At 65.5% G+C, this 446,758-nt stretch carries 416 protein-coding genes, 5 tRNA genes, 3 pseudogenes, 1 CRISPR repeat array and 1 riboswitch (2 of these 426 cut by a window edge); of the genes and pseudogenes, 248 read left to right on the plus strand and 176 right to left on the minus strand.

Translation table 11 applies throughout. The features are described from left to right. The 4 genes from ACT2B0_RS01945 to ACT2B0_RS01960 form a co-directional block, all read left to right on the plus strand. Positions 1 to 93: the end of a xanthine dehydrogenase family protein molybdopterin-binding subunit gene (locus tag ACT2B0_RS01945; protein ID WP_348452567.1), read on the plus strand. 2,256 nt of this gene lie to the left of the window's left edge; the window shows 93 of its 2,349 coding nt (coding positions 2,257-2,349); its start codon lies beyond the left edge, outside the window; the stop codon is at positions 91 to 93. Between the two features lie 139 nt (positions 94 to 232). Beyond that, positions 233 to 1,033: an FAD binding domain-containing protein gene (locus tag ACT2B0_RS01950; protein ID WP_348452569.1), complete on the plus strand. Its 801-nt coding sequence runs from the start codon at positions 233 to 235 to the stop codon at positions 1,031 to 1,033. Between the two features lie 190 nt (positions 1,034 to 1,223). Then, entirely contained in the window at positions 1,224 to 2,375 is a 1,152-nt protein-coding gene (ampH, locus tag ACT2B0_RS01955; protein WP_473460856.1) for a D-alanyl-D-alanine-carboxypeptidase/endopeptidase AmpH, read from the plus strand. Positions 2,376 to 2,584: 209 nt separating this feature from the next. Continuing rightward, complete coding sequence (locus ACT2B0_RS01960; RefSeq protein WP_481658443.1) at positions 2,585 to 3,409, plus strand: DMT family transporter; 825 nt, start codon at positions 2,585 to 2,587, stop codon at positions 3,407 to 3,409. Between the two features lie 24 nt (positions 3,410 to 3,433). Here the strand turns inward: ACT2B0_RS01960 and dgcN are convergent, their stop codons facing one another. The 3 genes from dgcN to ACT2B0_RS01975 form a co-directional block, all read right to left on the minus strand. Further along, a complete protein-coding gene (gene dgcN, locus ACT2B0_RS01965) occupies positions 3,434 to 4,432 on the minus strand; it encodes an N-acetyltransferase DgcN (protein WP_473460857.1) in 999 nt (332 codons plus the stop codon). Between the two features lie 83 nt (positions 4,433 to 4,515). After that, positions 4,516 to 4,794, minus strand: a complete 279-nt coding sequence (locus ACT2B0_RS01970) for a MoaD/ThiS family protein (protein ID WP_473460859.1) — start codon at positions 4,792 to 4,794, stop codon at positions 4,516 to 4,518. 47 nt (positions 4,795 to 4,841) lie between these two features. Next, positions 4,842 to 5,924 carry a WD40/YVTN/BNR-like repeat-containing protein gene (locus ACT2B0_RS01975; protein ID WP_348452577.1) on the minus strand — a complete coding sequence of 361 codons (1,083 nt, stop codon included), beginning with the start codon at positions 5,922 to 5,924 and terminating at the stop codon, positions 4,842 to 4,844. A 62-nt stretch (positions 5,925 to 5,986) separates the two neighbouring features. Between ACT2B0_RS01975 and ACT2B0_RS01980 the strand changes: the two genes are divergently transcribed. Then, positions 5,987 to 6,433, plus strand: a complete 447-nt coding sequence (locus ACT2B0_RS01980; RefSeq protein ID WP_473460861.1) for a MarR family winged helix-turn-helix transcriptional regulator — start codon at positions 5,987 to 5,989, stop codon at positions 6,431 to 6,433. A gap of 23 nt (positions 6,434 to 6,456) precedes the next feature. Here ACT2B0_RS01980 and ACT2B0_RS01985 read toward each other — a convergent pair whose 3' ends face one another. Next, complete coding sequence (locus ACT2B0_RS01985) at positions 6,457 to 7,410, minus strand: NAD(P)H-dependent flavin oxidoreductase (RefSeq protein ID WP_473460863.1); 954 nt, start codon at positions 7,408 to 7,410, stop codon at positions 6,457 to 6,459. A gap of 256 nt (positions 7,411 to 7,666) precedes the next feature. On the opposite strand from ACT2B0_RS01985, the gene ACT2B0_RS01990 reads away from it, so the two are divergent. After that, positions 7,667 to 8,863, plus strand: coding sequence for a hypothetical protein (locus ACT2B0_RS01990; RefSeq protein ID WP_473460865.1), 1,197 nt, complete (start codon positions 7,667 to 7,669; stop codon positions 8,861 to 8,863). Between the two features lie 5 nt (positions 8,864 to 8,868). On the opposite strand, the gene ACT2B0_RS01995 is transcribed toward ACT2B0_RS01990, so the two are convergent. Together ACT2B0_RS01995 and ACT2B0_RS02000 are read right to left on the minus strand one after the other, a co-directional pair. After that, entirely contained in the window at positions 8,869 to 10,470 is a 1,602-nt protein-coding gene (locus tag ACT2B0_RS01995) for a cisplatin damage response ATP-dependent DNA ligase (RefSeq protein ID WP_473460867.1), read from the minus strand. After that, a complete protein-coding gene (locus ACT2B0_RS02000; RefSeq protein WP_473460869.1) occupies positions 10,470 to 11,480 on the minus strand; it encodes a ligase-associated DNA damage response exonuclease in 1,011 nt (336 codons plus the stop codon). Before ACT2B0_RS02000 ends, ACT2B0_RS01995 begins: the two co-directional genes overlap by 1 nt. A 114-nt stretch (positions 11,481 to 11,594) precedes the next feature. On the opposite strand from ACT2B0_RS02000, the gene ACT2B0_RS02005 reads away from it, so the two are divergent. From ACT2B0_RS02005 to pdeM, 3 genes are read left to right on the plus strand one after another with little or no spacing between them, the layout of a single operon-like run. Next, the gene (locus ACT2B0_RS02005) at positions 11,595 to 12,572 is read left to right on the plus strand and encodes a class I SAM-dependent DNA methyltransferase (RefSeq protein WP_473460870.1); all 978 of its coding nucleotides are present in this window, start codon (positions 11,595 to 11,597) and stop codon (positions 12,570 to 12,572) included. 39 nt (positions 12,573 to 12,611) lie between these two features. Continuing rightward, entirely contained in the window at positions 12,612 to 15,134 is a 2,523-nt protein-coding gene (locus tag ACT2B0_RS02010; RefSeq protein WP_473460872.1) for a ligase-associated DNA damage response DEXH box helicase, read from the plus strand. Then, entirely contained in the window at positions 15,131 to 15,838 is a 708-nt protein-coding gene (gene pdeM, locus ACT2B0_RS02015; protein WP_473460874.1) for a ligase-associated DNA damage response endonuclease PdeM, read from the plus strand. The genes ACT2B0_RS02010 and pdeM overlap by 4 nt, the downstream gene beginning before the upstream one ends. Positions 15,839 to 15,851: 13 nt before the next feature. Here pdeM and ACT2B0_RS02020 read toward each other — a convergent pair whose 3' ends face one another. From ACT2B0_RS02020 to ACT2B0_RS02035, 4 genes are all read right to left on the minus strand, one after another. Beyond that, entirely contained in the window at positions 15,852 to 16,319 is a 468-nt protein-coding gene (locus ACT2B0_RS02020; protein ID WP_473460876.1) for a DUF3429 family protein, read from the minus strand. Positions 16,320 to 16,349: 30 nt separating this feature from the next. Next, complete coding sequence (locus ACT2B0_RS02025) at positions 16,350 to 17,174, minus strand: TIGR02186 family protein (protein WP_473460877.1); 825 nt, start codon at positions 17,172 to 17,174, stop codon at positions 16,350 to 16,352. Then, on the minus strand, positions 17,174 to 18,097 hold the full coding sequence (locus ACT2B0_RS02030) for a sulfite exporter TauE/SafE family protein (RefSeq protein WP_473460878.1): 924 nt from the start codon (positions 18,095 to 18,097) through the stop codon (positions 17,174 to 17,176). The genes ACT2B0_RS02025 and ACT2B0_RS02030 overlap by 1 nt, the downstream gene beginning before the upstream one ends. Positions 18,098 to 18,301: 204 nt before the next feature. After that, entirely contained in the window at positions 18,302 to 22,000 is a 3,699-nt protein-coding gene (locus ACT2B0_RS02035; RefSeq protein WP_473460880.1) for a peptidoglycan-binding protein, read from the minus strand. Between the two features lie 471 nt (positions 22,001 to 22,471). On the opposite strand from ACT2B0_RS02035, the gene ACT2B0_RS02040 reads away from it, so the two are divergent. From ACT2B0_RS02040 to ACT2B0_RS02090, 11 genes are all read left to right on the plus strand, one after another. Further along, positions 22,472 to 22,927: a MerR family transcriptional regulator gene (locus tag ACT2B0_RS02040; protein WP_473466201.1), complete on the plus strand. Its 456-nt coding sequence runs from the start codon at positions 22,472 to 22,474 to the stop codon at positions 22,925 to 22,927. Positions 22,928 to 23,068: 141 nt separating this feature from the next. Continuing rightward, positions 23,069 to 24,865, plus strand: a complete 1,797-nt coding sequence (locus ACT2B0_RS02045) for an acyl-CoA dehydrogenase C-terminal domain-containing protein (protein ID WP_473460882.1) — start codon at positions 23,069 to 23,071, stop codon at positions 24,863 to 24,865. A 72-nt stretch (positions 24,866 to 24,937) separates the two neighbouring features. Beyond that, positions 24,938 to 26,110 (plus strand): acyl-CoA dehydrogenase family protein, encoded by a 1,173-nt coding sequence (locus ACT2B0_RS02050; protein WP_473460884.1) that lies wholly within the window; start codon positions 24,938 to 24,940, stop codon positions 26,108 to 26,110. Between the two features lie 2 nt (positions 26,111 to 26,112). Then, positions 26,113 to 26,559 carry a PaaI family thioesterase gene (locus tag ACT2B0_RS02055; RefSeq protein WP_473460885.1) on the plus strand — a complete coding sequence of 149 codons (447 nt, stop codon included), beginning with the start codon at positions 26,113 to 26,115 and terminating at the stop codon, positions 26,557 to 26,559. Next, complete coding sequence (locus ACT2B0_RS02060) at positions 26,556 to 27,188, plus strand: glutathione S-transferase family protein (protein ID WP_473460887.1); 633 nt, start codon at positions 26,556 to 26,558, stop codon at positions 27,186 to 27,188. The genes ACT2B0_RS02055 and ACT2B0_RS02060 overlap by 4 nt, the downstream gene beginning before the upstream one ends. Positions 27,189 to 27,257: 69 nt before the next feature. Beyond that, on the plus strand, positions 27,258 to 28,466 hold the full coding sequence (locus tag ACT2B0_RS02065; protein ID WP_473460889.1) for an acetyl-CoA C-acetyltransferase: 1,209 nt from the start codon (positions 27,258 to 27,260) through the stop codon (positions 28,464 to 28,466). A gap of 157 nt (positions 28,467 to 28,623) precedes the next feature. After that, positions 28,624 to 30,840, plus strand: a complete 2,217-nt coding sequence (locus tag ACT2B0_RS02070) for a 3-hydroxyacyl-CoA dehydrogenase NAD-binding domain-containing protein (protein ID WP_473460890.1) — start codon at positions 28,624 to 28,626, stop codon at positions 30,838 to 30,840. Positions 30,841 to 30,974: 134 nt separating this feature from the next. Next, positions 30,975 to 31,520, plus strand: a complete 546-nt coding sequence (locus ACT2B0_RS02075) for a thioesterase family protein (RefSeq protein ID WP_473460892.1) — start codon at positions 30,975 to 30,977, stop codon at positions 31,518 to 31,520. Between the two features lie 134 nt (positions 31,521 to 31,654). Further along, on the plus strand, positions 31,655 to 32,275 hold the full coding sequence (locus tag ACT2B0_RS02080) for a 2-hydroxychromene-2-carboxylate isomerase (RefSeq protein ID WP_473460894.1): 621 nt from the start codon (positions 31,655 to 31,657) through the stop codon (positions 32,273 to 32,275). A 131-nt stretch (positions 32,276 to 32,406) separates the two neighbouring features. After that, the gene (locus ACT2B0_RS02085; RefSeq protein WP_473460896.1) at positions 32,407 to 33,057 is read left to right on the plus strand and encodes a S24 family peptidase; all 651 of its coding nucleotides are present in this window, start codon (positions 32,407 to 32,409) and stop codon (positions 33,055 to 33,057) included. A 7-nt stretch (positions 33,058 to 33,064) separates the two neighbouring features. Then, positions 33,065 to 33,742 carry a thermonuclease family protein gene (locus ACT2B0_RS02090; RefSeq protein ID WP_473460898.1) on the plus strand — a complete coding sequence of 226 codons (678 nt, stop codon included), beginning with the start codon at positions 33,065 to 33,067 and terminating at the stop codon, positions 33,740 to 33,742. Here the strand turns inward: ACT2B0_RS02090 and ACT2B0_RS02095 are convergent. Continuing rightward, the gene (locus ACT2B0_RS02095) at positions 33,725 to 35,383 is read right to left on the minus strand and encodes a lysine--tRNA ligase (RefSeq protein ID WP_473460900.1); all 1,659 of its coding nucleotides are present in this window, start codon (positions 35,381 to 35,383) and stop codon (positions 33,725 to 33,727) included. The genes ACT2B0_RS02090 and ACT2B0_RS02095 overlap by 18 nt on opposite strands. 165 nt (positions 35,384 to 35,548) lie before the next feature. On the opposite strand from ACT2B0_RS02095, the gene ACT2B0_RS02100 reads away from it, so the two are divergent. Beyond that, positions 35,549 to 35,962 carry a tellurite resistance TerB family protein gene (locus ACT2B0_RS02100; protein WP_473460901.1) on the plus strand — a complete coding sequence of 138 codons (414 nt, stop codon included), beginning with the start codon at positions 35,549 to 35,551 and terminating at the stop codon, positions 35,960 to 35,962. A 95-nt stretch (positions 35,963 to 36,057) separates the two neighbouring features. Beyond that, positions 36,058 to 36,942 (plus strand): sterol desaturase family protein, encoded by an 885-nt coding sequence (locus tag ACT2B0_RS02105; RefSeq protein WP_473460903.1) that lies wholly within the window; start codon positions 36,058 to 36,060, stop codon positions 36,940 to 36,942. Here ACT2B0_RS02105 and ACT2B0_RS02110 read toward each other — a convergent pair. Beyond that, positions 36,929 to 37,762, minus strand: a complete 834-nt coding sequence (locus ACT2B0_RS02110; protein ID WP_473460905.1) for a transporter substrate-binding domain-containing protein — start codon at positions 37,760 to 37,762, stop codon at positions 36,929 to 36,931. The genes ACT2B0_RS02105 and ACT2B0_RS02110 overlap by 14 nt on opposite strands. A gap of 163 nt (positions 37,763 to 37,925) precedes the next feature. Between ACT2B0_RS02110 and ACT2B0_RS02115 the strand changes: the two genes are divergently transcribed. The 4 genes from ACT2B0_RS02115 to ACT2B0_RS02130 all read left to right on the plus strand — a co-directional run bounded on the left by ACT2B0_RS02115 (position 37,926) and on the right by ACT2B0_RS02130 (position 42,304). Beyond that, positions 37,926 to 38,657 (plus strand): helix-turn-helix transcriptional regulator, encoded by a 732-nt coding sequence (locus tag ACT2B0_RS02115; RefSeq protein WP_473460907.1) that lies wholly within the window; start codon positions 37,926 to 37,928, stop codon positions 38,655 to 38,657. A gap of 91 nt (positions 38,658 to 38,748) precedes the next feature. Beyond that, positions 38,749 to 39,387 (plus strand): acyl-homoserine-lactone synthase, encoded by a 639-nt coding sequence (locus ACT2B0_RS02120; protein WP_473460909.1) that lies wholly within the window; start codon positions 38,749 to 38,751, stop codon positions 39,385 to 39,387. 61 nt (positions 39,388 to 39,448) lie between these two features. Continuing rightward, a complete protein-coding gene (locus tag ACT2B0_RS02125) occupies positions 39,449 to 40,198 on the plus strand; it encodes an enoyl-CoA hydratase-related protein (protein WP_473460911.1) in 750 nt (249 codons plus the stop codon). A gap of 72 nt (positions 40,199 to 40,270) precedes the next feature. Beyond that, positions 40,271 to 42,304, plus strand: coding sequence for a glycosyltransferase family 2 protein (locus tag ACT2B0_RS02130; protein WP_473460913.1), 2,034 nt, complete (start codon positions 40,271 to 40,273; stop codon positions 42,302 to 42,304). On the opposite strand, the gene ppk2 is transcribed toward ACT2B0_RS02130, so the two are convergent. Further along, the gene (gene ppk2, locus ACT2B0_RS02135) at positions 42,291 to 43,193 is read right to left on the minus strand and encodes a polyphosphate kinase 2 (RefSeq protein ID WP_473460915.1); all 903 of its coding nucleotides are present in this window, start codon (positions 43,191 to 43,193) and stop codon (positions 42,291 to 42,293) included. The genes ACT2B0_RS02130 and ppk2 overlap by 14 nt on opposite strands. 123 nt (positions 43,194 to 43,316) lie before the next feature. On the opposite strand from ppk2, the gene ACT2B0_RS02140 reads away from it, so the two are divergent. Then, a complete protein-coding gene (locus tag ACT2B0_RS02140; RefSeq protein WP_473460917.1) occupies positions 43,317 to 44,600 on the plus strand; it encodes an ATP-binding protein in 1,284 nt (427 codons plus the stop codon). Between the two features lie 89 nt (positions 44,601 to 44,689). Then, the gene (gene phoU, locus ACT2B0_RS02145) at positions 44,690 to 45,403 is read left to right on the plus strand and encodes a phosphate signaling complex protein PhoU (protein ID WP_473460918.1); all 714 of its coding nucleotides are present in this window, start codon (positions 44,690 to 44,692) and stop codon (positions 45,401 to 45,403) included. A gap of 107 nt (positions 45,404 to 45,510) precedes the next feature. Here the strand turns inward: phoU and ACT2B0_RS02150 are convergent, their stop codons facing one another. Continuing rightward, complete coding sequence (locus ACT2B0_RS02150) at positions 45,511 to 46,026, minus strand: GcrA family cell cycle regulator (protein WP_473460919.1); 516 nt, start codon at positions 46,024 to 46,026, stop codon at positions 45,511 to 45,513. Between the two features lie 396 nt (positions 46,027 to 46,422). On the opposite strand from ACT2B0_RS02150, the gene ACT2B0_RS02155 reads away from it, so the two are divergent. From ACT2B0_RS02155 to ACT2B0_RS02165, 3 genes are read left to right on the plus strand one after another with little or no spacing between them, the layout of a single operon-like run. Then, positions 46,423 to 47,613 (plus strand): aspartate aminotransferase family protein, encoded by a 1,191-nt coding sequence (locus tag ACT2B0_RS02155; protein ID WP_473460921.1) that lies wholly within the window; start codon positions 46,423 to 46,425, stop codon positions 47,611 to 47,613. Further along, a complete protein-coding gene (gene argF, locus ACT2B0_RS02160; protein ID WP_473460923.1) occupies positions 47,606 to 48,565 on the plus strand; it encodes an ornithine carbamoyltransferase in 960 nt (319 codons plus the stop codon). The genes ACT2B0_RS02155 and argF overlap by 8 nt, the downstream gene beginning before the upstream one ends. Beyond that, positions 48,558 to 49,550, plus strand: coding sequence for an Hsp33 family molecular chaperone (locus tag ACT2B0_RS02165; protein ID WP_473460925.1), 993 nt, complete (start codon positions 48,558 to 48,560; stop codon positions 49,548 to 49,550). Before argF ends, ACT2B0_RS02165 begins: the two co-directional genes overlap by 8 nt. A 22-nt stretch (positions 49,551 to 49,572) precedes the next feature. Here the strand turns inward: ACT2B0_RS02165 and apaG are convergent, their stop codons facing one another. Further along, a complete protein-coding gene (apaG, locus tag ACT2B0_RS02170; RefSeq protein WP_473466203.1) occupies positions 49,573 to 49,965 on the minus strand; it encodes a Co2+/Mg2+ efflux protein ApaG in 393 nt (130 codons plus the stop codon). A gap of 142 nt (positions 49,966 to 50,107) precedes the next feature. On the opposite strand from apaG, the gene ACT2B0_RS02175 reads away from it, so the two are divergent. Continuing rightward, complete coding sequence (locus ACT2B0_RS02175) at positions 50,108 to 50,710, plus strand: CDP-alcohol phosphatidyltransferase family protein (protein ID WP_473466205.1); 603 nt, start codon at positions 50,108 to 50,110, stop codon at positions 50,708 to 50,710. Positions 50,711 to 50,748: 38 nt separating this feature from the next. Here the strand turns inward: ACT2B0_RS02175 and ACT2B0_RS02180 are convergent, their stop codons facing one another. Next, complete coding sequence (locus ACT2B0_RS02180; protein WP_473460927.1) at positions 50,749 to 51,942, minus strand: O-succinylhomoserine sulfhydrylase; 1,194 nt, start codon at positions 51,940 to 51,942, stop codon at positions 50,749 to 50,751. A 44-nt stretch (positions 51,943 to 51,986) separates the two neighbouring features. Further along, a riboswitch (SAM riboswitch) is annotated at positions 51,987 to 52,064 on the minus strand. Between the two features lie 76 nt (positions 52,065 to 52,140). Between ACT2B0_RS02180 and ACT2B0_RS02185 the strand changes: the two genes are divergently transcribed. Beyond that, positions 52,141 to 53,253, plus strand: a complete 1,113-nt coding sequence (locus ACT2B0_RS02185; protein WP_473460929.1) for a 2'-deoxycytidine 5'-triphosphate deaminase — start codon at positions 52,141 to 52,143, stop codon at positions 53,251 to 53,253. Positions 53,254 to 53,278: 25 nt separating this feature from the next. Here ACT2B0_RS02185 and ACT2B0_RS02190 read toward each other — a convergent pair whose 3' ends face one another. Further along, positions 53,279 to 54,454 (minus strand): dipeptidase, encoded by a 1,176-nt coding sequence (locus tag ACT2B0_RS02190; RefSeq protein ID WP_473460931.1) that lies wholly within the window; start codon positions 54,452 to 54,454, stop codon positions 53,279 to 53,281. Positions 54,455 to 54,503: 49 nt separating this feature from the next. After that, positions 54,504 to 55,292 carry an ion transporter gene (locus ACT2B0_RS02195; protein WP_473460933.1) on the minus strand — a complete coding sequence of 263 codons (789 nt, stop codon included), beginning with the start codon at positions 55,290 to 55,292 and terminating at the stop codon, positions 54,504 to 54,506. A gap of 196 nt (positions 55,293 to 55,488) precedes the next feature. Here ACT2B0_RS02195 and ACT2B0_RS02200 point away from each other — a divergent pair, with 196 nt between their 5' ends. Next, complete coding sequence (locus ACT2B0_RS02200; protein WP_473460936.1) at positions 55,489 to 55,968, plus strand: class I SAM-dependent methyltransferase; 480 nt, start codon at positions 55,489 to 55,491, stop codon at positions 55,966 to 55,968. 68 nt (positions 55,969 to 56,036) lie between these two features. Beyond that, positions 56,037 to 56,111, plus strand: a tRNA-Gly gene (locus ACT2B0_RS02205). A gap of 72 nt (positions 56,112 to 56,183) precedes the next feature. Here ACT2B0_RS02205 and ACT2B0_RS02210 read toward each other — a convergent pair. The 7 genes from ACT2B0_RS02210 to ACT2B0_RS02240 all read right to left on the minus strand — a co-directional run bounded on the left by ACT2B0_RS02210 (position 56,184) and on the right by ACT2B0_RS02240 (position 62,887). Next, positions 56,184 to 57,281, minus strand: coding sequence for an ABC transporter ATP-binding protein (locus ACT2B0_RS02210; protein ID WP_473460939.1), 1,098 nt, complete (start codon positions 57,279 to 57,281; stop codon positions 56,184 to 56,186). Positions 57,282 to 57,323: 42 nt separating this feature from the next. Next, positions 57,324 to 58,118, minus strand: coding sequence for a sugar isomerase domain-containing protein (locus tag ACT2B0_RS02215; RefSeq protein ID WP_473460942.1), 795 nt, complete (start codon positions 58,116 to 58,118; stop codon positions 57,324 to 57,326). Between the two features lie 26 nt (positions 58,119 to 58,144). Then, positions 58,145 to 58,891, minus strand: a complete 747-nt coding sequence (locus tag ACT2B0_RS02220) for a GntR family transcriptional regulator (RefSeq protein WP_473460944.1) — start codon at positions 58,889 to 58,891, stop codon at positions 58,145 to 58,147. Next, positions 58,888 to 59,760: an ROK family protein gene (locus tag ACT2B0_RS02225; protein WP_473460947.1), complete on the minus strand. Its 873-nt coding sequence runs from the start codon at positions 59,758 to 59,760 to the stop codon at positions 58,888 to 58,890. Before ACT2B0_RS02225 ends, ACT2B0_RS02220 begins: the two co-directional genes overlap by 4 nt. Then, positions 59,757 to 60,626, minus strand: coding sequence for a carbohydrate ABC transporter permease (locus ACT2B0_RS02230; protein ID WP_473460949.1), 870 nt, complete (start codon positions 60,624 to 60,626; stop codon positions 59,757 to 59,759). Before ACT2B0_RS02230 ends, ACT2B0_RS02225 begins: the two co-directional genes overlap by 4 nt. Beyond that, positions 60,623 to 61,513 carry a carbohydrate ABC transporter permease gene (locus tag ACT2B0_RS02235; protein ID WP_473460952.1) on the minus strand — a complete coding sequence of 297 codons (891 nt, stop codon included), beginning with the start codon at positions 61,511 to 61,513 and terminating at the stop codon, positions 60,623 to 60,625. Before ACT2B0_RS02235 ends, ACT2B0_RS02230 begins: the two co-directional genes overlap by 4 nt. 75 nt (positions 61,514 to 61,588) lie before the next feature. After that, on the minus strand, positions 61,589 to 62,887 hold the full coding sequence (locus tag ACT2B0_RS02240) for an extracellular solute-binding protein (protein WP_473460955.1): 1,299 nt from the start codon (positions 62,885 to 62,887) through the stop codon (positions 61,589 to 61,591). A 328-nt stretch (positions 62,888 to 63,215) separates the two neighbouring features. On the opposite strand from ACT2B0_RS02240, the gene asnB (ACT2B0_RS02245) reads away from it, so the two are divergent. Then, positions 63,216 to 64,733, plus strand: coding sequence for an asparagine synthase (glutamine-hydrolyzing) (asnB, locus tag ACT2B0_RS02245; RefSeq protein WP_473460958.1), 1,518 nt, complete (start codon positions 63,216 to 63,218; stop codon positions 64,731 to 64,733). A 12-nt stretch (positions 64,734 to 64,745) separates the two neighbouring features. Here asnB (ACT2B0_RS02245) and ACT2B0_RS02250 read toward each other — a convergent pair whose 3' ends face one another. Genes ACT2B0_RS02250 through ACT2B0_RS02285 form a run of 8 tightly spaced genes read right to left on the minus strand, consistent with a single transcriptional unit; the run spans position 64,746 to position 71,657 of the window. Beyond that, complete coding sequence (locus ACT2B0_RS02250) at positions 64,746 to 65,771, minus strand: SMP-30/gluconolactonase/LRE family protein (protein ID WP_473460961.1); 1,026 nt, start codon at positions 65,769 to 65,771, stop codon at positions 64,746 to 64,748. Between the two features lies 1 nt (position 65,772). Then, positions 65,773 to 66,264, minus strand: coding sequence for an OsmC-related (seleno)protein (locus tag ACT2B0_RS02255; protein WP_473460964.1), 492 nt, complete (start codon positions 66,262 to 66,264; stop codon positions 65,773 to 65,775). Beyond that, the gene (gene kce, locus ACT2B0_RS02260) at positions 66,264 to 67,202 is read right to left on the minus strand and encodes a 3,5-dioxohexanoate:acetyl-CoA acetone transferase (protein ID WP_473460967.1); all 939 of its coding nucleotides are present in this window, start codon (positions 67,200 to 67,202) and stop codon (positions 66,264 to 66,266) included. The genes ACT2B0_RS02255 and kce overlap by 1 nt, the downstream gene beginning before the upstream one ends. Positions 67,203 to 67,213: 11 nt before the next feature. Continuing rightward, positions 67,214 to 67,990 (minus strand): cyclase family protein, encoded by a 777-nt coding sequence (locus ACT2B0_RS02265; protein WP_106572154.1) that lies wholly within the window; start codon positions 67,988 to 67,990, stop codon positions 67,214 to 67,216. A gap of 9 nt (positions 67,991 to 67,999) precedes the next feature. Then, a complete protein-coding gene (locus ACT2B0_RS02270; protein WP_473460970.1) occupies positions 68,000 to 69,313 on the minus strand; it encodes a TRAP transporter large permease in 1,314 nt (437 codons plus the stop codon). Further along, entirely contained in the window at positions 69,310 to 69,894 is a 585-nt protein-coding gene (locus tag ACT2B0_RS02275; protein ID WP_473460973.1) for a TRAP transporter small permease subunit, read from the minus strand. Before ACT2B0_RS02275 ends, ACT2B0_RS02270 begins: the two co-directional genes overlap by 4 nt. A gap of 22 nt (positions 69,895 to 69,916) precedes the next feature. Further along, on the minus strand, positions 69,917 to 70,981 hold the full coding sequence (locus tag ACT2B0_RS02280; protein WP_473460976.1) for a C4-dicarboxylate TRAP transporter substrate-binding protein: 1,065 nt from the start codon (positions 70,979 to 70,981) through the stop codon (positions 69,917 to 69,919). Between the two features lie 28 nt (positions 70,982 to 71,009). Next, complete coding sequence (locus ACT2B0_RS02285) at positions 71,010 to 71,657, minus strand: TetR/AcrR family transcriptional regulator (RefSeq protein ID WP_473460978.1); 648 nt, start codon at positions 71,655 to 71,657, stop codon at positions 71,010 to 71,012. A gap of 285 nt (positions 71,658 to 71,942) precedes the next feature. On the opposite strand from ACT2B0_RS02285, the gene ACT2B0_RS02290 reads away from it, so the two are divergent. From ACT2B0_RS02290 to ACT2B0_RS02300, 3 genes are all read left to right on the plus strand, one after another. Then, on the plus strand, positions 71,943 to 72,911 hold the full coding sequence (locus tag ACT2B0_RS02290; protein ID WP_473460981.1) for a TAXI family TRAP transporter solute-binding subunit: 969 nt from the start codon (positions 71,943 to 71,945) through the stop codon (positions 72,909 to 72,911). Between the two features lie 84 nt (positions 72,912 to 72,995). Next, positions 72,996 to 75,623 (plus strand): TRAP transporter permease, encoded by a 2,628-nt coding sequence (locus ACT2B0_RS02295; RefSeq protein ID WP_473460984.1) that lies wholly within the window; start codon positions 72,996 to 72,998, stop codon positions 75,621 to 75,623. 11 nt (positions 75,624 to 75,634) lie between these two features. Continuing rightward, positions 75,635 to 76,069 carry a universal stress protein gene (locus ACT2B0_RS02300; protein WP_473460986.1) on the plus strand — a complete coding sequence of 145 codons (435 nt, stop codon included), beginning with the start codon at positions 75,635 to 75,637 and terminating at the stop codon, positions 76,067 to 76,069. 58 nt (positions 76,070 to 76,127) lie between these two features. Here the strand turns inward: ACT2B0_RS02300 and ACT2B0_RS02305 are convergent, their stop codons facing one another. Next, positions 76,128 to 77,363, minus strand: coding sequence for an MFS transporter (locus tag ACT2B0_RS02305; RefSeq protein ID WP_473460989.1), 1,236 nt, complete (start codon positions 77,361 to 77,363; stop codon positions 76,128 to 76,130). 69 nt (positions 77,364 to 77,432) lie between these two features. Between ACT2B0_RS02305 and ACT2B0_RS02310 the strand changes: the two genes are divergently transcribed. Next, a complete protein-coding gene (locus tag ACT2B0_RS02310) occupies positions 77,433 to 77,870 on the plus strand; it encodes a helix-turn-helix domain-containing protein (RefSeq protein ID WP_473460992.1) in 438 nt (145 codons plus the stop codon). A 36-nt stretch (positions 77,871 to 77,906) separates the two neighbouring features. Here the strand turns inward: ACT2B0_RS02310 and ACT2B0_RS02315 are convergent, their stop codons facing one another. Next, positions 77,907 to 79,238, minus strand: coding sequence for an aspartate aminotransferase family protein (locus tag ACT2B0_RS02315; RefSeq protein ID WP_473460994.1), 1,332 nt, complete (start codon positions 79,236 to 79,238; stop codon positions 77,907 to 77,909). Continuing rightward, positions 79,235 to 80,125 (minus strand): MurR/RpiR family transcriptional regulator, encoded by an 891-nt coding sequence (locus ACT2B0_RS02320; RefSeq protein WP_473466208.1) that lies wholly within the window; start codon positions 80,123 to 80,125, stop codon positions 79,235 to 79,237. Before ACT2B0_RS02320 ends, ACT2B0_RS02315 begins: the two co-directional genes overlap by 4 nt. A gap of 80 nt (positions 80,126 to 80,205) precedes the next feature. Here ACT2B0_RS02320 and ACT2B0_RS02325 point away from each other — a divergent pair, with 80 nt between their 5' ends. Next, positions 80,206 to 81,063, plus strand: a complete 858-nt coding sequence (locus ACT2B0_RS02325) for a beta-keto acid cleavage family enzyme (RefSeq protein WP_473460997.1) — start codon at positions 80,206 to 80,208, stop codon at positions 81,061 to 81,063. Between the two features lie 29 nt (positions 81,064 to 81,092). Here ACT2B0_RS02325 and ACT2B0_RS02330 read toward each other — a convergent pair whose 3' ends face one another. The 6 genes from ACT2B0_RS02330 to ACT2B0_RS02355 form a co-directional block, all read right to left on the minus strand. After that, positions 81,093 to 82,742: an alkaline phosphatase family protein gene (locus tag ACT2B0_RS02330; protein ID WP_473460999.1), complete on the minus strand. Its 1,650-nt coding sequence runs from the start codon at positions 82,740 to 82,742 to the stop codon at positions 81,093 to 81,095. 141 nt (positions 82,743 to 82,883) lie between these two features. Continuing rightward, positions 82,884 to 83,606, minus strand: coding sequence for an ABC transporter ATP-binding protein (locus tag ACT2B0_RS02335; RefSeq protein WP_473461002.1), 723 nt, complete (start codon positions 83,604 to 83,606; stop codon positions 82,884 to 82,886). Further along, entirely contained in the window at positions 83,603 to 85,327 is a 1,725-nt protein-coding gene (locus ACT2B0_RS02340) for a branched-chain amino acid ABC transporter ATP-binding protein/permease (protein WP_473466211.1), read from the minus strand. Before ACT2B0_RS02340 ends, ACT2B0_RS02335 begins: the two co-directional genes overlap by 4 nt. Positions 85,328 to 85,376: 49 nt before the next feature. Then, the gene (locus ACT2B0_RS02345) at positions 85,377 to 86,414 is read right to left on the minus strand and encodes a branched-chain amino acid ABC transporter permease (RefSeq protein ID WP_473461005.1); all 1,038 of its coding nucleotides are present in this window, start codon (positions 86,412 to 86,414) and stop codon (positions 85,377 to 85,379) included. Positions 86,415 to 86,462: 48 nt separating this feature from the next. After that, positions 86,463 to 88,289: a feruloyl-CoA synthase gene (locus ACT2B0_RS02350; protein ID WP_473461008.1), complete on the minus strand. Its 1,827-nt coding sequence runs from the start codon at positions 88,287 to 88,289 to the stop codon at positions 86,463 to 86,465. Positions 88,290 to 88,327: 38 nt separating this feature from the next. After that, positions 88,328 to 89,461 carry an ABC transporter substrate-binding protein gene (locus ACT2B0_RS02355; RefSeq protein WP_473461011.1) on the minus strand — a complete coding sequence of 378 codons (1,134 nt, stop codon included), beginning with the start codon at positions 89,459 to 89,461 and terminating at the stop codon, positions 88,328 to 88,330. 301 nt (positions 89,462 to 89,762) lie between these two features. On the opposite strand from ACT2B0_RS02355, the gene ACT2B0_RS02360 reads away from it, so the two are divergent. The 3 genes from ACT2B0_RS02360 (at position 89,763) to ACT2B0_RS02370 (ending at position 93,210) form a co-directional block, all read left to right on the plus strand. Next, entirely contained in the window at positions 89,763 to 90,377 is a 615-nt protein-coding gene (locus ACT2B0_RS02360) for a TetR/AcrR family transcriptional regulator (RefSeq protein ID WP_473461014.1), read from the plus strand. 192 nt (positions 90,378 to 90,569) lie between these two features. Beyond that, a complete protein-coding gene (locus tag ACT2B0_RS02365) occupies positions 90,570 to 92,006 on the plus strand; it encodes an aldehyde dehydrogenase family protein (protein ID WP_473461016.1) in 1,437 nt (478 codons plus the stop codon). A gap of 250 nt (positions 92,007 to 92,256) precedes the next feature. Further along, positions 92,257 to 93,210, plus strand: coding sequence for a Gfo/Idh/MocA family protein (locus ACT2B0_RS02370; protein WP_473461019.1), 954 nt, complete (start codon positions 92,257 to 92,259; stop codon positions 93,208 to 93,210). A gap of 50 nt (positions 93,211 to 93,260) precedes the next feature. Here the strand turns inward: ACT2B0_RS02370 and mnmA are convergent, their stop codons facing one another. Next, entirely contained in the window at positions 93,261 to 94,442 is a 1,182-nt protein-coding gene (gene mnmA, locus ACT2B0_RS02375; protein ID WP_473461022.1) for a tRNA 2-thiouridine(34) synthase MnmA, read from the minus strand. A 256-nt stretch (positions 94,443 to 94,698) separates the two neighbouring features. On the opposite strand from mnmA, the gene sciP reads away from it, so the two are divergent. Beyond that, a complete protein-coding gene (gene sciP / locus ACT2B0_RS02380; RefSeq protein WP_156713504.1) occupies positions 94,699 to 94,974 on the plus strand; it encodes a CtrA inhibitor SciP in 276 nt (91 codons plus the stop codon). A gap of 5 nt (positions 94,975 to 94,979) precedes the next feature. Here the strand turns inward: sciP and ACT2B0_RS02385 are convergent, their stop codons facing one another. After that, positions 94,980 to 95,423 (minus strand): paraquat-inducible protein A, encoded by a 444-nt coding sequence (locus ACT2B0_RS02385; protein WP_481658444.1) that lies wholly within the window; start codon positions 95,421 to 95,423, stop codon positions 94,980 to 94,982. 145 nt (positions 95,424 to 95,568) lie between these two features. Further along, positions 95,569 to 95,946: a flagellar export protein FliJ gene (locus tag ACT2B0_RS02390; RefSeq protein ID WP_473461028.1), complete on the minus strand. Its 378-nt coding sequence runs from the start codon at positions 95,944 to 95,946 to the stop codon at positions 95,569 to 95,571. Between the two features lie 432 nt (positions 95,947 to 96,378). Here ACT2B0_RS02390 and ctrA point away from each other — a divergent pair, with 432 nt between their 5' ends. After that, positions 96,379 to 97,074 (plus strand): response regulator transcription factor CtrA, encoded by a 696-nt coding sequence (gene ctrA, locus ACT2B0_RS02395; protein ID WP_106572178.1) that lies wholly within the window; start codon positions 96,379 to 96,381, stop codon positions 97,072 to 97,074. A gap of 187 nt (positions 97,075 to 97,261) precedes the next feature. Here the strand turns inward: ctrA and ACT2B0_RS02400 are convergent, their stop codons facing one another. Further along, positions 97,262 to 97,630: a response regulator gene (locus ACT2B0_RS02400; protein WP_473461031.1), complete on the minus strand. Its 369-nt coding sequence runs from the start codon at positions 97,628 to 97,630 to the stop codon at positions 97,262 to 97,264. A gap of 158 nt (positions 97,631 to 97,788) precedes the next feature. Beyond that, positions 97,789 to 98,418: a histidine phosphotransferase ChpT gene (gene chpT, locus ACT2B0_RS02405; RefSeq protein ID WP_473461034.1), complete on the minus strand. Its 630-nt coding sequence runs from the start codon at positions 98,416 to 98,418 to the stop codon at positions 97,789 to 97,791. Positions 98,419 to 98,828: 410 nt separating this feature from the next. Between chpT and ACT2B0_RS02410 the strand changes: the two genes are divergently transcribed. Both ACT2B0_RS02410 and ACT2B0_RS02415 read left to right on the plus strand, forming a co-directional pair. After that, positions 98,829 to 99,380, plus strand: a complete 552-nt coding sequence (locus ACT2B0_RS02410) for a DUF1134 domain-containing protein (protein ID WP_473466213.1) — start codon at positions 98,829 to 98,831, stop codon at positions 99,378 to 99,380. Between the two features lie 136 nt (positions 99,381 to 99,516). After that, positions 99,517 to 100,773: a coiled-coil domain-containing protein gene (locus tag ACT2B0_RS02415; protein ID WP_473461038.1), complete on the plus strand. Its 1,257-nt coding sequence runs from the start codon at positions 99,517 to 99,519 to the stop codon at positions 100,771 to 100,773. Here the strand turns inward: ACT2B0_RS02415 and ACT2B0_RS02420 are convergent. The 8 genes from ACT2B0_RS02420 to ACT2B0_RS02455 form a co-directional block, all read right to left on the minus strand. Then, positions 100,762 to 101,589, minus strand: coding sequence for a TrmH family RNA methyltransferase (locus ACT2B0_RS02420; RefSeq protein WP_473461041.1), 828 nt, complete (start codon positions 101,587 to 101,589; stop codon positions 100,762 to 100,764). The genes ACT2B0_RS02415 and ACT2B0_RS02420 overlap by 12 nt on opposite strands. Before the next feature lie 110 nt (positions 101,590 to 101,699). Then, a complete protein-coding gene (locus tag ACT2B0_RS02425) occupies positions 101,700 to 102,023 on the minus strand; it encodes an ArsR/SmtB family transcription factor (protein ID WP_473461043.1) in 324 nt (107 codons plus the stop codon). A 170-nt stretch (positions 102,024 to 102,193) separates the two neighbouring features. Continuing rightward, positions 102,194 to 102,973: a HugZ family pyridoxamine 5'-phosphate oxidase gene (locus ACT2B0_RS02430; RefSeq protein ID WP_473461045.1), complete on the minus strand. Its 780-nt coding sequence runs from the start codon at positions 102,971 to 102,973 to the stop codon at positions 102,194 to 102,196. Positions 102,974 to 103,009: 36 nt separating this feature from the next. Beyond that, a complete protein-coding gene (locus ACT2B0_RS02435) occupies positions 103,010 to 104,167 on the minus strand; it encodes a CaiB/BaiF CoA transferase family protein (protein WP_473461047.1) in 1,158 nt (385 codons plus the stop codon). A gap of 17 nt (positions 104,168 to 104,184) precedes the next feature. After that, complete coding sequence (locus ACT2B0_RS02440) at positions 104,185 to 104,946, minus strand: 3-hydroxyacyl-CoA dehydrogenase (RefSeq protein WP_473461050.1); 762 nt, start codon at positions 104,944 to 104,946, stop codon at positions 104,185 to 104,187. 636 nt (positions 104,947 to 105,582) lie between these two features. After that, positions 105,583 to 106,764: a choline ABC transporter ATP-binding protein gene (choV, locus tag ACT2B0_RS02445; protein ID WP_473461052.1), complete on the minus strand. Its 1,182-nt coding sequence runs from the start codon at positions 106,762 to 106,764 to the stop codon at positions 105,583 to 105,585. Then, positions 106,761 to 107,615 carry a choline ABC transporter permease subunit gene (gene choW, locus ACT2B0_RS02450; RefSeq protein ID WP_473461055.1) on the minus strand — a complete coding sequence of 285 codons (855 nt, stop codon included), beginning with the start codon at positions 107,613 to 107,615 and terminating at the stop codon, positions 106,761 to 106,763. Before choW ends, choV begins: the two co-directional genes overlap by 4 nt. 182 nt (positions 107,616 to 107,797) lie before the next feature. Continuing rightward, positions 107,798 to 108,742 (minus strand): choline ABC transporter substrate-binding protein, encoded by a 945-nt coding sequence (locus ACT2B0_RS02455; protein ID WP_473461057.1) that lies wholly within the window; start codon positions 108,740 to 108,742, stop codon positions 107,798 to 107,800. Between the two features lie 241 nt (positions 108,743 to 108,983). Here ACT2B0_RS02455 and ACT2B0_RS02460 point away from each other — a divergent pair, with 241 nt between their 5' ends. The 4 genes from ACT2B0_RS02460 (at position 108,984) to ACT2B0_RS02475 (ending at position 113,995) form a co-directional block, all read left to right on the plus strand. Further along, positions 108,984 to 109,598 (plus strand): thymidine kinase, encoded by a 615-nt coding sequence (locus ACT2B0_RS02460; RefSeq protein ID WP_473461060.1) that lies wholly within the window; start codon positions 108,984 to 108,986, stop codon positions 109,596 to 109,598. 138 nt (positions 109,599 to 109,736) lie between these two features. Next, a complete protein-coding gene (locus tag ACT2B0_RS02465; protein ID WP_473461062.1) occupies positions 109,737 to 110,825 on the plus strand; it encodes a hypothetical protein in 1,089 nt (362 codons plus the stop codon). A 15-nt stretch (positions 110,826 to 110,840) separates the two neighbouring features. Further along, the gene (locus tag ACT2B0_RS02470) at positions 110,841 to 111,986 is read left to right on the plus strand and encodes a hypothetical protein (protein ID WP_473461064.1); all 1,146 of its coding nucleotides are present in this window, start codon (positions 110,841 to 110,843) and stop codon (positions 111,984 to 111,986) included. A 98-nt stretch (positions 111,987 to 112,084) separates the two neighbouring features. Beyond that, positions 112,085 to 113,995: an AAA family ATPase gene (locus ACT2B0_RS02475; RefSeq protein ID WP_473461067.1), complete on the plus strand. Its 1,911-nt coding sequence runs from the start codon at positions 112,085 to 112,087 to the stop codon at positions 113,993 to 113,995. A gap of 128 nt (positions 113,996 to 114,123) precedes the next feature. Here the strand turns inward: ACT2B0_RS02475 and ACT2B0_RS02480 are convergent, their stop codons facing one another. Further along, entirely contained in the window at positions 114,124 to 115,554 is a 1,431-nt protein-coding gene (locus tag ACT2B0_RS02480) for a phospholipase D family protein (protein ID WP_481658445.1), read from the minus strand. Positions 115,555 to 115,898: 344 nt separating this feature from the next. Between ACT2B0_RS02480 and ACT2B0_RS02485 the strand changes: the two genes are divergently transcribed. The 3 genes from ACT2B0_RS02485 to ACT2B0_RS02495 all read left to right on the plus strand — a co-directional run bounded on the left by ACT2B0_RS02485 (position 115,899) and on the right by ACT2B0_RS02495 (position 120,219). Then, positions 115,899 to 117,185 carry a DUF6638 family protein gene (locus ACT2B0_RS02485; RefSeq protein ID WP_473461073.1) on the plus strand — a complete coding sequence of 429 codons (1,287 nt, stop codon included), beginning with the start codon at positions 115,899 to 115,901 and terminating at the stop codon, positions 117,183 to 117,185. 16 nt (positions 117,186 to 117,201) lie between these two features. Then, entirely contained in the window at positions 117,202 to 118,323 is a 1,122-nt protein-coding gene (locus ACT2B0_RS02490; RefSeq protein WP_473461076.1) for a DUF2333 family protein, read from the plus strand. Between the two features lie 216 nt (positions 118,324 to 118,539). Next, positions 118,540 to 120,219 carry a formate--tetrahydrofolate ligase gene (locus ACT2B0_RS02495; protein ID WP_473461079.1) on the plus strand — a complete coding sequence of 560 codons (1,680 nt, stop codon included), beginning with the start codon at positions 118,540 to 118,542 and terminating at the stop codon, positions 120,217 to 120,219. Positions 120,220 to 120,374: 155 nt separating this feature from the next. On the opposite strand, the gene ACT2B0_RS02500 is transcribed toward ACT2B0_RS02495, so the two are convergent. From ACT2B0_RS02500 to ACT2B0_RS02515, 4 genes are all read right to left on the minus strand, one after another. Continuing rightward, positions 120,375 to 121,049, minus strand: a complete 675-nt coding sequence (locus ACT2B0_RS02500; RefSeq protein WP_473461082.1) for a DUF1236 domain-containing protein — start codon at positions 121,047 to 121,049, stop codon at positions 120,375 to 120,377. 185 nt (positions 121,050 to 121,234) lie between these two features. After that, positions 121,235 to 122,143, minus strand: coding sequence for a cation diffusion facilitator family transporter (locus ACT2B0_RS02505; RefSeq protein ID WP_473461085.1), 909 nt, complete (start codon positions 122,141 to 122,143; stop codon positions 121,235 to 121,237). Positions 122,144 to 122,204: 61 nt separating this feature from the next. Next, positions 122,205 to 124,394, minus strand: coding sequence for an anthranilate synthase (locus tag ACT2B0_RS02510; protein ID WP_481658446.1), 2,190 nt, complete (start codon positions 124,392 to 124,394; stop codon positions 122,205 to 122,207). A 225-nt stretch (positions 124,395 to 124,619) separates the two neighbouring features. After that, positions 124,620 to 125,909, minus strand: a complete 1,290-nt coding sequence (locus tag ACT2B0_RS02515) for a DUF2254 domain-containing protein (RefSeq protein WP_473461091.1) — start codon at positions 125,907 to 125,909, stop codon at positions 124,620 to 124,622. A 180-nt stretch (positions 125,910 to 126,089) separates the two neighbouring features. Between ACT2B0_RS02515 and ACT2B0_RS02520 the strand changes: the two genes are divergently transcribed. Together ACT2B0_RS02520 and ACT2B0_RS02525 are read left to right on the plus strand one after the other, a co-directional pair. Further along, positions 126,090 to 127,169 (plus strand): AbrB family transcriptional regulator, encoded by a 1,080-nt coding sequence (locus tag ACT2B0_RS02520; RefSeq protein ID WP_473461094.1) that lies wholly within the window; start codon positions 126,090 to 126,092, stop codon positions 127,167 to 127,169. A 92-nt stretch (positions 127,170 to 127,261) separates the two neighbouring features. Next, a complete protein-coding gene (locus tag ACT2B0_RS02525) occupies positions 127,262 to 127,516 on the plus strand; it encodes a DUF6460 domain-containing protein (protein WP_473461097.1) in 255 nt (84 codons plus the stop codon). Here the strand turns inward: ACT2B0_RS02525 and ACT2B0_RS02530 are convergent. After that, the gene (locus ACT2B0_RS02530) at positions 127,506 to 128,435 is read right to left on the minus strand and encodes a histone deacetylase family protein (protein WP_473461100.1); all 930 of its coding nucleotides are present in this window, start codon (positions 128,433 to 128,435) and stop codon (positions 127,506 to 127,508) included. The two genes, ACT2B0_RS02525 and ACT2B0_RS02530, sit on opposite strands and share 11 nt — an antisense overlap. 148 nt (positions 128,436 to 128,583) lie before the next feature. Here ACT2B0_RS02530 and ACT2B0_RS02535 point away from each other — a divergent pair, with 148 nt between their 5' ends. Then, positions 128,584 to 129,954, plus strand: a complete 1,371-nt coding sequence (locus tag ACT2B0_RS02535) for an MATE family efflux transporter (RefSeq protein ID WP_473461102.1) — start codon at positions 128,584 to 128,586, stop codon at positions 129,952 to 129,954. A gap of 4 nt (positions 129,955 to 129,958) precedes the next feature. On the opposite strand, the gene ACT2B0_RS02540 is transcribed toward ACT2B0_RS02535, so the two are convergent. Continuing rightward, the gene (locus tag ACT2B0_RS02540; RefSeq protein WP_473461105.1) at positions 129,959 to 131,041 is read right to left on the minus strand and encodes a quinone-dependent dihydroorotate dehydrogenase; all 1,083 of its coding nucleotides are present in this window, start codon (positions 131,039 to 131,041) and stop codon (positions 129,959 to 129,961) included. Continuing rightward, the gene (locus ACT2B0_RS02545) at positions 131,038 to 131,385 is read right to left on the minus strand and encodes a DUF952 domain-containing protein (RefSeq protein ID WP_473461108.1); all 348 of its coding nucleotides are present in this window, start codon (positions 131,383 to 131,385) and stop codon (positions 131,038 to 131,040) included. Before ACT2B0_RS02545 ends, ACT2B0_RS02540 begins: the two co-directional genes overlap by 4 nt. A 131-nt stretch (positions 131,386 to 131,516) precedes the next feature. Between ACT2B0_RS02545 and ACT2B0_RS02550 the strand changes: the two genes are divergently transcribed. Beyond that, positions 131,517 to 131,948: a hypothetical protein gene (locus ACT2B0_RS02550; protein ID WP_473461110.1), complete on the plus strand. Its 432-nt coding sequence runs from the start codon at positions 131,517 to 131,519 to the stop codon at positions 131,946 to 131,948. 10 nt (positions 131,949 to 131,958) lie between these two features. On the opposite strand, the gene ACT2B0_RS02555 is transcribed toward ACT2B0_RS02550, so the two are convergent. Together ACT2B0_RS02555 and ACT2B0_RS02560 are read right to left on the minus strand one after the other, a co-directional pair. Continuing rightward, a complete protein-coding gene (locus tag ACT2B0_RS02555; protein WP_473461113.1) occupies positions 131,959 to 132,825 on the minus strand; it encodes a thioesterase family protein in 867 nt (288 codons plus the stop codon). Positions 132,826 to 132,991: 166 nt separating this feature from the next. Beyond that, positions 132,992 to 133,411 carry a hypothetical protein gene (locus ACT2B0_RS02560; protein ID WP_473461116.1) on the minus strand — a complete coding sequence of 140 codons (420 nt, stop codon included), beginning with the start codon at positions 133,409 to 133,411 and terminating at the stop codon, positions 132,992 to 132,994. A gap of 246 nt (positions 133,412 to 133,657) precedes the next feature. On the opposite strand from ACT2B0_RS02560, the gene ACT2B0_RS02565 reads away from it, so the two are divergent. Then, positions 133,658 to 134,320, plus strand: coding sequence for a response regulator (locus ACT2B0_RS02565; protein ID WP_473461119.1), 663 nt, complete (start codon positions 133,658 to 133,660; stop codon positions 134,318 to 134,320). A gap of 4 nt (positions 134,321 to 134,324) precedes the next feature. Here the strand turns inward: ACT2B0_RS02565 and ACT2B0_RS02570 are convergent, their stop codons facing one another. After that, positions 134,325 to 137,822, minus strand: coding sequence for a hybrid sensor histidine kinase/response regulator (locus ACT2B0_RS02570; protein WP_473461122.1), 3,498 nt, complete (start codon positions 137,820 to 137,822; stop codon positions 134,325 to 134,327). Positions 137,823 to 138,045: 223 nt separating this feature from the next. Here ACT2B0_RS02570 and mscL point away from each other — a divergent pair, with 223 nt between their 5' ends. The 3 genes from mscL to galE all read left to right on the plus strand — a co-directional run bounded on the left by mscL (position 138,046) and on the right by galE (position 141,053). Continuing rightward, positions 138,046 to 138,471 (plus strand): large conductance mechanosensitive channel protein MscL, encoded by a 426-nt coding sequence (mscL, locus tag ACT2B0_RS02575; RefSeq protein ID WP_473461125.1) that lies wholly within the window; start codon positions 138,046 to 138,048, stop codon positions 138,469 to 138,471. Positions 138,472 to 138,649: 178 nt separating this feature from the next. Beyond that, positions 138,650 to 139,822: a pyridoxal phosphate-dependent aminotransferase gene (locus ACT2B0_RS02580; protein WP_473461128.1), complete on the plus strand. Its 1,173-nt coding sequence runs from the start codon at positions 138,650 to 138,652 to the stop codon at positions 139,820 to 139,822. A 238-nt stretch (positions 139,823 to 140,060) separates the two neighbouring features. Next, positions 140,061 to 141,053: a UDP-glucose 4-epimerase GalE gene (gene galE, locus ACT2B0_RS02585; RefSeq protein ID WP_473461131.1), complete on the plus strand. Its 993-nt coding sequence runs from the start codon at positions 140,061 to 140,063 to the stop codon at positions 141,051 to 141,053. Positions 141,054 to 141,307: 254 nt separating this feature from the next. Here the strand turns inward: galE and ACT2B0_RS02590 are convergent. Continuing rightward, positions 141,308 to 141,382: transfer RNA gene (locus ACT2B0_RS02590), tRNA-Thr, on the minus strand. A gap of 175 nt (positions 141,383 to 141,557) precedes the next feature. Between ACT2B0_RS02590 and ACT2B0_RS02595 the strand changes: the two genes are divergently transcribed. The 11 genes from ACT2B0_RS02595 to ACT2B0_RS02645 all read left to right on the plus strand — a co-directional run bounded on the left by ACT2B0_RS02595 (position 141,558) and on the right by ACT2B0_RS02645 (position 150,744). Continuing rightward, positions 141,558 to 141,755 carry a hypothetical protein gene (locus ACT2B0_RS02595; protein ID WP_473461133.1) on the plus strand — a complete coding sequence of 66 codons (198 nt, stop codon included), beginning with the start codon at positions 141,558 to 141,560 and terminating at the stop codon, positions 141,753 to 141,755. A gap of 136 nt (positions 141,756 to 141,891) precedes the next feature. Next, positions 141,892 to 143,181: a UDP-N-acetylglucosamine 1-carboxyvinyltransferase gene (murA, locus tag ACT2B0_RS02600; protein ID WP_473461136.1), complete on the plus strand. Its 1,290-nt coding sequence runs from the start codon at positions 141,892 to 141,894 to the stop codon at positions 143,179 to 143,181. A 115-nt stretch (positions 143,182 to 143,296) separates the two neighbouring features. Further along, entirely contained in the window at positions 143,297 to 143,731 is a 435-nt protein-coding gene (locus tag ACT2B0_RS02605; RefSeq protein WP_473461139.1) for a DUF2948 family protein, read from the plus strand. A gap of 13 nt (positions 143,732 to 143,744) precedes the next feature. Then, on the plus strand, positions 143,745 to 145,037 hold the full coding sequence (gene hisD / locus ACT2B0_RS02610; protein WP_473461141.1) for a histidinol dehydrogenase: 1,293 nt from the start codon (positions 143,745 to 143,747) through the stop codon (positions 145,035 to 145,037). Next, complete coding sequence (locus ACT2B0_RS02615; RefSeq protein WP_473461143.1) at positions 145,003 to 145,530, plus strand: UPF0262 family protein; 528 nt, start codon at positions 145,003 to 145,005, stop codon at positions 145,528 to 145,530. The genes hisD and ACT2B0_RS02615 overlap by 35 nt, the downstream gene beginning before the upstream one ends. An 83-nt stretch (positions 145,531 to 145,613) precedes the next feature. After that, complete coding sequence (locus ACT2B0_RS02620; protein ID WP_473466216.1) at positions 145,614 to 146,024, plus strand: arsenate-mycothiol transferase ArsC; 411 nt, start codon at positions 145,614 to 145,616, stop codon at positions 146,022 to 146,024. Positions 146,025 to 146,118: 94 nt separating this feature from the next. After that, positions 146,119 to 146,337 (plus strand): translation initiation factor IF-1, encoded by a 219-nt coding sequence (infA, locus tag ACT2B0_RS02625; protein WP_106572222.1) that lies wholly within the window; start codon positions 146,119 to 146,121, stop codon positions 146,335 to 146,337. A gap of 41 nt (positions 146,338 to 146,378) precedes the next feature. Beyond that, on the plus strand, positions 146,379 to 147,011 hold the full coding sequence (locus ACT2B0_RS02630) for a Maf-like protein (protein WP_348332085.1): 633 nt from the start codon (positions 146,379 to 146,381) through the stop codon (positions 147,009 to 147,011). Positions 147,012 to 147,111: 100 nt separating this feature from the next. Further along, complete coding sequence (gene yacG / locus ACT2B0_RS02635) at positions 147,112 to 147,318, plus strand: DNA gyrase inhibitor YacG (RefSeq protein WP_348332088.1); 207 nt, start codon at positions 147,112 to 147,114, stop codon at positions 147,316 to 147,318. 314 nt (positions 147,319 to 147,632) lie between these two features. After that, positions 147,633 to 147,708 (plus strand) — tRNA-Phe (locus tag ACT2B0_RS02640). 354 nt (positions 147,709 to 148,062) lie between these two features. Next, positions 148,063 to 150,744: a bifunctional acetate--CoA ligase family protein/GNAT family N-acetyltransferase gene (locus ACT2B0_RS02645; RefSeq protein WP_473461146.1), complete on the plus strand. Its 2,682-nt coding sequence runs from the start codon at positions 148,063 to 148,065 to the stop codon at positions 150,742 to 150,744. Positions 150,745 to 150,810: 66 nt separating this feature from the next. Here ACT2B0_RS02645 and ACT2B0_RS02650 read toward each other — a convergent pair whose 3' ends face one another. Both ACT2B0_RS02650 and ACT2B0_RS02655 read right to left on the minus strand, forming a co-directional pair. Then, positions 150,811 to 151,158 (minus strand): c-type cytochrome, encoded by a 348-nt coding sequence (locus tag ACT2B0_RS02650; RefSeq protein WP_473461148.1) that lies wholly within the window; start codon positions 151,156 to 151,158, stop codon positions 150,811 to 150,813. 55 nt (positions 151,159 to 151,213) lie between these two features. Continuing rightward, positions 151,214 to 152,806 (minus strand): bifunctional aminoglycoside phosphotransferase/ATP-binding protein, encoded by a 1,593-nt coding sequence (locus ACT2B0_RS02655; RefSeq protein WP_473461150.1) that lies wholly within the window; start codon positions 152,804 to 152,806, stop codon positions 151,214 to 151,216. Positions 152,807 to 153,028: 222 nt separating this feature from the next. Between ACT2B0_RS02655 and ACT2B0_RS02660 the strand changes: the two genes are divergently transcribed. Then, positions 153,029 to 153,865: a universal stress protein gene (locus tag ACT2B0_RS02660; RefSeq protein WP_473461152.1), complete on the plus strand. Its 837-nt coding sequence runs from the start codon at positions 153,029 to 153,031 to the stop codon at positions 153,863 to 153,865. Positions 153,866 to 153,959: 94 nt separating this feature from the next. On the opposite strand, the gene ACT2B0_RS02665 is transcribed toward ACT2B0_RS02660, so the two are convergent. The 5 genes from ACT2B0_RS02665 to ACT2B0_RS02685 are packed head-to-tail and all read right to left on the minus strand — an operon-like array spanning position 153,960 to position 158,359. After that, positions 153,960 to 154,739 carry an ABC transporter permease gene (locus ACT2B0_RS02665; RefSeq protein WP_473461155.1) on the minus strand — a complete coding sequence of 260 codons (780 nt, stop codon included), beginning with the start codon at positions 154,737 to 154,739 and terminating at the stop codon, positions 153,960 to 153,962. Then, positions 154,736 to 155,593 carry an ABC transporter permease gene (locus ACT2B0_RS02670; protein ID WP_473461158.1) on the minus strand — a complete coding sequence of 286 codons (858 nt, stop codon included), beginning with the start codon at positions 155,591 to 155,593 and terminating at the stop codon, positions 154,736 to 154,738. The genes ACT2B0_RS02665 and ACT2B0_RS02670 overlap by 4 nt, the downstream gene beginning before the upstream one ends. Beyond that, complete coding sequence (locus tag ACT2B0_RS02675; RefSeq protein WP_106572253.1) at positions 155,590 to 156,666, minus strand: ABC transporter ATP-binding protein; 1,077 nt, start codon at positions 156,664 to 156,666, stop codon at positions 155,590 to 155,592. Before ACT2B0_RS02675 ends, ACT2B0_RS02670 begins: the two co-directional genes overlap by 4 nt. Before the next feature lie 3 nt (positions 156,667 to 156,669). Continuing rightward, the gene (locus ACT2B0_RS02680; RefSeq protein ID WP_127595926.1) at positions 156,670 to 157,785 is read right to left on the minus strand and encodes an ABC transporter substrate-binding protein; all 1,116 of its coding nucleotides are present in this window, start codon (positions 157,783 to 157,785) and stop codon (positions 156,670 to 156,672) included. Continuing rightward, positions 157,775 to 158,359, minus strand: a complete 585-nt coding sequence (locus ACT2B0_RS02685; RefSeq protein ID WP_473461161.1) for a TetR/AcrR family transcriptional regulator — start codon at positions 158,357 to 158,359, stop codon at positions 157,775 to 157,777. The genes ACT2B0_RS02680 and ACT2B0_RS02685 overlap by 11 nt, the downstream gene beginning before the upstream one ends. Before the next feature lie 121 nt (positions 158,360 to 158,480). Here ACT2B0_RS02685 and ACT2B0_RS02690 point away from each other — a divergent pair, with 121 nt between their 5' ends. Together ACT2B0_RS02690 and ACT2B0_RS02695 are read left to right on the plus strand one after the other, a co-directional pair. Next, positions 158,481 to 159,341, plus strand: coding sequence for a cupin domain-containing protein (locus tag ACT2B0_RS02690; protein ID WP_106572256.1), 861 nt, complete (start codon positions 158,481 to 158,483; stop codon positions 159,339 to 159,341). A gap of 11 nt (positions 159,342 to 159,352) precedes the next feature. Continuing rightward, complete coding sequence (locus ACT2B0_RS02695; RefSeq protein ID WP_473461164.1) at positions 159,353 to 160,252, plus strand: ROK family protein; 900 nt, start codon at positions 159,353 to 159,355, stop codon at positions 160,250 to 160,252. A gap of 75 nt (positions 160,253 to 160,327) precedes the next feature. Here ACT2B0_RS02695 and ACT2B0_RS02700 read toward each other — a convergent pair whose 3' ends face one another. The 5 genes from ACT2B0_RS02700 to ACT2B0_RS02720 all read right to left on the minus strand — a co-directional run bounded on the left by ACT2B0_RS02700 (position 160,328) and on the right by ACT2B0_RS02720 (position 167,721). Next, complete coding sequence (locus ACT2B0_RS02700; protein ID WP_473461166.1) at positions 160,328 to 161,299, minus strand: ABC transporter permease; 972 nt, start codon at positions 161,297 to 161,299, stop codon at positions 160,328 to 160,330. Further along, positions 161,296 to 162,855, minus strand: coding sequence for a sugar ABC transporter ATP-binding protein (locus ACT2B0_RS02705; RefSeq protein WP_473461169.1), 1,560 nt, complete (start codon positions 162,853 to 162,855; stop codon positions 161,296 to 161,298). Before ACT2B0_RS02705 ends, ACT2B0_RS02700 begins: the two co-directional genes overlap by 4 nt. Positions 162,856 to 162,895: 40 nt before the next feature. Beyond that, complete coding sequence (locus ACT2B0_RS02710) at positions 162,896 to 164,617, minus strand: hydantoinase B/oxoprolinase family protein (RefSeq protein WP_473461171.1); 1,722 nt, start codon at positions 164,615 to 164,617, stop codon at positions 162,896 to 162,898. Positions 164,618 to 164,636: 19 nt separating this feature from the next. After that, complete coding sequence (locus ACT2B0_RS02715) at positions 164,637 to 166,658, minus strand: hydantoinase/oxoprolinase family protein (RefSeq protein ID WP_473461174.1); 2,022 nt, start codon at positions 166,656 to 166,658, stop codon at positions 164,637 to 164,639. Positions 166,659 to 166,725: 67 nt separating this feature from the next. After that, complete coding sequence (locus ACT2B0_RS02720; RefSeq protein ID WP_473461176.1) at positions 166,726 to 167,721, minus strand: sugar ABC transporter substrate-binding protein; 996 nt, start codon at positions 167,719 to 167,721, stop codon at positions 166,726 to 166,728. A gap of 172 nt (positions 167,722 to 167,893) precedes the next feature. On the opposite strand from ACT2B0_RS02720, the gene ACT2B0_RS02725 reads away from it, so the two are divergent. From ACT2B0_RS02725 to cas2e, 11 genes are all read left to right on the plus strand, one after another. Further along, entirely contained in the window at positions 167,894 to 168,661 is a 768-nt protein-coding gene (locus tag ACT2B0_RS02725; RefSeq protein ID WP_481658447.1) for a GntR family transcriptional regulator, read from the plus strand. Beyond that, entirely contained in the window at positions 168,658 to 169,773 is a 1,116-nt protein-coding gene (locus ACT2B0_RS02730) for a M24 family metallopeptidase (RefSeq protein ID WP_473461181.1), read from the plus strand. The genes ACT2B0_RS02725 and ACT2B0_RS02730 overlap by 4 nt, the downstream gene beginning before the upstream one ends. A gap of 4 nt (positions 169,774 to 169,777) precedes the next feature. Continuing rightward, complete coding sequence (locus tag ACT2B0_RS02735) at positions 169,778 to 170,263, plus strand: GAF domain-containing protein (protein ID WP_473461182.1); 486 nt, start codon at positions 169,778 to 169,780, stop codon at positions 170,261 to 170,263. 165 nt (positions 170,264 to 170,428) lie between these two features. Continuing rightward, the gene (gene cas3 / locus ACT2B0_RS02740; RefSeq protein WP_473461184.1) at positions 170,429 to 173,212 is read left to right on the plus strand and encodes a CRISPR-associated helicase Cas3'; all 2,784 of its coding nucleotides are present in this window, start codon (positions 170,429 to 170,431) and stop codon (positions 173,210 to 173,212) included. A gap of 590 nt (positions 173,213 to 173,802) precedes the next feature. Beyond that, entirely contained in the window at positions 173,803 to 175,428 is a 1,626-nt protein-coding gene (casA, locus tag ACT2B0_RS02745) for a type I-E CRISPR-associated protein Cse1/CasA (protein ID WP_473461186.1), read from the plus strand. Continuing rightward, on the plus strand, positions 175,425 to 176,012 hold the full coding sequence (gene casB, locus ACT2B0_RS02750) for a type I-E CRISPR-associated protein Cse2/CasB (RefSeq protein ID WP_473461189.1): 588 nt from the start codon (positions 175,425 to 175,427) through the stop codon (positions 176,010 to 176,012). Before casA ends, casB begins: the two co-directional genes overlap by 4 nt. Before the next feature lie 11 nt (positions 176,013 to 176,023). Next, positions 176,024 to 177,094 (plus strand): type I-E CRISPR-associated protein Cas7/Cse4/CasC, encoded by a 1,071-nt coding sequence (gene cas7e / locus ACT2B0_RS02755; RefSeq protein WP_473461191.1) that lies wholly within the window; start codon positions 176,024 to 176,026, stop codon positions 177,092 to 177,094. Beyond that, positions 177,091 to 177,804 (plus strand): type I-E CRISPR-associated protein Cas5/CasD, encoded by a 714-nt coding sequence (gene cas5e, locus ACT2B0_RS02760; RefSeq protein ID WP_473461194.1) that lies wholly within the window; start codon positions 177,091 to 177,093, stop codon positions 177,802 to 177,804. The genes cas7e and cas5e overlap by 4 nt, the downstream gene beginning before the upstream one ends. Then, the gene (gene cas6e, locus ACT2B0_RS02765) at positions 177,801 to 178,529 is read left to right on the plus strand and encodes a type I-E CRISPR-associated protein Cas6/Cse3/CasE (protein WP_473461196.1); all 729 of its coding nucleotides are present in this window, start codon (positions 177,801 to 177,803) and stop codon (positions 178,527 to 178,529) included. The genes cas5e and cas6e overlap by 4 nt, the downstream gene beginning before the upstream one ends. Further along, entirely contained in the window at positions 178,526 to 179,479 is a 954-nt protein-coding gene (gene cas1e, locus ACT2B0_RS02770; RefSeq protein WP_473461200.1) for a type I-E CRISPR-associated endonuclease Cas1e, read from the plus strand. The genes cas6e and cas1e overlap by 4 nt, the downstream gene beginning before the upstream one ends. After that, on the plus strand, positions 179,476 to 179,757 hold the full coding sequence (gene cas2e / locus ACT2B0_RS02775) for a type I-E CRISPR-associated endoribonuclease Cas2e (protein WP_473461202.1): 282 nt from the start codon (positions 179,476 to 179,478) through the stop codon (positions 179,755 to 179,757). Before cas1e ends, cas2e begins: the two co-directional genes overlap by 4 nt. A 99-nt stretch (positions 179,758 to 179,856) precedes the next feature. Beyond that, positions 179,857 to 181,289: a CRISPR direct-repeat array (repeat unit 29 nt; unit sequence GTGTCCCCCGCCCACGCGGGGATGAACCG). 104 nt (positions 181,290 to 181,393) lie between these two features. Here cas2e and ACT2B0_RS02780 read toward each other — a convergent pair. The 6 genes from ACT2B0_RS02780 to ACT2B0_RS02805 all read right to left on the minus strand — a co-directional run bounded on the left by ACT2B0_RS02780 (position 181,394) and on the right by ACT2B0_RS02805 (position 188,926). Beyond that, entirely contained in the window at positions 181,394 to 182,815 is a 1,422-nt protein-coding gene (locus ACT2B0_RS02780) for an FGGY family carbohydrate kinase (protein WP_473461205.1), read from the minus strand. Positions 182,816 to 182,817: 2 nt separating this feature from the next. Beyond that, on the minus strand, positions 182,818 to 184,053 hold the full coding sequence (locus ACT2B0_RS02785; RefSeq protein WP_473461207.1) for an FAD-dependent oxidoreductase: 1,236 nt from the start codon (positions 184,051 to 184,053) through the stop codon (positions 182,818 to 182,820). Next, positions 184,046 to 185,440: an NAD(P)/FAD-dependent oxidoreductase gene (locus ACT2B0_RS02790; RefSeq protein ID WP_473461210.1), complete on the minus strand. Its 1,395-nt coding sequence runs from the start codon at positions 185,438 to 185,440 to the stop codon at positions 184,046 to 184,048. Before ACT2B0_RS02790 ends, ACT2B0_RS02785 begins: the two co-directional genes overlap by 8 nt. Before the next feature lie 9 nt (positions 185,441 to 185,449). Then, positions 185,450 to 187,708: a N,N-dimethylformamidase beta subunit family domain-containing protein gene (locus ACT2B0_RS02795; protein ID WP_473461212.1), complete on the minus strand. Its 2,259-nt coding sequence runs from the start codon at positions 187,706 to 187,708 to the stop codon at positions 185,450 to 185,452. Between the two features lie 26 nt (positions 187,709 to 187,734). Then, complete coding sequence (locus ACT2B0_RS02800; RefSeq protein ID WP_473461215.1) at positions 187,735 to 188,052, minus strand: N,N-dimethylformamidase alpha subunit family protein; 318 nt, start codon at positions 188,050 to 188,052, stop codon at positions 187,735 to 187,737. Positions 188,053 to 188,152: 100 nt separating this feature from the next. Further along, positions 188,153 to 188,926 carry a DeoR/GlpR family DNA-binding transcription regulator gene (locus ACT2B0_RS02805; protein WP_473461217.1) on the minus strand — a complete coding sequence of 258 codons (774 nt, stop codon included), beginning with the start codon at positions 188,924 to 188,926 and terminating at the stop codon, positions 188,153 to 188,155. Between the two features lie 305 nt (positions 188,927 to 189,231). Here ACT2B0_RS02805 and ACT2B0_RS02810 point away from each other — a divergent pair, with 305 nt between their 5' ends. The 4 genes from ACT2B0_RS02810 to ACT2B0_RS02825 all read left to right on the plus strand — a co-directional run bounded on the left by ACT2B0_RS02810 (position 189,232) and on the right by ACT2B0_RS02825 (position 194,683). After that, on the plus strand, positions 189,232 to 190,794 hold the full coding sequence (locus ACT2B0_RS02810) for an ABC transporter substrate-binding protein (protein WP_473461219.1): 1,563 nt from the start codon (positions 189,232 to 189,234) through the stop codon (positions 190,792 to 190,794). Positions 190,795 to 190,905: 111 nt separating this feature from the next. Next, positions 190,906 to 191,895 (plus strand): ABC transporter permease, encoded by a 990-nt coding sequence (locus tag ACT2B0_RS02815; protein ID WP_473461222.1) that lies wholly within the window; start codon positions 190,906 to 190,908, stop codon positions 191,893 to 191,895. Between the two features lie 11 nt (positions 191,896 to 191,906). Next, the gene (locus tag ACT2B0_RS02820) at positions 191,907 to 192,821 is read left to right on the plus strand and encodes an ABC transporter permease (RefSeq protein ID WP_473461224.1); all 915 of its coding nucleotides are present in this window, start codon (positions 191,907 to 191,909) and stop codon (positions 192,819 to 192,821) included. 35 nt (positions 192,822 to 192,856) lie between these two features. Next, positions 192,857 to 194,683 (plus strand): dipeptide ABC transporter ATP-binding protein, encoded by a 1,827-nt coding sequence (locus tag ACT2B0_RS02825; protein ID WP_473465747.1) that lies wholly within the window; start codon positions 192,857 to 192,859, stop codon positions 194,681 to 194,683. A 234-nt stretch (positions 194,684 to 194,917) separates the two neighbouring features. On the opposite strand, the gene ACT2B0_RS02830 is transcribed toward ACT2B0_RS02825, so the two are convergent. After that, complete coding sequence (locus tag ACT2B0_RS02830) at positions 194,918 to 195,826, minus strand: LysR family transcriptional regulator (RefSeq protein ID WP_473461227.1); 909 nt, start codon at positions 195,824 to 195,826, stop codon at positions 194,918 to 194,920. 61 nt (positions 195,827 to 195,887) lie between these two features. Here ACT2B0_RS02830 and ACT2B0_RS02835 point away from each other — a divergent pair, with 61 nt between their 5' ends. The 4 genes from ACT2B0_RS02835 to ACT2B0_RS02850 all read left to right on the plus strand — a co-directional run bounded on the left by ACT2B0_RS02835 (position 195,888) and on the right by ACT2B0_RS02850 (position 200,289). Then, positions 195,888 to 197,183, plus strand: coding sequence for an NAD(P)/FAD-dependent oxidoreductase (locus tag ACT2B0_RS02835; protein ID WP_473461229.1), 1,296 nt, complete (start codon positions 195,888 to 195,890; stop codon positions 197,181 to 197,183). Further along, a complete protein-coding gene (locus ACT2B0_RS02840; RefSeq protein WP_481658448.1) occupies positions 197,074 to 198,231 on the plus strand; it encodes a Bug family tripartite tricarboxylate transporter substrate binding protein in 1,158 nt (385 codons plus the stop codon). The genes ACT2B0_RS02835 and ACT2B0_RS02840 overlap by 110 nt, the downstream gene beginning before the upstream one ends. 79 nt (positions 198,232 to 198,310) lie before the next feature. Beyond that, complete coding sequence (locus tag ACT2B0_RS02845) at positions 198,311 to 198,793, plus strand: tripartite tricarboxylate transporter TctB family protein (protein ID WP_106573583.1); 483 nt, start codon at positions 198,311 to 198,313, stop codon at positions 198,791 to 198,793. Beyond that, the gene (locus ACT2B0_RS02850; protein ID WP_473461234.1) at positions 198,790 to 200,289 is read left to right on the plus strand and encodes a tripartite tricarboxylate transporter permease; all 1,500 of its coding nucleotides are present in this window, start codon (positions 198,790 to 198,792) and stop codon (positions 200,287 to 200,289) included. Before ACT2B0_RS02845 ends, ACT2B0_RS02850 begins: the two co-directional genes overlap by 4 nt. A 110-nt stretch (positions 200,290 to 200,399) precedes the next feature. Here the strand turns inward: ACT2B0_RS02850 and ACT2B0_RS02855 are convergent, their stop codons facing one another. Then, complete coding sequence (locus ACT2B0_RS02855; RefSeq protein ID WP_473461236.1) at positions 200,400 to 201,320, minus strand: LysR family transcriptional regulator; 921 nt, start codon at positions 201,318 to 201,320, stop codon at positions 200,400 to 200,402. Between the two features lie 171 nt (positions 201,321 to 201,491). On the opposite strand from ACT2B0_RS02855, the gene ACT2B0_RS02860 reads away from it, so the two are divergent. Together ACT2B0_RS02860 and ACT2B0_RS02865 are read left to right on the plus strand one after the other, a co-directional pair. Continuing rightward, positions 201,492 to 201,743: a 2Fe-2S iron-sulfur cluster-binding protein gene (locus tag ACT2B0_RS02860; protein WP_473465749.1), complete on the plus strand. Its 252-nt coding sequence runs from the start codon at positions 201,492 to 201,494 to the stop codon at positions 201,741 to 201,743. 66 nt (positions 201,744 to 201,809) lie between these two features. Further along, a complete protein-coding gene (locus ACT2B0_RS02865) occupies positions 201,810 to 202,226 on the plus strand; it encodes a hypothetical protein (protein ID WP_473461239.1) in 417 nt (138 codons plus the stop codon). A gap of 479 nt (positions 202,227 to 202,705) precedes the next feature. Here ACT2B0_RS02865 and ACT2B0_RS02870 read toward each other — a convergent pair. Next, positions 202,706 to 202,779, minus strand: a tRNA-Gln gene (locus tag ACT2B0_RS02870). Between the two features lie 277 nt (positions 202,780 to 203,056). Here ACT2B0_RS02870 and ACT2B0_RS02875 point away from each other — a divergent pair. Next, positions 203,057 to 204,436 carry a Ppx/GppA phosphatase family protein gene (locus ACT2B0_RS02875; RefSeq protein ID WP_473461241.1) on the plus strand — a complete coding sequence of 460 codons (1,380 nt, stop codon included), beginning with the start codon at positions 203,057 to 203,059 and terminating at the stop codon, positions 204,434 to 204,436. Next, on the plus strand, positions 204,433 to 205,131 hold the full coding sequence (locus ACT2B0_RS02880) for an RlmE family RNA methyltransferase (RefSeq protein ID WP_473461243.1): 699 nt from the start codon (positions 204,433 to 204,435) through the stop codon (positions 205,129 to 205,131). The genes ACT2B0_RS02875 and ACT2B0_RS02880 overlap by 4 nt, the downstream gene beginning before the upstream one ends. Before the next feature lie 7 nt (positions 205,132 to 205,138). Here ACT2B0_RS02880 and ACT2B0_RS02885 read toward each other — a convergent pair whose 3' ends face one another. The 3 genes from ACT2B0_RS02885 to ACT2B0_RS02895 form a co-directional block, all read right to left on the minus strand. Further along, entirely contained in the window at positions 205,139 to 206,554 is a 1,416-nt protein-coding gene (locus ACT2B0_RS02885) for an MFS transporter (RefSeq protein ID WP_473461246.1), read from the minus strand. Between the two features lie 131 nt (positions 206,555 to 206,685). Next, the gene (locus ACT2B0_RS02890) at positions 206,686 to 207,762 is read right to left on the minus strand and encodes a M48 family metallopeptidase (protein WP_473461248.1); all 1,077 of its coding nucleotides are present in this window, start codon (positions 207,760 to 207,762) and stop codon (positions 206,686 to 206,688) included. Beyond that, positions 207,752 to 208,861 (minus strand): YjgN family protein, encoded by a 1,110-nt coding sequence (locus ACT2B0_RS02895; protein ID WP_473461250.1) that lies wholly within the window; start codon positions 208,859 to 208,861, stop codon positions 207,752 to 207,754. The genes ACT2B0_RS02890 and ACT2B0_RS02895 overlap by 11 nt, the downstream gene beginning before the upstream one ends. Positions 208,862 to 209,098: 237 nt before the next feature. Here ACT2B0_RS02895 and guaB point away from each other — a divergent pair, with 237 nt between their 5' ends. Beyond that, positions 209,099 to 210,601 (plus strand): IMP dehydrogenase, encoded by a 1,503-nt coding sequence (guaB, locus tag ACT2B0_RS02900; RefSeq protein WP_473461253.1) that lies wholly within the window; start codon positions 209,099 to 209,101, stop codon positions 210,599 to 210,601. 16 nt (positions 210,602 to 210,617) lie between these two features. On the opposite strand, the gene ACT2B0_RS02905 is transcribed toward guaB, so the two are convergent. Continuing rightward, on the minus strand, positions 210,618 to 211,532 hold the full coding sequence (locus tag ACT2B0_RS02905) for an NAD(P)/FAD-dependent oxidoreductase (protein ID WP_473461256.1): 915 nt from the start codon (positions 211,530 to 211,532) through the stop codon (positions 210,618 to 210,620). After that, the gene (locus tag ACT2B0_RS02910) at positions 211,525 to 211,977 is read right to left on the minus strand and encodes an Rrf2 family transcriptional regulator (protein WP_473461258.1); all 453 of its coding nucleotides are present in this window, start codon (positions 211,975 to 211,977) and stop codon (positions 211,525 to 211,527) included. The genes ACT2B0_RS02905 and ACT2B0_RS02910 overlap by 8 nt, the downstream gene beginning before the upstream one ends. Before the next feature lie 176 nt (positions 211,978 to 212,153). Here ACT2B0_RS02910 and ACT2B0_RS02915 point away from each other — a divergent pair, with 176 nt between their 5' ends. Then, a complete protein-coding gene (locus ACT2B0_RS02915) occupies positions 212,154 to 212,573 on the plus strand; it encodes an MAPEG family protein (RefSeq protein ID WP_473461261.1) in 420 nt (139 codons plus the stop codon). A 33-nt stretch (positions 212,574 to 212,606) separates the two neighbouring features. Here ACT2B0_RS02915 and ACT2B0_RS02920 read toward each other — a convergent pair. Beyond that, positions 212,607 to 213,491 (minus strand): annotated as a pseudogene (locus ACT2B0_RS02920) (hydrogen peroxide-inducible genes activator); the annotation flags it as partial. Positions 213,492 to 213,868: 377 nt separating this feature from the next. Here ACT2B0_RS02920 and katG point away from each other — a divergent pair. The 4 genes from katG (at position 213,869) to guaA (ending at position 219,840) form a co-directional block, all read left to right on the plus strand. After that, a complete protein-coding gene (katG, locus tag ACT2B0_RS02925; RefSeq protein WP_473461264.1) occupies positions 213,869 to 216,064 on the plus strand; it encodes a catalase/peroxidase HPI in 2,196 nt (731 codons plus the stop codon). Between the two features lie 214 nt (positions 216,065 to 216,278). Beyond that, positions 216,279 to 217,565 (plus strand): RsmB/NOP family class I SAM-dependent RNA methyltransferase, encoded by a 1,287-nt coding sequence (locus ACT2B0_RS02930; protein WP_473461267.1) that lies wholly within the window; start codon positions 216,279 to 216,281, stop codon positions 217,563 to 217,565. 143 nt (positions 217,566 to 217,708) lie between these two features. After that, positions 217,709 to 218,167 (plus strand): PaaI family thioesterase, encoded by a 459-nt coding sequence (locus ACT2B0_RS02935; RefSeq protein ID WP_473461269.1) that lies wholly within the window; start codon positions 217,709 to 217,711, stop codon positions 218,165 to 218,167. 110 nt (positions 218,168 to 218,277) lie between these two features. After that, positions 218,278 to 219,840, plus strand: a complete 1,563-nt coding sequence (gene guaA / locus ACT2B0_RS02940; protein WP_473461272.1) for a glutamine-hydrolyzing GMP synthase — start codon at positions 218,278 to 218,280, stop codon at positions 219,838 to 219,840. A gap of 244 nt (positions 219,841 to 220,084) precedes the next feature. On the opposite strand, the gene ACT2B0_RS02945 is transcribed toward guaA, so the two are convergent. From ACT2B0_RS02945 to ACT2B0_RS02960, 4 genes are all read right to left on the minus strand, one after another. Next, positions 220,085 to 220,246, minus strand: a complete 162-nt coding sequence (locus ACT2B0_RS02945; protein ID WP_473461275.1) for a hypothetical protein — start codon at positions 220,244 to 220,246, stop codon at positions 220,085 to 220,087. A gap of 81 nt (positions 220,247 to 220,327) precedes the next feature. Then, entirely contained in the window at positions 220,328 to 220,720 is a 393-nt protein-coding gene (locus ACT2B0_RS02950) for a hypothetical protein (RefSeq protein ID WP_473461277.1), read from the minus strand. Between the two features lie 72 nt (positions 220,721 to 220,792). Further along, positions 220,793 to 222,427 carry a chaperonin GroEL gene (gene groL, locus ACT2B0_RS02955; protein WP_473461280.1) on the minus strand — a complete coding sequence of 545 codons (1,635 nt, stop codon included), beginning with the start codon at positions 222,425 to 222,427 and terminating at the stop codon, positions 220,793 to 220,795. A gap of 47 nt (positions 222,428 to 222,474) precedes the next feature. Beyond that, positions 222,475 to 222,789 carry a co-chaperone GroES gene (locus tag ACT2B0_RS02960; protein ID WP_473461281.1) on the minus strand — a complete coding sequence of 105 codons (315 nt, stop codon included), beginning with the start codon at positions 222,787 to 222,789 and terminating at the stop codon, positions 222,475 to 222,477. A 74-nt stretch (positions 222,790 to 222,863) separates the two neighbouring features. Here ACT2B0_RS02960 and ACT2B0_RS02965 point away from each other — a divergent pair, with 74 nt between their 5' ends. From ACT2B0_RS02965 to ACT2B0_RS02980, 4 genes and pseudogenes are all read left to right on the plus strand, one after another. Further along, positions 222,864 to 223,076, plus strand: coding sequence for a hypothetical protein (locus tag ACT2B0_RS02965; RefSeq protein WP_473461284.1), 213 nt, complete (start codon positions 222,864 to 222,866; stop codon positions 223,074 to 223,076). A 212-nt stretch (positions 223,077 to 223,288) separates the two neighbouring features. Next, positions 223,289 to 223,552, plus strand: coding sequence for a hypothetical protein (locus ACT2B0_RS02970; protein ID WP_473461286.1), 264 nt, complete (start codon positions 223,289 to 223,291; stop codon positions 223,550 to 223,552). Continuing rightward, a pseudogene (locus ACT2B0_RS02975) lies at positions 223,549 to 223,913 on the plus strand (hypothetical protein). The gene ACT2B0_RS02970 and the pseudogene ACT2B0_RS02975 overlap by 4 nt, the downstream one beginning before the upstream one ends. A gap of 106 nt (positions 223,914 to 224,019) precedes the next feature. Beyond that, positions 224,020 to 224,262 (plus strand): hypothetical protein, encoded by a 243-nt coding sequence (locus ACT2B0_RS02980; protein WP_473461289.1) that lies wholly within the window; start codon positions 224,020 to 224,022, stop codon positions 224,260 to 224,262. A gap of 555 nt (positions 224,263 to 224,817) precedes the next feature. Here the strand turns inward: ACT2B0_RS02980 and ACT2B0_RS02985 are convergent. The 3 genes from ACT2B0_RS02985 to ACT2B0_RS02995 all read right to left on the minus strand — a co-directional run bounded on the left by ACT2B0_RS02985 (position 224,818) and on the right by ACT2B0_RS02995 (position 226,605). Continuing rightward, positions 224,818 to 225,399, minus strand: a complete 582-nt coding sequence (locus tag ACT2B0_RS02985) for an RNA polymerase sigma factor (protein WP_473461291.1) — start codon at positions 225,397 to 225,399, stop codon at positions 224,818 to 224,820. Positions 225,400 to 225,467: 68 nt separating this feature from the next. After that, the gene (locus tag ACT2B0_RS02990) at positions 225,468 to 225,797 is read right to left on the minus strand and encodes a hypothetical protein (protein ID WP_473461293.1); all 330 of its coding nucleotides are present in this window, start codon (positions 225,795 to 225,797) and stop codon (positions 225,468 to 225,470) included. Between the two features lie 487 nt (positions 225,798 to 226,284). Next, positions 226,285 to 226,605: a DUF5676 family membrane protein gene (locus tag ACT2B0_RS02995; protein ID WP_473461295.1), complete on the minus strand. Its 321-nt coding sequence runs from the start codon at positions 226,603 to 226,605 to the stop codon at positions 226,285 to 226,287. Positions 226,606 to 227,096: 491 nt separating this feature from the next. On the opposite strand from ACT2B0_RS02995, the gene ACT2B0_RS03000 reads away from it, so the two are divergent. Genes ACT2B0_RS03000 through ACT2B0_RS03010 form a run of 3 tightly spaced genes read left to right on the plus strand, consistent with a single transcriptional unit; the run spans position 227,097 to position 230,503 of the window. Further along, positions 227,097 to 229,196 (plus strand): copper-translocating P-type ATPase, encoded by a 2,100-nt coding sequence (locus ACT2B0_RS03000; RefSeq protein ID WP_473461296.1) that lies wholly within the window; start codon positions 227,097 to 227,099, stop codon positions 229,194 to 229,196. 16 nt (positions 229,197 to 229,212) lie between these two features. Continuing rightward, positions 229,213 to 229,515 carry a DUF2933 domain-containing protein gene (locus ACT2B0_RS03005; protein WP_473461298.1) on the plus strand — a complete coding sequence of 101 codons (303 nt, stop codon included), beginning with the start codon at positions 229,213 to 229,215 and terminating at the stop codon, positions 229,513 to 229,515. A gap of 25 nt (positions 229,516 to 229,540) precedes the next feature. After that, positions 229,541 to 230,503 (plus strand): DMT family transporter, encoded by a 963-nt coding sequence (locus ACT2B0_RS03010; RefSeq protein WP_473465752.1) that lies wholly within the window; start codon positions 229,541 to 229,543, stop codon positions 230,501 to 230,503. Between the two features lie 146 nt (positions 230,504 to 230,649). On the opposite strand, the gene ACT2B0_RS03015 is transcribed toward ACT2B0_RS03010, so the two are convergent. The 4 genes and pseudogenes from ACT2B0_RS03015 to ACT2B0_RS03030 all read right to left on the minus strand — a co-directional run. Continuing rightward, positions 230,650 to 231,990 (minus strand): APC family permease, encoded by a 1,341-nt coding sequence (locus tag ACT2B0_RS03015; protein WP_473461300.1) that lies wholly within the window; start codon positions 231,988 to 231,990, stop codon positions 230,650 to 230,652. Further along, entirely contained in the window at positions 231,987 to 232,373 is a 387-nt protein-coding gene (locus ACT2B0_RS03020) for a DUF302 domain-containing protein (protein WP_473461303.1), read from the minus strand. The genes ACT2B0_RS03015 and ACT2B0_RS03020 overlap by 4 nt, the downstream gene beginning before the upstream one ends. 79 nt (positions 232,374 to 232,452) lie before the next feature. Continuing rightward, on the minus strand, positions 232,453 to 233,133 hold the full coding sequence (locus ACT2B0_RS03025) for an EF-hand domain-containing protein (RefSeq protein WP_473461305.1): 681 nt from the start codon (positions 233,131 to 233,133) through the stop codon (positions 232,453 to 232,455). Positions 233,134 to 233,384: 251 nt separating this feature from the next. Beyond that, a pseudogene (locus tag ACT2B0_RS03030) lies at positions 233,385 to 233,591 on the minus strand (transposase); the annotation flags it as partial. 366 nt (positions 233,592 to 233,957) lie between these two features. Here ACT2B0_RS03030 and ACT2B0_RS03035 point away from each other — a divergent pair. The 12 genes from ACT2B0_RS03035 (at position 233,958) to ACT2B0_RS03090 (ending at position 247,941) form a co-directional block, all read left to right on the plus strand. Next, positions 233,958 to 235,337, plus strand: coding sequence for a dihydroorotase (locus ACT2B0_RS03035; protein WP_473461309.1), 1,380 nt, complete (start codon positions 233,958 to 233,960; stop codon positions 235,335 to 235,337). Next, the gene (locus tag ACT2B0_RS03040; protein ID WP_473461312.1) at positions 235,334 to 236,629 is read left to right on the plus strand and encodes a Zn-dependent hydrolase; all 1,296 of its coding nucleotides are present in this window, start codon (positions 235,334 to 235,336) and stop codon (positions 236,627 to 236,629) included. The genes ACT2B0_RS03035 and ACT2B0_RS03040 overlap by 4 nt, the downstream gene beginning before the upstream one ends. After that, positions 236,626 to 237,714, plus strand: a complete 1,089-nt coding sequence (locus tag ACT2B0_RS03045) for a DUF917 domain-containing protein (RefSeq protein WP_473461314.1) — start codon at positions 236,626 to 236,628, stop codon at positions 237,712 to 237,714. Before ACT2B0_RS03040 ends, ACT2B0_RS03045 begins: the two co-directional genes overlap by 4 nt. Positions 237,715 to 237,724: 10 nt before the next feature. Beyond that, entirely contained in the window at positions 237,725 to 239,395 is a 1,671-nt protein-coding gene (locus tag ACT2B0_RS03050) for a urocanate hydratase (RefSeq protein WP_473461316.1), read from the plus strand. Beyond that, on the plus strand, positions 239,392 to 240,756 hold the full coding sequence (locus ACT2B0_RS03055; protein ID WP_473461318.1) for a UbiD family decarboxylase: 1,365 nt from the start codon (positions 239,392 to 239,394) through the stop codon (positions 240,754 to 240,756). The genes ACT2B0_RS03050 and ACT2B0_RS03055 overlap by 4 nt, the downstream gene beginning before the upstream one ends. Before the next feature lie 31 nt (positions 240,757 to 240,787). Beyond that, entirely contained in the window at positions 240,788 to 241,348 is a 561-nt protein-coding gene (locus ACT2B0_RS03060) for a UbiX family flavin prenyltransferase (protein ID WP_473461321.1), read from the plus strand. Between the two features lie 150 nt (positions 241,349 to 241,498). Continuing rightward, the gene (locus ACT2B0_RS03065) at positions 241,499 to 242,518 is read left to right on the plus strand and encodes a TRAP transporter substrate-binding protein (protein WP_473461324.1); all 1,020 of its coding nucleotides are present in this window, start codon (positions 241,499 to 241,501) and stop codon (positions 242,516 to 242,518) included. An 83-nt stretch (positions 242,519 to 242,601) separates the two neighbouring features. After that, the gene (locus ACT2B0_RS03070) at positions 242,602 to 243,165 is read left to right on the plus strand and encodes a TRAP transporter small permease (protein WP_473461326.1); all 564 of its coding nucleotides are present in this window, start codon (positions 242,602 to 242,604) and stop codon (positions 243,163 to 243,165) included. Then, complete coding sequence (locus ACT2B0_RS03075; protein WP_473461329.1) at positions 243,152 to 244,456, plus strand: TRAP transporter large permease; 1,305 nt, start codon at positions 243,152 to 243,154, stop codon at positions 244,454 to 244,456. The genes ACT2B0_RS03070 and ACT2B0_RS03075 overlap by 14 nt, the downstream gene beginning before the upstream one ends. A 34-nt stretch (positions 244,457 to 244,490) precedes the next feature. After that, positions 244,491 to 245,681, plus strand: a complete 1,191-nt coding sequence (locus ACT2B0_RS03080; RefSeq protein WP_473461331.1) for a CaiB/BaiF CoA transferase family protein — start codon at positions 244,491 to 244,493, stop codon at positions 245,679 to 245,681. Positions 245,682 to 245,703: 22 nt separating this feature from the next. Further along, positions 245,704 to 246,879, plus strand: coding sequence for an acyl-CoA dehydrogenase family protein (locus ACT2B0_RS03085; RefSeq protein WP_473461334.1), 1,176 nt, complete (start codon positions 245,704 to 245,706; stop codon positions 246,877 to 246,879). A 6-nt stretch (positions 246,880 to 246,885) separates the two neighbouring features. Further along, complete coding sequence (locus tag ACT2B0_RS03090; protein ID WP_473461336.1) at positions 246,886 to 247,941, plus strand: acyl-CoA dehydrogenase family protein; 1,056 nt, start codon at positions 246,886 to 246,888, stop codon at positions 247,939 to 247,941. Between the two features lie 13 nt (positions 247,942 to 247,954). On the opposite strand, the gene ACT2B0_RS03095 is transcribed toward ACT2B0_RS03090, so the two are convergent. Then, on the minus strand, positions 247,955 to 249,814 hold the full coding sequence (locus ACT2B0_RS03095; RefSeq protein ID WP_481658481.1) for a LysR family transcriptional regulator: 1,860 nt from the start codon (positions 249,812 to 249,814) through the stop codon (positions 247,955 to 247,957). Between the two features lie 502 nt (positions 249,815 to 250,316). Between ACT2B0_RS03095 and ACT2B0_RS03100 the strand changes: the two genes are divergently transcribed. The 4 genes from ACT2B0_RS03100 (at position 250,317) to ACT2B0_RS03115 (ending at position 254,249) form a co-directional block, all read left to right on the plus strand. Further along, positions 250,317 to 251,195: an aldose 1-epimerase family protein gene (locus ACT2B0_RS03100; protein ID WP_473461341.1), complete on the plus strand. Its 879-nt coding sequence runs from the start codon at positions 250,317 to 250,319 to the stop codon at positions 251,193 to 251,195. A 55-nt stretch (positions 251,196 to 251,250) separates the two neighbouring features. Next, the gene (locus ACT2B0_RS03105) at positions 251,251 to 251,922 is read left to right on the plus strand and encodes an SDR family oxidoreductase (protein ID WP_473461344.1); all 672 of its coding nucleotides are present in this window, start codon (positions 251,251 to 251,253) and stop codon (positions 251,920 to 251,922) included. Next, complete coding sequence (locus ACT2B0_RS03110) at positions 251,916 to 253,121, plus strand: amidohydrolase/deacetylase family metallohydrolase (protein ID WP_473461346.1); 1,206 nt, start codon at positions 251,916 to 251,918, stop codon at positions 253,119 to 253,121. Before ACT2B0_RS03105 ends, ACT2B0_RS03110 begins: the two co-directional genes overlap by 7 nt. A gap of 90 nt (positions 253,122 to 253,211) precedes the next feature. Next, positions 253,212 to 254,249: a Gfo/Idh/MocA family protein gene (locus ACT2B0_RS03115; RefSeq protein ID WP_473461350.1), complete on the plus strand. Its 1,038-nt coding sequence runs from the start codon at positions 253,212 to 253,214 to the stop codon at positions 254,247 to 254,249. Between the two features lie 26 nt (positions 254,250 to 254,275). Here ACT2B0_RS03115 and pdxR read toward each other — a convergent pair whose 3' ends face one another. Then, positions 254,276 to 255,790 carry a MocR-like pyridoxine biosynthesis transcription factor PdxR gene (gene pdxR / locus ACT2B0_RS03120; RefSeq protein WP_473461352.1) on the minus strand — a complete coding sequence of 505 codons (1,515 nt, stop codon included), beginning with the start codon at positions 255,788 to 255,790 and terminating at the stop codon, positions 254,276 to 254,278. 134 nt (positions 255,791 to 255,924) lie between these two features. Here pdxR and ACT2B0_RS03125 point away from each other — a divergent pair, with 134 nt between their 5' ends. The 8 genes from ACT2B0_RS03125 to ACT2B0_RS03160 all read left to right on the plus strand — a co-directional run bounded on the left by ACT2B0_RS03125 (position 255,925) and on the right by ACT2B0_RS03160 (position 266,877). Beyond that, on the plus strand, positions 255,925 to 257,499 hold the full coding sequence (locus ACT2B0_RS03125; protein ID WP_473461355.1) for an ABC transporter substrate-binding protein: 1,575 nt from the start codon (positions 255,925 to 255,927) through the stop codon (positions 257,497 to 257,499). 6 nt (positions 257,500 to 257,505) lie between these two features. Continuing rightward, the gene (locus tag ACT2B0_RS03130; protein ID WP_473461357.1) at positions 257,506 to 258,483 is read left to right on the plus strand and encodes an ABC transporter permease; all 978 of its coding nucleotides are present in this window, start codon (positions 257,506 to 257,508) and stop codon (positions 258,481 to 258,483) included. Continuing rightward, positions 258,480 to 259,322, plus strand: a complete 843-nt coding sequence (locus ACT2B0_RS03135) for an ABC transporter permease (protein ID WP_473461359.1) — start codon at positions 258,480 to 258,482, stop codon at positions 259,320 to 259,322. Before ACT2B0_RS03130 ends, ACT2B0_RS03135 begins: the two co-directional genes overlap by 4 nt. Further along, the gene (locus tag ACT2B0_RS03140; protein ID WP_473461362.1) at positions 259,319 to 260,965 is read left to right on the plus strand and encodes an ABC transporter ATP-binding protein; all 1,647 of its coding nucleotides are present in this window, start codon (positions 259,319 to 259,321) and stop codon (positions 260,963 to 260,965) included. Before ACT2B0_RS03135 ends, ACT2B0_RS03140 begins: the two co-directional genes overlap by 4 nt. 13 nt (positions 260,966 to 260,978) lie before the next feature. After that, positions 260,979 to 262,664 carry a thiamine pyrophosphate-binding protein gene (locus ACT2B0_RS03145; protein WP_473461364.1) on the plus strand — a complete coding sequence of 562 codons (1,686 nt, stop codon included), beginning with the start codon at positions 260,979 to 260,981 and terminating at the stop codon, positions 262,662 to 262,664. Positions 262,665 to 262,686: 22 nt separating this feature from the next. After that, on the plus strand, positions 262,687 to 262,989 hold the full coding sequence (locus ACT2B0_RS03150; protein ID WP_473461367.1) for a N,N-dimethylformamidase alpha subunit family protein: 303 nt from the start codon (positions 262,687 to 262,689) through the stop codon (positions 262,987 to 262,989). Next, positions 262,986 to 265,235: a N,N-dimethylformamidase beta subunit family domain-containing protein gene (locus ACT2B0_RS03155; protein ID WP_473461369.1), complete on the plus strand. Its 2,250-nt coding sequence runs from the start codon at positions 262,986 to 262,988 to the stop codon at positions 265,233 to 265,235. Before ACT2B0_RS03150 ends, ACT2B0_RS03155 begins: the two co-directional genes overlap by 4 nt. 139 nt (positions 265,236 to 265,374) lie before the next feature. Next, positions 265,375 to 266,877, plus strand: coding sequence for an aldehyde dehydrogenase family protein (locus ACT2B0_RS03160; protein ID WP_473461372.1), 1,503 nt, complete (start codon positions 265,375 to 265,377; stop codon positions 266,875 to 266,877). Here the strand turns inward: ACT2B0_RS03160 and ACT2B0_RS03165 are convergent. Continuing rightward, positions 266,874 to 267,995 carry a mandelate racemase/muconate lactonizing enzyme family protein gene (locus ACT2B0_RS03165; RefSeq protein ID WP_473461375.1) on the minus strand — a complete coding sequence of 374 codons (1,122 nt, stop codon included), beginning with the start codon at positions 267,993 to 267,995 and terminating at the stop codon, positions 266,874 to 266,876. The genes ACT2B0_RS03160 and ACT2B0_RS03165 overlap by 4 nt on opposite strands. Before the next feature lie 287 nt (positions 267,996 to 268,282). On the opposite strand from ACT2B0_RS03165, the gene ACT2B0_RS03170 reads away from it, so the two are divergent. Genes ACT2B0_RS03170 through ACT2B0_RS03205 form a run of 8 tightly spaced genes read left to right on the plus strand, consistent with a single transcriptional unit; the run spans position 268,283 to position 276,363 of the window. Beyond that, entirely contained in the window at positions 268,283 to 269,296 is a 1,014-nt protein-coding gene (locus tag ACT2B0_RS03170) for an ABC transporter ATP-binding protein (RefSeq protein WP_473461378.1), read from the plus strand. After that, a complete protein-coding gene (locus tag ACT2B0_RS03175) occupies positions 269,293 to 270,303 on the plus strand; it encodes an ABC transporter ATP-binding protein (RefSeq protein ID WP_473461381.1) in 1,011 nt (336 codons plus the stop codon). Before ACT2B0_RS03170 ends, ACT2B0_RS03175 begins: the two co-directional genes overlap by 4 nt. Next, on the plus strand, positions 270,300 to 271,256 hold the full coding sequence (locus ACT2B0_RS03180) for an NAD-dependent epimerase/dehydratase family protein (protein WP_473461384.1): 957 nt from the start codon (positions 270,300 to 270,302) through the stop codon (positions 271,254 to 271,256). Before ACT2B0_RS03175 ends, ACT2B0_RS03180 begins: the two co-directional genes overlap by 4 nt. After that, positions 271,249 to 272,862 carry an ABC transporter substrate-binding protein gene (locus tag ACT2B0_RS03185; protein ID WP_473461387.1) on the plus strand — a complete coding sequence of 538 codons (1,614 nt, stop codon included), beginning with the start codon at positions 271,249 to 271,251 and terminating at the stop codon, positions 272,860 to 272,862. Before ACT2B0_RS03180 ends, ACT2B0_RS03185 begins: the two co-directional genes overlap by 8 nt. A 6-nt stretch (positions 272,863 to 272,868) precedes the next feature. Beyond that, positions 272,869 to 273,810 carry an ABC transporter permease gene (locus tag ACT2B0_RS03190; RefSeq protein ID WP_473461389.1) on the plus strand — a complete coding sequence of 314 codons (942 nt, stop codon included), beginning with the start codon at positions 272,869 to 272,871 and terminating at the stop codon, positions 273,808 to 273,810. Continuing rightward, positions 273,807 to 274,622, plus strand: a complete 816-nt coding sequence (locus ACT2B0_RS03195; RefSeq protein WP_127596212.1) for an ABC transporter permease — start codon at positions 273,807 to 273,809, stop codon at positions 274,620 to 274,622. Before ACT2B0_RS03190 ends, ACT2B0_RS03195 begins: the two co-directional genes overlap by 4 nt. Before the next feature lie 17 nt (positions 274,623 to 274,639). Further along, on the plus strand, positions 274,640 to 275,509 hold the full coding sequence (locus tag ACT2B0_RS03200) for an SMP-30/gluconolactonase/LRE family protein (protein ID WP_473461391.1): 870 nt from the start codon (positions 274,640 to 274,642) through the stop codon (positions 275,507 to 275,509). A 5-nt stretch (positions 275,510 to 275,514) separates the two neighbouring features. Next, complete coding sequence (locus tag ACT2B0_RS03205; protein ID WP_473461393.1) at positions 275,515 to 276,363, plus strand: alpha/beta hydrolase; 849 nt, start codon at positions 275,515 to 275,517, stop codon at positions 276,361 to 276,363. A 111-nt stretch (positions 276,364 to 276,474) separates the two neighbouring features. Here the strand turns inward: ACT2B0_RS03205 and ACT2B0_RS03210 are convergent, their stop codons facing one another. Together ACT2B0_RS03210 and ACT2B0_RS03215 are read right to left on the minus strand one after the other, a co-directional pair. Further along, the gene (locus ACT2B0_RS03210) at positions 276,475 to 277,275 is read right to left on the minus strand and encodes an HpcH/HpaI aldolase family protein (RefSeq protein WP_473461396.1); all 801 of its coding nucleotides are present in this window, start codon (positions 277,273 to 277,275) and stop codon (positions 276,475 to 276,477) included. Positions 277,276 to 277,456: 181 nt separating this feature from the next. Next, positions 277,457 to 278,275 carry an IclR family transcriptional regulator gene (locus tag ACT2B0_RS03215; RefSeq protein ID WP_473461398.1) on the minus strand — a complete coding sequence of 273 codons (819 nt, stop codon included), beginning with the start codon at positions 278,273 to 278,275 and terminating at the stop codon, positions 277,457 to 277,459. A gap of 335 nt (positions 278,276 to 278,610) precedes the next feature. Here ACT2B0_RS03215 and ACT2B0_RS03220 point away from each other — a divergent pair, with 335 nt between their 5' ends. Both ACT2B0_RS03220 and ACT2B0_RS03225 read left to right on the plus strand, forming a co-directional pair. Then, positions 278,611 to 279,222, plus strand: coding sequence for an ankyrin repeat domain-containing protein (locus ACT2B0_RS03220; protein WP_473461400.1), 612 nt, complete (start codon positions 278,611 to 278,613; stop codon positions 279,220 to 279,222). Beyond that, positions 279,219 to 279,704, plus strand: a complete 486-nt coding sequence (locus tag ACT2B0_RS03225) for a nucleoside deaminase (RefSeq protein WP_473461403.1) — start codon at positions 279,219 to 279,221, stop codon at positions 279,702 to 279,704. The genes ACT2B0_RS03220 and ACT2B0_RS03225 overlap by 4 nt, the downstream gene beginning before the upstream one ends. Here ACT2B0_RS03225 and ACT2B0_RS03230 read toward each other — a convergent pair. The 7 genes from ACT2B0_RS03230 to ACT2B0_RS03260 form a co-directional block, all read right to left on the minus strand. Next, positions 279,631 to 280,623 (minus strand): cation diffusion facilitator family transporter, encoded by a 993-nt coding sequence (locus ACT2B0_RS03230; protein ID WP_473461406.1) that lies wholly within the window; start codon positions 280,621 to 280,623, stop codon positions 279,631 to 279,633. The two genes, ACT2B0_RS03225 and ACT2B0_RS03230, sit on opposite strands and share 74 nt — an antisense overlap. Before the next feature lie 51 nt (positions 280,624 to 280,674). Next, positions 280,675 to 283,203: a heavy metal translocating P-type ATPase gene (locus ACT2B0_RS03235; protein WP_473461407.1), complete on the minus strand. Its 2,529-nt coding sequence runs from the start codon at positions 283,201 to 283,203 to the stop codon at positions 280,675 to 280,677. A 383-nt stretch (positions 283,204 to 283,586) separates the two neighbouring features. After that, positions 283,587 to 283,832 carry a hypothetical protein gene (locus ACT2B0_RS03240; protein WP_473461410.1) on the minus strand — a complete coding sequence of 82 codons (246 nt, stop codon included), beginning with the start codon at positions 283,830 to 283,832 and terminating at the stop codon, positions 283,587 to 283,589. Continuing rightward, on the minus strand, positions 283,829 to 284,467 hold the full coding sequence (locus ACT2B0_RS03245) for a NifU N-terminal domain-containing protein (protein WP_473461412.1): 639 nt from the start codon (positions 284,465 to 284,467) through the stop codon (positions 283,829 to 283,831). The genes ACT2B0_RS03240 and ACT2B0_RS03245 overlap by 4 nt, the downstream gene beginning before the upstream one ends. A gap of 27 nt (positions 284,468 to 284,494) precedes the next feature. Continuing rightward, a complete protein-coding gene (locus ACT2B0_RS03250) occupies positions 284,495 to 285,040 on the minus strand; it encodes a DUF2249 domain-containing protein (protein WP_473461415.1) in 546 nt (181 codons plus the stop codon). 16 nt (positions 285,041 to 285,056) lie between these two features. Further along, on the minus strand, positions 285,057 to 286,415 hold the full coding sequence (locus ACT2B0_RS03255) for a hypothetical protein (protein WP_473461417.1): 1,359 nt from the start codon (positions 286,413 to 286,415) through the stop codon (positions 285,057 to 285,059). Positions 286,416 to 286,468: 53 nt separating this feature from the next. Next, on the minus strand, positions 286,469 to 286,723 hold the full coding sequence (locus ACT2B0_RS03260; protein ID WP_127596249.1) for a DUF2249 domain-containing protein: 255 nt from the start codon (positions 286,721 to 286,723) through the stop codon (positions 286,469 to 286,471). Between the two features lie 174 nt (positions 286,724 to 286,897). Between ACT2B0_RS03260 and ACT2B0_RS03265 the strand changes: the two genes are divergently transcribed. From ACT2B0_RS03265 to fdxA, 11 genes are all read left to right on the plus strand, one after another. Continuing rightward, a complete protein-coding gene (locus ACT2B0_RS03265) occupies positions 286,898 to 287,371 on the plus strand; it encodes a hypothetical protein (protein WP_473461420.1) in 474 nt (157 codons plus the stop codon). Between the two features lie 240 nt (positions 287,372 to 287,611). After that, positions 287,612 to 287,884 carry a hypothetical protein gene (locus ACT2B0_RS03270; RefSeq protein WP_473461421.1) on the plus strand — a complete coding sequence of 91 codons (273 nt, stop codon included), beginning with the start codon at positions 287,612 to 287,614 and terminating at the stop codon, positions 287,882 to 287,884. Between the two features lie 174 nt (positions 287,885 to 288,058). Next, complete coding sequence (locus tag ACT2B0_RS03275) at positions 288,059 to 289,258, plus strand: ABC transporter substrate-binding protein (protein WP_473461424.1); 1,200 nt, start codon at positions 288,059 to 288,061, stop codon at positions 289,256 to 289,258. A gap of 198 nt (positions 289,259 to 289,456) precedes the next feature. Next, positions 289,457 to 290,323: a branched-chain amino acid ABC transporter permease gene (locus ACT2B0_RS03280; RefSeq protein ID WP_473461426.1), complete on the plus strand. Its 867-nt coding sequence runs from the start codon at positions 289,457 to 289,459 to the stop codon at positions 290,321 to 290,323. Next, complete coding sequence (locus ACT2B0_RS03285; RefSeq protein WP_473461429.1) at positions 290,320 to 291,321, plus strand: branched-chain amino acid ABC transporter permease; 1,002 nt, start codon at positions 290,320 to 290,322, stop codon at positions 291,319 to 291,321. The genes ACT2B0_RS03280 and ACT2B0_RS03285 overlap by 4 nt, the downstream gene beginning before the upstream one ends. Beyond that, positions 291,318 to 292,040 (plus strand): ATP-binding cassette domain-containing protein, encoded by a 723-nt coding sequence (locus tag ACT2B0_RS03290; protein WP_473461431.1) that lies wholly within the window; start codon positions 291,318 to 291,320, stop codon positions 292,038 to 292,040. Before ACT2B0_RS03285 ends, ACT2B0_RS03290 begins: the two co-directional genes overlap by 4 nt. Next, the gene (locus ACT2B0_RS03295) at positions 292,033 to 292,752 is read left to right on the plus strand and encodes an ATP-binding cassette domain-containing protein (protein WP_473461434.1); all 720 of its coding nucleotides are present in this window, start codon (positions 292,033 to 292,035) and stop codon (positions 292,750 to 292,752) included. The genes ACT2B0_RS03290 and ACT2B0_RS03295 overlap by 8 nt, the downstream gene beginning before the upstream one ends. An 18-nt stretch (positions 292,753 to 292,770) precedes the next feature. Next, on the plus strand, positions 292,771 to 294,288 hold the full coding sequence (locus tag ACT2B0_RS03300; protein ID WP_473461436.1) for an amidase: 1,518 nt from the start codon (positions 292,771 to 292,773) through the stop codon (positions 294,286 to 294,288). A 141-nt stretch (positions 294,289 to 294,429) separates the two neighbouring features. Next, entirely contained in the window at positions 294,430 to 295,263 is an 834-nt protein-coding gene (locus ACT2B0_RS03305; RefSeq protein WP_473461439.1) for a helix-turn-helix domain-containing protein, read from the plus strand. A 249-nt stretch (positions 295,264 to 295,512) separates the two neighbouring features. Continuing rightward, on the plus strand, positions 295,513 to 295,989 hold the full coding sequence (locus ACT2B0_RS03310; protein ID WP_348506186.1) for an RrF2 family transcriptional regulator: 477 nt from the start codon (positions 295,513 to 295,515) through the stop codon (positions 295,987 to 295,989). Between the two features lie 171 nt (positions 295,990 to 296,160). Then, complete coding sequence (gene fdxA, locus ACT2B0_RS03315) at positions 296,161 to 296,499, plus strand: ferredoxin FdxA (protein WP_348506185.1); 339 nt, start codon at positions 296,161 to 296,163, stop codon at positions 296,497 to 296,499. Between the two features lie 98 nt (positions 296,500 to 296,597). Here fdxA and ACT2B0_RS03320 read toward each other — a convergent pair whose 3' ends face one another. From ACT2B0_RS03320 to ccoN, 6 genes are read right to left on the minus strand one after another with little or no spacing between them, the layout of a single operon-like run. Further along, entirely contained in the window at positions 296,598 to 297,431 is an 834-nt protein-coding gene (locus ACT2B0_RS03320; protein WP_473461441.1) for a DUF2189 domain-containing protein, read from the minus strand. Between the two features lie 34 nt (positions 297,432 to 297,465). After that, positions 297,466 to 297,681 (minus strand): hypothetical protein, encoded by a 216-nt coding sequence (locus ACT2B0_RS03325; RefSeq protein WP_473461444.1) that lies wholly within the window; start codon positions 297,679 to 297,681, stop codon positions 297,466 to 297,468. Beyond that, complete coding sequence (gene ccoP, locus ACT2B0_RS03330; RefSeq protein ID WP_473461446.1) at positions 297,678 to 298,553, minus strand: cytochrome-c oxidase, cbb3-type subunit III; 876 nt, start codon at positions 298,551 to 298,553, stop codon at positions 297,678 to 297,680. Before ccoP ends, ACT2B0_RS03325 begins: the two co-directional genes overlap by 4 nt. Next, positions 298,544 to 298,714, minus strand: coding sequence for a cbb3-type cytochrome c oxidase subunit 3 (locus ACT2B0_RS03335; RefSeq protein ID WP_473465754.1), 171 nt, complete (start codon positions 298,712 to 298,714; stop codon positions 298,544 to 298,546). The genes ccoP and ACT2B0_RS03335 overlap by 10 nt, the downstream gene beginning before the upstream one ends. After that, a complete protein-coding gene (gene ccoO, locus ACT2B0_RS03340) occupies positions 298,714 to 299,451 on the minus strand; it encodes a cytochrome-c oxidase, cbb3-type subunit II (RefSeq protein ID WP_473461449.1) in 738 nt (245 codons plus the stop codon). The genes ACT2B0_RS03335 and ccoO overlap by 1 nt, the downstream gene beginning before the upstream one ends. A 4-nt stretch (positions 299,452 to 299,455) precedes the next feature. Beyond that, positions 299,456 to 301,114 carry a cytochrome-c oxidase, cbb3-type subunit I gene (ccoN, locus tag ACT2B0_RS03345; protein ID WP_473461451.1) on the minus strand — a complete coding sequence of 553 codons (1,659 nt, stop codon included), beginning with the start codon at positions 301,112 to 301,114 and terminating at the stop codon, positions 299,456 to 299,458. Between the two features lie 261 nt (positions 301,115 to 301,375). Between ccoN and ACT2B0_RS03350 the strand changes: the two genes are divergently transcribed. Continuing rightward, a complete protein-coding gene (locus tag ACT2B0_RS03350) occupies positions 301,376 to 302,602 on the plus strand; it encodes an NAD-dependent epimerase/dehydratase family protein (RefSeq protein ID WP_473461453.1) in 1,227 nt (408 codons plus the stop codon). On the opposite strand, the gene ACT2B0_RS03355 is transcribed toward ACT2B0_RS03350, so the two are convergent. From ACT2B0_RS03355 to acnA, 5 genes are read right to left on the minus strand one after another with little or no spacing between them, the layout of a single operon-like run. After that, positions 302,483 to 303,169 carry a dienelactone hydrolase family protein gene (locus tag ACT2B0_RS03355; protein WP_473461456.1) on the minus strand — a complete coding sequence of 229 codons (687 nt, stop codon included), beginning with the start codon at positions 303,167 to 303,169 and terminating at the stop codon, positions 302,483 to 302,485. The two genes, ACT2B0_RS03350 and ACT2B0_RS03355, sit on opposite strands and share 120 nt — an antisense overlap. Positions 303,170 to 303,218: 49 nt before the next feature. Further along, on the minus strand, positions 303,219 to 303,941 hold the full coding sequence (locus ACT2B0_RS03360; protein WP_127596295.1) for an isochorismatase family protein: 723 nt from the start codon (positions 303,939 to 303,941) through the stop codon (positions 303,219 to 303,221). 11 nt (positions 303,942 to 303,952) lie between these two features. Then, the gene (locus ACT2B0_RS03365) at positions 303,953 to 305,311 is read right to left on the minus strand and encodes a dihydroorotase (RefSeq protein ID WP_473461458.1); all 1,359 of its coding nucleotides are present in this window, start codon (positions 305,309 to 305,311) and stop codon (positions 303,953 to 303,955) included. Then, positions 305,308 to 305,709: a nuclear transport factor 2 family protein gene (locus tag ACT2B0_RS03370; RefSeq protein WP_473461461.1), complete on the minus strand. Its 402-nt coding sequence runs from the start codon at positions 305,707 to 305,709 to the stop codon at positions 305,308 to 305,310. Before ACT2B0_RS03370 ends, ACT2B0_RS03365 begins: the two co-directional genes overlap by 4 nt. Further along, positions 305,699 to 308,416 (minus strand): aconitate hydratase AcnA, encoded by a 2,718-nt coding sequence (gene acnA, locus ACT2B0_RS03375; protein ID WP_473461463.1) that lies wholly within the window; start codon positions 308,414 to 308,416, stop codon positions 305,699 to 305,701. The genes ACT2B0_RS03370 and acnA overlap by 11 nt, the downstream gene beginning before the upstream one ends. A gap of 147 nt (positions 308,417 to 308,563) precedes the next feature. Here acnA and ACT2B0_RS03380 point away from each other — a divergent pair, with 147 nt between their 5' ends. Then, entirely contained in the window at positions 308,564 to 309,235 is a 672-nt protein-coding gene (locus tag ACT2B0_RS03380; RefSeq protein WP_473461466.1) for a GntR family transcriptional regulator, read from the plus strand. Next, positions 309,232 to 310,179, plus strand: a complete 948-nt coding sequence (locus ACT2B0_RS03385) for an isocitrate lyase/PEP mutase family protein (protein ID WP_473461468.1) — start codon at positions 309,232 to 309,234, stop codon at positions 310,177 to 310,179. Before ACT2B0_RS03380 ends, ACT2B0_RS03385 begins: the two co-directional genes overlap by 4 nt. Before the next feature lie 172 nt (positions 310,180 to 310,351). On the opposite strand, the gene ACT2B0_RS03390 is transcribed toward ACT2B0_RS03385, so the two are convergent. Genes ACT2B0_RS03390 through ACT2B0_RS03400 form a run of 3 tightly spaced genes read right to left on the minus strand, consistent with a single transcriptional unit; the run spans position 310,352 to position 313,094 of the window. Then, entirely contained in the window at positions 310,352 to 311,887 is a 1,536-nt protein-coding gene (locus tag ACT2B0_RS03390; protein WP_473461470.1) for a tripartite tricarboxylate transporter permease, read from the minus strand. A 3-nt stretch (positions 311,888 to 311,890) separates the two neighbouring features. Next, positions 311,891 to 312,331, minus strand: a complete 441-nt coding sequence (locus ACT2B0_RS03395) for a tripartite tricarboxylate transporter TctB family protein (protein ID WP_473461473.1) — start codon at positions 312,329 to 312,331, stop codon at positions 311,891 to 311,893. Beyond that, the gene (locus ACT2B0_RS03400; protein ID WP_473461475.1) at positions 312,324 to 313,094 is read right to left on the minus strand and encodes an SDR family NAD(P)-dependent oxidoreductase; all 771 of its coding nucleotides are present in this window, start codon (positions 313,092 to 313,094) and stop codon (positions 312,324 to 312,326) included. Before ACT2B0_RS03400 ends, ACT2B0_RS03395 begins: the two co-directional genes overlap by 8 nt. A gap of 388 nt (positions 313,095 to 313,482) precedes the next feature. Here ACT2B0_RS03400 and ACT2B0_RS03405 point away from each other — a divergent pair, with 388 nt between their 5' ends. Together ACT2B0_RS03405 and ACT2B0_RS03410 are read left to right on the plus strand one after the other, a co-directional pair. Beyond that, a complete protein-coding gene (locus tag ACT2B0_RS03405; RefSeq protein ID WP_473461478.1) occupies positions 313,483 to 314,925 on the plus strand; it encodes an FAD-dependent oxidoreductase in 1,443 nt (480 codons plus the stop codon). Between the two features lies 1 nt (position 314,926). Continuing rightward, positions 314,927 to 315,886: a tripartite tricarboxylate transporter substrate binding protein gene (locus ACT2B0_RS03410; RefSeq protein WP_473461480.1), complete on the plus strand. Its 960-nt coding sequence runs from the start codon at positions 314,927 to 314,929 to the stop codon at positions 315,884 to 315,886. A 103-nt stretch (positions 315,887 to 315,989) separates the two neighbouring features. Here ACT2B0_RS03410 and ACT2B0_RS03415 read toward each other — a convergent pair whose 3' ends face one another. Further along, positions 315,990 to 316,658: a TetR/AcrR family transcriptional regulator gene (locus ACT2B0_RS03415; protein ID WP_473461483.1), complete on the minus strand. Its 669-nt coding sequence runs from the start codon at positions 316,656 to 316,658 to the stop codon at positions 315,990 to 315,992. 188 nt (positions 316,659 to 316,846) lie between these two features. Here ACT2B0_RS03415 and ACT2B0_RS03420 point away from each other — a divergent pair, with 188 nt between their 5' ends. Together ACT2B0_RS03420 and ACT2B0_RS03425 are read left to right on the plus strand one after the other, a co-directional pair. Further along, positions 316,847 to 317,590, plus strand: coding sequence for an NAD(P)-dependent oxidoreductase (locus ACT2B0_RS03420; RefSeq protein ID WP_481658449.1), 744 nt, complete (start codon positions 316,847 to 316,849; stop codon positions 317,588 to 317,590). Positions 317,591 to 317,651: 61 nt separating this feature from the next. Next, positions 317,652 to 318,005 carry an ArsC family reductase gene (locus ACT2B0_RS03425; RefSeq protein WP_473461487.1) on the plus strand — a complete coding sequence of 118 codons (354 nt, stop codon included), beginning with the start codon at positions 317,652 to 317,654 and terminating at the stop codon, positions 318,003 to 318,005. Here the strand turns inward: ACT2B0_RS03425 and ACT2B0_RS03430 are convergent. Next, a complete protein-coding gene (locus ACT2B0_RS03430; protein ID WP_473461490.1) occupies positions 317,978 to 318,937 on the minus strand; it encodes a LysR substrate-binding domain-containing protein in 960 nt (319 codons plus the stop codon). The two genes, ACT2B0_RS03425 and ACT2B0_RS03430, sit on opposite strands and share 28 nt — an antisense overlap. Positions 318,938 to 319,029: 92 nt before the next feature. Between ACT2B0_RS03430 and ACT2B0_RS03435 the strand changes: the two genes are divergently transcribed. Beyond that, on the plus strand, positions 319,030 to 319,197 hold the full coding sequence (locus tag ACT2B0_RS03435; protein WP_473461492.1) for a hypothetical protein: 168 nt from the start codon (positions 319,030 to 319,032) through the stop codon (positions 319,195 to 319,197). A 24-nt stretch (positions 319,198 to 319,221) separates the two neighbouring features. On the opposite strand, the gene ACT2B0_RS03440 is transcribed toward ACT2B0_RS03435, so the two are convergent. From ACT2B0_RS03440 to ACT2B0_RS03450, 3 genes are read right to left on the minus strand one after another with little or no spacing between them, the layout of a single operon-like run. After that, the gene (locus ACT2B0_RS03440) at positions 319,222 to 319,917 is read right to left on the minus strand and encodes a DUF899 domain-containing protein (protein WP_473461493.1); all 696 of its coding nucleotides are present in this window, start codon (positions 319,915 to 319,917) and stop codon (positions 319,222 to 319,224) included. A gap of 25 nt (positions 319,918 to 319,942) precedes the next feature. Next, positions 319,943 to 320,386: an SRPBCC family protein gene (locus ACT2B0_RS03445; RefSeq protein ID WP_473461496.1), complete on the minus strand. Its 444-nt coding sequence runs from the start codon at positions 320,384 to 320,386 to the stop codon at positions 319,943 to 319,945. After that, entirely contained in the window at positions 320,370 to 320,705 is a 336-nt protein-coding gene (locus tag ACT2B0_RS03450) for an ArsR/SmtB family transcription factor (protein ID WP_473461498.1), read from the minus strand. Before ACT2B0_RS03450 ends, ACT2B0_RS03445 begins: the two co-directional genes overlap by 17 nt. Before the next feature lie 274 nt (positions 320,706 to 320,979). Here ACT2B0_RS03450 and ACT2B0_RS03455 point away from each other — a divergent pair, with 274 nt between their 5' ends. From ACT2B0_RS03455 to sbmA, 3 genes are all read left to right on the plus strand, one after another. Continuing rightward, positions 320,980 to 322,593, plus strand: a complete 1,614-nt coding sequence (locus ACT2B0_RS03455; protein WP_473461501.1) for a BCCT family transporter — start codon at positions 320,980 to 320,982, stop codon at positions 322,591 to 322,593. A gap of 94 nt (positions 322,594 to 322,687) precedes the next feature. After that, the gene (locus ACT2B0_RS03460) at positions 322,688 to 323,857 is read left to right on the plus strand and encodes a YbfB/YjiJ family MFS transporter (protein WP_473461504.1); all 1,170 of its coding nucleotides are present in this window, start codon (positions 322,688 to 322,690) and stop codon (positions 323,855 to 323,857) included. Between the two features lie 210 nt (positions 323,858 to 324,067). Further along, complete coding sequence (sbmA, locus tag ACT2B0_RS03465; protein WP_473461506.1) at positions 324,068 to 325,357, plus strand: peptide antibiotic transporter SbmA; 1,290 nt, start codon at positions 324,068 to 324,070, stop codon at positions 325,355 to 325,357. A 31-nt stretch (positions 325,358 to 325,388) separates the two neighbouring features. Here sbmA and ACT2B0_RS03470 read toward each other — a convergent pair whose 3' ends face one another. Next, on the minus strand, positions 325,389 to 326,378 hold the full coding sequence (locus tag ACT2B0_RS03470) for a polysaccharide deacetylase family protein (RefSeq protein ID WP_473461508.1): 990 nt from the start codon (positions 326,376 to 326,378) through the stop codon (positions 325,389 to 325,391). Between the two features lie 165 nt (positions 326,379 to 326,543). Here ACT2B0_RS03470 and ACT2B0_RS03475 point away from each other — a divergent pair, with 165 nt between their 5' ends. From ACT2B0_RS03475 to ACT2B0_RS03515, 9 genes are all read left to right on the plus strand, one after another. After that, positions 326,544 to 327,119, plus strand: coding sequence for an NnrU family protein (locus ACT2B0_RS03475; protein WP_473461510.1), 576 nt, complete (start codon positions 326,544 to 326,546; stop codon positions 327,117 to 327,119). 135 nt (positions 327,120 to 327,254) lie between these two features. Further along, complete coding sequence (locus ACT2B0_RS03480; protein ID WP_473461513.1) at positions 327,255 to 327,920, plus strand: tetratricopeptide repeat protein; 666 nt, start codon at positions 327,255 to 327,257, stop codon at positions 327,918 to 327,920. An 8-nt stretch (positions 327,921 to 327,928) separates the two neighbouring features. Next, positions 327,929 to 329,362 (plus strand): ribosome biogenesis GTPase Der, encoded by a 1,434-nt coding sequence (gene der / locus ACT2B0_RS03485; RefSeq protein ID WP_473461516.1) that lies wholly within the window; start codon positions 327,929 to 327,931, stop codon positions 329,360 to 329,362. A gap of 121 nt (positions 329,363 to 329,483) precedes the next feature. Continuing rightward, on the plus strand, positions 329,484 to 330,668 hold the full coding sequence (locus tag ACT2B0_RS03490) for a cell wall hydrolase (protein ID WP_473461518.1): 1,185 nt from the start codon (positions 329,484 to 329,486) through the stop codon (positions 330,666 to 330,668). Between the two features lie 290 nt (positions 330,669 to 330,958). Continuing rightward, positions 330,959 to 331,306 (plus strand): AtpZ/AtpI family protein, encoded by a 348-nt coding sequence (locus ACT2B0_RS03495; protein WP_473461521.1) that lies wholly within the window; start codon positions 330,959 to 330,961, stop codon positions 331,304 to 331,306. A 39-nt stretch (positions 331,307 to 331,345) separates the two neighbouring features. Then, positions 331,346 to 332,095 (plus strand): F0F1 ATP synthase subunit A, encoded by a 750-nt coding sequence (locus ACT2B0_RS03500; RefSeq protein ID WP_473461523.1) that lies wholly within the window; start codon positions 331,346 to 331,348, stop codon positions 332,093 to 332,095. Between the two features lie 75 nt (positions 332,096 to 332,170). Continuing rightward, positions 332,171 to 332,395, plus strand: a complete 225-nt coding sequence (locus tag ACT2B0_RS03505; protein WP_473461525.1) for a F0F1 ATP synthase subunit C — start codon at positions 332,171 to 332,173, stop codon at positions 332,393 to 332,395. Between the two features lie 69 nt (positions 332,396 to 332,464). Beyond that, on the plus strand, positions 332,465 to 333,043 hold the full coding sequence (locus tag ACT2B0_RS03510; protein WP_473461527.1) for a F0F1 ATP synthase subunit B: 579 nt from the start codon (positions 332,465 to 332,467) through the stop codon (positions 333,041 to 333,043). A 9-nt stretch (positions 333,044 to 333,052) separates the two neighbouring features. Further along, positions 333,053 to 333,532, plus strand: coding sequence for a F0F1 ATP synthase subunit B (locus ACT2B0_RS03515; RefSeq protein ID WP_473461530.1), 480 nt, complete (start codon positions 333,053 to 333,055; stop codon positions 333,530 to 333,532). 258 nt (positions 333,533 to 333,790) lie between these two features. Here ACT2B0_RS03515 and ACT2B0_RS03520 read toward each other — a convergent pair whose 3' ends face one another. Next, positions 333,791 to 334,462 carry a ribonuclease HII gene (locus ACT2B0_RS03520; RefSeq protein WP_473461532.1) on the minus strand — a complete coding sequence of 224 codons (672 nt, stop codon included), beginning with the start codon at positions 334,460 to 334,462 and terminating at the stop codon, positions 333,791 to 333,793. A 147-nt stretch (positions 334,463 to 334,609) separates the two neighbouring features. Then, positions 334,610 to 335,764 carry a PA0069 family radical SAM protein gene (locus ACT2B0_RS03525; RefSeq protein WP_473461534.1) on the minus strand — a complete coding sequence of 385 codons (1,155 nt, stop codon included), beginning with the start codon at positions 335,762 to 335,764 and terminating at the stop codon, positions 334,610 to 334,612. 135 nt (positions 335,765 to 335,899) lie between these two features. On the opposite strand from ACT2B0_RS03525, the gene ACT2B0_RS03530 reads away from it, so the two are divergent. Then, the gene (locus tag ACT2B0_RS03530) at positions 335,900 to 336,403 is read left to right on the plus strand and encodes a glycosyltransferase family protein (RefSeq protein WP_473461536.1); all 504 of its coding nucleotides are present in this window, start codon (positions 335,900 to 335,902) and stop codon (positions 336,401 to 336,403) included. Positions 336,404 to 336,439: 36 nt separating this feature from the next. Here the strand turns inward: ACT2B0_RS03530 and moaB are convergent, their stop codons facing one another. From moaB to ACT2B0_RS03560, 6 genes are all read right to left on the minus strand, one after another. Beyond that, positions 336,440 to 337,003, minus strand: a complete 564-nt coding sequence (gene moaB, locus ACT2B0_RS03535; protein ID WP_473461538.1) for a molybdenum cofactor biosynthesis protein B — start codon at positions 337,001 to 337,003, stop codon at positions 336,440 to 336,442. Next, on the minus strand, positions 337,000 to 337,878 hold the full coding sequence (locus ACT2B0_RS03540) for a 4-(cytidine 5'-diphospho)-2-C-methyl-D-erythritol kinase (protein ID WP_473461541.1): 879 nt from the start codon (positions 337,876 to 337,878) through the stop codon (positions 337,000 to 337,002). The genes moaB and ACT2B0_RS03540 overlap by 4 nt, the downstream gene beginning before the upstream one ends. A 16-nt stretch (positions 337,879 to 337,894) precedes the next feature. Further along, positions 337,895 to 338,080: a hypothetical protein gene (locus ACT2B0_RS03545; RefSeq protein ID WP_473461543.1), complete on the minus strand. Its 186-nt coding sequence runs from the start codon at positions 338,078 to 338,080 to the stop codon at positions 337,895 to 337,897. Between the two features lie 70 nt (positions 338,081 to 338,150). Continuing rightward, positions 338,151 to 339,023: a S49 family peptidase gene (locus tag ACT2B0_RS03550; protein ID WP_473461544.1), complete on the minus strand. Its 873-nt coding sequence runs from the start codon at positions 339,021 to 339,023 to the stop codon at positions 338,151 to 338,153. Positions 339,024 to 339,101: 78 nt separating this feature from the next. After that, on the minus strand, positions 339,102 to 339,875 hold the full coding sequence (locus ACT2B0_RS03555) for a tRNA1(Val) (adenine(37)-N6)-methyltransferase (RefSeq protein ID WP_473461547.1): 774 nt from the start codon (positions 339,873 to 339,875) through the stop codon (positions 339,102 to 339,104). Between the two features lie 2 nt (positions 339,876 to 339,877). Continuing rightward, on the minus strand, positions 339,878 to 340,102 hold the full coding sequence (locus tag ACT2B0_RS03560) for a putative signal transducing protein (protein WP_473461549.1): 225 nt from the start codon (positions 340,100 to 340,102) through the stop codon (positions 339,878 to 339,880). A gap of 160 nt (positions 340,103 to 340,262) precedes the next feature. Between ACT2B0_RS03560 and ACT2B0_RS03565 the strand changes: the two genes are divergently transcribed. Together ACT2B0_RS03565 and ACT2B0_RS03570 are read left to right on the plus strand one after the other, a co-directional pair. After that, positions 340,263 to 341,279: a polyprenyl synthetase family protein gene (locus ACT2B0_RS03565; protein ID WP_473461552.1), complete on the plus strand. Its 1,017-nt coding sequence runs from the start codon at positions 340,263 to 340,265 to the stop codon at positions 341,277 to 341,279. Positions 341,280 to 341,420: 141 nt separating this feature from the next. Then, positions 341,421 to 343,409: a tetratricopeptide repeat protein gene (locus ACT2B0_RS03570; RefSeq protein WP_473461554.1), complete on the plus strand. Its 1,989-nt coding sequence runs from the start codon at positions 341,421 to 341,423 to the stop codon at positions 343,407 to 343,409. 6 nt (positions 343,410 to 343,415) lie between these two features. Here ACT2B0_RS03570 and ACT2B0_RS03575 read toward each other — a convergent pair whose 3' ends face one another. Both ACT2B0_RS03575 and ACT2B0_RS03580 read right to left on the minus strand, forming a co-directional pair. Then, the gene (locus ACT2B0_RS03575) at positions 343,416 to 343,721 is read right to left on the minus strand and encodes a hypothetical protein (RefSeq protein ID WP_473461556.1); all 306 of its coding nucleotides are present in this window, start codon (positions 343,719 to 343,721) and stop codon (positions 343,416 to 343,418) included. 149 nt (positions 343,722 to 343,870) lie between these two features. After that, entirely contained in the window at positions 343,871 to 344,185 is a 315-nt protein-coding gene (locus ACT2B0_RS03580) for a hypothetical protein (protein ID WP_473461559.1), read from the minus strand. A gap of 205 nt (positions 344,186 to 344,390) precedes the next feature. On the opposite strand from ACT2B0_RS03580, the gene ACT2B0_RS03585 reads away from it, so the two are divergent. Further along, positions 344,391 to 345,305, plus strand: coding sequence for a glycine--tRNA ligase subunit alpha (locus ACT2B0_RS03585; protein WP_473465757.1), 915 nt, complete (start codon positions 344,391 to 344,393; stop codon positions 345,303 to 345,305). Positions 345,306 to 345,409: 104 nt separating this feature from the next. Then, positions 345,410 to 345,682: a hypothetical protein gene (locus tag ACT2B0_RS03590; protein ID WP_473461560.1), complete on the plus strand. Its 273-nt coding sequence runs from the start codon at positions 345,410 to 345,412 to the stop codon at positions 345,680 to 345,682. Between the two features lie 38 nt (positions 345,683 to 345,720). Here ACT2B0_RS03590 and ACT2B0_RS03595 read toward each other — a convergent pair whose 3' ends face one another. Then, positions 345,721 to 345,903, minus strand: coding sequence for a hypothetical protein (locus ACT2B0_RS03595; protein ID WP_473461563.1), 183 nt, complete (start codon positions 345,901 to 345,903; stop codon positions 345,721 to 345,723). Between the two features lie 221 nt (positions 345,904 to 346,124). Between ACT2B0_RS03595 and glyS the strand changes: the two genes are divergently transcribed. Further along, positions 346,125 to 348,431 carry a glycine--tRNA ligase subunit beta gene (gene glyS, locus ACT2B0_RS03600; RefSeq protein ID WP_473461565.1) on the plus strand — a complete coding sequence of 769 codons (2,307 nt, stop codon included), beginning with the start codon at positions 346,125 to 346,127 and terminating at the stop codon, positions 348,429 to 348,431. A gap of 27 nt (positions 348,432 to 348,458) precedes the next feature. Here the strand turns inward: glyS and ACT2B0_RS03605 are convergent, their stop codons facing one another. Then, positions 348,459 to 349,103, minus strand: a complete 645-nt coding sequence (locus tag ACT2B0_RS03605; RefSeq protein ID WP_473461567.1) for a flagellar biosynthesis protein FlhF — start codon at positions 349,101 to 349,103, stop codon at positions 348,459 to 348,461. A 183-nt stretch (positions 349,104 to 349,286) separates the two neighbouring features. Between ACT2B0_RS03605 and ACT2B0_RS03610 the strand changes: the two genes are divergently transcribed. The 7 genes from ACT2B0_RS03610 to ACT2B0_RS03640 all read left to right on the plus strand — a co-directional run bounded on the left by ACT2B0_RS03610 (position 349,287) and on the right by ACT2B0_RS03640 (position 356,958). Further along, positions 349,287 to 350,240, plus strand: a complete 954-nt coding sequence (locus tag ACT2B0_RS03610) for an L-threonylcarbamoyladenylate synthase (RefSeq protein WP_473461569.1) — start codon at positions 349,287 to 349,289, stop codon at positions 350,238 to 350,240. A 94-nt stretch (positions 350,241 to 350,334) separates the two neighbouring features. Then, positions 350,335 to 351,765 (plus strand): FAD-binding oxidoreductase, encoded by a 1,431-nt coding sequence (locus tag ACT2B0_RS03615; protein ID WP_473461572.1) that lies wholly within the window; start codon positions 350,335 to 350,337, stop codon positions 351,763 to 351,765. A gap of 448 nt (positions 351,766 to 352,213) precedes the next feature. Next, the gene (locus ACT2B0_RS03620; RefSeq protein ID WP_473461573.1) at positions 352,214 to 352,969 is read left to right on the plus strand and encodes a helix-turn-helix domain-containing protein; all 756 of its coding nucleotides are present in this window, start codon (positions 352,214 to 352,216) and stop codon (positions 352,967 to 352,969) included. Positions 352,970 to 353,391: 422 nt separating this feature from the next. Beyond that, entirely contained in the window at positions 353,392 to 354,477 is a 1,086-nt protein-coding gene (locus tag ACT2B0_RS03625; RefSeq protein ID WP_473461576.1) for a SagB/ThcOx family dehydrogenase, read from the plus strand. A gap of 161 nt (positions 354,478 to 354,638) precedes the next feature. Continuing rightward, positions 354,639 to 354,866 carry a hypothetical protein gene (locus ACT2B0_RS03630; protein WP_473461578.1) on the plus strand — a complete coding sequence of 76 codons (228 nt, stop codon included), beginning with the start codon at positions 354,639 to 354,641 and terminating at the stop codon, positions 354,864 to 354,866. A gap of 421 nt (positions 354,867 to 355,287) precedes the next feature. After that, positions 355,288 to 356,019, plus strand: a complete 732-nt coding sequence (locus ACT2B0_RS03635; protein ID WP_473461581.1) for an SOS response-associated peptidase — start codon at positions 355,288 to 355,290, stop codon at positions 356,017 to 356,019. Between the two features lie 375 nt (positions 356,020 to 356,394). Beyond that, the gene (locus ACT2B0_RS03640) at positions 356,395 to 356,958 is read left to right on the plus strand and encodes a DUF6101 family protein (RefSeq protein ID WP_473461583.1); all 564 of its coding nucleotides are present in this window, start codon (positions 356,395 to 356,397) and stop codon (positions 356,956 to 356,958) included. 13 nt (positions 356,959 to 356,971) lie between these two features. Here the strand turns inward: ACT2B0_RS03640 and ubiA are convergent, their stop codons facing one another. Then, the gene (gene ubiA, locus ACT2B0_RS03645; protein ID WP_473461585.1) at positions 356,972 to 357,955 is read right to left on the minus strand and encodes a 4-hydroxybenzoate octaprenyltransferase; all 984 of its coding nucleotides are present in this window, start codon (positions 357,953 to 357,955) and stop codon (positions 356,972 to 356,974) included. 142 nt (positions 357,956 to 358,097) lie between these two features. On the opposite strand from ubiA, the gene purD reads away from it, so the two are divergent. Next, entirely contained in the window at positions 358,098 to 359,378 is a 1,281-nt protein-coding gene (gene purD / locus ACT2B0_RS03650) for a phosphoribosylamine--glycine ligase (protein ID WP_473461587.1), read from the plus strand. 28 nt (positions 359,379 to 359,406) lie between these two features. On the opposite strand, the gene ACT2B0_RS03655 is transcribed toward purD, so the two are convergent. Next, on the minus strand, positions 359,407 to 359,634 hold the full coding sequence (locus ACT2B0_RS03655; protein WP_473461590.1) for an LIM domain-containing protein: 228 nt from the start codon (positions 359,632 to 359,634) through the stop codon (positions 359,407 to 359,409). Between the two features lie 142 nt (positions 359,635 to 359,776). Between ACT2B0_RS03655 and ACT2B0_RS03660 the strand changes: the two genes are divergently transcribed. Further along, positions 359,777 to 361,549, plus strand: a complete 1,773-nt coding sequence (locus ACT2B0_RS03660) for an acyl-CoA dehydrogenase family protein (protein ID WP_473461592.1) — start codon at positions 359,777 to 359,779, stop codon at positions 361,547 to 361,549. A gap of 10 nt (positions 361,550 to 361,559) precedes the next feature. After that, positions 361,560 to 362,315, plus strand: a complete 756-nt coding sequence (locus ACT2B0_RS03665) for a crotonase/enoyl-CoA hydratase family protein (protein ID WP_473461594.1) — start codon at positions 361,560 to 361,562, stop codon at positions 362,313 to 362,315. A gap of 34 nt (positions 362,316 to 362,349) precedes the next feature. On the opposite strand, the gene pdxH is transcribed toward ACT2B0_RS03665, so the two are convergent. Further along, positions 362,350 to 362,967: a pyridoxamine 5'-phosphate oxidase gene (gene pdxH, locus ACT2B0_RS03670; RefSeq protein WP_473461596.1), complete on the minus strand. Its 618-nt coding sequence runs from the start codon at positions 362,965 to 362,967 to the stop codon at positions 362,350 to 362,352. 138 nt (positions 362,968 to 363,105) lie between these two features. Here pdxH and ACT2B0_RS03675 point away from each other — a divergent pair, with 138 nt between their 5' ends. From ACT2B0_RS03675 to ACT2B0_RS03690, 4 genes are all read left to right on the plus strand, one after another. Then, positions 363,106 to 363,486, plus strand: coding sequence for an RT0821/Lpp0805 family surface protein (locus ACT2B0_RS03675; RefSeq protein ID WP_473465760.1), 381 nt, complete (start codon positions 363,106 to 363,108; stop codon positions 363,484 to 363,486). 123 nt (positions 363,487 to 363,609) lie between these two features. Then, positions 363,610 to 364,536, plus strand: a complete 927-nt coding sequence (locus tag ACT2B0_RS03680) for a DnaJ C-terminal domain-containing protein (protein WP_473461599.1) — start codon at positions 363,610 to 363,612, stop codon at positions 364,534 to 364,536. Positions 364,537 to 364,638: 102 nt separating this feature from the next. Next, positions 364,639 to 365,451 (plus strand): enoyl-ACP reductase FabI, encoded by an 813-nt coding sequence (gene fabI / locus ACT2B0_RS03685; RefSeq protein ID WP_473461602.1) that lies wholly within the window; start codon positions 364,639 to 364,641, stop codon positions 365,449 to 365,451. Positions 365,452 to 365,497: 46 nt separating this feature from the next. Beyond that, complete coding sequence (locus ACT2B0_RS03690; RefSeq protein ID WP_473461606.1) at positions 365,498 to 366,085, plus strand: histidine phosphatase family protein; 588 nt, start codon at positions 365,498 to 365,500, stop codon at positions 366,083 to 366,085. Positions 366,086 to 366,091: 6 nt separating this feature from the next. On the opposite strand, the gene ACT2B0_RS03695 is transcribed toward ACT2B0_RS03690, so the two are convergent. After that, the gene (locus ACT2B0_RS03695) at positions 366,092 to 366,343 is read right to left on the minus strand and encodes a DUF1344 domain-containing protein (RefSeq protein WP_473461609.1); all 252 of its coding nucleotides are present in this window, start codon (positions 366,341 to 366,343) and stop codon (positions 366,092 to 366,094) included. 180 nt (positions 366,344 to 366,523) lie between these two features. Between ACT2B0_RS03695 and aroC the strand changes: the two genes are divergently transcribed. The 10 genes from aroC to ACT2B0_RS03745 all read left to right on the plus strand — a co-directional run bounded on the left by aroC (position 366,524) and on the right by ACT2B0_RS03745 (position 376,548). Further along, on the plus strand, positions 366,524 to 367,621 hold the full coding sequence (aroC, locus tag ACT2B0_RS03700) for a chorismate synthase (RefSeq protein ID WP_473461611.1): 1,098 nt from the start codon (positions 366,524 to 366,526) through the stop codon (positions 367,619 to 367,621). Between the two features lie 22 nt (positions 367,622 to 367,643). Further along, the gene (gene ribB / locus ACT2B0_RS03705; protein ID WP_473461614.1) at positions 367,644 to 368,747 is read left to right on the plus strand and encodes a 3,4-dihydroxy-2-butanone-4-phosphate synthase; all 1,104 of its coding nucleotides are present in this window, start codon (positions 367,644 to 367,646) and stop codon (positions 368,745 to 368,747) included. A gap of 99 nt (positions 368,748 to 368,846) precedes the next feature. Then, positions 368,847 to 369,827, plus strand: a complete 981-nt coding sequence (locus ACT2B0_RS03710; RefSeq protein ID WP_473461616.1) for a hypothetical protein — start codon at positions 368,847 to 368,849, stop codon at positions 369,825 to 369,827. 76 nt (positions 369,828 to 369,903) lie between these two features. Next, a complete protein-coding gene (locus tag ACT2B0_RS03715; protein WP_473461619.1) occupies positions 369,904 to 370,830 on the plus strand; it encodes a histone deacetylase family protein in 927 nt (308 codons plus the stop codon). Between the two features lie 2 nt (positions 370,831 to 370,832). Then, on the plus strand, positions 370,833 to 371,084 hold the full coding sequence (locus ACT2B0_RS03720) for an exodeoxyribonuclease VII small subunit (protein WP_473461621.1): 252 nt from the start codon (positions 370,833 to 370,835) through the stop codon (positions 371,082 to 371,084). Positions 371,085 to 371,175: 91 nt separating this feature from the next. Continuing rightward, complete coding sequence (locus ACT2B0_RS03725) at positions 371,176 to 372,096, plus strand: pirin family protein (RefSeq protein ID WP_473461623.1); 921 nt, start codon at positions 371,176 to 371,178, stop codon at positions 372,094 to 372,096. Between the two features lie 78 nt (positions 372,097 to 372,174). Continuing rightward, complete coding sequence (dxs, locus tag ACT2B0_RS03730) at positions 372,175 to 374,094, plus strand: 1-deoxy-D-xylulose-5-phosphate synthase (RefSeq protein WP_473461626.1); 1,920 nt, start codon at positions 372,175 to 372,177, stop codon at positions 374,092 to 374,094. Between the two features lie 113 nt (positions 374,095 to 374,207). After that, positions 374,208 to 374,477 carry a hypothetical protein gene (locus tag ACT2B0_RS03735; protein ID WP_473461628.1) on the plus strand — a complete coding sequence of 90 codons (270 nt, stop codon included), beginning with the start codon at positions 374,208 to 374,210 and terminating at the stop codon, positions 374,475 to 374,477. 59 nt (positions 374,478 to 374,536) lie between these two features. Further along, positions 374,537 to 375,301: a TlyA family RNA methyltransferase gene (locus ACT2B0_RS03740; protein ID WP_473461630.1), complete on the plus strand. Its 765-nt coding sequence runs from the start codon at positions 374,537 to 374,539 to the stop codon at positions 375,299 to 375,301. After that, complete coding sequence (locus tag ACT2B0_RS03745; protein ID WP_473461633.1) at positions 375,298 to 376,548, plus strand: class I SAM-dependent RNA methyltransferase; 1,251 nt, start codon at positions 375,298 to 375,300, stop codon at positions 376,546 to 376,548. Before ACT2B0_RS03740 ends, ACT2B0_RS03745 begins: the two co-directional genes overlap by 4 nt. Before the next feature lie 20 nt (positions 376,549 to 376,568). On the opposite strand, the gene ACT2B0_RS03750 is transcribed toward ACT2B0_RS03745, so the two are convergent. After that, on the minus strand, positions 376,569 to 377,288 hold the full coding sequence (locus ACT2B0_RS03750) for an NAD-dependent deacylase (RefSeq protein WP_473461635.1): 720 nt from the start codon (positions 377,286 to 377,288) through the stop codon (positions 376,569 to 376,571). A 158-nt stretch (positions 377,289 to 377,446) separates the two neighbouring features. After that, a complete protein-coding gene (tldD, locus tag ACT2B0_RS03755; RefSeq protein ID WP_473465762.1) occupies positions 377,447 to 378,850 on the minus strand; it encodes a metalloprotease TldD in 1,404 nt (467 codons plus the stop codon). 106 nt (positions 378,851 to 378,956) lie between these two features. Between tldD and ACT2B0_RS03760 the strand changes: the two genes are divergently transcribed. Next, complete coding sequence (locus ACT2B0_RS03760; RefSeq protein ID WP_473461638.1) at positions 378,957 to 379,118, plus strand: hypothetical protein; 162 nt, start codon at positions 378,957 to 378,959, stop codon at positions 379,116 to 379,118. 66 nt (positions 379,119 to 379,184) lie between these two features. Here ACT2B0_RS03760 and ACT2B0_RS03765 read toward each other — a convergent pair whose 3' ends face one another. After that, the gene (locus tag ACT2B0_RS03765; RefSeq protein WP_106571245.1) at positions 379,185 to 379,700 is read right to left on the minus strand and encodes an invasion associated locus B family protein; all 516 of its coding nucleotides are present in this window, start codon (positions 379,698 to 379,700) and stop codon (positions 379,185 to 379,187) included. 387 nt (positions 379,701 to 380,087) lie between these two features. Here ACT2B0_RS03765 and coxB point away from each other — a divergent pair, with 387 nt between their 5' ends. The 11 genes from coxB (at position 380,088) to rnhA (ending at position 389,292) form a co-directional block, all read left to right on the plus strand. Next, on the plus strand, positions 380,088 to 380,960 hold the full coding sequence (gene coxB, locus ACT2B0_RS03770; protein ID WP_473465765.1) for a cytochrome c oxidase subunit II: 873 nt from the start codon (positions 380,088 to 380,090) through the stop codon (positions 380,958 to 380,960). 38 nt (positions 380,961 to 380,998) lie between these two features. Further along, the gene (gene ctaD / locus ACT2B0_RS03775; protein WP_473461640.1) at positions 380,999 to 382,651 is read left to right on the plus strand and encodes a cytochrome c oxidase subunit I; all 1,653 of its coding nucleotides are present in this window, start codon (positions 380,999 to 381,001) and stop codon (positions 382,649 to 382,651) included. Positions 382,652 to 382,723: 72 nt separating this feature from the next. Beyond that, complete coding sequence (locus tag ACT2B0_RS03780; RefSeq protein ID WP_473461643.1) at positions 382,724 to 383,668, plus strand: heme o synthase; 945 nt, start codon at positions 382,724 to 382,726, stop codon at positions 383,666 to 383,668. A 1-nt stretch (position 383,669) separates the two neighbouring features. Further along, positions 383,670 to 383,828, plus strand: coding sequence for a hypothetical protein (locus ACT2B0_RS03785; RefSeq protein ID WP_473461644.1), 159 nt, complete (start codon positions 383,670 to 383,672; stop codon positions 383,826 to 383,828). Positions 383,829 to 383,833: 5 nt separating this feature from the next. Continuing rightward, positions 383,834 to 384,463 carry a cytochrome c oxidase assembly protein gene (locus ACT2B0_RS03790; protein ID WP_473461646.1) on the plus strand — a complete coding sequence of 210 codons (630 nt, stop codon included), beginning with the start codon at positions 383,834 to 383,836 and terminating at the stop codon, positions 384,461 to 384,463. A 1-nt stretch (position 384,464) separates the two neighbouring features. After that, positions 384,465 to 385,352, plus strand: coding sequence for a cytochrome c oxidase subunit 3 (locus ACT2B0_RS03795; protein ID WP_473461649.1), 888 nt, complete (start codon positions 384,465 to 384,467; stop codon positions 385,350 to 385,352). A 301-nt stretch (positions 385,353 to 385,653) separates the two neighbouring features. Further along, positions 385,654 to 386,043 carry a DUF983 domain-containing protein gene (locus tag ACT2B0_RS03800; RefSeq protein WP_473461651.1) on the plus strand — a complete coding sequence of 130 codons (390 nt, stop codon included), beginning with the start codon at positions 385,654 to 385,656 and terminating at the stop codon, positions 386,041 to 386,043. Continuing rightward, positions 386,030 to 386,800, plus strand: coding sequence for an SURF1 family protein (locus ACT2B0_RS03805; protein WP_473461653.1), 771 nt, complete (start codon positions 386,030 to 386,032; stop codon positions 386,798 to 386,800). Before ACT2B0_RS03800 ends, ACT2B0_RS03805 begins: the two co-directional genes overlap by 14 nt. A 50-nt stretch (positions 386,801 to 386,850) precedes the next feature. Next, a complete protein-coding gene (gene ispH / locus ACT2B0_RS03810; RefSeq protein ID WP_473461656.1) occupies positions 386,851 to 387,852 on the plus strand; it encodes a 4-hydroxy-3-methylbut-2-enyl diphosphate reductase in 1,002 nt (333 codons plus the stop codon). Between the two features lie 10 nt (positions 387,853 to 387,862). Beyond that, positions 387,863 to 388,831 (plus strand): homoserine kinase, encoded by a 969-nt coding sequence (locus ACT2B0_RS03815; protein WP_473461658.1) that lies wholly within the window; start codon positions 387,863 to 387,865, stop codon positions 388,829 to 388,831. Beyond that, positions 388,828 to 389,292 carry a ribonuclease HI gene (gene rnhA, locus ACT2B0_RS03820; RefSeq protein ID WP_473461661.1) on the plus strand — a complete coding sequence of 155 codons (465 nt, stop codon included), beginning with the start codon at positions 388,828 to 388,830 and terminating at the stop codon, positions 389,290 to 389,292. Before ACT2B0_RS03815 ends, rnhA begins: the two co-directional genes overlap by 4 nt. Positions 389,293 to 389,326: 34 nt before the next feature. Here the strand turns inward: rnhA and ACT2B0_RS03825 are convergent, their stop codons facing one another. Continuing rightward, complete coding sequence (locus ACT2B0_RS03825; protein WP_473461663.1) at positions 389,327 to 389,812, minus strand: peroxiredoxin; 486 nt, start codon at positions 389,810 to 389,812, stop codon at positions 389,327 to 389,329. Positions 389,813 to 389,896: 84 nt separating this feature from the next. Further along, positions 389,897 to 390,721: a protein-disulfide reductase DsbD domain-containing protein gene (locus ACT2B0_RS03830; protein ID WP_473461665.1), complete on the minus strand. Its 825-nt coding sequence runs from the start codon at positions 390,719 to 390,721 to the stop codon at positions 389,897 to 389,899. 153 nt (positions 390,722 to 390,874) lie between these two features. Between ACT2B0_RS03830 and ACT2B0_RS03835 the strand changes: the two genes are divergently transcribed. Further along, positions 390,875 to 391,510, plus strand: coding sequence for a YqgE/AlgH family protein (locus ACT2B0_RS03835; protein WP_473461668.1), 636 nt, complete (start codon positions 390,875 to 390,877; stop codon positions 391,508 to 391,510). Here ACT2B0_RS03835 and ACT2B0_RS03840 read toward each other — a convergent pair. The 4 genes from ACT2B0_RS03840 to thrC are packed head-to-tail and all read right to left on the minus strand — an operon-like array spanning position 391,501 to position 397,726. Further along, positions 391,501 to 394,365 (minus strand): EAL domain-containing protein, encoded by a 2,865-nt coding sequence (locus tag ACT2B0_RS03840; protein WP_473465768.1) that lies wholly within the window; start codon positions 394,363 to 394,365, stop codon positions 391,501 to 391,503. The two genes, ACT2B0_RS03835 and ACT2B0_RS03840, sit on opposite strands and share 10 nt — an antisense overlap. Positions 394,366 to 394,393: 28 nt before the next feature. Continuing rightward, positions 394,394 to 395,005: a GNAT family N-acetyltransferase gene (locus ACT2B0_RS03845; RefSeq protein WP_473461670.1), complete on the minus strand. Its 612-nt coding sequence runs from the start codon at positions 395,003 to 395,005 to the stop codon at positions 394,394 to 394,396. A gap of 6 nt (positions 395,006 to 395,011) precedes the next feature. Next, on the minus strand, positions 395,012 to 396,304 hold the full coding sequence (locus ACT2B0_RS03850) for a M16 family metallopeptidase (protein ID WP_473461672.1): 1,293 nt from the start codon (positions 396,302 to 396,304) through the stop codon (positions 395,012 to 395,014). Positions 396,305 to 396,328: 24 nt separating this feature from the next. Then, positions 396,329 to 397,726 carry a threonine synthase gene (thrC, locus tag ACT2B0_RS03855; RefSeq protein WP_473461675.1) on the minus strand — a complete coding sequence of 466 codons (1,398 nt, stop codon included), beginning with the start codon at positions 397,724 to 397,726 and terminating at the stop codon, positions 396,329 to 396,331. A gap of 139 nt (positions 397,727 to 397,865) precedes the next feature. On the opposite strand from thrC, the gene ACT2B0_RS03860 reads away from it, so the two are divergent. Further along, a complete protein-coding gene (locus ACT2B0_RS03860; RefSeq protein WP_473461677.1) occupies positions 397,866 to 398,447 on the plus strand; it encodes a hypothetical protein in 582 nt (193 codons plus the stop codon). Between the two features lie 98 nt (positions 398,448 to 398,545). On the opposite strand, the gene ACT2B0_RS03865 is transcribed toward ACT2B0_RS03860, so the two are convergent. After that, complete coding sequence (locus tag ACT2B0_RS03865) at positions 398,546 to 399,232, minus strand: HAD family hydrolase (RefSeq protein WP_473461679.1); 687 nt, start codon at positions 399,230 to 399,232, stop codon at positions 398,546 to 398,548. A gap of 149 nt (positions 399,233 to 399,381) precedes the next feature. Between ACT2B0_RS03865 and ACT2B0_RS03870 the strand changes: the two genes are divergently transcribed. Further along, complete coding sequence (locus ACT2B0_RS03870; protein WP_473461682.1) at positions 399,382 to 400,509, plus strand: site-specific DNA-methyltransferase; 1,128 nt, start codon at positions 399,382 to 399,384, stop codon at positions 400,507 to 400,509. A gap of 22 nt (positions 400,510 to 400,531) precedes the next feature. Here the strand turns inward: ACT2B0_RS03870 and ACT2B0_RS03875 are convergent, their stop codons facing one another. Together ACT2B0_RS03875 and mutY are read right to left on the minus strand one after the other, a co-directional pair. Further along, positions 400,532 to 401,143 (minus strand): HAD family hydrolase, encoded by a 612-nt coding sequence (locus ACT2B0_RS03875; protein WP_473461684.1) that lies wholly within the window; start codon positions 401,141 to 401,143, stop codon positions 400,532 to 400,534. Continuing rightward, positions 401,140 to 402,255, minus strand: a complete 1,116-nt coding sequence (gene mutY, locus ACT2B0_RS03880) for an A/G-specific adenine glycosylase (protein ID WP_473461685.1) — start codon at positions 402,253 to 402,255, stop codon at positions 401,140 to 401,142. The genes ACT2B0_RS03875 and mutY overlap by 4 nt, the downstream gene beginning before the upstream one ends. A 64-nt stretch (positions 402,256 to 402,319) precedes the next feature. On the opposite strand from mutY, the gene ACT2B0_RS03885 reads away from it, so the two are divergent. The 3 genes from ACT2B0_RS03885 to ACT2B0_RS03895 all read left to right on the plus strand — a co-directional run bounded on the left by ACT2B0_RS03885 (position 402,320) and on the right by ACT2B0_RS03895 (position 407,173). Further along, positions 402,320 to 402,817, plus strand: coding sequence for a DUF721 domain-containing protein (locus ACT2B0_RS03885; protein ID WP_473461687.1), 498 nt, complete (start codon positions 402,320 to 402,322; stop codon positions 402,815 to 402,817). A 144-nt stretch (positions 402,818 to 402,961) separates the two neighbouring features. Beyond that, entirely contained in the window at positions 402,962 to 403,654 is a 693-nt protein-coding gene (locus ACT2B0_RS03890; RefSeq protein WP_156713710.1) for a DsbA family protein, read from the plus strand. Between the two features lie 60 nt (positions 403,655 to 403,714). Beyond that, positions 403,715 to 407,173, plus strand: coding sequence for a chromosome segregation SMC family protein (locus tag ACT2B0_RS03895; protein WP_473465769.1), 3,459 nt, complete (start codon positions 403,715 to 403,717; stop codon positions 407,171 to 407,173). A gap of 53 nt (positions 407,174 to 407,226) precedes the next feature. Here the strand turns inward: ACT2B0_RS03895 and ACT2B0_RS03900 are convergent, their stop codons facing one another. The 3 genes from ACT2B0_RS03900 to ACT2B0_RS03910 form a co-directional block, all read right to left on the minus strand. After that, positions 407,227 to 407,571, minus strand: a complete 345-nt coding sequence (locus tag ACT2B0_RS03900) for a VOC family protein (RefSeq protein WP_473461690.1) — start codon at positions 407,569 to 407,571, stop codon at positions 407,227 to 407,229. 93 nt (positions 407,572 to 407,664) lie between these two features. Further along, positions 407,665 to 408,006, minus strand: a complete 342-nt coding sequence (locus ACT2B0_RS03905; RefSeq protein ID WP_473461693.1) for a hypothetical protein — start codon at positions 408,004 to 408,006, stop codon at positions 407,665 to 407,667. A gap of 98 nt (positions 408,007 to 408,104) precedes the next feature. After that, positions 408,105 to 409,421: a UDP-glucose dehydrogenase family protein gene (locus ACT2B0_RS03910; protein WP_473461696.1), complete on the minus strand. Its 1,317-nt coding sequence runs from the start codon at positions 409,419 to 409,421 to the stop codon at positions 408,105 to 408,107. Positions 409,422 to 409,711: 290 nt separating this feature from the next. Between ACT2B0_RS03910 and ACT2B0_RS03915 the strand changes: the two genes are divergently transcribed. The 3 genes from ACT2B0_RS03915 to ACT2B0_RS03925 all read left to right on the plus strand — a co-directional run bounded on the left by ACT2B0_RS03915 (position 409,712) and on the right by ACT2B0_RS03925 (position 413,113). Beyond that, positions 409,712 to 410,848, plus strand: a complete 1,137-nt coding sequence (locus tag ACT2B0_RS03915; protein WP_473461698.1) for a DegT/DnrJ/EryC1/StrS family aminotransferase — start codon at positions 409,712 to 409,714, stop codon at positions 410,846 to 410,848. A gap of 199 nt (positions 410,849 to 411,047) precedes the next feature. Further along, positions 411,048 to 411,776: a glycosyltransferase family 25 protein gene (locus ACT2B0_RS03920; RefSeq protein WP_473461700.1), complete on the plus strand. Its 729-nt coding sequence runs from the start codon at positions 411,048 to 411,050 to the stop codon at positions 411,774 to 411,776. After that, positions 411,773 to 413,113 carry an O-antigen ligase family protein gene (locus ACT2B0_RS03925; protein WP_473461703.1) on the plus strand — a complete coding sequence of 447 codons (1,341 nt, stop codon included), beginning with the start codon at positions 411,773 to 411,775 and terminating at the stop codon, positions 413,111 to 413,113. Before ACT2B0_RS03920 ends, ACT2B0_RS03925 begins: the two co-directional genes overlap by 4 nt. A 91-nt stretch (positions 413,114 to 413,204) precedes the next feature. Here ACT2B0_RS03925 and ACT2B0_RS03930 read toward each other — a convergent pair. Further along, positions 413,205 to 413,279 (minus strand) — tRNA-Gln (locus ACT2B0_RS03930). Between the two features lie 402 nt (positions 413,280 to 413,681). Here ACT2B0_RS03930 and ppdK point away from each other — a divergent pair. Then, complete coding sequence (gene ppdK, locus ACT2B0_RS03935) at positions 413,682 to 416,345, plus strand: pyruvate, phosphate dikinase (protein ID WP_473465772.1); 2,664 nt, start codon at positions 413,682 to 413,684, stop codon at positions 416,343 to 416,345. Between the two features lie 82 nt (positions 416,346 to 416,427). Here the strand turns inward: ppdK and ACT2B0_RS03940 are convergent, their stop codons facing one another. Then, positions 416,428 to 417,123, minus strand: coding sequence for a cation efflux transmembrane domain-containing protein (locus ACT2B0_RS03940; protein ID WP_473461705.1), 696 nt, complete (start codon positions 417,121 to 417,123; stop codon positions 416,428 to 416,430). Positions 417,124 to 417,197: 74 nt separating this feature from the next. Here ACT2B0_RS03940 and ACT2B0_RS03945 point away from each other — a divergent pair, with 74 nt between their 5' ends. Beyond that, complete coding sequence (locus ACT2B0_RS03945) at positions 417,198 to 417,608, plus strand: MerR family transcriptional regulator (RefSeq protein WP_473461708.1); 411 nt, start codon at positions 417,198 to 417,200, stop codon at positions 417,606 to 417,608. Positions 417,609 to 417,756: 148 nt separating this feature from the next. Here ACT2B0_RS03945 and ACT2B0_RS03950 read toward each other — a convergent pair whose 3' ends face one another. After that, positions 417,757 to 418,140 carry a DUF427 domain-containing protein gene (locus ACT2B0_RS03950; RefSeq protein WP_473461710.1) on the minus strand — a complete coding sequence of 128 codons (384 nt, stop codon included), beginning with the start codon at positions 418,138 to 418,140 and terminating at the stop codon, positions 417,757 to 417,759. A gap of 146 nt (positions 418,141 to 418,286) precedes the next feature. Then, positions 418,287 to 418,658, minus strand: coding sequence for a hypothetical protein (locus ACT2B0_RS03955; RefSeq protein WP_473461712.1), 372 nt, complete (start codon positions 418,656 to 418,658; stop codon positions 418,287 to 418,289). A 174-nt stretch (positions 418,659 to 418,832) separates the two neighbouring features. On the opposite strand from ACT2B0_RS03955, the gene ACT2B0_RS03960 reads away from it, so the two are divergent. Together ACT2B0_RS03960 and ACT2B0_RS03965 are read left to right on the plus strand one after the other, a co-directional pair. Then, positions 418,833 to 420,461, plus strand: a complete 1,629-nt coding sequence (locus tag ACT2B0_RS03960) for a 3-(methylthio)propionyl-CoA ligase (protein WP_473461714.1) — start codon at positions 418,833 to 418,835, stop codon at positions 420,459 to 420,461. 145 nt (positions 420,462 to 420,606) lie between these two features. Next, the gene (locus ACT2B0_RS03965; RefSeq protein ID WP_473461716.1) at positions 420,607 to 421,380 is read left to right on the plus strand and encodes a DUF1499 domain-containing protein; all 774 of its coding nucleotides are present in this window, start codon (positions 420,607 to 420,609) and stop codon (positions 421,378 to 421,380) included. 15 nt (positions 421,381 to 421,395) lie between these two features. Here ACT2B0_RS03965 and ACT2B0_RS03970 read toward each other — a convergent pair whose 3' ends face one another. Continuing rightward, positions 421,396 to 422,301 carry an MBL fold metallo-hydrolase gene (locus tag ACT2B0_RS03970; RefSeq protein WP_473461719.1) on the minus strand — a complete coding sequence of 302 codons (906 nt, stop codon included), beginning with the start codon at positions 422,299 to 422,301 and terminating at the stop codon, positions 421,396 to 421,398. A gap of 118 nt (positions 422,302 to 422,419) precedes the next feature. Between ACT2B0_RS03970 and ACT2B0_RS03975 the strand changes: the two genes are divergently transcribed. The 13 genes from ACT2B0_RS03975 (at position 422,420) to asnB (ACT2B0_RS04035) (ending at position 439,767) form a co-directional block, all read left to right on the plus strand. Beyond that, on the plus strand, positions 422,420 to 423,025 hold the full coding sequence (locus tag ACT2B0_RS03975) for a biotin transporter BioY (protein WP_473461721.1): 606 nt from the start codon (positions 422,420 to 422,422) through the stop codon (positions 423,023 to 423,025). A 429-nt stretch (positions 423,026 to 423,454) separates the two neighbouring features. Then, a complete protein-coding gene (locus ACT2B0_RS03980; protein ID WP_481658450.1) occupies positions 423,455 to 424,744 on the plus strand; it encodes a sugar transferase in 1,290 nt (429 codons plus the stop codon). A gap of 22 nt (positions 424,745 to 424,766) precedes the next feature. After that, positions 424,767 to 425,471 carry a class I SAM-dependent methyltransferase gene (locus tag ACT2B0_RS03985; protein WP_473461726.1) on the plus strand — a complete coding sequence of 235 codons (705 nt, stop codon included), beginning with the start codon at positions 424,767 to 424,769 and terminating at the stop codon, positions 425,469 to 425,471. A gap of 293 nt (positions 425,472 to 425,764) precedes the next feature. Then, positions 425,765 to 426,886 (plus strand): non-hydrolyzing UDP-N-acetylglucosamine 2-epimerase, encoded by a 1,122-nt coding sequence (wecB, locus tag ACT2B0_RS03990; RefSeq protein ID WP_473461729.1) that lies wholly within the window; start codon positions 425,765 to 425,767, stop codon positions 426,884 to 426,886. Beyond that, the gene (gene wecC / locus ACT2B0_RS03995) at positions 426,883 to 428,148 is read left to right on the plus strand and encodes a UDP-N-acetyl-D-mannosamine dehydrogenase (RefSeq protein WP_473461731.1); all 1,266 of its coding nucleotides are present in this window, start codon (positions 426,883 to 426,885) and stop codon (positions 428,146 to 428,148) included. Before wecB ends, wecC begins: the two co-directional genes overlap by 4 nt. Next, the gene (locus tag ACT2B0_RS04000) at positions 428,145 to 430,271 is read left to right on the plus strand and encodes a bi-domain-containing oxidoreductase (protein ID WP_473461733.1); all 2,127 of its coding nucleotides are present in this window, start codon (positions 428,145 to 428,147) and stop codon (positions 430,269 to 430,271) included. Before wecC ends, ACT2B0_RS04000 begins: the two co-directional genes overlap by 4 nt. Before the next feature lie 87 nt (positions 430,272 to 430,358). Next, positions 430,359 to 432,224 (plus strand): heparinase II/III domain-containing protein, encoded by a 1,866-nt coding sequence (locus ACT2B0_RS04005; protein ID WP_473461736.1) that lies wholly within the window; start codon positions 430,359 to 430,361, stop codon positions 432,222 to 432,224. Between the two features lie 24 nt (positions 432,225 to 432,248). Then, a complete protein-coding gene (locus ACT2B0_RS04010) occupies positions 432,249 to 433,445 on the plus strand; it encodes a Gfo/Idh/MocA family protein (protein WP_473461739.1) in 1,197 nt (398 codons plus the stop codon). Between the two features lie 165 nt (positions 433,446 to 433,610). After that, positions 433,611 to 434,855: a hypothetical protein gene (locus ACT2B0_RS04015; protein ID WP_473461740.1), complete on the plus strand. Its 1,245-nt coding sequence runs from the start codon at positions 433,611 to 433,613 to the stop codon at positions 434,853 to 434,855. Between the two features lie 19 nt (positions 434,856 to 434,874). Continuing rightward, complete coding sequence (locus ACT2B0_RS04020) at positions 434,875 to 435,702, plus strand: glycosyltransferase (RefSeq protein WP_481658482.1); 828 nt, start codon at positions 434,875 to 434,877, stop codon at positions 435,700 to 435,702. Between the two features lie 28 nt (positions 435,703 to 435,730). Next, positions 435,731 to 435,961 (plus strand): hypothetical protein, encoded by a 231-nt coding sequence (locus ACT2B0_RS04025; RefSeq protein ID WP_481658451.1) that lies wholly within the window; start codon positions 435,731 to 435,733, stop codon positions 435,959 to 435,961. 27 nt (positions 435,962 to 435,988) lie between these two features. Beyond that, a complete protein-coding gene (locus ACT2B0_RS04030; RefSeq protein ID WP_473461742.1) occupies positions 435,989 to 437,698 on the plus strand; it encodes a hypothetical protein in 1,710 nt (569 codons plus the stop codon). A 47-nt stretch (positions 437,699 to 437,745) separates the two neighbouring features. After that, on the plus strand, positions 437,746 to 439,767 hold the full coding sequence (gene asnB, locus ACT2B0_RS04035; protein ID WP_348393970.1) for an asparagine synthase (glutamine-hydrolyzing): 2,022 nt from the start codon (positions 437,746 to 437,748) through the stop codon (positions 439,765 to 439,767). 205 nt (positions 439,768 to 439,972) lie between these two features. On the opposite strand, the gene ACT2B0_RS04040 is transcribed toward asnB (ACT2B0_RS04035), so the two are convergent. From ACT2B0_RS04040 to ACT2B0_RS04050, 3 genes are all read right to left on the minus strand, one after another. After that, a protein-coding gene (locus tag ACT2B0_RS04040) for an IS3 family transposase (RefSeq protein WP_473458804.1) occupies positions 439,973 to 441,075 on the minus strand; the annotation gives its coding sequence in 2 pieces (ribosomal slippage) (positions 439,973 to 440,814 and positions 440,814 to 441,075; 1,104 coding nt in all). Positions 441,076 to 441,162: 87 nt separating this feature from the next. Further along, positions 441,163 to 442,265 (minus strand): IS3 family transposase gene (locus ACT2B0_RS04045; protein WP_473458804.1). Its coding sequence is split into 2 segments (ribosomal slippage): positions 441,163 to 442,004 and positions 442,004 to 442,265, totalling 1,104 coding nucleotides; the frame shifts between segments, so codons are not numbered across the junction. 64 nt (positions 442,266 to 442,329) lie between these two features. Next, a protein-coding gene (locus ACT2B0_RS04050) for an IS3 family transposase (protein ID WP_473458804.1) occupies positions 442,330 to 443,432 on the minus strand; the annotation gives its coding sequence in 2 pieces (ribosomal slippage) (positions 442,330 to 443,171 and positions 443,171 to 443,432; 1,104 coding nt in all). Positions 443,433 to 443,666: 234 nt separating this feature from the next. Here ACT2B0_RS04050 and ACT2B0_RS04055 point away from each other — a divergent pair. Together ACT2B0_RS04055 and ACT2B0_RS04060 are read left to right on the plus strand one after the other, a co-directional pair. Next, a complete protein-coding gene (locus tag ACT2B0_RS04055; RefSeq protein ID WP_473461745.1) occupies positions 443,667 to 445,022 on the plus strand; it encodes a DUF2793 domain-containing protein in 1,356 nt (451 codons plus the stop codon). A gap of 161 nt (positions 445,023 to 445,183) precedes the next feature. Further along, positions 445,184 to 446,758, plus strand: partial view of a heparinase II/III family protein gene (locus ACT2B0_RS04060; RefSeq protein WP_473461748.1) — the 5' portion only. Its footprint extends 87 nt past the window's final position; the window shows 1,575 of its 1,662 coding nt (coding positions 1-1,575); the start codon lies at positions 445,184 to 445,186; the stop codon falls past the right edge of the window.

Here is a 446,758-nt window from a genome sequence, read left to right on the forward strand (position 1 = left end):
AACGCCATCACCGACGCGATCGGCAACAACGATCTGACCATGCCGGCGACGGCGCAGAAAGTGTGGTCGATACTGAACGCGGCGAAACATTGAGGACGAAACCCGTGCGGGGACGCCTGCAAGCCAGGCCGAGCGTGGTCGCGGATATTGCCCGTCGGGCGCCGCGGCCCGCGCCCCCGCAAACGGCCGGCGCGCAGGCGCGCACACGGTCCGCAAGCGAAAGGAATGTCAGATGTATTCGGTAAACTATCACCGTGCCTCGTCCGTGGCCGATGCGGTCAAGCTCCTGAAAAAGGCCGAGGACGGACAGGTCGTCTCGGGCGGCATGACGCTGATCCCGGCGATGAAGACCAGGCTCGCCGCCCCATCCGATCTCGTCGATTTGCGCCATGTCGACGAGCTCAAGGGCATCAAGGTCTCCGGCAAGACCGTCACCATCGGCGCGGCGACCACCCACGCCGACGTCGCCGCCAGCGACAAGCTCGCCAAGGTCTGCCCGGCGATCTGTCATCTCGCCGCCCATATCGGCGACCCGCATGTGCGCCACATGGGCACGATCGGCGGCTCGCTCGCCAACAACGATCCGGCCGCCGACTACCCGGCCGCGATGCTGGCCCTCGACGCCACCATCGTCACCAACAAGCGCGAGATCGCGGCCGCGAAATTCTTCAAGGGCCTGTTCGAGACCACGCTCAAGGACGGCGAGATCGTTACCGCCGTGACCTTCACCGCGCCGGCCAAATGCGGCTACGCCAAATTCCCCAACCCGGCCTCGCGCTACGCCATGACCGGCGTGTTCGTCGCCAAGGGCAAGGATGGCGTGCGCGCCGCGGTCACCGGCGCCGGCGATGACGGCGTTTTCCGCTCCAAGGAGATCGAGGCGGCGCTGGCCAAGAAGTTCGACGCCGCCGCGCTCGAAGGCGTTGTCGTGCCGTCGCGCGACCTGATGAGCGACATCCACGCCTCGGCGGAATACCGCGCCAATCTGGTCGTGGTGATGGCCAAGCGCGCGGTCGCCGCCGCCAACGCCTGAACGGCGTCGCGACGGTCGCCGAAACGCCCGTATCGATACCCCCGCCGTGCGCGGGGGTATTTTTTCGGCTTGCTTGCCGCGGGGGAACGGATTGGCAGGCATCAACGATCCTTGCCGGTGGACAGGGGGCGGCAAAACCGCGTAATTCGGCCTGCCGCCCGATTGTCGATCCGCAAACCGGAGTAAACCCATGGTCCGCCTGTGCCGGCAGCTCGCCGCTGCCCTTCTTGCTTTGTCGGTTGCCGGCCTTTCCGCCACTTCGGCCACGGCCGATCCGCTCCTCGACGAGACGGTTTCGTTCGCTGCCGAGATCTTCTTTCTCGACGTCGACGTGCCCGGCGTCGTCGTGGCCGCCGTCAAGGATGGCGAGACGACGGTGGTCGGGCTTGGCGAGACCCGCAAGGGCAACGGTGTTGCGCCGACCGGTGACACGGTGTTGCGCATCGGCTCCATCACCAAGGCCTTCACCGGCGCGATGCTTGCCCACGCGGCCGCCGCGGGCGAAGCCGGCTTCACCGATCCGGTTGCGCCGCTTCTGCCCGGCGCGCTCGGCGTGGCGGCGGCCAAACGCCCGGCGATCAGCTTGATCGATCTCGCCACCCATGCCGGCGGCCTGCCGCGCGAGGTGCCGCGCACGCCCGGTCCCGACGCCGATCCGTTTTCCACCATCACCGACGACGCTTTTGCGAGCTGGCTCCAGGACAATGCCTTGCTGTTTCGACCGGGCAGCGCCTTGCTTTACTCCAATTTCGGCTTCGACCTTCTGTCGGCGGCGCTGGCCACGGCAGGCAAGAAACCCTACCCGCAACTGCTTGCCGAGCGCGCTACCGGTCCGCTCGGCATGGCCGACACGCGTTTCGATCTCGCCGGCGATATGGCCGACCGGCTGATGAGCGGCCACGGGTTCGATGGCGCGCCGTTGCCGGATGTGCCTTCGGGGGAAGTGATCACCGGCTCGGGCGGCCTGCGCAGCACGGCCAACGACCTGCTGCGCTGGCTGCAATGGCATCTCGACGCCGCCGCCGACGGGCCGTCCCGCGAGGCGCGGTTCCTCGATCACGGCGTCTATGTTCAACGCGACGGGCTGGAGACCGTGGTCGGGATGGATGAATCCGGCCGCATGGACGGCATGGGGCTTGGGTGGGTGGCGATGTACGCGACCGGGCAGCGCCCGTTCATCTTGCAAAAGGCCGGCGGGCTGCAGGGACAGATGTCTTATCTCGCCTTTGCGCCGGAAAAGCGTGTCGGCATCTTCGTGAGCATGAACAAGTTCGATTTTTCCGCCGCCTACGCGATGGCTGCGTTCGGCAATCAGCTCCTCGTCCAACTGGCCGGCGATTGACGTCGGTCCTCGACTGCGGATGCGCGGCAAGGCGGGCAGGCGCACTGGCCGCGCCGCTTGCCGGCCTTGGCCCATTTTGCCGGTCAGGCCGGGTGACTAACCTCAAACGATGACCAACGACCGTCCCCTTCTCGGCATCGCACTGATGACCGGCTTCTGCGCACTGGCGCCGCTGGGCGATTTCGATCGCCAAGATCCTCGGCGACACAGTGCCGCTGATCCAGCTTCTGCTTGTGCGCTTCGCCCTCCAGGGTCTGCTGCTGCTGCCCTGGGTCGGCTGGCGGACGATCCGGCCGGCGCTGTCGCGCCGCTTCCTGTGGCTGACCGGACTGCGCACGGTTTTCCACATGATCGGCATCGGGGCGATGTTCGCCTCGCTGCGCTACCTGCCGCTGGCCGATGCGATCGCCATCGCTTTCGTCATGCCTTTCATCATGCTGTTGCTCGGCAAGCTGGTGCTCAAGGAGGAGGTCGGCCCGCGCCGGCTCGCCGCCTGCGCCGTCGGTTTCGCGGGCACGCTGCTTGTCATCCAGCCCAGTTTCCAGACTGTCGGCTGGCCGGCTTTGTTGCCGCTTCTCGTCGCGGTGGCGTTTTCCTTTTTCATGCTGGTGACCCGCCAGCTCGCCCGCGAAAGCGATCCGATCGCGCTGCAGGCGGTCAGCGGCCTGATGGCCAGCGTCGTGCTGGCGGTCGCGGTCGGCATCGGCTGGCGCTTCGCCATCCCCCACCTGACGATGATCGCTCCCGACGCGACCGAGATCGCACTTCTGGCCACGATCGGCGTCCTGGGCACGTTGGCCCACCTGCTGATGACCTGGTCGCTGCGCTTCGCGCCGGCCTCGACGCTGGCGCCGATGCAATATCTCGAGATCCCGTTTGCCACCGTCATCGGCTGGGTGATCTTCCGCGATCTTCCCAACGGGCTCGCCGCGCTGGGGATCGCGATCACCGTCGCCGCCGGGCTCTATATCGTCGTGCGGGAACGCAGCCTGGCGCGGGCGCAAAAAACCGTGTCGCCGGCGGCCGCGGAATAGAAGGGCAGGGCCTGAAAGACCGCTTTACGCCGGCAGCGCGTCGACCAGACGCTCGGCGCCGTCGCGGAACGGATCGACGGTCGGCAGCCCCATCCGGCTTTCGATGGCCGACAGGCACCCGGCCGCCTCTTCCGGGCTCAAGGCGGCTGTATTGACCGAGATTCCGGTCACGCGGACCTCGGGATTGACGATCCGGGCGACCGACAGGGAAAGGTCGCGCAACTCTTCCAGCGATGGCAGCCCGTAATGCGGCAGGCCGCGCATATGGGTACGGGTCGGTTCGTGGCACAGCACCAGCGCGTCGGGCTGGCCGCCGTGGATCAGCGCCATCGTCACGCCGGAAAAGGACGGGTGAAACAGGCTGCCCTGGCCTTCGATCAGGTCCCAGTGGTCGTCGTCGTTATCCGGCGTCAGCCATTCGACCGCGCCGGCCATGAAGTCGGCCACCACCGCGTCGAGCGGGATGCCCGAGCCGGTGATCAGGATGCCGGTCTGGCCGGTGGCGCGGAATGTCGCCTTCATCGCCCGGTCGCGCATGGTCTTTTCCATGGCGAGCGCGGTGTACATCTTGCCGACCGAGCAATCCGTGCCGACCGCCAGACAACGCTTGCCCGCGCGCTTCTTGCCGTCGGCGATCGGGTAGGTGTCTTGCGGCACGCGAACGTCGAACAGCCGGGTGCCGGCATCGCGCGCGGCCGCGACGAGTTCGGGAATGTCGGCAAGCTGATTGTGCAGGCCCGAGGCGACGTCCATGCCGGCGCGGCAGGCCTCGACAAGGCTGGTGCGCCAGTTTTCGGCGATGACGCCGCCGCGATTGGCTGCGCCGACGATCATCGTTTGCGCGCCGGCGGCGCGGGCCTCGGCGATGCTCATCTCAGCCAGGCCGAGATCGGCCTTGCAGCCGTCGAGCCGGTGCTGGGCGAGCGCGAATTCCGGCCGCCAGTCCTTGATGCCCTGGGCCACCTTGGCCGCGAGCGGATCCGGCGCATCGCCGAGAAAAAGCAGATAGGGTGTCTTGAGCATGGGCGTCGCGGAATTCCTGAAGACCATTGCCGACCGGCCCGCGAAAGAGACGCAGGCCGGTCGGCAATGTCAAGCGGTGCGTTTCATCCGCCGCTGATCGCGGTGAGGATGTGGACGTGGGCGCCCGGCTCGAGCGCTGCTTCGAGTGTACGGCGCTCGCCGTTTACGAACACGTTCATGTGCCGGCGTATCGCCGGCCGTGTGTCGCAGATCCGGTCGCGCATGCCCGGCCAGCGCCGGTCGAGCGCGTCGATCAGGCCGCGCACGCTGTCGGCCTCCACCTCGAGCTGGCGCGGCGCGCCCGGAAACAGGTCGGCCAGCACGCCGGCCAGCGTCACCCGCACCGGTCTTGATCCCGTCATCGACAAAGTCCCTCCAGGCAGGTGAGGCGGATGAAGCGGATTCGACCCTAACCGTCGAGTACCATCGTTTCCACCGACAGGATCGCCGGCAGGTGCTGGGCGATCGGCTGCCAGTTCTCGCCTTCGTCGGCGCTGGCAAACAGCGCCCCGCCGCTGGTGCCGAAATAGACCCCGGCCGGATCGAGCCGGTCGCTCGCCATTGCCTGGCGCAGGACGCCGAAATAGGCGTTTTCCTGCGGCAGGCCGCGGCGCAGATCCTGCCAGTTTTCGCCGCCGTCGCGGGTGCGCCAGACCGCGGCCCTGGCGTCGGGCACATAGCGGCCGGCCGAATCGCCGTTGAGCGGCAGCAAAAACAGCGTGTCGGGCTGGCGGGGATGCGCGGCGGCGGGAAAACCGAACGAGGAGGGCAGGCCGTCCTCGATGCTGCGCCAGTTTCGCCCGCCATCGTCGCTGCGATACATGCCGCAATGGTTCTGCTGGTAGAGCCGGTCGGGCATGCCGGGCGCCATCACCAGGCAGTGCACGCATTGACCGAATTCGGGATAGTTCTGTCCCTCGGGCAAAAAATCGGCGCGCGTGCCCAGATTGCGCGGCTCCCAGTTGTCGCCACCATCGGCGCTGTAAAACACGCCGGCGGCCGAAATGCCGACCCAGATGCGTTTGGCGTCGGTCGGATCGAAAACCAGCGAGTGCAGGATGAGGCCGGCGCCGCCCGGGTTCCATTCGGGCCGGCTCGGATGTTGCTGCAGCCCGTCCAGATGGCGCCAGCTTGCGCCGTCGTCTTCGCTCTTGAACAGGCCGGCCGGCTGCACCCCGGCATAGAGCCCGTCTGGCGCCAGCGCCAGGCTCCAGCCGGCCGCGACCGGCTCCTTGCCCTCTTCATAGGCGAGCCCGTCGCTGGAATGTGTCCAACTCGCGCCGAGGTCGGGTGACTTCCAGACCGCCGGGCCGAACCATTCATTGCCGCCGGTGCCGTAGATCGTGCCGGTTTGCGGATCGCCGATGACATGGTTCATCGGCCACGTCTCGCAAAAAGGGCCGCGCAAGGTCCAGCCCTGGCGGGCTTCGTCGCTCTCGGCGATGAAGGCGCCCTTTTTGGTTCCGATCAGAACGACGATCTTGGTGGGCATTGCGCTTCTCCTCGTGCCGCCTGTGCTGGACAACGCGTTGATATCAACATAATAGAATGACCATGTCAAAACCCGAATCGCTGACCTTCGCCACCACGCTGGAAGTCCGCGATGCCTGCCTTTGTCTCCACGTCCAGCGGGCAGCGCGCGCCCTGGCGCGCCATTTCGACGAGGCGCTGCGCCCATACGGATTGTCGAACGGTCAGTTTTCCCTGCTGATGGCGCTGAACCGGCCCGAGCCGCCGCGCATGAAGGACGTCGCCGCCACGCTCGCTATGGATCGGACCACGTTGACGGCCGCGCTCAAGCCGCTGGAAAGGCGCGGCCTGGCCGCTTCCGTCGTCGACCCGGCCGACCGGCGCAACCGGGTGCTTCATCTGACCGAGACCGGCCGCGCGACGCTGGCCGCCGCCCTGCCGGCCTGGCGCGCAAGCCACGCCGCAATCGAGGCCAGGCTGCCGCGCGGCGATGGCGACGGCTTGCGCGCCGCCCTGCTGGCCTTGTCGTAGCCGGCCGCGGTGTCGTCGCCCGGTTACGCGGCCAGTCGGGTCCGGGCGGCCTCGTATTCCATGGCGAGACGATCGACAAGTTCGGCCGCGCCGACGATTTCGTCGATGGCGCCGATGCCCTGGCCGCAGCCCCAGATCTGCTTCCAGGCCTTGGTTTCGCGGCTGTCGAAATTCATCTGCGACGGATCGGAGACCGGCAGGTTGGCCGGGTCGAGCCCCTGGGCCTCGATCGAGCCCTTGAGGTAGTTGCCGTGCACGCCGGTGAACAGGTTGGAATAGACGATGTCGGCCGCCTTGGAATCCACGATCATCTGCTTGTAGTCCTCGACCGCCCGCGCCTCGTGCGTGGCGATGAAGGGCGAGCCGATATAGGCCATGTCGGCGCCCATCGCCTCGGCCGCCAGGATCGCGCCGCCATTGGCGATCGCCCCCGACAGAAGCAGCGGTCCGTCGAACCATTGCCGGATTTCCTGGATCAGCGCGAACGGCGACAGCGTGCCGGCGTGGCCGCCGGCGCCGGCGGCGACCGCGATCAGCCCGTCGGCGCCCTTTTCGATCGCCTTGCGCGCGTGCCGGTCGTGAATGATGTCATGCAGCACGATGCCGCCATAGGAGTGAACGGCCTGGTTGACCTCCTCGACCGCGCCGAGCGAGGTGATGACGATCGGCACCTTGTGCTCGACACAGGCCCGCAAATCGTGATCGAGGCGCGAATTCGACTTGTGCACGATCTGGTTGACCGCGAACGGCGCCGCCGGGCGGTCGGGGTTTTTGGCGTCGTGGTCGGCGAGCGTTTCGGTGATCTCGGCCAGCCAGTCGTGCAGCTGGGCCTCGGGCCGGGCGTTGAGGGCGGGAAAGGCGCCGACGATGCCGGCCTTGCATTGCGCCAGCACGAGCGGCGGGTGCGAGATGATGAACAGCGGCGACCCGACTACCGGAATCCTGAGGTTTTTCTTCAAAATGTCGGGCAGCGCCATGCCTGTCTCCCGCTTCGGTTTGATTGACGTTTCCGTAAACGTCGCTTTTCTAGCAGATGCCGTCGGGCAGGCAACCGGGAATCTCGTCCGGTCGGGGGCCCGATCCCGGCCGGTGCGATGGTTTGGCCACTGACTGTTGCCATAGGGGCATCATCGTCCGGAATCGTCGTCCGCGTCGTTCAGAGCCGGCCGGGTTTTGTTGATTGACGGCGTCGCTGCCGCTAACGGTTACAAAAGGCGTAACGGGAATGGTGCATTGAACCCGATTGAAAAGGCGATCAGGAACGCTCTCGACAAGGGCGATGCCGGCGACCGCGCTTTTCGCGAAAAGGTCTACCGATCCGTTCACGCGGCGCTCGAAAGAACGCTGCAGGCAAATCCCGGCGTCACGCCCGATATCCTGCGCCAGCGCCGCCAGGCGCTGAAGACGGCGATCAGCGCCATCGAATCCGAATTCATTCCCGCCGTGGCGCCGCCGACCACGGCTTCGGAGCGGCCGCGCGCGCGCGGCGAAGACCCGGCCAACGATGCGCCGCCCGCGCCCCCGGTGGAGATCGGCTCACGCGAGCCGGCCGTCGGCAAGGCGCCGGTCGTCGACCCGGACGGGTCCGGCAAAGCGGCGGCCGCCGTGCCGCCGGTGGCGGTGACAACACCGCGCCGCCCGGAAGCCGCCGACCTGCGGCCTGAGCGGCGGCATCCGGCGGGGCGGCGCGAACCCGCATTCGAGCCCGAAACAACGCGAGCCGCAAGCGCCGAGCGCAACGAAGGCGGCAATTTGCGCGCCGAAACCCGGCCCGCGCCGCGTCGTCGGCGCGGACGGCTGTTTGCCGGGCTGTTTTTGGCCACGACCGTCGTGGCGGCGGTCAGTATCGGCGTGTGGTGGGTCGCCGAACAGGGGCTGCTGCTTTCGCCCGAGGAGCGCGACACCTCCGTGCCCAACCCGCCCAAGACGCTCGAGGAAGAGGAATTCCAACCCGCCGACCCGCCGCGGCTTGGAAGCGAGCCGAGCGAAGAGCAGAACTGGATCACGATTTTTTCCCCGGACAATCCCGGCGCGGTGGTCACGCCGGCCGGGGCGAGCGCGGAGGTCGTGGACGCCGACGGCGAGCCGGCGCTGCGCATTCGCGGCGAGGGCGCCGAAACACCGATCCTGTTCGATGTCGGCCAGGGCGTCTTGCAGCAGATCGCCGGCCGTCGCGCTTTGTTCGACATCGTCGCGCGCGCCGAGGAAGGCCAGGAGACCCAGGTTTCCGTCACCTGCAATTTTGGCGAACTGGGCGATTGCGGCCGCAACCGTTACAGCGTCGTGCCGACGCGGTCGGACTACCTGTTCGATCTTACCATGCCGGACGCGGCGCCTGGAGCCGCCGGCACGATCGCGATCGTGCCCGACGTCGACGCCGGCGCCAGAGCGATCGAGGTCTTCGAGATCCGCGTGTCGATTTCGCAATAGCCGGTCTACCGGTCGAGCAGCGCCTGAAGGCTCTCCAGCCGGTCGGCCTCGGCGGCCGGCTTGTCCCAGCGCAGGCGCGCAATGCGCGGAAAGCGCATGGCGAGACCCGAGCGATGCCGCTTCGAGCGGTTGAGCCCCTCGAAGGCGATTTCCAGCACCAGCCCGTGTCCGGGCTCGGCCCGCACCGCCCTGACCGGGCCGTAGCGCTCGACCGTGTTGTCGCGCACGAATTTGTCGATCTGTCGCAATTCCGCGTCGGTGAAGCCGAAATAGGCCTTGCCGACCGGGACAAGCTCCGGCGCCTCCGGCGGGCCGGTCCACACACCGAACGTGTAGTCCGAATAATAGCTCGACCGTTTGCCGTGACCGCGCTGGGCGTACATCAGCACCGCGTCGACGGTGAAGGGATCGCGCTTCCACTTGAACCAGGGACCTTTCGGCCGTCCGGCGACATAGGCTGCGTCCCAGCGCTTGAGCATGACGCCTTCGATCACCGGGTGCGGCGGCGTGCGCCGCAACGCCTCGAGCGCGCTCCAGTTCTCGAACCCGACCAGCGGCGACAGGTCGAATTTCGGTGAGGCGAGCGTGCCGACAAAACCTTCCAGCCTTGTGCGTCGTTCGCGAAAGGGTTTGTCGCGCAGCGTCTCGCCCTCGATCTGCAACAAATCGTAGCAGCGGATGAAGGCCGGATGGGTCTCCAGCGTACGGGCCGAAACCGTCTTGCGGTTGAGCCGCTGCTGCAGGTCGGAAAAGCTGCCGGTCTCTCCGTCGGGTCGGCCGACCAGCAATTCGCCATCGAGCGCGGCCTCGAAATCGAGACGGTCGATTATGTCGGGAAAGGCGGCGGAGATGTCGTCCCCGGTGCGTGAATAGAGCCGGGCGCGGCCCTGTTCCGACACTGCCTGCACGCGGATGCCGTCCCATTTCCATTCGGCCGCATAGTCGTCGGGATCGAGGGTCTCCAGGTCGCGCTCGCCGAGCGGACTGGCGAGCATGACCGGCTTGAACAGCGCCGGCGCGGTCGTCGCCGGCCGCTCCGCGCGCCCTTCGAGCCAGGCGAACAGGCTGAGATAAGGCGGTTCCAGCCCGTGCCACAATTCCTCGATCTCGGCGATGTCGACACCCCCCATCGCCGCCAGCGCCCGTTTTGCGCTGCGCGCCGACACGCCGATCCTGAGGCCGCCGGTGGCGAGCTTGATCAGTGCAAAGCGGGCCGAGGCGTCGAGCCGGTCGAGTAGGCCCGCGACGACGGTCGCACCGCGCACCCGTCCGGCCGCCGTCAAAGCGTCGACGACCTCGCCGAGACCTGGCGACGGGCCGTCGGGCGGCTCGTCCGGGGCGGGCCACGCCAGCGAGACCGTTTCGGCGAGATCGCCGACATAATCGTAGGAATAGGCAAACAGCACCGGGTCCATGCGTTCGCCGATAAGGCCGCGCAGCATGGCCGGCTTGACGCCGGGAATGTCGAGGTCTCCTGTCAGTGCCGCCAGCGCCAGGCCGCGATCGGGGTCCGGCGTCGTTGAGAAATAGTCGACCAGCAGCCTGAGCTTGGCGTTGCGCGACGGCGTCAGCACCAGCCGGTCGAGCAGTTCGGCGAAGCGGTCCATCAGTCGCCCTCGTCCTCGTAGCCGACGAGGTGGAGCGGTCGGGCCCTGACGCCGTTGAGTTCGCACCAGCGCACCAGGGCTTCCTCTCGGCCATGCGTGACCCACACCTCGCCGGCGCCGGTCTCGCCGATCGTGGCGACCAGTTCGTCCCAGTCGGCATGGTCCGACACGATCAGCGGCAGCTCGACGCCACGCTGTCTGGCGCGTTGGCGGATAAGCATCCAGCCGGACGCAAAGGCCGACACGGGGTCGGGGAAGCGCCGCGCCCAGCGCTCGGCGAAGGCGGCCGGCGGGCCGATCACGATCTTGCCGGCGAAACGGCCAGGGTCGCCGTCGTCGACGGTCGCCGGCGCGAGCGGACCGAGCGCGATGCCGCGGCTTTCGTAATAGGCGCACAGTTTTTCCAGCGCGCCGTGAATGTGGATGGGGCCGTCATGGCCGGCGGCGCGCAAAAGCGCGATCACGCGCTGCGCCTTGCCGAGCGAATAGGCACCGACCAGATGGGCGCGTTCGGGAAACTGGGTCACCGATTTGATCAGCCGGGCGATCTCGCCGCGGTCGTCGGGATGGCGGAAGACCGGCAGGGCGAAGGTGGCTTCGGTGATGAAGACGTCGCAGGCGACCGGCTCGAATCCCTGGCAGGTCGGGTCGCGCCGGCGCTTGTAGTCGCCGGAGGCGACGATGCGCAGCCCGTCCTTTTCGACCGCGATCTGGGCCGAGCCCAGAACGTGGCCGGCGGGATGAAACGAGATCCGTACCCCGCCGAGCGTCGTCGTCTCGCCCAGCCTTGCGGCCTGGGTGCTGGCGGCGAAATCCGCGCCGTAACGCAGCGCCATGATGTCGAGCGTCTCCCGTGTGGCCATAACGGCCCGGTGGCCGGAGCGCGCATGGTCGGCATGGCCGTGCGTGATCAGCGCGCGCGCGACCGGTCGAACCGGGTCGATGAAGAAATCCCCGGCCGGGCAATAAAGCCCCTCAGGGCGCGGATGAAGCAGGTCCGAGGCGCGCATGCAGGCAAGATAGCGCGTTGCCGACCAGGTGGAAGCCCGTTGAAAAATCCTCTTGCCAAAGTCGCAAGGCCGATGGATAAGCCTCGCCCGCTTTTTGCGGTTTGGAAAAACCGAATGACCGTATCCCGTTATTCTTCCGGAGACCGCATCGCCGACCGTCGGGCGGACTATGCCGCGATGTTGTGGGATATGGGCGACAGGCACGCCGCCATCGATCTGCTGGCCGACGCGCTGGCCCTGGCGCCCGGCTGGGCGCCGGGCTGGTTCCGGCTCGGTGAGATGCGCGAGGAGACGGGCGATCTGGCCGGCGCGGCCGGAGCCTGGACCGAGGCGCTGCGGCTCGATCCTCCCGATCGCATGGGCGCCAGCCTCAAACTCGGTCTGATCGGGGCCGCGCAGGGGATCGAGGCGGCGCCGGCCGCCTTCGTGGAAGCGCTGTTCGACCAATATGCGGATCGTTTCGACGTGTCGCTGGTCGAGAAGCTCGGCTACCGGGTGCCCGATCTGATCGCCGAGGCTCTCGCCGGTTTGGGCGCGAGCGCCTTCGCGCATGTCGTCGATCTGGGCTGCGGCACCGGGCTGATGGGCGAGAGGCTGCGCGGCCGGGCCAGTTTCCTCGAGGGCAACGACATTTCGCGGGCGATGTTGCGCAAGGCCGAAGCGAAACGGTTTTACGATCGTCTCGACCGTGTCGACCTTTGCTTCATGGAGGCCGGGGCGCGCCGGGCGGATCTTGTCGTCGCCGCCGACGTGCTGATCTATCTCGGCGCACTGGACCGGATCGTGTCGGTGGTCGCGGACATGCTGAAGCCGGACGGACTGTTCGCCTTTTCGGTCGAACTCCACGATGGCCCGGAGCCGATGGTCCTGCGGCCGTCGCGGCGTTTCGCACATGCCCCGCATCACTTGCGGGCGCTGCTGACGCGCTACGGTCTCGACCTCGTTTTCGTCGAAGAGACGGCGTTGCGGCGCGATCGCGACGAGGCCGTTTCCGGCCTGATCGTCGTCGCGCGCCGCACCGCCGATGCCGGCGCTGCGGAAATGCTCGACGATCCCCACGCCATCGAGCTCACCCGCAGGGCGGTGCGATAGCCGCTTGGCGACCGCTTCGTTCTGGTTTAGTTCTGCCGTGTGAGCGAACAGATCGGCCTTTTCGACGGCGAGACCGCCGCGCGCCTGCCCGACCCCTTCCTGCGCTGGTTCGCCGAACGGGGCTGGTCGCCGCGCGCGCACCAGATCGAGCTTCTGGCCCGTACCCAGCGCGGCGCCTCGGTTCTACTGATCGCGCCCACCGGCGCGGGCAAGACGCTGGCCGGCTTCCTGCCCAGCCTGACCGAACTCGCCGCCCGTGCGCCGCGCAAGCCCGGGGCGACCTTTCGCGGCGTGCACACGCTTTACATCTCGCCGCTCAAGGCGCTTGCCGTCGACATCGAACGCAATCTGGGCAAGCCGGTCGCCGAGATGGGGCTACCGATCGCCATCGAGACACGCACCGGCGACACGCCCACCCACAAGCGGCAGCGCCAGAAACACGTTCCGCCCGACATCCTGCTGACCACGCCAGAACAACTGGCGCTGTTGATCGCGTCGGCGGATGCTGAACGTTTCTTCGCCGGACTGCGTTTCGTGGTTTTCGACGAACTGCATTCGCTGGTCGTTTCCAAGCGCGGTCATCTGTTGTCGCTTGGGTTGGCGCGGCTGCGCCGGCTCGCGCCGGAGCTGCAGACCATCGGCCTGTCGGCGACGGTCGCCGACCCAGACGCGCTCCGGCGCTGGCTGGTGCCGCAGCAGCCGCCCGGCCGCATGGCCGATCGCATCGTGGTCGAGGGCGGGGCCAAGCCTGAGATCACCATTCTCGCCTCCGACGAGCGCGTACCCTGGGCCGGCCACTCGGCCCGCTACGCCGTGCCCGAGCTTTACCAGGCGATCCGCCGTCACAACACCACGCTCCTATTCGTTAACACGCGCAGCCAGGCCGAAATCCTGTTTCAGGAACTGTGGCGCGTGAACGAGGACAGCCTGCCGATCGCGCTGCATCACGGATCGCTCGACGTCGGCCAGCGCCGCAAGGTGGAAAAGGCGATGGCAGACAACGCCCTGCGCGCCATCGTCGCGACCTCGACCCTCGATCTCGGCATCGACTGGGGCGATGTCGACCTGGTCGTGCATGTCGGCGCACCCAAGGGCGCCAGCCGGCTCGCCCAGCGCATCGGTCGCTCCAACCATCGCATGGACGAGCCGAGCCGCGCCATCCTCGTGCCGGCCAACCGCTTCGAGGTGATGGAATGCCGCGCCGCTCTCGAGGCCAATTATATCGGCGCCCAGGACACGCCCCCTTTGCTCGACGGCACGCTTGACGTTCTTGCCCAGCACGTGCTGGGCGCGGCCTGCGCGGCGCCGTTTTCGGCCGACGCGCTGTTTGAGGAAATCCGAACCGCCGCGCCCTATGCCGCGCTCGACCGCGCCACGTTCGACAAGGTGATCGATTTCGTCGCCACCGGAGGCTACGCGCTCAAAAGCTACGAGCGCTATGCGCGCATTCGCCGTACCAAGGACGGGCTGTGGCGCATCAGCCATCCGCGCGTCGCCCAGCAATACAGGCTGAATGTCGGCACGATCATCGAGGCGCCGATGCTCAATGTGCGTTATGTGCGCGCCGGTCGTGGCACCGCCTCGCGCGGCGGACCGGTGCTCGGCAAGGTCGAGGAATATTTCCTGGAGACGCTGAGCCCCGGCGACACGTTCATGTTTTCCGGCAAGGTGCTGCGTTTCGAGGGCATCCGCGAGAACGAGGCCTATGTGTCCAACGCCGCCGGCAACGACGCGATGGTTCCCTCCTATGCCGGCGGCAAGTTTCCGCTGTCGAGCTATCTCGCCGATCAGGTGCGCGGCATTATTGCCGATCCGGCGCGCTGGCAGGCCTTGCCGGCGCAGGTTGCGGACTGGCTGCGCCTGCAGCGCGACAAATCGGTGCTGCCGAAGCGCCGCGATCTGCTGGTGGAAACCTTTCCGCGCGGCGACCGCCACTACATGATCGTCTATCCCTTCGAGGGACGGCTGGCGCACCAGACGCTCAGCATGCTGCTGACGCGCCGGCTGGAGCGCGCCCGCGCCCAGCCGCTCGGCTTCGTCGCCAGCGAGTACGCGCTGGCGATCTGGGGCCTGCGCGACATGGGCTCCATGATCGGGACGGGACGCCTGTCGCTGACCGAACTGTTCGACGAAGACATGCTGGGCGACGACCTCGAAGCCTGGCTGGCCGAGAGCTGGCTGTTGAAACGCACGTTCCGCGCTTGCGCGGTGATCGCCGGCCTGATCGAGAAACGCTATCCCGGCCAGGAGAAGTCCGGCCGCCAGGTGACCGTCTCGGCGGACTTGATCTACGATGTCCTGCGCGCCCACGAGCCCGACCACATCCTGTTGCGCGCGACCCGCGCCGATGCCGCCGCCGGCCTGCTCGACATCCATAGGCTTGGCGAAATGCTGTCGCGGATTCGCGGGCGAATCGTGCATAAGCATCTGGAGCGCATTTCGCCGCTCGCCGTACCGGTCATGCTGGAGATCGGGCGCGAGCCGGTAGCGGGCGAGGCCAACGACGTGTTGTTGTCGGAGGCCGCCGGCGATTTGATCGAGGAAGCGATGGGACCGACATGAACCTCGCAGTCAGGCCACCGGAGGCGACCCGGCTCGCCGACCTGAACGGCGAGGCGGCGTTGCTCGACCATCGTGGGGCGCTGTTCTTGCCCGACCACCGCCTGCTGGTGGTCTCGGACCTGCATCTGGAAAAGGGCTCGGCGCTGGCCCGGCGCGGAACGATGATGCCGCCTTACGATTCGGCCGCCACGCTGGCGCTGCTGGCCACGGTCGTCGAGGAGCACAGGCCCGAGATCGTCATCAGCCTGGGCGACAGTTTTCACGACGGCTGGGGCGCCGAACGCATGCCAGACCCGTTCCGGGCGCGATTGCTGGCACTGATGGACGGTCGCGACTGGTTCTGGGTCGCGGGCAATCACGATCCGGAACCGCCCGCCGGCCTGCCCGGATCGACGGTGCGCGAAATCGCCGTCGGGCAGCTGGTGTTTCGCCACGAGCCGACCCGCGGCGACGCGGCCGGCGAGGTCGCCGGCCATCTCCACCCCGGTGCGCGGATCGTGCGGCGCGGGCGCTCGGTGCGACGGCGCTGTTTCGCCACCGACGGGCGGCGGCTGGTAATGCCGGCCTTCGGCGCCTTCACCGGCATGCTGAACCTGCGCGAGCGGGTGCTGTGGGATCTGTTCGAGCCGGCGCGCCTGCGCGCCTACATGCTGGGGGCCGACCGTGTCTATCCGATCGCGGGCGCCGTGCTGCGTCCGGGATAGGCCGGCGGCGCTTCTATGCGCTCGCCAGAAAGGCGACCACCATGGCGCCGACGGTCAGCACCGTCGCGACAAGCCGGGCGCGGGCGAACCAGGCGGGCGTGCTGCTTTCATGCGCGGCAAACGCGTCCCAGGCGCCCTGCGCGGCGAACGCGACGGCAAACAGCGCGAAGCCGTGCGGCGCGGCCACGAACCAAAGCGCCAAGCCGACGAGCAGCGCCAGCACACCGGCCGCCAGGTCGCCCGGTGCGGCCGCCTGGTCGTGCGCGGTCTGCGCCGCGGCCCCCCAGCGCATGCCGCCGACGAAACACAGCATCAGCGCCGCATAGGCTTTCAGGAGATCGATGGTCGGGCCGCGCCAGGGATGGTCGTCGGCGATCCCCGCAAGCCAAAGGGCAAGCACGAGGAATGGCGCCAGAACGAGTGCGGACAGGACGCGGAAATTGCGGGGCGGCGGTGCCGGCTGCTCGTCTGGATCGGACATTGCAGGCGTTGGCCTCCTGTCGGGTGAACGTCAGTCGCGCCGGAAGACGATACGCCCCAGCCAGCCGGTGAATACTGCCAGAACCGCAGCGAAAATCCCGTAAAACAGGCTGTATTCATGTGCCAGGCGGAACACGCTCTGCTCGAAGCCGGCTTTCACGATGACGAGCTGGGCGGAGTTTTCCTTGATGAAGATGCCGTTGCGGAACAGGAAGGCGCGTGCCTTGTGGGTGCCCACCGGCACGTTGGGGGCGAGCGTCAGCGTCGCGCGAAACAGGCTCTGGGTGAGGAACTGCACGCCGCCGATGCGTTCCGAATAAAGCCCCGTCGTCTTCTTCAACTGCCTGAGCGCGGCCTCGAACTCCTTGACGGTGGCCGTGTCGACGTCCTTGTCGAGCGGTTCGATGTAGATGTTGTCTGCGCCGAGCGCGAGCTGGCGATAGTTGATCGGGTCGGTGATGTCCTGCGGAACCCGCGTCGTAGCGACCGAATAGGAAACCGGCACATTCACGAATATCTCGGACTGGGTGTTCATCCACACGCCGAGAATGCGCTGCTTGCGCCGGACCATGACCGGGCGGGCCGGCCCTTCCAGCACGACGATGACGTCGTAGCGTCCCTGCCTGTTGATCAGGGGATCGGCATTGTCGAGCGCGCCGAAGATCGTCAGGTCGGCGCCGGAAAAATCCGAGGTGATCGAAATCCTGTCCGTGGACAGGCCGATCTGGATGCTTTCCACATTCGCCGGCGGCTCCGGTTCCGCACGCGTCACCGGGCCCTGCGCCTGCGCGCCGGCCACCGCCAGGAAAAGCGAAAGCACGGCCATGGCGGGGAGGGACGCGCTGCCCACGAGCATTACAAGGCCCCCAGCGCCGACAGCGAATACAGGTTGGGCGGGCGCACGAACAGGTCGTAGGCCAGACGGAGCGCGACGGCGAGCACCAGCGAGGCAAGCAGGGCACGCAACTGCTCGCCGCGCAGTTTTTGCCCGGCCTTGGCGCCGTATTGTGCGCCGGCGACGCCGCCCACCATCAGCGCCATGGCCAGAATGATGTCGACCGTCTGGTTGGTGGTGGCGTGGACGATGGTGGTGTAGGCCGACACGACCACGATCTGGAACAGCGACGTGCCGATGACGACATTGGTCGGCACCTTCAAGAGATAGATCATCGCCGGCACCATGATGAAGCCGCCGCCCACGCCCATGATCGAGGCCAGGAATCCGATCGCCGCGCCGAGCACCAGCACCGGAATGATGCTGACGAACAATTTCGAGGCGCGAAAGCGCATCTTCAGCGGCAACCGGTGGATCCAGTTGTGCTGGCCCGGCCTTTTAAGGTTCGGGTTGACGCCGCGCCGTGCGTTGCGGATGGCGTTGACGCTCTCGACAAACATCATGCCGCCGACCGTGCCCAGCAGGACGACGTAGAGCAGCGACACCAACAGGTCGAGCTGTCCCATCTGCCGCAGCAGCGAAAAGACGTAGATGCCTAGCGTCGAGCCGACGATGCCGCCGGCCAACAGCACCGTTCCAAGCTTCATGTCCAGCGTGCCGCGCTTGAAATGCGCCAGCGCGCCGGAAAACGACGAGGCCACGACCTGGTTGGCGCCGGTGGCGACCGCGATCGCGGGCGGGATGTTGTAAAAGATCAGAAGCGGCGTGATCAGGAAGCCGCCGCCCACGCCGAACAGCCCGGACAAAAATCCGACCGCCGCGCCCATGGTCAGGAGCACGAAGATATTGACTGACATTTCAGCGATGGGAAGATAAATGCCCACGCGACGAACTCGACCGATCTACCTGAGACAAGAGCCTGATTTGGCTCTTACATTATCGTAGGAAGCTTAAGGTGTTCTTGCGCCGACATTGAGGCCATGTCAAACGCCGCACCGCCAGCCAAACGGCAAATCGCGCTGCCGGCGAGGACGGAAGACGGGAAATGCGTTTCGGTGTCGCCGAGAACGGTCGGGGAGCCGGACGGCTCAGTCCTTTTCGAGCAGCGAGCGCACCAGCGCCTCGTCGATCTTCCCGGTCGGCTCCATGCCCTGTTCGGCCTGGTAGGCGGCGATCGCGGTCTGTGTCCTGGCGCCCATGATGCCGTCGGCCGGCCCGGCATTGAAGCCGCGCTTGTTGAGGATGTCCTGGACCGCCCGGATCGCCTGCTTGACGTCGACGGCGGCGGTTACGGTCTCGCTCTCGCGCCAGGATTCGGGAATGTCGATTGTGTTGGCTTCCTCCACGACCGGCTTGGGCTTCCACAGTTCGGTGGCCGCGCGCGCCTTGGCAAGCTGTTCCGGCCGCAGCGCCTTGGCGACTTCGTCACGTTTGGTCGCCGCATCCTTGTCGCCGGCCTCCGCGACCAGCGCGAACCATTTGTAGGATTCTTCCAGATTTTGCGGCACGCCGAGGCCCTTGGCGGCCAGGATGCCGAGATTGAACTGGCTGTCCTTAACGCCGAGCTCGGCCGCTTTCATGAACCAGCGCGCCGCGGAATCATTGTCGCGCGGTCCGTCGCCGCCCATGGCGAACAGCACCGCCAGATTGTGCATGGCGCTGGCATTGCCCTGGTCGGCGGCCAACTGGTACCAGGTCTTGGCCTTGGCGAGGTCGCGCTCCACGCCGACGCCTTTTTCGTAAAGATTGCCGATCCGGTACTGGGCCGGGGCCAGCCCGAGCTCCGCCGAACGCTCGTACCACTGCGCGGCCTTGGCCATGTCGGCGTCGGTGCCGCGGCCCTGCTGGTAACGGTTGCCGATTTCGAACATGGCGCGCGCGTCGCCGTCTTGCGCGGCCTCGCGCAGCGGCAGCGGTCCCGCTTCGTCAGGCACCGGCGCAAAGCGTGTGGCCGCCGCCTCGGTTGGCTGAAGGTCGGGCTCGGCTGCGAGGTCGACAGCGTCCGGCATTGCCTGTTCGGGCTCCGCCGTGGCCGTGACCATGTCCGGCGCCAGCGCGGCGGTGTCGGTATCCTCGCCGGTTCGCGGCTCCATCTCCGCGTCCGCCTCACGCGCCATATCGGCCGGATCGCCGATCATGCGCACCGGCTCGGTTCCGGTCTCCTCCGCCGGGGCCCCGTCGGTCTCCAGCATCGGCGCGCTCGCCACCAAGGGCTGCTCGACGGGAGCATCGATGTCGCCGCCGGCGATGTCCTGCGAGCCGCCGATAAAGGCCTTGCCGAGTTGCAGGCCGGCCAGCGCCATCATGATCGCGGCGGCCGCCATCAGGATCGGCTTGCGCTTGGCGCGCAGAAACTCGGCGCCGCTCAACTTGCGGGATTTCTTGCCCTTGTCGGAATCGCGCTTGAAGGAGTCAGCCTCCGCGGCGGCCGCCTGGGCGGCGCGCCGGGCGGCGGCGATGAAATCGGCCTTGGCCGCGCCCGGGTCGCGGCCGGAAGCCGCCTGGGCGCGTTCGGTCCTGACGCGTTTCATGATCGCGTTCAGATTGGGCGCACCCGAACCGGGTTCGAGCGGACGGTCGACGGCTTCGGGGTCGAGCGGCTCGGCGTTCTCCAGCGGCGCCGACAGGCTGGGTTCGGCCTTGTCCTTGCGCGGAGCGTCGTCCTTGTCTTTGCCCTTCTTTCCCGTCAGCGCGCGCGCCAAACCGCCCAGCATCGACGCCTTGGCCGGTGCGGGGGTTGGCTCGTCGTCGACGACGGCGCTGACGGCCGCCTTCGCGGCGGCGGCGGCCGCCTCCGCCGGCGAGCGGCTGGCGGCGAGTGGCTCGGGCGCGAAATCGCCGGACAGCGCCGGCTCGGGCAGTCTCGGCTCCAGGGCGTCTGCGACGTCCTCGGGCGCGATCGACGGGGCACTGGCGACCGGTAGCTTGGCCTTGACGGCCGGCTGGCCTTGTCTGGTTTCCAGGGTGCCGAGCCGGTCGACCACTTTCAGGAGCGTGTCGTGGATCGCCTCGAAAGTCCGCGAATTGCGTTCGTCGGATTTGCGCATCAACCCTTCGAGCGTTTTCAGGTCGCCGGCGAGCAGGGTCGCGTCCTCGTCGGCGATACCGGCGGTGTCGAGTGACCGGACGGCGTTTTCGGCCGCTTCGCGCGCCGCCGCGACGATCATGTCGCGCTGCTCGCTCAAGGAACGTTCGATGTCATCCAGGCGCGGCGACAGCGCCCCGAGATCGTCGCTCGGCTTGGCCGGCCGGGACAGATGCGCGGTCAGGTCGGCAACCTGGCTTTCCAGGCTGCGAATGAGATCGGAATCGATCTCGGAACTGCGCTGGCTCGACAGGTCAAGGCGCTCGGAGATTTCAGATAACCGGCGTTCCAGATCGGCCGCGAGTTGAGGCTGCACCACCGCCCGGCTTTCGATGCGGTCGTTCAGGTCGGCGAATTTCTCGTCGAGGGCACGCAGCAATTGCGGATCGGTGACCGGTGCCGCGGTGCTTTGGTCGGCGATCTGCGCGTGCAGATCCTCCAGCCGCCGGTCGAGCTCCTTGAACAGCGATTTGCTCTCGGCCTGCGAGTGCCCCTGCCGCTCGTCGATGAAGGCCGCCATTTCCGACAGGCGCCGTTCCAGGCCGTCGACGATCTCCTCGCCGCCAGCATGGCCGGCGCCGTCATCCAGCTTGGCGGCGATGCTGGCGACCTGGGCGGTCAGGTGCTCGATCGCCCGTTCTGGCATCGCGACGCGGCTGGCAACGTCTTCGACGCGCCTGGACAGCGCTTCCATGCGCTGCAAGAGCTTGTCGCCGGGCGCCTCGCTGGCGACATCCTCAAGCAGTTCGGCCAGCGCCGAAATGCGGGCCTCGATACGATCCAGGGGCGCGTGGTCGACGGGCTGACTGCCGGACGATGCCGCGATCGCGCGCGAGATCTCGTCGAGCCGGTCCTCGAGCTTGTCGATCAGGGCGGTGTCGGGGTGCGTCGTCTGGGCGGCGAAATGTTCCAGGGCCGTGGCGAGCGAACGCACCTTGTCTTCCAGCGAGCGCAGCGACAGCGAATCGGGCAAGTTTCCGACCGCCGCGCTGATCTGTTCGAGCCGGTCGGACAGGACGCGGATCTCGGGATCGGATGCGCCTCCGGCCGCGCGGTCGTGCAATTGCTCCCATCTCTGGTCCAGCGAGCGGACCGTGTCCTCGCGTGCCAGTTCCGAGAGCGATTGGCGCACCTGTTCCAGCTCGAGCCGCAGCAGGCCGATGCCGCGATCGCCGCTGCGTTCGGCGGCCGACTGGATCGTTTCGGAGAGGCGTTCCAGCTCCGCGTGCAGCGCCTGGCTGTCGGCCAGCGGGCCGCGCTGCGCGGCGACGCCGTCGATCTTATGACGCAGCGCGGCGAATTCCTGGTGCAGATCGGCAGCGATCTGCTGGTGCAATTCCCGGCGCAGCGCCTTCAGGTCGCCGGCCAGGGCGCGGTCGGCGCTTTCGCCGTGGCCGTCGTCGTCGAGCCGTGTTCGCGACCGTTCCCAGGGATAGGGCCTGAGCCGGACATCCTCGCGCATCGGGCGTTCTTGCTCCGAGAGCGCGCGTTCCAGCGACGTTCCCGCGGCCAGGCGCCGATCCCGGCGCGAGCCGGTGCCGATGCCTTCGGACTGCAGACCGCGTTCGCCCGCCCCGTCGCGGTGTCTGCCGAAGCGGCTTTCGAGATCATCGAGTGTTTGACTGAGATCCTCGATCGACGTGCGAGGCCGCCTTTGGCGCCCGGCATTGAGGGACTCGAGATAGGAACGATGGCTGCTCATCAAGGCGTCCGTTCGGGTTTGGCATCACGGGCGGGTGCCCGGTTTGACAACAGGGTGCACCGTCGGGCTGATCACAAAGGCTGGCCGCTTGCGGGCCGGCTGCGCGGGCAATGTGCCATCAACCCCGGTGCGCATCGCCGTGAAGAACGCGAAACAGAATAACCACGGAAAATCGACAGCCGAACAATTCCCCACACGTGGTAAACAAGGCGTTAACCAAACTTACCAAAGTGCTGAGCCTTGCCCGTATTTGCCGGAGAAGGGGGCTTCTCCGTCAAGGATTGAAACAGTTTGTCGTCAAACTTGAATTGAAATTCCCCGGCTGAACACTAGGTGCACTGCACAATCGGGTCGCCGATGGCATGATTCGCGATTGCGCGGCCAACCCAGCGACAAAGCTGACGGGAATGATTGGCGAACGATGCGTTTTCGCTCTGCCGCCGGTCACACGCTTTTTGGAACCTGCACATGATGAAGACCGTCTCAGCCATCGAAGCGATGGCCAATGCCTCCGAGGCGTTCGCCGAGCCCCCGGACGGCTATGCGCGCATCGGCGATCTGGCCAGGAATTTTGGCGTATCGTTGCGCACATTGCGTTTCTACGAGGACAAGGGGCTGCTGAGCCCGCGCCGCGACGGCAGCGCGCGGCTTTATTCGCGGCGCGAAAGCGCGCGATTGAGGCTGATCCTGCTTGGCCGTCAGGTGGGCTTCTCGCTGCGCGAGATCAAGCAGATGCTCGATCTCTACGATCCGTCGGGCAGCAATGCAAAGCAGCTCAAGGTAACGCTGGAAAAATCGGAAAAGCAGCTCGCACGCCTTCAAAAACAGCGCGCGGCGATCAGCGAGGCGATCACGCAGCTCGAGACCGTCGCCGACATGGTGCGCGACCGGCTCTCGCAGCGGACCGTGTCGGCCGCAGCCTCCTGAGGCGCAGCCACGATCGCACATTTCGACGCAGCGGCAAAAATTGACGTTTACGCAAACGTCAAAGTTTGATACGGCTTGTCTCCGAAATCGGTGCCGCGCGCCGGCCTGTCGGCGCGCGGTCAGCTTTTGCCGGAGGAAATCATGCCGACCTATCGCGCGCCCGTCGAAGATACGCTGTTCGTTTTGAAGGATGTGCTCGGTTACGAGCGCTATTCCAATCTTCCCGGATTTTCCGACGCCACGCCTGACGTTCTCGAGGCGATCCTCGCCGAGGGCGCGAAACTGGCCGAAAACGTCATGCATCCGCTCAACCGTGTCGGCGACGAACAGGGTTGCGTGCGCGCCGAGGACGGCTCGGTCAGGACGCCCGAGGGATTCAAGGACGCGTACGACCAGTATCGCGAGGGCGGCTGGATGGGCCTGGCCACGCCGGCCGACTATGGCGGCCAGGGCCTGCCCTATACGGTCCATTCCGCGGTCGGCGAATATATGTCGTCGGCCAATATGGCGCTGATGATGTATCCGGGCCTCACCCAGGGCGCGATCGCCGCGATCCTGGTCCACGGCACCGACGAGCAGAAACAGACCTATGTGCCGAAGATGGTCGAGGGTCTGTGGACGGGGACCATGAACCTGACCGAACCGCATTGCGGTACCGATCTGGGCCTGCTGCGCACAAAGGCGGTTCCCGACGGTGACGGCTCCTACAAGATTTCCGGCCAGAAGATCTTCATCTCGGCCGGCGAGCACGACATGGCCGACAACATCATCCATCTGGTGCTGGCCCGCATCGAGGGCGCGCCGGAAGGGGTCAAGGGCATTTCGCTGTTCATCGTGCCCAAATTCAAGCTTGATGCCGATGGCAATGCCGGGGAACGCAACGCCGTCACCTGCGGCTCCATCGAGGAAAAGATGGGCATTCACGGCAACTCGACCTGCGTGATGAATTACGACGAGGCGACGGGTTATCTGATCGGCGAGGAGAATGGCGGCCTCAAGGCGATGTTCGTGATGATGAACGAGGCCCGTCTCGGCGTCGGCATGCAGGGCCTGTCGGTGTCCGAGATCGCCTATCAGAATGCGGCCGCCTATGCCCGCGAGCGCATTCAGGGCCGCGCCCTGTCCGGGGCCAAGGCCAAGGACAAGAAGGCCGATCCGATCATCGTTCATCCCGACATCCGCCGCAATCTGATGACGATGAGGGCGATCAACGAGGCCGGCCGCGCGCTGGTGCTTTGGACGGCGCTCAAATCGGACGTGGCGCACCGTTCGGGCGACGAAAAGGAGCGCCAGGCGGCCGACGACCACATGAGCCTGATGACGCCGGTCATCAAGGGCGTGCTGACCGACAAGGGCTTCGAGCACGCCGTCATGGCCCAGCAGGTTTTCGGCGGCCATGGCTATATCGAAGAACACGGCATGAGCCAGTTCGTGCGCGATGCCCGCATCACCATGATCTACGAGGGCGCTAACGGCATTCAGGCCCTCGACCTGGTCGGCCGCAAGCTGCCGCAGAACGGCGGCCGCGCGGTCCAGGCCTTCTTCAAGGAAGTTGGCGATTTCTGCGAGGAAAACCGCTCCGACGAACAGATGGCACCGCTGACCAAGGCGCTGAAAAAGGGCTTGAACGACCTGCAGGCGGCCACCATGTGGCTGATGCAGAACGCCATGCAGAAGCCCGACAATGCGGGCGCGGCCTCGAGCGACTACATGCATCTCTTCGGGCTGGTCGCACTCGGCTACATGTGGGGGCTGATGGCCAAGTCCGCGCAGGACAAGCTGGCTGCGGGCGCGGACGGCGCGACGGCGTTCTGCGAGAACAAGCTGGTGACGGCGCGCTATTTCATGGAGCGCGTCATGCCTGAATCGGCTGCCCATCTCGCGCGCATTTCGGCCGGCGCCGATTCCATGATGGCGCTCGACGCGGAGGCTTTCTGACGACCGGCGGCGACCTGCTCTGTTCAGGTTTGAACGAATTTGCTATAGGCAATAACGAAAGAGGAGTCGTCCATGGCCACCGATCCGGCAACCGTCCTCGCTCTCCCGAAACCCGCCTGGGCGGACGAGGAGGTCACCATGCTCTACGACATGGCGACCAAGTTCCTTGAGGCCGAAATCGCGCCGCATTACGAGGCGTTCGAAAAGGCCGAGATCGTCGATCGCGCAAGCTGGGAAAAGGCCGGCGCCAACGGCCTGTTGTGCGCCTCCATGCCGGAAGACTACGGCGGCGCGGGCGGCACCTACGCCCATGAGAGCGCGATTATCGAGGCGATCAGCCATGTCGGCGTCGACGGGTTCGGCATCGCGCTGCACAATTCGATCGTCGCCCCCTATATCGCCCATTACGGCTCGGAAGAGCAGAAGAAGAAATGGCTGCCGAAAATGGCGAGCGGCGAGCTGATCGGCGCCATCGCCATGACCGAGCCGGGTGCGGGCTCCGACCTTCAGGGCGTCAAGACGCGCGCCGAAAAGGACGGCAACCACTATCGCATCAACGGCTCCAAGACCTTCATCACCAACGGCCAGCTCGCCAATTTGATCATCGTCGTCGCCAAGACGGATCCCGACAAGGGCGCCAAGGGCACGTCGCTGATCGTGGTCGAGACCGACGAGGTCGAGGGGTTCGAGCGCGGCCGCAACCTCGACAAGATCGGCCTGAAGTCGAACGACACGTCCGAACTGTTCTTCAACGACATGCGCGTGCCGACGGCCAACCTGCTCGGCCACGAGGAAGGCCAGGGTTTCGTCCAACTCATGCAGCAATTGCCGCAGGAGCGCCTGCAGATCGGCGGCTCGGCGATCGCCATGGCCGAGCGCGCGCTGGCGCTGACAATCGATTACGTCAAGGAGCGCGGCGCGTTCGGCCGCAAGGTGATTGACTTCCAGAACACGCAGTTCAAGCTGGCCGAGTTGAAGACCGAGGTTACGATCGGCCGCGTCTTCTACAATGATTGCGTCGCCCGCCATGTCGATGGCGGGCTCGATCCGGTGACGGCGTCGATGGCCAAGTACTGGCTCTCCGACCTGCAAGGCAAGGTCGTGGACGAATGTCTGCAGCTTCATGGCGGCTACGGCTACATGAACGAATACCCGATCGCGCGCATGTATCGCGACGCGCGCGTGCAGCGCATCTATGGCGGCACCAACGAGATCATGAAGCTCTTGATCGGCAGGAGCCTTTGAGGATGGGCGCGGCGATCGTACCGGGCTTTTCCGCCGACCAGGCGCCGGCCACCGCACGCTGGCTGGGCATGGATGTGGTGTCGTGGGACCGCGAGGCGGCGACCCTCAGGGTCTCGTTCGATCCGCCGCGCGACGTGATCAATTTCGGCGGCGTGATCCAGGGCGGTTTCCTGGTCGCCATGATGGACGACGCGATGGGTTTCAACGCCTTCATCAGCATGGACATGAAGAATGCCCAGGCATCGATCGACATCCACACCCATTTTTTCCGTCCCGTCGCCTATGGCCGCACCGAGGTCGAGGCGCGTATCGTCCGGGCCGGTCGCAACGTGGCGTTCGTCGAGGCGGAGCTGTTCGACAAGGACGGTATTCTGGCGGCGCGCGCGGTGTCCAGCACCAAGCTGACGCCGTTTGGCGGAGACATCCCAAAGGAGACGGCATCTGGATGAGCGAGTTTACCCTGCATTGTTTCGCCGAGAGCGGTAACGCCTACAAGACCGCGCTGATGCTTGAACTGTGCGGCGCCGACTGGCAGGCCAAGGGCATCGGCTTCTTCAAGGGCGAGACCCGCGGCGCGGATTACCGCGCCCTCAACGTCATGGGCGAGGCGCCGGTTCTGGTCCATCACCGCGCCGACGGCGATTTCACGCTGTCCCAGTCGGGCGCGATCCTGATCTACCTGGCGCGCCATTTCCAAAAATTCGGCCACGAGACCGAGGCCGAGGAGTTCGAGATCCTGCGCTGGGTGCTGTTCGACAACCACAAATTGACCAGCTACACCGCGACCGAGCGCTTCATGCGCCACTATCGCGGCAAGGCCGGCGATCCGACCGCGGAGTTTATCTATGCCCGCGCCAAGGACGCCTGGAACGTCCTGGAAACCCATCTGCGCGGTCGCGACTGGGTTGCCGCCGACCGGCCGACGATCGCCGATCTGTCGCTGTGCGGCTATCTCTTCTGGCCAGAAGAGATCGGGGCGGACTGGAGCGACTATCCCGCCATCGACCGCTGGCTGCAAGGATTGAAGGAACTCCCCGGCTGGCAGGCGCCCGAGGCGCTGATGCCGTCCGGGCAATGAGCAGAACCAAAGACACGACCCCTGCGCGGCCGCCTTTTGGGCGCACCCGCCGGAAAAAGGAGACATCCAATGGCTGATGCATATGTCTACGACGCCGTGAGGACGCCGCGCGGCCGCGGCAAGAAGGACGGAGCCCTGCACGAAGTGCCTGCGGTGCGCCTGGCCGCCCGCACGCTGGAGGCGGTGCGCGACCGTAACGGGCTCGACACGTCCAAGGTGGACGACATCATTTTCGGCTGCGTCGATCCCGTCGGCGAGGCCGGTTCGGTGATCCCGCGCGCGGCGGCCTTCGAGGCCCGCTACGCGACCGAGGCGCCGGGCATGCAGATCTCGCGCTTTTGCGCGTCCGGCCTCGACGCGATCAATTTCGGCGCGGCCAAGATCGCCGGCGGCTCCGACGAAATCGTGATCGCCGGCGGCGTGGAATCGATGAGCCGCGTCGGCATGGGCATGTCGGGCGGCGCCTGGTTCATGGACCCGTCGGTGGGCCTGCCGTCCTATTTCATGCCGCAGGGCGTGTCGGCCGACCTGATCGCCACCAAATACGGTTTTTCGCGCGACGACGTCGACGCCTACGCGGTCGAGAGCCAGAAGCGCGCCGACGCTGCCTGGAAGGACGGTCGCTTCAAGGGCTCGGTGATCCCGATCAAGGACCAGAACGGGCTGACCATTCTCGACCATGATGAGCATATGCGCCCGGGCACGGACATGCAGTCGCTGGCCTCGCTCAATCCCTCCTTCGTCATGCCGGGCGAGATGGGCGGCTTCGACGCCGTTGCCGTGCAGCGTTACCCCGAGATCGAGAGCGTCAACCACGTTCACCACGCCGGCAATTCGTCGGGCATCGTCGATGGCTCGGCCGCCGTCCTGCTCGGCTCCAAAAAGGCCGGCAAGACCATGGGCCTGACGCCGCGCGCCAGGATCAGGGCCTTCACCAATATCGGCTCGGAACCGGCGATCATGCTCACCGGACCGGTCGACGTCACCGAGAAGCTTTTGAAGAAGGCGAAGATGACGATCGACGACATCGATCTGTTCGAGCTCAACGAGGCTTTCGCCTCGGTCGTGCTGCGCTACATGCAGGCCTTCGACATCCCGCACGACAAGATCAACGTCAATGGCGGGGCGATCGCCATGGGCCATCCGCTCGGCGCGACAGGCGCGATGATCTTCGGCACGGTGCTCGACGAGCTCGAGCGACGGGACCTCAACACGGCTCTGGTGACCTTGTGCATCGGTGCCGGCATGGGCACGGCGACCATCATCGAGCGGGTGTGACGGCCTCGGTCCTCTCCGAAAGGAGAGGCAACGGGCGCCGGAACGGTCGAACGGGCGAAACGGCGGACAGATCGCCGACGTCTCAGCCCCGGCCCCTCCGGCGACAAGCCCGCGCCACCTGCGACGCATAGAGATTTCGAAAGGGAGAAATCCTAACATGGCCTACACGAATTTCACGGTCGAAACCGACAGCGACGGCATCGCGCTCGTCACCTGGGATATGCCCGACCGCTCGATGAACGTCTTCACCGAGGAGGTGATGGACGAACTCGACCGCATCACCGACCAGATCGTCGCCGACGAGGCGGTCAAGGGCGTGGTGATCACCTCCGGCAAGGAAGCCTTCTCCGGCGGCGCCGACCTGACCATGCTGCAGAAAATGCTCAAGGTCTTCAAAGAGGCGGAGGTCCGCGACCACGAGGCGGCGATCAAGATGCTGTTTGAGGGCGCCGGCCGCATGAGCTGGCTGTTCCGCAAGATCGAGACCTGCGGCAAGCCATGGGTCTCGGCGATCAACGGCATCTGCATGGGCGGCGCGTTCGAATTGTCGCTCGCCTGCCACGGCCGGGTCGCCGCCGATGGCGACAAGGTCAAGATGGGCCTGCCCGAGGTCAAGGTCGGGCTCTTCCCCGGCGCCGGCGGCACCCAGCGCGTGCCGCGCCTGACCGACGGGCAGCAGGCTTTGCAGATGCTGACCACGGGTGCTGCCCTGTCGCCGAAAAAGGCCAAGGGCATGAACCTGATCCACGAGATCGCCGAGCCGGCCAAGCTGGTCGACGCCGCCAAGGCAATGATCAGCAACGGGCTCAAGCCGGTCCAGCCCTGGGACGAGAAGGGCTTCAAGCTGCCGGGCGGGCCGGTCTATTCGGCCGCGGGCGCCAATCTGTGGCCGCCGGCGATCGCCATCCTGCGCCGCGAGACCTACAACAACTATCCGGCCGCCGCGGCGATCCTGAAATGCGTCTATGAGGGGCTTTTGGTGCCCTTCGAGACCGGGCTGACCATCGAGCAGCGCTATTTCACCGAAATCCTGCAGACCACCGAAGCGGCGATGATGATCCGCTCGCTGTTCGTGTCGCTGCAGGAACTCAACAAGGGCGCACGCCGTCCCGAGGGCGTGGCCCCGACCAAATTCACCAAGATCGGCGTGATCGGCGCCGGCTTCATGGGCGCCGGCATTGCCTATGTCACCGCCAAGGCCGGCATTCCGGTCGTGCTCCTCGACCGCGGCATGCCGTCGGCCGAAAAGGGCAGGGACCATTCCGCCGGCCTGATGGACGGGTTGATCAAGAAGGGCCGCGCCACGGCCGAGGACAAGGAAAAGCTCCTGTCGCTGATCACCCCGGCCGACGATTACGGCCAGCTCGACGGCTGTGAACTGGTGATTGAGGCCGTGTTCGAGGATTCCGACATCAAGAAGGGGGTCACCGAGAAATCGGAAGCCGTGCTCGCCGCCTCGGCGACCTTCGCCTCCAACACCTCGACGATCCCGATCACCGGCCTGGCCAAGAATTCCAAGCGGCCGAAGAATTTCATCGGCATCCATTTCTTCTCGCCGGTCGACCGCATGATGCTGGTCGAGATCATCCTAGGCAAGAAGACCGGCGACGAGGCGCTGGCGGTGGCGATCGACTATGTGCGTGCGATCCGCAAGACGCCGATCGTGGTCAACGACACGCGCGGCTTCTACGTCAATCGCTGCGTGCTGCGCTACATGTCGGAGGCCTATCAGATGTTGATCGAGGGCGTGCCGGCACCGATGATCGAAAACGCCGCCAAGATGGCCGGCATGCCGGTCGGCCCGCTGGCGCTGACCGACGAGACCGCGATCGATCTCGCCCAGAAGATCATGAAACAGACGATCCGCGATCTCGGCGAAAAGGCGGTCGACCAGGAGCAGTTCGCGCTGATCAACACCATGGTCGACACCCATGGCCGCCACGGCCGCAAGAACGGCAAGGGCTTTTACGACTATCCGGCCAAGCCGGCGAAAAAGCATCTGTGGCCGGGCCTGAAGGATCTTTATCCGCAAAAGGCGCCGGAAGAGATCGACGTCGAGGTGCTCAAGCAGCGCTTCCTCGTCACCATTGCGCTCGAAGCCGCCCGGGTGATGGGCGAGGGTATCGTCACCGATCCGCGCGAGGCCGATGTCGGCTCGATCCTGGCCTTCGGCTTCGCGCCCTATACTGGCGGGGCGCTGTCTTATATCGACGGCATGGGCTCGGCCGCGTTCGTCAAGCTCGCCAAGCAGCTTCAGAAGAAATACGGCCCGCAGTTCAAGCTGCCTAAAGTGCTGGTCGACATGGCCGCCAAGGACGAGAGCTTCTACCAGCGCTTCGACCCTTACGCGGATCGCCGGCAAAAGGCGGCCTGACGACGGCGCTCCTTTCCGCGCCGCAGGCACGGAAAGGACAAGCCAGACAGAGGCAGGACCGGCGCGTCGCCGGTCCTGCTGCGCCCCTTCGGGGCCCTTCTTCCCGTTGATGGGGAGGGGGAAAGGAGCATTCCATGTATGTGTGGGGACGATTGCTGCGGGTCGCGCTGACCTCGAAATCGCGCGGCGCGTACCGGCTCGGCGAGGAAAGCAGGCTCTCCTTCCGCTGCCTGCCGTCCGACATCGATTCCAATATCCATTTGAACAATGCCCGCTACATGATGCTGGCCGATCTCGGCCGTATCGATTTGTTCCTGCGCGCCGGGCTTCTGGGTCTGGCGCGGCGCAACAAATGGGCGCCGATGATGGGCGGCGTGCAGTCGGTCTATGTGCGCGAGATCAGGCTGTGGCGGCGGTTCGACGTTCTGTCCTCGATCGAGACCTGGGAGGGCACCCAGGTGATCGGCCGCCACCGCTTCGTGCTCGAAAACGGCGAGACGGCGGCGCTGATCATGACGACGGCCGGCGTTTACGACGTTCCCAACCGGCGTTTCCTGGCGATCGACGAGGTCGTCCAGGCGCTCGGCGCGCGGGTGAGACCGCGTGCGCCCAATGCCGCGGAAGCCGAATTCATGGGCTCGCACGGACGCCTGCGGGCGCTCGCCAAATCACTGCGCTGAGCCGCCGGTGACGCCGCGTGACGCGGGGTGGGCAAGCCCCCGCGCCGCTCCCTCGCGAATGTGATCGCTGCGGGCTTTCGCGGCACGCGCGCGCTCACTACTGTGCCGGTCAGCATCCCGGAGAGCAGCCAGCCATGTCCGCCATTATCGACTATTATTTCACCGCCGTGTCGCCCTATGTCTATCTCGGCCACCAGGCCATGGTCGACTTGGTCAAGAAACATGGCGCCTCCATCCACTATAAGCCGGTTCTGCTTCCCGGACTGTGGGGGGTCTCGGGCTCGGTGCCGCTGGCCCAGCGCTCGCCCACCCGCCAGCGCTACCGCCTGCTCGAACTGCAGCGCGCGGCGTTCCGGCGCGACCTGCCGATCAATCTGAAGCCGAAATTCTTTCCCGCCGATCCCGCCCTCGCCGACCATGTGGTGATCGCGCTGCTTCAGCGTCAGGCCGATCCGACCGGCTTCATGGGGCGCGTCTTTGCCGGTGTCTGGGCAAACGAGGAAAACGTCGCCGACGCCGACACGCTCGCCCGCTATCTGGAGGCCGAGGGCCATGACGCCGCCGACGTGCTGCACGCCGCCCAGGGCGATGCGGTCAAGGCCGAGCGCGCGCAAAACACGGCCGATGCCGTCGCCGCCGACGCGATCGGCGTGCCTGCCTATGTGCTCAACGGCGAGGTGTTCTGGGGCCAGGACCGGATCGAGGACCTGGCGCTGGCGCTGGAGACGGGACGGGCGCCGTTTACCGCGGGCTGACGGACGCTGTGGCTTGAAGCGTCGATCCGGCCGGCGCGGTCTGGAGCGGTCTTGGCACTGGACAGCGGCGGCGCTGGGCTTTAAAACCCGACAAAAGGTATTTTTTCCTGTGTTTCCGCGAGGAGTGCATCATGCTCTCGCATGAACGCGTGTGGGCTGCGATCGACGCGCTGGCCGAGCGCCATTCGCTGTCGGTCTCCGGCCTGGCCAAGCGGGCCGGGCTGGATTCGACCGCCTTCAACAAGTCCAAGCGCAGTTCGGCGGATGGCCGTCCGCGCTGGCCGTCGACCGAATCGCTTGCCAAGATCATGCAGGCCACCGGCGCCTCGCTGGACGAATTCGTGGCTCTGGTTGGCCGTGGCGTGACGGATGCCCGTGACGCGCTGCCGGTGCAACGCTCGACCGTGCCGCTGCTCGGTTTTGCCCAGGCCGGCGCCGGCGGGTTCTTCGACGATGCCGGTTTCCCGGCCGGACAGGGCTGGGAGCTGGTCGACATTCCGGCCGGCGCGCGCGAGGGCGCCTATGCGCTCGGCGTCCAGGGCGATTCCATGCTGCCGCTTTATCGCAACGGCGACGTGCTGATCGTCGAGCCGGGAGCGAGCGTCAGGCGCGGCGACCGCGTCGTGGTCAAGACCGTCGCCGGCGAGGTGATGGCCAAGGTGCTGGCCCGCCAGACGACGCGGCATGTCGAACTGCGCTCCCTCAACCCGGACCATGAAGACCGCACGCTGGCGGTGGGCGAGATCGAGTGGATCGCCCGGATCGTGTGGGCGAGCCAGTAGCGGGTCGATGCGGGCCCTTCGTTTCGTCTCCCTGCTTGGCCTGCTGCTGGGGGCCGTACCGGTGGTCTTCGCCCAGCCGGATGCGGCGCCTGCGCGAGCCGCGCGCACGATCGCGCCCGACATCGTCGCGCCGCCGGCGATCGATCCCGAAGAGATTGAGCGCGTCGCGCCGCGCGCGCCGCTGAGCGAGATCGGTCCGGCCCGTCCGCCCGGGCCGCTGACCGGGGAGACCGACTGGACGCTGGCGCGTCCGCTGGTCACGGCCGCCGGCCGGCTCGAGGCCGGCGGCGTGACGGTGGTGCTTGCCGGCATCGACATCATCGAGCCCGAGCGTCGCTGTCGGGGCCGGGACGGCGGCGATTGGCCGTGTGGCATGCGTGCCCGCACCGCGTTGCGCGCCTTCCTGCGCGGGCGCACGGTCGCCTGCGATCCGGCCGGCGACGGGGGCGGCGCGGTGCGCCTGGCCTCATGCCGGCTCGGCGAGCGCGATCTCGGCGCCTGGCTGGTCGAAAACGGCTGGGCGATGGCGGCCGGAAACGGCCCCTACGCCGACGCGCAACGCCGGGCGATCGACAATAAACGCGGCATCTTCGCCGATGGAGGCGTCGGCCCGGCGCCGGTCGCGGACGCGCCGCCGGTCTCGATCCTGCCGGCGGACGAAGCCGCCTCAGGCCTCGGCGGCTGAGGCCAGGGTGCGCGCGATCATCGCGCGGGTTTCCTCGATGCCGTAAAGGGCCACGAACGAGCCGAAGCGCGGACCGCGCTCCTGGCCGATCAGCACCTGGTAGATCATCTGGAAAAACGCACCCGACACGCCGGGCCCGCCGCTCGGGCTTTTCTTGGCGTGGTCCTGGTAACGCTCAATGCCGCGCGCCACGTCCAGGAGCGCGTTCTGGATCGTTGCGCTGTCGGCGTCCGGCGGCAGCGTGGCGAGCTTGTCGGCCATGCCGGCCAGCGCCGCGCGCTCGACCGCGTCCGGCGCGCGGAACGTCTTCGCCGGTTTCACGAAATCGTCGAAATAGCGGATCGCATAGCCGACCAGCCGGTCGAGTTCGGGATGGGTCTCGGGTGTTACGCCTGGCGCGTAGCGGGAGATGTAGCCCCACAGCACGGCCTTGTCGTGCGCGTTGGAGGCGCTGACCAGGTTGAGCAGCATGGCGAACGGCACCGGCAGGTCGATCGCCGGCGGCGCGCCGCTATGAATATGCCAGACCGGGTTCGACAGCCGCGCCGCCCAGTCCTGGCGCGGATAGGCCGACAGGAACTGGTAATATTCGTCGACGGCGCGCGGAATGACGTCGAAATAAAGTCGCTTGGCCGTCCTCGGCTTCTGGAACATGTAGAGCGCCAGGCTCTCCGTCGGCGCGTAGGTCAGCCATTCGTCGATGGTCAACCCGTTGCCCTTCGACTTGGAAATCTTCTCGCCGTTCTCGTCGAGAAACAGTTCGTAGACGAAATGTTCGGGCGGCCGGCCGCCGAGCGCTGAGCAGATGCGGTCATAGACCGGCATGTTCGGGCCGTGGTCCTTGCCGAACATCTCGAAATCGACGCCGAGCGCGGCCCAGCGCGCGCCGAAATCCGGCTTCCACTGCAGCTTGACCTGCCCGCCTGTAATGCCGTGCGTTACCTCCTCGCCGTCCTCGTCGAGATAGGTGATCGTGCCGGCATCGGCATCGACGGCCTTCATCGGCACGTAGAGCACCCGGCCGGTCTTGCGCGAAATCGGCAGGAAGGGCGAATAGGTGGCGCGGCGCTCCTCGCCCAAAGTCGGCAGCATGATGTCCATGATCGCCTGGTAGCGTTCGGCCACGCGCTGCAGCACCGCGTCGAAGCGGCCGGATTTGTAATAGTCGGTCGCGCTGGCGAAATCGTAGTCGAAGCCGAACGTATCGAGGAACCGGCGCAGCATGGCGTTGTTGTGATGGCCGAAGCTCTCGTGGTCGCCGCCAAACGGGTTGGGCACGACGGTCAGCGGCTTGTGCAGATGCGGTTCCAGCGCCTTGGGGTCGGGCACGTTGTCCGGGATCTTGCGCATGCCGTCCATGTCGTCGGAAAAGCACAGCAGCCGGGTCTTCACCTTGCCCTCGGTCAGGACGTGAAAGGCATGGCGCACCATGGTCGTGCGCGCGACCTCGCCGAACGTGCCGATATGCGGCAGGCCGGAAGGGCCGTAGCCGGTCTCAAACAGCACCGTGTCGGGAAAACCGGTTTTTTCGTAGCGCGCGATGACCTTGCGGGCTTCCTCGAAGGGCCAGGCCTTGCTTTTCACCGCTTCCGCGAGGATTTCGGCGGCAGGATCGTTCGCGGTCGCGGCTTTTTCTGACATGTCTTTCTTCCGTTCGGGCGCCCAACTGAAGCCAGTTCTGCGCGGAGGGACCGCACAGGCTCTAGAGCCGGCGGCCTACAGCGTCAATTGTGGGGCACATTTTTCCTTGCAGTGCAGCATACGGCTTTCTACGTTGCACTCGACCTTGCCGGACGGAGTTTTGCGGTGATCAAGCCAGAAAGCGTGCAGGAAGCCCTGATCCACATCATGGTGGTGGTGTCGGCGGCCGACAGCAACATGACCGACCGCGAACTGGCCAAGATGGGCAGTGTCGTGCGCACGATGCCGGTGTTCGCCAGCTTCGACCCCGACGCGTTGCTGGACGTGGCCAAGAAGAGCCAGGCGGTTCTGCAACAGGAGGGCGCGCTCAATGCCATCCTCGCCTCGATCGTGGAGGTGGTGCCGGTACGCCTGCACGACACCGCCTACGCGATCGCGGTCGAAATCGCCGCGGCCGATCTGCATGTGCGGCCCGAGGAGCTTCGCATCCTGCAATTGCTGCGCGCCCAGCTCGGCGTCGACACGCTGACGGCGGCGGCGATCGAACGGGCGGCGGTCGTGCGCCATCGCACCGTCTGATCGCACGCAAGAGCGCGCTCACCGCGTGTTGATTGGCGTTTGCCATTGCGCGGTGGCACTGACCGCCTGAGCGATGGAAAGCCGGTGGTGGAAATATGCAGGGGTTCGAGATATCCGAGGCGGCCGCGCGCCTGACCGCCTTTCTTGTCATATTCGGCGCCATGGCCGCGTTCGAACTGTGGTCGCCCCGTCTCGAGCGCGCCGAGATGGTGGGCGCTCTCAAGGCGCGGCGCTGGTTCACCAACCTGTCGATGGTGCTGATCTCCTCGATCCTGCTGCGGCTGATCTTCCCCGCGGCCGCCGTCGGGGCGGCGGTGTGGGCGGAAAGCCGCGGCTGGGGTGTGTTGCGTCGTTTCAACCTCGATCCGCGTCTTGCCGGGCTTGTCGGTTTCGTCCTGCTCGACTTCGCCGTCTGGCTGGAGCATGTCGCCAGCCACAAGATACCGCTTTTGTGGCGCATCCACAGGATGCACCACGCCGATACCGGCTTCGACGTGACCACCGGCCTGCGCTTCCACCCGCTGGAAATTCTGCTTTCCATGGTCTGGAAGGCGGCGGTCGTGGTTGCGCTCGGTCCGCCGGTGCTGGCGGTTCTGGTGTTCGAGATCGTGCTCAACGGAACCTCGATGTTCAACCATTCAAACGCGAGGCTGCCGCTCGGCCTGGATCGGGTCTTGCGGCGCGTACTGGTCACGCCCGACATGCACCGGGTCCACCATTCCTCGATCCGTGCCGAGACCGATTCCAATTACGGCTTCAATTTCCCGTTCTGGGACCGCCTGTTTCGCACCTATCGCGACCAGCCGCGGCTTGGCCATGACGGCATGGAAATCGGGCTTTCGGACTATCGCGGCGACGCGCCGTCCGGTCTCGTGTGGGCGCTGTTGCTGCCGTTCCGCGCCTTGCGGCCGGCAGTCGCCAAGCTGCCGCATCCGGCCAAAGAGGAACGGCTCGAGAAGTCCGGGCCTAGAAGAAGCTGACCGGGAAATAGCGCAGGTAAAGTTCGGTGAAGGTGCCGTTGGCGTTGATCTGATGCAGCGCGTAGTCGAAGGCTTCCGCGAGCTCGGGCATGTCGCGTCGCGTCGCCACCGCCATGCCGGGGCCGAGATAGGCCGGGAGCAGGTAGGGGCCGCCGACAAAGCGGCAGCACGCCTGCGACCCGGATCCCGAAAGCCAGAAGGACAGCGCCATGCCGTCGGCGAACGCCGCCTCGGTCTTGCCCTGGCGCACATCGTCCAGCATCCAGTCGGAGCGCGAATAGATCACCGGGCGCAGATCGGGAAACAGCGTTCGCAGTATCTTCTCGTGCACGCTGCCGCCGCGCACGCCGACGCGCTTGCCGGCCAGAGTTTCATGAAGGGGTTCAGCGACGGTCTTGTCCTTTGCCGCCACGAAACGGGCCGGCAGCCGCAGATAGGGGCGCGAGAACGCGTAGAGTTGCCGGGATTCGGCGGTGACCGCCAGGCCGGCCAGAATCGCCTCGCCCTGGCCCGCCTCAAGCGCGGAAGACAGTTCGCCCCACGGTAGCGCTTGAATCTGGCACAGATCCTCGAGCGACAATTCAGCACAGATCGCACGGGCGAGATCGACGTGAAAACCGCTGAGACGGCCGTCGCGATCGAGGAAATTGAAGGGTGGAAAATCGATTGTGGTCAGGAAACGCAGGCGCGGCAGCGCGCCGAGGTCCGGTTTCGCCAGCCTTTCCCGCGTGTCCCAGAGGTTTGGAACGACCGGCTCGGCGGCCGTCAGAGCCGCAGACAGCGCCAGATAGACGAACAAGGTGCAAAAGGCTCTGAGCATGTATAACTCCCCCAGCGCGGCTCTAGCATGTGCACACGCGATTTTCATCCTTCCGGATCTTGGCCCAAAATGTTTGTCGGATTTGCAACCACCGGTTAATAGATGAAAAATCCACACACGTTATAGTGCGCTGCGATTCCAATCCTGCCATTTGGGGTCAACAATGGGGCAGTTCGACGATACGCTGCAATTTATCGAAGAGCTGGATCGGGCAGAAACGCCGGAGACAGTGTGTCGGCAGTTGCTCGGGCTGACACGCAGTTTTGGCCTGACCGCGATCATGGCCGGCACCGTACCGCGGCCGGGAACGCCCAAGGGCAAGCAAAAAAGCCATGTCATGCTGTGCGACTGGCCGCAGGACTGGCTCGAGCGCTATGTGGCGCGCAACTATGTCGACCAGGATCCGGTCGTTACCTATATCAAACGCTCCCCCACAATGGTGAACTGGCGCAGTGCTACCAGCGAGCTGCAGGCCGGCAAGACCGCCCGTCAGGTTATGGGCGATGCCGGCGAGTTCAAACTCAAGGACGGCTTCGCCTTTCCTCTGATCACCATCGAGGGCACCATCGTCATGGTGTCCTTGGGTGGCGAGTTCGTCGACATCTCCCCGGAAGGGGTGGGTGTGGTGTCGCTGGCTTCCACCTACGCGATCGGACGCGCCATGCAATTGCAGAACGCCCAGGCCCTATTCGACCAGAGGCCAGACCTGACCCCACGTGAAACCGAGTGCCTGAAATGGGCCGCGGAAGGCAAGTCGGAGTGGGAGATCTCCCAAATCCTCGGAATTTCCGAGCATACATCCGAAAAGCACCTGCTCAATGCCAAGCGCAAACTGGGCGCGGCCAATCGTGTCCACGCCGTCGCCGAAGCTATCCGCCACGGCTACATTTCCTGATTGCCCGACCGCGCCGGGACATTACGTGATCGCGTAATATTCGCTCGCCGGACTCGTCGTAGATTTTTCTTTCCATCCACAGGAGGGAAGCATGATCTACGCACTGACGACGAACGAGTTGGCCGCCCGGCCCGATCTGTGGGACGAGGTTCGCCGGCTCAGACACAAGATCTTTGTCGAGGAGATGGGCTGGGACGATCTTCGCAGCCCCGATAGCCGCGAGAGCGACCAGTTCGACCACGACGAAGCGGTCCATCATCTGTGCATGCGCAACGGCCGGCTGGCCGGCTATCAGCGCATGCTGCCGACCACGCGCCCGCACCTGTTGACCGACGTTCTATCGGACCTGTGCGAGGGCGAAGGGCCGCATGGGCCCAACGTCTTCGAACTGACCCGCTACGCAGTCGCCCACGCGCATCGCGACGGCCGGCGCGGTGTGTCCACGGTCGGCAGCGAGCTGATCGCCGGCTTCGTCGAATGGGGTCTGGAACGCGGCGTCGACCAGGTCATCATCGAATTCGAGCCGATGTGGGTGCTGCGCGCCCTGCAGCTCAACTTCCTGGCCCGTCCGCTCGGCTACCAGCGGACCTATGGCCGCCAGCAGGTCGTCGCGACCCTGCTGACCTTCAACGAACAGACGCTCGATGTGGTTCGAAACCGGCGCAGCCATCACGCGCCGGTGCTGAGCCGCGGCATGCCGGAGGACGAGGTCTTTCGGCGCGCATCCTGATGCCGGATCGGGCGCCGCGCGCCGGCGACGTCGCGTGGCCATGGACGATGGGAGAAAAATCATGGACGACACACGAACAATCGAATTCGGCAATCACACCCTCGCGCTGACTTTGTCGGACGAGGATGGCCGCCCCGTGCTCGATCATCGGGCCTATCGGCGGCTGGCGCAGGCGCTTCGCGAGGCGGCTGCGCGCGACGACGTTCGCGTGGTGGTCTTGCGCGGCCTGTCGGGGTGCTTCTGCCTCGGCGGCGATCTTTCGGAGTTCCTCGACGCGGACAAGCATCAATCCCTGATCGGGGCCGTCACCGACATGTTCCGTATGCTGGCGACCTTTCCCAAGCCCGTTCTGGGCTGCGTCGACGGCGACGCGGTTGGCGTGGGATGCACGGTGCTTTTCCACTGCGATCTGGTTTTCGCCTCGGTGCAGAGCACGTTTCGGGTGCCGTTCGTCGATTTCGGCCTCGTGCCCGATGCCGCGACCAGCATCCTGGCGCCGGAGAAACTGGGATACGCCAACGCGTTCCGCTTCTTCTGCCTCGGCGAAACGCTGGACGCCAAAAAGGCGCACGCGCTCGGCCTGGTGACCGATCTGCTGGAAGCGGAAAAACCGGAGGCTGCCGCTGCCCGGGTCGCCTGGCAACTGGCCAAGAAGCCGGCTCGGGCGCTTGCGCAGACCCGGGGCCTGCTGAAGGGCGACACCGCCCAGCTTTGCGCGCGCATCGATCGGGAGGTCTCGCTGTTTCACGACGCCCTACAGGATGAAGCGACCCTGCGCAGGCTCAAGCGGATTGCGCGCATGGCCGCCTGACGCCGGCCGCAAACCAGGCGTGCCCGGCCGAGGGGACAACAGGTCCGGGCGCATTTCGCGGGGGGAGGGGAGATGGTGCAACAGCGCCTTGAAGAAGGCTGCCAGGAGCCGCTGCCCGGTGTGTCGGGCAGGTTCGAGAAGCCGCGGGCGCGGCGCCCCTGGCGGCCTCCGTGGCACGAGGGCGCGCGCCTGCTGGCCGGCATGGCGAGGCTGAGCGGTTGGAGCGGGGTGCTGCGACGGCTGCGCCTATCCGAGGACGACGCGCTGCGGCTTGCCGCGCGCGCCAATCTCAACGGGACCGAGCTTCTCGACGAACTACACGTTGCCGGCGTATTGCCCGAGGATGCGCTCTATCGCGGGCTGGCGGTAGAAATCGGGCTTGATTTTGAGCCAGTCGTGTCGCCGCGCGCGCTCGTCCTGCGCGACCACGAGTTGCGCATGCTGCTTGGCCGGCCGCGCGGCCAGCTCCACGTGCGGACCGAGGCCGGCGGCCAGTCTCACGTGCTGTTGTCGTCGACGACGCTTAATCCCGGCGAGGCGCGCCGCCGCTTTGCCGGTCGCGCGGATCTTGTCGGCCGCCTGCGCCTGGTCGCCCCGGGGCGTCTGCGCGCGGCATTGCTGCATCTGGCGCGCCGGCTGTTGCTGGACGACGCGTTGCGCGGCCTCTTCGCCACCCGCCCGGAATTTTCGGCCCGCCAGGGCGCGACCTCCTGGCAGGGTTTGATGCTCGGTCTGCTGCTGGTTGGCGTGCCGGTCGCCTATGCTCTGGCGCCGGGGGTCACGGTCTGGTCGGCCTTCGCGGTCATCACCGCGGTCTTTTTGATGTGCGTCGGGCTACGCGTGGCTGCCTTGATGCGGGCACGCCCGGCCGCGCCGCGTCCACCTGCGGTCGCGGCCGCGCCTGCGCATGCTTTGCCGGTTTACACCATCCTGATCGCCTTGCATTCGGAAGCGGAGGTTATCGACGACCTCTTCAAGGCGCTCGCCCGGATCGTGTGGCCGCGCAGCAAGCTGGAGATCAAGTTCGTCTGCGAAGCCGATGACGCGCCTACGCTCGCCGCCATCGCCCGCCAACGGTTGCGACCGTGGATGGAAGTCATTCGGGTGCCGCCCTGCCAACCGCGCACCAAACCGAAGGCGCTTGCCTTCGCGCTGCCGGCGGTCGGCGGCGAGTTGATAGCGCTCTACGACGCCGAGGACCGGCCGCATCCCATGCAATTGCTCGAGGCCTGGCGGCGTTTCCGTGACGGGGGCGGACGTCTCGCCTGCCTGCAGGCGCCGCTGGTGGTGGCCAATGCCGCAGCCGGTGTGCTGCCGCGCATGTTCCAGATGGAATATGCGCTGCATTTCAACGGCATCCTGCCCTGGCTCTCGCGGCATGGGCTCAGTTTTCCGCTCGGCGGCACGTCCAACCATTTCCGTCGACGCGCGCTGATCGCTGTCGGTGGCTGGGATCCCTACAACGTTACCGAGGATGCGGATTTGGGAACCCGCCTCGCGCGGTTCGGCTATCGTTGCGAGACCATCACCTGCCCGACCCTGGAGGACGCCCCCGACGAGGTCGGGGTCTGGCTGCGCCAGCGTACACGTTGGTTCAAGGGCTGGATCCAGACCTGGTTCGTTCACATGCGCCGGCCGGCGCGGTTATATCGTGACGTCGGGGCGGCGTCGTTCATCACGATCCAGATCATGTTCGCCGGTATGGTTGCCTCGGCGCTCGCGCATCCCCTCCTTTTGACAAGTATCTCGTATCTGGGCGCGAAGCTGGCCTGGACCGGCACGCTCGGCCGCGGCGACGCCGCGTTGCTGACGCTCGCGCTCTTCAACATGGCGCTCGGATACGGCACGTTTCTGGTTCTGGGCTACCGCTGCCTCGACAGGACCGACAGGCGCGGCTTCTGGAAGAATGTCGCGCTGACGCCGGGCTACTGGCTCTTGATGTCGGCGGCCGCGTTGCGTGCCTGCTGGCAGATCTGCTGGTGGCCGCATTATTGGGAAAAGACGCCGCACAAGCGCCATGCCGCGCCCGAGGCGCCGGCCGGCAACCCGCATGCGCGCTTCCGCATGCCGCCGCGGCCGGCCGGCCCGCGCGTCAGCTTCCGATGATCTCGGGCCCGGCGCAGACGATCTTGTCGTCCTCGTCGCCGATCAGCGCGTCGTCGCGGCCGTCATAGGGCAACGACGACAGAATGTGGCGGATCGCCGCCAGCCGTGCGCGCCGCTTGTCGTTGGTCTTCAGCACGGTCCATGGTGCGTGGGCGGAATGCGTGCGTTTCATCATCGTGTCACGACGTTGCGTGTACTCGTCCCAAAGCCCCATGCCGGCAATGTCGATCGGGGAGAATTTCCAGATTTTCAGCGGGTCGTGACGCCGGTCGTGGAAACGCTTGAGCTGCATCTCCTGGCCGATATTCAGCCAGAACTTGAAGAAATGAATGCCTTCATGGACGATCATGCGCTCGAAGGAGGGCGTTTCGCCGAGAAATTTCTCGGTCTGCGCGGGCGTGCAGAAGCCCATCACCGGCTCCACGACCGCACGGTTGTACCAGGAGCGGTCGAAGGTGACGAACTCGCCCGCGGTCGGGAAATGCTCGACATAGCGCTGATAATACCATTGGCCGCGCTCGACCTCGGTCGGTTTCGGCAGCGCGACATTGCGCGCCACGCGCGGGTTCATGTATTGGCGGATGACGAAAATGGTGCCGCCCTTGCCCGCCGCGTCCCGCCCCTCAAACAGCGACATGACGCGATGACCGCTGGCCTGCAGCCAGTATTGCAGCTTGACCAGCTCGATCTGCAGCCGTTCGAGCCGGTCCTCGTAGGCCTTCTTGTCCATCTTGTCGGCATAGGGATAGCCGCCCGACGCCATATCCTTGTCCTTGATCCAGTCCGGCAGCTTGGGATCGTTGATGTCGAACACGCGTTCCTTGCCGTCGATGGTAAGCTTGATCGGTTCTGTCTTCAGTTCAGGATGCGCGAGGTCGGCCTTGGACATTGATTTTTCTCCGAATTGCGGTCGCGGCCATGCTATGGGCCGCTCCGGCAGGCGTCCAGTGCAGCGGGTCGTTTCCCAGCGTCCCGCGCACCGGCCGCACAAGGGCGGGGCGCGTTGGGCTCGATGACGTTTGATGGTGAGACACCTGGCTGGCTGCGGCGCGGCGCGTCCAATCTGGCGCGCGCCAAATGGGTCGTTGCGGCCGGGTGCGCGGCGATCGCCTTCCTGGCCTGGCTCGGCGGTGTCGACTGGCTGGTCGCGGGGCTTGCGATGGCCGCGGTCTTGGGCGTTGCCGCCGGCGGGCCCGGCGAGCGCAAGAAGGAGCCGGTCTCCGGCAGCGCGGCTGCGGCGTCCTCAACGGGGCTGCTGCCCCGTTCGGCCGAATTTCTCGCCGCCGCCATGCCCGATCCCCTGGTGATGATCGACCAGGCGGGCGCGATCGTCTACGCCAACGATGCCGCCCGCGCCGCGTTTGGCGATTTTGGAGCCGGCACGCTCATCCAGTTGCGGTTCCGCACGCCGGAATTCCAGACCTTCCTGAGCGGGCTGCGCGACGGCGTGGCCGAACCGCATGTGACCGACTATGCCGAGCGCGTTCCGATCGAGCGCTGGTTCCGCGTCGTCGGCCGCCCGATCGGCCATGGCACCGGGCTTTTCGTGCTGGTCTTCAAGGACCAGAGCGAGACGCGGCGGATCGACCGCATGCGCTCCGATTTCATCGCCAATGCCAGCCACGAGCTGCGCACCCCGCTCGCCTCGGTTGCCGGGTTTATCGAGACCCTGCGCGGCCCGGCCCGCAACGACGCGAAGGCCCGCGATCACTTTTTGCAGATCATGCAGGACCAGACCGCGCGCATGGCGCGGTTGATCGACGACCTGCTGTCGCTGTCGCGTCTGGAGATGAAGACCTATGCCGCGCCGTCGAGGGCGGTCGACCTGCACCAGGTGATCGACCGCGTCGTCGACGCGATGAGCCATCTGGCCGCCGAGGTGGGCGTGACGATCGTCAAGGAGATGCCGGTCGCGCCGGTGGACGTTCTCGGCCAGCCTGACGAGTTGATCCAGGTGTTCGAGAACCTGGTCGAAAACGCCTGCAAATACGGCCAGTCCGGCGGCAAGGTGGTGGTGTCGCTTGATGCGGGGGCGGGCGAAGACCAGATCGGCCCCAGCGTGACGGTCCGCGACTTCGGCCCCGGCATTCCCGAAGAGCATATCCCGCGATTGACCGAGCGGTTCTACCGGGTCGACGCCGAAACCAGCCGGGCGCAGAAGGGAACGGGGCTGGGCCTGGCCATCGTCAAGCATGTCCTGACCCGCTACAACGCGCGCCTGGCGATCCGTTCGTCACCGGGCGACGGCGCCGCCTTCACCGTTCAGTTTCCCCGCGGCCAGAGCCGTTCGTCCTGAGGGGCGGTCGCCAACCCGTTCGGCTTGTTCTTTTTCAGGTCATGCGCGTGGCGTATAGAAGGCCGACCTTGCGCCTTGGAGGGCCCGCCATGAAGTCCGATCACATCGTGAACGCCTACGACCAGGAACTGAAATTTCTGGCCAACAGGATCGCCTTCATGGGCGGCCATGCCGAGCGCATGGTCGATCAGGCCATCCAGGCACTGGTGGCCTCCAATCCCGACCTGGCGCGCAAGGTCGTCGCCGACGACATGGCGCTGGACGAGGCCCAGCGCGAAATCGACGACAAGGCCGTCATCATCATCGCCCGGCGCCAGCCGATGGCAGACGACCTGCGCGAAATCATCGGCGCGATCAGAATATCCTCGGACCTCGAACGTGTCGGCGACCTCGGCAAGAACATCGCCAAGCGCGTCGTGTCGCTGAGCAACGCGGCGCAGCCCATTCAGCTCTTTCGCGGGCTCGAGGCGCTGGCCCAGCTCGCGCTCACGCAATTGAAGGAAGTACTCGACGCCTACGCCACGCGCTCGGTCGCCCGTATCGGCCAGGTGCGCGACCGCGACGACGATATCGACGCCATGTACACGTCGCTGTTTCGCGAACTGCTCACCTATATGATGGAGGATCCGCGCAACATCGCCTCATGTACCCATTTGCTGTTCTGCGCCAAGAACATCGAGCGCATCGGCGATCACGCCACCAACATCGCCGAAACCGTCTATCACATCGTGACCGGCGATCAGATGCCGGCCGAGCGCCCCAAGGAAGACAAGAGCCACAAGGTCGTCATCCCGACCAAATGAGCCCGCCGGCCGGCGGGCCGCCTGAACGGTTCACAGCCCCGACAGCCCGCACCGGTCGAGGCGCAGCAAGCGCAATTTTGAGAGAACGCGGTCGCCCCGCGCCTCGGTCAACGCTGGCGACGACGCTCGGAGGCCGGTTGAAAGGCAAGGCGGGAGTGGTAGGTGCAATAGGGGCCGCTTTCGCCCGTTTCATTGCCGCAGAAGTGGAAATCCTCATGCAGCGGATCGCCGTTCGGCCATTTGCATGTCCGCTCGGTCAGGTCGGCCAGCGACAGGCGGCGCGAGATCGGCACCACGACATTCTCGGCCGGCCGCGGCATGGGACGCGGGGCGGCGTCGGCGTCGAGGGCCGTGTTGAGCGCGGTGGCGCCCACCGTTTGCGGCAGCACGCGCGCGCCCGACGACCGCGGCGCGGGCTTGCCGGCGGCGCCGGGGCGCGCGGTCTTCTTCGTCCGGTTTGGCGCGGCCGAAGCGCGACCGCGGCTGGAAAGCTTCAGACGATGAACCTTGCCGATCACGGCGTTGCGGCTGACGCCGCCCAGCTGGGCCGCGATCTGGCTGGCGCTGAGGCCTTCCGCCCACAGCTTCTTCAGCAGTTCGACCCTTTCATCCGTCCAGTTCATCCGCTTACGCTCCTGGTGTCTTCGGGTGGCGGAATCGGAATCGTTCCTCGCCCTGGCAAGTTCCAGGAGGACACGAAATGTACCCGGTGAGATTGTCCGCCGCACGAAATGTAGTTTTTTCTTACCCCCAAACTACAATAGCGGCTGACTCCGTGACAAGAGTCGGGCCGGTTTGCTGAATCCTATTTTGCGGTTTTCCCCAACTTGCCGCCGGCAGTCGGGCCCGACGGGATTCCGGCCCGGTCCCGCGCCTGGCCGCAACATTGACTCCGGCGGCAAAAAAACCGATATGCTGACGGTGCGGCCGCCCGGAGGGCGGCTTTTTGATTTGGTGGCCACGGCCGGTATTTGCAAGGCTTTGCGGCCGATCCGAAACGTGGAACGGAGCGTGCGTTCATGACTGGTTCAGCGCTGTACGAGACATTTGCACGGGCCCCGCTCGCCTTCGAGCGCGGCGAGGGCAGCTGGCTGATCACGTCGGACGGCGAGCGCTTTCTCGACTTCGCCGCCGGCATCGCGGTGAATTCGCTCGGACATTCCCATCCACATCTGGTCGCCGCCCTTGGCGAGCAGGCCGGCAAGCTGTGGCACGTTTCCAATCTTTACGAGATTCCCGGCCAGAGCCGGCTCGGCGAGCAGCTGACGCAAAACACCTTCGCCGACAAGGTGTTTTTCACCAATTCCGGTGCGGAGGCGCTGGAATGTGCGATCAAGACGGCGCGGCGTTATCATTATGTCGCCGGCCGGCCGGAGCGCAATCGCATCATCACCATCGAAGGCGCCTTTCACGGTCGCACGCTGGCCACGATCGCAGCCGGCGGCCAGAAGAAATATCTGGAGGGGTTCGCCCCCAATGTCGATGGCTTCGACCAGGTGCCGTTCGGCGACCTAGAGGCGCTGACAAGCGCGATTACGCCGGCAACGGCAGCCATCCTCGTCGAGCCGGTCCAGGGCGAGGGCGGTATTCGCACCGTCCCCAACGACATGCTCAAAGCCATGCGCGACCTGTGCGACAAGCACGGCATTCTGCTCATCCTCGACGAGGTCCAGTGCGGCGTCGGGCGCACGGGGCGGCTTTTCGCCCATGAATGGGCCGGCATCGAACCCGATATCATGGCGATCGCCAAGGGCATTGGCGGTGGCTTTCCGCTCGGCGCCTGTCTGGCGACCGACGACGCCGCAACGGGCATGACGGCGGGCGTCCACGGCACCACGTTCGGCGGCAATCCGCTGGCCATGGCGGTCGGCAACGCCGTTCTCGATATCGTGCTGGAGGACGGTTTTCTGGACGAGGTCAGCCGCAAGTCCCTGCTCTTGCGCCAGGGCCTGGCCGAACTCGTCGACGCCTTTCCGGCCGTGTTCGAGGACTTCCGCGGCACCGGGCTCATGCTGGGGCTGAAATGCCGGCAACCCAATGCCGCCGTCACGCTGGCTTTCCGCGCCGAAAACCTGCTGACGGTTCCCGGCGGCGACAATGTGGTCAGGCTGTTGCCGCCGCTGACGGTGTCGGACGAGGAAATCCGCCTTGCGCTCGGCCATATGCACGATGCCGCCGAAAAGCTGGCCAAGGTGGCCGTCGATGCCTGACGTGACGCAAGACGCCCGGAGCGCGGGGCGCCCGCACCACTTCACCGACCTGTCGGCGCTGCCGCCGGCGACCCTGCGCGCCATTCTCGAGGACGCGAAAGCCCGCAAGGCGGTGCTGAAATCGGGTGCGCGCGAGCGGCCGTTCGAAGGCAGGGTCATGGCGATGATCTTCGACAAGCCCTCGACCAGGACCAGGGTGTCGTTCGATGTCGGCATGCGCCAGCTCGGCGGCGAGACGATCATGCTGACGGGAACCGAGATGCAGCTCGGCCGCAGCGAGACGATCGCCGATACCGCGAAGGTGCTGTCGCGTTATGTCGACCTGATCATGATCCGCACGACCTCGCACGAGCGTCTGGTGGAGATGTCGGCCAATGCGACCGTGCCGGTGATCAACGGCCTGACCGACGACACCCATCCCTGCCAGATCATGGCCGACATCCTGACGTTCGAGGAGCATCGCGGCCCGGTCAAGGGCCGGCTGTTCGCCTGGACCGGCGACGGCAACAACGTGCTTCATTCCCTCATCGAGGCGGCCGCACGCTTTCAGTTCGCGCTTAACATCGCCGTTCCCGCCGGCTCGGAGCCGGAGCCGTCCTATGTCGCCTGGGCGCGCGGCGAGGGCGCCAGGATCGCCTTCCATAACAAGCCCGAGGACGCCGTGCGCGATGCCGATTGCGTCGTCACCGACACCTGGGTGTCGATGGGCCAGGAGCACCGCGCTCGCGGACACAATGTTTTCGTGCCCTATCAGGTCAACGAAGCGCTGATGAAGCACGCCAAGCCCGACGCGCTGTTCATGCATTGCCTGCCGGCGCACCGCGGCGAGGAAGTGACCGACGCGGTCATCGACGGGCCGAATTCGGTGGTGTTCGACGAGGCGGAAAACCGGCTGCATGCGCAAAAAGCGGTGATTGCCTGGTGCCTTGCGGGGACGGGCGCCGGTGAGTGAACGACTGAAGCTCGGCGATTTCGGTCATGCCGGCGACGACGTCATCGTGCCGTTCCAGGTCGAGGCGCTGGACGTGCGCGGTCGGGCGGTGCAGTTGGGCCCGATGCTCGACACCATGCTCGGGCGCCACGACTATCCTGAGCCCGTGGCGCGGCTGCTGGCCGAATGCGTGGTGCTGACGGCGCTTCTGGGCAGCTCGCTCAAATTCGACGGCAAGCTTATCCTGCAGACCCAGTCCGACGGACCGGTCGACATGCTGGTTGCCGATTTCGCCGCGCGCGGCTCGATGCGCGCCTATGCCCGTTTCGACGAGGCCAGGCTCGCCCGCGCGCAGAAGGAGGGACACACCACACCCGAGCAATTGCTGGGTACCGGCGTGCTGGCCATGACGATCGACCAGGGCACGCACATGCAGCGTTATCAGGGCGTCGTCCAGCTTGACGGCACCTCGCTGGAGGAGGTCGCGCGCACCTATTTCAGGCAGTCGGAACAGATTCCCACCGAGGTGCGGCTGTCGGTCGCCCGCCAGGTCCTGCCGGAGGCCGGAGGCAGGTCATCGTGGCGCGCCGGCGGTATGCTGGCGCAGTTCCTGCCCGAGGCGCCCGACCGCATGCGCCTGCCCGACCTGCCGGGCGGCGACGGCGAAAGCGATGCCGCCGAGCCGGTGCATCTCGACGATGCCTGGGCCGAGCTGCTGGCGCTGTTTTCGACCATCGAGCCGGACGAACTGTTCGATCCCACGATCGGCACCGAACGGCTGCTTTATCGGCTGTTCCATGAGCGCGGTGTCGTCGTGTTCCCCGGCCAGGCCGTCGCCGACGACTGTTCGTGTTCGCGCGAAAAGATCAGCGCCATCCTCGACGGGTTCTCCGACGACGAAATCGCCGAGAGCGTCGAAGACGGCGAAATCCGCGTCAACTGCGAGTTCTGCTCCAAGGAATACAGCTTCGACCCGGCAGAATTCACAGGCGCCGACGGCGAGTGAAAACAGCACCGTTCACGCCCGTTCAATTCAGCGTGCGTGTGTCGTCGGGCAGGTCGAGCGAGAAGGCTGGAATGTCGATGTCGAACATGGCGCCGGCCGCGTCGCGCATCGTATAGCGGCCGGTCATGATGCCCGAAGGCGTGGAAAGCGGGCAGCCCGACGTATACTGGAAACTGTCGCCGGGCCCGAGCTGCGGCTGTTCGCCGACGACGCCGGCCCCTCGGACTTCCTCGACACGTCCCTCCCCATCGGTAATGTGCCAGTAGCGCGACAGAAGCTGCACCGGCACCTGCGAGTTGTTGGCGATCGTGACCCGATAGGCCCAGACATAGCGCGATTGTGAGGGGTCGGAGCGCTCATCGAGATAGAAAGGCTCCACGCGCACCTCTATGTTTCGCGTTACCGTCTGGTACATCATCGAGGCTCCCGAACGTTCATGCACAGAATCCTTGCCGAGCCGGCCCGATGGGTCAAGCCGCGATCCGCACACACGCCCCGGAACGCATTGTTTCTACCCCCGCGGCAGTTTGGCCGGTCGGGCGGCCGGGATGTCGGTCGTGCTTGACGGCTGGGTCAAGCCGCGGCTCGATCCGGTACTCGACCGGCTCGCCAGAAAACTGGCCGCGACCGGCGTCGGCGCCGACACCGTCACGGTGGTGGCCTGCGCGGTCGGGCTCGCGGCGACCGGCGCGATCGCCTTCGGTTATCTCTGGTCCGGGCTGGCGCTTTTGCTGATCAGCCGTCTGGGCGACGGTCTGGACGGGGCCGTGGCGCGGCTCGAGGGCAAGACCGATTATGGCGGCTTCCTCGACATCGTGCTCGACTTCGTCTTTTACGGAGCGATCCCGCTCGGCTTCGTGCTGCTCGACCCGGCGGCCAACGCGGTCGCCGGCGCGGTGCTGATCTTCACCTTCTATATCAACGGCGCGAGCTTTCTGGCGTTCGCCGTCATGGCTGAACGACGCGGGCTGTCGAGCGACGCGCGTGGCGAAAAATCGATCTTTTTCACCACCGGGCTTGCGGAAGCGACCGAAACGATCCTGCTTTTCGTCGCTTTCTGCCTTCTGCCGGCCAGTTTTGCCACGCTTTCCTATGTCTTCGCGGCGTTGACGGCCTATACGGCCGTCTCGCGCATCGTTCTGGCCAGGCGCAGCTTCTGAACCGTCCGTGAAGCCGCGACCGCCACGGGCCGCGAGGATCAGGCCGCCTGGGCGAGAGCCCGGTCGAGATCGTCGATCAGGTCGTCGGCGTCTTCGAGGCCGACCGAAAGCCTGACCGTGCCCGCATTGATGCCGAGTTCCAGCCGCGCCGCCTCGGCGAGGTTCTTGTGCGTGGTCGTCGCCGGGTGGGTAATCAGGCTCTTGGCGTCGCCGAGATTGTTTGAGATGCGGATCAGATCCAGCCCGTTCTGGAAGGAAAAGGCCGCCCGCTTGCCGCCCTTGACATCGAAGCAGATCAGGGTCGAGCCGCCCGTCATCTGCCGCGCGATGATGTCGGCCTGCGGGTGGTCGTTGCGGCCGGGATAGATGATGCGCTCGACGGCAGGGTGGCAGGCGAGATGCCCCGCGATCCGGGCAGCGCTTTCCGTCTGCTGGCGTACCCGCAACGGTAGCGTTTCCAGCCCTTTGAGCAGCGTCCAGGCGTTGAACGGCGACAGGCTCGGCCCGGTATGGCGGAAATAGTCGTGCAGCTTCTCGTCGATCCAGGCCTTGTCCGACAGCACGACGCCGCCCAGGCAGCGGCCCTGGCCGTCAATATGCTTGGTTGCCGAATAGACCACCACATGCGCGCCGAGCGCGAGCGGCTTTTGCTGCAGCGGGGTGGCGAACACGTTGTCGACCACCAGCCGCGCACCGCTCTCATTGGCGATCTCGGCAACGGCGGCGATGTCGATCACCTCGAGCGTCGGATTGGTCGGGCTTTCGAGGAAGAACAGCCGTGTGTTGGCGCGCACCGCGTTTTTCCATGCGTCGATGTCGGTGCCGTCCACCAGCGTCGTCTCGATGCCGTATTTCGGCATCAGCGTTTCCACGATCCAGCGGCACGAGCCGAACAAGGCCCGCGCGGCGACGACGTGATCGCCGGCACCGAGCGAGCACAGCAGCGCCGCCGCCACCGCCGCCATGCCGGAGGCCGTTGCCCTGGCCTCTTCGGCACCCTCCAGTTCGCACATGCGCCGTTCGAACATGTCGACCGTCGGGTTGGCATAACGCGAATAGATGAAGCCGGGCGCCTCGCCCTTGAAGCGCGCTTCGGCCGCCTCGGCGCTGTCGTAGACGAAACCTTGCGTCAAATAGAGCGCCTCGGAGGTTTCGCCAAAGGCTGAACGCTGCGTTCCGCCGTGGACCAGCGCGGTCGCGGGTTTCCAGTTGCGCTTCGTTTCGCTTGTCATGGCGGTACCTCGAACACAAAAAAACCGGTCGCGGAAAGTCGCGAACCGGCTTGCGTTCGGCCCTTTAGCGACTTGTTTAACGTGGCTGCAAGCCGACCGGCCAAATCACCACGGGATAAGTGTCCAATAAACGCCCGCCGGCCTTGCGTCAACAATTTGCTCCGCTAATGCTCGCCGCGCCCGAAACATGACTGTCGATTGGCCCGGGAGCCGCCGACCTTGCGCAAGACTGGCATTCTGCCCGATCACGAGATCTCGGCCCTGTTCGAGGCCGGTGCGCTGGCCGCGCCGGTGCCGCTCGATGCCGACCAGGTCCAGCCGGCGAGCCTTGATCTGCGCCTGGGCGAGAAAGCCTATCGCGTGCGGGCGAGCTTTCTGCCCGGTCCGCGTCATCGCGTCATGGACAAGCTCGACCGGCTGAAACTGCACGAGGTCGACCTGACGGGCGGCGCGGTTCTGGAAACGGGCTGCGTCTACATTGTCCCGCTTCTGGAGGGACTGGAACTGGGCGAGGGCGTATCGGCGGCCGCCAACCCGAAAAGCTCCACCGGCCGGCTCGACATCTTCACCCGCGTCATGGCCGATTTCGGACCCGAATTCGACAAGATCCCCGCCGGCTACAAGGGCCCGCTCTATCTCGAGGTCAGTCCGCGCACCTTTCCGATCGTCGTGCGCACCGGCTCGCGGCTGTCGCAGATACGCTTCCGGCGCGGCCGGGCGGCGCTCGACGAGAACGCGCTCCTTGCCCTGCACGACGCCGAAACGCTGGTCGCCTCCGACACGCCCAACATCACCGGCGGCGGCATCGCGCTGTCGATCGACCTCGAAGGGGCGGGCGGGGACGGTGGCCTGATCGGCTACCGGGCCAAGCATCACACCGCGCTGATCGATGTCGACCAGCGCGCCGCCCACGATGTCGCCGATTTCTGGGAACCGCTCGACATTCGCGACCGGCGCGAACTGATCCTCGATCCCGACGAGTTCTACATTCTGGTCTCGCGCGAGGCCGTCCATGTTCCGCCTGGCTACGCCGCCGAGATGACGCCGTTCGATCCGCTGGTCGGCGAGTTCCGCGTCCACTACGCCGGCTTCTTCGACCCCGGTTTCGGCCATTCGGCCGCCGGCGGCACTGGCAGCCGCGCCGTTCTGGAAGTGCGCAGCCACGAAGTGCCGTTCATCCTCGAGCACGGCCAGGTCGTCGGCCGGCTGGTCTACGAGCACATGGCCTCCGCGCCCGGCGCGCTCTACGGCGCCGATCTCGGCTCGAACTATCAGGCCCAGGGGCTGAAACTGTCGAAGCACTTTCGCTGAGCAGGCACACTGACGAAGGCGGCGCTCAGTCGGGGAGGAGCTCCATCAAAAGTCTGATCTGGTTGCCGCCCATCACCCGTGCGATATCCTGTTCGCCCAGGCCTTCGGCGAGCAAAGCTTCGGTCAGGAGCGGCAGGCCGGTCGTGTCGAACGGCACGTCGACGGCGCCGTCATAGTCGGAACCGAGGCCGACATGCTCGGCCCCGATCAGGTCGATCACGTATTTCTGCGCCCGGGCGATCGCGGCCGGATCGGTGCCGCACACCGCCGTGTCCCAATAGCCGATGCCGACCAGCCCGCCATTTGCGGCGATGGCGCGCAATTGCCCGTCGCTCAAATTGCGGTTGTTGTCGCAGGTCCCCTTGACCCCGCCATGCGACACCACGACCGGCCGGGTCGCCATGGCCAGCACCTCGTCGATCTGTTTTTGCGACCCGTGCGCGATGTCGACGATCATGCCGAGCTCCTCCATGCGCGCGATCATCTTCCGGCCGGCCTCCGTCAGGCCGCCCTTGTCGACGCCGTGGGCCGAGCCGGCCATTTCATTGTCGAAGAAATGGGTTGGCGCCATCATCCTGTAGCCGGCGGAAAACATGGCGTCGACATTGGCGGGGTCGCCCTCCAGAACCTGCGCGCCCTCGATGCCGAGAATGCCGGCGACGATCTCCGGTTCGGATTTGCGGCGTTCGAGAAACGCCGTCAGATCGGCCTTGGTCTTGACGATGACGAAGCGGCCGTTCGAGGCGTCCGCCATCGCATGCAGCCTTTCGGCCTGGTAGAGCGCGCGCTGCTTGAGGCTGAACCAGGTGCGTAGCGGCCAGCGCTGGCCGATGGCGAGCCAGGTGACGTTGTCGCTGTCGCCGGCGTTGCGCTCGATATTGAGGCCGCGCGGGGTCTTTGAAACCAGGGTGAACATCTGCACGGCGACATTGCCCTCGATCAGGCGGGGGATGTCGACATGGCCGCGCTCGCCGCGTTCGAGCAGGTCGCGGCCCCACAAAAGCGAGTCCGCGTGCATGTCGGCGACCACCAGCGTCTCATGCAGGCGCCGGGCCGCCTCCGTCGCCTCGTAAGGCGGCGCAACCAGCACCTGGTTCATCGAGCGCTCGACCATCGCAGGCGCGACGAAAAAGAAGATGCCGAGCCCGATCGCCGCGACGAGCAGCGCGGCGGCGGCGGCGATTTTCAGGATTCGGCGCATCGATCGTCCCCTTCGGCGCTGGCGGTTCGCGACCCGAGGGGCCGGCGCGTCAAGTCTTGCTCGTTTCGGCGCGCTGGCGCAACTCCGCGCGCAGCGCCCGGATCTCGGCCAGGATCAGTTCCTGCTCGTTCTGCAGGGCCTGGCGCTCGGCCGTCGCCTCGGCGTCGTGTTCCTCCTGCATGGCCGAGACGATGATGCCGATGAACAGGTTGAGCACGGTGAAGGTGGTCGACACGATGAAGGGGATGAAGAACAGCCACGCCCAGGGGAAGACCTCCATCACCGGCCGCACGATGCCCATCGACCAGCTTTCCAGCGTCATGATCTGGAACAGCGAATAGGCCGACAGCGCGATGGTGCCGAACCAGTCGGGAAAGGCCGCGCCGAACAGCTTGGTCGCCATGACCGAAAACACGTAATAGACCAGCGACAGCAGCAGCATGATCGACCCCATGCCCGGCAGGGCGGCGATCAGCCCGCCGACGACGCGGCGCAGCGACGGCACCATGCCGATGATCCTGAGCACGCGCAGGATGCGCAGCGCGCGCAGCACCGACAGGCCGCCGGTCGCCGGCATCAGCGCGATCCCGACCACCACCAGGTCGAAGATGCGCCACGGGTCGCGGAAAAAATCGGTCCGATAGACGGCGAAGCGGGCCAGCAGTTCGACGACGAAAGCCGTCAAGATCGCCCGGTCGAGCACCACCAGAAGCGGACCGATGGCGTTCATCGCGCGCTGCGACGTCTCCAGCCCCAGCGTCACCGCGTTGACGACGATCAGGACGGTGATGGCGAGATCGAAGCGGCGGGATTCGATCAAGGATTTGAGCTGGTTCACGGCGTCGGGCTCCGGCTGGGTGGTAAGGTCGGCATGGCGGTCGCATCGGACCGTTGCTGCCAGATAGGGGCTCGCCCGCGTCGTGGCCAGAGCCGTTGCGAATTATCATCGTGTCTTCACGTCCGCCGCCGGCCTGTGCGATGCTGGCCGGCGCGGGCCCGGCCCCGGCATTGCCCTTCGACCGCGAGACAATCGAATGAGCCGCCTCGACTCCTTCATCCGCCGCATGAGCGCGCAGCGCGATCTGCTCAATGAGGCGGCGCGTCGGATCGCCGAAATCGACGGGCCGGTGGTGGAGCTGGGGCTCGGCAACGGCCGCACCTTCGACCATCTGCGCACCCTGTTCCCGCAACGCCGTATTCTCGTCTTCGACCGCAAGATGTCGGCCTTCGCCGCATCGCGGCCGGCGCCGGAGGATTTCATCGAGGGCGAGATCCGCGAGCGCGCCGCCGCCTTTGCCGGCATCGGCGCAGCACTCGTCCATTGCGACATCGCCACCGGCTATGCCGAGGCCGACGACGCCACCATCGCCTGGCTTGCCGGCGCCGTCGCGCCGCTGCTGCGCCCCGGCGGTTTGGCCGTCAGCGGCATGCCGCTCGAGCACAACGGTCTGGAGGCGCTCGCCCTTCCGCCCGGCGTGGCCGAGGGGCGTTATTTTTTCTACAGGCGGCGTTGACGGCGGCGGCGTTGGTGTAGCGATTCCGCTTGACGCACGCCCGCCGCTCGCCGATTAATGGCGCGAATGCGGGCGTAGTTCAGAGGTAGAACGCAAGCTTCCCAAGCTTGATGTCGTGGGTTCGATTCCCATCGCCCGCTCCAAATTCACGGATTTCGAACGCGTCTTGCCACCTCGTCCGCACGCTTGTGTCCGCGAGCGGGGCGCGGCGATGGTTACGGTTCGCGCCTGGCGACCGCCTTGCCGTTGCGGTCGAACAGATGCGTCTTGCCGGCAACAAGGTCGAGCGCGACCGGGGCGCCGGGCGCAAAGCGCCGTTCGGGCGGCGCCTTGGCCACAAGCGTTGCGCCCGATTGCGTCTCCACCTCCAAGAGCGTCTGGTCGCCGAGCCGTTCGACCAGGCGCACCGTTGCCAGCAGGTCGCCATTTGCGCCGGCGGCGGGAACGAGATGTTCGGGCCGGATGCCGAGCGTGACCGGCGCGCCCGGCGCAAGACCCTGCATGTCGCGATCGGCCACCAGCAACTCGCCGGTTTCGGGACTGCTGACGCGCAGGCCGCCCGCGTCGGGGCCGACGATCTCGGCGGCAAGGAAATTCATCTTCGGCGAGCCGATGAAACCGGCCACGAACAGGTTTTGCGGCCGTTCGTAGAGTTCGATCGGCGTGCCGATCTGCTGGACGACGCCGGCGTCGAGCACGACGATGCGGTCGGCGAGCGTCATCGCCTCGACCTGGTCGTGGGTGACGTAGATCATCGTTGCGCCGAGATCGGCGTGGAGCTTGGCGATCTCGCGCCGCGTGCTGACGCGCAGCGCGGCGTCGAGATTGGACAGCGGCTCGTCGAACAGGAAGACCTGCGGATCGCGCACGATCGCGCGGCCGATCGCCACCCTTTGGCGCTGGCCGCCCGAAAGCTGGTTCGGGCGCCGGTCGAGCAGGTGTTCCATCTGCAGGATGCGCGCGGCTTCGCGCACCCTGGTCTCGATCTCCGCCTTCGGCCGGCGCGCCAGCTTCAGGCCGAAGGCCATGTTCTGGTAGACGGTCTTGTGCGGATAAAGCGCGTAGCTCTGGAACACCATGGCGATGCCGCGATCCTTCGGCGCCCGTTCATTGCAGCGCTCGCCGCCGATATAAAGATCGCCGCCGGAGATATCCTCCAGACCGGCGATCATGCGCAGCAGCGTCGATTTTCCGCAACCGGACGGACCGACAAAGACGATGAACTCGCCGTCGGCCACGTCCAGGTCGACGCCCTTGATCACCTGGACCTGGCCATAGGCCTTTTCGATACTGTCGAGCCTGACCGTTGCCATGGCGTTCCGCGCCCCTATCCAGAAGTCCCTCGCGGGGCCGGCTTACGCCGCGCCCTTCATGCGGTCCTTGAAATGACCGAGATGCTTTTGCTGCGCCTCGATCATGCGCTCGCGATACTGGCCGTAGATCAGGTCGGTGTCGGCCAGCGTCACCCCGGCGATCGTCGGCGAGGCGAAGGTCGGCAGTTCGATGCCGCGATCGGCGAGCTTTTGCGCTGTGCGCGCGATCAGTTCGTGCATCAGCATCATCGCGAGCACGGTCGAGGAGCCGGAGACCGGACGCGACCAGCCGTCCACGTTGACGATCGAATCCTCGATCGGCGCGCGCGTGTCGACGATCACGTCGGCGATGTCGCCCAGCCGCTTGCCGGACGAATGGGTTGCCGGCTTGTCGAGATTGTGGGTCGAGGTGATGGCGGCAACGAACAGGCCGCGTTTCTTGGCGTAGAGCGCCGTTTCGATACCGGAGGCGTTGCGGCCGCTATGGCCGAAGATGACGATCGAATCGCCGGGATTGAGCGGCTGGTGATCGAGGAATTTCTCGGCGTAGTTTTCGGTGCGCTCCAGCCACAGCAATTCGCGCACGCCGCCGGCGCCGAGCACGTTGTGCCACATCAGGCGCGGATCGGTGAGCGGGTTGAACCCGACATAGGAGCCGTAGCGCGGAAACGCTTCCTGGCACGGCAGCACCGAGTGGCCGGAACCGTAGAGATGGACCAGGCCGCCATCGGCGAGCGAACCGGCGAGCTTGGACGACACCGCGTCGAGGGCCGCCTGGTTGGTTTCTGCGGCCTCTTCGGCGAGTTTGATCAGGCGGCTGATGTAAAGCGTGGACATGGGTGTGATATGCCTTTCCCTTGCAGTTAAAGATGAAGACGCGAGCGGATTTCGTAGCGATCGCCGCGCATGATGGAATGGACGAATTCGAACGGGCCGATCGCGTCGCAGGTGATGCGTTCGACCACGAAGGCCGGACTGCCGGGCGCGATGCCGAGCAGGGTGGCTTCCTCTGCCGTGGCCGTGCCGACCCGGTAGACTTCCCGCGCCTCGCGCGGCGTAATCGAGAAATCGCGCTTCAGCGTTTCGTAGAGCGACGCGGCCGGCTGGTGCAGCGCCAGGAGGCCGGGCACGCGCGCGGCCGGCAGATAGGCCGTCTGCAGGCCGATCGGCGCCTCGTTGCCCAGCCGCAGGCGGCGCAGCTTGACCACCGGCTCGCCTTCGCGGATCTCCAGCGCCGTCGCAGCCTCGGGCGACGCCGCTTCCTCGCACAGATCGAGCAGGCGCGAGCCCACTTTCAGGCCGAGCCCGGCCATCTCCTGGGTGAAGCTGGTCAGGCCGCGCACGCCGGCGATCACCCGTGAGGATCGCACGAAGGTGCCGCGGCCGTGCTCGCGCCGCAGCAGGCCGGATTCTTCCATGTTGCGCAGGGCATGGCGCACGGTGATGCGGCTGACCCCGAGCAGGCTGCTCAGCCGCGCCTCGTTCGGCAATTGCATGCCGTCGGTCCAGGTGCCGTTTGCGATCAGCTCGCGCATCGCGGTTTCGGCCTGGTGCCACAGCGGCTCGGGCCGGCGCCGGTCGGGCAGGGCGGTGTTGCCGAGTTCGCTCATGCCGTCGTCTCCCACAAAGTGCTGCCGGCTGCCGCGGCCGCCGCGCCTGTGAGCGCGGCGGTGTCGCCGAGCAGGCCCGGCCGGATCTCGATCCCGCGCAGATGCGGCGGCAATTGGCGTCGCATCGCCGCCGCGACGCGGCGCTCGATCACGTCGAACCCGGCCGCCACGCCGCCGGCGACGATGACGATTTGCGGGTCGGTCAGCGCGACGGCGCCGGCAAGAGTGGCGCCGAGTGCCGCCGCCGGCCGGTCGAGCAGCGCATTGGCGGCGGCGTCGCCGGTGCGCGCGCGGGCGATCAGCGTGCCGCCGTCGGCCATGTCGTTGTTGCGTGCGATTCCGTCGAGCGCGCGCCCGGCCGCCTGCCGTTCGAGCCAGCCGGCGCGGGCGTCGCCCGGATCGTCGGGATCGGCGCAGGCCCAGCCGAACGAGGTCGCGCCGCCATGCGCGCCCCGAAGAATGCGGCCGCCGGCCAGAACCGCCGAGCCGATGCCGGTGCCGATGGCAAGCAAAAGCGCGTCGCTCGCGCCGCGCGCCGCCCCGGCGCTGGCCTCGCCCAGAAGCGTCATGTGGGCGTCGTTGCCGATCGTGACCGGCGTGCCGGGCACGAGCGTGGAACCATCCGCACCGTCGAGCCAGGGCAGGTTGGGAACCCAGGCGCAGCGCCCGCCCACCACCAGACCCGGCACCGCGAGGCCGACGCGTGCCGCCTGATGCTGCCGAACCAGCGTGCCGATCAGGGCGACGAAATCCTCCAGGCAGGCGGGGGCGGCCCAGCGGCCGACCGGCTCGAGCGCGCCGGTGCCGGCGCGCGCGATCGCGGCGCGCAGATTGGTGCCGCCGAGATCGATGGCGAGGATCGCACTCATCCCTTCACCCCGGAACTGACGATGCTGTCGACGAAGAAACGTTGCAGCAGGACGAACATCACCAGCGGCGGCAACACCGCCAGCGTGGCGCCGGCCATGACCAGATGCGTGTTCATGGCGCCGCGATTATAGGACAGGAGCCGGCTCAGGCTGATGACGATCGGATAGTCGTCGCTGTTGCCCTGCAGCACGGTCAGCGGCCACAGATAGGTGTTCCAGTGATAGACGAAGGCGAACAGGGTCAGCGCGGCAAGCGCCGGCACCACGCTCGGCGCGACGACGGAAAACACGATCCTGAGTTCCGAGGCGCCGTCGACGCGGGCCGCGTCGATCAAATCGTCCGGCACGCCGGCGATGAACTGGCGCATCAGGAAGATGCCGAAGGCGTTGGCCAGATGCGGCACGATCACGCCCAACAGGCTGGCGTTGAGGCCGATCGCCGTGACCAGCCGGTAAAGCGGGATCAAGGTGACGATCGGCGGCAGGAACATCGTAGCAATCAGCACGGCGAACAGCGCGTCGCGGCCGCGAAACCGGTATTTGGCGAAAGCGTAGCCGGCCATCAGGCTGGTGATCAGGATGCCGGCGGTGGTCACGGTTGCAATCACCGCCGAGTTCCAGAACGAGCGCCCGGCATTGATGACGTCGGCGACCTCGGCGTAGGCGTCGACACTGGGCGTTGCCGGCAGCCACACCGGCGGCACCTGCATGCTTTCGGCCGGTGTCTTGAAGCTCGACAGCACCATCCACACCAGAGGAAAGGCGGCGATCACCGCCACGATCACGATTGCCAGCCGCAGGCCGGCGGCGGCCACGTCGATGCGCACGCGCGGCCGGCGTGTCGGCACGGCGGAGCGCAGGCTCATTTCCGCTCTCCCCGGTTGGCGAAGGCAAACAGCACCACGATGACGACGATCAAGGCGAGCATCAGCATCACCGCCATCGCCGAGCCGAGCCCGCCCTGGGCGCGTTCGATGCCGACCCGGCGGATGTGATAGGTGAGCACGTTGGTGGAGCCGGCCGGCCCGCCCTGGGTGATCAGGGCCACCGGCTCGAACACCTGCACGGCGTTGATGACGGCGATGACGGCGCTGAACAGCAGCGTGCGCTTGAGAAGCGGCAGGGTGATGCCGAAAAATTCCTGCAGCCGGTTGGCGCCGTCGATCCGCGCCGCCTCGTAGAGCGCGGTCGGAATCTGCGTCAGCCCGGCAATGACCAGAACGGTGAAATAGCCGACCTGCTGCCAAACGTTCAGAAAGACGATCGACACCAGCGCGGTGTCAGGCGAAGACAGCCACGGCTGCGGGCCGAGGCCGACCCAGCCCAGCATCTGGTTGATCGGCCCCTCGCTCGGCGAATAGAGCTTCGACCAGACCAGCGCGACCGCGATCATCGGCACCATATAGGTGGAAAACAGGATGGCGCGCAGGACGTTGCCGCCGGCGACGCGACGCTGGTAGACCAGAAGGCCGAGCAGCACCGACAGCGGCAGGATGATGGTGACCGACAGCGCGGTGTAGAGCGCCGTGTTGGAAAAGGCGCGCTTGAAGTCGCGACCGACCGAAATCGGTCCGAAAATGTCGTGATAGTTGCGCAGGCCGACGAAGCGCGCGGTGGCGAACCCCGTCTGGGTCGACCAGTCGTGGAAGGACAGCCACACGGTCAGCGCCATCGGGACGATGATGAACACCCCGATCAGGCCAACCGCCGGGGCCAGCATGAGCCCGATGGGTCCTTTCGCTGTGCTGGTCATGTCCTCGTGTCCGTTCCTGCAGCGTGGCCGGGCACGAAGCCGTTGGCGCCGTGCCCGGTGTTGGCGGTTTTCAGGCTACTGGCGCGCACGCTCCAGGATCGAGCTTGCGTCCGCCTGGGCGTTGGCCTGCGCTTCCCCGGCGGTGACCTGGCCGTATTGCAGGGCTTCGATCACCTGCTGCAACGCCTCGGAGAATTCCTGCCCGCCTGGCACGACCGGGAAGGCCTTGGCGTTCGCCAGCACGTCGACATAACCGGCCAGGAAGTCGCGGTCGAGCTCGTCCTGGTAGGCCTCCACGTCGGAACTGCGCGAGGGCAGAATGCCCATCGACATCAGGATGCCCGACATCGCCGAGGCGCCGTTTTCGCCCGACTCCGGCCCGTTGATCCAGGCCAGGAAATCCCAGGCCGCTTCGCGCCTGGCATCCTCGGCACCGGCATTGACCACGGTCAGCCAGGAATAGGAGATCGAACGCGCGGTGTCGCCGCTCGGCCCGACCGGAATCGGCGCCGTGCCGATATCGGCGAAGGCGTCGCCCATGCCGGCACGCAGCGCACTTTCCCACCAGTTGGCCATGATGATCATGCCGGTATTGCCGGAGACAAAATTGTCGAGGAACGGGCCGGTCGTGTTGGCGTCGGCGGTACCCATGGCCGGATCGGTGTAACCCTCGCCGATCATCGTCTCGTAGAGGGCGAAGGTTTCGCCGGCGGCCGTGCTGTCAAGCGCCGGCTCGCCGTCAACCACCAGGTCGCCGCCATTCGAGACCAAGAGCGAGGCGAACGGATGCACCACGCCCGCCGGCCAGGAATTGATCATGCCGAAGCCCTGGCGGGTGATGCGTCCGCCCTCGGTCTTGGTGATCGCCGCGGCCGCGGCCTTCAACTCGTCCCAGGTCGCCGGCGGGCTGGCGATGCCGGCCTCCTCGAACAGAGCCTTGTTGTAGTTGAGCGCGTAGACATTGATCTCGTTCGGGATGCCGTAGACGGTGCCGTCGACGCTCGCCGCCGCGGCAATGCCCGCCGGCCATGCGGTGCCGACTTCGCCGGCGACGGCGTCCGGAGCCTTCTCGACCAGCCCGTCGCGTACCAGCTCCGGAAGCCACAGATCGTAGATGCTGGCGATCGTCGGCCCCCCGGATCCGCCGCCCTGCGAGCGAATGGTCGTCAACAGGTCGCCGAACGGAACGGCCTGGACGGTGACGGTCACGTCGGGATTGGCGCTTTGGTATTTTTCCGCCGCCGCTTCCAGCAGCGCGACCGTGTCGGGCGACCAGTGCGTCAGGTAGGATATCTCGACCGGCTCGGCGAAGGCCGCGCAGGGCAGGGCCACGGCGGCGGCGAGTGTCAGCTTGATGCGTGCCAGATGTCTCATATCGAATTCCTCCGGAAGCCTCTTTGACAGAGTGTTTGATGTGTTGGCGTGAAATTGGTTATAACAACATAATCTATTTTGCAACGATCATTTGCCACCCCGACTCCTCAAAACGCGGCTGGAGGTTCTGGCTGTGCGAAACGGCGTCGCAATCGTGTCATACGGCGTGCGCAATTCGCGCTAGGCATTGCCGTCGGCCGGTACCGGGGCAACCCGCCGTGTCCGTCGACGCCAGCGACCTGCCCGGAAGCGGATTCGGCGCCGAGGCCGCCTGTCCTTGCCCCCAAGCCTCCAGGCGGCCCAAGATTTGAACGAAGGAAAGACGATCATGTGCGGTTTTGTGTGTTTATGGAACGTCGGCGACGAGGCGCTTGCCGCCGCGATGATCGAAAAGATCGCCCATCGCGGCCCGGACGCCGTCGCCGTCACGCGCGCCCCGCACGCGCCGGTGGTGATGGCGCATTGCCGTTTGTCGATCATCGGACCGCAGGACGGCGCGCAGCCGATCCAGCAGGGCGACGATCTTCTGGTGGTCAATGGCGAGATCTACAATCATGTCGATCTGCGCGCGGTCCTCGGTGAAAGCGTCTTCGAGACCAAAAGCGATTCGGAGACGATCCTGCACCTGTCGCGCACCGCCAGCCAGCGCTGGGTGTCACAGCTCGACGGCATGTTCGCCTTCGTGCTCGCCACGCGCGGACGCATCGTCGCCGGGCGCGATCCGCTTGGTATCAAGCCGCTCTATGTCGCGCGGCTCGGCGGCGGTCTGGCGTTCGCCTCCGAGTTGAAGGCGTTCGATGGGCTGGCCGTGTCCGACATCGAGGCGATACCGCCCGGCTCACTGTTCGACAGCGGAGGGGACATGCGCCGCTGGTTCCGCATGCCGCAGGGCGCTGCCGAACCAGAGAACGGCCTCGACGAACAGGCGACATGGCGCGAATTGCGGCTGGTGCTTGAGGACGCGGTCAAGAAATGGATGGTTGCCGATGTCGAGGTCGGCGCCTTCCTGTCGGGCGGGCTCGACAGTTCCATCATCGCCGCGTTGGCGGCCAGGGCCGCGCCCGCGCGGCTGAAGACCTTTTCGGTCGGACTGCAAGGCAGCCCGGACCTCGTCGCCGCGCGGCGGGTCGCGGCCCATATCGGCAGCGCGCATTTCGAGCACGCCTTCACCCCCGACGACGTCGCGCGCGTGCTGCCGCATGTGATCTACCATCTGGAAAGCGCCGATGTGGATCTGGTGCGCAGCGCCGTGCCGACCCATTTCGCCGCCGCGCTGGCGCGCCGCCACGTCAAGGCGGTGCTGACCGGCGAGGGCGCGGACGAGCTGTTTGCCGGCTACACCTATCATCACGCCTATGTCGACCGGCCGCGCGCGCTCGCCGACGAACTGACCCGCTCGCTGGCCACCATGCACAATATCAACCTGCAGCGCGTCGACCGCATCACCATGGCCGAAAGCCTGGAGGCGCGTACGCCGTTTCTGGACCGCGATCTGATCGCCTTCGCCCAGTCGATACCCGCATCGCTGAAAATGCGCCGCACCGACCCGTCCGCGGCCGAAAGCACGGGACCGACCACGGAAAAATGGATTTTGCGCAAGGCCTGCCGGGATCTGCTGCCGCACGATCTGGTCTGGCGCAAGAAGGCGCAGTTCGACGAGGGGTCGGGCACGGTCGAGGCGCTGCGCGAAGCGCTGATGATCATGGAAGGGGCGAAAGCGCCGCTCGACCGGGTGGCCGAGGGCGCGGTCTACGAACGCCTGCTGCGCGCGCGCTACCAGGATCCCGAGCGCGTGCTGGCCAATGCCGGAAGATGGGAGGCTGGCCGGGTCGCGCTCGCGCTTTGACCCAGCACGGGTCTACGGCCGCGCGTCGTTCCAGTGCACCATCGGCAGTCCGGCGACCGGGCTGCGAAAGGATGGAATGGTGGTGCCGCGCAGCGAGCCGATATAGACCGTTTGCAGATCCGGCCCGCCGAACGTGACGCTGGCGAACCAGGGCGCGATCGTGCCGCCGCAGGCCAGCATCAGTTCCGGCGTCGCCTTGCCGGCTTCGAACGCCTCCATCAGCCGCCGGCTTGGCCCGGGATTGTCGTCGTCGAGGATGATGCGCAACTCGCCTTCCGGCGTGATCGCGAAGATGCGGTCGCTCATCACATGCGTGCCCCACAGATTGCCGTGGGCGTCGAAGGCGATGCCGTCGATGAAGGCGCCATGATCCTCGGGGCCGTAGGTCTGGCGCTGCGACAGCGTGCCGTCCTCGCCGACGCGAAAGCGGATGACCCTGCGCCCGGTGGTTTCCACGACGTAGAGCCATTCCTCCTTGGCGTCGAGGCGGATCTCGTTGGTGAAGGCGATGCCGTCGGCCACCGTGCGTACGCGCTCGCCCTCGACCAGCAGGATCGACCCGTCGCGGATCAGGCGGCCTGCCGCCTCCATCCAGTTCCTGATCTGGGTCGAGACCGTCACCCAGAGACGATCCCTGGAATCGCGCAGCACGAAATTGACCTTGCCGATCGGCTTGCCGTCGACCTGGTCGAGCAGCACTTTCGTGTCACCGTTCCGGGTCATCAGTTCGAGGCAGTCGGTGCCGAAATTGGAGATGTAGATCGAGCCGTCGCGGGCAAAAGCGAGCCCGTTCGGCAAGGTGCCTTCGGTAAAACGTCTGGCGTCGTCGGCCGCCGTTGCGAAGGCCTGGGCATGGCTTTGCGCGACCAGCTCCTGGGAGCCGTCGGGACGGATATGCATGACGCCGGAGCGCGCGTCGGCCGCCCACAGGCTGCCGTCGCGCTCGGCCAGAATGCATTCGGGTCGTTGCAGGTCGTGGCCGACGTGACGGATGTCATTCTTGGAGACGGTGAAGCCGTCGATCGGGTTGGCCGTCATCTCAGACCTCCTTCCAGCCGTCCGCGGTCTTCATGCGGTGGCGGATGGTGTTCTGCCGCCCCAGCGTCTGCTCGATGAAGCAGCCTTTCTTCGCCGCTTCGATCAGGGCGATGACCTTGTCGTCATCGTCGGGGCTGTCGATTGAGACGTCGATCTCGAAGCTGCGCGGCGCGGTTTCATAGACCCGGCCCGCAGCCTGCCAGTCCCACTGCACGCGTGTATCGACCGACAGGTCGTTCAGGGTAACGCCGAGCCGTTTGGCGAAGGCGCGGATCTGGGTCATGATGCAGCCGGTCAGACCGCCGACGAACAGCGCCAGCGGCGGCGGCGCGCTGGCATCGCCGCCATGGAAGGAGCCCTCGTCGGTCGCCATCGTGAACGGCCCTTCCTCGAAAGGCAGCACCATTTTCACGTCGAGCTCGTTGCGCATCTTGCCGGTCGCAGTACCCCGGCAGTCGAATTGCACCAAGGCCTTTTGCATCGTCGCGGCCATCAGAACTTCACCCTGTCGCCGCCCTTGAGTTCAAGGATCTCCCTGGCTTCTGCCGGCGTGGCGATGCTGTGGCCGAGCTCCTCGAGAATCTTCCGGATCTTGGCGACCTGCTCGGCATTGGATTTCGCCAGCGTGCCCCGGCCGATATGCAGCGAATCCTCGAGCCCGACGCGGACATGCCCGCCCAGCATGGCGGCCTGGGTGATGAACGGCATCTGGTAGCGGCCGGCCGCCAGCACCGACCACACATAATCGTCGCCGAACAGCCGGTCGGCGGTCTGTTTCATGAAGATGACGTTTTCCATCTCCGCGCCGATGCCGCCCAGAATGCCGAAGATCGACTGAACCAGGAAAGGCGGCTTCACCAGGCCCTGGTCGACGAAATGGGCCAGATTGTAGAGATGGCCGACATCGTAGCATTCGTGTTCGAAGCGCGTGCCGCAGCCCTCGCCGAGATGTTTGAGGATATAGGCAATGTCGCGGAACGTGTTGCGGAAGATGAAGTCGTCGCTGGCTTCCAGGAACGGCTTTTCCCAGTCGAATTTCCAGTCCTTGTATTTGCCGGCGAGCGGGTGCAGCGCGAAGTTCATCGAGCCCATGTTGAGCGAGCACAGTTCCGGCTCGGCCTCAAGCGGCGCGGCCAGCCGCTGTTCGATGGTCATGCCGAGCCCGCCGCCGGTGGTGATGTTGACCACCGCGTCGGTGGCCTGCTTGATGCGCGGCAGGAATTGCATGAACACGGCCGGGTCCGGCGTCGGCCTGCCGGTCTCGGGATCGCGGGCGTGCAGATGGATGATCGACGCGCCGGCCTCGGCCGCCTCGATCGACTGGCGCGCGATCTCGTCGGGCGTGATCGGCAGCGCGTCCGACATGGTTGGCGTGTGCACGCCGCCGGTAACCGCGCAGGTGATGATGACCTTGTCGTTCTTGCGGGCCATGGGTCTGATCCTCAGTCGTTAAAAATGGCGACGGCGCGGGTGAAGCCCGCCGAAGCCGCCTTGATCTTGAAGGGAAAGCAGGCGATCTCGTATCCGGTCGCCGGCAGCTGATCGAGATTGGCAAGCTTTTCCAGGTGGCAGTAACCGATCTCCATCCCGGCGCGGTGGCCTTCCCAGATGATTTTCGGGTCGTGCGTTTCGGCGAATTTTTTTGCCGTGTGCACGAACGGCGCGTCCCAGCTCCAGCCGTCGGTGCCGGTCACGCGCACGCCGCGCTCCAGCAGGTAAAGCGTCGCCTCGCGGCCCATGCCGCAGCCTTTCGCGACATAGTCGGGCTTGCCGTAATGCGCGCCGGCCGTGGTGTTGACCACGACGATGTCGAGCGGCTTGAGCGTGTGGCCGATGCGCGCGAGCTCCGCCTCGACATCGGCGGCGGTCACGACATAGCCGTCCTCGAAATGGCGGAAATCGAGCTTGACCCCGGGATTGAAGCACCATTCCAGCGGCACCTCGTCGATGGTGATGGCGCGCTCGCCATTGTTCATCGTCGAGGCGTAGTGCCAGGGCGCGTCGAGATGGGTGCCGTTATGGGTGGAGACGCTCAACTGCTCCACGGCCCAGCCTTCACCGTTGGGCAGTTGGTCCTTGTCGAGCCCGGGAAAGAAGCCGGTGATCTGATCCGCCGTCATCCGGTGATCGAAATAGTCGATCTTCGGCAGCGCCATTGGCGGGTCCGAGGCGATATCGGTTTCGAGCGGAACGGAAAGGTCGACGATTCTGCGCGGCATGGATGCTCCTCAACGGCCTAGGGGCAGGGTTGCAAGGGAGGGGAAGGCGAGCACGAGGATGAGCACGACGGCCATCATCAGCGCGAACGGGGCGGCGCCGCGGAAAATGTCGCCGAGGCTGATCGTGTCGTCGTCGAGCGTCGACTTAATGACGAAGACGGAGATGCCGAAGGGCGGCGTCAGCAGACCGATCTCTACGGCGATCACGGTCACGATTCCGAACCAGACCAGGTCGACGCCCATCGGCTGCAGCACCGGCAGCATCAACGGCACCAGGATCAGCATGATCGACGACGAATCGAGGATCGTGCCCATGACGATGACCAGCACCACGTAGGCGATGATCACGCCCCAAAACCCGATATCGGCGGTCGCGACGAAGACGCCGAACTCGTTCGGCACGCCCGACAGCGCCAGCATGCGCGAATACATCTGCGCCGCGATGATCAGGAAACAGACCGAGGCCGTGACCAACCCGGTATCGGTCAGCACGTCCCAGAAATTGGAAAAGGTGAGGACGCGCCGCCACAGGCCGATCACGATTGCGCCGAGGCAGCCGACGGCGCCGGCCTCGATCGGGGTGAAGGCGCCGAGATAGATCCCGCCAAGAACGACGAGGATCAGGATCGCGATCGGCAGTCCCTTGGCCATCATCTCGCGGGTCGACAGGCGGTCGATATGGTCGCCGGACAGGTCCTCGCCGATGAAGCGCGGCCAGAAATGGGCCATCGCGATCACCCCACCGGCAAAGATCGCGGCCAGAAGCAGACCGGGGATGACCCCGGCGATGAACAGATCGCCCACCGACTGCTCGGTCAAGAGCCCGTAGAGGATGAGAAGCAGGCTCGGCGGGATCAGCATGCCGAGCACCGAGGAGCCGGCGACGACGCCGACGGAGAACTGCTTGGTGTAACCGTGCCGCACCATTTCCGGCACCGCGATGCGGGTGAAGACCGCGGCCGAGGCGATCGAGATGCCGGTAATGGCGGCGAAGATCGCGTTGGCGGCGACGGTGGAGACGCCGAGCCCGCCCTTCAGACGCTGGAAGAGCTGGGCGGCGACGTCATAGGCGTCCCGGCCCATGCCGGTGACGGAAACGAGGAAACCCATCAGCACGAAGAGCGGCACCACGCCGAAGAAATAGGACGAGATCGTCTCGGAAGCCGCGAGCGCCAGGAGCTTGCCGGCCAGGAGCGGCGACCCCTTGATCAGCCAGACCCCGACATAGGAGCACAGCATCAGCGCGATCGGCACCCACAGCCCGGCATAAACGAGCACGACCATGGCGCCGAGCGTGGCCAGACCGATTTCGAAAGGGCTCATCGGCCGCGCTCCCCGTCCGCGCCGTCGCCTTTTCCGGTCACAAGACCGTAGGCGGCGATCAGGCCGGCAATAGCCATTTGCATGATCAACGCAGCGCAGCCGATCAGGATGACCAGCTTCACCGGCCAGTCCGGGGCGGTGAAATCGCCGAACGTGCCGACATAGGTGTTGCGTTCCCAGGCTTTCTGAAACAGCGGATAGCTCGCCGACAGCACGAACCAGATGAGCGCCAGCGCGGCGGCGACATAGACCAGTTCGATGGCGTGGCGCAGGCGCGGGGCCCGTGCCGCGATCAGGTCCAGAAAGGCGTCCGTGCGGGTGAAGCGGCCCATGCGAAAGGCCTGCGACACTTGCAGGAAGACGATCGCCACGATCGACATCGAGACGATTTCCGGCACGCCGGAGATGGGCGCGAGGAAAAGCTCGCGGCCGATCACGTCGGCATTGACCAGCACGACCAGACCGAGGATCAGCAGCGTGCCGAGCACGTTGAGCCCATTGGAGATGCCGTCGGCGAGCGCGCGCAGGCGCCGTCGCGTCCCGGAGCCGCGTTGCGGCTCCGGTGTTTGCTGCGCTGACATGGCTGGTTACCCGCGAGCGAGACTATTCCTGGTCCCAGTTGCGCACCGGCTCGCCGCCGGCCGCGCGGATCGCATCGAGATAGGCTTTCAGGATCTCGGTTCCCGCCTTGCCTTCGCTGTCGACCTGGGCCGCCCATTTCTTGGCGACATTGTCCATGCCGGCGGCCCATTTCTGGCGGAATTCCTGATCGACGTCGGAAATCGTCGCACCTTGCTCCTGCATCGCCTTGAAGCTTGCTGTCACCGCCTTGTCGAGATCATCGAGATAGGCGGCCTTATAGGTGTCGGCGGCGTCCTTGAGCGCCTTTTGAACCGCGTCCGGCTGGCTGTCGAACCAGTCCTTGTTGGCCGCGATCGCACCGGCATACTGGGCGCCGAAACCGATCCGTGTGATGTGCGGCGCGACCTCGTGCAGCTTGCCCGGCAGGGCGGCGGTGGCGAACACGATCACGCCGTCGTACACGCCGGTCTTGATCTCGTTGTAGTAAGTGGTGAGATTGCCCGATACGCCGACCGCGCCGGTGCCTTCCAGCCAGTTCACCGCCGGCCCGGGCGCGCCGATCTTCTTGCCCTTGAGGTCCTCGATCGAGTTCACAGGGAAGGTCGTCATCAAGATATAGTCGTCGATGGCGATCGGGCCGCCGAGATATTCGAGCCCGTTCTCCTCCCAGGTCGACAGCATCGCCTCGTTGGTCTCGTGCAGCGCGTCGATCGTTTCCACCACCAGGCTCGGATCGCTGGAAACGAACGGCGTGTAATAGGTCACGTTTTGCAGCGACAGCTTGGCGGGATCGAAAACCGACGAAATGCCGCCGATTTCGGCGAGGCCTTCCTCGACCGCCTCCAGCTCGTCACCGACCTTGGCCAGCGAGCCGCCATATTGCTCGTCCCAGTTGATCGTATGCCCGCTGCCTTCCAGCTGCTTGTTCACGGCCGGGATGAACACCTCGTTGGCCAGTCGGACCCACCGGAACACAGGCGGATGTCCGGCCACGTAGGTCACGTTGATGGTTTCGGCTTTGGCGGCCGTCGCCGCCGCCACGGCCAGGGCCGCGATCATCGTCTTGCGTAGGGTTGGTCCGAACATCATTACCTCCCGGTGTTCGTTGGTGGGTCTAGCTTTTCCGCATCAGGGTCCTGACGCCGCCGCTGGCAAAGGCGACGACGGACCGGATCAATTGTTCCGTGTCGACACGGTCGTAACGCTCGTGCGACATCGGTCCCGCGCGCCCCTCGATGCCGATCGAGGCGATGCCGGTGCCGAGTGAAAGCAGATAGGCGCGGATCGCGTCGCTTTCGCTCATTTCGGGGGCGACCTCCTGAAACGCCTCCACGAAACGGCGTGCGATGCCGTCGAAATTCTCCGCAACGATGCGCTTGGCGAGGTTGTCGACGGAATGGGTCAGCACCGCCAGAAGCTTCACATAGGCGTAACCGCCGCGTTCGCCGTCAGTGCCGAGTTCGATCAGCGGGCGCAGGAACGCATCGATCAACTGCTCTACGCTGGGAGTGCCCGCAGCGCGCAGCGCGGCGAGCCGCTCCTGGCGCTGCGTGTTCACGAAGGTCGAGCGCCTGCGCATGATCGCTTCGAGCAGTCCCTCCTTGGAGCCGAAATAATAGGCGATCATGGCCTGGTTGACGCCGGCCTCGCGGGCGATCGCCCGCATTGAGGCGCCGTTATAGCCAAACTCGGCGAACGCCCTCTCGCCCGCGAACAGGATCGCAGTACTGACGTCGTTATCTGCGCGCGACTGGGTGAGCACGACGACCTTCCTTCTTCGTTGATTAAACGTTTGATGAATTCGTGGGTCGAGTCAAGGCCCAATTCGCCGCCGTGCCCAGGGGCGGCCGAACGCGGGAGCCTCGCGACGGGTTGATGTCGGGGCCCCGTGATTGCGCAATTGCGGGCGCCGATAGAGCTGGCGCGCGGGAGCGCGTGGGCGGATATCGACTACAACGTGTGGCGAATATCGGCACGGCGGTTGACGTGCGTGTCCTGATGGTGGCTGAATACGCCACCACTCAACCCCAGTCAGAGGGAGGAAAACATGAAAAAACTGGTTGTCGGCGCGTTGTCCGGCATGGCGCTCGCAGGGTTGGCCGGCCAGGCAATGGCCCAGGATCAGCAGTTCATTTCCATCGGCACGGGCGGCGTCACCGGCGTTTATTATCCGACCGGTGGCGCGATCTGTCGCCTGGTCAACAAGAACCGCAAGGAACACGGCATCCGCTGTTCGGTCGAATCCACCGGCGGTTCCGTCTACAACATCAACACGGTGCGCGCCGGCGAACTTGAATTCGGCGTCGCGCAGTCGGACTGGCAGTACCACGCCTATCATGGCACCTCGAAATTCGAGGATCAGGGTCCATTCGAAAAGGAGCGCGCGGTATTTTCCGTGCATGCCGAGCCGTTTACGCTCGTCGTCCGCAAGGATACCGGCATTGACGGTTTTGAAGCCCTCAAGGGCAAGAAGGTCAATGTCGGCAATCCCGGTTCTGGCCAGCGCGCCACCACCGAGATCGTCATGGAAGCCTTCGGCATGACCATGGACGATTTCGCGCTCGCGGCCGAACTCAAGGGTTCGGAAATGGCGCAGGCGCTGTGCGACGGCAAGATCGACGCCATGATCTACACCATCGGCCATCCCGCCGCGGCCATCACCGAGGCCGCGACCACGTGTGATGTCGAACTGGTGTCGGTCGACGGCGATCCGATCAAGAAGCTGGTCGACGACAACCCGTATTACCGGATCGCGACCATTCCTGCCGGTACCTACAAGGGAACCGACAAGGATGTGACGACCTTCGGCGTTGGCGCGACCTTCATCAGCTCGGCCGACGTGTCCGACAAGGTCGTCTACACGGTTGTGAAGGCCGTCTTTGACAATTTCGACGACTTCAAGAAGCTGCACCCGGCCTTTTCCAGTCTCAAGGAAGAAGAGATGATCAAGGACGGGCTGTCCGCCCCGCTGCATCCCGGCGCGGAGAAATACTACAAGGAACGCGGCTGGATGTAAGACCGCACCGCGGCCCGGGCGGAATACCGCCCGGGCCTTTTTGCATCGGCGGAGGGGCCGGTGCCGGGAGGGGAGAACAACGCGATGGCGGATAAGCCAGCCACGGACAAGACCGGCGTCGATGTCGACATGATGGTTGCCGAGGTCGAGAGCGGCGCGCGCAACGCGACCGGTCTCGCCGGCAGGATCATTATCGCGATCGCCTTCGTGTGGGCCCTCTTCCAGATCTACATCGCCTCCAACGTCCCCTACACGCTGACGAGCCTGACCGGTTTCAACGTCGTCTTCAACAATCAGGAAGCGCGCCAGATCCATCTCGCTTTCGCGCTGGTTCTGGCCATGCTTGCCTATCCGCTGTTCAAGTCGAGCGCGCGCGACCGCGTGCCGGTCTACGACTGGGCGCTGGCCGTCCTGGGAGCGGCGTCCTGTCTCTACCTTTTGTGGTTCAAGGAAGACATTGCCGGGCGCGCCGGGTTGCCGACCACCACCGATCTGGTGTTTTCCTCGATTGGCATGCTCGCGCTCGGCATCGCCGTCTACCGCGCACTCGGCCTGCCGCTGGTCATCGTGGCGAGCGTGTTCGTCTTCTACGTCTTTTTCGGCCACCTGTCGTGGATGCCCGACGCGATCCAGTGGAAGGGGGCCTCGTTCGGCAAGGCGATGTGGCACTACTGGATGCAGACCGAGGGCGTTTTTGGCGTCGCACTCGGCGTCTCGGCCTCGATGATCTTCCTGTTCGTGTTGTTCGGCTCATTGCTGGAAAAGGCCGGCGCCGGCAATTTCTTCATCAAACTCGCCTTCGCCCTGCTCGGCCATCTGCGCGGCGGGCCGGCCAAGGCCGCCGTCGTGGCCTCGGCGCTTTCGGGGCTTTATTCCGGCTCCTCGATCGCCAATGTCGTCACCACCGGTACGTTCACCATCCCGCTGATGAAACGCACCGGCTTCAAGCCGGAAAAGGCCGGCGCGGTCGAAGTCGCCTCCTCCACCAACGGCCAGCTCACGCCGCCCGTCATGGGCGCGGCCGCGTTCCTGATTTCCGAGTTCACCGGCGTCGCCTATCCCGAACTGATCAAACACGCCTTCCTGCCGGCGATCATCTCCTATATCGCGCTGGTCTATATCGTTCATCTCGAGGCGCTGAAGCTCGGCCTGAAGGGCCTGGAGCGCCCGCCGGTGATCGGCACGCTGGCCCAGCGCCTGGCCGGCGTGCTGTTCGGCTTTATCGCCATGACGGTCCTCGCCGGCGTCGTCTATTACGGGCTCGGCTGGATCAAGGTCGCCTTTCCGGGCATGACGTTCTGGACCGCGTCGCTGATCTTCCTTGCGGCCTATGTTCTGCTCGTGGAGCGCGCGGCGCGCCATCCCGACCTCGCCCAGGACGACCCGAACGCACCGATGGACGTGCTGCCGCGCCCGCGCGACGTGGCCATCACCGGTCTCTATTTCATCCTGCCGATCATCATCCTGATCTGGTGCATTCTTATCGAGCGCCTGTCGCCGACCCTGTCGGCCTATTGGGCGACGGTGTCGATGCTCGTCATCGTGCTGACCCAGAAACCGCTGAAGCGCCTGTTCCGCGGCGAGGGCGGTTTCGGCCAGGGTTTTCGCGACGGCTGGGCTGATTTCTTCAACGGCATGATTGCCGGATCGCGCAACATGATCGGCATCGGGGTTGCCACGGGCGCGGCCGGCGTCATCGTCGGCACGGTGTCGCTCACCGGCGCGCACCAGGTCGTCGGCGAGTTCGTCGAGTTCCTGTCGGGCGGCAATCTGATCGCCATGCTGCTTCTGGTGGCGGTGATGAGCCTGATCCTCGGCATGGGCCTGCCGACCACCGCCAACTACATCGTGGTGTCGTCGCTGATGGCGCCCGTCATCGTCTCGGTCGGCGCTTCGACCGGGCTGATCGTGCCGCTGGTCGCGGTCCACCTGTTCGTGTTCTATTTCGGCATTCTGGCCGATGACACGCCGCCGGTGGGGCTCGCCGCCTTCGCGGCCGCTGCGATTTCGGGCGGCGACCCGATCCGCACAGGCATACAGGGTTTTACCTACGACATCCGCACCGCGCTGCTGCCGTTCCTGTTCATCTTCAACACCGAACTGCTTTTGATCGACGTGACGGTCTACAAGGCGGTGTTCATCTTCATCGTCGCGGTGGTGGCCATGATGCTGTTCGCGGCCGCGACCCAGGGCTATTTCTTGACCAGAAGCCGGATCTGGGAGACGGTGGCGCTGATCCTCGTCGCCTTTACCCTGTTCAGACCGGGCTTCTGGCTCGATTACGTCCAGCCGCCCTATGACGACCGCCCGGGAGCGGAGGTGGTCGCCATTGCCGCCGCGCAGCCCGACAACGCCAATTTGAGGCTGGTGATCACCGGCCCCGATTTCGACGACCCCGACAAAATCGGCGAACGCACGATTCTCGCAGCGCTCGGACCGGCGGGCGACGGTCTGCAAAGGCTCGAGCAGGCCGGCCTGCCGGTGCGTGAGGAGGACGGCAAGGCGATACTCGACGAACCCTTCGCCGGCACGCCCTTCTTCACCGATTTCACCGACACGTTCGATTTCTACGGAGACGTGCCCGTCGAGATCGCCAAGGTGCAACTCGCGGCCGAACGGATGCCCAAGGAGGTGTTTTACATTCCCGCCCTGCTGCTGCTGGTGCTGATCGTTCTGTCGCAGCGCCGCCGGCAGACCGTTCCCGCTTTTTGAGGAGCCCGTTGATGTTCGAGCGCATTCTTGTCCCGGTCGATCTGGGCGAACCCGAAATCGGTGCCCGCAGCCTGGCGGTCGCCGAGGAGCTCGCCGTCAAGTACAATGCCCGGCTCGACGTCCTCACCGTGGTGCCGACCTATTCGATGTCGATCGTCGGCGCCGCCTTCCCGAAGAATTTCGAGGAAACCACGCTGGAAGCGGCCCGCTCGGCGCTGAAGACGATGCTCGACGCGCGCCCGGCATCCCAGGTGACGATCAAAGGGCATGTCGCCCACGGCACGATCTATGACGAGATCATGAAGGCGGCCGACACGCTCGGCGCCGACCTGATCGTCATGGCCTCGCACCGCCCGGCGCTGAAGGACTATCTGCTCGGGCCCAACGCTGCGCGCGTGGTGCGCCATGCGCGCCAGTCGGTCTTCGTTCTGCGCGACGCGGCGTAACGAAGCCCTGCCGCCGCGTGTGTGCAGGCGCGACGCGGTCGGATGGCGCCAGCCCTGGTCAGGACGGCTCGGTCCGCGTGCGGCGCCCAAGCGTCATCCACAGCGTGGCGACCATCAGCAGCGTGGCCAGTATGAAGGTCAGTCGCATGCCGCTGGCGATCGCTGAGCGGGACGCGCTGGCCAGATCGGCCGTTCCGACGCCGAAGGCGAAAACCGCGCCCATGGCGGATGCGCCGGCTACCAGGCCGATATTGCGCGACAGGCTCAGCAATCCGGAGGCGGTGCCGCGCTGGTTGTTGGGCGTCCCGGCCAAGACGGCGGTGTTGTTGGCGGCCTGGAAGAGCTGGTAGCCCGGTGTCAGCACGACCATCGCCAGGACATAGCCGGCTATGCCGAACATCTCCGGCAGAACCGACAGCAGGAACGCTCCGCCCGCAAGCATGCTCAGGCCGGCCGCCAGGACCCGCTGCGCTCCCCATGCATCGACCGCGCGTCCGGAGGGAACGCCGCTGAAGACCGAGATCAGCGGGCCGGCCGCCATCACCAGGCCGACCATTGCCTGCTTCAGGCCGAGCCCCAGGCCGAGATAGAACGGACCGACCACGAGTGTCGTCATCATCACCGCGGCCACCAGAGCGTTGACCACAAGACTGGATGCCAGGCCCGGCATCATCACCGTGCGCATGCCGGCCGGTCGCATACGATCCTTGCCCGCATCCCGCGGCAGTGAAACGAACGCCAGGATCAAGGTCAGTAGCGCCAGCGGAACCTGGACCAGAAAGATCCCGCGCCAGTCGGTCGCCGAAAGGATCATGCCGCCGAGTGACGGGCCAATCGCGGTTCCCAACGCCGAGACCGTGCCGAGCAGGCCCATGGCCTGGCCGATGCGGGTTTCCTGCGCCGTTTCGCGCATCAACGCCAGGGTCAGGCTCATCAGGAAGGCGGCTCCCACCCCCTGAAGCGCTCGCGCCGCGATCAGCAGCCACAGGGTCGGTGCGATGCCGCAAAGCAGCGACGCCAGCAAGAACAGACCGAGGCCGAAAAGATGCATGCGCCGCAGCCCGTAGAGGTCGCCCAGGCGTCCGGCGAGGATGACCGAGACCGTCAGCGCCGCCAGATAAGAAATGACGACCCATTGGACGTGATGAAACGGCGCCGAAAACGTCTCGACCAAGACCGGCAGGGCGATGTTGGCGATACTGGTGCCGAGCGATCCGAGCAGCATCGACAATGCCAGCGTCGTCGTAACTCCCCACTGTGCACCGCCCGAAACGGGTGCCTTGATGTGCTGCATCGCCTTGCCCTCTTGCCTCGATCGTGATGAAAAGCCATCCTACGAATTCAAGTCGACTTGAGGTCAAGCATGGAATTTCTCGATATTGGCGACGTCAGCGACAGCATGGGGATGCGTCCGTCGACGTTGCGCTACTACGAGGAAATCGGGCTGATTTCCTCGGTTTTCCGCCATGGGTTGCGGCGCCAGTTTCCCGCCGACGTGCTGTTGCGGCTGAAGCTGATCGCAATGGGAAAATCGGCCGGATTCTCGCTCGACGAGATTGCCGGGATCCTGGGCAAGAACGGCGCTCCGGAGCTGCCGCGCGCGGTCCTGCACCAAAGGGCGAACGACCTCGACCGGCAGATCAGCGACCTGGCGGCGTTGCGCGATACGTTGCGCCATGTCGCCGACTGTCCCGCCCCGACCCACATGCAGTGCCCGACATTCCGGCGGCTGGTGGATGTGGCCGGGCGACGGGCGGGTGGGCGCGTCCGCGCGCATGGGCGCAAGAAATCCGTCGGATAACAGCCGGCGCCCTGGCCGGCATGGCGAGCGCCGACCCTAACCGACTTCCGCGATCGCGGCGTCGAGCGCCGCGCCGAGCCGGTCGACGATCCGGTCCAGGTCCTGGTCCTCGACGATGAAGGGCGGTGCGACAAGCACGTGGTCGCCGCGCGCGCCGTCGATCGTGCCGCCGGCCGGATAAACCATGAGTCCGCGCGCCATCGCCGCCTGCTTGATGCGGGCGTGAAGTTTCAGCGCCGGATCGAACGGTGCCTTCGTTGCCCGGTCCTCGACGATCTCCAGGCCGAGGAAAAGGCCGCGCCCGCGCAGGTCGCCGACATGCGGATGCGCCCCCAGACGCTCGGCCAGCAGGCTCCGCAGCCGTTCGCCCATCGTGCGCACGTTTTCCAGCAGGCCGTCGCGTTCGATCACGCGCTGGACGGCAAGCGCGGCCGCGCAGGCCATCGGATGGCCGATATAGGTGTGGCCGTGCTGGAACAGGCCCGACCCGTTGGCGAAGGCATCGAAAATCGCCCGCGACAAGAGCACCGCCCCGATCGGCTGGTAGCCGCCGCCCAGCCCCTTGGCGATGGTCATCAGGTCGGGCGCCACGCCGTCTTGCGTGCAGGCGTGCAGCGTGCCGGTGCGGCCCATGCCGCACATCACCTCGTCGAGGATCAACAGCACGCCGTGGCGGTCGCAGATCTCGCGGACCCGTTTCAGGTACCCGGGCACGGCCGGCACCGCACCGGCGGTCGCGCCGACCACCGGCTCGGCGATAAAGGCCATAACCGTCTCCGCGCCGAGTTCTTGTATCTTGTCCTCCAGCGCCTGGGCGGCGCGCAGCCCGTACTCTTCCTCGCTTTCGCCGTCGCGCTTGTGGCGATAGGCGTAGCACGGCTCGATATGATGGGTTTCGGCCAGCAGCGGCTGGAATTGGGCCCGGCGCATTGCGTTGCCGCCGGCCGCCAGCGCGCCGAGCGTGTTGCCGTGATAGCTCTGGCGCCGGGCGATGATGGCGCGCCGCTGCGGCTCGCCCTTTTCGACGAAATATTGCCGCGCCATCTTCAGCGCCGCCTCGACCGCCTCGGAGCCGCCGGAAACGAAATAGACATGGCTGATGTCGGCCGGCGCGTTGGCGATCAGCATGTCGGCGAGCTCTTCCGCCGGCTCGCTGGTAAAAAAGCCGGTATGGGCATAGGCGAGCCGGTCGGCCTGCTCGTGCAGTGCACCGATGACGTCGGGATGGCCGTGGCCCAGGCAGGAGACGGCGGCGCCGCCCGAGGCGTCGATATAGACGCGGCCGTCGCGGTCGAACAACTCGACGCCGCGTCCGGCCACGGCGACCGGCAGCGTGCCGTGAATCTGGCGATGCAGAATGTGGGTCATGGACGTGTCCGTGGAGCAGGGGCAAGATGATGCACGCCGAAGGCGGCGAGTTGCTGTTCGGCTCGGGCGATCGCCGCAAGCGTCTCGGTTCCGCCGTGCCCGGCCACCAGGGCGGCCAGCGTTTCGGCGGCCACGAAGGCGGGCGCCATCGAATGGAAGAAGGACGGGCTTTCCGTCGAGACCAGGATCGTATGCCGGGCGATCGCCGCCAGCGGCGAGACCGGGCTGTCGGTGATCGCGACCACCGGTACGTTTTCACCGGCTGCCCAGTGGGCGATGTCGAGCGTGGCGCGCGAATAGGGCGCGACGCTCACGGCAAGCAGCGCGTCGTCGGCGCCGGCCATGCGTACGGCGTCGAGACCGCCGAATCCGTCCGTGCCGAGCAGCACCGCCCTGTCGCCGAGAAAGGACATGATATAGGCGAATTGCGCCGCGATCGCGTGGCTCGACCGCAGGCCGAGACAGTGAATGCGCCGGGCCGCAGCCAGAAGCGCAGCCGCGTCGGCGAGTGCGGCCAGGCTGTCGGGCGCGCCGAGCCGGCCGATCTGTGTCGCGCCGGCGGCGACGATGTCGCGGGCGAGCGCGGTCTCGCCGCTCTCTTTCTGCCTGACCGCCTGCCGTCCGGCCCTGCCGGCGAAGCCGAGCTCGCCCTGCCTGATCGCATTGGCGTGCACAGCGCGGATTGCCTCGTAGCCGTCATAACCGAGCCGTTTGGCAAGCCGGCTCATCGTCCATGGCTGGACGCCGGCGCGGCGCGCCTGTTCGCGCATCGACAGCAGCGCCACGTCGTCGGGATTGTCGACGATATAACGCGCCGCGACGCCGAGCTGCGCGGGCAGGCCGGGGAAGCTGTCGATGATCTTTCGGACAAGCGCGTCGCGATCCATGAGCGGAGCGTAGACCGGGCAGATCAGATGTGCAACAAGTGTTGCATCAACTGACATGATGCAATGATTGGTGTTATCGGATGAGCGGCATCCTGCACGGTTTCCAGCCCGACCGGCGGCCGGTCGCGATCGCCGTCGCGCCCAATGGCGGCCGGCGCACCAAGGCCGACCATCCGGCCCTGCCGCTGACGCCGGCGGAGCTGGCCGAAACGGCTTTCGCCTGCCGCGAGGCCGGTGCGGCGATGATCCATCTGCACGTGCGCGACCGGCAGGGCGCGCATCTGCTCGACGCGGAGGCCTATCGGGACGCGACCGATGCCGTGCGCGGCGCGGTCGGCGATGATCTCGTCGTTCAGATCACCAGCGAAGCGCTCGGGGCCTACACGCCCGCCCAACAGATGCAGGTGGTGCGTGACACGCGGCCGGAGGCCGTTTCGCTGGCCCTGCGCGAACTGGCCGGCGAGCCGGCCGACGAAACCGAATTCCTGCGTTTTCTGGCCTGGCTCGCCCGCGAACGCATCACACCGCAGATCATTCTTTATGCGCCCGAGGAGGCGACGCGCCTCGCCGGGCTGATGCGCCGCGGGCTGGTGCCGTTCGAAACCCTGCCGGTCCTGTTCGTCCTCGGCCGTTACGTGCCTGGCCAGCGCTCGACGCCGCGCGACCTGCTGCCTTTTCTCGACGGACCGGCCGAGCGCTTTCCGCACTGGATGCTGTGCGCCTTCGGGCCGCGTGAGACGGCCTGTGTGACGGCCGCCGCGCTGATGGGCGGCCACGCCCGGGTAGGCTTCGAGAACAATCTGCAACTACCCGATGGCGCGGTCGCCGCCGACAATGCCGCAATCGTCCGCGCCACCGCCCACGCTCTGAATGCCTGCGGCGTGCCGCTCGCCTCCGCCGGCCAGTTGCGCGATCTCTGGGCCGCCCTCCAGGCCTGAAAACCGTGCCGCCGTGTTTCGGAAGGGGCCTAATCGCGTCCCGGCCGTCCGCGATAGGCCCGCGTGAGCTCCGGGTCGACCTCGGCGTCGTCGTAGAGACCAATCAGAATGCCGGTCCGGCCGCCGCCATGGCGCATCGCTTCGATCTCGGCGTTTGAGCGCGTGGTGCGTTGCGACGGCCGCCGCGCCCAGGCCGCCAGCCGCTCGGCCATCATCGCGGCCACACCGGCGTGTTCCGGGTCGCCGCCGAGATCGCAGAATTCGTCCGGGTCGGCTTGCAGGTCGAACAGCATCGGCCGAAACCCTTCGGCATGGACGTATTTCCAGCGCCGGTCCGCCACCATGAACAGCCGCGCCCGGTCCGGGGCGACCCCGAGTTCGGCCGCCATCGGCGTTGGCCCGTAATCATATTCCGACACGATGAAGTCGCGCCATGTCTCTGGCGCTTTACCGTGCACGAAAGGCAGCAGCGAGCGCCCCTCCACGATATGGTCCGGCACCGCCGCGCCGGCGGCCTCGATGAAGGTGGCGGCTAGATCGATCGATTCCACCAGTTGGTCGCAGACCGTGCCGCGCGTGGCGTCGGCCTCCGGCGACGGGTCGTAGACGATCAGCGGAATCTTGACCGATTGTTCGTGAAACAGGTCCTTCTCGCCCAGCCAGTGGTCGCCGAGATAGTCGCCATGGTCCGAGGTGACGACGATCATCGTGTCGGCGAGCTCGCCCCGCTCCTCCAGGAAGGCGAGCAGGCGGCCGAGTTGGTCGTCGCATTGCTTGATCAGGCCCATATAGGCCGGGATCACTTTCTGGCGCACCGCCTCGCGCTGAAAGGCGCGGCCGATCTGGTTGTTCATGAAGGCCCGGTAGACGGGGTGCGGGTCCTGCCGCTCGCGTTGCGAGCGGATGACGGGCTGCACATCCGCCGGCCCGTACATCGCGTGATAGGGTGCAGGAACGATATAGGGCCAGTGCGGCTTGATGTAGGACAGGTGGCACAGCCATGGCCGGTCGTGTTTGGAGGCGATGAACTCCTCGGCGCGCCGCGTCATATAGGGGGTCTCGGAATCCTCCTCGGCGATATTGGCCGGCCGGTCGGCGTTTTTCATGAACCAGCCCGAGGCCATGTCGCCGTTTTCGTCGAGCGCGGCGTTGGCGAAATCGTGCCAGGGATTGTCGCCCGGATAGCCCCTAGCCTTCAGATAGTCGTTATAGGGCTGCGGCCCGCGATCGTAATAGCCGTCGGGTCCCTTGCCCCACAGCCCGTCGTCGCGCTCCCACAGGTCGAAGCCGCATTCGGCCACCCGCGCGCCGATCATCGTGTCGCGCGACAGACCGAGACGCGCCATGCCGTCGGCGTCGACGCGCATATGGGTCTTGCCGACCAGCACGGCGTCCATGCCCGCCTTGCGCAGATGATCGCCCAGCGTGATTTCTCCGACCTTGAGCGGGAAGCCGTTCCAGCTCGCGCCGTGCGAATGGACGTAGCGGCCGGTGTAGAAGCTCATGCGCGAGGCGCCGCAGATCGGCGACTGCACATAAGCGCGCGAGAAGCGCACGCCCATCGCCGCGAGACGGTCGAAATGCGGCGTCTTTAAGTGCGGGTGTCCCGTGCAGCCCAGATAATCGAACCGGAGCTGGTCATACATGATGAAGAGGATGTTCTTGCGCCGATCCGCCATCGATACCCTTCATGGTGGCCGTGGAAACAGGCAGCGGCGCCGACAAGCAACGCCGCTGTCGCGCGACGATAACGCACGCGGCCGGCTCTGTCGTCCCGTCGGAAACCGCGAAGAAACCGGACCGGGCCGGTCCGCTATTGTTCAGGCCATGCCGTGCGCGGCGCCGAGATAGATTTCGGCCACGCGCGGATCGGCGGCGAGGTCGGCGGCCGGGCCGCGCATCGTCGCCGCGCCGAGTTCCATCACGTAGCCGTGGTCGGCGATCCGCAACGCCGCCCGGGCGTTCTGTTCGACCAGCAGGATCGAAACCCCGTCGTCGCGCAGCTCCGACACGGTCTGCAGGATGTCGCGCACGATCAGCGGCGCCAGGCCCAGGCTCGGTTCGTCGAGCATCAACAGGCGCGGCTTGGCCATCAACGCGCGGCCCATGGCGAGCATCTGCCGCTCGCCGCCCGACAGCGTCCCGGCTTCCTGGCGGTGGCGTTCCTCAAGCCGCGGAAAAAGCGCGTAGACCCGTTCCAGACGCGTCGGGATCTCACCGCGTCCGCGCCGGAACGCGCCGAGCGCGAGATTGTCGGCCACGCTCATCGTGCCGAACAGGTCGCGCTGCTCCGGCACCAGGCTGATGCCCATCGCCACCCGCTCCTCGGCCGGCACGCGGGTCAGGTCCTGCCCGTCGAAGACAACGCGCCCGCGCGACGGCAAAAGCCCCATGACGGCTGCAAGCAGGCTGGTCTTGCCCGCGCCGTTGGCGCCGATGACGGTGGCGATCTCGCCGCCTTGCACGGCCAGCGATACCGCGCGCACGGCCTCCACGCGGCCGTAATTGACCGACAGATCGCCGACTTCCAGCAGCGCGCTCATGTCGGGCTTCCCAGATAGGCTTCGATGACGGCCGGATCGCGCTGGATGTCGGCGGGCGCGCCGGTGGCGATCCGCGCGCCGAAATTCAACACCACGATATGGTCGGTCAGCTGCATGACGAAATCCATGTCGTGTTCGACCAGGAGCACGCTCATGCCCTCGTCGCGCAAGCGGCGGATCAGGTCGGCGAGCGCCTGTTTTTCCAGATGGCGCAGCCCGGCGGCGGGCTCGTCGAGCAAAAGCAGTTTCGGGTCGAGGCAGAGCGCGCGCGCGATCTCTGCCAGCCGTTGCTGGCCGAGCGCCAGCGCGCCGGCCGGCTGATGCATGATGTCGGCAAGCCCGACCCGTTCGATCTGGCGCGCCGCCTCGCCGAAAATCTTGCGCTCCTCCTCGCGGTCGAGCCGCAGGATACCCGAAACCATGCCGGCCCGGCCGCGCAGATGCGCGCCGATGGCGACGTTTTCCAGAACACTCATCGTCGGCGCCAGCTTGACATGCTGGAAGGTCCGCGCGATGCGCCGGGCCGCGATCCGTTCCGGCCCGAGCCCGTCGATGCGTTCGCCTTCGAAATGGATTTCCCCGCCCGACAGCGCCAGCACGCCGGTCACCAGGTTGAAGGTCGTGCTCTTGCCGGCGCCGTTGGGGCCGATCAGGCCGACGATCTCGCCGCGCCCGACCTCGAAGGAGACGGTGTCGACCGCGACCAGCCCGCCGAACAGGCGTCGCGCGTCCTTGACCCGCAGCAGCGCGCCATCGCCGGTCTCGAAGCCGCGGCCGGGCAGGGCGCCGGTCGCGTCGACGGCGCGCGGCGCCGTCTTGCCGAGCCGCCCGGCGATCACCGGCCACAATCCCTCGCGCGCGCCCTGCAGCATGGCGATCAGCAGGATGCCGAACACGATGCCCTCGTAATTGCCGCCCGCCCCGAAGAAAAGCGGCAGCAGGTCCTGCAGGAAATTCTTCAACACCACGACGATGCCCGCGCCGAGGATGGCGCCATAAATGTAACCGGCGCCGCCCAGAACGGCCATCAGCAGATATTCGATGCCGACGGTGAGGCTGAAGACGCCCGGTGTGACGGCGCGCTGGAAATGGGCGTAAAGCCAGCCCGACAGGCCGGCGAGCAGCGCGGCATAGACGAACACGGTCAACTTGGCGCGCCAGACATTGACGCCGACCGATTCCGCCGCCGCCGCGCCGCTGCGCAGGGCGCGGATCGAGCGCCCGACGCGCGAATCCAGCAGGTTGGCGGTCGCCAGGATCGCGGCGAGCACGAAACCCCAGACCACGAAATAGAACGAGCGGCTGTCGAGAAGCGGCAGGCCGAGTACCGAAAGCGGCGGCACCGAGGAAATACCGTCATAGGCGCCCAGCGCCTTCAGATTGCCGAACAGATAATAAAAGCAGATCCCCCAGGCGATGGTGCCGAGCGGCAGAAAATGGCCCGACAGCCTGACCGTGACCAGTCCGATAACCAGCGCGGCGGCCACGGTGACGGCCAGCGACACCGGCAGGGTCAGCCAGGGCGACCAGCCATAGGCCGTGGTCAACAGTGCCGTCGCATAGGCGCCGAAACCGACGAAGGCGGCCTGGCCGAACGAGGTCATGCCGCCGACGCCGGTCAACATCACCAGCCCGAGCGCGACCAGGCTGGCCAGCCCGACGAAATCGAGCAAGGTGACCCAGAAATCCGGCACGAACGGCAGAAAGGGGATCGCGGCCATGATGGCGGCGAAGACCAAAAAGCGGGTGAGGTCGCGTCGGTTCACCGGCTCAGTCCTCTTCGTCGCCATGGGTGGAAGTCAAAGAGCGCCACAACAGCACCGGCAGGATCGAGGCGAAGACGATCACCTCCTTGAAGGCGCTGGCCCAGAACGAGGAAAACGCCTCCAGCAGCCCGACGGCGAGCGCGGCGGCGACGGCGGCCGGATAGGCGCCGAGCCCGCCGATGATGGCTGCCACGAATCCTTTGAGGCCGATGATGAAACCGCTGTCGTAATAAAGCGTGGTCAGCGGCGCGACCAGCACCGCCGAGACCACGCCGATCGCCGCGGCCATGGCGAAGGCGATGCGCCCCGACAGCATGGTGGGAATGCCGACCAGGCGTGCGCCGCGCCGGTTGATCGCCGACGCCTTCAGCGCCTTGCCGATCAGCGTGCGCCCGAAAAACAGCGCCAGCCCCGCAAGCAGCGCCAGCGTCGCACCGACCACCAGCAGGCTCTGGCCGGTGACGAATAGCGGCCCGATCTGGAACGAGCCCGACACGACCGGCGAGGTGCGGTAACCCTCCGCGCCGAACAGGACCAGGCCGAGCGCGGTGAGCGCCAGATGCGCGCCGACAGACGCAATCAGCAGCACCAGCACCGAGGCATCGGCGAGCGGCTGGAAGGCGACCCGATAAAGATAGGGCCCCATCGGCACGATCAGGGCCGCGCACAGCACGATGTTGACGGCGAGCCCGAGTTGAAGCGGCACCAACACAAGCACCGCCGCGGCGATGGCGATCGCCGGCGCGAGGTTCCACGCGGCAAGCCGCACGGCCTTGGCGGGGCTGCGTTCGCGCAGCGCGGCGCCGGCGTCCATAACCGCCGACATGGCCGCCAGCACGAGCAGCAGCCAGACGGCGCCGGGAACGCTGCCGGTCTCCATCGCCGCCAGCGACAGGCCGGCGAATGTGACGAATTCGCCCTGCGGGATCAGGATCACCCGGGTGACCGCGAACACCAGCACCAGCGCCACCGCCAACAGCGCATAGATCGCGCCGTTGATGATGCCGTCCTGGATCAGGAAGAGTGCTATCGTGAAGTCCAAGTCATACCCGCCATGTCGATGCCGCCCGTCGGATGGGCGATCACAAGCTTATTCGAGGCCGATGAAATCGGCCGGTTCGTCGCCATGCAGGCGTTCTACCTCATTGGCGCGGCGGGCGAGCACGGCGCGTTGGTTGATATAGCCCTTGTCAGTGATTTCGCCCGCGTCGACGGCTGGCATCGCCTCAAGCAGGCGCGCCCGCGTCGCATGGCGCGAGGAGCCGCCGCCGCGCGCCTTGAGCGCCGCCAGGCCGTCGCGCACATGCGCGCGCACTCGGTCGTGACGGAGCACGTCCCTGAGCGGCGCGTCGTCGTCGAGCCCGGCCAGCTTGCGGCAGGCCGCGACGTTGGGAAACACCAGGAAGCCGACCTCCTCGCGATCGTGCCCGGTGACGACGATGTCCTGGGCGACCGGGTCGAGCGCGGCGATGCCCTGCACGCGCAGATCGCCGACGCTGACCCAGGTGCCCGACATCAGCTTGAAATCCTCCGCCACGCGGCCGTCGAAGAAAAGCCCGCGTTCGGGCCGCTCGGGGTCGGCGAGCCGCACGGCGTCGCCGATCTTGTAAAACCCTTCCTCGTCGAAGGCGGCCCGCGTGAGCTTGTCGTTCTTGAGATAACCCGGCGTCACGTTCGGACCGCGCACCCGGATTTCGAGCTTGTCGCCGGCCGGCACCAGCTTGAGTTCGGTACCGGGAACCGGAATGCCGATATTGCCGCTGCGCTCGGCCTGGAAATGGCAGTCCGTGGCGAGCGGCGCGGTTTCGGTCGACCCCCAGGAACTCACCATCGGCACTGCGACGCCGGTGGTGTCGCGCGCCATGGTTTCCAAGGCCGCCCACAGGTTCTGCGGCAGCGCCGCGCCGGCATAGAAGATGATCTTGGTACGGGTGAAAAAGCGGTGGCGCAGGTCCGCGTCCTCGCGCAGCGCGCCGATCAGCATGTCGAAGCCGCGCGGCACGTTGAAACAGATGTCGGGGCCGACCTCCTTCAGATTGGCGACCGTGTGATGAAACAAATGCGGGGCGGGCTTGCCGGCGTCGATATGAAGCGTGCCGCCATTACGCAGCACCAGGTTGAAATTGTGGTTGGCGCCGAACGTGTGGCTCCACGGCAGCCAGTCGACGATCACCGGCGGCGCGCTGGCCAGAAACGGCCAGGTCAGTGCCTTGGCTTCCTGGCTCGCCGTCAGCATGCGATGGGTGTTGATCACCGCTTTCGGCGCGCCGGTCGATCCGGAGGTGAACAGGTAGCGGGCGGTCGTGTCGAGGCCGACGGCGGCGAAGGCAGCGTCGACGGCCGCCTCGTCGGTTTCGGCCAAAAGCGCGTCAAAACCGGTCGCCGTGCCGTCTTCGGCGCGGCGGCTGGTGACGACGAGACCGTCGTGGCGGTCGGCGATCGCGGCAAGGGCGGGCGAAAACAGCGCCTCGTCGCTGGCATAGACCAGTCCCGGCTCCACCAGCGCGATCATGGCGCGCAGTTTTTCGTGATCCTGCGACATCAGCGAATAGGCCGGCGAGACGGTGGCCACCGGGATGCCCGCATGCATGGCTCCCAGCGCCAGCAGCGCGTGGTCGATGGTGTTGTCCGACAGGATGGCGACCGGGCGCTCCTGCGAGAGCCCGCGCTTGAGCAGAAAGGCGGCGATCGCCCGTACCTTGGTCAGCGTATCGCCATAGCTGATCGTTCGCCACGCGGCGGCGGGATCGCCGCGCTCGGCGAGGAATATCCGTTCCGGTTCGTCCCGGGCCCAGCGGACCAGCCATGCGCCGACGCAGCGCGCCGGCTCGGGCAGCGCGACGGGGCTCGACAGGATCATCGAGCCGTCATCGCGCCGGGTCATGCGCACTTGCGGTTCGGCAAACAGGGCAGACATCGGGCCGGAACTCCTCGCCGTGGCGACCATGCCGACGCCTATTCCATGTATTTCCAGGCCCCGTCCTCGACCGTCACCAGCACGCGGCTGCGTTCGTCATGGCCGTAATGGTCGTTGGCAGAGGTGTTGAAGACGCCGTGGACGCCGACGACCTCCCTCATGTTTTCCAGCGCGTCGCGCAGTGCGCCCCGAAACTCTTCGCTGCCCGGCGCGCCCTTTTCCATGGCGACCGGCACGGTTGCCAGGATGATCTGGCCGGCATCGAACATGTGGCCGCCGAACGACGACAGCGAGCCCTCGCCATGCGCGGCCTCGTAAGCCTTGGTGTATTCGACCCCGAGCGCCTTGGAGGGATGGGAATCGGGCAATTGGGCGGCGACCACGACAGGGCCGACGGGCAGGATGGTACCTTCGGCCGACGCGCCGGCAACCCGGATGAAGTCGAGGCTGGCCGAGCCGTGGGTATGGTAGATCTGGCCTTCATAGCCGCGTTCGGCGAGCGCCAGATTGGGCAATGCCGCCGGTGTGCCCGAGGCCACCACCAGCACGGCGTCGGGCCGGGCCGCCACCAGCTTCAGCACCTGGCCGGTCACGCTGGTGTCGTTGCGCGCGAAACGTTCGATCGGCTCCATCGCGATGCCGGTGCCTTCGAGCGCCTTGTTCATGACGTTGAGCCACAATTCGCCGTAGCCGTCGGCATAGCCGATGAAGCCGAGTGTCTTGACCCCGTTCGCCGTCATATGCTCCACGAGCGCCCCCGCCATCTGGCTCACCGGCTGCGGTGTGCGGAACGCCCAGACCTCGGACTCCTCCGGCAGGCCGACCGGCGCAAGCGTGAGCACCGGTGTCTTGGTCTCGGCTGCAACGCCTGCGACCGCGATCGTTGTCGGCGTCGTCGACGAACCGATCAGGAGATCCGCTTTTTGTTCCTCGATGCATTTGCGCACGTTCTTGACCGCCGCGGTCGGGTCGGTCGCGTCGTCGAAGGAGGTGTAATTGATCGTCTGGCCGGCGACCTCACTGGGCAGCAGCGGGATGGTGTTGTTTTCCGGTACGCCGAGCGAGGCTGCCGGGCCGGTGGCCGAAACGGTGATGCACACCGAGATGTCGGCAAGCGCCGGTGTGGCGGCGAAAAGGCCGCAGAGCCCGGCAAGCGCGAATTTCACTTTCATCGAAGACCTCCCTGTTGCGTTGAGCGCGCCCCGCCTCGATGCGGGGCGCCGCCCTATGGTCTGGGTCGGCGTCGAGACCGGCCCCGGCGCGATATCCGTGGCATGAAGTCCAGCCCGGCGCACGCTGCAATGCACAAATCCAGTCACATGGAATGTTGCATTGCGGAAAAACCCTATACGGTAGCGTATGTTGTTTTTTGTTTATTTTCCGAACGTTGCCGTAAAGGAGAAAACATGTCAATACGGTTGCGTATGGTATTGCCGATCCTGCTCGAAAACACCAATTCCCACCGGTGCCTACATGTCGATTACGTCCGATCGTAACGAGCCCAGTCTTCGCAGTCCCGGCGCGGGCGGCAACCGGCTGACGGAGCGCGAATGGATCGACGCGGCGTTCCGCCATATCGCCAAGGCGAATTTCGACGATATCCGGGTCGAGGAACTGGCGCGCGAGATCGGAGTCACCAAGGGCAGTTTCTATTGGCATTTCCGCAACCGCCAGCATCTGGTCGAGTGCGTGCTGGAGCACTGGATGGACCGTGCCACCATTCAGGTGACGCGCTGGGCCCGCTCGGAAGAGGGCAGCGGCAAGGAGCGGCTTGCGCGGCTGCTGTCGCTGCCGGCCAACACGCCGCCCGACAAGCACGGCGCCGATATCGAGCTCGCGGTGCGCTCCTGGGCGCGGCGCGAGAAGCTCGCCGCCGAAACGGTTCGCAAGGTCGACGAGATGCGGTCCGAATTTTTTCTCGAACTGATGGGCGAACTCGGCTTTTTGGGTGGTGAGGCGCGCCGCCGCGCCGCCATCGCCCAGTCCTTCATGCTGGGAGAAGCCCTGCTGAAGACGCATCCGGATCGGCAGGAGCGCCTCGCCGCCGTCGACATGTGCGTCGAGTTCCTCAGCGGCTCCGCCCGGTAGCCGGGGCGAAACGCCGATTGCGCTAATCATATATCAGTCATATATCTGGTCGGTGTTCTCCACGTCGATCCGGCCCGCGAACGGCCGCTGCCGTACATCTTTCGTTGACGCAGGGGCAGGAAACCGCGCTGGACGGCGCGCACGTGACAGCGGGCCGATCCGGCTCAAAATAATAGGACAAGGACAGACCATATGGCGGAACTGCATCGCAACCTCATCGACGGCGTTTGGGTGGACGGCGAAGGGGTGGCAAACATCAATCCCTCTGATACCAACGACCTGGTTGGCCATTACGCGCGCGCCACGACCGACGACGCCGCCGGCGCCATCCGGGCCGCGCGGGCCGCGTTTCCGGCCTGGTCGCGGTCGGGTTTGATGGAACGTCACGCGATCCTGCGCAGGACTGCCGACGAGATTTTCGCACGCAAGGACGAGCTCGGCCGACTGCTGGCCCGCGAGGAAGGCAAGACGCTTCCCGAGGGTGTCGGCGAGACGGTGCGCGCCGGTCAGGTTTTCGAGTTCTTCGCCGGCGAAGCGCTGAGACTGGCGGGCGAAACCGTGCCGTCGGTCCGGCCGGGCGTCGGGGTGGAAGTCACCCGCGAGGCGGTCGGCGTCGTCGGCATCATCACGCCGTGGAACTTTCCGATCGCCATCCCCGCCTGGAAGATCGCGCCGGCGCTTTGCTACGGCAACACAATCGTCTTCAAGCCGGCCGAGCTCGTGCCCGGCTGCGCCTGGGCGATCGTCGACATTCTCCATCGCGCCGGCCTGCCCAAGGGCGTGCTCAACCTTGTCATGGGCAAGGGCTCCGTCGTCGGCCAGGCCATGCTCGACAGCCCCGACGTCGATGCCATCACCTTTACCGGTTCGGTGGCGACCGGCAAGCGTGTCGCGGCCGCCTGCGCGGAACACATGCGCAAGGTGCAGCTCGAGATGGGCGGCAAGAATCCCCTGGTCGTGCTTGACGATGCCGATCTGGCGACCGCGGTCGACTGCGCCGTCAACGGCGCGTTCTTCTCCACCGGCCAGCGCTGCACCGCCTCCTCGCGGCTGGTGGTGACGCAGGGCATTCACGACCGCTTCGTCGAGGCGGTATCTGAAAAGCTGCGTGCGCTGGTGGTCGACAACGCGCTCAAGGACGGCGCGCAGATCGGCCCGGTGGTCGACGAGAACCAGCTGGCGCAGGACGAAAAATACATCGCGATCGGTCGCGACGAGGGCGCCAGGCTCGCCTTCGGTGGCGAGCGCCTCAACCGCGAGACGCCGGGATTTTACCTGCAGCCGGCGCTGTTCACCGAAGCCAGCAACACAATGCGTATCTCGCGCGAGGAAATTTTCGGGCCGGTGGCCTCGGTCATCCGGGTCAAGGATTACGAGGAAGCGCTGGCGGTCGCCAACGATACGCCCTTCGGGCTTTCCTCGGGCATCTGCACCACCAGCCTGAAGCACGCCACCCATTTCAAGCGCAATGCCGAGGCCGGCATGGTGATGGTCAATCTGCCGACCGCGGGCGTCGATTTCCACGTGCCGTTCGGTGGACGCAAGGGTTCCAGCTACGGGCCGCGCGAGCAGGGCCGCTACGCCGCGGAATTCTACACGACCGTCAAGACCGCCTACACGCTCGCCTGAGCACGGCGCATTCCCGCCACGCGCCGCCTACGGTCGGCGCGTGGCGTTCGTCGCGTGGATCGCTCGGGTGCGTTTGGGTGGCGGTGGTCACGGCGCTGACAGCGTTCCGCGACCGGCCCGGCCGGTATGGGGCGGACCCTGCCGCGCGGGGGATAACGGGCGCCGGCGGCATGGTCGCAAACGGGGCGTGGGGGTTGAGTTCGCGCCGGGCGATGGATATGTCAGGCCAAACCTTTCAGGCTAGCGACTTATGGCGCCACGTATTGCAGTTCTCGGATGTGGTTACTGGGGGAGCAACCACATCCGGACTCTCAAGAAGCTCGGCGTCCTTCACGCCGTCTCGGACGCCAATGGTGCGCGCGCGGAAGGTTTTGCCAGCGAGCAGGAATGCCTGGCCATCGCGCCCGAGGAACTCCACCTTCGCGATGACGTCGATGCGGTGGTTCTGGCGCTGCCGCCGCAATATCACGCCGAGTTCGCCGAACGGCTGGTCAAGGCCGGCAAGGACGTGCTGGTCGAAAAGCCGATCGCGCTTACCGTCGCCGATGCAGAGCGTATCGTCGCCGCGGCGCGGGAAAATCATCGCGTTTTCATGGTCGGCCATGTGCTGCGGTTCCACCCCGCCTTCGAGACCCTGAAGGCGCTGATCGACAATGGCGAGCTGGGCGAGGTCAGATATATTCATTCGCACCGGCTCGGTCTGGGGAAGTTCCACACCGAAAACGACGCTTTGTGGGATCTCGCCCCGCACGATTTGTCGATGATTCTGGCGATTACCGGCACCGCCCCGCTGGAAGTGCGCGGCGAAGGTGCCGCGATCCTCGACAATCTGAGCGATTTTGCGCATCTGCACATGCTTTTTCCCGGTGGCGTGCGCGGCCACCTGTTTACCTCGCGGCTCAACCCCTATCGGGAAAGGCGGCTGACGGTCGTGGGAACCAAGGCGATGGCGGTCTTCGACGACGTCGAGCCCTGGGAGCGTAAACTCGCCGTCTATCGCCATGCGGTCTGGCAGGATTCCGGCCAGTGGGCGTTTACCGCAAACGAGCCGTCCTACGTCGAGGTGCAGCAGGGCATGCCGCTCACCCGCGAACTCGAGCATTTCATCGATTGTCTCGAAACGCGCGCCGAGCCGCGCACCACCGGGGAGGAAGCGGTCACGGTTCTGAAAATCCTGACCGCCGGAACCGTTATTCACGACTGATCCGGACAGGACCGGCGCGCCGGTCAACGCGCACGCCGCGGCTGGCTGCTTCAGTCGTGCGCCGGCTCGGTGCGCAGACGCGCCAGGGCGGCTTCCGCGTCGTCCGCGCGACGCGAACGCTCGATGAAACCGCCGCCGAACACGCGCGCCTCATCGCCGGAATCGGAATAAAGCACGCAGGCTTGACCCGGCGCCACGCCGGTTTCGCCGTCGGGAAGCTCCACCACCGCCGCATCGCCGCGCCAACGCAGGATGGCCGGTCCCGGCGGCCGGGTCGAGCGCACCCTTGCAAAGACCTCCATGCCTTCGTCCGGCAGAGCATCGGGTGTTCCGTCGCCCAGCCAGTTGAAATCGCGCAGCGTCACCTGGCGGGTTTCGAGCGCCTCGCGCGGTCCGACGATGACGCGAGCGGTTTGGGCGTCGAGCTCGACGACGTAAAGCGGCTCTCCGGCCGCAATCCCGATCCCGCGACGCTGCCCGATCGTATAGTTGACGATGCCCTCATGGCGACCGAGCCTGCGCCCGTCGATATGGACGATGTCGCCCTGCGTGGCCGCTTCCGGCTTCAACCGGGCGATGATATCGGCGTAGCGGCCCTGCGGCACGAAGCAGATGTCCTGGCTGTCCTGCTTGCCTGAAACGCTCAGCCCCATCTCCTCGGCCATCGCGCGCACCGCGCTCTTGGCCATCCCGCCAAGCGGAAAGCGCAGATAATCGACCTGCTCCTGCGTGGTGGCGAAAAGGAAATAACTCTGGTCGCGATCGGCGTCGGCCGGGCGGTACAGCGCCCTGTGCGCGCCATGGGCGCGCGAACGGATGTAATGCCCGGTAGCCAGCGCGTCCGCGCCGAGCTCGCGCGCGGTCGCCAGCAGATCGGCGAACTTGACGGTCTGGTTGCAGGCTACGCAGGGGATCGGCGTCTCGCCGGACAGATAGCTGGCCGCGAACGGGTCGATCACGGCCTCGCGAAAACGCTTCTCGTAGTTGAGTACGTAGTGCGGCATATCAAGCGTTGCCGCCACGCGCCGCGCGTCCTCGATGTCGCGGCCGGCGCAACACGACCCGGCCCGGTGCGCGGCTTCGCCGTGATCGTAGAGCTGCAGCGTGATGCCGATCACATCGTAGCCTTCACGCTTCAGAAGCCCGGCGACGACGGAGGAATCGACGCCGCCGGACATCGCCACGACGACGCGTGTGTCCTGCGGGCGGCCCGGGAGGTCGAGGCTGTTCATGATCGATACGGCTCGTCGTTCGAAGTCGCGGCGGTAATGCCAACACACCTAAGATAGGTCAAGCGGACCGCCACCGCCAGTTGGCGCCAGGTTCGCTCGGACAAAGCTGATTGCGCCCGCCGTAGGGGGCCCGATCGTTCAAGTTTTATCCAGTCTCGTTTCGCGACAACGCCGTGTGGAGCGTTTAGCGCTTTTTTAAAGCTGTGGGATTAGTTTGGAGAAGATTGGTGTTTGAGTGAGTAGTTCAGAGAGTGCAATGACCGATCTGGTTAGACCTCGCGTTAAGTACGTTATTGGGCCAGACGGCAGCCCGCTCACCATTGCCGACCTGCCGCCTTCGAACACAAGGCGCTGGGTGATCCGCCGCAAGGCGGAGGTTGTGGCGGCGGTGCGCGGTGGCTTGCTCAGTCTCGATGAAGCCTGTCAGCGCTATACGCTGACCGTCGAGGAATTTCTATCCTGGCAAGCCTCGATCGATGAATACGGCCTGGCCGGCCTGCGCACGACACGCATCCAGCAATATCGCCACTAGGCCGGCTATGGCCGGCGGCGCACAAGCGCCGCCGCCGTTGCCGTCAACACCGCCGAGGCGGCGAAAAACCACAGGCCGGGCTGCGCGGCGGCGGCGGCCAGGCCGCTCGTCTTGGCGGCGAAGATCACCAGGGCGACCAGCACCACATCCAGCATCGACCAATTGGACAGGGCCGCCAGCCAGCGCGGCAACGCCCGGTGCGCTCCGTCGCCGGCATAGGCCGCGACATGCAGCAGACCGAGTTTCAAGGTCGGGAACGCGATCGAAAACAGCCCGACGAGCAGCGCCAGCAAGCGGTCGCCCGTGGTCCACAGGCCGAAGACCAGGCCCGCGAGCGACGGTTCCTCGGTGAACACCAGCAGCCGTTCGACGCGCAGCAATGGCAGGGCAATCCCGAACGCGAAACTCAAGGTTGCGATAAACAGCAGGGCGGGCAGGAGATAACGCATCCCGGCCCTATACTGCAGCGATGTCGGCAAGGGGAGTCGCGTCCTGCGCAGGGACTGGGCGTAATCCGGTTCTTGCGCGTGCGATCGGGAAGGCATGTCCGCTCGCCGGGCGGACCGAGGAGTGTGGCGGTTTTGGTCTTGTGGATCAGCCGACGATGGCGCGGCGGAGTTCGCTTTCGGCCTCGCGCACCCGCGCATCGCGGGTCTCGAGCTGCTCGGCCTTGGCGAGCTCGGCTTCCGCTTCCGCCAACACCGCTTCGGCATTGGCTTTTTGCTCGATCAGGTCGAGCCGCGAATTGTTGAGATTGTCCCGACGCTGGCGTGCGGCCTTCGCGAAAGTCGGATACGCGAAATGCGAGATGTCGGTGATGCCGGACTTTTTTTCCTCATGCAGGATCTGGGCGTCCAGTTCGGCTGCCATGCGGTCGAAATCGGCAATCATCGCATCAAGCTGAGCCAATTGCCGGCGGCTCTCGCTGACCTTGAATTGCTTCAGCCGGACCAGGTTTCCACGTGACTTCATTACCCACACTCCACAATACGCTACTCACGAACGCGCACACCCAACTCGCCGCGCCTTCTCCCGGTCGCTGCCACCGTTACAGATATCCTCAACTTTCTCTGTCGCGGTAACCATTCGTTTACGGGCACCGTTAATCATAGTGAGGAGGGCTTAAGGCCCGGTAAAGAAATCCGGTCCGCCGGGGACGAAACCGGCAAGCTGAGTCCTCCGAGTCGGTTGTACCGATTTCCTAAACCAGGACTTTAACGAGTGTGGCTGAAGATTCATGTGTGGATTCAAGAAGGTGACAAAACGTGCTAAACGTTTGGCCTGCGCTTGCCAGACTGAATCAGATTTTGTTAACCATTTGCTGGCAGCCTCCGATTCACGTAATGGCTGCTCCCGGGACGGTCGAGCCGCGACGGCGGTCGGGCGGCAGAGAAGGGGAATGAAATGCGCGTCCTTTTGATCGAAGACGATGGTGCCACGGCGCAGAGCATCGAGTTGATGCTCAAGTCGGAGAGCTTCAACGTCTACACCACCGATCTCGGTGAAGAAGGTGTCGACCTCGGCAAGCTCTACGATTACGACATCATCCTGCTCGACCTCAATCTTCCGGACATGTCCGGTTACGAGGTCCTGCGCACGCTGCGGCTTTCCAAGGTCAAGACGCCGATCCTCATCCTGTCCGGCCTCGCCGGCATCGAGGACAAGGTGCGCGGCCTCGGTTTCGGCGCCGACGACTACATGACCAAGCCGTTCCACAAGGACGAGCTGGTGGCGCGCATCCACGCCATCGTGCGCCGCTCCAAGGGGCACGCCCAGTCCGTCATCACCACCGGCGACCTGATCGTCAATCTCGACGCCAAGACGGTGGAGGTCGGCGGCCAGCGTGTCCATCTGACCGGCAAGGAATATCAGATGCTGGAGCTTCTTTCCCTGCGCAAGGGAACGACGCTCACCAAGGAGATGTTCCTCAACCACCTTTACGGCGGGATGGACGAACCTGAACTGAAGATCATCGACGTCTTCATCTGCAAATTGCGCAAGAAGCTCGATGCGGCCTCCGGCGGCCAGAACTTTATCGAGACGGTCTGGGGCCGTGGCTACGTGCTGCGCGAGCCAGAGGAAGTGCGCGCCAGCGCCTGACCCTGACCGGCCTTGACGATCGGACACAATGCCCGGCAGTGCCGGGCATTTTTCGTTCCGGGTCTGCCTGGATTTGCCTTTTGTGACGCGGCGCAGCGGCGTTGGAAGCCGGACGGCCGCGTGCCGAGCGGCCCGAAACGCACCGGAAAAGCCATAAAGGGCGGCCAAACCCCGGCGCGCTGGTTTCTTACGCGGCTTCCTGCAGTTCGCGAAACCGCTCGACGAGTTGTGTGCGGTTGAACGGTTTGAACATGTAGCCGTTCGCGCCCGCGCGCTTGGCCCGCATGATTGTCCCGATATCGAACTCCAGGATCGAGATCAGGATGCGCACGTTCTTGCCATCGGGCAACGCCTTGACGTCGCGGATGAAGTCGCTCGAGGCCATGTCGGGCAGCACGCAGTCGACAATGATCGTGTCGGGCATCTGCGTGGCGCACATGGCCAGCGCGTCGGTGCCGTTGGAGGCTTCCACGACCACGGTGTCCTGGCTTCCCAAAATCCGGTTGACGACTTTGCGGATGATGCTGGAGTCGTCGATGATCATGCAGCGTTTCATCGTCCCAATCCCTGATCTCGGCCCAAATTGCCGGCATTCCGGCTACCCCAACCGCATCCTAGAGCGAGATCGTAAAGGAATTGGCTAGGTCGGTACCCAAAATTTGAACGGTCGCCGGAATTGGGCGCGGCGGCCGTTGCGGCGTGGCGCGCGGCCGGTCAGGCGACCGTCAGCGTCACGTCGTCGGCCGTGGCGCGGATCGAAATCGTCCGGCCGGCCTCGCGCGCCAGCAGCAATGTGTAATAGGGCTGCACGGCGTGGGCGTCGATCGGCTCCTCGGGTTTCGTGCCCGAGTGCATTTCGAGAAATTTGGGCGGCACGCGCACCATCGGTCCGGTCGCCTTGATGGTGAAGCGGGGGCTGGTTTCGAGATCGGCCAGATCGACCGCCAGGCGCCCGCCGCGCGGAATGGCGCCGGCGGCGACCATGACCAGGTTCAACAGCAGCTTGACCTCGTTCTTGGGCAGGAGCGCACGTGCGCCGTTCCATTCGAGTTCGGGTTTCTCGTTGGCGAAAAAAGCCGCCGCGACCGAGGCCGCGTCGCCGGTGTCGATCTGCATGCCCGCCGATCCCGCCGCTCCGAACGCGATCCGTGCGAATTGCAGCCGCGCCGAGGCGGTGCGGGCGCTCTGGCGGATGAGCGCCATGGCGTCCTCGTCGGCTCCGCCTTCGTCCAGGAGTTCCAGACCGTTATTGATCGCGCCGACGGGCGAGATGATGTCGTGACACACGCGGCTGCACAGAAGGGCGGCCAGGTCGGGAGCGGAAAGTGTGAACAGTTCGGACATTGACCGTTTCTCCTCGCGCAAACGGAACGCCGTGGCTTGTCGCGTCGGCCCCGCCTGAAATAACGCCCATTTCGGCTACAGGGTATCCGGCGCGAATCACCGGTTCCATGCCGGTCCGTTTCGTTACACATGGTGGGGGCCGCTGCAACAAAAGCGCCGTGCGCGCGCGTATCTTCCGGCCTTCGAAGCGCCATCTTCATTCGCTTAGTTGCCGCCTGGAAAGCGTTTGGTAACCAGGTTTCGGCAATCATGAAGAGCGTCAAACCACGAAAAGTCGACCGCTCGCGGGCCGGCGCGAGCCCGCGCGCGTCGCTGCCAACCGCCCTGTCGGCGCAGACATTCGGCCACGCCGCTCGGCAAGGGAGACCGATTTGAGAGATTTGCAGAAGACCCGGACAAAGGTCCGTCAGATGTTCGCCGCCGCGTTTCTCGCCGTCGCGGCGCTGGTGACGGCGCCGTCGCCGGGCACGGCTGCGGAAGACGGGTATTCCTCCCAGGAAATCGTCGAATCAGGTCACCGGTTTTTCGGCGCCACTTCGGGCGGTTTGGCGACGGTGATCGAGAAGATCTTCTCCGCCTACGGCACGCCCAACGGTTATATTCTCGGCGAGGAAGGTTCCGGTGCCGTCGTCGGCGGGCTGACCTACGGCGAGGGCAACCTCTACACCAAGAATGCGGGCGACCACCCGGTGTTCTGGCAGGGACCGTCGATCGGCTGGGATTTCGGCGGCCAGGGCTCGCGCACGATGATGCTCGTCTACGACCTCCAGACCGTCGACGGTCTTTACCGCCGGTTCATCGGGGTAGCCGGGTCCGCTTATGTTGTCGCCGGAGCGGGCTTCAACGTACTCAAGCATGGCGACATGCTGCTGATCCCGGTTCGCACCGGCGTCGGCGCCCGGCTGGGCGTCAATATCGGCTATCTCAAGCTCACCCAGCGCCCGACCTGGAATCCGTTCTGAGCCCGGCCTGCGCGCGGCAGGCCCGGGCCTTAACGTTAAGGCAAAGTAAATGCCGCTGCGCTATGGATCGTAACGGCGTCGCCGTGGCATCTTGTCGGCGGGCAACCATGACGCGAAGCTTGGCGGGCGGTCGGTCTTGATCGAATCCACACTGTTCTTCTCCCTGGGGTTTTTGTGCGCGGCCTTTCTCGCGCTGATGATCGCGCCCGCGCTGTGGCGACGCGCCGTTGCGCTCACCAGAAGGCGGATCGAGGCGTCGGTGCCGTTGTCGCTGGGCGAAATCGAAGCCGACAAGGATCGCATGCGCGCGGAATTCGCCATGTCGACCCGACGCCTGGAAATGAGCATCCAGACGTTTCGCGAAAAGGCCGCCAATCAGATCATCGAGATCAACCGCAATCAGGAACAGCTCAAGAAGCTGGCCGCCGAGCGCGCGGAAAAGAACGAGGCGATTACCGAGCTGGAAAAGCAGGCCGGCGCGTTGCGCGACGAACTGCGCCAGCGCGAGGATCGCCTGCAGCGCCTGGGCGAGCGGCTGGCCGAGACCGAGCGTGATATCGAGGACAAGGCGGTCGAACTCGACAAGCTCGGGCGCATGTATGACGAGGCCAGCCTTGCTGCCAGCAACCGGCAGATCGAGCTGGTCGCGCGCGAGGCGGAGTTCGAGCGCGTCTCCGGCGATGTCGGCACCTTGCGCGAGCAGAGGAAGGACGCCGAACGGCGCCTGCGCGATGCGGTCAGCGACAGCAAGGTTCTGCAGGAAAGCCTGCGCGCGGAGAAGAAGAAGAGCGGCGGTCTGGAAAAGAAGCTGGAGCGCCTGACCACGACGCTGAGCGACCGCGAAGACAAACTCGACCGGCGCGAAAGTGAACTCGCCCGCCTGCGCGGGCAGCTCAAGGGTTCGTCCAAGACGGAGAGCGAGCTCAGCGCCGAGCTTGCCGAATCGGAAAAGAACCGGGTCCAGCTTGAAGCCGAGGTCGCCGATCTAACCCTGCAGATGTCGACGCTGCTCTCGGGGGCGACCGGCGGCGATGTCGAAAAGGCGGTCGCCAGGGTCGATCAGCAGCGCGAACGGCTCGAAGAGCGCATGAAGCTCATCCTGCGCGAGAACCGCAAGCTCAAGACCGAATTGTCGACCCATGCGCGTGCCCGCTCCGACGACTGGGACGAGCAGCGCCGCGAAAACGCGTTGCTGCGCGAGCAGATCAACGATCTGGCCGCGGAGGTCGTCAAGCTGACCGAGATGCTCGACGGTCCCGATTCGCCGATCAGCGAGGAACTGGCGAAGGCCGGCGAAGGGGCTGCGCATACCGCCTCTGGCGGCACGGGATCGTCGGTGACCAGCCTTGCAGAGCGCGTACGCGCGCTTAAGGACGCGGCTTCAGTCCGCTGAGTTCCCTGAGTCCGCTTCGTGCCAGAGCCGGTGCAGGGCAATGGCGGAGGCAGCCGCCACGTTCAAACTGTCGAACTCTTCCGACATCGGGATGCGCACCGTGCGCATCGATCGCATCACCGGTTCAGGCAGTCCTGGACCTTCGCTGCCGAAAAACAGCGCCCGGCGCCGGCCGGGCCGGTACGCGCCGATGGCCGTGCCGCCCGACGGCGACAAGGCCAGGCAGTCGAAGCCGTTTCCGGAAAGACGGTCGACTATCTCCTCCACGGCACCGGCGCGCACGAACGGCACCTTCAGCGCCGCGCCGACCGAGACGCGGATCGCCTTGCGGTAGAGCGGATCGCCCGCTGTCGCATCGAGAACGATCAGATCGGCTTGGAAGGCGGCGGCGTTGCGGAAGATGGCGCCGATATTGTCGTGATTGGCAAGCCCGGTCAGCACGACCACCAGCGCGTTGTCTCCGAGTGCGCCGAGTGCCGTATCGAGGTCGCGCGTCGGGCCCCGGCGGCCGATCGCCAGAATGCCGCGATGGACGTGGAAGCCCGCCACCGCGTCGAGCACGGCGGCCGGGCACACATAGGCCGGCACGCCGTCGGGCGCGGCCTCGATCAGCCCGCGGGCGCCGGCCAGACGGTTCTCCAGAAGGAGCAGCGATTCCGTCTCGAACCTGCTGTGGCGCAACAAGACATTGAGCACGACCTTGCCTTCGGCGATGAAACGCCCTTGGCGGCCGACGAGGTCGCGTTCGCGAATGTCGCGATAGGCGGCAAGCCGGGGGTCGGCCGGATCGTCGACGGGAATGATTTCGGCTGGCATATGGGGAGAATCCGGTACCGATAGCAAAACCCGATCATCGGTCAAATCGGCGAAGCTGTGAACCGGGTCCGGTCGCGCCGAAGGCATTTGTGCCCGCGCGCATGCGGCGGTCAGCGCTTTTCTGAAACCGCGCGCTCATCATCGTCGGCGAATATGTCGTCGAGGGCTTTGAACAGCCTTCTGACATCCTCCGACCCGCAGGAATAATAGATGGTCTGTTTGTCCCGGCGCGTGTGCACCAGGCCGAGATTGCGCAGCCGGGCCAGGTGCTGCGAGAGCGCGGACTGGCTGAGCCCGACCTTCGAGGCGATCACCCCGACCGGCAATTCGCGCCCGAGGATCTCGCACATGATCTGTATTCGCTTGCTGTTTGCGAACGCGGTTAGAAATTCTGCTGCGGTGTCGGCATGAGCCAAGAGTTGTACTGGTGCCAATGTCCGCCTCCTGCGAGGGGATTGATCTGATCGTTTTTTTTCAGGAAGCCGGGATCGGAAACCGATCCAACCGGATGCCCCATACCCGGCCGTTACCCCCTGTATCAATGAAGTTAGTCCAGATTCGATGCGGACGAAAGCGCAGGCGCGCCAAATAATGGCGCTTCGCCTCACGAAGTCGTGGATGCGTTGTGATTTCGCGCCGTTTTCGCCATATCGACCAGAATGCCGCGCAAGTCGGCGGCGTCCGCCAGGGGGCGGGCGAAGAAGATCCGCCGGGTCGTGTCGCCGCTGGCAATGTCCAGCCCTTCCGCGTCGATGCCGGTCAGGAACCAGCGTCGCTTGTCCCTGGCGCCGGCGAAATGGCGCGCATAGGCAGCAACCGCGTCGCCGTGGTCTGCATTCATGTGATCGATCGCGCCCTGTTCGGTGTCGGCAAGGGCGGTGTTGGCGGGATGGTCGGCGATGAGGTCGGCCCGTTCCAGCAGATAGGCCCGGGCAAAGCCGCCATTCAGGCTCGCACTCTGAGGGGCAAGCCGGAAGAAGGAAAAATCGCCGAAATCGGCATAGAGCTTCGCCTTGGGATGCCGGTTGAGGTAGCGGCGGCGGGCGCGCGCGCCCACCGGGGCGTCGCGGTCGAGCTTTTCGGCGCGACAGCTCAGCGTGATGCGCGGATGGGCGAGCGGGTCGCCCTTGCCGGGCTCGCCGAGCAGCAACGAGCAGCGCGGGTCGGCCAGCAGCCCGGCGGTGTGGCCGGACAATGCCGAGACCAGGATCAGCGGCGTACCGTCGAGATCGGTCGCCGTCGCCACCCGGCTGACCGAGGGCGCTCCGGTCTTTGGGTTGAGCACGGCCAGCGCGCCGAAGCGGGCGGTGCGTATCAGCGTGCCGGCGAGCCTGATGGCGTCGGCATCGGTCTCACGGATCGGGTCGGATTTCTTCTCGGTCATTTTTGTCCCGCGGAGCGGCCGCATCGTTGCAGCCGTTCATGCACCGAGAATGCCCGCGTCGACAAGAGGAGCGGCTCTGGCCGCCTCGATGCCGAAATCGCTCAAAATAGCGGATGCGGGCCGTTTGACCGCCGGTCCGCACGCCCCGGACGGGGTTGCGGCGAAACGCGGGGCAGGGCCGGGCCGGGTCAGGCCGCCGGTCTTGATATGGGTCGCCCGCGCCCGGTTGTGCGGATGCGTCGGCGCTTCGGCAAGCGACAGCACCGGCGCGACGCAGGCATCGCTGTCTGCGAACAGGGCCGCCCAGTGGTCGCGGGGTTCGGATTGCAGCCTGGCGGCGATCGCGGCGCGCATCTCGTCCCAGCGCGCCGTTTCGTACTGCGCCTTGGCCAGGCCCTCCTCGAGCGGCAGCAGGCGCGCGAATTCGGCGAAGAATTGCGGCTCCAGACAGGCGACGGCGACATGTTTGTCATCGGCCGTCTCGTAGGTGTCGTAGAACGGGCAGCCCGAATCGAGCAGGTTGGCGCCACGTCTGTCCTGCCAGATGCCGGCCGCCATGAAGGCGAAGAACGGTGCGGCGAGCATGGAAGCGCCGTCGATCATCGCCGCGTCCACCACCTGGCCTTTGCCGGTGCGCGCCCGCGCCACCAGGGCGGCCAGCACGCCGGCGATCAAAAACATCGTCCCGCCGCCATAGTCGGCGACGAGATTGAGGGGCGGCAGCGGCTTGCCGTCTTTGGGGCCGATTGCGTGCAGGACGCCGGACAGGGCCAGATAGGTCAGGTCGTGCCCGGCCCGTTCGGCGAGCGGCCCGTCCTGGCCGAATCCGGTCATGCGACCGTAAACGAGCCCGGCATTGTCGGCGCATAGCACCTCCGGCCCCAACCCCAGCCGCTCCATGACGCCGGGTCGGTAGCCCTCGATGAGGACGTCGGCCCCGGCGGCGAGGCGGCGTACCAGCGCAGCGCCGTCGGGGTGCTTGAGATCGATCCTGAGCGTGTCGCGACCGTGGCGGTCGAGATCGAAGGCCTCGGGGATGTTCAGGAACGGGCGTCCGCCGCGCAGGCGCTCGACGCGCACGATTTGTGCGCCCATCTCGGCGAGCATGAGTCCGGCGAGCGGCACCGGGCCGATCCCCGCCATCTCGACGACCTTGAGGCCGGCGAGCGGTCCGGTGCTCTGCGTGCTCTCCATCGCCCGCCGTCCTCGGTTCAGCGGGGCGCCATGCGGATCGCGCCGTCGAGGCGGATGGTCTCGCCGTTGAGCATCTGGTTGTCCACGATGTGGCAGGCGAGCGCGGCATATTCCGACGGTTCGCCCAGACGCGGCGGGAAGGGCACCTGCTGGCCGAGCGATTGCTGCGCCTCTTCCGGCAGGCCTGCCATCATCGGCGTGCGGAAAATGCCCGGCGCAATGGTGCACACCCGGATCCCGGCCCGCGACAGGTCGCGCGCCACCGGCAGGGTCAGGCCGACCACGCCGCCCTTGGAAGAGGAATAGGCCACCTGTCCGACCTGCCCGTCGAACGCGGCAACGGAAGCGGTGTTGACGATCACGCCGCGTTCGCCGCCATCCAGCGGCTCCAGCTTCTCGCAGCGCACGGCAAAAAGCCGGATCATGTTGAACGTGCCGATCAAATTGACCTCGATCACCTTGCGATAGGCGTCGAGCGAATGCGCGCCGTCCTTGCCGGTGGTCTTCATCGCGATGGCGATGCCGGCACAATTGACCAGGATGCGCGGTCCGCCCAGCTTTTCGGCCACTTCCGCGATCGCGGCTTCGGCGCCCTCGGCGCTGGAAACGTCGCAGCGCACGGCGATGCCGCCAAGCTCGTCGGCGACTTTCTGCGCGCGCTCCATGCCGACGTCGAGAATGGCGATCTTGGCTCCCTTGGCGGCCAGCGCCCGCGCCGTCGCCTCGCCCAGTCCCGAGCCGCCGCCTGTGACGATCGCAACTTCGCCCGATGGATTCATGGTGAGTTTCCTCCAGCAATGTTATGAAATAGAACCATCTAGTCTCATCGTAGCGCCGGCCGAGGCGGCTGCGCAAGCCGGGCGGCGACAGTGCCGGTCGATTGCGGTGACGATCAAGCGGAAAACCGCGGATAGGGTCGGGCACGGATCCGATCGGTTGCGCGAACGCCCCGCCACAGCGCGGCGCCGGCGGCAAACGACGCGGCGCGCCGGTCGTTTGCTGCCCGTGCGCGCCGCGCTCCCTACGGGTAACCGGCTTCGGTCAGCCCGCAGACATGTCGCGCAGCCGCTCGTTGCGGCGCCGGATCATCTCCAGCATGGCTCAACAGCAGCATCGACAGCGCCACCAGCAGGCTTGCCAGCGCCAGGATGGTGGGGCTGATTTCCTCCCGCAGGCCGGAGAATGCGCACCGTCATCGGCGTCCGTTGAAGATTGGCTGTTTTGAAGTTATCCCCGCCGATTTTCGATTGTAAGGTCTCTTATGAGTATTTCAAAAGTTCGTGAAATATTTGCCGCGCTGTTATTGACGGTACGAAAAACGTGACAATATGCGCGGATTTCTGGAAAACCCGGCACAAAATGCACGACGAATAGTCGGAGCGCTTGCCGGGTCCGCTGCGGCTCGCCCCGCCGCGCTACCGGCGCAGCACGGCGCCGAGCACGTCGCGGATGCCGATCGCGCCGATGAAGCGCGACTGTTCGTCGAACACCGCAACCGGCGCGGTCTGCGATTGGTGCATTGCGTGCATGACCGCCTTCAATGTCGTGCCCGGTTTGGCCCAGTAGACCTGATGGGTGTCCTCCGGCAGGGTTTCCAGCGGGTCGCACGCCGCCCAGATGGCGGGCTTTCCGTTGCGCTCGGCGCCGATGACCAGCATGTTTTCGTCGAGCCGGAAGCGGGTCGTCTGCCGGCGGTCGAGCCAGACCCAGCCGTCGCTGCCGATATCCAGGTCGCGCCGGTCGCGCATCACGTTCCACGCCGTCAGCACCGAAAGCGGATTCACGTTGGAAATGAAGTCGCGCACATAGTCGTTGGCCGGCTCCAGCACGATCTCTTCCGGCGAACCCGACTGCACGATGCGCCCGCCCTCCATGATGGTGATGCGGTTGCCGATCTTCAGCGCCTCCTCCAGATCGTGGCTGACGAAGATGATCGTCTTTTTCAGATCGCTCTGGAGCTGCAGCAATTCGTCCTGGAGCTTCGTACGAATGAGGGGGTCGAGCGCGGAAAACGGCTCGTCCATCAGAAGGATCGGCGCTTCGGTGGCGAAGGCGCGGGCCAGGCCGACGCGCTGCTGCATGCCGCCCGACAATTCATGCGCATATTTGTCCGCCCACTGGTCGAGGCGAACGAGTTCGAGCTGGCGCGCCACTCGTTCGCGCCGCTCCTTTTCCGGCACGCCGGCCAGTTCCAGGCCGAAGCCGACATTCTCGGCCACCGTGCGCCAGGGCAGCAAGGCGAATTGCTGGAAAACCATCGCCACGCATTCACGGCGGATCTTGCGCAATTCGGCCTCCGAACAGGAAACCACATCGGCCTGCCAGTTGTCGGCATGCACGATCACTTCGCCCCTCGTGACCGCGTTCAGGCGGTTGACCGCGCGCAGCAGGGTCGATTTGCCCGAGCCCGACAGGCCCATGAGCACCGAGATCTCGCCTTCCTCGACGGTCAGGCTGCAGCCCGCGCAGCCGAGCACGCTGCCCGTCTCGTCTAGGATTTCGGCCCGGTCGGCGCCCTTGTCGAGCAGGGCGAGCGCGGCCGCCTGCTGCTCGCCGAAGATGATGTCGACATCGCGAAACTCGACCGCCGTGCTCATTTGGCGTCTCCCCGCCCGATACGCGACATGCGGTCGAGGATGATCGCCACGATGACGATCGCCAGGCCGGCTTCCAGGCCGAGCGGAATATTGACCGAGTTCAGCGCCCGCACGACCGGCTTGCCGAGGCCGTTGGCGCCGATCAGCGCAGCGATCACCACCATCGACAGGCACAGCATGATGCATTGGGTCAGCCCGGCCATGATTGTCGGCAGCGCCGCTGGCAGTTCGACCTTCCACAGAAGCTGGCGTTTGGTGGCGCCGAAGGCTTCGCCGGCCTCCAGCATCGGTTTGGGCACCGAGGTGATGCCGAGATAGGTCAGCCGGATCGGCGCCGGCGAAGCGAAGATGACGGTCACGATCAGGCCCGGAGCAATACCGAGGCCGAACAGGATCAGCACCGGTATCAGGTAGACGAAGGTCGGCAGGGTCTGCATCAGGTCGAGCAGCGGCTGCATGAAGCGGTAGACGCTTTCCTTGTGGGCGGCCCAGATGCCGATCGGTACGCCGATCGCCATCGACACGGCGGCGGCGGCAACGACGAGGACGAACGTCTCGACGGTTTCCTTCCACAGATCCTGGTTGACGATGAACAAAAGCCCCAGCGCGACGGCCAGGGCGAGCTTCCACGATTTCTGCAGGTACCAGGCGAGGGCGGCGATCGCGGCGACCAGCACCACCGGCGGGGCCAGCAGCAGTATGTCGACGAGACCGTCGAGGACGAATTTAAGCCCATCGGCGATCGAATCGAAAAACCACTCGAAATTGCTGGTCAGAAAATCGAAGAACTGCTTGCCCCAGCGCCCGATCGGTATTTTGACGCTGGCGATCCAGTCCGAAATCGGATCCATGTCTTAGCCCCCACCGGATGCGCCGCCGGTCGGCGCACCCATGCCCATCCTGTCTCGCCGCGCCCGGCAATCGCCGCCACACGCACGACTGTCTACGCCCATTTGCCCGCCGGCGGCATCCAGCGCCAGCACGCCACGAACCGGTTTCGTCGCGGCCGCGCCCCCGCGGCCGCGATCGGCGATCACATGCCCAGCGCCGATTTGACCGCCGCCATGCCGTCGCCGCCATCGAGCGTGGTCACGCCGTCCAGCCACGGCGCGATCGCGTCGGGATTGGCCTTCAGCCACGCCGTCGCCGCGGCTTTCGGCTCGGCGCCGTCATCGAGGATCGCGCCCATGATCTCGTTTTCCATTTTCAGCGAAAAGACGAGGTTCTCGAGCAGCTTGCCGATATTCGGGCATTCCGTGGTGTAGCCGGCGCGCACATTGGTGTGCACGGTGGCGCCGCCGTAATTGGGGCCGAACACGTCATCGCCGCCGGCAAGGTAAGCCATCTCGATATTGGCGTTCATCGGATGCGGCTCCCAGCCGAGAAAGACCACGTCCTCCTTGTTGCCGACCGCCTTGGAGACCGCCGACAGCATGCCGGCTTCCGAGCTTTCGACCAGTTCGAAGCCCGACAGGCCGAACGTGTCGTTCTCGATCATGTCGAGGATCAGGCGATTGCCGTCATTGCCGGCCTCAATGCCGTAGATCTGGCCGTCGAGCTTGTCCTTGAACGTGGCGATGTCGCTGAAATTCTGCAGACCGGCGTCGAAGGTGTATTTCGGCACCGCCAGCGTATACTTGGCGCCTTCGAGATTGGTGGTGATCGTTTCCACCGTGCCGTCGTCGAGATAGGGACGGATGTCGGCTTCCATGGTCGGCATCCAGTTGCCGAGGAAGACGTCGATATCGTTCGACGCCAGCGATCTGTATGTGACGGGAACCGACAGGATTTCCACGCTGGGCTGGTAGCCGAGCGCCTCGGTGATGACGGAGGCCGCCGCCGTCGTCGCGGTGATGTCGGTCCAGCCGACATCGGAGAAGCGCACTTCCTTGCAGCTTTCAGGGTCGGCGGCCTGGGCGTGAGCCGACAGCGCGGCGCTCAGGCCGAGCGCGATGGCGAAGGTTTTGGTGCGGTGCATGAATTTTCTCCCGTTGAGACGCCTTATCGGAGCGCGACGGCATTGGTGCGCACTCCTTTTGTTGGGTATGCGAACCAAACACCATTTTGCGGTCGATTCAAGCGCTGTGCCCGTGATGACACCGCCGCGCCGTGTGCTTGTTGCGACAAATCTGCACGAATTGCGTGGATGACCAGTGATTTTATGCCGGGTCCGCAATGGAACATCTCCCCGCGAACGGCCGACTGCGCTTAAAGGGGGCATGGCCAAACTCTACTTTCACTACGCGACGATGAATGCCGGCAAGTCGACCATGCTTCTGCAGGCCTCCTACAATTATCGCGAACGCGGCATGACGACGATGGAGTTCATTGCCGCTTTCGACGATCGCGCCGGCCAGGGCCGCATCGGCTCGCGCATCGGCCTGGCGGCCGGGGCGGAGACGTTCAGGCACGGCGACGATCTTTACCGGCGCATCGCCGAGCACCACGCGCACACGATCGTGCATTGCGTCTTCGTCGACGAGGCCCAGTTCCTGTCGCACGAGCAGGTCTGGCAGCTTGCCCGCGTCGTCGACCGTCTCGACGTTCCGGTGATGTGCTACGGGCTGCGCGTCGACTTCCAGGGCAATCTGTTTCCCGGTTCGCACGCGCTGCTGGCGATCGCCGACGAATTGCGCGAGGTGCGCACGATCTGCCGGTGCGGGCGCAAGGCGACGATGGTCGTCAGGCTCGGGCCCGACGGCAAGGTGAGCCGCAAGGGCGAACAGGTGGTGATCGGCGGCGACGACAAATACGTCTCCTTGTGCCGGCGCCACTGGGAAGAGGAGATGGGCCGCTGGCCGGCCGAGGACATGGTCGGCTTCGCGCGCGGCTGACGGGCAGGGCCGCCGGGCGGACTTGAAAGCGCCAGGCGATCGTTGACGGCAAGCGGACTTTCAATCGCAACATTCGGCCCATATATTCAACCACCGCCGCGCGACCGCCGGCATCGATCAGCGAAGTGGAGAGACTGGATGGCGACCCTGCAGAATTTCGATGCCGAAATCGCCAGGACCCGGAAAACCGTCGAGGACATGCGCTCCAAGATCGAGCAGTCCGGGATCGTGCTGGACCAGATCGCGCAGGCCGACAAGAAAATCGGCGAAGTCGATTTCGACATTGAAAACGCCCGCATCGCCGACGTGCTCAAGCAGCAAAAGACCATGGAGGCGAACATCGCCGACCTGATTATCGGGCTCGAGGACGCCACCAACGTGTTCGGCGCCGAGTTCGAGAGCATGAAAAGCTATACCGGCTGGGAGACCTTTGTCGGGTTCTTTTCCAAGCAGCGCCAGCAGCGCATGCGCACCGAGCGCGTCCGCAACATGTCGCTGGCCGGAAACCTGCAGGAATTGCTCGGAAAGTCCGACACGATCGTCGGCATCCTGACCGATCAGAAACAGGTGCTGGACGAGCGCTACAAGACCTCCGAGGCGAGCCTCGCCGACGTGATCGAGCGCCGCAAGACGACCATGGACACGCTGACGACGACGCAAAAGCGCATCGAGGAACTGAACCCGATGCTGCTCGACATCGAAAACCGCATCGCCGCCTCCACCAACCAGGCCGACCGCACCGAACTCGAGGGCGAGCGCTCCAAGCTCGCCACCGAATATAACGAAATGCAGGCCAAGGAGCAGGAACTGCTGGCCGAAAGCCAGACGCTCGAGCGCTATACCTCGATGTTCCAGACCTTCGTCGATTCGCTCAACAACCAGATCGCTGCCCAGAACACGCTGATCAACAAGCTGACCATCGACACCGAACAGCGCATCGTCCTGTACAAGGCGCTCGAGGATTCCTTGAAGACGGCGGCCCAGCAGGACGTTGCCCACCGCATCAACACGCTGGGCAGCCAGGTCGACAACACCGCCGAGGAGACGATGGCCGGCATCGGCGCGGCCGCCCAGCGCCATATCGGCGACCTGCTCGAACTGCACGAGAAGAACATGGTCACCACCGCCGACATCCAGCGCCGCAAGAAGCTCGCCGACGATGCGTTCGCCCGGCGCTTCGATGAGGTGATGAAAAAGCACAATGCGGCCGACTACGTGCAGCAGTAGTCGAAACGCCCGCGCATGACCGACACCAGCACCGCCGCGAACCGCTATTTCGACGCCATTTCGGCCGCCCTGAAGGGGCTCGACATTTTTTTGCGGCACGACAATTCGCCGCTTTACGGCCACGGCCTGGTGGCGCAGGTCGTGTCGGAATATATCGCGCGGCTGGAAAATTCGTTTGCGTGCTGGAAGAACCGGCTCGGCTTCACCCAGTCGTTCCGCATCTCGCGCGCCGAAAGCGGCTTTCCGGTGTTCCAGAACGTCATGGAACTGGAAAAAGACCGCCGCACCGCCGACGAAAAGCTGGCCGCGATCCCCAAACCGGACGAATTGCGCGCGGAGATGGTCGATTTCATCCTGCGCCGCAAGGCGTTTCCGAGCGATTTGCAACGCTCGATGGCCGAAAGGCTTTATCTGCAGGATGTCGGCACCGGTCTGGTCTTCGCCCCGTTCATCCTGCCCAAGACGGTCCGGGTCTCGGTCAATCCGAAAACCGGGCGGCCCTATTGCCTGGTCCATTGGGGTGCTTTCGACGGGACGGCCAACCTGCCGCTCGTCTACATGGCGATGATCGAGGATTCGTCCGACGACATGGTCGGCGCGTTGGTTACGCGGGACGGCAAGCTCAACGAAACCGTGCCGATACCCCTGCCGGTCGAAGGGCTTCTCAACCCGGATCTGGCGCATCGCTTCGACGATTTCGCCGAAAAGAACTCGGCCTATTCGCTGTCGCCGGCGACGATCGCCGGCAATCTCGACAAGGATTTCGACACGCTGCATCCCAAACAGCTGCGGCGCGTTGTGCTGGGGCCGTTCTATTCGGCCGGCATTACCGAGCACAATTCCACCGTCGCCGACGTGCTCGACAAGGTGCGCGATCCCAAGAACGCCTGGCTTTTGACCTGGACGATCCAGGAAGTCTTTTCCAAGGGCGAGAAACCAGGCCGGCGCGGCCTGTGGTCGAGCACGCCGGCGCGCGACGAGTTTTTCATCAATACCGACGACCTGGAGGCGGCCAGGCAGGGTGTGAGCGCCTATGAAAAACACGCTCTGGTGCCGCACGAGGCCTATCAGGCGCTGTATGCGGCCGGCGAAACCGAGACGATCTTTTCGGGCTACAAGGTCCACATCCTTTCCGGCGAGCGGGTGATCAGCGATGTGTAGCCTCCGCGATAGGGTTTATCCGACCGCGAGCCTTGCGCGCGCGGCCGAACTGGGAGGCCGGGCGATTATCATGCGATGCAAAGGATGCGGGGCGTAGGATGGATACCGGCCTGACCACGATCGGCGAAGCCGACATCGAAAAGCACCGCGCCGTCGCGCAGGGCATGATCACCCGCATCATCGTGATGGAGGATGGTGGCGGCCGCTCCTCGACCGCGCTTGCCGGCACGGGCCGGCGTTTCGTCTCGACGGTGTCGACCGGCTCGGTGCGCCGCACGCGCGAGGTCGAATTCGCCAAATCGGTCGCCGCCGTGCGCGCCGACGACGTGATGATGTCGATCCCGCAGCACACGCTGCTGTTTCGCGCCCGCCGCGGGCTGGCGGTCGCGCTGGCGGTCGGCGACGTTTTCGCACGCTCCAGCGAACTGGAAAGCCTGCAGGCCAAAAACAGCCGTGCCCCGCTGGACGGCGAGGAGGCGCAGCGCTTCAAGCGGCTGTTGTCGGCCTCGGCCTATGTCGCCGCCTTCAGCCTGGCCTGCTATCTCCTGCAGACCATTGAAAGCGACGCCGAGGCGCCCAACGACGTCGAGGAACCGGATTTCCTGTTCGACACGCCGCAGGATGCGCTGAAGTCGATGATCGCCGGCCTCGATGCCGCGATCGCCGGCGCAAAGGACGATCAGGACCTGTTGAGCCGCGCCCGCGCCTTCGCCCGCGAGGCGGTCGAGGGTCTGCTGGCGCGCAAGGGCCGCTTCGACGGGCTGGGGCCGTTCGAGGACGCGCATATTCGCATCGACCAGGACGATTTCACGCTTGACGGGTTCGACGTGGCGCCGGGCCAGAAGCGCAAGCCGCTGGTGATGACGTTCAAGAAGCCGAATGAGATTGTCGGCAACCACATCGCCAAATATCAGGCCATGAAGCTCGCCAAGATGCTGATGGCCTATGATTTCGACCGTCAGTTGAACCCGTTCGTCGAACTCGGCGGGTTCTTGTTCACCTTTATCGGCGACGGCGCGCCCGGCACCGGCAAGACGATCCTGATCCAGATGACGGCCGGGCTGATCAACGACTATTGTCAGATCGCCGGCTACCCGTTCCATTACGAGAATTTCGGCGTCGACCAGATCTCGTCCTACCAGGGCAAGTCGGGCCAGAACTGCAAGCAGTTCGTCACCAATGTCATCAATCCGCGCGCCATCGGTTTCGGCACGGTCGACGACATCGATCAGGTCGCCGCCAAGCGCTCCGACGACCGCGCCTCGGCCGGCCAGCAGGAAATCACCGGCGTGTTGATGGAAAGCTTCGCCGGTGCCTCCACGGTGGTGCGCGGCAATTGCTCCTTCGGCATGTTTTCCAACTATCCAGAGAATGTCGACGACGCGCTCAGGCAGCGCGCCGGCGCGCGCTGGCTGGTCGACGGGCCGCAGACGCGCGACGACTATATCGACATTTTCGTACTGCTGGCCGGCAAGAATCACGGCATTCCGCTCGGCGAGCACGATCTGTTCGACGCCCAGGTGATCCAGCGCGCCGTCAACACCGCCTACGAGCAGCATTCCAGGCCGCAGGAAGACGGCTTGCAGAAGGTCTATGAGCGTTATCTCGACCAACATGGCGAGCCGCGTACGATGGCCGATATCGGTTCCTATCTGCATCTCATCAAGGAAGCCGAACCGCGTTTTACCGGCCGGGCGATCAAGAACATCACCGACGCCATCAAGATGCGGGCCATGGATATCGAACTGCCCGACGACTGGTTCGAAAAGCCCGAAACCTTCATGCACAAGGCCTATGACGACAAGAAGGCCATGATCGAGGAGCTGCGCGGTCCTTTCACGATGGCAATCGTCATGCAGGAGATCAACCGCTACGCCGATTCCGAATTCCGCTATTCCGACCGCTCCGACGACGCCGCGGTCTCGACCATGATCCGCGACGCGCGCCTGCGCGAGCGCGCGCTGCGCGAGATCGAGCAGATGAAGGCGAAAGGAACCTGGAACGCCTGAGTGCCCGCGCGGCGGGCGCCGACATCGTCCTTGCTGCGCGGTTCCGCGGGCGAAGTGGCGTTTCGTCCTGAACTGGGTCTCGCGGGGTCCGGAGAAACGATTGCCCTACCGCCTGAAACCCGCCATGTCTAAAGCAGCCACTCGATCGGCAGCCAGCCGAACACGGTAAGCATGATCCGGTCGAGGATCGAGGCATCGGGCTCGTTTTCCAGCACCGTGGTTGCGCCGTCGGGACCGGTCTCGATCCAGCGCAACGCGCCGTCGCGCAGCTCCACCCGGTAGGCGCTTTGGGCCAGGTCACGCGTGAACGCCTCGTGAATGCGCCGGGCCATCGACGCGCTTTCGATCAGAAAACCCATCTCGCAGTTGAGATAGACCGAGCGCGGGTCGAAATTGAACGAGCCGACGAAGACGCGCTGCCCGTCGACGCTCAGGGTCTTGGCATGCAGGCTGGAGCCCGATGAGCCGGTCGCCGACAGTTCCGAGGCGCCGGCGGCCATGCCAGGCCTGGGTTTGAGCTCGTAGAGCGCGATGCCGGCTTCCAGCAGGCGCCTGCGATATTTGCTGTAGCCGGCATGGACCATCGCGACATCGGTCGATTTGAGCGCGTTGGTAAGGATGGTGACCTCGGTGCCGGCCTCGCGGATCGACCTGAAATAGTCCGTGCCGCCCTTGCCGGGAATGAAATAGGCCGAGATCACGTCCAGCCTTTCGCGGACGGGACCGAGCGCCGAACCGAGCTGGCTGATCATCAACTCGCCGGATTTGGCTTTGCCGAGCCCTTTCGAGGGCGGATCGCTGAACAGTCGGACGTCGGTCCATTCCAGATTGATATCGCCGCTGTTCAGCCGCCCCGCGACGGACGCTTCCAGCTCCGGCATCCGCTTCAGCCATTCGGCTTCCGGCGAGGCGCCGCCTTCCGTAAGCCAGTCCGGCAACTGCGTGCCGGCATTGGGGGCGACCGCGTCGATCGGATAGGCGGATTGGCTGTTCCAGTAGCGGTCGAAATTCGCCGCCGTCTCCGGCACGACGGCGCCGGCCGCCAGCACGTCGAGGTCGAGAAAATAGTTCTGTTCGCCGATGCTGAAATATTCGTCGCCGACATTGCGCCCGCCGATGATCGCGGCGGCGCCATCGACGATGAAGGCCTTGTTGTGCATGCGCCGGTTCATGCGGAAAAAGTCGAACGCGAAACCCGCCAGTTTCGGCCGGCGCACCCGCGACGGGTTGAACAGCCGCACCTCGAAATCCTCCTGCGCGTTCAGCGCGGCCAGCGTCGCGTCCATCCCCGAAACGCCGTTGTCGTCGAGCAGCAGGCGCACGCGCACCCCGCGGCGCGCGGCATCCGCCAGAGCGCGCAGCAGCAGCCGGCCGGAAACGTCGTCGTGCCAGATGTAATACTGAACATCGAGCGAGCGTTCCGCCTGTGCCGTCAGGAGAAGCCGGCTCGCCAGCGCCTCGTGTCCGGTGGCGAGCGGCAGAACGCCGGACTTTCCCGGATGGTCGCGAACCGAGGCTGCCAAGCCTCGGCCCCAGGCCGTGTCCTTCGACAGGGGCATGGCCGTGCTCGGCGCGCGCGCTTGCAGGTCGGGAAGGGGCAGGAGCATGCGCGCGGAGACGATCAACAAGACAATGCTGGCAGAGGCGCCAAGCAACCATTTGAGAAGGCTTAACAAAACTCTCTGTTCCCCGCTACATGCCGGGCTAGGGTTTCACGGACCGGGGTGCAGGGCAAGCCTGTCTTTCGGCGCTGGTGAATGCGCGTGGGGTAGGGTGCCGTAGCGGGAATGTTGCCGTGGCCGCGAAGCATGCCTTGAGGGAAACAGCGCGACCCATTAGACCAAGAATGGCGTTCGCCCGGAAATTGCCGGCGAGGTCGCATGCTGCGAGCGGGAAGGACCGGATGAAGCGCCTTTACGACAGCGAGCTGATTTATGGTCGTTTGATGCGGGTCGACGAACCGCACCTCGTCGCGCGCTACAACAAGGCGCTGGCCGCCTTCGGCCTCAAACCGACCTCGCTCGAGGCGATCGACGTCGATCGGACCGGGTTCTCGCCGCAGGTGGCCGACGAACTCGGCGACGACAATTACCTCGATCCGAACCAGGTCAACCGGCGTTTCATCATCCTGTCGCCGCGCCAGGCCGACCTGCCCGTCGTGCATACGGCCTTTTCCAACACCGCCCAGCTGATGTTCGAGTTTTTCAGCCGCAACCGCCGGGCGATCGACGCGCTGACGATCAAGGACGTGATCTATGGCGAGATCGAAGACACTGTCGCCAAGGTCGAGGACATCGAGGATCTGCTGTCGATCAACCAGGTCGAGTTCCGCGTCCTGTCGGCCGAGGACGTGCTTGGCAAGGCGGCCGAACTCGGCAGGCTGTCCGACCGGCTGCGTCAGGAACCGGGCGCCTGGCGCGACGACGCCATGCTGGAGCGCATGGTCGAACTCGCCAAGGTGACGGGCGACATTCGCGAGAACGCGCTGGTGCCCGACCAGGTCATCTTTCGACATAACGCGTTCTGGACCAGCCATTTTGGCGGGCTTTACGTCTTCGTCGATCCCGACGTGACGACGGTGATCAGCGACCCCGATGCGCCCGGTTTTCGTCGCTCGCGTCCCTGGCAGGTCAGTTATCTGTCGATCCGCGACCCGGAGCGCGTGTTCGATTTCCTGCTCAAGACCGGCCGGCTCGACCTGCCGCGCGAGTCCTGGCTCGAGCGCTCCAACTATCTCGAGCATCGCGCCGAGATGGTGGTGCGCGGCCTGATCCGCAAAGCCGATCCGGAAGCCGACCCGAATCGGGTCGACAAGGTCTGGCTGCAGACCTGGATTCACCGCCACGCCGATCAGATCCAGCGCGACGGCGCCTTTCCGTTCCTGAACGCGGCCAAGCGCGAGGCCGCCCAGACCGGCCAGATCGACCTCGACGATATTGCGCCGCATCGCCGGTTCCTGGTCGTGCGCGCCAAACCCGACCATCCGGACGCCTGGCTCACCGGCCGGCTGATCTCCGATTTCGTTCCAGACGACTTCGTTTCGCGCTATGTCTTCAACAAACAGGGCTTTTACCGCGATTACGAAACACTGAGCGAGCGCTGGCGACGCCATGTTGTCGATACGCTCCAGACCACATATCTCCGCGACAAGCGGGCATTCCGCCAGAAGCTCTATGGGCTGACGGATTGAAAGGGGTTCCGGACACATGCTTGATCCGATCGTTGCATTTTTTACTCGCGTTTTTGAATGGATCGGCCGTGGCATCGGCGTTGTCGTGGCGTGGCTTGTGTGGCCGTTCCTGGCCGCCAGCCGCTGGTACGCGCGCCGCGGCTGGCTGATCAAGGGGCCGATCGGCATCGGCCTGCTGGTTCTGGTCGGGCTTTACGGGTATTTTTTCTGGCAGACACAGCGCTGGGCCGGCTTCGATCCGGACTATGTGGCGGCGTATGGTTTCGACACGCGCAATCTGTCGGCGGGCGAAGAGGCGCCTGGCGGCCGCGTTGGCGCGGACAAGACCTGCGGACGCTCCGCACTCACCGACCTCACCGCGGATCTGATCGATTTCAATGTCAACGAGAACGCCTGGATATCCTCCATGCTGCTCTACAAGCTCGGCTTGTTCGGCATCGATTGGGATCACACGCCGTTCATGGACAACAAGGCATCCTTCCAGCGCGGCATCCATCAGGCCGTGCGGCGCGTGTCCATCGAACTGGTCGACACGCTCGGCCGCGTGCGCGGCACGTCGCAGATCGACCAGAACCTGCAGGACGCGCGCGGCGCCGTCACCTTCGACGAGGAAACCTGGTATTTCGGCATCAATCCGTTCGGACCGAAAACGCCGACGCCGAGTTTCTACCGCTCCGCCATCAGGGACCTGACCGTCTTCAACGATCGTCTCGAGGCCTGCGACGCGATTTTCGACACGCGCGCCGACAATCTCATCACCTTTCTCGACCGGATCGCCAGCGATATCGGCTCGACCTCGGATCTGTTGCGGGCGCGCTCGGAAGAATACAATCTCGGCTGGTTCGACCCGCGCGCCGACGACCGGTTCTGGTTCGCCTACGGGCAGCTCTATGCCTATTACGGCGTCCTGCATGCTACGCGGGCCGATTTCGACGACGTGATCGTCTCGCGTAACCTGGTTCCGCTGTGGGACAGGACGGAGCAGCAGTTTCGCGCCGCGCTCAGAATCCGGCCGCTGGTGATCTCCAACGGTGATGAAGCGGGCTGGATCATGCCGACCCATCTCGCGACCATGGGGTTTTACGTACTGCGCGTGCGCTCGAACCTGGTCGAGCTCAGAAGCGTGCTCGATCGCTGAGCCTTTTCATGACCGCAAGACATGGCAGTCCGTTCGCCCCGGAAGGCCGCGGCGCCATCGACGTCGTTCACGCCCCCTCGATCCCGTCCTGTCGCATTTCGCGTATTCGGCGACCGAAACGGGACGGCGGGGTGTCCGGTTCTCGCGCTTCTATGCGCGCCGCGAGGGGGCGGAGCCGCCGCACTTCGAAAACCGACCGACCGTAAAGGAACCGATATGGCCGAAGTGAAGTCCGACATCGAAATCGCGCGCGCGGCGACCAAGAAACCGATCCAGGAGGTCGGCGCCGGGCTCGGCATCCCGTCCGAACATCTGCTGCCATACGGGCACGACAAGGCGAAGATTTCCGCCGATTTCATCCGCTCCGTCAAGGACAGACCGGATGGCAGGCTGATCCTGGTGACCGCGATCAATCCGACGCCGGCCGGCGAGGGCAAGACGACGACGACGGTCGGGCTCGGCGACGGGCTGAACCGGATCGGCAAAAAGGCGATGGTGTGTCTGCGCGAGCCCTCGCTCGGCCCCTGCTTCGGCGTCAAGGGCGGAGCGGCCGGCGGCGGTTATGCGCAGATCGTGCCGATGGAGGACATCAATCTCCACTTCACCGGCGATTTTCATGCCATCACCTCGGCGCATAATCTGCTGTCGGCGATGATCGACAACCACATCTACTGGGGCAACGCGATAGAGATCGACACGCGCCGCGTCGCCTGGCGGCGGGTGATGGACATGAACGACCGCGCGCTGCGCCAGATCGTGTGCTCGCTCGGCGGCGTCACCAACGGCTTCCCGCGCGAGGCGGGTTTCGACATCACCGTCGCCTCCGAGGTGATGGCGATCCTGTGCCTGGCCAGCGATCTGAAGGACCTGGAACGACGGCTGGGCGACATCATCATCGGTTACCGGCGCGACAAGAGTGCCGTTTATGCCCGCGACATCAAGGCCGACGGGGCGATGGCGGTGCTGCTGAAGGAAGCGATGTCGCCGAACCTGGTGCAGACGCTGGAAAACAATCCCGCCTTCGTGCATGGCGGGCCGTTCGCCAACATCGCCCATGGCTGCAATTCGGTGGTCGCCACCACCACCGCGCTCAAGCTTGCCGACTACGTCGTTACCGAGGCCGGTTTCGGCGCCGATCTCGGCGCGGAAAAGTTTTTCGACATCAAGTGCCGCAAAGCCGGGTTGAAGCCGGCGGCGGCGGTGATCGTCGCCACCATCCGGGCGCTGAAGATGAATGGCGGGGTGAAGAAGGAGGATCTCGGGGCCGAAAATGTCGAGGCGGTGACCAAGGGCTGCGCCAATCTCGGCCGCCATCTCGAGAACGTGAAGCAGTTCGGCGTGCCCGCGGTCGTGGCGATCAATCATTTCGTCTCCGACACGGATGCCGAGATCGAGGCCGTCAAGGCCTATGTGGAGCAAACAGGTGCCGAGGCCGTTGTGTGCATGCACTGGGCCAAAGGCTCGGAAGGCACGGTCGAGCTCGCGCAAAAAGTGGTCGAACTCGTCGAAAGCGATCTGGCGCAGTTCTCGCCGCTCTACCCCGACGAAATGCCGCTGTTCGAAAAGATCAACACCGTCGTCAAGCGCATCTATCGCGGCTCGGAGGCGATCGCCGACAAGGCGGTGCGCGACCAGCTTCATCAATGGGAGCAGGCGGGTTACGGAAATCTGCCGGTCTGCATGGCCAAGACGCAATATTCGTTCTCGACCGATCCCAATCTGCGCGGGGCCCCGACCGACCATGTCGTGCCGGTGCGCGAGGTCAGGCTTTCCGCCGGAGCGGGCTTCGTGGTGGCGATCTGCGGCGAGATCATGACCATGCCCGGCCTGCCGAAAGTGCCGTCTTCGGAGCGGATAAAGCTCAACGACCAGGGTTATATCGAGGGGCTTTTCTAGAAGACAAGGCCGAAAGGCGGGCCCCGCCTTCGGCATAGAGAGCCCGTTTCGCAACGGGGACCAACCGTGCGCGGCGCGTGTGCCAGACAGACGAAAAAGCGCCCGGTCACGCGGACCGGGCGCCTTTCGTCGTTTCGGCAGGCTCAAGTCGGCATTCAGCCGCCCTGCACCCAGACCACGGTGCGGCTGGACGTGTTGACCAGCACCGGGCCGGCATCGGTGTAGACATAGGCGTAGGCCGGATCGTTCGGGATTTGCACCAATTCAACCTCGGCCGGCACGCTGGCGCCGAGCGTCAGGCTGGTGCCGGTCATCGGGTCGACCGGATTGGCCTTCACGTAGGCCACGCTCTCGTCGGGAACGAGATAGCCGGGCGAATAAACGACCTCGCGCGTCTCCGCCTTCACGATCAGCGGACGGCCGTCGACATAGACGTAGGCCAGATCCGGATGCTCCGGAATCGGCTGCAGCGTGGCCGAGGCCGGGATGGTCACGCCTTCGCGCAATTCACCCGCAAACACCACCGGCTCGACCGGGTTGGCGACAACATAGTCGACCGCAGGCTGCGGTACGGAGGCCGCCGTGCCCAGCATCGCGCCGGCGAAGCCGCCGATCACCGCGCCGACCGGACCGCCGACCACGGCGCCGGTGATGGCGCCCGCGGCGCCGCCGACGGCAGCGCCGGTCTCGACGTTCTCGTTGGTGCTCTGCGTGGTGATCTGGTCCTCGGCACGCTCGGTCGCGGGTTGCTTGACCGGCGATTCCTGCGCCTGGGCGGCGCCGAGCGTCAGGGCCGAGAGAGCGGCGGAGGCGAGTAGCAGTTTACGCATTGGTGCTTCCTTTCGGTTGGTTGCGTCCCTCGGCCCCATAACGTCGATCCCGGCAGCGTGTTCCGTGATGATTTTGTGGCAAATCGGTCGCCTAATGATGGCGCCCGACCGGCTTGCCGCCAGCGTTCTCATTCCAAATTTCCATGTCAAAAAAGGGTCGGACACGCGCCGGGCGTGATCGGCTCTCAGGCGAAAGGCACTGCGCTGGTGCCTTTGGGAAGCTTGGCTTCCTCGTCGGGCTCGACATGGATGATCACCCGCAAGGACGGAATCTTCGCTGCGAGCGCGGCCTCGATGCGATCGCAGATCGCGTGCGCGTTGCCGACCGTCATCGTGGCGTCGACGACGAGATGGAATTCCACGAAGGTGGCCCTGCCGGCGATCCGGGTCTTCAGGTCGTGCACCTCGAGCGCGCCGCCGGAATTGGCCGAGATGATGTCGCGCAGCTTCATCGTCAGTTCGGGGTCGGCGGCGACGTCCATCAGCCCCTGTACGGACTGTCCGATCACCTTCCAGCCCTGCCACAGAATGTTCATCGCCACGATCAGCGCCAGAAGCGGGTCGAGCGCGCGCCAGCCAGTGGCCATCGCCACAAGCAGACCGCCGATGACGCCGACCGAGGTGATGACGTCGGTCATCAAATGGCGGCCGTCGGCCTCGAGCGCCGGCGAGCGGTCGGTCGCGCCGACCCGCAGCAGCAGCGTCGCCCACACGACGTTGCCGACCGTGGCGAGCGCGTTGACCGCCAGGCCGGCGAAGGGTTCTTCGAGGCTGCGCGGCGTCTGCAGGGCCGCCCAGGCCTCCGAGATGATCAGGAAGCTCGCCAGAACGATCAGCACGCCCTCGAGCACGGCGGAAAAATACTCCGCCTTGTGATGCCCGTGCGGATGATCGGCGTCGGCGGGTTTCTGGCTCAGCCTGATCGCGTAATAGGCCGCGGCCGCCGCGATCACGTTGACGATCGATTCCAGCGCGTCGGAATAAAGCGCGACCGAACCGGTCATCCGCCAGGCGACGAATTTCAGCGCCATCACCGCGAAGGCGATGACGATCGACCAGAAGGCGAGACGCCGGATCTTGTGTTTCGCTGTCATCTGTTCGCGACGGGCCGCCCGTTTTCCCGCGAGACGGAAAAACGGGCGGACGCCCTGCTCCTCAAGCCGCCTTGTCCCGCGCCCGGCGCGGAAGATGCGCAACGACGTTTTCGATCATGCGCATGCCGGCATTGTGCCCCAGAGACATGATCAATTCGGGATGGAATTGCACGGCCGCCACCGGTTCCGTCTTGTGTTCGATCGCCATGACGGTGCCGTCTTCGGTTTCCGCCGTGATGGTGAAGCAATCGGGCAGGCGCACGGCGTCGGCGAAGATCGAGTGATAGCGTCCCACGGTGATGTCGTGCGGCAGGCCGGAAAACACGATTCCCGGGGACGCCACCCTGATGCGCGAGGGCTTGCCGTGCATGGGCACGTGCAACTGGCGCAATTCGCCGCCGAAGGCTTCCGCGATCGCCTGCAGCCCCAGGCAGACGCCGAACAGCGGCAGGCCGCGCCGCCGGACCATGTCGATCGTCGCCTTGCAATCGAAATCGACCGGCGAGCCGGGTCCGGGCGACAGCACCACCAGATCGGGCGCGACCCGGTCAATGACCGCTTCGGTGACGGGCGTCCTCACCGTCGTCACGGTTGCACCGGTCTGACGGAAATAGTTGGCGAGCGTGTGGACGAACGAATCCTCGTGGTCGACGAGCAGAATCTTGACCCCAGCCCCGACCCGCGCCGTCTCGCGCTCCGTGCCCGCGTCGTTGGCCTTGCCTGCGTCGCGGATCGCCGAAACCAGCGCGGACGCCTTGAGTTCGGTCTCGGCCTCCTCCTCCTCCGGCACCGAATCGTAAAGCAGCGTCGCGCCGGCGCGGATCTGGGCGATACCGTCCTTGATGCGCATGGTGCGCAGCGTCAGGCCGGTGTTCATGTCGCCGTTGAAATGCACCATGCCGACCGCGCCGCCATACCAGGCGCGCGGGCTTTTCTCATGCTGTTCGATGAAGCGCATCGCCCAGAGTTTCGGCGCGCCGGTGACGGTTACCGCCCAGGCGTGGCTCAAAAACGCGTCGAAGGCGTCCATGCCCTCGCGCAGCCGCCCCTCGATATGGTCGACCGTGTGGATGAGGCGCGAATACATCTCGATCTGTCGCCGCCCGATGACGCGCACCGAGCCGGGTTCGCAGACCCGGCTCTTGTCGTTGCGGTCGACGTCGGAGCACATCGTCAGCTCGGCCTCGTCCTTCTTCGAGTTGAGCAGCTTCAGGATCTGCTCGGAATCCGAGATGGCATCCTCGCCGCGCTTGATCGTGCCGGAGATCGGGCAGGTCTCGACGCGGCGGCCGGACACGCGCACGAACATCTCGGGCGACGCGCCGACCAGATATTCCTGCTCGCCAAGATTGATGAAGAAGGAATAGGGCGACGGGTTGATGGTCTTGAGCCGCCGCGAGATCGCCGACGGCGCGGTTTCGCAGCGTTCGTAGAACATCTGTCCCGGCACGACCTCGAACAGGTCGCCGCGCCGGAATTTCTCCACAGCCTTGCGCACCAGGCCGGCATATTCGCCCGGCTCGTGATCGCCGCGCGGCGGCGTTGTGTCGGCGAGACGGAATGGATCCTCCACGCGCGCGCGCTGCAGGCCCGCGGTTGAAAACCCGTCGCCGGAATAGTCGTACCGGTCGAGCCAGGCGCGGGCGGCATGGTGATCGACCACCAGCACCTCGTCGGGCAGATAAAGCACCAGGTCGCGCTGGCTTTCGGCCCGTTCGAGCCGCAGATCGACCGGATCGAACTGGAAGGCGAGATCGTAGCCAAAGGCGCCGAACAGCCCGAGGTCGGGATCGTGCTCGCTGCGGAAAAGCGCGACGACCGCCCGCAGGACGGTGAAGACGGAGGGCGCGCGCGAACGCTCTTCTTCCGACAGGACGGCGGCCGGCGGATTGACGGTGAACGTCGCCTTTTTCGCATCGCGCGGGCCGGCCGTGACCTCGTCGAGCGCATCGATTGCCGCCAGGATGGCCGGCATCACGGCTTCGCCGCGCGCGTTGAAGGCCTCGATCGTCATGGCCCGGCCGCGGGCGGTGATGGCGAGCGGCGGGTCGATTGTGGCGGTATCCCAGCGCGTGTAGCGCCCCGGATATTCGTAGTTGGAGGAGAACACGCAGCCGCGGCGGCTGTCGAGCCCGTCGAGATAGGGCTCGATCGCGTCTTGATAGGCGGATTCGATCCGCTTGCGCGTGACCGTCAGCCCGCCTTCGGTGCGGTATCGTTCGGTTCCGTCTTCCAGGACTTCCATCGTCATCTTCAATCCCTCCGAATTGGCGGAAGACCGGACACCGCATGAAAAAGGCCGCCCGGAACTCCCGCAGCGGCCATCATCCTTTTCGAACGCAAGCACGATCGGGCCGCTGTCAGCAGCCCCACCACCATGCCTGTGCGATCATTCTTGCGCTCATGGCGTCTCCATAACGGGCAAGGGGGCCGGACGCAACCGATTTTGGCGCGCGCGACACAAACACGCCCGCCGTCAGGCGCTTACCGGCGCGCGACCGGGGCGCCTGGCGACGGCGTCGACGCCGACCAGTTGCGCCGCCGCCTGGACGCGGTCGAAATCGGGACGGAAGGTCAGGCTGGCTTCGGCACGCTGCAGGGCCAGGCGGGAGCGCTGCATCGCCACTTCGCGAAAGCGCCCGTCGCCGGCGCGCGCCAGCGCGGCCAGCGCCTTGTGCAGGCGGATCTGGACCTCGGCCAATCCTGCGCCATCGCGCTCGATCGGCACGAAAATATCGTCGATGAGATCGACCACATCGATCTCGGGCACCAGCACGCACGGAAAGGCGGGCTCTCCGGCCTGGCCCTCCTGCGCCCATGCCGCAAGCACGCGCACCGCCCGGCCGAGCACGTCGATCGCCGTGCCGGGATCGTTGATTCCCGGCGACAGCGCGCGCGAGGCGATCTCTGCCAGCACCGCCAGGCCGAAGCGCGGATCCTGGTCATAGGAGCGCTCGTCGGCGATCGTGAAGGCGGCGCGGACAGCGTTTGCATGATCCGCGTCGCCTCCGAACCGTGCAAGGGGCCGGCCCGGATCGACGAAGCTGCCGGGTACGGCGTCGACGACGATCTCGGTTCCGGCCTGTTCCGCCACTTTCGACAGCGCGCGCATGTCGACATGCTGGACATAGCCGATCCGGTCGCAAAATACCGACCGGCCGCCGGGCCGGAGACGGGCCTCGGCGGGAGAGATCGGCCGTCCGCCGAGGCAGGGGCGCTCGACATGGCCGCGAATCGCCTGCGCCGTCGCGGTTTCGACCTGCTGGGTCGTTTCGCTGACGCGGCCGAGCCGTAGAAGATAGTCGATCCAGCGCAGAAGCGTGACCACGATCAGCAGGACGACGAAGATCGTCACCGCGAACAGCAGCACGCGTCCGCGCTCGCCATAGGCATCCATGGCGAGCGTGATGATCGCCACCAGGCTGAACAGGAAAGACCCGACGAAGGTGCCGAGCACGTTCTGGGTCGTGGTGTCCTCCATCAGCAGCCGGGTTGCGCGCGGCGTGACGTTGCCGGTCGCGGCCGCATAGGCCGCCACCATCGTGCTCAGCGAGAAGGTGGTGACGGCGAGCATGCTCGAGGCGATGATGTTGAGAATGTTTTCGACCGCGCCGGCGCCGATCCGCGCCGAGAGCCCTTGCGGCAGATAGGGCGATACGACCAGCGAAAGCAGCGCGGCCGCCACCGCCAAGAGCGAGATCAGCGTGGCGCGAAACCACAGGCGTCGCGCCACCTGCAGGAACAGCCATCCCCATCGCGACACCATTCGCCATCTCCCCGGGTTGAACATGTCGCGTCCTTTATGGCTGCGGCCATGGCCGCGCGCAACGACCATGCGTTGCGGTGGACCGTGACGCCGATCTTGAGCGAATGCCGATCGGGGGATTGGCATGGCCGCCGCAAGCCGACATAACGGACCCGATTGTCAGGCGAACGCTTTTCATCCATGTCCGATCCAAGACTGTCGGCCCGCTTCGAAAACCTGCCGGCGCCATGGCAATGGTGCCTGCTCCTGGTCATGTCCGCGGTTCTGGCGGGCGGGCTGGAGCTTGTCGGCATGCCGGCCGCGCTGCTGATCGGCCCGATGGTGATCGCCGTGCTGTGCGGCGTTTACGGCGCGTCGATACGCGTATCCGAACCGGCCTATCTCGCCGCGCAGGGCGTTGTCGGCTGCCTGGTGGCGATGGCGATCGCCCCGCAGGTCGTTGCCGGGTTTCTGGAACGCTGGCCGCTGTTTTTGGGCGTTGTACTGGCCACGCTGATCGCCTCCGGTCTGCTGGGCGCCATGGTCGGTCGCTGGGGCGCGCTGCCGGGCACGACAGCGGTCTGGGGCTCCGCGCCGGGCGCGTCCTCGGCAATGGTGGTCATGGCCGACGCGTTTGGCGCCGATGCGCGGCTGGTCGCCTTCATGCAATATCTGCGCGTCATCTTCGTCTCGCTGTCGGCTGCCCTGTTCGCCCGCATCTTCGTCGATACGTCCGGTGTCGCGCCGCCGCCGATCGACTGGTTTCCGCCGCTGCGCCTGCCGGACTTTCCCGCCACGGTCGCAATTGCGCTGGTCGGGGCATTCGGCGGCAGGGCGCTGCGCTTTCCCGGCGGCGCGCTGCTGGCGCCCATCCTGCTCGGCGCCGGCTACCAGCTTTCGGGTCTCGGCACCCTGCAATTGCCGGAATGGCTGCTGGCGGCGAGCTATGCGGTGATCGGCTGGACGATCGGGCTCAAATTCACCCGCCCGATTCTGGCGCACGCCGGCAGGGCGCTGCCCCAGATCGTGCTCGCCATCCTGCTGCTGATCGCATTTTGCGCTGGGCTGGGTGTCGCCATGGCGCCGGTCTTCGGCGTCGACGGTTTGACCGCCTTCCTGGCCACCAGCCCCGGCGGCATGGATTCGGTCGCCATCATCGCGGCCGCCTCGCGCAGCGTCGACCTGTCCTTCGTCATGACCCTGCAGATGGCGCGCTTCGTCATCGTGCTGGTCTTCGGCCCGCCGGTGGCGCGGCTGATCGCGGGCCGAATGAAAAGCTGAACGGGCATTGCGGCCTTGATGCCGGGACGGCCAGGCTCTATGTCGCGCTGACGGAAACCGTAGCGCACGAGGGCAAGCCAGTGGCAGGACGTATGACCCGGATTCTCGGCGACAGCCCCGTTCGCCTGGTGCTCAAGCTCGTCGTCGTCTCCTTCCTCGTCGGCATGGTCATGGACGCGTTCGGCTGGTCGGCGCTGGCGGTGTGGATGGAAGTGCGCGACGTCGTTCTGGACATCTGGCACATGGGCTTTTCAGCCCTCGGTCGTTTCGCCGACTATATCGTGCTCGGCGCGGCCGTCGTCGTGCCGGCTTTCATCATCCTGCGGCTGCTCAGCGTCAGGCGGTGATTTCGGGCGCCTCGGCGCCTGCGAGTTCGGCCGCGACCTCGAACAGGATCGCATGGCGTTCTGCGAGCGCCGGCACGTCGGTCGAATAACCACCGCCGATGACGCCGCATAACGGTACGCCCTGGCTGTGGAAATGGCCGATCACCGCCCGGTCGCGGCGGCGCAGCCCGTCCTCGCTCAGGGCGAGCTTGCCGAGCCGGTCGTCGGCATGCGGGTCGACACCGGCATTGTAAAACACCAGGTCGGGCCGGCCGTAGTCGCACAACAAAGGCAGGATCGCGGCCAGGCGAGCGAGATAGGCCGCGTCGCCCGTGCCGTCCGGCAGGGCGATGTCGAGGTCCGAGGCGCGTTTGCGCGCCGGATAGTTTTTCGCCGCATGCATGGAAAAGGTGAACACGCGCGGTTCGTCGGCGAAGATATCGGCGGTGCCGTCGCCCTGATGCACGTCGAGATCGATCACCAGCGCGCGCCGGATGGCGCCTTCCCCAAGCAGCGCGAGGGCAGCCACGCCGACATCGTTGAAGGTGCAGAAACCGGCGCCCTGGGCGTGGCGCGCATGATGCGAGCCACCGGCGGTGTTGCAGGCGATGCCCTCGGCAAGCGCCAGCCGCGCTGCCAGCAGCGTGCCCGAGGCGGCCAGATGCGCCCGTCGCGACACTTTGGCGCTGACCGGAAAGCCGATCTCGCGCTCGATCGCCGCCGGTACCGTGCAGCTCAGCACCTGTTCGACATAGGCTGGATCGTGCGCTTGCGCCAGGATTTCGGCGCCGACCGGTTCGGGTACATATACGCTGGCGGCCGGGGCGAGGCCGCGCCGGCGCAGCGCCTCCATCAGGTAACGATATTTGCCCATCGGAAAACGATGGTGCGCGGGAAACGCGGCGTCGTAGTCGGGGTGGTGAACGATCGAAAGCGCCATCGGCAAGAACTAGGGCCGCCGGACCGCCAAGAAAAGCCCGGGCCTGGCACTATTGTGTTGTTGCCGTCACCCGAATAGTAAGCGCCACGTCCGCGCGGGCGGTGTTTCCGGTCGTGGCCGGCGCAGTTGGAAAACGGGACCGGCATTGATGGACGCCAAACCGGAGGTCGCGAACGAGCCTGCCGCGCTCAAAGGTAACCAGAGCGCTTTCGTCGTCACCCATCGGCTGATCCTGTCGATCGCCGTGCCGATGACGCTTGCCTATCTGACGACCCCGCTGCTCGGTCTGACCGACACGGCGGTGGTCGGCCAGTTCGGCGATCCGGCCCTGCTCGGCGGTCTTGCCGCCGGCGCGATCGTCTTCGACCTGGTCTTCGCCAGCTTCAACTTCCTGCGTTCGGGCACCACCGGCCTGGTCGCGCAGGCCTATGGGCGCGGCGACGCGCGCGCCGAACAGGCCTGGTTCTGGCGCGCCTATGCCGTGTCGCTGGTCTCTGGCGGGCTGCTGTTGGCGGCCGCGCCGCTGATCGCCTTTCTCGGCGCCTGGTTCATCGACGGCGAGGCCGCCGTCACCGAGGCCTTGCGCACCTATGTGCTGATCCGGCTGCTGTCGGCGCCGATGGCGCTCGCCAATTACGCCATTCTCGGCTACGTGCTCGGCCGTGGCGAGGGCCTGCGCGGCCTTGTCCTCCAGATCGTGCTCAATGGCTGCAACATCGCACTGTCGGTCTGGTTCGGCCTCGGCCTCGGCTGGGGCATCGAAGGCGTGGCCTGGGGCACGGTGTGCGGCGAGGCGATCGCCTTTTTAGTCGGCACGACGATGGTTGTGCGCCGCTTCGCGCGGCTGCCGCGGCCACGCCGCTCGGAACTGCTCGACGCGACGGCATTGCGCGAAATGTTCGCCGTCAACCGCGACATCATGATCCGCTCCTTCGTGCTTCTGTCGGCGTTTGCGCTGTTTGCCCGCCAGGGCGCGCAACTGGGCACGCTCACATTGGCCGTCAACGCCGTTCTGCTCAATTTCTTCCTCGTCGCCGGCTATTTTCTGGACGGGTTCGCCACTGCCGCAGAGCAACTGGCCGGCCGTGCCGTCGGCGCGCGCCAGCGTCAGTCGTTCGTCGACGCGGTGCGGCTGTCCTCGCTGTGGGGTTTCGTCATGGCCGGGCTGGCGGCGCTGGCGATGCTGGGATTCGGCAACGGGATCGTGGCGATCATGACCACGGCGCAGGAGGTGCGCGCCGGCGCCGCGGCCTATCTGCCCTGGGCCGCCTTCACCGCTGCCTCGGGCGTGCTCGCCTTTCAGATGGACGGGGTCTATATCGGCGCGACCTGGTCGCGCGATATGCGCAACATGATGCTGTTGTCGTTCGCCCTGTTCGTCGTCGCGTTGATCGCGCTGCCGCAGTGGTGGGGCAATCACGGGCTTTGGGCCGCGCTGCATGTCTTCCTGATCGCGCGCGGGCTGAGCCTGACCGCCGTTCTGCCCGGCCGCATTCGGCGAACCTTCGCCACGCCATAAGGGGTCAGTCGATCGGCGCGGCCAGCCATTTTGCGATATGGCTGTCGCGAAGTTCGGCCAGCGAGCGCAGGCCTTCCTTTTCGGCATGGCGTGCGAGCCCGGCCACGATCGTACCGGCCAGCGACGGGCCGGCATAGATCATCCCGGTATAAAGCTGGACCAGATCGGCCCCGGCGCGAATTTTCTCCAGCGCCGCCTCGGTTCCGTCGACCCCGCCTGCGCCGATCAGGGCGAGCTTGGGACCGAGCCGCTCGCGCATGCGGGCAAGCACGGCCGTGGAACGGGAAAAAAGCGGCTTGCCCGAAAGCCCGCCGGCTTCCGTGCGCCTGGCCGAGCGCACCCCCTGGCGGGAGAGCGTGGTGTTGGAGACGATGACGCCGTCTATCCCCTGGGCCGTGACTTCCAGGGCGATGTCGTCGAGATCGCTTTCGCCGAGATCGGGCGCGATCTTGAGAAAGATCGGGATCGCCGGCGCCGGTGAGGAGGCCCGCGCTTCGCCGACCCGCTGCAACAGTGTTTTCAGTTCGCCACGACCCTGCAGATTGCGCAGGCCGGGCGTATTGGGCGAGGAGATGTTGACGGTCAGATAGGAGGCGAGCCCGGCGAACCGGGTCACGCCGGCCGCATAGTCGCCGATCCGGTCTTCGGCATCCTTGTTGGCGCCGATATTGACGCCGACGATGCCGGGCTTTCGCGCGCGCGCGGCCAGCCGGGCCGCGGCGGCGGCATGTCCCTGATTGTTGAAGCCGAGCCGGTTGATCACCGCCGCGTCCTCAAGCAGCCTGAAGATGCGTGGCCTGGCGTTGCCGGCCTGCGGCAGCGGCGTCACCGTGCCGACCTCGGCAAAGCCGAAACCGAGCCGGAGCAGCGCGTCGGGCACTTCGGCGTTCTTGTCGAAGCCTGCCGCCATGCCGAGCGGATTGGAAAGGGCCAGCCCCGCCACGGTGGTCGCAAGCCGCGGATCGGCTTTCGACCGCCGCGCCAGCGGCAGGCCGGACTTGAGCGCCGCGATCGACAGGCCGTGGGCCGTTTCCGGGTCGAGGCCGAACAGCGCCCGCTGTCCCAGCCTGTCGACAAGAGATTTCACGGTTCGAGAACCGGAAAAACATGCTGTCCGTCGGGACCGAGCAGAAGCGGTTTCACCCAAAGCGCGTCGGCAGGATCGAGCGGCGCGTAGAGATGGGGAAACAGCGCCCCGCCGCGCGAGACCTCGTATTTCAGGGCCTCGCCGAGCCCGGCCGCCTCGACGGCGATCAGGAGAAGGTCGTCCATGCCGGCGAAATGCTTGGCCGCGGTCTCGCGCGCCTGTTCGGCGGTCGAAAAATGTATGTAGCCGTCGGCGAGGTCGATCGGCGCGCCCTCAAAGACGCCGCGCGCCTCGGATTCTCGCCAGAGCGTTCGGGGGCAAATCTTGTAAATGACGGTGCTCATGCACGCCGTATAGAATCGCCGGGCGTCCGGCGGAAGCGGCTGGCGGCAATTTATTGCGCCGCTGTGGACAGGCAACGCAATTCCGGCGCATTGCCGTGCTGGGATCGACCCGCAACGACACGGAGAGCGAGATGCGAACCATTTTCTTGGCGGCGGCGAGCCTCGGCGCGATCGTGGCTGCCGGCGGTGCGGCGTCGGCGCAGGACGGCGAGCGCTTCTGGGTCGAGAAATCGCAAGACGGCTACGTGCGCATGGATCGCCAGACCGGAGAGATGTCGATTTGCGCGCAACAGGATGGCCGGCTCGTGTGCCGGCTGGCCGCCGACGATCGGCGCGCATTGCAGGACGAAATCGCGCGGCTGCAGGACGAGGTCGCGGCGATCGAGGAACGGCTTGCCGCGCTCGAGGACCGGCCGCGTGATGACGGGCTGCCGAGCGAGGACGAATTCGAAAAGACCATGGGTTACATGGAGCGGTTTTTCCGCCGCTTCATGGGCATCGTCAAGGAGTTCGAGCGCGATCTCGGCGGCGAGCCGGACGACGGCGCCGCCCAGAAGACTTGACGCCCTGGTTTCAACCTGCGTCCGTGGCGCCCGCGCCGAGCGTCGCGGGAAGGGCCACCGTCTTGCGTGTCGCGAGATCGAGGACAACCGCCACCACCTCGCCGGTCACCAGCGGCGCGCCGTCTGAAAGCCGTTTCATTTCGTGCCGCAACCGGAAGGTTTTGCCCGAAAACGCTGCGGGGTGCGCATAAAGCACCAACCCGTCGCCCGCGCGCGCGTTCTGGTGATGGGTAATCTTCATTTCCAGTGCGACACGGCCGTAATTGTTGTGGCGTAGCCACTGGACGGTGACGCCGCCTTGCTCCCACACATGCGGCGCGGCGTCGGTGAAGCGGGCGACATAAGACTGTTCAGCAAGCCGGCCGGCGGCGTCGCATTCGCCGGGCAGCGCGATCGAGCGGTTGGCGATCAACCCGTTTGCGGCGATCACGGCTTCGCCCGGCATGGCCACAGCCGGCTCGGGGCCCACGCCGCGCGGCAGCGCGCGCGCCACCGTCGCGGCCGGGACGGCGCGGGGTCCCTCGGCCACGCAGGGCGTGTCGAGCGCGGTTGCCGCCAGCGCGCCGGTCTCCAGATTTTCGAGCAGATGCACCGCATATCCGCGAAATGCTCCGTCGGCGACCGTCCCGCTGCGGATACGGGTGACGGCGCCGACATGGAGCTCGGCGTGAAAGCGCACATGGCGCACATGCGGCAAGGCGCCGTCGAGCGCACCGCCGTGCGCGGCGGCAAAGAACCGGGCCGCCTCGTCGAAGCGCTTGAAATAGAACTGCACGTTGAGATGGGCGTTCTCGTCGCATTCCCACGTGTTGACGAAGGCGCGATGTGTTTCGGCAAGCGCGGCCGGCGCCGCGGCGATATTGGCTGTCGTGTCCACGAATCCTCCCTCGGTCGCTGGCGGGGCTGTCCCTTAGTGCGGTTCGGCCCGGACGGTTTCCCGAGTAGCGCATGTTTCAGCTTCTGTCTGCCGGGATTTGCCATCCCGTTGACGAACGCGGGCGCCGGCGGCCGCTCGGCACGAGCAGCCCGGCGATAGATGCGCGCTACGGGGCGACCCGGCCTGCGAAGGGCGTTTCCGGTGCGAACGGGCGCGTGTCGAAACCCAGCGCGACCAATCCCACCGAAACCGCGAAGAACCCGCAGGCGACAAGAAAACTGGCGCGGGCGAAACGGCCGTAGACCTCGCGCAGGATTTTCAGGAAGGCCAGCCTGGCCTGAGGATTACGCGGCCGGAACTGCTCGGCGAGATTGAGCCAGACCTCGGTTCGATTGGGGTTTTGCGAGGGGGCGGCCGCGGCCTTGAAGGTCAGGATGCCGGCCATGACCATGGTGGTAATCGCTCCGGAGCGGAAGGCAAGCGCCGGATTGAAGGAAAACGACAGCATAATGAGCGCGATCGCGATCGCGCCGAACATGACGGCGCGGCCGATGCAAACCATGGCGACCTGACGAATCGGCTCCATCTGCGTGGTCCGCAATTCCGAGACGATCCCGACAATGCAGGATTTCGCGCAGTTGGTACAAATCACAATCGGGCGACGGGCAACGGCAAACCATTGCGCCGCTTGTCTTTCGGCCCGCCCGGCAAGGCCTGTGGCCCACCCTTCGGTCTCCGGATTGGTCGCACGGCTTGAAATGCCGTGTCATCCTCGCATAATCGGCGTGTCATCCGTTCGAACAAGGAAACGGAGACAGGGAGGGCCGGGCGGTTGTCTTCAGCCTATACGTTCATTGTCGCGGACGACCATCCGCTGTTTCGTGGCGCGCTGAAACAGGCGCTCATGTCGATGGACCGGGACATCACCATCCTCGAAGCGGGCACTTTTTCGGAAACCAAGGCGGCCGTATCCGGGCACGACGATATCGACCTGCTGCTGCTCGACCTGACCATGCCGGGGGCGAGCGGCCTGTCCGGCCTGGTTGCGCTCCGGGCCATCAACTCGGTCGTCCCCGTCGTGGTCGTGTCGGCGCGTGACGACACCGACACGATCCGTCGGGCCCTCGAACTCGGCGCATCCGGCTTCATCTCCAAATCCGCCAGCATGGACGAGATACGCAAGGCGGTGACGACGGTGCTCGAGGGCGGCGTTTCGGCTCCGAGCGAGGAGGAGCTGGGGCCTGAATCGGATCCCGAAATCTTCGACCTGATCCGGCGCCTGCAATCGTTGACCCCGCAGCAGGCGCGCGTGCTCAACATGCTGGCCGACGGGCTCCTCAACAAGCAGATCGCCTATGAGCTCGGCGTGTCGGAGGCGACGATCAAGGCCCATGTGTCAGCCGTGCTGCAAAAGCTCGATGTCGACAGCCGCACGCAGGCTGTCATCCAGCTCGCACGGATCGGGGCGGACGCCCTGCTCGCGCCGGAGAACTAGGGACCTATTCGGCCGCGGGGCTGATCCGCTGCCAGCGGGCCAGCAGGCTGCGCAATTGCGCCGGCTTGATCGGCTTGTTGAGCACGGGCACGTCGACCTCGGTTGCCTGGTCGCGGACGTCGGCGGAGCGATCCGCAGTCAGCAATATGGCCGGGATCGTCTCCTTGTGCAGCTTGCGCAGCGCCTTGACGACGGCGATACCGTCATCATTGTCGAGGTGGTAGTCGGCCAGGATAACGTCGGGCGCGCCGCGCTCGGCGCTGCCGGAGCCGCGATAGGCGGCCAGCCCGGTTGCCGTCGTCACGTCGCACCCCCAGCCTTCGAGCAGCAGGCGCATGCCGTCCAGGATGCGGGTTTCGTTGTCGATGCACAACACGCGCAGCCCGGCCAGCGAATAGCCCGTGCGCGGCTCGCCGGTTTGCAGCGTCGACACCGGCGCCGCCACGGCCGATGCCACCGGCAGGATCACGGAGAAGACCGTGCCGCGGCCATGATGCGAGCCGATTCTGATTTCCAGCCGAAGCACGCGCGCGATACGGTCGACGATCGAAAGACCAAGCCCCAGGCCCTGCGCTTCGCGCGCGCCGGCGTCGAGGCGGTGGAATTCCCGGAAAACGGTGTTGAGTTGATCGGCTGGGATGCCGATACCCGAATCGAGCACCTGGATCTCGACCAGCCCGCCGCGCCGCCGCGCGCCGACCAGCACGGTGCCGCTGCGTGTGTATTTGATCGCGTTGGATACCAGGTTCTGCAGCAGGCGACGCATGAGATTGCGATCGGTGGCTACGGTCAGCGAGGATGGCACGATGCGCAGATCCAGGCCTTTTTCCCGGGCAAGCGGCAGAAAATCGGTGCCGATCTGGCGCATCAGCCCGTCGAGCCGGAAGGCGCTGACCGCCGGTTTCATGGCGCCGGCATCGAGACGGGAGATGTCGAGCACCGCGCCGAGGATGAACTCGACCGATTCCAGCGAGGATTCGATCGCTGTCGCCGCGGTCGATACCGGCTCCTCATTGGCCCGCTCGAGCAGCGAGGAGCAATAAAGCCGCGCCGCGTTCAGCGGTTGCAGGATGTCGTGGCCGGCGGCGGCCAGAAACCGCGTCTTGCCGAGATTGGCCTCCTCGGCCAGCATCTGCGCCTGGGCGAGTTCCTCGTTGACCCGCATCAGTTCGCCCGTGCGGTCGGCGACCCTCTGCTCCAGCGTCTCGTTGGCGGCCTTGAGCGCCAGGTCGGCGCGCACACGCTGGGTGATGTCTGCATAGGTGGCGACGATCCCGCCATCCGGCATTGGGTTCGACCGCACTTCGATGATGCGGCCGCTGGTCAGAAGCTCGATCTGCCAGGGTTTGCCGAAACGCGTCAATCGGTCGATCGTGGTCGCCTCCGCGCCATCGGCGATATCACCGCGACTGGCGAGCGCGTCGATCACCTGGCCGAGCGATACACCCACGCGACCAAGCTCGTCGGGCAGGTCGAACAGGGTTCGGAATTGCCGGTTCCAGCAGATCAGCCGGAAATCGCGGTCAAAGACCGTGATCCCCTCCTCCATCTGGTCGAGCGCGATCTGCAGCAGGTCGCGATTGTGCTGCAGCGCTTCGGAGGCGTCGTCCAGCAGGCGGTAGGCGTCCTTGGCCGAGGGGTCGTTGCGCTGGAAAAGCAGCGACAGGACCAGCCGCGCCGACGACGATCCGACGGCGCTGGCCAGCAATTGCTCGGAATAGCGGATCAGCGCCATGTCGGCCTGTTCGTTGCCTGAAATCCGCCGGCCCTCCGAGCGGGCGAAGCTCTCGAAGGAGCGTTCGGTGCGCTCGACGCCGAGATAACGCGAAATCGTGTCCTTCAGGTCGTTGACCGTGACCGCCGTGCGAAAGCGGCGCAGGCTGGGCATCGGACTGACATCGCGCGGCACGAAGATCGAGGCCTGGATACGCTCCAGCGGCACGGCCTGCCGCGACAGCGAGCCGAACACGAAACCGATCGTGTTGAGCAGCAGGCTCCAGAACGTGCCGTGATTGAGCGGCTCCGCCTCCACGCCGAACAGCGCCTGCGGGCGCAACGCCTCCAGACCGAACAGCCCGTTGACGATGATGGCGGTGTCGGGCGGCGCGATCGACGGCAACAAGAGTGTGTAAAACCAGGTCACTATGCCGGCCGTCATGCCGATCAGGGCGCCGCGCGCATTGGCGCCGCGCCAGAACAACCCGCCGAAGAAGGATGGGGCGAACTGGGCGATGGCGGCGAACGACATCAGCCCGATCGAGGCCAGGCGCGTGTTGTAGGTCGATTCCCGGTAATAGAGAAACGCCACGAACAGGATGCAGAAGATCGCCGCGCGCCGGACGTTGAGGATGACGGTCGTCCAGTCCTCGTGCTCGCGCCGTCCATGCGTCAGAAGCCGGCGGAACATCAGGGGAATGACGAGATCGTTGGAGATCATGATCGACAAGGCCACACTCGCCACGATGACCATGGCCGTGGCTGCCGACAACCCGCCGATAAAGGCGACCATCGCCAGCAAATTTTGGCCGCTCATCAGCGGTACGGACAGCACGTAGAGGTCCGCGCTCGTCTGTTCGCCGACGACGGCCAGCCCCGCAAACGCGATCGGCAGCACGAACAGGTTGATCGCGACAAGATAGGCGGGAAACACCCAGCTCGCCCGGCGCAGTTCGGTCTCGCTGCGGTTTTCCACGATCATCACGTAGAACTGGCGCGGCAGCATGATGATGGCAAACGCGCTCAGCCCCGTCAGTACGAACCAGGTGGCAAGCGAGGTCGGATAGGCCAGCGCCGCGTGGACCCCGGCATCGGAGGCGGCCGTTGCGATCAGCCCGCCGGCGCCGCCGAACAAGACGAACGTCACCATGACGCCGAGCGCCAGGAAGGCGGCAAGCTTGACCACCGATTCGACCGCGACCGCCAGCACCAGCCCGTCTTGGTGTTCGGTCGCGTCGGAATGGCGTGTGCCGAACAGGACCGCAAACAGCGCCAGAAGCAGCGCGACCAGCAGCGAGATGTCGCCGAGAAACAGGTCGATGGACGGCGGCGCGCCGTTATAGTGTTCGACCATCAGGCTGACGGAGCCCGAGATGGCCTTCAACTGCAGGGCTATATAGGGAACCGCCCCGACGGTGGCGATGATCGTGGCGAGCGCGGCAACCGCGAAACTTTTGCCGTAGCGCGCCGACAGGAAGTCGGCGATCGAGGTGATCTTTTCGGCCTTCGACAGGCGGATGATCCTCCGTAGCAGCGGAAATGCGAACAGGAACACCAGCGTCGGGCCGATATAGATGGCGATGAACTCGAACCCGCGCTCGCTCGCCAGACCGACCGAGCCGAAAAAGGTCCACGAGGTGCAATAGATCGCCAGGCTGAGCGCATAGATGATCGGGCGCGAGCGCATCGGGTCGCGATTGGCGGCGCGCCGGTCGCCGATGCTGGCAATCGCAAACAGCAAGGTGACATAGGCTATGGCGATGATGACGACGACCCAACCGCTCAACGACGTTCCACCTCCCGTCCCCGTCGTGCGACCATGTTCGGCAGCGTTTCACCGCGGCGGCGAAATTGCAATTGATGCTTTGGAGGCACAGCCACCCTGCCGTGGTGGCAATTGCGCCGATTTTGTACCGCCGCCGGCATTTTCTTTGTGCCGCCTGCCGGTATAGTCACCGTTGGCGGCGCGGTCGCGCGGTCGGGGGATTGTCGGGCTAGGAGAACCGCATATGTTGAAGGAATTTCAGGAGTTTGTCGCCAAGGGCAACGTCATGGACCTTGCCGTCGGTGTCATTATCGGCGGTGCGTTCGCGCTGATCGTGAAATCGCTGACCGACGATATCATCATGCCGATCGTGGGGGCGATCTTCGGCGGCTTCGACTTTTCCGACTATTTCGTGCCGCTGTCGTCGAGCGTCACCGCCGCGACGCTGGACGCCGCGCGCGAGCAGGGCGCGGTGCTCGCCTACGGCAATTTTATCACCGTGCTGCTCAATTTCCTGATCCTGGCCTGGATCATCTTCCTGATGGTCAAGGCGGTCAACAATCTGCGGCGCCGGCTGGAGGCCGAAAAGGAAGCCGCGCCGCCGCCGGCGCCTCCGGCCGACGTGAAGTTGCTCACCGAGATCCGCGACCTGTTGGCCAACGGCAAATAGGCGCGGCGGGAAGGAGGTTGTGCGGGCGGCGAACCGACCTGGGCGGTTTTCGCGACAGCCCGTGCGACAGCAGCAAGACGATCACGGCGGCGAGACAGCCGCCGCCATGATTTGGCGCATTGGGCGCGGCGCAAGGACTTGCCGCGCCGGTTTGGTCGATTGTTTGCCGGAGCCGGTCGTGTTGTCGGAGCTTTTTCATCACCTGCGCGACGAAGCGCGGCGCGCGCCTGAAAGCGGCATCACCGCCGTGATCGGGCACGGACGTGGCCGCCCGGGCCTCATCCCGCTCTGGGTCGGGGAAGGGCATCTGGCCACGCCCGGTTTCATCTGCGACGCGGCCGTCGACAGCCTGCGCGGCGGCGACACGTTTTACACTTGGCAGCGCGGCATCCCGGAGCTGCGCGCCGCGCTCGCCGCCTATTACCGGCGCCGGTTCGACGCGGACTTCGCCGACGAGGAGTTCATCGTCACCGGCGGCGGCATGCACGCCATCCTGCTTGCGCTGCAGGCGGTCGCCGGCCACGGCGACGAGGTCGTCTACATCGCGCCTGCCTGGCCGAATTTCGCCGCAGCCGCCGAGATCGCCGGCGCGCGTGCGATACCGGTTGAGCTCGATTTCTCGGACACTGGCTGGACGCTCGACCTCGCCCGGCTGGAGGCCGCGATCACCCCGCGTACCCGCGCCGTGTTCGTCAATTCGCCGGCGAACCCGACCGGATGGACCGCCGGCAGGCCGACGCTGGAATTTCTACGTGACATCGCTCGCCGCAAGGGGCTGTGGCTGATCGCCGACGAAATCTACTCGCGCTTCCATTATGACGGCGCGCGCGCGCCGTCCTTCCTCGACGTGACGGAGGCCGACGAGCGCATCCTGTTCGTCAACAGCTTTTCCAAGAACTGGGCGATGACCGGCTGGCGGATCGGCTGGGTGCGGATTCCGCCGCAGTTGCAGCAGGTGTTCGAGAATCTGGTGCAATATTCCAATTCCGGCGTGCCGCATTTCCTGCAGCGCGGCGCGGTCGCGGCGCTGGAACAAGGCGACGCCTTCGTGGACGAACAGGTCGAACGCGCGCGCACCGCCCGCGATCGGGTCTGCCGCGCACTGACGGCGACCGGGCGGGTGCAACTGGCGGTGCCCGAAGGCGCGTTTTATCTCTTCTTCGGTATCGACGGGGTGACGGATTCGCACCGCGCCGCGCTCGACATCATCGACGAAGCCAATGTCGGTCTGGCGCCGGGCGCGGCGTTCGGCGCCGGCGGCGAAGGGTTTTTCCGCTTGTGCTTCCACCGGCGCCTCGACCATGTCGAGGAAGCCGCCGCACGGCTTGCGGACTGGATCGTGAAGCGGTAGCGGCCTCCGCGAACGCTGCTTTCCAGTCGACCCGGGTGCCGCCGGGCTCTGACGCGGACCGATCTTAACCTTCCGCTAGGGCAAAGCTGCGCATGATACGCGATGACCGCGCTGCATTCAGGTTTTGGCGTATTGTTGACTCGCGGGTTTTCCCTAGCGTGCGGCGGCCCGTCCGCGCGCCGCTGCGCCACTGCCGATGCTGCCCGGACACACAGTCGAGCCAAACGGGGGTAGGGCGATGGCGGTGCTCATCACCGGCGGAGCCGGCTATATCGGCAGTCACATGGTCTGGGAGTTGCTCGACCACGGCGAGGATGTCGTCGTCGTCGACAATCTGGCCAGCGGTTTCGAATGGGCCGTTGCCCCCGAGGCGGTGTTTTACCGGGGCGACGTCGCGGATTCGGCGCTTGTGCGGCATGTGATCGCGACGCACTGCATCGATGCGGTGATCCATTTCGCCGGGTCGGTAGTAGTTCCCGACTCCGTGGTCAGGCCGCTGGCCTATTACGAAAACAACACCTGCAAGTCACGGGCTTTGATCGAGAGCGCCGTCGACGGTGGCGTGCGCCATTTCATCTTTTCGTCGACCGCCGCGGTCTATGCGGCGGGCGGCGTCGAGCCGCTCGGCGAGGACGCGCTGGTCGCGCCGCAAACGCCTTACGGCATGTCGAAGCTGATGGTCGAGCAGATCCTGTGCGACGTTGCCATCGCCCATCCGCTCGACTACGCCGCCTTGCGCTATTTCAACGTCGCCGGCGCCGACCCCAAGGGCCGCGCGGGGCAGTCGACGGCGGGGGCCACCCATCTGGTCAAGGTCGTCTGCGAGGCCGCGCTCGGCAAGCGCAGCCATGTCGACGTTTTCGGCACCGACTACGATACCAGGGACGGAACCGGCGTGCGCGACTTCATCCATGTCAGCGACCTGGTGCGGCTGCACCGGCTCGCCCTGCAGCGCCTGCGCGCCGGCGGCGGAAGCCTGATCGCCAATTGCGGTTACGGCCATGGCTATTCCGTGCGCGAGGTGATCGAAAGCGCCAGAAAGATCGCCGGCCGCGACTTTCCGGTCCGCGAGGCCGCGCGTCGCCCGGGCGACCTCGCCAGCGTCATCGCCGATGCCGCGCGCGCCCGCAAGGAACTCAAATGGGCGCCAGGCTTCGACGATCTCGACACAATCGTGGAATCCGCACTCGCCTGGGAAGACGACCTCTCGCGCAAGAATTCCGCGGCCTGACACCGCTCAGCTTGTTCGGCCGGGGCTTCACATTTCGCTAACCATACCTATATAGTTTGGAAGCTGATTGCTTCCATCGCCGACCACGGATGTACTGGCGGGGTGTCGAGGCAGTGGAGAAAGGTCGGGTTCGCCCCGGCCTTTTTCGTTTTCTGGCACGTTTTTCTGGAAAGAGGGGTCCGGTGCGCGCTGGCCTTCGGCTGCGGCCGGAGACAACACGACAAGAAGCCCGGGACCAAGGGAAGCCATGTGTCTGGTGCTGCCGGAGAGATTCGAACTCTCGGCCTCTCCCTTACCAAGGGAGTGCTCTACCCCTGAGCTACGGCAGCAGTCCGGTCGACGCGGCGGACTTCTGGCATATCGGACCGGCAAGCGCAAGCAGGCCGGCGCCATTTTTGACAGGGCCGCAAAGCGTTTCAGGCGGTCGGTTTCCGTTGCGGTTGATCGCCAGGCCCCGGGCGGGGTATTTCTGGAGCGAACGATAGACATAGGGCCGGGGAGACGATGGCCGACAAGACGCAAAAGCAGGACGACGGCGCGGAGCGAAAGGCGCGGCTTGCCGGGCAGTTGCGCGCCAATCTCGCCCGCCGCAAGGCGCAGGCGCGCGCGCGACGCGCCGGCGAGGCCGATCAGCGCCCCGACGGCCTCGATACGGCGAGCGCAGAAAGCGGCGGAGAGGCCGCGCCGGACGACGGACAATAGGCGCACCGCCCGATTTCGGCCTTTTTGCCGGTTAGACGTTTTGCGGGGATTTTCTTGAACCGGGCGGCCGGCTGGCATAGACCGGCCCCTCAAGAAAGCAACACCAGCAGGCGCAGGCGCGCCGAAAGCGGGTTTAATGGACAAGATCAGGATCGTCGGCGGCAACACCTTGAACGGGGCGATCCCCATTTCCGGCGCAAAGAACGCGGCCCTGCCGCTGATGATCGCCGCGCTGTTGACCGACGATACGCTGACTTTGGAAAATGTCCCGCATCTGGCCGATGTCGAGCAGCTGATCCGCATTCTCGGCAATCACGGCGTTGATTATTCGGTCAACGGGCGCCGGGAAAGCCAGAGCGACGGCTATTCGCGTACCATCCACTTCACCGCCCGCAACATCGTCAACGCCACCGCGCCTTACGAGCTGGTTTCCAAGATGCGGGCAAGCTTCTGGGTGATCGGCCCCTTGCTGGCGCGCATCGGCGAGGCGCGCGTGTCGCTGCCGGGCGGCTGCGCCATCGGCACGCGGCCGGTCGATCTGTTCATCGACGGGTTGCGCGCGCTCGGCGCCGAAATCGACATCGACAATGGCTATGTCGTGGCCCGCGCCAAGAACGGGCTCGCCGGCGGACGCTATAAATTTCCCAAGGTTTCGGTCGGCGCCACCCATGTGCTGATGATGGCGGCGTCACTGGCCAGGGGCGAGACGGTGATCGAAAACGCCGCGCGCGAACCCGAGGTCGCGGACCTGGCCAATTGCCTCAACGCCATGGGCGCACGCATCTCCGGCGCCGGAACCGACACGATCCTGATCCAGGGCGTGAGCGCGTTGTCGGGGGCCCGCCATCGCGTCATACCCGACCGGATCGAAACCGGCACCTATGCGATGGCGGTGGCGATGACCGGCGGCGACGTGCTTTTGGAAGGCGCGCGCGCCGACCTTCTGGAAACCGCGCTCGACGCCATCGCGCGCACCGGCGCCGAGATCAACACCACCAACGAGGGCATCCGCGTGACCCGCAACGGGGCCGGTATTGCGCCGGTCGACATCGCAACGGCGCCGTTCCCCGGCTTTCCGACCGATCTGCAGGCGCAGTTCATGGGACTGATGACCCGCGCCGAGGGACGCTCGCGCATCACCGAGACGATTTTCGAAAACCGCTTCATGCATGTCCAGGAACTGGCCCGGCTCGGCGCCCAGATCAGCCTGTCGGGGCAGACGGCGATCGTGGAGGGGGTGGCGCAACTGAACGGCGCGCCCGTCATGGCGACCGACCTGCGCGCCTCGGTGTCGCTCGTGATCGCGGGTCTCGCAGCAAAGGGAGAAACCACGGTCAATCGGGTCTATCATCTCGACCGTGGTTTCGAGCGGCTGGAAGAAAAGCTCTCGCGCTGCGGCGCGGAGATTGAACGCATTTCCAGCTGATCGTGTCGTCCAGGCGCCGGCGCAGCCGGGAATCGCGGCACCGGATTGCGCTTGCCGACAAGACCGCCTAACACAGGCGCGAAATGGCACACCGACCGGAACCGGGCCGATATCCATGTCTTTTCTGAAACTTGTGGCGCTCGACACCGACGATCTTCGCATCATCTCGGCCCATGTCCAGGATGCGGTGCTCAAGATCGGCGACATTGACTATCTGCCGCGTGAACGGCGGGTCGTGCTGCCGATGAACCGGTTCGTATGGGAAGCGCCCAAGAAACTGCTGGTGCCGCGCAACGAGCGCCGCAACGCGCTCTTGCATTTCGCCCGCGTCCTGTCGGTCAAGTCCTCTGGCATCGCCCGCGACAAGCCCGACGACGGCCTGTCGCTGCTTGCCTTGCGCTTCATCGAGGGCGACGCGCCGGGCGGGGTGGTCGAGCTGGTCTTCGCTGGCGACGGCGTGCTGCGGCTTGAGGTCGAGTGCATCGAGGCGCAACTGGCCGATCTTGGCGGCGCCTGGGAGGCGCGCGCCCGGCCCAGCCACGGAATTTGAGGAACGGCCGGCAATGGCAATCACACTCGATGCGCAAAAGGCCGATTTCGAGACGCGCTTCGCGGCCTTTCTGGAAACCAAGCGCGAGGTTTCCGACGATGTCGACCAGACCGTTCGCGATATCATCGCCGATGTGCGCTCGCGCGGCGACGAGGCGCTTATCGATTATACGAAACGCTTCGACCGCAACTCCCTGTGTGCCGAAACGCTGCGCATCGGCGAGGCTGAGTTCGACGCCGCTCTTGCCGCCGCCGATCCGGAGACGGTCAAGGCACTGGAGCTTGCCCGCGACCGGATTTCGGCGCATCACCGGCGCCAGTTGCCGGCCGACGACCGCTATGCCGACGCGTTGGGCGTCGAGCTCGGCTCGCGCTGGACTCCGGTGGAATCGGTCGGCCTTTACGTGCCCGGGGGCACGGCGAGCTATCCCAGCTCAGTGCTAATGAACGCGGTGCCCGCGCAGGTGGCCGGCGTGGAGCGCGTGGTGATGACCGTGCCGACGCCCGACGGGGTGCTCAACCCGCTGGTGCTGGTCGCCGCGCGCCTGGCCGGCGTATCGGAGGTCTATCGCCTTGGCGGCGCGCAGGCGGTCGCCGCGCTTGCCTACGGCACCCGAACCGTTCGGCCGGTGGCCAAGATCGTCGGGCCGGGCAACGCCTACGTCGCGGCCGCCAAGCGCCAGGTGTTCGGCAAGGTCGGTATCGACATGATCGCCGGCCCCTCCGAGGTGCTGGTCGTTGCTGACGGTGACAACGATCCCGAATGGATCGCCGCCGACCTGCTTGCCCAGGCCGAACACGATACCGCAGCCCAGTCGATCCTGATCACCGACGATGCGGCGTTCGCGGCGGCCGTCGAGACCGCCGTCGCCGGCCAGCTCAGGCAGTTGACGCGCGGCGAGACCGCGGCGGCGAGCTGGCGCGATTTCGGCGCCATCATCCTCGTGCCGTCGCTGGAGCGGGCTGTCGCGCTGGCCGACCGGATCGCGCCCGAACATCTGGAACTTGCCTTCGACGACGCCGAAGCCTTTGCCGCGCGTGTGCGCAATGCCGGCGCGATCTTCATCGGTCGCTATACGCCGGAGGTGATCGGCGACTATGTCGGCGGCTCAAACCACGTCCTGCCGACCGCGCGCTCGGCACGGTTTTCCTCCGGCCTGTCGGTCCTCGATTTCGTCAAGCGCACCTCGATCCTGAAACTCGGGTCGGAGCAGTTGCGGGCCCTGGCGCCGGCGGCGATCGCGCTGGCCGAGGCCGAGGGGCTGGGCGCCCATGCCCGGTCCGTGGCCATCCGGCTCAATATGTGAGGCGGCGGTGGAACAGGGCATCGGCACCACGTCCCGCCTTGTCGACGTCGTCCTCGATGAATCGATTGGGCGCTCGACGCCCGATGTCGAACATGAACGCGCCGTCGCGATTTTTGACCTGATCGAGGAAAACCGCTTCTGCCCCGTCGGCGACGAGGGCGGCGGCCCCTATCGCTTGCGCCTGTCATTGGCCGAATCCCGGCTGGTGTTCGAGGTGTCGCGCGAGGACGGCGCCGCCGTCGTCACCCATATCCTGTCGTTGACGCCTTTCCGGCGCATCGTGAAGGATTATTTCATGATCTGCGAAAGCTACTACCAGGCCATCCGCAGCGCCACGCCGTCGCAGATCGAAGCGATCGACATGGGGCGGCGCGGCCTCCACAATGAAGGCTCGCAGACATTGATGGACCGGCTGGCGGGCAAGATCGAGGTCGATTTCGATACGGCGCGGCGGCTGTTCACGCTGATCTGCGTGCTGCATTGGCGTGGGTGAGGGCGTCCTTGAGTGCGCCGGCCGCCCCCGCAGCCAGCCCGTCCCCGGGCACCGGACGCGTCGCGCCCAACTCGATCCTATTCGTGTGCGGCATGAATGCGATCCGCTCGCCCATGGCCGAGAGCATCGCCCGCGCCCTGTTGCCGGCCAACGTGTTTTTGGCCTCGGCCGGCGTGCGGGCCGGCGAGCGCGATCCGTTCGTCGACGCCGTGCTTGCCGAAAACGGCCTGGTGCCGCTTGAGCGCCCCCCGCGCACGCTCGACGATCTGGAGGACGATTATTTCGACCTGATCGTCACGCTGGCGCCCGAGGCCCACCATGCCGCGCTCGAACTAACGAGGGCGCTGTCGGTGGCGGTCGAATACTGGCCGACTCAGGACCCTTCCATCGTGTCCGGATCGCGCGAAACCATCCTCGCCGCCTATCGCGAGGTGCGCGATCGTCTCGACGCCCGGATTCGCCAGCGTTTCGTCCCCGGCGCGCCGGCGCAATAAGCGTGTTCACAAGCGCGGGATAATCATATAGGTTCCGCGCGATCTGCGGCCCGCCAGGGTGCCGGCTGCATATGCTCTCAAGAAAAGGTACCGAATGTCGAAGGAAGAAGTCCTCGAATTTCCGGGCACCGTCACGGAATTGCTGCCCAACGCAATGTTCCGGGTCAAGCTCGAAAACGAACACGAAATCATCGCCCACACGGCCGGACGAATGCGCAAGAACCGCATTCGCGTTCTGACCGGGGACAAGGTTCTGGTCGAAATGACGCCGTACGACCTCACCAAGGGCCGCATCACCTACCGCTTCAAATAGCGCCCGGCCCGTAGCGGTCGCCGCGTGCCGACGGTTCATTCATGAGCGTATTCCAGAATCTGGTGCTGGCCTCGGGGTCGCCGCGACGCATCGAACTGCTGCAGCAGGCCGGCATCGAGCCCGACCGCGTCTTTCCCGCCGATATCGACGAAACGCCCGCCAAGGCCGAGCATCCGCGTTCGCTGGCCAAGCGCCTGTCGAAGAGCAAGGCGGAAAAGGCGTATGCGGCCCTGTCGGCGGAGGATGGCTTCGAGGGCGCCTTCATCCTGGCCGCCGATACCGTCGTGGCGGTCGGGCGCCGCATCCTGCCCAAGACCGAATTGCTCGACGAGGCGTCCAACTGTCTCAGGCTTCTGTCGGGACGGTCGCACCGCGTCTATACCGGCATCTGCCTGAAGACGCCGTCCGGCAAGACGCGCCAGAAACTGGTCGAGACCAGGGTGCGCTTCAAGCGGCTGTCGCGCGAGGAACTGGAAAGCTATCTCGCCTCGGGCGAATGGCGCGGCAAGGCCGGCGGCTACGCCGTGCAGGGGCTCGCGGGCACCTTCGTCGTCAAGCTGGTCGGTTCCTACTCCAACGTCGTCGGCCTGCCGCTCTACGAAACCGTCAACCTTCTGACCGGCGAGGGCTACAAGGTGCATTTCGCCTGGCTCTCGGGCGCGCACACCGCCTGACGCTTCGGCCCGGCGACGCAGGGCGGATTTGACGCCGCCGCCCGCGATCCGATATGGCGGGGCAAGACACGGTTTTGAAGGCGCGGCGGCTGAGATCAAGATGAACACTGCAGACGGTTTTAAGGTGACGCCGCTCAGGCCGCGCGCGAAATGCCCCGAATGCGGCAAGCCGTCGGCGCGCCCCACGTTTCCCTTCTGCTCGACGCGCTGCAAGGACGTCGATCTCAATCGCTGGCTTTCCGGCCGCTACGTCATCCCCGGCGACCCCGCCGACATCTCCGGCGACGGCGAAGACGGTCCTTCCTGAGGCGTGCCGGGTCCCTCAACGCTGGTCCTGAGCGTGCCGGGCGTGGCCCTGGACCATCATGCAGTCGCGGCGATGCGCGCTTTCCGGGCCGCGTGCCGTTTCGGTGATCCGGCGCGCCCCGCGCCCGGATGCGCGCCATTGTCCGGCCTGTGTCCGGCGGCACCGCCGGGCGTTCAAAAACGGCTTCGTACCCGCCTGCGAATTTTCCCTGCGGCGGCGCTGGACAGGGATCAAACTCGTGCTATAACCCACGCGCTTTCGGGCTGGTTCGCGCCGGTCTTCAGCACTCCGGCCGGCGGGCGATCGTCGGCCGTGCCCAGGTAGCTCAGTTGGTAGAGCAGCGGATTGAAAATCCGCGTGTCGGTGGTTCGATTCCGCCCCTGGGCACCACTTTTCCAATGAAATCAATAAATTGGACGAATGGCGCGCCGGCCCTCGGGCGAGCGGGTTCGTGTTGGGTGTCATTGCGGGTCTTGGCCGCGCGGGTTGAGGATGGTTCTTGCGCCGCCGCCGCGGTTTCGCCAAATGCCCGTCGCAACGGACATCTGCCCGATGGTCTTTCGGCATTGACCCGCGCCCCAGTCCGCTTCACCCACTCAGGCGTGGTTCTCCGCTTGCGCAGAAGAAGAACGCGCCTCTGGCGAATCATTCACGAGCAGGTAGTCTGGATGCCGTAAGAGCGGACACTCGGCGCGCATGTGCCGTGCAATCCGCCCGCATCGCCCAGCGCCAAGGAGCATCGCAGTGACCATCCGCAATCTCGAGAACGCCGTTCATCCCAAATCGCTTGCGGTCTTCGGCGCCTCGGTCCGCGAAGGGTCGGTTGGCCGCGTGGTGCTGCAAAACATCGTCGATGCCGGTTTTCGGGGCGAGATCTGGCCGATCAATCCGAAATATGACGAGGTCGCCGGGCGGCGTTGCTATGCCGGCGTCGCCGATCTGCCCGGCATTCCCGACCTTGGCGTCATCGCAACGCCGCCGGCGACCGTGCCCGGCATCATCGGCGATCTCGGCGCCAGGGGCACGCGCGCCGCGGTGGTCATCACCGCAGGGCTGACGCATGAGAACGGCTTGCGCCAGGCCATGCTCGAGGCGGCCCGCCCGTATCTCTTCCGCATCATCGGGCCGAACACGCTCGGGCTGATGATCCCGCCGGCCCGGCTCAATGCCGGCTTCGCACATATGGCGGCCAAGCCCGGCAATATCGCGCTTTTGTCGCAATCGGGCGCGATCGCGACCTCGCTGATCGACTGGGCGGCGGAAAACCATCTCGGCTTTTCCCACATCGTCTCGCTGGGCGACATGGCCGATGTCGATGTCGGCGACTGGCTCGACATGCTGGCCGGCGACGCGCACACAAGCGCGATCGTGATGTATCTCGAGACGATCCCCAATCCGCGCAAATTCATGTCGGCGGCGCGCGCGGCCGCGCGCGTCAAGCCGGTGATCGCCATCAAGTCTGGCCGCCACGAAGCCGCGGCCAAGGCGGCCGCCACCCATACCGGCGCGCTGTCGGGCGCCGACCGGGTGGCCGACGCCGCGCTGCAGCGGGCCGGCATCCTGCGCGTGAAAAGCCTTGCCGATCTTTTCGACGCTGCCGAGACCACTGCCCGTTTCGCGCCGCTCGAACGCGCGCGGGTCGCCATCGTCACCAATGGCGGTGGCGCCGGGGTGCTGGCCGTCGATCAACTCGTCGACTGCCGGGGCGAACTGGCCGCACTGGCGGACACAACCATCGAGCGACTGAACGCCGCCCTGCCGGAGACCTGGTCGCATGCCAACCCGGTCGACATCATCGGCGACGCCGCGGCCGTGCGTTACCGCGCGGCGGTCGCCGCGGTCGCCGCCGATCCGGGCGTCGATGCGGTCATGGTGCTCAACTGTCCGACCGGCCTGGCCTCGCCGATCGAGGCCGCCGGCGCGGTTGCCGGCCTGACGACCAGGGGCATGATCGACGGCAAGCCGGTTCTCACCTGCTGGCTCGGCGATCACACCGCCCGCGAGGGCCGCCGCATCCTGCAGCAAGCCGGACTTGCCAGCTTCGAGACACCGGCCGCCGCCGCCACCGCCGTTTCCTATCTCAGCGACTGGTCGCGCGCCCAGCGCGCCCTGATGCGCGTGCCGTCGAGCGGCGGCGAGAATGTCGAAAAAAATGGCGATGAAGTCCGGGCCGTGTTCGCCGCGGTGGCCGGGGAGGGGCGGCGCATGCTGACCGAGCCGGAAGCCAAGACCGTCATCTCCGCCTACGGCATCGCCGTGCCGGAGACGGTCGTGGCGGGATCGCCTGCCGAGGCCGGCAAGGCGGCCGCCAGGCTTTTGCAGGACAACGAAAACGTGGTGGTGAAGCTGTTGTCGAAGGCGATCTCGCACAAATCGGATGTCGGCGGCGTCGTGCTCAATTTGAGCACGCCCGAGGCGGCCGGCGCGGCGGCCGCCGAGATCGAGAGCCGGGTTCGCCAGCACGCGCCGCAGGCCGATATCCAGGGCTATGCCGTCCAGCCGATGGTGGTGCGCAAACATGCGCAGGAACTGATTCTGGGCATGAGCAACGATCCGATCTTCGGGCCGGTCGTCCTGTTCGGTGCCGGCGGCATCGCCGTCGAGGTGATGGACGACACCGCGATCGCGCTGCCGCCGCTCGACAGCGTGCTTGCCGGCGATCTGATCGAGCGCACCCGCATCGGTCGCCTCCTGGCGGGCTATCGCGACCGCAAGCCGGCCGATCGCGAGGCGATTGCGGCGGCGCTCAAGGGCCTGTCGCAGCTGATTGTCGATTTCCCCTGCATCGTGTCGATCGACATCAACCCGCTTTTGGCGGACGCCGCCGGCACGATCGCGCTCGACGCCCGCGTCGAGATCGACCCCGGACGCGTCGACGAGGTTGGCCCCAATCCGGCGCTGGCGATAAGGCCTTATCCCGACGGCTGGGAAAAGCGGATCGATGCCGGCCCCGCGCGCTACGACATTCGCCCGATCCGCCCGGCCGACATCGCGCTTTATTCGGACTTTCTGGCCCGCATCGCGCCAGACGACATCCGTTTCCGCTTTCTCGCCCAGCGCAAGAGCTTTCCCCATCAGATGCTGGTTCGGCTGACCCAGCTCGACTATGCGCGCGAAATGGCGTTCGTGGCGCTCGACGCGACCACCGGTGAGCTGGCCGCCGTCGGGCGGTTGTCGGCGGACCCCGACAGGGAAAAGGCCGAATATGCGCTTCTCGTGCGCACCGACCTGCAGGGGCGCGGGCTCGGCTGGGCGCTGTTGTCGCAGCTGGTCGACTATGCGCGCAGCGAGGGCATCCGCCGCATCGAGGGGTACGTGCTCGCCGACAACGAAAAGATGCTCGCGCTGTGTCGCGAATTCGGGTTTTCGGTCGCGCCCAGCGAAACCGAGCCGGGCCTGTGTGTGGCCGCGCTGGAGCTGCGGTAGAGCGCGCTTTGCGCGGCGACGAACAGTCTCGGTCCTGGCTGCTCTATCGCGGAGTTCGGGCCGCGCCTATTCCTGGATACTTCTCATATAGGTGACGATGTCGTTCACTTGGCGCTCGTCCGGCTCGAATTGCGGCATCACCGCGTGCCGGAGAAAAAGGTCGCCGAGCATGTCGGCCGCAAGCGTTTCGAGCGGTCGTCGGTTGGCCATGAGTCTGAATGGCGGCGCGTCGGGATGGTCGCTTTCGTCGATTTGCGCCACGGCGTGGCACGGCGCGCAATTGGTCTCGGCCAGCCGGCGGCCGCGAAAGGCGCTTTCCGGATCGAGGCTCTGCGCGGCCGCCGGCACCACGGCGACCATCGCCAAAAGTGCCACGGCGAGGGCGGTCGTCCGCCCGGCTTGTCTTGTTTGCATCACATACGTTCCCCGACAGGTCCGAATTGGCAATCTACGGCGGTGCGGTCTGTGGTCATCCCCTCGTTCCGGTGCGCACGCCGTCGCGCTCCGGCCCGATCTCTGCGCCAGGCAAGGCGAGGATGTCGGCGACGATCCGCTCTGGCGGTCTCGCGGCGTCGATCCTGGTCCACTCGATATCGTCGCGGGCGCGCTGCAGCTGTCCGGCCAGCACGGCGACCGTGGCGTCGGACGGGCCGTCGGCGGATCGTTCGCTGACGCGACGTCGCAACAGCGCGGCCCCGGCCTCCAGCCAGATGCCGGCAAACGGCGTCCCGGTCTCGCGCGCGCACTCCATGATCCGCGCGCGATCGTCGGGCCGGTCGAACACCGCATCGGCGACGACCGTGCCGCCATCGGCGAGCAGTGCGCGGGCGCGGCTGGCCATGCCGGCATAGACCCTGGCGGAGTTTTCGGCGCTGTAGGCCTCTGTGGGCAATCGCGTCTCGGCGGCGACGTTGAACATTGCCTTGCGCAGTCGGTCGCTCTCCAGGATGCGCGCTCCCGGAGGGGCGCCGACATGGGCGGCGAGTGCCTCCGCGACCGTGGTTTTTCCCGAGCCGCTAAGCCCGCCGATCGCGACCAGCCGTGCGCGAGGCTCCTCCAGCAGAGCCCCGGCAAGGTCGAAATAAGACCGCGCCTCGTCGGCGAGTGCACGGATTTTCCGGCCGCCTTCCTCGAACTGGGTCGCCGTGACATGGGCGCGCACGGCAGCGCGCACGGCCATGAAAAACGGCAGCAGCACGAACCCGTCCTCTTCGTCCTGCGTGTCGAAATAACGGTTCATGACCAGATTGGCCAGGTCGCGATGCCCGCGATGCCATAGATCCATCAAGAGAAAGGCGAGATCGTAGAGCACGTCGACGGTAGCGATCTGATCGTTGAACTCGATGCAGTCGAACAGGCGGGGCGCGCCGTCGATCATGCAGATATTGCGCAGGTGTAGATCGCCATGGCAGCGGCGGACCTTGCCGGCCGCCTCGCGGGCGTCGAGCAGGGCGGCGTGGCGGGCGAGCCCGGCGCGGAAGCGTTTGCCGATCGCAGCGACCGTATGCGACGAAAACAGGGCACTGGTCGCAAAACCCGCCTCGTTGATGTCCAGCACGCCGGCGATGTTGTCGGCGCCGCCGCCGGCATGCACGACCGGCGCGCTCTCATGGAAACGAAGGACGGTGCGCGCCACGTCCCGCATCAGTTGCGGCGTCAGTTCGCCGGCCTCGGCCTGCCGGTCGAGCAGGCAGGACTGGTCGAAGCGCTTCATTTCCACCACTGCGTCGACGAGCGCGCCGTCGCCATCGAATTCGAGCCCGCCATCCGAGGTTGCGGTGAGACGCCGTGTTCCCAGATAAAGATTGGGCGCGGTGCGTGAATTTAGCGTCACTTCCTTGCGACAGGCCTCGAGCCGCGCCTGCGGCGTGGAAAAATCGACATAGGGCAGCAGCACCGCCCGCTTCATCTTGTAGGCGCGTTCGCCGACGAGAAAGATGCGCGAGATATGCGTCTCGATCACTGAGACCGGGGTTTCGAACCCGTAGCTTTCCGGCGTCGACAGAAACCTGGTCGCGGCATCCTGCGCCCCGTCTTCATCGATCATGCCTTGCTCGTTCATTTCGGCCGCCCTCGTGGTTTGCGGTCTATCGCGCTGGTCCGCTCCGGGCCACCGGCATCACCATGCGGTGCGCGCTAAGGTGACGCCTTGATGAGGATCAAGCTTGCGCCTGGAACCCGGCGTCGGAGCCCGCTTGATCTAGCGCAACGACGGGGTGTGTGTGAACGCCTATCGATCCGAAAAGCATGCCGGGATGCCGAAACGGCGAATGGAGAACCGATTATGACCATCAAGACGATACTCGCTGTCACCGGGCTTGAGGCGAATGACGACGACCTGCATCGTGCCGCCGAATTGTGCGGGGAAATTGACGCCCATCTGTCGGTCCTCGTGCTCGCCGTCGCGGCCCCGCCGCCGGCCGGAGAATATGCCGCGATGGCGTCGGACGTCTGGGCCAGGGAGCGCAAGGAGGATGCCGAGCGGCTTGACGCGCGCACCGAGGCCGTGTCGAAGCTGGTTGCCGCGCTTCCGGTTCCCGGCGATGTCGCCAGCGACTATGTCGAGCAGGCCTGGGCCGACGACGCCATCGGCCGCCGTGCCCGCTATGCCGATCTCGTCCTGGCCGGGCCGGGGCTGCGCGACAATCCCACTTTGTGGGACAAGATGCTGGAAGGCGTGCTGTTTTCATCCGGCACGCCGCTGCTCTTGGTGCCGCAAGGTGTGACGCCGAGCCTGCGGCCCGAGCGCGTCACCGTCGCCTGGGACGCGCGTCCGGAGGCCTCGCGCGCCGTGCGCGCGGCGCTCGATCTCATCGTCGGTGCAAAAGAGGTGTCGCTGGCGCTGGTCGATCCGGTGGCGGGGAACGCGGTCTACGGCGAGGAGCCGGGCGCGGATCTAGCCACCTATCTGTCGCGCCATGGCGCCAAGGTCACCGTCGACCGGTTGCCGAGCCAGGGACGCTCGGTTGCCGACATCCTGCGGCGGCACGCCACCGACAAGGATGCCGAGCTGATGGTGATGGGCGCCTACGGACATTCCCGGCTGCGGGAGCGCCTGTTCGGCGGAGTCACAAAATCCATGCTCGAGCAACCGCCGGTGCCGGTGCTGATGGCGCGCTGACGCGGGTCGGGGAGCGCCACAGCGCGTGGTCCGCGATTCCCCGCAAGGCCGGATAAGGCACGGATGCGCCGGCGCGCCGGCGGCAGGATTTCGTTCAGCCACGATAACGCGTCATGCGCAATGCGATCGCGGTCGAGCCGATCGTGATGACGAGAAGCAGGGTGGCGATCGCGTTGATGGAGGGGTCGAGCGAGGTACGCATCTTGCCCCAGACGAAGGTCGACAGCGTGTTGCCGGACCCGATCGTGAAAATCGTGATGATGAATTCGTCGAGCGAGATGGCGAAGGCGAGAAGCGCCGCGCCGACGAGCGCGGCCCTGATCTGCGGCAGCGTGACGTGCCGGAATGCCTGCCACGGGCTCGCGCCGAGGTCGCGCGCGGCCTCCAGCGCGACCCGGTCGAAGCTCGCCATGCGGGCACTGACGACCAGTGCGACCAGCGGCTGGGTCAAAAGCAGGTGCCCGCCGATGACGGCGCCGAGCCCGAGCGGCACCGACAGCCAGCGCACGTAAAGCACGACAAGTCCGATCGCCACGACCAGCGGCGGGATCATGATCGGTACCGAAAGCGCCGTCAGCAGCGGCACGCTTGCCGCCGCACTCTTGCGGGTCAAGGCCAGTGCCGTCATCGTGCCGGTTACCGTTGCCAGCAACGCGGTCGGCACCGCCACCGCGAGACTGTTCTGGAACGCGGCCCAGAACTCGGCCGACGAAAACAGCGCCCGGTACCAGTCGAGGCTGAAACCGGTCAGCGGCAGGCTGACCAGCGCCCCGGAATTGAACGAAAACACCACGACGATTGCCAGCGGGCCGAGCATGAACAGCACCAGCGTCGCGATCACGGCAAACCAGAGGACAGCGCCAAGCGGTCTCAAGACGGTCTTCTCCTGACGAACAGGGCGCCCACCAGCCCAAGAACCAGCAGGCTCGCCGCCATCAGCACGAACGACATCGCCGCGCCGGCGGGCCAGTTGAAACGGGTCGAGAATTCCTGGGCGATGAACTGGCCGATCATCGAGCCCGATCCGCCGCCCAGAAAGCGTGGCGTGATATAGTCGCCGGCGGCGTAGAGAAACGAGATCGCGAAGGCGGCGAACAGCCCGGTTCTGCATTGCGGGACGATGACGCGCATCAACGTTTGGCGCCCGCTTGCCCCCAGGTCGTGCGCGGCTTCGATCTGGATGTCGCTCACGTTGCGCAACTGCCCGTAGATCGGCAGGATGGCGAAGGGCAGCAGGAAGTGCACCAGCGCCACGATCACGGCGCCGCGATTGTAGAGCAGCGTGTCGAGCGGCTGGGCGCTCAGCCCGGACGCGATCAGGATGGCATTAAGGAAGCCGTCCGTGCTCAGGATCGCCTTCCAGGCGTAGATCTTGACCAGATAGCCGCCGAAAAGCGTGACGATCGCCACGAGGATGAGGGCATCGCCCCAGCGGCCGGCGCGAAAGCGTGCGGCATAGGCGAACAGGAAGCCGAGCCCGACGCAGATCAGCGCGGTCAGGCCCCCGTTTATCATCGTCGAGACGAGCACGTCGCCATACGTGTCGAAGACGCGGGCGTAGGCGGCCAGGGACATGTCGGGTGTCAGCGCGAAATTGCGCACGCGCCAGAAACTCACGACGAAAAGCAGCAGCATCGGCACTGCGAACAGCACCGTCAGGATCGCGAAGGCGGGGGCGGCAAGCAGAACGGCGCGCAGGCGACGCGAGGGTATGCGTGCGCCGGTCATGGCGCCACGTCGACCATGGCGGCCTCGGGCCAGCTTGCCGTGACCCTGCCGCCGACGGCGATCTCGTCGACCATGGTTCTGGAGATGCCGGCAATCTCGATCCTGTGCCCGCCTTCCAGTTCGAGGACGCATTGGGCGAATGGGCCGAGATCCACGATCTCCACAATGTTGCCCGCGACACGGAGCCGGCCGTCTTCGGGCCCGCCCTTGTCGGTGGTGTGCAGGCGCGCCGCCTCGGGGCGCAGCATGAGGTGCAGCGGGCCGTCCGGGCCGGCCAGGTCGAATTCTACGCCGATAGCGAGCGCGACCCGCCCGTTTTTGCGCTCGCCGGCCAGAAAATTGGCATCGCCGACGAATTCGGCCGCAAACCGGCTGCGCGGACGCGCATAGACCTCGCCGGGCGGTCCTGCCTGTTCGATCCGGCCCTTGTTCATGACGATGAGGCGGTCACCGAGCGCGAAGGCCTCGGCCTGATCGTGGGTGACGAAGATGAAGGTGCCGCCGGCGTCCTGATGGATGGCGCGCAACTCCTCCTGCATCGCCTGGCGCAGTTTGAGGTCGAGGGCGGAGAGCGGTTCGTCGAGCAGCAGGATCTTGGGGCGCATCACCAGCGCGCGCGCCAGCGCCACGCGCTGCTGCTGGCCGCCGGACAGCCGATCGACGGGGCGGTCTTCGAAGCCGCTGAGCCTGACCAGCTTCAGCGCGTCGGCCACCCGCTCGGCGATCTCCTCGCGCGGGCGTCGGGCGAGCGACAGGCCGAAGGCGACGTTTTCGCGCACGCTCATATGTGCAAACAGGCCGTGGCTCTGGAACACGGTGTTGGTGGGGCGCTTCTGCGGCGGCAGGTAGGTGACGTCCTCGCCGTCGATCTCGATCCGGCCGGAAGTCGGCAGCGTCAGGCCGCCGATCATCCGCAACAATGTCGACTTTCCACAGCCGGACGGGCCGAGGATCGAGGTGAACGATCCGCGCGGGATCGCAAGCTCGATATCCTTGACCACGTCGCTCTGGCCGTAGCGTCGGCCCAATCCCGCCAGAAGCAGGATCGGGTCTTGGGGTGCCGTTGCGTGCATCGATCAGGCTCGCAGGAAGCGCTGGTACTCTTCTTGGATCTGGTCGTAGCTGGCGTGCTCGCCGTCGTCCTGCAGCGGCCAGAACGGGTTGAAGCGGGCACTTTGGAACAGGCTTTCGAAGTCGCCGTACTGATAGACTTCGCGGTTGACCTGATCGACCAGCGGGACGGCGTCGCTGCTGACGACGGCCTGGGTGAGATCGGACGCCATCACCGTCTGTCCGCTCGCCGAGATCGCCTGCGACAGTGCCTTGTAGGCGGCGTCGCGGTTGGGCGCACCGCTCGGAATGGCCAGCGTATCCATGAAGACCATCACGCCTTCCTGCGGGCGTACGAAAGCCAGTTGCTTGTCCTTTTCGGCGGCGAAGGCCACCTGCGCGTCCCAGCCGATCGCCGAAATGACGACCTCGCCGCGAGCGTAAAGGTCGGTCGCCTCGCCGTAGTTGGGCGACAGGGTGCGGGCGTGCTCGCGCTTGATCTTGATCAGAAAGTCGATCGTCTGCTTCAGCTCATCCGGCGTCAGGCGGGTCGGCGTCTTGGTGCCGGTGACGATCGGCGCCCAGGTCGAGATCAGGCCGGTAATGTCGTCGGTAAGCGAGACCTTGCCCTTGTATTCGTCCTTCAGGCAGTCCTTCCACGAGGCCGGTTTGGCGATCGCGGCGGGATCGTAGACCATCGACAAGGTACCCCAGGTGAAGGGCACGGCGTAGAGCTTGCCGTCCTTGCGGATCGTGTCGACGTCGAGGAATTCGGGGAAGATTTTCTCGATGCCCGGCACGCGTGCTTCGTCGATGGGTTCGACCAGCCCGGCATTGGCCAGGATCGGGATGTGCCCGAAATAGATCGAGATCAGGTCGAGTTGACCGGCCCCGCCGGCCTGCAGCTTGGTGATGATCTCCTCGTTCGAGCTGATATAGGTGGTCGACAGGTCGATGTCGTTGTTCTTCAGAAAGTCATCGGCCTTGAGGGGGGCATCGTAGCCTTGCCATCCGATCCACGACAATTGCGTGGCGGCCATGGCCGAACGCGGAAGCGTCAGCATTGCCGCGGCCGCCGTGCCGGCGGCGATGAAGCTGCGGCGGTCGAGGCCGTGGCGCGGTTTGGCGTGATTACGTTGCATTCTTTTCTCCCTGTTGTTGTTCCTGGGGTGTGTTGCGGGCGGCAGGCGTCTCCTTGCCGTAGGTCCATGACTTCAGGCGGGCGAGAACCGCCGCCTTGAGCATGGGGTCGTAGTTCATCAGGCCGAGGCTTTCCGAGAACCACAGGCCGTCGATCGCCATGCGCACGATCGTGGCGAGCACGGGATCGGGCGAGTCGGCGATGATGGCGTCCTGGTGGCGGCGGCCCTGGGCCTGGACGGCGGCAAGCCGTTCGGGCGTGTTGGCGAGCGCGGCGGTGATGGCGCCGTTCACCCGGTCGAAATATTCCCCGGTGAAGGCGTCGCCTTCGTGGGTGGCTGCGATATAGGCGCGCACGGCCCGTCCGCTCGCGTCGGGATCGGAGCCCATCGCGTGCGACAGCGCGGCGTCGAAGCGCGACACCAGCCGTTCGATCATCGCGGTGATGAGGTCTTCCTTCGAGGCGAAGTGATAAAGCACCGTGCCCTTGGCGACGCCGGCATCCTTCGAAACCCGGTCGTAGGTGAGGCCGACGAGACCGTCCCTGGCGACGATGGTCTCAGCGGTGTCCAGCAATTTTTGGACCGTCGGGTGAGAGGTCTTGCGCTTGCTCATAGTTCTTTGTACTGTCCGGACGGTACAAAAACAAGGGGCGATCCGCTCGCGCCTTGAAACACCCTTCAGCGGAGAGTTTCCAATGGGCTACAAATCGTCGCCGCGGCCTGTTTTCGACAGGCCGACCCACATCCCCTATGCCGAGGTTACGCGTCATGTGTGGGGCGATGCCGGAGCCGGACTGGTCGACGACCTGATCTACGCCTCCACCGACAAGATCCACCAGCTCGTCTTCAGCCTGGCCGGCGGCACGGGTTTCAAACATTCGGAAGATTACCGCACCGTGTTCGGCGCCGACGAGGTGCTTTACGTGCTGTCGGGCACGTTCGGCGCGGCCAATCCGGAAACCGGCGAGGTCCGCATCGTCCAGGAAGGCGAGGCGATCTTCTTCCGCAAGGACACCTGGCATCACGGTTTCAGCCTGTCCGACAAGCCGGTGCGCGTGCTCGAATATTTCTCGCCGCCGCCGTCGACCGGCACGTCGGGCGTCTATGCCCGCACCCGTCCCTATCTCGAACAGTCGACCTATCGCCAGGAGCGTTTCATCGGCCGCTGGCCGATGGCCGCCGACGAGGAAAAGCAGACCGCGACCATCAAGACCTTGCGCGACGCGGACCTGCTTTGGGAACTCGACCCCGAGGATCAGGGTGTCATCACCGGCCTTTACGCGGCCACGGAACATCTGGAAAGCGGCAAGACGACCGTGCTGCCTGGGCGCAAATCCTCGATGATCACCCGCAAGGGCGACGAATGTCTCTATGTGCTTTCGGGCTGCCTGCATGTCCTGTGCCCGGACAGGGAAGGCCAGGTCTGGTTCGAGCTCAATCCGGGCGACGGCTTCTTCTTTCCCGACGGCACGCGCCACCAATACGCCAATCTGCGCGGCGAGCCGGCAAGCTTCGTCTTCGGTGTCGGCCCCGGACTGGGCGACAAGGGCGTGTGAGCTGACGGCGCATGAACGCAATCGGTATCGACGTCGGCGGCAGCAAGACCGTCATCGGCCTGGTCGACACGGTCGGCGGGCGGGTCGAGCGCACTGTGCGGCTCGAAACCCCGGCGCATGAGCGCGCCGGGGGCGATTTTCTCGGCCGGGTTGCCGAAGAAGCGCGCGCACTGGCAGCTGACGAGGCTCTTCCTGTCGGGGTCGGCATCTGCGAGGCCGTCGACAGGGCCGGCGAGATCGTCAGTGCGCACCGCGTGCCGTGGACGTCGGCCGAAGTCCGCGCGGCGTTTTCGTTCGCACCGGCTTTGGTACTCGATTCCGATGTCCGCGCCGCGGCCGTGGCCGAGGCGTGTTTCGGCGTCGGGCGCGGACTGGGCGACTGGCTTTACGCCAATGCCGGGACCGGCATTGCCAGCGTCGTGATGCGCGGCGCCGTGCCTTATTTGGGATGTCGCGGCCGGGCGATGGGGCTTGGCATGAGCCACCTGGTCGAGGAGGATCCGCGCCGCGAGCCGGTCAGCATCGAAGACATCGCCGGCGGCGCGGGCATGTTGATGCGTGCCCGCGCGGCGGGGCTGGCCGTGCCGTCCGTAGCCGTGCTGATCGCCCGGGCGGAAGCCGGCGACGCGAGCACGCGTGTCATCGTCGCGGGCGCCGGCGCGCTGCTGGGCCGCGCGCTCGGTTTCCTGGCCAACGTGCTCGACCCCGAAGCGGTCGTTCTGGGCGGCGGGATGCCGTCGGCGAGCCCGACCTATCTTACCGCGTGCAGGCGCGCGCTCGAAGAGAGCCTGTGGCGCCCGGCGCCGCTGTGCCCGGAACTGAGGGTTGCCGGGCTCGGCCCCGAATCGGGCCTGGTCGGCGCGGCGCTGCTGGCCGCGCCGCAAGAAGCAACAGCGTTCCGAAGCGGCTGAACAGTCAACGCCGGCGCAAGCCCGTGCCGGGGCAAAGATGTCGGCCGTGTCGCCCGGACGGTATGCCTTCCCTTGTTAGTTGCGTCTGCCGCTGGCGCTGATCGCGACCGCGGCGACGATGATCAGCCCGGTCGTCAGGTCCTTGTAGAACGGATCGGCGTTGAGGATGTTGAAGCCGTTATTGACGAGCGCGAGCATGAACACGCCGGCGACCGAGCGCCACACCGCGCCCTGGCCGCCATAGATGCTGGTGCCGCCGATGATGACGGCGGCGATCGCCTCCAGTTCCATGCCGGTGCCGGCCGTGGCCTGGCCAAGCGAAATCCGCGAGACCGCGATCGCGGCGGCAAGGCCGGCTGCGAAGCCGTTGATGGAAAACGCGATGATCTTGATGCGCCGGGTGCGGATGCCCGACAGGATCGAGGCTTCCTCATTGCCGCCGACCGCGAACATTTTTCGGCCGAGCGTGGTCCTGGTGAGCACCACCGTCAAGATGACGGCGAATGCGATCAGCACGAGCACCGCGACATAGACCGGGCCGATCCGCTCGCGCCCGAGCCAGGTGAAGGCGTCGAGGCGCACGGGAATGAGCGTGCCGCCGGTGATCAGGATCGCGATGCCGCGATAGACCAGGCCGGTGGCGAGCGTGGCCAGGAAGGAATGGATCTTCAGCGCGGTGATGGTCAGGCCGTTGACAAAGCCGAGCGCCATGCCGACCAGCGGCGCTGCGATGAGCCCGGCCACCGGATGCACCTGCAGCGCCAGCGCGGCCGCGACCACGCCGCCGACGGCGAAGATCGCTCCCACGGAGAGGTCGAACCCGCCGCAGATGATGACCAGCGTCATCGCCGAGGCCATGATCGCCAGCGGCGCGTTCTGGTTCAAGATGTTGATCAGGTTCTGCAGCGTCAGGAACGAATCGCTGAGGATCGTCAGAAGAACGATCAGGGCCGCGATCATCACCGCCACGGCATAGGTTTGCAGGAACCGCAGCACCGGCAGCAGGGGGGCGGCGGATGCTTCGGGGGTCGTATTGGTGGCACTCATGCGCTTTTCTTTGCCTCCTGCTGCTCCTGTTCGTGGAACAGGCGCCATATGACCTTGTCGACGGTGGTCTCGCGCGGCACGAACTGGCCCGTCACGCGTCCGCCGGACACGGTGTAGGCGCGGTGGGCCAGGCCCATCACTTCCTCGATCTCCGAGGAAATCAGAAGAATGCCGGCGCCGCGGCGCGCCGTCTCGCCGATGAATTCGTGAATGCGCCGGCGCGCGCCGATGTCGACGCCGCGGCTGGGCTCGTCGAGAATGATGATTTGCGGATCGCCAAGGATCCATTTGCCCATCACCACCTTCTGCTGGTTGCCGCCGGAATAGTTGACCACCTGACCGTCGACCTGGTTCGGATGCACGTCGAAATAGTCGACGAGCCGGGCGACCGCTCCGCGTTCATCACGTTTGCCGATCAGGCCAGCCCTGGCGAATGTACCGAGATGCGGCAGCGTCATGTTGGCCCGCACCGGCTGGGTGAGCACGAGACCCTGTTTGCGCCGGTCTTCCGGCACCATGGCAAGACCGCGTGCGATCGCGGCGTGAGGCGAACGCTCATCGAACGGCTCGCCGTCGATTTCGACCGTGCCCGAAAGGGCCGGGTCGGCGCCGAAGATCGCACGCACGATTTCGGTGCGTCCGCTGCCGACCAGCCCGACCAGCCCGACAATTTCGCCCGGATAAAGCGCGAGATCGGCGGACCGCACGCCGGTTTCGGTCGACAGGCCGTGTACCGAAAGCAGCGGCGTGCCGCTGCGCCGCGGTTCGGGCGGCAATTCGGGATAGGCGACGTCCTGGGCCGACCGGCCGATCATCGCCGTAATCAGCGATGCCTTGGTTTCGTCCTTCGCCGGGCCGGTGCGGATAATTGCCCCGTCGCGCATCACGGTGACGGTGTCGCAGACGGCAAGCACGTGATCGAGGAAATGCGAGACGTAGATGATGGTGTGGCCGCGGTCGCGCAGTCGCGTCATGACACCGTGCAGGCGCTCGGCCTCGTCATGCGTCAGCGAGGAGGTCGGCTCGTCCATCACGATCACGCGCGCCTCGCGCGCCAGCGCGCGCATGATCTCGACCTTCTGTTGGTCGGCGATGCTGAGCGTGCCGGCCCGCGCCAACGGGTCGAGATCGAAGCCGGCGAATGCGGCGATCTCGGCCAACCGCGCTGCCTCGTCGCCGGCCAGAAAGCCGGCGCGGCTGGTCTCGATGCCCAGAAAAACGTTCTGGGCGACGGTGAGGTCGGGCACCAGTTGCAGTTCCTGGTGCATCATGGCGACACCGCGCCCCAGCGCCTGCGGCGGGTCCCAATGCCCGACCGTCTCGCCGAAGACGGTGAGCGCCCCGCCCGAGCGCGTGTAGTAGCCGCCCACGATCTTGCCGACCGTGGACTTGCCGGCGCCGTTTTCGCCGATCAGGCCGTGAATTTCGCCGGCTTTAAAGTCGATATCGATGTCGCGCAGCACGCTGACGCCGGAGAACGATTTTGAAACGCCCCGCAGGCTGATGCACGGGGCAGCCTCATCGCCGCTCCCGTGTGCTTCATGGCTGTACGTCACCGTTTCGTCCATCGACCGCAACGTCCTTTCGCCAGATCGATCAGTCCGACGCCGCTTCCTGCCGGCGCGGTGCGGTGTTGGCGGCATCGATGGCGCCATCCTCGGTCACCGCCACACCATAGAGCGAACGCGCCGCCTCGTGCGAGACCGTGCCGGCGAGAACGTCGGCGAGCACTTCGTCTTCGGGCCGCGCCCTGGGATCGCCATAACCGCCGCCGCCGCCGGTGCGGGTGACGACCAGCGTGCCTTTTGGAAAACGCTTGGCGCGCATCTTGAGCGGTTTTTCGACGGAGCCGTCCGGCAGCACGATATCGTTGTCCGGCCCGGCGCCGTCGCTGCCGCCCTTGATGCCCCAGGCCGGCGTCTTGGACCGTTCGAACCACAGCGCGCCGAAACAATCGTCGAGCAGCCGATAGCTGCGCACGACGCCACAGCCGCCGCGCCAGCGTCCCGCCCCGCCGGAATCGCGGCGCAGAGAAAACTCCTCCACCCGCACCGGGAACTTGGTCTCATAGACCTCGGCCGGCAGGTTGCGGAAACCGCCGTTGACGAGGTTGATCAGCGCGCTTTCGCCGTCCTGTCCGACGGTGCCGCCCCAGCCGCCGGCTGTCGGCTCGACGGAAATCCACTGGCCGCGCTCGGGATCCATGTCGAAAAAGGCCGCCACCATGGAATCGCCGTAGTGGGCCGCTGTCGCCTTCTCCGGCATCGCCTCGCCCAGGCAGGAAATCATCAGGTCGGCGAGCAGGCCGAGCCCGGTGAAATACCATTCGCAGGCCGCGGGCTCCTTGGCGTTGAACATACACTTTTCGGGGATGCGCACCTCCATGGTCGAAAACGACCCGCCAGTGATCGCGCGGTCCGGGTTGATCATGGTCTTGTAGGCGAGCCGCAGCAGGGAGCCGGTCTGCACCGCGCCGCAATTGATCGAGCCCTCGACCGGTCCCGACGAACCGTCCAGATCGATGATCATGCGTTCGCCTTCGATCGTCAGGCTGAGCGCGACTTTCACCGGCTCGGTGCCGACGCCGTCATCGTCGAGGTAGCCCTCGCGGGAATAGGTCCCGTCCTTCAGCTTGGCGATCGCCTCGCGGTCGAGCAGCCGCGCCTGCTCGAAGATGTTGGCGCAGGCGGCGCGATAGGTGTCCGCTCCGATCCGGTCGAGGATCTGGCCGAGACGGCGCTCGCCGGTGCGGATCGCCGTGATCTGGGCGTTGAGGTCGCCGATCGTCATGTCCTTGAGCCGCGTGTTGCGGGTCAAAAGATCGTACCACTCCGGAATCCGCTTGAAACGGCTGACGATGCGCGTCGGGCCGAGCCGCAGGCCCTCGTGGAAGATCGAGGTCGAGCCCATGGTCGAGCCGGGATCGATCGCGCCGATGTCCTGCCAGTGGGCGCGCGCGGCGCCGAAGCCGACGAGCTCGTCCTTGTAGAACAGCGGCCCGATGGCGGTGACGTCGTGCAGATGCGTGCCCTGCAGGTAGGAATCGTTCAGGATGAAGATGTCGCCGGGATGGATGTCGTCGCCGTAACGGTCGAGCACCAGTTTCACACAGGCGTCGATCGCGCCGACGAACAGCGGCACACCGGTCGACTGGCCGAGCATGTTGCCCTCTTCGTCGAGCAGCGCCACGGCGCTGTCGCGGCCTTCGTAGATGATCGCCGAGAACGCCGAACGCCACAGGGCGGCATTCATGTCCTGGGCGCAGGAGATGACGAAATTGCGGACCACTTCCGTGGTGATCGGGTCGGCGTGAGCCATGGTCTGGTTCCTCCGCGGCCTAGCGATGTGTCAGGAGAAGCTGGCCGCCGGCGATTACCTCGGCCCGCCAGTCGGGCGGCAGCAATGTCGTGGCGGTCGCCTCCTCGATGATGGCTGGTCCTTCGACGGTTTCGCCGGCTGCGATCTCGGAGCGGTTGACGATGGCCGTTTCGTGCTCGGTGCCGTCGAAATAGACCTTGCGCCCGCGCGCGGCGGTTGGCTGGGTCGCCCTTGGATCGGGAATGGCAGGCCGCTCCAGCGTTCCGAGCGCGGCGACGCGAATATTGGCGACCTCGACCACCGCGTCGGGGCTGGAGTGGCCGTATTGGCGTTCATAGGCCGCGTCGAAGCTGCCGCGCACGGCGTTCAGGTCTACGGGGCCAGCCGGAACCGGGATCGTCAGCACATATTCCTGGCCGTGATAGCGAAAGTCGGCAAAGCGTTCGAAGGAGATCTCGGCGTCCGTGAAGCCCTCCTTGCGCAGGTAGTCGCGTCCGTTTTCTTCCAGGCTGTCGAATTTCTCGGCCAGGTCTTCGGGTGCGATCTCGTGCCAGTAACCGTAATAGGTCATCTTGAAGTCGTGCCGCACGTCGGTCTGCAGCATGCCCCAGGCCGAAAACGCCCCCGGCATTACCGGTATGATGACCTCCTTGATGTCGAGCTGCTGGGCCAGCGCCGCCGCCTGGGCCGGGCCGGCGCCGCCATAGGCGACCAGGGCGAAATTGCGCGGGTCGATGCCGCGTCGGATGGTGATGGTACGGATCGCATCGGCCATCTTGGCGTTGATGATGTCGATCATGCCCTGCGCCATCGCCTCGGTCGACATGTCGAACCGGTCGGCCAGTTTTTTCACCGCCATCCGGGCCTTGTCGCGGTCGAGCGTCATTGAGCCGCCGGCGAAATTCGACGAATCGAGCCGGCCGAGCACGAGGTTGGCGTCGCTGACGGTCGGCTCCGTGCCGCCGCGCCCGTAGCAGGCCGGCCCCGGCACCGAGCCGGCCGATTGCGGCCCGACTCGCAGCGCGCCGGCCTCCTGCCAGGCAATCGAGCCGCCGCCCGCGCCGATGACGTGGATGTCGACCACCGACATCTGGATCGGCAGGCCTTCGAGTTCCGCCTCGTTGGAGGCGGAAGGCTGGCCGTCGATGATCAGGCTGGCGTCGAAGGAGGTGCCGCCCATGTCGACACAGATCAGGTTCGACCGGCCGGTGGTCTCGGCCAGCGTGCGTCCGCCGATCGTGCCGCCGACCGGGCCCGACAGCAGCGTCTGCAACGGCATCTCGGTCGCCGCGCCCGCCGTCATGGCGCCGCCGTTCGACTTCATCACGTGCAATTGCCGCCCTTCGGGCAACCGCGCCGACAGCCGGCTCACCAGCGTGTCGAGATAGCGCCGCACCACGGGCGCGGCATAGGCGTCCATCACCGTCGTCGACGTGCGCGCGAATTCTCGCCATTCCGGCGAGACCCGATGCGACAGCGTGATTGCGATGTCGGGCAGGTGCTTGCGCAGATAGGCTTCGACGGCCAGTTCGTGCGCGGGGTTCTTGAACGAAAACAGCAGGCAGACCGCGATCGCCTCGTAGTTCTTGTCGCGCACCGCGGCGATCAGCCGGTCCAGCTCGCGTTCGTCGAGCGCGGTTTCCACCTCGCCCTTGGCATTGATACGCTCGTTGACGGTGTAGGTGTCGGGGATCTCCACCAGCGGGCGCGGCTTGCGCCAGTGGATGGAGAAGATCTCGCCGCGGTCGTTACCCTGGATCGTGTAGACGTCGCGATAATTCTGCGTCGTCAACAGCGCCACGCGCGCGCCGCGCCGCGTCAGGACCGCGTTGAGGCCGACCGTCGTGCCGTGCACGAAGAAGGCGACATCGGCGCCCTCGGGCAGGTGGCGATCGACGCCTTCGATCACGGCGAGCGCAGGGTTGTCCGGCGTCGAGAGCACCTTGTGCGCCTCGCAATCGCCGGTGTCGGCATCCTGAAACACGATATCGGTGAATGTGCCGCCGATATCGGCCGACACGCGATAGGACCTGCCCGTCACGTCAACTCTCCCAGATGGTGATTGCAGCTATGGCCGGCCGCCATGCAATGCAGCCGGCCGGAAGCGCCTATTGCGCCCACTCGCCCTTGAAGTCGGGATGCTTTTCGAGCACGGCGGCGTCGATCAGGGCCGGCACCGGTCCGACCTCGTCCATGTTGATGACCGTGGGCGCGTCCTTGCCCTCCAGCACCTTGACGACGGTGTCGAGCGCGTATTCGCCCATCGATACCGGGAAATGGGCAAGGGTCACGTCCCAGCGGCCCTCGCGGATCGCCTCGATGGCGACCGAGGCGGCGCCGCCGCCGGACAGATAGAGGTCGGCAACCGACTTGCCCGCGGCTTCCAGAGCGATCTCGACACCGATCAAATGCTGATCCGCATTGGACAGCACGACGTCGATATCGTTGTTGGCCTGCAGGATGTCCTGCATCACCGACAGCGATTTGTCGGGATCGTAATTGCCTTCGCCGGTGGCCACCACCTTGATGTTGGCGTGCTTGTCCAGCACCGTGCGATAGGCCTCGTAGCGCAGATTGTCGAACGGATAGATGCGCTGGCCGATCATGATGACGACCTTGCAGGGATCGCGCTCGGCGCAGAATTCAACCACGTCCTCGGCTTGGGCGCGTGCCCCGTCGGCGGGCGGGCTGGCCACGGTCGCGGTGACGCCCGGCACCTGCGGCTCCAGCTTGGACAGATCCGGTCCGATCGGAAACAGCGCCGTGGCCAGCGGCTTGCCTGCCGCGCCGACCTGCTCGACCGCTCCGGCGATGCCGACCGTGTCGTTGGGTACGACGATAAAGGCATCGAACTGGCCGCCGGCCAGCACGTCCTCGATCTGGCTGTATTGGCGCGCGGCGTCGAACTGGCCGTCATAGATGGCGGTTTCGATATTGCCGAGTTCCTTGGCCTTCTTCTCCACACCCTCATAGACGGCCTGATTGAAGCCGTTCTGGGCCGACGACGCGAAGAAGGCGACCTTCCAGTCCTTTGCGGCCGCGGTACCCGAAAGGGCGAAGGTCAAGACCGCAGCCGACGCGGCCAGTCTTTGCAGTGAATTCATGATTGCGTCTCCTCCCACAAATGCAAACGAACCCTCTAGACGTCGAAGCGTAGTCATAATACAAACTTTATGCAACTGGAATTTTGAAGCCGGATTTTTCGCTTTGCCGGGTCGCGCTCACTCGATATTGAGCGCGAACAACAGCGGACCCAACGGTTGCAGGGAGTAGGACGTGGCACCGAGCACGACGAAGAAGGCCAGGATGAAGTCTGGTGCGAGCGACGGCCATGAGGGCCCGCCGGCCAAACGCGGGCGCGGTTCGACGGCGGTGTACGAGGAACTGCGCGAGGACATCCTGTCGCTGCGCATGGCGCCGGGGACGGCTCTCGACGAGGTCGCGCTAGCCGCTCGCTTTGGTCTGTCGCGCACGCCGGTGCGCGAGGCGCTGTTGATGCTGTCGCGCGAGGATCTGGTCACGTTTCTGCCGGGACGCAGCGCCATCGTCACGCCGCACACGATGAGCAATGCACATGAATACATGGACACGCTGATGTTGTTGTCGCGCGCCATCAACCGGCTTGCGGCCGAAGTGCGCACGCCAAACGCCCTCGCCGTCGTCAGGCAGTGCCAGGCCCGCTATTCCACGGCGGTCGAGGGCGGCGACATCCACGCGATCGCGGCGGCCGACCTTGCCTTTCATCTCGCCATTTCCGAAGCCAGCGCCAACGGCTTTCTCGGCAATTTCTATCGGCTGGCGCTCGACTATGGCCGGCGCATGCATTTGTTGCACTACTACCCGATCTTCAATGCCGAGGAGGCCGAGCGCAGCCTTGCCGAACACGCGGCCATGGCCGCTGCGATCGAGGCCGGAGACGCCATGGGCTCGGAGGAGGCGGCCAGCGCCCACGTGATGTCGGAACTGCGTGTGGTGCAACGCTCGCTGGAACCCAAGGTCGGCGTGAACTTTTCGCTCGGCGACGGATTGAGGAACCCGAAATGATCGACTCAGAACTCAGGCTGACCCGGCGGGAGCGTCTGCTTTCGGCGATGGAGGCTACCGACGCCGAAGCGGTCGCGATCGTGCCGGGCGCGAATTTCTATTATCTGACCGGCGCCAATTTTCATCTGATGGAAAGGCCGACGGTACTGTTCGTGACCCGCTCCGGCGCGATGCACGCCGTGGTTCCGGTACTGGAAAAGGCGCGCTGGGCGGCGTTGGCGCCGGAGGTGGAAACCGCCTACTGGCAGGATTCGGACGGGTATGCCGATGCCTTCGCCGCGGTCGCGGCCAGGCTCAACGCCTCGCGCATCGGGGTCGAGGGCCAGCGCATGCGCGTCTTCGAGGCGAACGCGATCCGCCACGCCTTTCGCGACACCCCGGTCATCGACGCGCATGCGGCGATCTCGCGCATGCGCCTGCACAAGGACGAGGCCGAGATCGCGGCGATCGAGCGCGCGATCGCCATCAGCGAGGCAGCCCTGGCCGACACGCTGGCCGCGACCGTGGCCGGCATGAGCGAGCGCGCCGTGCGTGGGGTGTTGATGGCGGCGATGCTCGAACACGGCGCCGACGGTGCCGCCTTCGATCCGATCGTGCTGACCGGCGCCGCCGCCGCCGATCCGCATGGCGAGCCGAGCGCGGAGCGCGTGCTGGCCAGGAGCGACGCGCTGTTGATCGATTTCGGCGCCGCCTGGGGCGGCTACAATGCCGACATCACCCGCACCGTATTCGTCGAGACCGTCAGCAACGAGCATCGCCAGATCTACGCGGCGGTGGCGGCCGCCAACGCGCATGGCCGCGCCGTTTCCAGGCCCGGCCTGTCGCTGCACGAGCTCGACCAGGGCGTAACCGACGTGATGGTCGAGGCGGGATTTGCCGATCTCGTCGTCCACAAGACCGGTCACGGCCTCGGCCAGGACGTGCACGAGGCGCCGCAGGTGATGATCGGCAACCATCAGGCGATGGAGCCGGGTATGGTGTTCACCATCGAACCCGGTCTCTACCGGCCGGGTGAGATCGGCGTGCGCATCGAGGACGACGTGCTGGTGACGCCACAGGGCTGCCGCTCTCTGACCGGCTTTTCCCGCGACCTGACCCTGATCGGCGGGTGAGGTGATGACGGCCACCGCCGCCGGCCTGCCCGAAGCCGTCGCCCGCGGACCGGACGCGCTGTTTGCGCTTTTGGCCGAGCGCGTGGCGCGGGCGGTCGGATACGACCTTCTGACCGTGCTCGCGCCGACCCCCGGCGGGCGCGTGCTGACCCGGCTTTTTTCCTCCAATCCGGCGCAATACCCGCTCGGCGACGCCGACCGCGTCGAAGATACGGCCTGGTTCCGCCAACTTTTCGGCCGGGGCGAGCCGATTATCGCCAATGACGGTCCGGAAATCGAACGCTGGCTGCCCGGTTTCGACGTCTTTTTCGCCGAACAGGGTTATGGCGCGCTCGCCAATGTGCCGGTGATCGTGGCCGGTAGGCCCGTCGGGTTAATCAACATGATGGGGCAGGCGGGGCATTTTTCGCCGGAACGGCTGGCTGCGCTGCGACGGCAATTGCCGCTGGCCGCGCTGGCCATACTGGCCGCCGCCTGGACGACCCGCTGAGACGCGCCGGCCCGAAGACGATCTGCGGCCAAATGAGCATGGTCAAGCGGGGCCTGGACCAAGCGAAACAACAGGCTGCACGCCGTTTTTCCGTTTGAGGTCGCAGCAGCAATCCGATTGGATTGGCCGTTGCGACGCTGCCTTTTGGAACATGGACGGCCGCTCATGAACGAAAACGGACAGCGTCTTTCCGCCTCCGCCGCGCCGGACATGCTCGCGTTCTGGGGCAAGACCTATGAGGGCGACGCCTCGTCCTCGCCGAAACCCGTGGTGCATCATCTGTTCGATGCCGCCGCCGTTGCGCACGAACTGCTGGAGTGCCGTCCGGCGTTCCTTGCCAGGCTTTCGCATGCGCTTGGTGTGCCGGGGCCCGTGGCCCGGAAGTTCAGTGCGCTGCTTGCCGGGCTGCATGATCTCGGCAAGTTTTCGGCTCCCTTTCAGGCCAAACGGCCGGATCTCTGGCCGGCGGCCGCGCTCGGCCGGCTGGGCGAGGTCGGCATAGATGGCAGCCATTGGTGCTACACCGCGTTGCTGATGCATGAGGGCGGCGTGGCGGCATCGCTCGAACGTGCGTTCGGAGCCGGGTGGAGGGAGATCCGCGACGAGATCGTGGCTGTTACGGCGGGACATCATGGCCGGCCGCCCGAAACCGAATGGCTGGGCGTTTCCGGCCCGCGCGTGACGGCGCGTACGCTGCGCTCGGAGAAGCGGGCCCTGCCCGACGCTTGCCTGCACGCTGCCGCCGAGGCCGCCGAAGCTCTGGTCGGCGTCCTGGCGGGGCAGGGGTTCGAACCCATTGGCAAGGCGCGGCTGACGAGGGTGTCGCTGCTTCTCAATGGTCTGGTGACGACCGCCGACTGGATCGCATCCGGTTTTCCGGCGCCTGAAACCAGCGCGCGTCAGCCTTTTGACGCCTCGGCCTATTGGGACGCGGCGCGCGCGATGGCACGTCGCGCGATCCGGGAACGCGGCCTCGCGCCGCCGGCGACCGCCACGGTCGCGTGGCCGTCGCTCGGGCTGACGCATGACGGCCTGCGCCCCATGCAGGCCGCGATCGGCGAGGTCGCGATCGAACCTGGCCCCAACCTCTTCATCGTCGAGGACATGACCGGCGCCGGCAAAACCGAAGCGGCGTTGATGCTGGCCTCGCGCCTGATGCGTGCCGGCAAGGGCGAGGGCATTTATTTTGCGCTGCCGACTATGGCGACGGCCAACGCCATGCATGAGCGGTTGGCGGCATGTCACAGGGCCTTTTTCAAACCGGAGGACGCGGTCGAGCCCTCGTTGGTGCTTGCGCACGGCAAGGCCGGCCTGGCGCGGCGGATCACCCGCCTCGGCGCCGGCGAAAATCCGGGTGGGGTCGCTGCGCATTGCAACGACTGGATCGCCGACAGCCGCCGCAAGGCCTTGTTTGCCGACATTGGCGCGGGCACGATCGATCAGGCGTTTCTGGCCGTGTTGCGCAAGAAATTCCTGACGCTGCGCCAGTTCGCCCTCGCCAACCGCATTCTGATCGTCGACGAGGCCCACAGTTTCGATGCCTATATGGGCGAGGAGATGCTGGCGCTGCTGCGGCTGCACGCCATTAACGGCGGCTCGGTGATCGTTCTTTCGGCGACGCTGACCAGTGATCTGCGTCAAGCCTTCGCATCGGCTTTCCGGCACGCTTGCTGGCAGCCGCGATCCGGAATCGACGTTTCCGCGCTGTCGCGCAGCGAGCAGGAAGAGGCACGCAAGCCGCCGCCGATGGAATTGTCGAGCCGGGCCTTTCCGCTGTTGACGCAGGTCCATGCCGGCGGTTCGCTGGAACGGCCGACGGTCTATTTCGATCCCGGTCGTCCGCGCGTGGCGGTGAAACGTCTGGAAAACCGCGCCGAGGCAGCGGTCGAGGCGGTAACAGCGGCGCAGCAGGGCGCGGCCGTGGCGATCGTTTGCAATGCGGTCGACGAAGCGATCGCCACCCATGCCGCCGTGCTTGCCTTGTCGGGCGATCCGGATGCGGTGTTGCTTTTTCACGCCCGCTTCGCCATGGCAGACCGCATGGCGATCGAGCGTCGCGTGCTGGACACGTTCGGCAGGAACGCCGACGCCAGCAGGCGCGCCGGGAAAATCCTGGTCGCCACACAGGTGATCGAACAGAGCCTGGATCTCGATTTCGATTTCATGGTCAGCGATCTGGCGCCGGTGGACCTGATCGTTCAGCGCGCCGGCCGGCTCTGGCGGCACATGACGCCGCGCCCCGCGAAGGAGCGTCCAATGTCGACGCCGTGTCTGGCTGTCGTGGCGCCCGATCCGGCGGGCGTGCGATCGCCACGCTGGCTGACGCCGGCGCTTGGCGACGGCGCCTTCGTCTATCGCCATCCCGGCGTCATGTGGCGCTCGGCGAAACATCTGTTCGCGTTCGGGTCCCTGCCGCGGCCGGACGAGCCGGGCTTTCGGGAGATGCTGGACACTGCCTACGCGGCGAACGGGGACGATTTGCCCGCATGTCTGCGCGCCGGAGCGCTCAAGGAACAGGGCGACGAACACGGGAAACAGACCCTCGGCAGGTTGAATGTCATCAAGCCGGAGGACGGCTATGCAATCCTTGCCGGCGAATTGCGCAACAACGAAGACATCGGCACCCGTCTGGGCGAGGAACAGGCGACGCTGCGCCTGGCGCGCCGCGTCGACGGCCGGCTCGTTCCGTGGGCCACCCTGGCCGGCGCCGACGAGCCGCTCTTATGGGCGTTGTCGGAAATGGCTTGCGCCAAATGGCGGTTGGGAAACGAGCAGCCGCCGCAGCAGGCGCCAGAGTTTGAGGCGATCAAGGCGCGTTGGCCAAAATTCGAGCACACGATCCTTATCGCCGAGGTGGACGGCGACGGCGCGGTCCTGTCGGTTGGCGCCGACCTTGCCTATACGGCCGAAGTTGGGCTTGTCCGCCGCGAGCGAGACGATATGGGGTAAGTTTCCCAAGGTGGGAATGTGCTGCATCGATCATGCAAATCACCGCCAAGCAGACAATGAAAGATTTATGCACAGGCTCGACGAGGTCAACGTGACCTTGATGGCTTTTGCCTAGCGGTCACCAAGGCTGATCGGCCGCTTGATGTTGGCTTGTGGGAACGCCGACGGCTTGACTTTGGTCCTTCACATTGGTCTTTCCCTATTTCCCGCGTCAGCGGGAATGAACCGTCGTAGTGCGCAACGCGCTTGCAACAGGTCGAAAGTGCCCCGCATTCGCGGGGAGGATGATCCGCTGATCGAAATGCCCAGATGATGGGAAGAATTAAGTCGTAATGTGTAACGCGATTGCACGCCTTGACATCGCCTCCAGTAGTCGCGTAAGAGAGATTGCGACCATCGGTTGAAACACCGATGGTCGCGACTCAAACCGCTACTGACTGAACGTTTGGCAACCGAAGTCAGTCAAGATCCGAGAGGTGTGTTCTCACCATGCTCAGAAGATGACGAGCGGTCATTGACCGCCTTTTTAGCCTAAAACGTCGCGAAAAACCAGCGGCATTGCGGTGCCGCTGGACAAGGGGCTTCTTCTTATGTCCTTCAATCTGCTGCGCGATGCGTTGTTTCCGGTTGTCACCCGCTCCGGGCGGCGGCGCTGGGCAAGCTTGGCGCAACTTGCCGTGATCGACGGCCCCGAGGCGCCGGTCGCCTTCGACTGGCCGCGCGCCGACTTCAATATCGCTGCATGCGAACTGGCGGTCGGGCTGACGCTGCTGTTGTTTCGACCGCAATCCCACGATGGCTGGCGCGGCCTTTGGGACGACCCTCCGTCGCCCGAGGAGGTCGAGCGCGACACGCAGGCCTTCGTCCACGCTTTCGACCTGCTCGGCGACGGGCCCCGGTTCATGCAGGATCTTGAAGCCTTCGACGGCGAGCCAATCCCGGTCGAGGCGCTTCTGATCGATACGCCCGGCGCCAACGGCCAGAAAAAGAACGCCGACCTTCTGACATGGCGCGGCCGATACCCGGCGCTTGGTCTGCCGGCCGCGGCGATGGCGCTTTACGCCTTGCAGCAATTCGCCCCCGCCGGCGGCGCCGGCAACCGCACCTCGATGCGCGGCGGCGGGCCGCTCACCACGCTGGTCACGCTGGACGATGCGTCGGGCGAACCCGCGCCGCTGTGGCGGGTGATCCTCGCCAATCTGCCGCTGCTGGGCGAGGGCGTGACCGCCGCCTCGCTGCCACGCGCCTTGCCCTGGCTGGCGCCGACGATCTTGTCGGACGCAGCGAATGGCGGGCGCACGGTCTCGGCCGCCGACCCCGGGGTCCACGAGCTACAGGCCTTTTTCGGCCAGCCGCGCCGCATACGCCTTGTCGGCGACGGGGAAGGGGTTTGCGCCATGACCGGCGCGCCCGGCAAGATCGTCACCGGTTTCGTGCAGAAGGCATGGGGCGTCAATTACGGCGTCTGGCGGCATCCTCTGACGCCCTATCGGCGGCAGAAAGAAGATGGCGAACCTTATAGCGCCAAGCCGAAATCGGGGCATTTCGGCTATCGCGACTGGGTGGCGGCCGTCTATGGCGCGGCTGGCGGCGATCTGGCGGAAATATCCGAGATCCTCAAGCTGGCCGACCGCCGCGCGGCCGCCTTCGAGACAAGCAGGGTTCAGCCTGCGCTCATGGTGGGCGGTTGGGCGATGAACAATATGGAAGCCATCGCCTATCTGCATGCGCTCAAGCCGCTTTATCTCGGCGCCGAGCCGCAGCTTGCCAGGGACATGGCGTTGTTTGCCGGGTCGTTCTCCGAGGTCGGGGAACTTGCCCATCGGGTTCTGCGCATGGCGCTGCGCAAGGCGCATTTTTCGGACGGCGCCACCGTTGCAACCGATCGCGGCCTGTTCGAACAGGCGCGGTCCGCCTTTTTCGAGCGCACGGAAGGGGCGTTCCACGCACATGTGCACGATGCGTTCGCACAGGGCCGCCCCGAAAGGCGCGTTTCCGGCCCGGCCTGGCTTCGATGCTTGCGCGACTGCGTTGCGGCGCTGTTCACCGAACTGACGCCGGATATCGCCGCCGATCCCGAGACCGGCCGGCGCGTGGCGAGCGCCTGGAACGACCTGCAGTCGAGCTTCGCCGGTTATGGAAAACTCGGTGCCGCGATGTTCGACAGGCTGGATCTGCCGGCCCCGGAGACGAAGCGCAAGACACGAAAGGCATGACGATGCACACCGATCTGCCGGACACCCCGACGCTGGACGCCATCATGCGCTGGTGGAGCGCGCTGCACGACACGGATCGCGGCAAGGGCGACCGTGCCGGCCGGGCGGAACTGCGCCGCTGCTCGAGCCTGCTCGACGCCTTGATGACACCGGCGGCCCACCGTCTGTTGCGCGCCGCCCGGGGCGTTTCGCGAACGGGCGACGACGACGTGCTGCTGCTGGTGGCCATCGTGCTGGCCTCGATCAAGACCGGCGGCAATCCGCGCATCAGCTTTGCCAGGGCGCTCGGCCAGACCGCAGATGGCCGCGCGCCGGGCGAAGGCGATGGCCGGCGCATGTCGCCGCTGCGCTTTCAGTCGCTGCTGGTCGCGATGCGGTCGGGCGATCCGGGGCTGCGCATCCGCGCGCTGCGCCGCGCCGTCGCCTTGGCCGGCGATGGCGGCTTCGGCGTGCGGCGACTGGTCGGCGACATCCTGCATTTCGATGACGCCGCGCAGCGACGCTGGATTTTCGATTACTGGCAGGCGTTCGAGCCCGCCGAGGCCGTGCCCGAAACCGCCCCGACCGAACCCGCGAACAGCTGAGGGAAAATCCGATGAGCCGCTTTGTCCAGATCCATCTTCTCACCCACTATCCGCCTTCGAACCCCAATCGCGACGATTTGGGCCGGCCGAAGACGGCGATCGTCGGCGGCGCGCAGCGCCAGCGCATTTCCAGCCAGGCCATGAAGCGCGCGCTGCGCACGTCGGATGCGTTTGCCGGCGCGCTGGCCGGCAACAAGGGCGAGCGGACGCAGCGGCTCGGCGAGGTCTTGCGCGACCACCTGATCGCCGGTGGCGCCGACGAGGCCGCCGCCAACGCCGCCGCGCGCACGGTCGCCGCCGCGTTCGGCAAGGTCAAGTCGGACGGCGCCCAGACCGAGCAGCTCGCCTTCGTCTCGCCGCGGGAAAAGGCGCGCGCCCTGGAGCTTGCCGAAAAGGCGCTGGCCGGGGACGAGCTGCCGGCGGGCAAGGACCTTGCCAAACAGGTGCTGCAGCGGGCCGACGGGGCCGTCGACATCGCGATGTTCGGGCGCATGCTGGCCGACAATCCGGACTATAATCGCGAGGCGGCGGTTCAGGTTTCGCATGCGCTCACCACCAACGCGGTGACCATCGAGGACGACTATTACACCGCCGTGGACGACCTCAAAACGGCGGCCGAGGATGCCGGTGCGGGGTTCGTGGGCGAGGCGGGGTTCGGCTCCGGCGTCTATTACATCCATGTCTGCGTCAACACCGAACTGCTGAAAGACAATCTGGATGGCGATGTCGCGCTTGCGCGACGCGGCGTTGCAACGCTGGTCGAGGCGCTCGGCGAAGCGGTGCCGAGCGGCAAGATCAACAGTTTCTCCAACCATGTGCGCCCGGAATTCATGCTGGTCGAACACGGCGACGGCCAGCCGCTCAACCTGTTTTCCGCCTTCGAACGACCGGTTGCCGGGCCTGGATTGATGGATGTTTCCGTTGACAGGCTGAGGGAGCGCCGCGCCGCCTTCGCCCGGAGCTATGGCGCGTGGTGGGACGAGGATCTGTTCCTGCGGGTCGGCGACGACGGCGCCGCGACGCTTGAGGCTCTGGCCGCGTTCGCCGCCGGGGCGGTGGCGGATGGCGGGACGCGGCCATGACCGCGTTTGTGATCGTGCAACTCGGTGCGCCGCTGGCGGCTTTCGGCGACGCCGCCGGCAATGTCGAGCGCAAGACGCTCGACCGGCCGACGCGCTCGGCGCTGCTCGGTCTGGCCGGAGCGGCGCTCGGCGTGAGGCGCGACGACGCGGACGCCAATGCCGCGCTTGGCGCCTCGTTGTCCACGGCGTCGCGCACGCTCGATCCGGGCCGGCTTCTGCGCGACTTTCACACCTACGAATCGGTGCTGCGCGCCAGGGAGCGTTATTTCACGCGCGCCGATGCGCTGGCGCGCGGGACGCGCAACACCTCCATTACCCGCCGCGACTACCGCACCGGCGGTCTGTGGCTGGGCGCCTACGCCTTGCGCAACGACGCGTCGCTGGCGCTGGCTGCGCTGCGGGAGGCCTTCCTGAAGCCGGCCTTTACGCTTTATCTCGGGCGCAAGGCCTGCTCGCTCTCGTTGCCTCTGGCGCCGGGCATCGTCGACGCCGACGATATCGCGCAAGCCTTTGCCGCCTATGCCTCGGCGGGCGGACTGCCGGAAAGCGGGTTGATCGCGACCGACGACAGGTCGCTGCTGCCGGCTGCCGGAAACCGGCTGGTCCAGCGCTCGACCCTTCGCGACGATCCGCGTGATCGCCGCTCCTGGCAGTTCGGCGCCAGGAGCGAATATCTGCTTGGGGCCGACACGCGGGAGACGGGCCCGTGACCGCCGCCGACATGACGCACCTGATCCGGCTTTCCTTGAAACGCGACGATGCCGCCGTCGCGCCCTTGCTGCGCGATCTGATGCCGGCCCCGGCCGAGGACGCGATGACACTCCACCACCGGCTGCTGTGGACGCTTTACGCCGACAGGCTGGAGCGCCGCGCCAACGAGGCGCCTTTCTTGTGGCGGCGCATGGATGAGCCTGGCCGCTTCATGGTCCTGGGCCCGCAACCGGCGTTGCAAAGTCCCTATTTCAAGGTCGAGGCAAAGCCGTTCGACGTGCATTTTTTCGAGGGCCAGCGCCTCGCCTTCGAGCTGCGGCTGAACGCAACCGCCGACATCAAGGCAAAGGGCGAAACAGGCGCGCGCGGCCGGCGCACCGATATCGTTCTGGCGGCCCTGCATCGGTTGCAACAGGCCGGCGACGGGCGCCCGCGCAGTGGCGCGCTGCGCCTGGAAGCGGCGCAGGCGGCCGTCGAGCACTGGATGAACAACCGCGCCGCCGCTGGCGGGTTTTTGGTCGAGCGGCTCCTTGTGAGCGGATATCGCGCCGTATCGCCGCCCATGCCCAGGAAATCGGGCCGGACGCTGGTCGGCATCTCCGACGTGGAGGGCGTGCTGCGTGTCGTCGATCCCGCAGCGTTCAGGACGCGCCTGCTCGGCGGTTTCGGGCGCATGAAGGCCTATGGGTGCGGTCTGATGCTGGTGAGGCCCGCACCGGGATGAGCGCGACCGGCCAGAAATTGCCGGGTGCGCCGCCGCCGCGCCCGATCCCGTTGAAGGAGAGAGCCTCGATCGTGTTTGTCGAGCGCGGCCAGCTTGACGTGATCGACGGCGCCTTCGTGCTGGTCGACGCCGGCGGGGTCAGAACCGTCATTCCGGTCGGCGGGCTGGCCGCCATCATGCTGGAGCCCGGCACGCGCGCCAGCCATGCCGCGATATCGCTCGCCGCCCGCGCCGGCACATTGCTGATCTGGGTCGGCGAGGGCGGCGTCCGGCTCTATGCCACGGGCCAGCCGGGCGGCGCGCGGGCCGACCGGCTGTTGTGGCAGTGCCGGCTGGCGATGGACGAAACGGCGCGGCTGAAGATCGTCAGGCGGATGTTCGCCCTGCGGTTCGGTGAGGCCGCGCCGGAGCGTCGCTCCGTCGACCAGCTGCGCGGCATCGAGGGCGCGCGGGTGCGCACGATCTATCAGGGGCTGGCACGCCAGTTCGGCATCGACTGGACCCGCCGCAAATACGATCCGGGCAATTTCGATCTGTCGGACACGCCGAACCGCTGTCTTTCGGCGGCGACCTCCTGCCTTTACGGCGTCACCGAAGCCGCCGTTCTGGCGGCCGGCTATGCACCGGCCGTCGGCTTCCTCCACAGCGGCAAGCCGCTGTCCTTCGTCTATGACATTGCCGATCTCTTCAAGTTCGAAACCGTCGTGCCGGTGGCTTTTCGGGTTGCGGCGGAGGCGGCCAAGGGACGGTTGCGGGTACCCGCCGAGACGGCGGTGCGGCACGAATGCCGCGACAGCTTTCGCAAGTCCGGCATTCTCGGGCGGCTGATCCCTGCCATCGGGGATGTGCTTTCGGCGGGCGACATCGCGCCGCCCGAAGAACCGGACTATGTGGTGGAGCCCGCTTTTGCCGACGATGCGTCGGGCGGAGACGAAGGCATGCGCGGATGATCGTGGTCGTGGTCAGCAACGCGCCGCCGCGTCTGCGCGGCCGGCTGGCGGTCTGGCTGCTCGAGGTGCGCGCCGGGGTCTATCTGGGCGTCTATTCCCGCAAAGTGCGCGCGATGATCCGCGACCAGCTCGAGCAGATGATCGAGGACGGCGACGCCGTACTGGCCTGGTCGGCTGCCAATGACGCCGGCTTCGATTTTGAAACCTTCGGCCGCAACCGACGCCGGGCGGTCGATTTCGACGGACTGAAACTGGTCGCGTTCGACCCGCGGCGGTGACCGGGCGCCGATCTTTGGGCCGGTCCGCCGGCAGGGAGATTCGCCGGTAGAAAATCAGAGCTTGAAAAAAGCCAGTTCTTTGAAAAGTTTATAAAAGGAGTGTCCCCCGCCCACGCGGGGATGAACCGGGCGCACTCGCCGCGCCGGGGCCGCGCGGGGAAGTGTCCCCCGCCCACGCGGGGATGAACCGCAGAAGGCGGTGGTCGAGCTGATGAGATTGTCGTGTCCCCCGCCCACGCGGGGATGAACCGGTCGGCAAGGACACGCGCGTGACGCGCGCCGAGTGTCCCCCGCCCACGCGGGGATGAACCGCGGCTATCGCTGGCTATCACGCAGCCCGAGCCGTGTCCCCCGCCCACGCGGGGATGAACCGCTAGAACCTGCATCCTGCCGCCCTGTTCGTACGTGTCCCCCGCCCACGCGGGGATGAACCGGTCTACTATCAGACGAATTTGGGTATCGCCACGTGTCCCCCGCCCACGCGGGGATGAACCGGCGCTTTTCATAAAGCCCGAACAGGTCGTTGCGTGTCCCCCGCCCACGCGGGGATGAACCGTCCTAGGCCGCAACGTGCCGATGGTGGAAGCGGTGTCCCCCGCCCACGCGGGGATGAACCGGTGGAGACGGTTGTCCACGAGGCGCCGAACGGGTGTCCCCCGCCCACGCGGGGATGAACCGCTGAATATGTCTGGCGTGGTCGGTCACTTCACGTGTCCCCCGCCCACGCGGGGATGAACCGGTCGCGCGTGTGCTTCGAAAAGCCGAGCACAAGTGTCCCCCGCCCACGCGGGGATGAACCGCCGTAGCCGACGTTCCAGCGGCCGTCCGTGCCGTGCCCCCCGCCCACGCGGGGATGAACCGGCGGCACGATCACCGCCAAAAACGCCGAGGCGGTGTCCCCCGCCCACGCGGGGATGAACCGGCCCATACTCGCATCGATTTTGTCGATGACGAGTGTCCCCCGCCCACGCGGGGATGAACCGCCTGGGCGCAGCTTTCGGCCCAGATCGAGGCTGTGTCCCCCGCCCACGCGGGGATGAACCGCGCAGCGTGTCGATGAATTGCGGATAGTGCCGGTGTCCCCCGCCCACGCGGGGATGAACCGGGATATGCCAAAGGGCCGTATCGGCTTGGTGGGTGTCCCCCGCCCACGCGGGGATGAACCGGAATGGTGCGATCTGCGCGACCAGCACGTAAAGTGTCCCCCGCCCACGCGGGGATGAACCGGCGCCCATCTTTGCGGAATGCGCGACGACGAAGTGTCCCCCGCCCACGCGGGGATGAACCGGTATCCGGCCCGCCGAGTGCTGCCAGCAGATCGTGTCCCCCGCCCAGGCGGGGATGAACCGTCGTAAAACAAAGCAAGCCTCCCATTGGTATGGTGTCCCCCGCCCACGCGGGGATGAACCGACGGTGGCTTTGTCCAGTGTTGCCCCGCCCCTGTGTCCCCCGCCCACGCGGGGATGAACCGCTGATCGAGGCGACCGGCCGTCACCCGCTGCCGTGTCCCCCGCCCACGCGGGGATGAACCGCTTGAGACAGCGCCGGAGCGCATTCGCCGCCTGTGTCCCCCGGCCGGCGCGGGATCAATCGAAACCGCTGTCGCACGGGGTCGACGACAAGGGGATGAAGGGCTTCAGAACCAGTTTCGAGCCCGTTCCACGGCGTCCCCGAATTTTTCGTGACGCGCAGAGCCGCCGTTCTCGCGCGGTTCGAAATCGGTGGGGGTGCCGGCCCGCGCCGGGATGTCCGCGCCGACGGCAAGGGCCGCCATCCTCGCGCAGCCATAGCTCGTCAACTCGTCGAATGTCGACGTTCTGACTGTCCGGTCGAGGCTGTCGGCCAGGAATTGCGAGAAGTACGGGCTCCGCGACAGCCCGCCGTCGATCGATACGCCGGCGGTGATCGGGATGCGCTGCGACATGGCGTCGACGACTTGAGCGGTGCACAGGGCAATGCCTTCGAGCGCCGACTGAGCCAGTTGCGACCGCGTTGTGGCGGCGGTCATGCCAAGCCAAAGGCCGGCCGCGCTGCGGTCCCACCACGGGCATGCCAGCCCCGACAGGGCCGGGACAAACACCAGTCCGGCGTCGATGGCTGGCCGATCGGAAAAATCCCGCAACGCGTCCACCTTGTCCACGATGCCGATCCGCCGCAGCCATTCGACCACGGCGCCGGCGTCATAGACGCCGCCGTCGACCGCGTAGACGACCTCGGCGCCGATCTGCCACGCCACGGTCGGCAGCAGGCCGATTTCCGGGGCGCGAACGATCGTATCGCCGGTGACGGCCAAGGCGAAGGCGCCTGTGCCGAAGGTGATTTTTGCGTCGCCCGACGCCCGGCACCCGTGGCCGAAAAGGGCGGCCTGCTGGTCCACGATCGCGGCGGTGACGGCGGATCGGCCTATCGCGCCGATGACGTGGCCGGCGCTCGGCACGATCGTCGGAAGGCACTCGATCGGCACGCCGAAAAGCTCGCACAGCGTCTCGTCCCAGGCCAGTGTCTGCAGGTTCATCAGCGACGTGCGCGAGGCGGTTGTGGCGTCGGTGACGTAGCGGCCGGCGAGCCGGTCGAGAAAGAAGGCGTCGGTGGTGCCGAGCCTCAGTCGGCCGCGTTCGCGCGCGCGCCGGGCCTCGGGAACGTTGGCGAGGATCCAGCCGAGTTTCGTCGCGGAAAAATAGGGATCCAGAGGCAGGCCTGCCCGTTCCAGCGTCAGGCTCTCGGCGCCGTCCGCGCGCAAAGTGTCGGCCATGGCGCCGGTCCGTTTGTCCTGCCACACGATGACCGGCGACAAGGGATCGCCCGTCTCCGCGTCCCAGGCCAGGCAGCTTTCGCCCTGATTGTCGATGCCAAGCGCGTCCACAGGCCCGGCGGCGTCCACGCAGGCCGACACGTTGCGCAGCAGTTCCAGCGGATCATGCTCCACCCAGCCGGGGCGAGGATGGTGTTGCGTGTGCCGGAGCGCGTGGACGATCTGGCTGCCGCCGTGCTCGTCCACGACCAGCACGCGTGTCGAGGTCGTGCCCTGGTCGATGGCGGCGACGCGCTTTTGCGACATGTTCAGCCTTTCTTGAAACGAACGGTGACGCCGTCGCAGTCCCCGGCGGCACGGCCGATCGCCGCGATCGGGATCAGGAGGCGGCGTTCCGGCAGAGCGGCGACGCGCCGCCGCCACAAGACGCGCCCGCCGGCTTCGACGCTGAGTTGCCCCCTGCCGCCCTCGGTCACGCGAAGCTGGATGTGGCGCAGGCCGTCGCGGCCCGTCAAGTCGATACGCTGCGGCACCGCGAGCTTGATGGTGTCGTCGTGTCCGATCTTTAGATACTCCGTTCCCGCCGGCAGGGCGCCGGCCAGGTCGTCGGCGACCAGATTGCCGATCCGTGCGCCTTCGCGGAACGACCAGCCGGCGGTTTCGACCGGGCGCAGAAGATTGCCGGCCGCAAAATAGGCGGCATCGCTGCAGCGGCCGAACTGATCGATGTCCGGCCCGCCGCTGCCGGGATCGAGAGCGAGATGGCTGCTGCGAACCAGCGCCGATTCAGGGACGAAACGCCCGGTCAGCAAGACGCCGTCGCAAGCCATCTCCGTGTCGGATCCGTCGGTCAGGCGAACGGTAATCGAGGACACGCGCGCCGGTCCCTTGATGTCGACGATCTCCGCGCCATAATGCACGGGGATGCCGAGCAGCCGGGGAAACAGGTGCATCGGCTTTCGCGCGACCGGGCGCATGCCGCTCTCGATCACGGCCACCGGCCGGATGCCGGCTTTCCAGCACGTCAGCACGGCGGAAAGGCTGACCAGCTCCGTGCCGACGATGACGGGTCGGGCGAAGGGTTTTGTTCCTTCCAGATAGATGCTGTGCTGAAGCGTACCCGTGGTCAGCACCCCGATCGGCCGGTCGCCCGAGATCAGGCGCGCCGCGCGCGGCGTCTCGCGCGCTCCGGTGGCGAGAATGACCCGCCTGGCCATGATCGTGCCGGGGCCCTCGGGTGCGGTCAGGTGCAGCCTGCCGCCGCCGCCGAGCGCGACCACGGTCGTTTGCAGGCGCAAGGCGATGCCAAGCGTGCCGGCCGCCGCGCGCAGCCTGGCGGCATAGGCCGGGCCGGTCAGCACGCGACCGAATTCCCGCATTCCAAACGGCGGATGGCCGCAATGGCGCGGTACGCCGCCGATCTCGGCTTCGCGCTCAACGATCGCGATCCGTTCGAGGCCGCGCTTTTTCAAGGCGATCGCCGCGGCGATGCCGGCCGGGCCGCCGCCGACAATGACGACGTCGAAATCGGCAGCCTCACCCATGTGCGGGCCCCACCGACAGCGGTTCGGCGAGGCGTCCCGCCGTCAATGCCGCGACCCGCGCCTGACAGTAAAAGCCCTGGCACCGGCCCATGCACACCCGGGTGCGCCGCTTCAGCCCGCCGAAGTCGCCGGCAGGCAAGGGCCCTTGCAGGGCGGCTTCGATTTCGCCGCGTGTAACCAGTTCGCAATGGCAGACGATCTCGCCGTGATCGGTTGCCTGCCAGGGGCGGTCGCGATGGTCGGCCAGGTTGGCCATCTGGGGAACGGCCGGATGCTTGAGCGGCGTGAAGGAGCCGCCGAACACGGCATGCAGCGTGGCGACGTGCGCTGCCAGCCCGAGCGCCGCGGTCAGGCCGGTGGAGCGGATGCCGCCGACGCTGATCCAGTTCCGCTCGGCGATGGCCCGCACCCTGTAGTCCTTGATTTCCGTCGCCGGCCGCAGCCCGGCGTAGACGGCCGTCACCGGTATGGTCTCGAGGGCGGGAACCATCTTGACAGCGGTCGCAATCAGGCTGTCCAGAACAGGGGCCTCGACGCTCGCCCGATCGCGGTCGTCCTGGTCCTCGGCCGTCGGTCCGACCAGAAGATTGCCGAACACGGTCCGCGTCAGCACCACGCCCTTGGTGCGCTCGCTGGGCACCGGCAGGATGATACTGCCGAGCAGCTTCGCCGCCGCCTTGTCGTAGACCACGAACTGACCTTTGCGCGGCTTGATGGTGAACCACGTCCTGCCGAGCAATCGCTGCTCGACCGTGTCTCCATGCAGGCCGGCGCAGTTGACAACCACTGTGGCGCGCACCGATCCGTGCGGCGTGTCGAGTTGCCATGCGGCGCCGTCGAAGCGGCCAGCCGTCACGCCGCTGTTCAGCCGCACCTGCGCGCCGTTGGCGACGGCCTGTCTGAGATAGGCGAGCGGCGCCGTCCACGGGTCGATAACGTGCTCGCCGGGCACCAGTAGCGCTCCAAGGGTGGCCGAAGACAGCTCCGGTTCGCGGGCGCGCGTCTCCCTGGCCGTCAGGCGTCGAACCGCCGTGACGCCGTTTTGCCGAGCCTGGTTTTCGATTGCGTCCAGCTTGTCCATGTCGGCGCCTGTCCAGGCCACCACCATGGCGTCAGTTTCCAGCAAGGGCAGGTTCATCGCCTTGCGGATTTCCCGATACTCGCGATAGCCGGCCTGGACGCAGGCGAGTTCGAGACTGTCGGGCGGTGCGTCGAAACCGGTGTGCAGGATCGCGCTGTTGGCCTTGCTGGCCCCCGACAGGATGTCGGGCGCCCGCTCCAGCAGAACGAGTTTGGCGCCGTCGAGCGTCAAGCGCCGGGCCATGGCGCAGCCCACGACGCCGCCGCCAATGATGGCGACGTCGAATATTTCATCAGCGTTTTTCATCGGCGTGGTTCAGGCCGCCGGCTCGACGAAGGGGGCGGGATCCAGGAAGCGCTTGAGCACGTTGTGGGTCAGGCGCGAGACATTGTTGTCGAACCCGTTCCACGGCAGCGAACCCGAAAACGCGATCGAGCCGACGGAAAACACCGCTCCGCCACGCGGCGTCTCGAAAAACACCATGTCCGCGCGCACTTTTTCACACACGTCGCCGGTGGTGCCCATGTGGTTGAACAGCATGTCTTCGACGACGAAGACATGCGCCTCGGTGTGCTTTTCGGAACTGGCGACAACGATCGAATGGGGCGGCGAGCCGATCGAGACGTCGTGTCGGTCGAGTTCCATGCCGGCGGCTCCACCGCCCGTCAGGCCGAAATCGCCGATAATCTCGTCGTCGATGCCCTCGAAGACGAAGGCGGCTCGCGGATCGTCGGCGCCCGACGCGCGCCGGTAGTAAGACGATTCGTCGAAGCCCTGAGCCGTGAAGCCGATGCCGACGAGATGATTGGGGCTGCGCCCGCCCTGGCGACGCCACAGGCCGCCATACTCTCCGGTGAAGGAATGATAATATTCGCCGGTCGCCGGCTCCCAGGCCCGACTGCCGCCTTCCGCGCGGCGAACCTCGATGATGCCGGGCTGGGTCTTGTTGAAGGCGATGCGCCAGTAAAACCCGTTGCCGCCGAGATACATCAGCCTGCCGCCGCTATGCGTGTATGTCTGGACCGCGTCGTACATCTCGCGCGAATAATATTCCGGATGCGTCGCGGTTATGACCGTACGGTAGCCGCTGACGAGGTCGAAACCCTCATAATGCAGATCCTCGTCGGTGATGACGTCGTAGTCTTCCCCGCAATGCTCCAGCCAGCTCGTGATGTGGGTATCGGCGTTGAACAGCCAAAGATGCGAGGGCGCCGCGCCGTGATTGGCCTCGACTTTGGGACGCAGGTTGAGCATCGGCCGCAGCCGGGAGGAATAGGCCACGCCGCTGCCGTCCGAGTGCAGGTCGTAAAGCGAATGGCCATATTCGCGATGCTCGTTGAGGAATTGCTGATGGGGGTGCAGGATCAGCGCGCGGTTGAGGTGCAGCTCCACCAGACCGTCATTGGTGCCGAAATGCTCGTTGGCGTAGGCCATGTAGGTGGCAAGCGGAAACAGAAAGGCGAGCTTGGCGGTCGCCTGGCCGCGCGCCGGGCGCACGACGAAGGTGATGAACTGCTCTTCGCCTTCGGCCTCGATCCGCAGCGCATAGATACCGCTTTTCATCGTCTCGGGGACGGCCAGGGCAAGGTCGATTTCCCAGCCCGCGTCGTAGACGTCGTCGTCGTGGAAGTGGATGGCCGACCATTGCTCGGGCTTGTCCATCCAGCAATGGCCGTCTTCGCCAGTGAAATTGTGACCGGTTACCCCGCGCGTCGGCATGTTGACGACCAGACCGTGTCGGGCACAGCCGGATAGGTCTTCGAACGTGACGCCGGGAATGTCGCGTGAAAAGTCCCAGGCGCCGACCAGCGTACCGGTCAGGTGTTTGGGCCAGACATCGTCGGCAAGCGCGCGCAGATCGGCAAGGGGCAGGGCGCAAGACGACACGCGCGGCCGGTCGATCTTGCCGTTGAACAGCGCCCGCGCAACCATGCGGCCAGCGTCGGTTCCGCCATAGGTGGCGGCGAAGAGAAGCGGCGCGTCGCTGGACCAGTCGAGACCGGCGGCGAGCCGCGCCGACACGCTCCCGGCATCGGCAATGGTGGGGAAATCGTGCTGCGGAATCTGGTGCACGCTCGCATCGCCGGTGTCGGCGTCATAGGTGACGGCGGCGAAATACCAGTGGCGATCCAGCATCTGTCTGCCGGTCGATATCCGGTGCAGTTCTCCCCCCGCCGATATCTCGATGCCCAGCGATCCATCCTCGGCTATGACCATGGCGACGCCGCGCCCTGACCCCTCGTCCCATCGGGAGAGGATTGCCTGTCGCCCCTTGCCGGTGGTGGTCGGCATGATCATCGCCTGCAGCGATATGCTGGCCGTCGTGAGCCGCTTGTCCAGATCAACCCGGCCGAACGAGCCGGCGTGGATGATTTGCGGGCGCCCCTCATACGTGCCGTCGATCGCGCTTGGCACATGGACCAGTTTCACGGGCGGCGCCTCCGGCGCGGTGTCGCCCTGGACGACCCGCACGATGCTGGCGCTGTAGCGAGCGTACTCGCAATTGATCATGAAACTGACCGTCTGGCCCGGCGTGACGCTGACACGGTCGGCGTAGCCCGTGATCTTGAGCATTGCTCGTCTCCCGTAGATGCTGTCGGTCAATCGGTCAGGTCGATGTCGAAATGGCGTTTCATGCGGAGCTTGAAGATCGCCCATTCGGCATCGTTGATATCGTGAAACACTTCATCGCGAAGCGTCATGGGCTTGCCGCGCCCGTTCATCTCCACCAGCCGCCATTCTTCGTGCGGCTTGGTGCAAAGAAGCGCCAGCTTGCCGGTCATGGGTTCGCTACGGATATGGTTGACGATCCGTTGCAGCGCGGGGCTGTGCTGTCCCGTGGGCTTGGCCCGGAATTCCGCGACGAGCGTCGGCAGATCCTCGTTGCGGATCAGAGTCTTCAAGTCGATCTTGGCCAACGACGCCTCCACGCCCGGATGAGATGTTGGCAGAAGAGTACTAGACCGAAACTCGAATTGTCAATGACCGAACGGTCATTCACGGCAGCGATAAGTGACGCTATTCCGCGATCACGACGTCCACATTGGCGGCGCGAAGCGCATCGGCCAGGTCGTCGGGTGGGGGCGCATCGGTCACGAGTCGGTCAATGCGCGAGAGCGGGCAGACCTTCGCAAAGGCACTGCGGCCGAGCTTGGTCCTGTCTGCCAGGACGACGAGGTGGTCGGCCTGCTCGATCATAGCGCGCGCCACCTGTGCTTCGCCAAGCGAGAAATCCATCATGCCGTTGACAGGATGGACCGCGCCCGCGGTCAAAATGGCATGGGATGCGCGAAAATTGGCGATCTGCTCGATCGTGATCTCGCCGGTCGTCTCGCCGGCGTCAGGTTGGTAGAGCCCGCCCAGCAGGTAGATGCTGTTGTTGCCGTGCGCCAGTGTCGCGGCGATCGCGGTCGAGTTTGTGACGACGGATAAATCGGTTAGAGGCTGCATCTCCTCGGCCAGCATTAAGGTTGTCGTGCCCGTATCGATGAACAGCGTGTCCCCCGCCGTCAGTGAGCGCACCACCGAGCGGGCGATTGAGCGCTTACCCGTCGGTTGCGACGCCATGCGTTGGGCGAACGGGCTTTCCTCGGTGAGTGATGGCAGGCAGGCGCCGCCGTGAAACTTGCGGAGCGCGCCAATGGCAGCAAGGTGGTTCAGGTCGCGCCGGATTGTTTCGCTCGATGCGCCGAACCGTATGGTCAGATCCTCGACCAGAATACGCCCCTGTTCGCGGGCGACGTCCATAATCAGCGTGCGTCGAGCTTCGGGTGTGAATTTGCGTGTGCTCATCGAGCCCTTTCCGGACGTCGCTGCAACGGCGCCTTTTGCCTCATGACGTGCCGAGGTCTGAATTTCATAACTGGCGTCGTTATGAGAAATCAACACACGAATCCGGGAAGCAGGAAATAGTATTGACTGAACAGTCATTTTTGATACGCTATTCGGGCATAGGCTGTTCGATGCGCCGCCGGGAGGCTCGATTGGGTCGCGCAGTCTAGGAGGACGCCGCTGGTTCCGTCCCGATTTCAGGGGGAAGCGCCCGGCAAGACCGGCGCAGGGCCGGATGCGCTGGGCATACCAAAAGGGAGATTTTCATGCTGACTACACGAAGGAAATTCATGGCCGGTGCGTCGGCGCTGGGCGTTGGCGCCGCGCTCGTCGGCCCGGCGTCACTCAATCGCGCGTTCGCGCAGGACGGCAAGACCCTGGTTTTTGCCGCCGCCGGCACGGTGACGAGCAGCTGGGATCCGTCCTCGCATACCATCGCGCCGCAGATCACCACCGAGGAGCTGGTGTTCGGTCGCCTGACCAAATGCCCGATGAGGCCTGAAAACCCCGGTGAGATTCTCCCGGACCTTGCCCTGGAATGGAAGCTGATCGACAAGCATACGCTGGAATACAAGCTGCGCCAGGGTGTCAGGTTCCACGATGGCAAGGAATTCAAAGCCGAGGATGTCAAGGCGACCTACGAATACGCCTCGCAGCCCAGCCGGCCGGCATCCGCGTGGTATCCAGGGCAGGTCGAAGTCGAGATCGTCGACGACTACACGGTGCGCCTGAAGACCGAAAAATACGGCTATCCGGCGCTGAACTTCTGGTATGTCTCCGCGTTTCTACCGATCATGTCGGCCAGGGATGTCGCCGACCCGGACGTTCTCAAACAGCGCCCGAACGGCACCGGCGCGTTCAAATATCATGAAACCCGCGGTGACCAGATCATCTTCAAGGCGAATGCGGACTATTACGGCGGGAAGCCTGCTCTCGACACCTTGCTGTGGACCTATGTTCCCGACGCCAACACGCGCGTGCTCGGCCTGCTGAACGGCCAGTATCATCTGACCGAACGGTTGGAGCCGGAACAGTTTGAATCGCTGAAGGGCGAGGCCGGTATCACCACCCACAGTTCGCTGTCGAGCGAGAACAAATACCTGCATTTCCGCTGCAACAAACCGCCTTTCGACGATGTGCGGGTTCGCATGGCGGCGGTCCATGCCATCGATCGCGAGCAGGTCCTGGCGCTGGTCGGCGAAGCCGCGCAGGCGTCCAACTGTCACATCTCGCCGGTGAAGTTCGGCTACAAGGATGTCGACAACTACCCCAAATACGATCCCGAACTGTGCCAGAAACTGCTCGCCGAGGCCGGTTATCCCAACGGCCAGGGTCTGCCGGAACTGGAGTACATCACCTCGGTCGGTTTCTATCCCAAGACCCGCGAATATGGCGAGTTGATCACGGCGATGCTGCAGGAGCAGGGTTTCCCCGTGAAGCTGACGACGCTCGAGCCGGCGGCGTGGGAAGAACAGATCTATCGTCGCGCCGACGGCCAGGGGCCGGGCCACATCATCGATGTGGGCTGGATTACGGGCTCGCCTGAGCCGGATCTGGTGTTGCGCCCCAACTACTATTCCCAGTTCGCCCTGATCAACGGTATCGACGACGCCGAGATCGACGCCTCGCTCGACAAGGAGCGCAACGCCGAAACCACCGAGGAGCGCCTCAAGCTGCTTCAGGAAGAAACCTTGCCCCTGCTGGCGGAGAAGGTGCCGAGCCTGTCGCTGTTTTCGTCGGTGTTCCTCAGGGCGATGTCCAAGGACCTGAAGGGCGCCTACTTCTACCCGAACGGCCCGATCGATCTCAGCAAGGCCACGCTCGGCTAAGATCACGACGCCAGGTCATACCGGCGGCGCCGCCAGCGGCGCCGCCGGTATGTCGACGACACGCCGCCGCCGGTTGCTGATACCGGCCCCGACGACAGGAGCGCCTCCCCGATGGCATTCGCGATCGAGTTCTTTTTGCGACGCATCACGCAAGGACTGCTGATTGTCCTGCTGGTCGCCTTTGTGATCTTCGCACTGCTGAGGATCGTACCGGGCGATCCGATCCGCATCATTCTCGGCCCGATGACCCCGGCGAACGTGCTGGAAGAAACGGCCAGGGACCTCGGCCTGCGCGATCCGATGCTGGTTCAGTTCGGCCGCTTCATCGGCGAGGTGGCGTCGGGCGATTTCGGTCACTCCTTTATCCGTGGTCCCCAGGGCGGCAGCGCGGGCGGCTCCCAGGACGCGGACGGGTATGACCCTGAAAGCCGCGCCGCGGTAGCCGACCTGATCATGACGGCGCTGCCCTACAGCCTGCAACTGGCCGCGCTCGGTATCGTCTTTGCCCTGCTGGTCGCCGTACCAATCGGCATGGCCGCCGGATTGCGGGCCGGCAAATGGCCGGACCGATTGGCGCTGTATGTAAGTTCGCTGTTCGTCTCGCTGCCCAATATCTGGGTCGGGGTTCTGTTGATCTTCCTGCTTTCGGCCAAGGCGGGCTGGTTGCCGGCGATCGGCTATCAAGGGTTCAGCTACACCATCATCCCGGCAATGGTGCTGGCGATCGAACTGTGTCCGGTGATGATCCGGGCCATTTCGGTGTCCGTCGCGGGCAATCTGGGCGAGGTCTATTTTGACGTCGGTCTGGTTCGTGGACTGTCCCGGACCACGATGATCGCCAAACACGTGGTGCGCAACGCGGCCGTGCCTCTGCTCAACCTGTTCGGCGCGCAGATGATCGGCCTGTTGCTGGGCGGTCTGTTCGTCGTTGAATATATCTTCAGCTACCCCGGCATCGGCATGTTGACCATCAACGCCGTCTTTCAGCGGGATTTCCCCATTATCCAGGCGGTCGCGATCCTCGCCAGCGGCGCGCTCGTGGCGATCAACATGCTTGTCGATTTCGCCTCGACGAATATCGACCGCCGCCTGAAGTTCTAGGAGCCGCCGCCATGTCAGCCACATCGCCCGACCTCGTCGCCGACGGCGCGCCGGTAAGACGCCACGGCGTGACCGCACGCATCGTACGGCGCGCCTGGATCTCGACCGAGATGAAAGTCGCGTGCGGCTTTTTCGTTGTCTTGATCATACTGACGATCTTCGCGCCGCTCGTCATTGACGCCTCGGCCACCAAGATGAACGTCGCGAACAAGTTTCTCCCGCCGGTCTTCTTCGAGGGCGGCAAGTGGCCTCATCTGTTCGGAACGGACCAACTCGGACGTGATCTTTTTCTGCGCTCCCTGATCGGCTTGCGCAATGCCTTCGCGATCGGCGTGATCAGCGTCGTCGGCATGTTCGTGCTCGGCTGTGCCATCGGGATCTATGCGGGGTATCGCGGCGGCTGGGTCGACGCTGTGCTGATGCGGCTGACCGATGTCCAGATGTCGATCCCCGTCATCATTTTGGCGATCACCATTCTGGGCATGTCCAGGCCGACGCCCTTCACGATCATCGCGGTTCTGATCCTGGCGAGCTGGCCCGTCTACGCGCGCGTCTCGCGCGGGGTGACGCTGGCGGAGCGGCAGAAGGAATATGTGCGGGCGGCGAAGATTCTCGGGGCCAGCGATTTTCGCATCATGCTGCGCCATATCGCACCGACGATTCTTCCGCCCATCGGTTTCGTGGCCGTTCTGGACATCGCCCGCATGATGATCTTCGAGGCGATTTTTGGATTTATCGGCATTGGCATCCAGCCGCCCACTCCGACCTTCGGCACGATCATCTCGTCCGGCACGCAATACCTGCTCAATGCCTGGTGGATCACCATCGTCCCCGGTGTTTTGCTGGTGCTCTCGCTCGGCAGTCTCAACCTGATGGGTGGCCTGCTGGAGCGCGCCCGAAACGATATCCTGCAAGGAGGCGAGTAGTGGCCAACACCAGCACCCATCCGGCGCTTCCGCTGATGCGGGTACAGGGGCTGTCGGTTTCGGTCGACACGCCCGCCGGCCCGCGACCACTTCTGTCGGACGTCGACCTGTCCGTAGCGCCACGCTCCGTGCTCGGCATCATCGGCGAAAGCGGTTCGGGAAAAACGGTGCTCTCGCGGGCCCTCGTCAACTGGATCAAGGCACCGCTACACATTACCGGCGGCAGTATCGAGTACGCCGGGCGCGATCTCGTCAAGCTGCGGCAAAAGGAGATGGCAAAGCTTCGCGGTCGCGAAATCGCCTATATCGGCGCGAACCCGACCAGCGCCCTGGATCCGACGGTGCCCGTCGGACATCAGATCCTGGAGAAATTGCGTGCGGTGATGCCCGGTCTCTCCGCGTCACAGGCGCGTCGCAAGGTGATCGAGACGCTCGACGCCGTGCGCATTCCATCGGCGGAACGTCGGTTCGACGAATACCCCTTCCAGTTCAGCGGCGGTATGATGCAGCGTGCGTTGATCGTCGATGCGCTGGTGTCCAATCCGAACCTGCTGATCGCGGACAATATCACCCAACCGCTCGATGTGACGGTGGCTGCCCAGATTCTGCGCCTGCTGCGCGAACTGCAGAAGGATTTCGATACCGCGATCGTTTTCATATCGTCCTCCCTGGGAATCGTCGGCGACATAGCCGACGACGTGCTCGTTCTGGATGACGGCCGCGTGGTGGAGCGCCAGCCGGTCAGGCAACTCTTGGCCGCGCCGGAGCACGGCTATACACGCAGCCTGATCGCCAAGGTGCCGCGTATCTGGTCCGGCAATGAGGCTCCGCCGGCGCGCTCGTCCGGCGATGTCGTGCTCGACGTGCGCGATGTCGCCCGGACCTATGCCGTGCGCGATCGCAGCCGATTGTTCGCCACCAGCAAAGTGCATGCCGTGCGCGGCGTGTCGTTCGAGGTCCGCCGCGGCGAGAATTTCGGCATCATCGGCGAGTCGGGCTGCGGCAAGTCCACCTTGTCGCGCCTTTTGAGTAGCCTCGAGAAGCCGGATGCCGGTCACATCCTGTTCGAGGACAAGGACATTGCCGGCCTGTCGGGGCGCGACCTGCTGGCGGTCAGAAAGCGCTTTCAACTCCTGCTGCAGGATCCCTACAACGCGATCGCCGCGCACAGCCAGATCGGTCGCACCATCGCCGAGCCGCTGCTGATCCACGGATTTGGCAGCCGCAGGCAGGTCGAGGCCAGGGTCAAGGAGACGATGGCCGAGGTCGGCCTGTCGCCCGCTCTCTACGATCAGCTTCCGGTCGGGCTCAGCGCCGGTCAGCGTCAACGCGTCAACATCGCGCGCGCGCTGGTGCTGGAGCCGGACCTGCTTATTCTCGACGAAACCCTTTCCGCGCTCGATCAGGTCGAACAGGCGAAGCTGCTCGATCTCTTCGAACAGCTTCAGGTCAAGCACGACATCACCTATGTCTATATTTCGCATGATTTGGCCATGGTGCGGCGCGTGTGCGCCCGGATTGCCGTCATGTATCTGGGACGCGTGGTGGAACTGGCCGACAATGACGCCCTGTTCTGGCATTCGGCGCACCCTTATACGCGGGCGCTGCTGAGCGCGGTCCCCACCATCGAAACCAAGCCTTATGAGAGCGGCAGATATCTGCTCGAGGGCGAACCTCCGGACCCGATCGATATTCCCCCAGGTTGCAGCTTCCGCAGCCGCTGCCCGTTCGCCTTGCCGGTTTGCGAGACGGTCGATCCCGATGTCGAACCGCTCGACACGGGCATAAGCGCGGCATGCCATCTACGCGGAAGCGGGTTGCCCGAAATCGTCGAGGCGGGGCAGGCCGCGCCAAGCCGCTGAACGAAAATGGCTGCGACGGCTCTTTCTCTTCGGCTGGAAGCGTCCGGCCCTGATCTCGCGCGCATTCGGCGAGGCCACGAAACCCCGGCGGTCAATCAAGTCCGGCCCAGTGCCCGGCGCGCCAATCAGATCGGCTCTTCGCATCGGCGGTTCGGCCGCGACCCGTTTCATCGCCAGCGCCGAAGAGAAGCAGTGGGCGACATCGTCCTGTATCCGGCGCCGACACCGATGAAACTAAAGCGGTTCAAAGGGTAGGGGACTTCCGATCTTGTGAGTCAGAAATGAAACGAATGCGTTGGCGGCAGGCGATCGGGAGTGGTTCCTTCTCGAATAGATGTAGAAGGCGCGCATGATCCGCCCCGTCTCGACCCGAGCGAACTTCACCGCAAACTGGTCCGCGAAACTTCGCGCATATTGCGGTGCGGCCGTAACGCCCAACCCGAGCCCGACAAAAGAAAGAGCCGTCGTAAGGTAACGCACGCTGGTGGTGCGGGCTTCGGGAATGGGCAACTCCGCCCAGATCGCGCGTTCCAGATAGAGCGTGAAGTCGTCGGAATATTGTATCCAGTTTTCGTTGCGTAGATCCTTCCACGTCAGGGGAGCGCCATCGCCCAAGGCAGAGGCCCTCGGCAGGACGATCTGGATCGGCTCCTCCCATAACGGCTCCGCGGCGATGTCCGCCGGCGCGGGACGCTGCGGGCCAATCCCGATCTCGGCTTCGTTGTCCTGAACGGCCGAGACGATGCGGTCGCCGGTCGTGTCCATGACATGCAGGCCGATATCGGGAAAGGCGGCCATGAACTCGGCCGCAAGCGGCGGCAACCACGAGCACGCAAGCATCTGGGGAACGGCGATGCGAAGCCTGCCCCGACGTAGGGCCTTCAGGTCCGCCGCGCCCTCGTGAACCTGTCGCAGGTCTTCCAGCATGCGCTCGGTGATGGGAAACATCTGGCGTCCGACCTCGGTCAGCTGGGCGCTACGCTGGACGCGGTCGAAGAGCGCCAGGCCATATTCAGTCTCCAGCTGACGCACGAGCATGCTGACGGCGGACTGGGTGAGATTCATGTTCCTTGCGGCAAGCGTGAAGCTCTGTGTCTTCGCGACTTCGTAGAAGGCGCGCAACTGGCGCAGCGTTATATTCATAAGGTTTACTTATGTTTCTAGAATCAAAATACGTTTGCCTGATCTTATCTGTGCAAATACGATGAACGGCAAGAGGGTGATCGGGTATTCGAATCGGGTACCGGGAGCGGGTGGCGGTTTGCATTTCGCAATTGTGGGAACGGGAATTGTCGGGGTGTCCGCCGCTGCCTGGTTGCAGAGAGACGGCCACAAGATCACCTTCATCGATCCGCGCGAGGCCGGCGAGGCATGCTCGTTCGGCAATGCCGGATCGCTCTCGCCGAGCGCCTGCCTGCCTGTCGGCATGCCGGGAATGTGGCGCAATGTTCCCAAATGGTTGCTCGATCCGGACGGCCCGCTGGTCATTCGCGCGCACTATCTTCCGCGGGCGCTTCCCTGGTTGCTTCGTTTCATGCGCGCGTCCAGCGAGAAGGAAGTCACGCGCATCGCCGGCGCCGTCCGCGACCTGTTGCGCCCGGTATTCGATGCCTACGAACCGTTGCTGCAGCGTGCGGGCGCGATGTCGCTGGTCCGGCGGAACGGCTGTCTGTATGTCTATTCCTCGCGCGATTCCGCCCAACGCTGGAAGTGGGGAATGGATCTCAGGCGCAGTCTCGGTGTCGAGATGCAGGAGGTCGACAGCGAGCAACTCAGCGAGCTTGAACCGGCGCTCAAGGGCATCTTCCGGTTTGGGCATTTCGCGCCGGACAATGGATCGACGCCCGATCCCGAGGCTCTCGTCAAAGCGATCTACGGCCGGTCCATTAAAGACGGCGCAGCCCATCTGCGTGCCGCCGCGACCGGCTTTCAACTGCGCGACGGCGTCGTCGGTTCGGTCCTGCTCGACAACGGCGACGCGCTGGACGTGGATGGTGTCGTCGTTGCCGCTGGAGCTTGGTCGGGCAAGCTGGCGCGCAGGCTTGGCGCGCGCGTGCCGCTGGAGAGCCAGCGCGGATATCACGTGACGGTGAAAGACCCCAACATCCGGCTGAACCGCAACGTGATGGCGGTCGAACACAACATGATGGTCAATCCGATGGACTCCGGCCTCAGACTCGCGGGCACGGTGGAGTTCGCCGGGCTTGATGCGAAGCCGCGCTATCACCGCGCCGAGGCACTGTTCCGCAAGGGGCAAGAACTCTTTCCGGGTCTGAAGGGATCGGAAAATTCCTACTGGATGGGACACCGCCCCTGCCTGCCCGACAGCCTGCCCGTCATTGGCCGCGCGCCGGCTGCGGAAAACGCGTTCTTCGGATTCGGGCACGGGCATGTCGGCATGTGCGGCGGCGCGACGACCGGGCGCGAGATCTCCCATCTCGTTGCAGGCCGCGGCACCGAGGTCGATCTGGAGCCTTTCAGCCCGACCCGTTTTCATTAGCATCAGCAACAAGAAATCGAAAACACCAGAGGAAGGAAGAAACATGAAAACGAAAATCGAGCGGAGGTCACTCCTTGGCGCGGCCCTCGCGATCGCCGCGGCGACCGGCCTGTCGGCCGGCCTTGCTTCGCCGGCGGTTGCCGCCGACGGCTATCCCGAAAAACCGGTTACACTGGTTGTCCCGTTCCCGCCGGGTGGTTCGACGGATCTCCTCGCCCGCCAGATCGGCGAGGCGATTTCCGGGCCTCTCGGCCAACCGGTCGTCGTGGAGAACCGCGGCGGCGCGGGTGGCACGGTCGGCGCGAATTATGTCGCGACCTCCGAGGCCGACGGGCATACGCTGTTGATGGGCGTGACCGGCTCCAACGCCATCAGCGCGGCGCTCCGAGACGATCTACCCTACGATCCGGTGACCGATTTCGATCCGGTTTCGATCATCATCGCCTCCCCGCTTGCGCTCGTGGTCAATGCGGAGAGCGAATTCAACAGCGTTGCGGACGTGATCGCCTATGCGAAGGAGAACCCGGAGACCTTCACGCACGGCACGCCCGGTGTCGGCACTTCGATGCACATGACGGGCGAGCTTTTCGGCCTCAAGACCGACACGAAGCTGTTGCACGTGCCCTACAAGGGCAGTGCGCAGGCCCTGCAGGATCTGCTTGGCGGGCAGCTCGATGCCATGTTCGGCGACATCCTCGTGACCTCCGAACACATCAAGACGGGCCGTCTGCGGGCACTCGGCGTCACCTCGACGCAGCGCCATTACATGCTGCCGGATGTGCCGACGATCGAGGAGGCCGGTATCGACGGCTACGCGGCCTTCTCCTGGCAGGGCATCTTCGCTCCGGCCGGCACGCCGCCGGAAGTGCTCGACACGCTGTATGCCGAAATCGCCAAAGCGCTCGAATCGGACAAGTTGCAGACCTTCTTCAAGGAAAAGGGGTTCCTCGTCGAGAGCATGCCGCCGGCAGAATCGAAAGAATTCATCGCCAATGAGGTGATGAAGTGGAAAGGGGTCGTCGAGGCTGCCGGCATCGGGCCGAAGTGACACGCCGCTCCAAACGACTGGCGGAGATTCTGAACGGGCGGTCCGCAAGGACTGCCCGTCCAGATCGCGAGAGGCGCGCATGACGGTTCGCACGGCGTTCAGGGACTACGCGGCCGCGGCGGTTGTGGTTGCGTTCGGGACCGGGCTTGCCGCGATCGCGTCGACCTATCCGCTCGGCAAGATGTTGCGACCGGGACCGGGGTTCTTTCCACTGGTGATCGGCTGTCTGATCGCCGTGCTCGGCGTCGTGATTGCGCTGGAAAGCTGGAGCGCCTCTCGGCAGGCGCACGAAGCGCCCGCCGACGAAGGCACTCCGGGTCCGGACAGGTTCGCGTGGCGCGCCGTGCTGTCGGTCACGATCGGCATGCTCGCCTTCGCGGCACTCGTGGACCGGGCCGGCTACGTGGCGGCCACCTTCGCGCTGGTGTTCATCGCGTCACTGGGCGAGATCCGCCGCAACTGGTGGGCCGTCGGCGGCATCGCCACCTTCATGGCGGTGTTCGGCTCTGTTTTGTTCATCTGGGGGCTTGGGCTCCCGGTCAATGTTTTCGGGCCCCGATGAGTGATTTCTACGCCCATATCGCGCTTGGCGTTGCCAAAGCGCTGAGCGTCGAGGGACTGTTTTTCTGCTTTGTCGGTGTGACGGTGGGCACGATCGTCGGGGTATTGCCCGGTATCGGGCCGCTGGCGGCGATTTCGCTCGCCCTGCCGATGACATATTATCTCGACCCGACCGCCGCCCTGATCATGCTCGCCGGCATCTTTTACGGTGCGCAGTATGGCGGATCGACCGCCTCGATACTGCTGAACCTGCCGGGAACGGCGACCGCGGCGATCACCTGCCTGGACGGCTATCCGCTCGCCAAGCAGGGCAAGGCGCCGCTGGCTCTGTTCGTGACAGCGGTAAACTCCTTCGTCGGCTCGTCCTTTGCCATCGTCCTGGTGATGGGATTTGCTCCCGTCATCGCGGAGCTGGCGCTGGAATTCTCGTCGGCGGAATATTTCTCGGTGATGCTGCTTGGGTTGATCGCCGCCTCCACGATGACCGTCGGTTCGCCCTTCAAGGGGCTTGCCATGGTCGTGTTCGGGGTCGCCCTGGGACTTGTCGGAACCGACGTCAATACCGGCATGTTCCGCTTCAATTTCGGCATTCTGCAACTGGCTGACGGCTTCAGTCTCGTTGCGCTTGCGATGGGCTTGTTCGGCGTCGCCGAAATCATCGCGAATATCGGTGGCGTGCAGGGCAAACCCATGGCGCTGGGCCGTATCGGGTTTCGTGCGATGTGGCCCAAGCGCCACGAGTGGAAACGCATCTGGAAGCCGACCTTGCGGGGATCGGTGATCGGATCGTTCGTCGGCGCGCTGCCGGGCACCGGACCCGGCATTGCGTCGCTCATGGCCTATGCTGCCGAGAAGCGGCTTTCCAAGACACCGGAAGAATTCGGCAAGGGTGCGCTCGAAGGCATCTCGGCACCGGAAGCGGCAAACAACGCTTCGGTCCAGGCGGCGTTCATCCCGACGCTCAGCCTCGGCATACCCGGCGACGCCGTCGTCGCCGTGTTGCTCGGCGCGATGATCCTGCATGGCATCACGCCGGGGCCGAACCTGATCAACGACCAGCCCGAGATGTTCTGGGGCCTGATCATCAGTTTCTGGATCGGAAACCTGATGCTCCTCGTTTTGAACATACCGCTGATCGGACTGTGGGTACGGCTTCTGTCGATTCCCTATCACCTGCTTTATCCGGCGATCCTGGTCTTCATATGTGTCGGCGTCTATTCCTCCGACAACAACGTCTTCGACATCTTCGTCGTGCTCGGCTTCGGCGTTCTCGGCTACCTGATGCGCATCTTCGATTATCCGGCAATGCCGGTTCTGCTCGGGTTCATCCTGGGCCCGCTGATGGAGGAGCATTTTCGCCGTGCCCTGCTGCTCGGGCGGGGCGACATCACGACCTTCATCGACCGGCCGATAAGCCTGGCATTCCTGTTGGTCAGCGCCGCCTTCCTGTCCGCCGCCTTTCTGCCGGGGCTTCGCAAGCGGTTCGCCGGCAACTGAACGGTCTGCCGCTCGGACCGGGCAGGCCCATGCCTCCAGGGATAGATCGCATGGCGGATGGGCCCGGTGGCGACAAGTCGTGTGATGCGAATGCGCATCCACGGTTTCGATCAGTCTGAAACCCCGGAGGCGATGTCACCCGTAAGGCGGCTTTCTTTCGAAAACAGTTCGAGGATCTTGAGTGCGGGAGGAGAGAGCGCGCGACCGTGGCGTTTGTAGACATACAACGCGCTGCTGATTTGCGGCTCGACCAGGGGGATAATCCGCACCTGAAAATCCTTCTGGAGCGCGTCCGCGTATTTTGGCGCGGTGGTGACCCCGCCGCCCTGTCCGGCCAGCGCCAGCGCAGTGGTCAGGCGTTCGACGATGGTCGCATCCTCGGGCAGGCGTGATCTATCCAGCTGGCCGAGCGCGGCCTGGATCTGCTTGCCGAAAGTGCTTGGGTAATAGATCCATTTTTCGTTGCGCAGCTCACTCCACCGGACTGAGTCGCGTTGGGCTGCATGGTGCGATCTGGCGCAGACAAGGCAGATCGGCACGCTGCACAAAAAAATGCGTTCGACGCCCGGGTCGCTCGACCGTTCGGGGCCGATCCCCAGTTCAACGGCACCGCGCGCCACTTCAAGCGGGATGTTGTTCAACGTGGTGTCGTGCAGCTTGATCGAGATCGACGGATGCGTGTTGTTGAAGGCTGTCAGTATTGGCGGCATCAGCGTGCAGGCCATGATCTCCGGCACGGCCATGCGCAGCGACCCGCTTTGCAACTGCCGGATTTCGGACGCGCGCGAGGCAATCAGATCCAGCTCGTCCATCATGCGCCGGGCGATCGGTTCAAGCTGATGTCCCATATCCGTTAGGATCAGGCGTTTTTTCTCACGGCTGAACAGATCGAGGCCGAGTTCGATTTCCAGCTGACGTATGATCATGCTGACGGCGGACTGGCTCAGATGCAGACGGTGTGCGGCACGCGTGAAGCTGCCGCTCTCCACGGTAGCCAGAAACGCACGGAGTTGTCGCAGACTTACGTTCATAAGGCCGTCTTATGATGTGAGTGAAACTTCGCGTTTGACGCTGCTACGATATCGATTATTTTTATAGATGCTCTTCGTATCGAGATGAGATTGCAAAATATGCCGAATATTACTTTCATAAACACTGAAAATATCTCCCAATCCATAGATGTTTTGGTTGGAGAAACATTGATGCGCGCCGCGGTAAACAACAATATTGATGGTATTTTGGGGGAGTGTGGCGGCGCTTGCTGCTGCGCGACGTGCCATGTTTACGTTGACGCGACTTCTGTCCCTGACGTGCCGCGCATCGGGGAAATGGAACGGCAGATGCTGGATCATGTTGCCGCGCCCCGTCGTGATGACAGCCGGCTTGCGTGTCAGCTCGTCGTCGATCCTTCAATGGAGGGATTGCGCGTGAGGATACCGCAGACACAGCTTTGAACACCTGAAAATCAGATTGGAACCTGCGGACCGTCCGCGCCCCGCCTTGAAGAAGTGGATTACATTATGAGACAGAAATCGTTCAGCATCGGGCCGGAAGATAGCCCGTGGGAGCCTGCCGATTACAATATCACCTGGGCGGACGGGAAGGAATATGGCCGCTTCCGCCGCGTTCTGCGGCGTGACGACCATGGCCTCACGATCATCGCACGCTTCGTTGCCCCGGAAGGCAAGGCCTGGAAAATTGTCGGCCGCGCGCCGGAACTGGGTGAGGAAGTATATCTGCTCAAGGGTGCCTACTACGATACCCAGGGCAGAATCGTCGCGCCAGAGGGGTCTTTCATGTTCAACGCGCCCGGCGCCCTGCATGGCGGCATTTCCACCGACATGACGGCATTGATCCATTGGTGCAGCGGCAAGCCCGACGATATCGTGTCGACCGAGTTGATCGATTTCGTCGCTCGCGCTGACCCGGCCTCCTGACGCAAGACATGGCTCGATGGAGGCTGTTCGGCGTCTGCGCCAAGCCTCGGCCAGCGCGGTTCGCTTCCGGGTAATCGATCGTCGGGCAGACCCGTTCCAAGGCCCCGTTCCAAGGTCTTGACTTCGTCCTGTCCGGCGGTCCCTGACGTCACGCACTCGCTCGCATCGCCAGCGCGCACAACGACCACGATTCCATCAGCCGCCGCGCATCGCTCGACGCCATCGCCGACCTCGCAGGCTCTCGGCGCGCCGCATCCTCCGGGTCATCGGCCTGGCATGCCGGGCCAGCGCGATGGATGGGCGGTGCTCCCGTGCAAGCCGTCAGGTCCGACGTGACCGATAAAGACCTCGCGGCGAAGCTGGCTATTTGGGCGGCCACCGGTCTCCGATTGCCGCGCGCTCAATCAACCCGTGGAAATGACGCAGTATTTTCTGCTCGAAGCCGGAAGCGGCGATATCGGGAATGGACCGAAGGTGGCTGGCTGGGGAACCTGGATTCGAACCAGGACCGACGGAGTCAGAGTCCGCTGTTCTACCGTTAAACTATTCCCCAACGGCCATGCCGGCTTTCCGCCCCGCATGTTCCGGTGGCGGATCAGTGCACGACTGAACCGGATGCGCGCGCTTCTAGCATATTCGCCGTGCCGATCAAGCCTTTCCTGAAGCTGGGCGCAATTCACCGGGCCGGGTCGCTCGCCGTTGCGTCGGTAGGGCGGCCAGCCGCCAAAACCCTTGGTGATCACGCCCCGCGCTGCTACATTGCCGGCAACTGAATGATTGCGGCGCCAGCGGCAACCTTGCGATTTGCGCGGCGCCCGAAGGACGGAAGTGTGAAGGACCTCGAGGACGGCGGAAAAACGCCGGACGCGGAGGCTCCCGGCAGTTTCCCGGGCAAACGTCGCCGCGGCAAACGCAAGGCGGCGCGGGCCAGGGCGCAAGGCCGCGCTGCTGCTGGCGGCGGTGTCGCTGGTGCGGAAAAGCCGGACGCCAATCCGCAGGATGGACAAAAACGCCGGCGCAAGAAGCGTCGCCGCGGCCGCAAGGCCTATGTGCGCGATGCCGGCAACGCCGCCGCGCCGAACGTCGTCGGCAAGGCGGGGGATGAGCCGACGCGTCCGGCGGTCAACGGCCAGGCGCGGTCTTTGGCCCCCGGCGCGGCGCCGAGGCCGGCGCACCGGCACGGCCAGGCGCCGTATCACCAGCCGCCGGCCTATGCCGCCCTCGACCTCGGCACCAACAATTGCCGTCTCCTGGTCGCCGTCCCCAACCGAGCCGGCCGGTTTCGCGTCATCGACGCGTTTTCGCGCATCGTGCGGCTCGGCGAGGGGCTGACGGCGAATGGTCGTCTTGCCGACGACGCCATGGCGCGGGCGCTCGAAGCGCTGAAAGTCTGCGCCGGCAAGCTCGAGGCGCGCAGGATCGCGCGCGCGCGCCTGATTGCCACCGAAGCCTGCCGCGCCGCCGCGAACGGTGCGGAGTTCATCGACAGGGTGCGCGAGGAGACCGGTCTGGCGCTCGAGGTCATTGATCGCGAGACCGAGGCACGGCTGGCCGTGTCGGGCTGCGGCTCGCTGGTCGAGCGCGAAACGCGCGGCGTGGTTCTGTTCGACATTGGCGGCGGGTCCTCCGAAATCGCGCTGATCGACATATCCCGCCGTCGCAGCCGCCGGCTCGCCAACCATATCGTGTCGTGGACATCGTTGCCGGTCGGCGTCGTCTCGCTTTCCGAGCGTTTCGGCGGCCGCCACGTGACGCCGGAGATCTTCGCCGCCATGGTCGACGACGTCGCCGGGATGATCGATGCCTTCGACGGGCGCGACCGTCTGGGCGCCGTTGCTACCGGGGAAGGGTTTCACCTGCTTGGCACCTCCGGCACCGTGACGACGCTCGCCGGCATCTTTCTGGATTTGCCGCGCTACGACCGCCGCCGCGTCGACGGCTTGTGGATGAACGATGTCGACATAGACCGCATGGTTGAGACCCTGGTTGGCTGGGGGTTCGACGAGCGGGTGAAGAACCCATGCATCGGCGCGGATCGCGCCGACCTCGTGCTCGCAGGCTGTGCAATCCTCGAGGCGATCCGGCGCACCTGGCCGGCGACCCGGCTGCGGGTCGCCGATCGTGGCCTGCGCGAGGGCATTTTGACCGAACTGATGGCGGAGGACCGGGTCTGGGACCGCGACCGCCGCGCACGGAGCCATGTCTCGTGAAGAAACCAGGTCCGAAACCGGGCGCGCGGGCGCTGAAGGCCCGGGTGAAAAAGAAGCGCGGGCTCAAGGCCTCGTCGCGGCGCTGGCTGGAGCGGCATCTGAACGATCCTTACGTGCACCGCGCCAAGGCCGACGGCTACCGCTCGCGCGCCGCCTTCAAGCTGATCGAGATCGACGACCGGCAGAAGCTGCTCAAGCCGGGCGCGCGCGTCATCGATCTTGGCGCGGCGCCAGGCGGCTGGTCGCAGGTGGCGGTACAGCGCACCGGCTCCGATCCGGCTGCGCCCACCGTTGTGGCGATCGACTATCTGGACATGGACGCGATTGTCGGCGTGACGTTTCTGAAAATGGACTTTCTCGACGACGATGCGCCCGAGCGGCTGCTCGAAGCGCTCGGCGGGGCTCCCGACGTGGTGCTGTCGGACATGGCCGCGCCGACCACCGGTCACAAGCGCACCGACCATATCCGCACCATGCATCTGTGCGAGGTGGCGGCCGATTTCGCGATTCAGGTGCTGCGTCCGGGCGGGCATTTTTTGGCCAAGACCTTCCAGGGCGGAACCGAAAACGACCTGCTGACCCGGCTCAAGCAGAATTTCGCCAGCGTGCACCACGTCAAGCCGCCGGCCTCGCGCGACGAATCGGTCGAGCTCTACCTGCTCGCCAAGGGGTTCAAGGGACGCGAGGAGGGCTGAGCGGTCCTCAGCGCGGCGGCAGCACCTGCGAGCGGGCATTGTCGCCGCCCAGCCTGTGGCCGGAGACCGCGTTTCCGGCAGTCGGATGCAGCATCCAGAACGGCAGGGCCGCCATGGCCGCGACGCCTGCGACGATGAAAAACGCGATCTGGAACGCGCCGGCCTGCAGCGGCTGGCCGGAGATCGTCGTCACCGCCTCCAGGATGAGGCCGGCCAGCGCCACGCCGAGCGCGATGCTGACCTGCTGCGTTACCGCCGCGATCGCGGTCGCCTGTCCGGCCCTTGCGTCGTCGAGATCGGCAAATACGAGCGCGTTGACGGAGGTGAAGAACAGCGAGCGCAGGAAGCCGGCTGCAATCAGCACCGCCATGATCACCCAAACCGGGGTGCCCGAGCTGAACAGGCCGGCCGCCGCGATCATCAGCGCCCCGCCGAGGGCGGCGACGATCAAAACGGTGCGGAAGCCGCCGCGCCTGAGCGTGCGCCCGGCGAAGAACTTCATGCCGATCGCGCCGATGGCGGCGGTAAAGGTCAGCATGCCCGATTCGAACGGCGTCATGCCGAAACCGAGCTGGAACATCAGCGGCAGCAGGAACGGCGTCGCTCCGGAGCCGAACCGGAAGATCGATCCGCCGGTGATCGCGGCGCGGAAGCTGGCATTGCCGAACAGGCTGAGGTCGAGGATCGGGCGCGTCGCGCGGCGTGCGTGCGCGAGATAGAGCCCGGTCGCAGCAATCCCGACGCTTAGCGTGACCACGCCGACGACAGGCGGCAGGGCCGGCAGGCTGACCACCGACAGGCCGAAGACGATGCCCGCCGCCGCCAGTCCGGACAGAACGAAGCCGCGCATGTCGATCGGCGCCGTTCCCTCGCCGCCGGCTTCCGGCAGCAGAAGGGCGGCGGCCACGATGCCGGCGAGCCCGATCGGCACGTTGATCAGGAAAATCCAGTGCCAGCTCACGAAAGTGGTGATGAAGCCGCCCACCGGCGGGCCGAGCAGCGGCCCGATCAGGGCCGGCGCGGTCAGCCAGGCCATGGCGGAGACGAGGTTGCCGCGCGGCGTTGCCCTGACCAGCAGCAGGCGCGCCACCGGCGTCATCATCGCGCCGCCCATGCCTTGCAGGAACCGCGCCAGCACGAAGCCCGACAGCGATCCGGCAAAGGCGCAGGCGATCGAGCCGACCACGAACACGCCGATCGCGGTGCAAAAGACGCGCCGTGCGCCGAACCGGTCTGCCATCCAGGCGCTGATGGGAATGAAGATCGCGACCGAAACCAGATAGGCGGTCAGCGCCAGCTTGAGCGCGATCGGATCCGTTCCGATATCAGCCGCGATCGCTGGCAGCGAGGTGGCGATCACCGTGGAGTCCATCTGTTCCATGAACAGGGCGACCGCGAGCACCAGCGGAATGGTCCGGTTCAAACTGCTGTCCTGTCTGCGATTCTTCCTCGTCGACCGGGCGGTAGCACGTCCGGGCATGGCTGTCCCGTGCCAAAGCCGAAAATGGCCGGAGCATGGACAGGGCTGTGGACCGGGGCGGCGGTGCCTACGGCCTAGTCTGACGGGACCGCGGGCCCGTTTTGCGCGATCTCGGCCGCGTAGCGCCGGGTTTCCTCGATCCGCTCGCCGGTCGCCGGATGAGTGGTCAGGATCGCGCTGTCGCCGGTATCGCCGAAACGCGTGCGCATCAGTTCGAAGAACCGCGCGATCGCGGCCGGGTCGCGCCCGGCGCGCGCCATGATCTCGACGCTGTAGCGGTCGGCGTCGCGCTCCTGGCGGCGTGAATAGGACAGCGCAAGCAGTGCCGACCCCTGCACCAGCAGGTCCTGCACGCCGGAGCCGACATCGCCGCCGATCACCATGATAAGCCCGACGACACCGGCGGCACGGTAAAGCTGGCGCAGGCTGTGATCGTGCTCGACATGACCGATCTCGTGTCCGAGCACGCCGAGAACGAGGTCGTCGTCCGAACCGGCCAGTTCGATGAGTTCGTCGGTGATCACGATCGTGCCGTCGGGCAGCGCGAAGGCGTTCGGGCCGATCGACCCGCCGCTTCGAAATTGCAGGTCGAACCGCGCGGCGCCGCGTGGGGCGAGCGCGGCGAGTTCAAAAAAGCCGGTCGTGATTCCGGCCCGCCGCTGCTCGCTCAGCGTGCTTTGCGAAAAGGCGGTTTCGTCGAGCGAGGCGAGCACGCCCTTGCTCATCAGCTCGGGCACGATTTCGGGCGTCGCCAACACCGCCGCCTCGACGAGAAGCGGAACGGCGAAGCGGTAGACGCCGACGGCCAGAAGCGCGACCGCAGCCGCCAGCACGATCAGGCGCGGCCGAAAACGCTCGACCTCGACCAACCAGCGCGAGCCGTGGCCGATCGCGTCTGCGAGCAACCGGTCGACGCCGTCATTGTCGCGGCTGACGAACACGCTGTTGTCGGGGAAGCCGATTCGCCGCGGCACCGACCCGACGCGCCGCGAGACGACGAGGCTCGCTCGCGTGCCGCGCGCCAGGATCGCGCCGGTTTGCGTATCGCGCACGGCGGCGGTGTCCTCGTCGATGACAAAAAGCTCGGCGGCGATGTCGCGCCCCGAGCGCGCGGCGTGCCATGTGCCGGTGACGGCGGGTTCAAAAGCCAAAGTCGAGCCCCTCCACGTCCATATATTCCGCGCCGACCGCGGCCCCTTCGTCGGTGATCGTGTCGATATAGCTGTCGAGCGCGCCGACCGTGTCGACGGCGGTGCAGATGGCGAGATAGCGCGCCATGCGCACCGCCGCCCAGGGGCGCAGCAGGCCGAGCGTGAACACCGTGGCGATGAGATTGGTGATCGAAATCCAGACGTAGCGCCAGCGCCCGAGCGAGGATGCGAGCGCGTGGCGTCCGTCGATGACGGTTTCGCTGACGGCGGCGTTGCGCGAGCCGGCGTGGTAGAGCAGGCCGACGATCACGTAGAGCACGATCAGCGGCAGGAAGCCGACATAGATCAGCGCCAGCACGCCGGCGGTCAGCGTGCCGACCCCGCCGCCGCCGCCGACGATATCGGCGAGTTCGGAGCCGTAGAGATAGCCGAGCGCGACCGAGCCGGCGAGGAACAGCAGGATGCCGCCGCCAAACAGGATCGCCGGCAGCCACCATTGCCCGAACAGTTTCTCCAGACGCGGGTCGCAGTCGATCGGCCGGCCGCCATAGGTGAGATTGCCGAGCGTGTAGCTCCAGATCCAGCGCGAGGCGACGGGTGCAAGCACGCCCAGCGTGCCCCAGGTCAGCACGCCGCCCGCCACATAGGCGAGCAGGGCGCCCCAATACCCGCCCTCGAAGTCGAAGCGGACATTGCGGTAGCTCGTCACCCGGGCGCGGAAGCGCAGTCCGCGCATCACGAGATAGGGCAGGGCGAGAAAGAAGCCAATCGCCAGGACGATGCTGAAACCGGGTGCGAAATAGAGCGCCAGATTGTAGGTGGCGATCAGCGCCAACGCGATGATGCGGCCGAGCAGGATCTGGCCGGGCCTGGCGTGATATTCGAAACTGGCATCGCCGAGCCATGTGCTGCCGTGAAAAAAGCGCATGCGGCGCACCTTTGCCCAGGCCGAATAGATACCGAGCGTCAGGATGGTCAAAAACACGTTGACCAGCCAGATGCCGAAATATTCGCGCGCGGTCCCGGTGAAGACGAACGGCTCGCGCCGCATTGTCTGGTCGACGTCCCCGTCTTCACGTGTCGGTGTCGTCTCGTTCATGGACCGGTCGTTCCCGCCAGTGCTCCGGTTGACGCAGTCCAAATCTTGGCCCCGTGCGGCGGGCGCGGCAAGCGGAACCTTTTCGTACCGAGTTGCAGATCATCGTCAGCGGTGCCGTGTGCGCTTCTTTTCAATGTCATCCAGACGTGATACCAGCCAGCGCCAATCCTGAACGGGAAATCAGCGGTTCGGTGTGGCCACGGGGGCCGCGCCGGTTTCAGCATTCAAGGAATGGCCATGGCGAAAATCATCGAAAGCGTGACCGGTCTGGAAGCGCTGACCTTCGACGACGTACTTCTGCAGCCGGGCCATTCGGACGTGCTGCCGGGGCAGACCGAGGTCAGCACCCGCATTGCCGGCGACATCGATCTCAATATTCCCATCCTGTCGGCGGCGATGGACACCGTCACCGAATCGCGGCTCGCCATCGCGATGGCGCAGGCCGGTGGCATCGGCGTCATCCACCGTAATTTTTCTCCCGCCGAACAGGCCGAGGAGGTCCGCCAGGTCAAGAAGTTCGAATCCGGCATGGTGGTCAATCCTGTCACCATCGGCCCCGATGCCACGCTTGCCGATGCCCAGGCGTTGATGCGCTCGCACGGCATATCCGGCATTCCGGTGGTCGAAAACGGCGGTGCCGGCGGCCACAAGACCGGACGGCTGGTCGGTATCCTCACCAACCGCGACGTGCGTTTCGCCTCGGACCCGGACCAGAAGGTTTCGGAGCTGATGACCCATGAGAACCTGGTGACGGTCAAGGACGGCGTCGACCAGAAGGAAGCCCAGCGTCTCTTGCATCAGCGCCGCATCGAAAAGCTGCTGGTGGTCGACGAGCACGGCCGTTGCATCGGCTTGATCACGGTCAAGGATATCGAAAAGACGCAGCTCAACCCGAATGCGTCCAAAGACGCCCAGGGCCGGCTGCGGGCCGCGGCCGCGACCAGCGTCGGCGATGACGGGTTCGAACGCGCCGAGCGGCTGATCGATGCCGGCGTCGACCTTTTGGTCATCGATACGGCGCACGGCCATTCGCAGCGCGTGTTGGATGCGGTCGCGCGCGCCAAGAAACTGTCGAACGCCGTGCGCATCGTTGCAGGCAACGTTGCGACCGCGGATGGAACCAAGGCGCTGATCGACGCCGGCGCGGATGCGGTCAAGATCGGCATCGGGCCGGGCTCGATCTGCACCACCCGGATCGTGGCCGGCGTCGGCGTGCCGCAGCTCTCGGCGATCATGGCGGCCGCCGAGGAGGCCGACAGGCAGGGCATCGCGGTGATCGCCGACGGCGGCATCAAATATTCCGGCGATCTGGCCAAGGCGCTGGCTGCCGGCGCGCGCGCGGCCATGGTCGGCTCGCTGCTGGCGGGCACCGAGGAAAGCCCCGGCGAGGTCTATCTGCACCAGGGACGTTCCTTCAAGGCCTATCGCGGCATGGGCTCGGTGGGGGCGATGGCGCGCGGCTCGGCCGACCGCTATTTTCAGGCCGAGGTGCGCGACACGCTCAAGCTGGTGCCCGAGGGGATCGAGGGCCAGGTGCCCTACAAGGGGCCCGTCAGCGGGGTTCTGCACCAGCTCGTCGGCGGGTTGAAGGCGGCGATGGGGTATGTCGGCGCGCAGGATCTGGAGACGTTTCGCCGTCGCGCGACCTTCGTGCGTATTTCCGGCGCCGGTTTGCGCGAAAGCCATACCCACGACGTTACCATCACCCGCGAGAGCCCCAACTATCCGGGCATGAGCTGACCGCTCCGCGCCGGGCTCACGCGGCCCGGGCCTGAGCGGCGGTCTCGAAGATCAGCGAGCGGTGCGTGGCGGTGCCGGCGAAGGCGCCGTCTCCCACCGCCAGCGCCACCGAGGCGACCGGACGCACGACGTCGCCGCAGGCGAAAACGCCGAGCACCGTGGTCTGCCGGGTATCGTCGGTGACAATCATCGGGCCGAGGGGCCCGTCCTCGAGCACGCAGCCCATTTGTTCGGGGATGGCGCTGGCGATGCGCGTGCGCGGCGTGACGAACAGTCCGTCGAAGGCAAGATGCCGCCCGTCGCGCAGGATCGCGACCGGGGCGCCAGCCTCGCCGCCGATCTCGGCGACGGCGACCGGCTCGATTGCAACGCCGCGTCGCTCGAGTTCCGCCAGTTCGTGCGCATCCGGCGCTACGGCGGCGTTGACGAGCAATGTGGTGGGTCCCCATTCCGGCAGCATCATGGCCTGATGCAACGCCATCGGGCTGGTCGCCAGAACGCCGATGCGACCGCGTTCGAGCTCGTAGCCGTGACAGTAGGGACAGGCCATCGCGCCGACGCCCCAGTGCGCGGCCAGGCCGGGAATCTCGGGCAGGATGTCCGTAACGCCACAGGCGATCACCACACGGCGGCCGGCGAGCTTTCTGTCATCGTCGAGCGTGACCTCGAAACCGTCGATCCGTCCCGATGCCGCCATGGCGCGACCCTCAAGCCAGGTCACGGTCGGATAGGCGAGCAATTGCTGCCGCGCCTCGCGTGCGATTGCCTCGGGCGCATGGCCGTCACGGCCGAGAAAACCGTGCGAGCTGTGGGCGAAGCGGTTGCGGCGCTCGCCTCCATCGACGATCGCGATGCTGCGCCGGGCGCGTGCGAGAGGCAAGGCCGCCGACATGCCGGCATAGCTGCCGCCGACGATGATGACGTCAAACATGAAAGTCTCCCTTTCCCGGATATTGGTCGAACCGGTCGCGGAAATCGGCGAAAATGTCGGCGAGCGTGACCGAAGACAGGCGTGCCAGGATACGCCGTTCGGCGTCGCGCATCGAATCTTCCAGCGCGGCGTTGACTGATTGTTCGATAAGGCAGTCGGGTTGGCTGTGGCGGTTGCCGAATGCGAAGAAGTCCGGCGCGCCGAGCGCGCGATGGATGTCGGCGAGCGTGATCGCTTCCAGGTCGCGGGCCAAAGACCAGCCCCCGCCATGGCCTTTTTCGGAGACGACGATCCCGGCCCGGCGCAGCCCCGCCATGGTGCGGCGCACCGCCGCCGCGTTGCCGTGCATGAAGCGCGCCAGGTCCGCTGATCTGAGCGGCCTGTCGGTGTCTGCCATGTGCAGCAGCAGGTGCAGCATGGCGGAAAGTCGTGTATCGCGTTTCATGTATCAATAGATGTTACATGAAAGACCGGATGTCAAGCCGGGCAGGGGCGCTGCGCCGGATCCGGTCCCGCGGCCGCGCCGTTCATCTGAACGCTCCCTGCGCCCGGCTGTCGCGTGTGGGGTCCGCACGTGCTATCGGCTTGGAGCGAGACCAACTGCGTGAAGGAGCGCCGCGCATGAACCAGACCGCCATCATCTGGCCGATGATCGCCCATGTCGTCCTGGTCTATTCCATCTATGTACTGATTGCCCGCCGTCGCCGCGCCGCCGTCAGGGCAGGGTCGGCCAAGCCGTCGCAGTTCCGCGAGAACGTTGTCGAGCCGCCGGAAAGTCAATACGTGCGCAACAATTTGGCCAACCAGTTCGAACTGCCGGTGCTGTTCCATTCCGGCTGTCTGGCGCTTTATGTCACCGGCGGCGCCGGGCTGGTCGCGGTGATATTGGCTTGGCTGTTCGTGGCGTCACGCTGTGTCCACGCCATCGTCCATGTCACCACCAACCGCATCCGTCACCGCCAGCCTGCCTTTGCTCTCGGCTTTCTCGCGCTTGGCGCGATGTGGCTGTGGCTGGCGCTGCATCTCCTGGCGCTCGTCTGATTCCGACCGGGGCGGCTCCGGCGCCGCCTCGATGATGCCGCGTATCAGCCTGGCCAGGGTGCGGCATTCCTCGGCCCTGGCGCCGTTCTTGCGCCGCGCGAGGCAGATCGTGCGCGCAGGCACAGGGGCTGCGAACGGCACCACCTTTAGACCGCGGGTCTGGCTGGCCGCCGTGATCGCCATTTCGGGGATCAAGGTCACGCCGAGCCCATGGGCGACCATCTGCAGCAATGTCGTCAGGCTAGTCGCGCCGTAGCTCGCCATCGCCACCGGCTTGACGCTGCCGCATACGGCAAGCGCCTGTTCGCGCAGGCAGTGGCCTTCCTCGAGCAGCATCAGTTTTTCCAGGGCAGGGCTTTCCGGCGGCACCGGCGGCGCGACAAAATCCGGGTCGTCGGCCGGCGCGGCGAGAAAGAACCGGTCCTCGAACAGCGGCTCGGCCGTCAGGCCCGGCGCCTCGATCGGCAGGGCGGCGATGAAGGCGTCGAGCCCGCCCACCGATGTCTCCGAGACCAATGTCGCCGTCACCGCCTCGCGCAGTTCGAGCTGCAGATCGGGAAACTGCTGTCGCAGCGTGGGCAGCACCCGTGGTAGCAGATAGGGGGCGACGGTGGGGATCAGGCCGAGCCGGAAACGTCCTTCCATCGGCCGGCGACCGCTCTGCGTGGCCGCCTCGATCTCGCGGACTTCCGAAAGAACGGCGGCGAAGCGCGGCAGCAGCGAGCGCGCATCCTCCGTCAGCCTGACGCCGGCGCGGCCGCGTTCGAAAAGCCGGCAGCCGAGCTTTTCCTCCATTTCGGCGATCTGCGCCGAAAGCGCAGGCTGGGTCACCCCGACCAGTGCTGCGGCGCGCCCGAAATGCAGGCTTTCGGCCAGCGCTTCGCAATATTCCATCTGCCGCAGGGTCAATCTAATCATAATTTTAAATTATCAAAATGAACAGAATTCGCAATTTGTATCTATGAATAATCCAGCCTAGTCTGAGTTTATTCGGTGAACGCAGCCGATCCCCGATCCCCGGTCCGCTGCGATGTCGACGGCGCCGACAATGTCGCGATCGGAGGAGAAGTCGCGATGGGAGGAAGAATTCGCTTTCGACCATCCTGCGATCGGCGCTGTGGCCGGAGTACGCCGCCCGCAGATATGTTTGCCTGCCAGCAACCAGGCCGCGGGCTTGAGCCGGTCGCGGTGGAGCGCGCGTGGCGTTGCGGCCGAACCGGCATGGCATTCGCTCCGCGGTCCGGAAAGGCTTTGCGCGGTGGCTGAAAACATTCAAGATCGAAACGGAGAACGAGATGGACGCCAAGACTGACAAGAACGCGGGCAAATGTCCGGTCCTGCACACCTCCGTCGGTGTCAGGTCGAACCGCGACTGGTGGCCCAACCAGTTGAACCTGAAAATTCTGCACCAGAACTCGGCCCTGTCCGACCCGATGGGCCCGGCGTTCAACTATGCCGAGGCGTTCAAGAAACTCGATCTGGCCGCCGTGAAGAAGGACCTTCACGCCCTGATGACCGACAGCCAGGATTGGTGGCCGGCCGACTATGGTCATTACGGGCCGCTCTTCATCCGCATGGCATGGCACAGCGCCGGCACATATCGCACCGGCGACGGCCGCGGCGGCTCCTCGTCCGGTTCGCAGCGCTTTGCCCCGCTCAACAGCTGGCCGGACAATGTGAATCTCGACAAGGCCCGCAGGCTGCTGTGGCCGATCAAGCAGAAATACGGCAACAAGATCTCCTGGGCGGACCTGCTTGTCCTCACCGGCAACGTCGCGCTGGAATCGATGGGCTTCAAGACGTTCGGGTTCGCCGGCGGCCGCGAGGATATCTGGGAGCCGGAGGAAGACATCTATTGGGGCGCGGAAGACGTCTGGCTCGACGACAAACGCTATTCGGGCGAACGCGATCTCGAAAACCCGCTAGCCGCCGTGCAGATGGGGCTGATCTACGTCAACCCGGAAGGTCCGAACGGCCAACCGGATCCGGTTGCTTCGGGCCGCGATATCCGTGAGACTTTTGCGCGCATGGCCATGAACGACGAGGAGACCGTTGCGCTGACCGCCGGCGGCCATACGTTCGGCAAGTGCCACGGTGCCGGCGATGCGGCGCTGGTCGGGCCCGAGCCGGAGGCGGCCGGCCTGGCCGAAATGGGGCTCGGCTGGAAGAGCAGCTTCGGCTCCGGTGTGTGGGGGGATGCGATCGGCAGCGGCCTGGAAGGCGCCTGGACCCCCGATCCGATCAAATGGGACAACGGCTATTTCGACATGCTGTTCGGTTATGAATGGGAACTGACCAAGAGCCCCGCCGGCGCCTGGCAGTGGAAACCGAAGGACGTTGCCGACAAGGATCTCGCCCCGGCCGCTCACGATCCCTCCAAGCGGGTGCCGACCATGATGACGACCGCCGACATGGCGATGCGCATGGACCCGATCTACGAGCCGATTTCGCGGCGCTTCCATCAAAACCCGGACGAATTCGCCGACGCTTTCGCCAGGGCCTGGTTCAAGCTGACCCATCGCGACATGGGTCCCAAATCGCGCTATCTTGGCCCCGAGGTCCCCAGCGAGGACTTGTTGTGGCAGGATCCGATCCCGCCGGTCGACCATGACCTGATCGACGACGCCGACATCGCCGCGCTGAAGGGCAAGATCCTCGCCTCCGGCCTTTCGATATCCGAGCTCGTTTCGACCGCTTGGGCCTCGGCCTCGACCTATCGCGGTTCCGATAAGCGCGGCGGCGCCAACGGCGCCCGTATCCGCCTGACGCCGCAGAAGGATTGGGAGGTCAACCAGCCGGCCCAACTCGCCAAGGTGCTTGACACGCTCAGCGGCATCCAGAGCGACTTCAACGCCGCGCAGAGCGGCAACAAGAAGGTCTCGCTCGCCGACCTGATCGTGCTGGGCGGCAACGCGGCGGTCGAAAAAGCCGCGAAAGCCGCAGGCCACGATGTTGAAGTCGCCTTTTCGCCGGGGCGGACTGACGCTGCGCAGGAAGATACCGACGTGGAATCCTTCGACGTGCTGGAGCCGGTTGCGGACGGGTTCCGCAACTACCTCAAGACGCGGTTCACCGTGCCAGCCGAAGAAATGCTGCTCGATCGGGCCCAACTGCTGACGCTGACCGCGCCGGAAATGACCGTGCTTGTCGGCGGCCTGCGCGTCTTGGGCGCCAATCACGGCCAGTCGAACCACGGCGTCTTCACCGCGCGCACCGAAACGCTGACCAACGATTTCTTCGCCAACCTGCTCGATATGGGCACGCAGTGGAAGGCGGTTTCCGAGGACGAGGACACGTTCGAGGGCCGCGACCGCAAGACGGGCGAACTGAAATGGACCGGGACCCGTGTCGATCTGGTCTTTGGGTCGAATTCCCAACTCCGTGCCCTGGCCGAGGTCTACGGCCAGGACGATGCGCAAGGTAAGTTCGTTGCCGACTTCGTGGCGGCCTGGAACAAGGTGATGAACGCAGATCGGTTCGATCTCGCCTGATCCGGTATGCGCCGGCGTTGCCGTCCTCGCGTCGGGGGCGGTGGCGCGACCGTAAACGAACCATAAGGGCGCGGCCTCGGCCGCGCCCTTCGCGTGCCGGGAGTAGTGGTTTTCGGCATGCGTCTTGGCAAGCCCGAGCAAAACCCCTTCACCACGCCGGCAAGATGGTTTAGGTCGCTCGGTAATCGGGTATGCCGACATCGGGGACACCGGAATGCGTCTAGGGGGACGGCTCGCCGCCGCCATCGAAATCATCGACGATATCCACACGCGTCATCGGCCTGCCGCCGACGCGTTGAAGGATTGGGGCCTCTCGCATCGCTTCGCCGGCTCCGGCGACCGCGGCGCGATCGGCAATATCGTCTACGATGCTTTGCGCCGTCGCCGTTCGGCGGCGTGGCTGTTCCAGTCGGACGCCCCGCGCGCCCTGGCCCTGGGCGCGCTGTTGCTTGAATGGGATCTGGACCTGGCCGACATCGATGCCGCAACGGCCAAGGATGGGTTTTCCCCGCCGCCCTTGTCGGACGACGAGCGTCGCGCGGTGGCGGACAACACGCTTGCGCAGGCTCCCGATCCGGTGCGGGCCGACTGTCCGGATTGGTGTATTCCGCTAATCGAAGCCGCGTTCGGGGCCGACTGGGTTGACGAGGCGGCAGCACTTGCCTCCCGTCCGCCGCTCGATCTGCGCGTCAATCCGCTGCGCGCAAGCCGCGAGCGCGTGCTGCAGGAGATCGAGCGCAGCGGCGCGGGGCCGACTCGGATCGCCCCGTATGGCGTGCGCATCCCGCCGATCCGCGGCAGCGGTCGCCACCCCAATGTCCAGGCCGAGCCCGGCTTCCGCAAGGGCTGGTTCGAAGTTCAGGACGAGGGCTCGCAGCTGACCGCCGAGCTGGCCGGCGCCACCGCCGCCATGCAGGTGCTGGACTATTGCGCGGGCGCGGGCGGCAAGACGCTGTCGCTTTCCGCGGCGATGGAAAACGGCGGCCAGCTTTTTGCCTACGATGCCGAGAAGGCCCGGTTGGCGCCGATCTTCGAGCGTTTGCGCCGCGCCGAGTGCCGCAACGTGCAGGTGACCGCGCGTGCGGGCGAACTCGAACCGCTGGCCGGGCGCATGGACCTTGTGGTCGTCGACGCGCCGTGCAGCGGTTCGGGCACGTGGCGGCGCCGTCCCGACGCGAAATGGCGCTTGACGGCGCGCCAGGTCGAGGTGCGCCTGTCCGAGCAGGCCGCCATCCTGCAGCGCGCCAGCCGGTTCGTGAAGCCTGGCGGCCGTCTCGCCTACATCACCTGCTCGGTCTTTCCCGAGGAGAATCAGGGTCAGGTGCGCAATTTTCTGGAGGCGAACGCGGATTTCGTCGCCGTCGATGCCGCGGCCTTGTGGCGCGACCGCTTCCCAGCACACGCCGCGCGCTGCCGAAAGACCGATCCGGGGTTGCTTTTGTCGCCGCGGCTGACCGGCACGGACGGATTCTTCTTCGCCATGGTGCAAAAGATCGGTTGACGGATCGGTCGGCCGTTATTCTGATTTTGCAGCGCAGCATTTTTCTCTTTGCAATGCAGTAGAGGGCTTGCGACAATGTCCGGCCGGCTAAGGATTGCACGCGGCGCGCCATGCCGTGCCCGAACACCGCGAAGGAGCAGCACATGGCAGCGATGATCGTGCCGGAGGATGGGTTCGAAGAGCGGGTGCGCTCCAGTTTCGCGCGCCAGCGGGCGATGACGACAATCGGCGCCGAACTCACCCGGGTCACGCCGGGCATGGTGGAGATCGAACTGGCCTATAGCGAGGCGCTCACCCAGCAGCACGGTTTCCTGCATGCCGGGGTGATCTCGGCGGCGCTCGATTCGGCCTGCGGCTACGCGGCCTATTCGCTGATGCCGGCCGACGCCGCCGTGCTGACCATCGAGTTCAAGGTCAATCTGCTCGCGCCGGGAAAGGGCGAGCGTTTCCTGTTTCGCGGCTCCGTCACCAAACCCGGCCGCACCATCATCGTGGCCGACGGGCAGGCTTATGCCTTCGGCGAGAGTGGCGAGGCCAAGCTGGTCGCCACCATGACCGGCACCATGATGACGGTGCAGGGCAGAGAGGATCTCGCCGGCTGAGGCCGTGCGTCGCCGCGCCGCCCGGAACCATGCACCGATTTCTGTGAGCGCAGGACAGCCATGCCGCGTCGGCCATTGCGTGGTTGGGCGATTCGGCTTAGTTCCCTGTCATGACAGAGACCACCCATCCCGACACCGTCCTCATTATCGATTTCGGCAGCCAGGTCACCCAGCTGATTGCCCGGCGCGTGCGCGAGGCCGGTGTCTATTCCGAGATCGTCCCGTTTCAGTCCGCGGCCGAAGCCTTCGCGCGCATCGCGCCCAAGGCGGTGATCCTGTCCGGCAGTCCGCACTCCACCGTCGACATCGGCTCGCCGCGCGCGCCCGACGCGATCTTCGAGGCCGGCATTCCCGTTTTGGGCATCTGTTATGGCCAGCAGACCATGTGCGCGCAGCTTGGCGGCGCCGTGGAGGCCGGTCACCACCGTGAGTTTGGGCGTGCCTTTCTGGACGTCAAGCAGGATTGCGCGTTGTTCAAGGGCGCCTGGGCCGCCGGAACCCGCCATCAGGTCTGGATGAGCCACGGCGACCGGGTCACCGACATTCCGCCGGGTTTCGAAGTCGTCGGCACGTCCAGCGGCGCGCCGTTCGCCGCGATCGCCGACGAGGCCCGCCGCTTCTATGCCGTCCAGTTTCATCCCGAAGTCGTCCACACGCCGGACGGCGCCAGGCTGCTGGCCAATTTCGTGATCGATATTGCCGGCCTGAAGGGCGACTGGACCATGGCCGCGTATCGCGAGCAGGCGATCGCCTCGATCCGCGCCCAGATCGGCGACGGCAAGGTGATTTGCGCGCTGTCGGGCGGGGTGGATTCCTCCGTCGCCGCGCTCTTGATCCACGAGGCCGTCGGTGACCAGCTTACCTGCATCCTGGTCGACCATGGCCTGATGCGCAAAAACGAGGCGGCCGAGGTGGTCGCCATGTTCCGCGAACATTACAATCTGCCGCTGGTGCTGGTCGACGCGGCCGACCGGTTTGTCGGCGCGCTCGAGGGCGAGGCCGACCCCGAGAAAAAGCGCAAGACCATCGGCCGCCTGTTCATCGAGGTCTTCGAAGAGGAAGCCAACAAGCTCGGCGGCGCCGACTTCCTCGCTCAGGGCACGCTCTATCCCGACGTGATCGAAAGCGTGTCCTTCACCGGCGGCCCGTCCGTCACCATCAAGTCGCATCACAATGTCGGCGGCCTGCCGGAACGCATGAACATGCAGCTCGTCGAGCCGCTGCGCGAACTGTTCAAGGACGAGGTGCGCGTACTCGGCAAGGAGCTCGGCCTGCCCGATCATTTCATCGGCCGGCATCCGTTTCCGGGGCCGGGGCTCGCCATCCGCTGTCCGGGCGGCATCACCCGCGACAAGCTCGACATTCTGCGCGAGGCCGACGCGATCTATCTCGACGAGATTCGCAAGGCCGGTCTCTACGACGCCATCTGGCAAGCCTTCGCCGTACTCTTGCCGGTGCAGACGGTCGGCGTGATGGGCGACGGCCGCACCTATGAATTCGTCTGTGCGCTGCGTGCCGTCACCTCGGTCGACGGCATGACGGCGGATTTCTACCATTACGACATGGAATTTCTCGGCCGCGCCGCCACCCGCATCATCAACGAGGTCCGCGGCATCAACCGCGTCGTCTACGACGTGACCTCGAAGCCGCCCGGCACCATCGAATGGGAATAGAATATCTGCGTAGCCAGGCAGGTTCGTTCACGGTTCTGTCCGAGCAAGGATCGGCGGTATGGCTGCCTCGCCGACCAGTTTCGGGCTCGCGGCGTGTTCAATAGGTAATGCTGGTCAGGGCCACGTAGAGGAAGGTTGCAACCAGGCCGCAAACGATCAGCAACAAGAGCCAGAGTGACGGCTCCGTCCTTACTCGGTCCAGATATCTCATTTCATACCGCCTTTGCGCAGGCATTCGTGTGTTTCAGACAAGCCGGCTGTCTTCATCCGTCTGTGCGGTGACACCGCGGGTCGCCTTGGCGTCGGCTTTTCCGGGTTTTTCCTGAACGGTCTTGCCCGGCTGCTCGATGCGGGTCCCGTCGTTCTTGTCGGGCCGGGGCTCGGTTTTCTTGGTGAAGGTGATCATCGGTCGCGTCCCTTGCAACGGGTGGATCGGCAGGTGGGCCGAAGCTGTGGTCCGGCCCGCCGGGCTCGGTGCGCTCGAGTCTTAAGCGATGAGGGCGGCAGCGCAGGCTTCGGCGCCACGCCTGTCGGGGGTGGTCTGTCCGGGCATCGTCGCCCAGCCGCCATCCTCGATGAAGCGTCGCTTGGCAGAGTCACTGCTGATCGCCTTGAGCTCCGATAGGCGGGTCGCGGAGCCCGCCGCGGCGTTGAAGCGCTCGACGCAGATGTCGCTCGCCAATTCCCCGCGGGCGACGCTGCCCGCCGTTGCCGCAAGATCGCGCGAGGTGCCTCCCGTAACCCAGCCGCCCCAGGAAAAGCCGACAATCATGGTGGCGACGGCCGCGCCGGCACAGGCCCACACGAGTGTCGATTTCGACGGCTGGTAGTCGTTCCAGCGGCGGGCGATCGATTTCTTGGCGTCGTTTTGCATGGCCATGGAGATACTCCTTCGTGATTGTTTCTGCAGAACCGCCTTGCGGCCGCGTCGGCCAAACGGTTCAGCCACTGCTCAGTAGTCCATTGCGCCCATCCCGCCATTGCCAGCGGCGGCGGCGGAATCCTTGGCGGGAATATCAGCAATCATCGCCTCGGCGGTGATCAGCAACGCGGCGATCGACCCGGCATCCTGCAGCGCGGTCCGCACGACTTTCGCCGGATCGACGATGCCGGCCTTGATCATGTCGACATAGGTTTCCGTCTGGGCGTCGAAACCCTGGTTGCGGTCCTTGCTGTCGGTGAGTTTTCCCACGACGGTCGACCCCTCGACGCCGGCATTCTCGGCGATCTGTCGGATTGGGGCCTCGAGCGCCCGCAGCACGATCGAAATGCCCGCGGTCTCGTCGCCGTTGGCGCCCGTCAATGCGCGCAGAACCATCCTGGCGCGCAGCAGCGCAACGCCGCCGCCCGGAACGATGCCTTCCTCGACAGCCGCGCGGGTCGCGTTGAGCGCGTCGTCGACGCGGTCTTTCTTCTCCTTGACCTCGGTTTCCGTCGCGCCGCCGACGCGGATGACGGCAACGCCGCCGGCGAGCTTGGCCAGACGCTCCTGCAGCTTTTCCTTGTCGTAGTCGGAGGTCGTTTCCTCGATCTGTTGTTTGATCTGGGCGATTCGCGCGGCGATTCCCGCTTTGTCGCCCGTGCCGTCGATCACCGTGGTCGTATCCTTGTCGATCACCACCCGTTTGGCGCGGCCGAGCATGTCCAGGTTCACGTTCTCAAGCTTGGTCCCGAGGTCTTCCGAGATCACCTGGCCACTGGTGAGAATGGCGATGTCCTCAAGCATCGCCTTGCGGCGATCGCCGAAGCCCGGCGCCTTGACGGCCGCGACCTTCAGGCCGCCGCGCAGCTTGTTGACCACCAGGGTCGCCAGCGCCTCGCCTTCCACGTCCTCGGCGATGATCAGCAGCGGCTTGCCGCTCTGCACGACGACTTCCAGGATCGGCAGCATGGTCTGCAGATTGCCAAGCTTCTTCTCGTGGATGAGAATGTAGGGCTCGTCGAGCTCGACCCGCATTTTCTCGGCATTGGTGACGAAATAGGGCGAGAGATAACCGCGGTCGAACTGCATGCCTTCGACGACCTCGAGCTCGGTCTCGGCGGTCTTGGCTTCCTCGACCGTAATCACGCCCTCGTTGCCGACCTTGTCCATCGCCTTCGCGATCATCGCGCCGACGGTGGCGTCGCCATTGGCGGCGATCGTGCCGACCTGCGCGATCTCGCTGGACGACTTGACTTTCGTCGCCTGCGCCTGGATCTCCGCGACGACGGCGGCAACGCCGAGGTCGATGCCGCGCTTGAGGTCCATCGGGTTCATGCTGGCGGCGACCAGTTTCACGCCCTCGCGCAAGATGGAGGCGGCCAGGACGGTCGCGGTCGTGGTGCCGTCGCCGGCGATGTCGTTGGTCTTGGAGGCGACTTCGCGCACCATCTGCGCGCCCATGTTCTCGAACTTGTCTTCAAGCTCGATTTCCTTGGCGACGGTGACGCCGTCCTTGGTGATGCGCGGCGCGCCGTAGGCCTTGTCGATGACGACGTTGCGGCCCTTGGGGCCGAGCGTCACCTTGACGGCGTTGTTGAGCAGTTCGACGCCGCGTAACATGCGGTCGCGCGCGTCGGTGGAAAATCTGATTTGCTTGGCAGACATGATGTTCGTCCAGTTCGGTAATGAAAGACAAGGAACGCAGAACCCGGTCAGGCGGCTTTTTTCGCCGCCGCGGTCTTTTCGACGACGCCCATGATGTCTGTCTCCTTCATGATCAGGAGATCCTCACCGTCGAGCTTGATCTCCGTGCCGGACCACTTGCCAAACAGGATGCGATCGCCGACCTCGATGTCGGGCGCGACCAAATTGCCGCGTTCATCCCGCATGCCGGGGCCAATGGCGATCACGTCGCCTTGCTGAGGCTTTTCCTTCGCCGTGTCAGGGATGATGATCCCGCCTTTGGATTTGAGATCGCCTTCAGCGCGTCGGATGACGACGCGGTCGTGGAGAGGGCGGAATTTCATTGGGTTCTTTCTGCGGCCGGGGCATAGGGCGGTCGCGCTTCCTATATAGCCCTTTTGGCACTCGAATAATAGGAGTGCCAAAATTTATTCTTGTACGCCAGAAAATATCTGAGTTTTCAGAATTTGGCCTGAGCGGATTTTGTCTGAAAAATGTCCAAAAATTATTGAAAAAAGGCTGTGATGGAGAGAAAATCGCAAAGAAAATGTTTGTTTATCCGAATAAAGAAGGTCTCGATCTTGTTCGTGTGGCGATTGAAGCGTATGTTGGGTGTGCGTGGATTGGATGAGCTGACTTCTGTCGAAGTTGGCGTATCGTCATTTGAGCGGGATTATTCGACAGCGAATGCATGGCGCCGGTCCGGCGTGCGTGCCGCCCGTTCGAATTCTGGAACGAGCCCTGCGCTGATTACGGGTGGACTGACAGCCTGAGGATCGTTCCGCTTCGGACTGGTATGATGCGAGAGGCGCCTTTTGCGTGCTTTTGCGGGGACACGCGGCCATGACAGCACGCACAACGCAGACCGTCGTTCACTTCACATCGCCCTTCCTGCTCCCCGGCATCGAGGGGCCGCAACCGGCCGGCGACTACCGCGTCGATCACGATGAGGAGTTGCTCGAAGTTGTCTCGCGGCTGGCCTGGCGACGCGTTGGAACGTTCATTCACCTGCCGGCGATCGCCAAGCAGGGTACCACGCGACAGATGGTGCCGATCGATCCGGCGGACCTCGATGCCGCACTCGAAAAGGACCAGGAATTGTCATGATGACCACGATCCCCTCGCACCGCAGCCGGCGGAGTACGCGCGACGCGGCAAAGCATCTCTTCGCCGTGGGGCAGCTTGTGCGCCTGAAGGGTGGCTTCGGAACGCCTGTTCTGCCGGCGGACATCTATCACATCACCGCCACGCTTCCGCCGCGAGGGGACTCCCCGCAATACCGCATCCGCAACGACGATGAGCGTCATGAGCGGGTGACGACCCAGGATAGTCTCGAACTGGTTGGCGCTCCGCTGCCAGGCGAAGGCGCGAGTTGATCGAAAGGACGTTTGATCATGGCCAAAGGCCAGAAACGCAGCAATCGCGAGATCAGAAAGCCGAAGCAGGCAAAGGCGCCGCCAAAAGCTGAAAGCAGCTTCAGCGAACAGATCAAGCTCGCCGCGAACGTCAACGCGCCGCGCGGCAAGGGTAAGCCCTGAGGAGCATCCTGCTCGGCGGATCGCGGAGGGATAGAGATGCGGGTCGTAATCGAGTTTTACCGCACTCGCGATGCGGACGACGCTCATGCCGTCGTCGGTCGCGTGACTGCGGAAGCCGTCGACGTCGCCGCCGCGATCGATACCGCCCGGCAGCTGTCGCTGACCATTGACATGCCGCAGCGGCCGGATGCGATGACGATTACCGACGTCAAGGGGGAAGTCATCTATTCCGGCGTTACCGAGGCCCCGATAATCGGCGATACCACATTGCCGGTATGACCGTCCGCGAACAAACCGGACGCTTGCGTTATGTCGCGTGGCGTGATGCGCGGAGGGCAAGGTACCCCGCTCCGATGCCTTCATCCCGGGTCATGGCCGTCGCACTGAAGCCGAGCGTTGGTGGTGTCCATACCAGCATCGTCACCGGCGTGCCGGCGCTCCGATGATCGCGCGGGGCCGTCCTTGGCCAAGCCGACGCAGCCGCTGGCGCGGTCTTTCTCAATTGCAACTACGGGTGAACTGCTCCCGTTCGACCGGACATCTGCCGCGCCGCCCGCAAATACTGTTCGGCGGAGGACAATATCCCCATCGAGCTTGAAGGCCTGCGCGGTGAGGAATAGAGCGCGGCGCTGGGCCGGCGTGAAGACATTGTCGAGCGCGCGCTGGGGCTGCGGTTGAGCCAGGCACCGAAGCCTGAGCGGGAGACGTCCAACGCCTCGCACAGCCATGCCACCGGGCCGAACGACGCCGGGCTTGGGCGCAGGCGGAAATTGTGGTCGAGCGATGCCGCAACCCGCAGCGGCCCGCCGCTTGGCGGCGGGCCGCAAGTCGTTTTCAGCAATCGCAATCGGAGAAGCGGCCATCGCCGCAGGTCGCGCAGACATCGGCGATCGCCTCCTTCAGCGCCTGTCGCGCCCGGTGAAGCCGCACACCGAGATTGTTTTGGGTCACACCATGATCTTCGGCAACAGCGGCGCGAGCCTCTTCGTTGAGGTCGATGCGACGGATCAGCTCGGCCTGGTCGTTGCGCAGACGCGCCAGCGCGGCGGTCACGCATTGACAGGCCGGCGCGTCGTCCGTGCTCGGATTCGTCTCGGTCTCGCGCGGTTCGCGGCGGTAGGCGTCCTCGCCGCGCCTTCTGGCGGCGCGGCGCCGGTACTGGTCGACAAGGACCGAGCGCATGACGCAGTGCAGCCAGGTCTCGGCATGGGACACGTCGTCAGGCGCGCCATTGCAGCGCAAGGCCTTCAAACAGAGTTCCTGAAATGCGTCGTCGGCATCTTCTGGGCGATTGAGCCGCCACCGGAAATAGCGCAGATACGCCTTGCGGTGTTCCACAAGGCACTGCTGAACCGCGGTAACGGGCTCCCGATAGGCCGCGCCCGATGCGACATCGGCGGCATGATGGGCAGTCATGACAAATCTCCAAACTCAAGGCGTGCAAGACAGCCAGCGAGGGCACGACGCGCATCGCTGGCGGTTCTTCAGGCTCGGGTCTGAAGGCGGGGTGGCTTGAAAGGCCGGTAGCTGGGACTTGGCGGATCCCGGTCGCCGCGGTTCATCGACAGGCGGCTCGCGATCAAGACGACGCCGACATCCATTGGTTTCGGCGGCAGGCTGATGGCGCAAGTCCCCGCCGGGCGGCAACACTGGTCGACGGCGACGTCAGGCTCGCTGGTGGCCAGCCGGCAGGACAGATCAGTCGGATCGGCCGCGATCTGATAGGTGTCCTCGGCGGCTACGGCGAGCCTGGGATAGTCGGCCGCCATGGCGAGCGTGATGGCGGCAAGCAAAACCAGCAATCCGGCGCGCATGCGCGCTGACCACCAGACCGTTTTTGCTTTCTTGCGCCGCACGGGCAGGCTCTTTGTTTCATGAAATCGCAACCGCAGTCTCGACAAGAACCGAAGGCTTCGCCTTGACCTCCGTCAATTCCGTGACCGGTTTCGGTAGTTCACGCGGTTGTGATTGGCATTGCGTGCTTTTTGCATCGTGCTCGTTGGCATGGGGATGACATAGGCCAGCCGCCAAAACACCCGTGGCCGGCATCGGCCGCGCGTGGAAACGCGGATGCCAAATCAGACAGAAGAGAGGGTTGCGCCGGCGATGATACTATTGGCGTGCGCGAATGAGGGACTGTCACATTGGGACGTCCGGCGGGCTGTGCGCTGCCGCCTTTCCCGACACCGTGGACGAGCACTAACGCGCTGGCGTTCATTTAGACGCAGCAGCGGTTTTGGCGGCGGTGACCTTCACCGGCGGTGCGCCGCCACGGCAGCCGGCCCCTTGAGGTCGGTGGTGTTATCGCGAACCCCAACCGGCGCATAGATTGTAAAGCGGGGCGAAGACCAGGGCGACATACCACCCATAGACGAAGGAAACGCCAAGGCCCCAGAAGAAATCGGGCCAACTCAGCCATTCGAACCAGGGAATCAGGGCAAGCCATGTCCGGTACATGGCCTGGCCGGGAACAACGAGATCGAAGATCACGCATACGGCAAATGTGATCGCCAGAAACAGGCCAAGGCTCATGCCAAGGGCAAATACCGGGATCTGGCCGGTGGTTGCGTGCGGCGCGTTGTCGGAGCGGTCGCTGCCGCTCTCGGTGCGGACGGTGTTCATGGCAATCCTCCTCGTCTCGCGGGCCTTCGGCTGCCGCTCGGCTGGTGGCTGAGGGCATGACCCGGCTGCCAACAAAGACGTCCTGCAGCCCGTCTCGTTACGCGCGGCGTTCCCGGCGCGCATTGAGCGGCGGACGGCACGGACCGGATCCAGGAAGCCGGATCGGCCGGTCTTGCCGGGCCGGCCCCGCATCGCCCATAGCGATCCGCTTCCGATTGCCCGGTTTCGAGCCTTCGCCGCGAAATGCCGTAATGAACCGGCGGCTTCGGCGTCCTTGTCGGTGAGAAAGGCCGTGTCCGAGGGCGGCAGTCACCGATGGAGGCGAAGACATGCACAAGCATCATCGCAAGGACGCGCCATCTAAGGGGCTGGGAATATTGTTTCTGCGCGGCGGCCTATGCCCAGCCTGTCCAAGGTCCTCGCGCCGGCCTATGCCCAGCCTGTCCAAGGTCCTCGCGCCGGCCCGGATACGCACCACCCGGAACACCTGAATGAACCATGCGGCCAGCCACCACCACGCAGACTCCCGCGCCGCGCGCGCCAAGTCGCGGACGCATCACGGCCATGACGCTCATGGCGGCCACGACCATGGCGCGATGATCGCGGACTACCGCAGGCGCTTTTGGATCACGCTCGTCCTGACCGTGCCGATCCTGCTGCTCGCCCCGATGATCCAGGGCTGGCTGGGCCTCGAGCAGGCGCTCGACTTTTCGGGCGACGCCTCTGTGCTCGCCGCGTTGTCCTCGGTCGTTTATTTTTACGGCGGCTGGCCGTTCCTGTCCGGCTTCTGGTCCGAGATGCGCACCGGCCGCACCGGCATGATGACTCTGATCGCGGTGGCCATCACCGCGGCCTATGCCTATTCGATGGCGATGGTCGTCATCGGCTCGCAGGAGACCTTCTTCTGGGAGTTGGCGACGCTGATCGCCATCATGCTGCTTGGCCATTGGATCGAGATGAAGTCGATCATCGGCGCGGGCAAGGCGCTCGAAAAGCTCGCCGCGCTGATGCCAGACACCGCCCATCTGGTCGAGCCCGATGGCGGCATCCGCGATGTCTCGGTCTCGGATTTGACCGGCGGCGAGACGCTGCTGGTCAAGCCCGGAGAGAAGGTTCCCGCGGACGCGGTGATCGTCAAGGGCGAGTCGGCACTCAACGAGGCCATGCTGACCGGCGAGTCCAGGCCGGTCCACAAGGGGCCCGAGGCGCAGGTGATCGGCGGCTCGATCAATGGCGAGGGCGCGCTCACCGTCAAGGTCGTGCACACCGGCGAAGACAGCTTCCTGTCCAACGTCATCAGACTGGTGGAGGACGCGCAGGCCAGCAAGTCGAAGACCCAGGATCTGGCCAACAACGCCGCGCGCTGGCTGACCTTCATCGCCCTCGGCGGCGGCCTGGTCACCGTTCTTTTCTGGACGCTTGCGACCGGCCAGGGCTTTGCCTTCGCCATGGAGCGCGCGGTGACCGTCATGGTCATCGCCTGCCCGCACGCGCTGGGGCTCGCCGTGCCGCTGGTGGTGGCACGCTCGACGGCTATCGCCGCCGGCAACGGCCTCCTGATCCGCGACCGCACCGCCTTCGAGGAGGCGCGCAATACCCAGGCCATCATCTTCGACAAGACCGGCACGCTGACCAAGGGCGAATTCGGAATCACCGACACGCTGGTCTTCGACACACGCTACACGGAGGCCGAAATCGTCGCCTACGCCGCGGCGGTCGAAAGCCGGTCGGAACATCCGATCGCCAAGGGCATCGTCAACGACGCGCTCGACCTTTGGGGTGTCGACGATTTCAGGGCGATCCCCGGCAAGGGCGCCGAAGGGGCCGTCAAGGGCCGGGACGTGAAGGTCGTCAGCCCCGGTTACTTGCGCGCCAACGGGTTTGAAATCGGCGATCCGCGTTACGAAACGCTCAGCGGCGAAGGCAAGACGGTTGTGTTCGTGCTGATCGACAACGAACTCGCCGGGGCGATCGCGCTTGCCGACATCGTCCGGCCCGAATCCAGGCAGGCCATCGCCGACCTGCAGAAGCTCGGCATTCGCTGTATCATGCTGACCGGCGACAACAGGCAAGTGGCCGACTGGGTCGGCCGACAGATCGGGCTCGACGAAGTGATCGCCGAGGTCCTGCCGCAGCAAAAGGCCGAGACGGTCAGAAAGATCCAGGAACGCGGGCTGATCGTCGCGATGACCGGCGACGGGGTCAACGACGCCCCCGCGCTCGCCCAGGCCAATGTCGGGATCGCGGTGGGCGCGGGCACCGATGTCGCCATCGAGACCGCCGACATCGTGCTGGTGCGCTCCGATCCTGGCGATGTCGCCGCCATACTCGGCCTGGCGCGGGCGACCTACAGCAAGATGATCCAGAACCTCGCCTGGGCGACCGGCTACAACGCTTTCGCGATTCCCGCCGCCGCCGGCGTGTTCTTTTCCTGGGGCTTGGTGCTGAGCCCCGCCATCGGCGCGATCTTCATGTCGGCCAGCACCGTCATTTGCGCGCTGAACGCACAGCTTCTCAGGCTCGACCGGCAGCGCGGCGCCGGTGCCGGCCCGGCGCCGGCCGCCGTGCGACCACCCGCCGGCGCGCAATGATCAAGGAGATCATCCAATGCAACACAATCCGCCGCCGCAAGGCGGGCGTGGCTCACCGCCCGGACGCCGCGACAATGGCCGAAGCTGGCCGCTGATCGCACTCCTGATCGGCCTGATTGCTGCACTGGTCTACCAGTATCGCGCCGTCCTACCTGTCGAACTGCTCTCCGTCGCGGCGCTGCTGGCGCTGTGCGGCGGCATGCACGTCTTCATGCATCGCGGACGGGGACATGGCGGGCATGGTCGAGACGGGCATGAACGTAACCGCTCGATCCGGAAGGACGACTGGCCTGACGAGGACGACCGGGGGACCGCGTGAGGGCACAATCCCGGTATGCGTCCTGATGTCCGTACCGCCCCGGCTTCTGGCGGTCGTCGTCATGGCCCTGTGGGCGATGTGCTACCCCCTGATCGCCTTGGCGCTCGACGATGCCCCGCATCTGAGTTTCGCCGCTCTGCGCGCGGCACTCGGCGGCGCGACCTTAATGGCGGTGGCCTTGGCAACGGGCGTCAGCTGGCCGGCCGCCGGGCGGCAGTGGCGCTGGATCCTCGTTGCCGGCGTCGGCATGACCGGAATCGGCTATTTCGGCATGTTCCATGGCGCCGAATTCGTCGCGCCTGGGCTGGCGACGGTGATGTCCAACGGGCAGCCGCTGATCGCCGGGCTGCTGGCGACCGCCTTTCTGGGGGAGCGCACCGGTGCGGCCGGCTGGAGCGGCCTCGTGATCGGCTTCGTCGGCGTCGCCGTCATCGCGCTGCCAAGCTTCCGGCCAGGCGCGAGCGCGACCGACATGATCGGCCTTGGTTATGTGCTGCTGGCGACCACCGGCGTGGCGGTCGGACACATCGCGATCAAGCGTCTTGCCGAGGAGGTCGCGCCGGTCATGGCAATGGGGCTGCAGCTTTCAGTCGGCGCGTTCCTTCTGGCCGGTCTGGCGATCGCCTTCGAAGACCCGACGAGGATCGACTGGACCGGGCGTTTCGTGGTGGCGTTGCTGGGGCTCGCGCTGCCTGGAACGGCGCTCGCCTTCTGGCTCTGGCAAATCACTCTCGCGCGGCTCACAGTTTCGCAAGCCGTGGCCTTCAGTTTCATTGTCCCGGTGATCGGCCTGACGGTTGGATGGGCGTTTTTCGAGGAAACGGTAACGACGCTCACGATTGCCGGTGCCGTGTTGTCGGTCATTGGCGTCTGGCTGGCAACGGGCCAATGGAGCCGCGCCGGAACGCCCGCGCCGCCGGGAGGCGCATGTCGGGAGCCATGGTCTCCAAGGCCGTCAAAAGAGCCGCCGGCGCACGCAGATCGTTGAAACCGGCGCCGGCCGGGCGGGGGCGCGGTCAGTGCCGTCGGCAAGGTGCTGACGCCTGCCGGCAGCCGAGCGCGCTTACGTCCTGCACATGGCCACAGGCCGCGGAGAAGCCGCCCCTGCGTCCGGCCGCGTTTCGGGAAACCGGGTCAGGAACCGGGTTCACCCTGGCGCTGCGGCGAAGGGTGGAATTTCGTCAGATAGACCCGCTCGAAGGCGAATACCGCTGCCATCGTGCTAGCAGCGATGACGACGATGGCCGGGTCGGCCCGCCATTTCATCGTCGTGAAGGCGGTAAGCACCACCGCGTCGAGCGCAATCGCGGTCAAGAGAATCCAGCCCCTGGCCCCGACTTCCCGGCGCAGGTGACGATAAACGCCCCAATGGATGATCATGTCCATCACCAGGTAGAAGAAGGCACCCAGCGCCGCGATGCGCGACAGGTCGAAAAACACGGCCAGGACGGCGGCGATGACGACCGTATAGACGAGCATGTGATCTCGGATGGCGCCCGGCATGCCGAAATGGCTGTGCGGGATCAGCCTCATCTCGGTGAGCATGGTCAGCATGCGCGAGACCGCGAAGATTGAGGCCAGCAGGCCGGACGCGGTCGCGACCAGCGCCAGGGCAACGGTCAGGTAGAACCCGGTGCGCCCGAGCGCGGGTTCCGCCGCCTCCGCCAGCGCATAGTCCTTAGCCGCAACCAGAGCGTCGAGCGACAGGCTGGACCCTACCGCCAGGGCGACCAGCAGATAGACGACGACGCAGATCAGGATCGACCAGATGATGGCCCGGCCGACATTGCGATGCGGATCGGTGATCTCGGCGCCCGAATTGGTGATGGTGGTGAAGCCTTTGAAGGCCAGAATCGACAGCGCAACCGAGGCGAGGAAACCGGTCGGCGAAAAGCGGCTTGCGCCGCCCGACGCCTCGAACGACAGGCCGCTCGCCCACAGCGCGGCGGCGCCGAAAAGGGCAATGCCGCCCACCTTGAGCACGGCCATGACCAGCGAAACCAGGCTCACCGAGCGATTGCCCGCGACGTTGACGAGCCAGGCCGTCAGGATCAGCGCCACGGCGATTGCCGGCACGGCGATGCCGCCGGGCTCGCTTCCTAAGCCCCGAAGCGCATAGGTGGCGAATGTCCGCGCCACCAGGCTCTCGTTGATGACCATGGACAGCGCCATCAGCAGCGCCGCGCCGGCTGCCACGGTCGTCGGTCCGTAGGCCCTTTGCAGGATCATGGCGATTCCGCCCGAAGAGGGATGGGCGTTGGAAACCTTGACATAGGAATAGGCGCTGAAGCCGGTCACAACGGCGCCGAGCAGGAACGACAGCGCAAACCACGACCCTGCCAGTTCAGCGATCTGGCCCGTCAGCGCCAGGATGCCGGCGCCGATCATCACGCCGGTGCCCATGGCGACCGCGCCGGGCAGGCTGATCGAACCGGCCCGGTCGGTTTTGTCAGGCGCGTCGGTATTGTGTGTCAAAGCGCGGCGATCACCTTGGCAAGCATGTCGCGCACCTGGGTAGCGACCTTGGCCAGTTTTTCGTTGTCGATGGCCTGCATTGAGGCGACCGGGTCGACGGCGCTGACCTCGATGCCGTCGTCGGTCTGGCGCAGGATCACGTTGCACGGCAGCATGGCGCCGACGCGCGGCTCGATGCCGATCGCCTGCCACGCCATGGTCGGATTGCAGGCGCCGAGGATCCGATAGGGGGCCATCTCCTCGTCGAGCTTCTTCTTCATCGTTGCCTTGACGTCGATCTCGGTCAGAACGCCGAAACCGTGGTCGGCCAGGACGCTGCGGACCTTCGAGTCGACAGCGTCGAAATCGGCGCCTTCAATCGTGCGGGTGATCGTGTAGCCCATGGAAAACTCCCTGCAATATCATAAAACCAAGCCGCGCCCGCTCGCCGGACGCGGCCTGACACGATGAAAGTCCGATCGGTCAGTTGTCGTCCATCATGTCGTCATCGTCCATCATGGAACGGCCGTTGCCCATCATGGTTCCAGGTCGGCCGGGACGGCCCTGAGCGGACATTTGCGCCCGCATCGCCTCGCGCATGCGTTCCATCCGCGCGAAATTGTCGGCCGGCGCGGTGATCTCCTCGCCCGTCACGGCACCATCGCCGTTCTCGTCCAGAGCCTGGAAGCGATCGACCATGGCCGGTCGGACCATGACCGCGTGCAGCCCTTCGAATTCTTCGAGCGACAGCCGGCCATCGCCGTCGGCGTCATACTGTTCCAGTCGGGCGGTGAGGCCGGCGCGTAATTCGTCGGCCGTCAAAACCCCGTTCTCGTCGCTGTCGAACAGATCGGTCATGGCGCCCATCGGGCCCATCATACCCATGCCGCCGCCCGTGCCCATGCCGCCCATGCCCATGCCCATGCCCATGCCGCCGCCCATCATCGAGCCGTGCATACGCATCATCATCGGCATCATGGAAGACATGTGGTCCATCATGCCAGGCCCCATGCCTTGGCCACCCCATTGACCCTGGCCCATCATGCCGGGCCCCATGCCCTGAGCCGGGCCGCCCCACCCTGGACCATGTGCTATGGCCGGTGACGCGGCTGCCACGCCAAGTATGACGGCCAGTCCGAGCGCCGTTGCCGGTATGCGTTTCATTGGTTGTCCTCGCTGTGGTTGCGTCGTCATGGACCGCCGCTCGCACAATGCTGCACGATGGCGTTCGCTGCTTAAGACGCGCCGCGCGGCTGATGATTACACATCGTCGTGAAATTACCGGCTTCGCCCAGGCCCGGTCGTCGCGGTGTGAAATCCGGAAGCCCTGTGATGCGGCTTTCAGGTGCCGAAGAGCTTGATACCCATTTCTTGTCGCTTGGCGTCCAATATCGCGCGCAACAGTGACAGGAAATGCTCGCCGATCGAGCGGGGTCATCTGCAAGCCGTTTCTTGCCCGCTTCGAGGAAGTCGTTCGACCAATTGTAGTAGAAGCTCTCGGCTATGTCCTCGCGCCGGCAGAGCGCGGCGATGTTGTCCTCGCCACGCAGGCCTTCCAGCACGATGCGGATCTACTCCTCCGCCGAATATTGTTTGCAGGTGGCGCGGCGGATGTCGTTGATGGTCTTTTCCGCCGGTTACGTCTGAGTCTCGGATTTCCGTCTCAACTTTGCTCCTTGAAGGGCTACGATGAGCCAGAAGTCCTCCTCTATCCGTCAGGTCAAAATTGCCTCATTGGCGCTGACGGCGGACACCTTCCGCCCTCGATGGCTCTACTCACATGGCGCGACCCGCAAGACACGGGCCTGAATCGTAACGAGCGATAATCGCCCGTGTCGGTCGGCTCGAGTGTGTCGGCTATGGGTACGGCGCGGTCTCCCCAGCGCCCGCCTTCCGACCGAGTTCGCTATCCCATATCGCGCGCTTCGGCGAAAACGATTGTCGCGACGGCCAAAGTTTTTTGATCCTTCCTCGGCTTAGGAGGATCAATGAGCGACTACGATCTGATTATCACCGGACGTGTGGTGGACGCCGAGCGCGTCCGCGAGAACGGCTATGTGGCAATTCGCGGCGGGCTCGTCGAGCGTATCGGCGAGGGCCCGCCGCCTGCCGCGCGCGCGCGGCAGGATTTCGGCGACGCCTATGTCATGCCGGGCGCCATCGACGCACAGGTTCATTCCCGTTCGCAGCGCGGCCAGGAAGATTTCGTCTGGTCGACGCGCGCGGCGGCAGCCGGCGGCGTGACGACCATCGTCGACATGCCTTATGACGACGGCGTTTTGATCTGCACCGGCGAGCGTCTGGCGACCAAGGCGTGCGAGGCGGGTGAGCAGGCGCGCGTTGACTTCGCGCTCTACGGCACGGTGCATCCCGACGACGGCCCGCGCCACATCGCCGACATGGTCGCCGCCGGCGCGGCCGCCTTCAAATTCTCCACCTTCGGCACCCATCCGCAGCGTTTCCCGCGCATTGCGCCGCATATGCTGCACGCGTGCTTCGCCGAGATCGCCCGGCACGGGCTTGCGGCCGGCGCGCACAATGAGAGCGACGAGATGGTGCGCGCCGCCGAGGCCGCGATCTCCGGCTCCGGCATTACCGACTATCGCGCGCACGGTCTGGCGCGCCCGGCTCTGGCCGAGGCGCTGGCCACCGCCGAGGTTTACGAGATCGGTGCGGCGACCGGCTGTTCCGCCCATATCGTGCATTGCTCGATCGGGCGCGGCTACGAACTGTGCCAGGACCATCGTGCGCGCGGTCACGACGCCACCATCGAAGCCTGCATCCACTATCTCGTGCTCGATGAGGAAAACGACGTCGCCCGGCTTGGCGGCAAAGCCAAGATCAACCCGCCGATCCGTCCGCGGGCCGAGGTCGAGGCGTTGTGGCGCCACCTGGCGGCGGGCCACGTTACCGTGGTGTCGACCGATCACGTGAGCTGGTCGGAGGATCGCAAGACCGATCCGGTCATGCTCAACAACGCCTCGGGCGTGCCGGGGCTGGAAGTGCTTTATGCGCTGCTTCTCGACGGGCTTCTGAAGCGGGGGCTGAGCCCGGTCTGGGCGGCGCGGCTGTTGGCGGCCAATCCGGCGCGGCTGTTCCGTATCGGCCACCGCAAGGGCGCGCTGGAACCGGGGCGCGACGCCGATATCGTCGTCATGGCGCGCGATCCGCGTCGTTACGACGCCGGCGCCAGCGGCAATAATTTCGTCGGCTGGAGCCCGTATCAGGGCATGGCGCTCGACTACAGGCCGGTCGCCACCTTCCAGCGCGGCGAAATGGTTTTCGACGGCACGCGCGTTCTGGCCGAGCCCGGCGCGGGCCGGTTCGTCACCCCGGCGCGGGCGCTTGCGGAGAATGGCGGGCAATGACGGCGCGACGCACGAACCTGCCGGTCGATGGCGGCCGGCTGTGGGCCGACCTGATGGCGCTCGGCACCATTACCGAGCCGGACAAGCCCTACACGCGCCGCTCCTTCTCGCCGCTTTTTCTGGAAGGGCGCGACTGGCTGGCCAAGCGCTTCGCCGCTGCCGGCCTGTCGGTGCGCACCGACACTGGCGGCAACCTGATCGGCCGCATGGAAGGCGCACGCGCGGATGCCGGTACGATCGTAATTGGCTCGCATTCCGACACCGTCCCGGCCGGCGGGCGGTTCGACGGCGTGGCCGGCGTGATCGTGGCGCTTGAGATCGCCCGCTCGCTGCGCGAGGCCGGCCGTCGGCTCAATTGCGCCATCGAGGTCATCGACTTCCTGGCCGAGGAACCGAGCGAATTCGGCCTGTCCTGCGTCGGCAGCCGCGCCCTGACCGGCCGGCTGACGGACGACCAGCTCGCCTATCGCGATCCGGCCGGCGAGCGGCTCGATCAGGCGATCCGCAGGGTCGGCGGCGACCCCGACCGGCTCGCCGCCGCGCAGCGCGAGGATATAGTCGGCTTTTTCGAGCTGCATATCGAGCAGGGCATCGTGCTGGAGCAGCAGGGCATCGACCTGGGCATCGTCACCGCGATCGCCGGCATCGCCCGTGTCGAGATCGTGTTCGACGGCCGCGCAGACCATGCCGGCACCACACCGATGGACCTGCGCCGCGATGCCGGGCTGGCAGCGGCGATCACATCGGCTTTTGTCGCCTCGACGGCGCGCGAGGCCGCTGCAGGTGGCAACGGCCACTTCGTCGCCACCACCGGCATGTTCGAGCAGTTTCCGAACGCGGCCAATGTCGTGCCCGGCAAGGCGCGTCTCGTCGTCGACATCCGCGCCGAGGACCATGCCGTGACCGAGCGTTTCCTGGCCGCGCTCGATGCGCGCAGCGGCGAGATCGCCGCCGAGTGTGGCGTCGAGCGCGCCCGCTTTGCGCTGTTGTCGGACACCGATCCAGCCCCCTGCGACACCGCGCTGCAGTCGCTCTTGTCGCAAAGTGCCGACGCACTGGGCTATTCGTCCCTGCCGATGGCGTCGGGCGCCGGCCACGACGCGGCCTTCATGTCGCATATCGCGCCGAGCGCCATGGTGTTCGTCCCGTGCCGCGACGGGCGCAGCCACGCGCCCGAGGAATGGGCCGAACCGGATGCGATCGCCGCCGGCGCGGCGGTCATCCACGACGCGGTGCTGCGTCTGGACGAAAGACACAACAAGACCGAGTCCGAAGGGAGCGACGCCAGATGACACGAATTCTAAGGGCCCACGATATCGAGGCCGCCGTCAAGGGCGGCGCGGTCTATGCCGCCGGCGGTGGCGGCTGGGCCGATCACGGACGCATGCTGGGAACGGCCGCCGTCAATGCCGGCGAGCCGGAACTGGTGTCGATGGACGATGTCCCTGACGAGGCCTGGATTGCCACCGCCGCCGCGATCGGCGCGCCGGCCGGCACGACGGAATGGCAGATGCTGGGTGTCGATTACGTCAAGGCGGTCCGGCTGGTCGAAGAAGAGCTCGGCGCGCCGATCTATGGTCTCATCATCGGCCAGAACGGCAAGTCGAGCACGCTTAACGCCTGGCTGCCCTCGGCGATCCTCGGCACCAAGGTGATCGACGCGGTCGGCGATATCCGCGCCCATCCGACCGGCGACATGGGCTCGATCGGTCTGGCCAATTCGCCCGAGCCGATGATCCAGTCGGCGGTCGGCGGCAATAGGTCCAAGAACGCCTATATCGAGCTCGTCGTGCGCGGCGCGACCGCCAAGGTGTCGCCGATCCTGCGCACCGCCTCCGACATGTCGGGCGGTTTCATTGCCTCGTGCCGCAATCCGGTGCCGGCCGCCTATGTGCGCGAGCACGCCGCGCTTGGCGGCATCTCCATGGCGCTGGCGCTGGGCGAGGCGATCATCGCGGCCGAGCCGCGTGGCGGCACGGCGGTGATCGACGCCATCTGCAAGCAGACCAAGGGAGAGATCATCGGCCAGGGCAAGGTCGTTGCCAAGGACGTCGTTTACACCAACGAGGCCTTCGATGTCGGCACGATCAAGGTCGGCAGCGGCAAGGGCGCCTGCGTGCTGCACGTCATGAACGAATACATGGCCGTCGACGATGGCGAGGCAAAGCGCATCGCCGGTTATCCCGACGTCATCACCACGCTGAATACAAACGGCGTGCCGATGAGCGTCGGCGAGGTTGTCGAGGGCATGGAGCTTCTGGTGCTGCGCGTGCCCAAGACCGTGATCCCGCTATCCTCCAGCGTCACCGACCCGGCGGTCTACCCCTCCGTCGAGGCGACGCTCGGCATCAATCTGACAGACTACGCGCTCGGCTAGGGAGACCGTCATGCATCGAGACTTTACGGTGACGAGCGGCGCGACGCTGCGCTGCAAGGGCTGGCGCCAGGAAGGGCTCTTGCGCCTTTTGGAGAACGTGCTTGCCGTCGGCGAGGACCCCGACAATCTGATCGTCTATGCCGCGCTCGGCCGTGCCGCGCGCGACTGGCCCTCGCATGACAGGATCGTCGCGACCTTGAAGACGATCGAGGACGGCGAGACGCTGATCGTCCAGTCGGGCAAGCCGATCGGCGTGGTCCGAACCCACCCCAAGGCCCCCGTCGTGCTGATGGCCAATTGCAATATGGTCGGTCAGTGGGCGAAGGCGGAGAATTTTTATCGCTGGCAGGACGAGAACCTGATCTGCTGGGGCGGCCTGACGGCCGGAGACTGGCAGTATATCGGCTCGCAGGGCGTCATTCAGGGTACGTACGAGATCTTCATGCGCATCGCCGAGCAGAATTTCGGCGACGATCTGGCCGGGCGTTTCGTGCTCACCGCCGGGCTCGGCGGCATGGGCGGCGCCCAGCCGCTCGCCGGCGTGATGGCCAAGGCCGCGATCCTGTGCGTGGAGATCGATCCCAAGCGCATCGAAAAACGCATCGAGGTCGGGTATCTCGACAAGCAGGCCGAAACGCTCGACGAGGCGCTGGCGCTGATCGAGGAGGCCCGTACCAGGAAAGAACCCCTGTCGGTCGGCCTGTGCGCCAACGCCGCCGACGTCTTCGAGCAGATCCGCGAGCGCGGCATCGTGCCCGACATCGTCACCGACCAGACCTCCGCGCATGACCTGATCTACGGCTATGTGCCGGCGGACTACGATCTGGAGACGGTGCGCCGCATGCGCCGCGAAGCGCCGGACGAACTGATGGCCGCCTCGACCCGCTCGATCGTGCGCCATGTCGGTGCGATGCTGGCCTTCCAGAAGGCCGGCGCGGTGGTGTTCGATAACGGCAATCTGATCCGCACCCAGGCCAAGGAAGGCGGCGTCGACAACGCGTTCGACATCCCGATCTTCACCGAGGCCTTCCTGCGGCCGCTATTTGCCCGCGCGATCGGACCATTCCGCTGGATCGCCCTGTCGAACGATCCCGACGACATTCGCAAGATCGACGACTGGCTGCTGGAGGAGTTCAAGGACGATGCCGGCGTCACCCGCTGGATCAAGCTGGCGCGCAAGCACGTGCCGGTCGAGGGCATGCCGGCGCGCATCGCCTGGCTCGGCCACGGCGACCGCACCAGGCTCGGCCTTGCCGTCAACCGCATGGTGCGCGAGGGCGTGCTGGCGGGGCCGGTCGCGTTCACCCGCGACCACCTCGACGCCGGCGCCATGGCGCATCCCAACATCATGACCGAAAACATGCGCGACGGCTCCGACGCGATCGCCGACTGGCCGCTGCTCAACGCTCTGGTCAACTGTGCCTCGCAGGCCGATCTGGTCGCGATCCATTCCGGCGGTGGCGGCTATTCGGGCTATATGACAAGCTCCGGCGTGACGCTGGTCGCCGATGGCTCGGCCGAGGCGGACGAAAGACTTGAGATGACTCTGACCAACGACACCACCACGGGCGTGATGCGTTACGCCGATGCGGGCTACGAGGAGTCGTTCGACGAAATCGAGCGCAAGGATATCCGGCATTTCCGGCTCGACACGACCGGCAAGGGCGGGGCCGGGGCATGAGCATCGACCAGAGCATGCGCGGCTTCCTGGCCGCGCTGGAGGACGACGGCGAGCTGCATCGAGTCGGCCGTGTAGTTGACCCGCGTTTCGAGCTGGCCTCGGTCCTGTCCCTGCGCGACGACGGCGCCGCGCAACTGTTCGAGAACGTGCAGGGCAGCGCCATGCCCGTCGTCGGCAACCTCTACAACCACCGCAGCCGCTTCGCCCGGGCGCTCGCCATCGAGGAAGCCGACCTCGACGCGCATTGCCTGGCTGCGCTGCGCCAGCCGGTCAAGCCTGTCGTGGTCGAAGACGGGCCGGTGCAGGAGGTCGTCCACCGGGCGCCCTTCGACATCGGCGAACTGATGCCGGTGCCGCATTGGTTCGAGAAGGAGGGAGCGCCCTATATCACCGCCGGGGTGATCGTGGCCAAGGATCCCGAAACGGGCCGTCGCAACGTGTCCATCGCGCGCTTCCGGCTCGAAGGCGGTGTTCGCATGATGGCGGGCATTGCCAAGAACCACCATCTCGCCCAGATGGCCGAAAAGGCCCGCCGTCTCGGACGCGATCTCGAAATCGCCGTGGCGATCGGCAATCATGCCGCCGTTCTGCTCGGCTCGCAGCTCTATCTCGAACTCGGCGATGACGAATTCGACAATGCCGGCGCGCTGCTCGGCGCTCCGATCGAACTCGTCAAGTGCAAGACGGTCGATCTCGAAGTGCCGGCCCACGCGGAAATCGTGATCGAGGGGCGGCTCAACCCCGACGACCTGATCGAGGAGGGCGCGGTCTCCGAATTCCCGGGTTTCTACGTGTATTACGGCCCTGGCATCGGCGTCGAGGCGAGCTGCGTCACGCATCGCAAGGACGCGATCTATCAGGCGATCCTGCCCGGCTATGCGCGCGAGCATTGCCTGATCGGCGCGGTCTCGATCGGCGCGACGCTGACGCGCGATCTCAAGCGCGCCATTCCGGCCGTCCGCCGCGTCTTCGTCACCGAAGGCGGGATGGGCCGCCTGCACGCCATCGTGACCATGCACAAACCGCGCCTCGGCGAGGGCAAGCGCGCGGTGATGCTGGCCATGGGCTCGGTCAATCTCCTGAAACTCGTCATCGTCGTCGACGACGATGTCGATCCCGAGGACTGGCGCCAGGTCGAATGGTCGCTGGCGGCCCGGTTCCGGGCGCATGAGGACCTGATCGTGCTGCCGGGCGTCAAGGCGGACCGCTGCGATCCCGTGCATGAGGATCTGGTCGTCACCAAGATAGGCATGATCGCCACCACCCGTCCCGGCGACGGCGAGCCGGGCGGCCGCTCGGAATTCGTCCGGCCGCCGGCGGATATCTATGAAAGGGTGCGCCGCGACCTCGAATCCTATTAGGATCGGGGCCGTCCGGCGCCTGCGAGGGCATATGACCAAACGCTTCATTGTCGCAATCACCGGAGCCTCGGGCCATGTCTACGGTATCCGGCTCCTTGAGGTGCTGCGCGGGCTCGGCTGCGAGACACACCTGGTGATGTCGCGCTCGGCCGTCGTCGCGCTCGCCCACGAGACCGACCTGAAGCAGGCCGATATCCACGCGCTGGCCGATCACGTCCACTCCAACGACGACGTTGCCGCTTCCATATCCAGCGGGTCGTTCCGCGTCGACGGCATGTTCATCGCGCCGTGCTCGGCCAAGACGCTGGGCGAGATCGCGTCCGGGGCCTGCGGTACGCTGGTCTCGCGCGCCGCCGATGTGAGCCTGAAGGAACGGCGCCGGCTGGTGCTTCTGTTCCGCGAGACGCCGTTGCATCTCGGCCATTGCCGCAACATGGTCTCGGTAACGGAGATGGGCGCGATCGTCATGCCTCCGGTCCCCGCCTTCTATCCCCGTCCCGACACGGTCGAAGAGATGGTCGATCACACGGTCGGCCGGGTACTCGACCTGGTCGATATCGACGCTGGGATCGTCAAACGTTGGAAAAGCTAGGCGGCAGGCCGATCGAGCTTCGTCTTTCGTGATTGTCCAGTTTCGCAAAACCTATTTCAGCGCGGGTGCCCGCAGACACGATAATTTTCGCCGTCATACGAACATAGCCGTGTTCCTGGTCGCCAGGCGCGAGCTTGAAAGGGAGAGACGATGACAACGATCAAAAAACTGACCATGGCTGCCATGCTTCTAGGCAGCGCGTTCGTGCAGCCGGCCCTGGCCGAATCGCCCGTGGTGCTGAAATTCGCCAGCGCCTTCCCGCCCGGCACGAAGACCAACTCGATTTCGATCCCTGCCTTTATAGAGGCCGTCGAAAAGGCGTCCGAGGGCACGCTGAAGATCGAGCATTATCCCGGCGGCACGCTTGGCGCGAGCCCGACCACCCAGCTCAAGCTGGTCGAGGACGGCGTCGTCGACATCGCCGAGGTGGTTGCGTCCTACACGCCCGGCCGCTTCCCCGAGCTGGAAATGTTCGAGCTGCCCTTCGTGTTTGAAAACACGCGCGAGGCCAGCCTGACCGCTTATGCGCTGTACGAAAAGGGCCTGTTCACCGGCTTCGACGAGCTCGAGCTCGTCGGCATCGCCGAGGTCGGTCCCTATTATCTGCACAGCAAGAAGGAACTCGCCACGGTCGACGACATTTCCGGCCAGAAGCTGCGTGCCGGCGGCCCGGTTCAGGGCGCGGTCGTGAAGGCGATGGGCGGCGTTCCCGTCGGCGGCATGCCGGCCACGCAGATTGCGGAAAACATCTCGCGCAACGTGGTCGACGGCACGCTGATGGATGTCGGCAACATGTTCAACTTCCGCATCGCGGATGCGGCCGGCTACCACGTCATCAATGCGCCGCTGGGCAATGTCGCCGTCATGTTCCCGATGCGCAAGGACACTTATGAGAGCCTGCCGCCCAAGGCCAAGGCCGCTTTCGACAAATATCGTGGCATGTGGTTTTCCAATGTTCTGTCCGAAAATCTCGACAAGCAGAACGAAGAATCCGCAGCGCGCCTCGCGGCCGATGCCGAGCACAATATGGTCGAGTTTTCCGACGAAGACATCGAAACGCTCAAAGGCGCCTTTTCCGGTCTCAAGGAACGCTGGGAAGCCGACAAGGACGGCGTGAACCTGTATCAGGAAATGCTGTCCGCGCGCGACGCGGTGCGCGCCGACAAGTAAGAACCAGCCCGACGGTCGCGGCTTTGTCGCGGCCGTCGCGCCCACGCCGTGCGTCCGCGCGCGGCAAGCCGAGAGCGCCTCCCATGACATTGCTGGCAAATATTCGCAGACTTGCCCAGTTCGCGGCCACGATCGGGCTTGCCGCCCTCGTCGTCCTGTCGATCATGACCATGGTCGATATTGCCGGGCGGGAACTGTTTGGTACGCCGGTCACCGGCTTCAGCGACATCTCTGACCTGATCATCGTGATCGCCGCCGCCGCCTGTTTCCCCGCGTCGCTGGCCACGAACCAGCATGTCTCGGTGCGTTTCGCCGGCATGGCGCATTGGCGCCTGGGAGCGGTGCTCGATTTCCTCGGACATGGGATCATGCTCGCCGTCTTCGTGCTGATCGCCTGGCAGCTTTGGGTCTACACGATCGACGTCTACACATCCGGCCAGACCACCTGGCTGATCTATATTCCCGTCTGGCCGGTATGGGTGCTGACGACGGCGCTGTTCGTGCTGTGTATTCCCGTTCAACTCGCGCTGGTTATCGCCGCGGCCCGCGATATCCGCCTCTCGGCGCAGAACCCGGCAGGCATGAACGATGCCGCGGCGACGTCCGTGCACCCGGAGAACAAGGAGGGGCCCGATGGCACCGATTGAAGTCGGCCTGGTCGGGCTCGCCTGCCTGATCGCCGCGATCCTGCTGCATGTGCCGGTCGGCATCGCCATGGCGGCGGTGGGTGCGGCGGGGTATGTGATGCTGACCGGCAATCTGTCGGGCATGGTCTCCCTGTTCGGCACCGAAACCGTCAACATGCTCACGAACCAGGATTTCGCGGTCGTGATGTTCTTCCTGTTGATGGGGGGCTTTGCCGGCGCGGCCGGCATCTCCGCCGACATCTACCGCGTCGCCAATACCTGGATCGGTCACTACCGGGGCGGGTTGTCGATGGCGACCATTCTGGGCTGCGCCGGTTTCGGCGCCATTGCCGGCTCGTCGATCGCAACCGCCGCCACCATGGCCAAGATCGCGCTGCCGGAGATGGAAAAGCGCAACTACGCGCTGTCCCTGTGCACCGGCACCTTGGCTGCCGGCGGCACGCTCGGATCGCTGATCCCGCCATCGATCATCATGGTCATCTATGCCGTCCAGGTCGAGCAGTTCGTCATCGACCTGTTTCTGGCCGCGATCATTCCCGGCCTGCTTTCTGTCGCCCTGTTCGTTCTCGCCATCCGCGTGCAGCTGATGATCGCGCCGCATCTGGCCGGCGCCGGCGAGCGTATAGCCTGGCGCGGGCGGATGCGCGAAACGGGGCGCGCCTGGGCGCCGATCGGCATCATCGTCGTGGTGATGGGCGGCATCTATTCCGGCTTTTTCACCGTCAACGAGGGCGCCGCGGTCGGTCTGGTGCTGACCCTGATCTTCGCTGTCGTGAGAAAGTCGCTGACACGTGCCACATTCACCGAGACGCTCTTCGGGTCGGCCGGTTCGATCGCCATGCTTTACATGATCGTGATCGGGGCCAATATCTTCGGCTATTTCCTCACCTTGTCGCATATGCCCAGCGAAGTCGCGACCTGGGTCCAGGGGCTCGACATTCCGCCGCTGGCGATCATCTTCATCATCATCGCCATGTATGTGCTCCTGGGCTGTGTTTTCGACGCGCTTGCCGGCATGGTGCTGACGCTTCCCTTCGTGGTGCCGATCATCAGCGGGCTCGGCTACGACCTGGTCTGGTGGGGCATCGTCAATGTGATGGTCATCGAGATCGGCATGATCACGCCGCCGGTCGGCATCAATGTCTTCGTCATCAAGGGACTGCGTCAGGACATACCGCTGGGGACGATTTTCCGCGGCATCACGCCGTTCCTGATCGCCAACGTCTTTGCGCTTCTGCTCGTTGTCCTGTTCCCGCAGCTCGCTACCTGGCTGCCGGATCTGTTGCGCTAGGGCCCGCCCGCGCGCACCAAAACTGGAGATAACAATGTCTTCGACCAAGCCCTTCGCCGGGGTGACCGTGCTCGACTTCAGCCGGGTTCTGGCCGGCCCGTTCTGCACCGCCATGCTGGCTGATCTCGGCGCGGAGATCATCAAAGTCGAGCCGCCCACCGGCGACGACCAGCGCTCAATGGGCGCTTTTTCTCAGGGCATCAGCGTCAGTTTCGAACTCATCAACCGCAACAAACGCAGCATCCGGCTCGACCTCAAAAGCGAGGAAGGCCGGGCGATTGCACGCCGCCTGGCGGCCAGGAGCGATGTGGTGGTGGAGAATTTCCGTCCCGGCGTCGCCCGCAAGCTCGGCATCGACGCCGAGACGCTGCGCGGCGAGCGCGCCGATCTTATCTATTGCTCGATCTCCGGTTTCGGTCAGGACGGACCGCTGGCGCGTGCGCCGAGCTACGACGTCGTGGCGCAGGCGCTGTCGGGCCTGATGAGCATCACCGGCGAGCCCGACGGCGAGCCGATGATGGTCGGCGATTCGGTCGGCGACACGGTATCGGGCCTTTATGCCGGCTTCGCGATCGCTGCCGCTCTCTACCGGCGCGCGACGACAGGCGAGGGGGCGACGCTCGACATCGCCATGTTCGATTCGCTGTTTTCCCTTCTCCCGACCGCCCTGGCACAGCTTCAGGTCAACGACCAGGCGCCGACCCGGCAGGGCAACCAGCATCCGCTGTCGGCACCTTTTGGCGCCTTCGCGGCCAAGGGCGGCACCATCATCATCGCGATCGCCAACAATTCGCTGTTTGCCCGTTTCGCCGCCACCATCGGTCGTTCTGAACTGGCCGACGACCCGCGTTATGCCTCAGACCGCGAACGCCGCGTCAATCGTGATGCGCTGCGCGCCGAAATCGAGTCCTGGTCGAGCGATCTGTCGCCGGAAGCCGCGGTCGAACGCCTGGCCGCCGCCGGCATTCCGGCATCGGTTGTGTGGGACGTCGCCGAGGCCGCCGACAGCGCCCATGCCCGTCATCGCCGACTGATGACGACGGTCGACCATGACAGGCTCGGCACGCTCAGACTGCCCGAGCAGCCGGTACATGTCGCCGGGCTGGACCGGGGCGAGGCGCGTCCGGCGCCGGAGCTGGGCGAACATGGCGGCACGATCCTGCAAGACATGCTCGACATGGACGCGGGCGAGATCGCGCGGCTGCGAGCCGCCGGCGTCATCTGACATCTGACAGCGGAACCAGACCATGACGATGATTTTCTCCGAAGAGGACAAGGCCTTCAGCGCCGAGGTCCGCACCTATCTGAGCGACAACCTGCCCACCGAGCTGGCGCGCAAGGTACGTCATAATCAAAGGCTGACGCGGGACGACTACACGTCCTGGCAGGACGTTCTGGCAGCCCGCAACTGGTACGCGGTCGGCTGGCCCGCCTCGGCCGGCGGTCCCGGCCTGACCCAGACCCAGCGCTATCTGTTCGAGCGCGAATATGGCGCGCTGGCCTGTCCGCATCCCTGCCAGTTCGGCATCGCGATGGCCGGGCCGGTCATCTTCACCTTCGGCAATGACGAGCAGAAGGCGCGTTTCCTGCCCGGTATCCGCGAAAACAGGGACTTCTGGTGTCAGGGCTATTCCGAACCGGGGGCCGGTTCCGATCTCGCCGCCCTGAAGACCACGGCGGTGCGCGAGGGCGACCACTACCGCGTCAACGGCCAGAAGATCTGGACCACCTGGGCGAACTGGGCCGACTGGATGTTCTGTCTGGTCAAGACCGATCTCGAGGTGAAGCCGCAGCGCGGCATCTCCTTCCTGTTGATCGACATGCGCTCGCCCGGCATAACCGTGCGCCCGATCAAGACGATCGATGGTGACGAGGAATTCAACGAGGTTTTCTTCAACGACGTTTTGGTGCCGGTCGAAAACCGCATCGGCGAGGAAGGGCAGGGCTGGACCTACGCCAAGTTCCTGCTGGAATTCGAGCGGTTCTCGATGTCGGGGGCGGCGCGCTCGCGGCGCGTCCTTTCCGAAATCCGGGCCGACGCCGCAGCGCTCGGCAAGGCCGATGACGCCCGCCTGGCCGAGCGGCTGACCCGCCTGGAAATCGAGCTTCTGGCGCTGGAGCACATGGAGTTGCACCTCCTGGCACGCAGCGTCGGCGGCGAAAATCCTGGTCCGGAAGCCTCGAAGCTCAAGATCCGCGGCACCGAGATCGCCCAGGCGCTGTCGAGGCTCAGGGTCGACCTGCACGCCGAGAACTGCCTCGTCCATTCCGAGGCCTTCCTGGATGCGTTGGAATCCTCAGACAATCCGTCGGCGATGGGCGCGATCGCGACCTATCTCAACCAGCGCAAGCTGACGATCTGGGGCGGATCGAACGAGGTTCAGCGCATGATCCTCGCCAAGCAGATTCTGGAACTCGGGTGAGCGGCGATGAGCACCAATCTTGATGATGAACTCCACATGCTTACCGATACGGTGGCGCGCTACGTCGCCAACCGGTCGGACGGCAAGGCCAACAGCGAAGACGGCTGGAAGGAACTGGCCGAGCTCGGCTGGCTCTACCTGCCCTATCCCGAAGAGGTCGGCGGGCTCGGGCTCGGCACGGCCGGGGTGTCGGCCGTCATGCAGGGCCATGGCCGTGGCCTGCTGGCTACGCCCTATCTGCCATTCGCCGTCATGGCCGGCGGCGTGCTGGCGCGCTGCCCGCGCGGTTCGCATGCGCTTGCGGCGGTGATGGAAGGCGAGCAGCGCGTGGCGGCGGCCTTTGCGGTCGGCACCGCCCCGACGCTTGCGGCGCACCCGGCCGGCGCCGGCTGGCGCTTGGCCGGCCGGTGCAATCACGTCCTGGCCGTCGACGAGGCCGACGCGGTGCTGGCACTGGCTAGGATCGGCGCGAGCGACGAGACCGGGCTGTTTATGGTCCGCACCGACGCGCCCGGCGTGACGGTCGAGCTCCATTTCCTGCCGGACGGGCGCAGGGCGGGATGTGTCGGTTTCGACAACGTCGCGGTCGCGGCATCCGATCGCCTGGACGAGAACGGCGGGGTCGAAACGCTGCTACGCGAGGTGGAGGCTGAGACGCTGCTTGCCGCGGCCGCCGACAATCTCGGCGCCATGCAGGTGCTTTACGAGCAGACGCTCGACTATGCGAAGTTGCGCAAGCAGTTCGGCCGGCCGATCGGTTCGTTCCAGAGCCTGCAGTTCCGGCTGGTCGACATGTGGATCAAGCTCGACGAGGTTCGCTCACTGGTTGCCTCGGCTGCGGCCGCCCCGGACCGGCAAGAGGCCGGTGCGCTGGCGGTGGCGGCCTGGATACAGTCCATCTGGTCCGGCCGGCTGATCGGCGAGGAGGCGATCCAGATTCACGGCGCCATCGCCATGACCGACGAGCACGCGGTCGGCCGCTACGTCAAGCGCATCCTGGTCAACGAACTGGTGTTCGGCGCACCGGAACGGCATTTTTCCCGTTACCGTTCGATGCGCTAGCCCGGGGCGCCACCTATGCCAGGTGGCGCCTGAGCGTGTCCACCAGGGCGCGCTCGATCTCCGTCAGGCTGCGCGACGTCGAAAAGATGATCGACAGCCGGCGGTGGATCGCCGGCTCGACGATGGTGTTGATCTGGAAGGCGCCTTCGGCCACGAACGGCTGGACCGTCGTTTCCGGCATCACGGTCGCCAGCGGCATGCGGCGCACCATAGCCAGCACCACCGCGAGTGAATTGACCTCAATGCGCGGCACGATGGAAACGCGGGCATCCTCGGCCGCCCTGTTGATCAGTTGCCTCAGGCCGAACGTGTCGCTCGGCAGCACCAGAGGCAGGTCGGCAAGCCGGGCAAGCGGCACGTCTCCGGGCGCGAGCATGTCGCGGCCAGTCTTCGAGACCACCACCAGCCTGTCCTGGCTGTTCAGATCGAGCTGAACCGAGCGCGAAACATGCGCCTCGACCAGGCCGAGGCTGATCTTGCCGCTTTCGACCCAGCGGTGCAGCACCGTCGCCGCCGCCTCGACCACATGCAGCCTGACGTCGGGATAGGTCGCGGTCCAGTCCTCGAGCGCGCCGGCAATGGCTTTCACCAGCGTGCCGCGATGGTTGAGCAACGGAACGACACCCACGGTCAGCCTGCGGCCCTGTTGCGAGGCCTGGCGGCGTGCCTCTACCGCAACGTTGCTGCAAAGCTCGACAGCTTCCTCGATCAACGGTGCGAGCGTCTCGGCTTCCGGCGTCGGTTTCAGGCCGGTGCGCTGGCGTTCGAACAGCGGTCGGCCGATGATTGCCTCGAGCTTGCGCAACTGATTGGACAGCGCCGGCTGGACGACGTTCAGCTTGCGGGCGGCGGCGGTCATGTTCATCTGGTCAAAGAGAACCAGGAAATAGCGCATTTGCCGCAGCGTGATGTGCGGATCGTAGACGACCGGGTGGTCGGGTTCCATAAGGATGCGCTTCAGGTGCTCGACATAGGCCTGACCCAGTTCGCCGCTGTCGTGAACGCTGGCCGCGACCGGGCTGACGAGGTCACTCGGCAGGCTGACATGGTCGAGTTGCAGGCGCGACAGTCCCCCGGCGACCAGACTGCGCGGCGCAAGCAGCGCGAACGGGCGGGCATCGCGCGAAAGCGTGGGAAACGTCCCGACATCTTCCTCCACGATCACCGGTTCGGGCAGACCATGGCGCTGGCAATAGGCGCGCGCATGGCGCGTCTGGGCCGGAAGCAAGGGCGGTAGCAGAAGGCGCAAGTTTCTGAGCGTCTCGAAATCGATGATGCGACCCTGTTCGAGGCTGCGATCGAAATTGGTGATGGCGATCCAGTCGTCCTGAAACAACAAATCCTGCGGTGCGGCCTCGTCGACATATTCCAGGACCACGCGTTCGACCGGTTCCCCACGGTCGGGGACGGGCAAGGACAGGTCGCCGTCCTCGGCCAGCCAGTTGGTTCGGAATTGAACCCGGGCGAGCGCGTGGGGGTGTGTTTTTCCCAGATCCCGCACGGCCTGGCTCGCGGCGCGCGACAGGCGCCCGAGCATGAACTGCAGCGGCGTCGTTATTTCCAGGCGCCGGAACTGCACGCCGCGGACGCGGTCCGCTCCCGCCTCGAGGGTTTCGATCCGTTGCAGCGCCACCTCGACACGTTGATAGAGCCAGCGGGCCGCCTCGCTTGGATAGTGCCCGAGCGGCCCGCGCTGGAACAGCTTGATGCCCAGCTCCTCCTCGAGCAGACGCAGGTTTTCGCTCAGCGCCGACGCGGAAATCCCGGCATGGGCGGCGGCCTCTGCATGGTTCTTGTGCTGGCACGCAACGAGGAAATAGGAGAGCTGGCGCGTCTCTATCGTTTTGCTCCCAATGCCTGTGACACCACGAATTCATCAACGCAGCCGGCGGTCTGGCTGGGGCCGGCCCAGTCGATTAGGCCAGCGGGCCGGCGGGAGCAAGCCAAAGCCCGTCTTGGCGTCGAAGAACCGTGCAAGCCGTTGCTCATTCGCAGTCGCTCCCTGTTGAACGGAGCCGTCTTAGGCCACCGGCGCAAGCCTTGTCTTATTGTGGTCCGTTTGCTGGTGGCGCGCAAATCCGGGTCCGTGGCGGTCCCGGCGTTTGCCCGGCGGCGTGTCGTCGAGGCACGTGTCCGGTGGCGAGCGTGTTGATGATTGGACCTGTCGTTTCGCTTGAAACCGGCTCTGTCCGCAGGCCGCATCATCGGGTATCTGCTGGACTGTCCGGTCCGCGACCTTATCAGGGGTCAGGCGGGTTTCAGTCGAGACAGCAGGAAGGTGGCATGTCCGCACAGCAAAGAATGCGCGCGCCGGGGCTTGAACTGCCGCGTCGCGTCCTGCTGGCTGCGGTTGGCGGCCTGACTATCCGGGTGAGATGGTGAGCGAAGAGGCGGTTCTGCGGACCGGGAAGAGCCGCCTGCGCATACGCCGTCGTGGCGCGGAGGTCGTCGCCTGGCGTGTCGGCCCGGATGAGCTCGTGTGGTCCGCAGGGCCGCAATGGCCGCGGTCGAGCCCGCTGCTGTTTCCGGTCGTCGGCAGAGTCAAGGACGGTATGATCAGGGTCGATGGCCGCCGCTATCCCATGCCCACACACGGTTTTGCGGCCGGCCAGGATTTCGTACCGATCGAGCGCACCGAAACGACGCTGCGGCTGAGATTGCGCGACAATGAAGAGACCCGTGCCGCCTATCCGTTCGCGTTCTGCCTGGAGGCGCTTTATCGCCTCGGCGAACGGGCGGTCGAGGCCGTCTTTACGCTGCGCAATCCCGACACCCGGCCTCTGCCCTATGCGCTCGGCCTGCATCCCGGCTTTCGCTGGCCGTTCGCCGACGGCGAGGCCGAAGACTACCGCATCATCTTCGATCGCGACGAGGCGCCGACCGTGCCGGTGATCGACCCGGACGGGCTGTTCACCGAGGCGCGCCGCGCGATCCCGATCGAGGGGCGCGACCTGCCGCTGGCCGGCGACCTGATGGCGCGCGAGGCGCTGTGTTTTCTCAACGCCCGCAGCCGGAGACTGCGTTTTGTCTCGCCTTGCGATGCGGCGATCGCGGTCGAGACGGAGGGTTTTGCGCATTTTGCGCTGTGGGCCCGCCCGCCCGCCCGGTTCCTGTGCATCGAGGCCTGGACCGGTCACGGCGATCCGAGCGGTTTTGCCGGCGAACTGGTGGAAAAACCCTCGATGGTTTTCCTCGCGCCGGGCGCAAGCGCGCGCCATGCCATGCGCTGGCTTTTCGAGGGGCGGCCCCGATGATTGCGAGGCGAAACAAGAGGCAAGCGGGCCGAAGCGGCCCGACGGGAGGACGGACATGCCGACGGTCTTGATTACCGGCTGCGACACCGGGCTCGGGCGCGAGTTTGCCCGCCAATATGCGCGCGACGGCTGGGCGGTGATCGCCACCCATCGCGATCCGGCCAACGCCATTGGTGCTGAGCCGTCGATCCGCAACCACGCGCTCGACGTCACCGATCCGGCCCAGTTCGCCGCTCTGAAGCGCGAACTGGGCGACGAGCCGGTCGATCTTTTGATCTCCAACGCCGGCGTGGGGTTGGACACGGGCCGTCTCGGCAGCCTCGATTTCGACTATGTGCGCCGGATGTACGAAGTCAACACGATCGGGCCGTTGCGGCTTGTCGAAGCCTTTGTCGATAATGTCGCGGCCAGCACGCAGCGCCGCGTGGCCGTCGTCACCAGCCGGATGGGGTCGATCGGCCTCAACCTGTCGGGCGGGCATTACGGCTACCGGGCCAGCAAGGCTGGCCTCAACGCCCTGACCCGCAGTCTGGCGATCGACCTGTTCGCCCGCGGCATCACCATGCTGCTCATTCATCCGGGATGGGTCGACACCGCCGGCGGCGGTGGCGGCGGCGCGTTGTCGGTCGATGACAGTGTGACCTCCATGCGCGGCGTGATCGGTCGGCTTGGCAATCACGAAACCGGCCAGTTCCTGTCCTATGACGGGACGCCGCTGCAATGGTGAGCGAGGCACCGCCGCACGACCTGGTTCTGACTGGCGGAAGGCTGGTCGATCCGCGCAACGGCATCGACGGCGTACGCGACATCGCGATCTCCGATGGCAGGGTCGCGGCGATCGCAGCCAGCCTCGATCCGGGGTCCGCGCGCGCGGCACGCGATCTGCGCGGCCTCCTCGTGACGCCGGGACTGATCGACCTGCACACTCATATCTACCACCGGGCCACCTCCTACGGGGTCGCGCCCGATCCGGTCGCCGAACGGTCCGCCGTGACCTGCATGGTCGATGCCGGCAGCGCCGGCGCCGGCAATTTCGCCGGGCTCAGGGATTTTGTCATCGCGCCTTCGCGCTCGCGCATCCTGGCTTTCCTCAACATTTCCTTTCCCGGCATCTTCGCTTTCGACAGCGGCTTGATGTTCGGCGAGGCGAGCCTCTCCGAACTTCTTTCAGTCGAGCGCTGCGTGGCGGTTGTTCGCGAAAATCGCGACGTCGTCGTCGGCATCAAGGTGCGTCTCGGCGCCGGCACGTCGGGCCGGATCGGCCTTGAGGCGCTGGAGCGGGCTCTCGAGGCGGCGCGGCAGACCGGCCTGCCGGTGATGACCCATATCGGCAAGCCGCCGCCCGGCTATGACGAGATCCTGGCCAGGCTGAGGCCGGGCGACATCCTCACCCATTGTTTCCGGCCGGCGCCCAACGCGCCGATCGACGATGCCGGCCGTCTCTTGCCGGCGCTGATGGAGGCCCGGCGGCGCGGTGTGCTGTTCGATATCGGCCACGGCATGGGCGCCTTCGGTTTTTCCAGCGCCGAGGCGGCGATCGCGCGCGGTTTTGCGCCCGATATCGTCTCCAGCGACATCCATATGTTGTGCGTGGACGGCCCGGCCTTCGATCTCCTGCACACGATGAGCAAGCTGGTGACCTGCGGCGTCGGCCTGTCGGATGTGATCGCCATGGCGACCGACGCGCCGGCGAAAGCCATGCGGCGCTCTGACCTCGGTCATCTATCAGTCGGCGCGCCGGCCGACATCAGCCTGCTCGAGACGGTGGAGGCGCGCTATCCCTTCGTCGACGTGGCCGGCGTCGAGCGCGAGGGGGCGATGCTCTTTCGCCCGCGCGGCCTGCTGCGCGCCGGCCAATTCTGCGAGCCCGTCCTGCGCTCGTGGGAGACGCCGTATTATCGAGAGGGAGTGTTGCACGATCACTGACACGGTCGCGCGGCGGCGTGGCGGTCGCCTTTGTCGCTGTCGGCTTACCCGCAAAGCCTCGCCAAAAACGCAAAAACGAAAGGCCAATCCATGACCACAGATGTCACGCGCGTCGCCCTTGCCGGTTTCGGAGCATGGGGGCAGATGCATGCCAAGGCGCTGTCGGCAATCGCCGATGCCGAGATCGTCGCCCTTTATTGCCACGGCGAGAATTCGGCCAGGGCTGCGGCCGACAAGCTGCCTGACGTGCCACGCTACACCGACTACGACGCCATGCTGGCGGCCGGCGGGTTCGACGTTGTCGACATCACCGTGCCCAACCATGTTCACAGCCGTTTCGCCACCGCCGCGCTCGACGCCGGCGCCAACGTGTTCCTGGAAAAGCCGCTCGGCCTGACGCTCGACCAGTGCGACGAAATCATCGCCGCCAGCGCGCGCAGCGGCGGCCTGGTGGCCGTCAATCACGAATTGCGGGTGTCGCGCCAATGGGGCGCCATGCGTGACATCGTCGCCTCGGGGGATATCGGCAAGGTGCGCTATCAGCATTTGTCGCTGTTCAGGCACAAATTCCGCCAGGGTTCCGGCGGCTGGCGCTACGATCCCGAGAAGGTCGGCTCCTGGATATTGGAGGAGTTGGTTCATTTCTTCGATCTGGTGATGTGGTACGCGGCCGAAAACGGCAAGCCGGCCCGGGTGCGGGCGATCGGCAATGGCGGCGAAAGCGGGTTGGTGCGCAATTTCGTCACCACGCTGGAATGGGAGGACGGGTCGATGGCCCTGCTCAGCCAGTGCCTGTCCGGCTTCGAGCATCACACGCTGCTGGAGGTCGCCGGCGAGGCGGGCGCGGCGCGCACCTGGTGGTCGGGCGCGATGGACCGCACCGAACATCCCGATTTCCTTTTGAAGGTGCAGCGGCGGGACGGCGAGCCGGAAGAGGTGGCGATCCCGCAGTCGGGCGAGGTCTTCGAACTGGAGGAAAACCTGCGCCGCGCCTTTGCCGGCTTTCGCGAGGGCCGATCGGTCTTTTCGCCCGTCGAGGCCAGGCTCGCTGTCGAGATCTGTCTGGCCGCCGAGGCCGCCTTTCGCAGCGGCGAGACGGTCGAGATCCCCGCATCATCCGCGCGGTAGCGGATCGACAGGGCCGTTTGGGCGCTTCAGCCGGCGGCCGGCCGTTCGTTGCGGTAGTCCTCCATGATCGCGGCTAGCCGCGCCGCCGCGTTTTTCATCTCCACGGCGGTGAAATTGCCGAAGCCGAGAAGCAGCGCCGGCGGCAGCGTGCGGTCCACGGTCAGTCGCGACAGAGGCGTCATTTCAAGGCCGGCTGCCGCCGAACGTCTTGCGATTTCGGCATCGTCCCAGCCGTCCGGCAGCCAACCGAGCATTTGCAGCCCCGTGTCCGATGGTCGTAACCGCAGATGATCGGGAATGGCCTGGCGGAAGGTCTCCATCAGCACCGTCCGTCGCTCGGCGTAGAGCCGGCGCATGCGCGCGATATGGCGCGCGAGATGGCCTTCGGTCATGAATTTCTCGACCAGCACCTGTTCGAAGGTCGGCGATTGCCTGCCGGCCACGATCCGGGCGTTGACGAACAGGTCGACATAGGGTTTCGGCACGACGAGATAGGCGAGCCGCAATCCTGGAAACAGCACCTTGGAAAACGTGCCGATATAGACGACCCGCACGCCGCCATCGAGCCCCTGGAGCGACCGCACCGGGCGACCACGATAGCGGAATTCGCTGTCATAGTCGTCCTCGATGATCCAGCCGTCGTGGCGACGGGCCCATTCGATCAGCGCCAGCCGGCGCGCCAGAGACAAGGTGCTGCCGAGCGGGAATTGCGAGGACGGGCACACGACCGCGAGACGGGCGTCGGGATGAAGCCGCATGCCGGTCTCCACGTCGATGCCGTCGGCGTCGACCGGCACTGCGCCGATCGTGGCGCCGGCGGCCAGCAGCGCGGCAACGGAACCGGGAAAACCGGGATCCTCGCACCAGACCTTGTCGCCGGGATCGAGCAGCAGGCGCGCGGCGAGGTCGAGCCCCTGTTGCGCGCCGGCCACGATCACCACCTGCTCGGGCGTGCAGGTCACGCCGCGGCTGATCATCAGGTAGCGGGCGATCGCCTCGCGCAGCGGTCCGTACCCGGCCGGCTCGGTTTCGCCGAGAAGATAGCCGGCGCCAACGCCGCTTTCCGACAGGAGCGACTTCATGAGCCGGCGCCACAACGCCACCGGAAAGGCGTCGACGGCCGGCATGTTGATCCTGAAGGGAACCGGCTTCTGCGGAATACGCAGCGACCGCGCGACGACGGCAAAGCGTTCCGAACGCCGCGCCAGCCGAGCGGCGGCGGTCTCTTCGTCCTGCGGCACGCGCAGCCGGCCGCCGCTTCCGGCGTCGGGCAGTTGCGAGGAAACGAACGTGCCCGATCCGTGACGCGTCTCGATGAACCCCTCGACCGCGAGTTGTTCGAATGCCCAGGTCGCGGTGTTGCGGGCAACGCCAAGCGTCTTTGCCAGTTCGCGCGTCGAGGGCAGCCTGTCGCCCGGACGCAACTGGCCGTCGAGGATCGCCGTGGCGAAACGCTCATAGACCCGGCGCTGCAGGGGAATGGACGGGTCGCTTTCGATCGCCCGGAAAATGCCTCCAGATTTCTCGTCGTCAGCTCCCACGGGCCGTTCCCTTTCATGATTTCGGAGTGGCCCCATGACAATAGCCGGCAATGGCTCTTTCTCAAGGACACTTGTTGATTGATAGTCGCGGCAATGCGTGAGTGAGGGAGAACGTCATGCAAGGAAGAACGACAATGGGATTGATAGGCCGCCTGATGGCGGTGGTGTTTGCGCTGGCCCTTGCCGGGGCAGGTGCTGCGCGCGCCGAGCCGCAACAGGGAGGAACGCTGAACTCGACGCTCTGGCCGGAACCGCCGGGCATCGTCATCGGCATCCATCTCAACGCGCCGACGCTGCTGCCCTCGAGCAAGATTTTCGAAGGTCTGCTCACCTACGATTTCGCGCTGTCGCCGCAGCCCATGCTGGCCGAAAGCTGGGAGGTTAGCGAAGACGGACTGACCTATACGTTCAAGCTGCGCCAGGGCGTGAAATGGCACGACGGCGAGGATTTCAACGCTGAGGACGTGGTCTATTCGCTGACCAAGTTCATTCCCGAAGTCCATCCGCGCTCGCGCCCGACCTTCGCGCGCACGAAAGTGACCGCGCCGGACGACTACACCGTGGTGCTGACGCTTGAAGAGCCCTACGGCCCGCTGATCCGCAGCTTCGACGTGATCGGCGCGCCGATCGTTCCCGAGCATGTCTATAACGGCTCCGATATTCGTGAGAATCCGGCCAACCGGGCGCCGATCGGCACCGGGCCGTTCAAGTTCTCGGAATGGGCGAGCGGCGAGTATATCCATCTGGTGCGCAACGACGCCTACTGGCTAGACGGCCGTCCCTATCTCGACGAGATCTATTACCGCTTCATCCCCGACAGCGCCTCGCGCGCCCTGGCGCTGGAAACGGACCAGGTCCATCTCGCGACCCAGAACGACATCGAACTCGTCGATGTCGCGCGGCTTGCCGCCATGCCCCATCTGGAGATGACCACGAAGGGCTGGGAATGGGGCGCGCCGATCTCCTGGCTGGAAATGAACCTGCGGCGCGAGCCGTTCAACGACGTGCGGTTCCGCAAGGCGGTCATGCACGCGCTCAACCGCGAATTTATCCGCGACAGCATCTTCTTCGGTCTGGCCGCCATTCCCACGGGGCCGATCCACTCCTCCTCGCCGTTCTACACGGACGATGTACCCACCTATGAATACGATCCGGAAAAGTCCAAGGCGCTTCTCGACGAGATGGGACTGGAAGCCGGCGCCGACGGCGTACGCGCCAAGATCGGCCTGCTCGGCCTGCCTTATGGCGAGCTGTGGGACCGGCTGTCGCAATATATTCGCCAGGCGCTCGGCGAGGTCGGCGTCGAGGTGACGATCGAGACGTCCGACGTGGCCGGCTGGGGCAGCCGTATCTCCAATTGGGACGTGGACATGTCGACCACCTATCTCACGACCCTGTCGGACCCTGCCCTGGGCGTGGCGCGAAGCTATATCACTGAAAACCAGCGCAAGGGTGTCCTGTTCACCAACACGTCCGGCTACTCCAACCCCGAGGTGGACCGCCTGTTCGCCGAGGCGGCCAGCGAGCCCAACGAAGAAAAGCGGCGCGAACTCTATCACCAGGTCCAGAAGATCGTGGCCGACGAAGTCGCGCTGGCCTGGCTGGTGGAGTTGCAATGGCCGACCATTCACAGCGCCAAGCTGAAGAATGTGGTGCGCAACGGGCTCGGTCCGAACGACAATTTCGCCGAAGCCTATTTCGAGGAATAGGCAGAGATGCCGCAACTTGGCTTCGTCCTGCAATGGGTGGTGAAGGCGCTCGCCGTGGTGCTCGCCATCACCATTCTCAACTTCTTCCTCATCCGTCTTGCCCCCGGCGATCCCGCCGTGGTCATGGCGGGTGAGGCGGGAGCCGCAGATCAGCAGTTTCTCGATCAGGTCCGTCGCGATTTCGGACTCGACCAGCCGCTGGCCGTGCAGCTCGCAACCTATGTCAAGAACGTGTTGACGCTCGATCTCGGCCAGAGCTTCCGTACCGGACGACCGGTCGCCGACATGATTTTCGAACGTCTTCCCGCCACGCTGCTTCTCACCGGCACGGCCTATGTCTTCGCGCTGATCGTCGGTCCGCTGCTCGGCGCGATCGCGGCGATGCGGCCGCGTTCGGTGTTCGACAGTCTTTTGATGGTGGTGGCGCTGGTCTTCTATGCCACCCCGATCTTCTGGGTCGGCCTGCTGTTGATCCTGGTGTTTTCGGTCCAGCTCGGCTGGCTGCCTCCCTTCGGCATGCAAAGCATGATCCCGGTCAAGGGCGCGCTAGCCAGCACGCTCGACGTCATCCGGCATCTGATCCTGCCGGCTGTCACGCTCGGCCTGTTCTACATCGCCGTCTATGTCCGGCTTACCAGGGCCTCGATGCTGGAAACCGCCACCCTCGACTACGTCAAGACCGCGCGGGCCAAGGGCCTGCCGGAATGGCGCGTCGCCACAGCCCATATCCTGCGCACCGCGCTCATTCCCATCATCACCTTCGCCGGCCTGCAGGCGGGCCATCTCGTCGGCGGCGCGATCGTGGTGGAGACCGTGTTCGCCTGGCCGGGCATCGGCCGGCTCGCCTTCGATGCGTTGTTCCAGCGCGACTACAACCTGCTGCTGGGCGTCTTTCTGATCTCTGCGCTGATGGTGGTGTTCTTCAACATGGTGACGGATATCGTTCTGCGGATCGCCGATCCGCGCATAGCGGGGCGGGCGTGATGGAGTTCCTGAAGCGTTTCGCCGAAAACCGCGGCGCGGTCGCCGGCGCGATCGCACTGGCGCTGATCGTCGTCATGGCCATCACCGCGCCGCTGATCGTTCCCATAGACCCGATGTCGACCCGCGGCCGTCCGCTGCTGCCGCCTGGCGGCGAGTTCGCCTTCGGTACCGACATGCTCGGCCGCGACGTGCTGGCCGGCATCGTGCACGGCGCGCGCATCTCCTTGATGATCGGGCTGATCTCGACCGTCATCGCGGCGGCGATCGGGGTTTCGGTCGGCGCGGTCGCCGGCTTCTTCGGCGGCTGGATCGACGATCTTCTGGTACGCATCACCGAATTCTTCCAGACCATACCGAGTTTCATCTTCGCGATCCTGCTGGTCGCCATCATGACGCCGGGGCTGACCTCGATCGTCACCGCGATCGCGGTCGTCACCTGGCCGCCGATCGCCCGCCTGGCGCGTTCGGAATTCCTGGGCCTGCGGCGGCGCGAATTCGTCGAGGCGGCCGTTCTGTCGGGCGTGTCGCGCTTCCGCATCATCGTGTCCGAGGTGCTGCCCAACGCGGTCTCGCCGTTGATCGTCATGGGGTCCTTGATGATCGCCACCGCCATCCTCACCGAATCCGCCTTGAGCTTCCTTGGACTGGGCGATCCTAACCGTATCTCGTGGGGCTACATGATCGGCGCCGCGCGGACCGTGTTCCGCCAGGCCTGGTGGCTGTCGGTATTTCCCGGACTGGCCATTGCCATCACCGTGCTTGCCATCAACCTCGTCGGCGAGGGGCTCAACGACGCGCTCAATCCGCATCTCAAGGGTCGGGTCAGGATCCAGACATGAATGCCCGTGTTGTCGCCGAACCGCTCGTTGCGATCGAGAAGCTGACCGTACGCCTGCCCGAGGGCGGCGACCGGCTCAAGGCCGTGGACGGCATCGACCTCGACATCGCGCCCGGCCGCATCCTGTGCGTTGTCGGCGAATCCGGCTCCGGTAAGTCGATGACGGCGCATGCCATCATGGGACTGGTGCCCAAGCCGCTGGTCTCCACCGGAACGATCCGCTTCGACGGGGAAAACTTGATCGGCCTTGCCGCCGAAAAACACCGCGCCATCCGCGGTCGCCGCATCGGCATGATCTTCCAGGAGCCGATGGCCGCGCTCAATCCGGTGATGCGGGTCGGCCGCCAGATCGAGGAGGTGTTTCGCTTCCACGGCGTGCCGGGTCCCTACGACCGGCGTGTCGTCAAACTGCTGGACGCCATGGGGCTTCCGGAGCCCGAATTGCTGCGCCAGGCCTTCCCGTTCAGCCTTTCGGGCGGCCAGCGCCAGCGCGTCATGATCGCCATGGCGCTCGCCCTCGATCCGGAACTGCTGATCGCCGACGAACCGACCACGGCGCTCGACGTCACCACGCAGAAACAGATACTGGCCCTGCTCAAGCGCGCCCAGGCCGAGCGCGGCATGGGCATCGTGCTGATCACCCATGATTTCGGCGTCGTGGCCGAGATCGGCGACGAGGTCGCCGTCATGCAGCACGGCAGGATCGTGGAACGCGGGACGGTGGCCGAGGTGTTGGGCAATCCCAGCCACGACTATACCCGCACCCTGCTTGCGGCGGTTCCCAAGCTGGCAAAGCGCCCGGCCGTCGACAAGACCGGCGACGAGCCGCTCCTGTCGGCCAAAGGCGTGACCAAGACCTATTCCGGCCGCACCGGCCTGTTCGGTCCGCGCCGCACGGTGGAGGCGGTGCGCGACGCAGGCTTCAGTCTGGCGCGCGGTCAAACGCTCGGCATCGTGGGGGAATCGGGTTCCGGCAAATCGACCCTGGCCCGCATCATCGTGCGGCTTCTGACCGCCGATGCCGGCGATGTGCGCCTCGCCGGTGTGGAGCGCAATCTGCTCGATCTCGGCAGCCGCGACCTGGCGCCGCTGCGCCGCCGCGTGCAGATGGTCTTCCAGGACCCGTTCGCCTCGCTCAATCCGCGCCGCACCGTCTTCGAGATCGTTGCCCAGGGATTGCTTGCCCACGGCATGTCGCGCGCCGATGCGCGGCGGCGTGTCGCCGAGTTGCTTGAACTGGTCGCGCTCGATCCGGCTTCGGCCCTGCGCTATCCGAACGCCTTTTCCGGCGGGCAGCGGCAGCGCATCGGCATTGCCCGGGCGCTCGCGCTGGAGCCCGACGTGATCGTCGCCGACGAACCCGTTTCCGCGCTCGACGTATCAATTCAGGCGCGGGTGCTCGACCTTCTCGCCGACCTGCAGCGCCGGCTCAGCCTGGGCATGCTGTTCATCACCCACGATCTGCGGGTCGCCGCCCAGGTCTGCGACCACGTCGCCGTCATGCAGCGCGGCCGGATCGTGGAAATGGGCCCGTCGGCCGACGTGCTGTTCAGGCCCACCCAAGATTATACCAAGCTCCTGATCGACTCCATTCCCGGGCGCGGGGCTTTCGCCGCACCGGAAGCGGGTCCGACCGCAACCTGAACGAGGATAAGACATGGAAAAGAAGACTGTCTGGCAGGCGGTTGCCGAAGCGCTCGATGCCGAGGGCACCGACTATGTGTTCGGGCTGCCCGGCAATCCCAAGCACCTCGTTTACGACCTGACCGAGCGCACCCCGATCAAATTCGTGCTGGTGCGCGACGAAAAATCGGCGGTATCGTGCGCTTATGCCTATGCGCGGCTGAAAAGGCGGCCGGGCATTGTCTTTTCCAATCCCGGACCCGGCATCACCACCCTGGTGACCGGCATGCTTGAGGCGACCTCCGGATCGCTGCCGGTGATCGCCATCGTCAACGGCGTGGTCGAAAACCATGACGGCATGGGCGCTTTCCAGGAACTGGACGCGGTGTCGCTGATGCGTCCGGTAACGAAATGGGCCGTCAGGGTGACCGATGTAAGCAAGATCCCGTGGATCATGGAGCGCGCCTTCGCCGTCGCCATGAATGGCCGCCCGGGCGCGGTCTTCATCGAGGTGCCCTCGGATCTGGCCGACGTCGCCGCCGAGATGGCCGCCTACCGGCCCGGCATGCGCCGGCATTTGTCCAGGCCCGCCGCCGACGCCGTTTCGGCCGCCGCCGCCGCCATCGCTAAGGCCGAGCGTCCGCTTCTGGTCTGCGGGTCGGGCGCGGTATTTTCCGGTGCCGCCGACGCGGTCGCGGAACTGGCCGACCGAGTCGGCATGCCTGTCCTGACCACACCAGGCGGGCGCGGCATCTATCCCGAAGACGGCCCTTATGCGCTTGGCCAGACGGGCCTCTACTTCACCGAAGCCGGCAAGCGCTGGTGGGACGAAGCCGATCTGATCGTGTCGGTCGGCTCGCGCCTGGAAGCGTTTTCCACAAACAGCTGGCAGTTCTGGCCGTCCGATGCCCGCTTTGTTCAGATCGACATCGATCCCGAGACGATCGGCATGAACATGCGTCCCGACATCGCGCTGGTCGGTGATGCCCGGCTGTCCCTACGTGAGATACTGACCGCACTGCCGAAGATCGAAGCCGACCAGCGCACCGCACGCTGCGAGGCCGTCGAGGCGCTGCGCGAGGATTATCGGCCCAAGCTGGAGGCCGCCAACAGCGACAATTCCACGCCGATCCGCGTGCCGCGCGTGCTCGACGCGGTCAACCGCATTTTCGGCCGCGACACGATCCTGATGAAGGAGAACGGCGGCGCGGATCTGTGGTGTTATTACTGGCCGCATTATCGCGTCCTCGACGTCGACGACTGCGTACCGATGGGCGAGCAGACGGCGATGAGCATGGGCATCATCGGTGCGATCGGCGCCAAGCTCGCCAAGCCGGACAAGAAGATCGTCTGCTTCGCCGGCGACGGCGCCATGCAGATGTCGCTGGCCGAACTGGCGACGGCGGCCGAGCTCAAATGCGGCATCACCTGGGTGGTGCTCAACAATCACGCCTTCGGCTGGGTCCAGTACAACCAGCTTCTCGGAAAAAAGCCCTTCGTGGCCACCGGTTTCGAGGTCAACAGCGACTTCGCGCAGATCGCCAGGGCGCAGTCCTGCCTCGGCATCAAGGTCGAGCGCGCCGACCAGATCGACGCCGCGGTGGCCGAAGCGCTGAAGGCGAACGCAGAAGGCGTGCCCGCGTTGATCGACGTGGCGATCGAACCGCATCATTATCACGAGCATTTCGAGCGGGTGCACCGCGCCCGCTTCGATCACTGATCCGGCACGAAAGGACAAGCGCTTGACGACGTTCGATGGCGGGCAGGTCGTGTCACGGGACCTCTTGGACGAGTTTTTGGCCGCGCCGTACGGCGATCACGGTCCGGCGCTGCGGCGGCTCTTGCTCAGGCTGCGCAGCCTGCCGGCGGAGGGCAAGCACGTTCTGGTCGAGGTGGTTCCGTTCCGGCAATGGCGGCTGGCGCGACTGCGCGGCCGCGGCCAGCTGGTCGAACTGCTCGACGAGGTGTTCGATACGCTCGAAGATGCCGAGCGCCATGTCTTCCGCCTGCGCTGCGCGATGTTGGAAAGCGGTGCCGCGTCATGAGGCTGGCACCTGATTTCGGCATCGTCGGTTACACGCCGCGCTGGCAGTATCGTCCCGGCGAGACGGTAGCGCTGCACCTGTCAAGCGGTGAGACCGGGAAGGCCGATATACGACTGCACCGGTTTCGCGCGCTGCGCGCACATGGCGAGGAGCTCGAACTCGACGCCGACCCGGTCGATCATCCGGCTCTGAGATGCACGGTCGCACCGCAACGCACCTTGATCGGCTCGTGGTTCGAGGCCCGGCTCGACGCCGGTCTGCTCGCCGACGGGTTCACGCTCGCTCTTTTGGTCATGCCGACGGTCCTTTCGCCGGACGGTTCCTGCCTGGCGTCGCTGGCGTTGGGCGGGTTTGTGGTGACGGCGCTGATCGACGCTGAGGGCCGGCCCATATTGATGGCCGAGGCGCCGGCGACAGAACCGCGTCGTGTCGAGGCGCCGTTCCGGCTGCGTGCCGGCGCATGGGTTGCAATGGTTTTGGGCCGGAACGGTCCTGACGGCGATCTCGTGCTCACGGTCCGCGACGATGGCAGGGACAGACATATCCGCCTTTCGATCCCCGACGCGGTCGGGTCGGGCGAGGCGGCGCTGCGGCTCGCCTCCGGCGCCGCGGCGTCTGCTCTGTCGGCGGTCCGCTTCGATGGTCGGCTCGAGGCGCCGATATTGTGGGCTGGAGCGGTGGACACGCAAGCGGCGCTGCGACGCCTTGATGCGTTTGCCGACGGCGGGGAAGCGCGCGGTCCAGGCCTTGTCGCGGCCTGGGATTTCAGCCGCGGCATCGACAGCGCGGTCGCCGGGGATGTCGGCCCGCGCGCGCAGCACGGCCGCCTCGTCAATCTGCCGACGCGGGCGGTCAAGGGCACGCGCTGGTCGGGCGGCGAGCAAAGCTTCCGTCACGCCCCGCGCGACTATGCCGCCATCCACTTCCACAGCGACGACCTCGCCGATGCCGGCTGGCCGGTTACGGCCGAACTCGCGCTGCCGGAGAATTTGGCGAGCGGGGTTTACCTGATCGAGATCAGCGGCCAGGCCGGGCGCGACACGCTGCCGATCCTCGTGCGTCCGCACGCGCCCGGGGCCGATCTCGCCTTCCTCGCCTCCACCTTCACATGGCTTGCCTATGCCAATGACCGCTGCCTGCTGCATGGCGCCAATCCGGAAATGTTCGCCAGTCGCCTGCTGGTGTTGACCGCCGGCGATTGCGCGCTGGCCGCGCATCCCGAATACGGCCTGTCGCTGTACGACACCCATGCCGACGGCAGCGGCGTGTCTTACGCCTCGCGCCGGCGTCCCTGCCTGACCCTGCGCCACACCCAGCGCGCCTGGCAGGGCGGGCTCGGCAGCGGCCTGTGGAACTTCAGCGCCGACCTTTTGATCCTGTCCTGGCTCGACCGGGAAGGGTTTGCCTTCGACATCGTCACCGACGACGATCTCGACCGCGAGGGGGCGGCGGCGCTGCGGCCTTACCGCTGCGTGATCACCGGGTCGCATCCCGAATATCACACCACTGCCAGCCACGACGCGCTGGGCGGATTTCTCGATGGTGGCGGCCGGCTGATCTATCTGGGCGGCAACGGGTTTTACTGGCGTGTCTCCACCCATCCCGATCATCCCGAGACGATCGAATTGCGGCGCGCGGAAGACGGCAACCGCAGCTGGGCCTCCGAGCCCGGCGAATACTACCACGCTTTCGACGGCGCCTATGGCGGGCTGTGGCGACGCAACGGCCGCCCGCCGCAGAAGCTCGCCGGCACCGGCTATACGGGGCAGGGGTTCTACCGTTCCCATCCCTACCGGCTTTCGGCCGGCGCGGACGACCCGCGCCTTGCCTTCCTGTTCGACGGGGTGGCGGTCGCGGACGGGCTGATCGGCGATTTCGGGCTCAGCGGCGGCGGCGCGGCCGGCATCGAGATCGACCGCGCAGACACCGCCTTGGGCACGCCGGCGCACGCGCTCGTGGTCGCCACCTCGGAGCGGCTCGACGACAGCTATGTGCTCGCCAACGAGGAAGTGCTGGTCAACCGGCCGACGGTCACCGGCGATATGAGCCCGATCCTGCGCGCCGACATGGTGTTCTTCGAGACTCAGGCTGGCGGCGCGGTCTGGTCGACGGGCTCCGTCGCCTGGGCGGGGGCGCTTGCCGAAACCCGATCCGACAACGAGATCGCCCAGATCACCCGAAACGCCCTGACGCGTTTTCTCGCCCCCGCCCCCTTCGCCTTGCCGGGGGCGGAACCGGGCGGCTGATTCCGGTCGTCCTCCCTGTGAGCATGATCCCGGAACGGATCGGTTTCCGGCAAGGGTCGTGCTCGACCATGGCTGGGTCGCAACAGTGCTTCTTGAAAAGGCGCTGCCGTGGCCCTGCGCAGCAACGGAGCATCCTGTAATGGATATCGCCACGCCTACCGACTATGGCGCCATCGCCGCGGGTCTCACCTTCCCGTCCGAAGCCTTCATCAACGGCCGTTTCGTCGCGGCCCGCTCGGGCGCGCGGTTTACCAATCTCAATCCGGCGACGGCCGCCATCCTGGGCGAGGTCGCGGCCTGCGACGCAGACGATGTCGATGCCGCCGTTGCCGCGGCACGCCGCGCCTTTGACGCCGGTGCCTGGTCTCGCGCCGCGCCCGAGGCGCGCAAGGACGTGCTGCTGCGGCTGGCCGCGCTTCTGCGCGAACACGCCGTGGAACTCGCGGTGATGGAAAGCCTCGATTCGGGCAAGACAATCACCGACTGCCTCAACGAGGTCGGGCACGAAGTGCCGAATTTCTTTCAATGGTACGGCGAATTGATCGACAAGAGTTTCGGCAAGGTTGCGCCCACCGACGAGAGCGCGCTGGCGCTGATCGTGCACGAACCGGTCGGCGTCGCCGGTCTGGTCCTGCCATGGAATTTCCCGCTTCTGATGGCGGCCTGGAAACTGGCGCCGGCGCTCGCTGCCGGCTGCAGCGTCGTCGTCAAGCCGGCCGAGCAGACGCCGCTGACCGTGTTGCGCCTGGCCGAGCTTGCCGCGCAAGCCGGCCTACCGGACGGCGTGCTCAACGTTGTGCCGGGTTTCGGCGAGACCGCAGGCCAGGCGATCGGCCGGCACCGGGATATCGACGTGGTGTCGTTTACCGGCTCGACCGAGGTCGGCGCGCTGTTCCTGAATTATGCCAGCGAGAGCAATCTCAAGCCGGTCGGTCTGGAAATGGGCGGCAAGAGCCCGTTCATTGTCCTCGACGACGCCCCGATCGACGACGTACTGGTGTCCAACGCGGTATCGGCGGCGCTGTGGAACGGCGGCCAGAACTGCTCCGCCAATATGCGCCAGTTCGTGCCGCGGTCGCGCAAGGACGAGTTCCTCGACAAGGTGCTGGCCAGGGTCGCAACCCTCAAGGTCGGCGATCCGCTCGATCCCGCGACCGAGATGGGCGCGATGGTGAGCGCGGAGCATCAGCGCCGGGTCCTGGGTTTCATCGACGCGGGCATCGGCGAGGGCGCGCGTGTCGTTGCCGGTGGCGGCGCGCTCGAGGGCCATGACGGTTATTTCGTCACGCCGACCGTGTTCGACGACGTCGTCCACGGCATGACGATAGCCACCGAGGAGATTTTTGGCCCGGTGCTGGGCGTGATCGCGTTTTCGGAGCCGGAGGAGGCGCTGCGCATGGCTTCCGATTCCGTCTACGGTCTGCACGCCACCGTGTTCACGCGCGACATCGACCGCGCCCTGCATTTCGCCCGGCGGCTGCCGTGCGGAACCGTGTCGATCAACCGGTTTTCGGAAGGCGACATCAAGACGCCTTTCGGTGGCTACAAGCGGTCCGGCTCGCTGGCGCGCGACAACGGTACCGAGGCGATCGCGCAATATCAGCAGACCAAGACGATTTGGATCGGCGGCCCGGAGGGTTAGGAAAACAGTACGTCGGGCGCAATCCCGATCCCCGGCAGATCGGACAGCCGCAGGCGCCCGTCACGCGGGCGCAACATGGCGCCGGCCACCTCGTCGCGCAGGGGATTGGGGTTCACGTCGATCTCCAGCATGCCGTCGCCGCCCTGGGCCGCGAGCAGGTGGGCTGAGGCGGCCAGGCCGATACCGCCGCCCAGAAAATGCGGACAATAGACCGTCCCAGAGCCGGTCGCCGCCGCCGCGACCTCATAACACCCCGACACCCCGCCCCATTTGGCGACGTCGGGCTGCACGAATGCAAGCGTGCCGCTTTGCATCATAGCGTCGAATTCGGCGCGGGCGTTGAGATTCTCCCCGCCCGCGATCGGAATCGGCGAGCGCGTGGCTAGGTCGGACCATTCCCGAAGCGGTCGGTCGGCGCGCAGAGGCTCCTCGATCCATGTCAAGTCGAAGCTGGCATAGTCCCCGAGCCTGGCGGCGGCCTCTTCGAGCGTCCATCCCTGGTTGGCGTCGGCCATCAGCCTCGCCTGCGGGCCGATCGCCTCGCGGATCGCGGTGAGCGATGCCAAATCGGTGTCGCGGCCGAAGCCGACCTTGACCTTGAAGGCCGCGTGTCCGCCCTTGCGGGCGCGTTCGGCAGTGGCGCCCGGCGTCTCGGGTCCGATGCCGCTGGCATAGACCGCGATATCGCCGGACGCGGCGGGATTGAGATAGCGGAACAGCGGCAGGTCGGCGCGACGCGCCGCCAGATCGAAAATGGCGGTGTCGAGACCGGCCGCGACCTGGCGCAGCGGTCCCCATTCGCCGCTTTGCAGGGCAAGCACGTGCAGCCTGTCCATCAGTCGGGCGAACGGTGCGGTCTTCCCGTCCGGCTCCATCTCGACGAGAGCCGGCCCGACAACCTCGTCGACAAGCCGTTTGCGGTGTTCGGCCGCGACCGTGGGAAAGTTGCACCAGACCTCGCCATAGCCGTAGCGCCCGTGATCATCGCGCACGCGCAGGAAGACGGCTGGCCGGTCGCGCATCGTTCCAAACGAGGTCCTGACCGGAACGGGGATCGGCGCGCGCAGGACCACGGCCTCAACGGATGCGATCCGAAAGTCGGGAATGGAAGCGTCCATGGTTCCTCCGTGATGGCCGGTGCGGCGCAGGTCGGCGCGCGTCGTGAAAACAATCAGACTAATCACAAGTTTTCAAGATGTGGAACAAGATGTCGTATGTTGAAAATATACTTGAGGTCGCCGGGCGGCTGTTGTAGGGTCGGTCAAGAAGTCGGCGCTGCCGTGGCGCCGGGCTTTGGAGCAAAACCGGCCCTTCGCGCGACAATGACGCGCCGGAGGCGTTCGATCAACGCGGCATCTCGTATGGGGCTCTCATTTTGCCAGCCATTCGGCGGATGGATGAAGATGTGACGAACGGCGGCGCGCCGGCCACCATGCTTGATGTGGTCGATCTGCGGGTCGATTTCGGTCAGGCCGGCGGGGTGACGCGGGCTGTCGACGGCGTGTCCTTCCAGGTCGCCCAGGGCGAGACGCTTGCTGTCGTCGGCGAATCCGGGTCGGGCAAATCCGTCACCATGTTGTCTGTGATGCGCCTGCTCGACGGGCGCGACATCAAAACCTCGGGCGCGGTGCTGTGGGCGGGCGCCGATGGTGCCAGCCGCGATCTGCGCGGCATGGACGAGCGCGGTTTGAACGCGTTGCGCGGCAGCGAAATCGCGATGATCTTCCAGGATGCCAGCGCCAGCCTCAATCCCTTGCTGACAGTCGGAGACCAGATCGCCGAAACGGTGCGGTTGCACGAGGATGCGAGCCGGGCGCAGGCTTGGGCGCGCGCGGTCGAGCTTCTGACCCAGGTCGGCATTGCCGCGCCGGAAAGCCGCGCCCACAGCTATCCGCACCAGCTTTCGGGCGGCATGCGCCAGCGGGTGATGATCGCACTTGCCCTGGCGGGGCGCCCCCGCCTGCTCATCGCCGACGAGCCGACGACGGCACTGGACGTTACCATCGAGGCGCAGATCCTGCAGCTTCTGGAGGATATCCAGCGCCAGCAGGGTCTCTCGATCGTCATTGTTACGCACGATCTCGGCGTGGTTGGCGAAATCGCCGACCGGGTGGTAGTCATGTATGCGGGCCAGATCGTGGAGAGCGGCGCGGCGCGCGATGTGCTGGGGACGCCGCGCCACCCCTACACGGCCGCGCTTTTGGCCTGCCTGCCGCAGATCGCCGGAGACGGGGAAGCCGAAAGCCCGTTCAGACGCGCCAAGCCTGGCGTCGTGCCCCGGATCGGGGAAGGGTTTGTCGGCTGCCGCTTCCGCAGCCGCTGCCCGCTCGCACGAGCGGAGTGTGAGCGCGACGTGCCGCTGGTTGAAACCGCGCCCGGCTGGCAGTCGCGCTGCTTCTTCTGGGAGGAGGCGTCATGAGCGGCGCAAACGGACGGGAGCTCTTGCGCCTGGACGGCGTCAGCAAGGTGTTTGCGCAGCGCCGCGGGTTCAGCCGCTCGGCCGGCTTGCGGGCCGTCACCGATGCCAGCTTCACGCTTGCCGGCGGCGAGGTTCTGGCCCTGGTGGGGGAATCGGGTTCAGGCAAGTCTACCCTCGGCCGCACCGCCATCAGGGTCGTGGAGCCGACCGCTGGTGACATCTGGCTCGAAGGCGAGCGCATCACCGACCTCGACCGCCGGCAGTTGCGGCCGCTCAGGCGCAAGATGCAGATGGTCTTCCAGGATCCCTATAGCAGCCTCAATCCCCGCATCCGGATCGGCGCGGCCGTCGCCGAGGGCATGCGTCTGCATGGGCTCGCTTCGGGGAACACGCTGCGCGAGCGCGTCGCACAGGCGCTCGAGCAGGTCGGCCTGCGTCCGGAGATCGCCGACCGTTTGCCCGCCGCGCTCTCCGGCGGTCAGCGCCAGCGCGTGGCGATCGCCCGGGCCCTGGCGGTCGAGCCGACGGTGATCGTCGCCGACGAGCCAACCTCCGCCCTCGACGTTTCGGTTCAGGCCGAGATCATCGACCTGCTGAAGGCGCTGCAGGCCCGGCAGGCGCTGTCGATGCTGTTCATCAGCCACGACCTGCGTGTTGTCGGCGATATTTCGGACCGGGTGATGGTGCTCTATCTGGGCCGCATCGTGGAAGCCGGCCCGACGCTGCAGGTATTTCGCAATCCCGCGCATCCCTATACGCGGGCGTTGCTGCAGGCCGTGCCCAAACATGTCGGCGCTGCACATGGGCAGCGGCAATTGCTCAAGGGCGAGTTGCCGAACCCGGTTTCGCCGCCTCCGGGCTGCGTGTTTCATCCGCGCTGCCCATTCGCGGTCGAAGCCTGCCGCAGCGCCGATATGGGCCACCGTGAGGTCGCGCCCGGACAGGTGACGGCCTGTATCCGCGACGATCTGCCGGCTTTTAACGCACGAAGGGACGACCGGACATGAGCGCCCGGCGCCTGCTTGTCATCGGTTGCAACGGTTTCATTGGCCGTCATGTGGTGATCGCCGCGGAGCGCAGCGGTATGGAAGTCCACGGTTTCGACCGCGCGGCCCCGTCGCGTCAAAGCCCGCTCGCCGGTTTCCATGCCGGATCGCTGGCCGACCCGGTGTGCCTTGAACGTGTCTTCGCCGCGGTTCGCCCTGATCGGGTGATCTCGCTTGCCGCCCATGCCGGCGCGGGCAGCGGCCCCGGCCTGTCGGCCGAGCGCGATATCGACGCCGCCTTCGCCGTCAACGTCGAAGGGTTTCGCAGCCTTGTCGCGACATGCCGGGCGCGGGGCGTCTCCCGGCTGGTCTGGGCGAGCTCGACAACCGTGCTTGGCCAGCAGGCGGACCACGCCACGGGCCTCGTCGACGAGACAGCGTCACGCTTTCCGGCAGGGATCTACGGGCTGACCAAGTGCCTCGCCGAGGAGATCGGCACTTTCGCGCACCGCCATTGGGGGCTGGAGGTCGTGGCCGTCCGGCCGACCCTCGTGCTTGGCCCCGGCCACCCGTATGGCGGCCTCCTCGATCCGCTGAAGGCCTTGTTCGAGGCCTGCCATCCGGTCGCGCCGCCGACGCTTGAGATCGGCTGGGGGCGCCACCTGTTCGACATCGTCCATGTCGACGACGTCGCGGCGGCATTCGTGGCGCTCGCCGCCGCGCCACCCGGGCTGCGGCCGCTCTACCACGTCAACGGCGGAACGACCGACATCGACGCCATCGCCGCCCTTGCCCGGGCGGCCCGTCCCGAACTGGACCTGGCGGTGCGCGACGAAACGCCATCGGTCGTCTTTCCACGCGTAGCGGCCGACCGCATCGCCGCCGATATCGGCTTCCGGCCCCGATACGGGGCGGACGAAACAATTCGCCGCTGCATCGAACATGCCAGAAATAGGGAGGAATATTATGCCTGAGACCTTCGATACCAACCGCCGCAGGCTGCTGAAGTCGGTGGCCGCAATCCCGCTCCTGTCGCTGTTGGGGATGTCGCTGACAGGCGTTTCGGCTCGGGCCGCCGCCGACGATCTTGTCTATGGGGCATCCGACCCCGCAGCCAAGCAGGGCGGCTCGCTGACCGTGGGCTCGCTGATCGAGCCGCCATCCTTCGACATCTACCATCAGGCCGGCGAGGCGGTGAATTTCGTCGCGCCGCTGATGTATCAGACGCTGGTCTATGCCGATCACGACGGCAATCCGCATCCGCTCCTGGCCGAAAGCTGGGAGATCAATGAGGACGCCAGCGTCTACACGTTCAAGCTGCGTTCGGGCGTGACGTTTCACACCGGCCAGCCATTCGAGGCGGCGGACGTCAAGTATAGCCTCGACTATATGCGCAATGCTGAAAACGGCACCATTGGCGCGCTCGATTTCGCCGATATCGACACGGTCGAGGCGATCGATCCGCTGACGGTGAGAGTGACCCTCAAACAGCCGAACTCGGCCTTTCTGATCACGCTCACGCACCGCAACGGCTCGATCATTCCGCGCGACTGGTATGCCGGCGAGAACGCGCGCGCCAGGCTCAACAGCACCAGCGTCGGCACCGGCCCGTTCCGCCTCGTCGAATTCGTCCAAAACAGCTATATGCGGCTCGAGCGCAATCAGAACTACTGGCAGCCCGGCCTGCCCTATCTCGACGAGATCGTCGTCAACTTCATCCCCAACAGCGCCGGCATGCTGGTCGCGGTGCGCAACGGGCGCGTCGACATGGCGGTGCTCGTGCGGCCGCAGGACGCCGAACAGCTCGAAGGCGTTGGCGGCCTCACCGTGCAGCGGTCGCGCTCTCTCAACCAGAAGAGCCTTGATCTCGACAGCGAATATGGGCCGCTTAAGGACGAGCGCGTCCGCCAGGCGATCGCGCTTCTGATTGACAAGCAAGCGGTCATGCAGGCTGCGATCTCGGGCTACGGTCAGGTTCTGGGAACCACCGTTCCGGGTCTGCAGGAACGCTGGGGCGTGCCGCTTGGTGAATTGCCCAACCAAACGGTCGACGTGGACCGCGCCAAGGCCTTGCTGGCCGAGGCCGGACATCCGGACGGCATCGATATCGAGCTGCGCACCATCATCGGTTATGACTGGATGGAGCCGGCTGCCCTCACGCTGGTCGAACAGCTTGCCAAGGGCGGCGTCCGCGTGGCCATTCAGCGGCTCGATCTCGGCACGTGGCTGCAGAATTTCCGTGCGCGCCAGATGGGCTTCACGCTCAACGACTGGGGCACGCCGCCCGACCCCAACATTCTCTACTACCGGCATTTCCACAAGAAGCCGCAGGGCGCCGATTTCCGCAACTGGGCCAATGACGAGGCGAGCACGCTGCTCGACGAAGGCCGGCAGGCCCTGGCCTACGAGGATCGCAAGGCGATCTACGACCGGTTCCAGAAACTGCTCGCCGAAAGCGTGCCGACGGTGATGATGTTCGGCGCCGACCACATCGTGGTCGTGTCGGACACGGTCAAGAACCACGCCATGCATCCGATCGGCTGGCATTTCGGCCTGGTCAAGACCTGGGTCGACAAGTAGGCGGGCATGACGCGTTTCATCGTCTTTCGGTGCCTGGCCGCAGTCCTGACCGTATGGCTGGCCAGTATGGTCGTGTTCGCCATGGTCAGGGCGGCGCCCGGCGACATCATCGAAATGATGATGGGGCAGATGGGCAGCAGCGAGGGCGAGGCGGCGCTGCGGCGCTTCTTCGGCCTCGACCAGCCCGTCTATGTCCAGTATTTCGACTGGCTCGGCCGGGTCGTCACCGGCGATTTCGGCTCGTCCTGGCGACAGGGCAGTCCCGTCCTTGAGTTGGTGATCAACGCCTTCACCGTGTCGTTCGAACTGGCGCTGCTGGTGTTGATCGTCTCGTCGCTGATCGGCGTTCCGCTGGGCCTGCTCGCCGGCTATCGGGCCGGCAGCGCGGTCGACACCATCATCCAGGCCTTCAATGTGCTTTTCCTGGCCACGCCGGTTTTCTGGCTGGCGTTGATGCTTCTGTTCGGCGTGTCCACCTTCTTTTACTGGTCGCCGCCCACCATCTATGTCTCGCCGCTGCGCTCGCTTGGCGACAATCTGGTCATTCTGGCCATGCCGATGGCCAGCCTCGCCTTTCTGCAGATCGCCGCCTACGCGCAATTCGTGCGCCAGCACGTCGTCCAGGCACTGCAGCAGGATTACGTGCGCGCGCTCAAGGCGCGTGGGGTGCCGGCCCGCACCATTCTGGGCAAGCACGTTCTGCGTAATATTCTCGTCCCGCTCATCACCTTCATGGGGCTGATCTTCATTCAGATCCTGGGAGGCGTCGTGGTGATCGAATCTCTCTTCGGGCTGCCGGGGCTCGGACGGTTGCTGGTCAACGCGCTTTACGCGCGCGACTTCCCGGTGGTGCAGGGGGCGCTTGTGATGGTGCTGATCTCGGCCATCGCGATCAACCTGCTCGTCGACATCCTCTACCGCGCCATCGATCCGAGGCTGCGCTCATGACCGCTCAATTCGCCTCGATGATTGCCCGGCGTCCGGCCTTGACCATGGGAATGGCGCTCGCGCTGGCAATCGCGGTCGTCGCGCTGCTGCCTGGCCTGTTCGCGCCGCAGCCCCCCAATGCCATCGATGTCGGACGCGCCCTGCTGCCGCCCTCTGCCGAGCATTGGTTCGGCACCGACCATGTCGGCCGGGACGTTTACGCCCGCGTCGTCCACGGTGCACGTGTCACGCTCGGCATCGTTGCCGGCTCGCTGGCGCTCTCGGCCCTGTTCGGTGGGGTTGCGGGAACGATCGCCGGTTATCTGCGCGGCTGGAGCGATCTCTTTTCCGGGCAGCTCGTGGAGGTGATCCTGAGCTTTCCACCGATCTTCCTGGGCGTGATGATCACCGGCATCATCGGCTCCAACGTCGCCAATCTCATGCTGGCGCTGTCGATCGTTTATCTGCCGCTTTTCTTCCGTGCCGCCCGCTCGGCGGCGATGGTGGAAAGCGCCAGGCCCTATGTCGAGGCCGCGCAGGTTCTGGGCGCCGGCGAGGGGCGGATCCTGTTCCGGCATCTGTTGCCTAACGTGCTGCCGGCGGTGCTGACGCAATATATCATCCTGTTCCCGCTCGCCCTGCAGATCCAGGCGGCGCTCGGCTTTCTGGGTCTCGGCGTGCAGCCGCCCACGCCCGATTGGGGCGCGAGCCTGCAGGAAAGCAAGGACTATGTGCTTTACGCGAGCTGGACGGCAATTTTCCCCGGCCTCGCGCTCGTTGTCTCGTCTCTGGCGGTGATCCTGATCGGCCGGGGACTGCAGTCCAGGACTTGAAGCTTACGGAGAAGGCGATGAAGATCGAATGTGCCGCGCAGACCGGCGATGCGCTGGGAGAAGGGGTGATATGGAACGTTGCCCGGCAGAAGCTCTATTGGGTCGACGCGTTCGGCCCGCATATTCGCTGTCTCGACCCGCGGACGGGAAAAGTCGAGTCCTGGGAAATGCCCGAAGTGATCGGCTCGCTGGTGTTCGACAGCAAGGGCGGCATCGTCGCCGGGCTGGAATCGGGCTTCTGTCGTGTCTCTCTCGATCCGCTGCGGGTCGAGCCGGTGGTCAATCCGCAACCCGAGGCGGGCATCATCTTCAATGACGGCAAATGCGACCGCCGCGGTCGGTATTTCGTCGGCACCATGCATCGCGAATTCCGAGAAGGCGCCGGCGTGCTGTGGCGACTGGATGCGGACTGGTCTGTGCATCGCATCGATTCGGGCATCAGCGTGTCGAACGGGCTTGCCTGGTCGCCCGACAACAAGACCATGTATTTCGCCGACACACGGTCTCTGGTCGTTTATGCCTATGATTACGACATCGAGACCGGCGCGGCCGAGAACCGCCGGGACTTCTTCCGCACCGACGACATGGTCGGGCGCGTCGACGGGGCGACCGTCGACACCGAAGGCTATTACTGGTGCGCCATGATCCATGACGGTTCGGTGTGCCGTTACTCGCCCGCCGGCAAGCTCGACCGACGCATCGAATTGCCGGTCAAGCATCCCACGATGTGTTCCTTCGGCGGCGCCGATCTCGACACGCTCTACGTTGTCACCGCCCGCCGTTTCCTGAAGCCTGGCGAGGAGGCTGGGCAGCCGTTGGCCGGCAATGTGTTCGCGATCACCGGGCTGGATGCCAGAGGCATCGCCGAACCGACGTTCGCGGGATGAGCGCCATGGACTGGAGATCCCTCGACGCCGCAGAACTGGAATATCAGTTCAATCCGCAGAAATCCGTTGCCGGCTTCTCACGCTTCCAGGTTCACCGCTCGGCGATCAGCAAGGTGTGCCGCCAGGTGATGACGGCCCATCTCGACATCGCCTACGGCGACGGCGCGCTCAACGGCGTCGACATCTTCCCCGCCGGCGACGACGCGCCGGTGCACATGTTCTTCCACGGCGGCTACTGGCGCACGCAGGACAAGGCCAATTTCGCCTTCATCGCGCGCGACCTCGTCCAGCGCGGCGTCACGCTGGTGGCGGTGAACTACGATCTGTGTCCGGCCGTCAGCTTAGACCGGGTGTCGGGATCGGCGCTCGAGGCGATTGCCTGGTGCTACCGAAACATCGCTTCCTATGGCGGCGACCCCGAGCGCATAAGCATTTCCGGAAACTCGGCCGGGGCGCATCTATGCTCGATGGCGGTCGCCACCGACTGGCCGGCGCGCGGCCTGCCGGCGGATATCGTCAAGGGAGCGGTGATGATCAGCGGGATCTTCGATCCGTTTCCCGCAAGCCTGATCAGCGTCCGTTCGGAACTGAAGCTGCGCGACGATATCATCGCTCGCAACAATACCGAGGCGCTGCCGCCGCGGGTCGATTGCCGCTGTTTGATTTTCGCCGGCGGGCTGGAGCCCTGGGCGTGGATCGATCAGAGTTTCCGTTATTCGGCGCATCTGCGCCGGCATGGCTACGACCCCGACGTGCAGGTGCTGCCGGGGTATCACCACTTCAACATCATGGATCAGTATCTGGAGCCCGCCAGCCCGATCGCGCGGGCGGTGCAGGCGGTCTCTGCCCTTTGAAGCGCGGCCGCGGCCGGCGTTGCGCGCCTGCCGCGGTCCCGGAAACCCCGCAGACCAGCGTCCGGTTTCGGCTCTACGCTTGGTCAGGGGCGGCGAGGCGCCATGCTGCGGTTAGCCCGCTTCGGCCCGCACCGCCTGGAAATGCGAGGCGAGCGCCGCCGCGCCCGTAAACAAAACGGCCGCGTCGTTGGCCACCGACACGAAGTCGAAACCGTGCCGTACGAAGCGCTCGGCCAGTTCGGAATTGGGCGCGAGGACACCCACCTTGACCGGCATGTCCTTGAGGCGCGCCTGGCCCTCGATGATGGCATCGACCACCGCCGGTTCCGCCGGCCTGCCCAGATAGCCCATCGTGGCGGCGAGGTCGCCCGGACCGAAGAATACCGCGTCGACGCCATCCACACTGGCGATCGCCTCGAGATTGTCGAGCGCTTGCTGCGTCTCGATCTGAACGATCAGCGCCACCGCGTCTCCGGCTTCGGCCAGGTAGCTCTTGTCGGTTCCGTAGCGGCTGGCGCGGTGCATGGCGGCCACGCCGCGCGTGCCGCGCGGCGGGTAGTGCATGGCGGCGACCGCGGCCTCGGCTTCGGCGGCCGACTGGACATAAGGCAGCATCAGCGTGCTCGCGCCCGCGTCCAGATACTGCTTGATGAGCATCGGCTCGTTCCAGGGAATGCGAACGATCGGAACGATGTCGGCGCCCTTCGCGGCCCGCAAATGCGAGATCGCGTCAGGCAGGGTAACGGGCGAGTGCTCGCCGTCGATCAGCACCCAGTCGAAGCCGCATTCGCACAGTCCCTCGACCGCGTTCGACGAGTTCAGCATCGACCAGATGCCGAGCAGTGGCCGGTCTTGCGACAGCGCCCGACGAAACGGATTGCGGGAGCGGGCGGGGGAGCTTTTGTCAGACATTGCGACCTCTTCCTGTGATGGAGCAAGCATAGTCGCTGGCCGCATCGGAGGCAATATTGTTTCGTAATACGGCAATGTGTTTCATATCGTAAAAAAAGGAAAATCCGCATGCTGACGGGGCGGGCGATGCGCCCGCCCGACACCCTGGTCCGAATCCAGGTGGATCGCTGCTGGAAACGCGTCAGGCCGACGGCGGCAGGGGCGCGCGCCAGCCCATGGCGCGCGAAATCTCGTCGGCGGCGTCCAGGTTGCGGGCGATGATGTCGGCAAAGGCTTCGCTGGCGATGTCGAGGCCGATCGTCGATACGCTGATTGCGGCGACGATCGCGCCGCTGGCGTCGCGGATCGGAGCGGCGGAACACTGGATGGCGCGATTATACTCGCGCCGGTCGAGACTGTATCCGCGCCGCCGCGCCTCGGCGACCTCGCGGATCAGCGTTTCGGGATCGGTGATCGTCTGATCGGTGTGCCGTTCGAAGCGCAGGCCGGCGACCGTTTGAACCAGCGTCTGCTCGTCGAGACCGGTCAACAGCGCCTTGCCGAGCGCGGTGCAATAGAGCGGACGTCGGCTGCCGACTTCCGACAGCACGCGGATTTCCTGTTCGGGCGGTTCCACCTTGTCGAGATAGCACACCTCCGCGTCGACCATCGTGGCGAGTTGCACGGTTTCGCCGACCGCCTGCGAAAGCGCCTGCATCACCGGCCGGGCGACCTGGCGCAGATCGGTGCTGGCGCGCGCGCCGGCCTGCAGCCGCAGCACGGCCGGCCCGACGGTCCAGCTCTTCGTCTTCGCCTGGAAGGCGGCATAGCCGTCCTCGGCCAGCGTGCGCAGGATGCGCAGTGTCGTGCTGCGGTGGAGCGAGACCCGTTCGGCCACCGTCGTCAGTGAGAGCGGCGTCTCCGCCGCAGCAAGCGTCTCCAGCACACGCAGGGACCGGTGCACGACTTGAATGGACGAATAAAGCTCGCTCCCGCGTTGCGTGTTGGCGGTTTGCGTCAATGGACGGAACTCCGATGCTGATCCCTGTCGTGCACCTATCACAAGGCGCGGTCCAGAAAAATCCCCGACGGCCGCTGACGGGCGGAACCCTGCCGGCGCGACCTCTCGGCGCGCCGGGTCGGCACCATTGTTCACAGGCCTCGACTCCGCGCTATAGTGGGTGTTGGAGTGAAGGCGGCCGTGGAGTCGCGATGATCGCCATTTGCCGTACTGATCGCAGACCCCAGTCGGTCGTCTCGTTGCCTGAAAGTTGGCCGATGCCGAAGATCGTCACATTGTACGTCGCCGTGTTTATTATGGCACTCATTCAAACGCCAACCCTTTCGGGACAGTCGATGACCGATGCGAGCCCGCTTCACGACGCGGTGGCCGACAACGACATTGCGGCCATCCGTGCGCTTCTGTCCGCCGGCGTCGAGATCGACGCCCGGGACGACCAGGGGCGCACCGCGCTGCTGGTTGCCGCGCACGGCAACAAGGTCGAGGCGGCCGCCGCGCTGATCGAGGCGGGGGCGAACGTCAACGCCAAGGACGATATCGACGACAGCCCCTACCTTTATGCCGGCGCGCGCGGCCATCTCGAGATCCTGAAGATGACGCTTGCCCATGGCGCCGACCTTCAAAGCACCAACCGCTACGGCGGAACCGCGTTGATCCCGGCGGCCGAGCGCGGCCATGTCGAGACGGTGCGCACGCTGATCATGGCAGGCGTCGAGGTCGACCACATCAACAATCTCGGCTGGACGGCGCTGCTCGAGGCGGTCATTCTCGGCAATGGCGGCCCCGCGCATCGAAGGATCGTCGCGCTTCTGGTCGGCGCGGGCGCCGATGTCGATCTGGCCGATCGTGATGGCGTAACCCCGCTCGCTCATGCCCTTGGCCGTGGGTATGAAGAGATCGCGCAGCTCCTTGTTGAAGCCGGCGCACGCGGAGGAACAAGCCCATGAACGCCGCAATCTCTCCCGGAGACGAACAGCGTTTCCTGCGCGAAGCGATAGAGCTCGCCCACGCCAATGTCGAAAAAGGCGGCCGCCCGTTTGGCGCGGTGGTTGTCAAGGACGGTGCGGTCGTTGCCACCGGCGTCAACGAGATCCTGGCCACCAACGATCCGACCGCGCATGCGGAACTGACCGCGCTGCGCGCCGCTTCCCGCCGGCTGGGCTCGCCGGATCTGGGCGGCTGCACGGTTTATGCGAGCGGTCATCCGTGCCCGATGTGCATGGCCGCGATGCGCCTGGCCAGCGTCGAGGGGGTTGTCTACGCCTATTCCAACGACGATGGCGCGCCTTACGGCCTGTCGACCGCGGCGGTCTATGACGAACTCGCCAGACCTTTTGCCGAGCAGTCGATGGCGATCAGCCACGTTCCGGTTCGCCTCGAGGCGCGTCCCGATCTTTATGCGGACTGGAAACGGCGGCAGGCCGGGTGACGTCGATGGCGCGCGCATTGGCCTCGTCCAGGCACTCGGTTTCGATCTGCAGCGTGACGAAGAAGAATCCGTAGCGGTCGGACAGGAGCGCGTGCGCCTGCCGCAGCACGCCGGCGGCGTCGCCGCTCCATCCGGGCTCCAGTCGCAGATGGGCCGCAAACACATAGCGCCCGCTGGTCAGCGCCCAGCCGTGGACATGGTGCACATCGGCCACCCCGTCGATCGTGTTGAGCGCGTCGATGACCGTATCGAGCGCGACGTCGGGCGGCGTGCCGTCCATCAGCAGGTGCACCGCGTCGCGCATGATGCCCCAGCTTGCCCACAGAAGCACGAAGCCGAAGCCGATACCGAGCAGCGGGTCGATGGCGAGGAAACCGGTGAAATGGATCACCAAAGCCGCCACGATGATGATCAGGCTGCCGACGAAGGTCTGGATTATGTGCCAGTAGGCGCCCCGCACGTTCAGGTCCTCGCCCTGCTGGCGGTAGAGCAGGTAGAGCGAGATCACCTCCGTGACGATGCCGCCGGCCGCGATGATCAGCATCGGCGTGGTCGGCAGGTCGATTGGTGCGCCGAGGCGCATCGCGCCCATCACGATCACCAGGATCGCCATCGCCAGCAGGAACGCGCCGTTGACGAGGGCGCCGACGATCTCGGCGCGATACCAGCCGAAGGTGCGCTTCAGGTCGGCCGGCCGGCGGGCGATCCGCGCCGCGGCGATGGCAACGAGCACGCCGCCGACGGCCGAGAAGGTGTGGAAGGCGTCGGAAATGACCGCGATCGAGCCTGTCCACAGGCCGGCGATCAGCTCGGCAATGAAATAGAGCCCCGTGAGCCAGGCCGAGATCGTCAGCGCCCGCCCGCTGGAGGGCAGATGGCCGCCGTGGCCGGCCGGGTGCGGTGCGTCGTTGCGAGCCATGCTGCCGTCTCCTGATCGTCGCTGTGGTCCGAGGCCCGGCCTGGCTTGCCGCTAGCTTGCCGGCACGGGCCGCGGCTGCGGGGCAGGGGCAGTTTGAGGTCCTGCGCCTGCCGGCAGCGGCGCGGCGAAGCGGCGCAGGCGCAGCGCATTGCCGAGCACGAACACGCTCGACAGCGCCATGGCGGCCGCCGCCAGCATTGGCGACAGCAATAGGCCGAAGGCCGGGTAAAGCACGCCGGCGGCGACCGGGATCAGCGCCGTATTGTAGGCGAAAGCCCAAAATAGGTTCTGCCTGATATTGCCTAGCGTCGCCTGCGACAGCGCGATGGCGTTGGGCACGCCGCGCAGATTGCCGGCCATCAGCACCACGTCGGCGGCCTCGATCGCCACGTCGGTGCCGGTTCCGATCGCCAGGCCGACATCGGCCTCCGCCAGCGCCGGGGCGTCGTTGATGCCGTCGCCGACGAAGGCGAGCGTGCCGTGCTCGGCCTTCAGTCGGCGGACCGCGTCGACCTTGCCGCCCGGCAGGACCTCGGCGACCACCTCGTCGATGCCGAGCTTGCCGGCGATGGCTTCGGCCGTGCGCCGGTTGTCGCCGGTGATCATCGCCACCTTGAGGCCGAGCTCGTGCAGCGCGGCGATCGCCTCGGGCGTCGTCTTTTTGATCGGGTCGGCGACCGCGATGATGGCGGCGAGCTTGCCGCCGATCGCGGCGTAGAGCGGCGTCTTGCCCTCGTCGGCCAGTCGTTGCGCCGTCGCCGAGAAGCGGTCGGCATCGTGGCCGAGGCGCGTCATGTAGCGGTCGGCGCCGATTTCCACGCGCGTTTCCGCGACCTCTGCGGCGACACCGAAGCCGGTGACCGACTGGAACCCTGTCGCCCCGGGCAGAGCCAGGCCCTCGGCCTCGGCCGCCTCGACGATGGCGCGCGCGATCGGATGTTCGGAACGGGCCTCCACGGCGGCGATCATGGCCAGTGCCTCGTTGCGCGCAAAACCCTCCGCCAGATCGAAATCGGTTAGCGTCGGCCGGCCTTCGGTCAGCGTCCCGGTCTTGTCGAACGCGACGATCCTGGTCTGTTTGAGCAGTTGCAGCGCCTCGCCCTTGCGGAACAGAACGCCCATTTCCGCGCCGCGGCCGGTGCCCACCATGATCGAGGTCGGCGTCGCCAGACCCATGGCGCACGGGCAGGCGATGATCAGCACCGCGACCGCATTGACCAGGCCGAAGGTCAGCGCCGGTTCGGGCCCGAATATCATCCACACCAGGAAGGTCAGCGCGGCCGCCGCCATCACGGCGGGCACGAACCACAGCGTCACCTTGTCGACCAGCGCCTGAATCGGCAGTTTCGAGCCTTGCGCCTCCTCCACCATGCGAATGATCTGGGCAAGCATGGTATCGGCGCCGACGGCCGTCGCGGTGAAGGCGAGCGCCCCGGTCTGGTTGACCGTGCCGCCGACGACGATCGAGCCCTCGGACTTGGCGACCGGCATCGGCTCGCCGGTGATCATCGCCTCGTCGACATAGCTGTCGCCCTCGATCACCGTGCCGTCGACCGGCAGGCGCTCGCCGGGACGCACCTCGACAATGTCGCCCGGCATGACCTCGGACGCGGCGATTTCGGCCGTGGTGGCGCCGCGGCGCACGCGGGCCGTCTTGGCCTGCAGGCTGACCAGGCGCTTGATCGCTTGCGAGGTGCGGCCCTTGGCGCGCGCCTCGAGCCAGCGGCCGAGCAGGATCAGCGTGACGATCACCGCCGCCGCCTCGTAATAGACGTTGACCGTGCCCGCCGGCAGCAGAACGGGAGCGAAAGTGGCGACCAGCGAATAGAGGAAGGCGGCAGCGGTGCCGACGGCGACCAGCGAATTCATGTCCGGCGCGCCGCGCGCCAGCGCAGGCATGCCGTGGGTGTAGAACCGCCGGCCCGGCACGGAAAGCACGAAGGCGGTCAGCGCGAACTGGATCAGCCAGTTGGTCTGCATGCCGATCGTCGCTTCGATCCAGCCATGCATGCCCGGGACGATCTTGGCACCCATTTCGAGCACGAAGACCGGCAACGTCGCGAGCGCCGACAGCGTCAGGCTGCGCCGCAGCTCCGCCTCCTCGGCATCCTTGCGCGCGGCGGTATCCTGGCGGGCCTCGCCGCCCGTGTCGACCGGCCGCGCCTGGTAGCCGGCCGCCGCGATCGCCGCGATCAACGCGTCGATGTCTGCCACGCCCTTCACGCTCGCCTTTTCCGTGGCGAGGTTGACGCTGGCTCCGGTCACGCCGGGCACGGCGGCAAGCGCCTTCTCGACGCGGCCGACGCATGACGCACAGCTCATGCCGGTGATCGCCAAGGTGGTCGAAGCCGACGGCACCGCATAGCCGGCTTTTTCGATCGCCTCGACCAGCGATCGGTGCTCCACCGAGCCCGAAAGCGTCACGGCGGCCCTTTCCGTGGTAAGGTTGACGCTCGCTCCGGCGACGCCGGGCACGGCGGTAAGCGCCTTCTCGACCCGGCCGACGCATGAGGCGCAGCTCATGCCCTCGATCGCCAATGTCACTGTCTCGTGCATGTCGGGTTTGACTGGGGCGTTCATCAGGTTGTCCTCGAAAAATCTGTTCGGGCCAGAAGATGGAGCTTCCAGTGTTGGGAAGGTCAAGGCCTGCTTGGACGTTTTGCTCGCCGCTGGCGAACGATCGCCTCACGGTCGGTGCGATAGGATCAAAAACTGCCCCGCCGGAGCGGGTCCGGCATCAAACGGTGGAATGTCTGCGTCCGGCCGGTCGTTGCGCGGGTTGAAAACCGCGTCGCCAACGTGATGCGATCACAGCAAGCCGGCAATGGCGGCCACGACGAAAATGAAGGCAAGGCCGGCAACGACCGGCGGCAGGATGCGCGCGAGGCGGGCGCGTCTTGCGCTTCTGGCTGCAGGTCGCGCCTGGCGTCCGGTTGCGGCCGGCCGGCGACGGAGGGAACCGGTCATGTCGATGCCGGCGAGGCGGCCTGGCGCCGGTCCGGCGGCGCGGTCCAGGTGAGTGAGGGGGTCCGCCGATGCAAGAACACGTCGAAGCGCCTCGCCGCGTCGGGCGTCTCCAGCCGCAGGGCTGCATAGGCGCGTCCCGCCAGCCGGCAGGCCGCCTCCGTCTCGCCGCTCTCGGCCAGGCGTGCCAGGCTGGCCAGCAGGATGTCGCACAGCTGCGCGTTCGGGTCGGGTTTTGGGGTCATCGCCGCCCGCCGGTGCCGATACCGAGATGGGCCTTGGCGCCGTCGCTCATCAGTTCCGTCGACCAGCGCGGCTCGTAGGTCAGTTTGACCTCGGCGCGCGTGATTGCCTCAACCGATTCTGCGCGTTCGCGCGCGCCGTCGCTCAGATAGCCGGTCGCCGGACAACCGGGCGAGGTCGTGGTCATGGTGACCGTGGCGAGCCCGTCAGTGTCGACATCGACATGGTAGATCAGGCCGAGATCGACGATATTGTAGCCGAGCTCCGGGTCGATCACCTGCCGCAACGCCTGCGTGATCTCTTCAACCAGTCTCCCGGTCCCCTCGGAGGCGGGCGCGGCGGCGGTTGCCGCCGTCTCCGACAGCACCGGCGCGCCTGACAAAAAATGCTCCATCATGGCGCCCAGCAGGGCGGGCTTGAGGTGCTGCCAGTCGCCGCTTTCCTTGGTGATGGTGATGTAATCGGGCCCAAAAGCGAGCGCGGCGACGCCGCGTATATCGAACAGTCTGGCGGCCAGCGGCGAGTGCGTGGCCGCGGCGCGGTCGTCGAACGTCAAGGTTCCGTGCGGCAGAACCGCGCGGCCCGGCAGGAAGGTCATTCGCGCGGGGTCGGATGTGACTACCGTCTGGATGAACATCGTCGCTGCCTCCTTGTGGCGCGCGCGTCAGGCCTTGTCGCCAGTTTCTCCGACACGCACGGTGATCTTGTAGGTTTCGCCGTCGGGCTCGAAGCCGCCACGCCAGGCATGGCCGCGCTTTTCGAGTTCGGGCAGCAGGAACATCGGCTCGCGGCAAAGCAGCGCCGACAGGACCTCGCCGGGACGCATTTCTTCGATGGCGGCGAGGATGCGCACCATCGGTTCGGGCGGTTCCAATTCGCGATTGTCCATCTCCTGGACGGGAGCAGGCCAGTCGGAGGCGCCAGCGGCTGACGAGGTGGCGGGCGCCGGGGTGGTTGCGGGTGCCGTCTCGGCGGGAATGTCCGCCCGGCTGAACAGCACCTCCCAGTCGCCGCCGCCGATTTCCCGTGCTGCGTAACCGAAACCTTGCCGGCCCAGTACCTGGAACAGCGGGATCGGCTTGAAGGTGGCGTACAGGCGTAGCCCCTGGTCGGGCGTCAGCGCGGCGACCGCCTCCATGATCTTTTCGAAAGGCTCGCCGCCGTTGCGAAGGATCGGGCGGACGTCGAGATCGAGATAGTCCTGAGTCATCGCAATGTCTCCCTTCTTATGGGCTTGGGTGGGGTACTGACATGAGCAGATGTGGGCGCTGGGCACCGGCGGGCAGCCGGATTGCGGCGGATACGTCGGCCAGCCGGCGCGCGCGTATCAGTTCTGCGGCGATGGCCAGCGTTGCCAGGGTCATGGCGCCGGCCGACAGCCGGAAAGCGAGCACGTGGGCCGCCAGCAGCGCCACCGTCGCGCTTGCGACCGCCAGATAATAAAGCAGGAACCAGGTGCGCGCGCGCGCCTCCACGACCAGATCCTGCACGCGCGGGGTCGCCGCCCTGCCGAGGGCCGGACCGTAACATTCGAGCCAGGTCAGGAATGCGACGATCTTGTAGAGTTTGGCCAGCCCGAGCCCGGTGAGCCATCCGAAGGCGATAAGGAAAACCAGCGCGCCGACCTGCTCGCTCAAACGGCCGAGGCCGATCAGCGTCACCGCCAGTGCCGCCGCAGCCGCAAGCCCGACGAAGGCGAAGACGGCCATCTGGCTGTTCAGCTCGATGATGCGGCGCTTGCGGGCGCGGTAAAGATGGACGATATCGGCGCCGTAGAGCACCAGCCCGACGACACCGAGGACCCCGCCGCCGATCAGCGCAGGCAAGAGCGCGGCGTCGAAACTAAGCGCGGCAACCCCGCCCGGAACGGTGAGCGCCAGGGCGGCCGTGCCGGTCCAGAATACCGCCCGGGTGCGGGCCCCATCGAGTTCGGGCGCCAGCATGAACATCGCCAGCAGGCGGTAGCTGACGCCGATCGCGGCCAGGGTCAGCCAGCCGCCGAGGCCGGCAACCACATGCAGCGGCAGTCCCGCGCCGGCGACGGCGAGCAGCGGCTGCGAAAGCAGGTCCGTCGTCAGGGCGAAGCTGAACAGCGTGCCGAGCGTCACGGTGGCGGCGAGAAACAACAAGGCGACCGCAACGAACCGCGCCGGAAGCGGCAGCGGCCGCGCCGCCCACAGCGTGCGACCGAGATCGTAGAGCGCGAGCGCGAAGCCGCCCGCCAGCAATATGGCGGCCAGGGGCAGGAGCGGCCAAGCGGCATCGAGCGTGCCGGCGAGTTGGAGAAAGGCGGCAAGCAGCGCGCCGAGGCCCGCCGCAAGCATAACCAGCGCCGGCAGCGGCAATGTGTTGCTGTGCAACGGGCGCGCAATCAGCACCGGAACGAACTGGAACAGCGCGCCGCACAGCAAAAGGCTGAGCCAGCCGATCGCGACGACATGTACCACGACCAGCGTTTCGGGCGCGCGCAGCGGCGCCGAGGGAAAACCGTATCCGGCGGTCATCAGCACCTCGCCGGCCAGCAGCGCGACGAGCGCGACGGCGAAATAGGACATCGTCCAGCGTGACAGCGTGACACCGAGCATGGTCGTTTCCCTGGGCCGTGACGCCGGCGGTGCCGGCGCCGCGGCGAGGCCGGTCAGGCGGCCTCGGCGTGTTTGCCGATCTCCACACGCCAGACCTGCGGGCCCTGTTCGACATAATCCCACGAGAACTGGCCGGGATACTCGGCCTCGAGCTGATAATAGAGCGGCTTTGGATCGTGATCGTTGACGAGCACGAACGACGTCCCCGGCTTCAGCGCGTCGACAAGCTGGAAGATCTTGGCATGCCGGTCGGCCGGCACGAGGCTGCGTACGTCGACGACATCCGCGCTCTGGGCTGTATCGCTCATTAGAGGTCTCCTTGGCTTGGACGGTTTCGGGCGGGGCGGCGATGCCGGCCACGTGTGAAGTGTCGATCTTATAAGATACATTGTCAATATATCTTTTATCGGCTACATACGCTCCGGGCAACGGCACCGCCGCGCCTTGCCGGCACGCCGTATAACCAGCACGGGGAGAGACTGATGACCGTGGGTTTTGCCGAGATCACGCCTGCCGCCCCGGCCCGGCCGCGTCCCCGGCAGGTCGTGACCGAGGGCAGGCTGGTCCTGCCGATCGGCACGGCGGCGTCCGAGGCCGGTAAGCTCGACCCGGCCGCCATGGCGGGCATCGCCACCAGTGCTTTCCGCGCCCACGGGCATATCTGCAACGTGATGACCCATATTTCCGGCGGACGCTGGGACCGTGTCGAGGACGCGCTGCGGCTGATCCTCGATCCGCGCGCCGGCCGGGCGGACCTCACGCCCTTGGCCGAAAACATCGTCGAGCTGCTTAGCGCCGATGCCGGCGTCACCGGTCGTATCGTGAAACCCTATTTCGAAACGCTGATGGCGCGGCTTCTGCCGGCGGACGCGGCCGCGACCCTATGCGCTCACCTCGCCTGCCTTTCGGTGGAAGCGGGCGCGCGCACCGGCCCGGTCGGGCGCTGCGGCAGATGAGCGGTGCGAAGGGCAGGCGGCATCGCGTCAAGTCCGCGCTGACGCGGTGTGGCGGGGCGATCATGGCCGGTTTTGCCGCGTGCGGCCCGCGTGCCGGGCGCCGGCCGCGGCGCTGCGAATGTCCGCCCGGCCGCTGCGAGCGGCTTCATGTCTTGGCCAATGTCGGCCAGTGGGGCGATCTCGCGCCGCTGATCGCGGCGGCGGACCTCTATCGGACAAGGGATTGAGCCGGAGGAGGCGATGACGGAAGCGGTTGACGGCCGGCTTTTCATGTCGGCGAACGGGATCAAGCAGGCGCTGGGGCCGGATGATCCGGTGCTGCGCGCCCGGTACGAGAGCCTGGTCCGCGACGACTACGAACGCGCGCACCCGCATGATTCCTTCGACGACCTGAAACGGCGCGCACGGTTTTCCAAGGAGGATCAGGGGCTGTTACGCGATTGGATGGACGTTGCGGCGGCCAGGGCAGGGAGACGGCCGCGGGATGATGTCGCACTGCCGCGGCAATCGTAGCGGCCCGGTAACGCAACTCGGGATCGCCACGTATTCCAGACGCCGTCCGCCGAAAAACGTGGCTCCAAATAGCCGCCAATGTCAGAAATTGTCATACGATTGTCGAATTTCGCCATGGCCCGGCGTGGCGGCTTGGTCTTTTTTCCCGCCGGTTACGGGAAGGAGATGATCGCAATGGTCGTAAACCGCAGAACTATCCTGAAAAATTCAATCGGTGCGACGACGCTTCTGTCGGCGCCTTTCCTGATGAAAACCGCCGCCCTCGGCTCCGATCCGATCCGCGTCGGCGTTCTGCTCGATCTGTCCGGCCCGTTGGAAGTGCTGGGACGACCCAAGGTCAATTGCGTTCAGCTCGCCGCCGAAACCCTGAACGCCGGCGGCGGCGTTCTCGGGCGCGAGCTCGAGCTCAAGATCTACGACACCCAGTCCGACAACCAGCTTTATGCGCAATATGCCCAGCAATCGGCCCTGCGCGACCGTGTCGCGGTGGTGCATGGCGGCATCACCAGTGCTGCGCGCGAGATCGTCCGTCCGATCCTCAGCCGGGCGCAGACGCTCTATTTCTACAACATGATTTACGAAGGCGGTCTGTGCGACCGCAACACCTTCGTGACGGGCCCGACGCCGCCGCAGCTTCTGGCCAAGCTCATTCCCTACATGATCGAGAAGTTCGGCCCCAGGATTTACACCGTCGCGGCCGACTATAATTTCGGCCATGATTCCGCGGCCTCGGCCGCTAGCATCGCCGCGCAGCACGGTGGCGAGATCGTCGGCGAGGAGTTCTTCCCGCTCGATGCCAACGATTTCTCCGCCACCATCGGTCGCATCCAGCAGGCCAAGGCGGACAGCGTCTTCAACATCTTCATCAGCCCGCCGCAGGAAGCGTTTTACGGACAGTGGGCCGCTGCCGGCCTGTCGGGAAAGATCGGGCTTGCCGGTCACGCTTTCGGCGATTCCGGAGAGGTGCGACGGCTTCCGGCCAACGTCGTCGAGGGCATCACCGTCGCCAAGAACTATCTCGACGAGATCGACACGCCGGCCAACGCCGCGTTCCGCGCCAGATACAAGGAACGCTTCCCCGACGAGGCGGTCATCGGCACGCTTGGTCCCACCGACTATCAGGGCATGATGCTGTGGGCCGCCGGCGTCGAAAAGGCGGGAGACACTGCGCGCGAGAAGGTTGTCGAAGCGCTGGAGGCGGGCCTGTCGGTCGACGGTCCGAGCGGCGCGGTCACGGTCGATCCCGCGACCCATCATTGCATTCTCGACGTCTATCTCGCCGAGGTCCGGGACGGTCGCTTCGCCATCCAGGAACACTGGGCCGCGCAGCGACCGGTCGAAAACGACGACAGCTGCAACCTGACCGCCGGCTAGCGTCGAAACCGGTAAACCGAACCGCGGCATCGGGTCCGTTTACCAGCGGCGCCGGTGATGCGATACGAGCGCTGCCGACCGAGCCGATTCTGGTTCGACAAACGATGAGCCGCGGGGCGCGGGAGGGCTTTGCCCGACCGCTCTCGCCGGCATGGCCGGCCGTCATGCCAGCCGGCCGTCTCATCCGGGGATTCTTTCATGGATATCATTGCACTATCCGGCATCAACATCGTCTATGCGGTCGCCAGCCTCTTCTTGTTGGCAGCCGGCTTGTCGATCATTTTCGGAATGATGGGGGTCATCAATCTCGCGCATGGCGAGTTCCTGATGCTCGGCGGCTTCGCCTTCGTGATCTCCGTGAATGCAGGAATTGATTTCTGGATCAGCATGTTCGTCGTCGCGCCGCTGGTCGTCATGGCAATCGGCATGGTGATGGAGCGACTGATCGTGCGCCATCTCTATGGACGCACGGTGGAGACGATTCTGGCGACCTGGGGCGTCAGCCTGCTGCTGATCGGCGTGACCTCGGTGACGCTGGGCTATCAGCAGCTCGGCGTAAGCGCGCCGCTCGGCAGCGTCGAGATCGGCGACTATCGAATTGGCGGCTACACCTTCTTCATCATCGGGCTGGCATTTGCCGTCCTCGCCTTCCTGTACGCGATCCTGCGCTGGTCGTCCTTCGGCCTCAAGGCGCGCGGCACGATGCAGAGCGCAAGCACCGCCGCGACGCTGGGGGTCAATGTCGGTTATGTCTATTCGGCGACGTTTGGCCTGGGTGCGGCCATCTCCGGCCTGGCCGGCGCTGCCTTCGCGCCGATCGCCGGCGTCACGCCGGTCTCCGGGCTGACCTATATCGGCAAGGCCTTCATCACCGTGATCGCCGGCGGGCCGCTGCCCTTGATTGGCACCTCCACGGCCTCGCTGCTGCTCGGCTTCATCAACGCGGCGGTCACCGCGATATCGACGCCCGTTCTGGGCGAAATCGCCCTTCTGGCCGCCGCCATCCTGCTCCTGCGCCTGCTTCCGGCCGGCATCACCGGCAGATTCTTCAGAGGTGGCCTGTGAAAACCGAACTGACCAGCCCGGCCTTCATCGCCGCGCTCGTGATCGGCGGCGCGATCGTCTTCGCGGCTCCGTTGTTTCTGGAAACCTACGACCTGTTCAATTTCACCGTCTTCGCGATCATGGCGATGCTGGCCATCAGCCTCAATTTCGTCTGGGGCATCGGCGGGATTCTCAGCCTCGGTCAGGCGCTGTTCTTCGGCCTGGGCGGCTACGCCTATGCGATCACGGCGATAAATCTCGGCAGCGGCTGGGGCCTGCTGGCCGCGATCGCCGTGCCGTGCCTGTTCGCGCTGATCGTGGGTTACGTGGCATTCTACGGTCGGATCAGCGACGTCTATTTCGGTGTCGTGTCGCTGACGATTTCGTTGATCCTCTACAATTTCGTCAACAGCACCTCCGACGCTTTCTATACGATCGGCGCCGCCCGGCTCGGCGGTTATAACGGCATTCCCTCGGTGCCGCCGATCCAGGCGCCTTGGGTGGCCCAGCCGCTCGGCTTCGAAGCCATGTACATGCTGTGCGCGCTGACGGCGCTGGTATTTTATCTCGGCGTGCGCCTGTTCGTCAGTGCGCCTTTCGGGCGCGTCATCGTCGCCGTGCGCGAAAACGACCTGCGCGCGGAGCTGCTCGGCTACGATCCGCGCTACCACCGACTGGTCGTGTTTGCGATCGGCGCGGCGATGTCGGGCCTGGCCGGCGCGTTTTTCGCCGCCTGGGGCGCCTTCATCGGCCCCGAAACCTTCTCCGTATCCTTCGCAGCCCAGGCCATCATCTGGGTCCTGTTCGGCGGTCTCGGGACCTTGATCGGACCGGTGGTGGGAGCGTTGTCGGTGTCCTGGTTCACGACCTGGCTCGGCGAGGTGCGACTGCTCGATCCCAACATCGCGCTCGGCCTGTTGTTCATCATATCGGTGCTGCTCGTTCCCAACGGCATGGTCCCGGCCTTGCGCAGGGTTCTGGAACGGCTGCGGATCGTGAAGCAAAGGGCTGACACATGATTGTCGAAACCAGCGATCTGTGGCGGACATTCGGCGGCGTGGCGGCTGTCGCCGGTGTCAATTTCAGGCTCGAACCTGGTGAATTGCGCTGCCTGATCGGCTCCAACGGCGCCGGAAAGAGCACATTCTTCAAATTGCTGACCGGCCAGTTGCGGCCGTCCAAGGGCCACATTTCCATCCTCGGCAGGCAAACGACGACCAGTCAGCCCTTCGAGATTTCGCGCCTCGGCGTCGGCATCAAGACCCAGGTTCCCAACCTGTTCGAGGGCCTCAGCGTACGCGAAAATCTTCATCTCGCCGCGCGGCGCACCCATGCCGGCAAGGCGGCGCGCCCGGCCGCCGAGGCGATGCTGGAGGATATCGAGCTTGCCGATCGTGCCGGCGTGCCCGTTCGGGAGCTGTCGCACGGCCAGCGCCAGTGGGTCGAACTCGGCATGGTGCTGGTGTCGGAGCCGAAACTGGTGCTGCTGGACGAGCCGGCGGCGGGCATGACCCAGGCCGAGGTCGAGCGCACCGCGATGCTGCTGCAGCGCATGCGCAAGGACCGCGCCTTCATCATCGTCGAGCACGACATGCATTTCGTTCGCAACATCGCCGAGCGCGTCACCGTGTTTCACCGCGGCCGCATCCTTGTCGAGGACACGATGGAAGCGGTGACGAGCAACGCCGAGGTGCGCAACGCCTATCTCGGGCAGAAATTCGGCAAGGATCATGATTGAGCAATCGCTGTTCGCTGTCTCTGAGCTGCGCGCCGGTTACGGAAGGGTCCCGGTTCTGGACGGCGTCACGTTTTCGGCCCGCCAGGCTCAGATCGTCGGACTGCTTGGCCCGAACGGAATGGGCAAGACCACGCTCTTGAAAACCCTGATCGGCGTCCTGCCGTTGAGCGGCGGATCGATACTGTTCGACGGTGTAGAGCTCCGCGCCAAGCCGGCCCATGAGCGCGCCCGGCTCGGCATTGGTTACGTCCCCCAGGGGCGCGAGATCTTCGCCGGGTTGACGGTGCGCGAAAACATCGCCTTCGGTGCGGCCTCCTTCGGCCGCGCCCGCCGGGCGGTGATCGACCGGGCGGTGGCGGATTTCCCAGTCCTGGAGCGGCTTTTGGACCGAAAGGGCGGTGCGCTGAGCGGCGGCGAGCAGCAGATCCTGGCGCTCGCCCGCGCGCTCGCCGGCGATCCCAGGGTGCTTTTGCTCGACGAGCCGACCGAAGGCGTGGCGCCCGCGATCGTCGAGGACATCGAACGCCAGCTCATCAAGCTGGCGCGCGAGCGCAGCCTGGCCGTGGTCGTGGTCGAACAGGACGTCGATTTCCTGGCGACCGTGTCCGACCGGATTCTGCAGATGCAGAAGGGACGGATCGTGCGCGAGGTGCCGGTGGCCGAACTGGCCGAAACCGATATTTTCGCGCCCGTTTCGCAAACCAATTCCTGACAAGTGATGGTGGCATCGATGTTTGAAAATCCCGACATTTCCGCACTTGAGGACGCGGCCGAACGGCTCGGCCTGTCGCCCAAGGCCGGATATCTCGACAAGGTAAGCGCCATCGTCGAGCCGCTGTCGGCCGGTTATGCCGATCTCGACCTGTTGCCGGACCTCCTGCCCGCTGTCGCCTATCCCCGGCGCGGCGGCGAGCGGCCCGCCGCCGAGGACAATCAGTTCGGCGCCTGGTACGTCAGGACCGACATCGCCGGCGCCGCCGAAGGCCCGCTGGCCGGTCGGCGCGTTGCCATCAAGGACAGCATCTATGTCGCCGGCGTGCCGATGATGCACGGCTCGAGCCTGTTCGAGGGCTTCGTGCCCGACATGGACGCCACCGTCGTCACGCGAATTCTCGACGCCGGCGGCGTGATCGCCGGCAAGGCGGTATGCGAGAACTATTGCGTCTCCGGCGGCAGCCATACCAGCTCGACCGGCCCCGTCATCAATCCGCGCTGTCCCGGCCATTCGGCCGGCGGCTCGTCATCCGGCAGCGCGGCGCTGGTCGCGGCCGGCGAGGTCGACATGGCGATCGGCGGCGATCAGGCTGGCTCGATCCGTATCCCCTCGGCCTATTGCGGCACCTACGGTATGAAACCGACCTTCGGCCTCGTCCCCTATACGGGCATGATGTCGCTGGAACAGACCATCGACCACGCCGGCCCGATCACCGGCAATGTCCGCGACAACGCCCTGTTGCTGCAGGCGATTGCGGGTGACGATGGCCTGGACGCGCGCCAGCGCGACGTCAAGGTCAAGGACTATGCGCGCGAGATCGGCAAGGACCTTTCCGGCCTGCGCATCGGCGTCGTGCAAGAGGGGTTCGGGCACCCGAATTCGCAGGCCGATGTCGATGCGTCCGTGCGCGCGGCCGCCCAGACGCTGGCCGCGCTGGGAGCGGAAGTCTCGCAGATCAGCATTCCCATGCACACGCATGCCTTCGGCATCTGGGCAGCGCTCGCGCATGACGGGGGCTACTGGATGATGATGGAAACCAACGGCATGGGGGTCGGCTTGCAGGCCCCCGTGGCGACCGATCTGCCCCGCTTCGGGTCGCAATGGCGGCGCGCGGGCGACGACATGTCCGATCCGCTCAAGATCATGGCGCTTTTCGGCGCCTATTCGACCGAACGTTATCTGGGCCACTATTACGCCAAGGCCCAGCGCGTGCGCCGGCGCCTGAAAGCGGCCTATGACGAGGCCCTGCAAAGCTGCGACCTGCTCGTCATGCCGACCCTTCCGGTGACCGCGACCCCGTTGCCGGAAACGCTGTCCGACCCGGTGGAGGTCACCGACAGGTCGTGGGAGATGATCCGCAACACATCTGCCTTCAACGTGTCGGGCCATCCGGCCATGAGCGTGCCGTGCGGGCTGTCGGAGGGGCGTCCGATCGGGATGATGCTGATCGCCGCTCACTGGAACGAGCCGACGATCTATCGCGCCGCGGCCGCGTTCGAGGCGGCCGTCGACTGGCAGAAGGAAGCGGCGTGACCGGGTTTTGCGTCTCGTGCCTCGAACCGCCCGCACAGGGCGGTCTTCCGGCCTGAGTCGGGCGTCGGCGTTCGCGTAGGCCGCCGCCGGCGCAGCAAAGGGGGTGCGCGCATTAATCCGCTTCGACCGAGCCGTGAGGTTTTGGATCGACTGCAATATCTGCAGGTCGAGCGGATTTCCACGCGTATTAGAAAATACAACTGGGAGCTTTTCCCGCACCGCCATTCCGACCTGTTCCAGATCGCCATCGTGCATTCGGGAACTGGTCGGGTGAATTTCGACATCGAAAGCCGGACGTTGCGGCCACACATGGCGGTGCTGCTGCCTAACGGCGTCATGCACAATTTCGAACTGTCGGCAAATGCCGACATCGATCTGATGACCGTCGATGCCGACTATTTTCAGTTCAATGTGAGGCAGGTCGTGGAGGCAGCGGCCGAAGCCTGCTTTGTTCATCCCGACAGTGTCGCCTTCGACCCGCAAGGCGTCGAATGGCCGGCGCTGCGTTCGTCTTTCGACAATGCCGAAGCCCATCAGAACGTCGCGAGATCGCGCACGCGCAACGCGCTTCTGGCCGCCAATCTGGTCGCCATCATTTCGATCCTGTCCGACCAGCTGTCGCATGCGCATCTGCCGGAGGAGAAGGCCGGCCATGTCGGCCTTTATCTGCGCTTTCGCGACCTGGTGGAGGCGAGCTATGCAAGCCGTCAGACCATTGCCGACTATGCCGCGAGACTGGCCGTCACCGAGCAGAGTCTGTACCGGGCCTGCAAGGCCGTTTCGGGCGTCAGCCCCTCCAAGCTGGTGCAGCAGCGTCTGGTTCTGGAGGCGCAGCGATTGCTGCTTTACTCGGACATGACGGTGTCGGAGATCGCTTATGCGCTCGGCTTCACCGAACCCTCCGCCTTCAGCCGGTATTTTAGCGAGCGAACCGGACAGAGCCCGGTCAAGTTCCGCGCCCGGCGCTTGGGCTGAACCGGCTTTGGCGCGGACGCGCCGGGTCGGTGGCGCGCAACGGTGTTGGACTTTGATATAAGAGTCATCTAGCATAGATGATATTTGCGGGGTTGGAAAAAGTCCGATGGTGCTCGCTATCGTTCGCCGTGCCGTCTGTCCGGCTTGCCAGGATTTTTCGATCGGGCGACAACAGGCTTGGACCTTGTCATATCGAGACGTCGCGCGCGGCTGGCGCGTCGACGCCGCTCCCGAACCAGGTAGAAAACCATGCGGTTGACGACATTTTCCGACTATGCGCTTCGCGTGCTGATGTATGCGGGCGCGGCCGAGGGCCGGTTGATCACCATCGAGGAGACGGCGCGCGTCTACGACATTTCGCGGGCGCATCTGATGAAGGTCGTCAACATTCTCACCAAGACCGGATATCTCAGAGGCGTGCGCGGACGGTCCGGCGGGTTCACGTTGGCGCTGCCGCCGGCGGAGATCAATCTGGGCGCGGTGGTGCGGGCGACCGAGCCCGATTTCGCCCTGGTGGAGTGTTTTGCCACCGGCAATCAGTGCGTCATCACCGGGTGTTGCCGCCTGCCCAATGTCCTGAACGAGGCGCTGACCTCCTTCGTCAAGACGCTCGATCGCTACACGCTCGCCGACATTATGCTTGAGGAGCGCGACTTCAGCGTGCCGCCGCCGCCGGCCGACGAGACCCGGGGGCCGGATTTCGCTGCGGCCGCGCTGCGCGGCTGATCGCGCCGCGCAGCCGGGGTCGCGGTCAGCGCAGCGGCGCTGTCGCCGTTCCGCCTAAGTCGTCATCCGACCGCGTCATCCAAACGGGGGGCATCTTTCGTCGACAAGGCTTGAGATAAAAGATACATTCTATATATATCTTTTATCGGGAAATTCGGACGGAGATTTGGCATGACGCATGTGGTGACTGACAATTGCATCAAGTGCAAGTTCACCGATTGCGTGGAGGTCTGTCCGGTCGACTGCTTCTACGAAGGCGAGAACATGCTCGTCATCCATCCCGACGAATGCATCGATTGCGGCGTGTGCGTGCCCGAATGTCCGGCCGAGGCGATTTTTCCCGACAGCGACCCGGCGGCCGAGCCGCAATGGTTGCGGCTGAACCGCGACTATGCCGACCAATGGCCCAACATCACCCGCGGCAAGGCGCCGATGCCCGACGCCGACGCGCTCAACGGCGTGCCCGGCAAGCTGGCCGATTTCAGTGCCAAGCCCGGCGAGGGGGATTAGAGCGTTTTCAGGTGAAGCGGAAGCCAGTTGGCCGTTCCGAAACGCGTCAAAACAAGTAGTTAGAGCCGGTCTGCGAATCCGCGAAGAGCAGAACGGCTCTAGGAATCCGCGCCGTCGAGGCGTTCGATGGCGATGTCGGCGGCCGGGTCCTGGCGCATCGTGCGGAAGGCGTGCCAGGTCGCGTGGCCGAGCACCGGAAAGGCGACGATCAGACCCACAAGGCCGCTCGCCAGGCTCAGCGTCACCAGTACCATGACGATGCCGCCCCACACCACCATTACGGCGAGATTGTTCCACACGAGCGCCATGCTGGTGCCCATCGCGGTGAAGGAATCCGTGCTTTCATCCAGCAGCATCGGCAGCGAGAACACGCTGATCGCGAAGGAAAACGCAGCGAACAGCCCGCCCACCAGCGTCCCGACGATCAGCAGCGCCCAGCCGGCGGGCGTGAACACGAGCACCGGCAGGATGTCGGCGAAGCCCGAAAACGGCAAAAGCCCGAAAAACAAAGCGTAGAGGATGACGGCCGCGCGCATCCAAAGCAGCATCAACAGCATCAGCAGCACGCCTGTAAAAATCACCTGCCCGCCGGAGCGCGGCCTGACGAACAGCATCGCCGCCAGCCCGACCGGTTCGCCGCGCTGCAGGCGCCGGCTCTTTTCGTAAAGCCCGAGCGCGATCACCGGCCCGGTAAGCATGAAGCCGGCGAGCGCCGGAAACAGCACATAGTCGAGTCCGAGCCGGAACAGGCCGGCCACGATCGCGATCGAGACGACGAACACCGCCAGCCCGTAGGCGAGGCTGAGGCCGGTTCGATTGCGGAAATCCGCCCAGCCGGCTGCGAGCCAGCTAAACGCAACCGTCACCGGCAGGTTGCGGCTCCAGCCGAAATCGCGGCGCAGCGGCGGTGCGGTCGGTGGCAGTGTGATCATGGCCGTTTGCCCTTCCTGTCGCATTGCCCGATCGTCAGCAGGCCGATTTCGCGGCGCGATAGACGCCGGGCGCCGCGCCGGGGGAATTGACGTGGTCGACGCAGGCCGGCTGCGAGCGCACCGCGACGTAAACCAGGTGAACATTGGCGAGCGCCAGCCCCGCCAGACCTGTTGCGACCGCCATGCCGATCCAAAGACGCCGGCCGAGGCCTCGCCGGGTCGTGCGCAACCCGTTTGCCGCTATCGTCATTGCCGCGCTCCCAGATCGAGCACGTAAAGCGTGAGCAGCTTGCGCTGCACGGGGCTGAGCCGGGTTTCCCAGGACGGCATCTCGCCCTGGCGGCCGCGATCGACGCTGGCCAGGATCGAGCGCCGGTCGCCGCCATAGATCCAGAACCCGTCGGTCAGGTCCGGCGCGCCGACATCCTGGCTGCCGCGCCCGTCTTCGCCGTGGCATGCGGCGCAATTGTCGGAGAAGATCGTCGCGCCGGCCGCTACGCCCGTCTTCTCGGCCGGGGTGAGTGGCGTGTGGGACAACGAGCGCACGTAACTGACCACGTCCGACAACGCCTGACGCTCCAGAATGCCGTCGCGGCCGAAGGCAAGCATCTGGCTGAGGCGGCTTTCGGGATGGCCGGTATTGATTCCGACGCGGATCGTCTCCGCCACCGACTGCGCGTCGCCGCCCCACAGCCAGGCCGTGTCGACGAGGCTCGGATAGCCCGGCCCGCCATCGCCCACGACGCCGTGGCATACGCCGCAATTGTCGGCAAACAGCGTCCGTCCGCTCTCGCGCGCAAGCCGCATCAAGGCCGGGTCGGCAAGGATCGCCTCGACGGGTTTGGTCTCGATTTCCGCCATCCAGTCGGCGCGCGCCGCCGCCGCGGTGGCCATATCGTCGGCCACGCGCGCACGCTGGTCGACGCCGAGCAGGCCGCGCGTATAGGTCGCGCCCAGCGGCCAGGCCGGCATCAGCACCCACCATAGCAACGCGAATAAGAACGTGGACAGAAGGAACAGCCAGATTATCTTCGGCACCGGGCGATTGAGCTCGGTGATGCCGTTCCATTCATGGCCGGTGGTCAGATAGCCCGTGTGGGCGTCGCGTTCTTCTACCGCCACGGTCCCTCCTCGTCCTTCAGGACGCTTTTTGCGGCGCGGTCGAATTTCTTGCCGTTGGAAGGCCACAAGGCATAGACGCCGACGCCGATCGACAACGTGATCAGGTAGAACAGGCCATAGGATTTGGAGAGGCCGACCAGCGTGTCGTGGCTGATGTCGATCATGGCGTGGTCTCCGTGGCGGCGGTCTGTGTTTTGGCCGCGTCGGTCAGCCTGCCGAGGATCTGAAGATAGGCCACCAACGCGTCCATTTCGGTGAGGCGACCCGGGTCGCCGTCGAAGGCGCGCAGAGTGGTGGCCGCGCCGTAGCGCTCGCTCACCCCCGTGGCGCCAGCGCCGTCGGGAGTGGCCTGATTGAGAGCGTCGGCGGCCGCGTTGTCGATCATCGCATCGGTATAGGGCACGCCGACCCGCCGCAGCGCCCGCAGCTGATCTGCAAGGTCGTCGGTCCTGAGATCGGTGTCGAGCAGCCACGTATAGGCCGGCATCACCGATTCAGGCACCACCGCGCGCGGATCGTCGAGATGCGCCACATGCCACTGGTCGGAATATTTGCCGCCGACGCGCGCCAGGTCCGGTCCGGTGCGTTTCGAGCCCCAGAGCATCGGGTGGTCGTATTGGGATTCGGCCGCCAGCGAGTAGGGACCATAGCGGTCGACCTCGTCCTGCAGCGTGCGGATCATCTGCGAGTGGCAGGCATAACAGCCCTCACGGATATAGATGTTGCGCCCGGCGAGTTCGAGCGGGGTGTAGACGCGCATGTCGGGCGCCGCCTCGACTGTTTCGTCGATGGTGAACAAAGGTGCGATCTCGACCAGCCCGCCAATGCTCGCCACGGCGATGATCGCCAGGGCGAAGCCGATGCTGTGGCGCTCGAGCCGGTAGTGGGTCTTGAACATGGGTCTACTCCGCCGGCTCGGCTGCCGGTGCGACGGACGCTCCGGTGACGGGCCGGTCGGTAAAGCGCTCGCGCGGCGCGCTGGCGGAAGACCGGATCGTCATCCAGATGTTGTAGGAACCGACCATTGCTCCGAGTAGGAACAGCAGTCCGCCGACGGCGCGGGCGACGTAATAGGGATGCATGGCCACCAGCGAATCGATGAAGGAGTAGGCGAGCGTCCCGCTCTCATTATAGGTGCGCCACATCAGGCCCTGGATGATGCCCGAATTCCACATCGCGAACACGTAGATGACGGTGCCGGCCAGCGCGAGCCAGAAGTGAAGCTCCACCAGGCCGGGCGAATACATCCGCTCGCGCTTCCAAAGCAGCGGCACCAGCGAATAGATCGCGCCGAAGGTGATCAACGCGACCCAGCCGAGCGCGCCGGCATGGACGTGGCCGACGGTCCAGTCGGTGTAGTGCGACAGCGCGTTCACGGGACGGATCGCCATGAACGAGCCCTCGAAGGTCGACAGACCGTAAAACACCGCCGCCACCATCATGAAGCGCAGCGTGGCGTCGTCGCGTACCTTGTGCCAGGCCCCGTTGAGGGTCAAAAGCGCGTTGCCCGCCGACGACCAGGATGGCACCAGAAGCATGACGGAAAAGGTCATGCCCAGCGTCTGTACCCAGTGGGGCAGGGCGGTGTGGTGCAGGTGGTGGGACCCCGCCCACATGTAGAAGAAGGTGATGCCCCAGAAGCTGATGATCGACAGCCGGTAGGAAAAGATCGGCCGGCCGGCCCGCGTCGGCAGGTAATAATACATCATGCCCAGGAAACCGGCGGTCAGGAAGAAGGCGACGGCGTTGTGGCCGTACCACCATTGCGTCATCGCGTCCTGGACGCCTGAAAACACCGGAAAGCTCTTGGCGCCGCCGAGCGAGGCCGGGACGGCGAGATTGTTGACGATGTGCAGCACCGCCACGACCAGGATGAAGGCCAGGTAATACCAGTTGGCGACATAGATGTGCGGCTCCTGGCGCCGCGCCAGCGTGCGCAGGTAAAGCACCAGATAGGTCACCCACACGATCACCAGCCAGATATCGGCATACCATTCCGGCTCGGCATATTCCTTCGACTGGGTGATGCCGATCAGGTAGCCGCTGACCGCCAGCAGGCAAAACAGGTTGTAGCCGACAAGCACGAACCAGGGCGAAAGCTGGTCGGGCATGCGCGCCCGCGACGTGCGCTGCATGACGTGGAAGGAGGTGGCGATCAGCGCATTGCCGCCGAAGCCGAAGATGACCCCGGTGGTGTGCACCGGCCGCAGCCGCCCGAAACTCGCCCAGGCCTGGTCGAACGTCGCCTCGGGATAGGCGAGCAGCGTCGCCACCCACACGCCGACGAACATGCCGACCACCGCCCAGGCCATGGCGATCACAAGTCCCGCCTTGATCGGCTCGTCGTAATAGCGCGAAAGCCGGTCGGCGGCGGGCTCGGGTCCGTAATAGCCGCGCGCGACCACGGCCGCGCAGCCCAGCCCGTAGACGAGGATCAGAAAGCCGTGCACACCGAGCGGATCGTGCCGTCCGGCCGCCGCCAGCGCCAGGCCGGCAAGCGCGACCAGCGCCGAAAGCAGGAGCGCGACCTGGCGCTCGGTTGTGGTCAATGTCGACACCATGCCGTTCTGTTCGCTCGCGCTCGCCGTTGCGGGATCGGGGTGACGACCTCAAGACGCGTGCGGCGCCCTTCCGGTCGACTTTCTATAATATATATTTCTCGTATATCTTATGAGTGGCGGCGACGAAAGGGTACGTTTTGTCGCTGCCATAGCGGCGTGCTGAGACACCGCGTCGCGCAAGCCGCGGCGCGCAAAACTGCGCGTTGCGCCCTATATGGTGCCGGACGCTGCCCGGTGCCGGGCAGGACGAAAGGACCGCCAATGCCTGGAAAGGCTTTTCGCTACGACACGGCCGCGCCGGTGCTGGTGACGGGGGCGACGGGTTATGTCGCCGGCTGGCTGACCAAACGGCTGCTTGCCGAGGGCTTTACCGTCCACGCCGCCGTGCGCGATCCGGACAACGCCGAAAAGCTCGCCCATTTGCGCGCGCTCGAGCGCGACCTGCCCGGCAGGCTGAAATTCTTCCGGGCCGACCTGCTCAAGGACTGCAGCTACGCCGAGGCCATGCAAACCTGCCGGGTCGTCTTCCACACCGCATCGCCTTTCGCTTCGGTGGTCAACGACCCGCAGCGCGATCTGGTCGATCCGGCCTTGAACGGCACCCGCAACGTCTTGTCCTCGGCCAATCGGACGGAGACGGTCGAGCGCGTGGTGCTAACGAGTTCGTGCGCGGCGATCTTCGGCGACGTCGCCGATGTCGCGCTGGCGCCGGACGGCATCCTGACCGAAGACGTCTGGAACACGTCTTCCAACCTCGACCATCAGCCCTACAACTATTCCAAGACGCTGGCCGAGCGCGAGGCCTGGCGGATCGCGGGGAGCCAGGCGCGCTGGCGGCTGGTCGCCATCAATCCGGGCCTGGTGATCGGTCCGGCGCTGTCCAGCGCGCCGACCTCCGAATCCTTCAACATTGTGCGCCAGCTCGGCGACGGCTCGGTGAAGGCGGGCGTTCCGCGCTACGAGATCGGCATGGTCGACGTTCGCGACGTGGCCGAGGCGCATCTACGCGCCGGCTTCCTGCAAAAGGTCGAGGGTCGGCACATCGTCTATGCCGAGGTGCTGAGCCTGATTGCGATGAGTCGCATCCTGCGGCGGCATTTCGGCGACGCCTGGCCGTTTCCCCGCCGCGTGCTGCCGAAATGGCTGGTCTGGCTCGTCGGGCCGATCGTCAACCCGATGCTCGACCGCGCCATGGTCGCCCGCAACATGGGCTATTCATGGCGCGCCGACAATTCCAAGTCGAGACGTGCGCTCGGCCTTCACTACCGCCCGCTGGCCCCGGCGCTGGTGGCGATGTTTCAGCAGATGGTCGCGGCCGGCCTGGTTCCGCCCGGCTCGACAGCGGGCGGCCCCGGCCTCGCGCCGGCCTCAGGCGATGCCGCGCAGGAAGGTGAGGCTGCGCGCGAACGCCCGCTGAGCGGCGGGCGCGTCATGCGAGGGGCGGCGCCAGTTGTTGAAACCGTGCCCGGCGCCCTCGTAACAGAATAGCTCGGCGCCGGCCGGCAATTGCCGGCCGAGCGCGGCGGTCGCCTCCGGCGGCGTTGCCGGATCCTCCGCGCCGAAATGCAGCATGACCGGGCATTTGACGTTGCCGGCGATGCCGAGCTTTTCGATCCCGACACCGTAATAGCCGACCGCGCCGTCGAGGCCGGGCCGGGTCGCCGCCGCCACGGCGAGCTTGCCGCCGAGGCAATAGCCGATCGTGAAGACACGCCTTGCGCCGTGTGCGCGCAAATGGTCGGCGCAGGCGAGCGTGTCGTCGATCGCCGCCTCCAGATCGAATGCGGCCAGCATGGCGCGCGCGCGGTCGAGATCGGCGCCGTCGTAGCCGAACTGCACGCCCGGCGCGCTGCGCCAGAACAGGTCGGGCACGATGACGGCGAAACCCGCGTCGGCCCACTGGTCGGCGAGTTCGCGGATATGCAGGTTGGTGCCGAAAATCTCCTGCAGCAGCACGATGCCGGCGCTCACCTCGCCTTCAGGCCAGGTGAGGTAGCTCCCGAAGCTGCCGTGTGGAGCCTCGATCGCGATATCGGTGCCGCGCGGCGGTTTCATCGTGGCGGTTTCCTCTCGTCCGGTCGTCCGGCGCGCGGTATGGCGCTGCTCAGTCGGTTTCTGTCTTACGCGGCGTCAGGCCTTCAAGATAGGCCGCCACCTCGTCGACCGGGATGACGTCGGCATATTTGCAGTTGAGATCGAACAGGCTCATCGCGTGACTGGCCTCGAACCGGTCGAAGGCGGTTTCTTCCGGGATGATCGTCTTGAAGTTGAACGAATAGGCGTCGACGGCGGTCGCCCGCAGACAGCCCGACGAGGTACAGCCGGTCAAGATCAGCGTGTCGACGTCGAGAAAGTTCAAATGGCTCATGAACATCGTGCCGAAAAAGGCCGAGGGCTTGCGCTTGCCAATCAATATGTCCTGCGGACGCGGCGCCAGCGGCGCCACGGTTTGCGTTGCGTGTGTCCCTTCCGTCGAGGTCTTTTCCGTGCCGCGATGGTTCTTGCCGACCTGAACGCCGCTGTCGACCATGTCCGGGCGCCGCTCCGACTGCGTATAGAAGATCGGGATGTTCTTGGCGCGCGCCAGATGCATCAGCCGCTCGGTATGCGGCACGGTCTTCCAGCCGGCCTCGCCGCAATGGGTGCGGTATTTCTTCACGCCATCGGCGTGGCTTTCGCCCGGCGCGTCGCCGCAGAAATTATACTGTACGTCGATGATGAACAGCGCCGGCCGCTTGCCGAAGCCGCCGCGCTTGCCGTAGCCGGCGAGCTGGTAGATTGCCTTGTCGTGCTCGGTCAGAAACCGATCCCAGATACGTTCTGCCATGGTGGGTCCTCTCAGGGCTCGCGGTGGAGGTAGCGCCCGGCCGCGCCCTGCGCGCCGGCAAGGACGCCGTCCTCCACGAGAATGTCGCCGCGCCGGATGGTGTGGGTCACCCGGCCGCGAAAGTGCATGCCCTCATAGGGCGAATAGTCGGAATGGGACGGATAGTCGGCCGCGCGCACCGTGACGGCCGCATCGGGGTCGACGATGGCGAAGTCCGCGTCATAACCCGGTGCGATCATCCCCTTGCCGGGCAGCGAATAAAGCGTAGCCACATTGCGCGAAACCGCCGCCGCCAGGCGCTCGATCGCAATGCCGCGTTTGTGGTGGCCTTCCTCGATCAGCACCGGCAGGATCTGCGCCAGGCCGGGAAAGCCGGCGCTCGCCGACCAGATGTCGGGCCCCTTTGTGGCACGCTTGCGCGGAACGTGGTCGGAACCGATGGTCGCGATCTCGCCGGTGCGCACGCCTTCCCACAAGCCGTCGACGTCGGCCTGCGGGCGCAGCGGCGGATTGACCTTGCCGATGGGGCCAAGCGGGCTGTCGCGCGTCAGCGACAGATAGTGGATGCAGGTCTCGACATGGATCGGCGGCCGCCCGGGACGGCGCAACCGGCGCACGATCTCCAGGCTCCCGGCCGACGACATGTGGACGATGTTGACCGGGCAGCCGGCCTTCTCGCCGAAAAAGGCGACGCGAAAGACGTTTTCGGCCTCCAGGAATCCCGGCGACTGCTCGTCCCATGCCGCCAAATCGTCGCGCCCGGCCGCCTTCAGCGGTTCGCGGAACAGCGGGATCACCTCGGTGTTCTCGCAATGGACGCCGACGACGCCGCCTTTGATGCGTGCGCCCGCCTGCAGCGCCGCATAAAGCAGCGCGTCGTCGACCTCGGTGAACCCCTTGGCCGCTCCGTTTGCGCCCTTGTACATCAGATAGACTTTGAACGAGGTGACGCCGAAGCGCTTGGCGAGTGCGGGCAGCTCGGCAACGTGGCGGCGCGAGGTGACGCCGAAATGCAGCCCGAAATCGATTGCCGAGCGCGCCTCGGCGGCAGCCCGCCACGGCCCGGTCGAACTGCCCAGATCGTCGTGCCGCCAGAAGCTCAGCAGGCCCGTGACCCCGCCGAGCGCGGCCGTCCGGCTTTCGCTGGCCCAGTCGTTTTCCTTGTCGCCGAAGCCGATATGGGTGTGCGGATCGATCACGCCGGGCAGGATCCAGCGACCTTTGCAATCGATCACCCGCCGGCCTTGGGTCTGCTCTCCGGCGTCGAGAATGGCGCGGATCCGCCCGTCGCGTACGCCGATGCTGCCGGTGCGGACGCCTTCGCCCGGAAAGACGATCTCACCGCCCTTCAAAACCAGATCGAATGTCAAGATACGGCCTCTTTCTGCATCGACAAGATCCGCTCCCCGGCATCGTTCCACACCTCCTGGCGCACGATCTTTCCGTCGCGGATTTCGAAACGGTCGATGAAGCGGATGTCCTTGAAGGCGCTTCCGTCGAGCCACTCGCCGTAGAGCGTGCCGGTCACCAGCGCCTGGACGGCGCCGTCCTGTTCCCAGGCGCAGCTTTCGCCGATCGTTTTGCGCACCACGCGATAGCGGCTGCCGGAATTGGCGACGATCTCGTCGATCGAGCCGAACCGGCGGTCGCCCGGAAACACCAGCTGCGCGCCGTTTTGGGCGACGAGGCCACGCGCGGTGTCGAGATCGCGTTCTTCCATCGCGGCAAGATAGGCAAGGGCGAGCTTGCGGCCGTCTTCAGGTGTCATCTTGTCCTCCTTGGCCCGGCGCGCTGCGCCGCGTGTCCACTCCAGTCAGTAGCGAAGCGAACAGGCCGCCGTTTTGCAACAGCGCGCGCTCGTGGCTGCTTGCGACGTCCACCCGTACCGAAAACCTTGCTTCGCCGCCGGCCGTCCGGGCCGTCACGGTGACCGGGCGATCCGTCTCGACCGCGGCCCGCAGACCGTCGAAATCGTAGGCTTCGAAACCCGACAGGCCGAGCGAGGACGCGCTTTCGCCGTCGGCGAAGGTCATGGGCAGGATGCCCATGCCGATCAGGTTGGCGCGGTGGATACGTTCGAAACTTTCCGCCAAGACCGCCCGCACCCCGAGCAGTTTCGGCCCCTTTGCCGCCCAGTCGCGGCTCGATCCCATGCCGTAGTCGGCCCCGGCGAGCACGATCAGCGGCACGTTCTGCCGGCGCCAGCTTTCGGCCGCCTCGAAAATGGTCACCGGCTCGGCGTCCGGCGCCGTGCGTGTCATTCCGCCCTCGCGACCGGGCGCGAGCAGGTTTTTCATGCGTTGGTTGGCGAAGGTGATGCGGGCCATGAAGTCGTGATTGCCGCGCCGTTGGGTGACGGCGTTGAAATTCTCCGGCTCGACCCCGGCGGCGATCAGGAAGCGTCCGGCCGGGCTGTCGGCCAGGATCTCGCCGCTCGGCGTGATGTGGTCGGTGGTCAGCGAATCGCCGGCCCGCACCAGAACGCGCGCGCCTTCGATCCGCTCCGGCAATGCCGCGTGCGGCCCGTCGAAGAAGGGCGGGCGCCGGATATAGGTCGAGGCCGGGTCCCAGGCGAAGCGCGGCCCGCTTGCCGTATCAAGTTCGTGCCAAAGCGCGGCCCCGTCGAACAGCGTTGCGTAGCTGTCGCGGAACCGGCCCGGCTGTTGGCTGGTCGCCACCAGGCGCGCGAGTTCCTCGCCCTCGGGCCAGATGTCGCGCAGATAGACCGGCGCGCCGTCCTTGCCGGTGCCGAGAGGCTCGGTCTCGAAATCGACGTCGACGCGGCCGGCGAGCGCGAACGCCACCACAAGCGGCGGCGAGGCGAGATAGCTCGCCCGGCAGGTCTTGTGGATCCGGCCCTCGAAGTTGCGGTTGCCGGACAGCACCGCCGCCGCCACCAGGTCGTTGCCCAGCACCGCCTCGGCAATGTCGGCGCGGATTGGACCGGATTTGCCGGAACAGGTCGTGCAGCCGTAGCCGACAATGTGGAAACCCAGCGCTTCGAGCGGCGTCATCAGCCCGGCCTCGGTGAGATAGTCGCGCACCAGCCGCGAGCCGGGCGCGAGCGAGGTCTTGACCCAGTCGGGCACCTGCAGGCCGCGTGCGACCGCGTTGCGGGCCAGAAGCCCGGCGCCGATCATCACCGAAGGGTTGGAGGTGTTGGTGCACGAGGTGATCGCGGCGATGGTGATCGTGCCGTGACGCAGCGGCGCCTCGAGCCCGTCGATCGAAACCGTGTCGTCGAGCCGTTCAGGGGCGAGCCCGAACCCGCCCGCGTCGACCGGCTTGGCGAGCACGTCGCGGAAGGCGGATTTGATCTCGGTCAGAGGCACCCGGTCCTGCGGCCGTTTCGGGCCCGCCACGCTGGGCGCGATCTGGCCGAGATCGATCGCAACGGTCTCGGTGAAATCGATCGCCTGATCGTGATCCTCCACGAACAGCCCGGATGCGCGCGCAAAGGCTTCGACGCGCCGGACATGGTCGGGCTCGCGGCCGGAACGCGCGAGATAGTCGATCGTCATGGCGTCGATCGGGAAGAAGCCGATGGTCGCGCCGTATTCGGGCGCCATGTTGGCCAGGGTGGCGCGCTCGGGCACGGTCAGCGTAGCGATGCCGGGGCCGAAGAATTCCACGAACGCGCCGACCACCCCGACCTTGCGCAGCCGTTCGGTGACGGTCAAGACCAGGTCGGTCGTCGTCGCCCCGGCCGGCAGGCGTCCGGTAAGTCTGACGCCGACGACGCGCGGAATGCGCACCACATAGGCATGGCCGAGCACGGCCGCCTCTCCGTCGATGCCGCCCACGCCCCAGGCGAGCAGACCGAGCCCGTTGACCATCGGCGTGTGGCTGTCGCAGCCGAGCACGAATTCCGGTCCGGTGATCCGGCCGACACCGGGCACGTCCTGCTCCTCAACCACACGGGCGAGCTTTTCCAGATGCACCTGGTGGATGATGCCGGCGCCGGGCGGCACGACGCGCAGGCGCTGAAAGGCCTGCTGCGCCCATTTGAAGAAGGCGTAGCGTTCGCGATTGCGCTGATATTCCTTTTCGATGTTGCGGGCCTCGGCGTCGGGCCGGCCGGCGACATCGACGATCAGCGAATGGTCGACCACCAGCGTGACGGGAACCAGCGGCTCGATGGCGGCTGGGTCGCTGCCGGCCTCGGCAACCGCATCGCGCGCCGCGGCCAAATCCATCAGGACAGGCAGTCCGCTGGAATCGGGCAGGATCACGCGCGACACGCGAAGCGGGACGGTCAGTTCGGCCGCGTCCGGCGTCCAGGCCGCAATCGCGCCCAGCGCGGCCGCAACATCCGCGCCCGCCAGCGCCTGGCGCGCCACGTTTTCCAGAACTATTCTCAGGCTCGCCGGCAGGCGTCGTGTCCGTTTTCCGGCCAACGCGTCGAGCGCGACGCATTGCGCGGCCGCTCCGTTCGGGCCCTCATAGCTTGCAAGTGGTATCTGGGGTGCTGTCACGATCCGACCTTCCTGAGCCAAGAAATATGGGGCGGTCGAAAAAGTGTCAACACTTTTGCCGGAAACCTCTTGAAGAATTCCTGAAGCTTGGCTATCCCTTGGGCCAAGCTCGATTTTGAACCAAAAGTGTCGACAGGAGAAAGCGTCTTGCCGGAACGCGAACAGTCTACCCTGGTCGATCGGGTCACAAGCAAGATTTTCGAAATGCTGCTGTCGGGCGAGATACCGCTCGGTGGGCCGGTCAACGAGGCCGCGCTGGCCGAGCTCTTGTCGGTCAGCCGTGGGCCTGTGCGTGAGGCAGTCAAGCAACTCCAGGGCCGTGGTCTGGTCGTCAAGGAGCCGTATCTCAAGGCGCGCGCGGTCGCGCTGACCGTGCCCGACATGGTGGAGATTTTTCAGCTTCGCGAGGCGGTCGAGGGCATGTCCGTGCGTCTTGCCACGCAACGCATGAGTGATGCCGAGCTCGACGATCTGCTGGCCGCGTTCTCCGACGCCAAGCAAAGGGGCGACGGTGTTGCGCTCGACGTACATGTGAGGATCGCCGAGGGCAGCGGCAACGCCCGCGTCCGCGCGCTGTTGTGCGACGAGCTTTATTATCTGCTGCGTCTCTACCGCGCCCGCTCGGGCAAGGCGCCGGGCCGGCGCGAGGATGCCTTCGCCGAACACTGGCAGATATTACGGGCGATGAAAGCGCGCGACGCCGAACTCGCCGAATCGCTGATGCGCGCCCATATCGGCCGCGCCACGCAGTCGCTCCAGGCGCTGCTTGCAACCGAAGCGCCGTCGCTTGGCGGCACCGAAGAGAGGAAAACCGGATGAGCTCTGAGCCAAAGCAGCAGGCAACCCGCGCGCGCAGAATGCGCGACCTGATCGCGGCGGACGAGATCATCGTGTCGCCCGGCGTGTTCGACGGCTACAGCGTACGCCTGGTCGAGAAGATGGGTTTCAAGACCGCCTGTACAACGGGCGCCGGCCTGTCGAATTCACGGCTCGGCGTGCCCGATGTCGGCATCATGGGGCTGACGGACAATGTCGAGGCCTGCCGGATGATGGCGCGTAGCGTCTCGATACCCGTCATGGCCGACGCCGACACCGGCTACGGCAATCCGGTCACCGTCTACCACACCATCCAGCGCTTCGAGGAGGCCGGCGTCGCCGGCGTCAATATCGAGGATCAGGTCAGCCCGAAACGCTGCGGCCACATGACCGGCAAGGACGTGATCGACATGCGCGAGATGGCGCGCAAGATCGAGGCGGCCTGCGATGCGCGCAACGACGACGATTTCGTCGTTCTGGCCAGGACCGACGCGATCGCCGTCGAAGGCATCGAAGGCGCGATCCGTCGCGCTAGGCTCTATGCCAAGGCGGGCGCGGACATGATCTTTGCCGACGCCATCGCCGGCGAGGAGCAGATCAAGCGCCTCGTCGAGGCCGTGCCGATCCCGGTCTCCGTCAATATGGGGTTCGGCATCCGCAACCGCCCGACGACGCCGTTGATCCCGATTCGCCGATTGGCCGAACTCGGCGTCAAGCGCGTGACCCTGCCGCGCATGCTTCCGGCGGCGGCGCTGATGGCGATGGAGAACGCGCTCGCCATCTTGAAGAATTCGATCCCCACCGGCGAGGTGGTCGACCGTCCCGACCTGCTGGTCGGCATTGACGACATCTGGGACCTGATGGAGCAGCCGCGCATCAAACAGATGGAAAACTACTATAATGACCTGAGCGGCGTGGTGGTGCCGGAGGAGCGCGCCGCCTCCTGAGTGGCCGTCACCTTGCCTGCGTCGCGGCCGGTCCGGGCCGTTCGCCAATCCCCGTTCGCAATGGCGCCCTTGTCGGGCGCCATTGTCGTTCTGGGCATGTCGATCGCGCAGGCCTTCGGGTGTGTGAGAGCGAGATAGGGCCGGCCGCGCTTTGCCTGTATCCGCCGCGGTCCTATTCGGCGCCGGCGCCTTCCCGGGTTTTCCTGGCGGCAGCGGTTTTGGCGAAGCGTGCCTTCAGCGAGGGAAGCAGCGTCGCCACAAACAGGATCGTGGCGGCCGCGAGGAAGGCCGCGCTGATCGGCCGGTCGATGAACGTGGTCAGGTCGCCGCGCGAGAACAGCAGCGCGCGCCGGAAATGCTGCTCGATCATCGGCCCCAGGATGAACCCCATCAGGAGCGGCGCGGTCGGGTATTGAAAGGCGTTCATCAGATAGCCGATCAGCCCGAAAACGATCACCATCAAAACGTCGAACGGGTTGTTGTTAACGCTGTAGACGCCCACGCAGATGAAGAAGGTGACGGCGGGGAACAGGATGCGCTTGGGGATCGTCAGGATGCGCACCCACACCCCGATCAGCGGGATGTTGAGCACCAGAAGCATCACATTGCCGACCCAGAAGCTGATCACCAGGCCCCAGAACAGATCGGCGTGCTCGGTGAAGAATTCCGGCCGCGGCTGAATGCCGTGGATCATCATCGCGCCAAGCAGCACCGCCATCGCCGCGTCGCCGGGAATGCCCAGCGCCAGCGTGGGGATGAACGCGGCCTGGGTCGAGGCATTGTTGGCGGCCTCGGGCGCGGAGATGCCCTCGATCGCGCCGCGACCAAACCGGCTCGGATCGCGCGCCACCCGCTTTTCCAGCGCGTAAGCCAGGAATGCCGCCAAGGTCGGGCCGGCGCCCGGCAGCGTGCCGATGAAGGAGCCGATGCCGGCGCCGCGAATGGTCGGCTTCCAGCACTGGCTGAGATCCTTGCGTGTCGGCACCAGGTCGCGCATGCGCACCTTTTGCAATTGCGAGGCGTCGCGCTCCGGCGTTCCGGCGTTTTTGAGGATCTCGGCCACGCCGAACAGCCCCATCGCCATCGCCACGAGGTTGAGCCCGTCCTGCAGCTCCAGAATGCCGAACGTGTAGCGAAGCTGCCCGGACGTGGTATCCATGCCGACCATGGCCAGCATCAGGCCGGCCACCACCGAGACAACGCCCTTCACGGGATTGCCGAGCGACATCGTCGCCGCCGCGATCAGGCCCAGCAGCATGATGGAAAAATACTCGGCCGAGGAGAATTTGAGCGCCATGGCGCCGAGCGCCGGTGCGAAGCTCATCAAGAGCACTATCGCGAAGCAGCCGCCGAAGAACGAGGTCAGCGTGGTGATGAACAGCGCCACGCCCGCACGCCCCTGCTTGGCCATCGGATACCCATCGATCGCCGTCACCGCCGTCGTCGAGGTGCCAGGCAGGTTGAGCAGGATCGAGGCCGTCGAGCCGCCATATTGCGCGCCGTAGAAGATGCCCGCCAGCATGATCAGGGCGGCCATCGGTTCGAGGTGGTAGGTGACCGGCAGCAGCATCGCCACCGCCGCGAGCGGGCCGATGCCGGGCAGGACGCCGATAAACATGCCGACGGTCACACCGAGGAAGCAAAACAGCAGCGCCTCGGCGGTAATCGCCGTTTCGATGCCAAGCGCCAGTCCGGAAATCAGGTCCATGGTTCAGCCTCCCAGCACCGACATCGGGATCTTGAGGCCGACGATGAAGATCAGCCAGCCGAAGGCGCACAGGCCCGCCGTGAGCATGAGCGCGGAGCGCCAGGTCGTTTCCCGCTCGACCAGCGCGCACGAAAGAACCAGGATTGCGGTGGCCGGCAGGAAGCCGATCCGGTCGACCAGCAGCGCCCAGGCCAGAATGCCCCCCAGGATCATGACGAAAGGCCTGAGCCGCAACTCCACCGCGGTTTTTTCGGCCCTGCGGCTTTGCCAGGCCAGCACCGCGCCGAGCCCGGTCAGCAGGACGCCCAGCGCCACGGGGAAGAAGCCGGCGCCCATGCGCACGACGGTGCCCATCGGATAGCCGATGGCGATGATCAGGTAGCCGGCGCCGAGCCCGACGACGACCAGGGCGGCCAGCAGTTCGTTGCGGTTGAAATCAGACATGCGGCCGGTCTCCAGTGGGCGCGGCGGGGGCGGTCAGGCCGGCAAGCGACAGGCCGCCGCAATGATAAAGGGTTTGTCCGGTGATCGCGCCCGCCTCATGCGACAGAAGAAAGCAGATCGTGGCCGCGATTTCATCGGGCTTGATCAGCCTGCCGAGCGGAGGCAGGGCGATCGGCGCTGCGGCGCGCGCACGGTCGGTGAGCTGCGGCGTGTCGGTCGGGCCCGGCGCCACCGCATTGACGGTGATGCCGCGGATCAGGCAATCGAGCGCCAGCGCGCGCACCAGCCCTTCGCTTCCCGCCTTGGAAGCGGAATAGAGTCCGCGGCCGCCGCGCCCCTGAGAAGCGCGGCTCGACACCAGCACGATCCGACCGCGCCGGTCGGGCATGCCGGGCAGCAGCGTTTCGGCCAGGCGTTGCGGGGCGGCCACGTGGAGCCGCCACAGTCGTGCGCCCATATCGTCGCGCGTATCCGGGTCGTCGTCCGCTCTGAGTATGCCGGCCGCGTGCACCAGCCCTCCATAAGGTTGATCGACGAGCCCGCGCAGCGCCGCCTCGATGCCGGCCGCCGTGGCAAGGTCGGCCCGCAGCGCGCGGTATCGGGGATGCGAAACGCCTCTGTCTGCGGGCGCGATATCCATGCCGTCGACGAACCGGCCTTGCTCGAGCAGCCGCAGCGCGACCGCGCGTCCGATGCCCGAGGCCGCGCCGGTGACGAGAATGCGGTCGTTTCGCGAGGTCCTTGAAGTGTCACTGTCGGGCATGATCGCCACATTTTCCAGATCGTTGCGGTGTTCGCTCGCCCGCGGCGGCGACAAATTTGCGCGCCGCACTTGTACTGTCAACAGTCCTGTCGATCAATGGAATCCCGATCTGAATCTCCTTTCGATGTTGAATTTGGATTTATCTCCTTGTTTTCAAGGTATTTTCTGTGAGGTTGTCTTTCAACAAAGCGGATTTTGGACAAAATCAAAATTTCGCTTCAAGCCGTTTGAGCCGGCAAAACTGTTGACATAACCAGGGTCACGCTCGATAGTGTCGACACTTTTGTGGTGGGGCGCTGAGGGTTAATGCGCGAAACGGCCGTCGTGACGACCGGGGCGCGATCGACCGGCAACGGCCGGCGCCTGCCGGGTTTGCGAAGGGAGAGCAATGGCGACCGACGTCGACGCCAGTGTGGATGTGTTGGTGATCGGTGCCGGGGGGTGCGGGCTCGTGGCCGCGCTCGCGGCCGAACGTCTCGGCGCCAGCGTCGCCATCGTGGAAAAGGCGCCCACCTGCCAGGGCAATACCGCGCTGTCGAGCGGCTCCATCCCGGCTGCCGGGACCAGGCTTCAGCAAGCGGCCGGCGTGGAGGATACTGCCGAAACCTTTGTTCGGGACCTGATGGCGGCCGCCGGACAGCATGATGCCGCCCATCTGGTCGCCAGCCTCGCTTCGACCTCCGCCGACCTGATCGATTTCCTGATCGACGAGGCAGACCTCGAACTGGAACTGGTCACCGGATACAAGCATGTCGGGCACAGCACCCACCGCCTGCACGCGCCGCCGTCGCGCCGCGGCGCCGATCTGATCGCCGGCCTTGAACGGGCCGTCGCGCAGCGTGGTATCCCGCTGGCCTTTTCGCAGCCGGCAACGGGGTTGATCGGCGATGGTGCGCGGGTCCGCGGTGCCCTCGTCTTTAATGCTGACACGCCATCGCGCATTGGCGCCGGTGCCGTTATTCTCGCCTGCAACGGGTTTGCCGCACGCACCGATCTTCTGGCACGTCACTGCCCCGCGGCGACCGGCGCCGTCTATGCCGGTTCGCCCCATAGCACGGGCGAGGCGCTCGAGTGGGGTCTCGCGCTCGGGGCCGGGACCGGTAATCTCGGTGCCTATCAGGGCCACGCCGCCATCAGCGTCGACACCGGCGCCTTGATGACCTGGACGCTGGTCGAGCGCGGCGCGATCATCGTCGACGGTCGCGGCCGCCGCTTCGGCGACGAAACCCTCGGCTATTCGGCTTTCGCCGATCTCGAGCTTGCCGGTGCCGGCCCGTTTTTTCTGGTCTACGATGCCCGCATCGCCGAGGACGTGGCGGCCGGTCAGCCCGACTTTGCCGAAGCCTGCGCCATGGGTGTCGCCCGGAAAGCCGGCTCTCCCGGCGAGATCGAGGCCACAGCGGGATTGCCCGCCGGCGCGCTGGCGAAAACGCTCGCAGCCGCGCGTGCGGCCGCGCGCGGCGAGGCGACCGACGCGTTCGGGCGCCTGGCGTGGGGCCTGGGGCCGCTGGGTGCGGCCCTGCGCTACAGCGCGATCCAGCCGGCCTGTTTCCACACCCAGGGCGGCCTGTTGGTCAACGGCCAGGCCGAAGTGGTCCGCAGCGACGGAACCGCGATCCCCGGCCTTTATGCCGGCGGCGGCGCGGCGGTGGGGATCAGCGGGCGCCGTGGCGGTGCCGGCTACATGTCGGGCAACGGCCTCTTGTCGGCGCTCGGTCTCGGTTTCATCGCCGGGCGCGCGGCCGCCAGCCGCCTGGTGTCGGCGTCCGGCCTGCCGGGGCTGGCCGGCCGGCACGATGTGTCCAACCAACCCATTCACAACGGAGGATGATATGACGACCATATTCAAGACCTTACTGGCCGGGGCCGCGCTTGCCCTCGGCCTGGGCGCGGCAAGCGCCCAGAACTTTCCAGAGCGCGCCGTGACGATCGTCGTGCCTTATTCGCCGGGCTCGACCGATACCATGGCCCGCACGCTCGCCGAGGACATGTCGCAGGCGCTCGGCCAGCCGGTGGTGGTCGAGACCCGTCCCGGCGCCGGCGGCACGGTTGGCGCCTCGGAGGTGGTCAAGGCCGATCCCGACGGCTACACGCTGTTGATGGCGGTGAGCTCGGTCCAGACGGTTGCGCCGCACCAGCGCGAACTGCCCTACGGGTTCGACGATCTGAAGCCGGTGGCCCGCGTCGCCGTCGGTCCCAATGTGATCGCCGCGCGTTCCGGCGCGCCGTTCAAGACGATCGAGGAGTTCATCGCCTATGCGCGCGATAATCCCGGCAAGGTCAGCTACGGCAGCGCCGGCACCGGCGGCGCCACCCATATCGCGGCCGAGGCGATCGCCCGGGCTGCCGACATCAAGCTGTTTCACATTCCCTTCGGCGGCGTGACGCCGGCGATCGCCGCCACCATCGCCGGCGACGTCGACGTGGTGCTCGGCTTCGCCTCGGCCATTCTGCCGCGCGGCGAATCGGGTCAGCTCGTGCCGTTGGCCCAGCTCTCCGAGAAGCGCGCCTCGCTGGCGCCGGACCTGCCGACCCTGATGGATGCGGGGGTTGATCTGGCCCTGCCGCCGAATATCGGCCTGTGGGCGCCGGCGGAGACGCCCGACGACGTCGTTGCCGCGCTGGCGGACGCCGTTGCGAAGGCGGCTGGAGGCGAGACCTTTCAGAACTTCGCCAAGAACGCACTGGTCGAGATCGACTATGCCGGCCCGGCCGATTTTGGCGCCGTGCTGAAGAAGGAGGACGCCTTCTTCGCCGAATTGCTGCCGACGATCGATTTTTCGCAGCAGTAAAGCCGGCATAAGGGCTGACGTTTCGGGCGGGGTCTCCTTCGGGAGGCCCCGTTTTCGTTCAGACACCTGTCCGCCCCATTGCGCCGGGTGCCGGCGCGGACGGTTACGTGCCGCTCCGCTCCAGGCCGTCGAGTATCAGGTCGAGGCCGACCGTGAACTCGTCGCCATAGACGTAGCCCGGCTGCAGAACATGTTCGCGGGTCATTTCGGCGAGGTGCGGGTAGGTGTCGGCCGGCAGATGCTGCAGCATCGTCTCGGCCACCGCCGCCAGGTCTTCGGGCTTGTCGAGGGGCAGGTTCAATTCCTGCAGGACGAAGCCGTAAATATAGCTGTCGAGCACGGAATAGGCATGCGCGGCCCGGGCCACCGAAAACCCGTTCGCGCGCAGGCAGCCGATCACCGCGTCGTGATGGCGCAAGGTCGCCGGGCCCGGATTGCGGCGCGAATCCAGAAGGCCGAGCGCCCATGGGTGGCTGCGTAGCATGGTCCTGGCCGCGATCGCCCGCGTGCGCATGGCGGCCTTCCAGTTCTCGTCCGCACGCGGCAGGCTGATCTCGCCGAAGGCAAAATCGACCATGGCGTCGAGGATCGCGTCCTTGTTGGCGACGTGGTGATAAAGCGACATCGCCTCGACCCCCAGCCGGTCGGCCAGCTTGCGCATCGACAGCGCCGCGATGCCGTGCGCGTCGGCCAGCGCGACCGCTTCCCGCACCACCCGCTCGCGCGTGAGCCGCCCCTTTTTCCGATCGGTTTTCGCGCTCGGTGCAGCCATCGCCAAAATCCCGTCCTTGACAACCTTACACCGTATATATACTTACAGCGTAAGGAAATGAGGAAGCCGGTCGCGCAAGGCTCCGTCGGGCGGTTGTGAACAACAAAGGAAGACGGGACGTGACGGCAGGAACGGCAGGAACGACAGGGACAGCAAACGCGCAACCCGGCGCGGTGTCGCGGAAAAAGGTGTGCATCGTCGGCGCGTCGGGCAAGCTCGGGCGCTACATGCTCCAGCACGCGCTTGAGCGCGGATACGAGGTGGTCGGCGTCTGCCGGCCGCAAAGTGTCGACAAGCTAAAAGCTTTCGCGGATCGCATCACCATCGTGCCTGGCCGTACCGACGACCGCGATGTCATCCGGCGCGCGGTCGCGGACTGCGATGCCGTTCTCGTCGTGCTCGTGCCCTGGGGCGTGCGCAACTATGCCAGCGGCACCGCGCAGGCCGTGCTCGACTTCGCCGCGCCCGATGCACGCCTGGTCTTTTCCTGTGGGTGGCATATCAGTCGCGACGGCCGCGACGTCTATTCGTGGCAATTCCGGACTTTGGTGAAGCTGGTCGGCTGGCTGGCCAGGCTCGCCCGCCTGGTCGATATTGACGACCAGGTGGAGGCGTGCCGGCGCGTCTTTGCCAGCGACCGGCGATGGACCGTGGTGCGCGGCAGCGACCTGGAGGAGGGCGACAGCCAGGGCCTGCCGGTATGGAGCCGGTACGTCGGCGACCCGATCCTGGCCAGCAACCGTACGCGACGCGTCGATTTTGCCCTGTTCATGGTCGCCGCGATCGACGACGACGCCCTGGTGCGCGAGGCGCCGGCGATCGTCGGCTGCCGCACGCCGTCCGCGCTCGCCCATGCGGCCGAGCAAAGACCGGTGCCGAGCGCTCGCGCGGCCACGTCGGCGCAGCGGCCGCGTGCCGGGGAAGCGACTTGACGGCGCGCGCCTGCCCGACAGGATGGTCGGCGCTGATTCTCGAAACGACGGAACTGGTTCCTTGGCGATCACGATTTACGGCATCAAGACCTGCGACACGATGAAGAAGGCGCGCGCCTGGCTCGACGGGCGCGGGCTGGAGCACCGCTTTCACGATTATCGCGTCGACGGGCTGGAGGCCTCCACCTTGCGCGGCTGGATCGACCAGGTGGGCTGGCAGGTGCTTTTGAACAAGGCGAGCGCGACCTTTCGCGCCCTTCCGGACGCCGAAAGGACCGGGCTCGACGAAGCCGGGGCCGAGCGCCTGATGCGCGCCGAGCCGACAATGATCAAGCGGCCGGTGCTCGATGTCGACGGCAGGCTGGCGGTCGGCTTCAAACCGGCAGTCTATGAGGAAATTTTCGCGTCCGCGTGAGGCGCGGCCGCCGGCCGGTCTGCCCGTCCGGCACCGGCCAGCCCGGCGTCGCCTTCGTGCGCGATCTCCTCTTGGATCCAGCGCTTGAAGGCCCGCACCTTGGGTGCTTCGGTCTGTGTGGCCTCGGTGCACAGCCAATACCCAAGGCCGCTCGGCGCGCGCGTCTCGAACGGCGCCACCAGCCGCCCGTCCGCGACCGCCTCGCCGGCCAGCAACTGCCAAGCGAGCATCACGCCGTGGCCGCAGATCGCGCCGTCGAGACACAGCAGCGGATCGCGGAAATGCACGCCCGGCTTCAGCGCGACGGGAGCGACGCCGGCGGCGGCGAACCAGTCGTCCCAGCCGAACAGCGCCGCCTCGTCGGTGATCTTGGTCGCCTGGGCGAGATCGGCGACCGTCGTCAGCCGCTTGGCGAGCGCCGGCGCGCAAACAGGAAAAATCTCCTGCGTAAACAACAGCTCGGCGCGGGTGCCGGCCCAGTCGCCTTCGCCCAGCCTGATGGCGACGTCGACATCGGAGTGGGCGAGGTCGGCGAGCCTGGTCGAGGTGTCGATGCGCACCAGGATATGGGGATGGCGGGCAAACATCCGGCCGAGCCGCGGGATCAGCCATTTCGAGGCGAATATCGGCGCGACCGAGACCACCAGCGTGCACTGGTCCTGCCGGCGCAGCCACTCGACCGCGCCCGTCAGCTCGGCAAAGCCCGCGCCCAGCCGTTCGAAGAAGGCGTCGGCCTGGCCGTTCGGCGCCATCCCCCGGCCGGTGCGCACGAACAATGTCTTGCCGATCTGCTTTTCGGTGCGGTTGACCTGCTGGCTGACGGCGCTTGGCGACACGCCGAGCTCCAGGGCCGCGGCCTGCAGGCTGCCTGTGCGCGCCACCGCCTCGACCGCGCGCAGTCCGCTCAGGTGAATGCTGTTCAGTGCTTTCATGAAGTTTTTCTAAACTCTAGCCATTGAGTTCTTGATCGATCGGCTACGTACGGCAGCGTATTATCGCGTCTGTTCGATCGGAGATGCAAGTCATGTTGAAGCTGAGCTTAATGTCCAGCCTGTTCTGGGCTCCGGGACCGCGCACCGGTGAGAAACCGGAGCGGGACCGGGAGCGCTGGCGGCGCGATCCGCTCTCGCACCCGTCGCTGCGCTGCCTGTCGCAGCGCGAACTGGGCGATCTTCCCATTCCCTGGCGGTAGCGAAAGGGCGTTCTGGCGGTGCGCTCACGCCCGGTCGTAGAGGTCGTGCAGTTTCACCCAGGCCATCGTGCCGCCCGTGCCTTCTTCCTGGCGTCCGAGCGCCGTCATGTCGAGCAGCGCGTAGGTCGCGTTGAACGGCTCGATACCGCGGCCATAGGTCGAATAGGTGTGATAGACCGTTTCGCCGTCGCGGATGAAGGCGCTCAGGCCGGGCAGTTCAGGCGCGGCGAAGCGTTTCGCCGCATAATTATAGACGTCATCGTCGTTGTCGGGGCGGAACGACACCCCGAAATCGAAATTGAAGTCCGATCCGTGCGAGGATGCCCAGGGAAACGACCAGCCCATGCGCTGGCGAAAGGCGAGCAGGGCGGGAAGCGGTGCGCGTGACACGGCCGTGAAACGCGTGTCGCGCTGCCTGAGATGCGCCGCGCTGCCCTGAAAACTGTCGGCCCAGAAGGAGCAACTCTTGCAGCCGGCCTCCCAGTCTGGCGCGAACATGAAATGGTAGACCAGCAATTGCGCGCAGCCGTCGAACAGCTCCACGAGGGTTCTGGCGCCGCCTTCGGTTTCGAAACGATACTTCTTGTCCATGCGCACCCAGGGCAGGGCGCGCCGCTGCCGGCTAAGCGCGTCGCGTTCCCGCGTTAGCGCCTTTTCGCGTTCGAGAAGCGTCTTGCGGGCAAGAAGCCATTCGCTGCGGCTTGCAATCGGGTGCTCCATGCGTTCTTCCCTTCCCGGTCGGGGCTCAGGCAAACAGTCTTTCCAGATCGTTGAAGCTCGAGTTCCAGCCCATGCCGTGGTTGTCGCGGTCTTCCCTCGTGTCGAAGAGTTTTTGGGTAAGCCGCATCCGCGTTCCCTGCGCCACGGGCTCGAAAATCACTTCCACCACCGTTTCGTCGCCGCGCGCGCCGTCGTCGCCGGTCCAGGCCCAGGTGAACACCAGCAGCCGCGGGCGATCTATCGTCCGGTAGGTCCCGGAGACGACCCGGTCGCCGGCCGGCGTGCGCATGGTCGTCGACCAGTGACCGCCTTCGTGCACTTCCAGCGCCACTTGCGGCGTGGTGATTCCCTCCGGCCCCCACCAGGTGATCAGGATTGCCGGATCAACCCAGGCGTCGAACACCGCGTCCGGTTCGGCGCCGATCAGGCGTTCGATTTCAAGCTCGCGCTCGTCACTCGTCCTTTGCATCGCTGCGTTCCCTTTCCGCGAAGATCCTCTCCAGCCGGTCGAACGAACCGCTCCAGAAGTCGCGGCTCCTGTCCAGCCAGTCCTCCATCTGCGCAAATCCCTCCCGGCGCGCCCGAAATACCCGGTACTGCCGTTCGATGCGCCGTTCGACGATGCCGGCCTCCTCCAGCACTTTCAAATGCCGCGAGATGGCCGGTTTGGAAATCTCGAACGGCGCGGCGATTTCGCCTGCCGTCAGGTCTCCCGAGACAAGCAACCGCTCCACGATCGCGAGGCGGGTCGGGTCGGAAAGCGCCCCGAACACGACATGAATACCCATCTGCGTTCCTTCTTTATTTAACAAAAACATGAAATAAGACTGGCGTCAATCCCCGCCATTTTGGGGCGCCCAATCGCCATTTGGCCGCTCCAATCCCCTTTGGACAACTTCGCGACGCCTTTGAAACATCGCTCGTTCTCCGGCTATGGTGGTGTTTCGCCCTTGCGGGGCCGGCTGCATCCCTCAACGTGACCGAAGGGGATGCCCGCGGACCGCAACAAACGATCCCGTGCCCGCCAGGCGGCGATGCGGGACGGACAAGAGGGAGGAAACAATGTCCGACACCGACACGGCCAAAGCCGCAACCGATGATCATGGACTGGAACCGGGTCAGGACAACGTTCTGATTCTCGGACTCGACGTCCACAATCCGGTGTTTTTCGTTTCCGCCGTCACCATCGTGGCGTTCGTCATCGTAACCCTTATTTTCAAGGAATCCGCCGGGGCCGTGCTCGGCGGCCTGCGGACGTGGCTGACCACCACTTTTGACTGGCTGTTCATGCTCTCGGCCAACATCTTCGTGCTGTTTTGCCTGCTCTTGATCGTCAGCCCTGTCGGTTCGGTGCGCATCGGCGGCGCCGACGCCGTGCCCGATTATTCCTATTCGGGCTGGTTCGCGATGCTGTTCGCCGCCGGCATGGGCATCGGGCTGATGTTCTTCGGCGTGCTCGAGCCGATGTTTCACTTCAACAACCCGCCGCTCGGCATCGCCCCGCCGATTGTCAATGGTGAATTCGTGGCCGAGAATGTCGAGGCCGCACGTCAGGCCGGCATGGCCGCGACCATCTTCCATTGGGGCCTGCATCCGTGGGCGATCTACGCCGTCGTCGCGCTGTCGCTGGCGCTCGCCGCCTACAACAAGGGCCTGCCGCTTTCCATGCGCTCCGCCTTTTATCCGATCTTCGGCGAGCACGTGCGCGGCTGGGTCGGTCACGTCATCGACACGATGGCTGTGTTCGCGACCCTGTTCGGCCTGGCGACGTCGCTCGGTTTCGGCGCCTCCCAGGCTCTGGCGGGGCTCAACGAGCTCTACGGCGTGCCCAACACCGACACCGCCAAAGTGGTGCTGATCATGGTGATCACCGCCGCGGCGCTCGTCTCGGTCGTCGCCGGTCTCGACGCCGGGGTGAAGCGGCTGTCGGAAATCAACATGCTGCTTGCCGTGCTGCTTTTGGCCTTCGTGATCGCGCTCGGGCCGACGCTCGCCATCATTTCAGGCTTTTTCTCCAATAGCTGGCTTTACGTGAAGAGCCTGCCGGTGCTGTCCAATTGGATCGGGCGTGAGGATGACGCCTTCATGCATGGCTGGACGACCTTCTATTGGGCCTGGTGGATATCCTGGTCGCCCTTTGTCGGCATGTTCATCGCCCGGGTGTCGCGTGGACGCACGGTGCGCGAATTTATCGTTTGCGTGCTGATCATCCCCACACTGGTCTCGATCCTGTGGATGACGACCTTCGGCGGCACCGCGCTCTACCAGTTGCTGGCCGAGGGGTACACCGGTGTCCAGCAGACCGTGGTCGACTATGTGCCCGAACTGTCGCTGTTCCGGATGCTGGCGGAACTGCCGCTGGCGTCGATTACCTCGCTGATCGGCATTGTGCTGGTGATCGTGTTCTTCGTCACCTCGTCGGATTCGGGATCGCTGGTGATCGACACCATCACAGCCGGCGGCAAGATCGACGCACCGGTCGCACAGCGCGTCTTCTGGGCGATCTTCGAGGGGCTGGTGGCGATCGTTCTCCTGCTCGGCGGGGGACTGGCGGCTCTGCAGGCGGGCGCCATCGCGACCGGTTTTCCGTTCGCGCTCCTGCTTCTGCTGATGGTCGTCGCCACCTGGCTGGCCCTGCGCGCGGAGCCGCGAGGCGCCGCCTCGGCAGCCGCGTGACATGAACCGGCGGAGCCGCGCGACCGCGCGGTTCCGCCGGTCTCGCCTCGCCATCCCGTTATACAACCGCGCCTTCGCGCTGTAGGGTGGCGCGATGAAGCGTGAGTCGGTCCAGCCGCTGCGTCTGGCGATCGCCGGTCTGATCGCCATGGCTGCGGCCATGGGCATCGGGCGTTTCGTTTTCACCCCGATCCTGCCCGGCATGATGCAAGGCCTCGGGCTCGACGCGGGCCAGGCCGGACTGATCGCCTCGGCCAACTATCTGGGCTACCTCGTTGGCGCACTGCTGGCCGCCGGCGGCTGGGCGCATGGCCGCGAGCGGGCCGCCATGCTTGTCGGCCTTGGCGCGAACGCCGTGCTGCTCGGCGCGATGGCGCTCACGCACGCGCTGCCGGTCTTTCTCGCGATCCGCTTTCTCGCCGGCGTGGCGAGCGCGTTCTTGATGGTGTTCCTGAGCGCCATCGTCTTCAGCCGGCTGGCGGCGGCCGGACGCGACGGCTTGCAGGCATTGCATTTCGGCGGTGTCGGCGTCGGCATCTCCGCGTCCGCCATCCTCACCGGCTGGATCTTCGCCGCCGGCCATGGCTGGAAGGCGGCCTGGATCGCCGCCGCGCTGTTGTCGGCGCTCGCCTTTTTTGCGGTCTGGCCGATGGCGCGCGGCGGACCGGCGGTCGCCGCCGGCGCCGGGCGCGAGCCGGCCCTGCCGAAAAGCGCCGCGCTTACCCGCATCATCGTCGCCTACGGCCTGTTCGGCGCCGGTTACATCGTCACCGCCACCTTCCTGGTGGCGATCGTGCGCCAGCAGGCAGGCGGCCCTTTGGCCGAATCCGCCGTCTGGCTGGCCACCGGTATCGCCGGCATCCCCTCGGTCTGGCTATGGAGCCGGATCGCGCGGCGCATGTCCATGGCGGCGGCGTTTGCTCTGGGCTGCGTGGTCGAGGCGGTGGGGATCGCCGCCAGCGTGGCGCTGCCGAGCCCGCTCGGCCCGCTTGTGGGCGGGGTGCTGCTCGGCGGCACCTTCATCGCCGTCACCGCGCTCGGCCTTCAGATCGGCCGTCAACTGGCGGCCGCCGCGCCCCGCCGCGCGCTGGCGCTGATGACGGCGGCCTTCGGCACCGGCCAGATTCTCGGACCGATCGCTGCCGGCTACGCGGCCGACTGGACCGGCAGCTTCCTGGCGCCGTCGCTCGGCGCGGCAATGATCCTGCTTGCCTGCGCCATTATCGGCTGGTCGGCCCGGGAGCCGGGGCCGCGCGCCAGATAGGAACCGGTTCGACAACGCGCCTGCCGGCTGTGGTGTCCCGGCGTGGGCCGGCGGGTTGGGTTCGGCGCGCGGCATCGTGATCGTCGCGCGGGCGGGTGGTGCGCCAACATGCTTGTTGCCGTAAATATTGGTTCATAGCATCGATTCGCTCGACCGAGCCGGCTCCATGCATCCGCGTCGTGCCGATCCGTGTCAGGGAGGCGTCTTTCCGTGTTCGTATCCTTCTTTCCGAAGCCGAAGCAGCTTTTCGTCTCGGCAGCGCTGTGGACGCTGTTCGGCGTGTTGTTCTGGTATGTCGTCGCCAGGGATTGGGGCGGGACGCTCAGCCTCGGTGGACTGTTCGGCTACGGCTTTCCGCCGGCACTGCCCGACGGTGCCGACGAGGCCGCACGGTCCGCCTTCGAGGCGGCGCGCTCGCCGGCGCTCGAATTCTGGTTCTATCAATATTTCGTCGTCCTGATCGCCGCCTTTGTCGGCTTCTGGATGGTCTATTCGCCCCATCCCTGGCAGCGCTGGTCGCTTGCCGGCTCGGCGCTGATCCTGTTCGTCAACTGGTTCCTGGTCCAGCTCGACGTGATGATCAACGAATGGTTCGGCACCTTCTACGACATGGTCCAGCAGGCGCTCGGCAATCCGGGGACGGTCGAGGCTACCGATTATTACTGGCAGATCGCCACCTTCCTGCAGATCGCGCTGGTCTACGTGTTTGTGGGGTCGCTGTTCCGGTTCTTCGTCAGCCATTTCATCTTCCGCTGGCGCACCGCCATGAACGAATACTACATGCAGAATTGGCCCCGGCTGCGCCATATCGAGGGTGCAGCCCAGCGCGTCCAGGAAGACACGATGCGCTTCGCCACCATCGCCGAGGGGCTCGGCGTGAGCCTGGTGGATTCGATCATGACGCTGATCGCCTTCCTGCCGTTGCTGTGGGGCCTGTCGGCGCACGTCAAGGAACTGCCGCTCATCGGCGAGGTCAGCCAGGGCCTGGTCTTCGTGGTGATCTTGTGGTCCGTCTTCGGCACCGCGCTGGTGGCGGTGGCCGGCATCCGGCTGCCGGGGCTCGAATTCCGCAACCAGCGTGTCGAGGCCGCCTATCGCAAGGAGCTGGTCTATGGCGAGGACCATGAAGACCGGGCCGAGCCGCCGACGGTGCGCGCGCTGTTCGCCGACGTCCGGCGCAACTATTTCCGGCTCTATTTCAACTATCTCTATTTCAATCTGGTCCGCATCTTCTATCTGCAGATCGGCAATCTGGTACCCTATATCGCGCTCGGGCCGACCATCGTCAGCGGCGCGATCACGCTCGGCGTCATGCAGCAGATCATCCGCGCCTTCAGCCGCGTCGAGACCTCGTTCCAATATCTGGTCAATTCCTGGTCGACGATCGTCGAGCTGCTTTCGGTCCACAAGCGCCTGCAGGCGTTCGAGGCGACGCTCAGGGGCGAGGCGCTGCCCGAGATCGACCGGGACTATCTTGCGCGCGAGGGCGCGCGCGAATGAGCGATCGGCAGCGCGGCGTCTCGCGCGGCCTTCAGCCGCCGACCGGCTCGCCGCTCTGCGCCTCGAGCGTCTTGACGAGGTCGCCATAACCGACACAGCGCACCTCCTCCCTGCCGCAGACCTCCGTGGCGAACCGTTCGAGCGCGCGCCAATAGGCGCCGCCATTCATCAAGGTGAAGTGAAATCCGACCTGCAGCGGCGTGCGCGCGCCGTCATATTCGGCCTCGAACGCGTCCATCAGCGCGCGGTAGCTGCGCGCCTCGAAGCGGCCGTCCGTGTCGGGCTGTTCGACGGCGTCTGAATGGCGCACGAACCAGTTATAATCCATGGCGATGACGCGTCGGCTTTTCGGGCCTTCCGGAATCATCGGCAGCGCGAAATGCCAGAGGCCGCCTTTGCGCCGCGGTGACGCCGGCCCGCGCGAAACCGAACTGGCATCGTAGTCGAGCCCGTCGGCGACCAGCGCCTCCGCCAGGCCCGCATTGACCGACAGATAGGGCGCGCGGAAACCCGAAATCCCGGTTTCGGCGAAGCGGCGCCAACCCTTGGGCTCACCCTCGATCCCGTTGATCTTGTAGGCGTCGCGCAAAATGGTGCGGAACTGGGTGAATTCCTTGCCCCACTCGGCCGCGCTCCAGCCCTTGCCGTCGAAATGGCCGCAGCCGTGGCTGGCGATCTCATGGCCTTCGCGCCGGGCACTCCGGATCTGGTCGAGCCGTTCGGCGACCTCCGCCTTGGTCTCGGCAAACCCGACATTCGACTGGCCGGGCTTCCTGCCGGGTCCCGTGTAGGTCGCGCGCGTCTCCTTGGACAGCAGGAACACGCAGGACAGGAAATAGGTGAAGCGAGCGCCTGTCGCCCGCGCCAGCGTTCTGCTGCGATTCCACTGCGCCACGTCGTGGGCACCGTCGAAGGAAATCACCACGAACTGTGGCTCGCGCTCCCTCCCGCCGGCAAAGGCGGCTGGCGCGGCAAGCCCGAGCGACAGCAAAAAAGCGAGCGAGCGAAAATACAAAGGCATGAAAGGTCTTCTTGCAAAAACGAGCGGCGGGTCGAAGCCGGCACCGGTGGCCGGTGAATGTGGCAGCTCTGCGGTCGCGCCGCTCAAATCGTTTTGCAAGAGCGCCGCCGCGCGTTAGGGTCCGGCCGATCATCGCCGGCCTACGGCGCTTTCGGAGTTTTTTTGATGCTCGTCCTTATTCTCGGCCTTGTCCTTTTCCTGGGGGTGCATTCGGTGCGTGTCTTCGCGCCGGCATGGCGGGACCGCAAACGCGATGCGCTCGGCCATGGTCCGTGGCGCGGGGCCTATTCTCTGGTCTCCGTGGTCGGTTTCGTTTTGATCGTGTGGGGGTATGGCCTGGCCTGGGCCGGGGCGCCGGTGCTTTACGAGCCGCCGGTCTGGCTCAAGCATCTGGCCGCCCTTTTGATGCTGTTCGCCTTCGTTTCCATCATGGTGTTCGCGCTGCCGGCGGGCCGTCTGAAGCCGGTCCTCAAGCACCCTATGCTGCTTGCGGTCAAGCTGTGGGCTCTGGCGCATCTGCTCGCCAATGGCGACCTGGCCTCGCTGCTTTTGTTCGGCTCGTTTCTGGCCTGGGCGGTTCTCGACCGCATTTCCGTCAAGCGCCGCGGCGAGGCGCCCCCGGCGCCGGGGCCCGTGTTCAACGATGCGATCGCGGTCGCCGCGGGCCTCGTGCTTTATGTGCTCTTCGTGTGGAAACTGCATCTGTGGTTGTTCGGCGCGGTGCCGATCGCCACCACCTGACCGGCAGCCGACGGCCGGATTGGTGATCGCCAAACGGCAAAATTCGTCACATGCCTTCCATAAGCCGGAATTTTCGCTAAAAGGCGTGCGCAATCGCTCGTCGCGCGTGGCGGGCCGAACAACGGTAACACATCGATGTCGGACGACAGTTTCATCCGCGAGGTTTCCGAAGAGCTGCGCCAGGATCAGGCCAAGGCGCTTTGGGACCGCTACGGGCCTCTCATCCTTGGCGTGGCCGTCCTTGTTGTGCTGGTCACTGCCGGCATTGTTGGCTGGAATTATTGGACCCAGGCCCAGGCCAGTCGCTCCGGCGACGCCTTTTCCGAGGCTTTGACCTTCGCCTCCGAGGGCCAGAACGACGAGGCCCTTGCCGCGCTCGAGAAGCTCGAACAGGAAGGTTATGGCGCTTATCCCGTGCTCGCCCGGTTGCGCGCGGCCACGGTCCTGGCCGAAAAGGGCGATCATGACGGTGCGGTCGCGGCGTTCGACGCGGTCGCCGGTGACAGCTCGATTCCCGGCTCGATCCGCGACATGGCCCGGCTGCGCGCCGCGCTGCTTCTGGTCGATCATGGCGCTTATGACGAGGTGTCGGCACGCGTGGAGCCGCTAACGGCCGAGACCAACACACTGCGCCATTCCGCGCGAGAGGCGCTCGGCCTGGCCGCCTGGAAGGAAGGCAAGCCGAGCGACGCGTTGACGCTGTTCGACCAGATCGCGGACGACACGGCCGCGCCGCGCAACGCGCAGGAGCGCGCCAAGCTCATGGCCGAGTTGATCCGTGGGTCGGGCGACGCGTCCTGACCGCCGCGATGTCCTTCACCATCGCCATTGTCGGCAGGCCGAATGTCGGCAAGTCGACGCTGTTCAATCGGCTGGTCGGGCGCAAGCTCGCCCTTGTCGACGACACGCCGGGCGTGACGCGCGACCGGCGCGTGCACGAGGCCCGGCTATACGATCTGCGCTTCCAGGTCATCGATACGGCCGGCTTTGAGGATGTCATCGACGATTCGCTCGAGGGCCGCATGCGCCAGCAGACCGAGCGCGCCATCGCCGATTGCGACCTGGTCCTGTTCATGATCGACGCCAAGGCCGGCATCACGCCCAACGACGACGCCTTCGCCCGGGTTGCGCGGCGGCTCGGCAAGCCGATCGTGCTGATCGCCAACAAGGCCGAGGCGCGTGGCGCCGAATCCGGTCTGCACGAGGCCTGGGGCCTGGGGCTTGGCGAGCCGGTGCCGATCTCGGCCGAGCACGGCCAGGGCCTGCCGGACCTGCGCGAGGCGATCATCGCCGCGCTCGGCGAGGACAGAGTGTTCGGCCCGGACGAGGACGACGCGGCTGGCGAGGCCGAGGCCGCGCTTGTCGGTGAGGACGTCCATGACGCCGACGAGGACGAGATTCCCGCCTACGACGCCACCAAGCCGATGCGCATCGCCATCGTCGGCCGGCCCAATGCCGGCAAGTCGACGCTGATCAACGCGCTGATCGGCGAGGAGCGCCTGCTGACCGGACCCGAGGCCGGCATTACCCGTGATTCGATCTCGGTCGACTGGCAATGGCGCGGCCGCAAGATGCGACTGTTCGACACGGCCGGCATGCGTCGTAAATCGCGGGTGCAGGAAAAGCTGGAAAAGCTCTCCGTTGCCGACGGGCTGCGTGCCATCCGCTTCGCCGAGGTGGTGATCGTCGTGTTCGACGCCACGATCCCGTTCGAAAAGCAGGATCTCCAGATCGCCGACCTGATCGTGCGCGAGGGGCGGGCGCCGGTGCTTGCCTTCAACAAATGGGACCTGATCGACGATCCGCAGGAACTGCTTGCCGAGTTGCGCGAAAAGACCGACCGGCTCCTGCCTCAGGTGCGCGATCTGCGCGCCGTGCCGGTTTCGGCCGAGACCGGCCGGGGGCTCGACAAGCTGATGCAGGCGGTCGCCGACACGCACGAGGTCTGGAACCGGCGCATTTCCACCGGCCGCCTCAACCGCTGGCTTGAGGGCGTGCTGGCCCATCATCCCCCGCCCGCCGTCGCCGGCCGCCGGCTGAAGATCAAATATCTGACCCAGGTCAAGACCCGTCCGCCCGGGTTCGTCGTGTCGTGCTCGCGGCCCGATGCGATGCCGCAATCCTATGTGCGCTATCTCGTCAACGGTCTTCGCGAGAGTTTCGACATGCCGGGCGTGCCGATCCGCGTCATGTTGCGTGCGCCGGAAAATCCCTTCGCCGGCCGGGCGCGCAAGAAGAAATGATCTGCCGCGTATCTGGCTCCGGTCCGCTCTAATTCAGCCCGATTTCCGCCGTTAACGCTCCATCAACGATAAAACCGCAAACTCTTACACATTCGTTCGAGTGGCGTTCTGGAGAGTTTTGGTGCTTCGAGAGTCGGTTTCGCGGCTGCCCGCCGCTGTGTTCCGCGGGCCTACCCTGCTGCCCTCGCTGGCTGTTGCCGCGGGCCTGTTCATCGGTTTTCCCACGCAGACGGCCTATCAGGACATGGCGAGCTATGTCGCCGGCATCGGCGCGCGCGAGGTGCGTTGGGGCGCGGTTATCGAAAGATCGGTCGCCGGGTCCGTGCACAAGGCCGAGATGCCCTTCGTCGACGACACCGTGACCGGCACGATTTCGGGCGGCGGCATGAAGACCGACGCTCTCGGCGCCGTTGCCTTCCGCGACAAGAGCGGCGTTGCCAATGACGTGCCCGACGAGGCGCGCGTCAATCGCGGCGAAAAGCGCGGTCGCATCATCAATGTCGCTCCGGTCGCCCCGCCCAAGGCTTTCAACGCCGGTTCGGTGCTGGAACGCACCAGCATGATCGCGGTTCCCGTGGCCGAGCCCGAACTGGCCATGGCCTTCGACAAACCAGCCATCAAAGGCAAGGAAATCGCCATCGCCGCTGCTTTCCATCCCCGCGCCGCCGAAAAATCGTCCCCCGGCGTGCCGGCCATGCTGGCCAGCCTGGTCACCAGCGACCGTGCCGACATTCTGGCCACCGCCTATGCCCCGGCCGAACCCGATTATGCCAAGAAATCGCCCTTCGCCAGCCTGCTCGGCGAGGAGAAGGACGACAAGGGCGGCCGCTTCATTCCGCCGGTCGCCAAGGGCGACCATCCGTGGATGCGCCAGCCGTTGCCTGCCTCCGTGTTTTCCGAGGCTGAGCAGAAATGCCTTGCCGTCGGCATCTATTTCGAGGCGCGCGGCGAGAGCCTGAAGGGGCAAGCCGCGGTCGCTCAGGTGATCTTGAACCGGGTGCGCAATCCCACCTATCCCAATTCGGTCTGCGGCGTCGTCTACCAGAACGACAGCTGGCGCAATCGCTGCCAGTTCTCCTTTGCCTGCGACGGCATTCGCGATCGCATCGAAAGTCCGAACCATTGGCGCATCGCCAAGGATATCGCCATGGCCGTCACCGCCGGCAAGATATTCATCTCCGAAGTGGGCTCCTCGACCCATTATCACGCCACCTATGTGGCGCCGCGCTGGGCCCGCGCGATGAAGAAGATGAAAAAGATCGGGCTGCATGTTTTCTATCGCACCTATGGCGGCGGCTGGAACTAAACGCGCGGGGGATTCTCCGCTTCGGCACGCCCGGGCACCGCGGATTCGCCGATCCATGGGCATGTGCGAGCGCGGACGTAGTGTCGCACCAATCTAACTATTTGAAATAATTTGCTTATTTAGCGGCTGCCAGAGCCCGAACTGCGGCTTGACTGCCGGTAGCGCCCTCACTATGGTGCGCCCGACTTTGGAGCGGGCAATCCGGCCGGGATTGTGCGGGCAGGGGTCACGCGCCGGATACGGTTTCGGTGAGACCCGCGTGAAGCGGCCCGTGCGGGATCCAGGTGAAGATGGCACGCGAGGACGATCTTGATCGCAGGCGACGGGAACTGGAGGCTGCCCTTTCGGCGCGGCGTCCGGAAACCGACGGTGAGAAAAGGTCTTCCAGGTCGGGCGGTCTGGCCGGGGCCGGCAATGCGCTGAAACTATCCAGCGAGTTCATTGCCGGTATTGTGGTCGGGGCCGGAATCGGATGGATAATCGACCGGCTGGCGGGCACTTCGCCCTTCGGTCTCGTGATTTTCCTTCTGCTCGGCTTTTGCGCAGGCGTTCTCAATGCCCTGCGTTCGACGGGGCAGATGGCGGAATTTGGCTCCCGCCCATCCGGCAAGGATGGCGACGGGGACGGCAGGAACTGAACGGCGCCACTGGCGCGAGCAGCAAGGCGGGGTAGGCAGGTGGCAAGCGATCCCATCCACCAGTTCAATATCAGCAAACTGGTCCCGATCGAGATCGGCGGCCTGGATTTTTCCTTTACCAATTCCTCCGCCTTCATGGTTGCCACGGTCGTTGCCGCCGGCGCGTTCTTGTTCATGAGCACCGCCAGCCGCGGCCTGGTGCCGAGCCGCATGCAGTCGATCGCGGAAATGACCTACGAATTCGTGGCCAACATGCTGCGCGACGCGGCCGGCTCGCAGGGGATGAAATTCTTCCCCTTCGTGTTTTCCCTGTTCGTGTTCGTGCTGGTCGCCAACCTGTTGGGCATGTTTCCCTATTTCTTCACCGTCACCAGCCACATCATCGTGACTTTCGCGCTCGCCATCTTGGTGATCGGGACCGTCATCGTCTACGGCTTCTTGAAACACGGTCTGGGCTTCCTCAACCTGTTCGTGCCGAGTGGCGTGCCGGGCGTTCTGCTGCCGCTGGTGGTCGCGATCGAGATCATCTCGTTCCTGTCGCGCCCGATCAGCCTTTCGGTGCGTCTGTTCGCCAACATGCTGGCCGGACACATCACGCTCAAGGTGTTCGCCGGTTTCGTCACCTCGCTGAGCGCGTTCGGTATTGTCGGCATTGGCGGTGCGATCCTGCCGCTTGGCATGACGGTCGCGCTGACCGGCCTCGAATTTCTCGTCGCGTTCCTGCAGGCCTATGTGTTCGCGGTCCTGACCTGCATGTATCTCAACGACGCGATCCACCCCGGGCACTAAAGACCCCGGGACGTCCGGTGCGGCGTCCCTCTTCGACATCAACCTGATCCCAAGCTTCAAAGAAGGAGTACCCCAATGGAAGTAGATGCAGCTAAGGCAATCGGCGCGGGCATTGCTTGTCTCGGCATGGGCGGCGTCGGCATCGGCCTCGGCAACATGTTCGGCAACTTCCTGTCCGGCGCGCTGCGCAATCCGTCTGCCGCCGACGGCCAGTTCGGCCGCCTGATCTTCGGCTTCGCCGTGACCGAGGCGCTCGGCATCTTCTCGCTTCTCATCGCGCTGCTGCTGCTCTTCACCTAAGAGCCGAAACCAACGCGTAGGGTGACCGGCCGCCTCAGGCGGCCGGCTGAAAAGTGACAGGACATGCCCATGTTTGTGGCACCGGCATTCGCCGCGTCGGACCAACCGGCGGAAAACGGCGAGACTCATACCGCGACCGAAGCGGGTCATGGCGCCGCGGAGGCGGGTTTCCCGCCCTTCGAGACGGCGACCTATCCGTCGCAGATATTGTGGTTGGCGATCACGTTCGGCCTGTTCTACCTGTTCTTGAAGCGGGTGGCTTTGCCGAGGCTGGCCGGCATCATGGAGGTGCGGCGCGACCGTATCGCCCAGGATCTCGACCAGGCGGCCCGGTTGAAACAGGAATCGGACGAGGCGATCGCCGCTTACGAGCAGGCGCTGGCCGAGGCCCGCCAAAAGGCCAACCAGATCGGCCAGAAGGCGCGCGACGCGGCCAAGGCGCAGGCCGACGAGACCAGGCGTGTCGTCGAGGCGCAGCTGGAGGAAAAGCTGGCCGGGGCTGAAACGCGGATTTCCGAGATCAAGGCGTCGGCTCTCGCCGATGTCGGCACGATAGCGGAAGACACGGCCGGTTCCATCGTGCAGACGCTGGGCGGCGGCTCGGTCACCAAGGCTGAAGTCGCGGCCGCGGTCAAGGCAGCGCGCTAGGAGGCGATGATGGACGCAACATTCTGGGCCACAGTTGCCCTGTTCATCTTCTTCGCGGTCGTCTTCTACCTCAAGGTGCCGGGGTTGGTGGCCAAGTCGCTCGACGACCGTGCCGAACGCATCCGCAACGAGCTCGACCAGGCGCGCAAGCTGCGCGAGGAAGCGCAGGAGGTGCTGGCCGAGTATCAGCGCCGTCGTAAGGAAGCCGAGAAGGAAGCCGACGACATCGTCGCCTCGGCCGAGCACGAGGCTGCCTTGATGGTCGAGGAAGCCAAGCAGAAGACCGAGGATTACGTCGCGCGGCGCACCGCGCTGGCCGAGCAGAAGATTGCCCAGGCCGAGCGCGACGCCGTCAACGAGGTTCGCGCGCAGGCGGCCGATATCGCTGTGGAAGCGGCGCGCCGGCTCTTGGAGTCCAAGGTCGACGCGAAACTGTCGGGCGATCTGTTCAAGAGCTCGCTCGCCGACGTCAAGACGAAGCTCAACTGAGGTTCCGTCGACCGCAAACAGCGTCTGAAACGACCTGAACAATGCCGCCTCCGGCGGCATTTTTTGTTGGTTAACCGGGGCAGCGGTTCTTGGCCATGGGCGCGACCCGCGGCCGCGCGGGCGAACAACGCACACTCTCTCTCGAAAAGAGCGGGACGGACCGGTTTCCGTCGCCGGCCCGGCCCCGCGCCGGATAAGACGGGCGTTCCGGCAGTCTGGAGGTACAGGCGCGGGACAGTCTTGCGTCGGTCGGCAACGCTATGTCTCGGCGGTGCTGTCGACTGTGGCCCGCAGCGGTGCGAAGGACAGGCGGTGGATGCGTGCGACGGCGCCGCTTTGCACGATCGCCTCGCGGTGGATCCGGGTACCGTAGCCCATATGGCGCTCGAACCCGTAGTCTGCGTGGCACCGCCCGCATGCCGCCATCATGCGGTCGCGCGTGACCTTGGCCACGATCGAGGCCGCCGCGATCGACTGCGCCCGCTGGTCGCCTTTAATCAGTGCCTCGGCGTGACAGCCGAGCGCCGGGGGCACGTCGCGCCCGTCGATCAGCGCGAAGCCCGGTGCGACCGACAGCGCGGCCACTGCCCTGCGCATGGCCTCCAGGCTTGCGCGCAGAATGTTGGACTTGTCGATCGCCGGAGCCGAAAGGCTCGCCACGCCGACGGCGCGGGCACTGTCGAGTATGGCGGTGTAAAGCGCTGCGCGGGCAGCCGCCGTGAGCCGCTTGGAATCGTCGAGCCCGGCGGGAATGGAGCCCGGGTCCAGAATGACGGCGGCCGCGACCACCGGCCCGGCAAGCGGCCCGCGGCCCGCCTCGTCGACGCCGCACACGGGCGATAGGCCGCGCGCCATCGCCCGCTCCTCGTGGGCAAAGTCGGGGCCGTCGGCGAGCGCGAAAAGCAGCGGAGAATCGGGGGAGCGAGCCATTTGCGGCGAAACTCGCATTCGCCCCGATTCTCCGCAAGTCCTTCCCGGCCCGAAGGGGCGGCGGGTCGGGAAGGGCCGTCGGCTAGGGCGGGGGACTTAGCCGGACGGAAACAGGGACGCCGGCCAGGATGGCGACCGGCGCGACGCCTAGAACAGGCGCAACTGTTCGCCGGCGCGCGGCGGTGGTTTGAAAAGGTCGGTGCGCAGGGCGAGCCTGGCCCGGTTGAAACCGATCCGGCGCGCGGCGATCTCGAAACGGCGGCCGATCTGCCAGGCATAGGGCCCGGTCCCGCGCATCCGTTTGCCCCAGCTCGCATCGTAATCCTTGCCGTCGCGCATCGAGCGGATCAACGCCATCACGTGGCGGTAGCGGTCCGGATAATGGCGCAGCAGCCAGTCCTTGAAGATCGGGCTGACCTCCAGCGGCAGGCGCAGGATGATATAACCGGCCTCGCGGGCCCCGGCGGCGTGGGCCGATTCCAGGATGCGCTCGACCTCGTGGTCGCTCAGCCCGGGGATCAGTGGCGCGGCCATCACCGAAACCGGAATGCCGGCCTGCGACAAGGCCTTCATCGCCTCCAGCCGCCGCGTCGGCGTCGCCGCGCGCGGTTCCATCGTGCGCGCCAGGCGCCGGTCGAGCGTCGTCACCGAAAACGCGACCTTGGCCAGGCCGCGCGCGGCCATGCGCGCGAGAATGTCGCTGTCGCGCATCACCAGCGCCGATTTGGTCACGATGCCGACGGGGTGATTGTGGGCGTCCAGCACTTCCAGAATCTCGCGCATGATGCGCCACTGTCGTTCGACCGGCTGATAAGGGTCGGTATTGGTGCCGATCGCGATCGTCTTCGGCTCATAGCCTTCCCTGGAAAGCTCACGCTCCAGCAGCTTGGCCGCATCCGGCTTGGCAAACAGCCGCGATTCGAAATCGAGCCCGGCCGAAAGCCCCATGAAGGCATGGGTCGGCCGGGCGAAGCAGTAGACGCAGCCATGTTCGCAGCCGCGGTAAGGATTGATCGACCGGTCGAAGGAAATATCGGGCGACGTGTTGCGGGTAATCACCGAGCGCGGCTTTTCCACCTGCACCTCGGTCTTGAAGGGCGGCAGCTCTTCCAGCGTTTCCCAGCCGTCGTCGAACACTTCGCGGCGCAGCGGCTCGAACCGTCCCGACGGGTTGATGCCGGCCGCGCGTCCGCGCCGTCGCGCTTCGTCGACGCGCAGGCCGGTTTCCTCGATCAGCGCGTTCGCCATTGCGGCGCCGCCACCGGTAAAGGCCGCCATGTCGGCGCGGTCGAACTGCTCCATGATCTGTCTCCGCTCGTCGGATGCGAGTCGTTCTCGATGAATCTATTCCTATCTGGGCATGAGGAACAAAGCAAGAACTTTATCGCCGGCGCGCCGGTGTTGGCTTTGTTTGCTGCAATGCGGTATCGAAGGCGCATGCTGACCGTGGTGATCGAGACGCTGAACGACGAGGACGCGCTGGCCGCTACGCTGGCTGCGCTTGTGCCGGCGGCGGTCGAGGGGCTGGTGCGTGAGGTGATCGTGCACGATCGCGGCTCGTCCGACGCCACCGTGACGATCAGCGACCATGCCGGCTGCACCCTGGTTGAGCCGGGAGGACTCGGCCGCGGGCTGGAGGCGGCGCGCGGAACATGGCTGTTGTTGCTGGAGCCCGGCGCCCTTCCCGGCGAGGGGTGGATGGAGGCGGCCGCAAGCCATGTCGGTACCCAGCGCCGGGCAGCGCGGTTTTCACCGGCGCGTCGTGGCGTCCTGCCGCTGCTGAAGCGGCTTTTCGCGCGCACGTCTCCGCTCGCCGATGGCGTTCTGGTTTCGAAGGCCGAGGCGCTGTCGCGCTACCGGCCGGAGGGCGGGTTGGAGACGGTGGCGCGCGGGCTCAGGCGCTGCCGGCTGAATGCTGCGATCGGGTTTGCGTCACGCTGACCGTCGACGCGGCCCGCGGTCGCCGCGCCCGTTTGTTCACACCATCTTGCCGCCGCCACGCTTCAGGTGTTCGTCGAGACGCGGCATGATCTCCACGAAGTTGCACGGCATGTGCCGGTAGTCGAACTGGCCCTTCAAAATTCCGTCCCAGGCATCGCGGCAGGCGCCGGGCGAGCCCGGCAGTACGAACACGAAGGTCTGGTTGACCAGCCCGCCAGTGGCCCGCGACTGGATCGTCGACGTGCCGATCGTGTCGTAGGAAATGCGGTGAAAGATCTCGGAAAACCCGTCCATGCGCTTTTCGAACAGCGGCTCGACGGCCTCCGGCGTGACATCGCGGCCGGTGAAGCCGGTGCCGCCGGTGGTGATGATGGCGTCGATCCTGTCGTCCTTCGACCAGGCGAGGACTTTGGCGCGGATGGTCTCGATCTCGTCGCGCACGACAGCCCGCTCGACCAGCTGGTGGCCGGCCGCCGCGATACGCTCGGCCAGCGCCCCGCCGGACTTGTCGTCGGCGATCGCGCGCGTGTCCGACACGGTCAGGACCGCGATGCCCACGGCGATGAAGGGGCGGTTTTCGTCGAGCCGACCGGCACTCATATGTTCGATCCCGTGGTTTCGCCAGCGGCCACGAACCAGCCCGGCCGTTCTTGTTTGATCATGGCCGCCGCGCGGTGCGCCGCCTCGATCGTGTCGTAGAGCCCGAAACAGGTCGCGCCCGATCCCGACATGCGCGCCAGCGGCGCGCCGCTTGCCGTCAGCAGGTCGAGCGCCTCTGCGACCCGCGGGGCAAAGGCGATCGCTGCCGCCTGCAGATCGTTGCGGCATTTTGCCAGCCAGTCCAGCACCGATTGCCCGTCGCGCCGCGTCGGCAAGGCAGGCAAGGGCGCGTTGTCGCGGCGCTCGAGCCCGGCAAACACCGTTTGCGTCGGCACCGCCACGCCGGGATTGACCATGACCAGCGGCAGCGCCGGCCAGTCGGCGAGGTGTTGGATATCCTCGCCGATGCCGCGCGCGATCAGCGGCCGGGCCGCCAGGCACATCGGCAGGTCGGCGCCGAGTTCAACACCGAGCCGCGCCAGTCCGGCCTCGTCGGCATCGAGCTCCCACAGCGCCGCGAGCCCGCGCAGCGTCGCTGCCGCGTCGCTGGAGCCGCCGCCGATGCCGGCGGCCACCGGCAGGTTCTTCGTCAGCCGAATGGCGCTGCGCCGGTCGCGGGCCTGCGGGAACGCGTCGCGCAGCCGGTCTCGGGCGCGGGTGATCAGATTGTCGCCGCCGTCGGGCAGGGCGTCGGCGAACGGCCCGGCAATGGCGAGCGTGTCGGCGGCGGCCGGCGCGAGCTCCAACACATCGCCGGTCTGCGAAAACACCGCCAGCGTGTCGATCAGGTGATAGCCGTCGGCGCGCCGACCGGTGACGTGCAGGGCGAGATTGATCTTGGCCGGCGCGTGGACCGTGAGTGAGGGACTGCGCATGAAAACCCGCGTCCGCTCAGTCGCGTGCCGGCCGGTATTCGCCCGTCTCCGGGTCCTTGATCAGCGTGCCCGCCGCGTGCGTCTCGGCCTCGCGTTCGGCCCGGCGCACCCGCGCCGAGACGCGGTCGGCCTCGCGCAGAAAAGCCCGGTAGCCGAAATAGGCGACGGCGCCGACAAGTGCGAAAAAGATCAGCTGTGGCATGTCTGGTCAGCCTCCCTCGAAGCCCGACTGTGTTGCTCGACCGGCAATCATAGCCCCGTAGTGGGGCGCTTCAAAGGCCGAACCGGCTCCAAAGCGCGCGTTCTTCCAGCGCGTCCGCCACGCCGCTTGCCAGCGCTCCGGCGATTTTCTCGCTGTCTCCGCCGCCCTGGCCGACGCCGAACAGGTTCAGGCGGCGCCCGAACAGCCCGCGCGGCGCGCTCACCAGCCGCAGGCGTGTTTTCTCGCCATAACGCGCTTTGAGAAACGAGCGCATGTCGCCGAGTTGGTCGACGAGCCCGAGTTCGAGCCCCTGCCTGCCGCTCCAGAACATGCCGGAAAACAACTCGTCATTGTCGGCGAGCTTGGCGCCCCGCCGCGCCTTGACCAGATCGATGAAGGTTTCGTGGATATCGAGCTGCAGCGCCTTCAGCCGCGCGACGTCCTCCTTCTTTTCCGGCGAGAACGGATCGAGCAGCGCCTTGTTCTTGCCGGCGGTGTAGAGCCTGCGTTCCACGCCGATCTTCTTGATCATCTCCTGAAAGCCGAAACTGGCCGACACCACGCCGATCGATCCGACGATGGAGGACGGGTCGGCGATGATCTCGTCGCCGGCGACCGCGATCATGTAGCCGCCGGAAGCCGCCAGATCCTCAACGAACACGTAGACCTTCTTGTTTTTCTCCTCGGCCAGGTCGCGGATGCGCCTGAAGATCAGCCGCGACTGCACCGGCGATCCGCCGGGAGAATTGATCGCGATCGCGACCGCCGGCGCCTTTTTGAAGGAAAACGCCTTTTCCAGCATGCCGGCCGTGCTCGCCAGCGACATGGTCTGGCGCAGCGCGCTGCCGGCCGGCATGATCGCCCCGCTCAGCCGCACGACTGGAATGACCACGCCATCGGCGCGCATCGAGGCGGGCAGGAAGGGTTGCAGATACTGTCTCAACAAAGCTCTCCAGAGTTTCAATCGCATGTAGGGAGCCGAAACGATTGCGCAATGGTCCGCGCTACCGGCACACGCTCCTCAATCGCCGAACAGCGCGCCTTTGCCGTTATTGATGGCGTCGGCCTGTGCGCTGAAACCGCCGCTGCCGGTTTCGTGCAGGAAGAGTGGCGGGGCGATCGCCGGCATCTTGCGCGCGCCGCGCACCGCGCGCACCACCACCCGGATCGCCATGGCGTCCGCGCGCGGATGGATCGGCCGGATTTCGGCGGCGCCGAAACGGCCCTCGAGCGCGGTGAGAATAGCACTGATCGAGTCGGGCCGTGCGATCAAGCCCAACCCGCCGCGCGGGCGCACGATCGCGGCCGCCGTGCGCAGCCAGCGCTCGATCGTGTCGTCCTGCATGACATGGGCCGCGCGTTTCAGCGCGTGCGGGGTGGCCCGGTCGCGGTCGCGATTGAAGGGCGGGTTCATGATCGCAAAATCGAAGCTGTTGTCCTTGAGGCCGGCCGCCTGGCGGGCCTCGCCCGAAAGCGTTACGTCGGCGACAAGCACCTGCGCGCGCGCCGCCAGTGCTGCGTTCTGCGCCAGAGCGAGGCTTTTTTCGGCGAACGCCGCCATGTCCGGCTCGCGCTCGACCAGCACCGCCTGCGCGCTGCCGCAGCGTGACAGGACGGCAAGCCCGGCCGCGCCCGCGCCGGCGCCGAGATCGGCAAGCCGCCCGGCAAAGCCCGCCGGAACGGCGGCGGCCAGCATCATCGCGTCCATGCCCGCTCTGTGACCGCTGCAGGCGGGCTGCACGACAAAGAACCGTCCGCGATGGAACGCGTCGATCGTGAAGGGGGCGGGCTCCATGGCTAGCCGTTGCGGATCTCGTCGGCGATGCCCGCGTCGGCAAGCAGCCGCCTGGCGCGCGCGACCGTGTCGGAACTGACCAGAACGCGGCGCGGCAGGACGCCGAGCGAGCCTTCGACCACGCTCATATTCTGATCGGCGACGAAAAACTCGATCCCCGCGTCCCGCAACAACGCTTCGATGAACGAGATCACGACGGGGTCGTTGGTACGCACGAGTTCGATCATGGGGCGCCTGCAATTGAACCGCCGTGTTGTAGCCTCAAAAGCGGGCTCTGACCATCCGACGCGGCCGGCCGCGCCAATTCGCCCCTTGCAGGCCGAACACGCCGCGCCCTAAATTGGGGGTAGGGCCGCCAGTGCCCGAAATGAATTCCGGGGAGTTTTCGTGGGCGTAGTCGTATCACTGGACGAGGGCAAGCGAGGCCAGGCCTCGATCAAACCTCTGATCGAACTCACCGCGCACGACATGTCGCGCGTCAACCAACTTATCCTGTCGAAGGCCGGCTCGGACGTGGAGATGATTCCCGAGGTCGCCAATCACCTGATCTCGTCGGGCGGCAAGCGGCTGCGGCCGATGCTCACGCTGGCGACCGCGCGCATGTTCGGTTATGACGGCGAAGGCCATGTCAAGCTGGCTACCAGCGTCGAGTTCATGCATACCGCGACCCTGCTCCACGACGACGTTGTCGACGAGAGCGGCCTCAGACGCGGCAAGAAGACGGCGCGGACCATATGGGGCAACCAGGCCAGCGTGCTGGTCGGCGATTTCCTGCTCGGCCAGGCGTTCCGCATGATGGTCGAGGTCGGCTCGATCGACGCGCTCGATATCCTGTCGACGGCGGCGTCGGTGATCGCCGAGGGCGAGGTCATGCAACTGGTCGCCGCCAAGAACCTGGAAACGACCGAGGACGAATATCTCGCTGTGATCCGCGCCAAGACGGCGGCGCTTTTTTCCGCCGCCGCCGAAGTCGGCCCGGTGATCGCCTCGGCGACGCGCTCCGAGCGCGCGGCCTTGCGTTCCTACGGCACCAATCTCGGCCTGGCTTTCCAGTTGATCGATGACGCCCTCGACTATGGCGGCAAAGCCAGCGACCTAGGCAAGAATGTCGGCGACGATTTCCGCGAGGGCAAAGTGACCCTTCCCGTCATCCTGTGCTATCGCCGTGGCACGGTCGAGGAGCGCCGGTTCTGGAAAAAAAGCATCGAGGACGGCGTCAGCGACGATGGCGCTCTGGAGGAGGCGCGCGGGCTGATGTCGCGTTACGGCGCGATCGGTGATACGATAGCGCGCGCGCGCCATTTCGGCGAGATCGCGCGCGATGCGCTCGCCCCCCTGAAAGAGACGCCGCAAAAAAACGCGCTTCTCGAAGTGATCGATTTCTGTATCGACCGCGTATCCTGACCAGCGTGACAATGGCGGCGCGCCGAGCGCCTTGCCGGTGCCGGGAGGCCGTTGAACGATGGCTCTCAAAAATGCCATGGTCGGGATGAAGATACGGTCGGTTACGGCTGGCAAGCGGGCCAGCGAGCGGGAAGGATAGCCATGCAGTCGAGCGGCTTGAAACGATGGAGCGTTGCGGCGCTGGCGTTGCTGTGCGCCTCGGCTCCGGCGCCGCTTCTGGCGGCGAATGACCGGCCGGTGCGTATCGGATCGCTGTCGGGAGCCTTTCTTGCCGCCCGTATCGCCGAGATCGACAACGATCTCGACTCAACGATCAAATATTACCGGCGTGCCCTGTCCTTCGACCGCGACAACCAGGCGCTTCAGCAAAGTCTTCTTCTGGCGCTGATCTCGCGCGGGGATTTCGAGGCGACGCTGCCGCTGGCTGAGAAGCTAAAATCCGTGCCGCAGGTCGAACGGTTTTCACGCGTGGCGCTGGCGATCGACGCCTTCGGCAAGCAGGATTACGTCGCGGCCGAGAACTATCTCAAACTGGCGCTGGAATCCGATCTCGACCGGTTGATTACCGGCGTCATGACCGGCTGGGCGCTGCAGGGCGCCGGCGAGACCGCCGACGGGCTGGCGCATGTGCGCGGCCTCGACGGCCCGGAATGGTTCGTTGTCTTCAAATCCTATCACGAGGCCTTGATCGCCGAAGCCGCCGGCATGGTCGACGAGGCGCTCGAAGCCTATGGCCGCCTCGCCGAAAACACGACGGCGGCCGGCGCGGCCCCCGATACCTATCTGCGCGCGCTGGAATCCTATGCGCGTCTTCTCGCCCGCCAGGGACGCGCGCAGGACGCGCTGGCCGAACTCGATCGGGCCGAGGCTTTCGCCGCGAACCGTCCGGCGATCGTGGCCTTGCGCCTGGATATCGAAACCGGCGCCGGCACGCCGGCGCGCGTCGCCACGCCGGCGGATGGCGCGGCCGAAATCCTGCTCGATCTGGGCACCGCGCTCAACCGTGGCGGCGGGGAAGCCTTCGTGCGCATCTATCTGCAGCTCGCGCTCGCGCTGAAGCCGGATTTCGACGCCGCCCTGGTCCAGCTCGGACAGGTGGCCGAGCAGCAGGGCGATGCCGAGGAGGCGATCTCTTTTTACGAAAAAGTGCCTGCCGATTCGCCGCTGGGCCGCATTGCCGGCCTGCAGCTCGGCCTGAACCTGGCCGATCTCGACCGGCACGACGCGGCCAAGGTGCATCTGCGCCAGCTCCTGCGCGACGATCCCGACGACATGCGCGCCTATCTCGCTCTCGGCGGCGTGCTTGCCTCCAAGGAGGAGTATGGCGAGGCGGCGCTGCTCTACGACGACGCGGTCGAGCGCATCGACGAGCCCGAGCGGGCGGACTGGAACGTTTTTTACCAACGCGGCATCGCCTATGAGCGGCTGAAGCAATGGGAGAAGGCGGAACCGAATTTCCGCAAGGCGCTCGAGCTTTATCCCGACCAGCCTCAGGTGCTGAATTATCTCGGCTATTCCTGGGTCGACATGAACATGAACCTGGAGCAAGGGCTCGACCTGATCCGGCGTGCCGTCGCCAGCCGGCCCAATGACGGCTACATCGTCGATTCGCTCGGCTGGGCCTATTACCGCCTCGGCCGCTTCGAGGAAGCGGTCACCGAATTGGAGCGGGCCGTCTCGCTCAAGCCCGACGATCCAATCCTCAACGATCATCTGGGCGATGCCTATTGGCGGGCCGGACGCCGCCTGGAAGCGACCTTCCAGTGGGCGCATGCGCGCGACATGAAACCCGATCCCGACGTGTTGGTCGAAGTCGAACGCAAGCTGGCCGAGGGACTGCCGCCGCTCGAAGAGCAAAAGGCCGAAATCCCGCCGATCGTCCTGCCCGAGCCGGCATCCGAAGAGACCGGCGCGCCCGCGCCCGAAGGGCGGGGTGCCGCGAAGTCCGGCGACGCCGGCGCGCGGCCAGCCAGCCACGTCGTCGGGCCGGGGCAGTCCTTGTGGTCGATCGCGGCCGAAAAGCTCGGCGACGGCGGACGCTATATCGAGATTCTCGACCTCAACCCGCAGCTTCGCGGCAATCCGTCCAACATCGTCCCCGGCCAGGAACTGATCCTGCCCGGTAACTGATCGCGATCAGCCGCCGAAACCGCGCGGCAGCGCGCAGGCGTTTTGCGGGTCGCGGCGTGGCGGTACGCATTTCAGCCGCAGGCGCGACAGCGATTTTTCCGTCGGGTTGAGTTTCTGGCACAGGCAATCGGTGCGCGGCATGCGGATTGTGTCGCAAAACGGCGTCACGCAGCGCCAGCCAGTGACCGGGTCGTTGACATTGCCGACGAAACCCGATTGGGCCGAGGCTGGGGCTGTATTGATGATCAGCGCGGCGAGGGCCGCGATGGTAGCGCGCACGACGCTGCGCGACAGCGGATCGATCACAGGCATGGTCGTCTCCCTGGCGGCCGCGAGCCGCGAAAGCGGCATGGCCCCGCTCAGTCTACGCCCTTTACCTCCTTGGCGATCAGCACGAAGCAATCACAACGTCGCGAGCACGAAACCCGGGCCGACGACGCAAGACCCGCGCCGGTTCGGCCTCAATTGCCGAAGGGCGGGCTCACCGGACAGGCCTTCCAGCGTCCGCCTTCCGAGATCGAGCAGGTCAGGCGCAGTTTCTGCAGCGAGCGCTCGGCGGGATTTTCCTTCTGGCACAGGCATTTCGTCTGCGGCAGCCGCACCACGCTGCAGTCGGGCGTCACGCACAGATAGCCCGTCACGTCGTCGCGCGTGTTGCTGTTGCGGTCGGGCCAGGCGCCATTGGCGCCGGCGGTCGCGCCGGTGGCCAAAAGGGCGGCAAGCGCCAGGCTGGCGATGGTTGGCAGGCGCGTGGGCCGTCGGTCGGATCGAAACATGGGCCGGTTCCTCGTTCTGTCCCTACAGATATCGCATTTGGCGGCGAATCCAAGCCGCCGCATCCTGGTCCCGGCGGTTTGCCGGTGCCGCAGCCCATCGCTTTTCCATCGCCGCCGGCTGCTTGACCTTGCCAGGACGCGTCAATAGGAGGTGAAGCGCTTTTCCTGCCGACAGAGGTTCTCCGTGACCGCCAGCCAGCCGCATATGCATCCCACGCGCTCCTTCCAGGGGCTGATCCTCGCCCTGCACGCGTTCTGGGCCGACAAGGGATGCGTGGTCCTGCAGCCCTATGACATGGAAGTCGGCGCGGGAACCTTCCATCCGGCCACGACCCTGCGTTCGCTTGGCCCCAAGCCATGGAACGCCGCCTATGTCCAGCCGTCGCGGCGGCCCAAGGACGGCCGTTACGGCGAAAATCCCAATCGGCTGCAGCATTATTACCAGTATCAGGTCATCCTGAAGCCGAACCCGTCCAACCTGCAGGAGCTCTATCTCGCCTCGCTGGAGGCGATCGGCATCGATCCGCTGCTGCACGATATCCGCTTCGTCGAGGACGATTGGGAAAGCCCGACGCTCGGCGCCTGGGGCCTGGGCTGGGAGTGCTGGTGCGACGGCATGGAGGTTTCCCAGTTTACCTATTTCCAGCAGGTCTGCGGCATCGAGTGCGCGCCCGTCTCGGGCGAGTTGACCTACGGGCTGGAGCGGCTGGCGATGTATGTGCAGGGCGTCGACAATGTCTACGACCTCAATTTCAACGGTCGCGAGGGCGCCGAAAAGGTCACCTATGGCGATGTCTTCCTGCAGGCCGAGCAGGAATATTCGCGCTACAATTTCGAGTATGCCGACACCGCCATGCTGCTGCGCCATTTCGACGACGCGGAAAAGGAATGCCAGGCGCTTTTGGCCGCCGGCGCGCCGCGGGGCGAGGGCGCACTGCATCGATGCGTGCTGCCGGCCTACGATCAGTGCATCAAGGCCTCGCACGTCTTCAATCTTCTCGACGCGCGCGGCGTGATATCCGTCACCGAGCGTCAGAGCTATATCTTGCGGGTGCGCGATCTGGCCAAGGCCTGCGGCGAGGCTTTTCTGCTCACCGAGGCCGGCGGCGCGGCGGCCTGACCAGCGCTTCGCTCCACGCCTGACTTCAGCGGGCGTCGCCCCTCATTTTCGCCTGCTTCCGGGTCAAGGGTGCGCTCCGATCCGCGAACGGCCATGGGGTGATTATGCAACGTCTTCTGCTTGCCGGTCTTGTTCTGCTTGCTGGAGCCGTTTCCGCGGCGGCCGCGCAGGAGGCGACCCCCGTGACCAGCGATCACTGCAGGGCGCTGCTGGCGCAGATTTCGAAAAAGCCGCAATTCAAGGCTTTCGCGGTAACGGAAAACGGGCGCGAGTGCCATGCGGTCTGGGGCAGCGCCAGCCAGGTTCAAGCCAATCGCGAAGCGCGCGCCGGATGCGAGGTCGACGGACGGCGCTGTCTGCTGATCGCCGTTCGCTAGACCTCCTTTTTGAAAACGGCGGTCGTCTCGACGGCGGGTCAGCCCTGATCGGCGTCGGTCAGAATGTCGGCCTGTGCGCCGGCCGGCATGTCGACGCTTGCCGCGATCGTCTGGATGGCGCGGCGCACCCCCGCCATCTTGAACTCCGTGCCGATCTGCATATTGGCCGCGAAGCAGGCGCTCAGCGCGAGGACCTGAAGGATCGAGGAAGCGGCTTTCATCGGTTTGTCCCTTCGCGCTCGCGGTGTGTCTTGCCTTTCGTCGCCGCGGCGCTGCCAAAGGTTCATCTGTGAGGACGAATTTTTTCACGACCGGACTGAACCGTGCGTGGCCGGCGCGTTCAGGCGCGGTTCATGGCCACGGCCGGTGACGGCCGCAGGTGACAGGGCCCGGCGGAGTTGCTATGCGGCACGCCTCAAGACCTCACCCGCGAGCCGCACCCATGCCTGACCTGCTTCTTGAACTTCGTTGCGAGGAAATCCCGGCGCGCATGCAGCGCAAGGCGGCCGGCGACCTGAAGAAACTGGTCACCGACGGTCTGGTCGAGGCCGGCCTGACCTACGAGGCGGCGCGCGAATACTGGACGCCGCGCCGTCTGGCGCTCGACATGCGCGGTGTCACGGCGCGCTCGAAGGATGTGCGCGAGGAACGCAAGGGCCCGCGCACCGATGCGCCAGAAAAGGCGATCGAAGGGTTTCTGCGCGCCGCCGGCCTGGCCTCGGTCGACGAGGCCGAAACCAGGACCGATCCCAAAAAGGGCACTTTCTACGTCGCCGTGATCGAAAAACCCGGCCGCGCCGCCGACGCGATCGTGGCCGAACTGATGCCCGGCGTGATCCGCAATTTTCCCTGGCCGAAATCGATGCGCTGGGGCGCGGCCTCGGCCAGGCCCGGCGCGCTGCGCTGGGTGCGGCCGCTGCAGTCGATCCTGTGCACGTTCGGCCCGGAGACCGAGGAACCGGTAGTGGTCGACTTCGAGGTCGACGGGCTGCGCGCCTCCAACGTCACCTATGGCCACCGTTTCCACGCGCCGGACCCCATCACCGTGCGCCGTTTCGACGACTATGTCGCGGCTCTGGAGGCGGCCCGGGTCGTGCTCGATGCCGAGCGCCGCAAGAAGATCATCGAGGCCGACGCCGCCAACCTCGCCTTCGCCGCCGGGCTGGATCTCGTCGCCGACGAGGGGCTGCTCGACGAAGTGTCGGGCCTGGTCGAATGGCCGGTCGTGCTGATGGGCGAGTTCGAGCGGGAATTCCTCGACATCCCGCCGGAAATCGTGCGGCTGACGATCCGCGCCAACCAGAAATGTTTCGTCACCCGCCCGCAGGGCGAGGCCGAAAACCTCTCCAACCGCTTCGTGCTGGTCGCCAATATCGAGGCCTGGGACGGCGGTGCGGAGATCGCGCACGGCAATGCCAAGGTGGTGCGCGCGCGCCTGTCCGACGCGGTGCATTTCTGGAAGACCGACCAGGCCGACCTGCCCGATCTCGCCGGACTGGAAGCCTCGGCGCAAAAATTCGGCCTCGACCTTAAAAAACCGCTCGACCAGCGCATGGCGCGCCTCGACCATCTGGGTGTCACCTTTCACGCCAAGCTTGGCACGCAAGGGCAGCGGGTGGAGCGGATCGCACGGCTGGCGGAGGAACTGGCGCCGATTGTCGGCGCGAAGCCCGAGATGGCGCGGCGCGCCGCCGTGCTTGCCAAGGCCGATCTGCAGACCGAGGTGGTCGGCGAATTTCCCGAACTGCAGGGCGCGATGGGCCGCAAATATGCCGAGCTCCAGGGCGAGGACCCGACGGTCGCCGCCGCCATCGAGGCGCATTACCGCCCGCTCGGCCCCTCCGACGTGGTGCCGGCCGAGCCGGTCTCGATCGCGGTCGCGCTGGCCGACAAGCTCGACATGCTCACCGGCTTCTGGGCGATCGACGAAAAGCCGACCGGCTCCAAGGATCCCTACGCGCTGCGCCGCGCCGCGCTCGGCGTGATCCGCATCGTGGTGGAAAACGGGGTGCGGTTGTCGCTCCTCGACGCCTGGCACCACAACTGGCTGGAACATGCTCGGCAGACCTTCGACGCTTTAATTCACGACCAACTCGACCCCCTTCAGCGGCTCCGCACGACGCTGCGCCCGGCCAATCTGGCTGCCGTGTTCGAGGAAGTCGGCGAGAGCATGGAAACGGATATCCACAACCGCGCGCCGGAGATCGCGGAAACGCAGTCGCGGCGCGAGACCGACCTGCTGACCTTTTTCCACGACCGCCTGAAGGTTTACCTCCGCGACCAGGGCGCACGGCACGATCTGATCGACGCGGTCATCACGCCAGAAACGGACGACCTGCTTTTGATCGTCCGCCGGGTCGAGGCGCTGGGCGCGCTGCTTGACAGCGAGGACGGGCAGAACCTGCTCGCCGGCACCAGGCGCGCCGCCAATATTCTCGCCGCCGAGGAAAAGAAGGGCACGGCGGTCGCCGGCAGCGTCGATCCCGCGCTGTTTGCCGAAAGCGAGGAACGGGCGCTGTTCGGCGCGGTGGTCGCGGCCGAAGCCGAGGCCGCGGCCGCGCTTGCCGACCAGGACTATCAGGCCGCCATGCGCGCGCTTGCCGGCCTGCGCGGCCCGGTCGACGCGTTTTTCGAGAAAGTGCTGGTCAATGCCGAGGACGAGGCCGTGCGCGCCAACCGGCTCGCCCTTCTGGCCCGTATCCGCGCCGCGACCGGCCAGGTCGCCGATTTCTCGTGCATTGCCGGCTAGGACGCGTCTTTCCGGACGTCCCGCGCCCTATTCCAGTTGGCGCGACGGCGGCGGTGGCGGCGGCGGCGCGGGCGGCAGGGCCGGCGGCTCGGGCGTCTTCCTGCGATCTGGACCGGGTGGCGCCGGCCTGTCTCCGGCCGCTGTGCGGCGTTCGGTTGCCACCGGAGTGTCGGGGCTGGGCGGCGGCTCGGTTACGATCTCCACGGGAACCGGCGCGCTGGTGGCGGCGGCCGGAAACGCCTTGCCGACGAGCCCGCCGCGGATCACCATCGGCATGGCCGGCTGGCGCCCTGAAAGCGCAGCCGCGCGTTTTGTGCGGGCCGCCGGAGGCGCAGGCGCGCCGAGCAGGATCATCGACCGGCTGAGCCGGGGTGCGAGCATGGCGACGCGGTCGGCCTTGACCTCGCCACCGCCATCGGACCGGTCGCCGAACAGGGTCCTGGCGGCCTCGGCCGGGGAGCCCGGGCGGGTTTCCGACAGGGCGGCCGTCTTGATGGTGGCGTCCGGAGCGGCCAGCACGACCGGCGGCTCCCCCAGAGCCGGCTCGCCCATGACGATGATGGAAGGGGACGGCCCGGCAGGCATGGCCTCGAGCGTCACGAAGGATGAGGCATACGCCTCACCCGTCGTCGCAAGTGCCAATGCGATCGCCGCCGTTGCCAGAAACTTCATCACTCTCCCGCCAGCTACGCGGCGTGAACCCCTATGACGCTACACAAACCCTACGGCATGCGCCCTTCGATCTCGTTGGCGCCAACCGTACCATTCGACCGATTAACGAAATGATGACGCTCGGTTACTTGCCGCGCGCGCGTACGCGGGATAGGCAGTCCGCGTATCCAGTCTGGACGTTTCATGGCCGATATCGTCAATGAGGAGATAGCGCTCGCGCGCGCAATCGCCCTGGTCCATGCCGGCCAGCCGGTGGCGCTGCCGACCGAGACCGTCTACGGCCTTGCCGCCGACGCCACCAATGGCGCGGCGGTGGCGCGCATCTTCGAGACCAAGGGCCGGCCGCGCTTCAATCCGCTGATCGTGCATGTCGCCGACCGTGCGATGGCCGAGCGGATCGGCCGCTTCGACGCCCTGTCGGGCAAACTGGCCGACGCCTTCTGGCCGGGACCGCTCACCCTCGTCGTGCCGCTCATGCCCGACGCAAAAATCCATCCGCTGGTCACGGCCGGACTTGCGAGCGTCGGATTGCGCATGCCGCAGGGCTTTGCTGCTAGGCTGATCGCGGCCGGCGGCCGGCCGCTGGCGGCGCCCAGCGCCAATTCCTCCGGCCGCATCAGCGCGACCACCGCCGCCGCCGTCGAGGCCGATCTGGGAGACAGGATCGCGCTGGTCGTCGATGGCGGGCCGACCCCTGTCGGGCTGGAATCGACCATTGTCAAGGTCGAGCCCGGCGGCGTGCGCCTGTTGCGTCCGGGCGGCATCGCCGCCGAGGAGATCGAGGCGGTTCTCGGCGTCCCGCTGCTGCGCGGCGAGGCCGGTGGCATTGAGGCGCCGGGCATGATGCGGTCGCACTACGCGCCGCGGGCCGGCCTGCGGCTCGAGGCAGACACGGTCGCGCCCGGCGAGGCGTTGCTCGCCTTCGGGCCAAAACGCATCGCGGGCGCCGACGGGGCCGTCCTCGTCTTGAACCTCTCGCCGTCCGGCGATCTGCGCGAGGCGGCGGCCAACCTGTTTTCCCATTTGCAGGCGCTCGACCGCTCGGGCGCGTCGGTGATCGCGGCCGAAGCCGTTCCCGCGACCGGTCTCGGCGAGGCGATCAATGACAGGCTGCGGCGCGCGGCCGCCCCCCGGTGACAAGGCAGCCTGCGCCCGGTAGCGTCCCGCCACGATGCCGGCGCGGCCGCGCCGGCCTGCCCGACCCCGCTGCCCGACCGGACAGGACCGACAGATGAGCGACGACGAAACCCTGCTTTCCCCGAGCTTGATCGCGCGTTTCGCCGCGATCGTCGGCGAGCGCCACGCGCTGCGCGCTGCGCAGGACATTTCCCCCTATCTCACCGAGCCGCGCGGCCTGTTTGCCGGCCGCAGCCGGCTCGTGCTGCGCCCCGGCTCGGTCGATGAGGTCTCGCAGGTGCTCAAGCTCGCCAGCGAGACCGGCACGCCGATCGTGCCGCAGGGCGGCAATACCGGGCTGGTCGGCGGCCAAATGCCGGACCAGAGCGGGCGCCAGGTGGTGTTGTCGCTGTCGCGTCTCAACCGGATTCGCGAGATCGACGTCGCCTCCAACACCATGATTGCCGAGGCGGGCGTGGTGCTTGAGGCCGCGCAGCAGGCGGCGGATGCGGCCGACCGGCTGTTCCCGCTGTCGCTTGCCTCCCAGGGCTCGTGCCAGATCGGCGGCAATCTGTCGTCCAATGCGGGCGGCACCGGTGTGCTTGCCTACGGCAATGCGCGCGAGTTGTGCCTGGGTGTGGAGGTCGTGCTGCCCACGGGCGAGGTGCTCGACGATCTGCGCAAGCTCAGGAAGGACAATACCGGCTACGACCTGAAAAACCTGTTCGTCGGCGCCGAAGGCACGCTCGGCGTCATCACCGCCGCCGTTTTGAAGCTTTTTCCCAGGCCGAAGGGGCGCGAGGTGGCATGGGTCGGTCTTTCTTCGCCGCGCCAGGCGCTGGCCTTGTTTTCCGATGCGCTCGAGCGGGCCGGCACCGGGCTGACCGGCTTCGAGCTTTGCGCGCGGCTCGCCGTCGATTTCGCCGTGCGCCACGTGCCCGGCACCGTCCGCCCGCTGCGGGGCGAGCACGACTGGTACGTGCTTGTCGAGATATCGTCGGGGCGCTCGCCGGAGGATGCGCGCGCGCTGATCGAGGACATCTTATCTGCCGGTCTCGACAAGGGCCTGGCCGCCGATGCGGTGATCGCCGAAAGCCTGGCCCAGGCTGGCGCTTTCTGGCGCCTGCGCGAGGCGATGTCGGAAGCCCAGCGCGCGGAGGGCGTGTCGATCAAGCACGACATCTCCGTGCCGGTCGCGGCGATCCCCGATTTCATCGACGAGGCCGGTCGCGCCGTGCGCGCCATCGAGCCGGGAGCCCGGTTCGTCACTTTCGGTCACATGGGCGACGGCAATCTGCACTACAATGTCTCGCAACCCGAGGGCGCATCGGACGTGGCCTTCAAGGCGCGCTATCGCGAAGTCAACGACCGTGTGCACGATGTGGTGCGCGCCTTCGGCGGTTCGATTTCCGCAGAGCACGGCATCGGTCAGATGAAGCGCGACGAACTGGTGGCCACCGCGCCGCCTGTGGCGACCGATCTGATGCGCCGCGTGCGCAGCGCGCTCGATCCGGCCGGCATCATGAATCCCGGCAAGTTGGTTTGATGGTTCTTGCCGGACGGCCCGAAAAAACTCGCTGAAGGCACGTATCGCGCAAATATTTTGCGCGATTAGTTTTATTTTCGATTGATTACGGCGAAATTTTTATAGGAAGCACATCTTTTTTAATGCGTTTGGACGTATTTGCGGCCCGATCTTTTGACGAAACCTTGTCGGATAGAGCCAAAAGGAAGGGTGACAAACCCACACTTCGATGCCGCCCATCGGCCGGGTATCCTCAATTATGGTGATCACGAGGGTAGGCCGTTCATGATAGGAACCGCACCGGGTTTTGGCGTGCCGGCGGCGGTGGGACATATTGGCCGGCGCGTGAATGGGGCTTTTCGGTCAGCCGACAGGGGCGTGTATGATGCAGTCAGGGTTGAATTTTTTTTGTCGTTGCAATCGAGTGTCGCCGTAGAGATGTTGGAAAACAGCTCTAGATAAGTCAGCCATGTGGCTACATTCGGCTTTTGCTGAACGGCTTGGGGCGCTCTGCCGGCAGGTGGGGTCGGTCGCAAGAGTGTGTCGCGAAACGGGCATCAGTCGCGCCCAGCTCGACAGATATCTCGACGGCAAGGCCTTGCCTGGCGCGGAGAACACCCGCAAGCTCTGCGCCTATTTCGACATTTCCGAACGCCAGCTTTTCACGCCACCAAGCGCGCAGCCGGATTCGGAACGGGCCACGGTGGCCGGCGTGCCGGCGACCATGCTTGAACTGCTCGCGCAACGTCCGCTGCCGCCCCTGCCCGAGGGGATCTATTTTACCTATTTCAATGTCCCTTCGCGCCCCAATCTCGTCATGCGTTCGGCAACCTTCATCTTCAAGCGGGATCACGTCATGGCGTTCCGCCGGGTGACGGGCAGGCGAGGGGGCCCCGGCGGTGCCTGGTCGCGTTCCCACGGCAATCATTACGGTATCGTGACCTCCAGCCTGAACTGGATCTACTTCACCGCCTTCAACAGGCGGCATGTCGGCGAGCCGAGCCTGATCGCCGCCAGTTGGGCAGGGTATGCGGAGCCGACATTGATCGGAACCACAATTGTGTTGACCGAATCCGGGCCTGAAACCGGCACTGCCATCATCCGACCGGCATCGGTCAGCTATCGTGCGCGTGACGCCATCGCCGCCGTCGGCGTCTACAAGCTCACCGACCCGTCCCTCGACCCCGTCGTGGTCGACCTGCTCGGCGGCCTGCGCGCGGCCTGACCCGCAATCCCCAAGACCGGTAGAATCAGCCAGCGCCGAACAGCGTGTTGGAACGGGATTTCTCGTCCTCGAATTCCGAATATATTTTGATGCTAATGTGATTAATATTCATCATCATAAGAGTAAAATTCATCGAAAAGCGAATAATATAAGTTAATTTAGACTATTCAAAATATTTATACATAGTTAACTTGATGGAATACACAAAGTGTTAGGACTTTCCTCGATAGCGTGCGGTTGTTCCCGATAAGTCCGGGGGCAAGAAGAGAGGGAAATCATCATGAAGACTTCGAAGAAGAATCTTTCGGTTGCGGCGACGTCGACAAAGGTTTTTGTCGGCCCGGGCTGGCACTTCTCCCGCTAAGCAACAGCAACGGCGTCGCCCGTCCGGAGTGGATTGGCGACGCCGGCTAAGACACGGAATGGCGACGATGTTGGTTCGGCCTTCGCGCACACTAGTTTTCACGCATGACGATCAAAGCCTGATCGGGTGCAATTTTCTGTCGCGACAGACGTTCTCCTGCAGCCCCGATCTTGTGGCCGTCCTGAACAGCTGGACGAATTGGCAGCCGCCGCGTGCGCTGGCCGCGCTGGTGGAGGGGATGAGCGATGAGGAGGCGGAAGGGCTGTCGCGCCAGCTCATCGACCTGTCGGCCCTGGTCGTTGAAGGATCGGATCTGGCGGCCCGCGAGGCGAGCTTCGAGCGCGACTGGTCATGGGGCATTCCGACCGCGCTGATGCATTTCTGCGTTCAGAATCCCGACTATCTCACTGCCGAAGAGGCTGCGCAGCGGCAGATGGACAAGGCGGCGAGTTCGACATCGCCGGTGCTGTGGCTGCGCAATGCGCCAGACCAGGCCATCCGTCTTCCCGATGCTTTGGAGGACAACGAGCTGTTCCAGCTGATGGCCCGTCGCCGTACGGTCCGCAAGGCCGGTGCCGATACCATCACCTTGAAACAGCTCAGCGACTGCTTGTTCGCCGGCCTCGGCATCACCGGCAACACCCATGGCGTGACGGGGTCGCTGCCTTTGTCCATGACGCCGTCCGGCGGTGCGCGCAATCCCTACGAGGCCTATGTTTTTGCCCGATCGGTCGAGGGGCTTGCGCCCGGTATCTACCACTATTCGGCGCTCGACCACGACCTTGGCAGGATCGAGGCGCCCGGCCTGCCGACACTCTCCGAGCTGACGGGCACCCAGGAATGGGCGGACGAGATGGCTTGCCTGATCGTGCTGGCGGCGGATCTGCGGCGCACCATGTGGAAATACGAGGACCCGAACGCCTATCGGGTGGTGCTGATCGAAGCCGGCCATATCGGGCAGAACATCATGCTTGCCGCAACGCATCATGAACTCACCGCCTGCCCCACGGCCGCGCTGTCCCATGCCCGCATTGCGCAATTGCTCAAATTCGATTCCGTAGCCGTTTCGCCGATCTACGCGTTGGCGCTGGCCAGGCCGGATCGCGCCGAACTCGAGCGCACCTGCAGGGCGGCGACGCACTGAATATCGCCAAACCGCTGCTTCCGTGCGGGGTGTCGTTTGTAAACCTATCGAGCAGGCGTTCGCCTCGGCTGACCCCGGGGGGGCTGCTCCAGAAAGATCAGTAATCGTGGGTAAGCGTATCTTGTGAGTTTTGAAGCCATCCAAACCAACAGGACAGGATTATGAAAGCTCGCACCAAGGGATCGGTGACACGTCGGGAGCAGATCGCCTATTTGAACGGTCAGTTGCGCGAAATGCGCGAGATTGCCGCGTCGGCCGGACTGCAACTGACGGCCTATTTTGTCGAAATGGCCTATCTCGAGCTCAGCGACACCATCCGCGAGGAACGCATTTTCGCCCGGCCCGACAAGCAGACTGCCGACCTGCCGCACCCGCTCGCCGCTGAATAGCGGCGCTGGAGCCGACAGCCTCGCGGCCACGCTCTTTTGGCGCCCTCGGCCCGTTGCGTGACTTCAAGCGGGCGTCGACGACATGTCGGATAAACAGGCTTGTGGGCGGCCTCGGCCCCGGCCGAAAGCGAGTGGCGCTGCTCGGCCGGCGGCGGAAAGAGCGCTACCCCCCGCGCAGGTGCCTTTTCGCCATGCCTGTGAAGGCCAGTTGCATCCCTTGACGGCAATGCGTCGCCTACCGACTATCGCTTGCGGAGGATCAGGCGATGGCAAGGCTGCGGAACGCTCGTTCGCATGGGCCCGGAGGCGCTGGCCTCGTCGCGGGCCGGCGGGCGCGACCGCGGGCGGCCTTGGCGCTTCGCGCGCCGGCCTACGAGAATGTCGGGCGCGGTTCGCTTTGCCAGCGGGAACCGCACTAGCCATGTGTGGGCGTATCTACATCAAGTCGACCCTGCCGGAGATGCTGACGGCCTTCGATTTCGCCGCACGCGGCGAGGATGCAGAGGGACTGGCGAACCACTTCCCGACCTGGAACGGCGCGCCCTCGCTCGACTATCCGATTGTCGTCCAGGACGTCGTGCGCGACAGCGGCGAACAGGGACCGACCTTCCGCGCGGCCAAATGGGGCTTCGTGCCGCACTGGGCCAAGGAAGAGAAACTGGGCGGCCGGCCGCCGCCGATCAATGCGCGATCGGAGACGGTGGCCTCCTCGGGTATGTTCAAGCAGGCCTACAAGGCGCGGCGCTGCCTGATCCCGATCAGCGGGTTTTTCGAGTGGAAGGCGATCAAGGGACAAAAGGCCAAACAGCCCTACGCCATCGCCATGGCCTCCGGCAAACCGTTTTGCCTGGCCGGCATCTGGTCTGATCGCAAACACCCCGAGCACGGGTTCGCCTACCGCACCTTCGCCATCCTCACCTGCGAACCGAACGCGATGATGGCCGACATTCATGATCGCATGCCGGTCATCCTGCATCCGGCCGACTACCGCCGCTGGCTCTCCGACGATCCCGACCCGCGCGACCTGCTGGTGCCGTTTCCCGCCGAACTCATGACAATGTGGCCGATCGGCCGCAAGGTCGGCTCGCCCACGAACAACACGCCCGACATCCTCGACGAGATCGATCCGGCGGCCGATGACGACACCGGCTGACGATCTGATGATCGTCGTCGCGTGCCCGGCCGCCTCGCGTCGGCCCTTGATACCTGCGGACTGCTTGTCTGCAGCTGCTCCGTCCCGTCGAACAATGCTTGGACAGCGCTTCGAGGGTGAACGCCCCCGCCGGCGCGCCGCGCCATTCCAAATTGCGCGTGGTGAGCTCCACGTCCTTAACGCTCCATCCATCTTCGTTGCGGTCCGGTTTATCGGTCGGATTCCGATAACCATTTGCCAGATCAGCAAAATTTAACCCAACTTCTTAAGCGCGCCGGTAAGGTCGCCGCGCTAGCCTGCAATCACAAAGAGGCCGGACAACCGGCCCGCGAGAACCGGAAAACGGCTCTCAGGCGTTGCAGGAAGGCGTAAGTGATGAATACGGTGTCGAACCCAGTTTGGGCCGGGCGCTATATGCGGCTCGACCCGTTCCGGCTCCCCCAGATCGCGAGCTATGCGGCCCGCGACGATTATGGCGAGGTCACGGTCAAGATCGACAAGCGCGGCGCTGTCATGCACCGCACCCTGGCGCACAGCCGGTTGCCGGTGACGGTCGCGCTGCCGGCCAATGCGTTCAAGGGCGTGGCCGCCCGCGCGATCGAGGACGAGGACGGCAACGTCACCGTCACGCTGGAATTGCTGCATGGCGATCCGATGCTGTGCGTGCCGCTTCTGGTTGCCCACGACCTCGACGACATTGCAGCCGACTGGCGCAACTGGGCCGAGGCGTACCGGCTGCCCATGCTGCTGATCGAATCGGACGGTGTGGCACGCACGCTCGAGGAATCGCTGAGTTCGGCTCAGGTGTCGGCTCCCAAGGAGCGCCGCAAGCGCCACGGGTCCGCCCCGCGCCGGCCGCGGTTTCTCGCCCGCCGCAAAACCGGCAATCTCGGGGTACGGCTGGTGGTTGCGGGCGACGAGATCGTGGCGCGCGAATAGGCCTTGCCGGCGCTCAAATCATCGGTTTGAGCGCCGCCCACAGCCCGGAACCGACGAAGCCGGCGAAAATCAGCCAGCCGACGACGGCGTTCGAATGAAACAGGCGCAGGCACTGCGCGCCGTCGTTGATGTCGAGAACGCGGATCTGGCGCGTCATGTGAACCGCGGCTGCGACCAGGCCGGCCAGCGCCGGCAGCGGCGCTTCGGCCGAGGCGCAGGCCGCGGCCATCAACAGGAGCGCGCCGCCGTAGAGGCCCGACAGCCAGTTCTTGGTGTTGTCGCCGAACAGTCGCGCGGTGGAGCGCACGCCGACGATCGCATCGTCTTCCTTGTCCTGATGGGCGTAGATGGTGTCGTAGCCGATCACCCACAGGATCGAGCCCGCGTAAAGCAGCAGGGCCGGCGTGTCGAGACTGCCGAACACCGCCGCCCAGCCCATCAGCGCGCCCCAGGAAAAGGCGAGGCCGAGGACGAATTGCGGCCAGTCGGTGATGCGTTTCATGAACGGATAGGCGGCAATGATCGCCAGCGAGGCGATACCGAGCAGGATGGCGAACGGATTGAACTGTAAGAGCACCACCAGTCCGGCCAGCGCCTGGACGACGACGAAGACCCAGGCCTGGCGTCGCGACACCTGGCCGGCCGGCAAGGGCCGCGAGCGCGTGCGCTCGACCATGGCGTCGATCTTCTGGTCGACCAGGTCGTTATAGGTGCAACCCGCGCCGCGCATGGCGACGGCCCCGATCAGGAAGAGGGCGAGATGCCAGGGGTTGGGCAGCAGGCTCAGGATCGGATCGCCGGGCCGTGCATAGGCTGCCGCGGCCAACGCGGCCGACCACCAGCAGGGCCACATCAGCAATTTCCATCCGATCGGGCGGTCCCAGCGTGCGAGCTGGGCAAAAGGCCATACCGCGCGCGGCAGCACCCGGTAAACCCAATGGCCCGATGGCGCATCGGCGACGCGGCCGCGTTGCTTGATAGATTGGATATCGTCCATACCGGGTGAAGTGGCAGGGGCGGGCGACCACGTCAAGCGCGCGGATCGTCCCGGCGCGTCGTCGCTGCCGGCTGCCACCCTTGACCTTGCGCCCCGGCCCCAATAGCGGAACGCTGAGGCGAAGGAATCGGCGAGGCGCGCAATGAATGTACTTTTGATCGGCTCGGGCGGGCGCGAGCATGCGCTCGCCTGGAAGCTCGCCGCCTCGCCGCTGCTTGGAAAGCTTTACGCCGCGCCCGGCAATCCCGGTATCGCCGCCCATGCCGAACTGGTCGCGCTCGACGTCGCCGATCATGACGCCGTCGCCGCGTTCTGTCTGGTCCGCCGGATCGAGCTCGTCGTCATCGGCCCGGAGGCGCCGCTGGTCGACGGACTTGCCGACACGTTGCGCACGGCCGGCATCGCCGTCTTCGGCCCTTCTGGCTCCGCCGCCCAGCTTGAGGGTTCCAAGGGCTTCACCAAGGAGCTGTGCGACCGATACGCCATCCCCACCGCCGCCTATCGACGGTTCAACAACGCGCTGAAGGCCAAGGCCTATCTGCGTGAAAAAGGCGCGCCGATCGTCATCAAGGCCGACGGGCTCGCCGCCGGCAAGGGGGTGACGGTCGCCATGACGCTGGCCGACGCGCTCGAGGCTGTCGATGCCTGTTTCGAGGGCGCCTTCGGCGCGGCCGGCGCCGAGGTGGTGATCGAGGATTTTCTTGTGGGCGAGGAGGCGAGCTTCTTTTGCCTGTGCGACGGCGCCACCGCGCTGCCTTTTGGCACCGCCCAGGACCATAAACGCGTTGGCGAGGGCGACACCGGCCCCAATACCGGCGGCATGGGCGCCTATTCCCCGGCCGCCGTGATGACGCCGGATCTGGTCGAGACGACGATGCGCACGATCGTCGAGCCAACGATGCGCGGGTTGGCCGAGGCCGGCACGCCGTTTACCGGCGTGCTTTACGCCGGCTTGATGCTGACCGCGGACGGACCCAAGCTGATCGAATACAATGTGCGTTTCGGCGATCCGGAATGCCAGGTGCTGATGATGCGGCTCAAGGACGACCTCCTGGTGCTGTTGAAGGCCGCCGCCGACGGCCAGCTCGGCCACATGTCGGCGCGCTGGCGCGACGAGTCCGCTCTTACGGTGGTGATGGCCGCGCGCGGCTATCCCGGCGCGCCCGAAAAGGGTTCGCCGATTGCCGGCCTGGAGACAGCGGCGGGCGAGGACGTCGAGATTTTTCATGCCGGCACCGCGCGGGTTGATGACGGGCTCGTCGCCGCCGGCGGACGGGTGCTCAATGTCACCGCGCTCGGCGCGTCCGTGGCCGAGGCGCGCGACCGCGCTTACGCCGCCGTCGACCGGATCGACTGGCCCGGCGGTTTCTGCCGCCGCGACATCGGCTGGCGCGCAATCGCGCGCGAAACGTCCGGCGGGTGAATTGCAGCGCGCTCTGCGTTGTCGGATATCAGTGCGAGAAATCGTCGAACGGGTCCGGCGCCGGCTTGTCGGGCAGCGTGCCCTCGGCCGCGCGGCGTCGGTGATGCGCCAGAGAACAGGCCGGCGAGCACAAAACGCCCCGGTCGCACCAATAGGCCGGTCCGTGTTCGACCATGCCGTGATGGTGATGAAAGCCCGCGGCTCCGAAGGGCAGGCCGCATTCCACGCATCTGAATTTTTCGGGTCGGGCAAGCATGCCGCCCGATTAGACCGGTCGCCACCAAATCGCAACGGATGTCGTCCAATCAATTGACGTTTACGTCAAAAAAAACTAGCCCTGAGATGCGCAGGAGCAGGCGCGCGGTATCCACCACGCGCACAATCGGGGAGAATGAATGATGTACCGAGCACCCGTCGACGATATCGCCTTTGCCCTCAACGAGGTGGCGGGCCTGCGCGACGCGATCGAGGAAGGGCTTTTTCCCGACCTTTCGGCTGATCTGGTCGAGGCGATCCTCGGCGAGGCCGGACGTTTCGCCGGCGAGGAGGTCGCGCCGCTCGCCAGGATCGGCGACGAGCACGGCGCGGTGCTGAAGGATGCGGCCGTGACGATGCCTGACGGCTGGAAGGATCTCTATCGTCGCTGGGTCGACGGTGGCTGGAACGGCCTGTCGCTGCCGCAGGACCATGGCGGCCAGGGGCTGCCCGGCATGCTTGGCGTTGCGGCGCTGGAGATGTGGAACTCCGCCTCGATGGCTTTCGGCATCGGCCCGATCCTGACGATGGGCGCCGTCGACGCGCTGGAAAAACACGCCAGCGACGCGTTGAAGGCGGTCTATCTGCCCAAGCTGGTCTCCGGCGAATGGATGGGCACGATGAACCTGACCGAGCCGCAGGCCGGGTCCGACCTGAACGCCCTGCGCGCGCGCGCCGAACGCGCCGATGACGGCACCTATCGCATCTTCGGCCAGAAAATCTTCATCACCTATGGCGAGCACGATTTCACCGACAATATCGTGCATCTGGTTCTGGCGCGCCTGCCCGACGCGCCGGCCGGCACGCGCGGCATCTCGCTGTTTCTGGTGCCGAAATTCCTGCCCGACGACAAGGGCGCGCCGGGCGCGCGCAACGACGTTTTCTGTGCCTCGATCGAGCACAAGCTCGGTATTCACGCCTCGCCCACCTGCACGATGATTTTTGGCGACGGTTTTGCCGGGGACAGCGAGCCGGGCGCCGTCGGCTGGCTGATCGGCGAGGAAAACCGCGGGCTGGCCTGCATGTTCACCATGATGAACAATGCGCGGCTGGCCGTTGGCATGCAGGGTGTGGCCGTCGCCGAGGCGGCTTATCAAAAGGCGCTCGCCTATGCCCGGGAGCGCCGCCAGGGCCGGGCCGCCGGCCATGACGGCGACGGCATGGCGCCGATCGTCCTGCACCCCGACGTGCAGCGCAATCTCTTGACGATGGGGGCGCTGACCCAGGCCGCCCGGGCGATCGCCTATTGCTGCGCCCACGCCACCGACATGGCCGAGGCCAGATCGGGCGATGCGGCGCGCCACTGGCAGGAGCGCGCCAATCTTCTGACCCCGGTCGCCAAGGCGTTTTCCACCGATATCGGCGTCGAGGTCGCCTCGCTCGGCGTCCAGGTTCATGGCGGCATGGGGTATGTCGAGGAGACCGGCGCCGCCGCGCTCTACCGCGACGCCCGCATTGCGCCGATCTACGAGGGCACCAACGGCATCCAGGCGATCGATCTGGTGATGCGCAAGCTGCCGCAGTCGGGCGGCGAGCACGTGACCGGCTACATCGCCGAACTGCGCGAAGATGCTGAGGCCGTGCGGGCCGCCAACCTGCCCGGATTCGGCCGCAGCGCCGAGAAGATCGCCGCCGCGCTCGACGATCTGGAGGCGGCGACCCGCTTCATGCAGGCCGCGCTCGCCGATGGCAGGACCGACGAGGCGCTGGCGGGCGCGACGCCTTATTTGCGGCTGTTCGCCATGGCGGCGGGCGCCGCCTGTCTCGGCCGTGGCGCGGTGGCGGCGCAGTCGTCCGAGCGCGTCGCATTGTGCCGCTTCTTTTGCGAAAACCTCGCCGGCGAGACCGGCGCCCTGCGCGAGCGCGCCTGCGAAGGCGCCGAAAGCCTGGCGCTCGCCGCCGCCGCGCTCAACTGAGGACAGGCCGATGAGCACCCATATCGAGATCGAACGCCGGGGCGCCGTCCAGACGATCCGGATGAACCGCCCGGACAAGAAAAACGCCATCACCTGCGCCATGTATGCCGCGATGGCCAGGGCGCTGTCCGAGGGCGATGCCGACCCGGCCGTCCGCGTCCATGTCATCCTCGGCGTGCCGGGCGCGTTTTCCGCGGGAAACGATTTGCAGGATTTCTTGGCCGTCGCCATGGGCGGCGACGGCGGTATGGAGGTCTATGATTTCCTTCTCGCGCTTGCCGTGTTGCAAAAGCCCCTGGTCTCGGCCGTCGACGGCGTGGCCGTCGGGATCGGCACGACGATCAATCTGCATTGCGACCTGACCTTCGCCACGCCGCGCACCGAGTTCCGCACGCCTTTCGTCGATCTGGGACTGGTGCCCGAAGCCGGCTCAAGCCTGCTTGCGCCGGCCGTGCTCGGCCGCCAGCAGGCCTTCGCGCTGCTCGGGCTCGGCGAGAAATTTTCCGCCGAACGGGCCCGCGCGGCGGGGTTGATCTACGCCGTTGTCGACGAGGACGAGCTCGAGGCGACCGCCTTCGCCGCCGCCGAGGAGATCGCCGCCAAGCCGCCCGAGGCGCTGAAGATCGCCCGCGATCTGATGCGCAGCCCGCGCGACGAGCTCGTTGCCCGCATCAAGGAGGAGGGCGTCCATTTCCGCGCCCGGCTCACATCCGACGAGGCGCGCGCGGCTTTCATGGCTTTCATGAACCGCAAGCAGGCCGGTTGAGGGCGGGAATTGAGGGCGAAAACCGCCCGTTTTCTCAGGGGTAGAGCCGCGCCTTGCCCCAGCCGCCCTTGCCGTCGGCGCTGAACACCACGCGGTCGTGCAGCCGGAACGGCCGGTCGTGCCAGAACTCGATCGCTTGCGGTTTCAGGCGAAAGCCGGACCAGTGCGCCGGCCGCGGAATTTCGCCGATCGCGTGGCGGGCGGTGTATTCGGCGACCGCCTTTTCCAGCGCGAAACGGCTTTCCAGCGGGCGCGACTGTTTCGACGCCCATGCGCCGATCCGGCTGCCGCGCGGGCGGCTGGCGAAATAAGCGTCGGCCTCGGCGTCGGACACGATCTCCACCGGCCCGCGCAGCCGCACCTGGCGGCGCAGCGACTTCCAGTGAAAGCACATCGCCGCCTTCATCGAGCCGAGCAGTTCCACGCCCTTGGCGCTTTCGAAATTGGTGTAGAAGACAAAACCGTCACGGTCGAACCCCTTCAGGAGAACCATGCGCACGTCGGGCAGGCCGTCCTTGTCGACGGTGGCCAGCGCCACGGCGGTGGGATCGTTGGGCTCGCTCTTTTCCGCGTCCGCCAGCCAGTCGGCGAACAGCCGGATCGGCTCGTCGCGCGCGGTGAAGTCATCCTTCGTTAACGGTGTTTCGCTCATAATCGATCATTCGCGGGAGGTAATGTTACGGCCTTGTGAGGAGATGGCGGATTGTTGCGCCGTGTGCAAGCGTCCAGGGGAATTTTGCGGCAACGAATCGGTTGCGCCACAGGCCTGAGGCTGGTCCTGTTGCCGCTGATGTTCGCGCTGGGCGGTTGCGTCACGAGCGGTTTCGGGCTTGGCGACGACGGACCCGACCAAACGATCGTCACCGGTTCGGTCTCCTCTTCCGCGGTCGCGGCCGGCGACACGGAAACCCGATCCGACGAGGTCACGATCCGCAACGCCGTCACCTCGGCCAATCTTGAAACGCTGGCCGGTGGCGCATTGTCCTGGGCCAACGCCGAGACCGGCTCGCGTGGCGAGGTCGCCACCATCGTCGAAGTCGAGCGCGATGGCGTACGCTGCCGTCGTTTCGGGGTGTCGCGCGAAAGTTTTCAGGGTGTCGCGCTGTTTACCGGCGAAACCTGCCTGACGCCGGGCGCGGGCTGGTGGATGCGCGCGTTCGAGCCGGTCTGATGCCGCCGCATGCGCTGCCGAAGTGCCTTTTTGCGCGCGAAAAGCGGTGTCCGGACTGGAATTTCTTCCTAGAAATTCGCATATAGGTCCTCGAGCAACTGACTTCCTCGACAGGCAATGACGATGCGCGATCCGTACGAAGTATTGGGCGTGGCCAAGACCGCGAGCGCCAAGGACATCAAGTCGGCGTTCCGCAAGCTCGCCAAGAAATATCACCCGGACCAGAATCCGGATGACCCCAAGGCCAAGGACCGCTTCGCCGCGGCCAACCAGGCCTATGAGATCGTCGGCGACGCCGAAAAGCGCGCCGCCTTCGACCGCGGCGAGATCGACGCCACGGGCAAACCGCGCTTTCAGGGCTTTGAAGGCGGCGCGCATGGCGATCCGTTCGCGGGCTTCGGCCGCGCGGGCGGCGCGGGGCCGGGCGGCGCGCGCTTCGAGTTCCGCACCGGTGGACCCGGCGGCGCGGGCGGCCCCGGCGGTGCGGGCGGGTTCGGCGATGCCGAGGACATTATCAGCGAATTGTTCGGCCAGGCTTTCCGTCGCGGCGGCGGCGCGAGTTCGGGTCCGAGCTACGCCCAGGCGGCCGATCTGCGCGCCACGCTCGACATCACGCTGGAGGAGGTGGCCGGCGGCGGCCAGGTCAGCGCCCGGATGCCCGGTGGCCGCAAGCTTGCCATCAAGCTTCCGCGCTATGTCGAGGACGGGCAGACCATCCGCCTGAAGGGTCAGGGCGAAAATGGCGGCGATGCGCTGATCACGCTGCGTTTCAAGCCGCATCCGCGCTATCGGATCGACGGCCGCAATCTGCATGTCGATCTTTATGTCGACCTCGCCGACGCCGTGCTCGGCGCCAAGGTTCCCGTCGAGACCGTCAAGGGCAAGATCGCCGTGACGGTTCCGCCCTGGTCGGGCTCCGACAAGGTGCTGCGCCTGAAGGGGCGCGGCCTGCCGAACAAGAGCAGCGGCGAAAGCGATCTCCTCGTCCATGTGCGCATCCTCCTGCCCGAGGACAAGCGCGCCGCGCTCGAGGCGCTTCTGCGCGAGTAAGGTGGCAATGATCCCCGTCTTGCCGGCCGATGCGGCTTGTCGACCGATACCGCCTGTGCGATAGGCTTGCGGGAGCTTGATCGGTGCAGGAAAGGTAGGGCGATGGCGGGTGAAAACGGGCTTATGGCGGGAAAGCGCGGTCTCATCATGGGAGTCGCCAACAACCGCTCGATCGCCTGGGGCATCGCCAAGTCGTGCGCCAATCAGGGGGCGGAACTGGCGCTGACCTATCAGGGCGATGCGTTGAAGAAGCGGGTCGATCCGCTGGCGGCGGAACTCGGCGCGCATGTTGCCGGGCATTGCGACGTCACCGAGGAGGACACCATCGCCGCCGTGTTTGAAGGCCTGAGACAGAAATGGGGCCGTCTCGACTTCCTGGTGCATGCGATCGCCTTCTCCGACAAGGAGGAACTCGACGGCCGCTATATTGACACCTCGCGCGAGAATTTCCGCCGTACGATGGATATTTCCGCCTACTCGCTGACCACGATCGCCAGGCATGCCGAGCCGCTGATGAGCGCCGGCGGTTCGATCCTGACGCTGACCTATTACGGCGCGGAAAAGGTGATGCCGCACTATAATGTGATGGGTGTCGCCAAGGCGGCGCTGGAAGCCAGCGTGCGCTATCTGGCCGTCGACATGGGCGCCAACGGCATCCGCGTCAACGCGCTGTCGGCCGGCCCGATCAAGACGCTTGCCGCGTCCGGCATCGGCGATTTCCGCTACATCCTCAAATGGAACGAATACAACGCCCCCCTGAAACGCACCGTCACCATCGAGGAGGTGGGGGATGCCGGCCTGTATTTTCTGTCGGACCTGTCGCGCGGCGTGACCGGAGAAATCCACCATGTCGATTCGGGCTATCATGTCGTGGGCATGAAGGCGGTCGACGCGCCGGACATCTCCACCGTCTGAGCGGCTTGCCGCCCTGCCGAAAAATCATCGCGAAAGCGTGCCAGCAATGTTTCCGCTCGTCTATTTCGTGCGCCATGGTCAGACCGACTGGAACGCCGAACTGCGCTTCCAGGGGCAGGTCGAAATCGACATCAACGACACCGGACGCGCACAGGCGCGCGCCAACGGGAAAACCCTCGCGCGCCTGATCGACGATCCGTCCGGATTCGATTTCGTTGCCAGCCCGCTCAGGCGCACCCGCGAGACGATGGAACTCGTTCGCGCCGAGATGGGGCTGCCGGCAGCAGGCTACCGGACCGATTCGCGTCTGGTCGAGGTCCATTTCGGCGACTGGCAGGGCTATACGATCGAGGAAATCGAAACCGCCAGGCCCGGCGCGGAGGCTGAGCGCAACCGCGACAAATGGGAATTCCTGCCGCCGGGGCCGGACGCGGAAAGTTATGCCGATCTCGCCGATCGGGTCCGCGGCTGGCTGGATGAGGTCAAAGGTCCGAGCGTGTGCGTGACCCATGGCGGCGTGATACGCGCCGTCTTCCTGATCGCCGGCCTGCTCGACCGGCACGCCGCGGCCATCATGACCGTGCCGCAGGACCGCGTCCTGCGCTTGAAGGGCGGCGACCTCGATTGGCTGTAACCGAAACTATTCGTAGATTTCCATGTCGGTGATCAGATTGGTGCCGTTGACCACGTCATAGGCGATGACGATGTCGATGCCTTCCCTGATCGCCGACATGTCGATTTCGCCGGGAAGCTTGTAGGTCTTGCCGTCGTCGAGCACGATGGTGAGCGTGTCCGGATCGACGGACTGGATCGTGCCCTCGGCACTGGCTGCCAGAACGGGGCTCGCCGAAAGAAGCGACAGGGCGACCAGCGCCGATGCGAGGATACGCATGCTCAAAACCTCTTGTCAGACTCCCGCTTGCGGGGCGGGTCTTGTGATTGGATTGCGAGACAAGAGCAGAAACACCGCGATTGTGTCAAAACTAAATCGTCGTCCGGGACCGTTTGACCGATCCCGGAAAGGCAAATAGAAGGCAGCGACGGTCGCACAGGCGGCCGATGGGCCTGGTGAATGTCGCACAACACTTTCGGACATCTTTTCCGCGTCACCACCTGGGGTGAAAGCCACGGAGCGGCGCTCGGTTGCGTGATCGACGGCTGCCCGCCCGGGATTGCGTTCACGCCGGCCGACATCCAGCGCGAGCTCGATCGGCGTCGGCCGGGCAAGTCGCGCTTCGTCACGCAGCGGCGCGAGCCCGACCAGGTCAAGGTGCTGTCCGGTGTCGTGCCGGACGACGACGGCGAGACGCTGACGACCACCGGCACCCCGATCTCGCTGATGATCGAAAACGTCGATCAGCGCTCGAAGGATTACGGCGAGATCGCGCGCCAGTTCCGCCCCGGCCACGCCGATTACAGCTATTTCGTCAAATACGGGCTGCGCGACCACCGCGGCGGTGGGCGCTCGTCCGCCCGCGAGACGGCCGCGCGCGTGGCCGCGGGCGCGATCGCCCGCAAGGTCGTTCCGGGCCTTGTCGTGCGCGGCGCGCTGGTGGCGATGGGCGAAAAGCGCATCGAGCGCGAGAACTGGGACTGGGATTTCGTCGACCATGACGACAATCCCTTCTTCACCCCCGACCCGGCGTCGGTGGCGGTGTTCAGCGATTATCTCGACGCCGTTCGCAAGGCGGGCTCTTCGGTCGGCGCCGTGGTCGAAATCGTCGCCGAGGGTGTGCCGGCCGGGCTCGGCGCGCCGATCTATGCCAAGCTCGATCAGGATATCGCTTCGGCGATGATGTCGATCAACGCCGTCAAGGGCGTCGAGATCGGCAACGGTTTCGCGGCCGCCGGCCTGACCGGCGAGGAAAACGCCGACGAGATGCGCATGGGCAATGACGGCCGGCCGCGCTTCCTGAGCAATCACGCCGGCGGGGTTCTGGGCGGCATTTCCACCGGCGAGCCGGTGGTGGCGCGTTTTGCCGTCAAGCCGACATCCTCCATTCTGACGCCGCGCCGTTCGGTGGATCTTGAGGGCCGCGACGTCGATGTGGTCACCAAGGGGCGTCACGATCCCTGCGTCGGCATTCGCGCCGTGCCGATCGGCGAGGCGATGCTGGCCTGTGTGATCGCCGATCATTATCTTCGTCATCGCGGCCAGATTGGCGGCTGAGCATTTCAAAAGCCGGAGCCTTATGCCCTACGACCAGAAAAAGACCGTCGAAGCCCTGCGCGCGTTCGAGCGCGGCGAGATCGTCGTCGTCATGGACGATGACGGGCGCGAGAACGAAGGCGACCTGATCGTCTCGGCCACCCATTGCACGCCGGAGAAGATGGCATTCATCGTGCGTCACACCTCAGGCATCGTCTGCGCGCCGATGACCCGCGACGAGGCGCGCCGGTTGAACCTGGCCCCGATGGTCGCCGACAACGACGCCCCACACAGCACCGCTTTCACCGTCTCCGTCGACTACAAGCACGGCACCACCACCGGCATTTCCGCCGACGACCGCACGGTCACGGTGCGCAACCTGGCCAATCCCAATTCCGGCGCCGCCGATTTCGTCCGTCCCGGCCACATCTTTCCGCTGGTCGCGCGCGAGGGCGGTGTCCTGATGCGCTCCGGGCATACCGAGGCCGCGGTCGATCTGTGCAAGCTTGCCGGTCTGCCGCCGGTCGGCGTCATCTGCGAATTGGTCAACGACGACGGTTCGGTAATGCGCGGCCCGCAAGTCTCTTCGTTCGCCGACCGGCACGGGCTGAAGCAGGTTTCGGTCGCCGACCTGATCGCCTACCGCCAGCGGCAGGAAACGCTGGTCCAGCGCATCGACTGTTTCGAGATCGAAACGCCGGTGGGTAAGGCGATGGCGCATGTCTATGCGCTGCCCTGGGAGCCGATGCATCATCTGGCGATCGTCTTCGGCGATATCCGCGACGGCGACGAGGTGCCGGTGCGGCTTCACTCCGAAGACGTGGTTGCCGACGTGTTCGGAACCGGCGACAGCCTGGTGCGCGCCATGGCGGTGATGAGCGACAAGCAGCGCGGCGTCGTCGTCTATCTGCGCGAGGGGTCGGTCGGCGTCGCGCATCAGGCCCGCATCCGTCCGGGAGAGGGCAGCGAAGATCACGCCGAGGCGCGCCTGCGTGAGAGCGAATGGCGCGAGATCGGCCTCGGCGCCCAGATCCTGCGCGATCTCGGCATTTCCTCGATCGACCTGCTGGCCTCGCGCGAGCGCCATTATGTCGGGCTCGAAGGGTTCGGCATCCGCATCGCACGCACCAGCATATTGGAACGTTAGGTCCCGCCCCCGGCGGCGGCGCGTCCTTCGTCTCGCAATGGTTTCATTAGCGCGAGCGACTGTGTAGCGTCGCGCGGATTGAACGAATCGGAGCGGGAAATGTGGGATTTTGACATCGGGCGCACGCTCGCGATCCTCGCCAGAACCTGGCCTTTCATCGTCGTGCGCCTGCTGGTCTATTTCTCCATCACGGTCGCTTATGTGGCGGCGACCGGCACGGGCGCCGGTGTCGGCTTCGGTGTCGGACATGTTTTCGGCGGCGCCGAGGGACCGGCAACGGTCGCCTTCTGGGGCGGGGCGGTGGGCTTCGCGCTGGTGTCGGTCGTGCTCTACTGGATGCGCGAATATATTCTTTATGTCGTCAAGGCCGGTCATATCGCGGTGATGGTGCGCCTCATCGACGGCCAGCCGGTGCCGGACGGCAAGGGCCAGGTCGCCTATGCCCGCGAGATCGTCACCGACCGCTTTGCAGAGGCCAACGCGCTGTTTGTTCTCGACCAGCTCGTCAAGGGTGCGATCCGTGTCGTTACCGGCCTGATTGGCGGTATTGCGGCGTTCCTGCCGATCCCGGGCCTGCAGGGGCTGGCGCGTTTCGTCAACACCGTCATCCGCCTGTCGCTGACCTATGTCGACGAGATCATACTCGGCTACAATATCCGCATCGACAGCCGCAATCCCTACGACAGCGCCCGCCACGGCGTCGTGCTCTACGCCCAGAACGCCACCACAATGATCAAGAACGCCCTCTGGCTGGCCGTGTTCATGTGGCTGCTGACCTTCGTCATTTTCCTCGTTATGCTGGCGCCGGCCGCCGCCATTCTTTACGCCATGCCCGGCCAGCTCGCCGGCTGGTCGTTCGTGCTCGCCATCGTGTTCGCGCTTGCGCTCAAGGCGGCGCTGATCGAGCCGTTCGCGATCGCCGCGCTGATGGCGGTCTATTTCCGCACCATCGAGGGGCAGGTCCCCAACCCGGAGTGGGACCAGCGCCTGGCTGGTGCGTCGCGTCATTTCCGCGAACTCGTCGACAAGGCCAGGGGCGCGTTCGGCGGCGCGCCGGCCGCCGATGCCGGGCAGGCCTGAAATGGCCTGTGCGCGGCCAACCGGAAAACCGCGCTTGGCGGTGGCCGATCGCGGCGTTGTGATTTAGGCTGAAATCATGACGCTGCGCCTGTACACCCACCCGATCTATCTTGAGCATCTGATGCCGGCGGGCCATCCCGAGCGCCCGGATCGGCTGCGCGCCATTGAAAAGGCGCTCGAGCATGAAGTCTTTGCCGGGCTGGAGCGGGTCGAGGCGCCCGAGGGCGACCCCGACACCATCCTTTATGCCCATCCGCGGACGCATCTGGACAGGATCCATGCCGCCATTCCCGAAGAGGGGATCGCGCGGGTGGACGCAGACACCGCCGTTAGCCCGAAGAGCTGGCAGGCAGCACTCACCGCGATTGGCGCTGCCAACGCAGCCGTCGACGACGTTTTCGAAGGCCGTGCCGACAATGTCTTCGTCGCCGCCCGTCCCCCCGGCCATCACGCCGAGAAGGACCGGGCGATGGGGTTTTGCCTGTTCAACAACGCCGCGATCGCCGCCCGCCATGCCCAGCGTAAGCACGGCGCCGAGCGTGTCGCGGTGATCGACTGGGATGTCCATCACGGCAACGGCACCCAGGACATTTTCTGGGACGACGCGTCGGTGCTTTATTGCTCGACCCACCAGATGCCGCTTTTCCCCGGCACGGGCGCCAAGCACGAGACCGGCGCGGGAAATATCGTCAACGCGCCGCTTTCGCCCGGCGACGGCAGTGCCGCCTTTCGCGAGGCGTTCCGCACGCGGGTCCTCAAATCGCTCGACGATTTCGCGCCCGATCTGATCATTGTCTCGGCCGGTTTCGATGCCCATCACCGCGATCCGCTGGCCGAGATCAACCTGACCGAGGACGATTTCGACTGGGCGACCGGCGAACTCATGGAGCGGGCCGGCCGGTTCTGCGACGACCGGCTTGTCAGTCTCCTGGAAGGCGGCTACGACCTCGAGGGGCTGGCCGTCTCGGCCGCGACTCACATTCGGCGCATGATGAAGGGATGACGATGGCGGACAAGCCGAACGAGGACATCAAGGCGATGAGCTTCGAGGACGCGCTGGCGGCTCTCGAACGCATTGTCGACGACCTCGAAAAGGGCGACGTTCCGCTGGAACAGTCGATCGCGATCTACGAGCGCGGCGAGGCGCTGAAGCGCCATTGCGACCAACTCCTGAAGGCCGCGGAGACCAAGGTGGAGAAGATCCGCCTGTCGCGCGAGGGCAAGCCGGAAGGCACCGAGCCGCTCGACCCGGACTGAACGCGCCGGGCCTCGACCGGCAGGTCTCGCCGGTCTTTTCGCCCGGTGAACGCGGGTCTATGATTGCTTTTTCAGAGCCGCGCGAGGCCCCATGAGCTTCTTTCCCGGAAACGATCCCCGTCCCGGTGATGCGTCCGGCTGCGACGCGGTCGAACTGATGGTCGTGCCGAACGCCCGCGACATCGGCGGCTTCGAGGTTCGCCGCGCCCTGCCGACCGCGCGCCGGCGGCTGGTCGGCCCGTTCATCTTCTTCGACCGCATGGGCCCGGCGATCCTGCGCGCCGGCCAGGCGCTCGACGTCAGGCCGCATCCCCATATCGGGCTGGCGACGGTGACCTATCTGTTCGACGGCTCCATTCGCCACCGCGATTCGCTCGGCACCGAGATGGTGATCGAACCCGGCGACGTGAACTTGATGACGGCCGGCCGCGGCATTGTCCATTCCGAGCGCACGCCGCAGGAAACCCGCGGCCGCGACAACGCCATATCGGGCCTGCAGACCTGGCTTGCCCTGCCCGAGGATCGCGAGGAGATCGCGCCGATGTTTGAAAACACGCCGAAGGCCGACCTGCCGGTGATCGACGCCGAGGGGCTCGCCGGCCGTATCATCATCGGCGGCTTCGACGGCCTGTCCTCGCCGGTGCGCACGGCCTCCGACACGCTTTACGCCGATCTGCGGCTCGCCGCCGGCGCGCGCGTGCGCATTCCCGCCGAGGCCGAGGAACGGGCGATCTACGTGCTCGACGGCGAGGTGACCGTCTCCGGCGACGTCTTTGCCGCCGACCGGCTGCTGGTGCTGCGGCCTGGCGACGAGATCGTCGTGTCGTCGGAAAGGGGCGCGCATTTCATGCTGTTCGGTGGCGCATCGCTGGGTTCGCCGCGCCATATCTGGTGGAACTTCGTCTCCTCCTCCAAGGAGCGTATCGAACAGGCCAAGCAGGAGTGGCGCTCCGGCCGTTTCGACATCGTGCCGGGCGACGAGGAGGAGTTCATTCCATTGCCGGGCACATGAGCCCGCGTTGTTTCAGCGCGTTTACTTTCACCGCCCGAGCGCCTATGTCCGTTAAAGCCTTTAAAAGAAAACAAAGCCATGGCCGCGAACCCGCCTCCGCAAACGCCCCTTCTGGATCAGGCCCGCACGCCCGCCGATCTGAAAAAACTGCCCGAGAGCAAGCTGCCGCAGCTTGCCGAGGAGCTACGCACCGAACTCGTCGATGCCGTGTCGCAGACCGGCGGTCATCTTGGCGCGGGACTGGGCGTGGTCGAGCTGACGATTGCCATCCACTATGTGTTCGACACGCCTGGCGATCGCGTGATCTGGGATGTCGGCCACCAGGCCTATCCGCACAAGATCCTGACCGGCCGCCGCGAGCGTATCCGCACGCTGCGCCAGGAAGGCGGCCTGTCCGGTTTCACCAAACGCGCCGAAAGCGAATACGACCCGTTCGGCGCCGCGCATTCCTCGACCTCGATCTCGGCCGGGCTCGGCATGGCGGTCGCACGCGATCTGAAAGGCGGCGACAACAATGTCATCGCGGTGATCGGCGACGGCGCGATGTCGGCCGGGATGGCTTATGAGGCGCTCAACAACGCCGGCGCGCTCGACGCGCGGCTGATCGTCATCCTCAACGACAACGACATGTCGATCGCCCCGCCCTCGGGTGCGATGAGCGCCTATCTGGCGCGCTTGGCCTCCGGTCGCACCTATCAGGGCATTCGCGACATCGGCAAGAAGCTCACCTCCTATCTGGGCAAGACCGCCGACAAGGCGATCACCCGCGCCGTCGAGCACGCGCGTGGCTACGTCACGGGCGGCACGCTGTTTGAGGAACTCGGCTTTTTTCACATCGGTCCGATCGACGGGCACAATCTCGAACACCTGATCCCGGTGCTGAAAAACGTGCGCGACCACGGCGACGGCCCGGTCCTGATCCATGTCGTGACCCAAAAGGGCAAGGGCTACGCGCCGGCCGAGGCCGCGAGCGACAAATATCACGGCGTCAACAAGTTCGACGTCATCACCGGCGCCCAGGCCAAGCCGGCCGCCAATGCGCCGTCCTACACCAAGGTGTTCGCTCAGAGCCTGATCCAGGAAGCGCGCGAGGACGAGCGGGTCGTCGGCATCACCGCGGCGATGCCGAGCGGTACCGGGCTCGATCTGTTCGGCGAGGCGTTTCCCGAGCGCATGTTCGACGTCGGCATCGCCGAACAGCACGCCGTCACCTTCGCCGGCGGGCTTGCCAGCGAAGGCTACAAACCCTTCGCCGCGATCTATTCGACCTTTTTGCAGCGCGCCTACGATCAGGTCGTGCACGACATCGCCATCCAGGGCCTGCCGGTGCGCTTTCCGATCGACCGGGCAGGTTATGTCGGCGCCGACGGCGCCACCCATTGCGGCGCGTTCGACGTCGCCTATCTCGCCACCTTGCCGGGCTTCGTGGTGATGGCGGCGGCCGACGAGGCCGAGTTGCGCCATATGGTGCGCACCGCCGTCGATTACGACCAGGGCCCGATCGCCTTCCGTTATCCGCGCGGCAACGGCGTCGGCGTCGACATGCCCGAACGCGGCGCGGTGCTGGCCATCGGCAGGGGACGGGTCCTGCGCGAAGGCACCAAGGTGGCGCTGCTGTCGCTCGGCACCCGGTTGCAGGACTGCCTTGCCGCCGCCGAGGAACTCGATGCCGCCGGCCTGTCGACGACGGTCGCCGACGCCCGTTTCGCCAAGCCGCTCGACCGCGAGTTGATCACGCGCCTTGCCCGCGAACACGAGGTTCTGGTCACGGTCGAGGAAGGCGCGATCGGCGGTTTCGGCAGTCATGTGCTGCACTTCCTCGCCCATGAAGGTCTGCTGGAAAACGGCCTCAAGGTGCGCCCGTTGGTCCTGCCCGACGCATTCACCGACCAGGCCAAGCCCGAGCGCATGTATGAATGGGCCGGGCTCGACCGGGCCGGGATCGTCGCCACGGTGTTTGCCGCGCTCGGCGCGCAGGCTCGCGCCGTCCGCGCTTAAGGCCAATCGTAACATCCTGTTTACGCTGGTTTTTCGTAAGCTGGTTACCCTGTCCCTTGGCCGAATCTTAGGCCCTGTGTGCTAATCACGCTCCTGGGACAGGGAGCATCACAATGATCAGATTGACAATCGTGCTGGCGGGGCTGGCATTGCCCGCGCCCGCCATGGCGGACCAGAAGATCGACCGCAGCATCGACGCGGCGGCGGCGCGGATCGTAGCCGAGAGGATCGGTGAGATTCGCGGCAGCTTCGCGCCGGGCCACGCGCCGGACTTTGTCGGCGAGGTCAAGACCGTCGCCTCGGCGGCGCCTGGCTCCAGCTTCTGGAATCAAGGTCTGGCGCGGGCGCGCGACGTGGCGCCGCTTTCCAGCGATACCAACTGACGCATGCCCGCTCGCGCGGGCCGGCTTGCGTGGCGCGCCGGCTTTCGTCAAACAGGATCATGACGGAAAACCAGGCCGGTTCGCACAAGGCGCGCCTCGACGATCTTCTCGTAACACGCGGTTTCTTCGCGTCCCGCTCGCGGGCGCGCGATGCCGTCTTGCGCGGAACGGTGCTGGTCGACGGCCGGCCGCAGACGAAACCGGGCAGTCGCATCGCCCGCGATGCCGCCCTCGTGGTCGACGATCCGGCGCGGGCCTATGTGTCGCGCGCCGCGCTCAAGCTCGTCGCGTCCCTCGACCGGTTCGGTCTCGATCCCGCCGGTGCGGTTGCGCTCGACATCGGTGCCTCGACCGGGGGGTTCACCCAGGTCCTGCTCGAGCGCGGGGCGCAGCACGTCTACGCCGTCGATGTCGGACATGGCCAGCTCGACGCGGATCTGGCCGCCGACCCGCGCGTCACCAATCTCGAAGGTCTCAACGCGCGCGATCTCGCGCCGTCGCACCTGGATGGGCGATCGGTGCGTTTCATCGTATCCGACGTCTCCTTCATTTCGCTGAAACTGGCGCTGCCGGCCGCACTCGACCTGGCCGGGGAGGGCGCTGGTGCGGCATTTCTGGTCAAACCGCAATTCGAGGCCGGTCGCGCGGCGATCGGCAAGGGCGGCATCCTGCGCGATCCGGCCCTGGGCGAACGTATCGCCGAGGACATGGCGGCATGGCTCGAAAGCCGGCCCGGCTGGCGCGGGCTTGGAACAATGCCCTCGCCGATCGCGGGCGGAGACGGCAACCGGGAATATTTGCTGGCGGGGATCAAGGACCGATGACGACCAGGCTGCGTATCGACAGGCTCGGCGCCCAGGGCGACGGCGTTGCGGACACCGAGGCCGGAGCGGTCTACGTGCCGTTTGCGCTGCCGGGCGAACTGGCGACCGTGGCCGTCGAGGGAGACCGCGGCACGCTGATCGCGGTCGTGGAGCCTTCGGCCGCGCGCGTGGAACCGGCATGCCGGCATTTCGGCGAATGCGGCGGCTGCGCGCTGCAGCATCTCGACGCGCCGGCCTATCTCGCCTGGAAGCGCGACAAGCTGGTCGCAGCGCTCGCCAGCAGGGGGCTCGACGTCGAGGTCGGCGAGACGGTTGCCTGCGAACCGGGCGGGCGAAGGCGGGCGGTGTTTTCGGTCCGCAGGACCGCGCAGGAACTGCTCTTCGGCTACAACCGCGCTGCCACGCACCATCTCGTATCCGTTGATGAATGCCCGATCCTCGTACCGCGCATTCCCGCCTCGCTCCCCGTGCTGCGTGAGCTGGCGGCCCTGGTCTGCGCCACCGACAAGGCCTTTCGCGTTGCCGTCAGCGACACCGAAAGCGGGCTCGACGTCGCGGTTTCCGGTGCCGGCAAGACCGGCGAAAAGGCGCGCCGGGCCGCCGCCGACTTCGCCATGCGCCAGAGGATCGCCAGGCTCTCTCTCGACGGCGAGGTGCTGATCGCGCCGCGTCCGCCGCAGATCACCATCGGCCGGGCCGTGGTCAACCCGCCCGTTGGCGGTTTTCTGCAGGCCGTCCCCGCAATCGAGGCAGCGATCGCGGCAAGGGTCGTGTCCCATCTCGGAAAGGGCAGGGTAAGGCGCATCGCCGATCTTTTCTGCGGTGTCGGCACCTTCGCGCTCAGGCTGGCCGAACGAGCCGAGATCCTGGCCGTGGAGAACGACGCGGCCGCGCTCGCCGCGCTCGACCGGGGCTTTCGCCACGCCGATGGTCTCAAGCGGATCACCACGGAGAAGCGCGACCTGTTTCGCCGGCCGCTGATGACCAAGGAACTCAACGGCTTCGACGCTGTGGTGTTCGATCCGCCGCGGGCGGGCGCGGAGGCGCAGGCGCGCCAGCTCGCGATCAGCGACGTGCCGCGTATTGCCGCGGTGTCGTGCAATCCGGCCACGCTGGCGCGCGATCTGCGCATTCTGGTCGATGGCGGCTACAGCGTGGTCGAGGCCGCGCCTTTCGACCAGTTCCTGTGGTCGGCCCATGTCGAGGCGGTGGCGCTCTTGGAAAAGCCCGTCAAGAAGCGGCGCTGATCCAGCTGCCGGCGGGCGTTTCAGCGGCCGGCAAGCAGCCCGCGCACGTAATCGGGCACGATTTGGGTCGCCCTGCCATGCCGGCTCTCGGCAAATTGCGTGGCGCCCTGCGACGGTTCGAGATTGAGTTCCACCGTGTGCGCGCCGGCCGCGCCGGCGATGTCGACGAAACCGGCCGCGGGATAGACATTGCCGCTGGTGCCGATCGACACGAACAGGTCGCAGCGCGCGAGCGCGGCCTCGATCCGCTCCATCCAGTAGGGCATCTCGCCGAACCAGACCACGTCCGGCCGCAGGAAGCCGGCCGTGGCGCAGGACGGGCAGGGCGTTGTCCGCGACAGGTCCGCGCGCCATCGATGGCGCCGGCCGCAATTGGTGCACAGCGCGCTGCCCAGTTCGCCGTGCATATGGACGAGCGCGCGCGAGCCGGCCCGTTCGTGCAGATCGTCGATATTCTGGGTTACCAGCAGGAAGTCGTCGAAAGGCCCCCGTTCGAGTTCGGCGAGCGCGAAATGGGCGGCGTTCGGCTCGACTCCGGCCAGGCCGCGTCGGCGCTGATTGTAGAAATCCTGCACCAGCTCGGCATCGCGCGCGAAACCCTGCGGCGTGGCGACGTCGCGATAGTCGACCTTCGACCAGATCCCGCCCTCGTCGCGAAACGTGTCGATGCCCGATTCGGCCGAAATTCCGGCCCCGGTGAGGATGACGACGGCCTTGGGCGGAACGATTTTGTCTATCACTTTGGGTTTCCATTGAGAGAAAAGCCGGTTTGTGTCTCAAGGATGAGGCACAACCGTCTTTGTCGATCAGCTTTGCCCATTCTGGTCAGACAAGAAACGTTGTGGTGTGTACGTGAGAGACAGGGCGACCCAAGGTCATGGAACCCGCGCCCAGCCGTTTACGTCTGCGTGCCGCCGACCGTCATCTGGTTCATTCTCAAATGCGGCTGGCCGACGCCGACCGGCACGCCCTGGCCGGCCTTGCCGCACATGCCGATGCCGGTGTCGAGCTTCATGTCGTTGCCGACCATCGTCACCCGGTGCATCGCGTCCGGCCCGTTGCCGATCAGCATCGCGCCCTTGATCGGGTGGGTCACCCTGCCGTTTTCGATCCGGTAGGCCTCGGTGCAGCCAAACACGAACTTGCCGGAAGTGATGTCGACCTGGCCGCCGCCGAACGACACGGCGTAGACGCCGTCCTTGACCGAGGCGATGATTTCGGCCGGTTCTGCGTCGCCGCCGAGCATGAACGTGTTGGTCATGCGCGGCATCGGCTCCTGCGCGTAGGATTCGCGCCGGCCATTGCCGGTCGCCGCAACCCCCATCAGCCGGGCATTCTGCCTGTCCTGCATGTAGCCGACCAGCTTGCCGTCCTCGATCAGCACGTTGCGGCCGCTCGGCGTGCCCTCGTCGTCGATGGTCATCGAGCCGCGACGTTCCGCGATCGTGCCGTCATCGACCACGGTCACGCCCCGGGCGGCCACCTGCTGGCCCATCAGACCGGCAAAGGCGGAGGTCTTCTTGCGGTTGAAGTCGCCTTCCAGCCCATGGCCGACCGCCTCGTGCAGCATGACGCCCGGCCAGCCCGCGCCCAGCACGATGTCGAACGTGCCGGCCGGCGCCGGTTTTGCCTCAAGATTGACCAGCGCCTGGCGCAACGCCTCGTCTGCGGCGTGTTTCCACGACGTCTCGGCCACGAAATCGCCGAAACCCTTGCGCCCGCCCATGCCGTGCGAGCCGCTTTCCTGGCGGTCGCCGTCGCCGACCACCACGGCCACGTTCAGCCGCACCAGCGGCCGGACGTCGCGCACGAAATGCCCGTCCGCGCGCACGATCTCCACCGTCTGCCACGAGGCGGCAAGCGACGCGGTGACCTGGCGCACACGCGGGTCCTTTGCCCGCAGCCACGCGTCGATTTCCTGCAGCAGCCTTGCTTTCTCGCCGAAGCCGGGCGCGGCGATCGGGTTCTCGTCGCCGTAAAGCCGCCTGTTGGTGCCCGTCGGCGGGGCGGCGAGCCGGCCCGAATAGCCGGCCTTGACCGCCGAGACCGCGTCGACCGCGCGCAACAGCGCGTTTTCGGAAAACTCGCTCGAATGGGCGTAGCCGGTCGCTTCGCCGGCCACCGCGCGCAAGCCGAACCCCTGATCCTGATTGAAACTGGCCGTTTTCAGCCGGCCGTTGTCGAAGACCAGCGCCTCGTTTTCGGAATATTCCACAAACAGCTCGCCGTCGTCGGCGCCCTGGATGGCGTTGGCGACCAGGCGCTTGACCGCCGTTTCGGGGATATCGAATTTTTCCAGCAATGGGGCGGACACGCACAGGCTCCCTGGGTGGGTTTGTTTCGGCTTCCTCGCCTATATAGAGAATGCGGGCAAGGCTTTCACCCACGAGCCTGTGAGGAGGGCGAGAATGCGCAAGGGCGCGAGCGTAAGAAACCTGCTGTTTTGGGTCTTGGCCGGCGCCCTGGCTGGGCTGGCGGCCGGATCGCCGTTCGGAAGCGACTACATGCTGGCCGGCGCGGGACTCGGCATGGCCGGCGGCCTTGGTATTCATTTCGGCCTGCGCCGCTGAAGCGCGTATCGCCGCGCGCGTCCGCTTCCATTACGGGCAGACCGCGGAGACCGCGCTCGCGACGGTTCAGGGCAGTGCGTCGAACCCTTCCGAGAAGCCGGACAGATCGACCGGAATGCCGATGCCTTCTTCCGGCGTCTGGAAGACGATGAAGGTGGCCGCGGTGCCGGATTTGAACGTGTCGAGCAATTGGTCTTCCAGGATCACCTCGGCATAACAGCCGTCCTGGAAACAGCGCACGAAATAGGCGCGGCCGATATCCTTGCCGTCGACATTGAGACCGAGCCCGTTGGGCAGCAGCACGCCGAGCGGGGCGAGCACGCGCAGGATCTCGGCCTTGTTGTCGGCCGTCTTCAGCACCACCACCGAAAGTCCGACTTCGGGCCGGTCCTCGGCCACGACATTCTGCATCAGCACGCATTGCTCGCCGGTCGCCCCGGCCGGCACGTCGCAGATGATCGACCACGCGCCATGGGTCGAGCGCACCGAGCCGCCCTGCTGGGCGTAGGCCTCCGGCAGGAACATCATGCTGGCGGCCATCACGGCGGCGGCGGCGAAAAGACGTGCGGGTAAGGTCAGCATGAGGGCTCCATGGCGAATCAGCTGAATCTATCGTGCGCCCGGCGCCATTCAAAGCGGGGCTTTGCGGCCGTCAAGCGATGATTCGCCGGACCACTTGCCTTCGAAATCCGCCGGAAATGCGACCTGAGCCGGCGCGATCGCCCGCGTCGCGCCGTCCGTGCGGCAGCGTAACGCCGAAGCGACCGCGGTCGCGGTCCCTGTCCGCCAGCCTGCGCGGCGCCAATTTGCCGCTCGCGCAAAAATGCCGCATGGATGGCGGGGCGGGCTTCCTTGCAGATGTCGGGAGAGTATGGTTTTAACGGCCGACATCATGGCTGGGTCTCTGACCTGGCAGACTTGCGCGCACCGGAGCATAGGCTGCGCATTCCGATCGAGGAGAAGATGAGCGTGATAAGAAAGCCCTTGGCGATCCTGTCCGGCTTGGCGGCCTGTATGGCAGCCGCCCCCGCTCTTGCCGCGCAGCCGACCCCCTGGCAGACGCGTTTTCAGCCGGCGGCCACCTCCATCATGGAGCAGACCACCTGGTTCGAGATTTATTCGCTGTGGTTCATTCTGCCGATCACCGTGCTTGTCATGCTGTTGCTTGGCTGGGTGATGGTGAGGTACCGCGCCAGCGCCAATCCGAACCCGTCGCGCACCAGCCACAACACGCTGATCGAGGTCATCTGGACGATCGGTCCGGTCGTGGTGCTGCTGTTTTTGGCGGTGCCGTCCTTCCAACTCCTGTCGGCGCAGTATTCACCGCCGGAGGATCCCGCCATCACCATCAAGGCGACCGGCGTTCAGTGGTATTGGGATTATGAATATCAGACCGGGGAGGAGCCGCTTTCCTTTTCCTCGCTGATGCTGGCCGAGGACGGTCGCGCCGGGCTCGGCAAGGAGGATCGTGAGACCTATCCGCGCCTGTTGGCCGTCGACAACGAGGTGGTTGTGCCCGTCGACACCACGGTTCGCATTCTGGTGACGGCCAGCGACGTCATTCACGCCTTCGCCGTGCCGGCCTTCGGCGTCAAGACCGATGCCGTTCCGGGCCGGATCAACGAGATCTGGTTCAAGGCCAAGAAGGAAGGCATCTATTACGGGCAGTGCTCCGAGCTTTGCGGCAAGGATCATGCTTTCATGCCGATCGCCATTCGGGTGGTGTCGGCCGATCAGTACGACACCTGGCTCGCCGCCGCGCGCTCGGATCTCGCCGGCGCCAACAAGGCGCTGATGGCGGCGACCGATGCGCAGACCAAGGTTGCGGCCGCCGGCGAGTAACGCCGCGAACGGTCAGAATAAGGGAAACGGAGCGTAACATGGCAGGCGCTGCAGCTCACGATGCGGACCACGACCACAAGCCCTATGGCTGGACGCGGTGGGTCTATTCCACCAATCACAAGGACATCGGCACGCTCTATCTGATCTTCGCGATCTGTGCCGGCATCATCGGCGGCTTCCTGTCGGTGATGATGCGCTGGGAGCTTGCCGAGCCGGGCATCCAGATCTTCCACGGGCTCGCCGCCATGGTCTACGGCGTGGAGGGCGACGCAGCCGTCGATGCCGGCAAGCACATGTACAACGTGTTCACGACCGGCCACGGCCTGATCATGATCTTCTTCATGGTCATGCCCGCGCTGATCGGCGGTTTCGCCAACTGGATGGTGCCGATCATGATCGGTGCGCCGGACATGGCGTTCCCGCGCATGAACAACATCTCGTTCTGGCTGCTGCCGCCTGCTTTCATTCTTCTGCTGCTGTCGATGTTCGTGCCCGGTCCCGCCGGCGCTCTCGGCGCCGGTGGCGGCTGGACGGTCTACCCGCCGCTGTCGACCTCGGGTCAGCCCGGTCCGGCGATGGATCTCGTCATCCTGTCGCTGCACATCGCCGGCGCGTCGTCGATTCTCGGCGCGATCAACTTCATCACCACCATCTTCAACATGCGCGCGCCGGGCATGACGCTGCACAAGATGCCGCTTTTCGCCTGGTCGGTGCTGATCACGGCGTTCCTGCTGCTGCTGTCGCTTCCGGTGCTTGCCGGCGGCATCACCATGCTTCTGACTGACCGTAATTTCGGCACCGCCTTCTTCGCGCCGGAAGGCGGCGGCGACCCGATCCTGTTCCAGCATCTGTTCTGGTTCTTCGGCCACCCCGAGGTCTACATCCTGATCCTGCCGGGCTTCGGTATCGTCAGCCACATCGTGTCGACCTTCTCGCGCAAGCCGATCTTCGGTTATCTCGGCATGGCCTACGCCATGGTCGCCATCGGCGTGGTCGGCTTCATCGTCTGGGCGCACCACATGTACACGACCGGCCTGTCGCTCGACACGCAGCGCTATTTCGTGTTCGCCACCATGGTGATCGCGGTGCCGACGGGCGTAAAGATCTTCTCGTGGATCGCCACCATGTGGGGCGGCTCGATCTCCATGCGCACCCCGATGCTGTGGGCGATCGGCTTCATCTTCCTGTTTACCGTCGGCGGCGTGACGGGCGTCCAGCTCGCCAATGCCGGTCTCGATCGCTCCTTGCATGACACCTATTACGTCGTGGCGCACTTCCATTACGTGCTGTCGCTGGGCGCCGTGTTCGCGATCTTCGCGGCGTGGTATTACTGGTTCCCCAAGATGACGGGTTACATGTACTCGCCGCTGATCGCGCGCACCCATTTCTGGGTCACCTTCATCGGCGTGAACCTGATCTTCTTCCCGCAGCACTTCCTCGGCCTGGCCGGCATGCCGCGTCGTTATATCGACTATCCCGACGCCTTCGCGGGCTGGAACATGGTCTCGTCCTATGGCTCCTACATTGCCGCGATCGGCGTGGTGATCTTCCTCTATGGCGTGTTCGAAGCCTTCCGCAAGAAGCGCGTCGCCGGCGCCAATCCGTGGGGCGAGGGCGCCACGACGCTGGAATGGCAGCTGCCGTCTCCGCCGCCCTTCCACCAGTGGGAAGAGCTGCCGAGGATCAAGTAGGCAAAGGCAAACAACGAAGCCGTCGGTTCGCCGGCGGCTTCGCTCAAAGGGACAAAGCGGTACCGCGTCTTCATGGCCATCGTCGACAACCACATTTCCGCGACGGAAGCGGGCGTGCGCCTCTCGGAGGCGACGCCGCGCGACTATTTCGCGCTGTTGAAGCCGCGTGTCATGTCGCTGGTCATCTTCACGGCTCTGGTCGGTCTGGTCGCCGCGCCGGGCACCTTGAACCCGTTCATCGCCCTGGTCGCGATCCTGGCGATCGCGGTTGGCGCCGGCGCCTCGGGCGCGCTCAATATGTGGTACGACGCCGACATCGATGTGGTGATGTCGCGCACCGCCGACCGCCCGGTGCCGTCGGGGCGCATCGCCGCCGGCGAGGCGCTGGCGTTCGGGCTCGTCCTGTCGGCGTTCTCGGTCATGACGCTGGGCGTGATCGTCAATTGGGTCGCGGCCGGTCTGCTCGCCTTCACCATTTTCTTCTACGCCGTCGTCTACACGATGTGGCTGAAACGCTGGACGCCGCAAAACATCGTTATCGGCGGGGCGGCCGGCGCCTTCCCCCCGATGATCGGCTGGGCCGCCGCGACGGGCTCCGTCAGCCTCGAAAGCGTCATCCTGTTTTTGATCATCTTTTTGTGGACGCCGCCGCATTTCTGGGCGCTCGCCCTGTTCAAGTCCGGCGACTACGAGCGGGCCGGCGTTCCCATGTTGCCCAACGTCGCCGGCGCTGCCGCCACCCGTCGCCAGATCCTGGTCTATTCGCTGCTCATCGCGCCGGTCGGCGCGGCGCCCTGGGCGTTCGGGTTCGCCAGCGCGGCCTACGGCGTGCTTGCGGTCGCGCTCGGCGCGGGCTTTGCGTGGCATGCCTGGCGGGTGTTTACCATGGCCGACGACGATCGCGCCATGAAGCCGGCCAAGGCGCTGTTTGCATACTCGATCGTCTATCTGTTCGCGATCTTCGCCGCGTTCCTCATCGACACCGTCGCCGGCCGGATCGTCGGGCTCGGAGGCTGACATGAGCGACAAAAAAGGTCTCGTCCTCAGTCCGGCCCAGGCCAAGGCGCGCCGGGCACGCTCCATCGCGATCGGCCTGGTGCTGGCGGCCATGGTGGCGATCTTCTATTTCGCCACGATCGCCAAGTTCGGCCCGGCGATTTTTGAGCGGGCATTGTGACGTCGATGAACGCGAAACACCTCACCAGCGCGAAAACCGAACGTTCCAACCGCGTCATCGCCGTGGCTTGCCTGGCGTTTTTCGCCGGCATGATCGGCATGGCCTATGCGGCCGTGCCGCTTTATCAGCTTTTCTGCCAGGTCACCGGCTATGGCGGCACCACGCAGCGCGTCGAGCAATATTCCGACACCATTCTCGATCGCGAGATCACAATCCGCTTCGACGCCAACGTGGCCAGCGATCTGCCCTGGGATTTCAAGCCGGTTCAGCGCGACGTGAAGATCCGGATCGGCGAGACGGCGCAGATCGCCTATACAGCCCGCAACGTGTTCGAGACACCGACGCGCGGGCGCGCCTCTTTCAACGTCTCGCCGCCGATGGCGGGCGCCTATTTCAACAAGGTCGAGTGTTTCTGCTTCACCGACACCGAGCTGAAACCGGGCGAGACCATGGATATGCCCGTCGTTTTCTTCATCGATCCGGAAATCGTCAACGTTCCGGAACTGAAGACGACGGAGACCATCACGCTGTCCTACACTTTCTTTTCCATTGACGGGGACGAACCCGTCGCCGCCTCGCCCAAGGGCAAGGCGACTGACGCAACGACGAACGAGACGACCAAGCTCGGGGGCTGACATGGCTGACGCACACGCCAAACCGCAACACGACTACCACATTATCGACCCGAGCCCCTGGCCGTTCATCGGCTCGGTGGGCGCGCTGATCATGGCGATAGGCGGCGTCGCCTGGATGCAGAGCATGCGCAGCGGCGCGCTGCCTGTGTTCGGCATGGACCTGGCCGGCGCCAAATACTGGATCTTCGCAATCGGGCTCGTCGTCGTGCTCTACACGATGATTGCCTGGTGGTCCGACACGATCAAGGAAGCGCATGAAGGCCATCACACCCGCGTGGTGTCGCTGCATCTGCGCTACGGCATGATCATGTTCATCGCCTCGGAGGTGATGTTCTTCGTCGCCTGGTTCTGGGCGTTTTTCGACGCCAGCCTGTTTCCCAACGAGGCCGCTCAGGTCGCGCGTGCGGAGTATACCGGCGGTGTCTGGCCGCCGCAGGGCATCGAGGTGCTCGATCCTTTCCACCTGCCGCTCTACAACACCATCATCCTGCTCTTGTCGGGCACGACGGTCACCTGGGCGCACCATGCGCTGCTGCACGACGACCGCAAGGGGCTGGTCTGGGGCCTGGCCCTGACGGTTGCGCTCGGCGTGCTGTTTTCCATCGTGCAGGTCTACGAATATGTGCACGCGCCGTTCGCCTTCAGCGATTCCATCTATGGCGCGACCTTCTTCATGGCGACCGGTTTCCATGGTTTCCACGTCTTCGTCGGCACGATCTTCCTGCTGGTGTGCCTGTTGCGCGCCATGCGCGGCGACTTTACCGCGAAGCAGCATTTCGGCTTCGAGGCTGCTGCCTGGTACTGGCACTTCGTCGACGTGGTGTGGCTGTTCCTGTTCGCCTGCATCTATGTGTGGGCGTCTTCGGGCGCCACGATCGCAGCGCACTGACGCGCGCAAGACCATGTTGTGCAGCGGCCGCCTTCGGGCGGCCGTTCCTTTTTGTCGCTTGTGCGCGCTCCGGATGCTGGAGCGTTCTGCCCTATCCCGGCATGGTTCCGGCAGGCTGCGACAATGGCGGGCGTCGACCCAAGCGGCATGATCGTGATACAGCGCTAGCCGAGCGGGTCGGGGCGCGTGTCCCGGTTCCGAAAGCGGTCTGACTGGACCGCCGCCCCAGCGCCGTCGCCGACGCGCAGATGGATGAAATCCGTACCATGCTGGACAATGCCATGCCGATCGGGATCAGGCCATGAGCCAGGACAAGGCGCAGTATCCGCCGGTCGAGCCGATCGGTGCCGGCCTCAAGGGCCGCTGTCCGCGCTGCGGCGAGGGGCGGCTTTTTTCCGGCTATCTGACTGTGAACAAGGGTTGCGCCAATTGCGGCCTGCCGTTCGACTTTGCCGATGCCGGCGACGGACCGGCGGTTTTCGTCATGCTGTTTATTGGTTTTCTGGTGGTCGGCCTCGCCCTGTGGGCCGAAGTGTCGTTCGGACCGCCGCTATGGCTGCATTTTGTGTTGTGGATCCCGCTTGCCATCGTCGGCTCGCTGGTGCCGTTGCGCCTGTTCAAGGGCGTGCTGATCAATCTGCAATACGCCAACAAGGCCCAGGAAGGCCGGCTCGACCATGGCGAGGACTGAGACGCCGTCTCCCGCGCGCTCCACGCCGTCGGCGTGGAAAATCGTGCTGGCCGCGCTCGTCCTGTTTGCCATCCTGTGCGCGCTCGGCGTCTGGCAGGTCCAGCGCCTGGCCTGGAAGGAAGGCCTGCTCGCCACTATCGAGGAGCGTATCCACCGGCCGCCGGTCGCTTTCAACGACGTCGTGGCCGCGCATCGGGCCGGCCAGGAGATCGAATATCTGCCGGTCAGCGTGACGGGCACCTTCCTGCATTCCGGCGAGCGCCATTTCTTCGCCACCTGGAAAGGCGCCTCGGGCTATTTCGTCTATACGCCGCTGCTGCGCGCCGACGGTTCGGCCGTCTTCGTCAATCGCGGCTTCGTCCCCTTCGACCGCAAGCCGGCCGCCACGCGCGGCGAGGGGCAGGTCGCTGGCGAACGCACCATCACCGGGCTTGCACGCGATCGGCTGGCGCAAAAACCGTCCTCCATCCTGCCCGACAACGAGCCCGGCAAGAACATCTTCTACTGGAAGGATATCGAGGCGATGGCGGCCACCGCCGGTCTGCCGGACGGCACCGAAATCATGCCGTTTTTCGTCGACGCCGACGACAGTCCCAATCCCGGCGGTCTGCCCGTGGGCGGCGTGACGCTGATCAGCATGCCCAACAATCACCTGCAATATGCCGTGACCTGGTTCGGCCTGGCGGCGGCGCTCGCAGGCGTCGTCGGCGTCTGGCTGGTGCGCATAAGGCGCGAGGATCGGGCCCCCCGCCCTTGACAGGCGCGGGTGCGGCACATCATGTCCGCCGGCAAGAAGGTGATCGATCCATGCCCGAATCCGATAAGCATCCGCTGACCATCCGCCTGTGCCAGCCGCGCGGCTTTTGCGCCGGCGTCGACCGTGCCATTCAGATCGTCGTTCTGGCGCTGAAGAAATACGGCGCGCCGGTCTATGTCCGCCACGAGATTGTCCACAATCGCTACGTGGTCGAGGGCCTGCAGAACCTGGGAGCGGTGTTCGTCGAGGAGATCGACGAGATTCCGGACGAGCATCGCGACTGCCCGGTGGTGTTTTCCGCCCATGGCGTGCCGAAATCGGTGCCGCGCGATGCCGCCGAGCGGGCGCTGTTTTACCTCGACGCCACCTGTCCGCTGGTGTCCAAGGTCCACAAACAGGCGATCCGTCACCATCGGCTCGGCCGCCATGTCGTGCTGGTCGGCCATGCCGGCCATCCCGAGGTCATCGGTACGATGGGCCAGTTGCCTGAAGGCGCCGTCAGCCTGATCGAGACCGAGGAGGATGTGGCGCGCTTCGCGCCGGCCGATCCGGCAGCACTCGGGTTCGTCACCCAGACGACGCTTTCGGTCGACGACACGGCCGGCATCATCGGCGCGCTGCAGCAGCGCTTTCCCGCCATGCAGGCGCCGGCCGCCGAATCGATCTGCTACGCCACCACCAACCGCCAGGAGGCGGTCAAGGAAACCGCGCCCGGCGCCGATCTCTTCCTGATCGTCGGCGCGCCGAATTCGTCCAATTCACGCCGGCTCGTCGAGGTCGCCGAGCGCTCGGGTGCCAGGCGCGCGCTTCTCGTGCAGCGCGCCGCCGACATCGTCTGGGACGAGATCGGCCCAATTCGCACGCTCGGCCTGTCGGCGGGGGCCTCGGCGCCCGAGATCATCGTCAACGAGATCATCGAAGCCTTTCGCGAACGCTTCGACGTCACGGTCGATCTCGCCATAACCGCCACCGAGACGGAGGACTTCCCCGTCATGCGTGCCTTGCGCGACGTCGACCTGACCCGGGCCGATATGGCCTTCGTCAACGGCTGAGCCGCACGCGATGGCCGTCTACACAGACATCAACGAGATAGAACTCGCCGCTTTCCTGCGGGAATACCGTCTTGGCGAGATGATGTCCTACAAGGGCATCGCCGAAGGCTCCGAGAACTCCAATTTCTACCTGCACACCACGGTCGGGACCTATATCCTGACGCTCTACGAGCGGCGGGTCGAGGTCGCCGACCTGCCTTTTTTTCTCGGCCTGATGCAGCATCTGGCGCAAAAGGGCATTTCCTGCCCGCTGCCGGTCGAACGTCGGGACGGCGGGCTGATCGGCGAGCTTGCCGGCCGGCCGGCCGCGATCATAACCTTTCTGGAAGGAATCTGGGTACGACGGCCGACGCCCGCCCATTGCCATGCAGTCGGCGCCGCGCTTGCCGCCCTGCATCTCGCCGGCGCCGATTTCAAGCTCGGCCGCGAGAACGCGCTGTCGGTCGACGGCTGGAAACGGCTTTGGCTGCAGGCGCGGCCGCGCGCCGATACGTTTCAGGCCGGCCTGGTGGAGGAGATCGACGCCGAGTTCGCGGCCTTCGAGCGCGACTGGCCGTCCGACCTGCCGTCGGGCATCATCCATGCCGATCTTTTTCCCGACAATGTGTTCTTCCTCGGCGACAGGCTGTCCGGCCTGATCGATTTCTATTTCGCCTGCAACGATATCTTTGCCTACGACGTCGCAACCTGCCTCAATGCGTGGTGCTTCGAAGCCGACAATGCCTTCAATCTGACCAAGGGTCAGGCCTTCTTGGCCGGCTACCAGAGCGTCCGTCGGTTGGAGCCTGCCGAACGCGAGGCGTTGCCGTTGCTGGCGCGCGGCTCGGCGCTGCGTTTCATGCTCACGCGCCTTTACGATTGGCTCACGATCCCCGACGGCGCGCTGGTGCAAAAACGCGATCCGGGCGAGTTCATCCGTCGCCTGCGCTTTCATCGCCACATCCGCGCGACCTCCGAATACGGACTTGGAGCTTCATGAAAAAGGTCGAAATTTTCACCGATGGCGCCTGTTCGGGCAATCCCGGCCCGGGCGGTTGGGGCGCGATTCTGCGCTTCAACGGCACGGAAAAGGAGCTGTCGGGCGGCGAGGCCCATACCACCAACAACCGAATGGAGCTGATGGCGGCGATCGAGGCGCTCAACGCCCTCAAGCAGTCCTGCCAGGTCGTCGTCACCACAGACAGCGTCTATGTGCGCGACGGCATTTCCGGCTGGATCGACGGCTGGAAGCGCAATGGCTGGAAGACGGCCGCCAAGAAGCCGGTCAAGAATGCCGAACTGTGGCAGGCGCTGGACGAGGCGCGCCGCCGCCATACGGTCGAATGGCGCTGGGTGAAAGGCCATGCCGGCCACGCCGAAAACGAACGCGCCGACGATCTTGCCCGCCTCGCCCTGGCCGCGTTCAAGCGGCCGCGCCGCGCCGCGCCGGCGCGCGACTGAACCAGGCGCGCGCCCCGGCCGACGGTCGCCGGCTTCAGATTTGTTCCAGAATTCTCGCCGCGCCCGATTCCACGGCGTCCGCCGGGCTGGTTTCGATGTTGAGCGTGCGCACTTTGCGATCCTCCACGATCATCGAATAACGCCTGGAACGGATGCCCAGCCCGGCGATGGTCAGGTCGACGTCGAGGCCGAGCGCGCGCGTGAAATCGCCGTTCCCGTCGGCGAGATAGACCAGCTTGCCTTCGCCGCCGGAAAACCGCGCCCAAGCCGTCATCACATGATGATCGTTGACGGAGATGACGGCGATCGTATCGGCGCCGCGGGCGAGAATGGCGTCGTGGTTCTCAAGATAGCCGGGCAGGTGATTGTTGGAGCAGGTCGGTGTGAACGCGCCGGGCACGCCGAACAGCACCACGGTCTTGCCCTCGAACAGCTCCGCCACACTCTTGCTTTGCGCGCCATCGGCGCCGATCGCCTTGAGCGTGGCGTCAGGCAGCGTGTCCCCGACCGATATCGTCATGAAAGTCTCTCCGATAAATCTCTGTGAGGTGAGGTTGAGATGTCCACATAACGCGAACAGCGTCGACGTCCAGCCCGGTTCTGATCAGGGAAGGCTGATTTCGCCCGCGACCGCGCCGGCGTCCGTCACCAGCGTGTAGGCGACCGTGGGCGGTGGGGTATCCGTTCCAGGGCGCTGGAGGATCGGTACGTGAAAGATGGTTCGGTCGGCCGGACCGTTGCCGGCCTCGGTCCTGTCGGTCCGCGGAGCGCCGAACAAGTAACCCTGCGCGCCGGCGACGAACAAAGCGGCCTCGCCACTTTCGGCCGGCATGGCTGCCTCGACGATCAGCTGGTCGGCCTCCAGGCGGACCGCTGTGACGCCGAAATCGTCACCGGCAGGCGCCGGCAGGGCGGCGAAAGCCGCCTCGACGGCGGCCTTGTCGGCCGGTGCGTCGGGCGCGCTCCCCGGTTCGACGTCGAAGCGCGCCTGGACCGGAATGCACACATCCTGGCACACGCCCAGAAAGACGGAGGCCTTGATCAGCGCATAGCGGTCGGGCGCGCCGATGGTAAAAATCACCGGAAACCGGACCGGCGCGTCGTAGCCGGCCCAGGCGCCGTAACTGTCCTCGTGCCATTGCGGCGCGGGATAGCCGAGGCGCGCGTCCTCCACGTTGAGACTGCCGTCAAGGGTGATCTGCGGCGGCACGCCCGACGCGCCGGGGTCGCGCCAGTAGGTTTTCCAGCCCGGCACGAGATCGACTTCGAGCGCGCCGCGCAAAACGCCGTCGTGGTCGGCAAGCCCTGTCGTGATCAGGCGGATCGTGGCGCCGTCGGTGTGAAAGCTTTCGCTGGATGCGGCCTGCGCGCGCCCGGCGGCCGGCGCGGCAAGCACCAACGCGAGCGCAAAGGACATGATGTGTTTCAAGCAGCGCCTCCTTCCGTGCCAGCAGTGTCGTCAATTCGCGTGAACTTCAATCCGCCATGCCATCATTTGCCGTCATTTCTGCGTGAAGAGGGACCATCCAGGCGATTTTGAATTCGTCTTTCAAGAAATGCCGAAACGCGATAGGCTTCCAGCATGGATTTGTTGCGCCAGAAGGGAAAATCGAACCCGCCTCCCGGCAATGCCGGCGGCGGGGCAGGCGGTTTTCTCGACGATCATTTCCTCATCGCCATGCCCGGCATGGCGGATGACCGTTTCGCGCGCGCCGTTATCTATGTCTGCGCCCACAGCGAGGAGGGCGCGATGGGGCTGATCGTCAACCAGTCCCAGTCGCTGCGTTTCGCCGACCTGCTCGTTCAACTCGGCATCGTCGATGAAAAGCAGGCGATCCGGCTCGCCCCCTCCGCGCGCGACCTTTTGGTGCACAATGGCGGGCCGGTCGACCGCAGCCGCGGCTTCGTGCTCCACTCCGACGATTACGTGGTCGAGTCCTCGTTGCCGGTTTCCGACGAGATCTGCCTGACCGCCACGGTCGACATTTTGCGCGCCATCTCCGAGGGCGAAGGCCCGCGCCACGCCATCATGGCGCTCGGTTATGCGGGATGGGGCGCCGGCCAGCTCGAGCAGGAGATCGTCGACAATGGCTGGTTGACCTGCCCGGTCGACATCGAGCTTTTGTTCGACGGCGACATCGATCGCAAATATGACCGGGTGCTGGCTCTGCTTGGCATCGACGTGGCCCATCTGAGCAATTTCTCCGGTCACGCCTGAGTGAGCGGGAACTGCTCCTTGAGAAGCTTCAGCGCTGCGTCCGCGGGCAGGGGCGCACCGAACAGGAAGCTTTGAACGAATTCGCACCCCATTTGCCTGAGCTGTAGCGCGTCGGCCTCGGTGGACACACCCTCGGCAACGACCGACAGGCCCAGATCGTGCGCCATGTCGACCATGGAGCTCAACAGCACCGCCTTTTTCGGGCTGGTGTCGTCGACGAAGCTCTTGTCGATCTTGATGGTGTCGAAGGGCAGGCGGGTCAGGTAGGACAGCGAGGAATGGCCGGTTCCGAAATCGTCCAGTGACAGGCCGATCCCGAGCTTGCGCAGCTTTTCGAGCACGTGAGCGCACTGCTCGGGATTGTCCATGATCAGCGATTCGGTCAGTTCCAGACGGAAATAGATCGGTTTGAGATTGGCTCTGGCCAGCACCGAGCGCACGTCGGTGACGAGATCCTGACGGATGAGCTGGCGGCTCGACAGGTTGACCGACACCGACAGCGGCGAGTTGCCGATCTGCTTTTGCCAGGAGGCGAGATCGTCGGCGGCGCGCTGCATGGCGAACAGGCCGAGCTGGACGATCAGATTGCAGTTTTCCGCGACCGGGATGAATTCGCCCGGCAGGATCATGCCCCGGCGCGGATGGTCCCAGCGCATCAGCGCCTCGAAACCGGCGACCGAATTGTCTTCCAGACGCACGATCGGCTGGTAGACGAGGCTGAGCTCGCCCCGATCGAGCGCGCGGCGCAGATCCGACTCGATCTGCAGGCGGTCGGCGCCATAGGAGCGGAAGGCCGGGCGGAAGGGCTCGATCCGGTCGCCGCCGAAGCGCTTGGCCTGCTGCATGGCGAGTTCGGCGTCCTTGACCATGTCCTCGGCTGTCGCGGAAGGCGACGTCCACGAAATCAGGCCGATCGACCCCGTCAGCACGATCTCGCGCTTGGCGAAGCTGATCGGTGCCCGGATCGCCTGGCGCAACGCGTCGGCGAAGGCCGCGATCCGCGCCGGGTCCTGTTCCGAAAGCAGCATCAGTGCGAACTGATCGCCGGTAAAGCGCGACAGCGAGTCCTGCGGCTTGATCAGCCGGTGCAGCCGGCGCGCCAGCGTCAGAAGCATGGTGTCGCCGGCCGACATGCCGAGCCCGTCATTGACGTGCTTGAACCGGTCGACATCGATGACGAAGACGGTCGGTCGGACCTTTTCCTCCGCCCGCGCGATGCTGACCACCGCGTCGAGCCGGTTGAGGAACAGTTCGCGATTGGGCAGGCCGGTCAGATTGTCGTGCACGGCGTCGTGCAACAGCCGCTCCTCGGCCTTTTTCTGCTCGGTGACATCGATCAGCGTGCCGACGCAGCGAATGACCTCGCCGTCCGAGCCGACCACGGGGCGGGCCCGCATCAAGAACCAGTGATAATGGCCGTCGGCGGCGCGCAGCCGAAAGCTCTGGCCGATGCGGCCGCGCCGGTGTTCCAGCACCATGTCGAGCGTGGTGCGGAAATGATCGCGGTCGTCGGGGTGCAGCACCGGCAGCCAGTTGCGGGCCGGGCCGTGCAGGCTGCCGCCGCTCAGGCCGAGCTGATCGCTGATGTCGGGCCGGGTCACGACGCGGTCGCGCAGCACGTCCCAGTCCACCACCGTGTCGCCGGAGCCGGTGATGGCCAGCGCCTGGCGTTCCATGTCGCTGAACAGACCCTGTTGCAGCGCGCCGCCGGAAAACGCGTGCTGCATCACGGTGAAGCCGATCAGGAGTACGATCAGGATCAGGCCGCCGCCCAGCGCCGGCTGGACGATGTCGTTGTCGAGCAGTCCGGTGATGGCCAGCCACGAGCCGGCCATCCACACCAGCACCATCAGCCAGCTCGGCACCAGCATGATCGCCCGGTCGTAGCCGCGCAGACCCAGATAGACGACCAGAAGCAGGCCGATGACCGCGGTCGCGGCGAACGAGAGCCGCGCGACGCCGGCGGCCACGGCCGGATCGAAGAACACCGCGATGCCGGCAATCAGGCCGAGAGCGGAAATCCAGGCAAGCGCGACATAGCTGAAATGGCCGTGCCAGCGATTGAGGTTGAGATAGGCGAACAGGAACACGATCGAGCTTCCCGCCAGCGCGATCTCGGTTACCGAACGCCACAACTGCTCGCTGCCCGGCGATATCTCGATGACCTTGCTCAGGAACCCGAAATCCACGCAGATATAGGCCAGGGCCGCCCAGGCGAGGGCGGCCGTCGCCGGAAACATGGTCGTGCCCTTGACGACGAAGAGAATGGTCAAGAACAGCGCCAGCAGGCCCGCGATGCCGATCACGATGCCGCGAAACAGCGTGTATGAATTGACGGTGTCCTTGTAGGCTTCCGGATCCCAGAGATAGACCTGCGGCACTTCCGGCGAGGCCAGCTCGGCGATGAAGGTGATCACCGAGCCGGGATTGAGGGTCACCAGGAAGACGTCGGCGTCGGGGCTTGCCTGCCGGTCGAGCGCGAAGCCCTCGCTCGGCGTGATCGCGCCGATCCGGCTCGCGCCGAGATCGGGCCAGAACAGGCCGGACCCGACCAGCCGGAAATGCGGCGCGACGATCAGCCGGTCGAGCTGCTGGTCGGTCGTGTTGGCGAGCGCGAACACGGCCCAGTCGCCGGACGAATTGTTCTCCTTCGCCTCGACTTCGATGCGCCGCACGATTCCGTCGATACCGGGCGCCGTGGACACCTGGAAACTGGCGCCCTTGTTGCGGTGAAACTCCAGCGCGCCGGACAGGTCGAGCGCGATGTCGTCGCGCGATATTCTGATAGGCTCGATCGCGCCGGCCGGCACGGGCGCCCAAAGCGCGGCCACAACCACGGCGACGAGCGCGAGCAGGAAATAACGTATGTGGCGGTCGGTCGAATCAGGTGCCACCGGTCTTGCCCCGTATTTGCTGTGCCCGATAGTCGTCCACGATCAGGGCGTAAAGATAGTGGTCCTGCCACGTTCCGTTGATCTTCAGATAGGACCGCAACAGTCCTTCCCGCGTGAATCCGGCTTTTTCAAGTACACGCATGGACCGCGTATTGCCGGGAATGCAAGCCGCCTCGATCCTGTGCAGGCCGAGCGTTTCGAACCCGTAGCCGCTGGCCAGGTTCAGCGCCTCCGCCATGATGCCGCGACCGGCGTGGCGCTCACCCATCCAGTAGCCGATCTGCGCCGACTGGGCCACGCCGCGCCTGATATTGCCGATCGAGATGCCGCCGGCCATCCTGCCGGTATCGTTGAGGAAGATCAGAAAGGTCGTGCCGGTGCCGCGCCCGTACTCCTCACGATAGCGTCTGATCCGTGCGCGCCAGGCCGGCCGGCCGAGTTCGTCGCTGGCCCATTTCGGTTCCCACCGTTCCAGGAACTGGCGGCTGGTGCTGCGCAGCTCGGCCCATTCGGAATATTCCTGCCCGGTGGGAAATTGGAGCGTGATCCTGTCCCCTCTGGCGGACGGGTAGGCCCGGCTGAAGAACGGCAGGCCAGCCATTGCCGGCTAGCCGGCGACGACACGCATGGCCGATTGCCGGTCGGGCAGCAGGCCGACAATGTCCTCGAAGGCGGCCAGCGAGCCGACCGGGCCGACCGCGGCCACGGTCGGGCGGGTGGAGAAAAGCCGCGCCGACAGGTCGGCCAACCGCTCCACGGTAATCAGCGAAAGCCGTTCCATCAACTCGTCCATGGACACCGGTCGGCCGAAAAGCAGCATCTGGCGCGCGATCTGCGAGGCGCGGCTCGCCGCGCTTTCGCTCGACATCTTCAGCCCGGCCCGGTATTGCGCCCGCGCCCGGTCGAGCTCTTCCTGCTTGATGCGTTCGCCGGCCTTGCTCAATTCGCCGAGCAGAACCGGAACCAGCGTGGCAATGTCTTCCTTGCCGGTGGCGGCGTGGATGCCGAACACGCCGGTATCCGAAAAGCCCCAATGGAAGGCATAGACCGAATAGCAAAGCCCGCGGCGCTCGCGCACCTCCTGGAACAGGCGCGACGACATGCCGCCGCCCAGGATCATGGAAAGCAGTTGGGAGGCATAAAAGTCGCGCACATGATAGGCGCGGCCCTCGAAGCCGAGCACGATCTGGGCGTCCATCAGGTCGCGGTGCTCGCGAAAGTCGCCGCCGACATAATGCGCCGTCTGCGGCTTGCCGGCCGGCGCCTTCTTCTGCAGCAGGCCGAGCCGCTTTTCGACCTCGCGGGCGAACTCGTCGTGACGCACCGCGCCGGTGGCCACCACCACCATGCGGTCGGCGCCATATTGGCGGGCCATGAAATCGTGGATCTGCCTGGGCGTGAACGACTGCACCGTTTCGGGCGTGCCGAGGATGGTGCGTCCGAGGGTCTGGTGGCGAAAGGCGGTTTCGGAGAAATGGTCGAAAACCACGTCGTCGGGCGTGTCGTGAGCCGCGCCGATCTCTTGCAGGATGACATGCTGCTCGCGGCGTAGCTCGTCGGGATCGAACCGGGAATCGGTCAGGATGTCGGCCAGGAGATCGATCGCCAGCGGCAGGTCGTCGCGCAGCACGCGGGCGAAAAACGATGTCGTCTCCACGCTCGTGGCCGCGTTGATCTCGCCGCCCACATCCTCGATCTGGGAGGCGATGTCCCATGCCGAACGCGACCCGGTGCCCTTGAACGCCATATGTTCCAGCAGATGGGCGATGCCGTGTTCGTTCTCGAGCTCGTCACGCGATCCGGATCGGACCCACACGCCGAGCGCGACGCTGTCGATATGGGGATGGGTTTCGGTCACGACCGTCAAACCGTTCGACAGACGGCTTACCTCAACTGCCATAAATGGCCTACTCCTTGTACTCCCTCAGCCGACAGCGCGTGTGTGTCTGCCGACATAATCCTCGACGGCCTCGTTTTCCGGCGCCAGGATTTGGTATTTTTCTTCTTGATCCATAAGGCCCGCAAGGCGCGATGGCAAGGTCGGCCGCAGCCCCGTCGCCTCCTTGACCGCATCGGGGAATTTCGCCGGGTGGGCGGTGGCGAGCACGATCATCGGGCTGTGCCCGTCGTCGATCTGGCGCGCCACCCGCATTGCCGTGGCCGTGTGCGGATCGAGCAGATAGCCGCTCTGGTCGAGCACCGTGCGCATGGTGCCGGCGGTTTCGGCCATCGTCGAACGTCCCGCCGTAAAATCGGCTCGCAACGTCCTAAGCGCCGCCGGCGCGATGGTGAAGGCGCCCGACTGCCTGAGCCCCTCCATCGCCGCGACCGTCGCCGGCGCGTCGCGCCCGCAGGCTTCGAAAAGCGCGCGTTCGAAGTTGGACGAGACCTGGATGTCCATCGACGGCGAGGTGGTCGCCACCACGCCCTGGGTCTCGTAGCGTCCCGACGCGAGCGCGCGCGCGAGGATGTCGTTGTCGTTGGTGGCGATCGCCAGTCTTTCGATCGGCAGGCCCATCTTCTTGGCGGCATAGCCGGCAAAAATGTCGCCGAAATTGCCGGTCGGCACGGTAAACGACACCGCCCGCTCCGGCGCGCCGAGCGCGACGGCGGACGTGAAATAATACACGATCTGGGCCATGATCCGGCCCCAATTGATCGAATTCACCCCCGAAAGTCGGGTTTTTTCGCGAAAACCGTGATGATTGAACATCGCTTTGACGATCGCCTGGCAGTCGTCGAAATTGCCTTCGATCGCCAGGGCGTGGACATTGGCCGCCTGCGAGGTGGTCATCTGGCGCTGTTGCACCGGCGAGACCTTGTTGTGCGGAAACAGGATGAAGATGTCGGTCCGGTCGCGGCCGGCGAAGGCCTCGATCGCCGCGCCGCCCGTGTCGCCCGAGGTTGCGCCGACGATCGTGGCGCGCTCGTCGCGTTCGGCCAGAACGTGATCCATCAGCCGCGCCAGCATCTGCATGGCGACGTCCTTGAAGGCCAGCGTCGGCCCGTGGAAAAGCTCCAGCACGAATTCGCCCGGCCGGGTCTGCACCAGCGGACATACGGCGGGGTGATGGAACGTGGCATAGGCCTCGCGTGCGATCGCCGAGACCGTGTCCTGGGCGATTTCGCCGGCAATGAACGGCGCCATGACCCGGCTTGCGACCTCGTCATAGGGCCGCCCGCGCATGGCGCGGATGTCGGCCGGCGAGAATTGCGGCCAGGTTTCGGGCAGGTAGAGCCCGCCGTCGCGCGCGAGCCCGGTCATGAGCACGTCGGAAAAGCCGAGGACCGGGGCCGTTCCCCGGGTTGAGACATAGCGCATTTTTACCTGTCCGTTCCTATCTTCAGGCAGCGGCGGGCGATCGGCGCCGCCACATCGTCGAAAAACCACAATCCATCGGTCGCATTTTCGGCGTGGCGTTGATATAGAACGGCGCCGTTGTCACAGGAAAGAGCGGTTCATGGTGTTGTTGGTCAACAAGCCGGGTTTTGTAAAGCGCGCGGCCGCCCTCGGGTTGCTGCTCGCCCTCGCGGGCTGCCAGTCCGGCAGCGGATTGAATCTCGGCCTCGGAGGCGTCGGCAACAATGCCGCCACCGACGGGAACGAAAAGATCTCGGCCGACGAGTTGAGGGCCTACTGCCCGCGGGTGACCCTGCGCGCCGGGACGGCCTATTACAACACCTACCAGAAGGGTGGCGAGAACGACCCCGACAAGGTGGTCTACCAGGCCGCGATCACCGATGTCACCCGCAGCTGCAGCTACGGGGCGGGCACGCTGACCATGAACGTCGCCGCCGCCGGCAGGGTCGTCCCCGGACCGGTCGCCAAGGACGGCCAGGTGTCGATGCCCATTCGCGTGGCGGTGGTGCAGGGCGACCAGGTGCTTTATTCCGAGCTGCACAAATACGATGTCGCGCTGACCGCGAATCAGCCTGCGACCCAGTTCGTCTTCAACGATCCCAACGTGACCTTCCCCACACCGAGCGCCCAGAACCTGCAGGTCTTCGTCGGTTACGACGAAGGGCCGCCAAAAACGCGCTGAGATGCGCTCGGGCGGGCGCGGGCTTCAGCAAACGAACGGTTGACGGATGACCGCCGCGGCGACCCGGCGTCGCGGTCCGGTGCGCCATGGTGCGGGGCCTACCGCGCCTCCGACCATTGCGACAAGGCGGCCAGGGTCGGCTGGAAATCGGCCCAGCGGCCGATCACGGTCTCGGCGCCGGCCTCCGTCAGCACGTCGGCATGGCCGGGATAGCTGTGGCGCCCGCCGGTGAAGCCGATCACCCGCATGCCGGCCGCCTTCGCGCCGGCGATCCCATGTGCTGAATCCTCCACGACGAATGCGTTGGCCGGGTCGGCGCGCATGCGTTCGGCCGCGAAGCGGAACACGTCCGGAGCCGGCTTGGGGCGCCGTTCGGGCGTCTGTTCGACCGAGAAAACCGTATCGCCGAAAGCCGGCCTCAGTCCGGTTTTGGTCAGCATCATCTCCAGGCGCTGCGGCGAGGAATTGGAGCAGATGCAGCGTGGCGCGGTGGTCTTCAACACCGCTTCCAGCGCTCCCTCGACCGCCTCCAGCTGGCGCGCGAGCGCGCGGTCGACGGCCTTTTGCGCGCGCTCCATCAGGCTGGCCTGCAGGGGAATGCTCGCCTCCTCCTCGATGCGCAGCAGGATGTCGCGGAAGGTGAGGCCGGCATAGCGTTCGGCCAGTTCGGCGGCGGTGATGGGAAAGCCGGCCTCGGTGATCATCTGTGCCTCGACGCGCGCGGCGATGATCTCGGAATCGACGAGAACCCCGTCGCAATCGAAAATTACCAGCTCGGGCTGCATGGATCGGCCTGTGTTTGGATGAAAGCGAATGCCGGCCCAGATATCGCATGCGCCGCACCGGCGCAAATCGGCCGGGCGATACACTAAAAATTTACGCAACGCGGTAACCATAACGAGGCGTAAACAGTCCCAGTGTTGTGAGTATCGCCATGCCAGCCGTGCGTCCCGTCGCAGACCTGACCGCCTCCCGAACCGATTGGTGCGACACGATCCTGAAGGGTGACTGCGTTGCCGCGCTCGAGCGCCTGCCGCAGAACTCGGTCGACGCGATCTTCGCCGACCCGCCCTACAATCTCCAGCTCGGCGGCGATCTGCACCGGCCCGACCAGTCCAAGGTCGACGCGGTCGACGATGCGTGGGACCAGTTCGACAGCTTCCAGGCCTATGACGCCTTCACCCGCGCCTGGCTGCTGGCCGCGCGCCGCGTGCTCAAGCCGACCGGCACCATCTGGGTCATCGGCTCCTATCACAACATTTTCCGCGTCGGCGCCAAGTTGCAGGATCTCGGCTACTGGATCCTCAACGACATTGTCTGGCGCAAGACCAATCCGATGCCGAATTTCCGTGGCCGGCGTTTTCAGAACGCGCATGAAACCATGATCTGGGCCTCGCGCGACCAGAAGGCGAAGGGCTACACCTTCAATTACGAGGCGCTCAAGGCGTCGAACGACGATGTGCAGATGCGCACCGACTGGCTGTTTCCGATCTGCACCGGCGCCGAGCGGCTGAAGGGCGCCGATGGCGCCAAGGCGCACCCGACACAAAAGCCCGAAGCCCTGTTGGCGCGGGTGCTGATGGCCTCGACCCGGCCCGGCGACGTGGTGCTCGATCCATTCTTCGGCTCCGGCACCACCGGCGCGGTCGCCAAGAGGCTCGGCCGGCATTTTGTCGGCATCGAGCGCGAGCAGGCCTATATCGACGCCGCCACGGCGCGCATCGACGCGGTCGAACCGCTCGACAAGCCCGAACTCGCCATCCTGACGGGCAAGCGCGCCGAGCCGCGCATCGCCTTCGTCAGCCTGATCGAGGCGGGGCTGGTCGCGCCCGGCCTGGAACTCAGCGACGCCAAGCGCCGTTGGACCGCGCGGGTGCGCGCCGACGGCACCGTCGCCGTCGGCAACGAGGCCGGTTCCATCCACAAGATGGGCGCGCGCGTTCAGGGGCTCGACGCCTGCAACGGCTGGACCTTCTGGCATTTCGATAGAAAGGGCGCGCCGACGCCGCTCGACGCTTTGCGCCAGGACATGCGCCAGCGCATGGCCGTCGCCGCGGCCTGACCGCCGGCCGCGCCTCCGGCGCCTAGACGACGATGCCGTGGCTTGCCAGCGCGTCTTCCAGCATGGCCGGCGCGGTGAAGTGGATCGCCCGCCATCCGGCCTCGCGTGCGCCCTCGACGTTTGGTTCGCTGTCGTCGATGAAGATCGCGCCGGCGGGGTCGAGGCCGAACGTTTCCGCGTGAAGCTCGTAGATGCGGCGGTCGGGCTTGATCATGCCGACCTCGCCCGACACCGTGACGCCGCGCGGACGATCGAGAAACGGAAACCTTCGGCGCGCCTCGACAAAGGTGTCGGCGGCGAAATTGGTCAGCATGGTGACGTCGTGGCCGCGCTCGATCAGTTCCAGCATCAGCGTGACGGTTTCGTCATAGGCGTGCGGCACCATCTCGTGCCAGTGGCGGCGAAAGGCACGGATATTGTCTTCCTCGTTCGGATGGTCCTCGATCAACAGCGCCTCGGCCTCTTCCCAGCTACGCCCGCGATCCTGCTCGACGTTCCAGGCCGGCGTGCACACCGTGTCGAAGAAGCGCTGCCGTTGCTGCGCGTCGGGGATCAGGCGCGCATAGGGGATTTCGGGATCGTAGTGGATCAGCACCTTGCCGATATCGAACACGATGTGGCGGATGTCGCTCATAGGCTGGCTCCGGTGACGGTCGGTTTTTTGGTCGCGCCCGGTATCGCAGTCTCGATTGCCTTTTTCATGACAGTCGGCAGCGCTTCGTCGTGGACGAGATGCCGCGGCGACCACCAATGGCCGGCCGGGGCTTCTTTGTCGAAACGGGCGTGGTAGACCGAAAGCCGCAGTTCGAAATGGGTAAAGACGTGGCGGATCTCGCCCGCCGCGCGCCAGCCGGCGGCAAACGGCGCGGCCTCGATGCCGTCCGCGCCGTTCGTCCGCGCCGTCCAGGCGCTTGTCGGCACCTCGCTCATGCCGGCCAGCAGGCCGGTTTCGCCGCGCTTGCGCAGAAGCACCGCCCCGTCGGCGCGCTCGGCGACGAAGGCGGCGCCGGTGCGCGCCGGTTTATCCGGCTTCGGCAGCTTGACCGGATAGCGCTCGGCTTCGCCGGCGGCAAAGGCGGCGCAGTCCGCGCTGACGGGGCATAGCGCGCAGGCCGGCGCGCGCGGCGTGCAGATCGTGGCGCCGAGATCCATCATCGCCTGGGCGAAGTCGCCCGGCCGGTCGTCGGGCAGCCAGCGTTCTACGATCGCGGCGATGTCCTTCTTGACCGTGGCGACCGGCGCCTCGATCGCCGCGTGGCGGGCGACGACCCGCTCGACATTGCCGTCGACGACGGCGACCGGGATGTCGAAGGCGATCGCCGCGACCGCTGCGGAAGTATAGGCGCCGATGCCGGGCAGGGCGCGGAGCGCGGCAACGTCGGCGGGAAAGACGCCGTCATGGCGCGCCACCACCTCCTCGGCGCATTTTTTGAGGTTGCGCGCCCGCGAATAGTAGCCAAGCCCCGCCCAGGCCTTCATTACCGCCTCGCGCTCGGCTGCCGCCAGGCTCTCGACGTCGGGCCAGTCGCGCAAGAACCGTTCGTAATAGGGTTTGACCGCCGCGACCGTGGTCTGTTGCAGCATGATCTCCGACAGCCAGACCCGGTAGGGCAGGGCCCGCAAACCGCGTGCGCGCTCACCGGGAGCGACCCGCCAGGGCAGCCGGCGATGGTGACGGTCGTACCAGGCGACGAGCCGCGCGGCGAAGTCCGTCCTGTTCGGTTCGGGCTTGGCGGGGGCTGTCATCGGCGGGCGGCTCGGCTATGATGTCGGTCGGCGGTTCGCGCCCCACCGATAAGGCAGGTCAGGCATGAAAGGAAAGGGATATCGGGGTGCCCCGGTCGCCGTCAGCGATCTGGCGACGCGCATTCTCGATCCGGTGATGAAAAAGCGCGCCGGCATGTCGGTGAGTCTGGTCCAGTCGTGGGAAGAACTGGTCGGCACGCGGCTGGCCGCCTCCACGCGGCCGGAAAAGATCGCCTGGCCGCGGCGGCGCCACGAGGACGACCCGTTCGAGCCGGCGACGCTGATCGTCGCCTGCGAAGGCGCGGCCGCGCTGCATCTCCAGCACGAAACCGGCGAAATCATCAGCCGGATCAACGGTTTTTTCGGCTTTTCCGCGATCGGCCGCATCCGCATCGTGCAAAAGCCGGTCGGCAGCGGCACAGTGCCCCGGCGGCCGGTCCCGCGCGCCTTGAGCAAGGACGAAATCGGCCTGGTCGAGAACAGCGTCAGCAGCGTCAGCGATCCCGGTCTGCGCGAGGCGCTGGAACGTCTCGGCCGCAACGTGATCGCCGCGCGCAGGTGAGCGCATACCGGCGAGGCTGGCGATTTCGTGAACGCGCCGCGACACTTTGCTCTGTGACTGGCGGTTGCAATGCCTTATTAAGCGCCAACTCTCGCCTTTTTATCGTCGTCCGTAGCAAAATCCAGATATCGACAGGTGATTCGCATGACCCGTTTCGTTTCGCGTCGCAACGTCGTCGCTTCGCTGGCAGCCCTGCCGGCAGCCGCTTTGCTGGCGGCGTGCAGCGATTCCAACGGCGCGAGCGCGCCTGAAGCGCCCGAGACGCCGAAAGTGGCTGTGCCTGCCGCGCAGGGTTCGGTCGACGTCGACAAGCTGATGGAACCGGGCGCCCTGCCCGAAAAATGGGTCGGCGACGAGGACGCCCCGATCACCATCGTGGAATATGCGTCGACCACCTGTGGCCATTGCGGCAGTTTTCACCGCAACACCTATCCCGCGCTCAAGGAAAAATACATCGACACCGGCAAGGCGCGGCTGGTCCTGCGTGAATTTCCGTTCGATCCGCGCGCGGAAGCCGGCTTCATGCTGGCGCGCTGCGCCGACGACAAATATTTCGCCATGGCCGACGTGCTGTTCAAGCAGCAGGACGCCTGGGTCTCGGTGGAAAACGCCCGCGACGCATTGCTGAAAATCGCGCGTCTGGCCGGTTTTTCACAGGAGTCCTTCGAGGCGTGCTTGACGAACCAGAAGCTTCTGGAGGATGTCAGGGCGGTCAAAGACCGCGGAGCGAAGGAATTTGGCGTCGACTCCACGCCGACATTCTTCATCAACGGCAAGAAATATGCGGGGGCCATGTCGATTGACGAGTTCTCGGCAATCATCGACAGCATGCTCTGACGCCTGGCCGCAAGCCCGGCGAGGTCGCCCTGCGGCCGCATGGCGGCGGAGCTGGGCCTGATGCGCTTTTCAAGGCTTCGCGTTCTCGGTTTCAAATCTTTCGTCGAACCCAGCGAGTTCGTCATCGAAAGCGGCCTGACCGGCGTGGTCGGGCCGAACGGCTGCGGCAAGTCCAATCTTGTCGAGGCCCTGCGCTGGGTGATGGGCGAGAACTCCTACAAAAACATGCGCGCGTCCGGCATGGACGACGTCATCTTCTCCGGTTCCGGCACCCGGCCGGCCCGAAATACAGCCGAGGTGACACTTTTCCTCGACAATGCCGACCGCTCCGCGCCCGCCGCCTATAACGACACCGACGAACTTCAGGTCTCGCGGCGTATCGAACGCGAAGCGGGCTCGATCTATCGCATCAACGGCAAGGAGGCGCGCGCCAAGGACGTGCAGCTCCTGTTCGCCGACCAGTCGACAGGCGCGCGCTCGCCCTCCATGGTCGGCCAGGGCCGCATCGGCGAGCTGATCCAGGCCAAGCCGCAGGCCCGGCGCGCGCTGCTGGAGGAGGCGGCCGGCATTTCCGGCCTGCATTCGCGCCGCCACGAGGCCGAATTGCGGCTGCGCGCGGCCGAACAGAACCTCGAGCGGCTCGACGATGTCGTCGGCGAGCTGGAAAGCCAGATCGAGAGCCTCAAGCGTCAGGCGCGCCAGGCGGCCCGTTTCAAGAGCGTGTCGGCCGATATCCGCCAGGCCGAGGCGATCCTGCTGCATCTGCGCTGGTCGCAGGCCAAGCAGCAGGCGGGCGAGGCGCAATCGGCGCTCGCGGCGGCGACGTCGCTGGTCGGCGAGCGCGCCCAGGAGCAGATGAACGCCGCCAAGGAGCAGGCCGTCGCGGCGATGCGCCTGCCCGAATTGCGCGACGCCGAAGCCGCCGCCGCCGCCGCGCTGCAGCGCCTTGCGATCGCCCGCACGCAGCTCGACGAGGAAGCCGCACGGCTGAAGGCGCGCCAGGGCGAACTTGACCGCCGCATCGCCCAGCTCGACGCCGATATCGAGCGCGAAGAGCGTCTCGTGCGCGACAATGCCGACACGCTGGCCCGGCTCGACGCGGAGGAAAAGACCCTGACCGACGAGCAGGGCGGCTCCGCCGAGCGCGAGCAGGCGGCCAAGGCGACGTTCCAGGAGGCATCGGCCCGGCTTGCGGCGAGCGAGGAGAAACTGACCGCGATCACCGCCGAGCGGGCCGAGGCGCTGGCGCAGCGCACCCAGTTCGAGCGCTCCGTGCGCGAGCATGCCGAACGCCGCGACAGGTTCGAGCGCCAGCTTGCCGAAAAGCGCGGCGAGGCCGAAGCCGTGGCGGCCCGGCTTTCCGAATTGCCCGATCCGGCCGAAAAACAGCGCAAGGTCGAACAGGCCGAGGCCAATGTCGCTGCGGCCGAGACCGCGACCACGGCTGCCGAAACCAAGGTTGCCGACGCACGCGCCGCCGAGGCGGCGTTGCGGGCGCCGCTCAACGAGACGCGCGCCGAGCTGCAGCGCCTGGAAACCGAGGCGCGCACGCTCGCCAAGGTTCTCAATGCCGGCGACAGCGGGCTTTTTCCCGCCGCCCTCGAGCAGATCAGGGTCGAACGCGGTTTCGAGACCGCGCTCGGCGCGGCGCTGGGCGAGGATCTCGACGTGCCGCTCGACCGTGCCGCCCCGGTCCATTGGGGCGAGATCGATCCCGCCGACGGCGACCCGCGCCTGCCCGAGGGCGCGCGCCCGCTGGCCGAGATCGTGCGCGCGCCGCGCCAGTTGGCGCGCCGGCTTGCCCAGATCGGCCTGGTCGAGGCGGCCGACGGACCCAGTCTGCAAAAGGCGCTCGCGCCCGGCCAGCGTCTGGTCAGCCGCGACGGCGCCTTGTGGCGGTGGGACGGTTTCACCGCCAGCGCCGATGCCCCGACGGCCGCCGCCCAGCGCCTGGCGCAGAAAAACCGGCTTGCCGAACTGGATGAGGAGGTTGCCGCCGCCGCGGCCCGCCTCCAGCAGGCCGAAGCCGCGCAGCAGGACGCCGACGCGCTGGTGCGCCGGACCGTGGAGATTGAAAAGCAGGCCCGCGAGGCCTGGCGGCTCGCCCAGCGCGCGGCCGGCGAGGCGCGCGAGGACCTGGCCAGGGCCGAAAAGGCGGCCGGCGAATTGTCGACCCGCAGGGCCACCCTTGCCGAGGCGATCGCGCGGCTGGATGAGAGTGCGGCGGAGGAGGGTCGGCTTCTGGCCGAGGCGCAGAGCGCGCTCGAGGGCGCGCCGGATCCGGGCGACATTCAGTCGCGTTTCGAACGCCAGTCGACCCTAGTCGCCGAGGACCGCTCGGCCCTTGCGGATGCGCGCGCGCTCGATGACGGCCTCAAGCGCGAGGCGGAGGCCAGGCAAAGGCGATTGACGGCGATCGCGCAGGAGCGCCAGGCCTGGATAGCGCGCGCCGAAAACGCCGACCGCCAGAAGGCGGCACTGATCGAGCGGCGCGGCGAGGCCGGGCGCGAGCGCGCCGAGATCGAGGATGCGCCCGATGCGCTGGATGCGCGCCGCCGGGCGCTGCTGTCCGAACTGGGACAGGCCGAGACCCGCCGCGGCGAGGCCGCCGACGCGCTCGCCGTCGCCGAGACGCGCCAGGCCGAGCTCGACAAGGCCGCGAACGCTGCCCTGCAGGCTCTGTCTGAAAGCCGCGAGGCGCGCGGCCGCGCCGAGGAGCGCCTGACGGCCGCGGAGGAACGCCGTCGCGACGCCGAGGCGCGTATTCAGGAGGCGCTGGGGATCGCACCGCATCTGGTCTTTCGCCAGACCGGCCTCGGCCCCGACGATCCGCTACCCGAGATGGCGGATGTCGAGCGTCGGGTCGACCGGTTGAAGGTCGATCGCGAGCGGCTCGGCGCGGTCAATCTGCGCGCCGAGGAGGAGCAGCGGGAACTGGCCGAGCGTCTCGAGACGATCGTCACCGAACGCGAGGACGTGATCGAGGCGATCAAGAAGCTGCGCCTGGCGATCCAGAGCCTGAACCGGGAGGGCCGCGAACGCCTGCTCGAGGCGTTCGACCGGGTCAACGCCCAGTTTCAGCGGCTGTTCACCCATCTGTTCGGCGGCGGCACCGCCGAATTGCAGCTTGTGGAATCCGACGACCCGCTGGAAGCGGGCCTGGAAATCCTCGCCCGCCCGCCGGGCAAGAAACCGCAGACCATGACCCTGCTGTCGGGCGGTGAGCAGGCGTTGACGGCGATGGCGCTGATCTTTGCCGTGTTCCTGACCAACCCGGCGCCGATCTGTGTGCTCGACGAGGTCGACGCACCGCTCGACGATCACAATGTCGAGCGTTTCTGCAACCTGATGGACGAGATGGCGGCGAGCACCCAGACCCGCTTCGTCATCATCACCCACAACCCGATCACCATGGCGCGCATGAACCGTCTGTTCGGCGTCACCATGGCCGAGCAGGGCGTCAGCCAGCTCGTTTCGGTCGACCTGCAGACCGCCGAGCAGATCCGCGAGGCCAGCTGAGGCCGCGCGCTACCGGTCGCTACGCGCTTCGACACGCCGGCCGGTCTCCTATCCTATTCGCTCCACACCGCCAGCTCGTTGCCCGCCGGGTCGGTAAAATGGAACCGCCTGCCGCCGGGGAAGGAAAAGATCGGCCGCACGATCGTCGCGCCGGCGTCCTCGACCGCGGCCAGCGTTTCTTCCAGGTTCTGCGAATAAAGCACCGGCAGCGGTTTTGCCGCTTCATCCGGCTTGGTGGCCTCGAACCCGCCTTCCAGCCCCTCGTCGAAGGCGGAATAGGTCGGGCCGTAATCGGTAAAGGTCCAGCCGAACGCGCTGCTGTAGAAGGCCTTGACCGCGTCGAGCGTCGCGCCGGGAGCCGACATTTCCAGATAATCGATCTTGCCGGTCTTTTTCATCGTCTTTCCTCGTTGTAAGTTCTTGATTTGTTCTATCTGATCCCCACGGGCCGCACAAGAGGCGTGGCTGCCTGTTCGCCCGCACCTGCGGCACTATGCGCCGCGACATTCGCGACGGGTGATCGAACGATCCATCGCCTCGATGCGGCCGAGCGCCTTGCGACGCTCCTTGGCGCGGCGGCCACGCGCGTCCGGCACCAGCGTGCCGAGACCGGTCGGCAGCAGCGCCGGCCGGGCGCCAGGCTTTTGGCCTGGGTCGAGCGTGGTCGGGTCGCCATGTTCGGCGGCAAGCGCGTCGCGCTCGGCGATCAGTCGTTCGCAGGGAACCTGGTCGAACTGAAGCGACGACACGATCTCCTCGTCGAGACCGCCCGAAAGGCTGGTACAGCCGGCAAGCCAGCCGGCGACAACAACAAGACCCCATCGTGCAAACATCGCCGCCTCCCGTTCCGCTTCGGGACGAACCCCTCATCTGCCTGTCCAATTCGGGCGCCATCATGTCAAGCCGGTTGGCCCGGCACGTTCGGCGCCGCTCAGTCGATCCCGTTCGGCCGCCCGAGGCTCACATAGGCAAATCCGAGCCGCTCGACGTCTTTCGGGCGGTAGATGTTGCGCAGGTCGACCAGCACCGGTGTCGCCATGATCGCCTTCAGGCGCTCGAAGTCGAGCGAGCGGAACTCGTTCCACTCCGTGACGATCACGACGCAGTCCGCGTCGATGGCGGCGTCGTAGGCGTTTTGCGCATAGTCGATCCGGGCGAAATAGGCGCGCGCGGCGTCCATGCCCTCGGGATCGTAGGCGGTGATGTGCGCGCCCTGGTCGAGCAGCGCCTGGATGATGGCGATCGAGGGCGCCTCGCGCATGTCGTCGGTATTGGGCTTGAAGGTCAGCCCGAAGATCGCGATGCGCTTGCCGCGCACCGCGCCGCCGCAGGCGGTGACCACCTTGCGCGCCATGGCGCGTTTGCGCTGGTCGTTGACGGCGACCGTCGTTTCCACCAGGCGCAGCGGCGTTCCCATGTCCTGCGCGGTCTTGACGAAGGCGAGCGTATCCTTGGGAAAGCACGACCCGCCGTAACCCGGCCCGGCATTGAGAAATTTCGGGCCGATGCGCTTGTCGAGACCGATGCCGCGGGCCACTTCCTGCACGTCCGCGCCCGCCTGTTCGCACAAATCCGCGACTTCGTTGATGAAGGTGATCTTGGTCGCCAGGAACGCGTTGGCGGCGTATTTGATCACCTCTGCCGTGCGCCGGCTGGTGAAAAGGATCGGGGCCTGGTTGAGATAGAGCGGCCTGTAGACCTCGGCCATGACGGTGCGGGCGCGCTCGTCCTCGGTGCCGATGACGATGCGGTCGGGGCGTTTGAAATCGTCGATCGCCGCCCCCTCGCGCAGGAACTCGGGATTTGACGCGACCGCGAAATCCGCCGTGGGATTGGTTTCGCGCATGATGCGCTCGACATCGTCGCCGGTGCCGAGCGGTACGGTCGATTTCGTCACGACTACGGTGAAGCCCTGCAGGGCCTCGGCGATCGATCGGGCGGCCGCGTCGACGAAGGACAAATCGGCATGGCCGTCGCCGCGCCGCGAGGGCGTGCCGACCGCGATGAACACGACATCAGCCTCGGCGACCGCCGGAGCCATCTCCGTGGTGAAGAACAGCCTGTCAGCGGCGACATTGTCGGCAACCAGCCGGTCGAGACCCGGTTCGTAGATCGGTATGCGCGCCGATTGCAGCGCGGCGACCTTTTGTTCGTCGACGTCGACGCAGGTCACACGATGCCCGAAATCGGCCAGGCATGCGCCGCTCACCAATCCGACATAGCCGGAACCGATCATGGCGATGTTCATGTGAACCCCGACGAATGACGGCCCATCCCACCGGAGGGCCGGAACGAACCCACGCGGTCTGCGCCGCGGCGATGGCGCGTGGTGGCATGGCGCGGCCCTCGTTTCAAGAAAACTTTGCCCGCGCCACCCGTCTTGCCGGGTCCCGAGCCCGCCCGGGGCCTGCTCTTCACCTTGTGTAACGACGGGGCGACGAGATTGACGGCCGACCGCGCTTGCGCCTTTGGCGCGCGCCTTCTATCAGCGGGGCGGGCCGGAAGGCCGCACAGCAAGGCTTTGCTTGAAAGGCGCACATGCAGTTTGTCGATCTCCACACACAGCGCGAACGGATCAAGCCGCAGCTCGAGGCCGCCATGGCCAGGGTGCTCGCGCATGGCCGCTATATCCACGGACCCGAGGTCGCCGCGTTCGAAAGGCAGCTCGCCGATTTCGTCGGCGTGCGCCATGTCGTTGGTTGCGCCAACGGCACCGACGCGTTGCTGATCCCGTTGATGGCGCTGGGCATCGGGCCGGGCGACGCGGTTTTCTGTCCCAGCTTCACGTTCGCGGCAACCGCCGAAGTCGTCGTTCTGGCCGGGGCCGAGCCGGTGTTCGTCGATATCGAGCCGGACAGCTACAATCTGTCGATCGCCAGCCTTGAAGCCGCGTTTGAGCAGGTAAGCGCCGAGGGCCGTCTGACGCCCAAGGCGATCATTCCCGTCGATCTGTTCGGCCTGTCGGCCGACTATCAGGCAATCACCCGCTACGCGCAGGAGCGCTCGCTGGCGATCGTGGAAGACGCCGCCCAGGCGATCGGCGGCAGTCTCGGCAACACCAAATGCGGGGCCTTCGGCACGGTCGCCGGCACCAGCTTCTACCCGGCCAAGCCGCTCGGCTGTTATGGCGACGGCGGTGCAATCCTGACCGATGACGACGATCTTGCCGAGACGATGCGCTCGATCGCCTTTCACGGCAAGGGCGCCAGCCAGTACGACAATGTCCGCATCGGACTCAATTCGCGGCTGGACACGCTGCAGGCGGCGATCCTGATCGAGAAGCTGGCCATCCTGCCCTCGGAGACCGAGGCCAGGCAGGCGGTTGCCGATCGGTATGCGGCCGGCCTCTCCGACGTGGTCAGGGTGCCGACCGTGGCTGCCGGCTATCGTTCAGCCTGGGCGCAATATGCCGTGGAATCGGACCGTCGCGACGAGATTCGCGCCCATCTGAGCGAGGTCGGCATTCCCTCGATGATCTATTACGAAAAGCCGCTGCATCTGCAGACCGCCTATGCGGCCTACGGCCGCGCTCCGGGCGGCCTTGCGGCTTCCGAGGCGGCCAGCAGGTCCATAATGTGCCTGCCCATGCATCCTTATCTGGGCGAAGCCGATCAGGACCGTATCATCGACGCCGTGCGCGGGATCGCGGCGGCCGGGATGGTAAGGCGGGCCTGACCACACCACCAGGGCGGCGATTTCCTCGGCCATCGGCGCCGTCTATCTGGCGCACGGGCGCGTTTGCCATATTCTCAACAACAGCGTCGAAACGAGTTCTTGCAGTTGCGTAAGAGTGCGCGCCGACCTAAACGTTTTTGCCCCGGCCGGTGCGCCGCAGAGGTGGCGACGCGGTTCTTTTTGCAGTGACAGACCATTGATGGTGCCAGTTCTTGTCATAAATCTCGCACGCTCACCCGAGCGTTGGGACGCGATCCGGCAAACGGCGACGGGGCTGGAACTGCGCCGTGTGGAAGGCGTCGACGGCCGCGCGATCGCCCGCGAACGCTGGTCCGGCGTCGACCAGGACAGGTTCCGCGCCCGCCATGGGCGCGTCGTCACGCCGGGCGAATATGGCTGCTACCGCTCGCATCTGGCGGCCCTGGCGACGGTGGTCGCCGAGGGCGTTGACGTCGCGGTGATCGCGGAGGACGACATCGTCCTCAACGACCGGCTTGGCGAAAGGGCGGCGGCGTTGTTTGCCGGTGTCGAGGAGCCGCGACTGGTCAAGCTCGTCAACCACCGCACCACCGGCTTTCTGGAAAAGGGCGTGACGGCGACAGGCGACGCATACGGGCGCTGCCTGTTCGGGCCGCTGGGTTCGGCAGCCTGTTATGCCGTCAACCGCAGCGGCGCCGAGCGACTGGTAAAAACGCTGGCCACGATGTGGCTGCCCTGGGACGTGGCGCTGGAGCGCGGCTGGGCGACCGGCGTGGCGACCTATACCACCCGCGAGCCGCTGGTCGCCTTCAGCACCCATCGCGCCCGTTCCACCATCACCGCCAGCTATGCGCCCACCAAGCTGCCGACCATGCAAAGGCGGGGCGCGTTCTCCTTCAGGGCGCGCGACTTCCTGTGCCGCGCAAGCTACGCGCTGGAGGCGGCATGAACGTGCCGACGGAGCCGGCCACCCAGCGGCCGCCTTTCCACAGAACAGACATCGTCGGTCACGCGGTGCTGTTTTGCCTGGTCGGCATGATCTCGGCGGTGTGGCTTGAGACCGACCTCTACCGCGTGGCCATGCTGCCGCCGATCGCGCTCGCGATTTGGGTCTATTTTTCCCGGCGCGATTTCCGCCCGGCGATCGGCCCGATGGGCTGGGCGTGCCTGGTCTGGGCGCACTACGTGGCGCTACGCTATCTGTGGATCCTGCTGACGAGACCGGATTCGACCGGCGGCTCGGCGGAAGGCATTTATCTCATGCCGGCACTCTACATGACGGTCGGTTACGTGCTTTTTCTCTACCGCGACAAGCTCGCGCATCTCGTCTGGGTCTTTATGGCCATCAGCCTTGCCGCGTTGCTCGCGAGCACCGATCTCATCGCTGTTTTTCAGCTCGATTCGGGTCTGGTTCCGTTTCTTTTCCAAAAAAACACCATCCATTCCTCGGTCGGCGCCGGTCTGATTCTGATCGCGGCCTTCTGCTTTGCCTTGTGGCTGCTGACCCGCTCCGACCTGCCGGGCCGGATCGTGTGGGCCGGGCTGGCAGTCGCGCTGCTGATTGGCATTCTCGCGGTGCTCGGCATTTTCGGGGCCAAGTCGAAGGGCGTGTGGATCGCGCTGCTCGTCACCGCTCCCTCCGTCGTCGCGGCCACGTTCGCGCAAATGAGGGGCAAGGCGCGCTGGGCGGTCATGGCCGGTTTCATGTGTGTCTCCATCCTCGCCGTCCTGATTTTTCACGACATCGTCTGGCATACGATTGGTCGTCTGGTCGTGAGCGCGGTGGACCTGGCCCAGCGGCTGGTTTCGGGCATGCCGGTACGCCAGATGGTGCTTGAGGCGATCGATTCGGGAACCTTACCCTACACGCTCGACGCGCGCATCCGCGTGTGGTGGAACGCCCTGTCGATCTGGCGGCTGGACTGGCTGTTCGGTCAGGGCATCTGGTGGGAGAATCTGTGGCAGCAGACCCGGTTTGCCGATATCGGCTACGAGCTGATGCACAATGGCTATCTGGAGATCGCCGTGCGCTTCGGCCTGTTCGGTCTGGAATTTTATGCCGTTCTCCTGGCGTGGTGCTTCTACCAGGCGACGGCGGCCGTCCGGCGTGGCCTGATCCCCCTCGAGCTCTACTTCTTCTATCTGCTGACGATGATCTTCTTCCTGGCCAGCATGCTCAGCAATTCCAATATCCGCCTCGCCGTCGGCGAGAGCTACATGCTGATGGCAGGCGGCTTCGGCTTTTGCTGCTATTATCTGCGTCAGGCTGCCGTCCGGGCGCCGTAGCGCGGGCCGGGATCGGCCGCATCTCAGCGGCGGAATGTCGGAAGCGGCCGGTCTGGCCCTCGTCCCGGGGCCGGAACGGGCCGGGGAGACTTGGCTGGGGCGCCTGGATTCGAACCAGGGAATGGCGATACCAAAAACCGCTGCCTTACCACTTGGCTACGCCCCAGCATGGTCGCTGCCGTGCGACGGGTGGCGCCCTTATATGGACGCTCCGCCGTCAGTGCAATGACTAGTTGGCGCCAATATGACGCCTGATTGCCGAATGGGCGATGGCCATTGCCGCCGCCGCCGCGAGGATTTGCGGTGGTCATCGATCTCCGAAACGGTTAGAGCAAACCCGGACCGGGCCGGAGCGATCCGGCTTGCGTCCGGCGGTTCGGTTCGCGTGAGAGGCGGCCGGCATGGCGCACCACGCCAGGCGATCTTGCCAGGCGGGCCGTTTGCCGGCTGACGGAGCCCGGACGGGGCGGGGCGATGGGATCGGATATGCCGATATTTCACGGGCCTTCCAGCGGACGGTCCGGTGGATATGACTTCGGGTATTGTCCAGACGGCGAGGGAGATCGCGATGGCGAAATGGGTCTACAATTTCGGCAACGGCAAGGCGGAAGGCCGCGTCGGCGACAAGGACCTGCTCGGGGGCAAGGGGGCCAATCTGGCCGAGATGTCCGGGCTCGGATTGCCGGTGCCGCCGGGCTTTACCATCACCACCGAGGTCTGCACCCATTATTACGCCAACGCACGAACCTATCCCGGCGAACTGAAACAACAGGTCGAAGACGCGCTTGCCCGGATCGGCGCCGATACCGGCCGCTGCTTCGGCGATCCGCGCAATCCGCTTTTGGTGTCGGTGCGCTCCGGTGCGCGGGCCTCGATGCCCGGCATGATGGACACCGTGCTCAATCTCGGCCTCAACGACGCCACGGTCGAGGCCCTGGCCGAGGAGGCTCAGGATCGCCGCTTCGCCTATGACAGCTATCGTCGTTTCATCCAGATGTATTCCGACGTCGTCATGGGGCTCGATCACGAGGTTTTCGAAGAAATCCTGGAAGACGAAAAAGCCGGCCTCGGCGTTGAATTCGACACCGAGCTCGACGCCGCGCAATGGGTCGGCCTGGTCGAGCGCTACAAGGCTAAAGTGGTGGAGGAATTGGGGCAGCCCTTTCCCCAGGATCCGCACGAGCAGTTGTGGGGCGCCATCGGCGCGGTGTTTTCCTCCTGGATGAACCATCGCGCGATCACCTATCGCCGCCTGCACAATATTCCCGAGGCCTGGGGCACGGCCGTCAACGTTCAGGCGATGGTGTTCGGCAATATGGGGGACAGCTCCGCCACCGGCGTGGCCTTCACCCGCGACCCGTCCACCGGCGAGCGCACGCTCTACGGCGAGTTTCTGGTCAACGCCCAGGGCGAGGACGTGGTCGCCGGCATCCGCACCCCGCAAAACATCACCGAGGACGCGCGCATCGCGGCCGGCTCCGACAAGCCGTCGCTGGAAAAGCTGATGCCGGAGGCATTTGCCGAGTTCGCGCGCACCGCCGAGACGCTCGAACGCCATTATCGCGACATGCAGGACCTCGAGTTCACCATCGAGCGCGGCAAGTTGTGGATGCTGCAGACCCGGTCCGGCAAGCGCACGGCCAAGGCGGCGTTGCGCATCGCGGTGGAGATGGCCGCGGAAGGCCTGGTCACCCGCGAGCAGGCGGTGGCGCGGATCGATCCGGCGTCGCTCGACCAGCTTCTGCATCCCACCATCGACCCGGCTGCCGAACGCGACGTGATCGGCGTTGGCCTGCCCGCCTCGCCGGGGGCGGCCACCGGCGAGATCGTGTTCTCCTCCGACGAGGCCGAGGAAGCCAAGGCGGTCGGCCGCAAAGTCATCCTCGTGCGCGTCGAAACCAGCCCCGAGGACATTCACGGCATGCACGCCGCCGAAGGCATCCTGACCACGCGCGGCGGCATGACCAGCCATGCCGCTGTGGTGGCGCGCGGCATGGGCAAGCCGTGCGTGTCGGGCGCGGGCGCGTTGCGCGTCGACTACAAGACCCAGACCATGACCGCGCTCGGCCGCAGCTTCGGGCGCGGCGACGTCGTCACCATTGACGGGGCGTCCGGCCAGGTTCTGGCCGGTGCGACCGCGATGCAGCAGCCCGAATTGTCGGGCGACTTCGCCGCGATCATGGAATGGGCCGACGCGATCCGTCGCATGCGGGTGCGCGCCAATGCCGAGACCCCGGCCGATGCGCGCACGGCGCGTTCCTTCGGCGCGGAGGGCATTGGCCTGTGCCGGACCGAGCACATGTTCTTCGACGGCGATCGCATCGTGGCCATGCGCGAGATGATCCTGGCCGACAACGAGAGCGGACGCCGCGCCGCGCTGGCCAAGCTCCTGCCGATGCAGCGCTCGGATTTCGCCGAACTGTTCGAGATCATGGCCGGGCTGCCGGTCACCATCCGCCTGCTCGATCCGCCGCTGCACGAATTCCTGCCCAAGACCGAGGAGGAGATCGCCGAGGTCGCGGCCGTGATGGGCGTCGAGGCGGAACTGCTGCGCCGCCGCACCGAGGCGTTGCACGAGTTCAATCCGATGCTGGGTCACCGCGGCTGCCGGCTGGCCGTCTCCTATCCCGAGATCGCCGAAATGCAGGCCCGGGCGATCTTCGAGGCGGCGATCGAGGCCGCGGCCAAGACCGGTCGCCCGGTCGAGCCGGAAATCATGGTGCCGCTGGTCGGCATCATGAAAGAGCTCGAATTCGTCAAAGCGCGCATCGATCAGGTCGCCGCCGAGGTGAAGGCCGAAACCGGCGCCAGCATCTCCTACCTGACCGGCACGATGATCGAGTTGCCGCGTGCCGCCATCCGCGCGCATGCGATCGCCGAGGTGGCGGAGTTCTTCTCCTTCGGCACCAACGATCTGACCCAGACCACCTTTGGCATCTCGCGCGACGATGCCGCTTCCTTCCTGGAAACCTATCGCCAGAAGGGCGTGATCGAGGTCGATCCGTTCGTGTCGCTCGACATCGAAGGCGTCGGCGAGCTGGTACGCATGGCCGCGGACAAGGGCCGGGCGACGCGTGCGGGCATCAAGCTCGGCATTTGCGGCGAGCACGGCGGCGATCCGGCCTCGATCCGCTTCTGCGAGGAGGTCGGGCTGGATTACGTGTCCTGTTCGCCCTTCCGCGTGCCGATCGCCCGCCTCGCGGCCGCGCAGGCCGCGATCGACAGTGCCTGAGCGGTGCGTTTCGCAGCGCGAGGTTCCGTCCAGTCACGATAGGGTCAGCGGCCGCATTGGGTGCCGCCCCCGCGCCTGGGATTCAGATCCCCTCCTGGTGTTTTTCCATAGCGCGACCGTGATCGTGTCCGCATGAGGGCGCGTGATCGTGGCCACCCGGCCTTGCGTCGCCAGCCGAGAATTCCTGCCAGCCCTGGCGCAGGATCTGGAAGGACGAGGACAGGAACAGGCCCGCCATCAGCCCGGCCACGATCACGTCCGGCCAGCCGCTTGTCGTGCCCCACACGCCGAGGGCCGCGGCCATGACGGCGACATTGCCGATGGCGTCGTTGCGCGAGCACAGCCACACAGAGCGGACATTGGCGTCGCCGTCCTTGTAGCGCACCAGCAACAGCACGCTGGCGACATTGGCGGCCAGTGCTAGAAGGCCGATCGCCCCCATGATCTCGGCCTGCGGCACGCCGAGATAAAGCACCCGCCACACGGTCGACCCGAACACCCACACTCCCATAACGAACAGGCTGAGGCCCTTGGCGAGCGCGGCCGTCGCCCGGACCTTCAGCGAGGCGCCGATCACGGCGAGTGAAATCGCATAGGTCAGCGCGTCGGCGAAAAAGTCGAGCGCGTCGGCCTGCAGCGCCTGACTGCCGGCCATCTGCCCGGCCGTCATCTCCACCGCGAACATCGCGCCGTTGATGGCGATCACCGCCCACAGGCGGCGCTTGAAGTCGTCGGACATGCCGTCGAATGTATGGGAATGGCCGCAGCCCGCACTCATGATCGTCTCCTTGAAGCAAGTCTGTGGCGACCCTACAATCTCGAGCGACTAGAGCTTCAAGAGGTTTTTTTTCGATGTTGTCGATCGGGGAGATGGCGCGGCGCTCCGGCGTGAAGGTCGCCACCATTCGTTATTACGAGCAGATCGGCCTGCTCGAGCAGGCCGGGCGCTCGCACGGCAATCAGCGCCGCTACGGGCGCGAGGAGCTCGACCGGCTGGTGTTCATCAGGCACGCCCGCGATCTCGGCGTGTCGGTGCCGACGATCCGCGAGCTGATCGCGCTTTCCGGCGATCCGCAGCGCCCCTGCGCCGAGGCCGACCGGATCGCGTCGACCCATCTGGCCACGATCCGCGAAAAGATCGCCCGACTCAGGCGTCTGGAAGCCGAGCTCGAGCGCATCGCCGCCTGCAAGGCGCAGACTGTGGGCGAGTGCTATGTGCTACGCGCGCTCGGCGAGCATGATCTGTGCGAGGGCGAGCATTGAGCCGTGTCGGTCGGGCGCGGGCACCGGCTTACGGCCCGCCCGCCGACATCGTGCATCCGCACGCGCTCGTCCGAACTGACGAGGCGGACCCTGGCGGCCAATGCATGGCAAAGCCGCGCGCGTGATTGGCGCGGAACGGAGCCTTGCCTCACCTCGTCTCCACGCTCACCTTGTCGGGATAAAAGGCGGCGTGATCCTTGATCGCGGCCATTTCGTCGTACGGAGCCTCATAACCCCACATCGCATTTTGCCCCGCGGCGCCGGCGAGCGCCACATTCCAGTAGGAGGCCTCGCCCTTGTAGGGGCAATGCGTCGAATGGCCTGTCTTTTCCAGCTTGGAGAAATCGATATCGGCGAACGGGATATAGAGCACCGGCGGGTAAGGCGGCTCCGACAGCGTCAGTGCCCGTGAGGAGGAGGCGATCGTGTTTCTTCCGGCCCTGACGGTAACGGTGCCCCGATAGGGCTCGACCGCGACGACGCGATCCGGATTCTTGGCGAAACCGGGCGCTGGATTGGCGGTGCGGCTCATTGGCGGTCTCCTCCCGTGGTCTGGCGCATGGGGTGGCAGGGACCATGCATGGCGCCCGCCATGGCTTCAAGCGTGCCGTCACCATCCGGCGCGAGGCCGTATTGCCCCGCCGCCGCGATCGTCCGGCAGCGCGCGGGCGCAGCCGCTCAGCCGTGCATCGTACCGGCCGGTCCGAACAGGTCGAGAAGACCCCGATAGGACAGCGCGATGCCGGCAAACGGATTGTCGCTGTCGGTCGCGTTTTCGATCCGCACCGAGCCGCCGTCCCGGCCGAGCAGAACGAGCACGGTATGGGTCTCGCTTCCCGCGCCGAGTGAAACGGCGGCCACGCGCTGGCAGTCGCGCTGTTTAAGCGCCGGCATGTGGAACAGAACCGACCCGTCCGCCCGTTCGGCGGCGCGCTGCAGCGCGGTTTCGAAGCCGCTTTCGGCAATATCCTGTGAATTCAGCGCCAACTCGAATTCCACGGCCTCGAGCGGCATTTCGGGAAGACGGGTGACGATGTCGCGCGCATCCATGCAAAGCTCCAACTTCTCGCACCGGCCCGCCTGCCGCACCATTCGCGGCCACGATGGCCGCAATAAGGCGAATGATTCCGCCGATCCGGCCGCAATTTTCCCGCGACGGTTCCAACCCCTCTGGACAAGCAAAGTGCCCGCGTCACAATACGGCAATTGTTTGGGAGGACAGCGATGCTCGGTTTGATGCAGCAATGGCCGCTGCTGTGCCATAAGATTCTCGATCACGCCGCGCACCAGCACGGCGCGCGCGAAGTGGTGTCGCGCGCCGTCGAGGGGCCGATCGTGCGCACCACCTATGCCGAGATCAGGGCGCGGGCGCTCAAGGTGGCGCAACGCCTGGAGCGCGACGGCTGCAAGCCCGGCGACCGGATCGCCACGCTGGGCTGGAACACGGCCCGGCATCTGGAGGCGTGGTACGGCGCCATGGGCATGGGCGGGGTCTATCACACGCTCAACCCCCGGCTGTTCCCCGAGCAGATTGCCTGGATCATGAACCACGCCGGGGACAAGGTGCTGTTTGCCGACCTGACCTTCATGCCGCTGGTGGAGAAGATCGCGCCGTCGGTCACCTCGCTCAAGCGTGTGATCGTGTTGACCGACGGCGCGCATATGCCTGAAACCGGCCTGCGCGACGTCGTCGCCTACGAGGACTGGCTGGCGGAGGCCGACGGCGATTTCGAATGGCGCGACTTCGACGAGAACACGGCCGCCGGCATGTGCTACACCTCCGGCACGACCGGCAATCCCAAAGGCGTGGTCTACAGCCACCGCTCCAACGTGCTGCACGCCATGATCGCCTGTCTGCCCGACGCGATGGGCATTTCCTCGCGCGATACGATCCTGCCCGTGGTGCCGATGTTCCATGCCAATGCATGGGGGCTGGCCCAGTCGGGACCGATGATCGGCGCCAAGATGGTCATGCCGGGCGGCAAGATGGACGGGGCCTCGATCTACGAGCTGCTCGATACCGAAAAGGTCACCTTCACCGCGGCCGTGCCGACGGTCTGGCTCATGCTGCTGCAATATCTGGAAGAGACCGGCAAGACGCTGCCTCATCTCGACAAGGTCGTCATCGGCGGCTCGGCCTGCCCGCGCGCCATGACGGAGAAATTCCAGGACAATTACGGCGTCCAGGTCATCCATGCCTGGGGCATGACGGAGATGTCGCCGCTGGGCTCGCTCGGCACGCTCAAGCCGGCCTATGCCGATCTCGACGGTGATGCGCTGCTCGACCTGCAGGAAAAACAGGGCCATGCGCCTTTCGGCGTGGAAATGAAGGTCACCGACGACGACAATCGGGAACTGCCCTGGGACGGCAAGACGTTCGGCCGCCTCAAGGTCCGCGGCCCGGCGGTCGCGGCCTCCTATTACGGTGGCGACGGGGCCGAGCAGTTCGACGAGGAGGGCTGGTTCGACACCGGCGACGTCGCCCATATCGACCCGCAGGGTTATATGCAGATCACAGACCGGGCCAAGGACGTCATCAAGTCGGGCGGCGAATGGATCTCCACCATCGACCTGGAAAACCTCGCGGTCGGCCATCCCGAAATCGCCGAGGCGGCGGTGATCGGCATCCCGCATCCCAAATGGGACGAACGCCCGCTGCTCGTGGTGGTGAAGAAGCCCGGCAAGGAGCCTTCGCGCGAGGCGATCCTCGACTATATGAAAGGCCGCTGCGCCAAATGGTGGCTGCCGGACGACGTGGCCTTCGTCGAGGAGATACCGCACACGGCGACGGGCAAGATCCAGAAGACGACGCTGCGCGAACAGTTTCGCGACTACCGGCTGCCGAGCGCGTAGCGGCACGCGCGAAAGACACGATGGGCGCGCCGTTCGTCGCCCGACGCCGCAGGTCTGTGGCGGACGACGGCGCTGTCGCATTCCCTCGGCGCCAAAAACCCTTTAAAGACCACGCGCAAACGGAAGTCGCGGGTCCTGGTGCAGCGTGTTTGACAAGCCATATACATCCACCGCGCGCTGGTCGGCCAGGCTGGCGTCCTTTGCGCTTGTCCTGTTTCTGACCGCGGCGCTGGCGCATCGCTACCTGGCGCTGGAGACGGTCGCGTTCCTGTGGGTGCTCGGCCTTGTCGGACTGCTGGCGCTGGTCGCTCTCGGCGCGGCCGTATCCGGTCTGCTCGCTCTGTGGGAGCACGGCGGCAACGGCGCCGGGCGGCTCGTTTTTGCGATCATCCTGGCCGCGCTCACGCTTGCTCCTTTCGGCGTCGGGCTGTGGCGCCTGATCGACTATCCGCGCCTGGCCGACATCGCCACCGATCTGGTCGAGCCGCCCCGGTTCCGGGCGGCCGCGATACTGCGCGATCCGCGCGCCAATGCCATCGGTCCCATCAACGGCATCCAGGCCGCGCTGATCGAGGACTCCTATCCGCAGGTCGACGGAAGGCGTTACCCGCTTGCCCCGGACCGCGTTCTGGAAACCATACAGGCTTTGATGGCGCGCCGTGGCTGGGCCATCATCGAGCGCAGGGGAAACTGGCAGCGGGATCGGGAAGTCACGATCGAGGCGCTGGCCGGTTCCTATCTGCTGCGTCTTCCCGCCGATGTCGCCGTTCGTATCACCGACGAAGGCGAAACCACGTTCGTCGACATGCGCTCGGCTTCGCATTTCGGCGCCCACGATCTAGGCGACAACGCCCTGCGCATCATGCGTTTCCTTGCCGACCTCGATGCGATGGTCGCCGCCGAGACCGCGCCGGGCTGAAGAGGGCGGGTTGCCTCAGGCGGGGCTGTATTCCGCCTCCAGGCCGATTTCGCCATTGGCCGCGGCATCGCCGCGCGCGACGATATCTTCCAGATGCGCCAGAACCGACAGCGCCGCCGCGCCGTGCAGCCTCGGGTCGGTGTCGCGATAGATGGCACGCACCATGTCGGCAATCGTCCGGTCGCCGGATCTGAGCCGCTCGAGCACCGCGCGCTCGCGCATCTTCCTGTGTGCCTTCAAGGCCCGCACGAAGGCGGCAGGTTCTCGCACGGGGCCGCCATGGCCCGGCAGGTAGAGCCGGTCGTCGCGCGCAAGCAGCGTGTCGAGGGAGCGCATATAGTCGGCCATGGCGCCGTCGGGCGGCGCCACCACAGACGTCGCCCAGGCCATGACGTGGTCGGCCGAAAACAGGATGCCGGTTCCTTCCAGGGCGAATGCGGCATGGTTGGCGGCATGGCCGGGCGTCAACACCGCGCGCAGGCACCAGCCGTCCCCGTCGATCGTGTCGCCGTCGCCCAGCACCAGATCGGGCCTGAAATCGGTGTCGGCGCTGGCCTCCAGTGGATTGACCTCTCCCAGTCGCATCGGCCGCGCCGGCCGGTGCGGGCCTTCCGCGCACATGATCGCGCCGGTTTCGGCCTGAAGGCGGGCGGCGAGCGGCGAGTGATCGCGGTGGGTGTGACTGACCAGAATATGGCTGACGGGCCGGCCGGCGATCGCCCGCAGCAGCGCCTCGAAGTGCTCGTCATCGTCGGGGCCGGGGTCGATGACGGCGAGCGTGTCGGCGCCGACCAGATAGCTGTTGGTGCCGTGAAACGTGTACGGGCCGGGATTGTTGACGGTGATCCGCCGCACCGCGGGCGCGACCTCCACCGGTTGACCATAGAGCGGGTCGAAGTCCATATCGAATGCAATGGCCATGGGAAATTCGCGCGCAAAGGCCTGGGCGACCGGTTTGACTGTTGCCGCTTATCACGGATGAATTTATAGGGGAACCGTTCGGAACGCCCCGCGGGGCAGAGGGAAACTGGAGAAGTTCATGTCCGCTGCGATCGCATCGCGCCCTTTGATTGAATTCGCCATCCCCGATCGGGGAGCAGGCCGGTTGGCCGTTCAGGCCGTCATTGTTCTTGCCGGTACGCTGCTTCTGACCCTGTCGGCCAAGACAAAGGTCGTTCTTGGGCCGGTCGACCTGTCGCTGCAGACCCTGGCCATCTTGCTGATCAGCACCAGCTTCGGCATGCGCCTCGGCGTCGCCACGCTGCTGCTTTACCTTGCCGAAGGTGCGATGGGATTCCCGGTCTTCCAGAGCACGCCTGAAAAGGGCATCGGTCTGGCTTACATGCTTGGCGGCACGGGCGGTTACCTTGCCGGATTCGTGGCCATGGCCGCGATTGTCGGCTGGGCGGCGGATCGCGGCTGGGATCGCTCGCCGGTCAAGCTGTTCGGCGCCATGCTGGTCGCGGAACTTGTAATGATGGCAATGGGTTTTGCCTGGCTCGCCGGCCTGATCGGCGCTGAGAAATCCTGGATGTTCGGCGTTGCGCCGTTCATCGTGCCCGACCTGATCAAGGTCGCGCTGGCCGCCTGCGCCATGCCGGCGCTGTGGGTGGCCGCCGACTGGCTGCGCGGCGGACGCGCATAGATCGCTTTTCGGCCAACGGGGTACCGGGCCGCTCGACGGTCCCGGTATCCCGCCTCCGTGGCGGTCCGCCACGGACCGGGGTCGCGACACTGAACAGTGCCGAGCTGATCATTTTGGCCGTGGCTGGAACCCCGCCATTTGTCTTGACTCTTCTTCGGAATTACCTTGACTGGGGCCGAATACCGACTAGGAAAAGGCCCGATACGGGGTGAGGGTGTCGTCTCGCCGGCTGATGGGGCAAATGGCCGGTCGGGGCATCGCACGAAGAGGCGGAGCGACCGGCATGATGATCCATGTTGGTCGCGTTTTGTCGTGCATCGCATCTCGACAAAGAGGTTTCAGCGGCCGGGAGAGCCGCTAAACGCTTAGGGCGAGTGACAGAGATATATGTCCAGATCGAACAGCAGAAGTCTTGTACATTCGCTTCGCGTGCAGACCCTCGTCACACTTTTTCTGGGCGTCCTGTTTCCCATCCTGTTCCGGCTCGATTTCCAGTTCGTCTCCGGGCAGACCCCTCTCTATCTCACCATGCTGTTTTGGACCGCACTCGCCGCCTTTGGCGGGCTGGTGCTTTATCGGCGTGTGCTGGCGGTCCCGGGCGCCAGTCCGGGCTATCTCATACTGCCCACCTTCACGACGTCCTATCTCGTCGTCATCCTGGTGCTGTTTTTCTTTCGCCTCGACTATTCCCGCACGATACTGGCGCTGAGCTATTTCCTGCTCGTGTCGTGGATGGTGTTTACTGTGTTCGTGCTGCGGCCGGAAAAAAAACGGCGGTTCCTGGTCGTGCCTGGCGGGCGCGTTGAGCGGCTGAAGGACATCGGCACGGCAAGTTGGACCTATCTGCAAAGCCCCGACGCGCCGCTGTCGGCCTGCGACGGCGTGGTCGTCGATCTCAGGATCGATCTCTCCGACAGCTGGGCCCGCTTCATCGCCGACGCGACGCTGGCCGGCACGCCGGTTTTCCATGTCAAGGAAATCGAGGAATCGTTGACGGGGCAGGTCGAGATCGAGCATCTGTCTGAAAACAATCTCGGCTCCCTGAACCCGAACGAGGCCTATCTCGAACTCAAGATCATCGTTGACTGGCTGCTGGCGGCGATTTCCCTGATCGTGCTGTTGCCGGTATTCCTGCTGGTCGCGATCGCCATCAAGCTGGACTCGCCCGGAGAGGTGATGTTCCGCCAAAGCCGTCAGGGCTACCGGCAAAGGCCGTTCCGGATCTTCAAGTTCCGCACGATGATGGCCGACCCGTCGAGCTCAACCGCCCAACAGGCCGACCCGTCGAGCTCGGCCGCCCAACAGGGCGGCGCGGACGGTCAGGTCCAGGATGCCGAGATCGACCGTGCGATCACCCGGGCCGGAGACAACCGCATCACCCGGGTCGGCCGGTTCCTGCGCCGCACGCGGCTCGACGAGCTGCCGCAAATACTCAATATTCTGCGAGGCGAAATGAGCTGGATCGGCCCAAGGCCCGAAGCAACGGTGCTGTCGGCCTGGTATGATGCCGAACTGCCGTTTTACAGCTATCGCCATATCGTGCGGCCGGGCATTACCGGATGGGCTCAGGTCAATCAGGGGCATGTCGCTGACGTCGGCGATGTGCACAAAAAACTTCATTATGATTTCTATTACATCAAGAACTTTTCATTCTGGCTCGACGTGACGATATTCTTCATGACGATCAAGGTTATTTTGTCCGGTCATGGATCAAAATAGAACAAGGGGATAAAATATGTCCATGAAGGACTATCTTGATAAGAAGTACTACCCCGATTTCGAGGATTCGTGGGACGACAAGCTTTTCCGGCAGTTCATTTTGGAGCGAATGAAGCCGGAATTCACCGTGCTGGATCTCGGCGCGGGCGCGGGCATCGTGCCCGAAATGGATTTTTCCGGCCGGGCGGCCCGGCTATGCGGCCTCGATCCCGATCCGCGCGTGGAAACCAATCCATACCTCGATGAGGCAAAGATCGGCCTGGGCGAGGATATCCCGTGGCCTGACAGCTCCTTCGATCTCGTTTTTGCCGATAATGTTCTGGAGCACCTCGCCGATCCCGACCGCGTCTTTGCGGAGGTGGCGAGGGTGCTCAAGCCCGGCGGCCGGTTTCTTTTCAAGACGCCCAACCGTAGCCATTACATGCCGCTGATCGCGCGCATGACGCCGTTGTCGTTCCATCGCTTCTACAATCGTATGCGCGGGCGGGCGTCGGAAGACACGTTTCACACCCACTACCGGGCCAATACCCCGGCCGACGTCACCGCGGTCGGCAAACGGGTGGGGCTGGGCAATCCGGATATCCGTCTGGTGGAAGGCCGTCCGGAATATTTGCGAATGACGGCTGCCAGTTACGTTTGCGGTATCGCCTATGAGCGGCTCGTCAACCGGATCGATGCTCTGGAGCGGTTCCGTATTCTGCTCATGGGAAGTCTTCAAAAGAACTAGGCGATCGCGGCCGGTCGGGGATGAAATCTGACGGTAGATGGATCAGTCGAGTTTCAAAGGCGCGAAACAAGCCCTGGTTGCCGGCGGAAAACTTGGGGTCGATCAAATGAACGATCCGGATTGCGGTGGACAAGGAAAGCACCATTGTCTAAACAGCCGCGCGTGGCGCGCCGCCACGCGATCGAGTACCTCATCCCGTTTGCAGGCATAGAGGACGGAAGCGAGCAGCACCTTCCGAGGCGAAGACCTGATCGTCCGGTGCTGCGATCGGACGACACCGGGAAACCGAGCGCATGAAAAAAGTTCTCGCCGTCTTCGGGACGCGGCCAGAAGCGATCAAGATGGCACCGGTGGCCAAGGAGCTGGCGCGCAGCAGCCTGCTCGACGTGCGCATATGCGTCACCGCCCAGCACCGGCAGATGCTCGACCAGGTGCTCGACCTGTTCGAGATCGTGCCGCACCGCGATCTCGACGTCATGCGGCCCAACCAGACCCTCGATCAGGTGACCGCCCGGGTCTTGACCGGCCTCGGCGAGGTTTTCGACGAGGAGCGCCCCGACATCGTGCTCGTGCATGGCGACACCACCACCACCATGGCCGCCTCGCTGGCGGCCTTCTATCGCAAATTGCCTGTCGGCCATGTCGAGGCCGGCTTGCGCTCGGGCTCGCTGTGGGCGCCGTGGCCGGAAGAGATGAACCGGCGCGTGGCGACCCTTGCCACCCGGTTCCATTTCGCCCCCACGCAGCAATCCAGGCACAATCTGCTTGCCGAGGGCGTGCCCGACGCGCATGTCCACGTCACCGGCAACACGGTGATCGACGCGCTTTTCGAAACGGTGGAACGCATCAAGGGCTCGCCGGAGCGGCAGGCTCGGCTCGCCGAACGGTTCGGTTTCCTCGATCCCGAGCGGCCGATCGTGCTGGTGACCGGGCACCGGCGCGAGAATTTCGGCGCCGGCTTCGACAATATCTGCCAGGCGTTCCTCGATATCGTCGCCGCGCACGACGTGCAGATCGTCTATCCGGTCCATCCCAATCCGAGCGTGCGCGAACCGGTGGAGCGCTGGCTCAAGGACACGCCGTCGGTTCATCTGATCGATCCGCTCGACTACGAACCGTTCGTCTATCTGATGGAGCGTTCGCACATCATCATCACCGATTCCGGCGGGGTGCAGGAGGAGGCGCCGTCGCTGGGCAAGCCGATCCTGGTGATGCGCGACACCACCGAGCGGCCGGAGGCCGTGGACGCCGGCACCGTCGTTCTGGTCGGCACTGCGCGTGACAGGATCGCCGGCGAGGCCGGACGCTTGCTTGGCGACCGCAACCATTATAAGCGCATGGCGCAGGCCATGAACCCTTATGGTGACGGGAAGGCTGCGGCACGAATCCGAAAAATCATCGAGGAACAGGCATGACCGAAACCCGCCTGAAGAAAGTCTGTGTTCTTGGTCTCGGCTATATTGGCCTGCCAACGGCTTCCGTAATCGCCTCGCGCGGCGTCGAAGTGGTCGGCGTCGACGTCAAGCCGGAGGTCGTGGCGCGCATCAACAAGGGCGAGATCCATATCGTCGAGCCGGATCTGGACGCGGTGACCGCGCTCGCGGTGCGGCAGGGCCATCTGCGCGCCAGCACCACGCCCGAGCCGGCCGACGCCTACATGATTGCCGTGCCGACGCCGTTCCACGACGGCAAGGCCGATCTCGACTATGTCTGGAACGCCGCGCGCTCGATCGCGCCGTGCCTTGCCGCCGGCAACCTGGTCGTCCTGGAATCGACCTCGCCGCCCGGCACCACCGACAAGATGGCCGCCCTGCTTGCCGAATTGCGGCCCGACCTCAAGATCGCCCAACCTGGTGTCGAGGGCTGCGACGTGCACGTTGCCTATTGCCCCGAGCGGGTCCTGCCCGGCCGGGTTCTGACCGAGCTGGTCGAAAACAGCCGGGTGGTGGGCGGCATGACGGATGCGTGCGCGGCCCTTGCCGAGGATCTCTACCGCATCTTCTGCAGCGGTGAGTTGTTGCGCACCAACGCCCGCACCGCCGAAATGTGCAAGCTGACGGAAAACGCCTTTCGCGACGTCAACATCGCCTTTGCCAACGAATTGTCGATCGTCTGCGAAAAGCTCGACATCAACGTCTGGGAGTTGGTGAAGCTCGCCAACCATCACCCGCGCGTCAACATTCTTCAGCCCGGCCCCGGCGTCGGCGGGCACTGCATCGCGGTCGATCCCTGGTTCATCGTCGAGGCCGCGCCCGACGAAACGCGCGTGATCCGCACCGCGCGCGAAGTCAATGACGGCAAGCCGAAATACGTGCTCGACAAGATCGCCGCCGCCGTCGCCGGCAAGGCTTCCGGCAAGCGGCGGCCGGTGGTCGGCCTTCTGGGCCTGGCCTTCAAGCCGGATGTCGACGACCTGCGCGAGAGCCCGGCCCTGCAGATCGCCGAGGCCGTGGTCGCGGGCGGCGACTGCGATGTCGTCGTCTCCGAGCCGCATATCGAGCAATTGCCGGCCTCGCTGGCAAACGGCGCCAGCGTGCGGCTGACCGCCGACATGCACGAGGCGGTGCGCGAAGCCGACGTGGTGGTGATGCTGGTCAACCACCGTCTTTATCAAACGATCGCGCGGGACGAACTCGCCGGCAAGACCGTGATCGACACGCGAGGTATCTGGTCGTGAAGCAACTATTGGTGCGTTCGGGCAATGTGTTCCTGCAGGAGGTTCCCGCGCCGACCGTCGGACCCAGGAACGTTCTGGTCCGGGTCAAGTCGTCCTGCATTTCCGTCGGCACCGAGATGGCCGGCATCAAGATGTCGGGCCTGCCGCTTTATCGCCGTGCGCTGAAACAGCCGCATCACGTCAAGAAGGCGCTGCAATTGATGAAGGACCAGGGCTTTGCCCGGGTCTACAAGCAGATCAAGGGCAAGCTCGATGCCGGCCTGCCAACCGGCTACTCGGCCGCCGGCGAGGTGATCGAGGTCGGCAGCGAGGTCACCGGCATCAAGGTCGGCGATCGCGTCGCCTGCGCCGGCGCGGGCATCGCCAATCACGCCGAAGTCGTCGACGTCCCGGTCAACCTGACCGTGCCCGTTCCCGACGGGCTCGACTACGAGGCCGCCGCCACCGTCACGCTCGGCGCCATCGCCATGCAGGGCGTGCGCCGCACCAACCCGACGCTGGGCGAGACCGTCGTCGTGATCGGCCTGGGCATTCTCGGCCAGCTCACCGCCCAGCTCCTGACGGCCAGCGGCTGCCGGGTGATCGGCACCGATATCGACGAAAACCGCATCGAGATCGCGCGTGCCAACGGCATGGATATCGGTCTCAATCCCAAGGACGGCGACATCGTCGAGCGCATCGTCAAGCTGACCGACGGCCATGGCGCCGACGCCGTGATCATCACCGCCGCCTCGCCGAGCAGCGAGATTCTGGCCCAGTCCTTCCAGGCCTGCCGGCGCAAGGCGCGTGTCGTCGTGGTCGGCGATGTCGGTCTCAACATCGCCCGGTCCGACATCTACGCCAAGGAACTCGATTTCTTCATCTCCACCTCCTACGGACCCGGCCGCTACGACCCGGTCTACGAGGAGGAGGGCGCGGACTATCCGATCGCCTATGTGCGCTGGACGGAAAACCGCAACATGGAGGAGTTCCTGCGCCTTCTGGCGCGCGGCCGCATCAGCCTGGCCAATATGCTCAAGGAGCCGTTTCCGATCGATCGGGCCGAGGACGCCTACGCCGCGCTGCGCGGCACCGGGCAAAAACCGCTCCTGGTCATGCTGACCTATCCCGAGCGCGCGGACGCGACCAGGCCGGCGCTGCAGATTGCGCCGCCCGCGCCCGCCGACGGGCGCATCAAGCTCGCCCTGGTCGGCGCCGGCGGCTTCGCGCAGGGCATGCACCTGCCCAATCTGCAGAAGCTGAAGGACAGCTACGATCTGCGCACCATCGTCAGCCGCACCGGCCTGTCGGCGCGTTCGGCCGCCGAGCGCTTCGGCGCGCCCAACGCCGCGACCGATTTCAAGACCGTGCTCGACGATCCCGACATCGATCTCGTGCTGATCGCCACGCGCCACGATTTGCATGCCGGCATGACGCTCGACGCGCTCAGGGCCGGCAAGCACGTGTTCGTGGAAAAGCCGCTGGCCATGAACGAGGACGAACTGGCCGAGATCGAGGCATTCTATCGCGACAACCCGAACGGGCCCGTGCTGATGACCGGCTTCAACCGGCGGTTTTCCCCGGCGGTCGTGGCGGCGAAGAAAGTGCTCGCCAACCGCACCTCGCCGATGATCGTCAATTACCGCATGAATGCCGGTTACATTCCCGCCGACCATTGGGTGCACGGTCCCCAGGGCGGCGGCCGCAATATCGGCGAGGGCTGCCACATCTACGATCTGTTCAACGCCCTGACCGGCTCGACCCCGGTCGAGGTCAACGCCATGTCGATCGTGCCGGAATCCAAATACTGGCTGCGCAACGACAATTTCAACGCCACCGTACGCTATGCCGACGGTTCGGTGTGCACGCTCACCTATACCGCGATGGGCTCCAAGAGCTACGCCAAGGAGCGCGCCGACATCTTTGTCGACGGCAAGGTGCTGACGCTTGACGACTACAAGCAGCTTACGGTTGCCGGCGGTAGCGGCGGCTGGAAGGGCACCACCATGCAGAAGGGCCAGCAGGAAGAGCTGGCCGCGCTGGCCGAAACCCTCCGCAAGGGGGCGGCCTGGCCGATTTCGCTGGAAGACCAGATTTTCGCCACGCGCATCAGCTTTGAAGTCGAAAAGCAGATCGCGCTTTAGATGCGCGCTTAGTTGGTAATGAGTAGAGCCGGATATATACTCAGACGCGCCGTCGAAGCAGGTCCGGCGGTCGTTGGGCGGCGGGTGATGCATAGGGTCAAACCCTACGCCTACTTCCCCGACTATGCTCTGGCCCGCACCCGCTTGCGGACCGGAGCTTTGAATGACGAGGCACTGGCGTCGCTGGGCGCGGCCATTCGTGACGAGGCCCGTCGCCGTATCGAAGCTGACGCCGCGCTGAAAGAACGCATGTGGAAACGCGGCGCGCGCGCACTCGACCGCAAGTGGGACGTACTCGGCTTCGGCAGTCTCGACATTCCATTGGGCGATGAGTGGTGGCGCGACGGGTTTCACGGTCATCAATGGCGGCTAGACTATTTTCCGCGCGTGGATTTCGTTGCGTCCGGAATCCGAGCCGACGTCAAGGTGCCCTGGGAACTGTCACGTTTTCAGTACGCGTTGTGGCTGGCCGAAGGCGCACTCGCCGGCTCGGTAGAGCCCGATAGCTATGCGCGTACGTTTGAGGCGCTCGTAGACGATTGGGCAAGAGCCAATCCGACGGGCTGGGGTGTCAACTGGACCGTTGCGATGGAAGTCGCAATCCGTGCGGTTAATCTTCTTGTCGCGGGCGCCGCACTCTACGACCGCCTGGGAGAAGCGTTTCGCGGACGCTTGATCCGTCTGCTCGACGATCATTACCGGTTCATCCTTCGATTTCCCGAAACCAGCGACGTGAACGGCAACCACTATCTTGCCAATCTGATGGGTACGGCCGTGTTGTCCTCAGTGTTGGCGCCGGGGCCGGAATTCTCGCGGTGTGTCGAGGATTTCACGGTCGAAGCCGACAAGCAATTCGAGAGCGACGGCAGCCATCTTGAGCGCGCGCCGGTGTATCATCGTCTGTGTCTCGACATGGTAGCGATGGTGGCCGCGCTGGAAATCCGAACCACGGGGACGTTATCACCCCGGTTGCGGGACGTGTTCGCACGGGCGCTTCATTTCGCCGAATTCGTCAGCGGCGCCGAGCGGATATTGCCCATCTTCGGCGATTGCGATGGCGGCAAGGTACTGGAATTCGGTACATCGCCGCGTGATTTTTCCGCGCTCGCCGGGCTGTGCGGCAGGAGCAGCGCCACAAGCCAGGACGACCTGCTTGTCTGGTTGCAGGTCATAGCGGGTCGCGAAACCTTCCTCGACAATGTCGCCGACCCTATCCCGTCGGCCGGTGAGAAGAGCGGTTTTCTGCGCTTGAGCCTCAATGAAGCCGTGGCGGTAATGCGGGTCGGCGCTCAGGGGCTGAAAGGGCGCGCCTCGCACGATCACGATGATGCGCTGTCGATCTGGCTCCGATACGGCCAACGCGATATTATCGTCGACCGCGGCTGTCATTCCTACACGCTCGATCCCGCGCTGAGAGAATCATTCATTCTTTCAGGCGCACACAATCTCGTCCAACCGCGAGGTGGTAGGCGTTATGACGGTCGGCCGGGCTCGATCTATCTGTCGATGCGTGGCGCGCCATATTGTGATGACACCGGCACCGCTGGGCATGCTATGTGCCCTTCCGTTAACGGCACGATCCACAAGGCGGGCGAGATCAGCGGAATTCGTCGGCAACTGCGCGCGCGCACCGTCGACCAAGGTGTCGAGATCGAGGTATGTGACACTTGGTCGAGCGGTATCGACACCGAACTGAACTGGCATTTCGGCCCCGGCATAGTTCCACGACCGGCAGGCGGCGGTATGATCCGATTTGACGGCGGGACCGCCCTCCAAAGTCTGTCAGTTGACGGCGCCGATCTCGAGTCGGAATTGTTTGAGTTTGACTTCCATCCGAACTATGGCCGGACTGAGAAATGTCGCGGCGTCCGTTTCTTAATCCCGGCTTCGCAAGATTGCCGGCTTGTCAGCCGTTTTCGCCTCGGAATTGGTGAAATCGGATCAAGCGAATAAACGCTGCCAAGGAAGCTCGAGCCCATGCACAGCGATCTCGATCAGTCGATCATTTTTAAGATCAAAAAAGTTCTACGTTACAACAGGCTGTATGGCCCCCGGCGTACCCTGATCAAGGTTCGCGGCCAATATCACATGGCCAGCAAGACCGGTTTCGATGGAGAGGAATGGATCAATCCGGCCTGCAAGGATCCCGACCATCCTGACCGGTGGGTGGGGATCATCGGCTGCGGTAATTTCTCCTTCTCCAATATCGCCTACTACCTGGGCAAGGAATCCTCACGGTTCCTGCGCGCGACCCACGATATCGCAAGACCGCAGGCGCGGTCGCTGTGCGCGTACTTCGGAGGGGCCTATGCGGCCGGAGACCCGCGCAAGATCATCGAGGACGAAGCGATCCGGCTCGTCTACATTGCGTCCAATCACGCCTCTCATGCAGAATACGCCATTGCGTGTCTCGATGCCGGCAAGCATGTCCACATCGAAAAGCCGCATGTCATTTCGGAAGAGCAGCTGAAGCGACTTTCCGACGCACAACGCCGCAATCCGCAATGCATGATCTTTCTGGGCTTCAACCGGCCGCGCAGCAAGCTGTTCGAGCGTGCCCGCGATGCGCTGGAGAAGGAGGACGGCCCGCTGATGGTGAACTGGTTCTTGGCCGGTCACAGCATTCCGGACGATCATTGGTATTTCTCGGAGGAAGAAGGCGGCCGTATTCTCGGCAATCTGTGTCACTGGACTGATCTGACGCTTGAGCTGGTCGGGCATGAAAAGGCGTTTCCCTGCACCATTACCGCCATCGCCGCTCCCCAGGCTAAATCGGATTTCGCGATTTCGTTTCTGTTCGACGACGGCTCGGTCGCCGGTATCACTTTTTCCGCCAAGGGGCATACATTCGAGGGTGTGAGGGAAACGCTCAACGCCCATCGCGGCGACGTGTTGCTCACGCTCAGCGATTTCAAGACGCTGAGGCTGGATCGGGTCGAAAAGAAATCAACGACCTCGAGTTTTTTCCGCGATCATGGCCACCGCGCCAACGTGATCAACAGCTATATTGCCGTTCGTGACGGCGACGACAGCAAGGCAACGTCACTGCAATACAGCCGCGCCACGGCCAAGTTGTTCCTGGGTGTCAAGGAAGCCGTGGACCTGCGTACGCCGGTTGTTGTCAACGCCGACGAAAGTGAGTCCCTCAACGGCCAGGATCGGCGAAGCGCCTGAGTACGCTATGGTGCGGATGCGCCCCAACTCGGCAAGGATGCATATTGGATATGTGTGAGAGGTTGCGATACCCGGCCCGTCGCGCGGGAAGAATTTGGATGGTGCAATTTGCCGGCAGAGGCGGTGCTGTGACTGAACGTGAATAAGAATGGCGGGAAAGCCGGCATGAGCAGACTTTCGATCAGCGCTTTGGTGCGGTGGGCCGAACATCATCTGTTCGGCGTGGCCGGTCAGGTCGCGGCGGCGGCGCCGGTGGTGCTGGTGACGATGATCATCTCGCATCAGGTGGGTCTGGAGCTTGCAGGCAAGTTCGTCGTAGCGGCGGGGATCGCAGCGGTGCTGTTCACCGCCGCATCGCTTGGGCTTGCTGCTTTTGTTGTGGTGGAGAAGCTCCAGCAGTTTGACACTCGCGACTTTCTGATTACGCGCGCCTTTTCGGCGGGCTTCGTGTCACTCGCCTTCATTGCCGGGGCACCCTTTCTCAGTATCCCGTCTGAGCTCGTGACTCTCGTCGTCATGATGCGGCTTGCCGATGCTGGGGTCGAGATGAGTTGGGGAATCGATATCTACAGACTGCCAAGCGACCAGGCAATGCGGCGATACGCCAGCGTTAACACCCTTAAGCTGATTGTCACTGTTGTTCCGGTGGCGTTCCTCTACCTTTTCGCAGGCGACATCATCGCATGCCTCATGGTCGGTGCCGGCCTGTCATGTGTGTTTACATGGTATTGGCTGCATCAAAATGCGTGGGGAGATCGTTCGTTCCGAGTTGGAGCCGGACAAGTTCGCCGTTCCGCTAATTTGGCTCGAGGCGCCAGCTGGTTTGCAATAAGTTATCTAGTTGTTGCTTTTACGAGCAACTCGCCACGTATCCTTGCTGATAGCCTTTTTGCTGGAGATATGTTGGGCGTGGTGGGTGTGACACTATCGTTTTGTACGATACTTGGAATGATTTTCTTGTCTTCCTGGCTGCGCTGGTTTCCCAAATTGTCCCGCGAGTTATGGTTTGGAGCTAAACATATAATGTTTGTATTGGAATCCTTACTAATTTTACTGATACTAGCCTTTTTAAGTTATACAATTATGCCAAAAATTGTTTCAATTTTGTTCAATTTTGATTATATTGAGTATAAGGAAGAGGTTAGATCTATAATATTATCTACGGTAGTTTTTATGTTTGGTATGAATATGACGAATATGTTCAAAACTACTAAATTTGTATGGTTGGAGCCCGCTGTTTCTATTTTAAGTCTATCTGTTTCCTATGTGATTTTTGTCCATTTTATGGGATTTCTGATAGAGGGGTATTTAGTTGCCAGCGGTGTGTGCATGGCTGTGAGCGCGCTCGCCCTAAACTACCTTGTCCATAAGGATTCTATGTATCGGGGTGCACATGAAAAAGCTCCGTGAGGTTGCGGTATTTCTTCGAATGGCGAGCCGACCCGTTCCTCGGGTGACGCGGATGATGGCGGTGGCTAGGGGTGCTGGGCTGGAAGCAAAGTTCATCGGAGCCCATCGTGACCGCAATTTGCCATCGCACGACGAATGGGAAGGATTTCCGATCACCCGTGTCGGATTGCCCTTTCCGCTTCTGAACGGAAAGCGGCCATGGCTTTATCTTCGTGCGCTAGCCTCCTGCAATCGAGGTTTCTTCCGGCAGCTTCGTTTGGAACGACCACGCATTGTTCATGCTTCTGATATTGAGACTTTCCCTGCATCGTACCTCTACAGGATGACGAGTAAAAGTCGGTTAGTTTACAATATTCATGACAATTTGGCTCAGCGCTATGCATTGCCGTCAATCATCAAGAAACTGTTGAACGTCGTTGAAGGAATTGCCGTCGTCTTGTCAGACGGCGCTACGGTGCCAGAGGAGTTCCGGCGAGCGGCGTTGCCAACTTGGTGCCATTCAAGGGTCCGTGTGATACCAAACGTTCCCGCCGAAAATGATCGGGCGCCTCCCCCACCTTTGGAAAATACCAGGATACGCATCTTTTACGGGGGCTGGCTTGATCGCCAAAGAGGGCTGACCGCGCTTCTTCAGCTTTCAAAGGAGCCGGATTTTGACGTTCGGATCGCAGGCGAAGGCTCGCAAGACATAGTCGCCGAGATTGAGCGCTGCAAAACGGCAACCTTCTTGGGTTTTCTCAGATCAAGCGATGTCATCGAGGAAACCCGGAGGTGTCACTTCGTGCCGGTTCTCTATGATCCGAGTCGCGAAATCAACAGAATTCGCGGCCTCCAACAAGCTGGCTGAAGCGATGGCAATTGGGCGTCCGGTATTGATGAACGAAGAACTCGAAGCGGCGAAGGCGATGGCCGGTCTAAATTGCGTCATCAACACCAAATACAAGGACGCTGGCTTGGCCGCCGATCGGTTGCGCGAGATGATCGCGGCCCCCAACATATATTCTGATGCGTGCGCCGAAGCGCGTCGCTATTATGAAGAGGTGTACTCGTGGGAAAAGGTAAAGTTCGATTCAAAGGTACTTCTTCTGGGATGTAGGGGTATATAGGGGCGCGACAGGCGAAGGGGTGGTTGAATGATTTATCTGTTGAGCGTTCTGTATGCTTTTGTATTGATTCTGTATGCCTTGTGGCGTCCGTCGATACGCAATTTCGGCCTTCCGCTGCTGGACTCCTTTGTAATCGGCGTTTTTTTGTTTGCTGCTGGATCCGTCGTGGTTTGGGTCGAGGCGATAGAGTATTCGTCTGAAGTTGCTCATATCGGGCTTTTGGCAGGCATCTCGGGTACGCTTGGTGCCTCTATTTCGGCGCGTACGCTGTTGGGAGGGGCTGTTGATCTTTCCCTCGCGAAGCGAATCCGTCAGATTTCTATCGGCAGTGGTGAACGATTTGCTGTAATCTTTGGGCTTTTGCTATGCACCGCTGTGAGTATAGCTTTTATGTTTTCTATATATTTGAATGATGAGCTTTTTGAGCTTTACTATAAATCTATAATTTTGAATGAAATATCGCTCACACCGGCTCGTATCGCTATGTCTAGCGGAGAGTACGGCTATTTCTATCCCGGATATATAAAGCAGGTGAGGGATATTTTATTTCCAATTTTGTTAGTTTCCGTAATAATTTTTAGGTTCGGAAGGATTGTTGATGCAATTTTGGTTGCCTCTTTCTTTTTTGTTGCGGCTGCCGGGTTTCTTTCTGGTCAGAGGTTGGTTTTCGCGCAGTTTTTTCTGTGCATATTGGCGGCGGTTCTTGTAGATTTTTTCTCGAGAGGGCGAGCAGCGCGGTTTTCTCTGCTTCTTTCCGGCTCAATGGGTGCTACGACCGTCGCCGGAATGGTGTTCTTGACCGTAATGCTGGGCCGTTTGGATATTGCGTTGTCGCCCGACGTTGCTCCTGCGAGGAACGTAGAAACGAAGGTGAGTGCCTCTCAGACTGAATCTCAGCCTGAAAATGTCGCCCAGAAGAATGCTGTTGAGAGAAAGCTGGCGGAGATCGAGCGTTCCGACGAAGCCGCAGTTGAAAATGATCCGGCCTCCTTGTCGCGGACTACCAAGGCTGCAGGCGCTTCCAGCGAGCTTGAGCCTGTCACGTCCGCGAAGGGTGGTGTGATCGTTGCTGCTCGGGAGGCTGACGCCGAAGGCAAGTCTGCCTACCCGCGACAGGCCGCTGAGGTTGAGGCGAACCCAAAAAGATTGGAACCCGTAGTAAGCGAGACGGCGACCGTTGACACGGCAACTGAGCCGGCGAAAGCTCCCACTTCTGACTTCTATCAATTACCGCGACCGATTGCCGCGATCGTGGCGCTGGTTCATAGAGCAATCATCGCGGTACCTCGGGAAAATACCATCTCATACGAATTTTGGGCCGTAGATGCTCCAACCTATGGTCAAGGTTGGATCACCGATCTTGGCGGACTGAAGCCAGGGACGCAAAAACAACTGTCCAATGTATTGTCGGAGGCGAATCGAGGAGGGCAGGCCGGCAATTCCCCAATGGCATTGGCTGTAGACATCTTTCACAATTGGGGTTGGGTTGGTGTTGCAGTATTTCCAGCTCTGTTCGCGCTGGTTTTCGCCGCAACGGATAAGATTCTTACATTGGGAAATTCCCCAATCTTTATAGGAAATAAGATTTTTCTATTTTTCTCTATACCCTTGATGTATTCTCCGTTTCTGATATTGCTTTATGGAGGTGCTGTAACTATTGCAATTATAATATATATAACTATCTTAAGATCAAAATTGCTCAACTATTTTGGATTGTATCCATCGCATTTGAGATGAGTTCAGTTAATATACTTATTGAACGAAAAAAATAAAAGGATTTTAGGATGTGTGGAATCGTAGGCATTCGCACTTGGGCTTCCAAGGGCGATTTCATTTTAGAGTATTTGCCGAAAATGCGAGACGCGATGGTTCATCGTGGGCCTGATGGCGATGGTCTGTGGCTTTCCGACGACGGAGCAGTCGGTTTGGCTCACCGGCGTTTGTCAATTGTTGATTTAAGCAGTCTCGCCGACCAACCGATGCCGAACGAAAAAAGGGACGTTTGGCTGACCTACAATGGCGAGATCTATAATCATGCAGCCTTACGACCCGAACTGGTGCGGGGCGGGCATCGCTTCGTCACCGATCACTCGGATACGGAAGTACTCGTGCATGGCTTCGAAGAATGGGGCATTGGCGGATTGCTTGAGCGACTGTCGGGTGATTTTGCTTTCGCCATCTTCGACACGAAAGACCAAGCACTTTATCTTGCGCGCGATCCCGTTGGTGTAAAGCCGGTCTATTTCGCTGAAATTGATGGCGAGTTCGTGTTCGCCTCCGAAATCAAGGCTATTCTCGAACACCCGCGTGCCGAACGCGATGTCGATCCCATCGCGATGGTGCATTATCTCAGCTTTCTGACTACACCAGCACCTTTGACCATGTTTAAAGGCATATACAAATTGCCGGCTGGTTGTTGGCTGAAGGTCGGCGCGGACAAGAAGATCGAACTGACACGCTATTATTCACCCGGTCCGGGCAACTGTGATATCGAGCGAGAAGTGAAAGGGCTGAGCCCTGCTGCCACCGAACGCTTCTTTATCGATGGTATCAAGCAACGACTTGATGAATCGATCGAGCGTCGAATGATGTCGGACGTGCCGTTCGGGGTCTTCCTATCCGGTGGTATCGATTCGTCCACAAATCTCGCCCTCATGAGCAAATATACCAATCAGCCGGTAAACACCTTCACTGTTGGTTTCAAAGGACATCCAGAACTAAACGAACTCGATTTCGCCAGGCAGGCGGCGCAACAATTTGGAGCGAATTACCGCGAGGTGCTGATCGACGAAAACGACATGATCGGCTATATTGATCAGTTGGTTCACCATCAGGATGAGCCACTGGCGGATTATGTCTGCATCCCCCTCTATTTTGTCTCCAAGCTTGCACATGATTCCGGCGTAACCGTGGTACAAGTTGGGGAGGGCGCTGACGAGCAGTTCGCGGGATACGATGGATATCTTCGCTATCTGAAGCTCCATGACCGTTTTTGGGAGCCTTGGCAAAAACACGTACCGAAGGGCATACAATCCTTCGCGGCCAAGGGTGCGCGCGGCCTGTCATCGTTGCATCCGAAAGCCCGATTAGTGGCGGACACTCTAGATCGGGCCGCTCGAGATCGTGAATATTTCTGGATATTGTCCATGTCCTTGTGGAATTCCCGCAAGGATCAGCTTGTAAAATATGACAAGTTGCAACCTGGTGAACATCACCAGAGGATGATTGAAGCAGGTATCTTGGACCCTAGCATCTTGGTACCGGACAGCTTCGCAGTCATCAAGTCGCTGTATGATGAGTTTGATACAGCTCATCCCACCGCGGATGCCCTGACGCGCATGACCTACAACGAGTTCCGTCTGCGCCTGGCCGAACTTCTTTTGATGCGTGTGGATAAAATTACCATGTCAGTGTCGCTGGAAGCGCGCGTGCCGTTTTTGGACAAGGACATGGTTGATTTCACATTTTCGATCCCCGGTGATCTGAAGGTCAAGAACGGCGACCGGAAATATTTGATGAAAAAAGCGGTGGAAGGGCTTATCCCTGACGATCTCATCTACCGAAAGAAAATGGGATTTGGTGCGCCAATGGCGCAATGGATGCGCGGCGATTTCGGCCGGAAGGTCGAAAGCGAAATCCTCAACTCAAAAATCGGTGAGCGCGATTTCCTTGACCTTGATTATCTGCAGGAGATGTTTCGGGAACATCGGGGAGGGAGAATCGACTTAAGCCTACAGTTGTGGACGATATACAATCTCGTTTGTTGGTACGAATACTGGATCGGTGGAAAATCCGCCAGATCATGATGGTGCTCTGAGACCGAACTTTGGAGCGCCGGTGGCTGGAGTTTTCCGGCTTTTGCTCTGAGACCGAACTTTGGAGCGCCGGTGGCTGGAGTTTTCCGGCTTTTGCTCTGAGACCGAACTTTGGAGCGCCGGTGGCTGGAGTTTTCCGGCTTTTGCTCTGAGACCGAACTTTGGAGCGCCGGTGGCTGGAGTTTTCCGGCTTTCTTCACGGTGACGGGCTGGCTTCGCCACCGGGATTTTGTAATGCGATCGGGACGTTGTATCCGATCGCCGAGTGAGGCCGAACCTCATTGTAGTATCTACGCCAATCCTCCAACTTTTCGCGGGCATCCGCAAGACTCAGGAACCAGTGTGCGTTCAAACACTCGGCCCGCAGCTTGCTGTTAAAGGCTTCGATGAAGCCGTTGTCCGTAGGCTTGCCCGGCCGTGAGAAGTCGAGGGTGACATCGTTCGCATAGGCCCACAGATCGAGGTCCCGGGAGATGAACTCGCTGCCATTATCGACCCTGATCGTCTTCGGATAGCCGATACGGCCACATACTCGCTCGAGCGTCTGGACGACATCCTCGCCGCGATAGGAGAAGCGCGGATCGACCGCTGGGCAATAGCGGGAATGAGTGTCGACAATGGTCAGGACACGGAGCTTCTTGCCGGTCGCGATCTGGTCATGGACAAAATCCATGGCCCACACATCGTTCGGTCCGATGGCCTCCTGGCGATCCTCCCTGAGCTTGGCCTTCACCCGTCGCTTGGGGTGCTTGTTCCTGAGCTGTAGTCCCAACTCATTGTAAATCCTACGGGTCTTCTTCATGTTGATCGTCCATCCCTCACGACGCAACAGCACGTGGACACGCCGGTAGCCGTAGCGAACCCGCGTCTCGCAAATTTCCTTGATCCTTCGTTCGAGCGCGGCCTGACCGGTGCGACGGGACTTGTAGTGGTAGGTGGAGGTCTCGAACTTCAGTGCCTTGCAGGCCCGTCTGATCGATATCCCCCAGTCCACCAGCATCCCGTCGACCAGCTTGCGCTTCCGGGCAGGCCTCAGAGCTTTCGGCGAATGACGTCCTGCAGCATCTCGCGATCAAGCGTCAGGTCAGCGACGATCTTCTTCAGCCGACCGTTCTCGTCCTCAAGGGCCTTCAGCCGGCGCATCTCATCTGGCAACAGTCCAGCATACTTCTTCTTCCAGTTGAAATAGGTCGCCTGGCTGATCCCGGCCTTGCGGCAGATCTCTGCCACGGGCACGCCGTCATCGCCCTGCTTCAGAATGAACGCCTTCTGCGCGTCCGAAAACTTCGATGCCTTCATCGCTCTCCGCTCCATTCCAGCCAGGGAAAACTAAGCGGAAAAATCTAACCAAAAGCGATCCAGTTTGTGGGGATCAGAGCACTTTCTTCACGGTGACGGGCTGGCTTCGCCACCGGGATTTTGTAATGCGATCGGGACGTTGTATCCGATCGCCGAGTGAGGCCGAACCTCATTGTAGTATCTACGCCAATCCTCCAACTTTTCGCGGGCATCCGCAAGACTCAGGAACCAGTGTGCGTTCAAACACTCGGCCCGCAGCTTGCTGTTAAAGGCTTCGATGAAGCCGTTGTCCGTAGGCTTGCCCGGCCGTGAGAAGTCGAGGGTGACATCGTTCGCATAGGCCCACAGATCGAGGTCCCGGGAGATGAACTCGCTGCCATTATCGACCCTGATCGTCTTCGGATAGCCGATACGGCCACATACTCGCTCGAGCGTCTGGACGACATCCTCGCCGCGATAGGAGAAGCGCGGATCGACCGCTGGGCAATAGCGGGAATGAGTGTCGACAATGGTCAGGACACGGAGCTTCTTGCCGGTCGCGATCTGGTCATGGACAAAATCCATGGCCCACACATCGTTCGGTCCGATGGCCTCCTGGCGATCCTCCCTGAGCTTGGCCTTCACCCGTCGCTTGGGGTGCTTGTTCCTGAGCTGTAGTCCCAACTCATTGTAAATCCTACGGGTCTTCTTCATGTTGATCGTCCATCCCTCACGACGCAACAGCACGTGGACACGCCGGTAGCCGTAGCGAACCCGCGTCTCGCAAATTTCCTTGATCCTTCGTTCGAGCGCGGCCTGACCGGTGCGACGGGACTTGTAGTGGTAGGTGGAGGTCTCGAACTTCAGTGCCTTGCAGGCCCGTCTGATCGATATCCCCCAGTCCACCAGCATCCCGTCGACCAGCTTGCGCTTCCGGGCAGGCCTCAGAGCTTTCGGCGAATGACGTCCTGCAGCATCTCGCGATCAAGCGTCAGGTCAGCGACGATCTTCTTCAGCCGACCGTTCTCGTCCTCAAGGGCCTTCAGCCGGCGCATCTCATCTGGCAACAGTCCAGCATACTTCTTCTTCCAGTTGAAATAGGTCGCCTGGCTGATCCCGGCCTTGCGGCAGATCTCTGCCACGGGCACGCCGTCATCGCCCTGCTTCAGAATGAACGCCTTCTGCGCGTCCGAAAACTTCGATGCCTTCATCGCTCTCCGCTCTGCTCTGAGACCGAACTTTGGAGCGCCGGTGGCTGGAGTTTTCCGGCTTTCTTCACGGTGACGGGCTGGCTTCGCCACCGGGATTTTGTAATGCGATCGGGACGTTGTATCCGATCGCCGAGTGAGGCCGAACCTCATTGTAGTATCTACGCCAATCCTCCAACTTTTCGCGGGCATCCGCAAGACTCAGGAACCAGTGTGCGTTCAAACACTCGGCCCGCAGCTTGCTGTTAAAGGCTTCGATGAAGCCGTTGTCCGTAGGCTTGCCCGGCCGTGAGAAGTCGAGGGTGACATCGTTCGCATAGGCCCACAGATCGAGGTCCCGGGAGATGAACTCGCTGCCATTATCGACCCTGATCGTCTTCGGATAGCCGATACGGCCACATACTCGCTCGAGCGTCTGGACGACATCCTCGCCGCGATAGGAGAAGCGCGGATCGACCGCTGGGCAATAGCGGGAATGAGTGTCGACAATGGTCAGGACACGGAGCTTCTTGCCGGTCGCGATCTGGTCATGGACAAAATCCATGGCCCACACATCGTTCGGTCCGATGGCCTCCTGGCGATCCTCCCTGAGCTTGGCCTTCACCCGTCGCTTGGGGTGCTTGTTCCTGAGCTGTAGTCCCAACTCATTGTAAATCCTACGGGTCTTCTTCATGTTGATCGTCCATCCCTCACGACGCAACAGCACGTGGACACGCCGGTAGCCGTAGCGAACCCGCGTCTCGCAAATTTCCTTGATCCTTCGTTCGAGCGCGGCCTGACCGGTGCGACGGGACTTGTAGTGGTAGGTGGAGGTCTCGAACTTCAGTGCCTTGCAGGCCCGTCTGATCGATATCCCCCAGTCCACCAGCATCCCGTCGACCAGCTTGCGCTTCCGGGCAGGCCTCAGAGCTTTCGGCGAATGACGTCCTGCAGCATCTCGCGATCAAGCGTCAGGTCAGCGACGATCTTCTTCAGCCGACCGTTCTCGTCCTCAAGGGCCTTCAGCCGGCGCATCTCATCTGGCAACAGTCCAGCATACTTCTTCTTCCAGTTGAAATAGGTCGCCTGGCTGATCCCGGCCTTGCGGCAGATCTCTGCCACGGGCACGCCGTCATCGCCCTGCTTCAGAATGAACGCCTTCTGCGCGTCCGAAAACTTCGATGCCTTCATCGCTCTCCGCTCCATTCCAGCCAGGGAAAACTAAGCGGAAAAATCTAACCAAAAGCGATCCAGTTTGTGGGGATCAGAGCAGCTCCATTCCAGCCAGGGAAAACTAAGCGGAAAAATCTAACCAAAAGCGATCCAGTTTGTGGGGATCAGAGCAATGGGGGTCGAGACGCCTCGATCCATCCACCCCCTCAACGCCGCGCGCTACCCTAGGGGCTTTTCCGCAGGAAGGGCCCCATGGACGCAACCGCAAATCTCTCGCTTCCCGTGATCGCGCCGGCGCAGGCGCAAAAACACGTCACCCATAACGAGGCGCTGCGCGCGCTCGACGCGGTCGTGCAGCTTGCCGTCATCGACCGCGACCTGACCGCGCCGCCCGGCGGCGCGGCTGACGGTGATCGCTACATCGTGGCTTCGGCCGCGACCGGTGACTGGGCCGGACAGGAGGGCCGCATCGCCGCCTTCCAGGACGGCGCCTGGGCGTTTTACCAGCCCGGTGAGGGCTGGCTGGCCTTTGTCGCCGACGAAGCGCTTCTTTGCTACTGGACCGGCGCGGCCTGGGCCGATGTCGCCGGCGCCATCACCACGCTGCAGAACCTTGTCCTGCTCGGCCTCGGCACGACGGCGGACCCCACCAACCCGTTTTCGGCCAAACTCAACAAGGCGCTGTGGACGGCCAGACCGGCGGCCGAGGGCGGCGACGGCGACCTGCGCTACACGCTCAACAAGGAAGGCGAGGCCGACGTGCTGTCGCTGTTGATGCAGTCGAACTGGTCGGGCCGCGCCGAGCTCGGCCTGGTCGGCGACGACGATCTGTCCGTGCGCGTCTCGCCCGACGGCGCCGCCTGGACAGAAATCCTGCGCGGCGACCGGGTGACTGGCGAGGCGGTGATCGGCCATCTGCGCGTCGGCCGCGACATGGTGCAGAACGTGCTGCCGGATTCGGGCCGCTTCAACGGCAACGCCAACAACACCGCCTTCAGCGGCATCGCCTATGCCGCGCCCACCTATCTCAGCCCGACCTCCGGCGCCGGGCTCGCCGCGCACGCCAAGTTCATCCACGACAATGACGATTACGGCGGCGCGGCCGGCGCGCTCGACGCCGAGGTCAAGGCGCTGGTCGATGCGATCCGGTCGCCCGGCGCGCGCCGGTTCGGGCCGGAATGGTACGTGATCGAGGTGACCCAGAAGGCGTCGGGGACGATGAGCGAGGCGGTCGATATCGGCGGCACGCTGTACGGCCTTGCCTTCACCACCCTGTTCACGGCCTTGCCGAGCCGGCTTACCTTCGCCTATCACGTCAAGGTCAAGACCGGCACCGCGGCGCTGACGCTTGACAGCGGCCGCGTCGTGCGCGCCAGCCGCGACGGCGCAGCCCAGCCCAAGGCGGCCCAGACGATCGACAATGGCGACGGCTGGACGCATATCTGCGTCCACAACGTTCCCAATCAGTATGGCTACGCCTACGACCTCGCCCAGCTCAAGCTGCCGCTGTCGGGCGCGGTGTGGATCGCGCTGCCGAAAATCGTCTTCGGCCATGTCGAACTCGATCCCGAGCTCGGCGTCTTGATGAACGCCCGGATGTTCGGGTAGGACGTGCGCGCCGACTTGCGGATCGCCATGCGGGTGATGAACCCGCATGGCGCGTCGCGGGCTTCCGCAACCGGGCGCCGTGGCCGGCGGCGATGCTTGCAATTGCCGGTTTCGTGTGGTTGGGAATGCCGGTCTCCCGATCCCATCTTACCGAGAGCGGCATGCGAGCTTCCCTATCCAAGGCCGGGCGCCTGTTGCGGACCGTGCGCTATCTGCGCCCGGGCCAGATCTCCGATCGTGTCGCCCGCCGCCTGCGCGCCGCCCCTAAGGTCGGCGGACCGGTGCCGCCCCTGCGCGCGGCCGCGGCCGGCTGGACACCCTGCGCCGGCCGGTCGCCAAGCCTCGTCGGCCCGTCGCGGTTCCGCTTCCTGGCGCGCGAGGCCGATCTCGACGGGCTGGCGGGCTGGAACGACGCCTCCATGCCCAAGCTCTGGCTCTACAATCTGCATTATTTCGACGACCTCCTGGCCGACGGCGCAGCCACGCGTCAGGCCTGGCATCTGGCGCTGGTCGACCGCTGGATAAACGACAATCCGCCGCTCGCCGGCAATGGCTGGGAGCCCTATACGCTGTCGCGGCGTATCGTGAACTGGATCGCCGCCGCGCTGGCCGGCCTGCCGCTCGACGAAAAAGCGCGCGAAAGTCTCGCCCGGCAGACGCGCGCGCTTGCCGGCATGCTCGAGTTTCATCTGCTCGGCAACCATCTGTTTGCCAATGCCAAGGCGCTGATCTTCGCCGGGGCCTATTTTTCCGGCCCCGAGGCCGAGCGCTGGCTGAACACCGGGCTGGCGATCTTGGCCCGCGAACTCGACGAGCAGGCGCTGGCCGATGGCGGGCATTTCGAGCTCAGCCCGATGTATCATGCGCTGATCCTGGAAGACGTGATCGATCTCGTCCAGCTTGCCGCGGTCTATCCCGACGCGCTCGGCCGGGCCGCCGCCGACCAGGACTGGCAAGGCCGCGCCGCGCGGATGATCGACTGGCTGGCCGCGATGAGCCATCCCGACGGCGAGATCGCCTTCTTCAACGATGCCGCGCTCGGCCAGGCCCGCAACCTGGCGCAGCTCAGCGCCTATGCCGGCCGGGTCGGCATTGCCGCGCCGGCATCGCCGCCGCCGGCGCTCGCCCATCTGGCCGACAGCGGTTATGTCCGGCTGCGGGAGGGGCCCTGGTGCGTTTTCTTCGACGCCGCGCCGGTTGGACCCGACTATATTCCCGGCCACGCGCATGCCGATACGCTGTCGCTCGAAATCTCGTTGGCCGGCGCGCGTCTCATCACCAACACCGGCACCTCGACCTATGCGCCGGGTCCCGAACGCGAGGCCGAGCGGGCGACCAGCGCCCACGCCACCGTGGAGCTCGACGGCGCGAATTCCTCCGAAGTGTGGGCGAGTTTCCGGGTCGGTCGCCGCGCCCGCCCCGCGTCGGTGTCGACGAAGGTGGCGGGCGGTGCGCTGCAGGCGCGCGGCGCGCATGACGGCTATCGTTTTCTCGCTGGCCGCCCTGTGCACGCGCGCGACGTCAGGGTCACCGCCGGCGCGGTCAGCATCGTCGATCGCATCGAGGGCGGGGGGCGTCATGCCGCCGTCGGCCGGTTTCCGCTCCATCCGGACGTGGACAAGGTCGAGCAGATCGACGGCGGCTTCCGCCTTGTCATGCCGGACGGACGGGCGGTGAGGGTCGCCGTTGCGGGCGCCGACGCGCTGGCGATCGAGCAGGGACATTACGCGCCCGAG

The sequence above is a fragment of the Nitratireductor sp. J20-h4 genome (assembly GCF_056780505.1).

What these genes read in the sequence shown, in the direction of transcription:
- ACT2B0_RS01950 (WP_348452569.1), top strand. Translation starts at nt 233, where the DNA reads ATGTATTCGGTAAACTATCACCGTGCCTCGTCCGTGGCCGATGCGGTC.
- ampH (WP_473460856.1), top strand. Translation starts at nt 1,224, where the DNA reads ATGGTCCGCCTGTGCCGGCAGCTCGCCGCTGCCCTTCTTGCTTTGTCG.
- dgcN (WP_473460857.1), bottom strand. Translation starts at nt 4,432, where the DNA reads ATGCTCAAGACACCCTATCTGCTTTTTCTCGGCGATGCGCCGGATCCG.
- ACT2B0_RS01970 (WP_473460859.1), bottom strand. Translation starts at nt 4,794, where the DNA reads ATGACGGGATCAAGACCGGTGCGGGTGACGCTGGCCGGCGTGCTGGCC.
- ACT2B0_RS01975 (WP_348452577.1), bottom strand. Translation starts at nt 5,924, where the DNA reads ATGCCCACCAAGATCGTCGTTCTGATCGGAACCAAAAAGGGCGCCTTC.
- ACT2B0_RS01980 (WP_473460861.1), top strand. Translation starts at nt 5,987, where the DNA reads ATGTCAAAACCCGAATCGCTGACCTTCGCCACCACGCTGGAAGTCCGC.
- ACT2B0_RS01985 (WP_473460863.1), bottom strand. Translation starts at nt 7,410, where the DNA reads ATGGCGCTGCCCGACATTTTGAAGAAAAACCTCAGGATTCCGGTAGTC.
- ACT2B0_RS01995 (WP_473460867.1), bottom strand. Translation starts at nt 10,470, where the DNA reads ATGGACCGCTTCGCCGAACTGCTCGACCGGCTGGTGCTGACGCCGTCG.
- ACT2B0_RS02000 (WP_473460869.1), bottom strand. Translation starts at nt 11,480, where the DNA reads ATGCGCGCCTCGGACCTGCTTCATCCGCGCCCTGAGGGGCTTTATTGC.
- ACT2B0_RS02005 (WP_473460870.1), top strand. Translation starts at nt 11,595, where the DNA reads ATGACCGTATCCCGTTATTCTTCCGGAGACCGCATCGCCGACCGTCGG.
- pdeM (WP_473460874.1), top strand. Translation starts at nt 15,131, where the DNA reads ATGAACCTCGCAGTCAGGCCACCGGAGGCGACCCGGCTCGCCGACCTG.
- ACT2B0_RS02020 (WP_473460876.1), bottom strand. Translation starts at nt 16,319, where the DNA reads ATGTCCGATCCAGACGAGCAGCCGGCACCGCCGCCCCGCAATTTCCGC.
- ACT2B0_RS02025 (WP_473460877.1), bottom strand. Translation starts at nt 17,174, where the DNA reads ATGCTCGTGGGCAGCGCGTCCCTCCCCGCCATGGCCGTGCTTTCGCTT.
- ACT2B0_RS02035 (WP_473460880.1), bottom strand. Translation starts at nt 22,000, where the DNA reads ATGAGCAGCCATCGTTCCTATCTCGAGTCCCTCAATGCCGGGCGCCAA.
- ACT2B0_RS02040 (WP_473466201.1), top strand. Translation starts at nt 22,472, where the DNA reads ATGAAGACCGTCTCAGCCATCGAAGCGATGGCCAATGCCTCCGAGGCG.
- ACT2B0_RS02045 (WP_473460882.1), top strand. Translation starts at nt 23,069, where the DNA reads ATGCCGACCTATCGCGCGCCCGTCGAAGATACGCTGTTCGTTTTGAAG.
- ACT2B0_RS02050 (WP_473460884.1), top strand. Translation starts at nt 24,938, where the DNA reads ATGGCCACCGATCCGGCAACCGTCCTCGCTCTCCCGAAACCCGCCTGG.
- ACT2B0_RS02055 (WP_473460885.1), top strand. Translation starts at nt 26,113, where the DNA reads ATGGGCGCGGCGATCGTACCGGGCTTTTCCGCCGACCAGGCGCCGGCC.
- ACT2B0_RS02060 (WP_473460887.1), top strand. Translation starts at nt 26,556, where the DNA reads ATGAGCGAGTTTACCCTGCATTGTTTCGCCGAGAGCGGTAACGCCTAC.
- ACT2B0_RS02065 (WP_473460889.1), top strand. Translation starts at nt 27,258, where the DNA reads ATGGCTGATGCATATGTCTACGACGCCGTGAGGACGCCGCGCGGCCGC.
- ACT2B0_RS02070 (WP_473460890.1), top strand. Translation starts at nt 28,624, where the DNA reads ATGGCCTACACGAATTTCACGGTCGAAACCGACAGCGACGGCATCGCG.
- ACT2B0_RS02075 (WP_473460892.1), top strand. Translation starts at nt 30,975, where the DNA reads ATGTATGTGTGGGGACGATTGCTGCGGGTCGCGCTGACCTCGAAATCG.
- ACT2B0_RS02080 (WP_473460894.1), top strand. Translation starts at nt 31,655, where the DNA reads ATGTCCGCCATTATCGACTATTATTTCACCGCCGTGTCGCCCTATGTC.
- ACT2B0_RS02085 (WP_473460896.1), top strand. Translation starts at nt 32,407, where the DNA reads ATGCTCTCGCATGAACGCGTGTGGGCTGCGATCGACGCGCTGGCCGAG.
- ACT2B0_RS02090 (WP_473460898.1), top strand. Translation starts at nt 33,065, where the DNA reads ATGCGGGCCCTTCGTTTCGTCTCCCTGCTTGGCCTGCTGCTGGGGGCC.
- ACT2B0_RS02095 (WP_473460900.1), bottom strand. Translation starts at nt 35,383, where the DNA reads ATGTCAGAAAAAGCCGCGACCGCGAACGATCCTGCCGCCGAAATCCTC.
- ACT2B0_RS02105 (WP_473460903.1), top strand. Translation starts at nt 36,058, where the DNA reads ATGCAGGGGTTCGAGATATCCGAGGCGGCCGCGCGCCTGACCGCCTTT.
- ACT2B0_RS02110 (WP_473460905.1), bottom strand. Translation starts at nt 37,762, where the DNA reads ATGCTCAGAGCCTTTTGCACCTTGTTCGTCTATCTGGCGCTGTCTGCG.
- ACT2B0_RS02115 (WP_473460907.1), top strand. Translation starts at nt 37,926, where the DNA reads ATGGGGCAGTTCGACGATACGCTGCAATTTATCGAAGAGCTGGATCGG.
- ACT2B0_RS02120 (WP_473460909.1), top strand. Translation starts at nt 38,749, where the DNA reads ATGATCTACGCACTGACGACGAACGAGTTGGCCGCCCGGCCCGATCTG.
- ACT2B0_RS02125 (WP_473460911.1), top strand. Translation starts at nt 39,449, where the DNA reads ATGGACGACACACGAACAATCGAATTCGGCAATCACACCCTCGCGCTG.
- ACT2B0_RS02130 (WP_473460913.1), top strand. Translation starts at nt 40,271, where the DNA reads ATGGTGCAACAGCGCCTTGAAGAAGGCTGCCAGGAGCCGCTGCCCGGT.
- ppk2 (WP_473460915.1), bottom strand. Translation starts at nt 43,193, where the DNA reads ATGTCCAAGGCCGACCTCGCGCATCCTGAACTGAAGACAGAACCGATC.
- ACT2B0_RS02140 (WP_473460917.1), top strand. Translation starts at nt 43,317, where the DNA reads ATGACGTTTGATGGTGAGACACCTGGCTGGCTGCGGCGCGGCGCGTCC.
- phoU (WP_473460918.1), top strand. Translation starts at nt 44,690, where the DNA reads ATGAAGTCCGATCACATCGTGAACGCCTACGACCAGGAACTGAAATTT.
- ACT2B0_RS02150 (WP_473460919.1), bottom strand. Translation starts at nt 46,026, where the DNA reads ATGAACTGGACGGATGAAAGGGTCGAACTGCTGAAGAAGCTGTGGGCG.
- ACT2B0_RS02155 (WP_473460921.1), top strand. Translation starts at nt 46,423, where the DNA reads ATGACTGGTTCAGCGCTGTACGAGACATTTGCACGGGCCCCGCTCGCC.
- argF (WP_473460923.1), top strand. Translation starts at nt 47,606, where the DNA reads ATGCCTGACGTGACGCAAGACGCCCGGAGCGCGGGGCGCCCGCACCAC.
- apaG (WP_473466203.1), bottom strand. Translation starts at nt 49,965, where the DNA reads ATGTACCAGACGGTAACGCGAAACATAGAGGTGCGCGTGGAGCCTTTC.
- ACT2B0_RS02180 (WP_473460927.1), bottom strand. Translation starts at nt 51,942, where the DNA reads ATGACAAGCGAAACGAAGCGCAACTGGAAACCCGCGACCGCGCTGGTC.
- ACT2B0_RS02190 (WP_473460931.1), bottom strand. Translation starts at nt 54,454, where the DNA reads ATGCGCCGAATCCTGAAAATCGCCGCCGCCGCCGCGCTGCTCGTCGCG.
- ACT2B0_RS02200 (WP_473460936.1), top strand. Translation starts at nt 55,489, where the DNA reads ATGAGCCGCCTCGACTCCTTCATCCGCCGCATGAGCGCGCAGCGCGAT.
- ACT2B0_RS02210 (WP_473460939.1), bottom strand. Translation starts at nt 57,281, where the DNA reads ATGGCAACGGTCAGGCTCGACAGTATCGAAAAGGCCTATGGCCAGGTC.
- ACT2B0_RS02215 (WP_473460942.1), bottom strand. Translation starts at nt 58,118, where the DNA reads ATGTCCACGCTTTACATCAGCCGCCTGATCAAACTCGCCGAAGAGGCC.
- ACT2B0_RS02220 (WP_473460944.1), bottom strand. Translation starts at nt 58,891, where the DNA reads ATGAGCGAACTCGGCAACACCGCCCTGCCCGACCGGCGCCGGCCCGAG.
- ACT2B0_RS02225 (WP_473460947.1), bottom strand. Translation starts at nt 59,760, where the DNA reads ATGAGTGCGATCCTCGCCATCGATCTCGGCGGCACCAATCTGCGCGCC.
- ACT2B0_RS02230 (WP_473460949.1), bottom strand. Translation starts at nt 60,626, where the DNA reads ATGAGCCTGCGCTCCGCCGTGCCGACACGCCGGCCGCGCGTGCGCATC.
- ACT2B0_RS02235 (WP_473460952.1), bottom strand. Translation starts at nt 61,513, where the DNA reads ATGACCAGCACAGCGAAAGGACCCATCGGGCTCATGCTGGCCCCGGCG.
- ACT2B0_RS02240 (WP_473460955.1), bottom strand. Translation starts at nt 62,887, where the DNA reads ATGAGACATCTGGCACGCATCAAGCTGACACTCGCCGCCGCCGTGGCC.
- asnB (WP_473460958.1), top strand. Translation starts at nt 63,216, where the DNA reads ATGTGCGGTTTTGTGTGTTTATGGAACGTCGGCGACGAGGCGCTTGCC.
- ACT2B0_RS02250 (WP_473460961.1), bottom strand. Translation starts at nt 65,771, where the DNA reads ATGACGGCCAACCCGATCGACGGCTTCACCGTCTCCAAGAATGACATC.
- ACT2B0_RS02255 (WP_473460964.1), bottom strand. Translation starts at nt 66,264, where the DNA reads ATGGCCGCGACGATGCAAAAGGCCTTGGTGCAATTCGACTGCCGGGGT.
- kce (WP_473460967.1), bottom strand. Translation starts at nt 67,202, where the DNA reads ATGGCCCGCAAGAACGACAAGGTCATCATCACCTGCGCGGTTACCGGC.
- ACT2B0_RS02265 (WP_106572154.1), bottom strand. Translation starts at nt 67,990, where the DNA reads ATGCCGCGCAGAATCGTCGACCTTTCCGTTCCGCTCGAAACCGATATC.
- ACT2B0_RS02270 (WP_473460970.1), bottom strand. Translation starts at nt 69,313, where the DNA reads ATGAGCCCTTTCGAAATCGGTCTGGCCACGCTCGGCGCCATGGTCGTG.
- ACT2B0_RS02275 (WP_473460973.1), bottom strand. Translation starts at nt 69,894, where the DNA reads ATGTCAGCGCAGCAAACACCGGAGCCGCAACGCGGCTCCGGGACGCGA.
- ACT2B0_RS02280 (WP_473460976.1), bottom strand. Translation starts at nt 70,981, where the DNA reads ATGTTCGGACCAACCCTACGCAAGACGATGATCGCGGCCCTGGCCGTG.
- ACT2B0_RS02290 (WP_473460981.1), top strand. Translation starts at nt 71,943, where the DNA reads ATGAAAAAACTGGTTGTCGGCGCGTTGTCCGGCATGGCGCTCGCAGGG.
- ACT2B0_RS02295 (WP_473460984.1), top strand. Translation starts at nt 72,996, where the DNA reads ATGGCGGATAAGCCAGCCACGGACAAGACCGGCGTCGATGTCGACATG.
- ACT2B0_RS02300 (WP_473460986.1), top strand. Translation starts at nt 75,635, where the DNA reads ATGTTCGAGCGCATTCTTGTCCCGGTCGATCTGGGCGAACCCGAAATC.
- ACT2B0_RS02305 (WP_473460989.1), bottom strand. Translation starts at nt 77,363, where the DNA reads ATGCAGCACATCAAGGCACCCGTTTCGGGCGGTGCACAGTGGGGAGTT.
- ACT2B0_RS02310 (WP_473460992.1), top strand. Translation starts at nt 77,433, where the DNA reads ATGGAATTTCTCGATATTGGCGACGTCAGCGACAGCATGGGGATGCGT.
- ACT2B0_RS02315 (WP_473460994.1), bottom strand. Translation starts at nt 79,238, where the DNA reads ATGACCCACATTCTGCATCGCCAGATTCACGGCACGCTGCCGGTCGCC.
- ACT2B0_RS02320 (WP_473466208.1), bottom strand. Translation starts at nt 80,125, where the DNA reads ATGGATCGCGACGCGCTTGTCCGAAAGATCATCGACAGCTTCCCCGGC.
- ACT2B0_RS02325 (WP_473460997.1), top strand. Translation starts at nt 80,206, where the DNA reads ATGAGCGGCATCCTGCACGGTTTCCAGCCCGACCGGCGGCCGGTCGCG.
- ACT2B0_RS02330 (WP_473460999.1), bottom strand. Translation starts at nt 82,742, where the DNA reads ATGGCGGATCGGCGCAAGAACATCCTCTTCATCATGTATGACCAGCTC.
- ACT2B0_RS02335 (WP_473461002.1), bottom strand. Translation starts at nt 83,606, where the DNA reads ATGAGCGCGCTGCTGGAAGTCGGCGATCTGTCGGTCAATTACGGCCGC.
- ACT2B0_RS02340 (WP_473466211.1), bottom strand. Translation starts at nt 85,327, where the DNA reads ATGGCCGCGATCCCCTTTCTGCCGTTCGTGCCGGATTTCTGGGTCACC.
- ACT2B0_RS02350 (WP_473461008.1), bottom strand. Translation starts at nt 88,289, where the DNA reads ATGTCTGCCCTGTTTGCCGAACCGCAAGTGCGCATGACCCGGCGCGAT.
- ACT2B0_RS02355 (WP_473461011.1), bottom strand. Translation starts at nt 89,461, where the DNA reads ATGAAAGTGAAATTCGCGCTTGCCGGGCTCTGCGGCCTTTTCGCCGCC.
- ACT2B0_RS02360 (WP_473461014.1), top strand. Translation starts at nt 89,763, where the DNA reads ATGTCGATTACGTCCGATCGTAACGAGCCCAGTCTTCGCAGTCCCGGC.
- ACT2B0_RS02365 (WP_473461016.1), top strand. Translation starts at nt 90,570, where the DNA reads ATGGCGGAACTGCATCGCAACCTCATCGACGGCGTTTGGGTGGACGGC.
- ACT2B0_RS02370 (WP_473461019.1), top strand. Translation starts at nt 92,257, where the DNA reads ATGGCGCCACGTATTGCAGTTCTCGGATGTGGTTACTGGGGGAGCAAC.
- mnmA (WP_473461022.1), bottom strand. Translation starts at nt 94,442, where the DNA reads ATGAACAGCCTCGACCTCCCGGGCCGCCCGCAGGACACACGCGTCGTC.
- sciP (WP_156713504.1), top strand. Translation starts at nt 94,699, where the DNA reads ATGACCGATCTGGTTAGACCTCGCGTTAAGTACGTTATTGGGCCAGAC.
- ACT2B0_RS02385 (WP_481658444.1), bottom strand. Translation starts at nt 95,423, where the DNA reads ATGCGTTATCTCCTGCCCGCCCTGCTGTTTATCGCAACCTTGAGTTTC.
- ACT2B0_RS02390 (WP_473461028.1), bottom strand. Translation starts at nt 95,946, where the DNA reads ATGAAGTCACGTGGAAACCTGGTCCGGCTGAAGCAATTCAAGGTCAGC.
- ctrA (WP_106572178.1), top strand. Translation starts at nt 96,379, where the DNA reads ATGCGCGTCCTTTTGATCGAAGACGATGGTGCCACGGCGCAGAGCATC.
- ACT2B0_RS02400 (WP_473461031.1), bottom strand. Translation starts at nt 97,630, where the DNA reads ATGAAACGCTGCATGATCATCGACGACTCCAGCATCATCCGCAAAGTC.
- chpT (WP_473461034.1), bottom strand. Translation starts at nt 98,418, where the DNA reads ATGTCCGAACTGTTCACACTTTCCGCTCCCGACCTGGCCGCCCTTCTG.
- ACT2B0_RS02410 (WP_473466213.1), top strand. Translation starts at nt 98,829, where the DNA reads ATGTTCGCCGCCGCGTTTCTCGCCGTCGCGGCGCTGGTGACGGCGCCG.
- ACT2B0_RS02420 (WP_473461041.1), bottom strand. Translation starts at nt 101,589, where the DNA reads ATGCCAGCCGAAATCATTCCCGTCGACGATCCGGCCGACCCCCGGCTT.
- ACT2B0_RS02430 (WP_473461045.1), bottom strand. Translation starts at nt 102,973, where the DNA reads ATGACCGAGAAGAAATCCGACCCGATCCGTGAGACCGATGCCGACGCC.
- ACT2B0_RS02435 (WP_473461047.1), bottom strand. Translation starts at nt 104,167, where the DNA reads ATGGAGAGCACGCAGAGCACCGGACCGCTCGCCGGCCTCAAGGTCGTC.
- ACT2B0_RS02440 (WP_473461050.1), bottom strand. Translation starts at nt 104,946, where the DNA reads ATGAATCCATCGGGCGAAGTTGCGATCGTCACAGGCGGCGGCTCGGGA.
- choV (WP_473461052.1), bottom strand. Translation starts at nt 106,764, where the DNA reads ATGAGCACGGCGGTCGAGTTTCGCGATGTCGACATCATCTTCGGCGAG.
- choW (WP_473461055.1), bottom strand. Translation starts at nt 107,615, where the DNA reads ATGGATCCGATTTCGGACTGGATCGCCAGCGTCAAAATACCGATCGGG.
- ACT2B0_RS02455 (WP_473461057.1), bottom strand. Translation starts at nt 108,742, where the DNA reads ATGCACCGCACCAAAACCTTCGCCATCGCGCTCGGCCTGAGCGCCGCG.
- ACT2B0_RS02460 (WP_473461060.1), top strand. Translation starts at nt 108,984, where the DNA reads ATGGCCAAACTCTACTTTCACTACGCGACGATGAATGCCGGCAAGTCG.
- ACT2B0_RS02465 (WP_473461062.1), top strand. Translation starts at nt 109,737, where the DNA reads ATGGCGACCCTGCAGAATTTCGATGCCGAAATCGCCAGGACCCGGAAA.
- ACT2B0_RS02470 (WP_473461064.1), top strand. Translation starts at nt 110,841, where the DNA reads ATGACCGACACCAGCACCGCCGCGAACCGCTATTTCGACGCCATTTCG.
- ACT2B0_RS02475 (WP_473461067.1), top strand. Translation starts at nt 112,085, where the DNA reads ATGGATACCGGCCTGACCACGATCGGCGAAGCCGACATCGAAAAGCAC.
- ACT2B0_RS02480 (WP_481658445.1), bottom strand. Translation starts at nt 115,554, where the DNA reads ATGCCCCTGTCGAAGGACACGGCCTGGGGCCGAGGCTTGGCAGCCTCG.
- ACT2B0_RS02485 (WP_473461073.1), top strand. Translation starts at nt 115,899, where the DNA reads ATGAAGCGCCTTTACGACAGCGAGCTGATTTATGGTCGTTTGATGCGG.
- ACT2B0_RS02490 (WP_473461076.1), top strand. Translation starts at nt 117,202, where the DNA reads ATGCTTGATCCGATCGTTGCATTTTTTACTCGCGTTTTTGAATGGATC.
- ACT2B0_RS02495 (WP_473461079.1), top strand. Translation starts at nt 118,540, where the DNA reads ATGGCCGAAGTGAAGTCCGACATCGAAATCGCGCGCGCGGCGACCAAG.
- ACT2B0_RS02500 (WP_473461082.1), bottom strand. Translation starts at nt 121,049, where the DNA reads ATGCGTAAACTGCTACTCGCCTCCGCCGCTCTCTCGGCCCTGACGCTC.
- ACT2B0_RS02505 (WP_473461085.1), bottom strand. Translation starts at nt 122,143, where the DNA reads ATGACAGCGAAACACAAGATCCGGCGTCTCGCCTTCTGGTCGATCGTC.
- ACT2B0_RS02510 (WP_481658446.1), bottom strand. Translation starts at nt 124,394, where the DNA reads ATGACGATGGAAGTCCTGGAAGACGGAACCGAACGATACCGCACCGAA.
- ACT2B0_RS02515 (WP_473461091.1), bottom strand. Translation starts at nt 125,909, where the DNA reads ATGGTGTCGCGATGGGGATGGCTGTTCCTGCAGGTGGCGCGACGCCTG.
- ACT2B0_RS02520 (WP_473461094.1), top strand. Translation starts at nt 126,090, where the DNA reads ATGTCCGATCCAAGACTGTCGGCCCGCTTCGAAAACCTGCCGGCGCCA.
- ACT2B0_RS02525 (WP_473461097.1), top strand. Translation starts at nt 127,262, where the DNA reads ATGACCCGGATTCTCGGCGACAGCCCCGTTCGCCTGGTGCTCAAGCTC.
- ACT2B0_RS02530 (WP_473461100.1), bottom strand. Translation starts at nt 128,435, where the DNA reads ATGGCGCTTTCGATCGTTCACCACCCCGACTACGACGCCGCGTTTCCC.
- ACT2B0_RS02535 (WP_473461102.1), top strand. Translation starts at nt 128,584, where the DNA reads ATGGACGCCAAACCGGAGGTCGCGAACGAGCCTGCCGCGCTCAAAGGT.
- ACT2B0_RS02545 (WP_473461108.1), bottom strand. Translation starts at nt 131,385, where the DNA reads ATGAGCACCGTCATTTACAAGATTTGCCCCCGAACGCTCTGGCGAGAA.
- ACT2B0_RS02550 (WP_473461110.1), top strand. Translation starts at nt 131,517, where the DNA reads ATGCGAACCATTTTCTTGGCGGCGGCGAGCCTCGGCGCGATCGTGGCT.
- ACT2B0_RS02560 (WP_473461116.1), bottom strand. Translation starts at nt 133,411, where the DNA reads ATGGAGCCGATTCGTCAGGTCGCCATGGTTTGCATCGGCCGCGCCGTC.
- mscL (WP_473461125.1), top strand. Translation starts at nt 138,046, where the DNA reads ATGTTGAAGGAATTTCAGGAGTTTGTCGCCAAGGGCAACGTCATGGAC.
- galE (WP_473461131.1), top strand. Translation starts at nt 140,061, where the DNA reads ATGGCGGTGCTCATCACCGGCGGAGCCGGCTATATCGGCAGTCACATG.
- ACT2B0_RS02595 (WP_473461133.1), top strand. Translation starts at nt 141,558, where the DNA reads ATGGCCGACAAGACGCAAAAGCAGGACGACGGCGCGGAGCGAAAGGCG.
- murA (WP_473461136.1), top strand. Translation starts at nt 141,892, where the DNA reads ATGGACAAGATCAGGATCGTCGGCGGCAACACCTTGAACGGGGCGATC.
- ACT2B0_RS02605 (WP_473461139.1), top strand. Translation starts at nt 143,297, where the DNA reads ATGTCTTTTCTGAAACTTGTGGCGCTCGACACCGACGATCTTCGCATC.
- hisD (WP_473461141.1), top strand. Translation starts at nt 143,745, where the DNA reads ATGGCAATCACACTCGATGCGCAAAAGGCCGATTTCGAGACGCGCTTC.
- ACT2B0_RS02615 (WP_473461143.1), top strand. Translation starts at nt 145,003, where the DNA reads ATGCCCGGTCCGTGGCCATCCGGCTCAATATGTGAGGCGGCGGTGGAA.
- infA (WP_106572222.1), top strand. Translation starts at nt 146,119, where the DNA reads ATGTCGAAGGAAGAAGTCCTCGAATTTCCGGGCACCGTCACGGAATTG.
- ACT2B0_RS02630 (WP_348332085.1), top strand. Translation starts at nt 146,379, where the DNA reads ATGAGCGTATTCCAGAATCTGGTGCTGGCCTCGGGGTCGCCGCGACGC.
- yacG (WP_348332088.1), top strand. Translation starts at nt 147,112, where the DNA reads ATGAACACTGCAGACGGTTTTAAGGTGACGCCGCTCAGGCCGCGCGCG.
- ACT2B0_RS02650 (WP_473461148.1), bottom strand. Translation starts at nt 151,158, where the DNA reads ATGCAAACAAGACAAGCCGGGCGGACGACCGCCCTCGCCGTGGCACTT.
- ACT2B0_RS02655 (WP_473461150.1), bottom strand. Translation starts at nt 152,806, where the DNA reads ATGAACGAGCAAGGCATGATCGATGAAGACGGGGCGCAGGATGCCGCG.
- ACT2B0_RS02660 (WP_473461152.1), top strand. Translation starts at nt 153,029, where the DNA reads ATGACCATCAAGACGATACTCGCTGTCACCGGGCTTGAGGCGAATGAC.
- ACT2B0_RS02670 (WP_473461158.1), bottom strand. Translation starts at nt 155,593, where the DNA reads ATGACCGGCGCACGCATACCCTCGCGTCGCCTGCGCGCCGTTCTGCTT.
- ACT2B0_RS02675 (WP_106572253.1), bottom strand. Translation starts at nt 156,666, where the DNA reads ATGCACGCAACGGCACCCCAAGACCCGATCCTGCTTCTGGCGGGATTG.
- ACT2B0_RS02680 (WP_127595926.1), bottom strand. Translation starts at nt 157,785, where the DNA reads ATGCAACGTAATCACGCCAAACCGCGCCACGGCCTCGACCGCCGCAGC.
- ACT2B0_RS02690 (WP_106572256.1), top strand. Translation starts at nt 158,481, where the DNA reads ATGGGCTACAAATCGTCGCCGCGGCCTGTTTTCGACAGGCCGACCCAC.
- ACT2B0_RS02695 (WP_473461164.1), top strand. Translation starts at nt 159,353, where the DNA reads ATGAACGCAATCGGTATCGACGTCGGCGGCAGCAAGACCGTCATCGGC.
- ACT2B0_RS02700 (WP_473461166.1), bottom strand. Translation starts at nt 161,299, where the DNA reads ATGAGTGCCACCAATACGACCCCCGAAGCATCCGCCGCCCCCCTGCTG.
- ACT2B0_RS02710 (WP_473461171.1), bottom strand. Translation starts at nt 164,617, where the DNA reads ATGGCTCACGCCGACCCGATCACCACGGAAGTGGTCCGCAATTTCGTC.
- ACT2B0_RS02720 (WP_473461176.1), bottom strand. Translation starts at nt 167,721, where the DNA reads ATGAATTCACTGCAAAGACTGGCCGCGTCGGCTGCGGTCTTGACCTTC.
- ACT2B0_RS02730 (WP_473461181.1), top strand. Translation starts at nt 168,658, where the DNA reads ATGATCGACTCAGAACTCAGGCTGACCCGGCGGGAGCGTCTGCTTTCG.
- ACT2B0_RS02735 (WP_473461182.1), top strand. Translation starts at nt 169,778, where the DNA reads ATGACGGCCACCGCCGCCGGCCTGCCCGAAGCCGTCGCCCGCGGACCG.
- cas3 (WP_473461184.1), top strand. Translation starts at nt 170,429, where the DNA reads ATGAACGAAAACGGACAGCGTCTTTCCGCCTCCGCCGCGCCGGACATG.
- casA (WP_473461186.1), top strand. Translation starts at nt 173,803, where the DNA reads ATGTCCTTCAATCTGCTGCGCGATGCGTTGTTTCCGGTTGTCACCCGC.
- casB (WP_473461189.1), top strand. Translation starts at nt 175,425, where the DNA reads ATGACGATGCACACCGATCTGCCGGACACCCCGACGCTGGACGCCATC.
- cas7e (WP_473461191.1), top strand. Translation starts at nt 176,024, where the DNA reads ATGAGCCGCTTTGTCCAGATCCATCTTCTCACCCACTATCCGCCTTCG.
- cas5e (WP_473461194.1), top strand. Translation starts at nt 177,091, where the DNA reads ATGACCGCGTTTGTGATCGTGCAACTCGGTGCGCCGCTGGCGGCTTTC.
- cas1e (WP_473461200.1), top strand. Translation starts at nt 178,526, where the DNA reads ATGAGCGCGACCGGCCAGAAATTGCCGGGTGCGCCGCCGCCGCGCCCG.
- cas2e (WP_473461202.1), top strand. Translation starts at nt 179,476, where the DNA reads ATGATCGTGGTCGTGGTCAGCAACGCGCCGCCGCGTCTGCGCGGCCGG.
- ACT2B0_RS02780 (WP_473461205.1), bottom strand. Translation starts at nt 182,815, where the DNA reads ATGTCGCAAAAGCGCGTCGCCGCCATCGACCAGGGCACGACCTCGACA.
- ACT2B0_RS02785 (WP_473461207.1), bottom strand. Translation starts at nt 184,053, where the DNA reads ATGGGTGAGGCTGCCGATTTCGACGTCGTCATTGTCGGCGGCGGCCCG.
- ACT2B0_RS02790 (WP_473461210.1), bottom strand. Translation starts at nt 185,440, where the DNA reads ATGAAAAACGCTGATGAAATATTCGACGTCGCCATCATTGGCGGCGGC.
- ACT2B0_RS02795 (WP_473461212.1), bottom strand. Translation starts at nt 187,708, where the DNA reads ATGCTCAAGATCACGGGCTACGCCGACCGTGTCAGCGTCACGCCGGGC.
- ACT2B0_RS02805 (WP_473461217.1), bottom strand. Translation starts at nt 188,926, where the DNA reads ATGAGCACACGCAAATTCACACCCGAAGCTCGACGCACGCTGATTATG.
- ACT2B0_RS02810 (WP_473461219.1), top strand. Translation starts at nt 189,232, where the DNA reads ATGCTGACTACACGAAGGAAATTCATGGCCGGTGCGTCGGCGCTGGGC.
- ACT2B0_RS02815 (WP_473461222.1), top strand. Translation starts at nt 190,906, where the DNA reads ATGGCATTCGCGATCGAGTTCTTTTTGCGACGCATCACGCAAGGACTG.
- ACT2B0_RS02820 (WP_473461224.1), top strand. Translation starts at nt 191,907, where the DNA reads ATGTCAGCCACATCGCCCGACCTCGTCGCCGACGGCGCGCCGGTAAGA.
- ACT2B0_RS02825 (WP_473465747.1), top strand. Translation starts at nt 192,857, where the DNA reads ATGCGGGTACAGGGGCTGTCGGTTTCGGTCGACACGCCCGCCGGCCCG.
- ACT2B0_RS02830 (WP_473461227.1), bottom strand. Translation starts at nt 195,826, where the DNA reads ATGAATATAACGCTGCGCCAGTTGCGCGCCTTCTACGAAGTCGCGAAG.
- ACT2B0_RS02835 (WP_473461229.1), top strand. Translation starts at nt 195,888, where the DNA reads ATGAACGGCAAGAGGGTGATCGGGTATTCGAATCGGGTACCGGGAGCG.
- ACT2B0_RS02840 (WP_481658448.1), top strand. Translation starts at nt 197,074, where the DNA reads ATGTCGGCATGTGCGGCGGCGCGACGACCGGGCGCGAGATCTCCCATC.
- ACT2B0_RS02845 (WP_106573583.1), top strand. Translation starts at nt 198,311, where the DNA reads ATGACGGTTCGCACGGCGTTCAGGGACTACGCGGCCGCGGCGGTTGTG.
- ACT2B0_RS02850 (WP_473461234.1), top strand. Translation starts at nt 198,790, where the DNA reads ATGAGTGATTTCTACGCCCATATCGCGCTTGGCGTTGCCAAAGCGCTG.
- ACT2B0_RS02855 (WP_473461236.1), bottom strand. Translation starts at nt 201,320, where the DNA reads ATGAACGTAAGTCTGCGACAACTCCGTGCGTTTCTGGCTACCGTGGAG.
- ACT2B0_RS02860 (WP_473465749.1), top strand. Translation starts at nt 201,492, where the DNA reads ATGCGCGCCGCGGTAAACAACAATATTGATGGTATTTTGGGGGAGTGT.
- ACT2B0_RS02865 (WP_473461239.1), top strand. Translation starts at nt 201,810, where the DNA reads ATGAGACAGAAATCGTTCAGCATCGGGCCGGAAGATAGCCCGTGGGAG.
- ACT2B0_RS02895 (WP_473461250.1), bottom strand. Translation starts at nt 208,861, where the DNA reads ATGAACGAGACGACACCGACACGTGAAGACGGGGACGTCGACCAGACA.
- guaB (WP_473461253.1), top strand. Translation starts at nt 209,099, where the DNA reads ATGGCGAAAATCATCGAAAGCGTGACCGGTCTGGAAGCGCTGACCTTC.
- ACT2B0_RS02905 (WP_473461256.1), bottom strand. Translation starts at nt 211,532, where the DNA reads ATGTTTGACGTCATCATCGTCGGCGGCAGCTATGCCGGCATGTCGGCG.
- ACT2B0_RS02910 (WP_473461258.1), bottom strand. Translation starts at nt 211,977, where the DNA reads ATGAAACGCGATACACGACTTTCCGCCATGCTGCACCTGCTGCTGCAC.
- ACT2B0_RS02915 (WP_473461261.1), top strand. Translation starts at nt 212,154, where the DNA reads ATGAACCAGACCGCCATCATCTGGCCGATGATCGCCCATGTCGTCCTG.
- katG (WP_473461264.1), top strand. Translation starts at nt 213,869, where the DNA reads ATGGACGCCAAGACTGACAAGAACGCGGGCAAATGTCCGGTCCTGCAC.
- ACT2B0_RS02930 (WP_473461267.1), top strand. Translation starts at nt 216,279, where the DNA reads ATGCGTCTAGGGGGACGGCTCGCCGCCGCCATCGAAATCATCGACGAT.
- ACT2B0_RS02935 (WP_473461269.1), top strand. Translation starts at nt 217,709, where the DNA reads ATGGCAGCGATGATCGTGCCGGAGGATGGGTTCGAAGAGCGGGTGCGC.
- guaA (WP_473461272.1), top strand. Translation starts at nt 218,278, where the DNA reads ATGACAGAGACCACCCATCCCGACACCGTCCTCATTATCGATTTCGGC.
- ACT2B0_RS02945 (WP_473461275.1), bottom strand. Translation starts at nt 220,246, where the DNA reads ATGATCACCTTCACCAAGAAAACCGAGCCCCGGCCCGACAAGAACGAC.
- ACT2B0_RS02950 (WP_473461277.1), bottom strand. Translation starts at nt 220,720, where the DNA reads ATGGCCATGCAAAACGACGCCAAGAAATCGATCGCCCGCCGCTGGAAC.
- groL (WP_473461280.1), bottom strand. Translation starts at nt 222,427, where the DNA reads ATGTCTGCCAAGCAAATCAGATTTTCCACCGACGCGCGCGACCGCATG.
- ACT2B0_RS02960 (WP_473461281.1), bottom strand. Translation starts at nt 222,789, where the DNA reads ATGAAATTCCGCCCTCTCCACGACCGCGTCGTCATCCGACGCGCTGAA.
- ACT2B0_RS02970 (WP_473461286.1), top strand. Translation starts at nt 223,289, where the DNA reads ATGACAGCACGCACAACGCAGACCGTCGTTCACTTCACATCGCCCTTC.
- ACT2B0_RS02980 (WP_473461289.1), top strand. Translation starts at nt 224,020, where the DNA reads ATGCGGGTCGTAATCGAGTTTTACCGCACTCGCGATGCGGACGACGCT.
- ACT2B0_RS02985 (WP_473461291.1), bottom strand. Translation starts at nt 225,399, where the DNA reads ATGACTGCCCATCATGCCGCCGATGTCGCATCGGGCGCGGCCTATCGG.
- ACT2B0_RS02990 (WP_473461293.1), bottom strand. Translation starts at nt 225,797, where the DNA reads ATGCGCGCCGGATTGCTGGTTTTGCTTGCCGCCATCACGCTCGCCATG.
- ACT2B0_RS02995 (WP_473461295.1), bottom strand. Translation starts at nt 226,605, where the DNA reads ATGAACACCGTCCGCACCGAGAGCGGCAGCGACCGCTCCGACAACGCG.
- ACT2B0_RS03000 (WP_473461296.1), top strand. Translation starts at nt 227,097, where the DNA reads ATGAACCATGCGGCCAGCCACCACCACGCAGACTCCCGCGCCGCGCGC.
- ACT2B0_RS03005 (WP_473461298.1), top strand. Translation starts at nt 229,213, where the DNA reads ATGCAACACAATCCGCCGCCGCAAGGCGGGCGTGGCTCACCGCCCGGA.
- ACT2B0_RS03010 (WP_473465752.1), top strand. Translation starts at nt 229,541, where the DNA reads ATGTCCGTACCGCCCCGGCTTCTGGCGGTCGTCGTCATGGCCCTGTGG.
- ACT2B0_RS03020 (WP_473461303.1), bottom strand. Translation starts at nt 232,373, where the DNA reads ATGGGCTACACGATCACCCGCACGATTGAAGGCGCCGATTTCGACGCT.
- ACT2B0_RS03025 (WP_473461305.1), bottom strand. Translation starts at nt 233,133, where the DNA reads ATGAAACGCATACCGGCAACGGCGCTCGGACTGGCCGTCATACTTGGC.
- ACT2B0_RS03035 (WP_473461309.1), top strand. Translation starts at nt 233,958, where the DNA reads ATGAGCGACTACGATCTGATTATCACCGGACGTGTGGTGGACGCCGAG.
- ACT2B0_RS03040 (WP_473461312.1), top strand. Translation starts at nt 235,334, where the DNA reads ATGACGGCGCGACGCACGAACCTGCCGGTCGATGGCGGCCGGCTGTGG.
- ACT2B0_RS03045 (WP_473461314.1), top strand. Translation starts at nt 236,626, where the DNA reads ATGACACGAATTCTAAGGGCCCACGATATCGAGGCCGCCGTCAAGGGC.
- ACT2B0_RS03050 (WP_473461316.1), top strand. Translation starts at nt 237,725, where the DNA reads ATGCATCGAGACTTTACGGTGACGAGCGGCGCGACGCTGCGCTGCAAG.
- ACT2B0_RS03055 (WP_473461318.1), top strand. Translation starts at nt 239,392, where the DNA reads ATGAGCATCGACCAGAGCATGCGCGGCTTCCTGGCCGCGCTGGAGGAC.
- ACT2B0_RS03060 (WP_473461321.1), top strand. Translation starts at nt 240,788, where the DNA reads ATGACCAAACGCTTCATTGTCGCAATCACCGGAGCCTCGGGCCATGTC.
- ACT2B0_RS03065 (WP_473461324.1), top strand. Translation starts at nt 241,499, where the DNA reads ATGACAACGATCAAAAAACTGACCATGGCTGCCATGCTTCTAGGCAGC.
- ACT2B0_RS03070 (WP_473461326.1), top strand. Translation starts at nt 242,602, where the DNA reads ATGACATTGCTGGCAAATATTCGCAGACTTGCCCAGTTCGCGGCCACG.
- ACT2B0_RS03075 (WP_473461329.1), top strand. Translation starts at nt 243,152, where the DNA reads ATGGCACCGATTGAAGTCGGCCTGGTCGGGCTCGCCTGCCTGATCGCC.
- ACT2B0_RS03080 (WP_473461331.1), top strand. Translation starts at nt 244,491, where the DNA reads ATGTCTTCGACCAAGCCCTTCGCCGGGGTGACCGTGCTCGACTTCAGC.
- ACT2B0_RS03085 (WP_473461334.1), top strand. Translation starts at nt 245,704, where the DNA reads ATGACGATGATTTTCTCCGAAGAGGACAAGGCCTTCAGCGCCGAGGTC.
- ACT2B0_RS03090 (WP_473461336.1), top strand. Translation starts at nt 246,886, where the DNA reads ATGAGCACCAATCTTGATGATGAACTCCACATGCTTACCGATACGGTG.
- ACT2B0_RS03100 (WP_473461341.1), top strand. Translation starts at nt 250,317, where the DNA reads ATGGTGAGCGAAGAGGCGGTTCTGCGGACCGGGAAGAGCCGCCTGCGC.
- ACT2B0_RS03105 (WP_473461344.1), top strand. Translation starts at nt 251,251, where the DNA reads ATGCCGACGGTCTTGATTACCGGCTGCGACACCGGGCTCGGGCGCGAG.
- ACT2B0_RS03110 (WP_473461346.1), top strand. Translation starts at nt 251,916, where the DNA reads ATGGTGAGCGAGGCACCGCCGCACGACCTGGTTCTGACTGGCGGAAGG.
- ACT2B0_RS03115 (WP_473461350.1), top strand. Translation starts at nt 253,212, where the DNA reads ATGACCACAGATGTCACGCGCGTCGCCCTTGCCGGTTTCGGAGCATGG.
- ACT2B0_RS03125 (WP_473461355.1), top strand. Translation starts at nt 255,925, where the DNA reads ATGGGATTGATAGGCCGCCTGATGGCGGTGGTGTTTGCGCTGGCCCTT.
- ACT2B0_RS03130 (WP_473461357.1), top strand. Translation starts at nt 257,506, where the DNA reads ATGCCGCAACTTGGCTTCGTCCTGCAATGGGTGGTGAAGGCGCTCGCC.
- ACT2B0_RS03140 (WP_473461362.1), top strand. Translation starts at nt 259,319, where the DNA reads ATGAATGCCCGTGTTGTCGCCGAACCGCTCGTTGCGATCGAGAAGCTG.
- ACT2B0_RS03145 (WP_473461364.1), top strand. Translation starts at nt 260,979, where the DNA reads ATGGAAAAGAAGACTGTCTGGCAGGCGGTTGCCGAAGCGCTCGATGCC.
- ACT2B0_RS03155 (WP_473461369.1), top strand. Translation starts at nt 262,986, where the DNA reads ATGAGGCTGGCACCTGATTTCGGCATCGTCGGTTACACGCCGCGCTGG.
- ACT2B0_RS03160 (WP_473461372.1), top strand. Translation starts at nt 265,375, where the DNA reads ATGGATATCGCCACGCCTACCGACTATGGCGCCATCGCCGCGGGTCTC.
- ACT2B0_RS03165 (WP_473461375.1), bottom strand. Translation starts at nt 267,995, where the DNA reads ATGGACGCTTCCATTCCCGACTTTCGGATCGCATCCGTTGAGGCCGTG.
- ACT2B0_RS03175 (WP_473461381.1), top strand. Translation starts at nt 269,293, where the DNA reads ATGAGCGGCGCAAACGGACGGGAGCTCTTGCGCCTGGACGGCGTCAGC.
- ACT2B0_RS03180 (WP_473461384.1), top strand. Translation starts at nt 270,300, where the DNA reads ATGAGCGCCCGGCGCCTGCTTGTCATCGGTTGCAACGGTTTCATTGGC.
- ACT2B0_RS03185 (WP_473461387.1), top strand. Translation starts at nt 271,249, where the DNA reads ATGCCTGAGACCTTCGATACCAACCGCCGCAGGCTGCTGAAGTCGGTG.
- ACT2B0_RS03190 (WP_473461389.1), top strand. Translation starts at nt 272,869, where the DNA reads ATGACGCGTTTCATCGTCTTTCGGTGCCTGGCCGCAGTCCTGACCGTA.
- ACT2B0_RS03195 (WP_127596212.1), top strand. Translation starts at nt 273,807, where the DNA reads ATGACCGCTCAATTCGCCTCGATGATTGCCCGGCGTCCGGCCTTGACC.
- ACT2B0_RS03200 (WP_473461391.1), top strand. Translation starts at nt 274,640, where the DNA reads ATGAAGATCGAATGTGCCGCGCAGACCGGCGATGCGCTGGGAGAAGGG.
- ACT2B0_RS03205 (WP_473461393.1), top strand. Translation starts at nt 275,515, where the DNA reads ATGGACTGGAGATCCCTCGACGCCGCAGAACTGGAATATCAGTTCAAT.
- ACT2B0_RS03210 (WP_473461396.1), bottom strand. Translation starts at nt 277,275, where the DNA reads ATGTCTGACAAAAGCTCCCCCGCCCGCTCCCGCAATCCGTTTCGTCGG.
- ACT2B0_RS03220 (WP_473461400.1), top strand. Translation starts at nt 278,611, where the DNA reads ATGACCGATGCGAGCCCGCTTCACGACGCGGTGGCCGACAACGACATT.
- ACT2B0_RS03225 (WP_473461403.1), top strand. Translation starts at nt 279,219, where the DNA reads ATGAACGCCGCAATCTCTCCCGGAGACGAACAGCGTTTCCTGCGCGAA.
- ACT2B0_RS03230 (WP_473461406.1), bottom strand. Translation starts at nt 280,623, where the DNA reads ATGGCTCGCAACGACGCACCGCACCCGGCCGGCCACGGCGGCCATCTG.
- ACT2B0_RS03235 (WP_473461407.1), bottom strand. Translation starts at nt 283,203, where the DNA reads ATGAACGCCCCAGTCAAACCCGACATGCACGAGACAGTGACATTGGCG.
- ACT2B0_RS03240 (WP_473461410.1), bottom strand. Translation starts at nt 283,832, where the DNA reads ATGACCCCAAAACCCGACCCGAACGCGCAGCTGTGCGACATCCTGCTG.
- ACT2B0_RS03245 (WP_473461412.1), bottom strand. Translation starts at nt 284,467, where the DNA reads ATGTTCATCCAGACGGTAGTCACATCCGACCCCGCGCGAATGACCTTC.
- ACT2B0_RS03250 (WP_473461415.1), bottom strand. Translation starts at nt 285,040, where the DNA reads ATGACTCAGGACTATCTCGATCTCGACGTCCGCCCGATCCTTCGCAAC.
- ACT2B0_RS03255 (WP_473461417.1), bottom strand. Translation starts at nt 286,415, where the DNA reads ATGCTCGGTGTCACGCTGTCACGCTGGACGATGTCCTATTTCGCCGTC.
- ACT2B0_RS03260 (WP_127596249.1), bottom strand. Translation starts at nt 286,723, where the DNA reads ATGAGCGATACAGCCCAGAGCGCGGATGTCGTCGACGTACGCAGCCTC.
- ACT2B0_RS03265 (WP_473461420.1), top strand. Translation starts at nt 286,898, where the DNA reads ATGACCGTGGGTTTTGCCGAGATCACGCCTGCCGCCCCGGCCCGGCCG.
- ACT2B0_RS03270 (WP_473461421.1), top strand. Translation starts at nt 287,612, where the DNA reads ATGACGGAAGCGGTTGACGGCCGGCTTTTCATGTCGGCGAACGGGATC.
- ACT2B0_RS03275 (WP_473461424.1), top strand. Translation starts at nt 288,059, where the DNA reads ATGGTCGTAAACCGCAGAACTATCCTGAAAAATTCAATCGGTGCGACG.
- ACT2B0_RS03280 (WP_473461426.1), top strand. Translation starts at nt 289,457, where the DNA reads ATGGATATCATTGCACTATCCGGCATCAACATCGTCTATGCGGTCGCC.
- ACT2B0_RS03290 (WP_473461431.1), top strand. Translation starts at nt 291,318, where the DNA reads ATGATTGTCGAAACCAGCGATCTGTGGCGGACATTCGGCGGCGTGGCG.
- ACT2B0_RS03295 (WP_473461434.1), top strand. Translation starts at nt 292,033, where the DNA reads ATGATTGAGCAATCGCTGTTCGCTGTCTCTGAGCTGCGCGCCGGTTAC.
- ACT2B0_RS03300 (WP_473461436.1), top strand. Translation starts at nt 292,771, where the DNA reads ATGTTTGAAAATCCCGACATTTCCGCACTTGAGGACGCGGCCGAACGG.
- ACT2B0_RS03310 (WP_348506186.1), top strand. Translation starts at nt 295,513, where the DNA reads ATGCGGTTGACGACATTTTCCGACTATGCGCTTCGCGTGCTGATGTAT.
- fdxA (WP_348506185.1), top strand. Translation starts at nt 296,161, where the DNA reads ATGACGCATGTGGTGACTGACAATTGCATCAAGTGCAAGTTCACCGAT.
- ACT2B0_RS03320 (WP_473461441.1), bottom strand. Translation starts at nt 297,431, where the DNA reads ATGATCACACTGCCACCGACCGCACCGCCGCTGCGCCGCGATTTCGGC.
- ACT2B0_RS03325 (WP_473461444.1), bottom strand. Translation starts at nt 297,681, where the DNA reads ATGACGATAGCGGCAAACGGGTTGCGCACGACCCGGCGAGGCCTCGGC.
- ccoO (WP_473461449.1), bottom strand. Translation starts at nt 299,451, where the DNA reads ATGTTCAAGACCCACTACCGGCTCGAGCGCCACAGCATCGGCTTCGCC.
- ccoN (WP_473461451.1), bottom strand. Translation starts at nt 301,114, where the DNA reads ATGGTGTCGACATTGACCACAACCGAGCGCCAGGTCGCGCTCCTGCTT.
- ACT2B0_RS03350 (WP_473461453.1), top strand. Translation starts at nt 301,376, where the DNA reads ATGCCTGGAAAGGCTTTTCGCTACGACACGGCCGCGCCGGTGCTGGTG.
- ACT2B0_RS03355 (WP_473461456.1), bottom strand. Translation starts at nt 303,169, where the DNA reads ATGAAACCGCCGCGCGGCACCGATATCGCGATCGAGGCTCCACACGGC.
- ACT2B0_RS03360 (WP_127596295.1), bottom strand. Translation starts at nt 303,941, where the DNA reads ATGGCAGAACGTATCTGGGATCGGTTTCTGACCGAGCACGACAAGGCA.
- ACT2B0_RS03370 (WP_473461461.1), bottom strand. Translation starts at nt 305,709, where the DNA reads ATGACACCTGAAGACGGCCGCAAGCTCGCCCTTGCCTATCTTGCCGCG.
- ACT2B0_RS03385 (WP_473461468.1), top strand. Translation starts at nt 309,232, where the DNA reads ATGAGCTCTGAGCCAAAGCAGCAGGCAACCCGCGCGCGCAGAATGCGC.
- ACT2B0_RS03390 (WP_473461470.1), bottom strand. Translation starts at nt 311,887, where the DNA reads ATGGACCTGATTTCCGGACTGGCGCTTGGCATCGAAACGGCGATTACC.
- ACT2B0_RS03395 (WP_473461473.1), bottom strand. Translation starts at nt 312,331, where the DNA reads ATGTCTGATTTCAACCGCAACGAACTGCTGGCCGCCCTGGTCGTCGTC.
- ACT2B0_RS03400 (WP_473461475.1), bottom strand. Translation starts at nt 313,094, where the DNA reads ATGCCCGACAGTGACACTTCAAGGACCTCGCGAAACGACCGCATTCTC.
- ACT2B0_RS03405 (WP_473461478.1), top strand. Translation starts at nt 313,483, where the DNA reads ATGGCGACCGACGTCGACGCCAGTGTGGATGTGTTGGTGATCGGTGCC.
- ACT2B0_RS03410 (WP_473461480.1), top strand. Translation starts at nt 314,927, where the DNA reads ATGACGACCATATTCAAGACCTTACTGGCCGGGGCCGCGCTTGCCCTC.
- ACT2B0_RS03415 (WP_473461483.1), bottom strand. Translation starts at nt 316,658, where the DNA reads ATGGCTGCACCGAGCGCGAAAACCGATCGGAAAAAGGGGCGGCTCACG.
- ACT2B0_RS03430 (WP_473461490.1), bottom strand. Translation starts at nt 318,937, where the DNA reads ATGAAAGCACTGAACAGCATTCACCTGAGCGGACTGCGCGCGGTCGAG.
- ACT2B0_RS03435 (WP_473461492.1), top strand. Translation starts at nt 319,030, where the DNA reads ATGTTGAAGCTGAGCTTAATGTCCAGCCTGTTCTGGGCTCCGGGACCG.
- ACT2B0_RS03440 (WP_473461493.1), bottom strand. Translation starts at nt 319,917, where the DNA reads ATGGAGCACCCGATTGCAAGCCGCAGCGAATGGCTTCTTGCCCGCAAG.
- ACT2B0_RS03445 (WP_473461496.1), bottom strand. Translation starts at nt 320,386, where the DNA reads ATGCAAAGGACGAGTGACGAGCGCGAGCTTGAAATCGAACGCCTGATC.
- ACT2B0_RS03450 (WP_473461498.1), bottom strand. Translation starts at nt 320,705, where the DNA reads ATGGGTATTCATGTCGTGTTCGGGGCGCTTTCCGACCCGACCCGCCTC.
- ACT2B0_RS03455 (WP_473461501.1), top strand. Translation starts at nt 320,980, where the DNA reads ATGTCCGACACCGACACGGCCAAAGCCGCAACCGATGATCATGGACTG.
- ACT2B0_RS03460 (WP_473461504.1), top strand. Translation starts at nt 322,688, where the DNA reads ATGAAGCGTGAGTCGGTCCAGCCGCTGCGTCTGGCGATCGCCGGTCTG.
- ACT2B0_RS03470 (WP_473461508.1), bottom strand. Translation starts at nt 326,378, where the DNA reads ATGCCTTTGTATTTTCGCTCGCTCGCTTTTTTGCTGTCGCTCGGGCTT.
- ACT2B0_RS03475 (WP_473461510.1), top strand. Translation starts at nt 326,544, where the DNA reads ATGCTCGTCCTTATTCTCGGCCTTGTCCTTTTCCTGGGGGTGCATTCG.
- ACT2B0_RS03480 (WP_473461513.1), top strand. Translation starts at nt 327,255, where the DNA reads ATGTCGGACGACAGTTTCATCCGCGAGGTTTCCGAAGAGCTGCGCCAG.
- der (WP_473461516.1), top strand. Translation starts at nt 327,929, where the DNA reads ATGTCCTTCACCATCGCCATTGTCGGCAGGCCGAATGTCGGCAAGTCG.
- ACT2B0_RS03495 (WP_473461521.1), top strand. Translation starts at nt 330,959, where the DNA reads ATGGCACGCGAGGACGATCTTGATCGCAGGCGACGGGAACTGGAGGCT.
- ACT2B0_RS03505 (WP_473461525.1), top strand. Translation starts at nt 332,171, where the DNA reads ATGGAAGTAGATGCAGCTAAGGCAATCGGCGCGGGCATTGCTTGTCTC.
- ACT2B0_RS03510 (WP_473461527.1), top strand. Translation starts at nt 332,465, where the DNA reads ATGTTTGTGGCACCGGCATTCGCCGCGTCGGACCAACCGGCGGAAAAC.
- ACT2B0_RS03515 (WP_473461530.1), top strand. Translation starts at nt 333,053, where the DNA reads ATGGACGCAACATTCTGGGCCACAGTTGCCCTGTTCATCTTCTTCGCG.
- ACT2B0_RS03520 (WP_473461532.1), bottom strand. Translation starts at nt 334,462, where the DNA reads ATGGCTCGCTCCCCCGATTCTCCGCTGCTTTTCGCGCTCGCCGACGGC.
- ACT2B0_RS03525 (WP_473461534.1), bottom strand. Translation starts at nt 335,764, where the DNA reads ATGGAGCAGTTCGACCGCGCCGACATGGCGGCCTTTACCGGTGGCGGC.
- ACT2B0_RS03530 (WP_473461536.1), top strand. Translation starts at nt 335,900, where the DNA reads ATGCTGACCGTGGTGATCGAGACGCTGAACGACGAGGACGCGCTGGCC.
- moaB (WP_473461538.1), bottom strand. Translation starts at nt 337,003, where the DNA reads ATGAGTGCCGGTCGGCTCGACGAAAACCGCCCCTTCATCGCCGTGGGC.
- ACT2B0_RS03540 (WP_473461541.1), bottom strand. Translation starts at nt 337,878, where the DNA reads ATGCGCAGTCCCTCACTCACGGTCCACGCGCCGGCCAAGATCAATCTC.
- ACT2B0_RS03545 (WP_473461543.1), bottom strand. Translation starts at nt 338,080, where the DNA reads ATGCCACAGCTGATCTTTTTCGCACTTGTCGGCGCCGTCGCCTATTTC.
- ACT2B0_RS03555 (WP_473461547.1), bottom strand. Translation starts at nt 339,875, where the DNA reads ATGGAGCCCGCCCCCTTCACGATCGACGCGTTCCATCGCGGACGGTTC.
- ACT2B0_RS03560 (WP_473461549.1), bottom strand. Translation starts at nt 340,102, where the DNA reads ATGATCGAACTCGTGCGTACCAACGACCCCGTCGTGATCTCGTTCATC.
- ACT2B0_RS03570 (WP_473461554.1), top strand. Translation starts at nt 341,421, where the DNA reads ATGCAGTCGAGCGGCTTGAAACGATGGAGCGTTGCGGCGCTGGCGTTG.
- ACT2B0_RS03575 (WP_473461556.1), bottom strand. Translation starts at nt 343,721, where the DNA reads ATGCCTGTGATCGATCCGCTGTCGCGCAGCGTCGTGCGCGCTACCATC.
- ACT2B0_RS03580 (WP_473461559.1), bottom strand. Translation starts at nt 344,185, where the DNA reads ATGTTTCGATCCGACCGACGGCCCACGCGCCTGCCAACCATCGCCAGC.
- ACT2B0_RS03585 (WP_473465757.1), top strand. Translation starts at nt 344,391, where the DNA reads ATGCATCCCACGCGCTCCTTCCAGGGGCTGATCCTCGCCCTGCACGCG.
- ACT2B0_RS03590 (WP_473461560.1), top strand. Translation starts at nt 345,410, where the DNA reads ATGCAACGTCTTCTGCTTGCCGGTCTTGTTCTGCTTGCTGGAGCCGTT.
- ACT2B0_RS03595 (WP_473461563.1), bottom strand. Translation starts at nt 345,903, where the DNA reads ATGAAAGCCGCTTCCTCGATCCTTCAGGTCCTCGCGCTGAGCGCCTGC.
- glyS (WP_473461565.1), top strand. Translation starts at nt 346,125, where the DNA reads ATGCCTGACCTGCTTCTTGAACTTCGTTGCGAGGAAATCCCGGCGCGC.
- ACT2B0_RS03605 (WP_473461567.1), bottom strand. Translation starts at nt 349,103, where the DNA reads ATGAAGTTTCTGGCAACGGCGGCGATCGCATTGGCACTTGCGACGACG.
- ACT2B0_RS03610 (WP_473461569.1), top strand. Translation starts at nt 349,287, where the DNA reads ATGGCCGATATCGTCAATGAGGAGATAGCGCTCGCGCGCGCAATCGCC.
- ACT2B0_RS03615 (WP_473461572.1), top strand. Translation starts at nt 350,335, where the DNA reads ATGAGCGACGACGAAACCCTGCTTTCCCCGAGCTTGATCGCGCGTTTC.
- ACT2B0_RS03620 (WP_473461573.1), top strand. Translation starts at nt 352,214, where the DNA reads ATGTGGCTACATTCGGCTTTTGCTGAACGGCTTGGGGCGCTCTGCCGG.
- ACT2B0_RS03625 (WP_473461576.1), top strand. Translation starts at nt 353,392, where the DNA reads ATGGCGACGATGTTGGTTCGGCCTTCGCGCACACTAGTTTTCACGCAT.
- ACT2B0_RS03630 (WP_473461578.1), top strand. Translation starts at nt 354,639, where the DNA reads ATGAAAGCTCGCACCAAGGGATCGGTGACACGTCGGGAGCAGATCGCC.
- ACT2B0_RS03635 (WP_473461581.1), top strand. Translation starts at nt 355,288, where the DNA reads ATGTGTGGGCGTATCTACATCAAGTCGACCCTGCCGGAGATGCTGACG.
- ACT2B0_RS03640 (WP_473461583.1), top strand. Translation starts at nt 356,395, where the DNA reads ATGAATACGGTGTCGAACCCAGTTTGGGCCGGGCGCTATATGCGGCTC.
- ubiA (WP_473461585.1), bottom strand. Translation starts at nt 357,955, where the DNA reads ATGGACGATATCCAATCTATCAAGCAACGCGGCCGCGTCGCCGATGCG.
- purD (WP_473461587.1), top strand. Translation starts at nt 358,098, where the DNA reads ATGAATGTACTTTTGATCGGCTCGGGCGGGCGCGAGCATGCGCTCGCC.
- ACT2B0_RS03655 (WP_473461590.1), bottom strand. Translation starts at nt 359,634, where the DNA reads ATGCTTGCCCGACCCGAAAAATTCAGATGCGTGGAATGCGGCCTGCCC.
- ACT2B0_RS03660 (WP_473461592.1), top strand. Translation starts at nt 359,777, where the DNA reads ATGTACCGAGCACCCGTCGACGATATCGCCTTTGCCCTCAACGAGGTG.
- ACT2B0_RS03665 (WP_473461594.1), top strand. Translation starts at nt 361,560, where the DNA reads ATGAGCACCCATATCGAGATCGAACGCCGGGGCGCCGTCCAGACGATC.
- pdxH (WP_473461596.1), bottom strand. Translation starts at nt 362,967, where the DNA reads ATGAGCGAAACACCGTTAACGAAGGATGACTTCACCGCGCGCGACGAG.
- ACT2B0_RS03675 (WP_473465760.1), top strand. Translation starts at nt 363,106, where the DNA reads ATGTTCGCGCTGGGCGGTTGCGTCACGAGCGGTTTCGGGCTTGGCGAC.
- ACT2B0_RS03680 (WP_473461599.1), top strand. Translation starts at nt 363,610, where the DNA reads ATGCGCGATCCGTACGAAGTATTGGGCGTGGCCAAGACCGCGAGCGCC.
- fabI (WP_473461602.1), top strand. Translation starts at nt 364,639, where the DNA reads ATGGCGGGTGAAAACGGGCTTATGGCGGGAAAGCGCGGTCTCATCATG.
- ACT2B0_RS03690 (WP_473461606.1), top strand. Translation starts at nt 365,498, where the DNA reads ATGTTTCCGCTCGTCTATTTCGTGCGCCATGGTCAGACCGACTGGAAC.
- ACT2B0_RS03695 (WP_473461609.1), bottom strand. Translation starts at nt 366,343, where the DNA reads ATGCGTATCCTCGCATCGGCGCTGGTCGCCCTGTCGCTTCTTTCGGCG.
- aroC (WP_473461611.1), top strand. Translation starts at nt 366,524, where the DNA reads ATGTCGCACAACACTTTCGGACATCTTTTCCGCGTCACCACCTGGGGT.
- ribB (WP_473461614.1), top strand. Translation starts at nt 367,644, where the DNA reads ATGCCCTACGACCAGAAAAAGACCGTCGAAGCCCTGCGCGCGTTCGAG.
- ACT2B0_RS03710 (WP_473461616.1), top strand. Translation starts at nt 368,847, where the DNA reads ATGTGGGATTTTGACATCGGGCGCACGCTCGCGATCCTCGCCAGAACC.
- ACT2B0_RS03715 (WP_473461619.1), top strand. Translation starts at nt 369,904, where the DNA reads ATGACGCTGCGCCTGTACACCCACCCGATCTATCTTGAGCATCTGATG.
- ACT2B0_RS03720 (WP_473461621.1), top strand. Translation starts at nt 370,833, where the DNA reads ATGGCGGACAAGCCGAACGAGGACATCAAGGCGATGAGCTTCGAGGAC.
- ACT2B0_RS03725 (WP_473461623.1), top strand. Translation starts at nt 371,176, where the DNA reads ATGAGCTTCTTTCCCGGAAACGATCCCCGTCCCGGTGATGCGTCCGGC.
- dxs (WP_473461626.1), top strand. Translation starts at nt 372,175, where the DNA reads ATGGCCGCGAACCCGCCTCCGCAAACGCCCCTTCTGGATCAGGCCCGC.
- ACT2B0_RS03735 (WP_473461628.1), top strand. Translation starts at nt 374,208, where the DNA reads ATGATCAGATTGACAATCGTGCTGGCGGGGCTGGCATTGCCCGCGCCC.
- ACT2B0_RS03740 (WP_473461630.1), top strand. Translation starts at nt 374,537, where the DNA reads ATGACGGAAAACCAGGCCGGTTCGCACAAGGCGCGCCTCGACGATCTT.
- ACT2B0_RS03745 (WP_473461633.1), top strand. Translation starts at nt 375,298, where the DNA reads ATGACGACCAGGCTGCGTATCGACAGGCTCGGCGCCCAGGGCGACGGC.
- ACT2B0_RS03760 (WP_473461638.1), top strand. Translation starts at nt 378,957, where the DNA reads ATGCGCAAGGGCGCGAGCGTAAGAAACCTGCTGTTTTGGGTCTTGGCC.
- ACT2B0_RS03765 (WP_106571245.1), bottom strand. Translation starts at nt 379,700, where the DNA reads ATGCTGACCTTACCCGCACGTCTTTTCGCCGCCGCCGCCGTGATGGCC.
- ctaD (WP_473461640.1), top strand. Translation starts at nt 380,999, where the DNA reads ATGGCAGGCGCTGCAGCTCACGATGCGGACCACGACCACAAGCCCTAT.
- ACT2B0_RS03780 (WP_473461643.1), top strand. Translation starts at nt 382,724, where the DNA reads ATGGCCATCGTCGACAACCACATTTCCGCGACGGAAGCGGGCGTGCGC.
- ACT2B0_RS03785 (WP_473461644.1), top strand. Translation starts at nt 383,670, where the DNA reads ATGAGCGACAAAAAAGGTCTCGTCCTCAGTCCGGCCCAGGCCAAGGCG.
- ACT2B0_RS03790 (WP_473461646.1), top strand. Translation starts at nt 383,834, where the DNA reads ATGAACGCGAAACACCTCACCAGCGCGAAAACCGAACGTTCCAACCGC.
- ACT2B0_RS03795 (WP_473461649.1), top strand. Translation starts at nt 384,465, where the DNA reads ATGGCTGACGCACACGCCAAACCGCAACACGACTACCACATTATCGAC.
- ACT2B0_RS03800 (WP_473461651.1), top strand. Translation starts at nt 385,654, where the DNA reads ATGAGCCAGGACAAGGCGCAGTATCCGCCGGTCGAGCCGATCGGTGCC.
- ACT2B0_RS03805 (WP_473461653.1), top strand. Translation starts at nt 386,030, where the DNA reads ATGGCGAGGACTGAGACGCCGTCTCCCGCGCGCTCCACGCCGTCGGCG.
- ispH (WP_473461656.1), top strand. Translation starts at nt 386,851, where the DNA reads ATGCCCGAATCCGATAAGCATCCGCTGACCATCCGCCTGTGCCAGCCG.
- ACT2B0_RS03815 (WP_473461658.1), top strand. Translation starts at nt 387,863, where the DNA reads ATGGCCGTCTACACAGACATCAACGAGATAGAACTCGCCGCTTTCCTG.
- rnhA (WP_473461661.1), top strand. Translation starts at nt 388,828, where the DNA reads ATGAAAAAGGTCGAAATTTTCACCGATGGCGCCTGTTCGGGCAATCCC.
- ACT2B0_RS03825 (WP_473461663.1), bottom strand. Translation starts at nt 389,812, where the DNA reads ATGACGATATCGGTCGGGGACACGCTGCCTGACGCCACGCTCAAGGCG.
- ACT2B0_RS03835 (WP_473461668.1), top strand. Translation starts at nt 390,875, where the DNA reads ATGGATTTGTTGCGCCAGAAGGGAAAATCGAACCCGCCTCCCGGCAAT.
- ACT2B0_RS03845 (WP_473461670.1), bottom strand. Translation starts at nt 395,005, where the DNA reads ATGGCTGGCCTGCCGTTCTTCAGCCGGGCCTACCCGTCCGCCAGAGGG.
- ACT2B0_RS03850 (WP_473461672.1), bottom strand. Translation starts at nt 396,304, where the DNA reads ATGGCAGTTGAGGTAAGCCGTCTGTCGAACGGTTTGACGGTCGTGACC.
- thrC (WP_473461675.1), bottom strand. Translation starts at nt 397,726, where the DNA reads ATGCGCTATGTCTCAACCCGGGGAACGGCCCCGGTCCTCGGCTTTTCC.
- ACT2B0_RS03860 (WP_473461677.1), top strand. Translation starts at nt 397,866, where the DNA reads ATGGTGTTGTTGGTCAACAAGCCGGGTTTTGTAAAGCGCGCGGCCGCC.
- ACT2B0_RS03865 (WP_473461679.1), bottom strand. Translation starts at nt 399,232, where the DNA reads ATGCAGCCCGAGCTGGTAATTTTCGATTGCGACGGGGTTCTCGTCGAT.
- ACT2B0_RS03870 (WP_473461682.1), top strand. Translation starts at nt 399,382, where the DNA reads ATGCCAGCCGTGCGTCCCGTCGCAGACCTGACCGCCTCCCGAACCGAT.
- ACT2B0_RS03875 (WP_473461684.1), bottom strand. Translation starts at nt 401,143, where the DNA reads ATGAGCGACATCCGCCACATCGTGTTCGATATCGGCAAGGTGCTGATC.
- mutY (WP_473461685.1), bottom strand. Translation starts at nt 402,255, where the DNA reads ATGACAGCCCCCGCCAAGCCCGAACCGAACAGGACGGACTTCGCCGCG.
- ACT2B0_RS03885 (WP_473461687.1), top strand. Translation starts at nt 402,320, where the DNA reads ATGAAAGGAAAGGGATATCGGGGTGCCCCGGTCGCCGTCAGCGATCTG.
- ACT2B0_RS03890 (WP_156713710.1), top strand. Translation starts at nt 402,962, where the DNA reads ATGACCCGTTTCGTTTCGCGTCGCAACGTCGTCGCTTCGCTGGCAGCC.
- ACT2B0_RS03895 (WP_473465769.1), top strand. Translation starts at nt 403,715, where the DNA reads ATGCGCTTTTCAAGGCTTCGCGTTCTCGGTTTCAAATCTTTCGTCGAA.
- ACT2B0_RS03900 (WP_473461690.1), bottom strand. Translation starts at nt 407,571, where the DNA reads ATGAAAAAGACCGGCAAGATCGATTATCTGGAAATGTCGGCTCCCGGC.
- ACT2B0_RS03905 (WP_473461693.1), bottom strand. Translation starts at nt 408,006, where the DNA reads ATGTTTGCACGATGGGGTCTTGTTGTTGTCGCCGGCTGGCTTGCCGGC.
- ACT2B0_RS03910 (WP_473461696.1), bottom strand. Translation starts at nt 409,421, where the DNA reads ATGAACATCGCCATGATCGGTTCCGGCTATGTCGGATTGGTGAGCGGC.
- ACT2B0_RS03915 (WP_473461698.1), top strand. Translation starts at nt 409,712, where the DNA reads ATGCAGTTTGTCGATCTCCACACACAGCGCGAACGGATCAAGCCGCAG.
- ACT2B0_RS03920 (WP_473461700.1), top strand. Translation starts at nt 411,048, where the DNA reads ATGGTGCCAGTTCTTGTCATAAATCTCGCACGCTCACCCGAGCGTTGG.
- ACT2B0_RS03925 (WP_473461703.1), top strand. Translation starts at nt 411,773, where the DNA reads ATGAACGTGCCGACGGAGCCGGCCACCCAGCGGCCGCCTTTCCACAGA.
- ppdK (WP_473465772.1), top strand. Translation starts at nt 413,682, where the DNA reads ATGGCGAAATGGGTCTACAATTTCGGCAACGGCAAGGCGGAAGGCCGC.
- ACT2B0_RS03940 (WP_473461705.1), bottom strand. Translation starts at nt 417,123, where the DNA reads ATGAGTGCGGGCTGCGGCCATTCCCATACATTCGACGGCATGTCCGAC.
- ACT2B0_RS03945 (WP_473461708.1), top strand. Translation starts at nt 417,198, where the DNA reads ATGTTGTCGATCGGGGAGATGGCGCGGCGCTCCGGCGTGAAGGTCGCC.
- ACT2B0_RS03950 (WP_473461710.1), bottom strand. Translation starts at nt 418,140, where the DNA reads ATGAGCCGCACCGCCAATCCAGCGCCCGGTTTCGCCAAGAATCCGGAT.
- ACT2B0_RS03955 (WP_473461712.1), bottom strand. Translation starts at nt 418,658, where the DNA reads ATGGATGCGCGCGACATCGTCACCCGTCTTCCCGAAATGCCGCTCGAG.
- ACT2B0_RS03960 (WP_473461714.1), top strand. Translation starts at nt 418,833, where the DNA reads ATGCTCGGTTTGATGCAGCAATGGCCGCTGCTGTGCCATAAGATTCTC.
- ACT2B0_RS03970 (WP_473461719.1), bottom strand. Translation starts at nt 422,301, where the DNA reads ATGGCCATTGCATTCGATATGGACTTCGACCCGCTCTATGGTCAACCG.
- ACT2B0_RS03975 (WP_473461721.1), top strand. Translation starts at nt 422,420, where the DNA reads ATGTCCGCTGCGATCGCATCGCGCCCTTTGATTGAATTCGCCATCCCC.
- ACT2B0_RS03985 (WP_473461726.1), top strand. Translation starts at nt 424,767, where the DNA reads ATGAAGGACTATCTTGATAAGAAGTACTACCCCGATTTCGAGGATTCG.
- wecB (WP_473461729.1), top strand. Translation starts at nt 425,765, where the DNA reads ATGAAAAAAGTTCTCGCCGTCTTCGGGACGCGGCCAGAAGCGATCAAG.
- wecC (WP_473461731.1), top strand. Translation starts at nt 426,883, where the DNA reads ATGACCGAAACCCGCCTGAAGAAAGTCTGTGTTCTTGGTCTCGGCTAT.
- ACT2B0_RS04005 (WP_473461736.1), top strand. Translation starts at nt 430,359, where the DNA reads ATGCATAGGGTCAAACCCTACGCCTACTTCCCCGACTATGCTCTGGCC.
- ACT2B0_RS04010 (WP_473461739.1), top strand. Translation starts at nt 432,249, where the DNA reads ATGCACAGCGATCTCGATCAGTCGATCATTTTTAAGATCAAAAAAGTT.
- ACT2B0_RS04015 (WP_473461740.1), top strand. Translation starts at nt 433,611, where the DNA reads ATGAGCAGACTTTCGATCAGCGCTTTGGTGCGGTGGGCCGAACATCAT.
- ACT2B0_RS04020 (WP_481658482.1), top strand. Translation starts at nt 434,875, where the DNA reads ATGGCGAGCCGACCCGTTCCTCGGGTGACGCGGATGATGGCGGTGGCT.
- ACT2B0_RS04025 (WP_481658451.1), top strand. Translation starts at nt 435,731, where the DNA reads ATGAACGAAGAACTCGAAGCGGCGAAGGCGATGGCCGGTCTAAATTGC.
- ACT2B0_RS04030 (WP_473461742.1), top strand. Translation starts at nt 435,989, where the DNA reads ATGATTTATCTGTTGAGCGTTCTGTATGCTTTTGTATTGATTCTGTAT.
- asnB (WP_348393970.1), top strand. Translation starts at nt 437,746, where the DNA reads ATGTGTGGAATCGTAGGCATTCGCACTTGGGCTTCCAAGGGCGATTTC.
- ACT2B0_RS04055 (WP_473461745.1), top strand. Translation starts at nt 443,667, where the DNA reads ATGGACGCAACCGCAAATCTCTCGCTTCCCGTGATCGCGCCGGCGCAG.